Source organism: Pseudorhodoplanes sp. (assembly GCA_032027085.1).
Classification (GTDB): Bacteria; Pseudomonadota; Alphaproteobacteria; order Rhizobiales; family Xanthobacteraceae; genus Pseudorhodoplanes.
Genome location: JAVSMS010000001.1, coordinates 1 through 461373 on the forward strand (window position 1 = coordinate 1; position 461373 = coordinate 461373).

Consider the following 461373-nt stretch of genomic DNA (forward strand, 5'->3'; position numbering starts at 1 on the left):
ATCCGTTCTTATGTGGCGGATGAGATTATGTGGCGGAGGCGACCAAAGGCCACGCGTGGACGGTCACGCCCGGTTTTCCCCGCCACATAATGTTCCATACCTCTGGCGCGGACGCGGGATCCCCCTGCGTCGCAACGCAAGAGGGGCACAATGCTCGAGTTCTATTTTTCGTATCGTGGAGTGCTCAGGCGCCTCCGTAGTGGGGCGCTCGGTGCCAAGATGGATCGCATCGCAGGGGACCTGCACTCGCAAGGATACAAGCCTGCGTCCGCCAAGCTCTATCTGAGCCGGATTGCCCGGTTCAGCCATTTTGCTGCCGCTCGCTGCGGTTCGGAGCCGATCAGTGTAGCCGTCGTCGATCGGTACCTGCGCGCGCTCAGCACCGGCTCTCCGCGTATTGCGGCAGTGACAGCGATTCAACACACGCGGCGAGTGGCGCCCGACCGTTTCGTGACGGCGGTGACCAGTGTCGTCGACGATCCAGATGCTGCGCTTTTGAGTTCCTTCTCGGGCTATCTGAGCAAGGTGCGTGGGCTTGAGCCAAAGTCGCTTGACGGCGCTCTGCTGGGCGCGCGGCGCTTTCTGCTATGGTTCCGCATTCGACACCCCGGCCAAGACCTCGGAACGTTGACGGCGCAGCATGTCCTCGCTGCCGTAGAGCACCGGCTATCGCTCTCCGCGGCCTCCGGCACGCGCACTGCGGCGACGTCTCACATCCGAACGTTTCTCCGCTTTCTGCATTGGGCAGATCATCACCAACGGGATCTTTCGCCTGTAGTTCCAAGAACGCCCCACTGGCGGTTGGCCCATTTGCCGCCGCGGCTATCCTGGACAGAAGTTCGCCGCGCCGTTGATGCGATCGGCACGGCAACACCGATCGACGTTCGCGATCGGGCCATCCTTCTGTTGCTCGCAACGACAGGCATTCGCAACGGAGAGCTGCGCGCTCTTCAGCTCCAGGATATAGACTGGCGAGCCGACGAAGTTTTCATCCGGCGCACGAAGGGCAAGCGCGATCGGGTCGCTCCGCTCATCGAGGAGACCGGCGCTGCGCTTGCCGACTACATCCTGCAGGCGAGACCGAAGGTCGATAGTGCTTATCTGTTCCTGACGTTCACCGCGCCCGTAAGGCCGCTCAAGTACGCGGCGCCAGTGTCGCGGATCGTGCGGAAGCGTTTGCGGTGCAGCGGGATCGATCTCGGTCACGCCGGTGGTGCCCATCTCCTGCGCCACAGTCTGGCAACTGAGCTTGTCGAGCAGCGAAGGCCGATCAACGAGATCGCCGATCTTCTTGGGCACCGAAGTATCAATACGACGGCGCTGTACGTAAAGGTTGCGACTTCACAGCTCGCTGACGTCGCGCTCCCTTTCCCGGAAGGTGCCGCATGACCGCCTTCGCCACATTTCTCAGCGAGAAGATCGACCGCTACATCGAGCTGCGCCGCTCCCTCGGCTACGCCTTCGACAAGCAAGCGGGGACGTTGTGGGCTTTCATTTGTCACGTCGAGCAATCTTGTCTCGATGGACCCGCCACCCGGAAGATGGCGCTGGATTTCGTCCTGTCGTTCCGCGGCGCCGCCAACAGTCGCGCCGTTCGTCACGGTGTGCTCCGCAGATTCTATGAGTACCTCGCCGTCTACGACGCACGAACCGAGGCCTTGGAGCGCAGAGCTTTCCATAGATCGAGGGCGATTCCGCCGCCGCGTATCGTGAACGAAGCCGAGCTCGCGTCACTCATCGAAGCGTGCAGGCTCCTTTCGCCAGGGCTGCCTCTCATTGGCCGTACGATGGCGACGTTGATCGGGCTACTTGCGAGTACCGGGCTGCGCTCGGGCGAAGCGGTCAGGTTGGATCGCGGCGATGTCGATCTGACTCGTGGGATCATTCTCATCCGCAAGACCAAGTTTCGTAAGGATCGGCTGGTTCCTGTTCACCCAACGACGCTGGCGGCTCTGCGCCGATACGACCGTGAGCGCGACGCCGCGTTCCCCCGGTCCGTGGACGCGGCCTTCTTTCTCAGCTCCCGAGGCTGTCGTCTCTCGGCGGCAGGCCTGCAATGCAATTTCGCAAAAGCCCGCATGGTCGCTGGTCTCGACGACGGTAAGCCGCTGCGACCGCACGATCTCCGGCATCGGTTCGCGGTGACTAGGCTCAGGCTCTGGCACCAGCAGCGTGCGGACGTCCAAGCGCTGTTGCCGCTGCTCGCCACATATCTCGGCCACGCCAGCTACAGCGACACGGCCTACTACCTGACCGGTTCATCAGATCTCCTCGCCGTCGCGGCCGAACGCGCCTTCGCCGACGGAGGCGAAGCATGAGCGAGCATCTCTGTCTGGCGCCACTTCTCGAGTCGTACTTCCGTCGACGGCTGGCCAAGCAGCGTAACGCCACGCCAGCAACCCTGGCCAGCTATCGCGACTCCTTGCGCATGCTGATCCTCTTTGCCGCCGCCCGCTTGCGCAAAGAGCCGGCGGCGCTGGCGCTCGAGGAGCTTGATCGGGACCTCGTTCTCGCCTTTCTCGACGATCTCGAGGAGAAGCGGAACAACTCCGTCGCAACGCGCAATACCCGACTTGCGGCTATTCGGTCCTTCTTCCATCACGTCGCTTCCGACGATCCCGCCGCCTTCGGCATCGCACAACGGGTCTTGGCAATCCCCGCCAAGAGCGCCCACATCGAGCTGACACACCACCTCACCAGCTCCGAGGTCGAGGCCATCGTCGCGGCCCCCAATCAGGCAACACACCGCGGTCGGCGCGATCGGATATTTCTGCTCTTCCTGGCGAGAACCGGCGCCCGCGTATCCGAAGCGATCGGCGTCAACGCGAGCGATCTTCACTTGCAGCGAGGGTGCCCGCAGGTGTTGCTCCATGGCAAGGGGCGCCGAGATCGTGTCGTTCCCATTCCTCGCGATCTGGTGCGATCACTAACGGAACTGTTGAAGGAACGCGGGCTCGCCCATCACGAACCGCAGCCGATCTTCGTCGGTGCCCATGACGAGCGCCTGACGCGTTTCGGAGCGACGCACATCGTGCGACGAGCAGCCGCCCGAGCCAAGTCAAGAGCGCCAAGTCTGGAGGGCAAGCCGATATCACCGCACATCTTCCGGCATTCTCTCGCCATGAAGCTCCTACGGTCGGGCGTCGATCTCCTGACAATCCAAGCCTGGCTCGGCCACGCCCAAGTCGCCACAACCCACCGATACGCCGCCGCCGACGTCGAGATGATGCGGCGCGGCCTCACGAAGGCGGGCGTCTCGAGCAACCACAACGCCCGCTTCCAGCCGAAAGACGTCGTCCTGAAGCTGCTGGAGAGCATCTGAACATTATGTGGCGGGGAAAACCGGGCGTGACCGTCCACGCGTGGCCTTTGGTCGCCTCCGCCACATAATCTCATCCGCCACATAAGAACGGATCGGCCTGCATCGTCTCGCGCACCAACGCTGCCAGGCCCTCGGCTCCTTTGCGGAAGTCGACTGGCTTCGTCGCCACCAGCACCCGGACTGCGCCGGTCGGCCCGATCATGCGCCGCTCTTCAAGGCGCGAAGCACTGCCGCGACCGTCTTCGCCTCGGCGCCACGGCCGACCCGAACCGTCACCCCGTCGATCTGCACTTCAATGACGCTGGCCGCATTACCGCCGTCTCGGCGACCGCGCGACTTCGTGCGCTTACGTGGACGCTCAGGTGCTTCAATCACCGCCGGCACAAACTGCGGCGCCTGTGGCTCGGCACCTTCGGCCATCTGCCGCAATTGACGGCGCCACCCGAACAGCTGCTGCGGAGATAGGCCATGGCGGCGCGCTACAGCGCACACCGATTCTTCGCCCGTCAAACTCTCCGTGACAATCCTCGCCTTGTCCTCGTCGCTCCAGGTCCGCCGGCGACCGGCTCCCGTGAATACCTCAAATCGCCGAACCGGCTCCGTGATAGCACTATGCTCAGTGTTCATTCTAAACCTAACGGTCCAAATCCAAATCAGACCGCAGACTCACAGAACCGCCATCAACGCGAAAGGTGTAAGCGAGAAGCCGAGGCCGTTCAGCGTGGATAATTCCACGGCATGATTTTATCGATACGGCTATTGGGCCATCCGTTGGCGATGCGTTCAAGAGTGCGGGTGAGCCAGGCCAGTGGATCGACCTGGTTCATTCTGGCTGTCGCCAACAGGGTCGCGATGGTCGCCCATGTTTGACCGCCGCCATCGCTGCCGGCGAACAGGCTGTTCTTGCGCGTAATCGTTTGCGGTCGGATCGCACGCTCGACGGTGTTGGAATCGATTTCGATCCGGCCGTCGGTGAGGAAGCGTTCGAGTGCGCCGCGCCGGGAGACGGCGTAGCGGATCGCTTCAGCGAGCTTCGACTTGCCCGACAGTTTCGGCAATTCCTTTTCCCACAGCGCGAAGAGAGCGGCGACGGTGGGAGCGGACTTATCCTGGCGCGTTTTCATCCGTATTTCGGGATCGTGGCCGCGGACCTCCGCCTCGATGGTCCACAGCGGTGCCATCAGCGCGATCGTGTGCGAAGCGATCGCTGACTGGTCCGCGACGTGCAGTTCATAGAACTTGCGCCGCACGTGCGACCAGCACGCGGCCAGCGTCACGCCGTCGTTGCCCTGATCGGTGCGGGCCAGTCGCCGATATCCGGCATATCCATCGACTTGCAGGATGCCGCTATAGCCATCCAGATGACGGGCAACGCATGCACCGGCGCGACTGTCCTCGAAGCGATACGCCACCATCGGCGGGTCGCTGCCGCCGAAGGGGCGATCGTCCCGGACATACGCCCAAAGATACGCTGTCCTGGTCTTTCCCGATCCCGGCGCCAGCGTCGGCAAGGTCGTCTCATCGGCAAAAATCCGCTCGCCTTGCTTGATCCGCAGCAGCAGATGTTCGGCCAGCGGCTCAAGTTCGAAGCCGATCCGACCCATCCACTGCGCCATCAACGCCCGGTCGATCTCGACCTTGTCGCGCGCGTAGATCGCTTCCTGGCGGTAAAGCGGCAGGCCATCGGCATACTTCGCCACCGCGATCTGCGCCAGCAGCGCCTCCGTCGGAATGCCGCTCTCGATGATGCGGGCGGGCGCAGCCGCCTGCGCAACCCCATCCCAGCCCTTGTAGACGTATCTGGGACGGCGCGTGACGATCACCCGGAACTTCGCCGGCGTCACGTCGAGCCGTTCGGAGACGTCCTCGCCGATCAGAATACGCTCCAGCCCCTCGCAACCGACCGGGACCTCGGGCTCGATCACGATCTCGACTCGCTCGAGATGATCGGAAAAGTTCTTGCGTGGACGCGGTGCACGCGGGTTCTTCGACGGTCCCGCCGCCTTGGCGAGTTGCGCCCTGATCGCCGCCACGCCGGTTGCGATCTCATCGAACACCAACGCGTACTGCTCTTCGCTCAGCGCATCGGCGCCCAGCCGTTCGGAGCGGCGACCGAAGCGGCCCCGTTCCAGGACCTTGATCGTCGCCGTCAGCCGCGCAATGCGCTCGTCGGCGGCTTTGGTCATCGCCTCAAGATGGGTGTTGCGCTGTTCGAGTTCGACATTCCGCGCCTCGACCTGCGCCCGCTGCGCATCCATGGCGAGGATCATCGCCTTCAGCGCATCGACGTCATCCGGAAGCTCAGGTTCAGGGGACCCCATGTCCAATCAGAGCACACCCGGCGATGGTTTGCCCGCTGCTTTCGCGGCCTGATTCACTGTGCCGCAGCGATATCTAGCCGACTGATTCCGGACGCACCATCGGTGTCGCCTGGACCCGCTTCCAATCCATCCCGTCGACCAAAGCCATCAATTGGGCATGATGCAGCTGGACCCGATGATGGCCGATCGGCGGCCAGACAAATCGTGCCTTCTCCAGCCGCTTCAAATACAAACACGCGCCACTGCCGTCCCACCACACGATCTTGATCCGGTCCGCCCGTTTCGCCCGGAACACATACAGTGCGCCATCGAACGGATCCGAGCCAGCATCCCGCACCAGCGCCAGCAAACCATCGATTCCTTTGCGGAAGTCGACCGGGTGGCTCGCCAGATAAACCTTTACGCCTGCCGGGATCATGCCGAACGCACCGTGCGCAGAAAACGCCGCAAATGTGCTTCGTCAACATCCGCGTCAGCGCGAACCGTCATGCCGTTGACGTCGATCTCAATGACCCGCGACGGCGCCCTTTGCGGCTCACAGCTGACCCCGCAACCCGCCGCGTCACGGCGCTCAATTGCGCCTTTCCGGACCAAAACCGAACGCCATCCAAACAACTGCGACGGGCTGATTCCGATCTCCCGGGCCAGCGCCGAAACGTTCGCGCCCGGTTCACAACTCCGCGCCGCCATCTCCGCCTTGAAGGCATCCGACCAGCGCCGGCGCCCCGCCACTGGCGCACCCTCGATGCGATCCGCAACCGCCTCGATCAACTGAAAGCTTCTATCTCCAGGCATAGGCGTAGACATGAAAATTGACACCCCGCTCGCAATAGCAGGGCCACCATCGCTCCTTTGCCACCCGCTACGCTAGATGGGATGTCCTTGTCGCTTACCGAAAGGTGGGATCAGAACGCCGCTTACCTTACAGCGACTGGTTCTGGTCGAGTTGGTCGAGACCGAAGGGTGGCGCAGCCCAGCCGACATCGATCTGGCCCGACATGACCTGGGTCAGCGTGCCGGGAGGACCGCCGGTGGCGGTCGGCTTCGCAGTCAGGTCGAATTGCTTCATGAAGGCGGTGACGATGCCGTGCGTGGACGACCCGTTGGTCGAATAGGCGAGCGTCTTGCCGGCTGTATCTTTCAGACTTTTGACTGGCGAATCTGACTTCACGTACCAGTAGAGATCGGCGGCACCAGTTGTTTCAGCGCCGATCACGCGCACCGGAGCGCCCTTCGAATAGGCCCCGAGCACGCCCATGATGCCGGCAGCGACTCCGATATCGACGCCGCCGGAGATCGCGGCTGCTGCGTCTCCCCTGCCCCCTGAGTGTACACAATCTCAAGTTCAAGGCCGTGGCACGACTATTTTTATGAACTTCCCCATCTGTTTGATGTCGGGGCGCTGCCGTACCGCTACGGCGTAACATCCACAATGTATTCGCGTCGATTCTGGTATCAACAAACCATAGCGGCGCGGCGCTTACCGAAATAGAGGTGTTTGACGAGTTCGTTGTTTCGTAGTTCCTGTGTCGTTTTTCCTTCGAACGCAATCTCGCCATGCACGATGACATACCCGCGATCAGCTATTTTGATAGCTTGGTTGAGGTTTTGCTCCGCCATTAGCACGGTAAGCCCCAGACGCTTTTTAAGCTCGCGGATTGCCTCGATCACCCTACTCACCATGATAGGCGCAAGACCAACCGATGGCTCGTCGACCAGCAAAATACGCGGCGACGACATCAATGCACGGCCGATCGCCAACATCTGCTGCTCGCCTCCGCTCATCGAGCTCGCACGCTGAGCGGAACGCTCGCGTAAGACCGGAAACAAGTCAAAGCATAGGTCTAAATTGCGCCCAATTTCACCTCGAGCGAATTTCCTGTAAGCGCCCAGCAAGAGGTTTTCTTCGACTGTGAGCGTTGGAAACAACCGTCGTCCTTCAGGAACAAACGCTACCCCAAGATCAACAATTTCCTCAGGCGGGCGCCCGACGAGCTCAATTTTATCACCGTCACGCTCAAGTACGATCGACCCACCGCTCGGTTCCACAAATCCCATAAGGCAATTCATCAGCGTGGACTTGCCGTTGCCGTTCGTGCCTAAAAGCGCAACTGTCTCGCCACTGTTCACGACAACCGATACGTTCTGCAGAACTCGCACCTGGCCGTATCCAGCGCTTAATCCATCAACAATAATTCTACTCGCCAAGATACACCTGCTCTACGATAGCATCGTTGATGACATCATCCGGAGCGCCGTCGGCGATAACCTTTCCCGTATTTAGAACGATCATGCGTTCGGAAAACTCCATTACGGCGTGCATAATATGCTCAATCATGATGATGGCGATGCCGGACTTACCAAGCCGCTGTAACAACCCCAGAACCTCATCAATTTCCGCGCCAGCAAGGCCGGCCATTACCTCATCGGCGATCAGCAATTTCGGCCTTATTGCAATCGCGCGGGCCAGTTCAAGCTTGCGCAAGTCAATTTGAGTTAGGCCTTCCGGAAGCAGGTCCGCCTTTGACCTTAGATCGAGATCAGCCAAAATCTGCTGTGCGCGATCTGGTAAGGCCTCGCCGTGATTGCCATACCGAGCAGCATACTCCAGCGGAATACACACGTTCTGTAACGTACTCATGCTCTCAAATGGCTTTGGAATCTGGAACGTCCGCCCAATTCCTAACTGGGTGCGCCGGTGCGGGGGAAGATGAGTGATGTTATCGCCGTCGAAGTGAACGCTTCCATCCGATACCGGAAGCACTCCAGAGATGCAGTTTACGAGCGTGCTCTTGCCCGAGCCATTCGGACCAATCAATCCAATTCGCTCGCCTGCACCAATCGAAATGTTGATGCTTTCAAGCGCAGTGAATCCCCCAAATCGCTTAGTCAGATTTTTGACGACGAGCATACTCATCTCAGTTTCGCAAGTGTACGAATGAGCGTAGAAAGCCGACAATGCCCTTAGGCGCCAGAATAACAAAGGCAATAAGCAGAGCTCCGACTATCATGAGATTCAGCTCGGACGAAACCGTTACAGTTGTAATTTGTTGAGCGACGCCAAGAATGACAGCTCCGATCACCGGACCAATCCAAGTTGTCGTCCCGCCGATAAGAGGCATGGCGATACTATTGACCGTGTACTCTAGACTGAAGACGGAGGCGGGTTGAATATAGGTGAGGTAGTAGGGAAACGGCGCACCCGCTGCGCCCATCAACATGCCGCTAGTTATCGTGGCGATAACCTTTAGACGAAGGGTCGGAACGCCCATTGCCTCGGCTGCCAATTCGTTATCGCGAATGGCAGCGAGCCCTCGACCAAGCCGCGAGCGCTCGATACTGCGCGCAATCGCCGCTGCAGCAATAGCAAGCAGCAACATGGTCACGAAGAGAAGTTTGATGTAATCGTCGAAAAACAGCGCCTTTTGAGGTCTAGTGATGTAAATGCCACTCGCCCCTCCGACAAAATTCCAGTTTACAATAAACGTTTCCAGCACCACCGATAGTGCTAGAGTCGCGATCGCGAAAAATATGCCACGCAAACGCAACGTTAGATATGCTGTGCCAAGTCCTACTACACCGGAAATGATAGCACCGCCGAGAATAAGTAGCGGCAGCGGCAATTCGAATATTTTCAGTAGAACGATAGATGTATAGGCACCAAGCGCAAAAAATGCACTCGTTCCAAAATTAACATAGCCGGCGTAACCGCCGAGAATATTCCACGCACTAGCAAGCACTACGTATTGCAGGACGATATAGCCAGCGAAATAATAGTATTGATTGGCAACAAGGCGTGTCATTATTAACGTGGCGAGGATTAAGACAATGGCGCCGCACCAGAACCGCATGTCTCAGTGCCCCATCAAGCCTGCGGGCCGCCACGCCAGCACTAGCAGTAGAAATCCGAATGCCACTGCTGGCGACCATGACGGTCCGTAGAACGTCGCCGTAAGACTTTCGGCAACGCCCAATATGATACTAGCGACGATTGTACCTGGAAGGCTGCTCATTCCTCCGAGAACGCAAATCGCAAAGACTCTGCCAATGAAATCACGTGCCGAAGCTGGCTGCACTGGCGCAACAAGGATGAGGAGCGCCCCAGCTATGCTTGTCGTCGCAACAGCTATTGCAAAGCCCAGCTCCTTGATTTTGACAGGATTAGCACCGACCATACGTAAGGCGCTCGCATCTTGCGACACTGCCTTGATTGCGCGGCCGAAGAACGTACCATTTAGGAGTATTTGAAGCACCGCGATCATAATGAGTGATACCACGAATGGCACTACGAGCCGCAGCGGGAAGCCGATACCCGCGACTGAATAGGTTTTCTGAAGGTAACCGCTGCGAACCACACGGTAGTCCACGCCGAACGCCATGATCAGCCCTACTTCGGTAACAAAAAGCAAACCGAAGAAGAAGGCGAGACCACGCAAAGTTTCCTTCGAGCGCTTCTCGAAGCTTGTGTAGTAAATTCGATGTATGAAAATACCGAGTCCAAAAAAGACCGGCGAGAGCATAAGACCGGTAACGATGGGATCGAGTCCGAACTCGTTATTAAACCAAAAAGCAAGGAACGATCCGAGCAGAACGAAGGCGGGATGCGCAATGTTCACCACATCGAGCATGCCAAACGCGATCGATAAGCCGACCGTGATGGCGGCATAAAGTCCGCCGATCAGCAACCCCGCTATGACCGCGTTGATAAACAGATCTACGTGCGCGTGCCAATTCCCGCGCGCACTTATGACAGTCTTGAGCACTTCCTGTCCGAGTACTGTACTCAGAAAAACAAGCACCCCAATCGCCAAAACGGCGGTTAATATGATTGGGTGTCTTGCATCCACTTTGCTTCCCCCAATTCGCCGCACGTTAACCTACGGTTCTAAGAAGAAATTACCATATGAGCAGTAAGATGAAAAGACCCTTCGATTGCTAAGTATTACGAAACTTACCGAACAATCGTGATAACACCTGTTCCGCAACTGCTTTCCAGCACATAGTCAATGCGCCCGATCATCAACGACCAGTTTGGTGGTTGCTAAGGTCCATTGATCCGCCAAAGCCCGCCGATCGAGTTTACCCCGCGCAGTCTTAGGCAAATGATGACTGAGAATTATCTGCTTCGGTGCCTTTGACATCGACAACGCCGCGCCGCAATAACGCAACAGATCATCAACATCTATATTAGCTCCCGGGCGCGCCACGACAAAACTAACTACCTCCTCGCCGTAAGTTTGGTCAGGAACACCAACGGTAGCGACCTCGACTATTTCAGGTCGCTGAAGCAAGAGGCTGTCGATCTCAAGTGGCGAGATGTTTACGCCGCCACGAATAATCAAATCCTTCTCCCGGCCGGTTATGTGTAAATACCCATCTGAATCGAGAAATCCGATATCGCCCGTTTGTAAACGCCCGCGGCTATGAACCTTGATAAACCCGTCATCTTCAATGTATCGAAACTCATTATCGGGAACTCCACCGACTTCAATGTGACCGACGTCTTCCGCCGGTAGCGGTTCGCCATGATCGTTAACTATTGCGAGCTTATGGTAAGGTGCGGGCTTACCAACAGTTCCCACATGTCGATTGATACCGGGATTCATTGCAATCCAGCCGATCTCGCTACAGCCATAGCCTTGTGCAACGGCAATTCCAAAACGTTGCTCGAAGCGTCGGCAATCTTCGTCTAAGAGCGGCGCGGAGCTGGAAATTACAAAGCGTAGACTCGCCAGCGCTTTAGGGCTCGGTTTGTCGTCGCCATTAAGCAACATATTTATTGTTGTTGGGTTTCCAGCAGCAATCGTAACATCGTGCTCGGCGATATTTTGAAAAAATCGGCTTCGAGTGAATTTGCGTCCTAAAATCAATGTAGCCCCTTGACTAAGCGGCGCCAGCGCACTTAGGACTTGAGCAGAACACCAATTGAAGGACCGAAAGTCGTAAATGCGATCATTAGCGGTTAGACCGAATCCTTCGGCGGTAGGCTCTACGTTGGCCAGAAGTTCTCGAAACGTTAGCACAACGCCCTTCGGTTTGGCGCTAGTCCCTGACGTGAACAGAATGCAAGCATCGTCTTGTTGTTGAGTGGTCAGGAGATCTCTTTTTGTCGGTACACAATTACTAATCGTTCCAAAAAAATCGGAGAATGTTTCGTCAAAGCGACCCATAGAGCGGCATTGCTCCGATCGGTCGCTTAAAACGTCGTCAAGCTGCAGGCTAGCATCGAATATTGTAAGTCGTGGATTGAGTTTCGGTAATATTCTGGCGAGATGACGTCGGTTCATCTCTACATGAATTGTACAAACAGTTGCACCATACGCCATTACGCCGAGATAGCATATCAGATGCTCGATTGAATTTTCGGCAAGGAGCGCAATTCGATCGTTGGTGCGAATATCGCTGTCAGCAAGAAATGACGCAATCTTTTGAGTAAGTACACTCAGCTGTCCGTAACTGAGGGTCCGCCGATCATCAGTTGAAATAATATATGACTTATCTGGCGTACAATTAGCAGCGCTGTCGATCCATTGTCGAAGCAGGCGCGGCCCAAACTCAACGTTCTTCCGCATGGGAATTACCCGAATCCGAACAGCGAAGATACCCGCCAGACCCCGGAAAGGGATCTGACGGGCGGTCTGCTAGCGGCCCGTCCGAGCCAAAGAATGCACCCAGCCGAGCATTCGCGATTTCGCGTTCTCGATATCATTCTTGGTAAAAAAGTCCTCCGGCTTAACCCGATCAACCGGATAGACGGGTCGCAGGAAGTCGCTCTCATATCCGAACGGCACAGTAGCATCGATCCCCATTCCACCCTCAAACTGGGTATTCGATGCAGTCCACTGTTTGTCGCCGGCCGTCATTCGTTCCGCTGGCATGAACGTCTGTCCACGTCCACCAGGAATTGGGTTAAGGATATCAGTACGCGGATTCACCCGTGTCGTCAGACACCACATTACGTCATCCATTGAGTACGGGTCAGTATCCTCGCTCACCGCAATTGCGAAGCGCATACCTTGAGAACATGACAGCGCGGCACCAAGAAAGTTTCTCTGCCATCCCTCGTCTACCTGATGGCGCTTTTTAACCTGAATGATGCAGCCACCCCAATCCGTCATGCAGTATGGAATGACCACATCCTGGATGATGCCCGGTTGCATGCGCTCAAATAGCTCAAATAACGCCGCCTCGCGAACGGTCGTGTCGATATTGTGGTCATCGAGAGTATGTACGCCGAGCGCAAAGATGATTGGCTTTGTTTCCGGCTTGCGCATCGTGACGGCAGTGACATGAAAGGTCGGCGCCTTGTATGCCTTCCCCATGTAACCAGCCCATTCAGGGTGAAAATGAAACCGGCCCTGAACATCTGCGTCCTCGGATTCTCTGGTTTCGTAACGGCGGTCACGCGGATGAATATAGCCCTCAAGAACCACCTCAGCGTCGGCAAGCGTATAGGCGTCGATCGAACGACACTTCACCATTCGGATGGGGCTGCCTTGCACCGCACCAGCTATCCCAATCTCATCGCAACCCATGGGAAGGATCACATAATCAAAACCCGCACCCGCCAGCAGCGTACATGCCGGCGGAACACCAAAGCACACAGTCATCGGAATGGGTTTGTCGTCGCTATAGTACTTGTTTGCAACCTGCCACATGTGGGAGCCAGGCGATATTTGAAACGTGCCTACATTCCCCCAACGGAAGTTCATACGATTGTAACCTAGATCAGTACCGCCGTCGAATTGGTCAAAGCTGACGCAGCGGATGCCGGAGCCGACGGTAAGTTCCTTCTCGTACGTAGTGTGCCGAATAGGGACCATATACTTATTAACTTCATCAGGATTGACGACGACATGTTCCTGTACTGGCGCCTGATCCTGGGGAATAATTACCGGCTTCAATGGGTTGCGAATTGCCTCAGCGAGCTTTCGTGTCCGTTCAACATCACTCTTCCAGCCGAACATCTTGTTGATGACGTTCATGTCGCCAAATAGATTTGTTATAACCCTGTGATTGGGCTTGCCTTTGACGTTGTTAAAGAGGACCGGACAACCGCCGTCCATGTGCTTTTGCAACCCCGTAACTTCGAGATCCGGATCGACCGGCTTATCGGTCTCGATCAGATCGCCTTGCGATTTTAACCATTCCAACGTCTTTCGAAGATCCATAACTTCGGTAGTCGTGGGTCGAGCTTTGACGTTTTCTTTCTGCATGACTTTGAACTCCAATGTTTCTCAGCGGTAGTTTGCTTACCCGTTAACTTTCGTGCCTGTCTGAGGATCAGAACTTTCCCGCCGCCTAGCGCGCCACTTCAAGCGTAGCATTGCCCAGCACACTAAGGGCCTCCACTAAAATCAAACCAACCGTCGTTGCACAAACCCCTCGCCCGTGCGCGTTACTGCGCACCAGCGTCATGTTGCGTTTTGTTTTAATGCTTGGCGTCTATTTCAAAAGTTTAAAAGCCGCATCAGGCTCATAGCACAAGTCATACTGATAGTCTCCTAAAATTACTTATGCTTCTAAGTATTTTCATATTGCATAACGTGCAAAAATTGTCAAAGAAGAAAAGAACCAGATAGTTGAAAAAACGAGGAGGGGATCATGCGGGTCTCGTTGAACGGGTACTTGATCCTACTTGTTGCGTGCGCCAGGGTTGGCTAGCAGAGAAAGGATTGCAGATGCGACGCGTAATCGTTGGCATGACCGGTGCGACCGGCGCCATTTTCGGGATAAGATTGCTGGAAGCCCTGAAGGGCAGCGACGTGGAATCTCACCTTGTACTGAGCAAGTGGGCCCAACGCACGATCGAGCACGAAACGCCGTTCACGGCGAAACAAGTATGCGCGCTAGCGAGCGTTTACCACAACGCCTCGAACATGGCGGCGACGATTTCATCGGGATCGTTCATCACCGAGGGCATGATTATCATTCCGTGCTCGATGCGCACACTCGGCAACGTCGCACACGGAACCGGCGACAACTTGGTGCAACGCGCTGCAGACGTGGTTCTCAAAGAACGCCGGCGCCTTGTTCTCGTAACGCGTGAGTCGCCACTGTCCGAGCTGCACCTGGAAAACATGATGAAACTGGCGCGCATCGGGGCGACGATTGTTCCGCCGATGCCGGCCTTTTACAACCATCCGCAATCGATCGACGACATCGTCAATCATATTGTGGCGCGCGTACTTGACCAGTTCGGCATCCCTGCGCCGTTTGCCAAGCGATGGGACGGTCACATGGAAAATCGCCACAAAGGCGAGAGCGGGCGACGGGTCGGTGCCCGGCGCGTTGCGTACGACAATCTAACCGATGCTTTCCTAGACTAGGTGTTCAGTCCCGAAGTTAGATGGGTCGGATATCATGACAATCGGGTGGGACTTTGACCTGACGGATATTTTGGACCAAGCGGATAGAGATTATTGCATGGCCTGGTCCGCTTTGGGGATTTGGACCGATTTAACTGAGAGCCTCCGGTCCTGTTGAGCCCACAAGATTATTCCTATGGGCTGTGAACATTGTCATCGGCGTCCTCTCGCCGATCGCGCTATGTGGTCTCACATCGTTGTAATCCCAGCGCCAAGATTTGACCTTCGTTCGGGCATCGTCAAGATCCAGGAACCAGTGCTGGTTGAGACATTCGAGACGAACACGAGCATTGAAGCTTTCGATGAAGGCGTTATCGGTGGGTTTGCCCGGACGACTGAAGTCCAGAATGACCTCATTTGCGTAGGCCCATAGATCGAACTCCCTTGATGTAAATTGGCTGCCATTGTCGACCCGGATGCTGCGCGGCTTGCCAAACATGGTTATCGCGCGATTGAGCGTTGATACGACATCGGACGTCCTGGCTTGATGCCCCACCCAGAGCGCGGGCGAGAGCCTGGAGAAGTTGTCCACAATGGTTAGAACCCACAGCCGGCGACCGTCGTAAAGCTGATCGCACATCCAGTCCATCGACCAGCAGTCATTTGGCATAACAGCGGTTGTTCGATCCTCCCGCAGTTTGGCCATGACCCGCCGTCGCGGCGATTATGCCGCATTTGCAGCCCCTCCAGACGATAAAGCCGATAGACGCGGGTCCGGCCGACAGGCCAGCCCTCACGTTGCAGCAGGATATGAATCCGTCGATAGCCATAGCGCACCCGTATTGCGGCGATCTCTCGGATGCGTTTGCGAAGCACGGCCTGCTCAGGGCGCCTCGACCGATACAGATACATTGATCGATGCAGCGCAAGGACACGACAGGCTCGTCGCGTCCCAACCCGGAAGCAGGTGCGAACATGATCCACCAGCTCCCGCTCCTGGGCAGGCCTTAGACTTTTTTTTCGGAGAACCTCTTGCAGCATTTCCTTGTCGAGGCTCAGATCCGACACCAGCCGCCGCAACCGCGCATTCTCTTCTTCGAGATGCTTCAGCTTGCGCACCTCCGATGGCATCAGCCCGCCATAGCGATCCTTCCAGCGGTAGAATGCCGCCTCTGAGATCCCGAGCTTGCGGCACACATCGGCAATCGACGTCCCTGTCTCCGTCTGTTGCAAGGCAAAGGCGATCTGCTGATCACTGAACTTCGACTTTTTCATCGGCAGGCTCCTTTTAACGTCAGCCTAACCGGAAAACTCTCATTCAGTTTGGTCCAAATGCCTCAATGCAGACCACGGGATAGTAGCAGATGTTCGTGGTCCAACGCAAAGCGTTCCGCTCGCAATACCTAGACTAGCTCACTCCGAGCTGACTTTGAGCGTGCGGCGCTGGAGCATGGCTGGCCCGAGACCGACGGCCGCAAGGACGCCCCCGGCAACGGCCAGCCAGAGCGACGGCGCAATAAAACACACCCCCGCCGCGCCCACAGCCAGGCGCGACGCCGCGCTCATCGGTGCGGCCAAATATCCTTCGGTGGCAATTCCGACGAGATAGACGCCGACGACCGCCGTCAGCACGACAAATGCAATCCCGCCCGGCGAGCCGACCAGGAGAAGCTCCGGACTGTAGGCGAACGAGAACGGCACGATCATGGCCGCCACCGACAACCGGGTCGCGATCAAGGCAATACTGATCGGATTGGCACGGGCGATGGCCGCAGCCGCATAGGCGGCGACCGCGACCGGCGGCGTGCTGGCCGACAGGACGGAAAAATACAACAGGAACATATTGGCGGAAAGCACCGACAGGCCGAGGTTGAGCAGAACCGGGCCCACCAGAATGGTCGCAAGGATATAGACGCTCGGCGTCGGCATGCCCATTCCGAGCAGGATGGTCACGATCGCCGCCACGATGAGGGAAGTGAGCAGCGCACCGCCGCTGACGAGGAGGATCAGCGAGGAGAATTTCGCCGCCAGACCCGTCATCGCCAGACCGCCGATGACCAAACCGGCCGCGGCGCAGGCTGCCGTCACACCGATAACCCTCAGCGTAGTGTCCGCGAGAATGTTGTAAAGTTTCACCGCATCAATGCGGGTTTCTTTGCGGAACAGTGCAACGACAAAGACGGTGACAGCGGCGAATACGGCAACATAGGTCGCCGCGTATCCCAACATGAGACCGATGAGAATTGCCAGCAGCGGGACGAAGAACAATTCTCCGTGCCGGAAGGCTTCGCGAATGCTTGGAATTTCGGAACTCAAAAGCCCGTGCATCCCAAGTCGCTTGGACATGTAATGCACCTGCACAAAGACCCCGAGATAATAGAGGAATGCAGGAATCAACGCAGAAAGCGCAATCTCGCGATACGGAATGCCGGTATACTCCGCCATAATGAATGCGACAGAACCCATAACCGGCGGCATGATCGAGCCGCCGGTCGATGCCGCCACCTCGATTCCGCCAGCCGCCGCGGAGCGGTAGCCAGCACGCTCCATGGTTGGAATCGTTACGGATCCTGTCGTCACAACATCGGAAACAGGACTGCCTGAAATCATTCCAAAGGCACCCGATGAAATGACTGCGATCTTCGCGGTTCCGCCGGTTGTCCGCCCCGTCAGCAATGCACCGACGCGATAGAAGAAATCAGCGCCACCGGCTCGTTCCAGAATGGTGCCGAACAACACAAACAGGAAAGCATACGTTGCCGCAACCCGGACAGGAATCCCGTAGATTGAATCTGTCGTATAGACCGTCGTATCAATGAAATGCTCGAGCGAGATATAGCCGTGCGCCAATTCACCCGAAAGGAGATGCCCATAGAGATTGTAGGCCATGAACACCAGCACGATGAGTGTCAGGCCGAGTCCGACCGCCCTGCGAGTGGCCTCCAGCACCAGAATGACGATCGCAATTCCGAAGACATATTCCCAGGTCGATAACGGATCAAACAACGTGATGCGGTTGACGATGGCGTCGAGGTTCCACCAGAAAAACACGCCCGTAGCGGCCGAGATCGCCGCCAGCATCCAATCAAGCAAGCCCGGATATTTACCGTCCGATCGCGTCGTCGGTGCCAGTGTCAGAAAGACAAGCACCAGCATCGCCGACAGGAACACCATCATCATCCCGAAAATATCGGTAACGATGATCACCACATTGTAGATCACCCAGAGCGCGATAAGGGCGGCATAGGCCTTCAGCACCACGCCTAGCAAGCCTGCAGGATTCCGACTTTTGCCCGTGCCGAACAGGATGTTGACCATCATAGATGCATGCTTTGCTGACGGAGCGATGAACAGTTTCGCAATCGACGATCACCGCCCACATACATGAAGCATGCGAGCGGTCCAATCGGCAGACTTGCAGCTAACTACAGCAGGCCCTTTTCCTTGAAGAGCTTGATGGCGCCGGGGTGATACTGGCCCGCCTTCTGTTCCGTCATGAATTTCGGCGTCAGAGCTTTCATGGCTGGATGCACGCCCTGCATGTCTTTCACGTTCTCAACCAGCGCCTTCGCGATATTGTAAGCGTCCTGGTCGCTCATGGATTTGTTCGCAACAAGCATGGCGCCGAGCGACACGGCCGGCACGGCATTGGGCTGGAACGCATAAGATTTGGCCGGAATCACATAGCCGTCCACGCCGGACTGATCGGCGACCTTCTTGATCGTCGCCTCACTCACCGGCAGCATGACGACATCGATCGCGTCCGCGACTTCCAGAATCGAGCGTTGCCCCACAAACAACGAGTTGAAGATCGCATCGATCCGGCGATTGCGGATCAACTCGCCTTGCTCCTGCGAGGCGGCAGGGATGACGCGGCCACCCCAGCTTTCGATATCCTCTGCCGTGACGCCGATCGCCTTTAACATGCGGTTCACCACCTCGTTCACGACGTTGCCGCGCCGGTTGGTTGCGACCCTCAGCGGCGGCTTCCTGGTGGCGATATCCTCAAATGTTTTGAGGTTATGCTTTTCCGCAAAATCCTTCGCGACGATAAGCTGTACCGGCGCCCAGTTATAGAGATAGGCGATCACCCGAAGGTCCTCGACCTTGGATTTGAAGGGCGCCTCGCCATTTTGCGCCATGCGCAGTTCCATATTGTGCACGATGCCAAGCGGCACTTTCTTCTGGTCCAGAAGCTGCACATTCGCGATGCCCCCGCCTGATGTTTGGTAGGTCACCGTCGATCCCGGAAATCCCACCTTCATGACCTTGTCCATCCCGATACCGATCGATGACCACAAGCCACCTGGGCTCGCACCGGCAAGAGTGAGTTGATATGTTTGCGTTTGTGCTTGCGCAGCCCCCGCGATTGAGATCGTGAAGACTGCGGCCGTAGCCAATGCCTTTAGTAAGGTCATATGCGTTCCTCCCTGTCCGTATACCGCCATTTGATTGCGGCCGTTTCTTAGTTCTGATTCAGATCGGCCCGAATCGCCTTGCGCGTTCGAACAAAAACCCTTGCACGCCTTGTCCGGGATGCATGTCTGCCTTCCCGGGAAACGTAGCGCATCTACGCGACGCGTTCGCGCCCCGCCACCGCCTCGGTGTCGAGAGTCTGCCAACTCGCAGACTTTGGAACCACCCCCTCAAAAGATCTGATTTTCGCATGCGGAATGCGCGGCTCGACGGTGCCGATGGCCGAGCCGCTATCACGCATCTGGCGCGCGGCATCGACCATCAGACGCCGGAATTCGACAACGGCGAGATCGCTGGCGCCGAGCTTTTCCTTCGTGCGGTCGGCAATCGGCCCCATCGTTTCCCACATCGCGATGTCCTGATTGGGAATGCCGCGGATGCCGGTGAAATCACCGAGCTTCATCGCATTGCGATCCTGATCCTCGCCAAGCAACCGGATTTTCACCGGCTTGCCGTCGGGCTCGGCCACCTCTTCCGAAAGGCAGGCGGGGATCCAGTGCCTGGGCAAGATCTGACCCATCGGCGCATCGCCTTCGACACGACACAACAGATCGTTTTCTTCCGCAGTCATCATGGTGCGTCCTCCCGGACCGGACTTGCTTTTTGTATTTTTTTTATCTTAGTTTTCTAAGTTTATCTTCTTATAGAACATCTAAATTGAGCTGTCGAGTCGACAAGACGCCTCGTTGTTGTGCAACGCAAAGGCTCGTGAGTTGATCGCTTCTGTCCAGCCCTTTAACTGAGCCACATGAACGCTGTTTCCCTCACTCCTGACATGCCGTTGCGTTTCACCCGCAGGACACAAATTGCGGACGGCATCCATGAATTTGATTTCCGCCATCCCGACGGGGAAGATCTGCCACCCTTCACGGCCGGCGCGCATATACAGATGCGCGTTCCGAATGGGCTGATCCGCAAATATTCACTGTGCAACGATCCCGCCGAACACAGCCGTTATGTGATCGCCGCCAAACGCGAACTTGAGGGTCGTGGCGGCTCAATCAGCCTCATCGACGAGGCGCGCGAGGGTCAAACCTGCCTGAGCTCAACGCCTGCAAATGATTTCGTTTTGGCGCCGAATGCGCAGCATTTCGTGTTTATTGCCGGCGGCATCGGAATCACACCAATTCTATCGATGATCCGCCACGTCCGGACAATCGGCGGCAAGCAGTTCAAGCTCTACTATTGCACACGTTCTCCCGAGGCGACAGCTTATCTCGAAGAGCTGCGGTCGCCCGACTTAAAAGGCAGCGTAAGCATCCATCATGACGGCGGCGATTCAGCCCGGGCATTCGATCTCTGGCCTGTGGTTGAAGAGCGGAAGAATCGCGCACATCTGTATTGCTGCGGCCCGTCTGCGCTCATGTATGCGGTCCGCGACATGACCGGCCACTGGTCCTCGACCGCCGTGCATTTTGAAGCCTTCAGCGAGCCGGAGCGCACCAAGCCCGACGACAAGCCTTTCACGGTGACGCTGGCAAAGTCCGGCGAGGTCATCGAGGTGCCCGTCGGAGTCACCATTCTCGAGGCGCTGCGCGCGAGGGGGCATGAGGTGCCGAGCTCCTGCGAGAGCGGCACCTGTGGCACCTGCCGGACGAAATTGCTGGAAGGTCAAGCGGATCATCGTGATCTTGTCCTGACCGAACAGGAGCGATCCAGCCAGATCATGATCTGCGTCTCGCGTGCGCGCACACCCAACATCACCATCGACCGTTGAGAGCGCGCTGTGTCCGAGCGGAAAATCCGGCTGGGCATTGCAGGGCTGGGACGGGCCTTCACGCTCATGCTTCCCACGCTGAGCGCCGACCCGCGACTTCAGCTTGTGGCCGCCGCCGACCCGCGCGTAGAGGCTCGCCTCCGGTTTGAAACGGACTTTTCCGCAACGACTTACGAAACTGTCGAAGACCTCTGCCTCGATCCGGAAATCGAGACGATCTACGTTGCCACGCCGCATCAGCTTCATGCGCGGCATGTCGAGTTGGCCACTGCACAAGGCAAGCATATTCTTGTCGAGAAGCCGATGGCAATCTCCATCGCTGAATGCGCGGCCATGATCAAGACCGCACGGCGTTCGGGTGTGCACCTGATTGTCGGACACAGCCACAGTTTCAACGGGCCGGTACTTCACGCTCGCGACATCATCGCCGGTGGCGATTTTGGCGCCGTCCGCATGATCCACGCATTGAATTACACCGACTACATGTATCGTCCGCGACGACCCGAGGAACTCGACACGGCGCAGGGTGGTGGCGTAGTGTTCAGCCAGGGCGCGCATCAGATCGACATCGTTCGCCTTCTGGGCGGCGGCAAGGTGCGCAGCGTTCGTGCGGGGACAGGCTCCTGGGATCCGTCACGCCCGACGGAAGGCGCGTATGCCGCCTTCCTCACCTTCGAGAACGGCGCTTTTGCAACCGCAACCTATAGCGGCTTCGCCCATTTCGATTCCGACGAGTTCTCCGGCTGGATTGGCGAAATGGGACTGCCGAAGGACCGCAGCCGTTACGGCGCAACACGCAGGGCGCTGCAATCGGCAAGAAATAATGCGGTCGAGGAAGCCATCCTTAAGAGTGCAAGAAATTATGGCGGGAGCAGTGCTGCGATCTCAGGCGCCGTGTCGCGACCGGTCGCACATCAGTATTTCGGAACGGTAATCGTATCTTGCGAGCGCGCGGACCTGCGTCCGATGCCAGAGGGCGTGATGATATACGAGGACGACGAAGCGCGGCTGCATCCGACGACCGTGCCAGATTCATCGCGGCCTCGATCTTGCCGTTCCTGACGATCGCCCGCTCCTCGCCGGTGCTGACCGCAAGGATAGTGGCCTGCGGCGGATTGATCACCGCGGTGAAATCTTTAATCCCGTACATGCCGAGATTAGACACCGACGACGTGCCGCCTTGATATTCCTCGGGTTTCAGCTTGTGCGAGCGAGCGCGGGCGGCCAAATCCTTCATCTGATTTGAGATTGCGGACAAAGATTTCGTCTCGGCACTACGGATAATTGGCGTGATCAGGCCGCCCGACATCGTCACCGCGACGCTGATATCGGAATGCTTGTGCTTGAGCATGCCGGTTTCAGTCCAGCTCACATTGGCGTCCGGAATACGCAGCAACGCCAGCGCCAGCGCCTTGATGACGAAATCGTTGACCGAGAGCTTGTAGACGGGTTTGCTGTCCTGGCCCTCGGGTGCGGCGGCATTGATCTCCTCGCGCACGGCCAGCAGCTTGCCGATGTTGCAATCCATCGTGAGGTAGAAATGCGGGATAGTCTGGGTCGAGACCGTGAATCGCTGCGCAATGGTCTTGCGAATGTTGTTGTGCGGCACGACCTCGTAGGAACCGTCAGCATAGAGGGCGCGGATTTTCTCTTCCCCGAGCACGGGTACGACCACGTGGGCTGGTGCGGCCACCACGGCGGCAGGCGTCGAAGGCTTCGGACCCGTGCCGTCCCTCGCTGCATCGATGTCGCGCGCAATCACCCGGCCATGCGGTCCGCTGCCCTGGATGCTCGCGATGTCGACACTAGCTTCCTTGGCGAGCCTTCGCGCCAACGGCGAGGAAAAGATGCGGGTGCCTTTTCCATTGGCTTTTGCAGACTGGGCCGTAGGAGCCGCAAGTTCCGCCGCAGCCATGGGAGCGGATACAGGTTTGGATGTGGTAGTCGCCGAAGCGGATTTCGCTCCGAGCATGGCTGCCGCGGACGCTGGCGCAGCCTCCGCGCCCGATGCTGCCGCCTTCACATCGTTGCCGCCTGTCGCGAGCACGGCAATCACCTGATTGACCGGCACGTCCAACGTGCCTTCGGGCACGATGATCTTGGCGAGCGTGCCCTCGTCGACAGCCTCCATTTCCATAGTCGCCTTGTCGGTCTCAATCTCAGCGATGACGTCGCCGGATTTGACGGCATCGCCTTCCTTTTTGAGCCGTTTAGCGAGGTTGCCCTTTTCCATTGTAGGCGACAGCGCGGGCATCGGTATGCTGATTTGCATCCGAGACTTCTTACCAATCTTAAAATGAATTTTCCTGGGACAGCGATGACCCGTTCTCTAAGACCCTCGGTTAAATGCAATCCCGACTTCATCAATTCCAGACCAGCACTTCGCGAACTGCAGCACATATCTTTTCCGCAGTTGGCGTAATGGCCTCCTCCAGTGGTCTACTGAATGGCGTCGGGATATCTGGACGCGCAACCCGTATGATCGGCGCACGCAGCGATTTGAATCCATGTTCGACGACAATTGCGGCCAATTCGGAAGCCACACCGCAGCTAAGGTAAGTCTCGTCAGCCACAACTAAACGCCCGGTCCGGCCGACAGAATCGAGAATCAGATCACGGTCGAGCGGAACCAAAGTCCGAGGATCAACCACTTCGACATCGATTCCTTCATTGGCTAACTGAGCTGCTGCCGTCAGCGCGGTTTGCACGATATAGGACGTTGCAATTACCGTTACGTCGCGACCGGGCCGTTTGATGTCGCCACGGCCGAATGGAATTTCGTAGTCGTGCTCGGGAACCTCACCTTCAATATCCATCAGGCGCGCGTGATCGACCAATATTGTCGGATTATTGCTTTTGATCGCGCTGCGGATAAGACCTTTGACATCATAGGGACTTGACGGCAGCACGATCTCCAGACCCGGTGCGTTCCACAACATGGCCTGAGGGCTGTGACTATGTTGCGCGGCACCGCCGATGCGCAGCCCATGCAGCATATGGTAGACGACCGGAACCCGCTGATTTCCTCCAGACATGTAGCATGCAACCGCCGCTTCGTTAACTAGCGGCGACCAGCCCACGTAGGTGAAACTCGCTGTTCCAATATCAACGAACGGACGGGCACCCGCCATGGCAGCTCCGGCACCGAGACTGATGATTGCAGCTTCCGACGTCGGAGGATCAAATATTCGGTCGGAAAACTCGTCGCGAATTTGGTCCATCAGAACGCGCTTGGGTCCAAGGCCGAGCACATAGCTTCCGACCAAACTCACATTCGAGTCTTCGATCAGGCTTTGTCGCAAAGCCTCGACGATGGCTGCGGCATAACTGATCTTTCTCATTTTGCGCTCCCTGCCATAATATGGTCAGCGACGGTGCTCGTCAGAGGCAACGGACTCTCCAGTGCAAAGGACACCGCACTTGCGATGCGGGCGCGCGCTTGTTCATCATACTTCATGATTTCATCCTGTGATGCATGGCCGGCCTTCAGCAGCTCATGAGCAGCGCGAAGCAGCGGATCGTGGTTGCGCAACCAGTCAGCGTGCGGCCCTTGAATCCTCGAGGGTTCCCATACCGCCGTGAGATCGGTTGTTGTCGCAAGCTCAGGCCACAGCGGGCTGCTCCCCGGCCAGCGCACCGTAATTGCCTCGATAAAGACCGGACCGTTGCCGCTGCGGCACTGCTCGATTCCGCTTCTGGCCGCAGCATGAACCGCGCTCATGTCGGCGCCATCGACCTTAATGCATTTGATTCCGTATGCGGCCGGTAGATTGATAAAACTGCTGGTTGCGGTAATGGCGGTCGGATAGCCGCCCTGCTGCGGGCCCATCGCGCCAGCAGAATTATTCTCACATACGTAAACGACCGGCAGCTTCCAGAGTGCGGCCATGTTGAACGATTCAATGACAAGGCCTTCTTCCAACGACCCATCGCCAAAGAATCCCACAGCCACATTGCTTTCGCGCTTCGTCTTGATGCCGAATGCTGCTCCAGTTGCGAGCCCCGCACAGCCGCCGACGATCGCCGATGTCGAAAGAAATCCCTTGGAGGCGTCGGAAATGTGCAGCGTGCCGGCGCGACCTCCGTTAAAGCCGGTGGCGCGACCGAAAATTTCGGCCATCGTCCGACCGGGATCGCAGCCTCGTCCGACAAGATGGCCATGATTGCGATGGGTAGTGCAGATCAGGTCGGATTTGCTCAACTGCTCCAGAACTGCTGCGCCTGTGGCCTCCTGACCAATATAGATATGATAATGACCGGCGAATGCTTTCTGTTCGTGCATATGAATGACCGCCTCTTCGAAATGGCGCATCACAAGCATACGATCAAAGATTGACAGGCTGGTCTTACGATCGAGGGGCATTTATTCCTCCAAGCTTTATCGTTGGCCGCGCACCAGCGCGGCGGCGACCTGCGCCAATTTCTCGGCGTCGGGCAACATCAGCGGCTCAAGCGTCTTGCTGAACGGGATGGGTACGTCGGCGCTACCGGCGCGCAGCACCGGCGCGTCGAGATAATCGAAGGCGTGTTCCGAGATGGTGGCGGCAAGCTCGCCAGTGACGCCGTATTGCAGATGACCGCCGTCGACAACGATGGCGCGCGAGGTCTTTTTCACGGACGCCACCAGTGCATCGATGTCAAGCGGCACCAAGCTGCGTGGGTCGAGCACTTCGGCGGAAATATCGTCCTTTGCCAGTAGATCGGCGGCAGCCAAGGCTGTATGCACCATGCGGCTGACTGCGATGATACTGACATCGCGGCCTTCGCGTTTCACGTCGGCGCGACCAATCGGTACGATGTGTTCCAGATCTGGAACATCGCCGCGCATGTTGTAGAGCATGCGATCCTCGAAGAAGACTACTGGGTTGTCGTCGCGGATGGCGGCGGCCATTAGGCCCTTCGCGTCGGCTGGGGTCGACGGCATCACCACTTTCAGCCCAGGGATATGCGCCAACCATGCGTGCAGGCTCTGCGAGTGCTGTGGTCCTAGGTTGCCACCGATGCCAACAGCGGTGCGCACCACGATTGGCACGTTGAATTGCCCGGCCGACATGTAGTGCAACTTGGCTGCCTGATTGACCAGTTGATCCATGATCAAGGTGATGAAATCGCCGAACATCACTTCAAACACCGGGCGCTGGCCGGCCATGGCGGCACCGACCGCCATGCCGAAGGCGCCGGATTCCGATATCGGCGTGTCGATAATGCGTGCGGCGCCGAACTCGGCGAATAGGCCGTCGGTCTGCTTGAAGACGCCGCCAGCGGTGCCGATATCCTCGCCCAGCATGATCACCGCGTCATCGCGGCGCATTTCGACAAACAGTGCTTCCAGCACCGCGGCACGATAGCTAAGGGGACGCGCGTTAGGCATAAAGATACGCTCTCAGATCTTCCCCGGCGGGGAATGGTGCCGCTTTTGCAGCATCGATCGCGGTGTGCACCTCAGCATCGACCTCGGCTTGCTGAGCGGAAATCTTTTCCTCAGTGGCCAAATTGAATTCAATCAATCGGCGTCCGAGGCGCTCGATCGGATCTTTCAGTCGCCAGGCCTTCGCCTCATCGTCGTCTTTGTAGTCCTGCTTGTCGCCGACGTGATGGCCGCCATAACGGTACGTGTTGCAAATGAGAAAGCTCGGACCGCCGCCGGTACGGGCACGTGTGATCGCTTCTTCGGCTGCCGCGCGCACCGCTATTACATCCATACCATCCACGGTTTCCGATGGGATATCGAAGGCCTGACCGCGGACGACCGGATTAACTCCGGCCGTCACGTCCTCAATCGCGGTGAATTCGCCGAAACCGTTATTCTCGCAAACAAACAGCACTGGTAGCTTCCAAATCGCCGCCATGTTCATCACTTCGAACATCAGTCCCTGATTAAGCGCGCCGTCCCCGAAGAAGGCGGCCGCCACCTGACTACGGCCGTTGCGCTTTGCAGCAAGTGCGGCACCGGCAGCAAGCGGAATACCACCACCAACGATGCCGGTGGTGCCCAGGTTGCCATGAGTAGCGTCGAAAATATGCAGTGTACCGCCACGGCCCAAGCCATAACCGGTGCGACGTCCCATCACCTCGGCCATCATGCGGCCAACGTCGGTGCCCTTGGCCAGGCAGTGGCCATGGCCACGGTGATTGCTGGCGATCATGTCGTCGCTGTTGAGCAGCGAGCAGACACCCACTGCGACCGCTTCCTGCCCTGCGCATAGGTGCACCAGCCCGGGGATCATGCCGCCGGAATAGAGATTGCGGACCGCCTCCTCAAAGGAGCGGATTAGCTGCATCTGACGCAGCATGCGTAAGCCTTCCGCGGCGGAAGGTAGCGCTGAGGCCGAAACTGCGATTGCAGGGCGTTTCAAGATTTCCGTCCTTACATAGTGTCGAGTAGATCGCGCTTCAAATTAACGCTCTTGACTAGGCCGGCACGGCCCATCGAATTGAGCCCAGTCACTGTAGTCGGTCTTTTGATTCTCACTCGCTCTATGACGAGGTGTCTTTTTCTCATAACATGTGCGACACGAACCATAGCCAATGGTGATTCCTTCGCGCGCGAGACGCACTTGCAGATAGCGCGCCGTTGCGAATATCAGACGGTTGATGAAAGTCCTGGTGACATCAATGTACTGTTGTCTTCCATCTCCTCATTCTTTCCTTGAACCGCGGCGTTTCTTGTCGAGTATGCGCAGTCGGAGCGGCGCGGCCTTATCGGCAGTTTTCTGCTGCTTGTCGAAACAAGCGGCGCCTTGAAGCATGAATCCGGCAGCAGTACGCAAGGTTATCGGCTGCCAGTGCGGTGCAATGGCGTTCAAAATATCAATGCAGGCGCTGGCCAGATGCTGGGTTAGCAAGGATGCAACCACATCTGGCTCACGCTTTTTACACGCGCGCAGGAGTTCTTCGTGTTCCCTTGCCGCGCGGCTGAAAATGTCTGTAAGGCCGGATTGCCTCGCATTATACACATAGCGTTCGCTACGATGACAATCTATGTACATCCGCCGCTGGAGCTTTAGATTAGCCCCGGCGAGAAGCATCTGATGAAACGCGCGATGATAGGTGATCCATTCGCCGAATTTATGTTCTTCCTTCGACTTACCCATACCTAGAAAGCTTGACTCTAGTTTGTGGATGTCGTCGTCATTCAAGCTCTGGACTGTAATAGCCGCCGAAACACTCTCGTTCATAATGCGCGACACATACAAGAGTTCAAGCTCTTCGGGATCGAAGCCAATAACCTTGCAGCGATAATTCGGCGCGGCGCTGATTAATCCTTCTTCTTGCAGCATCCGAAAAGCTTCTCGCACCGGCGTCCGGCTCACCTTGAGACACTCCGCCACCTCGACCTGAGAAAGGATCGTCTCCGGCGGAAGCACGTTCGCTAATATGCAACTGCGCAAGTATTGGTGGATATTGACGGACGCTCGACGATGGCTGTCGCCAGCCATCGGTCGCAAGATTTTATTTAATACGAGAGGCGCACCCTCGCTTCCCCCTTGTCGGAAAGCCAGTTCGGTTACACGCTGTCGCCGCGCCGACGTGCGCAACGACAACTGTTTGTTTTTGTGCATACCTATACTTATGCCAAAATTCGACGAGTGACTGCGGCATGTCGGGAAAGCAATCCGTTCGAACAGACCCCGATCACTCGCGACGAGCGTACACATTTGCGAGACATCGCGCGTTTACGATTGCGCGCGCAGCATCTTGGTTGCCTCGTGATCGACATCAAGGCTGCTCTGGTTCAGCACGACCTTATAGGTTGCTTTTGCGGCTTCCGGCGACACGAATCCTTTCTTCACATCGAGTCGGACCATTTCCGGATCGCGCTCGGCCGGGTTGCCAACGCCGCCGCCGCCCGACGAATGCTTTACCAGGATATCGCCCGTTTTGACCTGCACGAGTCGATGCGGCTTGACCCGAATGTCCTCACCGTTCCGACGCAGATAAGTACGACAGAGCGGAGACACCTCCCCGCCAAGCGCGCCAAATCCTTGAACGACGTCACCGTCTGAGCTTCCAGTGGCCATCTGTCCATCGGAGCCTTCATTTACGGCTTCCCAATGCACGCCGGGCCCGCCACGCCATTTTCCGGCTCCAGTAAAGTCGGCGACCATTTCCCATTGGAGGGCGCGCCAAGGCACCCTCACTTCCATTTCCTCAACATTATCCCGATGCGCGGCGCCAAGAGCGGTCAATGTGCTCACGGCTTGATAGCCATCGTAACCCCAGACTGCGCCAGCGCTACCATCATAGTCAAAACTTGTCCGCACGTAACGTTCGGTCGTCCGTGGATCAACGGCAAAGACATAGTCGCCACGGTGTTTGCCCCAAGCTGCCACTGCGCGTTGCGGCAGCGCCGCGGCCAGCGCCTCAAGAACAGCTTCCATTACCTGAATTCCCACGTTCACGGGTGAGGCACCGACCGTGGCCGGATACTGGCAGTTGACCACCAAACCGGGCGGCGCAATCACCTTAATCGGCTCCATCGTTCCCTGGTTGTGATAGTCGGCGAGCGCCGGATCGAAATACAGGATCGCCGCAGCGATCGCATTTCCATATGTCGCCGCGTATACGCTGTTGATAAATCCCTTACGTTGGCCATCGCTATCTGACAAATCGATTGTCATTTCGTCGTCTTTGACCGTGATGCTGGCACGGACCCAGACCGGCTCATCAAGCGACGTACCGTCATCGTCGGTTGCCGCCGCTCCGGTATAAACACCATCGGGAATTTTACGAATTTCCTCGCGTACTGCTATTTCCGTACGCTTAACCATTTCGTCAACAGAGGCAAGGACTGTGTCCTTACCATAGGTTTCAAGTAGCGCCAGAATTCGACGCTCACACATTGTGGTTGCGCCAATCATGGCATGCAGATCGACGCGCACTCCTTCTGCAAAGCGCACGTTGCTAAGAATCAGGTTGACCAGATCTTTCCTTTCTTTGCCGCGTTCTATGACTTTGATCGGCGGAATAATCAGACCTTCTGCATGGATGTCATAGCCGTTGGGAAAATATCCGCCCGGAAACGAGCCGCCAGTATCCATTTGATGGCCGCGGCAGAGTGTGAAAAACAGCAACTCGTTTTTGTAAAAGATTGGTCGAATATAGCCCCAGTCGGGCAAATGACAATTATGGCCGCCGTGGTAGGGATCATTGGTCAAGAATACATCCCCGGGGTTGATATCGTCGCCGAAGATTTTTACCAAGTCTTTCACCGCGAAGGTCGTGCCAAGAAACTGCACGGGCAATCCTACCGGAACCGCGATGGTTGTCCCGTCTACACCCCAGATTCCAACAGACATGTCCTGAAGCTGACCGATCAGATAGTTTTGCGCCGTACGCTTGACCATATGCCGCATCTCCTTGCAGATCGTCTGCATGGAGTGCCAGATAGTGGCGACCGTGGTCGCATCTATATTAGGTTTATTCGTCATATCGCGTTCCTCAACGGCGGGTAAGAATGTAATTCTTGTGTTTGTCCACCGAGCACACGTAGGCCTCAGGGACAACCACGGTTGTGGTGGTTTCCTCGATGATCGCCGGCCCAGAAATAAAATTGCCCGCCGTTACTTTCTCTCCATCGTATACCGGTGTATCAATATCACGACCATTAAAGCGGCACATTCGCCGGCGCTTCAGCGCACCGGCAGGATCAGCATCGCCCTGCTCTACTTGCGGAAGAGAAAACGCGGCATTCGGGGTCGTCGCCTTTAGACGCAAAGTGAGAATTTCGACTGCCTTCCACGGCATGGAGAAGGTATACAATTCTTCGTGTTTGCAGGCGAACGAGTTCGCTGCAGCATCCAATGTCTCGCGGTCGAGCCTGCCGTTAGGTATATCCGTCTCGACCTCGTGAAACTGCCCTACGTATCGAACGTCAGCAGTGCGCTTGAACACGATGGCTTTCGGATCGATCCCATGCGTACGGAATGAAGTCGTCGCCTCCGCTTCCATCTCCTCGTAGATATTGTTTAATGCATCGACGTCAGCGCCTACAACGCGGCTGACGAAGGATCGGGCGTAATCTTGGCCGATATCCATGGCAAACATGCCGAAGGCGCTGTAGAGCGCCGCAACCGCCGGCACGACGACTTTGTTGATCCCAAGCGCGTCGGCAATAAACCCGCCATGAATAGGGCCGCCGCCACCGCCTGCAATCATCACCGTATTTCGGACGTCGTAGCCGCACTTAGTCGAGACTTCCGTGATCTTGTTCGCCATATTGGCGTTTACAGTTCGGAAGATCGACTCCGCAACCCCAACCTCGTCGGTATTAAATCGCTTGGCCAATGGCTTCATTGTTTCGCGAGCGGCCTTGACATCGAGCGTCATTTCCCCGCCGAGGAAATAATCGGCAGGGACATAGCCGAGGATCAGATTAGCATCGGTCACCGTCGCTTCACTGCCGCGGCCGTAACAAGCAGGCCCCGGATCCGCCCCGGCGCTCGCCGGACCAACTCGTAAAAGATCGAGCGCATCGACGTTTGCGATCGATCCGCCGCCCGCTCCGATACTGGCGATATCGACCATCTTGATAGCGACGCGCTGATCATTCTCCCAATGCTCGGTTGTGGTCGGGATTTCACCCTTGTTCACGAGGCATATGTCAAAGCTCGTGCCCCCCATGTCGACCGAAAGTAGGTTTTCTTCACCAAGGTATCGACCGAGATGAACCGCGCCGGACGGGGCCGCCGCTGGCCCCGAATGCAATAGGTACACGGGACGCCGGACGCATTCGGCGACGTTTTGCACCAGCCCATTAGCGAGCATCATGAGAAAAGTGCCACTGAAACCAGACTTCTTCAGCACTTGCTCGAGCTTTGTTAGATAGCGAGCAACGGCCGGTCCGACGTAAGCGCCGACCGCCGTCGTATTAAAGCGCTCGAATTCGCGCCATACTGGCAATGTTTCATGCGACGTGCTGACGAAAACGTCCGGCGCCACCTCCCGACAAATCTCTGCGGCTCGCTGTTCATTTGCCGGGTTTGCATAGGAATGCAGGAAGCAAATGGCGATCGACTCTACGTCCTCAGCCTTGAGAACTCTAACCGCTTCTCTTACTTCTTGCTCGTTGAGCTGAGTGAATATCTTTCCGTCAGCGAGTGTGCGTTCTTCGACTCCAATTCGTCGCCACCGTGGGATTAGCGGCTCATTCGGCGGAATGAATAAATTGTAGAGGGATACGTCGATCGGCTTAATTCCACGGCGTATTTCAATGCTATCCCGGAATCCCTTGGTCGTAATCATCCCCGCTTTTGCGCCGCGACCCGTAAGGACAATGTTCGTGGCAAGGGTCGTACCATGAACCAACATCTCAATTTGGCCCAAAAAGTCTTTGACGCCTATTTGGTAATAACGTGCGGCCTTTTTTATTGCATCCATCAGGCCAACTGACGGGTCGTGGGGGGTAGTTGATGCCTTAAATTTTTGCAGCATCCCCAACTCGTCCATCACAAGGCAATCCGTGAACGTGCCTCCGACGTCAATACAAACGCGCTTCTTTTTCACTTATCCCCCCTTTGTCCTCATTGTATGCGACAATAAATACAAACCACGCCTTGTTTGATAGTGTCGGCTTCGCCCGTCACATCGACGCAGCGCGATTGCGTCGCCGATGGTACAACGCAAGATTTGTGTCATAGCGCGAGCTAAGCGCCGGCCGTTACGCTCGCCAGATCGGGATCTTCAAGCGAGGTCCAACCGGCGCTCACCCAATATCTTCCCCTTCAGCAGTTCCAAAATTAGAATGTTTGCTTTATTGGTTAGGAACCTTAGTAAAGTGGATACACTTGTCAAGCGATTTGGCTGACTGCCCGCCGCCTTTAGTCACGTGAATGTAAAGGTCGGCGCATAAGTTCTTCTGTGTTTTCTGACAGGAGCCCTTGACCGAGGTCAGTATCTGGTCGGCGGATGTGGCGCACTTGAAAGGCTTGAAGTTTTGGTTGTGGCGGTCGACAAAGACGCGGATCTCGGCCCGGGTGCGCAACGTCTGCTAGATGTGAAACTTCGGAACCGGGTGCGAGCCAAATAGCCGCCACCTGGTCGTCGTCAATTGCGACCGGCCAAGGCGGATCTCGTCGAGCGGACCATCACAGATTCCTCAAGAAACGGTGCCGCCATTTGCCAACTGGATGTTCGTGCACACCGATCTCTACCGCGACCGACTTGCTGGGGCATCCATCCGCACGCCGCAGAATCATGCGGCATCGCTCCGACCACGATCGGGCAACGCGACGTCGACGTACCTGCCGCTCCAGATAGCTCCGCTTCTCGGCACTCAGCGCCAACCGCGCGATCGGTCGGCGCTTTGCGCGTGCGTTCGCTATTAGCGCTCTCCTCCAAGAGCCGGAGCGCTCTTCTATAATATAATTCGCTTCAATTTCAGATGACTGTGAAGAAAGCCAGCTATCTCGCGGCGCCCGGGATTGCAAGTGGTCGGCGTTTGCGCCACGGCATCGTCCTGCCACTTGGGCCTGGCACACGCTTCGAAGGATTTGGTTTATCGCTGCCTCTGTGTGAGCCGGAGCGCCCATTTCAGATTTTGGCAAACGACATCACAAGATGATTCTATGTCAAGCCTCCCCAAAATATGCCGCCTCAATTGAGCTGCGTCAAACAGCCGGGTTCCCGCATTGCAGCAAAGCCACCTCACATCTCACGAAGCATGCTTACTCTCTCAAGCCGTTAGCTAGTGCCAAGCGCCATTATGCTTAGTATACTAAGCGATATGCTTTTGAGTCATGATCTGTCATACTTACCTTATTTGATCAGCAAAGGAACAAATTCTCTTTCGAATTGATGGATGGGGAAATTGGAGGCGCCTGGGTTTGCTAATAAGACAGCCACTACTTCAGGATCGACAACATCACTCCAATCGTGTTGTCTATGTCGGATGCGCACGACCGAACGACGGTCGGAAACTTCCGGCCTTTCTGAAGCGCATGCCGAGCCCGCCAACAGGCGCGCTGGGTCATATTGCAGCGCGCGCCAAATATTTGATGGCAACCGCACGCAAGAGTGCGCCCAAATGCATCCCGGCAACATTCAGATTTCAGGGATTTGCTCATGCGGCCACACGCAACAGCACGAGAGAAAACCCCTCGATAGGTCCACCTACTATCCACATTGTACTCTAAGTATTTTACTATGGTTTTTTGATCAGCCTTGAAACTCGAATAGGAGGGAACGTCGGATGCTTTCAATCATACGACTGCCAGGATCTCGAATAGCTGGGTTTATGGCGCTGGGAATAGGATTAATCTTTTCCCAACTTTATTTGTTGCCAGTACGTGCCGCAGATCCAATCAAAGTTGGTTTCAGCATGAGCCTGACCGGAGCTGGAGGAGGAGCAGGCAAGCAACTGCTAGTCGGTCTCGAAATCTGGCGCGATGATGTTAATGCTAAGGGCGGCTTAATGGGGAGGCCAGTGCAGCTTGTATATTATGATGACAGGACTGCGCCGGCCAATGTTCCACCGATCTACTCCAAGCTGATTGATATCGATAAAGTCGATCTCTTGCTTGGACCATACGCAACAAATCAAGTTGCGGCCGCCATCCCTGGGTTGATGTCCCGTGGCCACATGACGATCAGCATGATGGGTTTGGCCGCGAATAGTCAATTCAAGTACAAGAACTATTTTTCGATGCTGCCTTACGGCGCGAGTCCAGCGCGCGAATTCTCGCGCGGATTCTTTGAATTGGCAAAAGCGCAGAGCCCGGCACCGAAGACAATCGCAATCGTCGGGGCTGATGCGGAGTTCGGAAAGACCGCGACCGATGGCGCCCGTGAAAATGCTAAGGCGGCGGGCCTAACTATTGTTTACGACGAGCGGTACCCACCAGGAATGACCGATCTGTCACCGGTCGTCCGTGCAATCAAGGCAACCGATCCAGATATAGTGTTCGTTGCTGCGTACCCGCCAGATACAGTTGCCTTCGTGCGTGCAGCTGATGAGGTTAAGCTCGCACCCAAAATGATAGGGGGAACGTTGGTCGGGATGCTCATCACTCCTCTGAAGATACAGTTAGGCCCGTTGATGAACGGCTATGTGAATAACGCCGAAACCTATATGCCCGTCCCAACACTAAATTTTGCCGGCGTCCAAGAGGTACTGGCAAAATATCGGGAACGGGCGAAAGGGCAAGGAATTGACCCATTCGGATATAACTTTGTGCCATACGCTTATGCTGCGGGACAGGTGCTGGCAACCGCTGTCGAGAGAACTAAAAGTCTAGATCACACCAAGCTCGCGGACGAGATCCACCGTCACACTTTTTCTACAGTGGTCGGTGAGATTTCGTTTGGACCGGATGGCGAATGGATCAAGCCAATGTCCTTGGCAAGCCAGTTTCGCAACGTAACTGGAAATGAAGTAAGTCAGGTGATTGATCCTAAAAATTGGGTTCTCGTCTGGCCACCCAAAGATAAGACCGGAGATTTCATCTATCCCTACAGCGCCGCAAAGCAATAGTACCTAGCGAAGAGCGCCGGCAATCAGCCGGCGCTCCCCAGTTTGACTGTCGTATCAGGCACTGTTGTTAGCTGAGCCGTCCGTGAAGAACTCGATTTTTAGCTGGGGATCTGCGGCCAAATGCGGCAGCTCGCTCGATCGGTGTTGGCATGTCAATCGACCAGCAGAACACGCCACGCCGAGTTCGGCTTCAAGGTTATTGATCTGGAGGCTGGGCTGGCTGCGAGGCACGCATTATCTTGGTGGCACGGCCACAGGCGTCATCGTTTATAAAGTCCCATAATTGCCACCTTGCTCAGCGTATTTAGATTGAGTTGGAAGCCTACGATCGCTGCCGATGTGTCAGGCGTCACCTGCAATTGATCCAGACCAACCGCGAAAACTGTAAAAAGGTACCGGTGCGGGTGGTCCCCAGGGGGTGGACATGGACCGCCATATTGAGGCGTTCCATAGTCCGTGCGTGTCTGCAACGCGCCTCGTGGCAACAGAGACAGTTTAGGATTCCCGGCATCAAGCACAAGTTCGGTCGCATTCATTGGAATGTTGACTACGACCCAATGCCAAAACCCGCTGCCTGTCGGTGCATCTGGATCATAGCACGTTACAGCGAAACTCTTGGTTCCGGCTGGCGCCCCAGCCCAAGCGAGGTGGGGCGACTTATTGCCGCCCGCGCATCCAAACCCAACCTCTGAAGATAGAATGTGGTCAAGGCTAAGGTAGTCGCCATCGTTAAAGCTATTGCTCTTTACCGAAAACACCATTCCGCTCCTCCTTCAATGCCTGTGAGCACATGATGGCCACCGTGGAAACATGTTCGCAAAATCAAAAATTAACTTAGCCTCCTAATCATCATTTCACAAGCCCCTCCTCCGCCTATCGTCATCCAACCGCTGTCAAAAGATAGGCAAATTGCTATACGCTTACTCAATAATCTTCAATTTGATTTCGTCGAGTTGTGAAATGGTGGCATGAAGATTTTTCTGAATTTCAGACAACGCTCCAAGCAATTGTCTCACCTCGCCATTTGACAAATTTTGAACGGCCGTTGCCACCACATCTTTTGCTAACGGCATCAGATATTTTCCCATTTTTTGTGCTTTCGGCGTGAGATGAACATGCAATATGCGGCGATCCTTTTTATTTCGCACGCGGCGGACGAGCCCCCGCTTTTCCATGCTCAGAATTGCACTGAGAGTGGTCGGCTCCATTGTGCCGACTCGGCGAGATAGCTCGCGTTGGTTAAGCCCATCTTCGTGCCAGAGCGCACGCAAGAAGTACCACATACCTAAAGTAACACCATAAGGTTCAATCCTTAGCTGCAAGTAGCGTTGCAATGCGCGGTGTGTTGTACGGATTTGAAAACCAACACTCTCCGAAATAGGAAAATCCAAATCAGGTCCCCTGGATTTAGTAACCGCTTTAGCGCCACCAAGTTTGGAAGGCTTCTTGCTTTTCATCGTCGTTTCTTTCGATTCGCTGTTTGATCCACAGTTCGACTAGAACGATTCAATGCCTCTTCAGATTATCGGTTCATTGCATATCCATAGTCGTCGAGCAATAAGGTGGTGAACTCTACTCAAAAATCAGTGCACGGGATGTCTATCCGCGCTCCGGCACGAGGAGCGACCCGCGGCCTGATCGGAGGATAACGGCATGGATTGGTTTCTATCCGCTGTCCATGTCGTAAATCAAATCCGCGCGTATTAATGGTGCAGACCGCCAAGAACAGGGTGCGCTTTGATGCGTCCTACTGATTGAACGGAGCGTTGGATTGGCGCGTCCTTGAACAGAGATAGATGTGTGCGGGCCACATTATAGTAATCGAGGTAGCACGACAGCACATGACGTAGGTGCTGCTCTCCGAACACGACGACGTGGTCAAGGCATTCACGGCGGATCGATCCAATCAGACGCTCCGCGTATCCGTTCTGCCAGGGTGAGTGCGGAGATGTCGGACGGTCGCGAATGCCAAGAGATCGAAGGCGCCGGGTAAACACCTCGCTATAGCAGGTATCGAGATCACGGATCAGATAGCTCGGTGTCCGCTCCCAGCCACATGCTTCAGTGAGTTGATTGGCGATCCACTCGGCAGTCGGATGCGCCATCACACCAAGCCAAAGGATTTGGCGCCGGCCATGGTCCATGATCAACAGTCCATACAACAGCCGGAACCAGACGGACGGCACCACGAACAGGCCTATCGCGACGATGCCATCCGCATGATTCCGCGGACAGGTTCTCGATTCGTCGTCACAGCGCGATCGGCAACAAGCCACCGATATCGCTGATGAACCGCTCTGCGGCGCCCCCGCCGGAATGAGCGTTAACCCAGGAAAATTCCCGCACCGGCTGGCCTAAAAACCGGGGGCGCTTCATCATCGTGTCGTGCGCGGCCCGGCTCACGTTGGCGTATGAGACTGATTTGTCCATAGCGCAGCTTGAAGCTTCTGCGACAGTCAGCTATCCGGAGCAGGACCTTGGTGCTGCCTGGTCGAGCGGATCGTTTAGGCCGCTTGGGATGATCATTGTGCCATGCTCTATCAAGACCGTGTCTAAAATTTCGAGTGGCGTGACCAGCAATCTCGTGTCGCGCTCCGCGTATGTGTGCCTCAAGGAACTGCGGCGCGTGGTGTTGATGCTGCGGGAAACGCCGCTGCATCTGGGGCACATCCGAAGCATGACCGCGATGACCGAAGCCGGCGCAATCATCTTTCCGTGGGTGCCGGCCTTCTATACGCGCCCGGAATCGATCAAAGACATGATCGATCACACGCTCGGTCGGGTGCTCGACCTTTTCGACATCGATCTCGGAACCGTGCGGCGCTGGAGCGGTAAAACCCGCAGGACCGACAATGCCTGACGCAACGATGGGCGCGCTCGAACTTGACAACCCGTTCTGGCAGTTTTCGCTGGAGGTCTATAGGGTGCCAGGCGTCCAGCAGGAATGTCTTGAGGGACAGGACAAACTGGGCCTCGACGTCAACGTGCTGCTTCTCGCCGCCTGGCTGGGTGCCAAGCGCGGCGTTGTACTTCCAGCTGCCGACTTTCTGCGGATCCGTGTCGCCGCCGTCGGATGGTCGGAGGAGGTCGTGCAACCGCTGCGCTCCGTGCGACGTACGCTGAAGGAGTGGCCCGAGTTCGCCGATGGCGACGTGCAGAAACTGCGCAAGCGAGTTGCGGAGGCGGAGCTGTTCGCCGAGCAGATTGAGCAAGCGCTGCTATACGGATTGAGCGCTGAGTTTGCGCAGTCAGCCGAAGGCTCGGAGGCGGCGGCCCGGTCGAACATCACTGCTCTACTGGTGGCCATGGGAGCGGCAACGTCCGCTCATCATCTCTTGTTCGCGCGGCTGCTTGCGGCATCGACCACATAATCGTGAATCCTTAACACGAAGCCGCGCCGCAACCAATCGGGACCTGCCGCAAAGTAGCAGTCAGTCGCGGCGAGGGGCTGGGGCTGATGCCGACCGCGAAGCCGCCACGCGCGCCGACCGACGTCTGAGCAATCGCTTAGCGAGAACGATACGGTCATGATCGGGCGGTAGTGCTGGGGCTCTTCGTTCATCGAGCGCATGATGCTCACGATAAGTACTCGTGCCCAAAGCGTAGGGTCGCGAGCAGGAGTGGGCATCATCAGTAAGCCCCGTCCGCAACCATACCCGGTTTCTCCGTCGGACGACCTGCAAACTGAGCAATATCATTATCCAGAAAGGACTGGCGTTCGGTCCCGTTTGGAGCGGTAGTGGGACCGTTCCGGGCGCCGAATGCGCCTCGTCAATCCGGGCGTTAACCGCGCTCTCGGATCCTGCCCCGCCGGCCTGGTGGCCGAAGCGGGGCTTCGGTGGTGCGGCGAAAGTCGTCGTAACCGAACGGAGGATCCCAATGTCGAAGTCAGTCAGGCGCCCGGCGGCATCATCAACAACGGCTAAAGCTGCGACAACGCCGCTGCGGCCGGTGAAGATGAGTTGGAAGAGTGAAGACGCCCACGCAGGCTCAAAGCAGTCCCGCGTCATCGCCATGCTGCAATCGCCCACGGGGGCCACGATTGCCGCCATGATGCAGGCGACGGACTGGCAGCAACACTCGGTGCGTGGCTTTCTGGCCGGTGTGGTGCGCAACCGCCTCAAGCTCAAGCTCGATTCGCGGAAAGTTGATGGCGTCCGGGTCTACCAGATTGCCGGGCGTTCCGTCCGCCGGTCCAAGGCCCGGCAATCGCAGCGCCAGTCCTCCTGAATACTCATGCCGCGCGTCAGGATCGGTCCGGCGATGCCGGACCGCGAGACACTCAATGCCGAGATTGCGCGGTTGCGCGATCTCGGCATCACCGGGCTTCGTGGGCGATGGCAAACAGTTTTCAGAAGGCAGGCGCCCCCTCACCTGCCCAAGCACTTGCTCTTCCGCGTTCTGGCCTACCGGCTCCAGGCCGAGCAATTGGGCGATCTCGATACCGACACTGTGCGTCTGCTCGATCGTGCGCGTTCACCAGAACAGGCAGGCCAGCGAGCGGTGGCGGAGCGCGCCGGACAAGGAGTCAGACCCGGCACCGTGCTGGGTCGCGAGTGGAGCGGGCAGATGCACCGGGTCACGGTCCTGGCCGACGGGTTTGCCTGGAACGGCAAAATCTATTCCAGCTTGTCAAAAGTCGCCTTCGCGATCACCGGCACCCGCTGGAACGGGCCCAAATTCTTCGGCATGCGTGACACGCGACGAAAGGGGTCTGCGCCGTGAAGGCCAGACTCACAAAGCTGGTGCGCTGCGCAATCTATACGCGGGTGTCGACCGACCATGGTCTTGAGCAGGATTTCAACTCGCTTGATGCCCAGTACGAAGCGGCCCAGGCTTATATCAAGAGTCAGGCCCATGCCGGCTGGTCCCTGATACGAGCCAAGTATGATGACGGCGGCTTCTCGGGTGGCAACACCGAGCGGCCTGCCCTGCAGCACCTCTTGCAGGATGTGCGGGCCGGGAAGATCGATGTCATCGTCGTCTACAAGGTCGATCGCCTGACCCGCTCGCTGGCGGATTTTGTCAAGCTGGTCGAACTGTTCGACCAGCACCAGGTGTCGTTCGTCTCGGTCACTCAGCAGTTCAATACCACCACCTCGATGGGCAGATTGACGTTGAACGTACTGCTGTCCTTCGCTCAATTCGAGCGCGAGGTGACCTCCGAGCGCATCCGGGACAAGATCGCGGCTTCCAAGCGCAAGGGGCTGTGGGTCGGCGGCATGGCGCCGCTCGGCTACGACACCCGTGATCGCAAGATCACCGTCAACAAGGCCGAGGCGCAGGTCGTCCAAACCATCTTCAAGACCTATTTACAGCTGGGTAATCTCACGCTGCTGCTGGCCGATCTGCGCAAGCGGAGCATCGTCACCAAGGTGCGAACACTCAAGACCGGCAAGACGGTTGGCGGCATCCCCTTCACCCGCGGACCGCTCGCCCATCTGCTTCGCAACCGCTTTTATGTAGGAGAAGTGCTCTTCAAGGGCGAAATTCTGACGGGCGAGCAAGTCGCCATCATTGATCGGGCCCTGTTCGATGCGGTGCAGGCCAGGCTGACCGAACAGCTGAACTGCCACAATACCGAGCGAATGAATTCCGACGCGCTGCTGATGGGCCGCATCTTCAATGACCGTGGCAACCGCATGAGCCCAAGCCATGCCCGCAAGCACGGTGTGAGGTATCGGTACTATCTGTCATCGGCCCTGCTACAGGGCCAAGCCGAGAAGGCCGGATCAATCCGCCGGGTCACGGCACCAGAGATCGAAGCTGTCATCCTGAAGTCCGTTCGGCAGCACGTGAAGCCGGCCTCGTCGATGGATGATCGAGGGCTCATTGAGACCCATGTCGCGCGGGTCGAGGTCCACCCGGATCGGCTGATCATCCATCTTGCGCAGGTCTCCAAACCCGGTCGTCAGAAATCGACGGGCAAGACCCCCTTGAATGTCCCGTGGCACAAGGCGCCCATGACGAGGCGTCGGGAAATTCTGCTGCCCGCCGGGATTGCGCGGCAGCACGCTCGTCCAATCCGTTCGGAGTCACGGGCACTGCTGGTTGCATCCATCGCGCGGGGCCGCCGCTGGCTGGCTGAACTCCTGGCCGACGCCAATGCCAGTACCGAGAGCATTGCCAGGCGTGAGCGGTGCAGCGTCCGCAAGATCAATATGACGATATCGCTTGCCTTTATCGCGCCTGATCTGGTGCAGGCGGCGGTCACCGGACGTCTCCCTCGTGGTATTGGCTTGGCCCGGCTTATCGACATGCCAGCCGAATGGTCCAGACAGCATCAGATGCTGGGACTTCCCGAAAACAGCGCGTAGTCGAACCGGTCTCTGCCCCGCGCGGTCTCTGTTTCCGGGAAACGGGAATTTGAGGCCAGAGAACACGGCCCTAAAACAGCCCGCCCTCCGTTGCGAAACCGTCTCCGAAAAAAGACGGCGTACAGATCCCCGCCAACGCGAGGCCTTTTGCGCGTTTCCAGGAAATCTCTTGGTTCGAAAGAGTGCGTGGTGGGCCCGGCAGGACTCGAACCTGCAACCAGACCGTTATGAGCGGTCGGCTCTAACCATTGAGCTACAGGCCCCCTCGCCATGGGCGGGCGGCGCGGTCTGTTTAGCAACGCTCGTGGCTTTGCGCCAAGCGCGAAAGCGTTTGCCCCAGGGCTACGGCGCCGTCGTCCGCACACGGTGTTCACCCGAAAAAGCCGGCCCTGCCGCACCGCAGCACAAGCGGGGGCAGAGCCGGCTCGAAAGAGCGCCTGGGAGGTGCGCTCATAGACAGCGACAGCGCGCGAGCGGCGGGCCGCCCGTGCGGGGCATTGGGGAACAGAGCAGTTACTGGATCGCATCCTCGCGGGCGGTGGTGACACGAGCGGCCGCGGACATTTCTGTGCGGCGGCTGCCCCGGGCAGACCTTGCTGCGGAGGCCGGCGCGCCAGCCAGCGCATAGGAGGCGCGTGCGGTCGGCGTCACACTGCCCGGCGCTTCATAAGGCGAGAAGCCCTGCGCCTTGGCCGTGTAGTAATAGCCGCGCGCATAATTCGCGACCGAGCGGTCGTGATTGCCGCCGGCCGCGCGATAGGCGCCGGCAAGATATTTCACCGCATAGGTCATGTTGGTGTTGGGGTCGAGCAGACCCGCGGCATCGCCGCGATAGCCCATCGCGCGCGCGGTGCCGAGGCGGATCTGCATCATGCCGTAGTTGCCCTTCGACACGGCGCGCGGATTGTAGCGGCTCTCGCGCATAATCACGCGATGCACGAGTTCCACCGGCAGTCCGTTTGCGGCAGCGTGCTGCGCGACCAGCGACTGATAGGCTGCGCCTTCCTGCGCGCGTGCGGCGCGGCGCGCCGCCCTGCCGGCGACGCCAACAGTGCCGGCATCAGGTGTCGCAAAAATCGGAACACCGAAACTCGGCGTGCCGTCATTAAGCCGTTGCGCCTTCACGTCGGTGTTTTGCGGCGCAAGAAAGATGGTCGAGAGCGCGAGCGCGCAAACAGCAAGCCCGGACGACGCGAAGAATGATGCGGTGATGCGAATTGCGGTGCCACGAATCATGACCGGCCCCTTCCATTTTTTTCAGAATGAGCGGCTTGTCGTGGCGGAATGGGGCGATGATGCGACGAGAATGTGGACGATCATCACGCTTTGTTTCGCGATATATCTCAAAAGTTCCAAGTGGTGTCTTTGTATTCGCTGACCGCATGGAGAGCGATGGATTTACCGTTAATCGCGCATGGCAATACATTCATAAGTGTGAATACGTCTTGCCAAGCAGAACCTGCGTCGCACGTCATCGTCTCGGTGCGATGTTCCCACCGCCGGACTGTCCATAGGCGCGCGCATCCCGGCCAAGCCGACATGCGCGTGAGGGGACGGCGTGCCGAAAGACGCAGGCCAGTCCTGGATACGCTGCGTTTCTTTGCGAAACGCAGCCGCCTCTCGGCGCACCGGCGCAGACAAGTTTACGCAATCTGCGCAAGCTTGATTGCGATGGCGTTCTGAAGGCAGGCGCTGGGTCTTGATCCCTCCAACCGCGGGCCGCGCGTATGTGCGCAAGGCATTTGCGCCTGGCGTCGCTACAGCGAGCTCCTCGCACACCGGTCGTGGTGCCGGCAGGGCGAGGCCCCGGAGCCACCCGGGGGAGTCCGGCTGACGGGCCGGACTCCCGGGCGCCGCACCCTGCCACCAACAAGCGTCGCCGGTTGACACCCTCGTCGAGCAGGACCGGAATAGGTATATTATCTTTTAGGAATTAAGTCAACAGGCCCGCGATTTTTTTGCGACCCAGGCAGACCACCCCTGTCCAACCCACCACTCTGGATAGGTCGCGCAGTCGCGGACTAGGGGTCTGTCTCCTTTCGCTCCGGCGCCCGAGTCGGAGTAAGCTGCCATGCCGGTCCGACCTGCCCTGGAGTACCCGCCCATGTCCGACGAGAAGACAGTCCGCCGCATCCTGCACTTCAAGTTCACCCTGCCCTCGGCCGACACCGCACAGCTTTTTTCGCTGATGAAGAACGCCGCGCCCTACAACACCATCTTCGGCGAGATGCGCGTACGCTTCCTGCAGAATGCGGACGACCCGGCGAAGATCATCCAGATCGTGGAATACGAGGCGCCGGAATCGATCGAGGCGAACCGGCAATCGATGGCCTCCGACCCGCGTGTGCAGGCTTACTTGCAAGTCTGGCGCGCCATGGTGCCGAACGTGGAAGTGGACGTGTACCGGGAGATCGAGGGATGAGGAGCTGAAAGAGATAGCGCTGTCTGAAAAAATTGGAAAAGCGATCAAGGTCGGCGAGCGCGTCCGCCGACCATTCGACTCTCTTTGATCACGCCACGGCCTGAACTCGGGCGTTCCCAGGCCTGAAGCCAACGCTGCACGTCTTGCTACCATACGATTGGACCCCAACTTTGACTTGGCCCAGTGTCGATTAGTTCAGCAATGTCGCCGTTGTCGACGGCCAAGATGCGAGTCCGACCCAATCTGCGACAAGCTAACGCCGCGTTGGGTGAAGGATTGAAGATGAACCTCCCCGCCCCCTGCCGCGACCAATCCTCGAGACCCGCCGTCTTTTGCGTTCGAGGATCGTGCCGTGATGCCGCTCAAGGGTTATTTTATCTGGATGGGGCTTGTCCTCTGTGCCGTTCTGTATGGTGCGTCGTTCGCGCTCGGTACCCATGAGGTGAGGCCGAACGGCGTGCAGGACCTGCCGCTGGAGATCCAGAAAATCCGCGCCCAGCAGGCGAAGGCGAAGCTGTTGCCGGCAAAGATTGGTGGGGCGAGCTAGAACTCGTCATTGTCATCGCCCGCTTCATTCGTTCAGCGGACGACCCTCCCCACAAGGGCGAGGGCAAAAGGCGACACACGCGCACTACACCAGATTCACCTGCGTCACTTCCGGCAATTCGCCGGCGCCGGGCTGTTCCTTCCAGTGCAGGTGATTGAGCACCTGGCCGTCGCGGCGGACGTCCTTCACACGCCACAGATCGATATCGGCAAAGACAAAGCCCGGCTGGTTGAGAGCACCGGTCGCGATCACGCCGTCGTCGGGAAAGGAGCGGTCGGGCGGGCCGAAGACATTCGCCGCGCCGGCATTGGCATCTACCGCGGGCGACCAGTCCGCCGCACCCACCGTCGGCGACTGCACGACGAAGCACTGGTTCTCGAGCGCGCGCGCGGCGCAGGCGATGCGCACCCGATGATAGCCCGGCATGTCGTCAGTGCAGGACGGCACGAGGATCATTTCGGCGCCGGCTTCAACAAGCGCGCGCACCAGCAGCGGAAATTCCGCGTCGTAGCAGATGGCGATGCCGATCTTGCCGAGTGAGGTGTCGAACACGTTCAGCCCTTCGCCCGACGAGATGGCCCATTCCTCCCGCTCAAAGCGGGTCATCACCCTTTTCTCCTGCGCGCCGACCTTTCCCGACGGCGCGAACAGGCGTGCGGTGTTGCGGAAGGTGCCGTCAGTCTGGCGCAAAGGCGCGCTGGCGGCGCAGATATAGACCTGGTGCTGGGTCGCGAGATTCTTGTGCAGATCGTGCACTGCGGGGAGAAAATCCTGCATCGCCTCGATCGAGCGTTTCAGATCGCTGGCGATGTCTGGACCCGCGACGCTTGCCAGCTCCATCGCACCATATTCGGGAAACACGATCAGCCGCGCGCCCTTGCTCGCGGCGTCGGTCACCCAATGGGTGATCTTGATTTCGTAGTCGGCAAAGGCACGGAAGCGATCGATGGGATATTGCGCGGCGGCAACCCTGAACGGCATTACAGTGCCTTCAGCCAGAACTGCATCGGCTTCTCGGTTTCGGCCGTGTCGCCGATATCCTTCCAGGACAACCGCGCCATCAATCCGGGCACCTTGCTGTAGCCGCGCTTCTGCCAGAAGGAATCGAGCGGCTGATAATCCTTCGGCCGCGCCGGATGATCGGGCGGGCGAACCACCGCGCAGAAGACGGAGAATTTGTAACCCTTCGCGCGCGCATGTTTCTCGCGTTCTCCGAAGAAGATATTGCCGATGCCCTGTCCGCGATAGCGCGGCAGCAGCACCGACTCGCCGCAATAGAAAATCTCGTCGATATTATAGTTGGCTTTTGCGAAAGGCTCCTGCAGCGGTCCGTGATGCGCGGACAAAGCCGAGCCGGTTGCGCAGCCGACCATCTCGCCATTGTCTTTCGCCGCGATAATGATGCCGTCCTTGCTGCGGGCGAACAGGCGCAGATAACCCTGCTCGTAATCGGCGGTGCCCTCATAAAGATAGGGATAATCACGGAACACCGTGGTGCGTAACCGCGCGAGATCGTCGAGCACGGCATGCAGGGCGGAGCCAGTGAGCGAAACAACACAAAGAGCCATGCCAAAATATGACCGCCGGCCCGGACGCGGACAACCCGCCGTCCTGCATGCCAATGCTGCAGAAAACGCCGCGTCCGGTGCGCCGCGTCAAGCCCGGATCAGCGCCACGCCCGGCGTTTCCACCACCATCACCCGCATCTGGATGTCAGGGAAATTGCGGCGCTTGTTCTCGCCGCTGCGATAGGCGTGCTCCCGCACCAGGGCGGCGGCGCGGGTCGATTGCCTTGCCACGATGGCCTTCAGAATCCGGGCATGGTCCTCATGCGTCGCGTCAAGCTGGCGGCGGCTCAATTCCGGCCGCGCCACGTTGAACATAATGTCGCGCGGCGAGGCCAGCGGCACGAGGTTCACCTTGGCATAGGCCGACCAGAGCGGCCGCATGCCACAGGCGTTCACCAGCGCATCATGGAAGTCGACGTTCATCTGGCACCAGTCACGCCGCTGCGGCGCCTCGAACGGCGCGTTCTTGAGCAGAATTTCGGCGCGGCCGATGCAGGCTTCCATGCGGGCGCGGTGATCGGGAGCAAGTCCGCGCTCGGCGACGAGGCGGGCGGCGATCGCCTCCACCTCGCCGCGCACCTCAATCGCTTCCACAACTTCGTCAAGCGAGAAGCTTTTGACGCGAAAGCCGCGGCGCGGCAGCCGCACAAGAAGCCCGTCCTGTTCCAGCACCGCCATGGCAAGGCGCGCCGGGGTGCGGGAGACGCCCAGCAATTCGGCGACGCGGGTTTCCGGCAGCTTCTCGTCGAGCGGAAAGGTGCCGGCCAGCACCAAGCCGCGCAACGCCTCGGTCGCGCGTTCGAGCTGGGTGTCGGTCGCGCTATCTGCATCTATCAATTGCATGCTGTTTGCGGAAATTTCTGCGTTGGAGCTCGACATAGATTTGACTTTTGTCATTTTTTGCATGCAAATTCTTGTCTGGGCAAAAACTGCATGCAGGGACCATAAACATGCTTGAGGCGCCGCGCCACCCGGCCTTGCCAACCTCGTTTCCATGCCACGCAACGCCGCCGCTGATCGGTCACCGCAAGCCGCGCTGTCCGCCATACATCGAGGTGTCGAGCGTCGACCAGCTCATGCCTTATCTCGATGTGGTCGCGCGCCGTCCCTATAACCAAGGGCTGCACGCCTGCTGGAATCTCAGGCACGGTGAACGCATCCAGCTGCGCGTCGACAATTGGCACGATCCGCTAGTGATCGAGGCTTGCAAGCGCATCCTCGAGAAGTACGGCTGCAAATACGAAATCCTCCACATCGAAAAAGGCCCGGTGCCGCAATGGAAGGGCGCCGACGAGGTCGACTACTATCTGTACCGCACCAAGGAACTGGCGGAGTGGATGGACACCTGGGACGTGATGTCCAAGGAAGGCAAATTCGACAAGCTGTTGTGGGGATACGGCGGGCCGGTGCTGGTCGACACCCACATGAAGATCCAGCGCATGCCGTTCATCACGCCGGAGATTCTGGCCTCGCCCGCCTTCCTGATGCCCTACGAACTCCTGGAGGCCATCGACAAGTGGACCTGGAACCGTGTGCGGACCGCCAACCGCGTGCGCATCGTCGATCCGGAAGGCACCGACATCGAATACACCAATCACGACGGCTATTACGACCGAAACCGCGAGTTCTATAACGCAGACCTCGTGCACGACACCTGGACCGGGAATGAAGGTTTCGGCCGCACCTATCTGCCGGGCCACGTAATGGGCAGGCCCTGGATCTTTCTGCCGGGCAAGGAAGACGGCAACGGCGTCATCGCCGGCACCACCAATCACATCGCACCGGTCGATTGGACGCAGCTCGTTGTGGAGAACAGCAAGATCGTCGAGATCAATGCCGGCGGTGAATTCGGCGACCGCCTGCGCAAGTTGAAGGCGGACACCGACCATCTCTCCTATCCGGGCTTCCCCGGCAAGGGTCTGTTCTACTGGTGGGAAGCCTCTATCGGCACCAATCCGCACATCCACCGCCCGCGCAAAGGCTTCCCCTCCGGCTGGATCAACTGCCTCTACGAGCGTGTGCGGTCCGGTGTGATCCACATCGGCTTCGGCACTATCATCTCCAGCATGAATGAGCGGCGTGCGGCGAAAGCCGGCCTGCCGGTCGGTCATTGGCATCTGCATCTGTACTTCCCAACCGTGACGCTCCAGCGCGGCGGCGACAACGAGACACTGATCGAGGATGGGCGTTTGCTCGCGCTTGACGATCCGGAAATCCGCAGAATGGCGGAGAAACACGGCGGCGCCGATCTGTGGCTGAAGGAGAGCTGGATCCCGGCAGTGCCAGGCCTCAACGTGAAGGGCGATTACTGGGATCATTATGCCAAAGACCCTTTGAAATGGGTCCGCTCCGAACTCGACATCTGCCAGAACTGGCACCACCTGTTCATGCCCATGGTCGGCGGGGATCCGACCGCGTGCCACGACAAATACGGTGTATGGGGCGGCGGTGCGGGCGCGCACGCCGTGGCGGCCGGCAAAAATCCCGTGGCCGATGCGTCTGGTCATGTTCACAGCGCCGATGGAAGCTGTTGTCACGGCCATTGACTTTTTTCAGCCGCTCAGGCGCCCGCCAGAAGGCGCCAGTCAAAAAAAATAACACACTGAGGAAACGCTAGAGGGACCACACATGTCATGGGCACATCTGCGCGTGATCGCGCGCGCTTCGCTATTCGCGCTATTCGCAATCCTTGCCGGATCAAACCCGGCCGCCGCCTATCCCGACCGTCCGATCAAGGTGGTGGTGCCCTTCCCGGCGGGCGGCGGCGGCGACATTCTCGCCCGCACCGTGCTTAACAAGATCGCCGAACAGCAGGGTTGGACGATCGTGATCGAAAACCGCCCCGGTGCCGGCGGCAATATCGGCGTTGAATCGGTCGCGCGCGCAGAGCCCGACGGCTACACTCTCTCCTACGGCACCAACGGCACGCATGCGATCAATCAGACGCTCTATGCGAAGCCGGGCTTCAACGCGGTGAAGGATTTCGCGCCGGTCGGCCGCTTCACCCAGATCGGGCTGGTGCTGGCCGTGCATCCCTCACTGCCGGCCAAATCCCTCAGCGAGCTGACCGCCTATCTCAAGGCCAATCCCGGCAAGGTGAATTACGCAACCGCGGGCAACGGCACGACCTCGCATCTCGCGGGCGCCCTGTTCAAGAACACGACTGGCGCCGATTTCGTCATCGTGCCCTATCGCGGCGGCGGCCCGGCGATGACCGATTTCATCGCCGGCACGGTGCAGATGATGATCGAGGTGATGCCGAGTGCGTTGCCGCAGGTGCAAGGCGGCAAGCTGCGCGGACTTGGCGTCACCACCGAGAAGCGCTGGCCGCTGGCGAAGGACATTCCGACCATGGGCGAAGCCGGCCTGAAGGATTTTGTCATCACCGCCTGGGACGGCATGTTCGCACCGGCCGGCACGCCGAAGCCGGTCATCGACACGCTCAACGCCGCCGTGCGCAAGGCCTTGTCCGATCCGGCAACGCAGGAGGCTCTGCTGAAACGCGGCGCGGAAGTGGTGCCGGGATCGCCGGAAGAGTTCGGCAAGTTTGTCAGCGCCGAGGTCGCGCGCTGGGGCAAGCTGGTGAAAGAATCCGGCGCGAAGGTGGATTGAGGCCGGCATTGTCATCGCCCGCGACCCGCCTTCGCCAAGGCTTTGACGGGTCGCGGTGCATGACAGTTGAGTGTAGTCACGACGCCTGCCTGTTCCGATCCCCTAGATTGCAATAGCTAGTGACGGCGATCGCCGTCGCGCATGTCAGGAAAGCCCAGCTGACAGCCTTGCCGTTTGAACATTCCGCGGCGCCGCGCGACAATGGTCGCATGATCACTGACATTACGGGCGCAACGGCCTCGCGGCCGGTCTGCGCCTTTCCGGACCGGCATTACGCACTGGTCCTGCGCGAAGGCGCGAGCCGCTTCTACTGGAAGCTCGACAATGAAGGCGTCACGATTTCCGGCGACCTGCTGCGCTGGGAGCATGACGGTGCAACGCGCGAGCGACACTTCCGCGAAATCGCGTCCGTACATCTGCAATTGGGCCATGCACAAGAGCGGCGACATCGGCACGTGCCAGATCATGTTCCGCGACCGTCGGCGCTCGGCCACAATGACATCCGCTAGAAGGCAGGCAATTCAGAGAACCGCCATCTTATTGGCATGGCCGTTCTGGCGATCGCCGCGCTGTTCTTTGTCGGCGTTCCGCTGGCGCTCTTTATCTATGTGCGCTCATGGGAAGTGTTCGGCGTTCTTGGCGCGGGCGTGGCGCTCGTCTGGCCGGTTGCACGCGTGCTGCAGCGCAATTCGCCGCGCGACTATTCACCGTCGCACGTGCCGGACGATCTGTTGCCGTGAGCGCCAGCCCGGCTCTCCCTCAGACGGTTGAGCAAACCAAATTTTCATTTAGATATCAGCAGCTTAACGCCCCTATGCAACGGCTGGCGCCCTCCCCATATATTTGTGCATGAGCCGTGCCTTCGTCAAAGAAGCGGAAGATGGCGACACCTTCGATGATCTCGGGGATCGCCCCATTTCGCCTTACCCCAACGACGTCACGCCCGAGGGGCTTGTCCTGATCGAGGAAGCGCTGGAACGCGCGCGCCGTGAGCACGCCGAAGCGCAAGCCAAGAACGACCGCCGGGCTCTCGCCGAGACGGCGCGCGACCTGCGCTACTGGAATGCGCGGCGCGCCAGCGCCCAGGTGATCCCGCCGCCGGTCGACAGGACGCATGTGCATTTCGGCTCGACCGTGACGCTCATGCGCGAGGATGGCCGCAAGGAAACCTACCGGATCGTGGGAGAAGACGAAGCCGACATCGCCAAGGGCAAGCTCTCGCACGCCGCTCCCCTCGCCCGCGCGCTGTTCGGCAAGAAGGTCGCCGAAACGGCGACCTACGGCAACAATGAAGTCGAGATTCTTGAAATCTCCTGACCTGACGTCGAGACAAACTCGCAGTGACGAATTATTTGGGGCGCGGATCTTTCAGCGCAGAGCCGGGTACCGGAAACCGTCCGGCGCGCTGCAGCGTCACGGCTTCGACGAGTGTGCGCGCGGCGTTGCGGACTTCGTCCTGAAGATGGCGATCATCGTCTAGCGCCTGATGCGACGTGGCATAAGGCTCGAAATAACCGACATAGCGCGCCAACCCCGCTTTCGGACCAGCGGCAATCAATCCCATATCCGTCATCCAGTCCGCGAGCATGTGCTGCAGGTTCTCAACGCCTGCCGCGTCGCCATGCACCACCACCGAAAACAGACGGCCGGCGAGATGACGCGGATAGGGCCAGCCAGCGAGTTCGAGGGCCTTCGCCTCCTCCGGCGTCTTGCCGTGTGTCGATGACGGATCAGGATTGCCGCCATCGGCGCAGACCAGGCGATCCATCATCGCCTTCAATCCTGTCGGCGCCTGATACCAGTTGACCGGCGCGACGATCATCACGCCATGCGCGCCGACCCAGAGCGGATAAATCTCGTTCATCCAGTCATCGACCTGACCGAGCGCATAATTGGGATAGCAGCTGCACGGCCAATGACAGAGCGCCATGGAGGTGGCGACGCAGGATTTGCAGGGATGAATCTGCCGGCCGAATTCCGACGCCAGCCGGCTGAGATCGAGCAGTTCAACGTCGAGCGATGCCGCGGCAAAAATCTCCTGCGCCATTTTCACCAAGCGCCAGGACTTGGACATTTCACCCGGACAGGTCTGGTCGCTGCGCGATGAGCCGTTGATCAGCAGGATACGCGGCACCCGCGCTGCATCCTCGTGACGCGATTGCGCCGCGAGGATGGCCTCGCGTGCCGACAGCCAGTCGTGCGAGAGGTCATAATCGGGATCGGCAAAGCCGGCGCCGGCTCTGCGTGTGCGCGGTGACTTGCGATAGTTGATATAGCCGTCCCATGCAGCCGCGGCGATCGCGTTCAGCTCGGCCTGCACATTGTCGAAAGCCGGATCGGCGTAGCGCGACAAGAACCGCCGCTCGAATTCCTCGCGCGACAATTCAACGCTCGGCATGCCTTTGCGGACATCTACGGGCGGCACGGACGTTCAGCCTTTGCCGGCAGAAAATGAAAACGGCACGCGAGACAACGCGCCGCGCCCCAGCCGGTTCCCGCTCCGATGAGCGAGCCTAGCGATCCGTAAAAGCCAGCCGCGCGCCGAGCGCGGCGAAGGCGGCCGCGAATGTCCGGCGCAGCCATGTCATCACCCGCGGGCGGGTGATGACATGCTCGCGTACCGACGCCGCGAGCAGACCGTATACGGCAAAAACCGCGAATGTCATCAGCATGAAGACCGCGCTGAGCAGCAGCATGCTCCGGACCGGCGCCGGATCGCCCGCCAAAATGAATTGCGGCAGGAAGGCGAGGAAGAAAATGGACAGCTTGGGATTGAGGATGTTGATCAGAATGCCGGTGACGATGACGTCCCGAGCCGAACGCGCATCGACATGGCTCTCGACCTTCAGCGCGCCATGCTGACGGAGGGTCTGCCAGGCCATGTAAAGCAGATAAGCGACGCCGAGATATTTGACGGTCTGGAAGAGGAGCGCGCTGGTGTGCAGGATCGCCGCGAGCCCGAGCAACGCCGCCGCGATATGCGGAACGATACCGAGCGTCGAGGCGAAGGCCGCGAGAACGCCGGCGCGTCCGCCGCGCGAGAGCGCCGCCGCCAGTGTGTAGAGCACGCCGGTTCCGGGCGACGCCACGACGATCAGCGACGTCAGCAAGAATTCGGGACTCATCCTCTGTGCTCCTGAATGCAAATTGCGGCGATCCGGAAATGCCGACGATATCGGACGAGACCCACCCGATCTAGGATGACTGATCGAAGATCCGCTCGCCAACCTGATCGACGATCTGGCGCGCTTTCCGCAGCGTGAACTCGACCGCGTCATCAAAGGAAGCGTGCCGGTCGGCACGGATGAAGCGATGTTCCTTGCGCTGGCCATCGATCTCTTTCTCGATCAGGCCCGCGGTCTGATATTGCCCCTCGCTCTGGAACGGCGCAGCCCGAATGACGAAGCCCTTATACGCGACCGGCTCACCCAGCTTTTCCGCCGGAGAAGAGGTCGCGCCGAGACCGAACAGGGATTTGAGAAACGACATGGCACCTGCCTCACGCGATCGGACTATATCATGACGGCGGAGCGTGCGCGATTGCTCCGGCGATCAGTCATATTCCGGCGGAATCGGCCGCGGCTTTCCGTCCTTGTCAATGGCGACGAAGGTGAAGGTGGCGTCGGTGACCTTCTCCTCATGATGGGTCTCGAAACGGCGCGCCCAGGCCTCGACATGGATCTTCATCGAGGTGCGGCCGACGCTTTCAATCTCGGTATAGACTTCCAGCACGTCGCCGACCCGCACCGGGCGGATGAAGGTCATGGCGTCGAGCGCGATGGTGACCACGCGTCCGCGCGCCCGCTCCACCCCGGCGATGCCGCCGGCCTGGTCCATGCGCGAGAGCACCCAGCCGCCGAAAATATCGCCATTGGCATTGGTGTCCGCCGGCATGGCGCTGATGCGCACCGTGAGATTGCCGCGTGGTGAGCCATCGGTGGTTGTCGTCTGCTGCGCCATTCCCGTCCCCGAAGAATCCCGGAACCCTTCATGGCGGCTCGCCGGATTTCCCGCAAGATGCAGCGCAGCGGAGCCAAAACAGCGGGATATGACAGCGGGATATGACAGCGGGCGGATGTGACATGGCTCACAGTCAACACGTCGCAGGAGGGGCAGCATCGACATTGCGGGGAACCGGGCAAGACGAAACCTACTGAAGGAGTGCCCGCCATGACCGCGTTGCTCGCAGCTATCGTAATGTGGCTCTCGGCGAATTTCGATCTCCCGGCGACGCAGGACTATCCGAGGATCGAGCTCATCGCCGCATCGGAAATCACGTTCCTGCGCTACCAGGCCTTCACGCCGGAACGGCGACGCGAGGTTGCGGCAGCGCTGGGCAATGCAGCCGAGGACAGCAAGCGCCGCGCCGTTGTCTCCGTCTACGACGACAGGGCGAGAACCATCTATCTTCCCGCCGGCTGGACCGGCGACACGCCGGCCGATCTGTCGGTGCTGGTGCATGAGATGGTGCATCACATGCAGAATGTCGGCGATCTCCGCTACGAATGCGCCGGAGCCCGCGAGAAAATGGCGTATGAGGCGCAGGAGAAATGGCTCGGCCTGTCCGGACGCGATCTCGCCGGCGAATTCGACCTCGATCCGTTGACGCTGAAACTCTCGACCTCCTGCGGCTTCTAGACGTACGGGCGAGAGACCGGCACCTTTCCATGTCATCGCCCGTCCCCGTTCTCGTCGCCGCCCGCGCCTGATCCCGGTTGACCCGAGACCGGATCGTAAACTGCACAAGCCGGTCACAGCCGACATGTGACGGGCGATCGCATCAAACATAACTCACGCAGTCATTCACAAGTCGCGCGGTCATTGCCGATGCCCCGCTTTCGCGGGGCATGACATTGACAGGATCACCGCAATTGCCCGGCAATATATTGATGGTCATCACCTCGACCGCCCGGCGAAATATTGACAGGATCATCACCGCAACTGCTCGATCATCACCGCAACTGCTCGGAGAAATAATGCAGCGTGCGGCGATAGACTTCCGAGCGATTCCACTCGCGCATCACCTCAAAATTCTGCGTGCCCATGTTGAAGGGCTGGCCGGGCTGCCAGCCATTGGTCTTGAGGAGGTTCGCGGTCGAGGCCAGCACGTCCGGCACCGAGTGGCGCAGATCGACATGGCCGTTGCCGTCAAAATCGACCCCGTACTTGATGTAGGAGGACGGCAGGAATTGCGTCTGCCCGATCTCGCCGGCATAGGCGCCTTTCAGATCCGACAGCGGCAGGTCGCCGCGCTGCACGATCTGCAGCGCCGCAAGCAATTCGCGCTGGAACAGATCGGTGCGGCGGCAATCATGCGCCAGCGTCGCCAGCGTGCGCACCACCGGCAGCTTGCCCTGGTCGGCGCCGTTGTCGGTCTCCATGGTCCAGATCGCGACGATGAGTTCGCGCGGCACGCCGAAGCGCTGCTCGACGCGCGACAGCACCGCCGCGTGGCGCTGCATCATCGCGCGGGCGCGCTTGACGCGGGCGGCGCCGACGCGGGTCGCGGCATATTCCTCGAAGGTCTTGCGGAAGGTGCCGCGCTGGCGGCGGTCGAAGGCCATCACCGCGGGATCATGCGTGACCCCGCCGAGCGCCGACTGGATCACCTGGCCGGAAATGCCGGCGCTTTGCGCCTCGCGCGAGAACTCGGCGATGAAGGCGTTGAAATCGCCGCCGCATTTGGCGGCCTGCGCGGGCGCAACGACAACGAGCGTGGCGACCGCCGCCGCGAAAAATCTGAAAAGCATGAGAATCCTCGACTGGTCCCTGAGCCCGTTATCGCATGAGGATTGTGGCGGAAGAAGTGGCGGACTTTTCCCTCCCCCCTTGTGGGGAGGGTGGCGAGCGAAGCGAGCCGGGTGGGGGTCATGCGGTGAATCCCGGAAGAACCCCCACCCCGCTCGCCTTCGCTGACGCTCGGCGAGCGACCCTCCCCACAAGGGGGAGGGTAAAGACGCGCGGCAGCGCCCGGATTGTGCGAGGCGCCGGGTTCGCCTTCCGTCCAAAGTCCGTTGCCCCTGTCGTTCGTGTCGCATATCGGGCAGGCCCGATATGCGAGGGCGCGCGGAACGCCGGGCTCTCAGCCTGCCCGCGGCCTCGTGCAGCAAGCCGTTGTTGGCCACACGAGATTTTTTAGTCACCACGGAAAGCCGTGAACGTCGGCGTTCCGCGCGCGGTGTGTGAGGCTTGCTCCGCGACAACCCCGGAGGACAGACACCGTGGACCGGCATGGCCGGGCGGCTGGTCTTGGTATCCTCCGCTGGTGACCCACGGCCGGTGGGCCGGATCATCGCGGCTTGGGCCTCCGCGACGGTCGTGCGTCTCACGCCCTTTCGCGGCCACCGCACCCTGCCCCGCATCTCATGACGCTGATCAGACGCCCCTTGCGTGGGGCAGGATGGCAGGAGGATAGTCCTAGCTAGGAATAGAGTCAACCCCCCTTTCCGCGTCATCGCCGGGCTTGGCCCGACGATCCCCGCAAGACCGGCATTGCGTCCCCAAGCGGGATGCGCGGGTCAAGCCCGCGCATGACGATCACCGGCTTTGCTGCGGCCGTAATTGCGCCCTCCCCGCGCCCGCCCCACATATCGCCGATGTGCGGACGCATCACCCAGAAGCGAGGCGAATTGCCCGGCTTTGTCACCGTGCTCGGCGACGACCGCGACAACCGCATCAAGAACGCGGAGGCGCCGCCGCGCTATAACGGCGCGCCCAGCCAGGATTTCTGGATTCTCCGCCGCCATCCGAAGACGGGCGCGCACCAGCGCGACCGCATGGTCTGGGGCTTTCGCGAGCCCTGGATGGCGGAGCGCAACATGAAGCCGCAGATCAATGCGCGCGGCGAGGACATTGCCGGCAAGCGCATGTTCGCCAATGCCTATGCCAGGCGGCGCTGCCTCGTGCCGGTGGACAATTTCTTCGAATGGCGCTCGTCAGGCCCGCCGCCGAAAGTGCCCTATGCCGTCGCGATGGCGGACGGACAGCCCTTCGCGCTCGCCGGCATCTGGACCGCGCATCAGGACGCGGCCAGCGGCCTCTGGACGCGCAGCTTCGCCGTCGTCACCACGGCGGCGAACGAGATGATCGCGGACATCCACGACCGCATGCCGGTGATCATTGCGCGCAGCGACTATGACCGCTGGCTCGGCCCCGAGCCCGACCCGCACGACCTCATCCGGCCCTACCCGTGCGAGCTGATGGCGATGTGGCGCATCTCGCCGCGCGTGAATTCGCCGAAGAATGACGATGCGGGGATTTTGCAGGGGGTGTGATCCCTTAAGTCCTGTTGAAGAGCCCGGTTTGCGCGCGATGCGCATGTGCATCGCTATCCAGCCAAAAGCGGACTTGTTATGCTTGATCGGCCCCAAGGCGGATGGGAACACGCAAGCGACCGACGGGGCACGGGGGGACACTCATGATCTACATCGCGGTGGTGACCGTAATCGGCATGCTGCTTCTTCTCGCAAGCGGCGCCATTTCGCAGGGAAGCGTCGGCGGGTCGCTGACGATCGGGTTTGCCCTGATCCTCGCCGCGCTGGCTGTCGGCATCCACGAAGCCTGGACGATGAAGCGCGGCGCGCTCGGCTGGATCGTGAACATCGTTGTCACGTTCCTCAGTGTCCTGCTGGTCGCTCCCACCGGCGGCGGGGTTCTGGCCCTGCTCCTCAGCCCCTTTGCGTCGGGGACGTCGCTGGCGGCTTCGGGCGGCGGCGTGATGTCGCTCGCGCTCATCGGCATGACGGGCATCGTGCTGGCGAGCGCATGGGGCGCGCTGTGGGTCGTGAACCGGTGGCGGGACCAGCCGGCAGCAGGCGCTGGTTAGCGCCGTAGCCCGGATGAAGTAGTAGCCCGGATGGAGCGACGCGAATCCGGGGCTGATATCGCGTATTGAACGTGGACCGGGCTACGCTTGCGTGGCTTTCGCATTGTCATGGCCGGGCTTGTCCCGGCGCCATCCACATCCTTCAAGCGCTAATCGCAAAGCAAAAAACAAGCGGAAGTTGAAGATGCATCCGTTGTGAATGCGGGGTTGTCCGCGCGCCCTCAATGTGGAAGCATATGCTACCATTTGGTGCTGGGGGTTGTCATGCGTACTAAACTGGTTTCGATCGCTGCGATAGCAGCGATCGCAGGGGGCTGTGCAAAGAGCGCTGACCAAGTCGGGGCCACCTACGTTTCTCCAATTCTTTATGAGAACTACACCTGTCCGCAACTCGCCGAGGAAGCTCAGCGCGTGAGTGTGCGGGTGTCGGAGATGACGGGCGTCCAAAATCAGAAGGCGACAAACGATGCCGTCGCAATGACCGTGGGACTTGTCATTGTCTGGCCCGCGCTCTTCTTACTGAAGGGTAACGATGAGACTACAGCAGAGCTGGCCCGCCTGAAGGGGCAGATGGATGCGATCGAACAGGCTTCGATCAAGAAGCGGTGCGGCATCCAGTTCCACCGCGCACCGCCGCCGCAAGCGCCCGCACCAGCGCCAACGACTACGTAGTTCACTCCGGTAAAACTGCCAGAAGGCGGAGCGCCCTCACCGCGGATTTATCCAGGAGACTTGGCTAGCTAAATTCAGCGCATGGGGTACGGGGTTTTCATTCACCGTTCGGATTCGATCTACGACGACAGTCCTGCCGAACGCTATCAGTTTCCCGGTCAATATCTCGGCCGCGTACAATCCTGCGTGGGCGATTGGATCATTTATTATGAGCCTCGCAAGGTCGCAGAGACCCGAGGCTATTTTGCCATCGCAAAAGTGGAGCGGATTGTTTCCGATCCAACGACGCCCGGCATGTACCTCGCCCTGATCGAGCCGGGGAGCTATCTCGATTTCGTCAACCCCGTTCCATTCAGCGACGCCTCTGGCGTGATCGAAAAGGGCGTGCTGAACGAGCAGGGCAAAATATCCGGACGTGCACAATCGGCCGTCAGACCGCTCTCGGCGGCAGATTTCCAGCGTATTGTCACGCTGGGCCTGAACGAAAGCGAACCGCTACTCCCGCGCACCGGCGAAGAAATGGCAACATCAGGATTTCACGACGAGCAAGCCCCGTTCGAGTTCGAGCAGAGTCGTGAGCGAGCGAGTTTTTCTGTATCAAGAATCGTGCGCGACCGCGTTTTTCGCCGCAACGTGTTGCGCGCCTATTCGGAGCGCTGCGCCATCAGCGGCCTCCGGCTGATCAACGGCAGAGGTCGCGCCGAAGTGGCCGCGGCCCACATCCGGCCGGTCGAAGCGAACGGGCCGGACATTGTAAATAACGGCATCGCACTTTCGGGCACGGTGCATTGGATGTTCGACCGGGGACTGCTCAGCCTGGCCGACGACCTGCGGATTCTGGTCTCACGGCAGGCCAACGATCCCGAGGGCATTCGCGCCCTGATCAACAACACCGGCTACGCGCTTCCCACGCGGCATCCCATCGAACGTCCGCATCCGCGTTTCCTGCAATGGCATCGCGAGAATTGCTTTAAACAATAGATACTACCTAGCCCGGTGGGGGTTACAGCGCTACGCACCTAAAGCGCGGCCGGGTTATCGGGATAATCGTCCCACGTGCGGCCACCCAATTGGCGGCCGGTCTTTTTCTTCCGCTTGCCGCCCCACTGCTTGAAAAAGAACTTCACATTCTGCCTTTGACAGTCATCCCGCAGTTGCTCCGCCCACCATTGTTCCATTGGCCGCGCCCGAGGGCCGCTCTCGCCGCCTACAATTACCCAATGAATGCCTGAGAGATCGGGCGCAACGATCGGTCCGAGCAAGGGCTCGAACGATATGAAGCGGATTGCCGCCCGCACATGCCGCAACATATCGATGCGATGAAGATAGTCGCGGTTCTCAACTGAGGTGCCGAGCCAGACATTCGGCAAAACTGAAAATGCCGAGTTCGACAGCACCTCCAGCATCCGCTCTGGCCGCTTGGTCAAGATCTGGAAAGTGTGTTGCCGTGCCTCCGCCATCACGTTCCAAATTCGGCGGATCATTTCCTCATCGACACCATCCTGGAACAAATCGGACATCGAGTTGACGAAAATGCGCTGCGGCTTTTTCCATCTGAGCGGCGCGTCGATTGCGCTATCGTCAACATTGATCCGCCCAGTCCAGACATGGCGCTTGCCCGACTTGCGCGTCGTGCCAACATATTTCGCCATGCCCATTGCTTGCAAGCGCGCTGCCATCCGCATCGCGTAGCAGTTGGTGCATCCGGGCGAGAGCACCTTGCATCCGCCAATCGGATTCCAGGTCGCCTCGGTCCATTCGATGTCGGATGCAGCCATACTGGTTCTCCTTGCCTATTTGTTACAAAAGCTGACCTTGGCCCGATACGTTCCGTATCTTGTCCCAAAGACTCTTTGCAAAATCGCTGCGGCTCACAAATACAAGCCAATAGAGACGTTGATTTTTCGTTGTGCCGGAAACTAGTTCGGCGTGCCGCGCCGGTGGCAAACCGAGCGCGGTCATTTTTGAAATCCAGTATTCAATGTAAGCAGCACGTATTGCCCTTTGTGACTGCTTGAGGTCCACGGCAGTCCGCCAGCCCGGCGCAAAGCGATCCAACGGACCGTTCATAGACATTGAATAGGCATCAAGATTGCGCTGCAAGTCCTGAGCACTAAGGTGGATTAGCAGGTCGATGCGCTTCAGGCCGCTGAACGCTTCAATGACGGAAAACGGCAAGTCGTCCAGATTGTATGGATCGAGAAAAACAAAGTGCAGCCCGTACCTGTTGAGCTGCGAGACGATCCGCGTGGCGGTAACCTCCGCAGGACCGGTTGCCGCGAGGGCATGGCCTCCTGCATGTGCAATACGTCTCACGCAGGCATCGCATTTTTCCTGATCAGCATCAGCAATATAGAATTGTGAGAATGGTACGCCGCCTTCGCGCCCACATTTGAACGCAACGAGTGGGCTGCCGTCGATGATTTCACCGCTTTCGCGCACGACGGCACGGCCCGTGCCACAGTAAAGGTCGATATAAGTCGCGCCCCCACTGCCCTGAACAAACTTCCGGCGTGCGGCGCGTGAGATGTCGATGTACTTGCGAAGTCGATCATGCTTGTCCTTCGCCCAAGCCCCGACCTCATCAATTGGCAAACCATCGTCCTTCAACATCACACGCCTCGGCTGAAGAAGTGTTCTTGTTTTGTTCTACCACACGATAAAGTTGAAGGCCACCATAATACAAGAGGCCGCGCCTCCAAGGACGAGTGCGGCCTCCTTGATTCGCGATGGCGCGTTCCGCGCCTCCCAATCATGAGGCTCCCTCACTCCTCCTTGTACCCATACGCCTGCGCATTGCCGGTCGCGCCGTAATACTTGAACGGCAGGAACTTGCCGGCATGCCGAGCCTGACGAGGTCGCCCTTGGGGTCCGCCTGGCGGTCGATGGTCATGTCGAAGTCGCTTCGCCGACATGATGCCGTCGCCGACTTCCTCCTCGATCAGGAGCTTCATCGCCAGGCCGTTCACCAGCACCAGCTCGTAAAAGCGGTAGATGAGCGGGTCGGTACCGGCACCGCGCCGGGGTGAGGTCTCTCCGCCTCATGGTGAGGAGCGCCGCGCGTTATCGCAAGCAGTCGTCCCCGCGAACGCGGGGACCCATAGCCACATTGCTGGCGAGGTGTTTATGGGTTCCCGCCTTCGCGGGAACGACTCGGAGATAGGTTCGCACGGACGATATTGCCCCGCTTCGTCAAGCCGCGCGTCAATGACTGACGGCGGGATCGACCTTGCCCTCGAAGATTTCGGGATTTTGCGGCCCCTCGACCTGCAGCATGCCGATGAGGCCGCGCTCGGCGCGCGACAGCGCATGGTCGACGAGGATGTAGTTGCCGGGCACGTCGAGCTTGAACTCGACGATGGCGGCGCCGCCGGCGGGCACGGTGATGGTCTGCACGCCCTGCAGCGGCGGCGAGAGCAGATCGGCGAAGCTGTAGACGCGGTCGAAGATCTCGCCGATCACATGGAAGGACGAGGTGTGGTTGGGCCCGCCGACGCCGAAGAAGATGCGCACGGTCTCGCCCACCTTCGCCTTCAGCGGATGCAGCTTGGAGATGGCGCCGACCGCGCCGTTGAAGACGAAATATTCCGGCCGCTCGTTCAGCAGCTTCTCGACGCTGAATTCCTGGCGGCCGTGCTGGCCGAAGGCGGCGTCGGTGTAGACCTCGCCCTGCATCACATAGAATTCCTTGTCCACCGGCGGCAGCCCGCCTTCCGGCTCGATCAGGATGAGGCCGTACATGCCGTTGGCGATGTGGTGGGCGACCATCGGCGTCGCGCAGTGATAGACATAAAGCCCCGGCACCAGCGCCTTGAACTTGAACGACTTGGTGTGTCCGGGATCGACCTGCGTCGCGGCGGCGCCGCCGCCCGGCCCGGTCGCGGAATGGAAATCCACCGAATGGATGAAGGCGCTGTTCTCCGCATTGGAGACGTGCACGTCGATGGTGTCGCCGACGCGGGCGCGCAGCATCGGCCCCGGCACGCGGCCGTTGAAGGTCCAGAAGCCATAGGTGGTGCCTTCGGCCAGCCGCGCCTCGGTCTCGACCGCGACGAGGTCGACGCGCACGGTCTGCGGCTCGCGCTGGCCGATCGGCGGCGGCACTTCGGTCGGCTGCTGCGAGATGTCGGCTTCCGCCATGGTCGCTTCCGCCGGACGCGGCGTGACCAGGAATTGTCCCTCCATGCCGGCCTGGCGATGACCGGCGACGCTGCAATAATAGACGAAGTCGCCGGCCTTCGCCGCGCGGAAGACCATGACGGTGCTGGTGCCGCGGCCGGCGATGCGCGGCGAGGCGGCGTTCTGCTCGGGAAACACGATGTCGTGCTCGGCGCCCTCGCCGTTGAGCAGCGTGACCTGCACGATCTGCCCCTCGGCCGCCGACAGCACCGGATTGACGACGCCGTCGATGGTGCCGCCGACGCCGATATAGACCATGCGGCCCTCGGCGATGCCCGAGCGCAGCGTCAGCCGCACATCCGGGATATAGCCGACGGAATCGAAACGCCCGGTGTCCGGCGTCTGCGCGTCGGCCGGCGGCGGAGTCGGACGCGCAGCTTCCGCCGCAGCGCGCGGCGGCTGTTGCTGTTGCGCCTGTTGTTGCTGCTGCGGCTGTTGCGCCTGCTCTGCTTGCGGCGCCGCAGGCGCTACCGCCTTGGCCGGCGCGCCGCCGCGCAATGAGGCGAGATAGGCGATGACGTTGCTGCGCTCGCTTTCCAGACGCAGACCGGGGAACGCCATCTTGTTCTTCGGAATGAATTTCTGCGGCGCCTCAAGATATTGATGCAGCGCCTGCGCATTCCAGACGACGCCGGACTCCTTCATGGCCGGCGAATAGGCAAAACCCTGCACCTGCCCGGCCGGCCGCCCGACCACGCCGGCGAGACTCGGACCGATGAGATTCTTGCCGGCTTCCACCGCGTGGCAGGCCTGGCATTTGCGAAAGGCCTGTTTGCCGGCGTCGACATCGCCCGCGACCGCGGTCGCAGCCTGCGCCTGACCGGCGGGCCTTGCCGGTGCTGCGGGCTGCGCCTGCGGCTGCGGTGACGGCCTGACGGGAGACGCGGGCGGTTGCTGCTGCTGCGTCTGCGCCTGCTGTTGCTGTTGCTGTTGCTGTTGCGACTGCGCTTGCTGCGACGGCGCTTGCGGCGCCGGCTGATGCTGCGCATGCGCGGACGGTGCGGATTTTGTCTGCGATTGAGACGCCTGCGGTTGCGGCGTCTGCTTGTCCGGAGCGGCCTGTTGTTGCTGCGGCGGCTGTTGCTGCGGCGTGGCCGGTTGCTGCTGTTGCTGCTGCGGGGCCTGTTGCTGCTGTGGTGCCTGCGCGTTTTTCTGATTGGGACCGCCGGTGGTGGCGGATGGCGGCTGTTGCTGTGCCGACTCGGCGGGCGCCTGTTGCGGATGCTGCGCGTCGGCCGCGGGCGGCGATTCCTGCCCGGCGGTCTGCTGCGGCAGATGCGCGCGATCACCGGAAAAATCGATGGAGGAAACAACAAGAAGCCCGATGACCAGCACCAGCCCGGCCAGCAGGATGAACCAGGCGCGCAATTGCTCCAGCAGTCGGGGAATCATCAAGTCTCCTCCTCGCAACACAACAGCAAGCCAGCGGCATGGTTCCCGGCAAGGCGGGCGCCGTTACGCCTTCCGATTCATCCGGGAATTCGCTCGGGCCAAATGCGGTAACGACGAAGAAAGAGGACCGCGCCGCTCCGTTCAACCGCGCAAAACGCCGCGCCCCAAGACGACCGCATTCGTCCGCGCAAGGCGAATGCCGTCAGATGCAAAGGCGGGCGGCGTCGGCGCTTGCCGACGCTAATCCAGAATCACCAGCGCATCGACCTCGAACAGCATGCCGTCCAGCGCGAGGCGCGGCACCGGCACCAGCGTCTGCGCCGGCAGCGATGCGCCGAACATCTCTTTCACCTGCGCCGTCATCACCGGCAGCATCGCCTGTTCGTAGCCGGCCACATAGGTGGTGAGCTTCGCCACCTGGCCGGGCCGGGCGCCGACCGCATCGAGCACCCGGCGCAGATTGGCATAGGCCTGCTGCACCTGATCGGCAAAGCGCGGCGACAGCCTGCCGCTCGCATCCTCGCCGCCCTGACCGGCGATCATGACAATGCGCCGGCCGCCCGACGCGACGACGGCATGGCTGTAGCCGTTCGGCGCCGGATCGTAGAGTCCTTCCGGATTGACGACGGTGAGCCTGACATTCGTCTCCTGCGCTGCAGGCGAGAGGGTGTTCATGATGAAGACTGCTCCTGCTGACATTGCCGTCCGGATCGGGACCATCGCAAACCTCTTCGTCACATCGCGTCATGCGCATGACGCTTGCAAAGCTATGACGAAGGACGCCGGCGGTTTGTGACGCGGCGGGCAAAAAAGCGCGTGTCTTGCGCGCGGCATTCAGCGCGCCGGAGCGCAGGCGCAATGTTTCGGATTGGCTGTCCTGAACGAGGGCCGCCGCCGCGGCCGGCGCCCTACTTTGCCGGCGCGAGCACCGGAGCCGGCAGGACGCGATTGTTCTCGTCGACCAGCACCACGCGCGGGGTGAAGGTCCGCGCGTCGGCCTCGCTCATCTGCGCATAGGCGACGATGATCACGAGGTCGCCGGGCATGACGAGGCGGGCCGCCGCGCCGTTGAGCCCGATCTCGCCGGAGCCTTCCGGCGCCGGGATCACATAGGTCGAGAAGCGCGCACCGTTGTTGATGTTGTAGATGTCGACGCGCTCATTGAGAAAGAAGCCGGCGGCCGCGATCAGCTCCCGGTCGATCGAGATCGAGCCTTCGTAGTGCAGGTCCGCCCCGGTGACGCGGGCGCGGTGGATCTTGCCTTTCATCAGCGTCACGAGCATGCGCCGCCACTCCGTCCTGTCGTCCCTGCGCCCGGGGCAGGGTTTAGCCGAGATTGGATTTTCCGCACAAGCCGGGCTTTCGCCCCTGTGTGACCTGGAGCAATGAGCCTTCATCGCCCTGCGGCGTGGCCCTCAGCTGCGCGGCTGTCACAGGCCCGCGCCGGTGGGGTCCGCGTTTGCGACGCGTTTGCGCACGCAACGGTGCTTTCCGTTCGCGCGCCTTGCCGCCGCAGCGGGCGCTTGCCATAAGCCCAGCATGATCACGTCCGCCGCTTTGTTCCGCGAGATCGGCGCGCCGCTGTCGGTCGAGCCGATCACGCTCGATCCGCCGCGCGCCGGCGAAGTGCTGGTGAAGGTGAAGGCGGTCGGCCTCTGCCGCACCGACCTGCATGTCATGCGCGGGGAGCGGCGCGTCGGCATGACGCCGATGGTGCTCGGGCACGAGGCGGCCGGCATTGTCGAGGCCGTGGGCGCGGCCGTGACCGGCATCGCGCCCGGCGATCACGTCGTGCTCACCTTCATCCCCGGCTGCGGGCGCTGCCGCTGGTGCGCGCAGGGCCTGCACCATCTGTGCGCGGAGGGGCCGCGCATCACGCAGGGCCCGCAGCTCGACGGCAGCTATCGCCGGCGCGACGGCGAGGGGCGCGAGACCGGCGCCTTCTGCATGATCGGCGGCTTCGCCGAGCGCACGGTGGTCGACGCCGCCTCGGTGCTGGTGATCGAGAAGGACGTGCCGCTCGATCTCGCCGCGCTGGTCGCCTGCGGCGTGCCGGCCGGGGTGGGCGCCGCGCGCCACCGCGCCAGGGTGAAAGAAGGCGACAGCGTGCTGGTGGTCGGCTGCGGCGGCGACGGCATGAATGTGGTGCAGGGCGCGCGCCTGTGCGGGGCCGCGACCATCATCGCCGCCGATCTCGTGCCCGCGAAACTCGACTGGGCGCGCGGCTTCGGCGCCACCCACACGCTCAACGCGCAGGGCGAGGCGCTGACCCGCGCGGTGCTGGAGCTGACCGGCGGCATCGGCGTCAATCACGCCTTCGTCTGCATCGATCCGCCGGCGACGCTCCTGCCCGCCTTCCGCGCCACGCAGAAGGCCGGCAATGTGGTGGTCACCGCGATCACGCCCGACACGGTGACCCATATCGACATTCCGCCGCTGGAATTGTTCGCGACGCAGAAGGCGGTGATGGGCGCGGTCTATGGCTTCCAGAGCCCGCGGCTGCAGGTGCCCGAATTGCTGCGGCTCTACCGCACCGGGGCGCTGAAGCTGCGTGAATTGATCACCCGCACCTATGCGCTCGACGACATCAACCGCGGCTATGCCGATCTCGACGCCGGGAGGAATTTGCGCGGCGTGGTGGTGTTCGACTAAGAAACACAAACGCCGCGCTCATGTCTGAGCGCGGCGCGTATGGTCCCCGCTTGCGCGGGGACGACCGATGGATAGAGGTCAGTTGTCGAGGAACGAGCGCAGCTTGCGCGACCTTGACGGATGCTTCAGTTTCCGCAGCGCCTTCGCCTCGATCTGGCGGATGCGTTCGCGCGTCACCGAGAATTGCTGGCCGACTTCCTCGAGCGTATGGTCGGTGTTCATGCCGATGCCGAAGCGCATGCGCAAGACGCGCTCCTCGCGCGGGGTGAGCGAAGCGAGGACGCGGGTCGTGGTCTCGCGCAGGTTCGACTGGATCGCGGCGTCGATCGGCAGCACCGCGTTCTTGTCCTCGATGAAATCGCCGAGGTGCGAATCTTCCTCATCGCCGATCGGCGTCTCGAGCGAGAGCGGCTCCTTGGCGATTTTCAGAACCTTGCGCACCTTCTCCAGCGGCATGCCGAGCTTTTCGGCAAGCTCTTCCGGCGTCGGCTCGCGGCCGATCTCGTTCAGCATCTGGCGGCTGGTGCGCACGATCTTGTTGATCGTCTCGATCATGTGCACCGGAATGCGGATGGTGCGCGCCTGGTCGGCGATCGAACGGGTGATCGCCTGGCGGATCCACCACGTGGCGTAGGTCGAGAACTTGTAGCCGCGGCGATATTCGAATTTGTCGACCGCCTTCATCAGGCCGATATTGCCTTCCTGGATCAGGTCGAGGAATTGCAGGCCGCGATTGGTGTATTTCTTGGCGATGGAGATGACGAGGCGCAGGTTCGCCTCCACCATTTCCTTCTTCGCCTGGCGCGCCTCGCGCTCGCCCTTCTGCACCGAATGCACGATCTTGCGGAATTCGCCGATCTCGAGCCCGGTCTCGGCGGCGAGCGTGTGGATCTCGCCGCGGATTGCCTTCACCTTCTCCTTGTCCTTGGCGATGAGATTTTTCCATCCCTTCGCCGAGAGCTTGGAGACGCGGTTGAGCCAGCGCGGATCGAGCTCGGAGCCGAAATAATTCTTCAGAAATTCGTCGCGCGCGACGCCGTGGCTTTCCGACAGGCGCAGCAGGCGGCCTTCATAGCCGACCAGACGCTTGTTGATGTCGTAGAGCTGCTCGACAAGCGCATCGATGCGCTGCTGGTTCAGCCGCAGCGACTTCACCGCGACGATGATCTCTTCCTTGATCTTCTTGTATTTGCGCTCCTGCGCCGGCGAGAGCGACTCGTTCTTCAGACGGAACTCGATGTCCTGGTCCTGCAGACGGCGCAGCCGCTTGTATTCGTTGGCGATGGTGTCGAAGGTCTCGAGCACTTTCGGCTTCAGCTCGGCCTCGATCGCGGCGAGTGAGAGCGAATTCTCGAACTCGTCGTCTTCCATGTCGGCTTCTGCCGCGGCCTCGGCCGGATCCTTCTCCTCGGCATCGTCGGCGGCAGGTCCCGGCTTGAAAGCCTGCGGCTGCGCCGGCGCAGTCGGCGGCGAGGCAACCGCACCGTCGCCGCCATTGGGCTGCGGCAGCGGCTGCCCGTCGGGACCAACGGGCGCCGGGAGCTTGGCGTCGGGGCCGGCATAGGTCGCTTCCAGATCGATGATGTCGCGCAGGAAGACTTTTCCTTCGTTCAGCTCGTCGCGCCAGATGATGATGGCCTGGAAGGTGAGCGGGCTTTCGCAGAGACCGGCGATCATCGCCTCGCGGCCGGCCTCGATGCGCTTGGCAATGGCGATCTCGCCTTCGCGCGACAAGAGCTCGACCGAACCCATTTCGCGCAGATACATGCGAACGGGATCGTCGGTGCGCTCGGACGGCTCTTTCTTCTCGGTGGTCGCCAGCGGCTTGGCGGTGACTTCCACCAGCTCGCCGCCCTCGTCGTCGTCGTCCTCTTCCTTCTCGCCATCCTCGTCGTTGGCGTCGTCCTGCTCGACGACGTTGATGCCCATTTCCGAGAGCATCGAGAGCGTGTCTTCAATCTGCTCGGAGGTGACTTCCTCCGAAGGCATGACCTGGTTGAGCTGTTCGTAGGTGATGTAGCCGCGCTTCTTCGCCTGCTTGATCATCTTTTTGACGGCGGCATCGGAAAGATCGAGCAGCGGCAATGGCGTATCGGGGGTCGCCTCGGCGTCCTTCTCCGTTCCCTCCTCCTTGCCCTGACCGGCCTTGGCCTTGAGCGGAATGGCGGCGCGTTCGGCGTCTGCTTTGGCGGCGTTTTTCACGGTGCTCTTCATGTCCTTCTGGGCGTTTTTGACAGTGTTCTTGGCCGGAGCTTTGGCAGCAGGCTTGGCGGCAAAAGGCTTGGCAGCGGACGACTTGGCAGTGGAAGACTTGGATGGAGCGGACCGCGGCAAGGTCTTGGACCGCGCCTTGTCCTTGGCCGATGCCTTGGCCGGGCTCTTGCTCTGTAGCTTGGCAGCACTTTTGGCCGCCGGTTTGGCGGACTTGCCGCTTGTGCCCGACGTTGCGCCTTTGGCCTTCAGCTTGGCTGCGCTCTTGCTTGGCATAGAAGTCTCTCTCCCGCGACGGGACCCCCGCCGCAACAACCATCCCCTACCCTATGCAGAGGGAAGATGGCCCGAGGCTGAACCGCAGCCAGATTGGCGGTGGCCCGCCGACTCAAGATACCCGTTGTGACCGGAGCCTATTAAGCCCCGATTAACCCTGTCCTGTCCGGAAAAAGGGCCGAAATTCCCGAAAAAACGCATCAAACGCCCCGAAATGACAATCGCCCGGAGGAGGCGCCAAAGCCCTCGATCAGCGCCTCGGTTCCCTCGAGGGCTGCGAGTCTGCTCTGTACGTCCCGGAGCCACGCCAAATTCGCCTCGCTGGGTTCCTCCCCCAGCGCGCGTTCCGCGTCTTTGAGCTCCCTATTTAGCGTGCGCTTCTTGCGATGCAAGGTAACAACGTGGTCCCACCATTGGGCGACGTCGACCTCGGCGGCGCCCTCCTGGGCCGGCCAGTCCGAGGCATGGGTGATGGCGGCCTGGACCCGCACCAACAGGGGCTGAAGGCCACGCCGCCTCAGCGCTTCCTGCAACTGCTCCGCATCCGGATGCGTCTCGTGCGATCCGGCCTCCAAGACAGCCTTCCGGAGCTGATCGGCGTCCGGATGCAGGAATTCGAGTTCGGCAAATTCCTCGGCATGGGTTTCCAGGAGCCAGGGATGGCGGATCACCGCCAGCAAGATCAGCGCCTCGCGTGGCGGGATGGCGCTCTTGAAGCCTCGCACCATCGGGCTCTGGCCCAGCCGCGGCGACGGCGTCGCGAGCGGGTCGCGATGGCGCATGCCGCGCTTCCAGTCCCCGACCGGACCGCGCCGCGCCGGGCCGCCAAAGCCGCCTGCATTACGGTCGCGCGAGAACGGCCTCACCGGCGAAAACAGGGAGCGGACCCGCTGGTCCATGTCCTGCTTGTAGTAGCGCCGCACGGTTTCATTGCCAACCGCCGCGACCACATCGTTCATGCGCGCTTCCAAAGCGGCACGGCGCTCCGGCGTGTCGAAACTCGCGCTCTCTGTCTCGCGCATCCACAGCATGTCGGCGAGCGGACGCGCACTCGCCAACACTTCCGCAATCGCATCGCGCCCGCCCGAACGTGCGAGATCGTCGGGGTCCTGCCCTTCCGGCAGCAGGGCGAATTTCAGGCTCTTGCCGGGAAGAAGTTTCGGCAAAGCAAGATCGAGCGCGCGATAGGCTGCTCTACGTCCGGCCTTGTCGCCGTCGAAGCAGAGGGTCGGCTCGTCCGCCATCTTCCAGAGAAAGCCGAGTTGCTCCTCGGTGAGCGCGGTGCCGAGCGGCGCGACCGTCGCCGGAAAGCCCGCCGTCACCATCGCGATCACGTCGATATAGCCTTCGACCGCGATGATCTGCGCGTCTGCATGCGATGCCTGCCGCGCGGCAGCGCCGTTATAAAGGATCGCCCCCTTGTGAAAGAGCGGGGTCTCCGGCGAGTTCAGATATTTTGCCGGCACATCTTTCTCGAGCGCGCGTCCGCCGAAGGCGATGACGCGGCCGCGCCAGTCGGTGATCGGGAACATCACGCGGTCGCGGAAGCGATCATACGGCACCGGAATGTCATCGCCCGCGATCAGGAGGCCTGTCTCGATCATGTCCTCGACAGGTACGCCCTGCGCGCCGAGATGTTCCTTCAGCGCGAAGCGTTCGTTCGGCGCATAGCCGATGCGGAATTTCACTTGCGTCGCCGGCGCGATGCCGCGATCGGCGAGATAGCCGCGCGCCTTCGCGCCCGCGCGGGACTGCAGCGTGCTCTCGAAAAACTTCGCCGCGAGTTCGACCACGTCATGCAGGGTCTTGCGGCGTTCGTCGCGCTGCACCTCCTCGCGCGAGACTTTTGGCAATGGCAGGCCGGCAAGGCCGGCAAGGCGCTCCACCGCCTCCGGAAAAGTGACGCCTTCGGTGAGCATCACAAAATCGAAAATGCTGCCATTCTTGCCGGAAGAGAAATCAAACCACGCCTGTTTCTGGTCATTGACGAAGAACGAGGGCGTCTTCTCCTTGTTGAAGGGCGAAAGGCCGGAAAATTCGCGGCCGCTTTTCTTCAGCTTCACACGCCGCCCCACCACCTCCGAGACCGGGAGGCGGGAACGCAGTTCGTCAAGAAACTGGGGCGGAAAGCGCATGTTTGGGTTTTCGGCCGGGTGCGAATCGGGGCCATAGCACAATCATAGCCGCCGATGATGGCGGGTTGCGCGGGCGGCAAAAAAAGGCTTGCGAGACAAGGGTTTTGCCCGGTTTCCCGGTTTTCCACAGGGTGCAACGGCTGCGGCTTTACCTCCCGGAAGGCAACGAACGACCGCTCACGTCAAGGCGGACACTGGACGCCTCACCCCATCGACGCCGCGACCTGCTGATCCTGCACGATCCCGCCATCCACCAGATTTACACGGCGGTCCATGCGCGCGGCCAGTTCGAGATCATGCGTCACCGCGACCACGGTCTTGCCGCGCTGGTCGACGAGGTCGCGCAAAATCTGGAAGACCTGTTCGCTGGAGACGGAATCAAGCGAACCGGTCGGCTCGTCCGCCAGCACCACCGGCGGATCGTTGGCGAGCGCGCGCGCCACCGCCACGCGCTGGCGCTGGCCGCCCGACATCTGGTCGGGCCGCTTGTGCATGTGATCGGCCAGCCCGAACGAGGCGAGCAGATCGGCCGCGCGATCTTCCATCTGTCTGGGCGTGAGGCTGCGCAGCGCGCGCATCGGCAGCATGACGTTTCCGAGCGCGGAGAATTCCGGCAGCAAAAAGTGAAACTGGAACACGAAGCCAAGCTCGGCGAGTCGTGTGCGGGCGCGCTCGCTTTCCGCCATGCTGACCGTGGCCTGTCCGCGGATCAGCACTTCGCCGGATGTCGGCATGTCGAGCAAGCCGAGCAGATAGAGAAGCGACGACTTGCCGGAGCCCGACGGACCGGTGATGGCGACGAATTCCTTCTCCCGCACCACGAGGTCGATGTCATGCACCAGGGTCACCGGCACGATGCCCGGCAGGATGCGGGTGACGTCGCGCGCCTCGATCAGGACGTCGCTACTCATGTCGCTCCCCGGATGATGTCGACGGGGTGAACGCGCGCCGCCTTGCGTGCCGGCGAATAGCCGGCGGCGAAGGAGGACACCAATGCCACGCCGCCCGCGATCAGATAATGCAGCGGTTCATAGACCAGCGGCAGGCGGTTGGCGTCCATGAACGGGCTCCTGATCTCGATCGACCCGAGCGCCTGGCAGAGCAGAAAGCCAAGCACGAATCCGGCCAGCGCGCCGGCCAGCCCGATGATCAGCGCCTCGATCACGAAGATCGTGCGCACGGTACGCTCGCTCAGGCCGAGCGATTTCATGATGGCGATGTCGCGCGCCTTCTCGTGAGTGATGGTGGAAATGATGTTGTAGGTGCCGAAACTCGCCACCAGGAGAATGGCGCCGACCACCGTGTACATGATGATGTTGCGGATCACGAAGCCGGACAGCAGATCCTCGTGCGCCTCCTGCCAGGACACCGATTTGTAGCCGCTCTGCCGCTCGATGCGTTGCGCCACCTCGCCCGCCGCCATCGGATCGGTCACTCGGATGCGCAATTCGTTGATCAGCCCGGTCTGATTGGACAGAATTTGCGCGGTTTTCAGCAACACATAGGCGTTCGACTCGTCGACCTGACGGACGCCGGAATGGAAGAGGCCCACCACATGCGCGCCGAGATTGACGCCCTCACTGGTCTGAATGGTGATGTTGGCGCCGATCCGCGCGCCAAGCTTCTCAGCCAGACGGTCGCCGAGAATGATTGCGTTGTTCGCGGTGTAGAGCGAGGCAATGGTGGCATTGCGCATATGCTTCGGGAGAGCGGAGACGCGCGGCTCGCGCTGCGGGTCAATGCCGGTGATGCTCACCGCGACATCGCGGTTGGCATAGCGCACGATCCCTTGCGTCCTGACCGAGGGTGCTACCGCGCCCGGCATCCAGCCTTCCAGATTGGCCATGATGGCCAGCGGATTCTTGATGCCCTTGCGGCGCTCCTCCGGCCGCAATCCGTGAAACTCGGCCGCTTCAAACAAGGCGCCCGCCGGCTGCGGCGGCGGGTTACGCCGCTCGTCCGAGACTGCGATATGCGGAAGCGCGTCGATGAGCTGGCGCATGAAGTCGTTCTGCGAACCGACCATCAGCGAGGCCATCATGATCGAGAAGCCGACGCCTGTCGCGACGCCGGCCACCGCCACAAGCGTCTGCCGCGCCCGCGAGCGCACATGCGTGAAGGCGATGTCGAGGATCAGGTTCATTGCGACACCGGACGCACGCGTCCGCCGTCGGTCACCGCGGCGCTGACCGGAGAGATCACGCGATCCTTTTCGGTGAGGCCGTCGAGAATTTCCACAGCGCGCGTGCCGCGAATTCCGATCTTCACCTCGCGCCGGCGCGCGACATGGCCGTTCACGACGAAAACATGCGAGCCCTGCAGCGCATCGGCGGGAATCAGCAGCGCGTTCTCTTTCTCGCGGGTGATAACGTTGGCTTCCACGCTCATGCCGATGCGCAATGGCGTGTCATCGGGCAGGTTAATCTTGATGCGATAGGTCTTGGCAACCGGATCGCCCATCGGCGTGATCTCGCGCACCTTGCCTTCGATGCGCCGGCCGGGAAAAGCGTCAGTGCGGAACAGCACGAGCTGACCGACCGCGACGCGCGGAATATCCTCTTCGTTCACCTCGGCTTCCACCTCGAGCGGCTTGGGCACGCCGACGCGAAACAGGATTGTGCCCGCTTCGACGATCTCGCCCACGCGGCCGTCCTTGCGCAGTACTTCGCCATCGATCGGCGAGACGATGGTGTATTGATCGACACGTTCGCGCAGGACGGTGAGCAAGCCCTGCACCTGGCGCAGTTCCGTCAGCACCTTTTCGTGCGCCTGCGTCGTGGTGGCGCCGCGTGCGATCAGTTCGGTGGTGCGCGAAACCTCGGCTTTGGCAAATTCCTCGCGCGCTTTCAACTCATGCAATTGCGCGCGAATCTCCTTGTCGTCGAGGCGCGCGAGCACCTCGCCACGCTTCACGTGGCGCCCCTCGCAATCGCAAATCTCGATGATGCGCTGACGGATCAGGCTTGTGACCTTGGCCCAGCGAACCGGCTGCACCGCGCCGGTGGCATAGACGATCTCGGCCGCGGTGCCGCGTGCCGGCGCAATCGCGGAAACCTCAGGGCCACGCTTCAGCCACCACCACGACCCTGCCACGATCGCCAGAGCGATGAGGGCGGTGAGAATATGACTCGCGCGCACGTTTCAGCTCCGTAACAATCCAGAACGAGGCGGCTTCCCGCCACAAGAATGCATCAGGAGGCCCCCGGTACCTGCTCGCATGCGTTCTTATCGTCCTTTTGCGGCGTGCGGTATTGATCTTGCGCAAGCGGCGAATTTGCGGCGAATTTACAAGTCACGATCGGCGATACCGGGAGCTTTGCCGCAGGCACATATTAAAGACGGCATAAAGGGCAGCGAGTCATCATCGAGAGGTCATCATGGATATTCGCCAGATTCCGGTCGGGAAAAACCCGCCGAAAGACGTCAACGCGGTGATCGAGATTCCGCTCGGCGGCGTGCCGGTGAAATACGAGATCGACAAGGATTCAGGCGCGCTGTTCGTCGACCGCTTCCTGCACACCGCGATGTTCTATCCCGGCAATTACGGTTTCATCCCGCACACGCTCTCCGCCGACGGCGATCCCTGCGACATCCTGGTGGTGAGCCAGGTGCCGGTGGTGCCGGGCGCGGTGATCCGCTGCCGGCCGGTCGGCGCGCTGGTGATGGAAGACGAAGCGGGGGGCGACGAGAAAATCCTCGCCGTGCCGGTCGACGACCTGCACCCCTTCTACAAAGGGGTGCAGAGCTATCGTGATTTGCCGCCGATCATGTGCGAGCAGATGGCGCACTTTTTCCAGCACTACAAGGACCTGGAAAAAGGCAAGTGGGTGACCATCGTGCGCTGGCTCGACGCCGAGGGCGCCGAGAAGCTGATCATGGACGCGATCGCGCGGGCCGGTCGCGCGTAAGCGGGTCGTGCCCCGGCGCCTTGCGCCAGAGCGGCACCAGCATCCATACGCGGTCCCGATAGCGGCGGTAGTCATCGCCGAACGTTGCCGTCAGGTCGCGTTCCTCGAGCATGATGCCGATAAGGATGTAGGCCGTCGTGACCGTGGCGAACAGCAGATGCCCCTGCGTCATCACCGGTGTCGCCCAGAAGGCGATGATGAATCCGAGGTAGATCGGGTGCCGCACCAGCTTGTAGAAGCCGGGCGTCTTGAACTGCGCCGCCGGCATGCGCTTGCCGGCAAGATGCGTCATCACCTGATGCAGCCCGAACAGTTCGAAATGGTTGATCATGAAGGTCGAGAGCAGCACGATCATCCAGCCGAGCAACGACAGGCCGACAAGCGCCGTCGCAACGGCCGGGTTATTTGCCTGCCAGACGACGTCAGGCATCGACCGCCATTGCCAGAACAGCAATGCCAGTGCGAGGCTTGCCAGCAGCACATAGGTCGGCCGCTCGATCGGCTTCGGCACGAATCGGGTCCACCAACGCTTGAACGGCTTGCGCGCCATCACGCTGTGCTGGAGCGCGAAGATCGACAGCAGCACCAGATTGACGACGAGCGCTTCCAGGAGAGGCACGACCGGCCCATCATCGATCGCCTTTGGCACCGCAATGCCGGTCACAAAGCCGATGGCATAGACGAAGCTGGCGAGAAAGATCGTGTAGGCGACGACACCGTAGAGAAAGGCTGCAACTTTTCCCATCGTCCTCTCCTGTTCTTATGCGCGCGGACGCCAGCGAATGCTGGCCGCACGTTTTAGAAGATTGCGATGTCCGTCCAATCCGGTCTGTGAGGCCGGTCACAGTTGGCGATCACCTATAGGTGATTGTTCGGCCTGCGCGAAATTCGGGTTGCCGGTCTGACGCGAGGTCACCCGCCGAGTTTGCCTTTCACGATCCCGCTCGCCTTGCCGAAATCCATCTGGCCGGCATATTTGCCGCGCAGGGCGCCGATCACCTTGCCCATATCCTTCATGCCGGCGGCGCCGGTTTCCTTGATCGCGTCGTCGATGGCCTTGGCCATTTCGGCGTCGGACATCTGCTTAGGCAGATAGGACTGGATGATCGCGATCTCCTCGGCCTCCTGCTGCGCGAGCTCGGGACGGCCGCCCTTCTCATAAAGCTCCTTCGATTCCTGGCGCTGCTTGATCATCTTCTGCAGCACTGAAAGAAGGTCGGCGTCGGACAAGGTCTTGCCGGAACCGCGCGCTTCGATATCGGCATTCTTGAAGGTGGAGTTGACGAGGCGGAGCGTTGAAATCTTGCGCTCCTCCTTCGCCTTCATCGCCTCTTTCAGGGCGTTGTTGATGTCGTCGCGCAGCACGGTGACCTCATAATGTTTGTGTGCGAGGGCCGAACAGAATGACCGCGGCCCCGATCAAGCAAATGGCAGCGCCGATGGCGTCCCAGCGGTCGGGCCGCGTGCCCTCCACCGCCCAGAGCCAGCCGAGCGAAGCGGCGATATAGACGCCGCCATAGGCCGCATAGGCGCGGCCGGCGACGTCTGTTTCCACCAATGTCAGTAAATAGGCGAATAACGCCAGAAATCCGAGCCCTGGAATGAGCCACCATGCCGGCTTGTCCAGCCGCAGCCAGGCCCAGAACGCGAAACAGCCGGCAATTTCCGCCAAAGCGGCCGCAATATATGCCGCGATCGACTGCAAATCCGGCCTCCGCCGCGCTCCAAGAAAAATCCGGCAAAGCACTTTGACGCTCGCCGGACTCGACGTTATCTAGGCCCCTTATGAGCCCCAAACAAGACGATTCAGCCTGGTCCGAGCCCAAGGCCACGGCGCTGCTCGTGCTGGCCGACGGCACCATCCTGGAAGGCTTCGGCTTCGGTGCCACCGGCTCCGCGGTGGGCGAAGTCTGCTTCAACACGGCGATGACGGGTTATGAGGAAATCCTCACCGACCCCTCCTATGCCGGTCAGATCATCACCTTCACCTTCCCGCATATCGGCAATGTCGGCACGAATGAAGACGATATCGAGACGGTGAACATGGCGGCGACGCCGGGCGCGCGCGGCGTCATCCTCAACGCGCAGATCACCGACCCGTCGAACTACCGCGCCACGCGCCATCTCGACCAATGGCTGAAGGCGCGCGGCATTGTCGGGCTGTGCGGCCTCGATACCCGCGCGCTGACCGCGCTCATTCGCGAAAAGGGCATGCCCAACGCGGTGATCGCGCATGAGCCGTCCGGCAAGTTCGACATCGAAACGCTCAAGACAGAAGCGCGCGAATGGCCGGGCCTTGTCGGCATGGACCTCGTGCCGATGGTGACGACCGGCCAGCGCTTCACCTGGGACGAAAAGCCCTGGGACATGACCAATGGCTACACGCGGCAGGACAAGACCGAATTCCACGTGGTCGCGGTCGATTACGGCGTGAAACGCAACATCCTGCGCCTGCTTGCCGATGTCGGCTGCAAAGTCACCGTCGTGCCGGCGCAGACCTCCGCCGAAGACATCATGGCGCTGAAGCCGGACGGCGTCTTCCTCTCCAACGGTCCCGGCGATCCGGCGGAGACGGGAAAATACGCGGTGCCCGTCATCCGCGACGTCATCGACAGGAATGTGCCGACCTTCGGCATCTGTCTCGGCCACCAGATGCTCGGCATCGCGCTCGGTGGCACGACGATGAAGATGCATCAGGGCCATCACGGCGCCAACCACCCGGTGAAGGATCTCACCACCGGCAAGGTGGAGATCACCTCGATGAATCACGGCTTCGCGGTGGATAAGGATTCACTGCCGAAGAATGTCGAGCAGACGCATGTGTCGCTGTTCGACGGCTCCAATGCCGGCATCGCGCTCAAGGACAAGCCGGTCTTCTCCGTGCAATATCACCCGGAAGCCTCGCCCGGCCCGCGCGATTCACATTATCTCTTCCGCCGCTTCGCCGATTTGATGCGCGAGCACAAGCGGGCATGATGCGTCACCTCCCCTGGGGAGAGGTGACGGCCGAAGCCACGGTCATTCCGCGCGGAACCTGTGCAATCGACGGCATTTGATAAAGATGATGTTAAATGCCTTCGGGTAATGCCGGTGCTGAGTGAGGCCTGTTTGCGAATGTCTGCCCGTCAATCCAAGCCGCTGACCTTCCTGTTTCAGGACGACGGCGTGATCCCCAACAACCCGACGCTTCCGCTCGTGGTATTTCCGGCGGCGATCAACCTCTCCGGCACCGCCTATCCGGAAGAGACGGTCGAGCAGATGTTCACAGGCAACGCCTGGGGCGATAGCTGGCGCAACGGCATTTATCCCTACGTCCACTATCATTCGCAGATCCATGAAGGGCTCGCCATCGCGCGCGGGCGCGCCAAGGTGCGCTTCGGCGGCGACAATGGCGAGGAGCTTGATCTCGGGCCGGGCGATGTCGCGATCCTGCCCGCCGGCACCGGGCACCAATGCTTGTGGAATTCGCCCGACCTCGTCGTAATTGGCGCCTATCCAAAAGGTGGCAGGTTCGATCTCTGCCGCGGCAGCAAGGCCGAACGCGAAAAGGCGCTGGGCGTCATACCGACGGTTCCGCTGCCGGAAACCGATCCCGTCTACGGCAAGGACGGGCCGCTGTTGAGATTGTGGCGCGATTGACCCGTGAAGGCACCGGACACGGAGGCCTGCGATGGACGACGACCTGCACGGCATGAGCCGGGACCAGCTCATTGCCGAGGTGAAACGTCTGCGCGCCGGCATCCGCGCGCATCGCGACTCGAGCGGACACGATCTGTGCTGGCATCATCCGCAGCTCTGGGGATTGCTGCCGGAGCGTATCGACCCGGACGTCGCCGTGCCGCCCTGGCCGAAATTCCTGCGCGGCTGCCTCAAATACCGCGAGGCGCTGGAGCGGGAATTGCCACAGGCGCGCATTATGGACGAAGAATACAAGGATTAGGCGTTGGCTGCCGCTCAACAAACAAGTCGTCAAGCCCCGCGCCCGATCTCGGGTTACCGGAGATCGGATTTACAGTTACACACGTCGGCTCGAGCCAACTTGTGATGGGGCATCCAGCAAACGCTGAGCAGAGTGTGCTTGCTGGGTCGCCCGGGCGATGACAACGGAAGGGCCGTGGCTATGGCCGACTGGATTTCCTTCTTCGATTCCGAGCATTCCATCTACGTGAATGCGCGGCACAAGCAGGTGCATGCGCGCATCACCGGCGACGGCATGCTTGCCTATATCAGCAAAGGCGACGCCGTGCTCGACTATGGCTGCGGCGAAGCTGCCTATGCCGAACGCCTCGGCGGCAGCGCCGGTGCGCTGATGCTGTGCGAAGCGGCGCCGAACTTGCGCGAACGCCTTGGCCTGCGCGTTGCGCACAACAAGAAGATTTCCGTGCTGACACCCGAACAGGCCGCGGCTCTGCCGGATTTGTCGCTCGACGTCGTGATCCTGCATTCGGTGTCACAATATCTCTCGCCCTCCCTGGCCGACGAGCTATTCCTGCTGTTTCGCCGCCTGCTGCGTCCGGGCGGGCGGTTGATCGTCGGCGATGTCGTGCAGCCCGATACGCCGGCCTGGAAGGATGCGCTGGCGTTGCTGCGCTTTGGCGCGCGCGAGGGCTTCTTCACCGCGGCGGTGATCGGCTTGTTCAAGACCGCGCTCTCCGACTATTCGAAGCTGCGCAAGGATGCCGGCCTTACCCGCTATGCGGAAGCGGACATGCTGGCCAAGCTGAAAGCCGCCGGATTTTCCGCGACCCGCGCCAAGGTGAATATCGGGCACCTGCAAACCCGCATGACCTTTGTGGCCCAATGAACCCCGTGCGCGCCGGGCGCCCGCCGCGTGCAGGATCTGCTCGACCCGGGATTCGAAATCGTCGCGATCGATGTCAGCACCCGCACCGCGGCCGTATTCCGCCTGAGCGCCGACGATGACCTGGCGCGGCTGACCGGTCGCCGCTTTGGTGATCTCGCCAAGCGATAACTATCGCTGCGCCTTCCCGACCGTGTCCGCCATCGCAGCGCCGCGCCGGCCGAGCGGCTTGTCGCCGCCGACGGTCGAGTCCCGCGCCGTCTGGTGTTCGATCTCCGAATTCAACTCGGCGCCAAGCAGGATCGAAATCGTCGACAGCCACAGCCACATCATCAAGCCAATGCCGGCGCCGAGCGAGCCATAGGTCGCGTTGTAGTCGGCGAAGTTCGACAAATACCATGAGAACAGCAGCGAGCCGGTGAGCCACAACAGCGTCGCGAGTACGGCACCGATGCTGAGCCATTGCCAGCGCGCTTCACGGCGGCTTGGTCCGAAGCGATAGAGAATTGCGAGACCGAACATCACCACAAACAGCAGGGCCGGCCACCGCAGCACCGCGATGGTCCATTCCACCGCGCCGCCCAGCCCCAACCAGTTGAGCATCAGCGGGAAAACAATGACCGAGCCGATCGCGATCAGCAGAGACGCAAGCGCGCCGAGCGTGAGCGCCAGCGACATCAGGTTGAGCTTGATGAAGCTGCGCTTCTCCTCTTCGTCGTAGATGACGTTGAGCGCGTCCATGATCGCCTTCATGCCGGCATTGGCGCTCCAGATCGCCAGCCCCAGTCCGAAGATGAATCCGAGGCTCAAACCGCCCCCGCCTTGCGCGGCGATGCGATTGATCTGTTCCTCCACGATCCCGAACGCGCCTTCCGGCATCAGCGCCGCCGCGAATGTCAGATGACGGCCGACGGTTGCAGCATCGGCGAACAGACCATAAGACGACACCAGAGCGGTCACCGCCGGAAAGATCGCGAGCAGGCCGTAGAAGACGACGCCCGCTGCAACTGCAAGCAGCCGGTCATTGCCGAACTCCTCATAGGTGCGCCAGAAGATGTCCTTCCAGCCGCGCCAGGGAATGGCCCAGGGCGAGCGGGCGAAGCGACCACGTCCCGGCTGGCGCGCCCGCCTTGCCTGCACATGCCGCGGCGCGTCGCGGGACGAAGCCCCTCCAAACGGGCCTGCGTCGCGCGCCTCCCCCGGACTTCGTCGCGGCTGACGTTCCAGCAAGAGGGCGAGGCCGGTCACGCCGGCCAGCGCCGCGGCCGACAGCCAGAGTGGTATTTTTGAGGGCTTCTTTCGGGGCATGGAGCGGGTTCGGTCCCGCAACCAACGCATATTCCACGCGAAAGTTGCGAATACCACGGCCGCTCACCCTTCCCACCCCTCCGATTCTGGTCTAAAGACGCCCCGCGCGGGGAAAACCCGCCGCCGGGGTCCAAGGACGCGCGCAACGCGCGCCCTTTTTTTATGCGCGGTGGTGCTCTGTCCCGTCATTCCGGGACGCGAGCGCAGCGCGAACCTGGAATCCAGACGCCAAGTGCGTGCTTGCATCTGGGTTCCGGGGTCCGGTCCACTCAATTCGGCCGCCGCCGACTTGAGCAGTGCGGATTGCCTGATCTCGGGTAAACCGAGCTCGGGTGGACCGTCCCGGAATGATGATCGAGTGGCAAGCGGAGCCGATGCCTAAACGAACAGACATCAAATCCATCCTGATCATCGGCGCCGGCCCGATTGTCATCGGGCAGGCCTGCGAGTTCGACTATTCCGGCACCCAGGCCTGCAAGGCGCTGAAGGAAGAAGGCTACCGGATCGTGCTGGTGAATTCGAACCCGGCGACGATCATGACCGACCCCGATCTCGCCGACGCCACCTATATCGAGCCGATCACGCCGGAGATCGTCGCCAAGATCATCGAAAAGGAACGCCCGGACGCCCTGTTGCCGACCATGGGCGGACAGACCGCGCTCAACTGCGCGCTGTCGCTCAAGAAGATGGGCGTGCTCGACAAGTTCAACGTGCAGATGATCGGCGCCACCGCGGAAGCCATCGACAAGGCGGAAGACCGCGAACTGTTCCGCGAGGCAATGGAGAAGATTGGCCTCAACACGCCGCGCTCGCATCATGTGAAGACGCTCGCCGACGCGCTGAAGGCGCTGGAAGACATCGGTCTGCCGGCGATCATCCGCCCGAGCTTCACGCTCGGCGGCACCGGCGGCGGCATCGCCTATAATCGGCAGGAATTCATCGACATCGTCGAAGGCGGAATCGACGCCTCGCCGACCAACGAGGTGCTGATCGAGGAATCGGTGCTCGGTTGGAAGGAATTCGAGATGGAGGTTGTTCGCGACAAGAACGACAACTGCATCATCATCTGCTCGATCGAGAATCTCGATCCGATGGGCGTGCATACCGGCGACTCGATCACCATCGCACCGGCCCTGACGCTGACCGACAAGGAATACCAGATCATGCGCGACGCCTCGATCGCGGTTTTGCGCGAGATCGGGGTGGAGACCGGCGGCTCGAACGTGCAGTTCGCGGTCAATCCGGAAAACGGTCGGCTGATCGTCATCGAGATGAATCCGCGCGTCTCGCGCTCGTCGGCACTGGCCTCGAAAGCGACCGGTTTCCCGATCGCGAAAGTCGCGGCCAAGCTCGCCGTCGGTTACACGCTGGACGAGATCGCCAACGACATCACCGGCGGCGCGACACCAGCCTCGTTCGAACCAACCATCGATTACATCGTCACCAAGATTCCGCGCTTCGCCTTCGAGAAATTCCCCGGCGCCGAGCCGCTCTTGACCACCTCAATGAAGTCGGTCGGTGAAGCGATGGCGATCGGCCGCACCTTCCAGGAATCCTTGCAGAAGGCCTTGCGCTCGATGGAGACCGGCCTCAACGGGCTCGACGAGATCGCCATTGAAGGCCTCGGCCAGGGCGACGACAAGAATGCGATCCGTGCCGCGCTCGGCACGCCGATGCCTGACCGCCTGCTGAAGGTCGCGCAGGCGATGCGGCTGGGGATTGATGATGAGCAGATCCATGCGAGCTGCAAGATCGATCCCTGGTTCCTGGCGCAGATCCGCGGCATCGTGGAGATGGAAGCGCAGATCAAGGCGAAAGGCCTGCCGGCGACGCCCGGCGCGCTGCGGCGCCTGAAGGCCATGGGGTTTTCGGATGCGCGGCTCGGCAAGCTCACCGGCCTTTCCGCCGACGATGTCAGCAAGAAGCGCCGCGCGCTCGATGTGCGGCCGGTCTACAAGCGCATCGACACCTGCGCGGCCGAGTTCGCTTCGCCCACCGCCTATATGTATTCGACCTATGAAGCGCCCTTTGCCGGCAAGCCGGTGAGCGAAGCCGCGCCCTCCGATCGCAAGAAAGTTGTCATCCTCGGCGGCGGCCCGAACCGCATCGGACAGGGCATCGAATTCGACTATTGCTGCTGTCACGCCTGCTTCGCACTCGACGAAGCCGGCTATGAGACCATCATGATCAACTGCAATCCGGAAACGGTGTCGACCGACTACGACACCTCGGATCGCCTGTATTTCGAACCGCTGACCGCGGAAGACGTGATCGAGATTATCGATGTCGAGCGCTCAAAAGGCACGCTTCACGGCGTGATCGTGCAGTTCGGCGGGCAGACGCCATTGAAACTCGCCGAAGCGCTTGAGAAGGCGCATGTGCCCATCCTCGGCACCTCGCCCGACGCCATCGATCTGGCGGAAGACCGCGACCGCTTCAAGACCCTGCTCGACAAGCTCGGGCTGAAGCAGCCGCAGAACGCCATCGCAACCTCGCCGAAGGAAGCGCGCACCATCGCCGAGCAGATGGGCTTTCCGATCGTGATCCGTCCGTCTTACGTGCTGGGCGGACGCGCGATGGAGATCGTGCACGACACCCATCAGCTCGACCGCTATCTGGCGCGGCTGGCGGGCGATCTCGACCGGCCCTCCGAACTCGTGGTGTCGAAGAAGCGCCCGCTCCTGCTCGACCGCTATCTCTCGGATGCGATCGAAGTCGACGTCGATTGTCTCGCCGATGGCAAGGACGCCTTCATCGCCGGCATCATGGAGCATATCGAGGAGGCCGGCATCCATTCCGGCGACTCCGCCTGCGCACTGCCGCCGCATTCACTCGATCAGAAGACGATCGCCGAACTGGAGCGCCAGACCAGGGCGCTGGCGCTGGCGCTGAATGTCGGCGGGCTGATGAACGTGCAATACGCGATCAAGAATTCCGACGTGTACGTGCTGGAGGTCAATCCGCGCGCCTCGCGCACCGTGCCCTTTGTCGCCAAGGTCGTGGGCTGGCCAGTCGCCAAGGTCGCGTCCCGTATCATGGCGGGTGAGACGCTGAAGGATTTCAACCTTAAGCCGGCAAAAATTGACCATGTCGGGGTGAAAGAAGCCGTTTTTCCCTTCGCCCGCTTCCCCGGCGTCGACACCGTGCTGGGGCCGGAAATGAAATCGACCGGTGAAGTGATGGGATTGGACAGGTCTTTTGCCATCGCCTTCGCCAAGAGCCAGCTCGGCGCCGGTTCCCGGGTCCCGCGATCCGGGACGGTTTTCGTGTCGGTGCGGGATGCCGACAAGCCTCGGATCCTTGATTCGCTGCGGCTTCTGATCGATTTGGGCTTCAAGGTGATCGCAACGTCCGGCACCCTGCGCTACCTGACCGAAAAGGGGCTTCCGGCCACCAAGATCAATAAAGTGCTGGAAGGACGCCCACATATCGTGGACGCCATCAAAAACGGCGAGGTTCAGCTCGTTTTCAACACCACCGAGGGGGCGGAGGCCTTGAAGGATTCCAAGTCCCTCCGAGCCGCTGCCCTCTTGCATAAAGTGCCTTACTACACCACTCTTTCCGGAGCCGTCGCCGCGGCGCAAGGAATTAAAGCCTTCCTCGGGGGCGACCTCGAGGTGAGAGCGCTGCAGAGCTATTTCGGCGGCCGGAACTGAAACTTCACGACGTTCCGGCAGTTGGTGACGGTTGTTTTTGGACAAGGGTTTTGGTCGCGTGCCGTCGTAATCCGCCGGCCTGCGATCAGACCCTTTGTCTCTTTCTCCCGGCGTCACTGTTCCGGCGCGCCGGGCTGGAGGTTGAAAGACGATGGAAAAGATTCCGATGACCGCGGCGGGTTATACCGCGCTCGAAAAAGAATTGAAGCACTGCCAGCAGGTGGAGCGTCCTCGCATCATCCAGCAGATCACCGAGGCGCGCACGCACGGGGATCTCTCGGAGAATGCCGAGTATCACGCCGCCAAGGAGCAGCAATCGCTGAATGAAGGCCGCATCGCCGAACTTGAGGACAAGCTCGCGCGCGCCGAAGTGATCGACGTCTCCAAGCTGTCGGGCGACACCGTCAAGTTCGGCGCCACCGTGACGCTGATCGACGAAGACACCGAGGAGAAAAGGGTGTGGCAGATCGTCGGCGAACCGGAAGCAGACGCCAAGTCGGGCCGCATCTCCATCGCCTCGCCACTGGCGCGCGCCCTGATCGGCAAGGCCAAAGGCGCGAGCGTGGAAGTGGTCACGCCCGGCGGAGCCAAGGCCTATGAAGTAAAGAAGGTAGAGTGGCGCTGACAACTACTCTCTTGGTTGAAGAAAAATCGCCGGGCCTTCGCCCGGCGATTTTTTTGTGCATTGGCTTTCACCACACGCAGTTGTGATCCGAGAGCGTTGTCACATAGGTGACCGAACTGCCGTTGCATGAAATGCGTGCCGGTCAACAATCAGGGACTCAAAGAGCGATGATTTCACGGGATGGCAATAAACGACATTTGCGCGGTATGGGTACCGCGCCTGTTGAGCGTTCTTCGGATCATGTCCGGGCTGCTGTTCCTGCAGCACGGGACGGCAAAGTTCCTTGGCATTCCGTACATCCAGCAGATGGCGAACTTCCGGCCTTCAGTCTGAGCTGGATTGCAGGGATTATCGAACTTATCGGCGGGGTGCTGCTGGTCATCGGCCTGTTCACCCGGCCGGTTGCGTTCCTCGCATCCGGCATGACGGCCTTTGCCTATTTCATCGCGCATGCGCCGCGCGGATTTTACCCGATCGCCAATGCCGGCGAACTCGCGGTCCTCTACTGCTTCGTGTTCCTTTACATCGCCGCCGCAGGCGCCGGACCCTGGAGTTTCGACGCCATCTTGAAACGGAAGTAAGGGCAACAGACATCGCACGCTGATCGCCGGGCCAACGCCCGGCGATTTTCGCTCGGGCGCTCAGTGCGCATTTTGGTAATCCACGGAAAATGGTAACTCGCTGAACTTCAATTGATTGTGTTCGAATCGCTAAACCAAAGGCATCGTCCAAACTCTTGATCGCGTCATAACGCGCCCACACATGGCTAGCCTGTGAGCGCCGCATCTCGATCGATCAGGAGCGTAAAAAATGACAGGAAGATTGACTCTCGCTTCCGCTTTTGTCGTTTTGATCCTTGCTGGCACGTCGGGCGCGCAAACACGAACCGTTGGCGACTACAGTGCGCAAGCATACACGGCACGCGCACAGGCAGTTATTATACGAAGCCCGCAAACGTCGCGTCCGAGTATGAAAACGCGCAGCTCGACGCGGCCCGTCTACATCCCGCGTCAGGCGGATATTTATCAGGGCTATCCCCAAGTCAACATTCAGTGACAGACTTTCGGGGTCGAAAGCAGCGCCAAAGATCGGCTGTTATCGTCAACCGCGCAAAAAGAAGATAACCGACAGGGCGACACCGACCAGCACCACCACGATGCGCACCCAGATGTCCGGCACCTTGCGCGCCACCACGATTCCAAAATAACCGCCGAAAATCGCGCCGGCGATGGTCACCAGCGCCTGCGGCCAATGCACCAGGCCGCCCCAGACGAACAGGATCACCGCCACCGCCTGCGCCAGCATGCAGATGATGTTCTTGGTGGCATTGGCGCGATGGAAATCGCCGTCCTGGATCACGGCGAGCGTGGCCAGGACCATGATCCCCTGACCGGCGCCAAAGAAGCCGCCATAGATCGCGACAAGTCCCATCAACAAATAGGCGATTGCGCGGGCGTAACGCGCACCCGTCTGCGTGAAGCGCGCGGTGAATGTCTTGATCCTGCCGCTGAATGCGAAGGTCAGGGTGGCAAAGGCAAGCAGCCACGGCACCGTCGGACGAAAGCCCTCGTCGCCAATTCCGATCAGCAGCAACGCGCCGGCCACCCCGCCGGCAATGCCGATCAGCGCGAAGGGAATGACTTCGCGGAGCCGCTCACGTGTCTCTTTCCAGTAGGCCGCCGCGGTCGCAAAGCTTCCCGGAACAAAGCCCACCGCCGTGGTCGCATTGGCGTCCAGTGTCGACATGCCGAAAGCGACCATCAGTGGAAATGAAAAGAACGTGCCGCCACCGGCCACTGCGTTCGCCACGCCGCCGGCAAAACCCGCCAAGGCGAGCAGAACGATTTCCAGAATTGTCATGAGTCCCCGCCTCAACGGCGTCATAGGCACGATCGGCAGGGCCAGCGCAAGCCGGCGCACCACATTGCCGACATGCATCCGAGGCGGGAGCGGTGAAGGGGCTTATGGAATCAGGATGCGCTGCGTCCGGCCTGCGCCTGCATCGGCACCATTGCCTCGTCCTTCGCGTTACGCAACGTCAGCGACGTCTTCACATTGCGAACATGTGGCGCAGCGGTCAGGTCATTCACCAGCGCCTGAAACGTTTTCAGATCGGGCGCCACGCATTTCAGAATGAAGTCGATTTCACCCGACAGCATCCAGCATTCACGCACCAGCGGCTGTTCGCGCACAAAGGCTTCGAAGGCATTGAGATCCGCATCAGCTTGGCTCGACAGATGCACCATGGCGAAGGCGACGACTTCGTAGCCGAGGCGCTTCTCGTCCAGCAGGGCTCGGTAGCCGCGGATATAGCCTGCCTCCTCCAAGGCGCGCACCCGCCGCAGGCATGGCGGCGCGGAAATGCCGACCCGGCGGGATAGTTCCACATTGGTCATGCGGCCGTCCGCCTGCAGTTCCGTGAGAATTTTCAGGTCAATAGCATCCAGGCGGGCCAGCATGCGGCCACCTCGCGTGTCGTTGGAAAGGCTCGACCATACCCTGAAAGGGTGGCCGCACGAAAGATTATTGCGCGCCTCCCCGGAGTCCGGCGGAATTATGGAGTGAACAGCGCCGGACGGAGGGGTTGCATTACTTGCATAGCTCCGGCAGATGCCTAAATTCAAAGCCGCACGACGTCCCCCAAGGCCATAAGACCGCTTCGGCTGCGTGCCGGCCTTCAGCGGCACGGAAATCCACATGAGCAAGCCTGCCCACGCGAAAGTCGTCATCATTGGCTCAGGTCCCGCCGGCTATACGGCAGCGATCTATGCCGCACGGGCGATGCTGGAGCCGGTATTGATCCAAGGCATCCAGCCCGGGGGCCAGCTCACCATCACGACCGACGTGGAAAATTACCCGGGCTTCGCCGATGTCATCCAGGGTCCCTGGTTGATGGAGCAGATGCAGAAGCAGGCCGAACATGTCGGCACCAAGATCGTAACCGACCATGTCAACGATCTCGATGTCTCGAGCCGGCCCTTCCGCCTGACGCTGGATTCCGGCGAGGTCTATCTCGCCGATACGGTGGTCCTCGCGACTGGCGCGCAGGCGCGCTGGCTCGGTCTGCCCTCGGAGGAGAAGTTCAAGGGCTACGGCGTCTCGGCCTGCGCCACCTGCGACGGTTTTTTCTATCGCAACAAGGAAGTCATTGTGGTCGGTGGCGGCAACACCGCGGTCGAGGAAGCTCTGTTCCTGACCAACTTCGCCTCCAAGGTGATCGTGGTCCATCGCCGCGACCATTTCCGCGCCGAGAAAATCCTGCAGGACCGCCTGTTCAAGAATTCGAAAATCGAAGTGATCTGGGACACGGTGCTGGATGACATCACCGGCACCCAGGATCCGATGAAGGTCACGACGGTCAGGTTGAAAAACATCAAAACCAATGCCGTGACCGAGCGGGCGATCGACGGGGTCTTCATCGCCATCGGCCATTCGCCGTCGACAGAACTGGTCCAGGGCAAGGTCGAGATGAAACCGTCCGGCTACGTCGCGACCAAGCCCTTCTCGACAGCGACCTCAGTGCCCGGCCTCTTCGCCGCGGGCGACGTCACCGACGACGTCTACCGGCAGGCCGTCACCGCTGCGGGCATGGGCTGCATGGCGGCGCTCGAAGCCGAGCGCTTCATTGCCGCGCATGCCGAACAGCGCGCGGCTGCAGAATAGGCGACGCTGCGATGCAGATGCACCGGATCGGGTCCACAATGGACTGGGACAAGCTGAAGGTCTTCCACGCAGCCGCGGAAGCCGGCAGCTTCACGCATGCCGGCGAACAGCTGGGGCTGTCACAATCGGCGGTGTCCCGGCAAGTCAGCGCACTTGAACAGGCGCTGTCAGTGTCGCTCTTTCATCGCCATGCGCGCGGGTTGATCCTGACCGAACAGGGGGAACTACTCTACCGCACCGCGCATGATGTGTTCATGAAGCTGGAAGCCGCACGCGCGAAGCTGACCGACAGCCGTGAACGCCCGAACGGCGACCTGAAAGTGACGACCACGATCGGCCTGGGCACGCATTGGCTGACGCCAAAACTCGGCGAGTTCATCGACCTCTATCCGGATATCCGGATCTCGCTGATCACCACCGATGAAGAACTCGACCTCGCCATGCGCGAGGCCGATGTGGCAATCCGGCTGCGCCAGCCGACGCAGCCGGACCTGATCCAGCGCAAATTGTTTTCCGTGCATTTCCATGCCTATGCATCGCCGGAATATCTCAAGCGCTTCGGCACGCCGCGCGAAGTCGCCGATCTCGATCACCACCGCATCCTTCAACTCGGCGGCAGCAACATTCCCACCTTCCTACAGAATCGGAACTGGCTGCTGGAAGTGGGCCGCAATGGCAAAGGCGCGCGCGCGCCGTTGCTGGTCCTCAACAATATTCTCGGCCTCCTGCGCGCATGTCAGCGCGGACTCGGCGTTGCGCTGCTACCGGACTACCTTGTTGAAGAAGAACAGGGCCTCGTGCAATTGCTCGCGCAAAACGATCCGATCGCGCTGGATGCCTATTTCGTGTATCCGGAAGAGTTGAAATCTGTCGCGCGCGTGCAGGTTTTCAGAGATTTTCTTGTCTCGAAAGCGCAACGCTGGAATTTCTAATTCGTTTCATTGTGCATCGATGGCGATGCGCAAGACTTGCGACGGCCGCATGGCTGACATTCATCTACCCGCGTTGCGTGTGACGGTTGAACACCGCATAGTTTGTGACGGCACTGGTTGTGAGCGGTCTTCGAATCCTCCCAGATCGCGGTCTTCTCGCAGTCAGTGGTTCCCCTCTGGAAGGTGACAGCCGGCCTCCCGCGCCGGCGAATACTGCAACGCCGGGCCGCCCCCACGGCCCGGCATTTTCTTGCCTGCATTCACGGTTTCTTGCTGCATTCACGTTGCGTGTGAATTGCTCAGACATGTTGTGTGAATTGCCAAGACGACCATAGCCATCGGCAATGATCGGTATCGTGGAACCGCGCCGCGTAACCGCACATTTCCACATGTTAGCCGTGTTTTTCCGGCACGCTGCAAAAATGCCGGGGCAGCTTCCAATCCAGGAAGATACGCGTTTTCAAACGCGATCATGGATGGCTGAACGAATCGGCTGGGGCATCCTCACTCTTTTCGTGGTCCTGGCGCTGCTTGGCGCTTTTTCCAACGGCGTTCTGAGTTCAGCGCGCGCCGAGCGCGAGGGCGTGCCGCTGACGATCGACTATGAGCGGTTCCAGCGGAAAACCGCTCTGACCCGCTTCGCAATCCATCTGCCGCGGCAGGGGCAGGAGGAAATCTGGCTACAATTCAATCGCGCGCTGCTAGCGACCTATGAAGTCGAATCCATCCAGCCGCAGCCGGCCCGCGCCACCACCAACGCCAGCGGGATCGGCCTGTTCTTCGACACCTATGACGGCGAAGATCTCCTGGTGGTGATCTGGGCGCGTCCACGCCGTTTCGGCGCGGTCACGCTTGAGGTAACGCGCGTACCGCAAACCCTGCCGATCTCGATCCTCATCTATCCATGAGTGGCCTCCGCCATGGACAGCGTCATCAATGCCGCCATCATCTATGTCTTTCTCTGGATCATTATCCGCATTACCGGCCGGCGCACGATGGGGCAGTTGACGGCCTTCGAGCTGGTGCTGTTTCTCATCATCGGCGGCGCGACCCAGCGCGCGCTCGTGGGCCAGGATTACTCGCTGACGAATGCGATCATCGTTGTGACGACGCTGGTCACGCTGGAGATCGCCGTCTCACTGATTGAACGGCGCTCGAAAGTCTTCAGCCGCATCGTCCGCGGCGTTCCGCTGATTGTGGTGGAGAATGGACGCCCGCTGGCGCGGCGGCTTTATCGCGCACGCATCAGCGAGGAGGACGTTCTGGAAGCGGCCAGACGACACCATGGGCTGACCAGGATGGATGAGGTGAAGTTTGCAATCCTCGAGGCCAGCGGAGAGATTTCCATCGTCCCCGAACGCAAGAGCAAGCGCGCAAGCGTGAGCGCAAAGGCCAACTAGGCGGGGCGCCCCTATTTCGAATGCGCGTCGATCAGGGCCTGGCCGGCACGCACGAATTGATCGGCGGGACCGTTGCGGCCGGTGGCCTGCGTGCAGACGAGCGCGCCTTCCAGCAGCATGAAAAGCTGATCCGCCAAGAGCTCCGGCTGCTCGATCTTGGCGGCGCGGCATAGTTCTACAAGTCGATCTCGCGACTTCTGCTTGCACTGCTCGATCACGCAGCGCGCCGGATGGTCTTTTTCCGGCAATTCCACCGCTGCATTGGCGATGGCGCAGCCGCGCGATTTCGGGTCGGCGACTTGCTGGGCGACCTCGTGGAGCCAGGCCTGAAGCTGACCCTTTGGATCGGCCGCGTGCTCCCTGCACAGCTTCTGCCAAACGGCGTCCTTTTCGCCCCAGAGCCGGCGCAGGTATTCCGCCACCAACTCATCCTTGGAGGCGAAATGCCGGTACAAGGTCATCTTGTTGGTGCCGGCCGCTTCCGCGATGGCATCGACCCCCACAGCGCGGATGCCATGCCGGTAAAACAGATCGCAGGCAGCCGCCAGGATGCGCTCGCGCGGCGGGATGCGCTGTGCGCCTTCCATTTCTGAAGATTTTTCAGCGGTTGGGTTCATCGCAGCCATCAAAGTCGAATTAGCACTTGACAGGGGTGTTACCGGTCAGTACCTATCTAACCATGTTACTGACCGGTAACACCCCTCCTCCGGGATGTCACGCACAAAATTACCGGCCGACCTGCTGGAGATTAACATGATCAAGATTCCCCCGATGACAAGCGACGACTGCCGGGAGAGCACCGCCTCGTTTGACCACGGCACAGATCGCCTGGAACCGACCCGGCCGCTCAACGCACGCGACCGCTGCCCCAACCCCATCCTGCAACTGCCGATCCTGAGCCCAGGGTTTTGAGCCGCGGCTGGTGCCGGATGCTTCGTGCATGACCTGAGGAAGCGGCGCGAAGACGAAAACGGGTCTGGGACCGACTGAATGGAATGAAAAGGAATTGAACGATGAATGTCTGCCGAAGCGATTTGACCCTGACCGAAGCCCTGTCCGACCCGATCATTGGTGCGGTCATGGACGCCGATGGCGTCGACCGCGACGAACTCAAGCAATCGCTCATCTCGCTCGCGCAGACGATCGGCCTTAAGCGCAAAGGGTCGCGCACCAGTCTTTGCTGCGAGTGAGCCGGAACTGAATTCGGAATGACGTGGCAAATGCTGCGCCACGTTGGCGCCGGACGGTCTCCCCTTTCCTGCCCCCTTAGCGGGGAGCTGTCCGGCGCAACACTTTCGATAGCGACGCAAAGTTTGCGCGCTTCTTCTTCCACCAGGCTGCCCTAACAGCCTGTCTCGCGCCGGGCGGCATTCCGTCGTCGTCCCATAACGCGGAAAGCCGCCCGGTGCTTCATCATCAATACGCCAGGAGCGTCGTCATGAACGTTCAGACTGCAAATCTGCAAGGAACCAAGACTGAAGGGCCACTTTTGTCTCCCTACAAACTCGGCGATCTCGATCTGAAGAACCGCATGGTGATGGCGCCGATGACGCGCAGCCGCGCGCTGGATGGCAATATCCCCAATCCGCTCGCGACGGAATATTATGTTCAGCGAGCAGGCGCCGGCCTCATCGTCACAGAAGCGACGCAGGTCAGCCCGCAGGGCGTCGGCTATATCCGCACGCCAGGGATTCATTCCGCCGAACAAATCGCCGGCTGGAGGAAAATCACCGACGCGGTGCATCAGGCGGGCGGAAAGATTTTCCTGCAGCTCTGGCATGTCGGCCGCATCTCGCATCCGGATTTCCATGGCGGCGCGCTGCCCGTGGCGCCGTCCGCCATTGCAGCCAAGGGCACGGTCTTCACGGCGCAGGGACCAAAGGACATGGTGACTCCGCGCGCGCTGGAATTGAGCGAAATCCCCGGCATTGTTGAACAGTTTCGCCAGGGTGCGGAAAACGCCAAGGCGGCGGGCTTTGACGGCGTCGAAATGCATGGCGCGAACGGCTATCTGCTTGACCAATTCACTCGCGACGGCAGCAACAAGCGCACGGATGCTTATGGCGGCGTGATCGAAAATCGGGCGCGTTTGCCGCTCGAAATCACCGATGCCGCGGTTAGCGTCTGGGGTAAGGACCGTGTCGGTTATCGCATCTCGCCGACGGGCGCCTACAACGACATGGCCGATTCCGGCCCGGCTGCTACCTTCTCCTATCTGAGCGAACAGCTCAGCAGGCGGGGGATCGGCTATCTGCACGTGACCGAACCGGCCGACACGCCGAACCGGGTCTCGCCTTTGCTGCGGAAGGTCTTCAAAGGCACCTATATCGTGAATGGCGGCTACAATGCCGAAACCGGAAATGCCGCAATCATGAGCGGCGAAGCCGATCTTGTCGCCTTCGGCGTGGCGTTCCTCGCCAACCCCGATCTGCCGATTCGTTTCGCACGGAATGCACCGCTGAACGCGCCGGACCCGGCGACGTTCTATGCCGGCGAAGAGAAGGGATTTACCGACTATCCCTCGTTGTGAGTGGCGTCGGCGTAAAAAAAGCAGGCGGAGCCAAAAGGATCCGCCTGCTTTGCTTTCGCGATCGCTATTCCGCCGCCCGCCGTGCCGCGACGATCTGGTCGGCGGTGCGGCCGGTCAATTCGGCCATGTGGTCGAACTTGAAGCTAAAAGTGCCAACGCCCGCGGTGCCCGATCTGATCTCGACGATGAGATCGCCGATTTCCGATTCCGGCATCAAGGCGCGTACGCAGTCCCAGCCCGGCCAGCCATCGCGGGTGTCGAAGCCCAGGATCTGCCCGCGCCGCGACGACAGAATTGCATTCATGCGCGCGGTGGCGTCGGTCGGACAGACGATCTCAACCATGTGGATCGGCTCAAGCAGCACCGGCTGACAATGCGGCAAGGCCTCCACCACGCCGATGCGGCCGGCGGTGCGGAAGGCCTGATCCGATGAATCCACCGTGTGATAACTGCCGTCGACCAGCGTGACGGAAATGTCGACCACCGGGAAGCCAAGCGGACCTTCCTTTAGGCCGTCGATGACGCCCTCCTCCACTGATGGAATGTAATTGCGCGGCACGACGCCGCCGGTGATCTTTTCGGCGAAGGAAAAGCCCTCGCCGCGCGGCAGTGGTTTGATGTCCAGCACCACATCGCCGAACTGTCCGTGCCCGCCGGACTGTTTCTTGTGCCGGCCACGTTGCTGGATCGGCTTGCGGATGGTCTCGCGATAGCCGACGCTGGGCCGTCGTTTTTCGATGGCGATGCCGAAGCGGTCGGCGAGGCGCTCGGCCGCCACGCGCAGGTGCATCTCGCCCTGCCCCCACAGCACGACCTCATGCGCATCAGGATTATGCACAATGGTGATGGAGGGGTCTTCCTCCTGCATCTTGTTGAGCGACTGGCCGAGCTTGACGTCGTCCTTGCGTTCGGCGGCGGAGACCGCGATCGCCAGCACCGGGGGATAAGGGCTCACATCGGCGATCGGCGCATGCGCTTCCTTGCCGGCGGTCAGAGTTTCTCCGGTCCGCGCGTAATCGAGCTTGCCGAGGCCGACAGTCTCGCCGGCCTTGGCTGGCCCGCGCTTGTCCATCTGCTGTCCCATCAACTTCAACACACCTGACACGCGGCCGACTTCGCGTTCCGGCGTGATGAATGTCGTGCCGTCTCCGGCCTGTCCCGCCAGGATACGGGCAACCGACAGTTTGCCGCCATGGGCGGTGTGCCAGGTCTTCAGCACATAGGCGATGGCATCTGCGTTTTTCGCCTTGATGCCAAGCCGTTTCACCGTTGCTTCGACATTGGGCGCCTCGTGGCGCAGCGCCTTCAGGAGCCGCAGCACGCCGTTGGTGCGGATGGCGGAGCCGATCAGCACCGGACAGACCTGGCCCTCGCGCAATTCCTTGGACAGGTCATCGAACACCTTGTCACGCGGCGGCGGAATGTCTTCCAGCAGCTGTTCCATCAGCTCGTCATCATGATCGGCGAGCGTCTCCAGCATGGTGAAGCGCGCAGTCTTCTCGCGCTCCAGATCCTCGCCGCTCAGCTCAATCACCTCGGAGGCAGTGTATTCCTTGTAGACATGCGCGCGTTCCAGCGCGAGATCGACGAAACCGGTGACGATGCCGTTCTTCCAGATTGGAATCTGCCGCAGCAATAACGGAACGCGCGACGCCGGCTGCAACAATTGCAGGGTTTCGCGCAGGCGCTTGTCGACCTTGTCGATCTTGTTGAGAAACAGGAAATGCGGGATTTTCAGTTCTTCGAGTTCGCGCAGCACCAGCTGCAATTGCGGGATTTTCTTTTCGTCCGCTTCGCAGACCACCACCGCGGCATCCACCGCCGGCAATGCCGCGCGCATGTCGTGAAGAAACTCGACTGATCCCGGACAATCAATTAAGGTATAGCTGTCGCCCATGAAGCTGGTTGTGGCGACTGACAGTTCCACTCCCATGCGGTGATCGCGTGCCTCTTTCGAGCCGTCGCCGACGGTCGAACCTGCGTCCACGCTGCCTTGCCGCTGGATCGCACCGGTTCGCGCGAGAATGGCCTCCAGCAGGGTCGTTTTGCCGCTCTGAAAGGGGCCCACCAGCGCAATACACCGGGGACCCGACGGTCTTGTGCCGTTGGAGTTTACGCCGTTCGCATTCCCTGCCGCCATGAACGCCTCCTTTTGGCAAGGCGCCTGACGCAAGAGCCGGATATCTCCGGCCACAAGTCAGACGCCGGAGACGCTATCGTCCTCCCGGATTATGGCCTTGGCAAGAGGAACCGGGCCGATAACCACTGCGGGGCCAAAAATCATGCCCGAGCAATCACCAATTGGTAGTCACGATGAATGATGCGGTATTGGCCCGCAATCGCTTTCAGGAAGGCATCAATGCCGGATTTCGGCCGCTCGCTGTCATCGTTCATGAGATCCCAGGCGTAGTCATCGAAGATCACTATTCCGCCGGGCGCCATCAGCGACCAAGTCAGCACCGCATCGCTATAGACATCGACGGCATAGTGACTTCCGTCGATATAGGCGATGTCGAACCGCCGCCCTGCAACGCCAAGTCGTGGTAAAACAGCGCCGGACGGGCCCTTCATTTTCTCCACGCGCCTGCCAAATGCCGCGACATTGCTGTCGAACCGCGCTTCGATGCCGGGAAGCAAGGCCGCGAAATAATCGTCCTGATGATGCTCGATATTCCCGCCGAATGTATCGACGCAGACGAGGTGACATTGCGGGAGGTAGTTCAGGAAGAACAGGGCCGAGCGGCCTTCCCAAGATCCAATTTCCAGCACTCGCGCGGGCCGGTCGCGATAGTCCTCAAGCACGTCGAGCCAGAGCGGAATCCGGTTGGTGGTCCAGTCGCAGGAAAAATCTTTTCCGTCGTACCATCCGGCGATATCGGTTTCGCTGGCAAGCGCGGCTGACTGATCCATTGTCGTTCCCCGTTCTGCAGCCGATGAAACAATAATAATTATGAATGAAAGTTCCCAAAAAAGGCGTCCTCAAGGCCTTTTGCGGGAACTTGTTTTCGGCCCACACGTTCGCGCACAACGGTGCCGGCTCCCCCGCCGGCGCAAAAGGCTTTGCGCCATGCCGCCCGCAACCACATCGCATCGCGACCTGCGACTGGACTTCTTCCGCGGGATCGCGCTGTGGCTGATCTTCGTCGATCACATTCCTCACAACGTCGTAAACTGGTTCACTGTCCGCAATTACGGGTTCAGCGACGCGGCGGAAATCTTCGTGTTCATCTCGGGCTATACCGCCGCCTATGTCTATGCGCGGGCAATGCGGGAGCGCGGCTTCGTCACCGCCGCCCTGCGCATTCTCAAGCGGGTATGGCAGCTCTATGTGGCGCAGATTTTTCTGCTCGTGATCTTCTTTGCCCAGATCAGCTACGTCGCCCGAACTTTTGAAAATCCGCTTTTTGCCGAGGAAATGAATGTGGTCGAGTTGCTGCAGCAGCCCGAGGCAACCCTGCCGCACGCTATGCTCCTGCAGTTCAACCCGGCCAACATGGACATTCTGCCGGTCTACATCGTGCTGCTGCTCGCATTTCCGCCGGTGCTGTGGTGCATGCTGCACGCGCCTTCGGTCACGCTCACGGCATCGCTTGCGCTGTATGTGGCCGCGTCGCAATTCGGATGGAATTTTCCGTCATTTCCCGCCGGCTACTGGGTGATCAACCCGTTGTGCTGGCAGCTCTTGTTTTTCTTCGGCGCCTGGTGCGCGGTGCAAGGCAGCGGACGACTGGCGCCGCTCGTGCACTCGCCCGTCATTCTCGTGGCGGCCGCCCTCTATCTGCTTTTTGCCTTCCTCGTAGTGCTGAGCTGGTATCGCCCCTGGCTTGCCGCCTACAAGCCGGACTGGTTGCATGCCTTCCTCTATCCGATCGACAAGACCAATCTCGATGTGCTGCGACTTGCGCATTTTCTGGCGCTCGCGGTCATCACCGTCCGGCTGATCCCCCGCGACTGGACCGCATTTCAGTCGCCCGTGCTGCTGCCAGCGATCGTGTGCGGGCAGCATTCGCTGGAAATTTTCTGCCTCGGCATATTTCTGTCATTTGCGGCACACTTTGTGCTCACGGAAATAGCCGGGCAAGTGCCCATGCAAATTCTGATGAGCGCCGCCGGAATCGCGATCATGTGCGGTGTGGCCGCACTCATCAGCTGGTACGAGATGATCGAGCGCCGCTACGGAGCGCAGGAACGGCCTCAGGATGCCGACATTGCCGGCGGCAGTGTGTAGCCGTGCGGCGCATGATCGGCGAAGTGGAGTTCACTCCGCCGAAGGTACGCCACGTTAATAAATTGGCGCGCGATTGGAGGCAAAACCGGCACCTACTTTTGCTGATCGCGCTAGAATCGCGGAATATCCGGAAACGCCACTTTCCCCGCGCGCACATGCATGCGGCCAAGCTCGGCGCAGCGGTTCAGTTGCGGGAAGACCTTGCCCGGATTGAGCAGACCTTCTGAATCGAAGGCGCACTTCAGTCGCTGCTGCTGGTTGAGATCGATTTCCGAGAACATCACCGGCATCAGATCACGCTTCTCCACGCCAACGCCGTGTTCTCCGGTCAGGACCCCGCCAACTTCCACACAAAGTCTGAGAATGTCGGAGCCGAAGGCTTCCGCGCGGTCGAGTTCGCCTTCCTTGTTGGCGTCGTACAGGATGAGCGGGTGCAGATTGCCGTCGCCGGCGTGGAACACATTGGCGACCTGCAGGCCATATTTCTCGCTCATCTCCCGCATGCGCGAGAGAACCAAGGGCAGCCGGGCGCGCGGGATGGTGCCGTCCATGCAATAGTAATCCGGCGAGATGCGCCCGGCGGCCGGAAACGCGGCCTTGCGTCCGGCCCAGAACAGCAGACGCTCATCCTCGTTCCGCGACGCGCGGCACGTCGTTGCCCGGCAGTCGTGGGCAATCTTCTCCACGCGCGCGATGAGATGATCGACTTCGGCCTGACCGCCGTCCAGTTCGACGATCAGCAGCGCCTCGACATCCAGCGGATAACCGGCATGCACGAATTCCTCGACCGCATGGATGGCCGGACGATCCATCATTTCCATCCCACCTGGAATGATGCCGGCGCCGATGATGCGCCCGACGCATTCGCCGGCATCTTCGGACGTGTTGAACCCGACCAGCAGCGCCCGCGCAGTTTCCGGCTTCTTCAGGATACGGACGGTGATTTCCGTCACCACCCCAAGCAGGCCTTCCGAGCCGGTGATGATGCCCAGGAGATCATAGCCCCCGGCATCGAGATGCCGCCCGCCGATGCGCAGAATTTCGCCCGTGATCAGGACGAGCTCGCAGCCGAGCACATTGTTGGTGGTCATGCCGTATTTCAGGCAATGCACGCCGCCGGAATTTTCAGCAATATTGCCGCCGATGGTGCAGGCGATCTGCGAGGACGGATCGGGCGCATAATAGAAGCCCCGCTCCTCCACCGCCTGGCTGACCCCGAGATTGGTGACACCGGGCTCCCCCACCACCACGCGGTTGTCGTAGTCGATCTCGCGGATGCGGCTGAACTTGGCCATGCCAAGCAGGACCCCGTCCGCCAGCGGCAAGGCGCCGCCGGACAGCGACGTCCCGGCGCCGCGGGGGACGACCTTGATCCTGTTTTCGTAACAATAGCGCAGCACGTCCGAGACCTGCTGCGTGGTCGAGGGCAGCACTACCACCATGGGCAATTGCCGATAGGCGGTCAGCCCATCCGACTCGTAGGGCCGCATCTCGTTTGCGGTTGCGATCACGCCCTCGCCCGGCACGATCGCCCGCAAGGCGCGTACGATCTCCTCGCGACGCGACAGCACGTTCTGATCTGCAGGCGGCATCTGAACGGACATCGGAGAACTCCTGCCGGCAGGATAGGCGATGCTGTGGGAAATTGAAAACCAACCCGGACAGCGCTGTTTGGCTAGGGCCGCAAAAACCAGTAGATTACCGGCCTGCCACACGGGGTCGCCTGCGGATAGGCGTTCAATTGACCCAAATCAATTGTTACCGACCCTATCGATCTAGAGTATCTGTTGGAAGCCGTGAGAACGGATGGGAGCATTGCGATGATCAAGGATATCGTTGTTAATTTGTCGCCGGGTGCCACGCGCGATGTCGCCGCACATTATGCGGTGTCGATCGCCGAGGCGTGCGGCGCGCATGTTGCCGGCATCGCCTTTGCCTATGATCCGGTTCTCCCGGCCAGCGTAATGGGCGGCATTTCGGCGGACGTTTTCGATGTCCAGCGGCGCGAAAATGAAAAAATGGCGCATGCCGTGATCGAGCAATTCGAATCGGCGGCCAAGCGTGCGGGGGTGTCCGCCGAATCGCAGATGCTCACTGCGACTATTGCCGGCGCCGCCGACATGTTCGCCGCTCTTGCCCGCCGCTTCGATATTGCCGTTGTGTCGCAGGTCACACCCGACACGATCGCGCCGGATGAGTTGCTGATGGAAGCCGCTCTGTTCGAAAGCGGGCGACCGCTGGTGATCGTGCCCTATATCCAGAAAGACCCGATCAAGCTCGACCGCGTCATCTGCTGCTGGGACGGCAGCCGCACCGCCGCACGCGCGATCGGCGATGCCATGCCGCTGCTGCGAAAGTCGAAGGCGATCGATCTCGTGATCGTCGGCAAGGGCAAGATGAATGAGAAAGAATTGACCGGCGCCGATATGGGCGCACATCTGGCCCGGCACGGATTGAAGGTCGACGTCAAGCGCATCCCCGCGGCCGATGTTGATGTCGCCAATGTGGTCCTGTCCTACGCCGCCGATTCCGGCGCGGAATTCATCGTCATGGGCGGCTACGGCCACTCGCGCCTTCGCGAATATATTCTCGGCGGGGCGACCCGCGGCATTCTCGGCTCCATGACGGTCCCGGTCTTGATGTCGCACTGATCATCCTGCCGTTATTCCGGCGTTTTCGAAAGGGAACCTTTTCGCGACGGACGGCGTTACCTAGCGCCGTCATTTCGGGGGAATCGTCCGCGTCCGCGGACGGACGACGCCAAGACTCGCGCGAAGAGGCAATCGGATGACCGCTCCCTACTCGTTCGGGATCGAGGAGGAATATTTCCTTGTCGACGCGGACACGAAATTCGTCACGCGCGCAATGCCGCAGGGTTTCCTGAAGGCCGCCAAGGCGGCGCTGGACGGCAAGGTCACCGGCGAATTCCTGCAATCCCAGATCGAGGTGGTCAGCGCCCCGCAAACCGATATGGGCGAGGCGCGCGCTGAACTGCGCGCCTTGCGCATGGCACTGGCGGCCATTGCCGCCGAGCACAAACTCGCAATCATGGCGTCGGGCACGCACCCTACGGCGGTTTGGGAGCGTTCGCAGCAGACGGAAGGGCGCCGCTACGACACGGTGATGGACGACCTGCAGATGATCGGCCGCCGCAACATGCTGTGCGGGCTGCATGTGCATGTGGAGTTGCCCGATCCCGCGCAGCGCATCGACGTGATGATGCGAATGCTGCCCTATCTGCCGCTGTTTATCGCGCTCTCCACCTCCTCCCCGTTCTGGCGATCGCAACCGACCGGCCTTAAGGGATATCGTCTCGCCGCCTATGACGAATTACCGCGCACCGGCATTCCCGAATTGTTTCGCACCCAGGCGGAATTCGATTCCTATATAGACGCGCTGGTGCGGGCGGGGGTTATGCCCGATTCAAGCTATATCTGGTGGGCCATCCGCCCGTCCCTCAAGCATCCGACGCTGGAATTGCGGGCACCGGATTGTTGCACCGATGTCGAACACAGCATCGCCATTGCCGCGCTTTATCGGACGCTCACACGATTCCTGGTGCGCCACGCGGAGCGCAACTGGTCCATGAACGCGGTGACCCGTGCGATCATTGTCGAGAACAAGTGGCGGGCGCAGCGTTACGGCGTGAACGGCACGTTCGTGAAGATCGAAGGCGACGGATCGATCACGGTCGCGCATATGCTCGACCGCGTTATTGCTGACATCACGCCGGATGCAAAGGATCTGGGCTGCCTCGACGAGGTACTGCGCTGCCTGACCATCGTATCGAACGGCACCTCGGCCGACCGCCAGCTTGCCATTTTCAGGCCGCACGAGGACAATCCGGTGCCTGGCCTGCGCGCCGCAATCGACTGGATCGCGAAAGCGACGCTGCAATAGCGCGCTTCAGCGATTGAAGGCATAGGTCAGACCGCCGCCCACGAAGTAGCTGGTTTGGCCTGAAAAGCCTATGGTCGCCGGTGAACCAGTGAATGTGAAGAACTGGTCGGGCGCAAAATGTGGACTGACAATGCCGGGCACCCGGCTATCCCATTCAACGCCGCCAAAAGCTCTGATCTGGACCTGCGATGCCGGAATGAAAATGAATTGAACCTGTGCCGCCGGCACAATGGCCCAAGTATGCTCGGATGTGTCGATGAAGGTTGCGAGCAAGGGTCCGCCCACAAGATCAGCAAGCATATCGTTACCGGCCAAACTCGCACGGCGATGTACAACTGCCACCGTTCCGCTCACGCCGAATTCAAACATCGTCGCGATCGGCATCGTAGCGCTCATGCCGAGTTTGATTCCGAGATCACTCCATTTCAATTTTGTATACGAATTATAAACCTCGAATGAATCGAGTTGCGTCAGCGTCTGACGTACGCGGACCGTGCCGGTGACAACCTCGATCGACGGCGTAAACGTCACACTGCCAATCTGCAAATCGCTTGCGGCATTGATACCGAAACGCCATCCGGAATAGTCGGTAGCCAGATTGGTCCAGTATTCACAGCCGCAGCCAAAGAATAGCGTGCCGTCCAGCCACATCTGTATGGGAGCAGAAGTGGTGGCATAGGCGGTTTGCGTTGCGTCGGCGCGAATGTACCCGCCGGTTAGCCCAATTCGGAGATTCGATCCAAGTATTGCGGGAAAATTACCCTCAGGGAGCACAAAACCAATACCGCCATTGATCGCCTGACCGGTCACGCGCGGCTTGAAGGCTTGTATAGGCCCAAGATCCGTAAATGTAACAGGGTCGGCCGTATGCACGCCGAGTGAGTAGGTCGGGAGATTAATACTGCGGTGGGAGCCATCGACCCAAAAAAAGACGCCGTTCGCACTCACAGACGCAGTGGGTGACAATCCCTGCGCCGCCGCAATGCCGGCTTGCATCGCCAAGGCCGCGACAGCCGCACGACAAAATATTCTGCCCATTATGCCCGGTCCCATCCCGCCATCAAAATATTGCGGAAACGCAGATGCGTGTCGAGCTTGGATCGAGCGGGACCAAAAAATTACACGTCACGCGCCTTCGCCGATCGCCGGCAGCGCGACCTGCACGACAAGGCCGCGGGCGCGCGCGTCGTTGACGCCGAGCGCACGCAACGACAGCAGCGTCAACGTCTGCACCGCTTCACGGGTCTGGGCGGGATTGCCGTCGGCATCAGGCGCCAGCGGCCCAAGCAATCCTTCCAGCAGTGCGCCGACCAGCGCGGAAGACGACAGCGTGACATCCTGTTGCGGAAGATGGCCGGCCTTCATCGCGGCGGCGATGCGCGATTGCAGCTCTTCCGCCAACGCGCTGCGGTAGGCGAGACGCACCCGCTCGATATCGGCGTCGACCGGTTCGGCGATCACGGCCCAGGCCAGGCGACGGTTGCGCAGCGCCCGGACAGCGAATGTCGCGATGGAGGCCGCCAGTGCCGATACCGGCCCGGGCGCGGCCCGGGCGGCGGTGCGGACGGCGGCGATCTCTTCTGCCGAAATGGCGCTGACGACCGCCGAGACCAGTGCGGTCTTGGAGGAGAAATACCGGTAGACCGTGCCGGTCGCGATACCGGCCCGTCTCGCCACGGGGACGATCTGAACCGCCACCATGCCGCCCTCGGCGGCGGCCAGCCGGGCGGCCTCAACAATCCTGGCCCGCCGGGCGGCTTGCCGACGGATCACGTTGTCAGTGCGGCGATAAGGCATGAAAAGAGTGAATCATGATTCACTCTTCAGTGGCAAGTTGCAGCCGCAGGTCAGGAGCGGCCCGACAGGGCCTTCTGGCGGATCGCCCCAAGCGTGGTGGAAGGTGAAATGGCCTCCCCGGCGACCTTCAGGTGGATGATGGCCGGCTGGCCGGAGGCTTTGGCGTCGGCAAACGCCCTGGCGAAGTCAGCAGTCTGCTCCACCGTGGCGCCGAAGCCGCCGAAGGCCCGGGCATAGGCGGCAAAGTCCGGATTCCTCAGCGCCGTGGCCACGACCCGGCCCGGATATTCCCGTTCCTGATGCATGCGGATGGTGCCGTACATGCCATTGTCCACGACCGCGATGATCACCGGCAATTCGTATTGCACGGCGGTCGCAAATTCCTGCCCGTGCATCAGGAAATCGCCGTCGCCGGCGAGGCAGAACACCGTCCGCTCGGGATAAAGCCGCTGGATGCCGATCGCAGCCGGCACGCCGTAGCCCATCGAGCCGGAAGTCGGAGCGATCTGTGTCGCGAACCTGCGGAAGCGATAGAAGCGGTGAATCCAGGCGGAGAAATTACCGGCGCCGTTGCAGACGAAATCCTCAGGCGCAAGTTGTGTGCGCAGCCAGGTCATGATCTCGCCGACATTCACGCCTCCCGGCACTTCGGTCGCCTTTTCGCTGAAGGCGAGATAATCCGCATGCGCCGCCGTCGTGTCGTCGCGCCAGACGATCTCGGTCGGCGCCTGCAAGCCTTCGAGCGCGGCCGCGAAAGCCGTCGGCGCCGCATGAATGGCAAGCGTGGGACGATAGACGCGGCCAAGCTCCTCGATCCCCGGATGCACGTGCACGAAGGTCTGCTTCGGCGTCGGGATTTCGAACAGCGAATAGCTCTGCGAGGGCATCTCGCCCATGCGCCCGCCGACCAGAATGACGAGATCGGCCGCCTTGATGCGCGCCAGCAATTTCGGATTGGGCCCGATGCCGAGATCGCCCGCGTAACAGGGATGCAGCGCATCGAAAAGATGCGCTCTCCGGAACGTCGTCGCCACCGGCATCGCGAAACGCTCGGCGAAACGCATGACCGAGGCGCAGGCTTTCTCCGACCAGCGGCTGCCGCCGAGCAGCATCACCGGCTTCTTCGCCGCCCAGATGATTTTCTGCAGCCGCGACATGTCGGTGAGACCGGGCCAGGTTTCGACCGGCTCAAAAGGCAGCGCATCCGCCACGACCGCACGATCGGTCAGCATGTCTTCCGGCAACGCGATCACCACCGGACCCGGCCGGCCATTCGTCGCTTCATGGAAGGCGCGCGAGACAAGCTCGGGGATGCGCGCGGCATCGTCGATCTCGGTTGCCCATTTCGTCATGGTGCCGAACACGGCACGGTAGTTCAGCTCCTGAAACGCCTCGCGTTCGCGCATGTCGCGCGCCACCTGCCCGACGAAGACGATCATCGGGGTGGAATCCTGCATCGCGATGTGGATGCCGGCCGACGCATTGGTGGCGCCGGGGCCGCGCGTGACAAAGCAGATGCCGGGGCGCCCGGTCGCCTTGCCATGCGCCTCCGCCATCATGGATGCGCCGCCTTCCTGGCGGCACACGGTTATCGCGACGGAGCGGTCGTGGAAGGCGTCGAGCGCGGCGAGATAGCTCTCTCCCGGCACGCAGAACGCATGCTGCACGCCATGCGCAACAAGCTGGTCGACCAGGATTTCACCGCCGGTGCGAGACCCGTCATTAGCGCGCATGGCATTTATCCTCGTTCAGGCGGGCTTCATGACCTGGTCGATATCGGCCGGGACCATCAGCGAGGTCTTCTGGCTAAGCAGATAGCCGGCCTCCGCATTCTTCTGCAGATAGACTTGCCAATCCGGATCCGCCTGCATGGCGGCGCGGCGCGTCGCGCGATCGGCGGCGTCCTTGTACATCCAGATATGCACGATGGTGTTGAGCTCGCCGCTCTCCGCATACATGTAGGCCAGCGGCTTGCCGAGATGCCGCACCTGCGCCTGATACCCATATTTCTGGTATATTTCGATATGGGCTTGCATCTTGCCGGGCTTGATAACGTAGGTGCGGTGGTCGATCAGCACGTTTCCCTCCACTGAAATCGGCCCGCCCAAGCGGGCGCGCCGCAATTCAGCGTCCCGGCGCGGCCGGGTCAAGCGCAATTGCGGAAGATCAGACGCGCTCGACGGTCGCCACCTGAAATGTGTGCATCTCGCCGTCTTCATCCCTGATCGAGACATATTCCCCCGGCTGGAAGGCATGTTCTCCGAAGCGGTAGCCGGCTTCGTCGTCGAACTCGGCGGTGTTGTCGTAATCGAAAATCCAGCGGCCGGTCTTGCCGCCCGGCTTGTGCACCAGCCGGCCCATCTCGTCCTCCTCGCCCTCCCAGAATCTGCGGACCCCGCAATGCTCGCGATGTTCCCGCCACAGGCCGGGGTCGATGTGGCCATTTGCATCCAGCGGCGCCACGAATTCGTATCCGTGCCGCTCGGAGCCGTTCGGAAATTCCTTGGAGCGTGCCAAATTGAGGCGGATGCGCTTGAATTGAGGGGGCAGTGCCGTCACGGCAATCTCCTTGCTGAATATCATATCAGTTTACATGAAACGGAAGCGTTGCAGCCGCGTTGATACGCCTCAACATTCTGGCGACCTTGTTCCGGCATTTTTCCACCATGGTCCAATCCACCGACGCCCAAGGGGACGTACTGGCTTTCCTCGCCGACCCGGCCAGCCATGGCGGGCATCCGGTCACGCGCATCGACACGCACGCGGCGGCGGTGTTTCTGGCCGGCGACCGCGCACTGAAAATCAAGCGCGCGGTACGGTTTCCGTTCCTCGACTATTCCACCCTGGAGAAGCGCAAGACGGCCTGCGAGGCGGAGCTTGCCATCAACCGGCGCACGGCCCCTGAAATCTACCGGCGTGTCGTCGCTATCACAAAAAGGGATGGCGGCGGATTCGAGATCGGCGGCGGTGGCGACGTGATGGAATGGGCGCTGGAGATGCGCCGCTTCGACGAGAGCGCAACGCTCGATCATCTGGCCGCCCGAGGCAGAATCGATCTGCCGCTGGCCGACACACTCGGCCGCGTGATCGCCGGCGCTCACCGGGATGCGCCCATCGCCGATGCCGGCGCCTGGATCGATGCGCTTGGTCAATATGTCGAGCAAAACGACGCGGCATTTTCTGAAATGCGCGATCTGTTTCCCGCCCGCGATGTCGCAATGCTGACCGACGCGAGCCGCGCGGCTCACGCGAAGCTGCAGTCGCTGTTGCGCCGGCGCGGCGAGGAAGGCTTGATCCGCCGGGTGCACGGGGACCTGCATCTCGGCAACATCGTGCTGATCGACGGCAAGCCGGTTCTGTTCGACGCGATCGAGTTCGACCCGGTAGTCGCCTCCGGCGACGTTCTCTACGACCTTGCCTTCGTGCTGATGGATCTCATCGCGCGCGATCTGCACCCTGCGGCCAATGTCTTATTCAACCGCTATCTCATTGAGGCTGCGCGCGATTCGGATTTCGATGCGCTGGCTGGGTTGCCGCTGTTCCTGTCGTTGCGGGCGGCGATCCGCGCCAAGGTGACGGCAGCACGTCTCAATACCGCGACTGCGGAGAAGGCGACGGCCATCCGCGAATCCGCAACGAGTTATTTTACGCTTGCGCGGCACCTGATGGCGCCGCCGTCTCCCCGGCTGATCGCCGTCGGCGGATTATCGGGCACAGGAAAGTCCGTGCTGGCGCGCGCATTGGCTCCCAGCATCGATCCGGCCCCAGGCGCGGTCCTTCTGCGCTCGGACGTCATGCGAAAGCGGATGTTCGGTGTGGCGGAAGCCAATCCGCTGCCGCAGCAGGCCTATGCAGCGGACGTGACGGCGAGGCTTTATGAGTTTCTGGCAGACAATGCTCGCAGGGTCATCGCGGCCGGCCACTCGGCCATTGTCGATGCAGTCTTTGCACGACAGGAAGAGCGCGGTCTGCTCACACATTTGACGCGAACGCACGGCGTTGCCTTCACCGGATTGTTCCTCACAGCCGATCTTGCAACCCGCATCAAGCGCGTGGGCGCCCGCGTCAATGATGCCTCCGATGCCGATGCAGCCGTGGCGCAACGTCAGGAGCAATATGATCTCGGCTTGCTCGACTGGATGCGCATCGATGCGTCCGGCACGCCCGAGCAGACCCTGGCACGGGCCAAAGATGCGCTCTCTCACAAACCGTAAGCACGGCAGGCGCTGGCCACGGCGACGCCGAGTGCGACGGCGATGAATTCGTTGCGCCGGAACAGCATGAATCCGATCACCGTTCCGATGGTCAGGTAACCGGTCAGGCCGCTCTTCACCACCACCGGCAACACCAATGCGATGATGACCGAGCCCGGCAAAGCCTCCAGCATCTTGCGCACGCGCGGCGTGATCGGAACATGACCCATCAGCCAGAAACCGCCAAGCCGCATCGCTTGTGTCGCTACCGACATGGCGCAGATCGCGATAATCGCCGCGTAAGGCAGAACATCATTTGCGGTCATCGATGAAGCCTCCGCTCACCGCGCCGGCCAGCGCGCCGCAGATGATGAACCACCAGCCGGGAACGAGCCGCTCGACAAGCAGCGCCACGGCGCCCGCCACAACCCAGGGAATGGCGCGGCGCGGGCCGGGCCAGATCGGCACCAGCATGGCGACAAAATAGATCGGGATGATGAGATCGAGTCCGAAGCGGCGCGGATCGGCAATCATCGCACCGGCGAGATAACCGAAGGCCGATACCGGCACCCAGACCAGCCAGACCGACAGACTGCTGCCAAGCAGCACGCTGGCATCCGCACCGCCCTGACGACGGTAGCGAATGGCGTTGATCCAGCTCATGTCCGTGGTGATGGTCAGCATCGGATAGACCTGCCAAGCCGGCAGCGGACCGAGCCACGGGCGCAGGGACGCGCTCATCAGCAGCATGCGCATGTTCACCACGGCGGTGACCAAAGCGAGCGTCGCGATGGTTCCCGGCGTGAACTGGCTCGACCAGATTTCCATCGCCACGAGCTGCGATGCGCCCGCAAATACGATGGCGCTCATCAGCACCGCCTCGGCAAAGGACAGGCCCTTTGCCGCCGCCACCGCGCCGAACGCCGCGCCGAATACGGCGGCTCCCGGTAACACCGGAAGGACGAAGCGAACGCCCTGCCACAGACCGGAAAGGCTCCAATACGGCTTGGGGCCGTGATCATCCGTTTCGGATTGCATGGTTGTCATGTCGGGATGAGGGTCGGCAGCCCTAGCAAAGCCATGTCGGGTGAGCAATGTTGTTTCAGCATTCGACCCATTCCCACCCGATTTGCGGCTCTGCATGACATTCGATACGCGGCGCCTCGCGGTCGCTCTGGCCGGCGGCGGTGCCTTCCTCAATCTCTATTCGCCGCAAGCGATCCTGCCGCTGCTGTCTGCCGAATTCGGCGCGAGCGCGGCCGACATCAGCACGATCATGACGGTATCTACGCTCGCCGTGGCGCTGACCGCGCCGTTTACCGGCGCCATCGCCGATGTGTTCGGGCGCAAGCGTCTGATCGGCGCAGCCATGCTCGCGCTTGTGGTTCCGACCGCAATGATCGCGTTCACGCCCAGCCTCGACATGATCATCTTCTGGCGCTTCCTGCAGGGCCTGCTGCTGCCGCCGATCTTCACCGTGATGGTCGCCTATATCGGCGGCGAATGGCCAGCCGACGAAGCGGTCGGCATCACGGGGCTTTATGTGTCGGGCTCGGCGCTTGGCGGCTTCCTCGGCCGTTTCCTCACCGGCGTGCTGGTCGAGCCGATCGGCTGGCGCGGCGCCTTCCTCGCCGATGCCGCGCTGACCGCAATCTGCGCGCTAGGCGTGATCCTGCTGCTACCGCGCGAGAAGAATTTCGTCGGCGCCGGAAATCTCGGCATCTCGCTGCGACAGATGATCGGACATCTCGTGAATCCGCGGCTGCTCGCCATCTTCGCTGTCGGTTTCGGCGTGCTGTTCAATTTCATGGCGGTCTTCACCTTCGTGAACTTTCTGCTTGCCGCGCCTCCGTTCAATCTCTCCCCCGCCGCTCTGGGGGCGATCTTCATCGTGTATCTTTTCGGAACGATTACGACACCGACCACCGGCCACTGGGTGGCCAAGTTCGGGCTGCGCTATTTTGTCATTGGCGTACTGATGGCGTGGATCGTGGGTGTTGCACTGACGCTCGTGCCTTCTCTCGCAGCCATTATTGCCGGACTGGCGGTCGCGGCCGTCTGCGGATTGTTTGTGCAGGCGTCGGCACAGAGTTTCGTCGCCACGTCGGCGAGAAACGGAACATCCTCAGCCATCGGCTTATATGTCACCGCATTCTATATCGGTGGCAGCGCCGGCGTGCTGCTGGCGGGACTGGCCTGGGAAAGAGGCGGCTGGATCGGGGTGGTTTCGCTGGTCGCTGTCATGCTGGCTTTCATGGCCGCGACTGTCGCCCTGGCCTGGCAGCGGGATCGCGCAAGGTCATAGAGCGGGCTCGTCTTCCATCCGCAATTATCACCCCAGCATTGATCAAGATGCATCCAGCGCTTGCTTGCGTCCAGCGCGCCCACCTCTGATAATCCAAACTGCAAACTAAGCGAACCGTGACGATCTCGCGGATCGCCAGATAAATCAGGGAGGTTCTCGTGCGTACTACGTCCTTCGCCGCTCTTCTGTGTGCGGCTTTCGTGCTGCAAATTCCTGCGACAGCACAGGCACAGGATGTCATCCGTATCGGTGTGCTCAATGACCAATCCGGCCCCTATGGCGATTTCGGCGGCAGGACATCGGTCATTGCCGCGCAAATGGCGGTTGAGGATTTCGGCGGCAAAGTGCTCGGCAAGCCCGTCGAAATTGTCGCCGGAGACCATCAGAACAAGCCCGACATTGCCTCCAGCATCGCGCGCCGCTGGTTTGACGTGGACAATGTCAGCGCGGTGACCGAACTCACCAATTCCGCGGTTGCGCTGGCGGTGCAGAAAATTGCCGCCGACAAAGGCAAGGTGACACTGGCCGTCGGTCCCGCCACCACCCGGCTCACCAACGAGGATTGCTCTCCGACCGGATTTCACTGGGCGTTCGACACCTACTCGCAGGCGATCGGCACCGCCCGCGCGGTGGTCGCACAGGGCGGAAAGAGCTGGTTCATTCTGGCCGCCGATTACGCCTTCGGCCATCAGATGGCGACGGATCTCGCCAATGTCGTGAAAGAGAGGGGCGGCACTGTGCTCGGGCAGGTGCGGCATCCCTTGAACACTTCCGATTTTTCTTCATTCCTGCTGCAAGCGACCGCATCCAAAGCGCAGATCGTCGGACTCGCCAATGCCGGCGCCGACACCATCAATTCAGTCAAACAGGCGGCTGAATTTCGTATCTCCGCCGGCGGCCAGAAACTCGCCGGGCTGGTTGTTGTCATCAGCGATGTCCATGCGCTTGGTCTTCCGGTGGCGAATGGGCTCGTTTTCACGACGGCCTTCTATTGGGACATGAATGACGCCACGCGCACCTGGTCGAAGCGGTTCTTCGAGCGCACCGGCCGCATGCCGGGCATGATCCAGGCCGGCACCTATTCCGCTGTCATGCACTATCTCAAGGCTGTCGCCGCCGCAGGCAGCGCCGAGGGTAAAGCCGTCGCGGCAAAGATGCGCGACATCAAGGTGGATGATTTCTTTGCCAAGGGCTTTGTCCGCGAGGACGGCCGCATGGTCCATGACATGTACCTGGTTGAAGTGAAGAAGCCGGAGGAATCCAAGGGTGCTTGGGACTACTACCGGGTTCTGGGAACGATCGCGGCAAATGACGCGGTCCAACCGCTCAGCCAAAGCAAGTGTCCTCTGATCAAGAAGTGAACGGCAGAGCAGTCACCGCCGCTCAACGATTTCTCGCTTCAAGAAGAATGCCCGCCGATCGGCGGGCATTCGCATTGACGGCGCGGCCGAGGCCGGCAGTTATTGCGGATCGAATTTCTTCAGGATCAGGATCGAAAGATTGCCCTCTGGCCGGTAGTCCTTCTTCACCAGCTCGAATTGCGTGGGCGCGATTTTCTTGACGCCTTGACCGCAAAAGCTGACGAGATTGTCCGGATGCCCCTTGTCCACGACCAGACGGAATTCGCCGATCGGGCCTGACCAATTGGCACCAGTCTTGAGGATGTAGTCGATCCGCTCTTCGGTGAACGGCGCGCTGAATTCGCTCTTCGCGGCCTGCCTGGCGCGGGTGACAGCGGTGAGGAATCCCTTGTCGATGCAATATTTGCGTGCGTATTCGGCGAACCAGCCTTCGCGCTCGGCCTCCTTACTGCCAAGGCCGGTTCCGGCGGTTCCCCCGACGCTCGGCTTGTAACGATGCTCAATCAGCGTTTCGGCACCGACCGGAAAGGTCTGCTCCCAATAGAATGTCGTCTGCAGCGCCCAGCGCGCGCTGAGATGCTGCTGCATGCCCTTGCCGATATCGTATTCCTCAATCTCTGCGAGACCGAGACGGATCAGTTCGTCCCATCTGTCACGTGGAAGGCGGTCAAGCGCGTCATTGGTGGTGCCGAGATGCGGCGCCAGCGGCAAGCCAAGGTCTTGTAGGTATTTTGTGCGGTCGATGCCGGCCGCCATCACGCGCTGTTCAACCTGAGTCTTGACCGGGACGCCGTTCACCAAGGTGGAGAAATCGAGTGCATTGATGGGATCTTCGCTTGGCAGCGCGATCACCACTTCCTGCTCGGCCTTGATCTCCGGCATCGGAAAGGCGACCAGCACCTTCACGTCGCGATCGGTCTTGTTGAAAAACCGATAGCTGACCTTCACTTCCCCCGCTGAAATGAAAAGATCCTCGCTGCGCAACTCGACGTGATCGTTGTGCACGAAGATGAGGCCGCTGGTGGCGAGTTGGGCGGTTGAGTCATTCGCGCCTGCCGGTTGGACCGCGACAAGCCACGCTGTTGCCAGCAACGCACACAATCGTCTCATGAGCGTCTTAACCACACAGGCGGACGTCCGATGAGTCGTGGACCGTAGACCGCCGCAAAGCCGCCGAACGCCAGGACCCATGCCGTTGCGGAAATATGCATGAAAACCATGTCGCCTGTGAAGGCCGCGGTGATCCGTGTCACCGCGGCGATGAACACCAGCGCATAGATGACCTGCGTTGCCGGCGAGGCGGCGAGCGCCTGGCCGGTATGGCCGAGGCTCGCCCGCGTCATGACCGCCATGGTCATCATGCCGATGGCGCCGGCCGTCCAGGCATGAATGCCCGCCGAAGCCGGGAGCACAGCCGGCCAGAGAATGGAAGCGCCGATGAGGATAAATCCTGTCGGCACGAAAGCATAAGCCACGTGCAGGACCAGGACCAGCCGGTCCGCCAGCGTCCGATCCCCCGCCCAGCGCACAAAGCGGACGATATGGAGCGCGCCAGCTATTAACAGCAGGCCACCAGCCACCGCGTGCTCGTGCATGATCACCCACGCCGCGAGGGCTACCGCAGAAAAGGCGATGGTGACCATGTCAAGGCGCCCGAAGGGTTGCGGCAGCCGCCCCGGATTTTCGCGCACCAGCCAGTTGCGCGTGAAGCTCGGAATGATGCGCCCGCCCACCAGGCTGATCAGCAGCATCACCGCCGCCAATCCAAGCCGGATGCCGTAATCGGCGGCGCCGTACCAGATCGTCTCAATATGAAAGACGACGTTGCCAAGGATCAGCAGCGCTACGATCGCCAGCACCCGGAGATTGCGCCAGTTCTTGCCGGCGATGATTTCCCGCATGGCAACTGTCGCCAGCGACGCCAGAAATGCCACATCGATCACAGCGGCCGGCACCAAGCCGATGGTCGCGGTCGACAGCATGGCGATCCGCCCGGCGAGCCACAGCGCCGCCAGCGCAGCAAGCGGAGCGCCGCAGACCGGCAAACGGCCGGTCCAATTCGGAATCGCCGTCAGGAGAAAACCGGCGATGACGGCAGCGACATAGCCATAGAGCATTTCGTGAACATGCCAGTGCAGCGGGCTTATGGCGGATGGCAAGGTCAGATCGCCGGTATAGAGCGGGATCCAGAGGATGATCGCCAGAGCCGCCCATACCGCCCCGCCCGTGAAGAACGGGCGGAACCCATAGGAGAATATGGCAGGACCGGCATAGTCACGCCGCCGCGCCAAAGCTGCTGGGATTGCCATCGCAGAACTCCGAATGCTGGAATATAACCATGACGCAACAAAACCAACCACGTATTTGACCTGGATCAGCTACCGTCCATTCGGGCAGTCACGTTTCCTTTCCGCGCGGCGATCTCAAAGTAAACGCCCGCCTTGCGGCGGGCGTTCGAACAATCCGGCGAATAACCGGTCAGGCCTGGGGCTGGGGTTCCATCCCGCCGGCATCCGGCCGCGGACGGGTCTTGCCCGCACTAGGAACCGCCGAGGCGCGCGGCGCGGTCGGCTCGCTGATGCCTTCGCGCACCGGCGCCTTGCCGTCGAGCAGATCTTTGATCTCGTCGCCAGACAGCGTCTCGTATTCCAGAAGTCCTTTTGCCAGCGCCTCCAGGTGTGCGCGCTTTTCGGTCAGGATGCGGCGCGCATCGGCGAGCCCGCCCTCCACCAGACGCTTGACCTCGCTGTCGATCTTCTGCGCCGTCGTCTCCGAGATATTCTGCTGCCGCGACACGGAATGTCCCAGGAACACCTCTTCCTGGTTCTCGCCATAGGCGACGGTGCCGAGCTCGGGTGAGAAGCCCCAACGCGTCACCATCATGCGGGCGAGCCGGGTGGCCTGCTCGATGTCCGATTGCGCGCCGGAGGTTACCTTGTCGTGGCCGAAGATCATTTCTTCGGCGACGCGGCCGCCCATCATAATGGCGAGCCGCGAGATCATCTGCTCATAGCTCATCGAGAGCTTGTCGCGTTCCGGCAATTGCATGACCATGCCCAACGCGCGGCCGCGCGGGATGATGGTCGCCTTGTGCACCGGATCGGTGGCCTTGACGTTGAGCGCGACGATGGCGTGGCCACCCTCGTGATAGGCGGTGAGAAGCTTCTCCTCCTCCGTCATCACCAGCGACTTGCGCTCGGCGCCCATCATCACCTTGTCCTTGGCGTCCTCGAACTCGTGTTGCGTCACCATGCGCTTGTTGCGCCGGGCCGCCATCAGCGCCGCCTCGTTGACGAGGTTCATCAGGTCCGCGCCGGAGAAACCGGGCGTGCCGCGCGCGATGGTTTTCAGATTCACGTCCGGCGCCAGAGGCACCTTCCGTACATGCACCTTCAAAATCTGCTCGCGGCCGACCACGTCCGGATTCGGCACGATGACCTGACGGTCGAAACGGCCGGGGCGCAGCAAAGCGGGATCGAGCACGTCAGGACGGTTGGTCGCAGCGATCAGGATGATGCCTTCATTGGCCTCGAAGCCGTCCATCTCGACCAGCAACTGGTTGAGGGTCTGCTCGCGCTCGTCATTGCCGCCGCCGAGACCGGCGCCGCGATGACGGCCGACCGCGTCGATTTCGTCGATGAAGATGATGCAGGGCGCGTTCTTTTTCGCCTGCTCGAACATGTCGCGCACACGCGACGCACCGACGCCAACGAACATTTCAACAAAATCGGAGCCCGAAATGGTGAAGAACGGCACGTTGGCTTCGCCCGCGACCGCGCGCGCGATCAGCGTCTTGCCGGTGCCGGGAGGGCCGACCAGCAGCACGCCGCGCGGAATACGTCCGCCGAGGCGCTGGAACTTGGAAGGATCGCGCAGGAATTCGACGATCTCCTGCAAATCCATTTTCGCTTCGTCGACGCCAGCGACATCTTCAAACGTCACGCGGCCATGCGCTTCGGTCAGCAGCTTGGCGCGTGACTTGCCGAAGCCCATCGCCTTGCCGGCACCGCCTTGCATCTGGCGCGAGAGGAAAATCCACACGCCGATCAGCGCGATGAAAGGCAGCCACGAGACAAGCAGCGATACGAACCACGGCACCTGCTCCTGCGGCGAGCGCGCGGTGATCTGCACGCCCTTGCCATACATGCGCTGGACCAGATTGGGATCGTTTGGCGCGTAGGTGTTGAAGGGGCGGCCGTCGGTGAAAGTGCCGTGAATCTCCTGCCCCTGGATCAGAACGTCGCGCACCCGCCCCTGATCGACCTCAGTGAGCAACTGCGAGAAAGAGATGTCCTGTGTCGACTGGCGCTGGCTGGGGCTCTGGAACAACGTGAAAAGGGCAAGCAGCAACAGAACAATGATCACCCAGAGGGCGAAGTTGCGGAGATTGGTGTTCATCCGAAGTCCTTATTCTGTCGCCGGATTCTGTCGCCGGAGCCGCGGCGGGCGTTAAAAGAAGCGGCACGTCGCTCAAGTCAATGCCCCGAAGGCATGAATGTAGGACCGGCCCTGCCCGATGCCAAGGGAAGCCCTGTAAACTCGGTGTTTTTCATTCTAACGGCGGGGATGCCCCCTCGTCTTTGGCACTTTTGCGCGTGGTTAAGGCCGAAATTCGGCGGCCGGCGCCGCCACGCCGGGGGGGTGCCCGCTCCACCGAGAGCCGGTTGCCCTTCAGGGTCACGACAGCGCCGGCCAGGGTGCGGCGAATCGTCGGCCTGGCTCCGCCATCTGGCTGCAGTTCGGCGAACAGCCGCTCCAGCTTTCCCAGTTCGACCGGCCCCTCGTCGCCGACCTGTGTGACGACGCGACCGAGGAGCCGCAGGGCAATTTCGTCGGGCAAATGGGAAAATTCCGCGGCACTGAACTCGATCTTCCGACCATCGGCGGAAGGGGACCAGGCGAGAGCGTCCGCCGCCTGCGAGACGGCCGCCTGCAGGGCCGCTTCCGATCGTCTGATCCGCCGCGCCAGCAGCACAAGCCGCTCCGGCGTCAGTCCCTCGGCCGCCAGATGCGGCATCAACGAGCGGACCCGGGCGCGCGTGAAACGCGGATCGCGATTGGAGGGATCGTCGGCATAGACGACGCCGAGCCTCCCAAGTGTCGCGATCAGCCGCGCCTTGGGTATGTCCAGCAGCGGCCGCAGGATGTGGACCCCAAACATCTCATTGTCGCGCGCCATTGCAGTAAGACCCGACAAACCGCTGCCCCGGGCGAGCCGGATCAGAACCGTCTCGGCCTGATCGTCGAACGTATGCGCGGTCAAAACGTATTTTGCGCCCGCCTTAGCGGCTTCGCCGGCAAGCAAACAGTAACGCGCGGTGCGCGCCGCCTCCTGCAATCCTGTTTTCGGTTTGGGTCCGGTCCAGCGCAAAGTCCTGTGGGTGACACCCAATTCACGGGCATGCCGTTTGACGGCATTCGCCTCTCTGGCCGATTCCGCACGCAGGCCATGATCGACCGTCACCGCGATCAGAACCGGCCCGCGCCTGAGAGATTTACGCCAGCGTGCCGCCAGTGCCAGCAGCGCCATGGAATCCGGGCCGCCTGAGACGGCCAGGACGAGGACAGGTTCGGACGACAGATCGGCGAACAGCGCCTTCGCTTCCCTTGCCGAAACTGGCAGAGGGATGTCAGCAGCCGACACGCTTCTGTTCCCGTTCCACGCCCTGCTTCACGCCGAGCGAGGCGCGCGGATATTTGCGGCCAATCTCACCGAAGGTGGCACAGGCGGCATCTTTCTCACGCAGGGCGGCGAGCGATTGTCCGAGCCGCAGCAGGGAGTCCGGCGCTTTCGCCGACGTCTCGTATTTGGTCGACACCTGCAAGAATGACTCGGCGGCGGCGCGATAGCGCTGGCGCTGGAACAGGCTCTCACCCAGCCAATATTGCACATCGGGCGTCAGCCGATCGCCGGGATAGCGCTTGAGGAAATCACGAAACGTGTCTTCGGCTGCCGCATAATCCTTGCGCTGGATATAGCCGTAGCCGAGATCGTAAAAATCTTTCGGGGTTTGCGCCGGCGGAGAGATCGAGGCCAGCGCGCCGGTGGCACTGGGATTGCGCGCGGGTGGCGGCGGCAAGCCCTGATCGCCGGCGGCATGACCTGACCCGGCGGCATGACCTGACAATGTCGAGATATCGAGCGGCGCCCCGGCCTCCCGCCCGCCGCGCGCACCGATCGGTTCGTCGGCGGCGATGTCTGGCACCAATGGCGCCGATGGCTGACCGGGCGGGAGTGATCCCAGCGCCCGCGGCGCTCCCGGCGCATTAGGATCCACGCGCGGATCGTAGACGTCGCCGCGCTGGTTCGCGGCGCCCTGGCGAGGCGACGGCGCAACATTCGGCTGGGCGTAAGTCGGATTGCTGCCCGGTTCGATATCGGAACGGCGGCCGGGCATCGTCTGCGGCTGTTGCTGAAATTGCGGTTGCGGCATGCTTGGCGGTTGCGCCTGCGGACGGGTCGGCTGCGGCACGCCACCACCCTGCATGGCGCGCAACTGCTGCTCCAGTTGCTGGTTGCGGTGCTGCAACTGCTCGACCTGACCGGTGAGCTGGCGCATCTGGTGTTCGATGGCTTCCAGCCGCATCGCGGCATCCGAAGCGGACATCTGGGCCTGCGCCGGAGCTGCGGCATGAGCGGCGAGCAGAAGCAGAATCAGGGCAGCAAAAGAGAGCGGATATCGCATGGCCTCGGCCGATGACATGATGCTGGTGAAGGGCCTCATATCATAGGCCGCGCTGCGACCAAATTGTGACTGTTTTCAAGGCTCTGAAGCGCCTATTCGGCGGGTTTGGCCGCCGCGGCCGACGCCTTTTTGCGGCTCGCCCGCCATTCCTCAAAGCGCTGGACCATAACGAACATCGAGGGAACAAACAGCACAGCCAGCAGCGTCGAGGCGAGCATGCCGCTAAACACGGTGAGGCCGATCGACTTGCGGGCGCTGGCCCCTGCCCCCGTCGCCAGCACCAGCGGGATCATGCTGATAATGAAGGCAAAGGAGGTCATCAGAATGGCACGGAAGCGCGCCTGCGCCGCACCGACCGCGGCTTCAGTCAAGTCATGTCCGTGGAAGCGACGCAACTCGCGCGCCACTTCAACGATCAGGATGGCGTTCTTGGCGGCGAGCGCGATCAGCAGCACCAGTCCGATCTGCACATAGAGATTGTTGTCGACGCCGAGACTCTTGAAGGCAATGACCGGACCGACCAGCGCAAGCGGGACGGAGAGAATGATGGAAACCGGCGCGTACCAGCTTTCATATTGCCCGGCCAGCACCAGATAGACCAGCAACATCGCGAGCGCGAAGACATAATAAAGCTGATTGCCGACCGCCTTCTCCTGATAGGACATGGCCGTCCATTCAAAGCCCGTGCCCGGCGGCAGCGTGCGATCCGCGACTTGCTCCATCAGTCGGATCGCCTCACCGGACGAGAAGCCCGCCGCCGGCAACCCGATCACCGTGGATGCCGGATAAAGATTGTAGAGCGTGATCAGCGACGGACCGACCACCGGCGTAATATTCACCAGCGTACCGAGCGGGATCATAGACCCCTGCTGATTGCGGACAGATAGTTGTCCGATGTCGGACGCGCGCACCCTGAATTGCGAATCCGCCTGGACATAAACCTGGAATGTTCGTCCGAACTTGTTGAACTGAGCGACATAACTCGAGCCGAGATAACTCGCGATCGTCTGGAAGACCTGGTCGACCGAGACCTGCAGCGATTGCGCCTTGGTGCGATCGACCTCGACCGCCAATTGCGGTACGTCGGAGCGGAACGATGTCGAAACCCGCTGCAGGCCGCTCTGGCTCTGCGCGTTGCTGACGATCATGTTGGTCACGGCCTGCAGCTTGGTGAAATCAAAGGAGCCGTCGCGCAACTGGACCATCATGGTGAAGCCGGCGGCATTGCCGATGCCTTGAATCGGCGGCGGCGGCAGCACATTGATCTTGGCGCCCATGATCTGGTCGAATTCGCGATTGAGGCGCGTGAACAATGGCAAAAGCTGCTCATCCGCGCCGCGCTCGCCCCAGTCCTTCAGCACTATATAGACGACACCCGCATTCGCCAGCGTTGCATTGTTATCGAGTGCGGAAATGCCGGCGATCGACAACACCTTGTCGACACCGGGCGTCTTGCGCGCGATCTCGGCGACCTGTTGCAAAGTCTTGTCCGTGCGTTCGAGCGACGCGCCGTCAGGCAATTGCACGGTGGCGAGCAAATAGCCCTGATCCTCGATCGGCAGGAAGCCGGTTGGAATGCGCGACAGGCCGTAAACCGCTCCGCCGATGATCGCGAGCGCAACCAGACACGCGATGCCGGCATGATGAGCCATACGGCGGACAAGGCCGGCATAAGCGCGCTCGCAGCGGTCATAGATCGCGTTGAATCCGCGATAGACCATATTGCGCTGCTCCGGCGGCACCGGCCGACGCAGCCAGAGCGCGCATTGCGTCGGCTTCAAGGTCGCCGCGTTGATCGCACTCAGAAGCGCGGTCGCCGCAATCACCAGCGCAAACTGGGCATACATCTGGCCGGTCAGACCAGGCAGAAAGGCCGCCGGGATAAAAACCGACATCAGGACGAGCGTGATGCCGATGATCGGGCCAAATAGCTGGTCCATCGCCTTGATCGCGGCATCATGACCGGACATACCCTGCTCGATGTTGTGAGCCGCTCCTTCCACCACCACAATTGCGTCGTCGACCACGATGCCGATAGCCAGTACGATCGCGAACAGCGTCGACAGATTGACGGTGAAACCGAGCGCGGCCATCGCCGCGAAAGCGCCGATGATGGTGACCGGCACCGTCGTTGCCGGGACCAGCGTCGCGCGCCAGTTTTGCAGGAAGAACAGGATCACCAGCAGCACTAGAATGGCCGCTTCGATCAGGGTTTTGTAGACTTCCTTGATCGATTCATTGACGAATTTTGTGGTATCGAAAGGAATGTCGTAGACGAGCCCCTCCGGGAACGCCTTGGCAAGTTGCGCCATCTTGGCGTCGACCGCCGTCTTCACATTCAGCGCGTTCGCGCCGGGCGACTGGAAGATGCCGAGCGCAGCGGCCGGCTGACCGTTCAGCGTGAAGGTCTGACCATAGGTCTGGGCGCCCAGTTCGACACGCCCGACATCTTTGACGCGCGTGATCTCACCGTTGCCGCCGGTCTTGACAATGACATCGGCGAATTCCCCCACCTCGCTGAGACGGCCGGCGATATCGATGGTGTACTGGAAATTCTGATCGCCTCGTGTGGGAGGCATACCGATCTGCCCCGCCGTGACCTGCTGGCTCTGCCCCTGCAGCGCCTGGATCACGTCCTGCGGCGTCAGTGATCGCGCCTGTAGCTTGTTCGGGTCGAGCCAGACCCGCATCGAATATTGCCCAGCGCCGAACACATTGACACTGCCGACGCCCGGCACGCGGGAGAGCTCATCGCGCAGGCTGATGGTCGCGTAATTGGCGAGATAGAGGCTGTCATATTCACCCTTCGGCGAACTGAGCGTCACGAACATCAGGATCGCGGTGGATTTCTTCTGCACCGTGACGCCTTGCGCCTGCACCGCCTGCGGCAGTGACGACAGCGCGCTCGACACCCGGTTCTGCACCAGCACCTGCGCGAAGTTCAGATCGACGCCGATTCTGAACGTCACCGTCAGCGTGTAGCTTCCGTCGGCGGCGCTGGTGGACTGCATGTAGAGCATGTCCTCGACGCCGTTGACCTGCTGCTCGATCGGCAGCGCGACGGTGTCGACCACGGTGCGTGCGCTTGCGCCCGGATAGCGGGTCGTGACCTGGACAGTCGGCGGCGTGACATTCGGATATTGGGCGACCGGCAGATTCAACAGCGACACCAGGCCGATCACGACCATCAGGATCGCCAGGACATTCGCAAGGACCGGCCGTTCGATGAAGAACTTCGAGATCATCGCTTGCCCAGATCAGTTTGACGGCTTGGCCTGAGCCGTCTGCATTTTCGGGTCCACCTTCTGGCCTGGGATGGCGCGCAGCACGCCGTCCACCACCACGCGATCGTCGGGCTTCAACCCCTTTTCGATCACCCGCATAGTATCGACCACAAATCCGGGCTCGACCTTGCGCTGCTCGACAATGTTGTCGGCGTTGACAACCAGCACATAGCGGCCGGCCTGATCGCTGCCGATCGCAACTTCTGGCACCAGCAAGGCTTCCTTCGATTCCAGCGGCACGCGCACGCGGACGAAATATCCGGGCAGCAATTCATGCTTGGGATTTTCGATAACGCCGCGCGCGGCCAGCGTTCCGGTCGACGGGTCAACCGTGGGTGCCGCGTAATCCAGCGTGCCCTTATGCGGATAACCGCTCTCCGTCTGCAGTCCGACCTCGACCGGCACCTGTTTGAGATCGGCCGCCGTCAGGCCGCGGCGAGCCAGGTTGGCGCGTACCCGCTGTACGTCCTGCTCTGACACATTGAAATTCACCCAGATTGGATCGAGCTGCACGATAGTCGCGAGCTTGGTCGGTGACCCGCTGGCTCCGACATATTCGCCGACCGACACCTGCCGCGCAGTCACCACGCCGTCGAACGGAGCCTCCACGAGGCTGTAACCGTAATTGATAGCGGCAGTCGCCGTGTTGACGTGCGCCTGATCGACATTCGACTTGTCGGTGTCGCGCTGCGCCAGCGCCTTGTCGTAATTTGCCTGCGTGGACACACCGCGTGTTTGCAGATCCTGCTGACGCTTGAATTCCGCTTCCGATTGAACGAGGGCGGCATTGGCGCCGGCCTCGGCCGCCTTCGCTTGCTCGAGCTTGAGCTTGTAAGGCTCACGCTCGATGGCAAATAGCGGCGCCCCTTTCTTCACAGTGGCGCCGTCCTTGTAATCAATCGCCTCGACAAAGCCGGCCACCCGCGCCACGAGGTCGACGGTGTTGACCGATGCAAGGCTGCCGGTCGCTTCGAGATAGCCGGTGACCTTTTGCTGAACCGGATTGGCGACCGCGACCTGGGGCGGTGGCGGGGCGACATATTGGTTGCTCTCTTCGCAGGCGGCGAGCAGCGCCAGAGCGGCGAAGGCCGGGAGGGTGGTGCGGAAAAGCGGTCTTGGGCGGTCTTTCATCCCGCAACGATTCACCGGCGATGGAACTTTGGCAAGCGGCCAGAGGGCGGCCGCCAAAAGTGTCACCACCCCTTTTAACATTGCGGGGGCCAGCAAACGACCTGCCGTCCGATACCCCCATTCGGGGTATCGAGCGGCAATCAGATGTCAGGTTGACGGCGCGTCAGGAACTGGCGTTGAGAACGGTGACCACGCGGCGGTTCTGCGACCAGCAAGAAATGTTGTCGCAAACCGCGACCGGGCGCTCCTTGCCATAGGAGATGGTGCGCATGCGCTGCGGGGAGACGCCGCGCGAGGCCATATATTCACGCACGGTCTGTGCGCGGCGGGCGCCGAGCGCGATGTTGTATTCACGCGTGCCGCGTTCGTCGGCATGCCCTTCCAGCGTGAACGTGTACTGGCTGTAGCGCTGCAGCCACTGCACCTGGGAATCGAGAGTTGCGCGCGCCTGCGGAGTCAATTCGGAAGAATCCGTCTCGAAGAAGACTCGATCGCCGACATTGACGACAAAGTCCTGCTGGCTGCCAGGCGTCGCCGCGCCGGCGGCCCCGACCTGGTCAGTCTTGTTCGCGCAGGCGGAGACGACGAGCGAAGCCGCCAACATTGTCACCAGGCCAAACGCGCGGAGCAATCGACTGGCACGAGTCATTCCGGTGCCTCCATTCTCGAAGTCTTACCGAACCCTTTCCTCCCGTCTAATCCTCGTTCGTTAAACGAACGTTCCATCAACCTTGACGAGGCCTTGAAACGCAGAGGAAAAACGCAGGAAACTTATAAAGCTTTTGGGATGGTTACCTATGCGTTAACGCCAAAATTGGGGCGAAGACGGAAGAAATCACGACAAAAGCGGCGACCAGGCCGGATCCGACGCGAATGAAGGCGTCGGAACCCGCTGTTCGTTGCGGCCGGTGATGTCGATTGTGTAGAGCGAGGGGCCAGAATTTCCGCCGGGATCGCGGAAGAACATGATTACGCGTCCGTTCGGCGCGAAGGTCGGGCCCTCGTTGTGGAAGCCATCGGTCAATAGACGTTCGCCGGAACCGTCGGTGCGCATGATGCCGATGCCGAACCGGCCGCCGCCCTGTTTGGTGAAGGCGATCGTGTCGCCGCGCGGAGACCAGACAGGGGTCGAATAGGTTCCTTCGCCGAAGCTGATGCGCTGCGCGTTGCCGCCGCCCGCGCTCATTACATAAATCTGCTGAGAGCCGCCGCGGTCGGATTCAAAGCAGATGCGCGTGCCGTCCGGCGAATAGGACGGCGCGGTGTCGATGGCAGGCGTCTGCGTCAGCCGCGACACCGCCTTCGAGCGCAAATCCATCACGAACAGATTGGCGTTCGAGCCCTGCTGCAGGCTCATAATCACGCGCTGTCCGTCCGGCGAGAAGCGCGGCGCGAAGGTCATGCCGGGGAAATTGCCGACGACCTCGCGCTGGCCGGTCTCGATGTTTAGCAAGAGCACCCGCGGATCGCCTTGGCCGAAAGCCATGTAGGTGATCTCCTGCGTCGACGGCGAAAAACGCGGCGTCAACACCAGTTCATCGCCGCGCGTGAGATAGCGCACATTGGCGCCGTCCTGATCCATGATGGTGAGCCGCTTGATGCGACGTTCCTTCGGACCGGATTCATCAATGAAGACCACGCGGGTGTCGAAATAACCCTTCTCGCCGGTGAGCCGTTCATAGATCGCGTCGGAAATGATGTGTCCGATGCGGCGCCAGTTGTCGGGCGACGTGAAATATTGCTGGCCGGCCTGCTGCTGGCCGGCAAACACGTCCCATAGACGGAATTCGGCTTTCAGCCGTCCATCGCCTTGCCGCGTGACGCGACCGGTGACCAAGGCCTGCGCGTTGATCGCGCGCCAGTCGGCGAAACGCGGAACGGCATCCGGGTTGGCGATCTTTTCAATATAGGCCTGCGGATCGATCGGCGCGAACAGACCGGAACGGCGTAGGTTGTTGGTGATGATGCCGGTGACATTGCGCGAGACTTCGCTGTCCGCCGGAGAACCGCCGACGAAATCCGGCAGCGCGATCGGCATCGGCTGCACATTGCCTTGCGTCACGTCCAGCTTGAGAGCGGCAAACGCACTGCCCGCATGCAATCCGGCGAAAGCGCCCGCAGTCATGCCGGCACCCATCGCCAGCATGCGCCGGCGCGTCAACTTCAAAGACATGTTCTTGGAATCCCAACCGCTCATCGGTTTCAATCTGTCACTTCATCCGCGGAACAGCATATCACGCGGATCGAACGTGACCTCGATATCCTTCCAGGTCTCGTAAGTTTGCGGCCTGAGCATGTCGAAGGGTTGGCCGCGGAAAATAGCACGGATCGCACTGTCGCGGGCAGATTCGAACATCGGACCGCGGCCGCTGGTCAAGACCGAAGGCGGTCCGGCGAGCGTGCCATCCGGCCGCAGCAATACGCGCACACGAATGACCATGTCGCCGGCATTGCGGATGCCGATCGGCGGGTTCCAGAGCTGGATCAGGCGGGCGCGCAATGCATCAAGCTCGCTCTGCGAGAGTTCCGGCGCATTGGCGCCCGGCGCACCGAGCGAGGCGGTGCGGTTGATGGTGTCGCCGGTCGCAGCATGACGCTGCGGATCGCGCTTATCAAGCAGAGCTGCAACCTGTGCGGGATCGAATTTCGGCGGTTGCGGCTTTGGCGGCTTCTTTTGCGGCAACGGAACATTCTTCGCCTCGGCCTTGGCCTCAGTCGGCTTCTCTTCCGGCTTCTTTTTTTCTTCTTTCTTCAGCGCCTCGGCGATCGGATCGGCCTTGGGCTCCGGATTTTTTTGCTCGGCCTTTTCCGGCTTCGGCGCCGGCTCAGGCTTGGGCTCGGCCTTTTTCGGCTCAGGCGTCGGAGGCGGCGGGGTCGCCTCCTTCGGCGTTACGATTTCCTGTTTCTCGGTCAGCTTCTCCGCCTGTTCGAGGACAGGCTTTTTCTCGCCCTGTTTCTCGACCAGCGGCTTCGGCATTTCCTGCTTCTGGGCGTTGCGCACGCCCTCGGTCATTTTCGAGAATTCGGTGGCGGAGACGAAATCGACCGGGATCGATTCGGCGCCCGCATTTTCCAGCGGTTTCACGTCGAATACGAGCACGGCCCACAGCAAGACGCCGACATGGGCTGCCGCGGATATAGTGGTCCCCGTCTTCATCCCCCGATCAGGATCCTTGCTCCACCTCGGTGACCAGCGCGACGCGCCGGAATCCGGCCGCCGACAGGCGTCCCATCACACGCATTACCGTCCCATAGTCAACCTTGCGATCCCCGCGGACGTAAATCCGCTCGTCCATGCCGCCGCGCGCCTCGGTCACCGCCTTGAGCTTGGGAATAAGCTCCTCAACCGAAATCTCGCTGTCCTGCAGGAAAACCTTGCCCTTCTCGTCGACCGAAACCGCGAGCGGCTCCTTGTCCTGATCCATGCTCTTGGCTTGGGTCTGCGGCAGGTCGATCGGCACCCCGACAGTCAGGAGCGGCGCCGAGACCATGAAGATGATCAGCAGCACCAGCATGACGTCGACCATCGGGGTGACGTTGATCTCCGCCATGACCGGCTTGCGGCTGTGCCTGCGACGGCCACCCACCCCCGCGCTGCCATTGTTCATGCCCATGGCTGACCCTTATCCCCGCTCATCGATCTGGCGCGACAGAATAGCCGAGAACTCGTCCGCGAAACCCTCCAGCCGCTGCGACTGCTTGTTCACCTCGGCCACGAACTTGTTATAGAAAATCGTCGCCGGAATGGCGGCAACAAGGCCGATTGCAGTCGCAAACAGCGCCTCCGCGATGCCCGGCGCCACAACAGCTAACGACGTGTTTTTTGACGCGGCAATCGACTGGAAGCTGTTCATGATGCCCCAGACGGTGCCGAACAGGCCGATGAAGGGACCGGCCGATCCCACCGTTGCCAGCACCAGCAGACGGCGTTCCAGACGTTCGATCTCGCGCGCGATGGTGACGTCCATCACCTTGTCGATGCGCATCTGCAGGCCGGCGAAAGATCGCGCCTGACCCTCGAAGCTGCGCTTCCATTCGCGCATCGCCGCCACAAACAAAGCAGCCATGGAATGCGTGGGCCGCGAGGATAGTGAACGATAAAGCTCCTCCAGCGACTGGCCCGACCAGAAGGCTTGCTCGAAACGATCCATCGCACGGCGTGTGCGATTGAATAGCAGCGTCTTGTCGATGGCGATCGCCCAGACCCAGACCGAACAGACGAGCAGTCCGAGCATCACCAGCTTGACGACCCAGTGCGCCTGCAGGAACAGGCCGAAAATGGAAAGGTCTGCGGAGACCGGCAAAGCCGACTGCGCAACGTCGGCAGGATTCATGGAATTATCCTCATCGGAAGCATCTCAATTGGCACATCATTGCGGATCGGCTCGCCCGATTCCGTGCGCCGCACCCTGCCGGACCATTGGGATCGCCGATGGCGCTCGCTGGAGCGCGCTCCGACCCGGAATTCACGATGACTTCGCCGTCCACTACAGGCGACCCACGAAATCCCCATGAAACTTGGCCAAACTAGGGCGCGTACCGGCCTTTTCAGACCGTAACCAGCGCCGATTGTGGTTAAGGAAGGGTTACAATCGTGAGACGGGAAGGGAAAGCACGATTGAACGTTTTCGGCAGTCGCGACACAAAAAAATACAATAAAAACGGGGGCTTCTTTGAATCTTTATACTCTGATCGCGCTCGCGGGCAATCTGTTCCCTCTGGCGGGCGTCCTTTACTGGAACTGGGACCCGTTCCAGATGCTGATGCTGTATTGGGTGGAGACGGTGATCGCCGCCGCTTTCGCGATTGCTCGCATCGGGACCATCCCGAAGAAATTGCTCGGCAGGATCAAGATCAACGGCGTCGAGCGCCCGGCCACGCACCGCGACCTGATCGAATTGTTCGGCTTGATGGCCGCCACGTTCATCTGCGTGCACATCCTGTTCCTGTGGCTGCTATTGTCCGGCGACTGGACCAAGACTGTGCGCGGGCCGATCAGTTTCGTGCGGGTCTTTGTTATGGAATCCGGCGCATGGATTCCGCTGCTGTTCGCATTTGTCGCGGGAGCGATCGCCTTTCTCGCTCTCCACCGAGCAAGGAACAGATCGGCGATGACAATCCCTTTTCGGAAAAGAGGCTGCTCGGCGGATTCTATTCGCGCATCATCATGATGCATCTGACGATCCTGATCGGCGGCTTCTTCGCTGTTGCGCTCGGCACGACGGGCGCGCTGATGTTCATGGTCGCGCTCAAGATTGCGATCGATTTGAGATTGCATCTGAAGAACGACTCCCGAAAATCCAAAGCCGCAAATGGCGTGACGACAGCCGCTCTCGTTCCCGCGGGGACGACGAAAGGACAAGGCATTGCCAAGCGCGACCCGGAATGACGGTTGTGGTGCCAGTTCGTAACGCTTTCGCCACAAGCTGCGCACAAAGAAAAACCGCCCGCAGCTTGCGCCGCAGACGGTTTCAGAACGCTGAAACCCGGATCACGATTGGGGGGCAGGTGGTGAATTATCCGAGGCTCGGCGGCGTTCGGCCATGAACTGGTCGAATTCGGATTTGTCTTTCGCGAAACGCAGGCGCTCCAGGAATTCCTGGAATTCGCGCTGCTCGTCTTCGAGGCGGCGCAGCGTTTCCGCGCGATAATCATCGAACGCCTTGTTGCCGGACGACGGCGGCTGCCAGAAACCGCCGCTGCGCATGCGGTCCATCTTTGCCTGCATGCGATCCACCTTGTGCTGCCAGCGCTCCATCCCGCGATATCCGCATCCCATTGATCTGCTCCAAATCATGAAGGCCAATGCCGCGAGGCCGATCGGCCACCACAGCAGAAAGCCGATAAAGACGAGGGCGATGACCGCCGGCTTCGGCAATCCCGCGGCACGTCTTTCCCATTCACTGAACTGGGCGGCCCAGCCTGTATCGGCGGTGCCGGCTGTGGTGCCTGTTGCCATCCTGGTCTCCCTGTGAGGCATGTGAATGTTAATAACATTAACATAGAGCAGAGAGGCTGCTCGGTCAAGGACGGGCGGGCGATTTTTTTGAGACCGCGGGGCGGGATCAGGCCTGGCCGCCGAGACCGAGACCCTTGAGATAGATAAGCGCCTCGGCTTCCAACAGGTCCTCGGCCGACATTGGCAGCTTGCGCTGCGACCCCTCGCCGCGCGCGAAAAGGGACGCGATACCGTGCGACATCGACCAGATATGCAGCGCCATCATCAGCGCAGGCGGGCGCTCCTTGCTCGGCAAGGCGCCAGCCAGGACCTCGCAGGCATTGCGGACGATCGCGAAGGCGCGATCGCCTGCCGCGCGCAGCTCGGGGGTCGCGTCCATCGGAATGCCGGCCTCGAACATCGCCGAATAGAAGGCCGGTTCCTCGCGTGCGAAGGCGAGATAGGCCTTGCCGACGCGCTGGAATGCAGTAGGTGGATTCGGCTTCCCCTCGTCCCAGGCGCGCGAGAGACGCTCCTCGAAGGCCACGAATCCTCGCAGCGCGACATCCGACAACAAGTCTTCCCGGTCGCGATAATGGCGATACGGCGCCGCCGCGCTTACGCCCGCCCAACGCGCAGCATCCGCGAAGGTGAAGCCGGCAGGCCCCTTCTCCGCGATCAGTTCGAGCGCGGCGCGCACCAAGGCTTCCTTCAGGTTGCCGTGATGATAGCCGCGCGGGCCGCGTCCGCCATGTTTTGACCAGACCATGTAAAGGGCATTTACATCAGTCGGCCGGCTGCGTCGATGGCATGGCCATCAGCCGCGCGCATTATCGCTGCGGCGGCCCTTGCAGCGGCAAGCGATCGAAGAGTGTCGGGCCGCCGGGCTGCGCACCTTCGATCGTGAGCAGGCGCAACTTGGTGACGGTTCCGCCAGGCGCAGAAAAGCCGCCGGTTCTGCCGCCGGCGGCCAGCACGCGATGACAGGGAATGATCAGCGGGATTGGATTTTCGCCGAGCGCCTGTCCGACCGCGCGCGCCAGCGATTTGTCGCCAAGACGCTCGGCAACTTCGCCATAGGTCAGCGTCGAGCCGGGCGGGATTGAACGCGCGACCGCATAGACCTTACGATTGAACGCCGACAGACCTTCAAGATCGAGCGCAACAGCGGCGAGATCGCTCGCTTTGCCTTCGAGCAGCGCCGTCATTCCGGCGATGGCCTGCGTCACGCTGTGCGGCGGGTCTGTTTCCAGGGCGCCCGGGAAACGCTTGCGCACACACTCGTGGGTTGCGTGCCCGTCCCGTTCCAGAAGCTGCACGCCAACGATGCCGCGCCCGCTCCAGATCACGGCGCAAGCGCCGACGGCGGTGTCGAACAGCGCAAAGGCAAGACTAGCTGTCATGCCTTCAAGTTAAGGCGCGTGACCGATTTTTCCACCCGCTTCCTGATCCGCCTTCATCGCAATGCGCAGCGGCTTCGGGATCGGCTTGGCGCGACCGTTGGAGACGAAGGCAACGCGCACATGCGCCTCCACCAACAGCTCGTCGTCGCGCATCACGCGCTGGTGCAGAGTGACCGACGCGCCTTTCACCTCCGAGGGTTCGGTGACGACATGCAGGATATCGTCCATCACCGCCGGCTTGTAGAAATCGAGCGTCATCGAGCGCACGACAAAGGCAAATCCCGGCGCTTCCTTTTCCGTTTCCTCGAACAGCTTGCGATGATCGGCGCCGATCAGCCGCAGATAATTGGTGCGGCCGCGCTCCATGAAGCGCAGGTAATTGGCGTGATAGACGATGCCGGAGAAGTCGGTGTCTTCGTAATAGACCCGCACTGGCTGGATGTGCCGGCCGTCGCAGATTTCGCCGTCGAGATGTGTTGTCGTCACTGCTCCGGGCTCCGAGGCGGGCCCAGGCTCAGTTGTCCCAATGCCGCCCTTGAATGATCGCGTCGAGCCGCGCCTTGAGCGGCTCAGGCTCGCTCCAATACCACACTCCGCCGAGCAGCCAACGAACCTTGTCATCGGCATTGGCTTCCCGCTTGATCCGATCGATGGTGTCCATGCTGATGACGTCTTCCAGCAAGCCCGCGGCCAAGAGACCAAGCAGGCTTTGGTCCTGCTCAATCTTCAAAATTTCCAGAATCAGGTCGATCACCATGTCCGGATTGCATTTCAGCAGCCCGCTTTCATGGCCGCGGAGGGCGTGCCAATTGTCGTCGCGATCCTTGTTGGACTTGCTGTGCTGCTCAACCCATGCGCGCGCGAGTTCGGCAACGGACATGGACTCAAACGAAATCGGCGCTGTTCGCAGAGCATGGGCATCCTGAGCGGCCCGCCAGCCGTGCTCATCCGCCACTGCCGCCAAACGCGCCTTGATCGAGTCGTCCGTTGCCCACCAATACGCGCCGCCCAGGAGCCAGCGCAGCCTCTCATTCGTGCGCGCCTCCTGCTCGATGCGATCGACGAGCAGCGCGGAATGACGATTCACAAGAGGGGCGAACACGCGCCGACCCAGTTCGAGCAGCAACGCATCTTCTGCGCCAGATCTCAGGACTTCGAGCAGCATTTCGAAGCCACGCTCGGGCTGACGGTGCGGAAGATGATCAAAATAGACCAGTTCCTTCCAGTTTTCCCCTGTCCGATCCTTCACGCCGAAGCATTGCAATTCCTGCCAGCGCGCAGCGAGAGACTTGACTGGCATCTCATCGAGTTTCCGAGACACGTCGTCCGGCACAGTCGCGCCCGGGATCGGCTCAGTCGACCATTTCCCGGCGTCGTCGACGAAACTCATGGCAGCCTCTGCGGAACGTCCCGAAGTTAGTGTCGGGAGTCCGCAAAAGGTTCGATCTATGGCCAGCGGCAGAACGTGGTCGCGCGTCAGCGGGGCCAGCAGCTGCGCCCCCGGGTGCGCGGGATCAACCCAGATGATCTCGTCGATTTCCGCCGCGGGCTTGATGTCGCCGGCCACTTCAACCCGGTAGACAACTGCTTTGACCTCGCGGCCAGGCTCGTTCGCGGCGGCGCAGGTGAATTCACCCAGATGGCGAACGCTGTTGGGGACGACCTTGCAACCCAGTTCTTCGCCGATCTCGCGCGCCAGCGCCACCTCGTCGGTTTCTCCAGCATCGCGTTTGCCGCCCGGCTGCATGAAGGCCTGCGTGCCGCGCTTGCGCACCAGCAGCGCCTTTCCCTCGGAATTGCGGATCAATGCGGCGACGACTTCTATCGGCGGCATCAGTCGTCCTGATCGCCGGAGAACAGGCCGAATTGCGCAGGATCGCGCGCCGGCTCGGCGAGGCCGAGATGTCTGAAAGCATGGGACGTGAGCAAGCGACCACGCGGCGTACGCTGCACGAAGCCTTTCTGGATGAGGTAAGGCTCGATGATGTCCTCTATCGCGTCGCGCGGCTCCGACAGGGCCGCCGCAATCGTCTCGACGCCGACCGGTCCACCGCCGTAATTCATCGCGATGGTGGAGAGATAACGGCGGTCCATTGCATCAAGCCCGGCATTGTCGACTTCCAAAGCACCAAGCGCCTTGTCGGCGATGGCGCGATCGATCGGCTTGTTGCCTTCGACATGGGCGAAATCGCGCAGGCGACGGAGCAGACGCCCGGCGATGCGCGGGGTGCCGCGCGCGCGGCGCGCGATCTCATTGGCGCCGTCCGGGGTAATCGCCGTGCCGAGAACGCGCGCGCCGCGCGTGACGATGTGTTCGAGTTCCTTCTCGGTGTAGAAATTCAGCCGCACCGGAATGCCAAAACGATCGCGCAGCGGATTGGTGAGAAGCCCCGCGCGCGTCGTCGCCCCGATCAGGGTGAATTTTGACAACTCGATCTTCACCGAACGGGCCGCCGGACCCTCACCGATGATCAGGTCGAGTTGAAAATCCTCCATCGCCGGATAAAGGATTTCCTCGACCTGCGGATTGAGGCGATGGATCTCGTCAATGAAGAGCACGTCACGCTCTTCGAGATTGGTGAGCAAGGCCGCCAGATCCCCGGCTTTCGCAATCACGGGACCCGAGGTCGCCCGGAAATTCACGCCCATCTCGCGCGCCATGATCTGCGCCAGCGTGGTCTTGCCGAGGCCGGGGGGACCGACGAACAATACATGGTCGAGCGCTTCCTTGCGCTCGCGCGCGGCGCGGATGAAGACCTCGAGATTGGCGCGCGCCTGCTCCTGCCCGACAAATTCGGCGAGACGCTGCGGACGCAACGAGGCGTCGGCAGGATCGTCGTCCCGCTTCTCCGCCGACAGGAGCGCGCGTCCGGGAGCCGCCATGTCAGCCCGCCTGACCGCGCGTATATTTGTTCGGCAAGAGATCGGCGATCGACACAACCTCCTCGCTGTTGCCGTTCGGCACAATCACGCGCGCTTTCGCGTCATAGTCGTAGATCGTCTCCCGGCACATGCCGCACGGCGACACCACCTTGATGGTGCGGTCCGTGTCCTCCGGTTTCGGATGACGCACGGCCACAATAGTCTCAATGCCCTTGTCGCCCGCTTCGGTGATCGCGCGGCCGATGGCGATCGGCTCGGCGCAGACCGCCATGCGGCCAAGATAGGCGTCGATGTTGACGCCGGTCACGATGCGGCCCTCGCGCGTACGCAACGCCGCGCCGACCTCCTGCCAGTCGTTGCGGTAGCGCTGCCTGATTGCCTCGCGCGCGGCCTCGATCAATTCGTGGTCCTCTTTGGTCAGCATCGGTTACGCGTCTCTTCACTCTTACTTTTACTTCGCCAGTTCCTTCAGGCCGAAACGTATCAGCTTCGCGGTGTCGGCGCCCTCGCCGGCCTGCCGCGCCGCCGCCGCGATTGCGGCGGAGGCCTGCGGCTGAGCATAGCCGAGATTGATGAGAGCCGAGATAGCGTCCAGCACCGGACGCGGCGCCCGGCTCTCCTCGACGGCACCCGCCAAAGCCACCACCGCCGGATCGACATTGCTGAAGGCCGGAACCTTGTCCTTCAGCTCGGTGACAATGCGTTCGGCAACCTTGGCGCCGACGCCCGGCGCGCGCGACACCGCCGCCTTGTCGCGCAGGGCAATGGCATCTGCGAGATCGGAGGGTTTCAGCGTTCCAAGGAGCGCAAGCGCCACCTTCACGCCAACGCCTTGCACGGTCTGCAGCAGACGGAACCATTCGCGCTCATGATCGCTCGTGAAACCGAACAGCCTGATCTGGTCCTCGCGCACATGCGTCTCGATTGACAACGTCGCGGCTTCGCCCTGCGGCGGCAGCGCCTGCAGCGTGCGCGCGGAGCAATGCACCTGATAGCCGACGCCGTGCACGTCCAGGATGACGTAATCCTCGCCGTAGGAATCGATCGTGCCTTTGAGCTTGCCGATCATGTCGCCATCCGCCCGATGCCGCGCCTGACGCACCAAAGAACATAAAGGCCCGACAGGCCCATGATCAGGCCGATGCCGAGAAACATCATCGAGGTCGCGCTTGGCCGCGGTTCCAGATAGGCGATAGCGGGATTCTCCGGATCGTAGGCAGCGCTGACTACTGCATCTTTCGGGTAACGTTCCTTGTGCTTACGCGACAGCGCAGAGTTCTGCATGCCCCACGTATAGGGCTCGATCTCTCCGCTCGTATAATCGCGGCCATTCACGCTGTAGGCATAGGCGACGTCCACGGTCGCGCGTGTATCGGTCTGGCTCGTCCCGTCCGGGCCGCGCGTCTGCGTGAGATGGATGCGCAGGTCGGAGCCGAGGATCTTCGCCTGCGTTTGCGGCCATCGCAGCGTGAGCGCGCCCATCACGCAGCCGTAAAGCCCGAGCGCAAAGGGCGTCGCCGCGATGAACAGCAGGAGCCGTCCGAAATTGCGCACGCCGCGCTGATCGCGCTTGCTGGCGCGGCGGGTCCCGTGTTCATCGACCAACGGCACGCTCATTGTGCGACAGCTCTTAACAGCGGGCTTGCGCGATGATGCGCATGACAGATGGCAATTGCGAGCGCGTCGGCCGCGTCTTCCGATTGCGGGTCGGCTTTCGGCAGCAACACGCCGATCATCACGCGGATTTGCTTCTTTTCGGCATGCCCCGCCCCAACGACGGTTTTCTTCACGAGGTTCGGCGCATATTCCGCCACTGCAAGGCCGGCGCGGGCGGGGATGAGCAGCGCAATGCCGCGCGCCTGACCGAGTTTCAGGGTGGCGCCTGCGTCCTTGTTGACGAAGGTGTTTTCCACAGCCGCCTCATCCGGCCGGAACTCTTCGATGACGCGTGCCAGCCCGTCGTGAATCGCGACCAGCCGCGTCGCCAGTTCGGCGCGTTCGCTGGTTTCCACCGAGCCGCAGGCAAGATACGAGAGGCGGTTCCCTTCGCAGGCAATGACGCCCCAACCGGTGCGGCGGAGGCCCGGGTCGATGCCGAGAATGCGAATCGATGCCTTGATCACCCCGCATTGATAACGGCCCGGTTTCGTCAGAGCTAGCCGGCTTTGTGATCGAAAGCCCCGCTCGCAAAGGCGACGCCAAAGGAAGCCGCGATAATACCAATCAGGGCCAGCGCATCCGGGACTTCGCCAAGGACCGGAACGGCCAGGATCGCAACCAAAGCCGGCAGCAGCGCTGCGAAGGCGGCCGCGCGCGAGGGCCCGAGCCGCAGGATTGCAATCGCAAACAGGATGGTCGCGACAATGCCGGAAAGGATGCCTTGCACCAGCGCCTGCAGGGTGATTTCTGCCACCCGCCCCTGCTGGATAGCGTCGATCAGCGGCATTGTTCCGAACGGCAGCATCGAAATCGCCGACCACACCGAAATCAGCGCCGTCGCTTCGAAGGCCGAGAGACCGGTCTGCCGCAGCGCGATGGTGTAGATCGCCCACAACAGGGCGCTGACCAGGATCAACACATGGCCTATCGCGTCGGTCGGCGCCGCCAGCATTTGCGGCGCGACGATCACGACAATGCCCGCAGCGATCAGAACAAATCCGGCCTTGCGCAGCGCACTCATGTGTTCGCGATAGAACAGGCCTGCAAGCAGCGCGACGAAAAGCGGCATGGTGCCTGGCAGCAACGGGCCTACCTCGGCCGCCGGCGCGAATCGCATGCCGAATGCCGCAGCCAGGAAGAATGGCGTGCCGGCACCGACAATCAGCGCGAGGAGCGCACGCGTTGAAACACCGCGCGGCATCAGTCCGGTGCGCAGCCATAGCGGCGTCAGCGCCAGAGCCGGAATGCCGTAACGCAGCAGCGCCACAATGGAAATGTCCAGGGTTTGCGCAGCGTAGCGGGTGGCGACGATCCAGCCGGCCCATATCAAGATCGCACCGAGCGCCGATGCAATGCCGATCAGCGACGGATGGTGAGATTGCCCCTTCGTGGAAGATGTCTTCGCGGCGTCCAACATCCGGCTGCAATCTCTCGCCACACCCGCATATTGCTTACGGACAGATGCGAGATGACGCAAACTGTTTCATTATCCGGAATGTCCCGCAATAAATCACACCAATAAATCTGTACAAAACTGTCCGCGCCTGCCCTGGCATAAGAAACGCTGGTAGAGAGGCGTTCCCGCTGGTCCGATCCGTGTCCCAATTCCCCATCGCTGAAACTTTTTTAACTGTGATTGCCGATCCGCGCTTTCCTGTCGCGGCGGCGATTTCGATTCTGGCCGGCGGCGTGCGTGGCTTTTCCGGTTTTGGATCGGCGCTCATCTTCATTCCGCTGATGAGCGCCGTGTATGGGCCGCAGATCGCGGCGGCGACCTTTGTCAGCATCGATCTTGCGGTCGGCGCGTTCTTCGTGCCGCAGGTCTGGCGCCATGCCGATTTCCGCCAAATCCTTCCGCTGGCCGTGACAGCGGTCCTCGCCGCGCAATTCGGCACGCTGATTCTGCTCTACACCGATCCGACAGCCTTGCGCTGGGCCATCTCCACGCTGGTCGGGATCGTTGTGTTCATCCTTGCATCAGGCTGGCGCTATCACGCCCGACCAATTCTGCCCGTGACCATCTGCGTCGGCCTGCTGGCAGGCCTCCTGGGCGGCGCGGTGCAGATGTCGGGACCGCCCATCATCATCTATTGGCTGGGAAGCGCCGCCGCCGCGGCGATCGTACGTGCGAACTTCATCGTCTATTTCACGATCTTTTCGGCAGCCTCAGTGCTGACCTATGCGCTGCGCGGCCTGTTGCCGCCCGAAATTCTGGCGCTTGCCTTGCTAATCGGGCCGCTGCAGATCTTCGCCATGGCAACGGGGTCACGGCTGTTCCATCTGGCATCGGAAAAGACCTATCGCCGCGTCGCCTATCTGATCGTGGCGCTGTCTGCCATCGTCAGCATGCCGTTGTGGGGCACGCTGCTGAAATAGCACCGGAACCGGCCGTCACACATGGACGGCCTGCAAAGGCGGAAGTCGCCTGCAGCAGGGCTGTCTGCTAACCACAGTGATCTTTGGTGGGACCTATCCAGATGCTTGCAGCGCCACTGGCCGAGACCGTCACGGCGGTCGTCGCCGATCCGCGATTTGCGCTCGCCGTCGGCGTGGCGGCGCTGTCGGGGCTCGTGCGCGGCTTTTCGGGTTTCGGCTCGGCGCTGATCTACATTCCCCTGGTCAGCGCCATCTACGAGCCACGTATCGGCGTCGTGACCTTGCTGCTGATCGACTTTGCCTGCGGCACACCCTTTGCCATCCGCGAGGCGCGGCGCTGCAACTGGGCTCAATTGCTGCCGGTCACGCTGGGCGCGGTAGCCTGCATCCCACTCGGAGCCCTCGCGTTGCAATATGCGGACCCGGTCTGGCTGCGCTGGGCGATGGCCGTGCTGGTGATGGCGCTGCTGTCGGTTCTGGCGAGTGGATGGCGTTACAGGGTAACGCCGCGGCTTCCCTACTCGCTCGCGGCTGGCGCCCTGTCCGGGCTGGGCGCAGGCGCGGTGCAAATCGCCGCGCCGCCGGTCCTGATTTACTGGCTTGGCGGATCAAGCAGCGCCATCGTGATCCGCGCCAATCTGATGGTTTATTTCATTCTGCTCGAAATCGTGTCGATCGGGACCTACTGGACCCGCGGATTGTTCACGACCGACACGATCGTGCTGGCGCTTCTGCTCGGCCCGACATTCATTCTCACGATGGCGGCCGGCGCCTGGATGTTCAAGGATTCGGCTGAGCAGACTTACCGTCGCGTCGCTTATCTAATCACCGCAATATCCGCACTATTGGCGCTGCCGATCTTTGACGGAGTGATCCGCTGACGATTCAGGCGCTCATCTTGGTCATGAGCGTGTCGGACACTTCGAAATTGGCATAGACGTTCTGCACGTCGTCATTCTCTTCGAGCGTCTCGATCAGCTTCAGCACTTTCTCGCCCTGCTCGTCATCCACCGCGAGCGTGTTCTGCGGCCTCCAGGTCAGCGCCGCCTTGCGCGGCTCGCCGAATTTCGCTTCCAGCGCCTTGGCCACTTCGGCGAGCGAATCCTGGGCGGTGTAAATGACATGGCCGTTCTCGTCGGACACGACGTCATCAGCGCCGGCGTCGATCGCGGCGTCCAATACTGCGTCGGCGCTCGCCTTGGCGGGATCGAATTCGACCACGCCCACATGATCGAACATGAAGGAAACCGCGCCGGTCTCCGCCATATTGCCGCCGCTCTTGGTGAAGGTTGCGCGCACCTCACCGGCGGTGCGGTTACGGTTGTCGGTCAGCGCCTCGACGATGATGGCGACGCCGCCGGGTCCGTAGCCCTCGTAGCGGACTTCGTCGTAGTTGTCGGTATCGGCACCCTGGCTCTTCTTGATCGCGCGCTCGATGTTGTCTTTCGGCATGTTCTCGGCGCGGGCGGCGATGATCGCGGCGCGCAGCCGCGGATTGAAATTGGGGTCGGGCAGGCCCAGTTTCGCGGCCACGGTGATTTCCCGGCCGAGTTTGGAGAACAGCTTGGCGCGCACTTTGTCCTGGCGCCCCTTGCGGTGCATGATGTTCTTGAATTGTGAATGGCCTGCCATGGACGGAACCGCTTTCTGGTGAATTCGGCGGCTTTATAAAATGATGCGACGGGAAAGGGCAATTCCCTATCCCGCCGCAGTTAACGGCTCATGCCAGCGCGGTCAGAGCGCCGTTTGCATCGGCGTCGGATAATAGCGATAGGCATCGCCTCGCTTGGCGAGATGTCCCAATCCTGGCCACGGGAAATGATAGGCAAGAAGCGGAATCCGCTGAGCCGCGAGCATATCGAACACCTTGAGCCGCGAGGCCACCGCCTGCCTGCCGTCGGTGTCGTAGGCGAATTCCAGCCGCGGTCGCTCCGGCGCCAGAATATGGTGATGGGCGATATCGCCTGCATTGCAAAGTGTCTTTCCCTGCGAGGTAATCATGAACACGGTGTGACCGACGGTATGGCCCGGTGCGGCCATCGCCTGAATGCCGGGCAGGAATTCCTGACCGTCCTTGAAGAAGACGATGCGCTCACGGTTCGGCAGCAATTGCTTACGGGTGCCGTCAACGAATGCCTTGATCGCATCAACCGACAGCTTCGCTTCGTCGGTCCAGAAATCGAAATCGGCCTGCGCCATGTAAATCTGCGCGTTGGGGAAATTGACCGCACCATTTTCGCCCAGCAGTCCCCAGCAATGATCGGGATGTGCATGCGTGACAGCGATCGCGTCGATGTCCTTTGGATCGATGCCGGCGGCCTTCAGGTTGGCGAGCAAGCGGCCGGTATCCGGGCCCATCAATTTCTGCCAGCCGGTGCCGGTGTCGAACATTACCAGCCGCTCGCCGGTATTCACCAGGAGCACATTCTGCTCGAGCTTCACATTGTCGGTCGGAAGGAAGTTATCCGCGAGCGCCTTCGTGAAATCTTCCTTGCCAACCCCGGCAAAGACATTCGATTGCGGCTCGCCAAGATGCAGCGGGCCGTCCGACAAAGCCGTCGCCTCGAAGCCGCCGATATTGAAACGATAGAAGGCCGGTGCCTGCGTGTGCAGCATCGGCGCCTTGGCGAAGGACGGCTTGGCGGCGAGCATTGCTGTTGCCGAAAGGCCGGCCAGCATGTGCCGGCGCGAAATATCGGGCCGATCAAATCGATGAGTATGTGTCATGTCGATTGTCTCTTTTGCTGAATGATTTGCGGAGCGTTACTGCTCGCGAAAAGGAATCCGAAGCCGCGACGAATTTGTGACCGCCGCATCACAACATTGCGACTGCAAAATTATTCCCAGAACACCGGCCACGCTTCTTCCAGCCGCTCGCCGAGCCGCACCGCCGCTACGCGCCGCGCGAGCCCGGTGGCATCGTCTGTTTCGACCGCGACGCCGGACAAGGTCGGCGCGCCGGTCGCGGCCTCGAATTTGGCGGACGCAATCTTGCGCAGAAAGCGGGATAGCGGCTCGTCCTTCACCATGCCAATGATGGAATCGTAGTCGCCGGTCATGCCGGCGTCGGTCATGAAGGCGGTGCCGCCCGGCAGGATCTGATGATCGGCGGTCGGTGCATGAGTGTGCGTGCCGACTACGAGCGAGACGCGGCCGTCTGCGAAATGTCCCATGGCCTGCTTTTCGCTGGTCGCCTCGGCGTGAATGTCGATCACGATCGCATCGGCTTCGCGCTTGAGCGCACAGACTTTCAACTCGTGCTCCACCGACGCGAAAGGATCGTCGAGCGGATCCATGAAGATCCGGCCCATCGCGTTGACCACAAGAACCCGCGCGCCGTTCTTGGCGTCGATCATCGCAGCGCCGCGGCCCGGCGTGCCTCTGGGAAAATTGATCGGCCGGATCAACCGCGGCGCGCGCTCAATGAAGACCAGCGCTTCGCGCTGGTCCCAGGCGTGATTGCCGAGCGTGACCGCGTCGACGCCGGCATCAACAAATTCGTTGAAGATCGTCTCGGTGATGCCGAAGCCGCCGGCGGCATTCTCGCCATTCAGCACAACAAAATCGAGCTTCCAGTCGCGGACCAGGCCGGGCAGCCGCTCATTCACAATGGCGCGGCCGGAGCGGCCGACAACATCGCCGATGAAAAGAATGCGCACTTAGCCGACACTCCGAAAATCGATCACCTCGCGCTCCGTTAGCACGAGGTCGAGCCGGGCGTCGAATGGGGTCGCGGGCACCCTGTCAATTTCCTGCGCGGCAAAGGCCACACCGATGGCAATCGTCGGCTTCATCGCGCGGATGCGGGTGATTGTCTTGTCGTAATAACCGGCACCATAGCCGATGCGATGACCGTTGCGGTCGAACGCCGCGAGCGGCACAAGCAGGATGTCAGGGAAAACTTCCGGTGCGTCGGCCTTTGGCTCACGGATGCCCCAGACGCCGGAACCAAGCTCTTCGCCGAAGGACCATGCGCGCATGGTGAGCGGCTTGCCACGGCCGGCGACCACCGGCAGCGCGAGTTGTGCGCCGGCATCTGCCAGCTTGCGCATCAGCGGGACCGGGTTGAATTCGCTCTTCATCGGCGAATAGCCGGACACGATCGCGCCTTGCGGCACGGCCATGGGAAAAGGCCGCGTGGCGATTGTTTGTGCGGCGGCTGTGCGATCGGCCGCCGGCAACGCATCGCGGCGGGTGAAAGCTTCGCGGCGAAGAGCGGCCTTGAGATCAATGGCCTCGGCAATTTCAGTCATTAGCTTAAACCGTCATCCGGGATGCAGTGAGCGAAGCGAACGAGCCTCGAAGGATGACGGCCGCAACGCGATGAGAAAAGAACGGGTGCGGGCCGCGTGAGCCGTCGGATTTGCGACCCCGGGAACCTACAGAAGTAGGTGGGCGCCATATGTCCGAGCCCACGGGCCCGGTCAGGGACAGCTCCCTTCAGGATCGTAAGGCCCCGGGAGTATGAATATCCGTCGCACTCCGCAGCACCGCGCGACCAATGTAGTACCGAACCGCGTGCCCCGCCACTACCCGCCGAGCGCTGTCCCGTTGCCGTTACTGACAGTCTGGTTGAGCGTCCTGGTGATGCCCTCAATGCGCTCGGACGCCGCGTTCAGGGCGGCGATGATGGCCGCCTGGGTCTGCTGCGCCCGCTCGGCGGCGAGCACGCGCCCATCCTGCATGCCGGCAAGTTCTTCCTCAAGCCGGCGGATCTTCTTTCCGGCCTCGACCAGTTCATCGGCGACCGTCAGCGCCGCCATGACCGTAAGCCGTGAATCGCCGACTTCACCAAAGTTGCCGCGCAAATCCTCGATGCGCGCATCGATGTCGCCGGCGAGGCGCATCAGGTGGTCTTCCTGTCCGTCCTCGCAGGCCATCCGGTAGTTGCGGCCGTTGATCGTGACATTCACCTGCGCCACGGCTCTACCTCACTAACGGTCGTTGGCTTCGATTACAGTGCGCACGTTGTCGATGGCGATATCGAGTCGCCGCGCGATTTCGCGGTTGGTCGTCTCCAGTTGCTTGGCATGGGCGGCCGCGGCGTCGAGTTCGGTGGCCAGACGCGAGCGGTCGTTCCCCAAGGCATGCAATTGGGCGACAAGCCGCTCCTCGCCGTGGTCTGCCTCACGGCGCCGCTCGACAGCAGCTTCCAGTGCATCCAGTGCCAAGGCCAGGCGCCGCGTCGCAGTCTCGATCGCGCTTGGATCGGTCATGTCCCTTTACTCGCGGGATGGAACCTTGCCTCAAACGAAAACTCTTTTCCGGCAAGGTCTTAACTCGAAAAGCCTAATTTGCTGGTTCAACGCCGTCAACGCTCCCAACGGGCTCGTCCCCATTTTCCCATCCGGGCTGTGCAAATTGCTTCCGCAGTGGGCCGCGGCGCGTTGGACTCGTGCGCCTCGCGTGTTATGTCCCGCCCGTCAACGGCCCTTAATCACAATGAACGCAAGACCTTCGACGGCAGCCGCCGTCGCACAACCGGACATTTCCGCCATGTCACGCGCTGACCATGACCGCATGGCGAATGCCATCCGCGCGCTCTCGATGGATGCCGTTGAGCAGGCCAAGTCGGGCCATCCCGGCCTGCCTATGGGCGCCGCCGATATCGCAACCGTGCTGTTCTCGCGTTTTCTGAAGTTTGATCCGACCGACCCGAAATGGCCGGACCGAGACAGATTCGTGCTGTCGGCCGGACACGGCTCGATGCTGATCTATTCGCTGCTGCATCTTACGGGCTACGCATCTGTCACGCTCGAAGAAATCAAGAACTTCCGCAAGCTCGGCTCGAAAACGCCCGGTCATCCGGAGAATTTCGTCACCGAGGGCGTGGAAACGACAACCGGTCCGCTCGGCCAGGGCATTGCCAATGCGGTGGGCATGGCGATTGCCGAACGGCATCTCGCGGCGGTGTTCGGCGAGATCGTCGACCATAAGACCTATGTGCTTGCCTCCGACGGCGACCTGATGGAGGGCGTCAGCCAGGAAGCCATCGCGTTTGCCGGCCATCTCAAGCTCAACAAGCTGATCGTGCTGTTCGACGACAACGGCATCACCATCGACGGCAAGCTGTCGCTGTCCGACTCCGTCGATCAGGTGAAGCGCTTCGAAGCCGCCGGGTGGCGCGCGGAGCGCATCGACGGTCATGATCCGCAAGCGATTGGCGCCGCGCTCGAGCGTGCGCAAGTCTCGGATCGTCCGTCGCTCATCGCCTGCAAGACGATGATCGCCTTCGGCGCGCCGAACAAGGCCGGCAGCGAGAAGGCGCATGGTTCGCCGCTCGGCGCGGATGAAATCGCGGCCGCGCGCAAGAAGCTCAGCTGGGAACATCCAGCCTTCGAAGTGCCCGCGGACGTTCGCGCCCTTTGGGCCAAGGCCGGCGAGCGCTCGCAGGACATGCACAAGGCGTGGCAGAAGAAGCTTGCCTCCCTGCCCGCGGACGCGCGCAGCGAGTTCGAGCGCCGCATCAAGGGCGAGCTGCCGGCCGAAAAACTGGCTGCCGCGGTGCGCTCGGTGAAGGAAACGCTGGCAAAAACACCGAAAGAGATTGCCACGCGCTCGGCGTCGGAATTCGCGTTGGAAAGCCTCGTCGTTGCGGTGCCCGAAATGGTTGGCGGCTCAGCCGACCTCACCGGCTCCAACAATACTCGCGCGAAGTCGATGAAAACGCTGTCGGCCGCTGACTATGCCGGCCGCTTTATCCATTATGGCATCCGCGAGCACGGCATGGCCGCCGCCATGAACGGCATGGCGCTGCATGGCGGCATCATTCCCTATTCCGGCACGTTCCTCGTGTTCTCGGATTATTGCCGCCCGGCGATCCGTCTTGCGGCGCTGATGGGCGAGCGCGTCATTCACGTGATGACGCATGACTCCATCGGCCTCGGCGAAGACGGGCCGACGCACCAGCCGGTCGAACACATGGCGGCTTTGCGGGCGATTCCGAATCTCCTTGTCTTCCGACCCTGCGACGTTGTCGAGACATTGGAATGCTGGCAACTGGCGCTGCAGGCGAAGGATCGCCCGAGCATTCTGGCGCTGACGCGCCAGAATCTGCCGCAGCTGCGCACCGGCGTCGATGCCGACAACATCTGCGCGGCAGGCGCCTACGAAATTGCCGGTCCGGATGGCCCCTCCGACATTTCAATCTTCGCGTCGGGGTCCGAAGTCGCCATCGCCATCGAGGCCGCCAAGCTGATCGCCCAGAAAGGCGTCGCCGCGCGTGTCGTCTCCGTACCCTGTTTCGAATTGCTGCGGGAGGCGCCCTCTGAACACCGCCGCGCCATCATCGGCAACGCCAAGGTGAAGGTCGGCGTGGAAGCGGGCGTTCGGCAGGGCTGGGACGAGATCATCGGCTCTGACGGCGTCTTCATCGGCATGACCGGCTTCGGCGCCAGCGCGCCCTACAAGGACCTGTACAAGGCTTTCGGCATCACGCCGGACGCCGTGGCGTCGGCGGCCCTGGCGAAACTCGGAGGCTCCTGAACGCCTGCGGCGCTCCGGCGGCCGCCTCCCGGTTTTCCCTGGCTGCATCAGGCTGGCCGCTCACACGAGCGTGCATGCCAGCCATTTACCGCCTGTCGCGCAAATTGCTCGATAGCAATTGAGTTGGGGGCGAAAAAGGCTATATCGAAGCCACATTTCGTCATTCAAGCCACGCCAGCCGGGAGTTTTAGAGATGACAGTCCGCGTCGCCATCAATGGATTCGGCCGCATCGGCCGCAATGTCCTGCGCGCCATTGCCGAGACCGGCCGCAAGGACATCGAAGTCGTGGCGATCAACGATCTCGGCCCGGTCGAAACCAACGCGCATCTGCTGCGCTTCGATTCGGTGCATGGCCGTTTTCCCGGCGAGGTCACTGTCGAGGGTGACTCGATCTCGGTTGGCAACGGCAAGATCAGGGTCACTGCGATCAAGGATCCAACGACACTGCCCTGGAAGGACCTCGGCGTCGATATCGCAATGGAATGCACCGGCATCTTCACCTCCAAGGAGAAGGCCTCGGCACATCTCACCGCTGGCGCCAAGCGGGTGCTGATTTCCGCGCCGGGGGAAAACTCCGATCTCACCGTCGTCTACGGCGTGAACCACGACAAGCTGACCAAGGAACACAAGATCGTTTCCAACGCGTCCTGCACCACCAACTGTCTCGCGCCGGTGGCGAAGGTGCTGAATGACGCGGTCGGCATCGACAAGGGCTTCATGACCACCATCCACGCCTATACCGGCGACCAGCCCACGCTCGACACCCTTCACAAGGATCTCTATCGCGCGCGCGCTGCGGCTTTGTCGATGATCCCGACCTCGACGGGTGCCGCGAAGGCCGTCGGTCTTGTGCTGCCGGAACTGAACGGCCGGCTTGACGGCGTCGCCATCCGCGTGCCGACGCCGAATGTATCGGTTGTCGATTTCAAGTTCGTGGCGAAGAAGGCGACGACGAAGGACGAGATCAACGGCGCCATCAAGCGCGCCGCCGAGCAGCAGCTCAAGGGCATCCTTGGCTATACCAATTCGCCGAATGTGTCGATCGACTTCAACCACGACCCGCATTCGTCGGTCTTCCACATGGACCAGACCAAGGTGATGGACGGCACGCTGGTGCGCGTCCTGACTTGGTATGATAACGAATGGGGCTTCTCCAACCGCATGTCCGACACGGCGGTAGCAATGGGCAAGCTGATCTGATCGCTCACCTGAGACGGGAGATCCGCGAAATGTCGGCGGTATTTTGGACAGGCGTTGCGCTTTCCATTGCGACCGGGTGCGGCGTCGCATTTGTGGTCTGGCAAAGCCTCAAAGGCCGTGACCGCCCCGGAAAAACCAGAAACGGACAACGATGAGAGCGCGCGGACCCCGATGAACCCGCTTGTTGCCTTTCGGACCCTCGATCAGGCCGACGTCAAAAATAAGCGCGTTCTTGTGCGCGTCGATCTCAACGTGCCGATGGATAACGGCAAAGTCACCGATACGACGCGCATCGAGCGCATCGTGCCGACCATCACCGAAATCGCCGACAAGGGCGGCAAAGTGATCCTGCTTGCGCATTTCGGCCGGCCGAAGGGGCGCGATCTGAAAGAGTCGCTGAAACCTGTTGCTGCTGCCGTTACCGACGTCATCAAGCGACCGGTTGCTTTCGCCGAAGACTGCATCGGCGATGTCGCAAAGGCCGCGATCGACAAGATGCAGCCGGGCGACATTGTCTGCCTGGAGAATACGCGCTTCTACAAGGAAGAAGAGAAGAACGACCCCGCCTTTGTCGACCAGCTCGCCGCGCTCGGCGACATCTATGTCAATGACGCCTTCTCCGCCGCACATCGCGCGCATGCTTCGACCGAAGGTCTCGGCCACAAGCTGCCGACCTATGCCGGCCGGACCATGCAGGCCGAAGTCGAGGCACTGTCGAAAGCGCTCGAAGCTCCCACACGTCCTGTTGCAGCAATCGCCGGCGGCGCCAAAGTGTCGACCAAGCTCGATCTCCTCGGCAACCTGCTCGACAAGGTCGATGTGCTGATCATCGGCGGCGCGATGGCCAACACTTTCCTGCTCGCGCAGGGCAAGAGCGTCGGCAAATCGCTGGTCGAGCCCGATCTGTTGAATACCGCCCGCGAGATCATGGAAAAGGCGAAGGTCAGGAACCGTGAGATCGTGCTGCCTGTCGATGTCGTGGTGGCGAAGGAATTCAAGGCGCTGGCACCCTCGCGTGTTGTCGATGCCAACCATGTCGGCGATGACGAGATGATCCTGGATATCGGTCCGCGCAGCATCGAGCACGTGGTCTCGGTGCTGGCGCGCTGCAAGACCTTGGTCTGGAATGGCCCCTTCGGCGCCTTCGAGATGGAGCCCTTCGATACCGGCACCATCGAGGTGGCGGAGGCCGCCGCGGAACTGACACAAGCCGGAAAGATTATTTCCGTCGCTGGCGGCGGCGACACCGTTGCCGCCCTCAATGCCGCCGGCGCCGCCGACCGGTTTTCCTATGTATCCACAGCCGGCGGAGCCTTCCTGGAATGGCTGGAGGGCAAGAGCCTGCCGGGTGTCGAGATATTGAGGGCAAAATAGCACCGCCCCTTCCCGCCCGGCGCGGGAAGGATGTAAAGAAAGCCGCAAATAGCCGGCCCGCCCGGCGCGTGGCTTGAGGGAGATACCGATGAATCTTGCAGAACTGAACAAGGTCGCGGTCGCCATGGTGGCGCCCGGCAAGGGCATTCTGGCAGCCGACGAATCCTCCGGCACGATCAAGAAACGCTTCGACGCGATCGGCGTGGAATCGACCGAAGACAACCGGCGCGACTATCGCGAACTGATGTTCCGCACCACCGAAGCGATGTCGAAATACATTTCCGGCGTCATTCTCTATGACGAGACCATCTGGCAGAAGGCGAAGGACGGCACGCCGCTGGTCGAGATCATCAAGAAGTCCGGCGCGATCCCCGGCATCAAGGTCGACGAAGGCACCAAGCCTCTCCCGAATTGCCCCGATGAATTGATCACCATCGGTCTCGACAAACTCACCGACCGGCTGCCCAAATACTACGAACAGGGGGCGCGTTTCGCGAAATGGCGCGCGGTGATTGATATCGGCCAAGGTATCCCGAGCTACACCGCAATTCGCACCAACGCACACGCATTGGCGCGCTACGCCGCGCTCTGCCAAGCCGCGCAGATCGTCCCGATCGTCGAACCTGAAGTGCTGATGGACGGCGACCATGACATTGATCGTTGCGTCGAAGTCACCGAATTCGTGCTGAAGGAGACCTTCCAGGAGCTCTATTATCAGCGCGTGGCGCTGGAAGGCATCGTGCTGAAACCGAACATGGCGGTGCCGGGCAAGAAGAGCGCGAAGAAAGCCTCGGTGCAGGAAGTCGCCGAGAAGTCTGTGCGCATGCTGAAGAACTGCGTGCCGGCTTCGGTACCTGGCATCGCCTTCCTGTCGGGGGGGCAGTCCGACGAGGAGGCGACCGCGCATCTCGATGCGATGAACAAGCTCGGCAACCTGCCCTGGCATCTCACCTTCTCGTACGGCCGCGCGCTGCAAGCCGCGCCGCAGAAGACGTGGTCGGGCAAGTCCGAGAATGTCGCCGCCGCGCAGCGCGCCTTCCTGCATCGCGCGCAGATGAACGGTCTCGCCGCGCGCGGCGAGTGGAAGTCGGATTTGGAAAAGAAGGCGGCGTAAACCAGTTGCGTGTCCGACCAAACGCCGCCACAGCGGCGCGAGTCGGGGCCCGAAACTATAGAAGATCAGAGTGAGTCTCTGTGGTTATGGGTTCCGGCTCTCCGGCGCCATCTTCGGCCGGAATGACGTCGCCTCTTGCCCCCATTCCGCCCGATTGGAACAGCATCGACACCAGATGATTTCCCGTCGGCAGCAAGACCCCGAACTTCCCGCACCGCGGCTTTATCTCGTAACCCCGGTGATCGGGGAGGCTGGCGTATTTGCCGACCAGCTTCGCGATGTTCTCGCCGCTGCCGACATCGCCGCCATCTTGCTGCGGCTTGCGCCGACCGACGAACGCACGCTGATCAACCGCGTCAAATCGCTGGGGAAGATCGTGCAGGAGAAGGATGTCGCGCTGCTCGTCGACGGTCATCCTGAAATTGTCGCGCGTGCGGCGGCCGATGGGGCGCATCTGACCGGCATCGCGGATTTCGAAGACGCGGTTGGTAGCCTGAAGCCCGATCGCATCGCCGGCATCGGCGGATTGGAAACGCGCCACGACGCCATGCTCGCGGCCGAGCGCGGCGCCGATTATGTGATGTTCGGCGAGCCGGACGAAACTGGCGACCGGCCCTCAATCGATGCTGTGCGCGAGCGCGTCGGCTGGTGGGCGGAAGTTTTCCAGACGCCCTGCGTCGGCTATGCCGGCGATCTCGACGAAGTGACGGCGCTGGTGCATGCCGGCGCCGATTTCGTCGCAATCGGCGATTTCATTTTCAGCGATCCGCGCGGACCGCGCGCCATGGCGATGGCGGCGCAGCGCGCCTTGCTGGCGGAGCCGGTGTCGTGATCGCGCTTCGCCTTGCATTGGCTGCTGCCGTTACCTTTGCATTCGTTGGCACGGCCGTCGCCCAGGGCGCCAAACCCGCGCCGAAGGGCAAACCCGATCCCGCGCCAAGCGCTGCGCCGGCACCGACGCCCGATGCCGATCATGCCTACGGCGCCTATCAGCGCGGCTATTACATGACGGCATTCGCCATCGCGACGAAGCGCGTCGAAGAAAAAGGCGACCCGGCCGCCATGACCCTGCTCGGCCTGCTCTATGCCGACGGCCTCGGCATCCCCCAGGACGACCTGAAGGCGGCAGAATGGTACAAGCTCGCTGCCGACCGCGGCGACCGCGAAGCGATGTTTGCGCTTGCCATGTTCAGGATTGTCGGCCGCGGCGGGCCGAAGAGCCGCGACGAGGCCGCCAAGCTCTTTGCTGCCGCCGCCAAGCTCGGCCATGCAGCCTCGGCCTATAATCTCGCGCTCCTCTATATGGAGGGGCAGCAATTCCCGCAGGATTTCGGGCGCGCCGCTGAATTGCTGCGCCAGGCCGCCAATGCCGGCAACCCGGAAGCGCAATACGCGCTTGCCACGCTCTACAAGGAGGGCCGCGGCGTCAAAAAGGACGATCGCGAAGCCACCCGCCTGCTCGGAGCGGCGGCGCTGGCCAATAACCTCGACGCTCAGGTGGAATACGCCATTGCGCTCTATAACGGCACCGGGATCGCAAAGGACGAAAAGGCGGCTGGCGAATTGCTGTGGAAGGCGGCGCGGCGCGGCTCACCGATCGCGCAGAACCGGCTGGCGCGAATCCTTGCCACCGGCCGCGGCCTGCCTGCGGACCCGGTCGAGGCGGTCAAATGGCACATCGTGTCCAAGGCGGCCGGCGCCAGCGACCCTTGGCTCGACCAGTTCACGCAAAAGCAGTCGCCGGAAACCCGTAGCGCCGCCGAAAAGGGCGCCAAGCCATGGCTGGCGCTGATCGCGGCCTCGCGGAATTGAGCGCCTCCGGGGCGCGGAAACGCAGACTTGACGGCGGTCGCAAAGCCGGGGCACACAACCGCCCGAAACGATTTCTCCCCGAAAGCATCAACGGAACGCCTTATGGCCAAGATAAATGGCAATGAAATTCGTCCTGGCATGGTCATCGAATACCAGGACTCGCTCTGGGTCGCAGTGAAGACCATGGCGGTGAAGCCCGGCAAGGGCCCGGCCTATAACCAGGTGGAACTCAAGAACCTGATCGACGGACGCAAGCTCAACAACCGCTTCGGCTCCGACGAACGCGTCGAGCGTGCTCGCCTTGAGCAGAAGGACTTCCAGTATCTTTACAAGCAGGGCGACGCGCTGGTGTTCATGAATAACGACACCTACGAGCAGCTCGAGTTGCAGGAGGATTTCGTCGGCGAGCGCGCGGCTTTCCTGCAGGACGGCATGACTGTCACCCTGGAAATGCACGAAGAGCGCCCGATCGGCATCAAGCTGCCCGACCAGGTGACGCTGCAGATCGTCGAGGCCGATCCGGTCGTGAAAGGGCAGACCGCGGCGTCGTCCTACAAGCCGGCGCGTCTGGAGAATGGCCTGCGCGTCATGGTGCCGCCCTTCATCACCACCGGCGAGAAGATCGTCGTCGACACCAACGAAGTCACCTATATCCGCCGCGCGGACTAACTCTCATTGAGGAGTGTCGCCTCGCCTTTGGTTGTCATCGCCCACGCCCGATCTCGGGTTTACCCGAGATCGGTTCTTGAAGTGCGCAAGCCGGCTTGTGATCGGGCGATCCAGTAAAGGCATAATCTCCGTGATTACTGGAGCCCCCGCTTTTGCGGGGGCATGACGACAATGGAGAGGGATAAGAAAGAGAATGCTCCACTCCGCCCTCATGAATGTGATGATCAAGGCCGCGCGCAAGGCCGCGCGCGGCCTCGCGCGCGACTTCGGCGAAGTGGAGAAGCTGCAGGTCTCGATGAAGGGCCCGGCGAATTTCGTCTCCGCGGCCGACCGCAAAGCCGAACAGATCCTGCGTGAGGAATTGCTGACCGCCCGCCCCGGATATTCGTTTCTGGGTGAAGAAGGCGGCAAGACTGAAGGCAGTGACAAGACGCATACATGGATCGTCGATCCGCTCGACGGCACCACCAATTTCCTGCACGGCATTCCGCAATTTGCGATCGCCATCGCGCTCGAGCGCGATGGCGTCATCGTCGCCGGCCTCGTCTACAATCCGATCAGCGACGAGATGTTCACCGCGGAACGCGGCAAGGGCGCTTTCCTGAACGAAAGCCGGCTGCGCGTCGCCAACCGCCAGCGCATGGCGGATGCCGTGGTCGCCTGCGGCCTGCCGCATCATGGACGCGGCGGTCTCGCGGAATTCCGCCAGGAATTCGGACTGGTGCAGGAGAAAGTCGCGGGGCTGCGCCGCTTCGGATCGGCGGCGCTCGATCTCGCCTTCGTCGCGGCGGGACGCTTCGACATATACTGGGAGCGCAATCTGTCGCCGTGGGACATGGCAGCCGGCATTCTGCTGGTGCGTGAGGCCGGCGGCTATGTCACCGATTGCGACGGCCAGGATGCCATGCTGGTCAAGGGCCACATCCTCGCCGGCAACGACACCATGCACCGTGAATTGCTGAAGACTCTGAAAGAGACCGGTAAATCCTGACGGCCGTCTTCGCCATCAGCCTGCCATCATTACCTTTTTGCCGAGGATTGCCGCGCCGCGCTACGTTTGAAAATCCGGCGCGGTCGCCGGCGGCAACCGGGTAAAATGACCGGGATATTTTCTTTCGCCCCGTCTGTGCCATAGTCTTGGCCTGCTTTGGCGACGACCACGGGCCAAAGGCGGGATAGCCAAGGACGCGCAATGGCACGCGATAGCGACCCTTTCAAGCTTTCTTCTCCGCGGATCTTCCTGGTTCGGATGCTGGTATTCCTCATCCTCTGCGGATTGATTGCCGTCGTTCTCTACAAGCAGATTCTCGATGCCTTTCTGGCCAATCCCGGGCTGAACGGACTGATCATCGGCGTGCTGGTCATCGGCATCCTTTTGTCCTTCCGTCAGGTGATCCGGCTGTTCCCGGAAGTCCGCTGGGTCAACAGCTTCCGTCTTGCCGATCCCGGAATTGCAGTCGAGCGTCCGCCATCCCTGCTCGCGCCGATGGCGACCATCCTCGGGGACCGGCTCGGCCGCATGGCGATCTCCTCGCAGATGATGCGCGGCATTCTCGATTCCATCGCCACACGCCTCGACGAAGCGCGGGATCTGTCGCGCTACATGACCGGCCTGCTGATCTTTCTCGGTCTGCTTGGCACTTTCTGGGGGCTAATCGAAACCGTGTCGTCGGTCGGCAAGGTGGTTGAAAGTCTGAAACCGGGCGGCGATGCCGGCACGGTATTCGAATCCCTTCGCGAGGGTCTCGGCGCGCCGCTCGGTGGCATGGGCATCGCGTTCTCGTCCTCGCTGTTCGGCCTTGCCGGCTCGCTGGTGCTCGGCTTCCTCGATCTGCAGACCAGCCAGGCACAGAACCGCTTTTACACGGACCTGGAGGACTGGCTCTCCACGACCGTGCGCGACATCGGGGCGGAAGGTGCCGTCTCCGGCAGTCCCGCCATGTCCAGCGACCTGCGCGTCGCGATCGAGCGCCTGCGCGAGGCGGTCGCCGATTCAGGCTCGAGCCGCGCCGCCACCAGCGCCATGGCCAATCTCGCCGAGGCGATCCAGGGTCTCGTGCACCACATGCGCACCGAGCAGCAGATGATCCGCGACTGGGCGGATTCGCAGGCCGAACAGCAGGCGGAAATCCGCCGCGTGCTGGAAACGCTGGCGCGGGAGCGGACCTAAATGGCGTTGGCGCGGGCTCGCCGCGACCGCGGCGTCGATTACTGGCCGGGTTTCGTGGACGCCTTGTCCACGCTGGTGCTGGCGGTCATCTTCATGATTTCGATCTTTTCGGTGGTGCAGTTCTATCTGGCGCAGGAAGTCACCGGCAAGGACACCGCCCTCTCCCGCCTGAACGCGCAGATCGCGCAGCTTACCGAATTGCTGTCGCTCGAAAAAACCAGCCGCGCCAATCTCGAAGAACTGATGGCGACGTTCCGCTCCAATCTCGCCACCGCCGAAGCCGAGCGCGACCGCTATCGCGGTATCGCCGAAGGCGCCGGAAAGGCAGCTTCGGAACAAGGGCGTGCGCAAGAACTGGCGACGCAGCTCGATAATGAGAAGCAATTGACGGCACGCGCCCTCTCACAGGTGGAATTGCTCAATCAACAAATTCACGCGTTGCGGCGCCAGCTCGCCGCGCTGGAATCCGCGCTGGAAGCTTCCGAGCAGCGCGACCGCGAGTCGCAAACCCGCATCGCCGATCTCGGCCAGCGCCTCAACGTCGCGCTGGCGCAGCGCGTGCAGGAATTGTCGCGCTACCGCTCCGACTTTTTCGGACGGCTGCGAGCCATTCTCGGCAACCGGCCGGATGTGCGCATCGTCGGTGATCGTTTCGTTTTCCAGTCCGAAGTGTTCTTCGATGCCGGACAGGCCTTGCTGAAGCCGGAAGGCCGCGCCGAGATCGACAAGATTGCGTCAGCCTTGCTGGAACTCGAGAAGCAGATTCCCCCCGATATCGCCTGGGTGATGCAGGTGGACGGGCATACCGACATCCGGCCCATCGCCAACCCGCAATTTCCCTCGAACTGGGAATTGTCGTCCGCGCGCGCCATCGCCGTCGTCCAATACCTGATCAGCCGCGGCGTTTCTCCGCAACGGCTGGTCGCCGCCGGTTTCGGTGAATTCCAGCCAATCGATCCGGAAAAAACCGAAGAAGCGTTTCGCCGCAACCGCCGCATCGAGCTGAAGCTGACGGAACGGTGACCCACCAGCTTCGTCCCTATGAAACCGCTGACGCGGACGCCGCCATCGCGTTGTGGCAGCGGGCCTGGCAGGTTGCCTATCCGCAGATTGCTTTCGCCAAACGCCTGGACTGGTGGCGCACACGCTGGCTCAACGACCTTGTGCCGGTGGCGACCATCGTGGTGATGGAACATGCCGGCGCCATGATCGGCTTCGTCACCATCGATCCAAAAGCCGGCTATCTCGACCAGATCGTCATCGCGCCGGAGCAATGGGGCCACGGCCTAGCGCATGCACTGATCAACGAGGCCAAGCGCCTGTCGCCGAAAGGTATCGACTTGCAGGTCAACAAGGACAATGCGCGGGCGCTGCGGCTCTATGACAGATGCGGCTTCAGGATTGCCGGTGAGGACGTCAACGCATATTCCGGCGCGCCAGTTTATCTGATGCGATGGCGGCCCTGACCTTCCTGCTTCATTCCGGGGCGCGCCAAGAGCGCGGACCCGCAATCCGGATGCATGCTTGGAGCGTGTTTCCGAATTCCGGATTCACGTGCTTCGCATCTGCCGGGAATGACTATGAGTTGAACTGCAGCTTCGCCAGCCGCGCATAGAGCCCATCGGAAGCAGCGAGTTGCTCGTGTGTGCCGTGCTCGACGATGCGGCCGTGATCCAGCACCAGAATGCGGTCGCAGGTCAGCACGGTCGCCAGGCGATGCGCGATCACCAGCGTGGTGCGATCCTTCATCAGGCGCTCCAGCGCGCTCTGCACCAGGGTTTCGCTTTCCGCGTCGAGCGAAGAGGTCGCCTCGTCCAGCAGAAGAAGCGGCGCATTGCGCAGGATGGCTCGCGCGATGGCGATGCGCTGACGCTGGCCGCCCGAGAGTGTGACGCCGCGTTCGCCAACCATGGTGTCGTAGCCTTCCGGCAGACGGCGGATGAATTCGGCGGCGGCAGCCATTTCGGCCGCGCGCTCGATCTCGGCATCGGTCGCGTCCGGCTCGCCGAAACGGATATTCTCACGCACCGTCGCCGCGAAGATCGCGGTCTCCTGTGGCACCAGCGCGATATGCCGCCGCAAATCCGCGGGATCGGCGTCCGCAAGTTTCACACCGTCGAAGGTCACCTCGCCGGAACCCGGATCGTAGAACCGCAGCAGCAGATGAAAGATCGTGCTCTTGCCCGCGCCGGACGGCCCGACAATCGCCACCTTTTCTCCCGGCCGCACATGGAAGGAGACGCCTTGCAAGGCCGAGACATCCGCCCGCGTCGGGAATGAGAAATGCACGTCGCGGAAAGCCACTTCCCCCCGTGCCGGTTCGGGCAGACGCACCGGGTTTGCCGGCGCCGTCACGTCGGATTTGATGTGCAGAATTTCGAACAGCCGCTCCGCCGCGCCGGAGGCCTGCGAGACCTCGCCCCACACTTGCGACAATTCTCCAAGCCCGCCCGCCGCAAAGACCGCATACAGCACGAACTGGCTGAGCCGCCCCGGCGTCATTTCGGCCGACAGCACGTCCTGCGCGCCGACCCAGAGCACCAGCACCACGCTGGCAAAGACAAGGAAGATCGCGACCGCCGTCAGAACGGCGCGCGACAGCGTCGATTGCCGTGCGTCTTCGAACGCTTGCTCCACAGCCGCACGAAAGCGCGATGTCGCAGGTGCCTCGTTGGTGAAGGCCTGGAGCGTTCTGACTGCGCCGATGGTTTCCGACGCATAGGCAGAGGCGTCCGCAAGCGAATCCTGCGCCGCGCGCGAGCGCCTGCGCACCGCGCGCCCGAAAGCGACCAGCGGCAGCACGATGATCGGGATCACCGCCAGTACGTAAAACGAGAGTTTCGGCGAGGTCACCACCATCATGGCGGCGGCGCCGAGAAACAGGAACAGATTACGCAGCACGATGGAGATCGAGGCGCCGACCGCGGCCTTGATCTGTGTGGTGTCGGCGGTGAGGCGCGACATCATCTCGCCGGTCTGCGCGCGATCGAAAAAGGAGGGCGACAGGGTAGTCAGATGCGCAAATACTTCCGAGCGCAGGTCGGACACCACGCGCTCGCCCAACGTCGTCACGAGATAGAAGCGGAGGGCGCTCGCCATCGCCAAGACGAAGACAACGCCGATCATCACGGCGAAATAGCTGTCGATCAGCGCCTGGTCGCCGGAGAATCCGAAGTCGATCATGCGCCGCACGGCGAGCGGCACGGCCAGTGTCGCCAATGCCGCCGCGGTCAGCGCCGCCAGGGCGGCCAGCGCGCGAAGCTTGTAGCGCGTGACATAGGGCACGAGCAGCAGCAGCGGCTTCAGGTTCCGCCGGCCGCCGGACGGGGCGGCGGCCTGCGCCGGGGCCTGCCTGGCGGCAGCGTCCCAGTCCGACTTTCCGCGCTCGCCCATCAACGACATATCCCGGCTCTCCGCCCTCGATTAAGGGCTTGAATGCCGTGTGGAATTGCCGGGCGCAAGGGCGATATGCCGGGAAGCTTGTCTCCTCGGGCGGTGTCGGCTATAGACCCCGCCAAATCCCCATTATCCGCACCCTTGAGCGCGGCCGTCCGCGCGGAGAACAGGCCATGAAGTCCGAGATCCATCCGAATTACCACACCATCACGGTCAAGATGACCGATGGCAGTGAATTCACAACCCGCTCCACCTGGGGCAAGGCCGGGGACACGATGCATCTGGATATCGACCCGAAGTCGCATCCGGCCTGGACCGGCGGCTCGCAGCACCTCGTCGACCGCGGCGGACGTCTGTCGCGCTTCCAGAAGAAGTTTTCGGGCTTCATCAAGGACGTGAAGTAATCGCGCCCTCCATCGTCTTTACGAAAAACCCCGCGCAGCGCGGGGTTTTTTGTTGTCAGCGGCCGCTTTCGAAAGCCGCTTTCAGAAGGCCGAGCTGACTTTCGACCGGATTGTTCCTGGGCGGCGCCGGCTGATCCGGGCCATGCATGGTGGCATCCAGACGCCGCACCTGCTCGGTGAGATGATGCGAGCGTGCGATCAATTCGTTCAGCGTGTCCGGCAGCAGCTTCATGGAATCCGGATCAGTCGGATGACCGGCGGACAGCTTGACCTTGGTTTTCTCCTGATTGACCTGGGCGAGCGACATTTCGCCTTCGCGGACCGCGCGATGCAGCAGCAGCCATGACGCGAGTTGCATCAGGCGCGTGGTCAGACGCATGCTTTCGGTCGCATAGACCAGCGCCGCCGCGCGGCTCAGTTGCTTGGATTCCTTGCGCCCCGGACCGTCGAGATAGGCTGCAGTCTCCTCGACCAGCGTCATGCCGTCCTTGAACAAATTCGAAAATGCCTGCGAATTCGCGAGCTTTTCCTTGAACAGGACCGGCCCGGAATCCTGAACGGATTTTTCCGACATTTTTTACGCCTCACCCAACTGCGCATGACAATACGCGCGCGGGGGCAGCCGGGTAAAGCGAATGCACGGCTAATTTAATTTCATAGTTGCCGATCAGGGTGAACGGGTTGCCCCGAAATGGGACAAAAAAAAGAGCCGCCGAAAGCGGCGGCTCAGTTAATAACAGGGAGGCGTCAAACAGAGTGGACAGGAGCCACTCATCGCCCAGAAGATGGACGAGCCCTAGTAATGACTTAGAAAGTTTAAGTTTGAGTTAAATGAGAAATATTTTGTAAAACCAATCTGTTGAATCCGATCGTTCATTTGTTTCGTTTGCTACTTCTTGAAGAACTGATCGGCGGTATTGCGCGACGCCTGTTTTGAATTCATCGCGCTTTCGAGCCGTTCGATTTCGGATTTCAACAACGCGATGCGCTCGCGCAATTCCTCAAGCGACAAGAGCGAGAGATCCTGTCCGATGTCATGCCGCGTTTTTTTCTTCGGACGGTCGTCGTCATCGAACGCTGCCATGGCGCACCTCGTTCCGCGCAAAAATAACGCGGCACTTTTAGCCCTGCGCGGCCGGGTTGTCACATGCGGCCCTGGCGACTAAACACACCGCATCTGCAGCGATTTTCCACGTTTATCAGGACAGACTCATGGGTTCCGTTCCGTCACGCATGACTGTAATCGGCATCGCTTCGCCCGGCGGACCCGAGGCACTGGTTCCTGAAGAGCGGCCCGTTCCGATGCCGGGCACCGGCGACATTCTCGTCAAGGTAATCGCCGCCGGCGTCAATCGCCCCGACGTCGTGCAGCGCAAGGGTCTCTACCCGCCGCCTCCCGGCGCGAGCGATATTCCGGGTCTGGAGATTGCTGGCGAAGTTGTCGCGCTCGGCAGCGGCGTGACGCGCTGGAAGATCGGCGACAAAATCTGCGCGTTGGTGATCGGCGGCGGTTACGCCGAATATTGTCTCGCGCATGAGAGTCACGCGCTGCTGGTGCCGGCCGGTTATTCCATGACGGAAGCGGCCGCGATTCCGGAAACCTTCTTCACCGTCTGGCACAATGTGTTTGAGCGCGGCGCGCTGAAGAGCGGCGAGACTCTTCTTGTGCATGGCGGCTCGTCCGGCATCGGCACCACGGCGATCCAGCTCGCCAAGCAATTCGGCGCGCGCGTCATCGTCACCGCCGGCTCCGACGACAAATGCGAGGCCTGCCGGAAGCTCGGCGCCGATGTCGCCATTAACTATAAGACGCAAGACTTTGTCGCGGAGACCAAGAGTGCGACGGGCGGCAAGGGCGCCGACGTCATCCTCGACATGGTCGGCGGCGACTACATCGAGCGCAACTACGAGGCCGCTGCGGTCGAGGGACACATCGTGCAGATCGCCTTCCAGGGCTCGACGAAGGCGACGGTCGATTTCCGCCGCATCATGCTCAAGCGCCTGCACCATACGGGCTCAACGCTGCGCTCGCGCTCGGTCGCGGACAAGGGCGTGATCGCGCAGGCCATTATGGAGAAGGTCGTCCCCCTGCTCGCCGCCGGGACGGTCCGGCCGGTCATGGATTCCACCTTTCCGCTGGCCGAGGCCTCGAAAGCCCATGCCCGCATGGAATCCAGCGCCCATATCGGCAAAATCGTGCTGACGGTCTAAAGTCTGATTTCGGCCCTTCACCAACACGAGCGCCGATTCTGGCCCATGTGTCCGTCTCCAAGCCATAATGCCGAGAAACCAGCCCCAGCGCCCCGAAAAGGGCGTAAAGGTGGTCCGTTGGTATGGGTATGGGGTGGGGGAGCACGGGCCCGTGCGGGAACACCGCAAAATCCATCCGAGACAACCTGAGACGGCCGGAGGGCGTCGTTTGCGTAATTTGCGCCTTTCGGCATTTCTCGTTGCGGTTGCGGCAACGCTGCTCCTCGCTGGCACGCCCGCGCGCGCGGTCGATGCCGTCAATGTGCGCATCGACGCGCCCGCCATCGACCTGACCGGGGCGACCGAGCGCCCCCGCACCGAAGGCGACCGCGTGCAGGTCTCCACCGCGCCGGGGCCGGACGGCATCATCCGCCGCATCGAGGTGCGCGGCCGCGAGGCCGGTAATTACTGGGCCGTGTTCGCGCTCACCAACAACAGCGACGAGCAGATCGACCGCCTGATCGTCATTCCGCATTACCGCATGGTCGGGTCCGGCATGTTCTGGCCGGATCTCGGATTGTCGCGCGTGGTCGCCATTACGCCGAGCTCCGGCGAGCGGCCGGACCGGCAGGACAGTTCGACCGCCGACATTTTCCGCATCACGCTCGATCCCGGCTCGGTCGTCACCTATGTGATGGAATTGCGCACCGACTACCTGCCGCAGCTCTATCTGTGGGAGCCGGACGCCTACAAGGACAAGATCAATTCCTTCACGCTCTACTACGGCATCGTCATCGGAATTGCCGGCCTGCTCGCCTTGTTCCTCACCATCCTGTTCGTGGTGAAAGGCAGCGTGATGTTCCCCGCCGCCGCCGCACTCGGCTGGGCGGTGCTGGTCTACATCGGCATCGATTTCGGATTCTGGGCGAAGGTCTTCGACATGTCGGCCGGCGCCGAGCGCGTTTGGCGCGCCATTGGCGAAGCGATCCTCGCTGCGACCCTGCTTGTCTTCCTGTTCGCCTATCTCAACCTGAACCGCTGGCATGTGCGCTACGCGCATATCACGCTGGCCTGGCTGGGCGGCCTCGCCGCGCTGGTCATGCTCGCGGTGTTCGATCCGCCGATCGCGGCGGGCATCGCGCGTTTCTCGCTCGGCGCTGTCGCCATTCTCGGCTTTGGTCTGGTCATCTATCTCTCCACGCACGGTTACGACCGCGCGGTGCTGCTGATCCCGACCTGGTTCCTGCTGGTGATCTGGGCGATCGCGGCAGGTCTCACCATCAGCGGTTTCGTCACCAACGATATCGTTGGCCCGGCTTTGCTCGGCGGTCTTGTGCTGATCGTGATGCTGATCGGCTTCACCGTCATGCAGCACGCTTTTGCCGGCTCGATCACGCACGGCATCGTCTCGGATGTCGAGCGCCGCGCGCTGGCGCTGACCGGCGCCGGCGACATGATCTGGGACTGGGACGTGTCATCCGACAAGGTGTTCACCTCGCCGGAAACCGAACATATGCTCGGACTAAAGCGCGGTTCGCTGGAAGGTTCGGCCGCCGGCTGGCTGGATTATCTGCATCCGCTCGATCGCGACCGCTTTCGCGCTTCGCTCGATGGGGTGATCGAGCAGCGGCGCGGCCGTCTCCTGCAGGATTTCCGCCTGCGCACCAACGACGGGCATTATCTGTGGTTCGCGCTGAAGGCCCGGCCTGTGGTCGGCTCCGATGGCGAAGTGGTGCGTCTCGTCGGCACACTTACCGACGTCACCGAGTTCAAGACCGCGGAAGAGCGCCTGCTGCACGACGCCGTGCACGACAACCTCACCGGTCTGCCCAACCGCCAGCTTTTTCTCGACCGTTTCGAAGGCGTGTTGAGCTTTGCGCGCGCCGACAACACCATCCGTCCGACCGTGATGGTGATCGATCTCGACCGCTTCAAGCAGGTCAATGATTCCGTCGGCATAGCCGTCGGCGATTCCATCCTGCTGACGCTGGCGCGCCGACTCGGCCGCCTGCTCAAGCCGCAGGACACGCTGGCGCGGCTCTCGGGCGACCAGTTCGCGCTGATCCTCCTGTCCGAGCGCGATCCCGGCAAGATCATCGCCTTCGCCGAAACCATCCGCCGAACCCTGCGCGCGCCGATCACCTTCAACGACCGCGAAATCTTCCTCACCGCGTCGATCGGGCTCGCGCTCGCCGACGGCCAGACCGCGCGCACCGAGGAAATCCTGAAGGACGCCGAGCTTGCGATGTATCACGCCAAGCGCATCGGCGGCGACCGCATCGAGGTGTTCAAGCAGGCGATGCGCGCCCGCAAGACCGATCGCCTGACGCTGGAATCCGAACTACGGCGCGCGCTGGAGCGTGAGGAAATCACGTTGCACTATCAGCCTATCATCCGGCTGGAAGACCGCACTGTTGCCGGCTTCGAGGCGCTGGCGCGTTGGGACCATCCTAAGATGGGTCGCATGTCGCCGGCCGAATTCATCTCGGTCGCGGAAGAGATCGGCCTGATCGTCGATCTCGGCATGTTCGCGCTCGAGCGTACCGCCAAGCAGCTCAGCCTGTGGCAGCGGAACATGCGCCCGCACGAGGCGATCTTCGCCAGCGTCAATGTCTCCTCGCGGCAATTACTGCGGCAGGATCTGATCCACGACCTGCGCACCGTCCTGTCGCGCTCCTCGGTGATGCGCGGCACGCTCAAGCTGGAGCTCACTGAATCGCTGATCATGGAAAATCCGGAGCACGCGGCGCAGATGTTGTTGCGCATTCGTGAGCTCGGCGCCGGGCTTGCGCTCGACGATTTCGGCACCGGCCATTCCTCGCTCGCCTATCTGCAGCGCTTCCCGTTCGACACCATCAAGATCGATCAATCCTTCGTACGCACGACCGCGAAAGGCCGACGTCCGGTGATTCTGCGCTCGATCATCGCGCTTGCGCACGACCTCGGCATGGAAGTCGTGGCGGAAGGTGCGGAGACGGATTCGGATGCGGTCGAGCTCTATCAGCTCGGTTGCGAATATGCGCAAGGCTTTGCCTTCGGCGAGCCGATGACCGCCGAACAGGCCGGCAAATTGCTGAACCAGGAGCGTCAGGAACTGGTGCGCAATACGGCCTGATCGAATTGGCCACTAACAGCAAGGTGAATTCTGACGTTCGCTCTCCTGTTGGGAGAGGGTGAGGGGGCCAGAAGTAGTTGCTTTAAAGATTTAACCCCTTACCCGCGCGCTTCGCGCGCGACCTCTCCCAAAGGGAGAGGTGAAGAGTTGTCTATGCGTGCCCGACGTCGTTCGACAGCATGCCCGGCCCGATGCCGATCTTGCGCAGCGCCTTGGCATATTTCTGATCGTTGTCGGCGCCGAAAATCAGATCGGGATCGGCGGGACAATGCAGCCAGCCATTCTTCTGGATTTCCGACTCCAGTTGCCCCGGCGCCCAGCCGGCATAGCCGAGCGCGAGAATGGCGTTCGCCGGTCCGTCGCCCTTGGCGATGGCCTTGAGAATGTCGAGCGTCGCCGTCAGGCAAATGCCTTCGTCGATCGGCAGAGTGGAATTCTCGATGAAGAAGTCCGCCGAATGCAGCACAAAGCCCCTGCCGGTTTCCACCGGTCCGCCCTTGAGGATCTTGATCTCATCAGACGGCGAAATCTCGATCGCCTCGCCTTCCTTGATGACCTCGAGCTGCACCAGGAGATCGGGAAAGTTGATGTTGGAGGCCGGCTGATTGACCACGATCCCCATGGCGCCTTCCGGCGAATGCGCACAGACGTAAATGACGCTGCGCGAAAAGCGGTCGTCTGCCATGGCCGGCGTCGCGATCAACATCTGGCCATCGAGATAGCCTCGGCCGGGTTTGTCCTGCAGCGCTTTGCGAGCCATTTTCATACGAAAAGGTTACCCCCTTCGGCGCGGCTTGGGAAATGGAACTTCGCCTAAATATTCACGAGCATGTCAGTGGCGGCGCGCACCATTCCTGATAAACGGAAACCATGTTTACGGCTGTATTGCGATCAAATCCGAGCCAAGTTGTCACACGGTCCTGCGCCAGCATAGCGGCCGCCATCTGTCTGGCGTTCTTCGCCGCGGGGGTGTCGCGCGCAAGCGGCGCAACCGGCGCGTCTGAATGGGCCGGGGATGCAAGGTCTGCCGCGCGTCTGATCGCCGGCGCGGTACAAACCGATCAGGGTGCAAAAATTCACCGCGCCGGCGTGGAAATCCGCATGGCTCCGGGGTGGAAAACTTATTGGCGATATCCCGGCGATTCCGGTGTGCCGCCGCATTTCGATTTCGCCGGCTCCGACAATGTCAAAAACGTGACCGTGCTGTGGCCCGCTCCGCAACGCCTCGTCGACAGCGAAGGGGTGACCATCGGTTACAAGAGCAACGTCATCTTTCCGGTGCGCATTGAAGCGCAGGACCCGGCAAAACCGGTCACATTGCGGCTCAAGCTCGATTACGCGATCTGTGAAAAATTATGCATCCCGGTAGACGCCAGGTCGGAGCTCAGCCTGACCGGGGCTGCCAGCGCAACCGACGCATTGTTGTCGGCGGCGGAGAAACGCGTCCCGCAGCCAGCCGAGGTGGGCAAGGGAAAGGACATTTCGATTGTCAGCGTCCGGCGCGAGGCTGCAGCTTCACCTGCCCGCATTCTAGTCGATGTGAAGGCGCCGGCCGGAACTACGGCTGAACTGTTTGCCGAAGGCCCCACGCCGAACTGGGCCCTGCCGGTGCCGGAGCCGGTGGCCGGCGCAGACGCAGGATCGCAGCGCTTCGCCTTCGTGCTGGACGGGCTGCCGCCGGGCGCCAGCGCCAAAGGTGCCGTTCTCACATTGACGGCATCGGCGGGCGAGCGCGCCATTGAGACCCGTTTCCGCCTCGACTAACAGCTGCGCGGCGCCTAACTTGCCGCCCCATTCAATGATGACAAAACTCGAAACCGCGGAAAGGAAGAATCATGTCGATCAAGGTCGGTGACCGCCTGCCCAACGCCACATTCCGAGTCATGACCGCCGAAGGCCCCAAGCCGAAAACCACCGATGAGGTTTTCAAGGGCAAGAAGGTCGTGCTCTTTGCCGTGCCGGGCGCCTTCACCCCGACCTGCCACAAGAACCACCTGCCCGGCTTCGTGCAGAGCGCCGACGCCATCAAGGCCAAGGGAGTCGACACCATCGCGGTCACCAGCGTGAATGACGTGTTCGTGCAGGACGCCTGGAAGAAAGCCTCGAATGCCGACGCCATCGAATTTCTCTCGGACGGCAGCGCGGAATTCGCCAAAGCAATTGGACTTGAGCTCGACGCTTCGGGACTGGGCCTCGGCATCCGCTCGAAACGCTATTGCATGGTCGTCGAAGATGGCGTGGTGAAGACGCTGAATATCGAAGACGTGCCGAGCAAGGCAGACATTTCCAACGCCGAGAATATCCTGAAGGCGTTGTGAGCCATTCTACCATCACAATCGTGATGGCCGGGCTTTGTCCCGGCCATCTACGTCTTTGGCCATGAAACGCCATCAAGACGTGGATGCCCGCGACAAGCGCGGGCATGACGGCAGCTAATTTTTTCCCGCCCGCATTTCCGCAATCGCCGAGCGCGCCAGCGCGTCCGCGCGCTCATTCAGCTCATGCCCGACATGGCCCCTCACCCAGTGCCATTTCACGTCATGGCGCGCCATCGCCTCGTCGAGCCGCCTCCACAGATCGGCGTTCTTCACCGGCTTCCTGTCGGCGGTCTTCCAGCCGTTGCGCTTCCAGCCGTGAATCCAGCTTGAAATGCCGTTCTGCACATACTGGCTGTCGGTGTGCAGATCGACGCGGCAAGGCTTCTTCAGCGCCTCAAGCGCGGAGATCGCCGCCATCAGCTCCATGCGGTTATTGGTGGTGTGCGCTTCCGAGCCTTTCAGCTCTTTCTCATGGTCGCCGAAGGTGAGGATCGCACCCCAGCCGCCGGGGCCGGGATTGCCCGAACACGCGCCATCGGTATGGATGATGACGTGAGGATCGCTCACGCAGTCACGTCCTTCGCTTCCACGCCATAATCGCCGATGCTTTTCGCATGCTGATGAAAACGCAGCTTGCGGAAATATTCCTGCGGGCTTTTCGGCTTCACCAGCGCACCTGGCGGCACGTTGAGCCAGTCGACGAGGCGCGTCAGCAGGAAGCGCATCGCCGCGCCGCGCGCCAGGACAGGCATCGCGTTCAACTCGCCCTCAGACAGCGCGCGCACCCTGCGGTAGGACTGCAGCAGCGCACGACCCTTGGTGATGTTGTAGGAAAAATCCTGCTCGAAGCACCAGGCGTTCAGGCAGATCGCGACGTCATAGGCGAGCGTATCGGTGCAGGCGAAATAGAAATCGATCAGCCCCGACAATTTGTCGCCGAGAAAGAACACATTGTCGGGAAACAGGTCGGCATGGATCACCCCCTGCGGCAGGTTGCGCGGCCAGTGCGCCTCCAGGAAATCCAGCTCCTGTTCAATGGTTGCCTTCAGGCCGTGCTGCACGCCGTCGGCGCGTTCGGCGCAGGCCTCAAAGATCGGCCGCCAGCCCTCAACCGACAAAGCGTTGGCGCGCGTCATCGGGAAATCGGCGCCCGCAAGGTGCAGTTGCGCCAGCGCCTCGCCCACGGCCCCGCAATGCTTGGCATCGGTGCGGCGCATCCACATGCCTTCGAGGAAAGTGACGATCGCGGCGGGACGGCCCGCGACCTTGCCGAGGGCTTCTCCCATCTTGTTCTTCACCGGCTGCGGACAATTCAGCCCGCGCGCGGCGAGGTGCTCCATCAACCCGAGGAAGAACGGCAGATCGCCGACGGCGACGCGCTTCTCGTAGAGCGTCAGAATGAAATGTCCGGCTTCGGTGTGGAGCAGAAAGTTGGAATTCTCCACTCCCTCGGCGATGCCTTTGTAGGACAGCAATTTGCCGATGTCGTAGCCGGCGATGAAGCTTTCCAGGTCTTCGACGGAGACATCGGTGTAAACGGCCACGGGCTACTCCGCGGCTTCGGGATGGCGCAGCGCACGCGGCAGCGGGAAGAACACGTCCTCTTCCGTCGCCGTCACCGTCTCGACACGGAGCTGATAGCGGCTTTCGAAAGCGCCGAGGATTTCCTCGACCAGCACCTCGGGCGCGGAGGCGCCGGCGGTGACGCCCAGCGAGGTGATGGCGCCGAAACGGCTCCAGTCGATATCGGCGGCGCGTTGCACCAGCGCTGCAAACGGGCAGCCGGAACGCTCGGCGACTTCCTTCAGCCGCTGCGAATTTGACGAGTTCGGCGCGCCGACCACGATCATCGCGTCCACCTTCGGCGCGACGCGCTTCACCGCATCCTGCCGGTTGGTGGTGGCGTAGCAGATGTCTTCCTTGTGCGGGCCGGCGATGTCAGGGAACCGCCGTTTGAGCGCGGCGACAATCCCGGCGGTGTCGTCGAGCGACAGCGTCGTCTGTGTCACATAGGCGAGATTGCTCGCATCCTTCGGTACAAAGGCATCCACGTCGGCAACCGACTCGACCAGTTTCACCGCGCCGTCCGGCAATTGGCCGATGGTGCCGACCACCTCCGGATGCCCGGCATGGCCGATCAGCACGATCTCGCGCCCGCGCCGAAAATGGATCTCCGCCTCGCGGTGCACCTTGGTGACCAGCGGACAGGTGGCGTCGAGCGCGAAGAAGTTTCGCCGTTCTGCCTCCGCCGGCACCGTCTTGGCGACGCCATGCGCGGAGAAGATCACCGGCGCGCTGGTGTCGGGAATCTCGTCCAGTTCCTCGACAAAGACCGCGCCCTTGGCTTTCAGGCCCTCCACCACGTAGCGGTTGTGGACGATCTCGTGCCGCACATAGACCGGCGGGCCGTAGAGCGCGAGCGCCCGCTCGACCGAATCGATGGCACGGACCACGCCGGCGCAGAAGCCGCGCGGGGAGCACAGCACCACATTCAGCAACGGCTTGTCGGCGGGCACGGCGACTCCTGTCGGCGGGAGCGTCTGAGAAATCACCCGCGAATTGGGGCGCGTCCCCCTGCACTGTCAAGTAAGGCGAACCGATTTGGCGACAGGTTCGACTTAAGAGAAAGAGAAGGGTAATATGCTGCAATTGCCGGGAATTGGGCATTCGGAGCGGGGCCGGCAGATGATGTCGCACAGGATTTTACTCACTCTCACGCTGGCGGCCGCGCTCGGCGGCTGTTCCTCGTCGTCCACGCTCTCCCGCTACACCCATGACAGCCCGGAAGCGGCCCAGGAGGCCGCCGGCATCTACCTCGACGGCACCGGCCCGACGGCGGAGGCCGCCGAGCAGGCGGAAACCCGGCGTCAGACCGCCCGGACGCCTCGCCCGGCCGCGCCGCGGACTGCCCGTGCCGAGGACCTCTCCGCCCGCACCACCGGCACCCGCAGCCAGGCCAAGAGGCAGCCGCTGAAGCCCTATTCCGAGGAATGGTGGGAGAAGGAGAACCGCGAGGACGCCCGCCTGAAGCAGAAAATGAATATCTGCAGAGGGTGTTAGGCTTGAACTGCTGACATCCGCTTTTCAGCATCACCGGCGAAATCTCTCCAATCCCGTTATTGCCCCGAAAGGCGGCTGCGCCTATATTCCGCGCAATTCCCGTCATCCCCGATGACCACCGGCTTCGCCCCGAACGGGCGGGCGAAGCCCAGAGGAGATTTTGCCATGCAGGAAGCGCCGCTGATGCCGAAGGCCACGGCCGTCTGGCTGGTCGAGAACACGGCCCTGTCGTTCGACCAGATCGCCGAATTCTGCAAGCTGCACCCGCTGGAAGTGAAGGCGATCGCCGACGGCGACGCCGCGCAGGGCATCAAGGGCCTTGACCCGATCCAGACCGGGCAGTTGACCCGCGACGAGATCGAAGCCGGCGAAAAGAACAGCGAGCACAAGCTCAAGCTGGCCGACCGCAAGGTGCGCGTGCCGGAACCGCAGAAAAGCAAGCGCGGGCCGCGCTATACCCCGGTGTCGCGCCGCCAGGACCGCCCCAACGCGATCCTCTGGCTAATCCGCAATCATCCGGAACTCAAGGACGCGCAGATCATGCGGCTGGTCGGCACCACCAAGTCGACCATCCAGGGCATCCGCGAACGCACCCACTGGAACGCGGCCAATCTATCACCGCTCGATCCGGTGACGCTCGGGCTGTGCTCGCAGATCGATCTCGACATGGAAGTGCGCAAGGCCGCGAAGGAGAAGCCGGCGCCGAGCGAGGCCGAGCGCATCACGCTGCTGCCCGCTTCCGTCACTACTGCGCCCGCTCAGGAAGAAGAGCACGAACTCACGCCCGCCGAATCCAAGAGCAAGGACGACGCGAATGTCAGCGCGGTCTTCGCCAAGCTGAAACAGCTCGGCGGCGGCAAGCGCGAGGACGAAGAATAATTTGGACCGCAATCATGCCCTGCCGCTGATCGCTCTGCGCAGATGATGAATCATAATGCCGGCCCGGTGGCGGGCATTATTTTGCGCGGCGCCACGCCGCAAACACAAGTCTGACCGCGGATTCAGTTCCATGAATACCGCTTCATCGGCCGGCGCCTTTGGTGCGCTGTTGGAACGCTCTCCCTCGCGCCGCGTTCACTCCGCGGCACGAACAACCAGAGGAGAACGTCCATGTTGCGCAAATCTTTGATCGCTGCCGGCGTTACGCTTGGCCTCGCCTTCCCCGCCTTCGCGCAGACGACCGAATATTATGTCGTGCAGGACACGGCGACCAAGAAATGCACCATCGTCGACAAGCGGCCGACGACGCAGACCACGGTTGTGGTGGGCGACGGCGTGTTCAAGACACGCACCGAGGCCGAAGCGGGTCTGAAAAAGATCAAGGTCTGCACAACGAACTGACCTGATGAAGAGACGGGGCCGGTTTTGCGCTCCGTCTCTTTCTCGCGCGCAGATGCGGCAATCGGCGGGAGGAACATGCGATGAACGACGCCTCGACTGATCTGCAGATGGACAAACCGTTCTGCCCGAAATGCGGTCTGCCGATGCAGCTCTCGCACCTCGAGCCGACGATGCAGCCGGAGGATCACGTCGTCTGGCGCTGCTGCTCCTGCGGCGAGACGCTGGAGAAGGTGTCACTGGGCGAAAGCGGTCAAATGAAATAAGAGGTGGACGCCCGGCCGGAAACATCGCTGCCTCGGCCGGGCGTCATCACGTGACCGGGACATTAACTTTCTTGCCCCGCTTCGGGCTTTCTTATATGCCCGGCACCCGCCCGCCTTGAGATAGCGCAAACGTCTTCTCATCATTGCCTGGCTTGACGGAAAGCCGGATTTATTGGACTTGCCCTGCAACAGGCTCGCGCATGAATTCATCTCTGTGGCGCCCCTTGGCGAGTGCCGACATCGCGGCGGCGCACGCGCTGTCGAAAATGGTGCATCCGGGTTACCCGGAGGACCGCGCGATATTTGAGGAGCGCTTGCGGCTCTTTCCGGACGGCTGCTTCGCGCTGCCGTCAGAGGAAGGTCTTGCCGGCTACGCGCTCTCGCATCCTTACGTAAAAGACTCCGCGCCGGCGCTCAACAGATTGCTCGGCGCGCTGCCCGAACATTGCGACACCTATTACGTTCACGACGTGGCGCTGCTGCCTGACGCGCGCCGCACCGGCGCTGCGTCCGCCATCGTTGCGTTGCTCAAGGCGCAGGCGCGGGCGGCGGGTTTCGACACGATGTGCCTGATTGCGGTGAATGACTCCGCGCCGTTCTGGGAGAAGTATGGATTTACGGTGCGCGATGTCGGGGGGATGCGGGAGAAGCTCGCGAGTTACGGAGATGGGGTGGTGTATATGCGCTGCGGTGAGCGATAAGCACGCGCGGAACACAAGGCCGGGCATGAGGGGCCGAAATTTCCTCATTTCCGGCCACCTGTCTTTCCTCCCTCCACTGTGTCCTTCCTGCACTAGCCTCCCCATACCGCCGCCCCTAATTTGCAGTCCTTCACCGGCGGGGGCCCGTGGAGGGAAGTGTCTGAAATGCATGGAATTTCGACGTTCTTCATTGCCGCTTTGGCCCTGATCGGCCTGTCCATTTCTCCTCTTTCTGCGCAGACCCTGGCGGCGGCGACGGCTTCGGGGGAAGCCGACGCCGCGGCCGGGGTCACCTCCAGCGAGACAACGCCCGGCGCCGTCGAAGTCGCGCAGAAGCCGAAAGCGCGCAGCAGGCGCCAGACCGCGCAGCCTGCGCCGCAGCCGACCCCGGCTAAGCGTTTCACCAATTTCTTCCTCGGCAACAACGCCTCGACCTCCGCGCGCGGCGTGTCCGCTTCGGCGCGGCCCGGCGCCCAAGGCGGCTCCACCGCCGAGATCATGATGCAGCGCGCGGTCGCGTCCTATTCGACATCGTCGAATGCGCTCGGCTTCGGGCTCTATCGCATCGTGCCGAAGGAGACGGTGGACTTCCGCGAGAAGCACGCACCCGGCACCATCATCGTGCGGCAGCGCGAGAAGCGGCTCTATTACGTGCTCGGTGACGGCAAGGCGATCAAATACGCCATCGCGGTCGGACGCGAGGGCGCGGCCTGGTCCGGCGTCTCCACCGTATCCGACAAGCGCGAATGGCCGGACTGGACGCCGACGCCGGACATCCTCAAGCGCCAGCCCGATCTGCCGCGGCATGTCGAAGGCGGCCCGCACAATCCGCTCGGCGCGCGCGCGCTTTATCTCGGCCAGACGCTGTACCGCATCCACGGCACCAATGAGCCCTGGCGCATCGGCGAAGAGGCATCGTCCGGCTGCATCCGCATGACCAACAACGACATCATCGATCTGTACAACCGTACCAAGATTGGCGCGACGGTGATCGTGCAACGGTGAAGTAGAATTACGGGGGGTGGAAAACGGCCGGGCGCATGCCCGGCCGTTTTGCTTTCTTCTCTCTGCTGAAAGGGAGGAATTAACCTCCAACCCCCTTCCCCTTCAGCGCGCTGCCGATCTCGTCGAGGATCGCCGGATCGTCGATCGTGGCCGGCATGGTCCATGGCTCCTGATCCGCAATCTTCTTCATCGTGCCGCGCAAGATCTTGCCGGAGCGCGTCTTCGGCAGACGCGGCACGGTAATCGCAAGCTTGAACGCGGCGACGGGTCCGATCTTCTCGCGCACCAGCGCCACGATTTCCTGCTCGATCGCCGCGTGATCGCGCGTGACTCCGGCCTTGAGCACGACGAAGCCGCAGGGCACCTCGCCCTTCAGCGTATCATTCACGCCGATCACCGCACATTCGGCGACATCGGGATGCGCGGCCAGAACCTCCTCCATGCCGCCGGTCGAGAGACGATGGCCGGCGACATTGATGATGTCGTCAGTGCGGCCCATCACGAAGACATAGCCGTCCTCGTCGCAATAGCCAGCATCGGCGGTTTTATAGTAACCGGGAAATTCGGCGAGATAGCTTTCGACGAAGCGATCGTCCTGCTGCCACAAAGTCGGGAAACAGCCGGGCGGCATCGGCAATTTCACCACCAGCGCGCCGATCTTGCCGGCTGGCAGTTTCTTGTTCGATTCATCGACCACGTCGACCTCGTAGCCGGGCATCGGCGCCGTCGCCGAGCCATGCTTCACCGGCAACGTGCCGAGGCCGACCGGATTGCCGGCAATGCACCAGCCGGTCTCGGTCTGCCACCAGTGATCGATCACCGGCACTTTGATCTTCTCTTCAGCCCATTGCACCGTTGGCGGATCGGCGCGCTCGCCGGCGAGGAACAGCGTGCGGAAACTCGACAGGTCGTAGTTCGCAAGCAATTTCGCGTCCGGGTCTTCCTTCTTGATCGCTCGGAACGCGGTCGGCGCAGTGAACAAAGCGACAGCCTTGTGCTGCGAGATCACGCGCCAGAAAGCGCCGGCATCCGGGGTGCCGACCGGCTTGCCTTCATACATCACCGAGGTCGCTCCGTGCAGCAGCGGGCCATAGACGATATAGGAATGTCCGACCACCCAGCCGATGTCGGAAGCGCACCACCAGATCTCGCCGGGATTGATGCCGTAAAGATATTGCATCGACCATTTCAGGGCGACCATGTGGCCGCCGTTGTCGCGCACCACGCCCTTCGGCAATCCGGTGGTTCCTGAGGTGTAGAGAATGTAAAGCGGATCGGTGGCGGCGACCGGAACGCAATCGGCGAACTTGCCGTCGCGTTGCGCCTGTGTGCGCAGCGTCGCCCAGTCGTGATCGCGGCCTTCGATCATAGGCGCTTCTTCCTGCGGGCGCTGCAGGACCACGCAAGCGTCGGGCTTGGAAGCCGCGAGGCTGATCGCCTCGTCGAGCAGCGGCTTGTATTTGACAATGCGACCCGGCTCGATGCCGCAGCTCGCCGACAGAATGAGTTTCGGCTTGGCGTCGTCGATGCGCTTGGCGAGTTCCTTCGCTGCGAAGCCGCCGAACACCACCGAATGCACCGCGCCGATGCGCGCGCAGGCCAGCATCGCGAACACCGCTTCTGGCACCATCGGCATGTAGAGAATGACGCGGTCGCCTTTCTTGACCCCGAAATCCTGAAGCACCGCCGCGAGAGTCGACACCTCGAACAGCATATCCTTGTAGGAATAGGAAGCGACAATGTCGGTAACCGGCGAATCGTAGATCAGCGCCGGCTGGTCGCCGCGGCCATTGGCGACATGGCGGTCGAGTGCGTTCCAGCAGGTGTTGCAGACCGCGCCGGCGAACCAACGACCGTAAATGCCTTGCGCTGGATCAAAGACCTTCTGGGCCGGTTCGAACCAGTCAATTTCCTTTGCCGCGTCTGCCCAGAATCCCTCCGGATCCCGCTGCCACCGCGCATAGACGTCCGGATAGCTGCTCTTGGTCTTGGCATCCATCGACGCCTCCCTGATTACGTTGTTTCGCGCATTGTGGGGGGGCCCGGACGGGCATTGCAAGCGCGGCACGCAGCCACCCCATACGCAAAAAGCACTAGTGGTCAAATGCCTGCTGGGCTTTGATCCGGCGCAATCCTCAAGCCCGCCACCGAATGGCTCTCCCCACCGCTCCGACCTTCTGGCTCGTCGCCTGTTTCTGCGTTCTGCTGCTCGGGCTCGCCAAGGGCGGTTTCGCCGGCGTCGGAGCGGTGGCGACACCTATCCTGGCGCTTCTGCTGCCGCCGTTACAGGCCGCGGTAATCCTCCTGCCGATCATCATGCTGCAGGACCTGATCACCATGATCGCCTATCGCCATCATCTGAACCGCTGGAACCTAATGGTGGGGATTCCCGGCGGCGTGATCGGCGTCGGCCTCGCCGGCCTGCTCGCCGCTTACGTGACCGACGCGCATATCCGGCTTCTGATCGGGCTGATCGGCGCGTCCTTCGTGATATGGCGCTGGTTCGGGCCGAAAGGCGGCGATATCGGCCTCAAGCCGTCTGCCGCGAGCGGCGCGTTCTGGGCGACCATCAGCGGCTTCACATCGACGCTGTCGCATGCCGGCGGCCCGCCGTGGCAGGTTCACATCCTGCCGCAAAACCTGCCCAAACTCGTTCTGGTCGGCACCACCGCCTGCTTCTTCGGCGCGATCAACTACGTGAAGCTCATCCCGTTCTTTGCCCTCGGACAATTCACGTTCGACAATCTCGCGGTATCGGCTCTGCTTATACCGGTGGCGATCGTCACGAATTTTCTCGGCATCTGGCTGGTCCGGGTCACGCCGCAAGAGACCTTTTACAAGATCGTATATGTGTTCACTTTCCTCGTGTCGCTGGAGCTGATCCGCAACGGCGCCGCGACGCTATGGAACGGCTAGGCCTGCAATGTCCGTGATCACCGAACCTCTTTTTTATCTGATTGCCCTGCCCGCCGTTCTCGCGCTCGGCCTGTCGAAGGGCGGCTTTGCCGGCATCAGCCTTCTTGCGACGCCGCTGCTCGCGCTCTATCTGCCGCCGCTGGAGGCGGCAGCGCTGCTTCTGCCGATCCTGATCGTGCAGGACGTGATCTCGGTCTGGGTCTATCGGCGCGACTGGAGCGCCTGGAACTTGAAAGTGCTGACGCCCGGAGCACTGATCGGACTCGGCGTCGGCTGGCTGTTCGCCGCGCAGGTGTCAGATACGGTGATACGTCTTGCCGTCGGCCTGATCGGCACCGTCTTCGTGCTACACAAGTTTCTGCAGCGCGGACCGGTGCAGCCACAAAAGAAGACCGCCGTCAGCGGCGTCTTCTGGGGCTGCGTGTCCGGCTTTACATCCTTTTTGGTGCAAGGCGGCGCTCCGCCTTTCCAGGTGCACATACTGCCGCAGATGCTTCCCAAGATGACGCTTGTCGGCACCACCACCATCTTTTTCGCATTGGTCAACTTCCTGAAGATCGGCCCCTATTTCGCGCTCGGCCAATTCTCGCCGACCAATCTCGCGACCTCGCTCGTCCTGTTGCCCTTTGCCATCGGCGCCAATTTCCTCGGCATCTGGCTGGTCCGGATCACGCCGCAGGATGTGTTTTACCGCATCGCCTATATTCTGGTGCTGTGTGTATCGATGCTATTGCTGTGGCAGGGATTTTCCGACCTGCGCAATAACTAGCAACGAAACATCGTCATTCGACAAACTGAACCTTGGCCGGGATCGGCGCCAAAGCTTCCGCGCCGTTTTCCGTGATGAGGACCGGATATTCGAGTCGCATGCCACCAACATTTGGTTGATAAAAATGCGTGCCCAACGCGATGACCATGCCCGTTTGCAGGACATCGTCGCTTGAAGCGTTCATGAAAGGGCGCGTACGCGCGCATGTGCCGAGCCCATGGCCGAAGAGCGGTAGGCCGAATTGTCCAACATCGCTGCGCCCGAAAGCTGCAATGCCTTCCCGCACACAATCGCGGACAGCGCGCCCGGGCCGCAGCGAAGCCAACAAGGCGGCCGCCGTCTGTTCCCAGCAATCGATAGCATGCCGCTGCGCAGCGTTGGGTTTTCCATAGAAGATCGGCACCGAAAGATCCGACAGATAGAGATCAATCATCGAGTGCAGATCAACGATTGCGAATTCGTTCTTTCGTATGACGCGATCGGTGCTTTGCTGCGTCACGCCGCGCAAGAACGCGGTGCGTTCCCCGCCGCCAACCTCGGTACCGCCAGTGACCGCCCACGCCCACGTGCTTCCATGATCACGGATCGCGGCCTCGACAAGACCCGCGAGGTGATTTTCCGTGATGCCTTCACGCACTGCCTTGAGCGCCGCCTGAAAGCCGATATGTCCGACTTCCGCTGCCCGCCGCAAACGTTCGATCTCTGGCGCCGATTTGATCAGCATGAGATCGTCAATGAATCTCACCCCATTGACTAGATCAGCGGCCGGTAGAGCTGACTTCAGATCAAGGTACTCGCCTGCAGTGAGCATTCCAGGGGCGACCTGCGCCGCGCCCGGATGTGAAAGGTCGACACCAATTGAGCCGCGATCGCTTTTGTGTGCAGCCAGTCTCTTGGCGATCAGTTCGGTCATGCCGGACCCGAAGAACTCGAAGACGGCATGCGGGCAACCTTCTGCCTTCACCCGTTCCGAATCCATCGACCAGTAGACCACCTCGCAGTCGCCTGCCGCAGTGACGATGACGGCGCCGCGCCAAGGCATGAACGCCCCGCACAGATAATGCAGTGATGCCTGGCGCGTGCCGACATAGGCCGCAACGTTTTCCTGCGCGAGGCGGGATGCAAGCGCGGCCACGCGGGCGTTGAAGTCGATAGGCTGCATGGGCGGTACACTCAGTCGATCGAAAGATTGGCGCCGCGCACAGCCTGCGCCCACTTTGCAGTTTCGCTCTTGATGAAATTCGCAAATTCCTCAGGCGTCGAGGCGATAATTTCCGCAGCTTGCGCCGTCAGCTTACTTTTCACTTCTGGGTCATTCAGCGCTGCGGCAACTGCCTTATGCAGCTTTTCGACTATCGGAGCCGGCGTGTTCGCGGGCGCGACGACACCGATCCAGCCTTGTGCGCTGTAGCCCTTGAGTCCCGCTTCGCGGATTGTCGGAAGATCGGGAGTAACCGGCGACCGCTTCTCACCCGTCACGGCGAGTGCCCGCAACTTACCGGCCTGCACCAGCGGCAAGGCCGTGATCAACGAGTCGAACATCACCTGCACATGATTGCCGACCAGGTCATTCAGCGCCGGCGCGCTTCCCTTGTAGGGGACGTGCGGCATATTCACGCCGGCCTGATGGACGAACAATTCGCCGGAGAGATGCATGGAGGTGCCGTTGCCGCCGGAAGCGCGATTGAGCTTACCCGGATTCGCCTTTGCAAAGTCGATCAGTTCCTTGACTGATCTCGCCTGCACTTCCGGATTGACGACTAGAACCAGAGGATATTGCACGACCTGGGAAACTGGCGTGAAATCCTTCAGCGGGTCATAGGTCAGCTTCTTATAGAGCGTCTGATTGATGGCGTGCGTCCCGATGGTCGCCATGAGAATGGTGTAGCCGTCGGGAGCCGCCTTCGCGACAACATCGGCGCCGATATTGCCACCACCGCCGGGACGCGCCTCCACGACGACCGGCTGCCCGAGCGTAGCCGACATCTTGTCGGCGATGAGGCGCGCGGTGATTTCGGTCGGCCCGCCTGCTGCCGCGGGCACCACAAAGCGGATCGGCCGTGTCGGAAAATCCTGCGCGAGAACGGGCTGGCTGACCAGCGCTGCAGCAACCAGCGCCGCAAGTCGATGCGCGAACTTCATGCTGAAACTCCATAACTCTATTGTAGTCGTTCGACTGTCGAACATATAATCGACTGTCGAACGACCCATAACACCCGCCAGGGCCGCCTGTAAATGCTGGTCACCACCCGCGAGATTGAGAGTTGGCCATCCGGAAGCGACGAATTCGTCGAGGCCTTCGCCAAAGGACTCGCCGTCATCGGCGCATTCGGCGAAACCGGCGGCACGGTTTCAATTTCCGATCTGGCCAAACGAACCGGGCTGCCCCGTGCCGGGGTGCGGCGTTTGGTGCTGACACTCGTCACACTTGGGCTCGCAGAAGAGCGCGATGGACGCTTTGCGCTCACCCAGCGGGTCATGCGGCTGGGCTACGCCTACCTCTCGTCCCTTGACCTGCGGCAGGTTGCGCAGCCGCTGATTGAGAGCCTGGCGCGGGAATGTGGTGAAGTGGTCGCGGTATCGGTGCTCGATGGTGACGAAATTGTCTACGTCGCCCGTGCCGAACCGCAGAGCGTGCTGCGCCGCAGCCTTACGATCGGCAGCCGGCTCCCCGCCTTTTGCACGTCGATGGGGCGGGTGTTGCTCTCAGGGCTGTCGGAGCAGAGCCTCGCCACCTACTTCACACGCGCCACGCTTCCCGCCTATACGCGGCACACGATGACCGACAGGTCTGCCCTTGAACGGGAAATCCTCTCGATCAAGCAACAGGGCTGGACATTCGTAAGTGAAGAACTTGAGCTGGGCACTTGCGGATTGGCCGCACCCATCAAGGATCATTGCGGACATGTTATCGCCGCACTGAACATCAGCACCAATCTTGGTCGGTACTCGGGACGGGCTTTCGTCAAGCAGTTCAGGGGACAATTGCTGGACATTGCCGGCGAAATCTCCGCCCGCCTGCCGATATCGTAAGGTCGCGCTCATGCTGCCTCCGAGGCTTACAAAGCGCCGGATTGATTGCGACCCCTCTCCTCAGTAGTTTGCCCGCATTGAGGGGAACAGGACTATGGCGAAATCGCCCTACGACACAGATCTCGACCGCGCGCCCGCAAATTTTCAGCCGCTGACGCCGCTGCAGTTTCTTGAACGCTCGGCCGCGGTCTATCCCGATCACACCGCCATCATCCACGGCGCGTTGCGCCGCAATTACCGCGATTTCTATGCCCGTGCCCGTCGTCTGGCCTCCGCGCTCACCAAACGCGGCATCGGCAAGAACGACACGGTCTCGGTCGTGCTCGCCAACACGCCGGCCATGCTGGAAGCGCATTACGGGGTGCCAATGGCCGGCGCCGTGCTCAACTCCATCAATACGCGGCTTGATGCCGCCATCATCGCCTTCACCCTGGATCACGCCGACGCCAAAGTGCTGATCACCGACCGGGAATTTTCCAGGGTGGTGAAGGAGGCACTGAAGCTCGCCAAGGCGAAGCCGCTGGTGATCGACTATGAGGATCCGGAATTTTCCGGGGATGGCGAGCGGCTGGGCGCGATCGAATACGAAGAGTTCCTGAAAGAAGGCGATCCCGAATTCGCCTGGCAGATGCCAAGCGACGAGTGGGATGCAATCTCGCTCAATTACACCTCAGGCACGACCGGCGATCCGAAAGGTGTCGTTTATCACCACCGCGGCGCGTACCTGCTGGCCATGGGCAATGTCATCACAACCGCCATGCCGGCGCATCCGGTCTATCTGTGGACGCTGCCGATGTTCCATTGCAACGGCTGGTGCTTTCCCTGGACGGTATCGATCGTCGCCGGCACGCATGTCTGCCTGCGTGCCGTGCGCGCGCCGGCGATGTACGATGCCATCGCGACACACGGGGTGACGCATCTGTGCGGCGCCCCTATTGTCATGTCGACATTGCTGAACGCGAAGCCGGAAGAGAAAAAGCCGATCGCGCATCAGGTGAATTTCGCGACCGCCGCCGCCCCGCCGCCTGAAGCGGTTCTCGCCGGCATGAAAGCCGCCGGATTCAACGTTACGCATGTTTACGGGCTCACCGAAGTCTATGGCCCGGCGACGGTGAACGACTGGCACGCGGAATGGGACGAGCTGTCGTCTGCCGAACAGGCGGCAAAGAAAGCGCGTCAGGGCGTGCGCTACCCGGTGCTGGAAGCGCTCGACGTGATCGATCCCGAGACCATGAAGCCGGTGCCGCGCGACGGGCAAACGCTCGGCGAAGTGATGTTCCGCGGCAACGTGGTGATGAAAGGATATCTGAAGAACAAGAGTGCGACGGGAAAGGCGCTGGCCGGGGGCTGGTTCCATTCCGGCGATCTCGGTGTGATCCATCCGGACGGCTATATCCAGCTCAAGGACCGCTCCAAGGACATCATCATTTCCGGCGGCGAGAATATTTCATCGATCGAAGTGGAGGATGCGCTCTACAAGCATCCCGCCGTGCAGGCGGCGGCCGTCGTCGCCAAGGCCGACGAGAAATGGGGCGAAACGCCCTGCGCTTTCATCGAGCTGAAGCCCGGCCAGAGCGCGACCTCAGAAGAGCTCGTTGCCTGGTGCAGGCAGAATCTCGCCAGCTACAAGGTGCCGAAATACGTCGTGTTCACCGAATTGCCGAAGACCTCGACCGGCAAGGTGCAGAAATTCAAGCTGCGGGACATGGCGAAAGAGGTGTAGCGGCTACGCCGCCTCCGCTTCGACCACACCAACCACCAGCCCCTTGCCGAGAGCGCGTAGCGCCGCCGTCAGGGCCGCCAGCTTGGTCGGTCCGATCGAGGATGCGACGCAATTCTTTCTCGTCTTTGCCGATGCCGCGCGCCAACTCGCTTTTTCTCTGATGTCGGCGGCCGCGAATGCTTCCAAAACCGCAAGCTTTGCCGCTGCATCCGGCGCGACGACGATCTCGACAAGGCTGCGGCTCTTGGCGCCTGGCCGGGGCAGTGGCATTCCGTATTCCAAATAGGTCAGGCTCTCCAAAGCTTTAACGCAGGGGAAGCGGGCGATCCAGTAAACGCAATCCATACAGTGATTGCTGGATGCCCCGCTTTCGCGGGCATGACGAGGGGAAAGAAGTGAGCCAAATTAATTCACTTCTTCCCGTTCTTCCCCTTCTCCAGTTCTTCCACCTGCCCGCGCAGCTTCGCCAGCGCGTCCTTCAGTGCCACAATTTCGCTCTGCGCCGCGGCAAGCTGCGCCTTTGCCGCTGCCATCTCCCGGTCCGCCGCTGCCTGTTTCTGTTGCGCCTCCAGCGTCGTCTTGTTCAGCCGCTGCTGCAGGAATTCGATGTTGGCCTGCAGGCAGCCGGTGCGGCGCTCCATGTTCTTTTCGGCGGTGCAGATTTCCAGGCCGCGCACGTCCTGCGCCGCGGCCGGGGGAAGAGCGAAAGTCAGCGCGACAGCGGCCATTGTTCCGGCCGCGTGGAACCACACCCGTATAGCAGGCATCCTCAATTGACCTTCAGGCCGAGCTTCTTGATGAGCGCCGCCCACTTGCTCTCGTCTCGGTCGAGCAAGGCAGCGTGTTCCTCCGGCGTCGACGATATCGGCACCGCGGCGTCATGCGCGATCCGCTGTTTCACGTCGTCGGACGCCAGGGCCTTGCGCAATTCGGCATTGAGCTTCTGGACGATCTCGCGTGGGGTGCCAGCCGGGGCCAAGAGACCGTAATAGAGCTCGGCTTCAAAGCCCGGCAGCCCGGATTCGGAGACTGTCGGCACGTCCGGCAAAAGCGGTGACCGCTTTGCGGAGGTTACCGCCAAAGGCCGCAGCGCGCCGCCCTTGATGTTGCCAAAGGCCGGCGGAATGATGTTGCAGGCGACCGAAACATGGCCGCCAACCAGATCGTTGATGCTCTGCGCCGTGCCCTTGTAGGGGATGAGATTCATCTGCGCGCCAGACAGCGACATGAACAATTCGGCGCAGAGATGAGAGCCTGTGCCTTTCGGCGACGAGCCGATATTGATCTTGCCCGGTTCTTTCTTCGCCGCGCTGATCAGATCGGCCACAGTCTTGTAGGGCGTCGGCGGATAGGCCATGAACGCCATCGGCATCACTGCGATCAGTCCGATCGGCGCAAAGTCCTTGCGTATGTCGTAGCCGGTATTCGGAGCGTAAAGCGACGGGTTGATTCCGAGCGTACCGGTATGACCGAGCAGCAGCGTGTAGCCATCCGGCGCCGCTTTCGCCACCGCGCGCGTGCCGATTAGTCCGCCGGCGCCGCCGCGATTGTCGACGACCACCTGCTGGCCGAGCGTCGTCGACAATTTATCGGCGATGATACGCGCCATCGCGTCGTTGCCGCCGCCGGGCGGAAACGGAACCACGAGCATGATCGGACGGGCAGGATAAGTCTGCGACTGCGCCGGCCAAGCGACCAAGACCGCAAGTAACATTACCGAACAACGAACCAGTCCCAACATGACGCCCGCTCCCAAATTTCTTTTTCCGAAATAAAAGCCGCCAGCCTCCTTTCGGAGAGCCGGCGGCTCAGCCGTTTCAAATACCCCCGGTGCTAAATCCAGCGTCAGTGAATACTGGCGCTGACCCGATGCTGAAGACGAACGATTTCGTCCTTCACCTGCAACTTGCGACGTTTCAGTTCGGCAATCTTGGTGTCATCCGTGGATGGATGCGCGAGCGCGTCCAATATTTCATCCTCAAGCGCCTGATGCCGGGCCTTGAGTTCCGCAAGATGAACATCTGGGGACATACAGGTCTCCTGTGAGAGGTGGAGCCTAGGGCACCAAATGTGACATGGTGATTGTGGCAAGTCGATTGCCCGCAAGGCTCCAAACAGAAAAAATCCCCGCTAAATCGATAGTGGAACCTTGCGAGGGGGGCCGCCGAAATGGAATGATAGTATTCTTCAGGGCTCGATGGTTGATTTGCAAACCCCTGAAAAAGATGAATTTTCGTCAAACCATACCGGTTCCGGCGGCGGGCGACCGGTATGGGGCATCGTACCGTCCTTACTGATTTGCGGTCTAACTGGCGGCGATGACAAAAGAGGAAGAAAGCGAGCTTCGGACACAACTGGCCCGCCTGCAGCAGGAGCATCGCGACCTGGATGTGGCGATCGAAGCGCTGATCGAATCCCCGGGGTCGGATCTGTTACAGGTGCAGCGGCTGAAGAAACGCAAGCTTGTCTTGCGCGACCGCATCGCGTTCATCGAAGACCAGCTGACCCCCGACATCATTGCGTAGCGTGGCAGGCAGCGGTCGCGCGTCATCTGGATTTGGCAGCCCGCTGCCGCCATACTTGCGGGTGGAAAAACTCAACCGAACGGAAGTGTTGCGTGCGTCTTGTCGCGAAATGGCTAGCTATTGTTATCGCGGCGACGACTGCCGCCGCGCTATCGCTTCCATCATGTCGGGCCCAGCCGATATCGCTGGACGGCAGAGAATTGGTTGTCGGAACCAAAGACGCGCCGCCTTTCGCGATGAAGACGGAAGACGGCACTTGGACGGGAATCAGCATCGATCTGTGGCGGCGCATCGCCGACGAGAAAAAGTGGCGCTATCGCCTCGCCGAAGCGCAGACGGTGCAGGAGCTGGTCGATGGTGTCACCGCCGGTAAATTCGACGTGGCGGTCGCCGCTTTGACGGTCACTGCGGCGCGTGAAAACGTTCTCGATTTCACCTCCGCCTTCTATTCGACCGGTCTTGGAATCGCCGTTATGGCCGGCGGGCCGCCGAGCTGGATGCCAGTCGTCGACGCCTTGACATCGTTCGGTTTCGCCCAGGCGGTTCTCGCCTTGATCGCACTGGCATTGCTGGTCGGGCTGATCGTGTGGTTTTTCGAGCGCCGTCACAACGAGGAATTTGGCGGCGGGCTCGCGCGCGGACTGAGTTCGAGCGTTTGGTGGACGACCGTGGCGATGACCCAGCGCGGGATTGGCAATTTCGGCCCGCGAACGTTACCCGGCCGCGCCATTGCGATGCTGTGGATGGTCGGTTCGATCATCGCCATTGCGGTATTCACGGCCGGCATTACCTCGGCGCTCACTGTGAAAAAGTTGCAGGGCGCAGTGCACAGTGTCGCCGACCTGTCGACTGTCCGAGTGGGCACGGTGTCGGCTACCAGCGGCGAAGCATCGCTGGCGCTGCTGCGCGTCAAGGCGCAAGGCTTTCCGACGGCGAAGGACGGACTGATTGCCCTGCGTAGCGGCGAGATTGACGCCTTTGTCTACGACAAGCCGCTTCTGGCCTGGACGGTAAATCATGAATTCCGCGGCACGATCCAGCTTCTGGATTCAATCTTCGACCCGCAGAATTATGCCTTTGCGGTCGTCGCCAATTCGCCGCTGCGAAAGCCGCTCAGCGTCGCCATGCTGGAAAAACTGCAGACCCGCTGGTGGGAGGAAACCCTGTTCCGCTTTCTCGGTTACCGGTGACGGTTATGGGCTGAGCGCCGCGCAAAGCGTTCAGGCTTTGTGTGCCTCAGCCAGGCGCTGCTCCAGCCATTTGTTATTGGCGAAAAGGCGCTGTGTCATCAGCTTCAAGAAAAAGAAGCCAAAACGCGGATTCTGGAAATAGAGTTGCTTGACCTGACCGTAAGTGATCTCCAGCAGTTCGCCCTCCTCAAGACAGCGAAATGTCTGCGTCCGCTGATGCTGCGGGGCGACCAGCCCCATCTCGCCAACCACCTGCCCAGACGTAATCTCGATACCGATTTCGACAAGCAGATAGCGGCCGCTGACGACATAGAACATCTTGTCGGCGTTATCTCCCTTGTGGAACACCGTTTCGCCTGCACGACAGAGGCGCGTGTTGGTGAAGGACTTGATCCATTCCATCGACAGATCGCTATTTGAAGCCTGATTCACCAGCGCCACAAGACGCATCATCTGATAGAGACGCACGGAATTCAGCGGCAACAAGATCGCGTGCAGCACGAGCTGCGGGTAGACGGCAGCGAAATAGCCATAGAGGATGAACAGGAAATTGGCACAAATGCCGATGACACGCAGCGGAATCATCGTCTTCATTGAATAGGTGGCGACCGTCAGAACGGCCGCGACATAACCGATGAGTTCACTTTTGTGGTTCCAGTTGTTCCAGAGCTCAAGCAGCGCCGCATATTCAGGAAATCTGCATCCACTCATCAGTCCGTATCCCTGCCGATCTTTTCCGGCACTATAACGGACGCGCAGTGCCATGCCATCGAAGCGTCGCACGCGCCGCGCATTTTGCCGCTTGCTCACCCCTCTCTCGTCCCTATAATCCGCCGCTTCTTTTCGGGGGGATCAGGTCCGATGGCGGGAAAATCCGCAAAGAAGCCGGTGGCCATCATCATGGGCAGCCAGTCTGACTGGCAAACCATGCGGCACGCGGCCGAGACGCTGGAAATCCTGAAGGTCGGCTACGAGGCGCTGATCGTGTCGGCCCACCGGACGCCCGACCGTCTCTATGCCTTCGCAAAATCGGCCCGCAAGAAAGGCTTCAAGGCGATCATCGCCGGCGCCGGTGGCGCCGCGCATCTGCCAGGCATGGCCGCATCCATGACCTCGCTGCCGGTTTTCGGCGTGCCGATGAATGTCACCGCCCTTGAAGGCAAGGATTCGCTGTTGTCGATTGTGCAGATGCCCGCCGGCATTCCGGTCGGCACGCTGGCGATCGGCAAACCGGGCGCTGTCAATGCAGGGCTGCTCGCCGCCCAGGTGCTCGCATTGTCCGACGCCGCGCTTGCCAAGCGCATCGATGCCTGGCGCGCCAAGCAGACCAAAGCCGTCGCCAAGAAGCCGAAAGACTGATTGCGCAAGACCTGCATGACCAAGCCCGCCTTTCATGCGCTGAAGCCCGGCGCCACCATCGGCATTCTCGGTGGCGGCCAGCTCGGCCGCATGCTGGCGCAGGCAGCCGCACAGCTCGGTCTGCATTGCCACATTTATGCGGCGGAAACCGATTCCTGCGCCTTCGAAGTCGTGCGCCATGCTACGATTGCAGACTATGCCGACCGCACCGCGCTGGACACTTTCGCGCAGGATTGCGACGTCATCACCTATGAATTCGAAAATGTGCCGGCAGAAACCGCAGCCTTTCTCGCCGCGCGCAAGCCCGTGCTGCCCGATCCGCAGGTGCTGGCGCTGACGCAAGATCGCCTCGTTGAGAAGGATTTCATCGCGAAGCTGAAAATCCCGACCGCGCCTTATGCCGCCGTCGGCAGCGCAGAGGAACTCGCAGCAGCCGTGAAAAAGATCGGCCTGCCCGCCGTGCTGAAGACGCGCCGGCTTGGCTATGACGGCAAGGGCCAGGCCATGATCCGGAAGGCCGGAGACGCCGCCGCCGCCTGGCATTCGCTCGGGGAAGCGCCCTGTATTCTCGAAGGCTTCGTGCGGTTCGAGCGGGAGATTTCCGTCGTCGTGGCCCGCGCGCGTGACGGCAAGGTGGCCGCCTTCGACGTCGCGGAGAACGAGCATCGCGAGCACATCCTGAAGACAACCAGAATACCGGCCAGAATTTCGGCGAAGGAAGCACAGAAGGCGCGGAAGATTGCGGAGAAGATCGCAAAAGCGTTCAATTACGTCGGAGTTCTGGCGGTCGAGATGTTCGTGGTGAAGAACGGCCGCGAGCGCGAGGTGCTGGTCAACGAGATCGCGCCGCGCGTCCATAACTCCGGGCACTGGACGCTGGACGGTTGTTCGGTTTCGCAATTCGAGCAGCATATCCGGGCAGTCGCCGGCTGGACCCTGGCTCGGCCGGTGCGCCTCGGGCGGGTGGAGTTGACCAACCTGATCGGCCGGGAGGTGAACGATTACGCCAAGTGGCTGTCGGTCCCCGGCGCCTCGGTGCACCTCTACGGCAAGGGGGACCCCCGGCCCGGCCGGAAAATGGGGCATGTGACCCGGCTTATCCGCTGAACCCGGCATGCAGCCCCGGAGTTACTTGGCCCGCCGTTCCACGACCGGTCATTTTTCCAAGCCTCTGTGCCGGACCCGCCCCGGAGAAGGCGCTGGCATTGCGGGTCCAAAGGCAGAAATAGTCCGCGGAGGCAGAAAGCAGCGTTTGACCGGCCGGTGGGGCCAAAACCGGACCGGGTCGACGCTTATGGACTCTTGATCCTGATTCTGGTACATGCGCGCGACTCGAAAGGCCTGTAACAGGCCCTTCCGGCCCCCTATAATTCCATCCGGCTTCTGAAGAAGGAACACCCGTGCAGGTTCTTGTCCGCGACAACAATGTTGATCAGGCCCTCAAGGCGCTCAAAAAGAAGATGCAGCGCGAGGGCATTTTCCGCGAAATGAAGCTTCGCGGCCATTACGAAAAGCCCTCCGAGAAGAAAGCCCGGCAGAAGGCGGAAGCGGTGCGCCGCGCCCGCAAGCTCGCGCGCAAGAAACTGCAGCGCGAAGGCCTGCTGCCGATGAAGCCGAAAGTTGATACACGTGGCCCCGGCGCGGCTCGCGGCCGCGGCTGATTCGATTTCCGATCGTGAGTGTCCGGCGCGGGGCACGGCAAAGCCGGCTCCGCGTTGTTATTTTGCGGGGTCTGACACCGGCGCCTTACGCATCGTGGGACCCAACATCGTCTCGAACAAGCCACATCGAGAGCGCGCATGACAATCGGGCTGTTTCAATCGCGCGCCGCCGTCTGCTTGTCTCTGCTCATTGCAGCCCTTGCCGCCGGCTGTTCGAGCAGCGCCATCCACGGCAACGCGGTCCCGCTGACCGAGGAAGCCGCTTACGCCTCTTCGCCGGTCAATATCGTCTCGCTCACCGAGGTGATTCAGCGCAATCCCAAGGATCCGCAAGCCTACAATATGCGCGGCACCGTGTTCGGCCAGGCTGGCCGCCGCCGGGAAGCGCTTGAAGATTTCAACAAGGCGATCAGCCTCGATCCCAATTATGCGCAGGCCTATGCCAATCGCGGCCTGCTTTATCGCCAGAACAATCAGCTCGATCTTGCGCTGGCCGATTATAACAAGTCGATTTCGATCGATGCCAATTATGCGGCGGCCTATCTTGGACGCGGCATGGTCAATCGGCTGAAAGGCCAGCTCATTCCCGCGCTGAACGATTTCAACAAGGCGATCGCAATCCGCCCCGACAATACGCAGGCCTATTACAATCGTGGCCTGCTTTATCAGAGCCAGAAGCAGCACCAGTTTGCGATCGACGATCTGTCGACCGCGATCACGCTCTCGCAACGCGACGCCGAGCCTTTTGTTGCCCGCGCGCTGAGCTACCTGGCAGTAGGCGACGCAAAATCGGCCGCCGACGATCTCGACAACGCCGTCGCGCTCGACCCGCAAAACATCACCGCCTGGACCAGCCGCGGCCTTGCCTATGAACGGCTGGGCGATCGGGAAAAATCGGCGGGCTCTTACGCGAAGGCGCTCAACATCAGCCAGAATTACGAACCGGCCAATGCCGGCTTCAAACGGGTCGGCGGACAATTCGGAAAAACATATCAGGCATTTTGATTTTCCCTCTCCCCACTTGCCGGGAGAATGAAGTGGCTCAATTGACCGTTTTCTCCAAAAACTCCCTCACGGCCACCTGAGCGCCGTGCTGATCGAGATTCTCATGCTCGCCCAGCGGAAACGGCACAAACCGCTTTGGCTCGGGCGCGAGTTCGAAAAGCCGCTGGCCGTAAGCGAAGGGAATGACGTTGTCGCGCATGCCGTGGAAAATCAGGATCGGCGCTTTGACCTGGCCGATACGCGTATCAGAGCGGAATTGGTCCTTCATCAGCAGGCTGACTGGAATGAAAGGATAAGCCGCGAAGGCAATGTCGGCGGTGGAGGTGTAAGGCGCTTCCAGAATCAGCGCATCGGCCTTGCGCTCAGCCGCCACCGCCACAGCAACCCCGGTGCCGAGCGACTCGCCCCAGATCACGAGCTTTGCTTTCGGATATTGCGCACGGGCGAACGCGTAGGCCGCATCTCCATCGGCCAGCAGCCCCTCCTCGCTTGGCGAGCCGCCCGATCCGCCATACCCGCGATAGGACAAGGCGACGAGCCCGCTGCCATCCGCGGTCAGATTTTTGAAGCGCGCCACGCGATGGCGCAACGCGCCGCCATTGCCGTGAAAATAAAGGAAGACGGGCTTCTCCTCGCGCGGCGCCACGTGCCAGACGATAACGTCCGTGCCGTCGGAGGATTTCAGCACGTTCTCCCGAGCTTGCGAAAACCCCGTCATGGCAGGCGCGGTGCGCACGACCTCCGGGAAATACATCAGCGAGCGCTGGGCCAGATACATCAGGCCCACAATACCCCCATAGCAAACCAGCACGGTCAGCAGAATCGGTTTCAAGATCGCCATGCCCTGATATACAAAGGCCGTTGTGCAGTCTTTGCGGCAGTCGTGTCGCAATCAAGAAAAACATGACCTGGAGGACAGCACAATGAGCCTTGGTCAGGAAGAACTGGTGATCGCCATCCGCATTCTGGCGGCACTGTTCACCGGTGCGGTCATTGGCCTGGAACGGAGCTTCCACGGGCGTCCGGCCGGCTTTCGCACCCATGCATTGGTTTGCGTCGCCTCGGCGCTGTTGATGCTGGTGACGGTCTATCAGGATACCTGGATGACACATGTTTCGCCCGACGCCATCCGCACCGACCCCACGCGTATGGCGCAGGGCATCATGACCGGAATTGGCTTCCTGGGCGCCGGCGTGATCTTCAAGGAAGGTCTCACCGTCCGTGGCCTGACCACCGCCGCCTCGATCTGGATCACGTCAGCCATCGGCATTCTGATCGGCATCGGCTTCTATTTCGCCGCCATTCTTGGCGCGGCCTGCACGCTCGCCGTGCTCGGCATTTTCCGGGTCATCGAAAACAGACTGCCATCGGAATATTACGCGTACCATATCGTCGGCTTCAAACGCGACAAGGCAATGAGCGAGGACATGTTGCGGAAAGCGATCCGGGACTTTGGCTTCGACGTTTCCAATGTATCGTCGCGTCTGACCGATGGCGGCGAGATTTTCGAGTATCGCATGATGATCAAGAGCCGCGACCGGTCAGCGACCGACAAGCTCTCGCAATTTCTGCGCGGCCTGCCGGAGGTCGCGGAATTTCGAATTTCGCCGACCGGCGATTAACCAACGACAATAGAGAATCAAGAAATATGCCTGACAAAACCCGCTGGGGCGCCGTACTGGCCCTGGTTCTGGCCGGCGCGGTTGCTGCGCTACAGATCGGCAAGGCCGCGATTGCGCTGCCCGCGCTGCAGACCGAATTGTCGTTGTCGCTGTTCGCGGCGGCCTGGATCGTCGGCGCCTACAGCACCCTCGGAGCGCTTGCCGGCCTGCCGGGCGGCATCCTGGTGTCGATGCTTGATGCTCGCCGCACCTTGCTGGCCGGGCTTGTCCTGGCCGGCGCGGCAAGCCTTGCCGGCGCCGCGGTATCCTCCGGCCCGCTGCTGATCGCGACGCGCATGCTGGAAGGATGCGGCTTTCTGGCCATCGCCATCGCGACGCCGCGCCTCATGCGCGCGGTTGTGGCGCCGCGCGACACCGAAATGGTTTTTGCGCTGTGGGGCGTCTATCTCCCGGCCGGTGCGGCCGCGATGATGCTCGCGGGCCCCTATCTCCTGGGCTTCGGATGGCAGGCTCTGTGGGTCGTCAATGGCGTGCTGGCGCTTCTGTACGCGGCCTTTCTCAGCCGTCTCGACATCCACGACTCTGCGGCGTCTGCGGGATCCATGAAGGATGTCCTGCCCAACATCCGGACCGTGCTGCACGCGCCTGGACCGCTCCTGCTCGCCATCATCTTCGGCATCTACACGTTTCAGTATTCCGCGCTCACGGGTTTGATGCCCACGTTGTTGGTGCAGCAACTCGGTCTGTCCATCCCTGCGGCCGGGTTCGTCAGCGCCCTGACGGTCCTCGCCAATGCCGTCGGCAATTTGTCGGCAAGCGCCATGATGCGACTCGGCGCGCCGATCTGGGCGGTGATCGCGGCCGCCTTCACGTTTCTGGGTTGCGCCAGCTTCGGCATTTTCTCGCAGGCCGTGCCCGTTGCCATCGTTGCTGGGCTGGCCTGTGCGAATCTAGTCTTCACCGGCCTGATTCCTGCTTCGATTTTTGCCGCAGCGCCGCGCCTTGCGCCGGGATCGGCCCTGCTTGCGATCGCAGTCGGGCTGGTCAACCAGACCAGTAATCTTGGCAATCTGATGGGGCCGGCGGCGCTCGGCGCTTTCGTGCAGGCCTTTGGCTGGGCGCGTGCCCCCTTCGTGTTTATCGGTGTCATGATCGCAGGCGTGACCGTGGCGCTTCTCCTGCGCCGCGAGCTGCGGCAAAAGGAGCGGCATGGCTGAGGAGAGCGCGCCATACCTCAAGATCAGACCGGCATCAGACAGCAACCGCAAGGCCATCTGGCGCGTTCTTGAACCGACCTTCCGTGCCGGCGAAACCTATCCGATCCCGCGCGACATCAGCGAAGCCGACGCACTCGCCTACTGGTTTGCACCGGGCCATGAGGTCTTTGTGGCCGAAAGCGGCGGCGCGCTTGTCGGCACCTATTATCTGCGCGCCAACAACCGCGGCGGCGGCGCACACGTGGCGAATTGCGGCTACGTCGTTGCGCCCGACGCGATGCAGAAGGGCGTGGCGCGCGCGATGTGTGCGCATTCGCTCGATCGCGCGCGCGAGCGCGGCTTTCGCGCCATGCAGTTCAATTTTGTGATCAGTACCAACACCCGCGCCGTGAAGCTGTGGCAGAGCTGCGGCTTCGAGATTTGCGGGGTGCTGCCAAATGCATTCGACCATCCCACGCGCGGGATGGTCGATGCCTTGGTCCTCTATCAGAAACTGTAGGGCTTATTTGCGCCTTGCAACTTTTCTCTTCTTGCCCTTCTTTTTGCGGGCAGCCTTTAGAAAAGTCGCAACCCTGGTCGATGAGCGACCGGCCTCGCTGACTGCGGATTTCAGCCGGGCCGGCGTGACCTTGAACTTCTTCGACCAGTAGCGGACCTCGTAGTCCTCTTTCAAGGAAATCATCGTACGGTCGCGCGCCTTGCGCTTGTGCAGCTTGATATAGGCTTCGACTTTCTTTGACGAACGGCCGACGACCTTCACCGCCGCCTTCAGCTTGGCCGGCGTCACCTTGAATTTCTTGCACCAGTAGCGGACCTCATAGGGCTCGCTCACCGCAATCAGCGCACGATCGGAACCGCCGCGCATTCGCTTGTTGTCCACCATGGCAATCTCCTGCTGCTGAAAATGATTCGGCAGCGGCGATTTTACATGCCTTTGACGATGCTCTCGGTCATTTTCTTGGCGTCGCCGAGAAGCATCATGGTGTTGTCGCGGTAGAACAGCGGGTTGTCGATGCCGGCATAGCCTGACGCCAGCGAGCGCTTGATGAACATCACAGTGCCCGCCTTCCAGACCTGCAGCACCGGCATCCCGTAGATCGGCGAGGACTTGTCCTCTTCCGCCGCCGGATTGGTCACGTCGTTGGCACCGATGACAAAGGCGATGTCCGCCTGCGCGAATTCGGAATTGATGTCCTCGAGCTCGAATACCTCGTCATAGGGAACATTCGCTTCAGCCAGCAGCACGTTCATGTGCCCCGGCATGCGGCCGGCGACCGGATGGATGGCGTATTTGACCTCGACGCCTTCCTTCTTCAGATGATCGGCCATCTCGCGCAGCGCATGCTGCGCCTGCGCCACCGCCATGCCGTAACCCGGCACGATGATCACCTTGGAGGCGTTCTTCATGATATAGGCGGCGTCTTCCGCCGATCCCAGTTTCACCGGCCGCTGCTCCGCGGCGCCCGCAGCCGCGGCGGTTTCGCCGCCGAACCCGCCGAGGATGACGGAGATGAAGGAGCGGTTCATGCCCTTGCACATGATGTAGGACAGGATCGCACCGGACGAGCCGACCAAGGCGCCGGTGATGATCAGCGCCGAATTGCCGAGGGTGAAGCCGATGCCGGCCGCCGCCCAGCCGGAATAGGAATTCAGCATCGAGATCACGACCGGCATGTCGGCGCCGCCGATCGGGATGATGATGAGGACACCGAGGACCAAAGCGATGATCGTGACCAGCCAGAAATCGATCTGGCTCTGCGACACGACCAGGCCATAGATAAAGAAGATCATTGCGGCGGCGAGCGCGACATTGATGATGTGCCGTGCCGGCAGCAGGATCGGGGCGCCGCTCATGCGGCCGGAGAGTTTCAGGAAGGCGATGACCGACCCGGTAAAGGTCAGCGCACCGATGGCGACGCCAAGCGCCATCTCGACCAGGCTCGACTTGTGGATATTGCCGACCGTGCCGATGTCAAAAGCCCCCGGCGCGTAATAGGCGCCGGCCGCCACCAGCACCGCCGCCATGCCGACCAGCGAGTGAAAGGCGGCGACCAGTTCCGGCATCGAGGTCATCGGCACCTTGCGCGCAATCACTGCGCCGACGCTGCCGCCGATCGCGAGGCCGCCGACCACCAGCACCCAGCCGATCGCATCCGCAGGCGGATGTGATCCAAGCGTCGTCAGGATGGCGATGGTCATGCCGATCATGCCGAACAGGTTGCCCTGGCGGCTGGTTTCCGGGCTCGACAAACCGCGCAGCGCCAGGATGAAGAGGACGCCGGCGACGAGATAAAGAAGAGCGACGATATTGGGGCTCATTGCTGCGCTCCGTCATGCGCCGGCCCGACCCGCGCATCCATCCGAAAAAAAAGAATCTTGCGAAGCGCGATGGATTGCCGGATCAGGCCCGGCAATGGCGACGGCATCTTTCGAACAAATTTAGCCATGGTCGTCGTCACTTCTTTTTCTTCTGGTACATCGCCAGCATGCGCTGTGTGACGAGGAAGCCACCGAAGATATTGACGGAGGCGAAGACCAGCGCGATGAAACCAAGCGCGCGCGCGATGAAGGGTCCCTGGCTGTCGGTCGCCAGCGGGACACCGACCGCGAGCAGCGCGCCAACCACGATCACCGACGAGATCGCATTGGTCACCGACATCAGCGGCGTGTGCAGGGCCGGGGTCACCGACCAGACAACGTAATAGCCGACAAAGACGGCAAGCACGAAAATGGACAGACGGAAGACAAAAGGATCGACGGCTTCCATACAGGCGGTCTCCTTTACTTTCCGGTCATTCCGGGACGCTCCGAAGGCGCGGACCCGAAATCCAGAGGCGGATGCTGAACGTGTTGCTGAATTGCGGCTTCGCGCGCTGCGCGCGTGCCCCGGAATGATGAATCGCTAAGCGGGACCATTTGTTCAAGCAGCGGTCTTCGGCTGGAAATTCGGATGCACGACGGCGCCGTCGCGCGTCAGCGTAACCGCCTTCAGGATCTCGTCGTCCCAGTTTATCGCGAGCTTCTTCTCCTTCTTGTCGATCAGGATGTCGAGGAAGGTGAGCAGATTTTTCGCGTAGAGCGCCGACGATGACGCGGCGAGCCGTCCCGGCACATTGGCATAGCCCACGATCTTGACGGCGTTCACGTCAACGACCTCGTTGGCCTTGACCCCTTCGACATTGCCGCCGCGCTCGACTGCGAGATCGACGATCACCGAACCGGGCTTCATCGACGCCACCATTTCCCTGGAGACAAGGCGCGGCGCAGGGCGGCCGGGGATCAACGCCGTAGTGATAACGATGTCCTGCTTCTGGATATGTTCAGCAATGAGCGCCGCCTGCTTGGCCTGGTACTCCTTCGACATCTCCTTGGCGTAACCGCCGGCGGTCTCGGCCTGTTTGAATTCCTCGTCCTCGACTGCGATGAATTTGGCGCCGAGTGACTGAACCTGTTCCTTCACCGCCGGCCGCACGTCGGTTGCGGTGACGATTCCGCCGAGACGGCGCGCGGTGGCAATAGCCTGCAGCCCGGCAACGCCGACCCCCATGACGAAGACTTTCGCGGCGGGCACGGTGCCGGCCGCCGTCATCATCATCGGCAGCGCGCGGCCATACTCGGCGGCGGCATCGATCACCGCGCGATAACCGGCAAGGTTGGCCTGCGAAGAGAGGACGTCCATCGACTGCGCACGCGTGATGCGCGGCATCAATTCCATCGCAAACGTGGTCAGACCAGCATCGGCCATCGCCTTCAGCGCCGCCTCGTTGCCATAAGGGTCCATGATGGCGACGACCAGCGCGCCTTTCTTGTAGGACTTGATCTCATCGGCCGTCGGACGACGCACCTTGAGGACAATGTCCGCGTCCCTCACCACGCCGGTGCCGACCGTCGCGCCGGCCGCCTTGTAATCGGCATCGAGAACGCCGGACCTTACGCCCGCGCCCGCCTCCACCGCGACCTCGGCGCCAAGGCTGATGAACTTCTTGACGGTTTCCGGCGTGCCGGCCACGCGCGGCTCGGCGGTGTCGGTTTCTGCCGCCATTGCGATTTTCATGAACGCCCCCCGACGCCACAGCCTGGCGGGTTAGACGAGGAAATAGGCCATCAGGATGAGCAGGACGACAAGGAAGCCAACCGCCCATTTCGTGAGCGTCAGGAACATCGCATAAGTGGCCTCATGTGCCGGCAAGTCGTTGCCTTCAGCGGTGGAATACTGAATTTCGCCATGGTCCGCCATGTCAAAGCCCCTTGCAGTCTCGGGTTTTGTTTCAAAGCAGGGGTATCGCAACAGCGCCGACCTTGCAATGCCGGCCGTGGCCGAAATGGGGATTCCGCCCTTATCGTTTGATCGTATGTCTCGATGGAATCCGCATTTTCTAGGCTCGGTCAGGCGCGGCTCAGCAACCCGAAGCCATCCGCGCCGGATCAATTTTCGCCGGACAAAATCCGCAGGCTGAATTGGACAGGCGAAAAAAGTCAGCTCCGCTTTCAGGGAGAGAACAATGCGCAGAATTGCCATGTGGATCAGCATGCGGATCGGTGCAGCCTCCCGCCGGCTGCCGCGGCTGCAAACCCTCAGGACAGACCGGCCGCCACAAGCACGCGGCGCTGCTCGGCCTCCACCCTGGCGCTGGAGAAATCCCCGAGCATGTCCTGAAACAGGCGGCACCAGTTGAGCTCCGCCTTCAGATGAAGAAAGACGCCGCCAAGACCAATCGCCGCGCGATCCATGAAGACGAATTCACGCGGCACCGTCACCGGTCCCTTCTGCTTCAGCGCCTGGTGCACGCGGAAGGCTTCGCGGCGCCCATATTCGGATGGCTTCACGCCGTCGGCAATGGACCGCACGCGGTCATCCAGCAGCGGGCCATAGATAAAGCGCGCCCAGATGTTGAGCACCTCGATCAGAGCGCGTGACAGATTCTTGAATCCCCAGGTCTCGTAGGCATTCACAATCAGCGCGTCGTCGCCGCGCTGCAGCCCGCGATACAGGTCGACCACTCCGCCGACAAAACGCGGCGGGAAAATCCGAATGCAGCCGTAATCGAGCAGGTTGATTCCCTGCGGCCCATCTTGCCCCTCGAACACCGAATAATTTCCGAGATGCGGGTCACCGTGAATGACACCGAAGCGGCTGAACGGAAGCCACCACGCGGTGAACATGGCCTGAGCAAGACGATTGCGTGCCTCAAGCGGCGCATCCTTGTACAAGAGAATGCGTTTGCCCTCCAGCCAGTCCAGCGTAAGCAGACGTCGCGTCGACAATTCCGGCCAGACGCGCGGGACGCGGATGCTGTCGATGCCGGAGAGCATGTCGCGATAGAGTGTGACATGCTTCGCCTCGCGCTCATAATCGAGCTCCTCGCGAATGCGGTCGGAAATCTCGCGGCCGATCTCGCTCGGATCGATAACAGGCTCCAGCCGGCGATAGAGCGCGAACAGCATCTGCAATTGCGTGAGATCGGCTTCGACCGCCGACTGCATGTCGGGATATTGCAGCTTGCACGCCAGTTCGCTGCCGTCATGCGCACGCGCTTTATGCACCTGGCCAAGCGAGGCCGCGGCGGCCGAATGATGTTCGAAGGACGCGAATTTCTTTTGCCAGTCGGCACCCAACTCCGCGCTCATGCGCCGTTTTACAAAAGCCCAGCCCATGGGCGGCGCCTCGCTCTGCAGCTTGGCGAGTTCGATTGTGTATTCGGGCGGGATCGCTTCCGGAATGGTAGCGAGCAGTTGCGCCACCTTCATGATCGGGCCTTTCAGCCCGCCAAGCGCGGCACTCAGCGCCGCCGCGTTCTCCGCGCGGTCGAGCCCCATGCCGAGAAAACGCGCCGCCGCGAGCCGCGCGGCAATGCCGCCGACATTGGTGCCGACGCGGGCATAGCGGGCGGCGCGCGCGGTGAAACGGTTGGCTTCGGGGTCTTCGGTCATGCTCACTCGTCGATAGCACTAAGATAGTGCCGTGCGGCAAAAAGGCGAGTCGCGAGGAAGCGGCCACAGATTCGCCGCCGCCAGCCGTTAACCGGCATCATCGCTTGACGGAGACATTTTCATGAAGACCACGATTGCGGCAATGCTGGCGACTTTTCTCCTTTTCCAGGCAGCCCCCTCCCCGGCACAACCGGCCAGTGATCGCGGTCCATCCATCACCGTTCGCGGTGACGGCCGCGCCGAGGTGCAGCCGGACATCGCCCGCATCTCGGTGGAAGTCGTGACGCGTGGAAAAACGCTGGAGACCGCCGGCAGCAGCCACAAGGAACGCGCGGCGAAAGCGACCGCTGCCTTGCGCGCGCTGGCCAAGGATGGCCTCACCATCGAGCAATCGAATTTCCGTCTCGATCAGGTGCGCCAGCCGGCCCCGCAGCAGGGACCTCGGCAGGAGACAGAGTATCAGGCGGTCACCTCCTATGAGCTCAAGACCAAGAAACTCGATACCATCGACGCGGTGATCACCGCGATTGCCGACACCGGCCTGTTCGAGATGCGCAATGTCCGCTTCGGCCTCGACGAGAAGAGCAACGCCCTCGACATGGCGCGACGCGACGCGGTCGCCGATGCCCGTCAGCGCGCCAAGATCTATGCGGAGGCGGCCGGCGTGCAGCTCGGCGACGTCATCGAGATCACCGATTCGGAGCCGCGCATGCTGCGCGAATTCGCAGCGCCGATGGCCGCGCGCGGCATGCAGGTTGCCCCGCCGGAGACGATCGCGGCGACGGCGCATGTCACGATGACATGGCGGCTGAAGCAGCCGTGACAGTTAGCTCTTCGGCAGGTTGTCGCCGATTCAGCGGGCGAGACTTTGCTCGCTCAATTCGCCTGCGGCCAGTGCGAGCATGATCGTTGTCGCCTGCGCGGGATCGGGCGCGAAATCGACGCCGTTCTTGCGCAAGAAGACCATTATTGCCATGAACGCGATGCGTTTGTTGCCGTCGACGAACGCGTGATTCTTGGCTAGGCCGAACGCGTCAGCTGCGGCCAGGTCAGGTAGCGCCGCATTCTCGTATTGCCATTTGTTGAGCGGACGCTCGGTTGTGGGGCGCAACATGCCCTCGTCGCGCAAGCCGACCGCTCCGCCGAAGCGGCGCAGTTGCCGGCTATGCATGGCAACGATCTGCTCGTAAGTCAGCCAGGCCGGCTCTTTCGCCGCGTTTATTTGGCGAGCGTCGCGAGTGTGTCGCGATACTCGTCCATGATGTCGTCGGCAATATCCATCGTCTTTTCGAAATCAGGATCGTAGGGCAGCACCTGAAAGCCGCCGCCTGCCAGTTCCACGACATGCCATGTCTGACCGCGCTTGAGGTCGAGCCGCTGCATCAAGCGGCAGAATCAGGCCGTCGGAATTGCCGATTTTCTTGATTTCCAGCTTCATGACGGGCCTCCGCATCCGCATTATACAATCCGTATAACGCTATTTTACGTTCCGTACACGTCAGCTTTTGGCCCGCCTCTGCCACCACAGCAGCCCAAAAATTGCGAGCGGCGTCAGGAAATCCGTAAACAGGATCGGCCCGGCATTGCCCGGCGCCAGATTGCCAGCCTGCAGGATGTCGCGGATATGGCCGACTCCGGCGCCGCCGAGGAAACCGGCGACCACGAGATTGGTCGCCAGCCGCGCCTCGAATCCGCGAAAGGCGGCGTAGAGCCCGGCGAGCCCAATGCCGAGATTGGCGACGCCGACCTCGAACTGGAACGGTGACGTCTGCCAGCCGATCGCCGCCGCCGCGCGTTCGGCGAAAAAGATATGACCGGTCGCGGCCCAGAGACTCATCAGCCCGACCGGGAATAAGAAGATGTAGCGCAGCAGCGTGTCAGCGATTGTTCCGCGCGTCAGCGGGCGCGGCGCCCGCGACAATGAAAGGCCCGCGAACACAAGCGCGCAGATCCAGGCGAGAATCGGAATCAGCGTCACCATGACGATCTTCTGTCTGCGTCAGACAGACTTGTCCAGCGACTCTAGCTCGCCGATCATGCGGTCGATCACGCCAAGCCCGCTTTGCCAGAAATTCGGATCGCGCGCGTCAAGGCCGAAGGGCTTCAGCAATTCCGAATAATGCTTGGTGCCGCCGGCGGCGAGCATGTCGAGATAGCGCTCGGCAAAACCGGCTTCCGCCTTCTCGTAGACCGCATAGAGCGAATTCACCAGGCAGTCGCCGAAGGCATAGGCGTAGACATAGAACGGCGAATGGATGAAGTGCGGGATATAGGTCCAGAACACCTCATAACCCGGCTTGAGCTCAATCGTCGGCCCCAGGCTCTCGGTCTGCACTTCCATCCAGAGCTCATTGATACGTTCGGCAGTGAGTTCGCCGTCCTTGCGCTCGAGATGCACCTTGCGCTCGAAGGAATAGAACGCGATCTGCCGCACCACCGTATTGATCATGTCCTCGACCTTGGCGGCAAGCATCGCCTTGCGCTCGGCCGGATTGGCCGTTGACCCGAGCAGCTTCTTGAAGGTCAGCATTTCGCCGAACACGCTCGCCGTCTCCGCCAGCGTCAGCGGCGTCGGCGCCATCAGGGGCCCGTTCGGCGCCGCCAGCACCTGATGCACGCCATGGCCGAGTTCATGCGCAAGCGTCATCACATCGCGCGGCTTGCCCTGATAATTGAGCAGCACGTAAGGGTGCGCCGATGGCACGGTCGGGTGCGCGAAGGCGCCCGGCGCCTTGCCCGGCCGCACCGGCGCATCGATCCAGCGATCGTCGAAGAAGCGCTTGGCGATCTCCTTCATCTTCGGCGAGAACGCGCCGTAGGCGGAGAGCACGGTGTCGCGCGCCTCATCCCATTTGAACGAGCGCATCGGAACCTGCGGCAGCGGCGCATTGCGATCCCAGTGCGGCAGCTTGTCCTTGCCGAACCAGTGCGCCTTCAGCTTGTAATAGCGGTGCGACAGCCGTGGATAGGCGGAGCGCACCGCGCTCACCAATGCATCCACCACTTCGCGTTCGACGCGGTTGGACAGATGGCGCGCATCGGCCACGTCCTGGAAGCCGCGCCAACGATCGGAGATGTCCTTGTCCTTGGCGAGCGTGTTGGTGATCAGCGTGAATAGCCGCACATTGTCCTGGAACGTCGCCGCCAGCGCCTCCGCGGCGGCGCGACGCTTGTTCTCGTTTTGGTCCTGCAGAAAGTTCAGCGTCGGCTCGATCGCGAGCTCCTGCCCGTCGACCTTGAAGCGCAGGGCCGCCATGGTCTCGTCGAACAGGCGGTTCCAGGCGGAATAGCCGCTCACCGATTTCTCGTGGAACAACTGCTCGATGCGGTCTTCGAGCTGATACGGCTTCTCCTTGCGGATGTCTTCAAGCCACGGCCGGTAATGACCAAGCGCGGGATCGGCCATCGCCGCTTCCAGCGCGGCATCGTCGATGCGGTTCAGCTCCAGCGTAAAGAACAGAAGGTGTAGCGAGATCGAGGTGATGCGTTCCTGCACGTCGCCATAGAATTTCGCGCGCACCGGATCGGTCGTGTTGCCGGAATAGACGAGGCCCGCATACGAGATCAGTCGCCCGAGCAGATCCTCGATCTTCTCATAACGGCGTACCGGCTCGGCCAAAGCCGCGCCCGCATCCGCACCCGCCGCCAGCTCGTTCAGCTTGCCCTTATAGTCCTTTTCGAAGGCGATGCATTCGGCTTCGGCCTTTTCCAGATCGCTCTTGATTCGCGGGTCATCGATGGAGGCGTAAAGGTCCGTCAGGTTCCATTCCGGCAGACTGCCGAGACCGAACGCGTCGGCGGGCTTCGATGCGGCTTTGGCGGGGGCAGTGCTGGTTGGGCTGGCCATTCGAGATCGCTGTCCAAATCGGTCAGGTGAAACAATGCGAATACGATGTGGCGATGCGATGACGGCACGGTCAAGGGGGCTGATGCCCCGCGCATCCGTTCTCACCCAGAAACTGCCGGTCCTGCCAAGGGTGCCGCCGGTGCCGCGCCGGCATTGCGGCGCCTTGGCGCACTTAACGCCCCATTAAGTGAAAGCGACCAGAGTGCCCCGAAACGGCACACCCCTGCCGCCGCATATTGGCGCCCGGTCGCTTGCAAGGCATCCACCATGGCTGAATGCGTTCTCATCGTTGATGACGATCCGGTCCAGCGCCGGCTCCTGGAAAACATGGCGCGCAAGGCCGGCTACGATGTGCTGCTCGCCACGGGCGGCGACGATGCGCTGAGTATGCTCGCCGCCGACAGCCCGCCTGTCGATTGCGTGGTGCTCGATCTTGTCATGCCGGGACTCGACGGCCTCGGTTTCCTCGCCCGCATGCGCGAGGACGGCCGCAAGATTCCGGTGATCGTGCAGACCGCGCATGGTGGGATCGACAACGTGGTCTCGGCGATGCGCGCCGGCGCCGTTGATTTCGTGGTGAAGCCGGTCGGCTTCGAGCGCCTGCAGGTCTCGATCCGGAACGCGCTCAACAACAGTGCGCTGACGAACGAGCTGGCGCGCGCCAAGCGCAGCCGCGACGGCACCCTCACCTTCAAGGATATCGTGACACGCTCAGCCCCGATGCGGACGGTGCTGCGCAATGCCGAAAAAACCATCGCCTCGCACATTCCGGTGCTGATTGAGGGCGAATCCGGCGTCGGCAAGGAATTGATCGCGCGCGCCATCCACGGGTCCGGCGAGCGCAGGAGCAAGCCTTTCGTCGCGGTGAATTGCGGCGCCATTCCCGACAATCTTGTCGAATCGATTCTCTTCGGTCACGAGAAGGGCGCATTCACCGGCGCCACCGAGCGCCACACCGGCAAGTTCGTCGAAGCGGACGGCGGCACGCTCTTCCTCGACGAAGTCGGCGAATTGCCGCTGGCCGCCCAAGTGAAATTGCTGCGCGCGGTACAGGAAAGCGAAGTCGAGCCGGTCGGCGCCCGCAAGCCGGTCAAGATCAATGTGCGGCTGATCTCGGCGACCAATCGCAATCTCACAGAGGATGTGAAAGCCGGCCGCTTCCGCGAGGATTTGTTTTATCGCCTGCACGTTTTCCCGATCGCGGTGCCGCCGCTGCGCGAGCGGCCCGAGGACATTCCCGAACTGATGCGGCATTTCCTGGCGCGGTTCTCCGCCGAAGAAGGCAAAACCGTCCGCACGGTGTCCGGCGAGGCCGTGGCCTTGCTGTCGCGGCACCGCTGGCCCGGCAATGTTCGTCAGCTCGAAAACGCGATGTTCCGTGCCGTGGTGCTGGCCGAGAATGACACCATCGGTGTCGATGAGTTTCCGCAGATTGCGGCGCAAATGTCGGACAGACCGGCTGCGGCCGATACCGACTCGTCTGAGCTCACCCTGCTGGCAGATGCGCCGGCCATGGTCGTGGAGCCGGACCACCCGGCCGGCCCCTCCTGGCATCAGGGCGGATTGCCGCTGCTCGACTCGGCGGGCCATGTGCGCCCGCTGGAGGAGATTGAAGCCGAACTGATTCGGTTCGCCATCACCCATTACCGCGGACAGATGTCGGAAGTAGCGCGCCGTCTCAGGATTGGGCGGTCAACTCTCTATCGCAAGCTTGAAAGTCTCGGCTATGCCGAATCTGACGGTAAAAAGGATGCCGAATCCGTGGCCTTCGAGTAACGGCGAGCGACGAATCGGCTCGGAACTACCGGCAAATAACGGAAATTTGGCCTGACTACGCTGGGCCCGTCGCTTTTTTGAAGTGTTTTCCAGTCATCGAACGCTATAACGCAGCATGCGTTGTCTCGGCAGACCGGCACTTAAGTCCGGGCAATCAGGAGAGAATTCGATGCGCGGCCTGAAATTCGACCGCCTTATTACGACGACCGCACTGGTATTGGCCCTGAGCGTTTCGGCTCAGGCGCAAGTCTTCACCGAAACCCCTTCGTCCGCTGCCGTCGAATCCAAAATCCCGATGCCGGAGCCGGCCAATGTACCACCGCCGTCCGCCGCCGACGTAGCCCAGCCCGCAACCGGAAGCACGCCGCCTCCGCAGAACAAGCCGGACAAGCCGGCCCCTGCCGCATCGGTGCCGGCGGCAGCGCCTGTGGATACCGCTGCGCCGGCCGCAAGTCCGGCCCCTGCTCCCGCGACCGCCCCGGCGCCTGCAACCTCACCGGCCGTCGCCGCCACGCTCGATCCGGTCGGGGAAAAGCTGCGTGACCTGCTGCCGAAGGCGGATCGCTATTTCAGCCGCCGCAACGAACGCGCCGCCGCCGAAGACTTTTACAAGGCTCGCAATTACCAGCCGCTCTGGATCGAGAACGGTGCGCTCTCCGCACGGGCAAAATCGGCTGTTGCCTATCTGAAGGGCGTCGATGCCGACGGGCTTGAACCCGAGGATTATCCCGCGCCCGACCTGAGGGCGGCGACGCCGGACGATCTGGCGCAGGCCGAACTCCGCTATACCGGCGAGATCCTGGATTTCGCCCGCCACGCCCAGAGCGGCCGCGTGCATTTCTCGCGCATCAGCGGCGATATCGGTTTCGATCTGCAGATGCTGGAGCCGTCCGAAATTCTTGCCAAGGTCGCGAATGCCACCGACGTCGCGTCGGTGCTCGCCTCCTACCAGCCGCAGCATCCGCAATACAAGGCACTGAAAAAAGCGCTCGCCGAAGCGCGCGGCATCAAGACCGAAGAGCCGGAGATCGTGCGTGTGCCGGAGGGGCCGTCGCTGAAGCCCGGCATGAATGATCCGCGCGTTACGGTTCTGCGCAAGCGGCTAAAGATCGCAGGCGACCAGAACGACACTGCCTATGACGCGAGCGTCGTCGAAGCGGTGAAAGCCTTTCAAAAAGGCGCCGGGCTGAACGCCGACGGCCTGGTCGGACCCGCCACCTTGCGTGCACTGAACGGCGCGCCTAAGCGCGAACGCACGGCCGACATCATTATCGCCAATATGGAGCGCTGGCGCTGGTTGCCCCACGATCTCGGCACCCGTTACGTGATGGTCAACATTCCCGACTTCACGCTGAAGATCGTGAGCAACAATGCGACCTACTGGAAGACCAAGATCGTTGTCGGCAAACCATCGCAGCCGACGCCGATCACCGCCGCGGCGATGAAGTTCATCACCGTCAATCCAACCTGGAACGTTCCGCCGTCGATCATCGCCAACGAATATCTGCCTGCGGTCCGGCAGGATCCCGGCGTGCTCGAGCGCATGGGCCTTCGCATGGAGCAGAACCGCGACGGCACGGTGCGCATCTATCAGCCGCCGGGCGACCGCAATGCGCTCGGCCGCATCCGCTTCAATTTCCCCAACAAGTTCCTCGTCTATCAGCACGACACGCCGGACAAGCATCTGTTCGCGCATGACCGGCGCGCTTACAGCCATGGGTGCATGCGCGTTGAAAATCCGCTGATGTATGGTGAGAAGCTGCTGTCGCTGGTGCGGCCAAGTGAAGGCTACACGCAGGAGAAGCTGCGCAGCATGTACGGCAGTTCGGAAATCAATATTGATTTTCCAAAGACCTTGCCGGTCTACCTCACCTATCAAACCGCCTTTGTCGACGACAGCGGGAAGCTGGTGATCCGCGATGACATCTATGGGCGTGACGCTGCCGTCATTGCCCAGTTCAAGGATGAGAACCGCAAGGTCGCGGACCTCGCCATCCAGCGATCACACACCGGTAGCGGAGTAAGCCGGGATTCGCTGCAATATCAGGTCCGCGAGGACACGGCCTTTGCCGACTGGTTCTCCTCCTCCCGCGGAGGGGTGCGCGGCGGTCCCCGCTATTCCGGCCGCGACCCGATCGGCGACTTTTTCGGCAGACTTTTCCGCTAGTTCTCGCGGGTTGTGGAAAGAGGCCGTTCGTTAACCACAGGGTTGACGAGCGGCCTTTTTGCATCAGGCAAGGCCATTTTTCGCCATCATCCGCGGTTACGCACGTCTCCAGGGACAGGGACGGGGTGATAATCTGCCATTAACTCATCACGATAACACTGCGTTCACTATGACCCGCAGCTGCGGACGGGCTGCGGATCCCTGCCTGAGTGGACCCGTAAACGGACTTCGACGTGCCAGCTGGTAAAGCGCGCAGAGCTGGATTCACGCGCGCGCTGCGTATGACGCGGCGCGTCGGCCTGTCGGCGGTCATCATCCTGGCCGGAAGCAAGGGCCTGCAGACCGCGGTCGCCAATGGCGACACCCGCACCGTCTCGATGCATCACACGCATCGCGGCGACGACATCACTGTCACCTTCAAGCGCAACGGCCGTTACGACTCGGACGGCCTGAAGAAGCTCAATCACTTCCTGCGCGACTGGCGGACCGACGACGAAACCCAGATGGACCCGCAATTGTTCGATGCGGTCTGGGAGGTTTCGCGCGAATTCGGCCCCGACAAGACCATCCACATTATCTCATCCTATCGTTCGCCCAACACCAACGCCATGTTGCGCCGCCGCTCCAGCGGAGTCGCGCGCAACTCACTGCACGTGCAGGGCAAGGCGATGGACTTCTTCATTCCCGGCGTGCCGCTCGACCAGATCCGCACCGCCGGTCTCAGGCTGCAGCGCGGCGGCGTCGGCTTCTATCCGACCTCGGGCTCGCCCTTTGTGCACATGGATGTCGGCAACGTCCGCCACTGGCCGCGCATGACGCGCGAGCAACTGGTGAAGGTTTTCCCGGACCAGCGCACCGTGCATATCCCGACCGATGGTCGGCCGCTCGCCGGCTATGACCTCGCGCTGGCCGATATCAGCAAGCACGGCGGCTCGCCGTCTTCGATGTCGCTTGCTGCGCGTGGAAGCGGCAGCAACACGAATATCTTCGCCAAGCTGTTCGGCTTCGGCAAGAAGCAGGAGGCCGAAGAAGACGAGGCTGACAAGACGCCTCGCGCCCGGTCGCAAGTCGCCGCGCGCACGCCGAGCGTGCGCACGAACAGCTACACCCAGACCACCACGCCGAAACCGGACACCGACGCGCCGGCGCAGGTCGCGGCCAATATCCCGCTGCCGAAGGGGCGGCCTGCGAATATCCAGGTTGCGTCAGTGCAGTCCGTCTCGGCGGAGCACCCCGTCGCTCCGATCAAGCCGTCCGCTTTCCGTGCGCTGGTCGCGATCACGCCCAACGACATCATCCGTTCGCGCGGCTATTGGCGGGGTTTGCCGGACATTCCCGCTGAGACCTCCGCCGCCCGCCGCCGCCCCGCCGATATCGCCTCGTCCGATCCGGCGTCGGTCACCACGGCCAGCATCGGCCCCTTCGCCCTGCCGGAAGGCTACAAACCGAAATCCAACGAATACACCTTGGCCTACGCCTCGGCGCAGCCCGACTTGTCGCCGGAGCGAGCGAAGCCTGTGCCGTCGGTTCCGCGCCACGCGGCGATCAGCGCCAACACCACCGTCGCGACCAAGGCGACGGCAGCCGAACCGTCCCGGGTGCGGTCGCTGGTCGATTCGGCGACGATGCAGGCCTCCCTTCCGGCTGATCGCCTCGACACGCCGTGGCTGCGCGCCACGATGGTCACGCCGAGCGTCGAAAGCTTCATGAACACGACGCTTCTTGGCGCGCCCGATTTCATCGGCCTGCGCACCTTCATGGTGAAGCCGTCGACGGCGGTGCTGATGACCTTCTCCGCCGATCCCTATCGCGGCATGACGCACAATGCCTTCAGCGGCAGTGCGGTGAATTTCCTGGCGACCGTGAGCGTCGGCCAGCGCACTGCGGCGTTGCGGTAGCCACTCATCACTTTCGTCTGCGTATTTCTGTGACTGATGTTCAGGTCAGTAGCCAGCCGTTGTCGATGTTCAGATTGACACCGTTCACCGACTGATTTTCGAGCAGGAACAAGGTCGCACCCGCAACATCCTTCATCGTCGCCAGCCGTTTCGTTGGAGTGCGAGCGATGACGCGGTCGAGGGTTTCTTGCTTCTCGGACCAGGCCGGGCTGTCGCCGATGATGCCTGGGTGGATGGCATTGACGCGAATCGGGGCAAGCTCGAGGGCCAGGGTATGCACCATCGTCGAGACCGCTCCATTGATCGCGCTCACGGTCGTCGATCCCGGATACGGACGCTCCTTGGCCAGCCCCCCGAAGAGAACGATCGACGAGTCGTCCGCCAGCTTCGGCAGCAGGGAATGGATCACCTCCGTGTAGCCAACCAGCTTGAGCGTCACCAGATTGATTGCGCGATCAATGTCGTAATCGCGCGCGGTGTTCATGTCGCGCTGGATGGCGGAGAGCACGACATGGCGCAGAGGCCCAACATCGGCCAGCGATTTCGCGATGGAATGCGGTTTCGTGAGGTCGACCGAGATTCCCCTCACATTGGATCCCAATTTCTTCGCGACAGTCTCTGCGCGCTGCTGATCACGCCCGGCAATGACCACGCGGTCACCGCGCGCAGCCATGATTTCGGCAAGCATCAAACCGAGACCTTGCGTTCCTCCAACGATAATCGCACCGTTTGCCATTGTTCTTAGCTCTCCTCACATTCCTGATGTCACGCCTGCACGAGACGTCATCTGCCTGAAAGCTTCTGCTTCAGGTACTCCCAATCCCGATTGAACCGATACGAATGTCGTGCAGGCGGCTGCGGAGATTGCGTTTCGAGCCAGCGAACGGTCGTGTTCGTTCTATTGAAAAAGGCGTGGATCGAGCCGACGGCGGTCCACAGAACGTCGCCTTCCTTCAGAACGTAGATCTCGCCGTCGGCATGGGCTTCGACCTCGCCCTGCAAAATGCAATAGGCTTCTTCGAGAGGATGATCGTGAAAATGCGCGGCGCCACCGGGCTGATACTCCACCATAAACATGGTTCCGAGAGCGGCGGACAGCCGCTGATCCACCAGCATCTTCACGGCGATTCCGCTGTAAGCGAGCAGCGCCGTGGCCATGCTTGCGGACACGGTGGGCGCATCGATCCGCGCGCCGACCTTCAGCTTGTCCAGGGTGATGTCGTCATCCGTCATGCGGAAAAGATGTCGCGAGCGCGGATCGCGGATATCCAGCGGCCCGGTCTCGTAAGTCTTCGGCGCCCCGAGAAAGAAGATGTCCTCCGGTTCTCCAGGGCCGCGCGGGATCGGAGTCACCATGTCGATCCATTTCGCCGGAGCGTTCGGCGAGCCAAGCCAGGCATGGGGCGTTCCGACCGGAATGACGCCGCAGGCGCCGGCAATAAGCGGATAGCCGCGTCCTTCGAGGATCAGCGTCGGCTCTCCTTCGGTGATGTAGAAATATTCCTCAAAGGACTGAACATGCGTGTCGATGCGGCCACCGGCTTCCAGCAAACAAAGGCCGAGACCCGTATGCGTTGATCCGACCGAACGGTCGATGACGGAGTGGCGCTTAAAGCCGACGCTATACTCGGGATAAGCGGGCACGTAACTGATGGCGGCAGCGCGGACAACGTGATGCACGCTTGTAATCTCCTCGGTCGGTCCTTACAGATGTTGTTTATCTTTAATGAACTGTTTAGTTCTAATAAACACGATGAGTCAATCGCCCCGTCAACGTCGGACGACAAAGACTGACATGGCATCGGCGCCGGGACCTGCGTCGCGAAAGCCCGCTGGCGCCGTGAACTTGCCGCCGAACGGCGCGATGCTCGGCGAAAAACTGCGTGCTGAACGCGAAAAACAGGGGATCACTGTCCGCGAGATGGCGCGCCGGGTCGGAGTGTCCCCGAGCCTGGTCTCACAGATCGAGCGCGGTCTTGTCATGCCCTCGGTCGGGACCTTGTGGTCCATGGCGACCGGACTCGGGTTGATCATCGATGAATTGTTTAGAACGACTGAACAGTCTCGTCCTGCATCCGGCCCGATAACGCACAGCTCGCCCGAGCGTGCCAACTGTCCGATCCAGCGGGCCCATAATCGTCAGCGCATTCGCCTGGCCGGTGGCGTCGAATGGGAGCGCCTCACTCCGCAGGCCGACGACGATATCGAGTTCCTCTATGTGAAATACGACGCGAAGGCCGAATCCTGCCCGAAGGATTCGCTGTTCCGGCATGGCGGCAAGGAATACGCCTATATCCTCTCTGGACGACTCGGCGTGCAGATCGGCTTTGAGCGCTACGAGCTCGGCCCCGGCGATTCGCTCTCGTTCAATTCTCAGATTCCACATCGGTTGTGGGCGATCGGCGACGAGCCGGCCATCGCGATCTGGGCTGTGGTCCACCGCACCAACGACGATCGCAATGGAAACTGACACCACTCCGTTCACCAAGGAGATCCGCGTGAAGACTGGCTTCATTGGGCTGGGTCGCATGGGTCGCGCCATCGCGACGCGCTTTGTCAACGCGGGCCACGACCTCTCTGTCTATAATCGCACGCCCGGAAAGACCGGCGAGCTTGCCGCTGCCGGTGCAGCGGTCGCCGCCAGCATCGCGGACGCCTGCCGGGGACGCGAGGTTGTGGTCAGCATGCTGTCCGACGACGCCGCGCTCGAACAGGTCGCCTTCGCCGCCGGCGGCGTGTGCGAGTCGCTCGGCGCCGGCGGCATTCACATGGTGATGGGCACCCACGGCACCGCCGCGATCCGCTGCGCGCAGGAGCGCCATGCGCGGGCCGGCCAGCACCTCGTCAGCGCGCCCGTGCTCGGCAGACCGGACGTGGCGGCGGCGGGACAATTGGGTGTCGTGCTGGCCGGACCGCCGGATGCCACCGAGAGATGCCGGCCGCTGATCGCCGCGATTGCGCGCCGCGTGTTCGAGGCCGGCAACAAGCCCGAGCATGCCGCAGCTGTGAAGCTCGCCAACAGCCTGGTGCTCGGCTGCGCGATCGAGGCCATGGCCGAGGGATTTTCCCTGATCCGGAAATACGGTGTGAAAGCCGATGTTCTCTACGATGTCTTGACAGAAGGGCTGTTCTCGGCGCCGGCTTACAAGGGATACGGAAAGCTGATCGCGGATCGCGATTATCTGAATGTGGGATTCACGGTTCAGCTGGGACTCAAGGACGTCAAGCTGGTCCTTGGAGCGGCGGGCGCCGAGAACGTGCCGCTTCCGGCGGTCAATGTGCTGCATGACCATCTGCTCAGCGCCATCGCGCACGGCAGCGCGCACAAGGACTGGGCTGCCGTAGCCGAAGAGCAGGCGCAGTCGGCCGGTCTCGACTAGCCGTCAGATCATCCCCAAGGCCTGCTTGTACAGGTCAAGAATGGCTTCTTCTTCCTGCAGCTCCGCCTTGTCGCGCTTGCGCAGCCGAAGAAGCTGCCGCACCACTTTGACGTCAAATCCGCGCCCCTTCATCTCCGCGAAGACTTCCTTGATATCGTCGGAGATCGTCTTCTTCTCTTCTTCCAGGCGCTCGATCCGTTCAACGAATTGCCGCAACTCATTGGCGGCCACAGTGGGAGCGTTGGCGGTATCCGGCTTTTCGGCGACGGCTGTTGCGGGCATTGTGCTCACTTTCAGTTCGTTGGGTGCTTGTTCTTGTTAGGCTGCCGGCAATCCGGCCAAGCGGTTGATGTTAGTGCCACGCTGATGACGAGGGCCAATTTTGAAACCGTTTGCCTTCGACTCGGCATAGACGCCGCAAATGCCGCTGAAGATCGCCTTCTTTTCCCCTTCCAGCTTTTCCGCGCGCTCGACGAACGCCTTTACTGGTCCGGCCGTTCCTTCTTGGGCGGCAGCACCGGCGGTGGCTGGCATTGCAAGCTTCTCCTCATGACGCGCACGTGCGTAAGCGACGTTTTCCGGAAGCGCGCCGCAAGGGTCAAGGCAAGTGCCCGGGAACACCCGTCATCCACAGGCTGCCGTAAAAAGCGGAGAAAAATCCGGTTTGTTCTTGTCTGCGGCCTTTTATTGCACGCCGTCGAGCCGCGCCGCGAAGACCGCGATGGTCTTCTGATAGACCGGCGACTTGTTCCACTCTTTCAGAACCTGGAAATTGCGCGAGCCCTCGGTATAGGCCGCGCCGCGCTGCCAGCCATAACCGCGCAGGTAATTGGCGGTGGAGCCGAGCACGTCCGGCACCGAGCGGATTAGATCGCGCTTGCCGTTGCCGTCGAAATCGACGGCGAATTTGTAATAGGACGACGCCAGGAACTGCGTCTGGCCGAGTTCGCCCGCCCAGGCGCCGCGCATTTCCTGCGGCGAGAGATCGCCGCGATCGAGAATGCGCAGGGCGTCCATTAATTCATTCTGAAAGCGCTCGGTACGCCGGCAATCATGCGCAAGCGTCGCCAGCGACCGCAGCACCGGCTGCCGCCCTTGCACCGCGCCGAAATCGGTTTCCAATCCCCAGATCGCGATCACCACCGATCCCGGCACGCCGTATTGCTGCTCGATGTGTTTCAGCAACGCGCCGTGCCGCTGCATCATGCTTCTGGCCTTGCCGATACGCTGTGCGATGCGCGGTAGGCCAAATGCCTCAAAGCTGCGCTTGAAATGCCCCTGCCGTCGGTCGAGGGAGATCACCTGCGGATCCGGTGCCAGCCCGGACAGCGCCGAAATAGACCGTTGCGAAATTCCCTTGCCTGCCGCTTCCCGCTGGAAACTTGCGAGCCAGGCGTTGAAATCACCGCCGCATTGTGCGGCCAAGGCCGGCGTCGCTTGCAAAACACCTAGGCAGAACGCCAATGCCGTTATCCGAGAAGCGGTGAAGTCCACGTCACCCTCCTGAAATGAATAGCGAGCACAACCCCTGAAAAACTGTCCAAAGCGACGGTCGAAATCAGTCTGTTTCCACACATACTCTTTATGGCCAAATCAGACGAAAAGCCGGCAAAACGTCTTCACGAAGCCGTTAAATCCGCCGCTGGCTCGGCTAGACTGGCATAGCTCGGCACAAGCCGGGCCGCGCGGCGGCGTCATGTCCGGCGCGCATAAACATGACCGGAGGAAATCCCATGCGGACTTTTGCGGTCGTTTTCACCGTGCTGGCCTCTCTTGCAGCCTTCATCTCGCCATCGGCCGCGCAGACCTATCCGGATCGCGCGATCACAGTGATCGTGCCCTATCCGCCCGGCGGCAATACCGACGTGATTGCCCGCATCGTGCTGGAAGGCATGGGCCAGAATCTTGGCCAACGTTTTGTGATAGAGAATGTCGGAGGCGCCGGCGGCACGACAGGCTCGGCGCGTGCAGCTCGCGCTGCGCCCGACGGTTACACCCTGCTGGTTGGCCAGATGGGAACGCACGCCGCAAGCGTTGGCCTCTATGGCAGCAAGCTGCCTTATCATCCGCTGAACGACTTCGAGCATGTGACACAATTCACCGACACCCCGATCGGCGTGTTCGTGAAGAAGGATTTCCCCGCGCGCACGTTGCAGGAGCTGGCGGACATTCTGAAGAAGGATGCGTCGAGGCTCAGCAACGGCCACGGCGGCGTCGGCGCGACATCGCATGTGAGCTGCCTGCTGTTCACGTCGCTGGTCGGCGCGCGCTCGCCGATGGTCGCCTATCGCGGCTCGGGGCCGGCGCTGAACGATCTCATCACCGGCCAATACGATTTCCTGTGCGACCAGATCCCGCACACCATCGGCCATGTCGAAGCGGGCTCGATCCGCATTCTGGCGGTAGCGCAAACCGAGCGCGCAACTGTTCTGCCGAATGTCCCGACCACCACCGAAGCCGGTCTGCCGCAATTCCAGGCGTCGGGCTGGAACGCCATGTTCGCGCCCAAGGGCACGCCGCAGCACGTGATCGACAAGCTTGCCGCCGCCGCCAGCAAGGCGCTCGACGATCCGGCTGTGCGCAAGCGGCTGCAGGATATCGGCGCCATCGTGCCGCCGCCGGAGCGCCGCGGCCCGCAAGCCTTGCGCGATTTCGTAGCGGCGGAGATCGACAAATGGACGCCGGTGATCAAGGCGGCGGGTGTGGGGCTTAACTGAAACGGGAATTTTGCCATGGATGCGCAAGCTGCAAGCAACCGCGATGCCGCAGGAATTGCCGGCGAAGTCATTGCGGCCATCGATTCGACCAGCCAGATTCCGCCATTCACCACGCGCGATCCCGACTTCGATGTCGTGCAGGCTTATGCAGTCACCGCTGAGTTGCGGAAGCGAAGAATACAGCGCGGCGAGAGACAGGCCGGACGCAAGATCGGCTTCACCAATCGCAACATTTGGGAGGAATACAACGTTCGCGCTCCGATCTGGGGCGACATGTACGACACCACGGTTCACGACCTGGCCGCGTCCGGACATATATCAGTGGCGCAATTCGCCGAGCCGCGTATCGAGCCCGAAATCGCGTTCAAGCTGTCTGCTGATGTCGGCCCCGGCATCGACGAGCAGGGACTATGCGACGCCATCGACTGGGTCGCATGGCTTTGAAATTGTGCAATCGATCTTTCCGGGCTGGCGCTTTCAGGGACCCGACACGATTGCAGCGAACGGCTTTCATGCCGCGCTGCTGCTCGGCCCGCACCAGCCGATTGCCGGTCTGCACGCGACGAATCTGCTCGACACCTTTGCGAATTTCGACGTCACGCTATTTTGCGACGGAAAGGTCGTGGATCGCGGGAAAGGCTCGAACGTGCTCGGGAGCCCGCTCTCGGCCCTGCGTCATCTTGTCGACGTGCTGGCGGGCGATGCAGTCAACCCGCCGCTGCGCGCCGGCGAAATCATTACCACCGGCACCCTGACGCGGGCATTTCCTGTTGCCGCCGGCCAGGTATGGACGACCCGTATCGACCGCCTTGCGCTCGAGGGCCTCAAGCTCGCGATCGTCTGACATGCAAAGAAGAAGGGCCGCCCTTGCGGACGGCCCTTCCATTGTCAGGCCGCAGTCCACGCATGGACTGGCGGAGCCACGTCGGCGTTACGCGCTCAGGACCTCGATCGAGGGGGTCCAGCTCACGAAAGCCACCGCTCTGGTCCGCACTTGCGGCGATAGACAATGAGACACTGGATCACCTCCTTTCGGTTGTTGACGACGCCCCGAGCCTAAATCGGATGTCATTGATTCGGAAAGACAAAAGCCCGATCAGCCATGCCCGTATTGGCGGCAGCCGAAAGCCTGACGAAAATCAGCACCTTAATGCTGCCGGCCCTTCTCGAAAGCGGCCTTCTGTTCCGGACGTGCCTCTTTCTGGTGCTTCGCCCGCCACTCATCATAAGGCATGCCGTAGACCATCTCCCGGCTCTCATCCTTGCTCATGGGGAGCCCCCTGGCGTCGGCGGCCTCCTTCATCCAGTTGGAGAGGCAGTTGCGGCAGAAGCCGGCGAGATTCATCAGCTCGATATTCTGCACATCGGTGCGCTCGCGCAGATGCTCAATCAGGCGGCGATAGACGGCGGCTTCCAGTTCCGTGCGAGTCTTGTCGTCCATGCGAAGTCCTTCCGGCGATATTCGTCGTTTAACATAAGCATGGCCTTGGCCCGACGCCACTCGCTTGCCCGAGCGCCCGCGCGGCCTCTGCCTGCAGGAACACAAAAAAGATAAAGCCCCGCCGCATCACCGCGGCGGGACTTTGAGCAGATCAGGAGCGCGCGAGCGCCACCCGGACGCGGTCCGGTGTGAACGGCATCGCACGGAGCGTCTGTCCAGTCATTGCCATGAAGGCGTTGGCCACAGCCGGCACAGTGCCGCCAATGCCGAGTTCGCCGACGGGAAGCGGGATGTCGCCGCTGCGGATCACTTCCACATGGATCTGTGGAATCTCCGACATCCGCATGATCTGATAGTCATGCAGATTGGTCTGCTCGACCTGTCCATCCTTGATCGTGATCCGCTCCTTGAGTGCGCTTCCCAAGGCGTAGATGATCGACCCTTCGACCTGCGCGACGATATTCACCGGCTGGACCGGCAGGCCGACATCCACAGCGCACCAGATGTTATGGACGCGAATTGATGCATTGCGGCGATCAATCGAGATCTCCGCTACCGTGCCAGACATGGAGAAGCCGATCGGCGGCAATCCCAGCTTGTTGAAGGCGATGCCGAGCGCTCGGCCATCGCGCTTGCGGCTCCATTCCGCCATCCGCGCGGCCGTCTCGACCACTTTCTTCGCGCGCGGATCCTTGAGCAGGGCCAGACGATAGGCGAACGGATCCTGCTTGGATTGCCGTGCCAGTTCGTCAAGCACAACCTCGATGGCGTAGTTGGTGTAACCCGCCCCGATGCCGCGCCAGGCTGCCGTGCGCACGCCGCGCTCTTCGTAGATGTGGTCAGTTGTATGCGCGGGGATGTCGTAGAATGGAACATCGGCTCCGGCGACGACAATGTGATCGACGCCCTTCTGCGCATCCATGCGTGCCTGGCCGTAGACATACGGCACGACGGTTTCCGCCGCGATGCGGTGCCGCCAGCCGGTCACTTTGTTGTTGGCATCGAGAGCCACGTCGATACGCTGAGCCGTCATGGGCCGGAAGCGCCCCGCCACAACGTCGTCCTCGCGGCTCTGGATCATCTTGAGCGGCTTCTGCACTACTTTCGAAAGCAGCACAGCATCCGTGACGTACTCGACGAAGGCATTGCGTCCATAGGCGCCGCCCATCTGCAGCGGATTTATCTTTACCTTGTCAGGCGACACGCCAGCTGCCGTCGCGGCGAGCGTCACCGCCTTGGTCGGCCATTGCGTGCCTGTCCACACTTCGACGCCGTCCGGCGTCACCGACGCAGTGCAGGAGTGCGGCTCCATTTGCGCGTGATAGACATGGTCGTTGGTGAATTCGCTGGTATGTCTGCGCGCAGCCGATTTGAAAGCCGCGTTCGCATCGCCGGTCTTTCGGGCAGTCACTCCCTTCTTTTCCGGATCACGAACATCGGCAAGATATTCGCGCAGATCTGCCTCGGAATTGACCTTCGCGCCCGGCGCATCGCGCCACTCCACTTTCACCTTCTGACGCGCATTGAACACCGCGGGAACGCTTTCACCGATGATGCCGATGGCATGGTCGAAGGCCACCGCATCGACAATTCCCGGCTGCTTCTTGATCTCGTCCCGATTGAAGGATTTCGGGCCCGAGCCTTTGAATGGCGGGCGCACGATCGTCCCGTACAACATTCTGGGCAGCTGAACATCGATTGCGTAAAGGGGCTTGCCCGAGACCTTGTCCGGAACGTCGACACGCGGAACATCGGTGCCAATCAGCCGGAACTTGCTTGGCGGCTTGAGCTCTTCCGGCTTCACCGCCGGCAGTGTCTCCGGAACCTTGGCGAAACTTGCAATCTCGCCGTAACTCATCTTCCGGTCCGACGCGGCATGAACGACCATGCTCGGCTCGGTCGTCAATTCGCTCGCAGGCACGTCCCATTTTTCCGCTGCCGCGTCGATGAGGACGCGCCGAGCCTGAGCTCCGGCGGTCCGGATGACCGGCCAATAACCGCGCAACGTGACACTGCCGACGACGAACTGTGACTTGAAGATGGGATGGGCATATTCCGGCGCAATCGGCGATTGCTGGATCCTGACCATGGACCAGTCCGCATCCAGCTCCTCGGCGATAATCAACGGAATGGATGTGATCACTGCCTGCCCCATCTCGGGTGCTGGCGCCATAATGGTGATCGTGCCGTCGGTCGCGATATTCACGTACGCATTCAGTTTGCCGGGGGTCGACGCATACGCCTGTGCACCTTCGAGCAGAGGTGCGCTCAGGACGAACGCGAATGACAATCCGGCACCACCTCTCAGAACATCGCGGCGGCTGGGTCCCTGCATATCGACGCGCTTTTCTGCAGCTGTCATGATCAGGCCTCCTTTGCTGCGCGTTCGATGGCGCGCACAATGCGCGAATAGGTACCGCAGCGGCAGAGATTGCCGTCCATATGCTCGATGATCTGCTCGCGCGTCGGCGTCTTGGTTTTCGCCAGCAGCTCTGCCGCCTGCATGATTTGGCCGGACTGGCAATAGCCGCATTGCGGCACCTGTTCGGCGATCCAGGCCTTCTGCAAAGGATGATCGCCCTTCTCCGACAGGCCCTCGATTGTCGTCACCTTGCGGCCGGCGACCTGCGACAGCTTGATCTGACAAGAGCGGACCGCCTTGCCGTCGACATGCACGGTGCAGGCGCCGCAGGCGGCGACTCCGCATCCGTATTTTGATCCTGTGAGCTTGAGATGCTCTCGCACCACCCAAAGCAATGGCGTGTCCGGCTCGGCTGTCACGCGCACCGCCTTGCCATTGACCGTTAACATGACCTCCGTCATGTGCGTCTCCCTGACAATCGGTTGATTTATTTTGTCTATTGGCGGGCCCCACCCGCATCTGGAATTATAGCTAATAAGAAAGTTCCCGCATCACCGTAGCGTCCAGCCCACTCACAAAGGTATGACTTGCGATGGGCTTGCCGCTCAGGACAGACGACGTGACACATCCCTCTTCGCGTGAATTTTTGGACGGTCTTTTCCGCACAGCGATTGCTGCGGCGCACCCCAAGCAGTGTCTCACGTCGCATTTGCCGAAGCCGCCGGGTGGCCGCTTGATCATTTTGGCGGCGGGGAAGGCCGCCGGCTCCATGGCTGAGGTGGCCGAGCAATTTTATCTGCAGACATGCATGCTGCCGTCAGAAAGGATTTGCGGCATTGCAGTCGCGCGTCACGGCTACGGCCGGCCAACCAAAGTGGTCCGCCTCGTCGAAGCCGGACACCCGGTGCCGGACCAGGCCGGCATTGCCGCGACTACCGACACGCTCGCGCTGGCAAAGACTGCGACGGCCGACGATATTGTCCTGGTGCTGATCTCCGGCGGCGCGTCGGCAAACTGGATCGCGCCCATCCCGCCGCTCTCGCTGAACGAAAAACAGGCGGTAACGCGCGCCTTGCTCCGCTCCGGTGCGGCAATCGGCGAGATCAATACCGTGCGAAAGCATCTCTCGCAGATCAAGGGCGGACGGCTGGCGCGCCTCGCGCATCCGGCGCGCGTTGTCACGCTCGGCATTTCCGACGTGCCGGGCGATGATCCGGCGGTGATCGGTTCAGGCCCGACGGTTCCCGATCCGTCGACGCTCGCCGACGCGCGCGCCATCATCGAGCGCTATCGTCTCGATATTCCAGAGAGCGTGCATCGCATACTGGCCGACCCGGCGAGCGAATCTCCAAAGCCCGGCGACGATGTTTTCAGGAACACGGAATTCCATCTGGTCGCGCGGCCGGCAGATTCCTTTCACGCAGCCGAGAAGGCGATCAAGGCGGCCGGATATGAGTACATCTTTCTTGGAGATCAGGTCGAAGGCGAGGCGCGCGAGGTCGCGGCTGCGCAGGCAATGCTGGCACGCGAGATCGCGGCACAGAAGCGCCGCGCCGTCATCGTGTCGGGCGGCGAATTGACCGTCACGATAAAAGGTCAAGGGCGCGGCGGCCCTAATCAGGAATATGCGCTGGCACTGGCCATTGCTATCGATGGCATGCCCGACATCGCGGCGCTGGCCGGCGACACCGACGGCACCGATGGCGGCGGCGGTTCGGCCAGCGATCCGGCCGGCGCCTTTGTCACTGGCGGCACTGTCACCCGCGCCCGGGCCCTCGGCCTCGATCCCGCCGCCTTTGTCGCCGACAACAATTCCACGGCGTTTTTCACCGCCTTGGGCGACCTCGTGGCGCCCGGCCCAACTTTCACGAACGTCAATGATTTCCGCGCCATTGTCGTTGACACTCCATAAAAAATCACGGCAGAACAGCGACTTAGTCGGGCCGCGCGTGACGGAACAGGATCCCTGACGATCGTGAACTGGCTTCACTCTCTCTTCGCTGGCCGTTTTTTTAAGGCCCGGACCGCGCTCGCTGGCGCCGGTTTGGCCGTGCTGTGTATCGCCTGGGCCGAGCCCGCAGCGGCAGATTTCCGGCTCTGCAACAACACCTCCGGCCGGGTCGGCGTAGCCATCGGCTACAAGGACAACGAGGGTTGGGTCACCGAAGGCTGGTGGAATCTGCCGTCGCGGTCCTGCGAGACGCTGATGCGCGGCAATCTCGTCGCACGATATTATTATATCTATGCCATCGACTATGACCGCGGCGGGGAATGGTCGGGGCAGGCCTACATGTGCACGCGCGACAAGGAATTCACCATCCGCGGCACGGAAGATTGCCTGGCGCGCGGCTTCGACCGCACCGGCTTCTTTGAAGTCGACACGCTGGAGCAGAAGGCCTGGACCGTTCAACTCACCGAAACGAGCGAACAGACGCCCGCCTCGCCGCTGCAGCCGAATTCGCCGATGGTGACCATGCCGCCATCCGGCACCCGCACGCCGCCACCTTCCAATCCCTCGACAGGAAATTCTCGCCGATGAGGCGCCTCCGCCGCACCAAGATCGTCGCGACTCTCGGTCCCTCCTCGTCAGACCGCGCGATGATTGAGCGGCTGTTCGAAGCCGGTGCCGATGTGTTCCGCATCAATATGAGTCACACGCCGCATGACCGCATGCGCGACCTTGTCGGCATGATCCGCGACATCGAAAAGCAGTATGAGCGGCCGATCGGCATTCTGGTCGATCTACAGGGACCGAAATTGCGGCTCGGCACTTTTGCCGGCGGCTCGGCGATGCTGAAGAAGGGCGACAGCTTCATTCTCGATTCCAATCCGGCCGAAGGCGATGCCGGTCGCGTCTATCTTCCGCACCCGGAAATTCTGCAGGCCGCGGGCCCGAAACAGACCTTGCTGCTCGACGACGGCAAGGTGCGCCTCACGACGCTCGAAACCAGTCCGCAAAAGCTCGTCACCCGCGTCGAAGTCGGGGGCAAATTGTCCGACCGCAAGGGCGTCAGCCTGCCCGAAACCATTTTGCCGTTGACGGCGCTGGTCGAGAAAGATCGCTCCGATCTCGAAGCCGCGCTCAATGCCGGCATCGACTGGCTGGCCTTGTCGTTCATTCAGCGCCCGGAGGACATCGCCGAGGCGAAAAAGATCACGCGCGGCCGCGCCGCCATCATGGCCAAGATCGAGAAGCCGCAAGCGGTGACCCGTCTTGATGACATCATGGATGCGACCGACGCATTGATGGTGGCGCGCGGCGACCTCGGCGTGGAATTGCCGCTCGAGAAAGTCCCCGGCATCCAGAAGCAGATCACCCGCGCCGCCCGCCGCGCCGGCAAGCCCGTCGTCGTCGCGACGCAGATGCTGGAATCGATGATCGCGAGCCCGGTGCCGACGCGCGCGGAAGTTTCCGACGTGGCCACCGCGATTTTCGAAGGCGCCGACGCGGTCATGCTGTCGGCGGAATCTGCGGCCGGGCAATATCCGGCGGAAGCCGTCGCCACCATGGACCGCATCGCGCAGGAAGTGGAACGCGACCCGATCTATCGCACCATCATCAGCGGCCAGCGCGCCGAGCCCGAACCGACCGGCTCCGACGCCATTGCCGCAGCGGCGCGCGAGATCGCCGAGACGCTCGATCTGTCGGCGGTGATCTGCTGGACGAGCTCCGGCTCGACGGCGTTGCGCATGGCGCGCGAGCGGCCGGAGCCGCCTATCGTCGCGATCTCGCCCAACCTCTCAACCGGACGCAAATTGTCGCTGGCCTGGGGCGTGCATTGCGTCGTCGCCGAGGACGCGCACGATCTCGACGACATGGTCGAGCGCGCCTGCCGCATCGCCTTCAAGGACGGCTTCGCCAAGGCCGGCCGCCGCGTCATCATCGTCGCCGGCGTTCCGCTCGGCACGCCGGGCGCGACCAACATGCTGCGCATCGCCTTTGTGGGTGGCGATCAGGACGCGAGCGGCGATTGATGATCAGATATCCCGGCCCTCGACCTTTTCGGTCAGCGACTTGATCAGGTCGGGAATTTTCGGCAGGTGCGGATGCACCTGCAGCGCGCGGCGATAGATTTCCAGTGCACGCCTGTCGTCGCCGAGATCCTGCATGATCAGCCCCAGCCCCGCGAGCGCGCCGAAATGGCGCGGTTCGCGCGCCAGAATCTGGCGGATGTCCGCCAGCGAATGGTTGTAGTCCTTGCGCATGTAATGGATCGTGGCGCGCCGGTTCCAGGCTTCCACGTAATCCGGTTTGATGGCGATGATCGCGTCCAGCAGCTTGAGCGCGAGATCGAGATCGTGTGCCTCGATCGCCGTCTTCACGCGCGTCATCAGCAGATTGGCGGTGTCGCTCGGCGAGATGATCCACACCGCCCAAATGCGGTCCTCGATCGCCTTGGCGGCTGTCGCATCAGGCGCGGCTTTCAGCGCGCCGAACAGGAAATCAAGATCGTTCAGGCGGTCGGCGCGCGAGACGCGTGGCAGCTTGTCCGGCGCTTCGACAAAGCCGCCCTTCTGGGCGGAGGCCGGCGCGGACACGCCCAAACAGGCGGCGCAAACCGCCGCCGCAGCCATGATGCGGAATCGTTGCGACATGCCGGTCAGTGTAGACTTCGGCACCACAGCCGCAAGACAGGGACAGGTAAAAGGCTCGCGAGAGCCAGGGCTCAGCCCTGGCGCGCCTTGAAGCGCTTCTGGGTCTTGTTGATCACATAGACCCGGCCCTTCCGCCGCACGAGACGGTTGTCACGGTGGCGACCACGCAGCGATTTCAATGAGTTACGGACCTTCATGGCTGACCTCTGAGGCCGCCCTGCGGCCGTCTTCCAAAATTTGCGCGGAAACTAGGGGCCACGGCGCCCGAAGTCAACGCACACGGCCCATTCCGGCCGTCATTGGTGACAATGGCCTCCATCCCGCTCGGGCACGGGAGTGGAGGCCCTGTTCAGAACGCTGTCCGGTCCGGATCAGCCCAAAATCAACCCTTGATCAGCCTTTGGGGCAGAACGGCTCGGCGCAGACCAGGAGCGAGGGATACCATTTGCCGTCCAGTCCGCACCATTGCATACGGCAGACGCCTCCGGCGCAGGCGGCGGTGGTGTATTTCGGCGCGACGCAGGTGGCGGCGGCAACCGGCGCAGCCTTGGCCTTCTTCTTGGCGGCGTGTGACAAGGTCGTGGTTCCGGCCAGCGCGAAAGATGCAACGGCGGCGACCAGCACGCATTTCGACAGCAGCTTGATCATTGTGTAGCTCCCCCATTCGTAGAAAACCCCGGTGAATAAAGGATTGCACAAAGAAAATTCCCCCACAAGCAGCCCTGTGCCATGTGAATTGGGCGGCAGATGCCGGGCGCGCGGGTCCGAATTCCGTGACCTCGCCCTGTCGGCGCGTGGCGGAGCGTTATTTCAGGAACGTCCTGAAGTGACGCAATGCGAAGAAGAAAAGAACCGATCCGATGCCCGCCAGCGCCAGGAGCTGCGGCCAGACCACGGACAGCCCGGCCCCGCGGAACAGGACCGACTGTGCCAGGATGATGAAATGCGTGTTGGGCGCGGCGAGCATGAGGGTCTGGATGACCTCCGGCATGCTTTCACGCGGCGTCATCGCGCCTGAAAGCACCTGGAGCGGAACGAGAACCAATATGATGAGCATGCCGAACTGCGGCATGGAACCGGCCATCGTCGCGAGGAAGATGCCCATCGAGGTGGTGGCGAAAAGATGCAGCACCGTCCCGACCATGAAGAGCAGTAGCGAACCCTGAAGGGGCACTGCCAGCAGCCCCTGCACCACGCCAATGAGGGCGACGGCGGACGCCAGCAGAACGACGAGCCCCATCGACCACACCTTGCTGACCATGATTTCAAACGGCGTTACCGGCATGACGAGCAGGTGCTCGACGGTGCCGTGCTCCCGCTCGCGGATGAGAGCCGCGCCGGTCAGAACGATGGACAGCATCGTGATCTGATCGATAACCTCCATGATCGCGCCGAACCAGCTCTTGTTCAGTTCCGGATTGAAACGGGAGCGCAGGACGAGTTCGATGGGCGTTTCGCTCACGCCGCGCTGGCGTTTTAGAAACTCGCTGATCTCGCTCGACACGATGGATTGTATGTGACCGCCGCCGATGAAAGCCTGCGACATGCGGGTCGCATCGATGTTGAGCTGGATCGTCGGCGACCGGCCCGCCAGCAGATCGCGCTGGAAATTCGGCGGAATATCGATGGCAAAGGTGTCGAGGCCGGAATCCATGCGGCTGTCCATTTCCACCGGCGCGATCAATTGAGGCACCAGGAAATACGGCGGATAGAAGGCCGTGACGATGCGGGAGGAAACCGGCGAACCGTCCTCGTCGACGATCGCGATCACGGCGCGATTGAGCGTCTCCGGCATTGCCGTGGCCGCCGTGTAGATCGCCAGCGTGAAGGCGTAGACGATCAGCGCGAGCAGCACCGGATCGCGCCGAAGCCCGCGCAGTTCCTTGATCCCGAGATGACCGATATTGGCGATGCGCATGCTCAACGTGCCTGCTTTCGAAGGAGGGCCACGCCGAGGCCAAGGAGCACTGGAAAAGCGATGAAAAGCGGCAGGAACGAACCCGCAAGATCGCCGAAATCAAGTCCCTTGGAGAAAGTGCCGCGGGAAATCGTCATGAAATAGGTGGTCGGATAGATTCGCCCTATCAGGGCGCCCATCCCCTCCAGCGAGGACACCGGCTCCATCATTCCGGAATATTGCACGGCGGGAATGAGGGTGATCAGCGTCGTTCCGAATATCGCGGCGATTTGGCTTTTTATGAACGTCGATATCACCAGCCCCATGCCGGTTGCGAAAATGACGTAGAGCAGTGCCGCTGCGGCAAAGGCTGGAAAGCTGCCGGTAAAGGGCACACGGAAGACGAAGATGGCAAAAGCCGACAGCAGCAGGAAATTCAGCATGCCCAGCACGACATAGGGAATTTGCTTGCCGACAAGGAATTCCAGGCGGGTGACGGGCGTCACATAGAAGTTGATGATCGAGCCGAGCTCCTTCTCGCGCACGACGCTGAGAACAGCGAGCATCGCCGGAATCATGAGTAGCAGCAGCGGGATGACTGCCGGCACCATCGCCACGAGGCTCTCGATGCCGGGATTGTACCGATAGCGGATCTCGATCCGGAAATCGCCGATTGTCGCCGCCTTGCCGTAAAGCTCGCGTGCCTTCTGGGTCAGCCAGTTCGCGTGCATTCCCTGCACGTAGCCGCGCGCGGTCTCAGCGCGCATCGGCATCGCGCCGTCGATCCAGGCGCCAATCTCGACATTGTGGCCGCGCGCCACATCGCGCCCGAAACCGGGCGGAATCTCGATGGCGAGGCTCAGTTCGCCGTTTCGCATGCGGCGGTCGAGTTCGGCATAGTCGAGAATGGGCGCCTTCTCGGTGAAATAGCGCGACCCGGAGAGTTGCAGCGCATAGTCGCGGCTGACCGTCGTATCGTCGCGGTCGAGCACCGCGAAGGAGAGGTTCTCGACATCCATATTGATACCGTAGCCCAGGACGAGCATCAGGATGAGGCTGCCGATGGTGGCGAGCGTGCCGCGGATCGGATCGCGGTAAAGTTCGAGCGCCTCGCGCCGCGTATAGGCCAGCATCCGGCGCGGATCGAAGCGACGGGGTGAAAAATGCGTCGGGCCAACGTTCCGCTCATCGTCAACAACAGCCGGAACGGCCGGCTCGGTGACCGGAGCGGCCGGTTTCTCGCCGACAATTGCGTCTTCCAGATAGGCCACGAACGAGTCATCAAGCGTTGCGGCGGAGCGCCTTTCAATGATTGCGGCCGGCGTGTCGCTGACCAGCACCTTGCCGGCATGCATGAGCGAGATGCGGTCGCAGAGCTCAGCCTCATTCATGAAGTGCGTCGAGACGAAGATCGTCACATTGTCCCTGCGGGACAGATCGGACAGGATCTGCCAGAAGCCGTCGCGCGCGACCGGATCAACGCCCGAAGTCGGCTCGTCAAGGATCAGGATGTCCGGCCCGTGGATCATCGCGACCGCAAGTGACAGCCGCTGGCGAATGCCGAGCGGAAGCGCGTCCGGCAGTACGTCCAGGACTGCGGTTAGCTCGAAACGCTGCGCCATTTCGGCCACCCGAGCGGGGATGGCGGCTTTCGGCATGCCGAACAGACGCGCATGCAGATCGAGATTCTGTCGCACCGTCAGCTCGGAATAGAGCGAAAAGGCCTGCGACATGTAACCGACGCGTCGGCGGACTTCGATGTCGTTGGGATCGACCTCGCGCCCGAACAGCCGTGCCCTGCCTTCGCTCGCCGCCAGAAGGCCGGTCAGCATCTTCATCGTCGTGGTCTTGCCGCAGCCATTCGAGCCGAGGAATCCGAAAATCTCGCCGCGGCCGATGCGGAAACTGACATCATCAACCGCGATGAAATCACCGAACTGCATGGTCAGGTGCTCGGCCTCGATGGCGATTTCCTCGTTCGGCCCGTCGGGTCGCGGCGGAATGACAACCGCGCGATGTCCGCGGCGTTTCTCCTCCGGCAGCAACGCGATGAAGGCGGCGTCGAGCGTCGCCGCACTGGTTCGCGCCAGCAGGTCTTCCGGTGTGCCGGTGGCCAGCACATGCCCGGCATCCATTGCCACCAGCCAGTCAAAGCGCGCCGCCTCCTCCATATAGGCGGTTGCGACAATGACGCTCATGCCGGGATGATCGGCCCGGATATCCTCGATCAGTTCCCAGAATTGCCGGCGCGACAGCGGATCGACGCCGGTCGTCGGCTCATCAAGGATCAGGAGGTCGGGATCGTGGATCAGCGCGCAGCACAGGCCGAGCTTCTGCTTCATGCCGCCCGAAAGCTTGCCCGCTGGCCGCTGCGCGAACGGCGCGAGGGCCGTGCGTTGCAGGAGTGCGCGGATGCGGCGTTCGCGCTCCCGCCTGTCGTGACCGAACAGGCGGCCGAAGAAATCGACATTCTCGAACACCGACAACGTCGGATAGAGATTCTTGCCTAGGCCCTGAGGCATGTAGGCGATGCGCGGGCAGGTCTGCTGCCGGTGCGCTGCATTGGCCATGTCGCCGCCGAGCACCTCGACCCGCCCGTCCTGGACGGCGCGGGCGCCGGCGATCAGCGACAGCAGCGTCGACTTGCCGACGCCATCGGGCCCGATAAGCCCGACAATGCAGCCAGCCGGCAAATCCAGCGTGACATCCTCGAGCGCACGCGTTTTCCCGTATGACAATCCCGTTGCCTGCAAGCGCGCGACAGGGCGGTCAAACGGCGGAGACAAGACCCCGGCACTGCGCCACTTGCTCATTGCACCAGTGTTCCGCTCAGATTGGCCGGCCAATCTGCTTTCGGATCAAGCCGGACATAGGCACGGCCGGGAAGGCCCGTTTTGACGTGCTGGATGTATTTGCGCAGCAATTCCGGTGGAATCTGAGCCTTGATCCGGAACATGAGTTTTTGTCGCTCGTCTTCGGTCTCGACCGTCTTGGGCGTGAACTGGGCGACGTCGGCGACAAAGCTTACTCGGGCGGGAATGACATATTGCGGCACCGCATCGAGGACAATGCGCGCCTCACTGCCGATCGCGACGCGGCCAGCCTGCGCGGTCGGAAGAAAAAACGTCATATAGACGTCTCCGAGATCCACGAGATTGAGCACGCGCCCGCCGGCCGACAGAACCTCTCCCGGCTGTGCGACGCGATACTGCACGCGCCCATCGCGGGGTGACTTCAGCGCCGAGTCGTTGATGTCGGCGGTGACGCTCTCGATCGCCGCGCGCGCCGCCTCAACGGCTGCCTCGGCATCGACCACTAGCGCCTTGGCTGCGTTGATCGCGGCTTCCGTAGCCGCACGCTGAGCCTTCGCCGCGCCGACCGCCGCTCTCGCGCCTTCGGCTGACGCACGGTCGTCATCGAGAATCTGCTGGGATATGGCCGCGGTCTTTATCAGTTGCTCCGAGCGCTCCAGCTTTCTCTGCGCCGAATCAAGCTGCGCCTCGCGCTGCGCCACCACTGCGACGGACGCCGACTGTTCCGCCTCCCTTTGCACCACAAGACTTTTCGCGGTGTCGACGTTGATGATTGCCCGCCGCAATTGAGCTTCCGCCTGTCGGCGTTGCGCTTCCAGTTGCTCGGTATCCATGCGCCCCAGCAGCTGTCCTGCGCGGACGAAGTCGCCTTCATTGACAAGAATGTCCTTGATCCGTCCCGGAATCCTGGTCGAAACGTCGATCTCGACGGCTTCGATCCGGCCGTTGCCGCTGGCGATCCCCTCCGGCAGACCGCTATCTGCGGACCTCTCCCAGGCGTAATAGCCGCCGCCGGCCAGTATGAGAGCAAGCACAATCCAAAGCCATGGTTTGCCGGATATGACCATGAATGAAAACCTCTGCGCGGTCCCTGGGTGAAAGTTACGGCCGTGATCTCACTAGCAACAGCGCATTTCTCTGGCCATGAATCTTCGCAAAGATTTGATGACGCAATCTGTCGGGCGTCCTTGCAAACAAATTGACGCGATTTCGTTTCGAGAAGGCACGATGTCTGCCACCAACGATCGAAATTTGATCTAATCAAAATTCGATCCAAGCATGCCGCATGTCTTCCATGTTGCACTTTGCAGCCTCGATGACATGCAGGCCTTGAGGCAAGTCAACCGCCCGTTGACGCTTGCCGCGCCAGAGGCTTTCACGAGTAAAGGAACGACGCAACAGCCCGGAACTACGCCGCTCCGCAGCGATTGACACAATCCAGCATCCCGGGAGATAGCAATGCGGAAAATGAAGGCTGCTATTCTTGCCGAGAAGGGACGCATCGTCCTCGACGAGAAGCCCGTTCCGGATGTCGGCCCGCTCGATGCGCTCATCCGCGTGACCACGACGACGATCTGCGGCACCGACATCCATATCCTCAAGGGCGAATACCCTGTGGCCCGCGGGCTCACCATCGGCCATGAGCCGGTCGGCGTGATCGAGAAACTGGGCTCGGCTGTCACCGGCTATACAGAGGGCCAACGCGTCATTGCCGGCGCGATCACGCCCAGCGGGCACAGTTATGCCTCTCAGTGCGGCTGCGGCTCGCAGGATGGACCGGGCAAGCGCCACGGCTTCAAGCTCATGGGCGGCTGGAAATTTGGCAACACTGTCGATGGCTGCCAAGCCGAATATGTCCTCGTCAACGACACCATGGCGAATCTCGGCCCGGTGCCGGATCACCTCACCGACGAGGAAGTCCTGATGTGCCCCGACATCATGTCGACCGGCTTTTCCGGGGCGGAAAGCGGCAACGTCAAGATCGGCGATCTGGTCGCGGTCTTTGCGCTCGGCCCCATCGGACTTTGCGCGGTCGCCGGTGCAAAGCTGATGGGAGCGGCAACAATCATCGGCGTGGACACGGTGCCCGAACGCATCGCGGCGGCCCGCGCGCTCGGGGCCGATCATGTTGTCGACTTCAAGGCCGATAATCCGGTCGAGCAGATCATGGCGTCGACAGAGGGTCGCGGCGTCGATGTCGCCATCGAGGCTCTTGGAACACAGGGCACCTTCGAATCGGCGCTGCGCGTCTTGCGGCCGGGCGGAACGCTTTCAAGTCTTGGAGTCTATTCCTCGGATTTGCGTATTCCGAACGATGCGTTTGCCGGGCTCGGCGACTTCAAGATCGCGACCACGCTCTGTCCCGGCGGCAAGGAACGCATGCGGCGCCTGATGGGCGTGATCGGCTCCGGCCGCGTCGACCTCAAGCCGCTGGTCACGCACCGCTTCCGCCTCGACCAGATCGAGGAGGCCTATGAGCTGTTCGCCAACCAGCGCGATGGCGTGCTCAAGGTCGCCATCACGCCCTGAGCTGGGCACTGGGTTTCGTCGCGAAGATGACGCTCGGAATATCTTGCGGCGGGCGCGAAACCCGCTGACGCTCCTGTTCCCGGAACGTTCGGACAACGTTGGCGTCTGCAACGTTGGCATCATCGCGACTACGTGTCAGGAACTCTGGGGGCCGCCTCTCCCGGCGGTTCGTAATTCGCTCAAAACCCGGTCGAAGATGGTGGGCGCGACAGGGATCGAACCTGTGACCCCTACCATGTCAAGGACGGGCCGCGAGGCTCATCTTGGCTATTTTCAAAGACTTACCGCAACTGCGAACGACCGCTGACAAGCGGGATTCTTCAGCAAATTCAACACCGCTTGGGATTTGCGTGGGATGCGGCTTGCTGCCCGCGGATGCACCTCCCGCACACAAGAAGGGCGAGCCGGGCGGCACATTGCTCGCAAGTCTTAACCACGAAACGCAGGCGCGGCTGCGCGAAATGGGCGCCGGCCATCGCACCGAGTTCGGCACCAGCCGGCGCATCCAGGCGACCTTCGATCAGTATATCGGCTTAATCGACGAACTGATCAGTCGCGGCGCCGACCACAACACCATCGGAGAATTGTTGGCCGCGGTCGGCATCGATCGCGGCAACGGCTCACCCCTGCCGCTCGGCACCATCTCCGGGGCGCTGAGCCGCGCGCGGGAACGCGCCCGCGCGAGCACCAACCAGCCGGCCTCCACGCTGCAGCCTCCTGCCGCGCAATGCATGCCACTGCAGGACACTGCAGGATCGCGCACGACAGCGCCGGTCCGGGACGCACAGTCAAGCACACCGCCGGACCCGCGGGGCCGTGGCCTGTCGAGGCCGCTCCCCCGTCGCCGCAAACCAGCGATCCCTGCCGCACGCGATGCGGCCGACCTCCTCAATCGTCTCAGATCCACATCGCAGGAGAAGATCAATGAGTGATGCAAACAAGCTCACACTGACCGGCACTGGGATGCCGCAGGTCATCGAGTTTTCCGCCGATGCTACCGGCGTCGGAAAAACCACGGCAGCATGGCGCTTCCGCCACCACTGCGATCAGCATGGCGTCAAGACCGCAATGGTGACGATCGAGTCGCGAGGCGTCACCCGCTCGCAGGCACAGCGTCAGCGCCAGCAGGACGTCATCATCGAAACCGAGGATTTCAAGCGCGCACGCGAGTTGCCGGGCGGCCTCGTCGGTGTGCTTCAGCCGCTTTACCTAAAGATCGAAAAGGCCGCCGAGACCCACAGCATCGTGATTGTCGATTGGGCCGGTGGACAGGCGCAGGCGCGCCTCGAGGCATTGGCTGCGACGCAATTCGACGAGCGTCTCGCCGAACTGGACCTCGTCGGCCTCGCAGTGATTGTCAGCACCTGCGCGATTGAGAAGATGGACCAGGCATCCAATAACCTCCTCCGCACGCGGGAAGTGGCGCCAGGCCTGCAGCGCGCGTTGCTGCTCAACGCACGCGGCGGCGCTTTCGAGTTCATCCCAGGCTCCGCTGCGGCCATTGCTTACAAGTCGCTGCTGAAATCGGCGCAGGGAGCCAGCATCATCCGCTTCCCCCCGATAGAGGGCGAGAGCTGGCAGGAATGCCAGCAGGCGGGCCTGTCGATGCCGCAGGTGATCAAATCAAAGCCGGCCGAGGTTGCGGCAAAAACCGGAATGAACCGCTTTACGGCAGCCGCCTGCCGTAACGAGATCGCGGCCTGGTACCTGCGGACGAAGGCTTCGATCAATCAGGTGCTGCCCTTTCGCGCTGCGGACGCGGTCTGATGCGCAGCTGGTGTGGCTCCTCGTGCAGCGCCGTCGGATTCAGCGCATCGCCGCGCGGCACTTGCTCACGCATTATCGTGTCCATCGCGCGCTCAACCGGCGCTGGTTCTGGCTGCTGGATGACCGCACCCTCGCGCGCATCGTCGTCCGGGGCGAGATCGAATGGCTGTTGCGAGAGTGCCTCTATCGCCTGCGTCGCCTGGCTGGCTTGGGTTGATAAGCAATGGTTAACCTAGCTCCAAATTGCATGCGCCACTTATTTGACTCGCTCAACGCTGATCAGATATGGTGCGCCATATATTTGGTTCAGAGAGAGGACATCATGACATGCAAAGACATCTCACCAGAGCACCCGGACAGCGAATGCCGTCTGCTGAGCTGCGCGGAGACAGCCGCTTATCTGCACGTGTGCCAGGAGACAGTGCGCCGTCTCAAACGCGCCAACAAGCTGCGCGCGGTGCCGGGCTTGCGAAAACTTCTGTTCACGAGCGAGGCCATCAACGACTTCCTGCGGGGCGAGCCGTGAGTGAAAACACACACAACGTCCCGCGCCCGCGCCGACGCAACCACCACTGGATCGAATGGAACTTGAAGCGTGGGACAGAGCACGTTTGCTGGCTCGACGAAGACACGGGGCAGGTCGTTCGCCATATCGTCCAGAATGTTTGTGTCGAGACGGTTCTCAAGAGGGCCAAAAAGCTGCGCGCCATGCGGAGGAAGCCGTGAGCCGTTACGAGCGTGTCGACCCGCCGCATGTGCAGCGATTCAAGCACCACTGGGTCGTTCGAGACGTGAAGCGCGGAACACTGCACGTGTGCTGGTACGATGCAGCTACTCGTCAGGTTGGCAGGCGCAGCCTGGGCACTGTGGATATTGAAGTCGCGTTCACGAAAGTGCGCAGCTACGAGGACAGAGGAATAATAGGCGATCCGGGCGAACTCCTTGATCAAGCACTTATTGAAACAGTCGAGCAGTTGCTCGACTGGCACTTGCCGTACACGTTGAAACTGGCATCGGCGGAGGCTGAAGGAATTCATATACGTCGTCTGAAACAACATATTGGCCAGCGCCGCATCGCCTCGCTCGTACAAAGCGACTTCGAAAAATTCCGTGATGATCTTACTGGTGAAGGCCTCAGCATCGGTACGGTGTCGCGTACACTCACAACTTTGCGCTCGGCGTTGAAACGAGCGGCGAAAGATCGCCTGATCAAGCCAGACAAGGTCCTCTTCGTACCTGAATTCGCCAAGAAGAATTACTGGCGCAGCGTGCAGCCAAAAGGCCGCATCATGAAGCTCGCAGAGCTTGCAAGGTTGATTGACCAGATCGCCGATCTGCATCTGCTCATCTTCGTCATCTTCATGCTTAACACCGCCGCGCGGCCGGGTGCGATCCTGGATATGACTGGCGCGCAAATCGATCTGTCGCGCGGCGTGCTTATGCTTAATCCGGTGGGTCGAATTCAGACGAGCAAATTCCGACCCGCCCTGCCGATCACCGACACCTTGTTGCCATGGTGCGAGAACGTTCCGCCCGGACATCTGATTACGTGGCGCGGCAAGCCGGTCACAAAGATCAAGAGCGGCTTTGCGAACGCGGCCAAGCGCGCCGGTCTTCCTGGGCATGAGGCCGCCTACAGCATCCGGCACATGCTCGGTCGCCATATGCGTGCGAGCGGAGTCTCAATCGAGGAAATCGGTGTCTGGCTTGGTCATATACAGCCGCCAACATCGCCGGAAACGACGCTGATCTATTCGCCTGACTCGCCGGACTACTTGGGCGAGGCCAAGGCCGCCGTCGAAGACTTCGTGGGTGAGATCAATGCTCTCACCAAACACGATCTCCTATTGCCGCCGGGGCGCTGGTCATGACCAAGCCAACCCGCACAAAGGAGACGGAAGCCGCGTACCTTCGGCGATTCGCGCAGCTCAAGAGCAGAGTTGAAAAATCGCTCAGCCGAAAATGCACGGTCATGGAATTCGCGACCGCGCTGGTCGAAAGGATACGCCCGCAATTGTCGCCCCAATCGTGGCGCCAGTATCGCGCTGCAGCTTGTTATGGGCTTGAATTAAAGCGCGTCGCCTTCCCTGATAGCAAAGACCCCGTTGATACAGCCGTGTTGCTGCTGAGGAACACACCGCCTGCTGGTCGCCCGCCCGACCGCACACTGCGTACGTCGCAGAAGAAGGCCAAAAAGGTGCCCATTGACGACCTCACTGCCATTCAACGCCACGTCCTGGCTGGCCAGTCTCCCAGACGCCAGAATTTGGCAGATTACTTGGCTGCCGCTGATCTGACCGGCTTGCGACCGTGTGAATGGCGACGGTCGCAGTTGCGGCCAAGCACGACGCCTGGCCTTCAGTGGGAGCTGATTGTAGCCTGTGCGAAGCGAACGAACGGACGCGCACATGGCAACGAGCGCACGCTGCGCTATCAGAAACTCGAAGCAGAGCTCGTTGTTACCCTCATGCGCTGGATCGCCGTCGCCCGCGAAGCTGAATTGAACGGTCGATATGGCAAGTTGATGAAGGCGCTCGGCTCGCTCATGCGCAATTGCTGCGCGGAAGTGTTCAGGCGACGCAAGCAACGGCCGACACTTTACACACCGCGCCACCAGGCCGCCGCCCGCTGGAAAGCGTTCTTCGTCAGAACCGACGACACCCCTGAAAAGCAGGAACACGGCCGTGCCATCGTCGCCACTTTGCTTGGACACGCCACCGACGTGACCGCGACACACCACTATGCCCGACCCGATTCCGACGAGCGCGGGTCAAGGGGCCTAGCGATTCCGGTAGCCGATCCCAGCGAGGTCGCGCGGATTCGCCGGAAATATGCAGTCAAGCTGGAAATGAAAGCGGCACGTGAATTGCTGCCGGCGTCCGGCCGACGGACCTGACTGCGATGCACGTGATGCGTCAATTGCCAACCCTAGCTTCTAACGCAAGGTTGGCGACCTGAATTGTTGACCTCACCAACCGACAGACCTGGATTGAGCACGCGGAGTTTCGAGCTGTCATCGGCATCGGACTTTAACCCTCATCGGCGTCCAATATTGACCCCTTCGAGCGACGGGTTTTGGCGCTAGCGCTCGCGCCGTCGGAGTTGGTCGGGGTTGCGCAGCCGATCGTCCGTTGCGGTGAGATGGGCGTAGGCCGCGGCGTGAGGTAGGCCAACGCCGAATGCGGGCGGCGCAAGTTGTAGTTGCCGATCCATCTGGCGATCACGGATCGCGCATAGTCGAGGTCGGAGAAGATCGTCTCGTTCAAGAGCTCATCTCGCGGGTACGCCCGTCGAAGGCTTCGCAGATGCATTCTGCATAATCTTGCCGGGCGCGATGAAGTGCCATGCGACCTTGGAGGCCTGCGTCCAGGCGACCAGGGCGCTGGAGGTGAACTCCGTCCCTGATCGGGGACGATCAGGTCCGGCTTCCCGCGTCGAGCGATGATGGCGTCGAGTTCGCGCGCCACCCGCCGCCCGGAGATCGATGTGTTCGCGATCGCAGCCAGGCATTCTTCGGTCACATCATCGACGACGTTCACGGGCCTCCTGAAGCTTGTTTTCCCCGAAGTCGGAGATTCCTGCAGCGTATGCCAGCCGCAGAACATGGGCCGGCACCGTCTTGGTGACGGACAGCAACCGCACATCGGCAGGATGCGGTCCGCAGCGATGGCAGGCAGCGGCGATACGCTCATGAACAGCTTTCAGGTTCACTGCGAAAGCCGACGCAGGATTATCACCAAAGCGAGCAATCTCTTCGGGTGAAAGCTCGATCGTCATCTCGGACCCACCTCCCGCCTTCAATCAATAGGGCAGCGGAAAACGCGCCACGAGCTGGCGTACGCGAGCGTTGATCGATTGCCGTTCTGCATCGAGCGTTCCGTCACAGACAGCATGGAGGGTTGCGAGAATGAGGGCAGCGACCTCGCGATACTCGTCCATTCCGAAGCCGCGCGACGTTCCGGCCGCAGAGCCGACACGGATGCCCGACGTCACCATAGGTTTCTCCGGGTCGTTCGGGATCGCGTTCTTATTGACAGTGATGCCAACCGATTCAAGTGCCTTTTCGGCGATATTGCCGGTCACGCCGAAGGGGCGCAGATCGATGACGGCCAGATGGCAATCCGTGCCGCCAGACGTTATTTTTAGTCCGCCGTCGGAAAGAGCCTGCGCGAGCACCCGACAATTCTCGACGACTGCGCGCGTGTAGGTTTTGAAGGACGGTTGCAGCGCCTCACCGAACGCGACGGCCTTCGCGGCGATGACGTGCATGAGCGGGCCGCCCTGAAGGCCGGGGAATGTCGCGGAATTAATCTTCTTCGCGATCCCGGCGTCATTGGTCAGGACAAACCCGCCGCGCGGTCCGCGCAAGGTCTTGTGCGTGGTCGATGTAACGACATCGGCGAAGGGCACGGGCGACGGATAGACGCCGCCGGCGACGAGCCCCGCGAAATGCGCCATGTCGACGAGCAGGATTGCGCCCACCTCGTCGGCAACCCCGCGGAAGCGCGCAAAGTCTATGATGCGCGGATAGGCCGAGCCGCCGGCGATTAGGAGTTTGGGCCGATGCTGGCGCGCGAGTTGCGCCACCTGATCCATGTCGATGAGATGTGTCTCCGCGTCGACACCGTAGCTCACGGCGTTGAACCAGCGGCCGGACATATTGACCGGCGCGCCGTGCGTGAGGTGCCCCCCAGCCTTCAGGTCTAGACCGAGGATTGTGTCGCCGGGAGTGAGCAACGCGAGGAAGACTGCCTGATTGGCCTGACTGCCTGAATGGGGCTGGACATTGGCATGAGTGCTGCCAAAGAGTTGGTTCACGCGCGCGAGCGCCAAATCCTCAACGACATCCACATTCGTGCAGCCGCCATAGTAGCGGCGATTCGGATAACCTTCGGCATATTTGTTGGTGAGCACAGAACCCTGCACGTCGAGTACCGCCTGGCTCACGAAATTCTCCGATGCGATCAATTCGATGGACTCGCGCTGCCTGACTTTCTCGTTTGCGATCGCGAGGGCAACCGCAGCATCGGCGGAGGTTAGGCCGACAGCGCTCACGCCTGCGCTCGCTATTGTCTGAATTGCGCGCGGCGCGACCGATGTTTCCATCGTTGATCTCCTTCAAAGTGCTGGCAACTAACCGACAGCTACGCCCTGGGCTGGGTGTTAGTCAGCGCCTACCATAAATTTGGTCTGATGAACCCTGCCATTTTACGAAGTATGGCCAGACCAAATGCCGGTGCTATGACTGCATCGCGTCCCGAAATGCATTCGCCAGTTTCCTGACCGCGATTTGGATTTCGGCCGGCGTGTAGGCGGCAAAACCCATCAGAAATCCCGCCTTGCCGTCACCGGTCACATGGAGCGCCGATAGCCCCAGAAGCTCGATCCCGGCACGCCGCGCGGCATCGATGGCGGCCCGTTCGGGTAAGTCGCAGGTCAGCACGCACGGCATTTGCAGGCCGCCAATCGGAACGCGTGGCTCAACAAAATCCGCAAGATGCTTGCCAACGAGGCTCACCAGCAGGTCGAGCCGTCCGGCATAAACGCCGCGCATGGTGCGTACATGTGCCCCGAAATGTCCGCCTTCCATGAACCGCGCCAGCGTCAGTTGAGCTATTGACGCCGTGTGCCCGTCCAGCAGCGTGCGCGCCACGGTCATCGGCTTGACGAGCTGGGACGGCAGAACGACGTAGCCAATCCGCAAGCCTGGAAAGAGCGATTTGGTGAAGGTGCCGATGTAGATCGTCCGCTCATGCGGATCGAGCCCTTGCACGCAGGCAGTCGGCTTTCCAGCGTAGTGGAACTCACTGTCGTAATCGTCTTCGATGATCCACGCCTGATGCCGGACCGCCCATTCGATCAGGGCGAGGCGGCGATCGAGCGCCAACGTTGCACCGGTCGGGAACTGGTGGGAGGGCGTCAGGAAAATGGCCCTGGCCTTGCGTGGTTCGGCCATGATCTGCTCAACCATGATACCCTGGCGGTCGACACGGATCGGAACGCATTCGAGCCCCGCCGCGTCGAACGCCTTGCGCGCGCCGTAATAGGCCGGGTCTTCGATGAAGATGCGATCGCCAGGATCGAGTAGCATGTTTGCGCACAAGATCATCGCCTGCTGCGAGCTTGTGAGGATCAGTACACGATCGGCGGTGGCGCGCGCGCCGCGCTCAAGATTCACATAGTCGGCGATCGCTCGCCTTAGCGGCACGGTGCCTTGCGGATCACCGTGAAGCAGGGCCTGCGTTCCGGTTTCCTTCAGCACCTGCCGTCCCAGACGTTCCCAGAGCTGAAGTGGGAAGCTGCGCGTGTCCGGCACGCCATGCGCGAACGGCCGGGGCGACAACATCTCGCGTACGCCGCCGCCGCGGAACATGGCGTTCCCGCGCTTGCTGAGGTTGGGGGCCTGCTTGCGCAAAAGCGTATCGCGCTGTGAGAGCCGGCGACCGGGCGTGAACTCCGTCATCTCCGCAACGAAACTGCCGCTCCCAATGCGCCGATCAATGAAGCCTTCGGCATGGAGCTGTGCATAGGCTGCCTCGATCGTGTCGCGGGAGACGCTGAGCGATTTGGCGAGCATGCGCGAGGCCGGCAGCGGCTTTCCTGGGCCAAGCGCACCGTCGAGGATCAGTTGCCGGATGGCCCGCTGTATCCGCGCATGAAGCGGCATTGCCGCATGTGCGGGGTGAGCAAGCCATGCCTTTACGGACTCCAGTTGAGAATGCTTGAACAAATGGTCTGAACCTCTCGAATAAAGTGGATGGAAACACCGGACCATTCATCCGCTAAATGTCAAGGCATGTCCATTGGGCCTTGGCCCCGATTCAGGAGCCCTTTCAAGGTTATGTCGTCCAGATCCTCACCAGCGTCCATTCGCCTGATTGATCTCACCCACCCCACTGTCGCGGGGTTGATTTCCGTCATCGTCAACTATGGCGGAACCTTCATCCTGGTCTTTCAGGCGGCGAAGGTTGCGGGTCTGAGCCCGGAACTGACGGCATCGTGGGTCTGGTCCGTATCCATCGGCGTGGGACTGACGGGACTGTTCCTGAGCTTGCGCTACCGCGAGCCGATCATCACCGCCTGGTCGACGCCGGCAGCGGCTTTTCTCGTCACCGCCCTGGCAACGACACCCTATGCAGAAACTGTCGGCGCCTACATGATTTCGGCATTGGCTTTCGTTCTGCTCGGTCTCTCGGGCTATTTCGAGAAAGTGATCCAACTGATCCCGCCGGGCATCGCGTCTGGCCTGCTTGCGGGCATTCTGCTCCAATTCGGCATCGGGGCATTCGACGGCGCAAGCATCGAGCCTCTCCTGGTCGGGCTGCTGATCGTCGCCTATGTTCTGCTGAAACGCTTTTCTGCTCGTTACGCCGTGGTCGGCATCCTCGTTCTCGGACTGGCCTTCCTTCTCGTACAGGGTCGCGTTGACCTGTCGGGGCTCCAACTGCAGTTTGCCGCTCCGGTCTTCACCATGCCCGAATTATCGCTCAATATGCTGCTGAGCGTCGCACTGCCCTTGTTCCTCATCACGCTGACCGGGCAATACATGCCAGGAATGCTCGTTCTGCGAAACGACGGCTTCAAGACCAGTGCCAATCCCATCGTCACCGTGACCGGCCTTGGTTCGCTGCTCATGGCTCCGTTCGGCTCCCACGCGTTCAACATCGCGGCCATTACGGCGGCGATCGCCACTGGCAAGGAAGCGCACCAAGACCCGACGAAGCAGTGGATCGCGGGTATTGCGGCGGGCTGCTTCTATATCCTCGTCGGCGCATTCGGCGTGACCCTCGCCGCCGTGTTCATGGCGTTTCCCGCAACCTTTATCACAACCCTCGCCGGTCTGGCACTGCTCGGCACGATTGGCGGCAGCCTCGCAGGGGCGATGGCCGACCCAATCTCACGCGAAGCGGCGCTGATTACGTTTCTGGCTTCGGCCGCAAATATCAACCTGCTCGGCATCGGCGGCGCATTTTGGGGACTGGTGATTGGCCTTATCGCCCACATTATGCTGAACGGCCGCTTGCCGCGCCGTGAACGCGCCGATCTGGCCGTGCGCGAAAGCGCCGCGAAGTGATGGCCCAGGGGATACCCATGTCCATCATTTCAATTCAGGGCCAGGTCCTGCATGGGCGCGTCGGCAATAGTGCCGCCGTCCTGCCCATGGAGGTTCACGGCCTGAATGTCGCGGTAATCAGCTTTGACGTTGCAGGAACGGCGGCATTCTTTGGAATGAAGGCGGAGTTGCAGAACGTCTATCAGCGCGTTGCCAAGATCGAACGCACTCCAGCAACTTGCGAGTGTCGTGGTACAATCCGCGCGCCAGGATGAACTGCTCAATGCAATAGAGCGGCGTGTCGATCGCCTTGAGCAAATCCAAGCCCTAAGACCCCCTGAAACCGATCGGCGATTCCAACGCGTACCCTCTCGGCCGAGCAAGTAGCTACCTGCGCGTTTTGCCGTTTTGCAAGCATGAGCGACGCAGGCAGCTACGGACACACCAGCAAAGTAGTTTCCTGTCAGAAATAGTCCTGGCTGACGTTCGAAACCGTCATTCAAGGCCGCGACGAGGGCATGATGCCCGATTCGGTATTGCGGCAGTCCGCGTGACCAATGTCGCACGCGAGCGTGCACCTGTCCTTTCCGAAAATCATATCCGGACGTATTGGTGATGCAGGCCGGCCAAGATCGGGGCGGCGACAATGGCGCCGGAGCGCTGGACAGCTCGGTGCCAAGGCGCATCTTTCTGTAACGCCAGGACGCGCCGCAGGTGCACCTCTCCGACAATCAACAGGTAATCCAGACACTCGCGACGCAAGGTGCCGATCAGTCGTTCCGCAATCCCGTTCTGCCAGGGTGATTGAGGTGAGATCGGACGGTCCCGTATCCCTATGGTCCTGACTCGCGACACAAAGACGTGCCCGTAACAGCCATCATTGTCGCGCACCAGATAGGTCGGCGCCGATGTCCAAGGGAAGGCTTCCGTGATCTGTTGGGCCAGCCAAGCCGCCGTCGGATGTCGGGTCACCTCGACCCAGATCAACTGCCGACGGCCGTGGCCGAGGACCAGAAAGGCAAACAGGCGGTCAAAGCTCACGGTCGGGACGACCACCATATCGATAGCCGCTATCGTATCGGCGTGATTGCGAAGAAATGTTCGCCAACTTTGTGACGGCGGCCTGCTGCCTCGCACGAGGTATTTTGAGACCGTGGATTGGGCGACTTCGAACCCGAGCATCAACAACTCGCCATGGATACGCGGAGCGCCCCACAGCGGATTTTCCCGGCTGATCCACCGGATCAGCTCCCGCAGCCGGCGATCAATCCGTGGCCGCCCTGCCCTCCAGCGCGACTTCCAGCGCCAGAACATACGAAATCCAACACGATGCCAGCGCAGGACCGTCTCCGGCTGCACGACCCTGACAACTCCAAGCAGGCGCGGCCACAGCCTGGTCATCAACATGAGAAGAAAGCGGTCACCGTTACAAAGCCGAGGTTGTGCCCGACGCAGAGCGATATTGAGCTGATGCCGAAGCATCAGATTCTCGGCTTCGAGCCGGCGCCGCGACTTGAACAGGTCGCGAACGAACAATGCGAGCGAATGGAGGACAGCAATCATCGCCTGACAAAGATGCGACGATTCTGGCTCACAAGGCTAATTCCGTGCCGGATAGAATTTTCCGAAAGGACAACGTGTTTCGGCAATTTCCGGAGAGCGGTTTCGATAATTCGCGGACAGCGATTTCAATAATTCCGGAACGGGATTCCGAAGTGAGGAAATCCGCCGAAAAACCGATTTCAAATCTAGACCACACCCCCAAGGACGCCTCAAGATAAGTGAGTTATTGCAAGCTGATATGAATGTTCTTCTCCTGGGTGAAGCTGATCAGCTCCTCAAAACACTCTTCACGGCCGATTCCCGACTGTTTGTACCCGCCAAACGGGTGTCTGTACCGAAAACCTAACTCCGACCATATTGGTGATGAAGGCCACCGAGGATCGCACGTGAGGTGATACGCCCTATTCGCTGGATCGGACGAGACAACGGCGCGTCTTTACCCAATGACCAGTGCGTGCGGATTTCATTGTAATAAGCCGCATAGGCGCGCAACACGCGGCGCAAGTGCGATTCTCCAAGCACGATCACGTGGTCGAGACACTCGCGCCGGACAGACCCGATCAACCGTTCCGCATAGCCATTCTGCCAAGGTGACGATGCGGCAATGGGCCTGTCCCGAATGCCCATCGCCTGCAAACGACGTGTTACGATGGCGCCATAGATCTGGTCGCGGTCACGAACCATGTACCTTGGGGCTTCGTCCCAGGGGAATGCCTCCGTGATCTGTCGGGCAACCCACTCCGCCGTAGGGTTCGTGGTCACAGCGATCCAGACAAGGTGTCTGCGATCCAGACGGACAATAATAAACGCATATAGCAATTCAAAGCCGATGGTGGGAACGACGAACAGATCCATTACCGCAATCTCAGGCGTGTGATTGCGCAGGAACGTCCGCCAGCCCTGATCTCCTGGCCCACGCCGCTTGATCATGTATTTGGCGACGCTCGATTGGGCGACGTCGAAGCCGAGCTTGAGCAGTTCGCCATGGATCCTTGGCGCGCCCCAGATCGGGTTCGCGATGCTCATCTGCCGGATCAGCGCCCGAAGGTCCGCGTCGATCCGAGGCCGCCCTCCTTGCGAACGCGACTTCCAGCGCCAATAGAGACGGAAGCCGGTCCGATGCCATCGGATCAGCGTTTCCGGCCTGATCACGACAAGGGAGCCAAGGATCGACGGAAACCAACGATTGAGCTGCACAAAGAACCAGCGATCGCCGTTGGTCAGCGGGACACGGCCTTTGACCTTGCGCCGCAGCACAACAACCTGATGACGCAACAACGCATTTTCGGCGAGCAGGCTGCTATTCGACCTGAAAGGCGAGACCAGAACGGCCAGCAAGAACGAGAGCAGCCGATCATCGCCTGTTTATAGGCGATTCCATCAGCTCAGAGGGCTGAATCGAGTTTTCGGTATAGATAGGGTTTCGCCCGCATCCGTATCGATGGGAGAGCCTGCCAGAACAAGCGTACGTACTCTTGCTGGGAAACGTGCCGTATACATTGCCGCGAGCCATCCCCCCTGGCACAATTCCACGAGGTTGACTCGATCGCCAAGGTCGTCGATGCACACATTGAGTTCGGCGAGATAATTTGTCGATGTCATAGGATTTCGTCACCCTGTTGGCGGACTTCCAGTCAATTGCGCAGAGCCGCCCAATTCCATGGGCGAGCACCGTCTCAATGAGGCTTTGCCCCGTTCGGAAATCAGCGATCGTAGAAGAATGTCCGGCATAGGGCGGAACCACCAGTGTGAACGGTCCATCTGCCATCCGCGAGTACTCTCGCAGCTTGCTTGTTGACCAGGTCGGCGCTGGCCGTTGCACTTGGGTTCGTTGCACAACCTCTGCAAATGTCAGGTTTCTCCTCAATGCATCTATCCGCGCCGATGTGAGCGTTTTGGACAATGACAGCGGCCAAAACCAGGGAACGAACCCACTGGCATGCGCCCCGCTACCTACCAGGTTTCGAGCCCCCTGCTTTGTTGGAACCCGAGCGCTTTGGGGGAGAGTCTCCGCTGGTTCTTCATTCTGAGCGCCTTCTGTTTTTTGGCAAAGATAGTGACTAATTACTAATACTGCCTTGGATTCCACGCAAGCTTGTTAAATTTAGGCAGATCCTTCCCCTTGATTTCTTAGATAAATGCTCATTCAGCTTGCATACTATCCACTTTAACACCGTATCGTCCTATCCGGTCCGCCTCGCGCAAAGTCGGTATCTTGACAGCCCATTTCATTCATAATAAGTGATTACTAACTATCTAATAAGTGAGGCTTTGCCGATGCCTATAGAGCCGATCGACGCTGATGACGCGGACATTGCCGTGGCGACTATTCAGTTGGTCGGCGAGCTCGGGGCCGACAAGGTCACCGTCACAGACGTGAGGAAACATCTTGGGATCGGCGAAGGCGCAATGGAGCGCCTTTGTTCGAGCGAGGAAGATTTGTGGCACACCACGATCCGCTTCATCACCCAGGGCATGTATCAATCTTGGGATAATTGTATCGCAAGCGCCCTTCCGCCTAGGCAGCGCCTGCGAGCCCTGTTGACGAATCAAATTGAGCTGGTCACGGGAACGCCCGCGCTCCGCGACATCTTATTTTCTCGCCGCCTTAATCAAAATCATACAGCGATCGCGCGTGAGCTTCGGAACGCAAGAGACAAATTTGAACAGTTGATCGCTGATATCGTTGCGGAGGGAAAAGCGTCAGGCGATTTCCCCGATGTTCCGGACCCCGACATCATCGTTCGCGGCATTACGGAGTTGCTCCAAGGATTCATTCTAAATTGGTCACTTGCACTTCAGCCCGACATCTCTCTCGATGAAATCTGGTCTCGACTAGATGGCCTCTTGGAAGGAACAACCACAATCCAGAATGTCGCGCTAATTTTTGATGAAATTACGGCCCGAGATGACATCAAGATTCATCTTGAGAGGAGCTAAGAGCGCATGCGAATCCGCAGAACGGCAGAGGAACGCAAATCCGAGATCGTCGAGACGACCCTGCGGCTTGCGGACAAGGTCGGGCCTGATCGACTCACGACCGATGAAATCGCACGAGGCGTGGGCGTAACGCAGGCTGCGATCTTCCGTCACTTCCCCAGTAAGAAAGATTTATGGACTGCGGTCGCGACCAGAATTGGTGAAAAATTCCAGCAGCGTTGGTTTGCAATCGAACAGGCGGGGGCCGAACCGACCGTACAACTACGCGAGCTTTTGCTCGGTCAATTAAAGCTGATCCAATTGACGCCGGCTATTCCCGCCATTTTGCTTTCGCGCGAATTGCACGTGGAGAACAAGATCCTGCGCACGATCTTCTGGCAGTTCATGCAGCAATTGCTCGGCCGCGTCGAACGCCTGATCGCCGCTGGTCAACGCGAGGGTGTTTACCGAAACGATGTCGAAGCAAAGGACGCGGCATTTCTTATGATTGGGCTTATCCAGGGTCTTGTTCTTCGTTGGTCCTTGAGTGGTCGAGCGTTCAATCTGCCGGCAGAAGGTAATCGTTTACTCGATATCCAGCTTGAACTTTTTGCCGGACAGTCTCAGCAACATCGCGCAGAGAAGTCTCCTCAATCCGAGAGGGATTCATGAACAAGCGGTTGCTGTTCATTCCGGTCATTATCGTTGCTGCTGCTACCGCACTTTATGCCTATTTCCAGCTTCGGCCGCAGCCCGATCCCAACCTCATCCGTGTGTCGGGCAACATTGAGTTGAATGACGTCGAAGTTAGTTTCAGAATTCCTGGCTGGGTCGAGGCACGTCCGGCCTCCGAGGGCAAAACGATAAAGGCTGGCGAGATCGTTGCTCGCCTGGAAACGACAGAACTTGCCCAGGAAGTGGCGCTGCGCGAGGCCGAGGTTCGCGCCTATACCGCCGAACTCGCCGCACTACATGCAGGATCGCGCCCCCAGGAAATTTCTGTCGCGCAAGCAGCCGTCCGCCTTGCCCAAGCTGAAGTGGAGCGTCTTGCCGCTGAATTCGAACGGCAGAAAGATCTGTTTGAGCGCAAGACTGCGTCTCAAGCTGTCTATGAGCGTGCCAAGGCCGAGCACGAAGTGGCGCGAAGCCGACTGCAAGAAGCCAAGGAGCGATTGAAGCTTGCCGAGGAAGGACCGCGTCAGGAAGACATTGCCCGCGCCCAGGCGCGTCTCGACCAAGTGAAACAAAGCCTCGCTATCGCAAAAACGCGATTGGGCTACGCAACGTTACGCTCGCCGATCCCGGGTATCGTTCTGTCGGAAAATATCCAGGCCGGCGAATATGTCGTTCCCGGCGTTCCCGTGGTGACAATTGGCAATCTCGCCGAGGTTTGGCTGCGCGCCTACGTAAACGAGACCAACCTCGGTCGTGTCAAGCTTGGTCAACGGGTCTGCGTACGTACGGATACCTATCCGGACAAAACCTATGCGGGGGAGCTGTCGTTTATTGCGTCTGCGGCGGAATTCACGCCGAAGAACGTCCAAACGACCGAGGAACGCGTCAAGCTCGTCTACCGGATCAAGATCGATATCGCCAATCGGGAGTTTGAGCTCAAGCCGGGCATGCCCGCCGACGCCGAGATCTGGCTCGGCGAAGGAGAGCCGCCATGCCTGCGATAAGGGCCGAGAACCTGTCCAAATCCTTTGGCAACCTGAAAGCGGTCGATGACCTCACGCTCTCCGTCGAAGAGGGCGAGATATTTGGCCTAGTGGGTCCGGACGGTGCCGGCAAAACAACCACCATGCGGCTGCTGACCGGGATCATGGACCCGACCGCGGGCGACGCCTGGGTCGCGGGTCGACACGTTGTCGAGGAAGCTGAGGCCGTCAAGGACGACATCGCCTATATGAGCCAGCGCTTCGGCCTCTATCCCGACCTTACGGTCATGGAGAACATCGATTTTTACGCCGACCTTTACGGTATGCCGCGCCGCGGGCGGGCGACACACATCGAGGAACTCCTCGCCTTCAGCAATCTCACACCCTTTAAGAAGCGTCAGGCCGGCAAGCTCTCCGGTGGCATGAAGCAAAAGCTCGGCCTCGCCTGCGCACTTATTCATACGCCGAAGGTGCTGTTCCTGGACGAACCGACCAATGGCGTCGATCCGGTCTCGCGCCGGGACTTTTGGCGCATCCTTTACCAACTCCTGCGTGAGAACGTGACCATCTTCGTCTCGACCGCCTATCTCGACGAAGCCGAGCGCTGTGCGCGTGTCGCGCTCATGCACAAGGGGCGGCTCATTGCCGTTGGGACGCCGGACGAGGCAAAGCAGCTGATGCAGGGCACACTGATCGAGGTTCGGGCAGCCGAGCCGCGTCAATCCGCGGCACTGTTGCGCGCGCGTCTGGAGTCCGCAAGCGTCGGTCTGTTCGGTGATCGTGTCCACATCGTCGCGCAAGACCCCGACACGGCAATGACGAAAGCCGCCGAGATCCTCAGGCACGCGGGGCTCGCAGTTGCGAGCATCCGCGTCGTCGAGCCGTCGCTTGAAGATGTGTTTGTGTCGGTGTTGTCGCAGGAGGCGGAGGGTGGAAACGCCTGAGCGAAGCATCGCCGTGTCCGTCAGGAATTTGGAGCGCCGGTTTGGCAGCTTCGTCGCCGTCAACCGTGTGTCGTTTGACGTGGCGAGAGGCGAGATTTTCGGCTTCCTCGGCCCGAACGGATCCGGCAAGTCGACGACCATCCGGATGCTGACCGGCATTCTTGCGCCGAGCGCTGGTACCGGAACCGTTGCCGGCTTTGACGTTAACACCGAGGCCGAAAAGATCAAATCCCATATCGGCTATATGAGCCAGCGCTTCTCTCTCTACGAGGATCTGACGGTCGAGGAGAATATCGACTTCTATAGCGGCATCTACCGCATCGCGAAGGAGAGACGGCAAGAACGCAAGGAGTGGGTCATTGAAATGGCGGGTCTCGCGGAGCATCGGGCCTCGCGCACAGCGATCCTTTCGGGCGGCTGGAAACAGCGCCTCGCCCTTGGCTGCGCGGTCCTGCACGAGCCGCCCGTAATCTTCCTCGACGAGCCGACCTCAGGTGTGGACCCGCTGAGTCGCCGGCGCTTCTGGGACCTGATTTACGACCTGTCGGCCAAAGGTGTCACGGTGTTCGTGACCACCCATTACATGGAAGAGGCCGAATATTGCGACCGGATCGGCCTCATTCACCGCGGCGACCTCATCGCTGTCGGTACGCCACATGAGCTCAAGACGACGCTGATGCAGGAAGATGTCCTCGAGGTCGTCTGTGAGCGTCCCCAGGAGGCCATGAACGAGATCGAGGGAATCGACGTCGTAAAGGAGGTGGCGCTGTTCGGCAAAGACCTCCATGCTGTGGCTGCAGACGGCGAGGCTGCTGCGGCCGCGATCCGCCAGCAGCTCGAGACGCGCGGCTATCGTATCAACAGGGTCGAAAAGATCACCCCATCACTTGAGGACGTCTTTGTCTCCCTTGTCGAGGCGCGCGATCGGGCGCACCAGTCCGAAGAGGTCGCGGCATGAGCAAGCGATTGCAAATGTCGACGGCCTGGCCGCCTCAATCGAACACGGCCCCGACTGCAAGTCCTTCTTATCGACTCGCCTTTGAGGATGTCGACTTCCTTGGCAAGCAGGATCTTCGCCCACTCCGGCTTCAGTTAGAACTGCTCAAGCCTGAATGGTATCTGCGACAGGAAGCAATCACCTCGACCATCGTCGTGTTCGGCAGCGCACGTCTCTTATCACCGGAGATTGCCAGCAAGCAGCTTACGGAACTCAAAACCGCCCTGCGCAAGAAGCCGCAGAATAAAGCACTGCAGTCGGCATTAAGGCGGGCCGAAAAGCAGTTGGACTATTCTCGCTACTATGCCGAAGCACGTCGGTTTTCCGCGCTCGTGTCGCGGCGTTTCCAGCAAGAAGGTCGGTGCGACTTCATGATCGTAACCGGTGGTGGCCCCGGCATCATGGAAGCCGCCAATAGAGGCGCTCACGATGTCAATGGGCGAAGCATCGGGTTCAATATCACCTTGCCTCGCGAGCAAGTCCCCAATCCATTTGTCACTCCAGATCTCTGCTTTCGATTTCGATATTTTGCAATCCGCAAGATGCACTTCCTGCTCCGCGCAAAGGCTCTGGTGGTCTTCCCCGGCGGATTGGGAACGATGGATGAGCTCTTTGAGGTCTTGACCCTGATCCAGACCGGGAAGATTGCACGAATGCCCGTCGTTCTCATCGGTCGCGATTTCTGGACCAGCGCCATCGATTTCAATTTCCTCGTCGAGGAAGGTGTCATCGACCCTGATGACATTGCTTTGTTTCAGATCGCGGATTGTTCCGAGCAGGCAATCCAGATTGTCCAAAAATTCTATGGCGGGAGGCCGCCTGAATGAAATGGCTCCGTGCTAATCCAGCGAACAATTACTCAGAAGAGGTGCGATAATGAAGGCGCGTGGGGAAGGCACGCTCTGGCTACGGTCGGCGAGCATCATCGCCGTCCTGTTCGGACTTCTGACAATCCAAGAAGGTGGCGCGGTCATATTTTGGAGCGAGACGGCGCGCCGTGCGGCCGGTCAGTACGTTCCCTTCGTCGTCTGGTTCAACTTCCTGGCAGGATTCGCCTACGTTATCGCTGGCATCGGCCTTTGGCTTCGACAGCGTTGGACGACGGCAGTTGCGGCCGCGATCGCGGCGTCAACACTAGTTGTCTTCGTTGCTTTCGGCCTGCACGTTGCAGGCGGTGGCGCCTATGAGCTGCGCACCGTCGTCGCGATGAGCCTGCGTAGTGCTGTGTGGATTGCCATTGCGTTTGTCGCGTACCGCTTCATCCGGCAGACACGCAGGAGGGCAGGCCTGTGAAGATCGCGTTTCACGGCGCAGCGCAGGAGGTCACCGGTTCCTGCACCATGATCGAGACCAAAGAGGTTCGCTTTCTGGTCGATTGTGGGATGTTCCAGGGTGGGCGCGAAGCCGACGGTCGAAATCGCGCACCCTTTGCGTTCGATCCTCGCACCATCAATTTTGTGCTCCTGACCCATGCCCATATCGACCATAGCGGGCTTCTCCCGAAACTTTGGCGAGACGGCTTCCGCGGTCCGATCTACACGACCCCGGCAACCGCCGAACTCCTCGCAATCATGCTCCGCGACAGTGCGAGCATTCAAGGCTCCGAGGCCGAGCGGGCAAAACGCAAAAGTCGCACCCGCGGGGCGGCAGAGCCCATCTACAGCATGGCCGACGCTGAAGCCGTGCTGGGCCTGCTCAGTGTCGTGCATTATGACACCCTTCACAATCCGCACGACTCCATCCGTATTCGCCTGCGCGACGCGGGCCACATTCTCGGCTCGGCGATCCTGGAGATATGGGTCAAAGAGAGCCCTCGCGAACGGAAACTGGTGTTCTCAGGCGATCTTGGTCAACCGGGACGTCCCATCCTCCGCGATCCGTCGCCGATTGAGGACGCCGATATCTTGTTTGTTGAATCGACCTATGGCGACCGGCGTCACAAGAGCCTCGCAGAAACCCTCGATGAATTCGTCGCGGTGGTGAATGAGACACTGGAGGTTAAAAAAGGAAATGTCATCGTTCCGGCTTTTGCCATCGGCCGAACGCAGGAGCTGATCTACTATTTCCATCATTTGACCTGCCGGGGCCGGTTCCGCCACCTCAGCATTTTCATCGACTCGCCGATGGCCACCGCCGTCACCCGGGTTACTCGGAGCAACCTTGCGCTGTTCGACGAAGAGGCCAAAAAGCTTGTCGCATGGCATGCGGCTGGAAAAGGACTCCCCAACCTTACATTCGTTGGCTCGGTCGATGAGTCGCGCGCCCTCAACACCATTCGATCCGGCGCCGTCATTATTGCCGGAAGCGGCATGTGCACGGCGGGCCGCATCAAGCACCATTTGCTGCACAACCTGGGGCGCCGCGAGAACGCGGTCCTGATCACGGGGCTCCAGGCCCAGGGGACGCTTGGCCGCCGGCTTGTGGATGGCGCCGAGCGCGTGCGCATCTTCGATCAGGATGTGGCAGTGCGGGCCAGCATTCATACGCTCGGCGGATTTTCTGCGCATGCGGATCAATCTGCACTTCTGCACTGGCTTGGCGCCTTCCGGCGTGCACCCACGCGCACCTTCGTGATGCACGGCGAGCCCCGCTCCTCCACCGCCCTTGCCGGCGAAATTTCTCGTCGGCCGGGTTGGAATATGCAAACGCCCAAGACCGGACAAATGGTCGAGGTTGCGGCGGGCGACGCCGGAAAGCGGCTGCCATGACAAGAATGAAACCCTTCCGGGTCTGGGCGATCGCCCGCAAGGAGACCATCCATATCCTTCGCGACCCGCGCAGCCTCGGCATGGCAATCGCCATCCCAATGCTGCTCTTGCTGTTGTTCGGCTACGCGCTGTCGCTCGACGTGGACAACGTACCGACTGTCGTCTGGGATCAGAGCGCCTCGCACGAGAGTCGCGAGTTCGTAAGTCATTTCGACGGCTCGCGGTATTTTTCAGTCACCGGCCACGTCCATAGCTACCGGGAGGTCGAGCGGGAGATCGATTCCGGCCGGGCGCTGGTCGCGCTCGTCATTCCGACCGACTTCGCCGGCCGCATCGAGGCCGGGAGACCGGCACCCGTCCAGGCCATCGTCGATGGCAGCGATCCCAACACCGCAACAATTGCCATGGGCTATCTCGATGTGGTCGCCTTCAGCTATTCCCAGGACGTGGCGCTGCGCGCAATCCGTCGTACCACCGGTCAGACTGTTCACCCGCCCGTCGATCTGCGCGCCCGGGCCTGGTTCAATGCCGACCTCGAATCGAAGAACTACATAATTCCCGGCCTCATCGCCGTGATCATGATGGTGATCGCAGCCCTCCTCACCTCGCTCACGATAGCTCGCGAATGGGAGCAGGGCACGATGGAGCAGCTCATCGCAACGCCGGTGAGAGGCAACGAGCTGATCCTTGGCAAGCTGCTGCCCTACTTCACCATCGGCATGCTCGACGTCGCACTCGCCGTCCTGATGGGCGAGTTCCTGTTCAATGTGCCGTTACGTGGAAGCGTCGCGCTTCTCTTCGCCATGGCGGCGGTTTTCCTTGCCGGCGCCCTCTCGCTCGGCATGGTAATCAGCATCCTTACCCGCGGCCAGCTCCTCGCCAGCCAACTCGCGATGGTACTGACCTTCCTGCCCTCGTTCCTGCTCTCCGGTTTCATGTACGCGATCGCCAACATGCCGGTGCCGATTCAGGTGATCACTCATCTGGTCCCAGCCTCGTATTTCGTCACCATGCTCAAGGGCATCTACCTCAAGGGTGTCGGCCTCCAGATCCTTGCGACAGAAGCAGGCCTCCTCACCCTCTTCGGAGTGGCCCTCGTGGTGCTCGCCAACCGCAAGTTCCGAAAAAAGCTGGTGTAGCGATGTTCGAGCGCATCAAACACATGCTGATCAAGGAGTTCATTCAGGTCTTTCGCGACCCGAAGATGCGCGGAATCATCTTCGTGATGCCGGTCTTGCAGGTTCTCATCTTTGGCTACGCCGTGACATTGGACGTCAATAACATCGCCACAGCCGTCTACGACCTCGACAACAGCGTGGCGAGCCGCGAGCTAGTCGCGCGATTCGAAAAATCGGGTTATTTCGACATCGTCGAGCATGTCGACAATATTGAGCGTGTTCGCGGCTTGCTTGACCGTGGCCAAGCGAGCGCCGTGCTCCAGATTAACCGGGGTTTCGCCGATGCGCTCCGCGCCGGGCGTACGGCCGAGTTGCAGCTGATTGTGGACGGTACCGACTCAAATACCGCCGGCGTTGTCCTCGACTACAGCGCCAAGATCACAAAGGCCCTGTCCGAGAAGGTGCTGATCACCCGATTCACGCGCGTGAAGGGCTCGTTCGAAAAGCCGGGTCGCGTGGAGCTAGAGACGCGCGCCTGGTTCAATGACAATCTGGAGAGTCGCAATTTCTATGTTCCGGGCGTCATCGCAATCGTCGTCATGCTGATCACCCTCATGCTGACCAGCATGGCAGTCGTACGTGAGAAGGAGATCGGCACCATCGAGCAGATGATGGTGACGCCGATCACCCCCGCGGAGTTTATCCTGGGTAAGACCCTGCCCTTCGCGCTTATCGGTTTCGTCGACGTTGTCCTGGTAACCGTGGTTGGCGTGTTCTGGTTCGGGGTGCCGATCTACGGAAGCCTGCTGCTGCTGTTTTTCGCCACGGCACTTTATCTGATGACCACTCTCGGCATCGGGCTCCTCATTTCGACGGTGAGTCAAACGCAACAACAAGCGATGATGAGCGCGTTCTTCTTCTACTTTCCGGCCGTCCTTCTCTCCGGCTTCATGTTTCCGATCGCCAATATGCCCACCGTGATCCAGTGGCTCACCTATCTCAACCCCTTGCGATATTTCCTCGTGGTCGTCCGCGGCATCTTTCTGAAGGGCGTTGGTCTGGAGATATTGTGGCCCCAGATGTTCGCTCTTGCCGTTGTAGGTGTCGTTCTTCTGTGGTTCGCCGCAAGTCGTTTCAAGAAAACATCGGGCTGACCATGTCCTGCCTTCGAGCAAAAAATCATCGTCACATGATCGCGCTTCCATGGATACGAGGGAAATGTCTCGCAAGGGCGCCAGAACGAAGGCTTACAGAATCCACTGTAATCTGAAGGGAGTCATATAATGAATAACTTCTCTGGTTTTCTACCATCTGTCGCTCTTGCATTTTTGATTGCGGCAACGGGCTCTGCTCACGCTCTTGATGTTTCGGTCTCAGGCCTCCGAAACCGAGACGGCAATGTCGTAATCTGCGTATGGCGCAGACAGGATAGGGGGTTTCCGAATTGCGGAACAGGACAACCATTCAAAAGGCTCACGATCCCTGCCACAGCACCAGGTTTGGCTTTGAATGATCTTCCTTCTGGCGAATACGCAATTTCAGTTTTCCACGACGAAAAGAGGCGCGGCAAGTTGGAGACAAATCTTTTGGGCATTCCGTTGTCGGGCGTTGGCCTCGCCAACAATCCGCAGTTTGGACCGATTAACCCGCCAACCTTTGCTAAGGCCAGAGTTTTCGTGCCCAACACTCAGGCACTCGATATTGCCGTCAAATACCTTTTTTAGTGAAAACTGGTGGGCGATAGTGAGGCATCGAAAAATACAAGAATTGCGTCGTACGAGTTTGCCCGGCCCAGACAAAGTTGGAATTCAGCAATTTGTCATTCGTCATTTTACAGAACCAGAGCGCAGAGCATCTTGATGTTGACACTGCTGAGGTGACCTGCCGGCAACGTTTTTCGACAAAACTTCGCTCATCGCAGCCTGAAGGAAGCGATCTATATTTCGGCATCGGCTCGCGGCTGAGCTCGCAGATCGGTCAGACCACACCGTTTCTGCCCAGAGGATCAGGCCCATCCAGCCGGCCATCGCGCAACTGGAAGATATGATCGAAGCGGTCGAAGATTTTCTCGTCGTGTGTGACGGCGATGATGGCAGCGTCATGCTCAACGGCAAGCCTGCGCAACAGGTCCATGACGATACCGGCGCGCTTGGAGTCGAGCGCAGCGGTCGGCTCATCGGCCAATATGATCCGCGGACTATTGGCCAGCGCACGGGCGATGGCCACGCGTTGCGCCTCCCCGCCCGAGAGCTTGGCCGGCATGGAGCTGCTGCGATGACCAACCTCCAGATAGTCGAGAAGCTCGCCAGCCCGCTCGCGTGCGGCGGCGATGTCGGCGCCCGCCAACTGGCGGACAATCGCCACGTTATCTGTCGCATCGAGGAACGGCAGTAGATTATGGAACTGGAAGATGAAACCAATCTTGTCGAGCCGCAGTCGTCTCAAGTCGCTGCGCTCCCATTGGCTATCTTTCAGGACGAGTTCACCATCGAGCTCCATGGAGCCCGCTGAGGGATCGAGGATGCAGCCGATGATGTTGAGGAGCGTGGTCTTGCCGGACCCGGAAGGTCCGAGCAGCGCCACCACCTGGCGCGGATACACCTCGAGCGAAACGTCCCGTAATGCGTCTACGCGAGTCTCGCCCTCGCCGAAATGCTTGGAGATGCCATCCAGACGCACGAGCGGGACACTTGAGCTTTCGCCTGCCCCTGTCATGTCAGCCTCCGAGCGCCGTTGCCGGGTCGACCCTTAGCGCTGCGCGCACGCCGAGCCCGCTCGACAAAAGGCACACTACGAACACGATCAGGCCGAGGATCACGACATTGTCCGGTTCCAGGATCACGCGGCGCGGGAAGTAGTCCTTGATGCTGAGGATCAGCGTGGCTCCGATGGCAAAGCCGATAAAACCGAGGGCCAGAGCCTGCTGCACGATCATGCCGATGATGGTGCGGTCTGGGGCCCCGATCAACTTAAGAGTCGCGATCTGTTTCAGCTTCTCCATGGTCATCGTGTAAATAATGAGCGCAATGATAACGGCAGAGACCGCCAGCAAGAGAGACGTGAAAAGTCCGATCTGACGTCGGGCCCGATCAACCAGCGAGCTTGTCAGGATGTTTTCCTGCGCCTCCTGCGTGATGGCGGCGAGATGCTTCCAGCGCCGTATCGCGGCAGCAGTGGCATCGGGGGAGGCATTCGGATGCAGCCGGGCAACAACGGCGTTGACGGTATCGCGGCTGGCACCGCCAGTGCCGCGAGCGAGTTGCACGCGCGCGGCGGACGGCGCGAGGTCGAATTGCAGTCTTTGCGCATCGGCTAGCATGATGTAGACGGCAGGATCACCACCGGAGTTGACCTGGTGCCGGGTCAATCCCACGACCGTGAAGGTGTTACGACCGAGTTGGATCCGTTCGCCTAAAGTCAATCCGGTTGAACGATCGGCGACCATTTCGTAGTGCCTGCGTCCAATCTCGCGCCCCTCGGAAATTTCCGGTGGACCTCCGGGCCGCGTCAATTCGTAGCCGATGACATAGAACCGCAGTTTGCCATCTCGGTGCTCGGCCTCGACGGTCTGATAGGTGAYGCTRCCGGCGGCRGTCACGTCGGCRATSCGTGCMACCGCYTCRCGGATGTCTCCGGGRATCCGGGACGCCTCGGCGAAGGGACCGCGTGTATTGGCCTCCACCACCCACAGGTCAACAGCCGGCGCCCGGGCAATCGTCAGGGCGTCGACGATCAGACCGCGATAAATGCCGATCATGGCCAGCACGACGCCGAGCAGCAGCCCGAGCCCCACACATGTCAGCAGGAAGCGACCGAGCGCGTGCCGGATGTCACGATASGCRAGGTTCATTTGGACCCCACCTCGGTCACGCGCGCTGCTCGGCCTTCACGCAACCCACTCTCCAGCCGGCTCACAACACGAGCGTTTGCCGGAAGGCCGCCGATGATCTCCAGGCGCGAATCCTCGGTGCGATGCCGGAACTGRACCAGACGGCGATGCAAACGACCGTCCTCGACCGTCCACACCGTACCCTGTCGCCCGTCATAGCCATGCACCGCGGCTGATGGCACAAGCAGGGCGTTGTCGAGGCTGGCCACGGTGATCCAGAACTCCACCTGCTCTCCGAGGTAGACGCGAGCTGGCGGATTATCGCCCCTGAGATAGACGCGTCGCTCCTCGGTGACCCGGTCGCTTTCAAGCCCGATGCGAACCACGCGGCCCGTGAAGGATTCGAGGGGACGGGAGCGCAAGCGCGCCTCGACGGGCTGGCCCTCCTCGATAAAGCCCGCGCGGGCCTCATCGACATAAGCGAGGCCCCAATAACTTCCAACGGCAATCAGAGTAAAGATCGGGTCGCCGGCCTTTATTACCGAGCCTARCTCCTTGTGGCGCTCAATGACCACGGCATCGAAGGGAGCAACAAGCGTGCGATGCCGCAGCATGGTCTCCTCGTATTGAAGCTGGGCGCGGGCGTCTGTCAGTTGCGCCTTGGCGCTTTCCACCTCGCTTTCCGCCACCGCTACATCCGCCTTGGCCACGGCCTCGTCGCGAACGGCCTCTTCCGCCGCCTGCTGGGAGACCACATCGCGACCAGCCAAGGCCTGTTTGCGCCGATTTGTCTCCTGCTTCTGCGTGAATGTGGCACGCGCCTTCTCCAAATTGGCGGCGCTCTTGGCGATATTGACCTCGGCGATCAGCAGCGAGGCGCGTGCTTTAGCAACCTTGGCATCCTGCTCGCCGGTAGCGAGCCGGGCCAGCACTTGCCCTCTGCTGACGTGATCACCATGGTCGGCGTGCAGTTCGGCAAGCGTGGCGCCGACTTCGAACCCGATCTTTGAGAGGACGCGTGCCTCGGTGGTTCCGAGGCCAAATACCCGGACCGGAACATTCTGCTCAGGCGCCGCAACCTGAACATCGATCGGTCGATTGGAGTAGACAAGGGCGGCAACGGCAATGACAGCAATGAGGCCCGCCACCGCCAGCGTATAAGTCACCGCCGGTTTGCGCAGCAAGGCGGACGAGCCGGCCTTTTTTTTCGTCAGTCCGGATGACTTTCCGGCCTTGACGGCGGCTAAACGCACAGAATCATCCATATCGAGCTCTGCTTCTCGTGGGCTGGATCGCGCATGTCCAGCGCTAGAACGCTGCTGCGTTTCCGCTCGCACAGCGGCGTGCAGCCACCATAAACAGCAGTGCAGCCACAATCACGCCCGGCACCAGCCCGAACAGGAACGCGAAGGCATAATCGACTACCGCGCTGAGCGCGCCGACATCGGCAAGCGTCCAGCTAGGCGCCGCGAAGGTCGCCGCGACGGCTACGATCAATCCGGCTATCAGCGCGGCGAGAATCGGGCGCTTCATTGGTCTATCGGCGCGATAGAGCTTCAGCGCACTCATAACGATGCCGATAAAGAGCACGAGGGAGAGACCAAGCAGCAGCCACAGCCATAGACCCACGCTTTCGTACAGGATGAAGAACAGAGTTATCGGATTGAAGTCACTCATGATTATCTCCCTGTTATGCGCGGCCACGCAGCATGGCGCGATAGGCGCCCTTGAGGCCCTTTTCCTCGATCAGCCAGGACACCCACAGTTCTTCGAGCGGCGGAATGAAGGGAAAGGACGGGATGAGCTTTCCGTCGTAATCGAACTCGATCAGCATTGCCTTCCCGAGGGCTGTCACCATCGGACAGGAGGTGTAGCCGTTGTAGGTCTTCTGCGGCGTGCGCCCAGCCGTCTCGGCGACGAGATTGTCGACGACCACTGGTACTTGCCATTTGACGCTGGCCGCCGTCTTGCCGCGCGGCACGCCCGCAATGTCGCCGACGGCAAAGACTTCGGGATAGCGTGGATGACGCAGCGTGGCCTTGTCCGCTTCCATCCAGCCGTCGGCCGCGAACGGACCGTCGCGCCACGGCAGCGGGCTGTTACGTAGCGCGTCGGGCGCGCGCATCGGTGGCACGACATGGATGAAATCATAATCGAGCGTTACGTCTCCTGAAGGCGTTACGTAGGTTGCGCGTCTGGCGCTGGGATCGATCGCTTTGAGCACATGGCTGTAATTGACGGCAATGTCGCGCTCGGCGAACAACGTCTTGACCTTCTCGTGGACAAGTGGGACGGTAAACACCGTCGGATTATGCGCGTTGTAGATCAGCTTGGTAGCGCTACGGCGACCCCTGCGGCGCGCTTTGTCATCGGTAACAAACGTGACCTTGAGCGGCGCGCCGGCGCACTTCATCTCACTCGCGGGGCGTCCGAACAGACCGACGCCGCCGATCTCGATGAAGCGGTCGATGGCCGCCGCCGATGCGGCAGCCTGCGCGGGGCCGGCATAGACCGATGCAATTCCCTCCTTGCCGATGAGAGACGGATCCATGCCGGCGATCGCGCGATAGTCGAGCATCAATCCGGTGGCAACAAACAGAAAATCATAGGCAATTCGTTGTCCGTCAGCCGTAACGACCGCTTTGGCGTCCGGATCGAATTCGGCCACTGCCTGTTCAATCCATTCCACGCCCCGTGGCATGTAATCCGCATTGCGCCCTGTGACGTCCGCCGGGCTCCACAGGCCCATCGCAACCAACGTGAAGCCGGGCTGGAAATGGTGCTCCTTCTTGGCGTCAATTAGGGTGATACTGGCATTCGGCATTTGTCGGCGCAGCCGCGCAGCGAGCGAAAGTCCGGCCGCCCCTGCCCCTGCAATAACGATGCGGGCGCGCGACGCCGATTCTTGCGCTGATGTTTCTGCCGCTATTACGGCGCCCGCTGCAAATGCGGCGGCTCCAGCTAGAAATTCGCGTCGTCGCATTGGCTTCTCTCCCCTCGCCTTTCGATCATTGGGATTGTCATCCGCGTGCCGCCTGCGTGCCCGGCATGTTTTTGCGCCCAGAAAACAATGGCGGCCGCATTCATCGCGCCGGAGATGCGAGCGACCTTGCGGCCGTTCGCAAACAGCAGCATGGTCGGAATGCCCTGAATTCCGAGCCGGCCGGCAACGTCCGGTTCCTCCTGCGAATTCAGCTTGATGAGGCGCATGCTTGGTTCGAGCACATGGGCGGCCTGCGCAAAGGCTGGCGCCATCGTCCGGCATGGCCCGCACCATGGCGCCCAGACATCAACCAGAATCGGGATTGAGCTGCGCTCAATCTGGCGCTCAAACGTAGCCCGATCGGCATCAAGGGGTGCTGCGACGAACAGCGGCTGCTTGCAGGCCCCGCATTGTGCTGCAGTTGCGGCACGGCGCGCCGGCACCCGATTGACGGCTGCACAATGCGGGCAAACAACATGGTGGCTATCGGACACGTCCGGGCCCTCTCTTTGACGGGCAAATGATCTTCCCGCTCGCTTGACATATATTCAATAACTCGTATATTCGCAATTATGAATATTTCGGCGAAGATCGACCCAAAAGTCATGCGCGTCGCCGCAGATGAGGCCGGAGCACTCTTGAAAGCGCTGTCCAATCGGCACCGCCTTCTGATCCTTTGCCAGCTCATCGACGGTGAGAAATCGGTCGGCCAGCTGGCCGACTTTCTGGGAATTCGCGACTCCACCGCCTCTCAGCATCTGGCGCTGCTCCGACGAGACCGCATTATTTCCGGCCACCGAGATGGCCAGACCATCCGGTATCGCATCGCTAGCAAACCAGCGCTTGATGTTATGCAGGTTCTCTACGCGGCCTATTGCGCTGGATCAAAGTCGCGGCAACCCGCACCGCATTTCACGACGCCCCGCCGATCACGTTCAAAGGAGTAGGACAATGACTCTCGATCACGCCGTTATGATGTTCGCCGGCTTCATCATTCTTCTGTCTTTGGTGCTCGGCTTCTATGGGTCGCCCTATTGGTACCTGTTGACGGCCTTCGTCGGACTGAACCTCATACAAGCTTCGGTGACGGGTTTTTGTCCCGCGGCCATGGTGTTCAAGAAACTCGGCGTCAAGGCCGGAAAAGTCTTCAACTAGCTACGAAGATCAGAGAGGAGCGCGTCCGTCGTCGCAAGTACATCTCTCTCCTGATAATATTATCATGCCGCCGCGTACCAATTTTATCTTTCCTGTCCTCGTATCCATCTTCGTCGGCAGCATGCCGGCGGAGGCAAACGATTTCGTTGTCAAAAGCATTATGGTGCCGGACATGAAGGCCGTGTTCGGTCGGGTCGAAAGTACAAGGATCGTTCCTGCGCGGGCGCGGATCGGCGGGTCGATCCGAGCCATCGGGGTCGGTGAAGGCGATCAGGTTAAGGAAGGCCAGGTCGTTGCGGTGGTCGTCGATGACAAGCTCGCGCTGGAGCTTAACGCCGCCGACGCCAAGATCGAGGCGCTCAATTCACAACTTGAGAACGCTCGTACTGAACTTGACCGGGCGCAACAGCTCCTCGCCCGCGGCGCCGCGACTCAGGCGCGCGTCGATCAGGCGAGGACGCAGTTCGACGTCATCGTCAGCCAGGTCGCCGCCGCCCAGGCCGAGAAAGCTGTGATCGGCCAGCGGGCGCGCGAGGGCGACGTGCTCGCTCCCGCGGACGGCCGAATTCTCACAGTCCCGGTGACACTCGGTTCCGTTGTCCTCGCCGGCGAAGAAATCGCGCGCATCGCAAGCGGCCGCTATTATCTGCGCCTTTCGCTGCCCGAGCGGCACGCCGCAGAGATCAGGCCGGATGCCATCGTTCGGATCGGACAGCGCGGTCTTTCGCCAGCGACGAGCGGCCGCATCGCGGAGGCACGGCCCGGCCGTGTCGCCAAGGTCTATCCGGAGATCGCGGGCGGCCGCGTGATTGCCGACGTCGAGGTAGAGGGCCTTGGAGGCTATTTCGTCAATGAGCGAACGCTGGTTTGGATTCGGGTTGCCGAGCGTCCGGCGATCGTCGTCCCGCCAGAGGCCGTGACCACGCGTCACGGCGTCGATTACATCCGGGTCGCTGCCGAAACCGGTCCTCTCGAAGTCGCCGTGATCCTTGGCGAGGCAATCCAGACCGCGGATGGTCCACGTATCGAGGTGCTGACCGGACTGCGCGAGGGCGACCGCGTGGTCATGCCGGATCGCAAGTCATGAAATTTGGGATTGCCGGCGGCCTCACCCGCGCCTTCATCGCCTCACCGCTGACACCTCTGTTCCTGCTCGCCGCCTTCGCGCTCGGACTTGTCGCTCTCGTCATGCTGCCGCGCGAGGAAGAGCCGCAGATCTCAGTGCCCATGGTTGACATCCATGTCGAGGCCAACGGGCTCAAGGCCGAGGATGCGGTCAAGCTCATCACTGAGCCGCTGGAGACGATCATCAAGAGCATCGACGGCGTCGAGCACGTCTATTCGCAGACCGAGGACGACGGAACCGTTGTCACTGCCCGCTTTCTTGTCGGCACCAATGCCGATGCTGCCATTTTGCGCGTGCACGAGAAGATCCGCGCCAACATGAACCGCATTCCGGTCGGCATCCCCGAGCCGCTGATCGTAGGCCGCGGGATCGACGACGTCGCCATTGTCGTCATCACACTGACCCCGACCCCGGATGCGGCTGACCGCTGGAGCACGAACGGCCTGACCCGCCTCGCCCGCGAACTGCAAGTCGAGGTGCTCAAGCTGCCCGACATCGGGCTCACCTATATTGTCGGCGAGCAACCCGAGGAAATGCGCATCGAGCCCTACCCGGAACGGCTGTCGCTCTACGGCATCACCCTGCAGCAGCTCGCCGCGAAGGTCGCGGGTGCTAACCGCTCATTCCAGGCCGGTCGGGTGCGGGAAGTCGGTGAGCAGCGCACTCTCGTCGCCGGCCAAACCCTGCAATCGCTCTCCGAGATCGGCAACCTGCTTCTCACGGCCCGCGACGGCCGTCCTGTCTATGTGCGCGACGTGGCTTCAATCGTGCTGGCGACCGAGCCCAACGAGGCGCGCGTCACGAATGTGCGCAAGACCGCAGCCGGTCTCGAGAGGACGCCTGCTGTATCGCTCGCCATTGCCAAGCGGCCGGGAACCAACGCCGTCGTCATCGCTCACAATATTGTCGAACGCCTCGAACAGGCGCGCGGTCAGATATTTCCGGCCGACGTCGAGATGACAGTCACTCGCAACTATGGCGAGACGGCAAACGAGAAGGCGAATGAACTCCTCTTCCATCTCGGCTTGGCGACAATCTCGATCGTGATCCTGGTCGGGTTTGCCATTGGCTGGCGCGAGGCGCTGGTGGTGGCGGTGGTCATCCCGACCACCATCCTGCTGACCCTCTTCGCCGCCCACATCATGGGTTATACGCTCAATCGCGTCAGCCTGTTTGCGCTGATCTTCTCGATCGGCATCCTGGTCGACGATGCTATCGTCGTCATCGAGAATATCGCCCGCCACTGGGCGATGAAAGACGGTCGGCCACGCGTGCAGGCCGCAATCGAGGCGGTGGCGGAAGTGGGCAATCCGACCATTGTCGCGACCCTCACGGTGGTCGCCGCATTGCTGCCGATGCTGTTCGTCTCCGGCATGATGGGCCCCTATATGAGCCCGATTCCCGCCAATGCCTCGGCGGCGATGCTGTTCTCCTTCTTCGTTGCCGTGATGCTGACCCCCTGGCTGATGATGAAGCTCGGGGGTAAGGCGCATACAGAAGCGTCCGCTCACGGCGCCGCACAGGGGAGCGGCTGGCTCGGCCGCGCCTATATCGCCGTAGCTCAACCGATCTTGCGGACAAGAATACGCTCGTGGATTTTCCTCGGCGCGGTCGGCCTCGTCACACTTGCCTCACTCGGGCTGCTCTATACGCAGCACGTTACCGTCAAGTTGCTGCCGTTCGACAACAAGACCGACCTGCAGGTGATGGTTGATCTGCCGACGGGATCGTCGGTCGAGGATACCGAACGGTTGCTGCAGGCGATGGTCGAACGGCTCGCACCGGTCAAGGAGACTGTTTCCTTCCAGACCTATGCCGGCACCGCGGCACCGTTCAACTTCAACGGTCTGGTGCGCCATTATTATCTACGTGCGCAGCCGCATCAGGGCGACATCGCCGTGACTCTTTCCCCCAAGGACGAACGCGCGCGTGCAAGCCATGAGATCGCCCTTGAGCTTCGCACGCGCCTCAAGGACCTGACCCTTCCCAACCGCACCATTGTGAAAGTTGTAGAGCCGCCGCCCGGCCCACCGGTGCTTGGCACGCTGCTCGCCGAAATTTACGGACCCGATCCGGAGACGCGGCGAGCCGTTGCGACAAAGGTGCGCGAAGCCTTCGAAAGCGTGCCCTTCATCGTCGATACGAACGACAGCTTCCACAATCGGCCGGACCGCGTGCGCCTCGCCATCGATCAGGACAACCTTGAATATTATCGGGTCGAACAGGGTGATGTGTACGACACGGTTCGTACCTTCGGCAGCGGCACCACCGTCGGCTATTCACATCGGGGTGGCGGCCGCCAGCCGATTCCGATCCGCATCGCTTTGTCCAAGAGCGAGCGAGTCGTCAATGAGCGCACGCTGGCGACACCAGTGCCAGCCAATGCGCTGCCCGGCGATCGCTCCATCGTCGAGCTTGGCGATGTCGTCTCCGTGACGCGGGAGCGCGCTTCCTATCCGATCTTCCGGCATAATGGCCGCGCTGCCGAGATGGTCATGGCCGAGCTTGCCGGCACGTTCGAAGCGCCCGTGTATGGCATGATCGCAGTCGCCGACGCCATCGCAAAGGCGGACTGGGGCGAACTGCCGAAGCCCGCGCTCACACTCCATGGCCAGCCCAGCGACGAGTCCCGCCCGATCCTCCTCTGGGATGGCGAATGGGAAGTGACCTGGGTCACCTTCCGCGATATGGGCGCCGCCTTCGCGGTCGCGATCCTCGGGATCTACATTCTCGTCGTCGCGCAGTTCGGCTCATTCAAGCTGCCGCTCGTAATCCTCACGCCGATTCCGCTCACGTTCATCGGCATCATGCTTGGCCACTGGCTATTCCGCGCGCCGTTCACGGCAACCTCCATGATCGGGTTCATCGCGCTCGCCGGCATTATCGTGCGAAACTCGATCCTTCTTGTGGACTTCATCCGCCACGCGCGTACGGCCGAGCGCCCACTGATCGAGGTGCTGCTGGAGGCCGGCGCCATCCGCTTCAAGCCGATCCTGCTCACCGCACTCGCCGCTATGATCGGAGCGGCGGTCATCCTCACAGATCCCATTTTCCAAGGGCTTGCAATTTCGCTGCTGTTCGGGCTCGCCTCCTCGACGGCGCTGACCGTCCTCGTTATTCCGGGGATCTATGTCGTGCTGAGAGGAAATACGGAGCTGAACTGACGCATCCGAACGCGCAAGAAGGCCATGACCAGACCCCGGGCAATGTGACATCAGGAAGCAATGCAGATCCACACGGTCCAGACGATCCGCAAGGCGATCCTTTTTGTCGGGGTCGCCGTCGGCGTCGTCCTCTTCTCCGTAACCAAATCCATTTATCCGAGCGGCGAGACGGTCCACGAGCTAATCGAATGGCTGGGGATTGTGCTGATCGTCACATGCATACTGGGACGCACATGGGCGTCCCTTTACATCGGCGGTCGCAAGATCGAAGAGCTTGTGCAGGTGGGACCCTACTCGGTCAGCCGCAACCCGCTTTACTTCTTTTCATTTCTTGGCGCAGCCGGAGTTGGCGCGCAACTTGGCAGCATCATTTTAGCCGCCCTGACCGGTGGCATTGCGGTCGTCGTCTTTTACATTGTCGTCAAGCAGGAAGAACAGGTTCTGCTGAGTCGTTATGGCGCGGACTATCGCGTCTACCTAACGCGGGTCCCGCGCTTCGTGCCGAATCCCCGCTTGTGGCACGATGAAGCGACGCTCGTTATCTATCCGTCTCGTGTCTTGATGACGTTCGCCGACGCGCTGGTATTTCTCATCGCAGTTCCGTTGGCGGAATTTTTTGAATACTTGCAGGAGGTCGGGGTGCTCCCTACCCTTCTCCATCTTCCATGAACCGCTCATGTCAGCGTTTTTCCATGCAAGCCCGGATCATCTTCTCGCGGTCCGTTCTTGCCGATTCCAGGATCAACTCGCAGAATGCCGACCGCAATGTCGCTGCTGACCCGGCTTGAGATTCATAGCATTATTGAGCCGAAGCAGCCGAGACTTTTTATGAAACACATCAAGATTGCATTCTGGAGCGCGCTGGCTCTTCTTATCGCGCTCTGGCTTACGGCTGAGCCGCTCGCCCTCCGATCTTCAGGGTTCTTTGCGCTGCGCGGGTCGATGGTCCAGCTCAGCGGTATCCTGGCCATGACCTGCATGAGCCTTGCGATGGTCCTCGCGCTCCGGCCGCAGTGGCCGGAGCGGTGGCTTGGGGGGCTCGACAGGATGTACCGCCTGCACAAATGGTTGGGCATCGGCGGGCTCGTGCTTGCGATCGCGCATTGGCTCTGGTCGGAGGCGCCGAAATGGGCCGTGGGCTTCGGCTGGCTCGCTCGCCCCGAGCGGGGCGCGCGGCCGGCTGCCGCCGGCGCAATCGAGCAGGCTTTCCGATCATGGCGTGGCACCGCCGAGGGCGTCGGCGAATGGGCCTTCTACGCCGCAGTGCTGCTGATCGCCGCGGCGCTCATCCATCGCATTCCCTATCGCCTCTTCTACAAGACCCACCGACTACTCGCGGTCGTCTATCTGGTGCTGGTCTTCCACACTGTGGTGCTYRTGAATTACCCCTACTGGGCTTCGCCGCTCGGCTTGGTCATGGTGGCCCTCCTCGCTTACGGAACATGGGCCGCGATCGTGGTGCTTGCGCGCCGTGTCGGGGCGGGCCGAAAGGTGGAAGGTTCAATCACGCGACTCCATTACTTTCCAAGCCTTCACGTTATCGAAGGCGAGATCGACACCCCGCATGGCTGGCCCGGGCACAAGCCCGGACAATTCGCCTTCGTCAATTGGGACGAAGACGAGGGCGCGCACCCCTGTACGATCGCCTCAGCCTGGAATCCTTCCGAGCATCGGCTGACCTTCATYACCAAGGAGCTTGGTGACTTTACRCGGCGCATGCCCACGRCGCTGCGTGTCGGGCAACCGGTGAAGGTCGAGGGTCCTTATGGCTGCTTCACCTTCGACGACGACCGCCCTCGACAGATCTGGATCGGCGGCGGCATCGGCGTCACACCCTTCATCGCACGCATGAAGCAACTTGCGATGGATAGAAAAGGTTATGTGGGCCGGCCGAATTTGCAGAGCATCGATTTATTTCACACCACCGCCGACTGGAGCGAGGAGGCCATCGCCAAGCTCACGACCGATGCGCAGGCCGCCGGCGTGCACCTGCACCTCCTCCACGATGCCCGCGACGGTCTGCTGACTGGCGAGCGAATCCGCACCGCCGTGCCGGACTGGCGGGAGGCAAGCGTCTGGTTCTGCGGTCCGGCCGGATTCGGCGCGGCGCTGCGGGCCGATCTCGCCCGTCACGGCCTGCCTGTGGACGAGCGCTTCCACCAAGAACTGTTCTCGATGCGGTGAGCAAAACGATTGATCGGAATTTGACGAGGCGCGCCTATGTTTGGTGGCGCGGCCGCGGAACGCCAAGCCGATGTCGAGTGACCAGCGCTCGCAGAAGCTGCGGCGGGGCGCGAAATGAGCATGTTTGCGTACCCTTCTTCCTCGCCCATCCAGTTCAAGGACGGTATTGACCTGACGGATATTTTGGACCAGGCGGATAGAGATTATTGCATGGGCGCTTGGTGATCCAGCATTGGCCTGGCGCCTGTGGATGTTTGCGGAGCTGGGGGTCGATATCCGAGCGATGAGTGCGGGCGCACGGTATTGTATTGATTGCGCCATTGCTCGATGACGATCCGGGCTTCCTTGAGGCTGTAGAAGATCTCCTGATTGAGGCATTCGTCGCGCAGCTTGCCGTTGAATGACTCGCAATATCCGTTTTCCCATGGACTGCCGGGCTCGATGTACAGGGTCTTTGATCCCAGCCCGGCTAGCCATTGACGTACGATCCTGGACGTCATCTCTGCTCCATTGTCAGAACGGATGTGTACGGGGATGCCCTTGGTGAGCATCACATCGGCCAGCGCCTCGATGACGCCAAGACTATTGATGCGGCGAGCGACCCGGATGGCCAGGCACTCGCGAGTGAACTCGTCGATCAAGGTCAGCAGCCTGATACGACGACCATCATGGGTCTGCGCCTCGACAAAATCATAGCTCCAGACATGATTGCGATGAGTCGGTCTGAGCCGGATGCAAGACCCATCGTTGAGCCATAGCCGGCTTCGCGGCTTCTGTTTCTTCGGCACTTTGAGCCCCTCACGGCGCCAGATCCGCTGCACGCGGTCGCAACCAACCTGCCAGCCGGAAGTCCTCAGCAGCGAGTGATACGTCGATAGCCGTAGCGGCCGTACTTCGAGGCGAGAGCGATGATTGCGCCAGTCAGCGCATCCTCGTCAGCTCGGGCAATGGCCGTGTAGCGTTGCGTGCCGCGGGGCTGATCGACGATCCGGCAGGCGTGGCGCTCGGAGAGCCCGTACTTCGTCCGGATTCCCTCGACAGCCTGCCGGCGCCGTTCGGGGCTTACAAGTTTCCCGAGGCAACATCCTTCAGGATCTGCTTCTCGAGAGAAAGATCGGCAACCAGACGCTTCAGCCGGACATTCTCGCGCTCAAGGTCCTTCATCCGTCGGGCCTGATTGACTTCGAGCCCGCCGTATTCCTTCCGCCAACGATAATAACTCTGCTGCGATATCCCAGCCTCCCGGCACGCAACCGCGGGCGTTTTACCCTGCGACGTCAGCACCTCAATCTGGCGCAGTAAAATACAATCTGTTCCACATCGCCTGGTTCAAAAAAGCCCCGTCAGGTCAGTATCAGGTTTGTAGCGCACCTCGCGCTGATCAGGCCCGCTCCGTCCCCTTTCTATGAGTGATCTTCGGTGGCAGTCACCGCATCCGCAAATGTTCCTTGGCGAAGCAGCAAGTCATCCGATTAGACACCAGGCCGAATATCACGTCCTTCCCAATCGCAATCGCTTCATCCTCGTCCTCAAACGGAATGATCGAGAGGACAGGGCCTAACACGCCTCCTGGGCGATGCGCATACGGTTATTCACCTCGCCGAAAATGGCTGGCTGAACAAGCGAGCCATCTCTCAATGCCGGATCGGCCGCAACGGACCTGCCGAGCAAGACATTGGCACCTTCGTCGCGCGCGATATCGATATAATTGAGCATGCGCTGACGCTGCTGTTGCGTGGTGACAGGGCGCCTGCACGAGCGGCAGTTTCTATGGCGGGCTGGGTTACGACCAGAAGGTGATTTCCATTTTACGTGAGCAATGTGACGTGCCTTGCTCGACAACGGCAACTGCCGCTGTGAATGCGTTCCGGGCCGTCGGCGCAAAGAAGATCGCGATGGCGACGCCCTATCAGGACTGGGTGAACCAGAAGGAGAAGGACTTCTTCGAAGGAAGCGGCTTTCAGATCGTCAATGTCGCCGGTCTTGGACTCACCGGGTTTGACGTATGCGAACTGCATCCGGAAGCATTTTACTCGTTTGCCAAGAGTCAGGACCGACCGAATGCCGATATCCTGTTCCTGAGCTGCATGGGATTGCGATCGCTCGAAATATTGCCTCGGCTCGAACAGGATCTCGGGAAGCCGGTGCTGTCGAGCAATCAGGTTACGCTCTGGGAACTGATGAATCTCGCGGGGCTGCCAACGGATGTCATCACGCGCGACTTCGGCTCGCTTTTCAGGCTTGGAAATCGCCGCGTCGAAATAGATCGGGCCCCGAACAATCGGGTCGAGCGGCCCGCAGCTTAGACTACAGGCTGATTGGTGAGGCGTTTATCGGGCGGGCCGGTCTGTGACCGTCCGTTCTGCAGTCCTTCGCAATCTGGCTGGCGCTTCAGAGCGGCGGTCCGCAGCGCCGGCCGGCTGACCTTAGATTCGAGTCACGCAAGTAGTGGACAAGGCCTTAGAATCTAATATTGACGGCGCTCGGCTCGAAGCGCTGATTTTTCTGGCGCGCAAAGTCCGTCGGTGCCGGCGAGGGTCAACCTGGAGCGTGGAGGAGATCGAAAATCTTCGAGTTACGGACCTGCTTGACCATTACAAGAGAGAATATTTGGCCGAGCCGACCAATGAGACGCCGAAGCAGCGTCACGCGCGGAAAGCAGATATTGCGTATCTCAGCACCGTTCAACGCGCTTTTCCCGAACTCTGCGTCGGCGATATCGGTGAGCTCGATTGCGCGGCACTACGCCAAACGCGCATCAAATCGCGCGGAGACAACGCGGGATACGGCCGGATTAGCTTAGGTGCGTGTCAACGGAACCGGGGTACAGGCCAACAGGTCGCCTGACGCCGCCCGCTCATCGCGACACCGTCAGCCGATTACCTTTCTCTGTACATGTATACGCCTGATAAAGACGTCACGCTCGCCCAACTGGAAATCTCCATTTCTTGGTATTTCGCGAAACAGATCGCTATCTAATTAACAATCGCAAACGTTCCAATTCCATAAGTCCAGCATTTTCAGCATCAGCACTCAGCTCACGTGCTGCAATTCTTGAATTAATGTTTTCGCGAAGCTGACCGTCTCGAAGATAAGGCACAGAGCGATACCAACGATATTGAAACATGTGCCCACTTGTCTTGTGAATCACCGCCATCCGAGAGCCGCTGATCGCGACATCGAAATCGGCCATGGCCTCAGCGCCAATTGTAAGCACCTTCGGCCCTCGCAATTCAAAGATATCATCAAGAGCGGCATCGACGTCACGCGGATAAAACGGCTTGTGCAGAACTCCCACAGCTCCTAACTTTAATGCTTCGCTTTCCCGATCGGGATAGGCATTGCCCGTCACCATGACAACTTTCAACATCGGACGATGCTCCAGAAGCTCACGAAGCGTTTCAATTCCATTCAGGCCAGGCATGCGGTAATCTAGAAAAACGAGATCGAACGGCTTGAAGAGACAACGATCAATAGCCGCCCGCCCGTCGGACGCCTCTTCCACCTCAATATTGAAATGTGCACGTTTCAGCACGTTATGAATGGTTCGCCGAATGGCTTGCGAATCATCTACTACGAGCACTCGCGTTAATTGCGTTCTTCGAATGTAAGTATAAATAATAGCTTCAATCTCAGCGACATCGAATGGCTTGAACAGAAAATCGTAAGCTCTCAATTCTCGCGCCACCTCTATAAAGCGCGTATTGTCAGATCCCGACATCAACGTCACAAAAGCATCTACTCCTTGGCTTCGTGCATCCCATAATGCCTCCAGGCCCGACATCTCAGGCATATGAACATCAATAAATGCGAGTTGAACATCACCTTTGCTGAGAAGGTGAAGACATTCCTTTCCATTAGACGCCTCCACAATTTCCATCGGCCATTCTGCGCGCCGAGCGGCGTCGTAGAAAATGCGCCGAACTGCGCTGGCGTCATCAGCTACAAGAATTTTTAGCTTTGACTCCATAACTCAAACGCTCACGTTAAACGATGCAAACGAGGGTCAACAACTCATCGCCCGGTCGACCAATCCGCAGCTCATCTTAGGTCCAGATCGTCCCAGCCACCTATTCGGCACGGTTCAACTTCATTGATTGTTACCACGACTGGCCCAAAATGTTACCCACAGCCTTTGCCAAATCATGCTTGCGATACGGCTTACTGAGGAATGGAGCGTCAACATCGAGCGCTGCGCCGTTAGTCAACGCTGCGCCGGGAAATCCCGACGTAAATAATACTTTGAGGTTTGGACGTTCACTCTGAGCCTGGTTAGCGAGTTCTTTGCCATCCATTCCCCCCGGCATTATCAGGTCAGTAAACAACAAATCCACTCTCGGAGCCGCATCCAGCATTTCTAGAGCTATCCGTCCATTACTGGCTTCAAGCACTTGGTATCCGAACTCTTTCAATAGCTTCACGGCCGTGGAGCGAACCTCGGAATTATCGTCAACAACCAGGACTACTTCACTGCTCGCGACCTTCGACAACTCCTCAGATGCACTCGTAACCGGTAAGTCTGCCTCTGAATTTCCAGCGCTCGGCAAATACAGTTTGAACGTCGTACCTTTTCCAAGCTCGCTATACACACTGATGTGACCGCGCGACTGCTTTATGAAACCGTAGGCCATGCTCAGGCCAAGACCGCTACCCTTGTCTGGACCCTTAGTCGTGAAGAAGGGGTCGAACACGCGAGAAAGAACCTCGGATGACATTCCTGTCCCGGTGTCAGTGATTTCAATGACTATATAATCGCCGGATATCACCTCCAAGTGATCCGCCGCACAATCGTCATCGAGATGCGCTTTGTGCGTTTCGATAACTAGCGACCCCCCTTCGGGCATTGCGTCGCGAGCATTGATTGCGATGTTCAGCAGCACCGCCTCAAGTTGGGCTGCGTCAGCATGGACCGGCCATAGATTATCTTCCAATCGAAGATTAATTGCGATGCTCTCGCCCAGTGTACGCCTCAGTAGTCGGGTCGTTTTGCGGACAAGCTCGTTCAAGTTAATGCGACACGGGTGGAGCGATTGGCGACGCGAAAACGCCAGCATCTGCCGAGTAAGCTCAGCGCCATGAGTGCTCGCCTGCAAGATAAGCTCTATTTTCTGCTGAACGGAGACGTTGTCGATGATTTCCTCCTGCAGCAAATCAAGATTACCGATAATGACTGTTAGAAGATTATTGAAGTCGTGCGCTAATCCGCCGGTTAAGTTGCCAATTGCCTCCATCTTTTGCGCCTGCAGCAACTGGCGCTCAACGGTCCTTTGCTCGGTAATATCCTCAATAACACTGAGCAAATATTCCGGTTTTTCTCGGCCGTCGAATACCAGAAGCTTTGTCGATTTCGCAACGCGCGTTCCGTTCCCAGGAGTCTCAAGCGTGTGCTCATTAACGGAGATCCTTCGATCGCCTCGCAGCAATTCTCTTTCCAGTTTGGTGATGTAATCAGCAGTTTCTTTTGGAAGCACTTCGTGCACGGTCTTTCCAATCATCTTGTCCCGCGCAATGCCGTAGTACTCTTCGCCAGCTTGATTGATCAGCACATAACGAAGGTCGCGAGGATCCTTGACAACAATGATCGTCGGCACATTCTCGATGACTAAATCTAAGAAGGCTTGATTGCGATCTCGCTCCCGCTCTGCGCGACGCTGCTCGGTGACATCCTCGTGTGTGGATACCCAGCCTACGCCCGGAACTGTCCGATTGATAATCGAAATAGTTCGTCCGTCAGAGAGTTCTCTTTCCTGGACATAAAAGCTGTCTTCGTCAACGACAGAAATTGAATTTGGAGATTTCGCTAATTTTCCGATTTCATTGAGCACCCGGTCAGCATACTGTTCCGGATCGCCATCGAAGTTTCCTGCCTTCTTACGCAATCGCAGGATATCGCTCAATGTGTAACCCGCCTCCAAAGAGATGAGATCATACATTTGTAAAAAACGCTTATTATGCAGAATTAGGCGACCTTCCAAATCAAACATCAAAAGACCCTGGTGCATATTGTTGAGAGCCGTATCCAGCTGTACTTTCTGCCGGCGGAGAGCCTGTTGCGACCGTTCCTGCCCGCGCAGTAGAGGGCGCGCAATGAGGACGATCACCACCCCAATCAATAGCGCGATAAGCGCGCCAGATCCGGCCAATATCTTCACCTCTCTTTGCCAATCAGCAAGGGCGGCGTCGATGGTTGTCGTTGCGGAAATGACAATCGGAAAATGGGGAACCGCATGAGAAGCGATTAATCGAGCTTTGCCGTCAATCACACCTGCTTGCCGACCCACACCTCGATCAGCGTGAACTAACGATGTTCTAAACATCGCGTTAGATCCGTACTGCCGCCCAACGACACCATCAACATGTGGATAGCGAGCGAGCAGCATTCCGTCTCGACGAAAGAGCGAGATCGAACTCTGGGGATTAATTACAATAGCTCCAAATAATTTCTCGAAGTACTCCAGCTCAATGGCTCCCAGAACCAGTCCGATGAAATTGCCTTGATGATCAACAACTTTACGCGCCAAATATATTGTCCATGTTCCAGATCCCCGATTGCGAACAGGCTCGCTCACGAAGGAGCTGAGGCTCCGATCGGATTGAAGTGCTCTGAAATAGTCACGATCTGCAACATTAACTGACGGTATAGGCCAATAGCGCGAGAAGTTTATTAACTTGCCATTTGCATTGATCATAGTGACGGCGTCGACATGCACCAGTCCACTGATCTTGTTTTTGAGTATTATATGTATGTCGTGTCCTGACATTTTTTGTTCGTAATCTTCGCTAGAATTTATATCCCGCGCTTTGATGTTTTCGATCACGCTTGTTTGAACAAGCTCAAGGGCCTGGAAGGCTCGATCAGTTTGCTCAGCAAGAATGAGAGCAATATTTTTCAGCTCGCGCTCATTATCGACTAATGCACGGTTGCGAACATTAAAAATCAGTATGACAGCGCTTGAAATAGTTATGCCTATCAGCAGAGTTCCAAAGAAAATGAGCAGCCTTATTGGCCAAGCGATCACACCATTTGGTTGGAACAAGCTGTTCCTTGTCGATGTCAGTTCGACTTTCTTCTCGTCGGAGAACTCTCTTCGTTTATCTGCCGATACGATATCCATGGGTAAGTCTACTATTCAGCCCATTATCAACATCTTCGACCCAGTGATCGCGCTCATGGCTTCACGGCATTGGCTTTCTGCGATGCGCCTTTTCCGTCATGACGAAATGCGGCGCTTTGCTCGAATGGTGCCCACCCGAACCAGATCCATTTTTAGGTCGGTCAGGCCAACCGAGAACCGCTTGTACAAATGTTTCTCGATCTATCGGTTTTGAGAAAAAATATCCCTGCGCCGTATCACATCCCATATCGATTAGCGCTCGAAGATCCTCATCATTTTCAACCCCCTCAGCACAGACCAGCGCCCCAACACGATGTGCGAGATCGACTATCGTTTGACACAGAGCGCGCTTGAGTCGATCAGAAGAGCAATTCGAGACCATCCCGCGATCCAACTTTAGCTCCACGCAGGGGAAGTCAAGTAGCCGCGACAGAGAGGAATAGGCCGATCCGAAGTCGTCAATTGAAATTGCAACATTGTATAGCTTCAGTTGAGCGGCGACCTCCTGGATCAACTCGGGGTCGCGAATGACCTCATCTTCAGTGATCTCAACAATGAGGCCTGGAAAACACGGGTCTTTCGGTAGCGATTCGCGCACGGTTTCAACAAAATCCAACGTCTGAACAATCGATACCGGCATGTTTACCGCCAGTCGAAGCGGGACCGCTCTTTGCGCAAAGTAGTCCCAATCCGCCATCGCTCGCTCAAGAACAAATTTGGATAACGGTCGATACAGCGGGTCACCGGCGGGCGGAAGGAAGCGTGCCGGAAGGACGATTCCGTACCTTGGGTGCCTTGCGCGTAGTAATGCCTCTGCACCGCATATTGTCGATTTATTAAGATCAATCTTTGGTTGGTACCAAAGCTCCAGCCAGTGGTTGGAAAGCGCTTCACTAAGACTGATTGCAACATCCGCCACGCTTTGATCCTCTCGTGGCACGTCATTGAGTTCGACTTTGGCGGTCAATCGGCCTTTAAGATCATTTGCCCGAAAGGGTTTGGGAAGTGGGGGCAGCATTGCCAGTCCGCGCAGTCTACCGATCTGCTGGATCTCACCTAGTGTAACCTCGTCGCGACCACTGATAAGCAGCACCTTGCCACGGTAGCGCAGCCTTTCGAGATGCCGGATAACTTCGACAGCATCAGACTGACCGAGCGCAAGATCCAGAATGAGTATCTCAGGAATATCGAGCTTGAGCTGTGCCAACAGCGAGGCGGCGCTGGCAAATTGATGCGGATCGATCCCACATTGTCTAAGCACTTGAGCTACGAACGCCCGAACATCGCTCTCGTCATCCAAGATGTATGCACGAGTTGATGTTTGTTCAGTCCGTGAAACTGCATCCAGGTTGGCCATCACTGATCAGCTCGATATTGCTTAGTTCAAGATAGCACCTCTAAGTTGCATAACCCCAAGAGGGACAATGAATTTTCGTTCGCGTATTTAACAAAGTCCGACTCTTTTTCGCCTCTCACAAATATTAAATTATGGTGAAATGGCCTGCACCCGGTTTCGTTGACACGCCTTAACCAGACCTTCCGCTCGAACTCAAAGCGTCCGGTGGCCGGTGCGCGACCGCATGTGCTCATCATTAACGAGATTAGCGCAATCTGGCTTAGTGGCACAGGGCGGGCGAGGCGCTTTTCGAACGCCCCGCCACTTCTACCTTACTGGTTGATGTCGTTCTGTCGCGTATCGCGAATGAACAGCGATCCAATGACGAACGTGATGGCCGCAACGATCACCGTATACATCAAAACCGGCAGAAATGTTGCCGTTAACGTCTTGCAGCTTAATTCCCTGCAAGACCAAATAGGGATTTTTCTTTGGAATGCAGGGGAGGCCATGACCTGTATCAGGCGCCTTGCGGGTGAAAGTCACCCATCATCAAGGGCGCACGATATGCTTAAACAATATCAGGAATATCTGCGCCCTTTCTTCACTCGGCAGCTCCGCTGCATATATGGCACGCCTTCTGGCTGGAGAGAAACTTTGTGGATAGCGCAAAGTGTTCTAGTTGCTCAGCCTTGTACGGTCGTCGCAGAGCTCTCAAAGAACTGGCCGCTATCTTCTCAGCCCCCCGGTGATAAGGGGATAGCCCAGGTGCTTGAGCTTGTCGCATCCACGCATCAACGTTGTCCCACGTCCTTTTCGGTAAGCGTGACGACCGCCCCGCCCTTGGCAAATCCAATCACGCCACGGTAGCCCTACTCGAGATCTGTAGTCGTTCGAGGGATCGAGATCGAATAGAACCATACATCCTTTGAACTTGCCCTTTATCGGACCGATCTTATTGACCGCAACCGCTTCGAACTCGTGGGCCGACAGCATGTTTAATTTCTCGCAACCAGGAATGCAGGCCTTGGGATGGCAACCGGGCGGTCGCAAGAATATCGCGGCCTGTGCCAAACGCTGGATCGGAAGCAAGGCGGGCCACAAGCCAACGCGGTTTATGTGATGTGGGTTTCAAGTCTTTTCGCGATTGAAACGGCATAAACCGTCGCTGGCGGATTAACAATCAGATCCCTCAACATGACATCGCTCCGTTCATGAGCCCTTTTCTTCGGCGTGAACGCGATCGCATCGATCTTGATCGCGCACAATCCAAGGGACTCCGCCGAGCGCTAGAATAACGGTAGCTGATGCAAAGATCTGTTGCGCGTTGTTATTGTTACTCGAGCGCTATGATGACCGTGAAAATCGCCCGAAGATCGCTTGAAACACCGGATAATCGGTGGGGTCGAAGTCGCTCGACGCAATTACGCCGGTGCTTCATTTAGTGCGCGTAGCTCTGACTTCCTGTCGAAGGGGCATGAACCGGCTTCTCGTTTGCTTAAGCGGCACGGTCTATTTTTTGATCCGTTGATTTCTTCTCTCGGGGAACTGGTAGATCCTCTACGCCGCCGCTGCCCTACATACGGACGGGCTGTGGGTAAAGCGTCATCAACCGCGCCCCAGTCAACAGTGCTTATGGGGCAGATAATGGGATAAGTCTGGTCGTGGAGCGGAACGTGGCCGTCTTCGAGGTTAGATCAAACGATTCCCACGGCATTCGTTAAGTTGCAGACGGGCCGGGTCCCTTGAACAGCTGAGAATCTGATGTTAGGCGACGATGGAGGGGTTTCTGTTGGAGAATTCTGACATGTCATATGTTTTGGACCCCCATGTAGACTTCGTTCGCATCGATCAAGGTGTCGATCTGCTCTTTGAAAAGATGCCCGATTTCGAAGTCCGCGGCGGACCGGCCACGATTGAAATCGGCCAACTCCCCTTGCCGCATTTCGAAACGGTGACTTTAGTCTTGCTCGTCAGCCCACACGATGTGCACGGAAATGGTCATGTTATCGGTCTTGCGTCAGCAAAACGCTTTCTTGCACGATCCAGCTTTGAACAAGAGTCTAGGAGCTATCCCATCGCGCAATTGGGTGGCGCGAAAGTCAGCGAGTATTCTACTGTGACGTTATCGAACGGCACTGTGATGTACGACGTCCGGCTCGATAAATATGAAATGCCTTTAGATCTCACCGACGGAGAAAGATTGGCATTGGCGTATGGATTGAGTTGGCACGAGCAAAAAGAAACTGTTGATCTCGACCTCCCGTACATGGAGATGATGACGCGCTTAGAGGGCTTTTGCGCTCCTGCTCTGAGAAAGCTCGCGGCGTATGTCGAAAACATAAGAACACAACAGCCAGAGCTACCGTCTGTCAGCACTGAAGTGTTTCGGACAGCATTTTGGAAGACCGGGTTAAGGCGTCCCTTAAACCGCCGGTAGGCTCGTAAACATAGTTTCGCCCCAATTCAGCTTGTGACTGTGTCCTACAGCTGAAGCCTTTGCCAGCATGGGCTCCTGACAAGGAGTGAGTCCATGGCTGAGAGAAGGCACCGACGTGCTGTGACAGCGCAGTCGTTGAAGGATCTAGATCGACGCGCCGGGCGGAGAACGTGCGCTGATTCAGCAAGCGAGCGCAAGATTGAGCAAATCGCGCTTCGATTACTGCGGCCCTCGGGCCGCAATGCCCGCACGCATAGCAAGAAACAGATCCGGCAGATCGCCAACAGCATTGCCAGATTCGGCTGGACCTTCCCAATTCTGATCGACGAGGACGGCAGCATTCTCGCGGGTCATGCACGTTACGAGGCTGCGATTCTGCTCGGGTTTTCCCACGCGCCGGTAATTGTCGTTTCCGACCTTAGCGGGCCGGAGAAGCGCGCCCTTATGCTGGCGGACAATCGGCTGTCTGAGAGCTCCTCCTGGGATCGCAAGCTTTTAGCTACCGAACTTACGGAACTTGCCGAGCTCCTGCCGGAAGTGGCTCTTGATCTGGACATCACCGGATTTGAGAGCGCGGAAATCGACAGCCTCCTTGCCGACTTTGCAAATCCGGATCGCGACCCGGCGGACAATTCACCGCCTCCTGAGACGAATCCGATCAGTCGGACAGGTGACGTATGGCTCCTTGGCGAACATCGACTGCTGTGCGGCAGCGCACTGGTGACTGCGGACTACAAAGCGCTCATGAAAAGGCAGCGCGCGGTGATGATGATCACCGATCCACCCTACAATGTGCGCATCAAGGACATTCAGGGCCGGGGCAAAACCAAACACCGTGAGTTCCTGCAGGCGTCCGGTGAGATGTCTTCGGTCGAGTTTCAAGAGTTCCTCCAGACCGCCCTCACCCATGCAGCCGCCTGCTCGCTAGATGGGTCGTTGCATCTCATCTTTATGGATTGGCGGCATGCCGACGCGGTTCTCGCCGTCGGCGCAAAAGCCTTTTCCGAACTCAAGAACATCATCGTCTGGGTCAAATCGAATGGCGGACAAGGCTCGTTGTACCGTTCCCAGCATGAGTTCGTCTTCTTGTACAAGAATGGGGACGCTCCGCACGTCAACAACGTCGAGCTGGGCAAGCATGGGCGCAACCGCACCAATGTCTGGCATTACGCCGGCGTGAACACGTTTCGGGCTGGCCGAATGGATGATCTCTCAGCGCATCCGACGGTCAAGCCAGTGGCCATGATTGCCGACGCCCTCCTCGATTGCTCGAAACGCGGCGACATTGTCCTCGATCCCTTCATGGGCTCTGGGACAACCATTATCGCGGCGGAGCGTGTCGGCCGCCGCGCCTACGGACTGGAGCTTGATCCGGCTTACGTCGACGTTGCCGTACGCCGCTGGCAAACCTTTACGCGGCGAGACGCAACACTCGAAAGCACCGGACAGACCTTCGATGAGGTGGAAGAGAGCCGCTCCTCAGATCAGCGGACGCGCAAATGAGCCGGTGCAAAGGAAAATCTTCAGTTCCGGGAAAGCGCAACAAAAGCCCACGTGCCGGCCGCCGCGACTGTGACGTGGGCTATTGCCGCCCGCCCCGGAAGCACCAGTTTCAGCCGGGGCAGAGCGGCAATCCGAAAGGCCGCCCCAGAGGATCCAAGAACGAGTCGACGATCCTACGCGAAATACTGAACCGCAAGCTACAAACGACCAACGGCGGTCGGTCTCGAAAAATCACGTTACTTGAAGGTGTGCTTCTGCGCGTCGCCGAAGATGCCCTCAAAGGCAACGTCAAGAGTGCGGCTTTCCTGCTCAATCGTTACGGGACGATGGTCTCAGGCGACATTAGGCCCGGCGAGCTAGGCGAGGACGACCAAGAGGTCCTGGACGCCTTCCTCCACCGTGCAATGTCAATGCCATCCAAGAGTAAACCATGAACGAGCTTGACCAGTCGGTATTCGATGCAGCACTTCGCACTGATTTTACCGCATTTCTGCATCGGTGTTTCCTCGCGCTCAATCCAGGCACCGAGTTCAAGAGCAACTGGCACATTGAGGCAATCGCATACAAGCTGGAGCGCGCCCGGCGGGGCGAGATCCCTCGCCTCATCATCAACCTGCCGCCGCGCCACCTGAAATCGATCATGGTATCGGTTGCCTTGCCGGCCTTTTTGCTTGGCCACGATCCGCGCCGCAAAATCATGTGCCTGAGCTACAGCGCAGATCTGTCGACCAAACATGCAGCAGACTTTCGCGCCATCGTCACCTCGGAGTGGTACCGCCGAGCTTTTCCCAAGATGCAGATCAGGCGGGAGACCGATACCGAAATCCACACATCAGAGCGCGGATATCGGAGGGCAACGTCTGTCTACGCATCCCTCACCGGATTCGGCGGCGATTTCTTTATTATCGACGACCCTCAAAAGCCGGTCGATGCGCAGTCCGAGGCCCATCGAAATTCACTGAATCAATGGTTCGACAATACGCTCATTTCTCGGCTCGATAACAAGGAAACCGGCGTCATCATCGTTGTCATGCAGCGCGTTCACTTGAACGACCTGACAGGATACCTGACCGAAACGTCACAGGACTGGATCGTTCTGAACCTGGCGGCCATTGCGGAAGCCGATGAGCACGTCCCGATCGGCGACGGCAGCTATCCATTTTCGGCGCGCCGGCGAAGCCCTGCATCCCGAACATGAATCCCTCGAGACCCTCCAGAAACTCCGTCAGCAAGTCGGTTCTGATATATTTTCGGCACAGTACCAGCAGGCGCCTGTTCCGCTCGGCGGCGGAATGATCAAGCGAGAGTGGCTGCGCTTTTATAAAGAAGCGCCCGAGCGCATTTCCCGCGCGAAAATCATCCAGAGCTGGGACACCGCGTCAAAGAGCGGGGCTCAGAACGACTGGTCGGTGTGCACCACCTGGCTGGTCCTGGACAAGCATTACTATCTGCTGGATCTAAGGCGCGGCCGTTTCGAGTATCCGCAGTTGCGCGACGCTGCCATTCAGCTGGCCGCAGAATTTAGACCGAATGCAGTGCTGATCGAGGACGCCTCGGCCGGGACCGCCTTGGCCCAAGACATCAAGCGACTCGTTCACGTCCCTGTCAAACTTATCCGGCCGGAGCACGACAAGATTGGACGCGTCTACGTTCAGCAGGCAAAGTTCGAGCAGGGCCTTGTGCTCTTTCCCGAGGGGGCGCCGTTTCTGCCGGAGCTTCTTTCTGAACTGCTTACTTTTCCCCAAGGCAAACACGACGATCAGCTTGACAGCGTCAGCCAGGCTCTGGCCTTCAAGAGCTTCGGCTACGACCCGACCTTCAGTTGGCTGTGATGGAGACCATACGCAGCAAATTCGACCACCGCTGCCACCCCGGTCACGTAGTGATTTCATTCTTCGGTCTTCGGGCCGAACCTCAAGCAAACGTACCGAAGTTAAAAAGTGGTGGCGTTTCTCGTTATAGCTGAGCGCCTGATCGCAACGATTGCAAAGGCCCCACCCTATATTGCTATTATGATGTACTCGTCCAAGACTCTCAATGTAACAGCGCTTGTGATTGCGACAGCGCTAGCTGCCATAATTGGCTCTTGGCTGTTTCGCCAGGGAAAACCGCAGGAGTTACACGAGCGGCCTGCAATGTGCCACGAACTGGATCTTTCTCTCGACCTGCGGAACGATGGACGCCTTTCTATGCAGTCGCAGGAAGATCGCGACCAACGATGCAATCGAGTAATGCGGGGTATTCCGCGCTGAGCTCCCTCGTGGCTCAGCAATCGTTGGACGGATGGCGCGCGAACGCTCAATCATCGTCTCTTGAAGTACGACGCCCGCCAGTACAATTACCGCCGCGGCTAACTCGCCAATGCAGTCGGAGTGTCCTTCGTACGCAGAGAATAGGAAATGTCGCGGCGACCGGAAAAAGGCACGAAGGCCCGCCAAAGCCGGAAGATGTCGCCGGGTCCTCCTCTAACGACGGCGATTCTTGGTATCCGCAGCTACACGACGCTGCCATTCAGCTGGCCGCAGAATTCAAGCCGAATGCTGTGCTGATTGAAGATGCTTCGGCCGGAACTGCCTTGGCGCAAGATATCAAGCGAATCGTCCACGTCCCGGTCAAGCTGATCCGGCCGGACCATGACAAGATTGGGCGCGTCTATGTCCAACAGGCGAAGTTCGAGCAGGGCCTTGTGCTCTTTCCGGAAGGGGCGCCGTTTCTGCCGGAGCTTCTTTCTGAACTGCTCACGTTCCCCCAAGGCAGACACGACGACCAGGTCGACAGCATCTGTCAGGCTCTGGCCTTCAAGAACTTTGGCTACGACACGACCTTCAGTTGGCTGTGATGGCCATCATACGCACCCCTGCCCTCAACCGGCCGGATCTGGGCTTAGGCCGACCACGCCAAGCGCTCTGATCCTGGCAGCAAAAACCCGGTGCAAATCGTTCAATCGATCGGCCAGCCAGCGGTGCTGGCGCGGCCAGTCATCGGTGTCTTCTGGATCAGCGACGTCGAGTTGTATGAAGACACGGCTGCTATTCTGGTCATCGGCCACCTCATCCCAGATGAGCGGGTAACTCAGCTCGCGCTCGATCTGATCGCGGTGCTTGAGCAGGAGGTCGAAATAACTTTTCGCATTCCGCGCGGCGACGTAGAGTTCGGCACGCACCTGATCCTTGGTCCGGAGCATAACCGCGCGAAGATAAAAGCCACTACGCCCGGTTGGATAGCTCATCAAGCGCCGTGGCTGAGGCCGCTTGTTTCCGGCGACGGGACCACCTGTTGCGTCAAGGACCTCATTCAGAGCCATCCAGTAATCGCGCTGCATAAGCCGGATGTTTGTGAGCTCCGCGTCATCGATCGTCCGCGCAGCATGCGCCATCGACCGCGACCAGCCATTTGGCTGTGAAACGACATTGAATTTTGGGGCACGCAGCGAATTTTCGATACGCCACAATTCAACTTCAAGACCAAAGAAACGGAATCCGTCGTTTGTGATTCTGTTGAGCCAATCGAGGGTAGCTCGATGTTCGTCGGTAAAGCGCGCTGCAATCCAGATGATAGTGAGCGCGTCAAGTCCGGAGGCATATGTCAGAGCCTGGCCGAGATGACCATGATCGGTTCTCTCCAGCTGATTCTCGATCAGCACCCAATTCTCATCTTCATCCCGGCACAGGAGGTCTGCCTGGAATAAACCCACCGATCGTTCTCTTGCGACTGGTTCTAGCTGAAGACCCAATGCATCACCGAGAATTGCAAGGTTTTCAAGCCGCGCGAGCCACGGCGTGAATTCTGTCGCCTCATGCGCCCAGGCCTCGCGCAGATCGCACTGTTCGAGCCGCCCAAGACCGCTCCCCGGTTTACCCCGCGCAGAATCGGTCAGATCGGCCGTCGTGACTAAGGTCATGATCTGCCTCCTTCCAGCCGACACATCGCTCGAACGGCCGGTGCCTTCCAGCCCAACCTGACATCAGCGCTGATAATCAGCAGATAATGGTGAATAGACATCCCAAAATGTGATGGCTCGCCAGTCAATGGATGCGACAGAAAGAATTCAAGGTTAATCCTTTTATGGGATAATCCGAATCCGGGATCAGATTGCCGCGCGTCATGGCTCCCCGGGCGCGCGGTCTCGTCAAAACCCTTCATCAGCCTGAATACCAGGCGCTTTGTGCCATGCTGGCCGACGCCCGGCGCAAGGCCGGTCTCAGCCAGCAGATCGTGGCCAAGCGCCTCAAGCGTCCGCAATCCTTTGTCGCCAAATACGAGGGCGGCGAGCGGCGTTTGGATGTCATTGAGTTCTTAGGCGTTTCGGAGGCGATCGGGGCTGATCCGGTCAAACTCTTGCGCGGCCTCATGCGCCAGATCGGCTGATAAGTCTTTTCCGATCACAAGATGCTCGCACTGGCCGTCAATGAGCCAGAAGATTGCTCATTTCGGCCTCGACTTCTTCGCGCGGCAGAGCGTGTGTGGTTCCAACAAGGGACCGAGACCGCCATGGACCGCAGCGCGACAGACATCGCCATTCACAGTTTCCTCGTCGAAATGCGGAGCCGGCTGTCAGAGGCCGGCAGCATCGCCACAGCGGCAGAGGCCTGTGCAGCGGCCGGCAATCTGGAAAAGGCGGTCGAAGTCGCACTGGACATCGAGCAGCTCACCTATGAGGCGAGCCGGCTGCTCGATGCAGCAAGCCTTCTGCAACGGATCAAGCAGCAGGAATAACAAGCACCAAGGGTGGACTTGGGCGCCGCGCGTGCTTGGCATGGCGCGGCCGTGGTGGTGACGGCGCATGCCGTCGCAGCCATGGAGCATGCAATGATCGCAAAGCGTCTCAAAGACACGCAGCAAAACGGCACTTCGGGCGCGCCCGCAAGAGCCGATCAACACAAGCAAAACAAGAACACAGGACGCGCTCGCGGGCCCGGCCGGCCGGCTAAACGCAAACGGCCGCCGATGTCGGCTCAGACCCGCGCCGGATCCAAGCAGGAAAAGGTGGTCGCCCTGCTCTCGCGCCCGGAAGGCGCCAGTGTCAGCGTCATCATGAAGATGACAGGCTGGCAAAGACATTCGGTACATGGATTCTTTTCCGGAGTCCTGCGCAAGCGACTGAAATTCAAGGTCGAGCACACCGGCGAAGGCGATAAGACCATCTACCGCATCGCGAGCGGTTCGGGCAGCACAAAGATACGACACCCCGAAAGGTCTGATCGTCCGCGTCAGGGCAAGCGCTGATGCCGGCGGATGTTGACGAAGCTATCGAAGCCGAGCTCGCTCGGCTTCGATCCATGCCGAAGGTCGAACTTCGTCAGCGCTACCGGGCGACGTTCAAGGTCGATCCGCCAAAAGCTTTCGGGCCGGACCTGCTGCGGCGGAGCCTCGCCTATCGCATCCAGGAACAAGCCTTTGGCGGGCTCGATGCCGCGACGAGGCGCATGCTGAATAACCTGATCTCCCAGCACAGCAAGGGCAAGGACGGCCGCATCGTCATGCCCCGTCGCATTAAGCCTGGCGCCGTCCTGGTGCGGGAATGGAAAGGCCAGAGCCATCGGGTCATGGTTCTCCAGGACGGCTTTGCCTACGAGGGAAAACCCTTCGCAAGCCTCTCGGAGATCGCCCGCCTGATCACAGGCGCACGCTGGAACGGACCTCGCTTCTTCGGGCTGCGGGACAATGGCGGGGAGGCGAAACCGTGACGCGCAAGCCAGTCAGGAGCGCATCCATCAAGACGCTGCGATGTGCCGTTTATACCCGTAAATCCACAGAGCACGGACTGGAATTGGAGTTCAATTCGCTGGATGCCCAGCGCGAGGCCTGCGAGGCCTATATCAAGTCGCAAGCCTCGGAAGGCTGGACCTGCCTGTCCAAGCGCTATGACGACGCGGCCTTCTCCGGCGGCACGCTGGAGCGTCCCGCCCTGCGGCGGCTCCTGAAGGACATCGAGGCAGGACTCGTCGATGTTGTCGTCGTCTACAAAATCGACCGCCTGACCCGCTCGCTCTCAGATTTTGCGAAACTCGTGGAGATCTTCGACGCGCAATCGATTTCCTTCGTCGCTGTGACCCAACAGTTCAACACCACGACCTCGATGGGGCGCCTGACGCTCAACATTCTCCTCTCCTTTGCCCAGTTCGAGCGTGAGCTTTCCTCCGAACGGGTACGCGACAAGGTGGCAGCCTCCCGCAAGAAGGGCAAATGGACCGGCGGGACAGTGCCGCTCGGCTATGACAGCCGCGACAAGAAACTTGCCGTGAACCCGGCCGAGGCCAAGACCGTGCGCATGATTTTTGAGCGCTATCTTGCCTTGAAGTCGGCTCCAAAGCTTATCGAAGAGCTCGACCGCAAAGGCGTCGTCACCAAGAAACGTGCGCTCCAGGGCAAGACGGCAGGCAATGTGCCTTTCACTTATGGGTCGCTCGTGTATCTGCTCAAGAACCGCACCTATGTCGGCGAGGTTGGCCATGACGGCAAATGGTTTGAAGGCGAGCACGAGCCGATTCTGGACCGTGAGCTATTCGCGCGCGCGCAGGAGGTCCTGAAATCCAACGCTGTCCGGCGCCGAAAACAGCGTGCAGAGACCGGCGCCCTGCTCTCTGGCCTGCTCTACGATGACCGCGGCCATCGCATGAGCCCGAGCTACTCGGTCAAAAACGGCGTACGCTATCCCTTCTACGTCAGCGCCGCCATCCTAAAGGGACGCAAACGAGAAGCCGGTTCGATCGCCCGCGTCGGCGCACCTCAGATTGAGACCCTCGTCATTGCAAGCTTGCGCAAACACCTGCAGCAGCAGGATGATGCAGTCACGTCCCGCACTCTTCTCGAACAATGCGTCGACAGGATCACGATCTTTCCGGCCAAGATCACAATCAACCTCAAAGCCGACAGCTCGTCTGCAGAGCGAGCAGCCGGCTCCTTTGACATGCCCTGGTCACCCGCCAAGAAGACTGGTCTTGTCGAGATCAGCGAGCCGAATGATTCATCGCCGCCCTCCCCAAAATCCGAACTTGTTCAAGCCTTGGTGCGCGCCCATGTGTGGCTCGCCCAACTGAAGAGCGGCACATTCAAATCGATCGAAGACCTCGCCCAGGCGGTGAAAATTCACCCCAAGAACATACGTTTGGGCCTGAAGTTGGCATTCCTTTCGCCGCAACTGGTCCGTGAAATCCTGCGCGGCGAGCAAGCTCCCGCGATAACCGTAACAAGCCTAGGCAACATTTCTGAGCTTTCCTGGATGGGCCAGGAAGCCGCATTGAAATCGCGCAATTCGCACCGCATCATGCGACCCGGGGCGGCTGGGGACCAAGGCCATGTTACTTAGCAGCGGCGACATTTATCGCGCCTATCGTCCGAGCGCATGCGACCTTCGCCACTATCTACATTACAAGAAGACGCCAGCAGCCGAACCAGGCGCGTTCGAAGAGGTTATTCGCCGCCTCGGTGACCGACACGAGAAGGCGCATCTCGCCACCCTGGAGGATGTCACCGACCTCAGCGAAGGTTCCTTCGAGGAGCGGCGACGTCAGACGCTCGAAGCCATAAGCAACAAGGCTTCAGTTATCTACCAACCAGTGTTTGCCGCAACAGTCAGACTGGCAGGTCGGGATTGCCAGGTGACTGGCATTCCAGACTTCCTCATCCGGGAAGGCGACGGCTATGCCATCCGCGATGTGAAGATGGCGAGGCGCCTGACCGAAGGTGAACATGCAGAAATCTTCTGGCAGCTGCGGCTCTATGGCTTGCTGTTCACCTTGACGACCGGACAGGCACCGGTGCGGCTCGAAGTATATGGTGGCGCGAGTGAGATCGTCACAATTGATGCCGCTGCTAATGGCACCGTAGAGACAATGCTGGCTCGGTATGTGGAGGTGATGCTGGGCGAGCGGCCACCCTTCGAGCCGGTGGGATGGACCAAATGCGGCGACTGCGGATACCACGCCACGTGCTGGAACGACGCATTAGAGCGTAAGGACGTCGCGCTCGTCCCGAAAATTGACCAGGGTCTCGCCCGCGCTCTGCACGAAGTTGGCGTCAGTACCTATGGCGATTTGCTGGTCCAATTCGATGAGGCGCGTCTCACGCAATTCCAAAGACCCTGGGGGGCGCGGCAGCAGAAGGTTGGCAAGACGGCGGTCGATATTTTGCGATCCGCCCGGGCCCTCCAGTCAAATCAATGCATCGCCATCGCTGCGCCGGACATTCCAGCGAGCACAAACTACGTAATGTTTGACCTTGAAGGGCTGCCGCCCCACCTGGATGAACTCGAACAGATCTACCTGTGGGGCCTGCAAGTGTTCGGAGACAAACCAGGCACCTTCATGGCGGCGACGGCAGGATTTGGTGCCGAAGGCGACCGCGAAGGCTGGGAGCAGTTTCTGAGGTGCGCTGCCGCGATCATCGCCGAGCACGGCAATATTCCATTCGTGCACTGGCACCACTACGAGAAAACGAAGCTGAAATTGTACATCGAACGCTACGGAGACCCTGACGGGATCGCAGCCGCCGTGCTCGCCAACCTGTTTGATCTCTTGCCGGCAACACAGAAGGCTGTTGCCCTTCCCCTGCCAAGCTACAGCCTGAAAGTGGTTGAGAAATACGTCGGCTTCAAACGCTCGCAGTCTGAATACGGCGGCGACTGGGCAATGGCGAAATACATTGAAGCCACTGAGACCGAGGATGAAGCTCTCCGTACAGCAGTGATGGATCAGGTCCTCAAATATAATGAGGAGGATCTGGCCGCCACGTGGGCCGTGCTATCTTGGCTTCAAGAATTTGGACGCAAGGCCAACTGAGCGCGATCGCCCTTTATTGATTCAGGTAACGTCCATTATGGAACATTTTCTCACTCAGTATGATTGAGACGAAAGAGATCGAGAATGCTCGGTCTGAGGTGACGCTCAAACTGACACGGCGCGCTCGGGAGGGAGGCGAAGGCCCGGACGGTAGGTACCGTCTTTGCTCCCCTCAAAGTCCCATTCGTAGACGGTCACCGGTCCGATGGCCGGCTGGTTCTGACCGAGAAAGAAGGCGAACGCATTGGGGCCGGCGATGAACAGGTGGGTCGAAGGGCGCGGCGTGCCCGACCGGGTAATCGTTCGAAGGCGGGTAAGCAACGCTTCGGCCAGCAACACGGCATGATGCCCGCTGTAAACGCTGCGGCGCGACGCCGGCATGCGGGCATGCAGGATGCGACCGATTCCAGGAAAGGCTTTCACAAACGTGCGCACGGCCGGGCTCACATCGTGTGCGAGACTCACGGCAACCGCAGTGTCGGCTCCCTCCCCGGTCTCCTCGACTTCAAACTCAAAAGCAGGCCAAGCCGGATCAAACGGCAGGTCGTCCGCCGCCCACCAGCGCCGCCCGTCGGTGCGCTGTTCAATCTCAACCGTCTTGCCGGACTTCACGTTGAGGATCGCGCCAACGCCAAAAGCGAGAGAAACATGCGCATCTAGAATTACGCGAAGATGATCGTTCTCGCGAGCGGCCTTAAGCACAAAGGCCTGCAACTCGGGGAAGACGGTAGCATCCCACGCCGCCGCGTCGCGAATGAAGCGCCCCGCGAAATGCGGCACGAGACTGAGCAGCGTGCCGCAGCGCGCTTCCAGATTGTCGATCGCATGCATGAAGGAACGCACGCCGATGGAGACGGGCTCACGCTCGTGGTCTTTGTCAAAGAGCCGCTCGGACGCGCACAGGTCGCGGAAAGCTTGGCGGTCGAAGTCATTACGGCCTTGCGCGTGCAGCTTGGTGATGAGGTCATCGTAAAAGAAGCCAGCTTCCGACGGAGAAACACGCACCATCCCGACCGCACGCAGCCGATCATTGAGGCGGTCCCGCAGCTCGTGTGCGGACTCAACGCGTTGCGTGATGCCAAGCGTTCGCGCAACGCGGCGGAGTTCATCCTCGTCAAGGCCGAGATGCTCGCGCCACGTCTTGCGCAACTGCCCCATCGCGCTTGCATCCGTCGTGCCGTCAAACAGTCGCTCTAGGTCGAGCGCGTAGGTCTGGGTTAGCAGCGCCCGCATCAAGGGATCGGCGCGGCGCAAACTCCAGTTGGTGACAAGCTTGAATCTCGCCCCGGTTCCATCGGGCGCGTGCATCACCTGCGCTTCGTGGGCGCGCTGCAGGAACGAATTCGTCTGCGCGTTCGAAAACGCGGGGTCAATCAAATCGGTGTAGCCGAACTCGCCGGGGCGGACATGCCACTTGCACTGCAGGTGGTCGCGGAGCAGCCGTGCGCCAGTATGATCCTGCGGCGCACGCGCAGGATCGTACTCGATGAGCACGTCGTCGAACGCCTTTGGGCCGATTTCGTAGGCCACGCGCACCACGCCGCTCGCGGAGTCCAGCAGCGAGGCAGCGTGCAGCCAGAAAAGGCGGGCTTGGAAATTGTCCCCTTGCTGGCGGGCAATGACGGCCTGGCTCATGCTGTCCCTCTCACCGCGTCGGGAAGTACCGGCCCATAATCTCGCCCCAAAGGGCAAGCGCTTCGCCGGTCTTGCCCTGGGTCTCAAGGCGCATGGCAAGCGATGCGTTTTTCTCCGCCGTGCGCATCACGGCGATGGCCTTCTGCACGAGATCCGGCGTCATCTGGTCGGAAACGTGCGGCCCGAGCCCGGCGGGGTCCGGCCATGGGCCTGACAGCACCGCCGGAGCGGCGGCGAAGAAACGCTGCACCTCGCGCGCGTAGGTGGTGAAAGGCGCATCGACAAGGTCGAGGGCCATGACTTCGATCAAGAACGACGGTTTGATCGGTTTGTCGGCGGAACGGTTCCAACGCTTCAACATCTTCACGAGCGGGACCCACTTTCCGCCAAGCGCCCTGTTCTTGGCGGTGGACTTCTCCGCGTGGACCTCGGGATCTGTCTTGATCCACTTTCCGAGGTCGCGGTCCGGGATTTCGTAGCAGTCGCTGAGCTCGAACGCGGGCACCGCGTCGATCGACAGCACCTTACCCTCCTCGTCCTTGGTGTTCTTCTCGAATTCGACGGTGACCGAGCGCCGGCCGCGGTCGACCGCATCGGCGCCGTACTTGTCCTTCAAGCAATCATAGAAGGCGTCGATTATCTCGGCGGGTGGCTTGTCGCGCCACTTCTTCTCGGCGCTGCCGAGCGCAAAGAAGACGTCGACGTCCTTCAGCGGCTTCGTCTTGGTGTGCCGGTCATAGGATCCGGTGAGGAAATCGCGGTCGACCGCGAACGTGGCGCGGATGCAGTCGCGGACCTCGTTGTGTCGCTTGCTCGCGTTCTTCGCCTCAGTGTCGCTGAGTTCGAGGCGCTGGCGGAACGTTTCAAAGGCTTCGTTGACGCTGGTCATTTGTAATAGGTCATCGAAGCCATGATGTCGGGGGTGGCGATCACGGTGCCGGCTTCGCGGGCAGTGAGGCCATTGAGCGAATGGAACGACGTGGTGGTGACGCCCGGAACGTCCTCGCCGCCCGGCGCGAGCAGCAGAATCCGGTAGACGCATCCGGCCGGCGGCCGCGGCGGCTTGTCGAAGGTCTGCTGGAGAAACTGCTTGTCGACCCACATCTCGTCGACACCGTTGCCGTCGTAACGGATCGGGAAGTCCCACCGCCCAAGCGCGATCGTGGTGCCAGGCTTGTAGAATTCGATGATGATCTTCTCGAGGTGGCCGGATTGCAGCCACGTGCGCGCTGCGCGGTCGACCCAATCCGACCACGCGTCAACAAGCTTGGTCGGATCAAGCCCGTAGTGCAGGACAAGAAGCTTGATGAGATTCCGCATCTTGTCGGAAACGTACGCGGCGGTGTGGGCCCGCGTGTAGGAGGTGACGTAAGTTGAGCTCATGGCTGGTCCAGGACTCCCCAGTTGATCGCAAGCGGCTGGGCCTGCGCCGCGCTTTCGGCCCGCTCGTCCTCGTCGTGGGGCGGCGACGCGACATCGTGCACCGAGATCCGCGGGGCGCGGGTCGTCAGCGTGTTGTTCATCCACGTCACGTCGTCAGTGTCCGACGGCGCGGTCACGCTCCAGCCGTTGCCGCCGGTCGGATTCCAGGTGAGCGCGGCAACGTCCTTGCCCGCTTCCATCGCGGCTTCGTTGTAGAGGCAGTAGACAACGAGGCGCGGCCCGCTCCCCTTCACCACGATCGGGCATGTGGCCGGATGTTCGTCGGCGATCAACGACTGCATGACGCTGGCCGCCGCCGCCAGCGTGGCGGCGTCGACCGAGCCCGTGCCGGTGATGAGGTCGATGATGGCCTGCCACGTCTCGGCCGCCGTGCGCACCGGGATCGAAGCGATATCGCGCCGAACCTTCATGCCGCTTTCTCCTCGATACGGCTGTTCTCGGCCGCAAGCTTGAGCGTCGCGAGAACGTGCTCGGCCTTCAGCTTGTTGAGGTCCTTCGCCGTCTCGATGGTAGATGCGGCGGCGGAGATGATCGCCTTGCGCAACCGGCGGCCGTCCATGCCGTCTGAGGCGCGCACGAACGCCGCCATCTGCGCCTTGAGGTCAGAGACGCGTGGCCACTCCTTGGCGAGCTGCTGCAGCGCGTCAGCGATGATCGCCTGGCGTGCGGCGCCGTCCGGCAAGCCCACATCCTCGATCCAATCCGCACGCGACAGCAACGCCCGGTCGACCGCTTTCGGGAAATTGGTGGTCGCGATCAACAGCGTGTTGCGATGCGTGCGGGAGAGAAGATCGATGCCGGACAAAGCCGCATCGGTTGCGCGGTGGGCGTCAATCGGGTTCGCCTCAAGGCTCATGCGCTGCCGGTCGGCCGCCAGCGCCTCGACCTCGTCGAAGAGGATGATCGCCGGGTGCGCCATCGCGTGCTCCGGGATCGTCTGCTGGAACAGCTTCGTCACCTCCTTCTGGCTCTTGCCGTGCGAGGAGCTGCCGAGGGCGTGCGGGTCGATCTGGAGGAACTTCACCTTCTTCGGCGCAAGCGCCTTGGCGACTTCGTTCGCAAGACCACGGGCGAGCGTTGTCTTGCCGGTGCCGGGAGGGCCCGACAACACGATGAGGCCGTGCACGGGCATAACCTCGAACGGAAAGCGCTGCCTGAGCTGGAGCGAGAGCAGCGCCTGCGCCACGAGGCGGGTCCGCACTTGCGGGTCGATTTTGATGGCGTCCCAGGCCGCGGCGAAGTCGTCCCGCGGCAGGAACTGTTGATCGCTGATAGCCTCCACTGCCGGTCTCCTCTCATACGGGAGCCGGCGCGATGCCTTTTCCCCCAGTTGTGCCCTTTAGAGCTGGGGCGCTCCTTGCGAAGTACAAGAAGCAGTGGCTAGTGGCCCCCACTTGCTACATCTCGTCGCCCGGCCCAAATATAGGGCGAAAAAGTATCTCTACTCCGAACTTGAACCTAAGAATGCTGTTTCGCGTTGTCAAGTACAGGCTGTATAGCTACTCTGAACTTTGTGATTTGCGAGGAGAATGGCGTGACCGTCCTAGGGGACCGAATACGAGAACTCAGAAAGAAGAAGGGCTATACCCTTGAAAAACTTGCTGAATTGACGGATTCCAGCAAGAGCTACATCTGGGAACTGGAAAACAAGCAGCCCGCCCGCCCCTCCGCCGACAAGATCGCGAAAATTGCGCGGGTGTTGGGTGTCACGCCGGAATACCTCGTTGATCCCGAGGAAACGAACGTCGCCGAAGCGACCGACGAGGCCTTCTATCGCAAGTATCGCCGGCTCGATCCCACGACAAAAGAGAAGTTCCGCCGGATGATCGATGTGTGGGACGACGACGATAAATGACCGAGCCGGTCTACCCCATGCGGTGGGCAAACGATCTCACCCTCCTCTTGAACGCCGTGCTGGGGGCGGACCGGTTTCCCGTGAAGGTGCCGGACATCGCTGCCGAGTTTTCGCGGCAGCGCTTTCCAGATGACCCGATCACGCTGATTAAGGGCGACGTCCTTCCTAACTTCGATGGCGCTCTCGTGCGGGCGCCTGCGGGGAAGAAAGGCTGGGGCATTCTCTACAATTCGGCGATCGGCTCGCCGGGACGTGTCAACTTCACGCTTGGCCATGAATTCGGCCACTACTTGATGCACCGCCAAGCGTATCCGAACGGCATTCGATGTGGCGATCAGGATGTCGTCCGGTGGGATTCAGAATACGGCCAGCTCGAACACCAAGCAAATGTGTTCTCAGCGACGTTGCTGATGCCGTTGGACGATTTCCGCCGTCAAGTGCCCGAGCGGCATAAAGCCAATCTCGGCGAGTTGTCCGCGTGCGCCGAGCGCTACCGCGTGTCGTTGATAGCGGCTATCCTTCGGTGGCTGGAATACACTGAGTGCCGCGCGGTGCTTGTCGTCTCCCGCGAGGGTTACATTCTCTGGTCAAAACCCAGCAAGTCCGCACTACGCACCGGCGCGTTTTTCCGCACCTCCGCAAGCCCGGTTCAAATCCCCTCACGATCACTGGCGGCACGGCAAGACCGACTGGTCGACGGTCGCCGCGGCGTTGACATGCCTGCCGGCATTTGGTTCAGCGAAGAAGTACGGGAAATGACCGTGTTCGCAGATCAATACGACTTCGCGGTCACTCTGCTTATGCTGCCCAGCGATTACCTCCCGCGATTGCAGGATGAGCAGAACATCGAAGACACTTACGATCGCTTCGTGAAGAGCGGGAAATTGCCGGTCAGGTAGCCTCTGCATTGCTAATCGGCGACAAGGTTATGATTCCTCAGCCGACCACACCTCGGCACTCTGGTGCAAGCTAATCGCTTACGGCAAAAGAAAATCGCCTTTCGGGCAGCCCACTCGATGCCGCTGCGCATAATTACAAGTTCATAACTGAGTATCAACAACTACACCGGACGGACAATGAAAAACCTCGTCGTCTGCTGCGATGGAACGGGCAATGAAGTCAGCGAAAACATCTCGAATGTCCTGAAGCTCTACCGGGTGCTGCGGAAAACCGGCAAAACGAATCCCAAGCAAATTGTCTTCTACGACCCAGGCGTCGGCACCCTTGCGCGTCCTGATCCTTGGATAAAATTCCGCCAGGATGCGGTCATGGTGCTCGGATTGATGACCGGTTACGGTCTCGATGAGCGTGTCCTCGCGGCATACACGTTCTTGATAGACAACTACGACGAAGGTGACGACATCTACTTGTTTGGCTTCAGCCGCGGCGCCTACACCGTCCGCATGCTGGCCGGTCTGATTCACAAAGTCGGACTGCTCTCTCCGCCGCAGAAGAATTTGGCGGAGGCGGCCCTTGGCTCTTACAAACAGTCGATCGAATTTGATCAATCCGGCGTCGCGGACACCGAAGCATCCGAAGTCGGCCCCATGTCCCGGGACGATCGCGCGGCCCAATTTGCACGCATAGTTTCGGTACGGTGGCCAACAATAAAATTCCTAGGCGTTTGGGATACCGTAGCGAGCGTCATCGTTCCCCGACCTGACCGGTTCTACACTTTCAGCCTACAAGAGCTGCCGCATACTCGGCGCAATCCAAGTGTGCGCATATTTCGCCAGGCGATCGCGCTGGATGAACGCCGGCGTATGTTTCGACTGCACGGTTGGGATGAGAAGCAGACCTTTATGCCCAACCGGTTCAGCAAGACCAACAATAGCGAGCCGCAGGACATAAAACAGGTGTGGTTCGCGGGCGTTCACGCGGACATAGGCGGCGGATATCTAGAGGCAGAAAGCGGTCTATCAAAATTCCCATTACTATGGATGATCGGCGAAGCCGTAGCCCAGGGCCTCGCAGTCAACCCGCAGACGGTCAATCAGCTCGCTTGGGGCGTTCAGAGGCGCGGCAGCCCCTTCTCGTACGTGGCACCGGATAGCGGGCGCGATCCGCATCAATCTCTGACCTCCGCCTGGCGGCCGCTGGAATGGCTTCCGAAATCGGACAAGTACAAAGAATGGAAGCGTCTGACATCGTGGTTTGGCCATTACATCCCGAGCGGCGAACCCCGGCCGGTTGAAGACGACGCCTGGATCCATGAATCCGTGTTCAGGCGCATCGAAGCCGTACCCCATTATCGCCCCGTCAACATGCCGTCGACGCACCGCATCGTACCCATGCTAACCAAGACCTGAGCGCCGACTACGAGACTACGGTCAGGTTCTTGAACGGGCTATTCCGTTTCGGCATGCTCGACCAGCATAGGGTGGGGCAAATGGGGCTCAAGGATCTTGAACGCGACGAACGGACGTCGATCGACGCCAACGTCGTAAAGCTGGTCAATATACGCAGGTTCACGGCGATCCTGCACCATCTCGAAGCTTTCAAATTCTGGAATCCGCCCGACAGGCGGAAACCGCTCTGGGAGCACCAGCGCGCGGCGGTCGAGACCGTCACCGCCTATCTGGCCGCCGATCCGCATCTACCGCACCGCCTGACATTGAGGGAGGCAGCACTGCTGAAGCTGCCGACCGGTACGGGCAAGTCCGGCGTTGTCGCTGTCCTGGCCAGATGCTTGCCCGACGTCAAGCGGACGCTCGTGCTCACGCCGCGGAAGTCGCTCGTCGCGCAGATGAAAGACGACGTACGCTTCCGCTTCTGGAAGCACCTTCAATATCCGGTCAAGGACGGCGAGACGTTCGTGGCAGACGCAGCGATGTTCGGCAACGCGATGGACACAGCGTACGTCGAGACGCTGTTGCCGAGCAAGGTCGGTCAGATACTCCAGCACGTGCCCGCGGCCGACAAGGCGGTATTAGTCGGCACCTACCAGGCTCTCGATGCCATCCGTCGAAGGACGAAGGATCCGCGGCCCAACAGGGCCGCCGCGCGCAAGGCCGCCGAAGAACTTCTCGATCTGCTACGGCAGTTCGATCTCATCCTCGTCGACGAGGGTCACTACGAACCCGCAATCTCCTGGTCGAAGGGCGTTCGCGAGTTGAACCGGCCCACCGTTCTGCTGAGCGCGACGCCCTACCGGAACGACTTCAAGTCGTTCCGGGTCAGCGGCCGCTTCGTGTTCAACTATCCGCATCACGATGCAGTACGCGCGCACGTTATACGGGACGTCGAAGTGGTAGCTGCGAAAGCGCCGCAGGGGGGATCGGCGACAGAACGATTCGTTTCGGCGCTCGCCGGCACCCTGCCCACCCTAAAAAAGAAGGCATCAGCGTGGACGGCCACGCCGAAGATCATGGTGCGCGCCGACGACCTCGAAACGTTGTATGATCTACAGAAGCTCATCGACGAGGAATTTGGCACGCAGTCAGTGGTTGTTCACGATCGCGCCACTGGTTCGAAGCGCTTTCCTCGCCGGTTCAACGACGTACGCCGCGCGTTTCGCGACGCGCCGGATGCCGAGTTCTGGCTCCATCAATTCAAGCTGATGGAGGGCGTGGACGATCCGGACTTCATCGTGGCGGCCATCTTCGATCCGCCCAGCAACGGACGTCAGTTGGTGCAGCAGATTGGGCGAATCGTACGCAATAGTCCGGGACGCCATCGGGTGCAGACCGCCTGGGTCGTCGCCACCGATAAGAACGCCGCCAAGATCGAGGGGACGTGGGAGCGCTACAAGGAATACGAGAAGTATTGCGCGAAGGAGACCGACCACATCGTGGCGAACGAAATTGCGCTACCTGATCGCGTTCTCGAACTCATGCCTCAAAATCAATACATCGGCGGCGAATTCAGAAAGCGGTTCGACAGCAGCGGTGCGCTGTCCGCCGACGATCTGCAACTCCTCACGAGTGCCGCGGTCTTCGAATGGGAGAGGTCTCAACGCGCCATCGAGGAATTGAAGGAGGCCTTCGAGGACGCGATCATGGAAGAGGACCGCTTTCGCGTCGTTCCGATCGAGGGACTGCCGCCGGGCTGCGTCGGATACAGCTACTACGCGTGGCGGAATTCGCCGCTGCTGATCGACAAGTTCTTCTCCGAATGGAAACTGGGCGTGTTCATCGCCGTCCAAGAGGGCGATCTCATGCTGGTCCAGGACACGGAAGGTGTGGTGCTCGACCCGAGCGCCTTGGGATTGAAACCCGCATCGCGGAATCTGATGCAGCGCGCCTTCCCCGAAGACTCCCGACGGCAGCCGTCGAAGTTGACCAGGATGGCGTTTGCCTCTCTGGACATGTCCGACAAGGCTATCCGCACGATGTCGATGCGAACACGCTCGTTCGAGACAACATTCACGGATCTTCTCGACCCGCACCTCGTCCCCACCGCCGCGGCGGGCTTCGTGGCTGGCAGGGGCCGATACGTGGGATTCGCCACCGCGCGCTTCCGCGACTCAAACGACCGGTTGCCGCTGTACGAATACATCGACTGGACACGGGCGGTCGCGCGCAAGCTGAGGACGACTGCCGACGGCAGTCCCGTCTTCGGCCGTTACGCGCTGATACGCGATAACATCACAGAGCATGAGGCCCAGCCGGTGACAATCCTCCTGAACCTTTCGCGCGACGACCTGCTCGAAGATACGCCGACCGGATCCGAGGCCCGCCGGCTGGCGGACGACCCGGACATCGATCACGACGACCTTTGCGCCGACGTCGATGCGGACGGAAACTTCTCGATCAAGGTGCTCGGTAAGCGGATGGACTGCACAGTGTCCTACAATCCCAACTCCGAGCTCTACCGTTTCCTCAGCGACGACTTAAACGAGCTGTTCCGCGCAAGGCAGCGGAAAGACCGCGCCCAGGCGCCGACCGCGAGCCAGCGCATCGCCACGCAGCAAAGCTTTCGGATCATGGTGACCGCGCCGGGCGTCGTCTACGCCGAGAAGAAATTCTTCGAACCGCGGATAACGCTACGTCAGCCAGATGGCAGCATTCCGATCCTGGACGACGTGCACACCGTGCCGATCCTCGGCAACGTAAAGAGCGAAAAGGGCGAAGCTTTCTTCGCTAACCGGGCGCGATGGCGAAGGGAATCGGTATTTGGCGTCGTCGAAGCGATCTGCCGCGAAAGGAACGCCAAGCACAGGCGCAGCAATTGGAAGGCGCTCGGCGAAGCGCTGGGCCGCTATCCGCTCGTAATCTGTGACGACGATAGCAAGGAGATCGCGGATTTTATCGCGGTCGACCCCGCGAACAGGCGAGTCGCATTTCTACACGGCAAGGCGCTCAAGGACGGCGTCGGCCAATATCACGTCGACACACTCCAGGAAGTCGGGCGTCAGGCAGCGGCTTCTCTGGCGTTCCTCACGCGGACGCCGCCGCCCCAAGGCTGGGAGCCGCGGCGCTGGGGACAGAACGTCCAAGCCAACCGGAGGACGCTAAACGGACGCAGCCGTACATTCAAGAACGCAAACGGACTGACGCCGCAGCAGATCACCGATACGCTCCGGACCGCGTGCGGTAATGCCAGTTACACACGCGAAGTCTGGATCGTCGCCGGGAACATGCTCGACCGCGAAATCGTCCGCAACGCCATCGCGCGGAACAATCTGAACAACCGCTTGTGGCAGTTCCTAATCCATTGGGAAGGGCTTCGTACGGCTTGCGGCAGAGCCGGCGCGCATCTCTCGCTTTTTTGCCATTGATCGCAAGGCGTGAAACCATCATTAAGTTGCGCACCATGAGTATTCGGTCATTCACTCGATGCAAAATTTTGTACTGAGTGTAGTTCTGCTTGAACGAGGTCCCAGGCACACAGATACGCGCCAGTCTCCGGCCCAATTCTCTCGAAAACGGGAGTGTGCGCCGTGTTGTGCGGAGACGGCGGCGCAATATCGGGCAAGATTCGCCGTCTCTCGTAACGCAGAGACGAATATGGCGGTGATGATCCGCCGAATTCGCCGCAGAAACCGTCATTATTCAGGAGAGACACTGAACGCGACAAAATCGATGGACTGGCTGGCTGGCACCACAGTCCGATACGCACCCTGCTCCGCAGAATTCCCTGCAAACAGGGAATTCTGCAGGGAATTTCCGCAAATTCGGGCCATCTCAGAGATTTCTGCGCACAAATCGCTCCGAAATTCAATGCGTTAGCAGCCATTTCCCTAAACTCAATAGCAGGGAATTTCAAAACAAGAGCAGGGAATCTTAAATCGCTATGTAAGCGTCCATCCCTCGCACACTTGTCCCAAGTCTCATGAACACGATCTGTTCTCGCTCTCGATTTCTAAATGAGGAGAGGACAGATGGCGAGCGAACAACGACCGTGGAAGCGTCAGCGCGAGGCCTTCTGGCGAGCGCATCATGAGGCGTGGAAGTGTAGCGACTTGAATCAGCGGCAATATTGCGAGTTTCACGGCTTGCCGCAGAAGGCATTCGAGAACTGGCGCCAGATGTTCAGGCTCGAACCGGAGCCCCCACAGCGCAAGTTGCTCTATCGGTGCCGGCCAATAAGACCTCCCCTAAGTCCGCCCGTTAGTCCTCCCCTAATTCCGGGGGCTTATCCCTCCTCGCAGCTGGCGGCTCCCATTGTTCAGCGGCCGCGCGAGGGGCACCGGCGCCGGTTCAGCGACGCAGATAAGCGATGGATTCTCCAAGAGGCAGCCCGACCTGCGGCGAGTGCCGCGGAGGTGGCGCGCCGGTATGGCATCGATCAGCGTCTTCTACGTCGATGGAAAAATGAACTGACGGAGGCAACACCGACCTTCGCCACGGTACAGATCACCGATGCGGCTGCGCCGACTGCTCCGACTGCTCCGACCACTGACGAGGAGGCCCTGTCATGACGTTGCTTCCTCCGAACGTGAAGGTGCACCTGGCGTTGAGCTACATAGACATGCGCAAGGGCATCGACGGACTCGCCATGTTGGTGCAAGGCGTCCTGCGCCAGGATCCGTTCACCGGCCACCTGTTCGCCTTCCGGGGCCGCAGCCGCGCCAACCTCATCAAGATTGTGTACTGGGACGGGACCGGCTTTTGTCTGTTCACCAAACGGCTCGAGCACGGCGTCTTCCTGTGGCCTCCGAGCATCGAGCCCGGCAAGACGCTGTCGCTGACCTCGGCGCAGTTATCGCTACTGATCGATGGTGTCGATTGGCGGGCGCCGGAACAGCGATGGCGGCCGGCGGTGGCGGGATGATCGCTGCGGCGGATTGACTCAACGGCACGTCGCTTGGTGTGGCGGTCTGCGAGTCAGGATATATTCCGCTCATGGACATCGATCTTGCCGCTCTGCCGGACGATGTGGAGACGCTGCAGAATCTGGTGCGCTCGCTCGCGGCCGAGCGCGCCAGCCTCAGCGAAGCAAAGGCCGAGATCGAACGGCTCAACCTCATCATCAAGAAGCTGCAGCGTAGTCAATTCGGCCGGCGCGCCGAGCGGCTCGATGACGATCAACTGCAGCTCGGCCTCGAAGACATCAACACCGACGTTGCGCGCGTCGAAGCCAGCCTTCCGCTTCCAACAGCCGAGACCGAGACGCCGAAGGCACAGTGCGAGCGGCCGAGCCTTCCGGCGCATCTCGCCCGCGAGCACGTTCATCTCGATATCGAACATGAGGCCTGTCCCTGCTGTGGCGGCCCGCTTCATCTGATCGGCGAGACTGTCAGCGAGATGCTCGATCATGTGCCGGCGCGGCTGCGGGTGATCCGCATCCGTCGGCCGCGCTATGGCTGCCGGGCCTGCGGGACTATCCACCAGGCACCGGCTCCGGAGCGGCCCATCGCCAAGGGTCTGGCCACGCCTGGCCTCCTGGCTCACGTGCTGGTCTCCAAGTATTGCGACCACCTCCCTCTGTATCGGCAGAGCCAGATCTTCGCCCGGCAGGGTGTCGAGCTCGACCGCTCGACGCTGGCCAATTGGGTCGGTGGCGCCGTCTGGTGGCTGGAGCCGCTGCAGGCGCGGCTCGCCGAGCATGTGTTCGCCTCGCAGACGCTGTTCGCCGACGACACGCCGATCCCGGTGCTCGATCCTGGCCGAGGTCGCACCAAGACCGGACGGCTCTGGGTCTATGCCCGTGATGATCGGCCCTGGAACGGACCTGAGCCACCGGCGGCGGTTTACTTCTACAGTCCGGATCGGAGGGCCGAACGTCCCGCGTCCCATCTCAAAGGATTCCGCGGCACTCTGCAGGTCGACGGCTATGCCGGCTTTGAGCGGCTGACCGACCGCGGTGACATCGTGCTGGCGGCTTGCTGGGCCCATGCCCGGCGCAAGTTCTACGAGGTGCACGAGGCGACCGGCTCACCGATCGCGGCCGAAGCGCTCAGCCGTATCGCCGAACTCTACGCGATCGAAGCAAGCATCCGGGGCCAAGCGGCCCAGGCAAGACAAACCAAACGCCAGGTCAAGTCGTCGCCGCTGGTCCGAGCCATGAAGATCTGGTTCGAGGCCCAACTCAGTCGGATCCCGCCGAAAGGCGCTCTGGCCGATGCGATCCGTTATGCGCTGGCCCGATGGGAAGCTCTCTGCCGATTCCTCGGTGACGGCCGCATCGAGCTCGACAACAACACGGTCGAACGCGCCATCCGCCCCATCGCGCTCGGCCGCAAGAACCATCTGTTCGCCGGCTCCGATGGCGGGGCAGTCCGCTGGGCGGTCATCGCCTCCCTCCTGGCAACCGCGAAGCTCAACGATGTCGAGCCATTCGCCTACCTCAAGGACGTGCTGGAACGCATGTCCAACGGCCATCCCATGAGCCGGCTCGATGACCTGCTGCCGTGGAACTGGGGCCCTCTAGCCACCGCAGCCTGAGCGACGTGCTAGAAATGGACGGTTACACAAGAACAGGGAATTTGAAATCGCTATGAGGGATTCGAGGTGCACGCTTGTTTGGTCTCTCGCGAACACGATCTGTTCTCGGCTCTCGATTTACAGATTGAGGAGAGCGAGATGGCGAGAACGGAGCGTGGACGCGTCAAGGTGAGGCTTTCTGGCGGCCGGCCCCTCCCCCCGGCCAAAGCCAGCGAATAGCAATACCGCAACCGTCCAGACCGCCGACAGAAACTCGGCCTTGTGTTGCACCTGCAAACCGGCCCCCGCACATTCTTCGTCAGCTTCCGGCTGCGACCACCGGCACGAGCAAGTGCGAGTCGCAGCGGCCGCCAGTATGGATCACATGGCGGCCAGCATTGATAGTCTTTGGATGGCGCGCCAGCACCATCCAGCGCGCATATTTATAGATGTCGCTGCCCTGCACAACCACGCGCAGTCTCTCGCCGGCCTTGAAACGGGTTCCGGACGGCCAGATCTCGATCTCGACCGGCGTCGGAACACCACTCTTCAGTTTCATCTGTCGCCGGTGCAGCAGCCACGGCTGATGCGGGGTCGAGCGCTCCTCATCAAGCTCCCGGTGCGACGCGCGCAGCCAGCCGAGCGCTACGGGCCCGTCCTCCAGCGCGCTGAAGGCGGCAAAGGGCACGTATTTGCCATGACGATCGAACTTCTGGACAGCAATGAAGATATCCATGTCGTCGGCGCCGACCGCCTCGACCCAGAGCTTGAGTTTCATGTGCCCAGTCAGCTCGGTCGTCTTCCGGAAGACATAATCGAACTGGGCCCGTTCGTCGCGGTACGCCGCAGGGCAGCGCGACTCGTCTCCCGGTGCGTCATACGAGACCGAGGACCTGGCCTTTAGCGGGGACGCGCGAAGCGCGCCGCTGCGTGCGTCAAGAAAGAGCTTTCTGTATTCGGTGCGAGCGAGCGGCCATTCATTCTCGTTCCTGACCTTCCCGACGTAGTAGCGATCGCGCACTTCGAGCCGCACCTTAGGCCAGCGCGGCACCTCGTTGCCGATTCCCTTCAGGAAGTGGTCAAAGAATATCCTTTGCTTCTCCACATTGTCCGGCTGGTGATAATTCTCCCATTTCTTGCGGCCGTGGATGACGAGCCACTTGTCCCTGGATGCGACTCTCTTATAGGCCTCCAGTGTGCCGCGCAGATGCAGGCCCTGATCGGCCCAGCTCGCTACCACGAAAGCCGGCACCTCGATTTTGGAAAAGTCGGCCACCTTGCTCGCCCAATAGTCGTCGAACTGCGGATGCGCCTTCATCATCTCCGGCACGTCCTCAACGCAGCCGATCGAATAGGAGATGGACTTCTGCCATACGGGAGAGAAGAAGGTCTCGGGGATGCCGCCATGGAAGGCGAATTCGCGATACATATCGCTCAAGCCTTCCCAGGGGTTGATGGCGGCGAGATGTGGCGGCCGCGTTGCCGCCACCAGCCATTGGATGATGGCGAGATAGGACACGCCGGACAGGCCCACCTTGCCGTTGCACCAGTCCTGCACACCGGCCCATTCCACGAGATCGTGGCCGTCCTGCGCCTCCTCATGGCCCCAATAGGTTGCTTCCCCTTCCGAATGCCATGTACCACGTGGGTCCACGTTGATGATGGCGTAGCCGCGCGGCACCCAGTAGAGCGGATCGGGCGCTTCGAAATTCGTGTAGGGCGAATACCATTCACGCTTGACGCCGCCTTCCTTGTAAAAGTAACCGTACTGGAAGGGCCGGTGTTTGCCGTAGGCGCTCCAGGCGATTAGCGCCGGCACCTTCTCCTTCGACTCAGGGCGCGTGACATCGACATAAATTTTCACCCCGTCACGCATCTGTACGGCGACATCACGCTCGAAGATCATGCCGTGCTCGCGGACCACGCGATAGCCAAGTCCGGGATATTGATGGCTCTCGGGCGGCGCACCCTTCTTGAAGATTCTCTCGTAGGACATTGGCTTGACTTCTCACGTGGCTGGTTGATTAACGCAGGGCTGTGCGGTCGATCTTGCCGAGCACGTTGCGCGGCAGTTCGTTGACGAATTCGATGATCTTGGGCCGCCGGCTGCGCGGCAGTTCGTCGCTGTCGAGGCAGAAGCGGTCGATCTCTTCGGGGGTGAGATCGGGGCTGCGCCGCACGACCAGCGCCTTGACCAGTTGTCCCCATTTCAGGTCGGCGACGCCGCAAACAGCGACATCAGCGATGCCGGGATGCTTGGACAGGAAGAACTCCACCTCCTGCGGATAGATATTCTCGCCGCCGCTGATGATCACGTTATCGACGCGGTCGACAGGATAAAGATAGCCATCACGGTCGAGGCGCACGATGTCGCGCGCATATTGCCATCCCTCACGCGCGCGTAGCGTCTCACCGGGCGAGCAGAAATAGTCACTGATGCATTGCGGCCCGCGGTTGATGAGCTGACCTTCGCCCGGCATGGCGATCACCTCATCCGGCGCTGCCTCGATGCCGTCGGCTGCGCGGATCACGCGCACCTCCTGGAAATAGCTCGGTTTGCCGATGCTCTCCCACTTGTCTTCCGGCTCAAGGCCGGTATGGCAGGTGGTGATGGCGGTGCAGCTCTCGGTCGTACCGTAGGTGTTGAGCACCTCGCAGCCGAGCACACAGCGAACTTGATGCAACAGGGTCTTGGGCAAAGGCGAGCCGCCGCTGCGCAACAGCCGCAGCGAGCCAATATCGAGCGCGGCGAGTTCGGCCCGCGCTTCAAGGAGCTGATGCATCTGCGTCGGCACGGCAAAAAGCTCAGTGACCTTGTGCCGCTCGATCAGGCGCAGCGCCTTCTTCGCCTCGTAGTCGCTGATCATTACCTGGCTCGCGCCGACGAAGAGATAGGCGACGAAAAAATTGGTGGCTGCCCCGATGACCACCGGCGCGAGGCTCATGCCCACATGCCCGCGGTCGAGCCCCATTTCCAGACAGTACTGGATGGCGGTGAGGATCTGGGTCGCATGAGTAAAGGCCGCACCTTTCGGGACTCCGGTGGTGCCGGAGGTGTGGATCACGTTGCACAGATCGCCGCTTGCGATCGCCGCCGGCGGCGGCGGCGTTGCCGGCTCGCCAGCGCAATCGGCAAAGTCCAGCACGCCCCGCGGTAGCGGCTGCCCAACGCCGATATATCGGCAGTTCCCCCGCCCGATCAGCCCCTCCACCGTCCTGGAGAAGCCGGCGTTGAAGATGATCGCAGCCAGCGCTTCCTGCTCCACCACATTGCCGATGGCAGCGGGCGAAAGGCGGTAGTTCAGCGCCGACGACAACACGCCGAGCTTCTGGCATGCGACGAAGCCGATAGCGAATTCGGGACAGTTGTTTAGCAATAGGCCGACCGCGTCGCCCTTACGCAGGCCGAGCGAATGCAGCAGATGCGCCAACCGATTAGCGTGCGCGTCGAGCTCGGCATAAGTATAGACGCGCTCCTCGCCGATGATTGCCGGCCGATCGGGCCAGCGGCGCGCATTCGCCTCCAAACAGTCGCGCAGCGTTCCCAGCATTTTGTCCTCCTTGCGCGCCGCAGGCGGCGAGCTTGCCGCCTGCGGCCTCGTGCCGGCGCCGCTATTGCGGCAGGCTATAGCGCCAAGCCTTGTTGGCAGGATCGATCTCAAGCAGGCGCGAGCGAATGTAGCCGTCGCCGGAATCGCGCATCTCAATCCGATTCAGCCCCTGCCACGACTTGACTGCGGCGAGCCCCTCCATGATCGCGGTGCGCGCCTGGCCCACGTCGGTCGAGCCGTCGATCTTCTTCTCCTTCATGATGCCGGCGAGCAGCATCATGGCGTCATAGGCGAGCGTCGCATTAGCAACATTGGCGGGCTTGGCGAGGCTCGTGGTTTCGCCCGAGAGCTTGGCGTAGCGGGCGCCGAAGTCGTCGTGCCCCTTAATACCCGGCGCAGATTCGTTGGTGTTGAAACCGATGGTGTAGACATTCTTCGCGCCGGCACTCACCACCTGCGGAAAATTACCGGGCCAGATCAACGCATTCACCAGAACCGGCGGGCTCGCCCCTTGCGTGTCCAGCTCCTTCAGGATGGCAAGGACGTTGGGCGGAAAGGCCGAAAGGAAGATCGCGTCGGGCGCAAGCCCGCGGATCTTGATTGCGATCGGTGAGAAATCCGTAGTGCGGGTGTCGAAGCCCACGGTGTCGATGATCTCCAGGCTGTTGGCTTTCGCCGCTTTCTGGAATTCATGCACGCCAGAGGCGCCCGAGGCCTCCTTCAAGTCGCCGGCCACGATCACCTTCTTGACCTTGGGATACTTTTTGAGGAATTCGGCGACCCCTTCCGGCACCATCATCTCGTCAGTCGGATGCACCCGCAACGCATAGGGCTTTTTGGAGATGCCCGGCTTTAGCGCGGTGAAGTTCAGTACTGGCGCCTTCATCGAGTTGGCGAGCGGCGCCACGCTCTCCCAGGTGGTGCCGGAGATCGGTCCGAGCGAGGCAACCACACCGTCCGCCACATGTCGGCGGAACAAGAGCACCGCCTGGTCGGCGCGCCCCTGGTCGTCGTCAAGCAGGAAGTCGATCTTGCTGCCGTTGATGCCACCCGCAACATTCAGGTCCTCGATCGCCATAGTGATACCGATCCGATACATGGTGCCATTCGGGGCCTGGAAGCCGGACAGCGGCAGACTGCCGCCGATCTTGATCGGCGGCTTATCGGCCGCGAGAAGCGCGGTGCCCGCGAACATACTCACCAGGATCAGGCATCCGGAAATCAGTTTGCGCCGGTGCAACATAGTTCAGTCCTCCCTCGTTATGTGGATCCGAGATATTTGTTGAACAGTTCGGTATCGCGATCGAGCGCGCCGGCATCGACCTGCTGCACGATCGTCCCCTGCCGCAGGACGTAGCCGCGATGCGCAAAGCGCAAGGCGGCATGTACGTTCTGCTCGACAAGAAGTATGGCCATTCCGCGCTCCTTGAAGCCGCGCAGGATGCGGTAGGCCTCGCGCACCATCCGCGGTGACAGGCCGAGCGACGGCTCGTCGAGCAGCAGGATTTTCGGCGCGCTGATGATGGCGCGGGCGAGCGCCAGCATCTGCTGCTCGCCGCCCGACATGTTACCGGCAGGCTGCGCCTGCCGCTCCCTCAGACGCGGGAAATGCGCGAAGGCCTCGTCCGCGGCCTCCGCGAAAGATCGCTCCGACGGATGGGCGTCGAAGGCAAGCCGCATATTTTCCAACACCGTCTGAGTGATAAGGATACCGCGGTTCTCCGGCAGGTGAAGAATGCCGCGGCGCGCCAGCCGATGAGTCGGAATAGTGTCGGTCGCGGCGCCTTCGAAGCGAATGGCACCGCTCCAGGGCAGCATATTGCAGATAGCGCGTAGGAGCGTGGTCTTGCCGGCGCCGTTGGCGCCAACCACGGCCACCGCCTCGCCCGCGCGGACCTCCAACGTGCAGCCGCGCAACGCCTTGATCGGCCCGTAGGAGGCGTGCAGGTTGGCGACGGAGAGAATGCTCGTCATTGCGCCTCGTCCGTTCCGAGGTAGGCCTCGATCACGTGCGGCTGCGCCAGGACTTCGGCCGGGCTGCCTTCGGCAATCTTGCGGCCGGAATCGATTACCACAAGTCGATCGGCGAGCTTCTGCATCAGTGCGACGTCGTGCTCGATGATGACGAGAGCTTCCAGCATCTCGCGCAAGGACTGGATGGTGCGGTTGAGCTCCCAAGTCTCCTGCTCGTTCATTCCCGCGGCCGGCTCGTCGAGGAACAGGAGCGAGGGCCCGCCGGCCAGTGCCCGGGCGATCTCCAGCCGCCGCGCTTCGCCATAAGCGAGCGAGCCCGCGCCGCGATCGGCCTTGTCGATGAGATGCACGCGCTCCAGCAGCGCCATCGCCGCCGATCTGTCACCGTGCTTATGCCAGGACAATCCTGCGCGCAGTGGGCGCGCGACATGCGCTTTGTCGGCGACCAGCACATTCTCCAGCACCGTCATCCGGCGCAGGAGCCGGATATTCTGATAGGTGCGTGCCATGCCAAGCCGCGCAAGCTTGTGGCTCGGCAGCTGCGTCACGTCGCGCCCGCGATAGCGCACGGCGCCACCACTCGCCGAATAGATGCCAGTGACCACATTGACCAGGACCGATTTGCCGGCACCGTTCGGTCCCATCAGACCGAGGATTTCGCCGCGCCGGACCTCAAGTGACACCGCATTGAGCGCGATCAGCCCGTGGAAGGACTTGCTAAGGCTCTCAATCGCAAGAATGGGTTCGGAGGTCATGCGGCGTCCGATCGATCCGCTCGGGCGGTGCTTTTGGCACGCGTGCTTGGCACGCGGAAGGAGAGAAGCCCGTCTGGCCGCACGAGCAGCAGAACCAGGATGACGACGCCGAAGATCGTCGGCCGCCAGCTCTCAAAACCGCGCACGAATTCCGGCAGCAGGGTCATGATCGTCGCGCCGAGCGCGGGACCCCACATATTGTTGGTACCGCCGAGCACAGCATAGAGCACGATGAAAACAGAGAGCGTTATGCTGAACTGATCGGGCGTCACATGGATGAGGTGATGTGCATAGAAGCTGCCGGCAACGGCGGCGAGGAAGGCGCCGATGCCGATGCAGGCGAGCTTGACATAGAGCACGTTGATGCCGAGCGAGCCGGCGACCAGTTCGTCCTCGCGCACCGCGTCGAGGATGCGCTGCAGCGGCGACTTCGTCAGAAGCCACAGCCCGCAGCCGACCAATAGCGTCAGCGCGACGACATGCCAAGGCGTGGTCCCGACCATACCGCCAAAGCCCTGTACGCCGCCAACATAATCGATGGATTCGATCACCGCCTTTACCGAGACAGCGATGCCGACCGTCACCAGCATCAGATAGATGCCGCGGGTGCGCAGCGCGGGAAAGCCGACCAGCACGCCGACCGCGCCGGCGGCGACGCCGGCAAGCGCTGCGGCGGCGACCAGTGGCAGGCCGAATTTCACTGTTAGCACGCCGGACACATAAGCGCCGATCGCCATGAAGCCGCCATTGGCGAAGGACAGGCTGCCGGCCAGCAGAATGACGTAGACGCTCCAGGCGAGCACGATGTTGACGCCGGTGAAGATGATATAATCCTGGATCATGCGCGGATGTCTCGTGGCAGCAGGCTGCCGAACAGCCCGGAGGGACGCACCAGCAGCACCACGATCATGAAGACCCAGACGAAGACATCGGCGAGCTGGCCAGCACCGAAATGAAAGGCGAGGGATTCGAGGACGCCGACCAGGAGCCCGCCAATCAGCGCGCCGCGCAGATCGCCCATGCCGCCGATCGCCATGATCGCCAGCGCTTTGAGACCGAAGGTGAAACCGACATCGGTCGAGGCATAGCCAGTGCGCACTGCGAGCGCGAGCCCGGCAAGCCCCGCCATCACCGAAGCGATAACGAAGACCTGCTGGTTTACCCGGGTCACGTCGATGCCAAACAGCCGCGCCTTCATCGGCGATTCGGCAACCGCGCGAATTTTGCGGCCGAGCCCGGTCTTTGCCACCACGAGATAAAGAACGAGCATCAGTAGGAGCGATATGGCGAGGATCGCAAGCCGTAGCGCGACTAGCCGAATGCCGAAGATTTCGACCGTCGCCGATTGCAGGCTGCCCGGCAGGGTCAGCGCCACGGGCTCAGCGCCCCAGATCTTCTGCGACACGTCGATAATCACAAGACCGATGGCGAAGGAACTCAGCGCGGCGGTGATATGCGCGTCCGGCGACTGGAACTTGCGAAAGCCGACCAGCTCGACCGCAAGCCCGAGCAGCGCAGAGATAATCGCCGTTACCAGGAGCGCGATCGACAGCGGCGCACCGAGCGCGACGCTTGCCAGGCAAAGGAAGCCGCCCAGCATGAAAACCTCACCATGCGCGAAGTTCAGCTTGTCCAGAACCCCGAAGACGAGCGTGTAGCCTTGCGCAATCAGCGCATACATGCTGCCAAGCACGATGCCATTGATGATCTGCTCAATCAGCATCGGCTTTCCCAGTGAGCAGCGGCGCAAGTCCGCAGGCGGACGCGGTGGGCGGAGGGGCTCATTGCGGATAAAGGCCGCCGGAGAGAAAAGTATTCAGCAGATTGCCGCGGGTGATCGGCAGCAGCAAATAGGACGGGTGATCCTCGTTATGGAAAACCGTGACACGGCTGACCGCTGTGCGCGGCAAGCTGCCTGAGCCCGCAAGCTCGAACGGGTTCTTCGGCTCGTCGTCAACGCAGCGGATTCGCAGCGCCAGGCGCGAGCCTGCCTTGAACAGCCGGCCGGCTGGAATCAGCTTGATGTCGAACTCGTAGATCTCTCCGGGTGACAGCGCCTGCGGATTGGCATGCTTATGGATCGGCTCCCACGGCTTTGACTTTTCCAGGTCGAGCTCGCGGTGCGAGCCTTTCAGCCAGCCCTTGGTTACGAAATGCTCCTTGTCGTCAGCGTCAATCTCCAGGAGCGAGACGATCCAGTTGACGTCGGTGTCGGTCGTCGAGGCAAAGAGCTTCAGGGCGATCGGACCGCAGATTTCGGTATTCTCCACGAGCGGCGGCGTCACATACTGCAGCTTCCCGCGCATCCAGGGCGAATCCTCAAAGGAATCGCTTCCCTCATAGCTCCAATGCTCGTGCTCGTTCAGCAGCCCCGCTTCGTGCAGGTAGAAGGGCACCCATTTGGTTTCCGGCAGCGGCCAGTCGGTCGCCTGCTTCCATTCGCCGGTGCCTGAAATGAAGATCTGAATCGACGGCTCGCGCATGATGCCGTTGTTGATGCCCTTAACCCAGTGGTCGAACCAACGCACCGCCTCATGCTGAAGCTGGTAGACTGGCCGGTCGAGATAGACCGGCGGGCCTATAATCATCTTCTTGGGAACCTGGAGATGCTCCCAGCTGCGAAACGCAGCAGGCGTATGGATGCCGAACATGCCCCAGCAACCGCCGATAAAAGCGGGAATCCGGATATTGGCATAATCGGCAGTGCGCTCCTTCCAGAAGTCGTCGTAAAGCGGATGCAAGGCGAGATCGACGACGAATGGATTGACGCCGCTTTCCGGATCCTTCAGTGCCGCGACAAGCTCGGGAACAGCGTTGACGTCGTCGTCCTCTAGCAGCCGTGCGATCGCTTCGCGATAAGCCTTTTCCCCCATGCGCTGTTTGGAGAGATTGGCAGGCCGGCACTTACCGTAGATCAGCGATGTCGCGCTCCAACCGATCGGCCATTTGTATGAGAACATCCCCCCGCGGTAGGTGAAATCCCTGTAGAAATCGGTCGACCCCCATGGACAGAAAATTGTCCTCAGGTGCGGCGGGTTGAGGGAAGCCGCGAGCAGCTGGATCCACGCAAAATAAGACACGCCGAACATGACGACATTGCCGTCGCACCAAGGCTGCGCCGCCAGCCACTCGATGGTCTCGTAGACGTCCTTCGTTTCCTGCGGACCGGAAAAGTCCCATAGCCCTTCCGATTTTCCCGTACCGCGCGCGTTGCAAACCGCATGCGCATAGCCGCGTCGCGCAAAAAAGATTGGATCCCCGGATTCGAGCGAGGCATTGGTCCGTTCCTGGCCTGCATTACGCCATTGCGCCGTGGACAGCGCCGCAGGCTTGATCGGGCCAGTCTGCCCATCGGCATGATAGCAATGGAAGCTGAGGATAACGGGAAATCGTTCCGTCGGGTCTTCGGATTTCGGTTTCCAGACATTGGCGCTGAGCCTGGTGCTGTCGCTCATAGGGATTTTGACGTCCTGCTCGGCAACCACTCCAAATTTCCGCGAGGAGGTTTTCCACCTTGTGCCGAACATCGCGCCTTTGTATTCATCGAACGCCATGAAACATCGTTCCCCCTCTCAAAGACGCAGCAGCATGGGTTCCCGACTGATCGTTGTCAAGACAACGTTGTCACAACACCGGCCTAAAATGCCTTCTCTGCTGCAAAGCACAACGCCACACTTGACCTTTGTCAAAACCAGATGACCGAAATCCATAGCGACGACCCAGAACTTCATATCCTCGAGAGTCTGATCACCTACAAGCTGACGAGGATTGTCGACACGATCGTACGCGCCGCTAGCCAAGTCTATCGCTCGCGCTACAACATCTCGATAACTGATCTGAGAATCCTGGCGACCATCGGCGCTCATTCTCCCTTGAGTGCCAACGGTGTCAGCCGCCTGACCCGTATCGACAAGGCTTGGGTCAGCCGATCGCTTGCCTCACTGGCGGAGCGAGGTCTGGTCGTGCGGAAAGTGCACGAGGAAGACAGCAGGATCATTCTGCTGGCACTGACGCCCAAGGGCCGCGCCCTGGTGCGTAGGATGGTTCCTTTCGCGGTCGCTCGCCACGAGCAGTTGCTTGCCAAGATCAACCGACCCAACCGGGTCCTGCTCAACGAACTGCTGGATATCCTGCAAAATCAGGCCGACAGCCTGCTGTCCGAACCTGATCACACCTCTAAGAGCATTTTCAAAGGTCGCGCTAAAAGAGGGGTATCAAAGCGCTCAAAGCGCTCAAAGCGCTATATCGACAGCTTCTAAGACTCGAGGGCAAGTGGCGAAGATTTAGGTAACCGCTATCGCATCAGCGTGATCGCGCAGAAATTGGTCTGTACCCCGTTAGTCTATCGGCAAGCGTCGGTCTACTTCCTACTTCTGCGATCCGCAAAGAGCCTGGCAGTGTGGCACCAACGAGAACACTATCGGGCTGCTCCGTCAGTGCTTCCCGAAAGACATCGACCTGAGCATCATAGCGCCGACAGCATCATAGCGCCGACGAAACCGTGGCCGACCCCAAGCATCTCGGCGCTCAACTCGGCGTGACTGCCGTCCTCCACAACAACATCCGCATAGTCGAGCAGTTGCGCGTTACCGACGCGATCTGCTGCTAGCTCAATGTCGACGTTCTCATCTTTCGACTACTTCACTGTGGCCTTCACAGGATCTTTGACGGCCTCGTATGTAGCAAACTCCACGTTTTGTAATTCCCCGCCAACCTTCTCGACCTTGCGAATGTAGATATTCTGGATAATGTCGCGCGTCTGAGGATCGATCGAGATCGGCCCGCGCGGGCTTTCCCACTTCAGCCCCCTCATCGCTTCGACGAGCGCGGCGCCGTCGGTGTTGCCATTAGTCTTCTTCAATGCCTCGTAAATGACGTGCATGCCATCGTAGCCGCCAACCGAAATGAAGTTGGGTCGCAGGCCTGGATTAGCTTTCTTGAATCCCTCGACATAGGATTTGTTCTTAGCTGAGGAATGTGCGGTCGCGTAGAGATGGGCCGTGATAACGCCGATCGCAGCGTCTCCATAGTTGGGGAGAATGTCGTCGTCTGTTAGCGCGCCATCGCCAATCATCTTCATGCCCGCCTTATCCAAGCCGCGCTCAATAAATTGTTTCATCAATACAGCACCCGGACCGGAAGGAACAAACACGTAGATCGCATCCGGCCTGGCATCCGCTGCGCGCTGGAGGAACGGCGCGAAATCGGGATTCTGCAGCGGCACACGCAAGCTTGTGATGATTTGGCCGCCAGCCTTCTTGTAATACTCGATGAACGACTTCTCTGAATCGTGCCCAGGCGAATAGTCGCTAACGAGCGTAACCACCTTTTTGATGCCGTTCTTGGCCGACCAATCGGCGATGGTCGCCGCGCTTTGCGCGACGGTGAAGCTGGTCCGAACGATGAACGGAGAGCGCTCGGTAACGACTGAAGCGCCCGCCACCATGACGATCTGCGGCACCTTGGCTTCGGTGGCGATTGGCGCGGTCGCCAGCGCGAGCGGCGTCAGACCGAAGCCGGCCAAGAAACTCACCTTGTCCTTGACCACGAGCTCCTGCGCCAAGCGCTTGGTAATTTCTGCGTTGCCGGTGTCGTCGCGGAGAATGAGCTCGATCTTCTTGCCGGCAACTGTTGTGCCGTGCTCGGCCATGTAAAGGCGGACCGCCGCCTCGATCTGCTTTCCGGTCGAAGTAAATGGACCGGTCATCGGCACAATGAGTCCAACCTTCACTGCGTCCTCGGCGTAAGCGCTACCGACCGCGGCGGGTAGTAGGCTGAGCGCGACTGCGAGTGTGGCTCCTGCTGCTCTCCAATGCATCTGGTTGCCTTCCTTTTAGACGCAAACGTGAACAAAGCATAGAAATACTCTCAGTATACTGTCAACCTTAGTTGGTCGGAAAATATAAGGAAAATCCACCTTGATGAGAGATTATTACCACACTATCGTATACCAAAGGTACTTTATAAGCTAAGAATGGGTGCGATGCCGACAAAGGTTGCCGCCAATAACAGACCAACTGATGAGGCCCCGCGTTCGCAAACTCTGAAGGCGGTACTCGCCTTGCGCGGGCTGATAATCGACGGGGAATTGGCGCCCGGGGGGCGGGTTGCGGAGCCTCTACTGGTCGAACGGTTTGGGGTGTCGAGGACACCGGCACGCGCCGCATTAGCCCAACTCCGTGACGAGGGCCTGCTCGAAGCCTTGCCGTCTGGCGGCTATGCGGTCAGCTCGTTCACCGAGCGGGACGTGTTCGATGCGATCGAGATTCGCGGCACTCTCGAAGGCATGGCAGCACGCTTTGCAGCGGAGCGAGGAGCGTCGCCGTTCGTTCTCGAGCAGTTGCAGAACGTGACGAACGAGCTTGAGGCGACCGTTGCGGAGTTTACCGCAACGTCAAATCCCAGCAATTATGTCCGGCTGAACGATCAGTTTCACGCACTGCTGGTGGAAGCAAGTCAGAGCGCTATGGTGAAACGTTCGCTTGAGCGCGTGTTGAGCCTGCCGTTCGCCGCTCCGAACGCTTTCGTGAAATCCTCTCGCTCGGGATTACCAGGCGCAGCCACGATCATGGCGGTGGCGCAGGAACAACACCGAAGCATTGTTGAGGCCATCCGCAATCGTGAGGGCAAGCGTGCCGAAGGCCTTGCCATCGAGCATTCGCGATGCGCTTGGAAATACCTTCGGCTCGCCTTAGATGGCCGCGAGCCGCTCGACCAGTTTCCAGGGTTAAGCCTGATCCGCAAACATCATCTCTGATCAGATGACACCACGATTGACCGATTCGCTATCCGCCGAACGATTGGTGCAAGGACCACAGTGATGAACGTAACGCCTGCAAGTCTCAGAACTACCCCAGAAGGCTATTTCAATGTTCGGTTCGGTAAGCCGGAATACACCGATTGGCTTGACGAGAGCATGTCGTGGAAGGAGACGTGCTATATCGGAGACTGGTCGTTTCTGTGGGAACGTCGCTTCCGCGGTCCTGATGCCCTGAAACTATTTTCGGATATTTCGGTCAACAGCTTCGCTAAGTTCGATATCGGCCAGGCCAAGCATGTCATCCACTGCAACGAAGCTGGAAAGGTAATCCACGAAGGCATCCTCAGTCGGCTTGGAGAGGACGAATTTATGTTGTTCGGTCGCGGCGGGTTTTGGGCCGATTACAAAATGCGTCACGGCCGTTATAATGCGAGTTCCGAACAGGACGATTGGTTCAATTTTCAGGTTTCTGGGCCGAACTCGCCGCAGGTTCTAGAGCGGGCAGCCGGCATGAGCGTGCGCGGCATTCCTTTTATGCATTTCGGTAGGATTCGGATAGGCGATTGCGAGATGCTCGCGCTACGCCAAGGCATGGCGGGCGAAATCGGCTTTGAATTGCAGGGACCCAGCAAATTCAGCCAACAGGTTTATGGCGCGATCCTGGAGGCAGGAAGCGACTTCGGGATTCGTCGCATGGGAGCTCGTGTATCCTCAATCAACCACCTTGAGGCGTGCTTCCCGACAATCGTGAGCGACTACCTTCCGGCTATGTTTGGCGAGGACATGAAAGAGTATCTGGAGGAATTCAAGACGGTAATGCCGGCCTATGCGATCACGTTCAACATCGCCGGCAGCTTCGAAGCCGACGACGTGAGTGCCTGGTATCGCAGTCCAGTCGAACTCGGTTGGGCAAGGAACATCAAATTCGACCACGATTTCATCGGCCGAAAGGCATTGGAAACCGAGGTTGCAAATCCGAAGCGCACGATGCGCACGCTTGTTTGGAACAGCGATGATGTTCTCGATGTGCACGCTTCGCTGTTCCGCAAAGGCAAGCCTTACGCCTTCATGGATATGCCGCGCGACCAGCGTGGGTTCATGTACGCCGACAAGGTGCTGCACAACGGTAGACTAGTTGGCGTCGCTACTTCGCGTGGATACAGCTATTATTTCCGGCAGATGCTTTCGCTGTGCACGATAGACGTGGAGCATAGTGATATCGGTACCGAGGTAATCGTCATCTGGGGCGAGCCGGGCAATCCGCAGAAAGAGATCCGGGCGACGGTTGCGCCGGCACCCTATAAGACGGACAACCGACGTGCCGACCTTGCTGCCTTTGCACATGATTACCATGACATTCGATCCCGGCCTCGATAACTGAGTCGTCGTCGCGCTTGTCAAATGCTTGATCTCGTGATGATAGACCGGTATCAGACCTATTCACTGTTAAGTGTATCCGTTTTGCCATGGAGAGCGCGGCGATGACCGCCAAGAGGTCGCGACTTTCAACGCCAGTACGATTTGAGCCCGGCGCGTGCCAGCAACAATGATGTCCAGCTCCACGTTCATCAACGCATCGCATCGATCGATGGCGCTGAAGATGAATTTGTCAGGAGCAGTTCGCCGGAGACACTATTTGCTACCGCATCGTCTAGATCTCTACCTCAATCGCTGATCGCGATCGGACCAGAACGACCACCATCCGACCATAAGCCTGCAAAGCCCCCTCATCCCGCAATAGCGTCACTGATTCGCCGCTATCCCGCCGGCCGGATAGACTTGCGACACGGACAGCTCTTTAGGCGCCGCTACTACAAATCGACGCGAGAATCACATATCTTCGAAGAACGCTTTTCGTATCTCCTCAAAAGCCTTATATTCGGGCCCTTTGTACGGCACATCGACGGTCATCGTTTCGTACGCCTTTACGAACATGTTGCCATACGGTGCGCCGCAATAATGCGCGGGCCGCACTCTCTCCCAGTCGATGTAACCTTTCGCATTAAGGCAGCCTGCGTCGGCTGATGCCGCAACCAATCTACCACAAACCATCAATCGGCCGCCGGCCCATTCTTTTGTCCATTCGACTTTGCATTCGAAATGCCGGGGGCATTCAACAATCCGTGGGGCGCGCATCACCTCGGCTGGGGTGGCAGTCAGGCCGGCCTTTTCGATCTCGCTCGTTCCAGCAGCAAACGGCAAGCCGACAACCATAACCTGCTCCAGTATCGCGCGGTCAAATGTTGGTAAATTGACAGTGAATTCGCCTGTCTCCAATACGTTGTCGCAAGTATTATTCCCGATCGTAGTCGTAAAGGCGATATAGACTGGGTTGTGGTTGACCCGCGTACAAGTTCCGAACGCCGCCGCATTGACGCGACCTTGCCCGTCAACCGTCGTAATGATCGCAAGACACGATGATGGGGCAAATGCGCGATCCCAATATTTCTCCGGCAAGCTAACTTTATCTTGTACTACCGCACTTTCGTTCCGTGTACTCATTTCCTCACTCTTCTGCAATCATATGATTGACAAGTGCGCCGCAACCGCCGACCTCGATTTTAACTTCATCGCCTACTTTCAAGAACTCGCCGCGTGGCAGCCCGACGCCAGCCGGCGTGCCGGTTGCGATTACGTCACCTGGCTGCAACGTGATATGGCGACTGAGATAGGCAATCTGCTCACGCATGCTGTGAACAAGCTTAGAGGTACTAGAATTTTGCTTGAGAACACCATTCACCCAAAGCTTGATCGACATATCTTCCGGGTTGTCGACATAAGCTTTCGGTGTGAGCCAAGGCCCCATCGGCGCCCCATCATCGAAGCATTTCTGACCGATCCAGTCATAGACAAACACTGATCCATCGCGCTTCATCAGATCACGCGCTGACAAATCGTTCACAATAACGAAACCGGCGACCGCGTCCATCGCTTTGGTCTCGGTGATATTTCGTGTTTTCCGGCCGATTACAACACCGACCTCCGCTTCCCAATCAAGCTGTTTGGTGAAATTTGGGATGCGCGCGGGTTCTCCGCTACCGATAATCGAGCCGGCGCAGGTTTTCAGGAAGAACCACGGTTCGGCAGCCTTCGTCATATCCGGCTTTTTGCCAGTGGTCTTCATCGCGATTTCCGACATTTCCTCAAGATGGTCCCAGTAATTCGCGCCGGCGCAGAACAGCGCGCCTGGATAGAGAATTGGTGCCATCAGCTTCACGTCGGACAGCTTTATGCCCTGTTCCGCATTTATGGCCTTCGCCGCGCGATCAAGCGCCGCGTGTATTTCATCCCACTGCTGCAACATGCCCAACACGGACATATCATACAGCGTCACGCCCTCTAACAAGGCTGAAGGAGCATGGATTCGATCGTTAATGAGAACGCCGGACGTTGTCTGTCCGTTCTCCTCGAGATAACTGATGAGTCGATAACCACGTTCGAGCACGAGCGATCTCCGGTTGCAGTATTCTGTTGGGAGAAGCAGTCGCGAAACCGCGACTGCCGTTTTTCTGGTCCTCGTTAAAACGAGGCGACAACACCTATGCCGCTTGCAATCATCGCCATGAATCTCCTGCGTCCAGGATCACGGCGCGAGTTGTTCCAGTGGCCGACCCCGTGTTTCGATGGTGGCGAAAAGGATCACAAGTCCTCCCACCACGCCTACCAAAGCAAACATCAAAAAAACAGAATTCAGATCACTGACACCAAGGATCCAGCCAACCATCGACGGTCCGACGATTGCACCGATTCGGAGCCAAGCGCTCGCAACGCCAGCACCTAGCGCACGCATCCGGGTCGGATACAATTCCGGAACATAGAGGTAGAGCCCGCTCAGTAGCATCGAGATAAAATACAGCCCAATGCCAGCCAGCGTGACGACGTAGAGGGTGGCGATAGGCAACGGCGTCCACCAGAGAACTGCCAGAGGAATTGCGCTTCCGAAGAAACCCAACATGAATGTCGGCCTTCGGCCAATCAGATCGACCAGGAAAGCTCCACTCAGAACACCCAGCAAGCTCGCCACGCTACCGACAAGTCCATATTGGAGAGCTTCGCTAACTGGCAGTTTCAACACTGTCCGATAGATAGTTGGCATCCACGTCAACAGTCCATATCCTACGATCGAGGTGCAGAACATCAGAATCCAGAGCGCAATCGTACGTCCTAAATACTGACCCTGGAAAAGGCTGGCCATGTTGGCCTCGCCAGCGACGATCGGTGGAATTTTCTCCGGTATGGCCGGCAGTAACGTCTTTCCGTTGCTGGTTACTTCCGCTTCGACCTTATCCAGAACCTGGTCAGCCTCTTGCAATCGCCCCTTGCTGGCAAGCCAGCGCGGCGATTCCGGCATCAACCGTCGTAGGAAGATAGCTAGCAAAGCTGGTACGGCCCCAATATAAAACATCCATTGCCAGCCAAGGTTAGGGACTATCCAGATGCTAATAAGAGACGTGACCACGATGCCGATCGCAAATGCCGACTGCAGCAACAGGACAATTCGTCCACGAAAACGGGCGGCCGAAACTTCATTCATGTAAGTTGCAGCAACCGGTACTTCGCCACCGAGGCCAAGGCCTTGGATCGTTCGGAAAATGAAAAATGACAGGTAGTTCCAGGAAAAGGCACAGGCCAAGCTGAATGCTGAGATAACCACCACAGTCCAGCGCAAGGCAGTTCGGCGGCCGTATTTCTCAGCCATCCAGCCAAACCCCACGGCCCCTAGCATTTGCCCGACGTACCCAGCGGAGATCAAAAATCCGATTTCAGCAGGAGCAATCTGCCATAGACCAACGAGTACCGGGAGAACAAAGGCAATCGCAAGCGAGTCAAAAGCATCCGAAAAGTGGGCGACGCCAGCAATAGACATCATCCGCACGTGCCATTTCGAAAGCGGTAGACGCTCGACGCGAGCTGATATCAGCTCTTGAGAATTCTGTTGTGTCATACTCAACTTTTCCTCCCCTTTTTGCGCAAAAGCGCTCCTCACATTCTAGTCTCTAATTTAATTTTCGATTGTTAGGTGCGTGATGTTTCGCGATAGCATGAGCAGCACACCACCCAAATGTCAGCGCCTTGCTCAATCCACCCGTATAGCCCACGGATGGACCACCCTCGTGGCCGCCAGTAGTAGAGCCAGCCGCAAATAGATTCCTTATCACACCACCTGCCTGATGCTTAACGCGCGCCTTACCGTCGATCGCAATTCCTCCCATTGTATAGGTGACACCAGCAACCGCTTGGGTTGCAAAGAAAGGAGAATTTACGATTTGTATGGGCTTGTGCAGGTGAGATGAACGTTCTGGACTCAAAAGTTGCGTCCTCTCTGCTAAGACAGATGCATTGTATTCAGCAATGGTATCTGACAGCGAATTGATTGGAAGGTTTGCAGCTAACGCCAAGTCATGAAGCGTTTCACCGCGATAAACCTTGGCACCGCACATGGCCAACAACGGGTTTGCCGGCAAAGGGAAATCTCGAGCGCGGCCATTCCAAATATACCGATCAAAGATGACGACGGCCCCAAGGGGGTCTGTTTGACGCGCCATTACATTAGCAACGTACACCCCGCCTAAACCTTCGTCGACGAAGCGCTTGCCTTCAGCGTTAACGAGAATGCCAGCGCTAATGAGATGATCGAGCGTTGGATAAGGCCACAGGCGCGGATTGTGTAGAGCGTCAGCAGACTGTACGTGACCATAGAAATTGTTTGTTTCAATCGTCGCCGCCCCGACCTCGAGGGCCATCCTCATGCCATCACCGACCGCGGTCCCCGCGCTTCGCATAAGCACACGGTCCGAGCGTTCTGTGATGAACTCACGAATAAGCTCAGCAGAGTTTTGAAACCCTCCATCTGCGATCAAAACGGCTTCGGCCAAGAATTCGACGCGGCCCTTCGCGGTATCCGCGATGACTCCACAGCACTGATCAGCACACATAATAAGTCGTCTTGCTCTGGCTGCTCGGATTAACCTTCCACCGTTCGCTATCAGGAGAGCTTCGAGCCGTCGCAACATCTGGTCTGGGCCGCGCCCGGGCCAGCGCAGCCCCGCTCCGATAGCAGCCGGCGGAGTGAGCATCGCAGCCATACCTGGTCGCCAATTGCCGGGGATAACCCGTATACCCAGACTACGGAGCCAGTTGAGTGCGCGTCCCACATTCTGAACGAAAGTCTCGACGAGTTCAGGATCGGCTGTATTCAACGTTACGGCATTAATTCCCCGACGAAGTTCCTCCTCGCTTTGCCCAATATCGCGAAACGCTACATTGAAGAAACCCATCGCGATCCTGCTGTTGCAGAGATATCGATCCTCAGCGCCGGCCTCGAGCACGATTACGTTCAAGCCAAGTTCAGATGACCTTACTGCTGCTGCAAGGCCTGCCAGACCGCCACCGACCACAACAAGATCAACAGGCGCCGTGCTCATTTTGGAATCATGGTGTCGACGATGAGATGAACGAGTTCGGCGACGCAGTTCATCATCAAATAGGTGAACCCCGCCAATACGAAGCTTATAGGGATCCAAGCTGCTCCATATCCAAAGCCCCAAAGCAGAAATCCCGCAACTAGAACAACGCCGGTGAGCAAAATAGCGACTGATGCTCCGTAGCGCGCAATGAATTGCAACGTCCTGTAGGGTGGGACGGCTACAGGTAGTGCAAGCGGGTACCTTTCACTATCATCCAACATTGCGAACTCCAATGCATCAGCGCCTCATGAGAAATCGCTATCCAACTTCAACTGCTTCAAATCCGCGCGGCATGTGCCACCGGCCGCAGCAAGACGGTAGCAGACAACGGACAGCCAAATGACCGGGCGGCATGGTCTCCAGCTGCTTGCGCTCAATGCGGCGTGGAGCTTCGCTTTGTTGACTAACGCGCCTTCGATGCACCTCGACCAATTGCGCACGCTGTCGCTGCGTAGCTACCGCGTCGATCGAAAGCGTTTCGGGATCAAGAACGACGCCGTAATAATCACGCGCTGCAGCCACTGAAACATAGCCTTGGCGGACGTCGTCCTGCACCCGCTCCGCGGGCCGCTCCAGCGGTGATCCAAACCCGCCACCGCCGCCAGAGCGAAGAATATAGGCATCGCCTGTTTTGACCTTGGCCCGGAACACCTTGGCATTAGGCACGTCGTCGTGAACGACGCCGTCCCGCCGCAGCAGCATCTCATTTCCGGTACCTTCAAGGCCACCCTCGAGACCCCAAGGCAGACAAACCGCGCGCTCGATGCTGGTGTTCACATTGAAGTCCGAAAGTGCCTCGACGACGGTTTCGACGCCAAGGCCGCCCCTATACCGTCCCGGCCCCCCTGAATCGGTGATCAGCGAAAGGCTTTCCACCATGACCGGATATTTTGCCTCGAACTGCTCATTTGGGCTGTTATGCGTATCGCCATCATTGATGCAGACGGTTGCTGAAACACCATCCTCGCCACGTTTTGCACCCCAGCCGCCGCCAAGTGGTCCAAAGGCGGTGATGAACAGCTTGCCACTGTCGGAATAAAAACCGTCAAGCAACGCAACGCAAAGATCAGCATGATGACCGGCAATGACCTGGTCGGGGATCGCGTTGGACAAAGCCTTGAAGATCGTGTCGACAACGGTCATCGGGAACGTCATCCACCATCGCATCGGTGCCGGCCGCACGGCACTGACAATACTGCCTGGCGGCAACACCACTTTCAAATTACGAAACGAACCATCGTTGACCGGGTAATCTGTCGGGGATGTAACACATTTGAACGCAACCTGCGCGCAAGCAATGCCCGTAGTCGGGCCAGAATTATAGAACCCGCGTACTTGCTTAGCGACATCAGTCAGGTCCACCGTCATCTCGTCGCCGGAAACGATCACCTTCACACGGATGGGAATGCGTTTGGTAACATCCACCGCGTCATCATCCATAAAGCTTTCCGCTTCGTACACGCCATCGGGAATGGCGAGAGTACGCTCGCGCGCGGCCACCTCAGCGTGATCCATGAGCACCTGAATGCAGTCAAGCACAGGTTGCTGACCATAGCGATCTATCAACTCAAGGAAACGCCGCTCTCCGGTCTTGATCGCCGTGACCTGCGCGCGCAGATCGCCCATCGCACGTTCGGACAACCGCACATTCATCTTGATAATGTCATGTACATCCTGGTTGAGCACGCCGGCGCGCATATATTTTACGATCGGAATCTGTAGTCCCTCAGAGTAAATGTCCGTCGTCACCCCACCCAGTGTTCCACCCACGTCTGGCCAATGCGCCATACAGCATGAAAAGCCAACTAGCTGACCTTCATGAAAAATCGGTACCGTGAACGTAAGATGGTTCAGGTGGCTGCCGGTAATATAGGCATCATTGGTCAACAGAATGTCGCCTGGCTCAAAGCCGTCGGCGCCGAAATGCCGGATCTTGGCCTTCACGGTTTCCGACATGCCACGAATGAACATCGGAAGCCCAAGGCCGATCGAAACAGTGTCGCCGTCCTTGGTGAATAGTCCAACTGTAAAGTCCAGCGCCTCGTAAATGATCATGTTATAGGCGGTACGCATGAGGTTGACCTTCATCTCTTCGGTCACCGCCATCACGCCGTTACGCACGATCTCCACGAGAACAGGATCGGTAGCGAGCTTACGGTCATTCATGCGCGCGCTCCCAAAATGGTAATGATCAGATTGCCGAGCGCATCCACTTCGACACTGTCTCCAGGCAACGCCACGGTGGTCGAAGCATGCTCCTCGATCAGGGCGGGGCCTTCAATGCGATTCCCGGCGAGTAGCACCGGGCGCGTAAATGTCGGCGTGTCGACAAAGCCAATATCCTGAAAGAATGCCTTGCGGCTTCCGGTCTGAGCCTCTCTTGATGGTGTCGCTTTGCCTGTCTTGATGCGCTCAAGGCCCGGTTTTTCGACGATACCGGTCACCGTAGTACGCAGGTTCGCAATTTCGGCCGGCTCGTGCGGGGCCGACGTGCCATAGCGCTGTAAGTGCACCGCATCAAATAGTTCTTTGATCCCTTTCCGGTCCTTGTTGTCGAAATATCTGTGTGGGATGTCCACCGTCACTGAATGTTCCTGCCCGACGTAGCGCATGTCGAGAGCACGCTGCACGATTATCTCCCGCGGAGAAATGGCTGAAGCGGCAATGGCGGCGCGACCCTCCTGTTCCAGCTCTCCGAAAACAGCCTCGAACGTCCCAAAGTCCATGCTCTCAAGCGCAATGAACCAAGTACGCACGAAATCGTAGCGCAAATCCGAGAACAGCATGCCAAAGGCGGAAAAATGGCCGGGCGCACGTGGAATAATGACTTTGCGAATTCCAATTTCGCGGGCGACGGCAGTTGCATGCAGCGGCCCAGCTCCACCATAGGCGACGAGCGCAAAACTGCCGGCGTCCAAACCTCGCTCGGTGGTAACCCCTTTCACAGCATACGACATCTTTGTCGCAGCGATGCGGAGGATGCCACTGGCAGCGTCCGTCGTACTGAGCCCGAGCGGCTGCGCTACGCGGCTAGTGATCGCGCGTTCAGCCGCCGCAACATCCAGCTTCATTTCACCGCCGAGAAAACGGTCAGCTCCAAGGCGACCGAGCAAGAGATTGGCATCAGTGATCGTCGGCTCTGCACCGCCACGACCGTAGCAAGCAGGACCTGGTTCCGCCCCGGCGCTTCTCGGTCCAACATGCAACGCACCGCCATGCTCGACGCGCGCGATAGAGCCGCCGCCTGTACCCACCTCAAAAATATCAATGGTCGAAACCTGGATCGGCAAAGCGCGATCGTAACTTCCGATTAGCGCATGACCTGTCGTCAGCGCGCGGCCATCGAGAATGACGCCTGCCTTAGCGGTCGTGCCGCCCATATCAAAGGCGATGGCATTGTCCATCTCCAACGCATGGCACAGCGCCTGGGTGCCGATCACGCCGGATGCCGGGCCAGATTCCAGAATACGAATACATTCGCTGCGCGCCTTGTCGAGTTCGAACAATCCACCAGTCGACTGGACAACAAGGAATGTGCCCTTGAATCCCTCACCGGTGATACATTCGCCAATTTCATCGAGATAGCGCTGCACACGTGGCCCAATGAATGCATTGGCGACCACAGTCGAGCAACGCTCGAACTCGCGGTATTCCTGCGACAGCTCATGGGAGGCCGAGACAAAAACGTTGGGAAGATGTTGCTGAAGGATTTCCTTCGCGCGCAGTTCATGCGCCGGGTTGCGGTAACAATGCAGAAACAGAATGGCGATCGCTTCGATCTTCTCGCGCTTGAAGACCTCCGCAAGCGCTATCACCTCTGCCTCATCCAGTGGCTTGCAGACGCGCCCGTCAGCATAGAGGCGCTCTGCGACCTCATAGCACTGCGCCCGCGGTACCAGTGGCAGATGCTTCTGAAAAAATAGATTGTAGGCGTCTGGACGGTTGATCCGACCGATTTCGTAAACATCGCGGAATCCGCGCGTAGTCACGAGCGCCGTCTTGGCACCTGTACGCTCCAGCATCGTATTAATTGCGACGGTCGAGCCGTGAAGAAACAGACCCGCTTCGGAAAATTTAGTGCCAGCCTTGGTGACCCCAGCTTCAATGCCTTCCACCATCGCTCGCGGAGTGGAAAGGCTTTTTCCGAGCAGAAGCCGCTTGTTGGTCTGGTCAAACGCCGCAACGTCCGTAAATGTCCCGCCGATATCAGCGGCAAGGCGAAGCGCTGCGGAAGTTGGCTGTGACATAGATTTCGGCATCCGGCGGCAGCACTCCCCCTGGTTTTTTTCGCCAGATTTTCTGGCGCGTTTTTTGATGATACGCGCAGGTGGCGTACCATCCGCATGCGTTTCTCAATGGCAAATTATTTGTCCATTAGCAAATGGAGTTTTTATGCGCGACCAGCGTAAGGGGATCCAGTCAGTCGAGCAGGGGGCTAAGCTATTGGAAGCTTTAATAAAGTCTCGAAAACCGCTGCCCTTGAAGACACTCGCGAGCTTGGCGGAAATGTCTGCAAGCATGGCGCACCGGTACCTCACTAGCTTCATTCGGACCGAACTTGTGCAGCAGGATCCCGTAAGTGGCCATTATGATTTGGGTACGCTGGCGTTACGGCTAGGGCTCGCCGCCCTCAATCGCTCCGATTACATGCAGGTTGCCGAGTACGAGTTCAGGCAATTGGTCGAACGGGTTGATATTGACGGCCATATCTCGGTCTGGGGCACGTATGGAGTCACCATGGTGCGCTACCACAATCGGCACGCACCAATTCTATCCAACTTCCGACTGGGAGATGTCTTATCGCTGCTGGATTCCGCTGCTGGTCGGATTTTCCTAACCTATCTCAGCGATCCCACAACGCGGCCTATCCTGAATGCCGAAATATCCAAGTCCGAGGACAACAAGCCCTCTGCCGAGGACATAAAGAACATCACACAATTCGTTCGCAAGGAAGGATATGCTTGGATTGATGGTCAGGTTTTTCACAGCATACGCGCAATTGCAGCGCCGATCTTCGATTCGCAGGGGGATCTGCAGGCAACGATTTCCCTCGTGAGCAATCAGGCGTCGCTGGTCCAATTTCCAAATCCGGTCCTGGATGACCTGAAGAAGACTGCAGAGCGAATTTCGTACCGGCTTGGGTGGTCCGCTACTCCTGCACCGTAATGACGTCGCGCTGTAGTTTCTGGGCACCAGCGGACGCGCTCCATAATCTGTCATTATCGGAATCGGCGTCCCGTCTTGCTAATGAAACCATATTCATTATTTCATTGAAACCTCTCTTGACGCCTTTCTTTTGTCTAACTAAAACCTAGGTCCATGAGAATCGCTCAAGGCGCAAGATACCAGCGCAACCAAATCGAAGAGGCTTTGGCCTACGCTGTGCACTTCAGGCCGCCGGTCCAGCCAGAGTTGCGTTTGGAAATCAAGCGCTTGCTTGATACCGACCGGAAGATTGGCATCAGTCCCCGGGCCAAATCCGCCGAATCCCGCCACTTGGCTTTTGTCAGCCACCGGCCGGAAGGCACAGGCTTCAATATCGAGTACGCAGACTACGACGTCTTCGCCCTCTACGTCGGCATTAAGCTGCTGCGAGCAGGCTTCACCCAGCTCGGAATTGCAACGCTCATGCGCCGGTTGCGACCTGCGCTCATCGAGAAGCACCAGGAAATTCTTTCCTGGCAACCGGCCTCATTGCTCGACAACAAACCCGAGGTTGATCTGGAGACTAGTGTAAGCGAGGGCCAGTTGGTCAAGACGCTTGAGAATATGGTCTGTCTCATCTTGCCGACCGGCAAATACTCCGGCCTGGCGTTCAAGACCCAAGCTGATCAGGACCAAGGCCGGCCCGCCAATATCGCGCATGGCAAGGACGCCATCGAGGATCGACTACAAATCGAGCTGGCGTTCGGCGCAACCCCTGTCACCATTGAACTCGTCAATCCCACGCACCGCCTGGCCTATTGGCTCAGGCGAACCGAGCGCCTGGAACGAGGCCGGAAATAACGGAGGCATCGATGTGAAAGACGTTTAAACACTCTATTGCAACTATTTGAAACCACATTCGCAGCTTTAATGGAGAAACCATGAATCCCAGTCATTTTTATCCACTGAACGTCGAATATCGGCGAATAGAGGAACTGAAGCCCTCCCCTCACAACGCGCGCACCCATTCGCGCAAGCAAATCAAACAGGTTGCTCGCTCAATCAAGCAGTTTGGCTTCACTAATCCTGTTCTGATCGACGATACGGGCCGGATCATTTCCGGCCATTGTCGTGTGGAGGCGGCCAAGCTGCTTGGGCTTCAGGAAGTGCCGACTGTAAAACTATCATATCTAAGCAAGGCCCAGGTCCGCGCCTATATGATTGCCGACAACAAGCTCGCCGAGAATGCGGGCTGGGATAAAAGTATTCTAGTTCTAGAATTCCAGGAATTGATCGAGCTCGGTTTCGACGTTGAGTTCACCGGCTTCTCGATGGCCGAGATTGATCTAACCCTGGGCGAGATCGGCGAAAGCGCGTTATCGGCGGAGAATACAGTTGTAGAGCAGGAAGTGGGCGCCCTTCCGATCATCAACCCAGGCGATTTGTGGCAGCTCGGGGTGCATCGCCTCCTGCATGGGGACGCGCTTGATCCAAGGAGCTATGAGCAGTTGCTACGAGGCGAGAAAGCCTCCGCGGTCTTTGCGGACCCGCCCTACAACGTGAAGATCGATGGGCATGTCAGCGGTCTTGGCAAAACTCGGCATCGGGAGTTTGCCATGGCCTCGGGCGAGATGTCGGAGGCGGAATTCACCGGCTTTCTGACGAGCCTGTTCAAAAATCTCGTCCAGAACAGCAAAGACGGATCAATTCACTTCATCTGCATGGACTGGCGGCATCTGCAAGAGGCGCTCGCAGCCGGAAATGCCACCTATGATGAGCTGAAGAACCTGTGCGTCTGGAACAAGAACAACGGCGGGATGGGATCGCTTTATCGTTCCAAGCATGAGCTCGTCTTTGTGTACAAGCATGGCCAGGCTCCGCACCTCAATAATGTGGAGCTCGGCAAGCATGGTCGATCCCGCTTCAATGTCTGGGACTATCCGGGGGTGAATACGTTTCGGCCCGGCCGCGATGAGGCGGTCAGTGCACACCCTACCGTGAAGCCGGTGGCGCTGGTTGCCGATGCCATTCTGGACGTCACCCGCCGCAAGGACATCGTTCTGGACCCGTGCGGGGGATCAGGAACGACGCTCATTGCGGCGGATCGCACAGGTCGTCATGCGCGACTCATCGAAATCGACCCACTCTACTGTGACGCAATCGTCCGCCGTTGGCAAAAGGCCACCGGCAAGCAGGCCATTCATGCTGAGACTGGCCGAACCTTTGACGATATTGCCGCCACCAAGCTTGCCATTGTGCAAGCGGCGCGTCAGCACGCGCTTCCCGAACTCTCGCAGGTAGGTGATGCATAATTCAGATGATGATGGCGCCAACAGCGCCGGGAAACGGAACTACACAGTCGGTTACAAAAAGCCACCCAGTCATTCGCGTTTCAAGCCCGGACAGAGCGGCAATCCGAGCGGACGGCCCAAAAAGGCCCCGAGTCTGAGTACTCACGCAAAGAACATTCTATCTGAGAAGATAGCAATGCGAGAGGGCGATCAAGTCAAACACATCACCATGCGCGAGGCTCTCCTACGGACAACTCTAAAAGCAGCGTTAAGCGGCGACCATCGCGCGAGGCAGTTCTACCTTCTGCTGATTCAACAATCAGAGCACGAAGAACGGGTCACGACCGGCAATGAAGACCAGTTTGCCGAGTTACAGGAAGTGGACCAGATCATTCTGGATGAATTCCAAGCCCACTTTAGCACAAAGGAAGCGGAAGATGGCAGCTGAGGCTGTCAAAAGATCTCCCGTCACTCACGATGTCATCTCGCAGCAGCGCCTCTTGCAGGCGCTGCTGCGGACAGACCTTGCCTCCTTTATCGGTAAGACCTTCGGGCAGATCGCGCCGGGCGCCACGTATCTGCCCAACTGGCACATCCGCGCCATTGCCTGGCATCTGCAGCAGGTCGAGGCCGGCCAGATCAAGCGCCTCCTGATCACCATGCCGCCGCGCTCGCTCAAGTCGATCGCGGCCTCGGTTGCATTCCCGGCCTGGCTTTTAGGCCGCGATCCGACACGCCGCATCATTTGCGTGAGCTATGCGAATGAACTCGCCGTCAAGCATGCAAATGACTGTCGCGCAGTCATGCAGTCGGATTGGTATCAGGGGCTGTTTCCGCAAAACCGCATTCGCCGCCTGAAGAATACCGAACACGAGGTGCACACTGTCAATAACGGCTACCGATTTGCAACCACAACCGGCGGCACTCTGACAGGTCGTGGCGGCAACCTCATTATTATCGACGATCCGATCAAGGCAAGCGAGGCAGCGTCGGAGGCAGCCCGCGTCAAGGTCAAATCCTGGTTCGACGAGACCCTCCTGTCGCGTCTGGACAACAAGACCGAGGATGCGATCGTCCTCGTCATGCAGCGGCTGCACGTCGATGATCTTGCCGGCCATGTGCTGGAGAAAGGCGGCTGGGTGCATCTCAATCTGCCGGCCATTGCGGAAAGCGAGACCAGGACCGTCACCGGGCCCAACCGACATTATGTGCGTAAAGTCGGTGAGGTGCTCCACCCGGCCCGCGAGCCGAGATTCGTTCTCGATGAATTAAAGGTGGCCATGGGCTCAAGCGCCTTCTCAGCGCAGTACCAGCAGGCTCCGGTCCCACCCGGCGGCAACATGATCCGCTGGGAATGGTTTGAAATCTATGACGAGCTCCCTCCCCTCGGCCCCAACGACAAGATCGTCACCAGCTGGGATACGGCCTCGAAGGCGACCGAGCTTGCCGATTACACCGTTGGCATCACTTTCCAGACCGCTGGCGAGCGCATTTTCATTCGCGATGTTGTACGGGAGCGGCTGGACTACCCTAGCCTCATCCGCCGTGTTCTGGTCGAGCGCGAGCGCTGGAAGCCCACTGCTCTGCTCATTGAAGACAAGGGGTCAGGCACGAGCCTCATTCAGGACCTGCGATCGAAATTCGTGCCGGTCATTCCCATTTTACCCGAAGGCGACAAGATTGTGCGCATGAGCGCGCAATCGGCCAAGATCGAGGGCGGGGCTGTTTATCTTCCCAAGCGCGCTGATTGGCTCGGCGACTTCCGTTCCGAGATTCTCGCCTTTCCACATGGGCAGTTTGATGACCAGGTAGACGCGCTGTCGCAAGGACTGCGCTGGATCACCGGCCGGCAGCGCTCGTTGCTCGACGTTCTCTAGCGCGCAGGCGGCACGGCAGAAAGCGTTCGCTTTTCGAAGACTCCGCTTGCCCTCACGAATTTTAATGCGTCGATGGTCAGGCGGGTTGGATCCCGCTTTCCCTCCTGGCTGAGTTCGATGATTTTCTTTGCCAGCAGTTCCGAGACGGCGGGCGACCGATCCCGAAGTTCTCCGGTATGGGTCAGGATTTCAATGGCACGGTCATAAGAGGCTGCGAGCACGGCCAAAGTCTCGGGCTCCAGCGCCTCCTGACGCGACGACACGCCTTGTTCCATGACGCCTTGTTCCATGACGCCTTACACCGCCAATGCCGCAGAGGTTCATTCGCCTGGCTGTCGGCTTGACACATTATTCTATGAACAGCGTAACCCCGCGCTCAAGGGTACCGCCGGTTGAAAACATGGCGGGCCATTGCGGGACTAGGTTGCTTACCAAAGATGCTCGATCTGCCGCCCAATGAGCCAGAAAATTGCTCTCATTGCGCTCGACTTCGGCGGCAAAGCACGCATGTCTGTGGGCATGACAAAGCCACCAGACCGCAGTGCAACAAAGGCCCTGCTCAAGCAGGAGCTGAAGGACATCCACCGGCGATTGCGCAAGGCCCAAAACCTGGTCGAGGCCAACGAACTCGAACAGGCCGTCGCTGCTGCAGGCGAAATCGCTGAGCTCGCCTGGCAAGTCGCTCATATTCTTGTCGCCGAGGAACTCCTGCACCGTTTTACAAAGACATAAAGCCGCTCGCCTCTCCAAAAACCACGGCTGCCGCGCCTGCACTCGCATGGCGCGGCCGGGGTGGTGACAGCGCCCGCTGTCGCAACCACGGAGACAAAAATGCAGGACAATTTGAAGAGCGGTCCGAACGCCGAGAGGCATGAGGGGATTGCTGCCGATTCCTCTCCTTCCAGGGAAGGTCGCGAGGGATCACGCCGACCGACGGCGAGCCGCCGATTGACTGGAGCCGCTAAAGGCAAAACGAAGGCCGGCACCGCGCGCCCTGCGTCAAAGCAGGCAAGAGTGATCGACCTTCTGCATCGCAAGGAAGGCACGAGTATCGCAGCGATCATGAAGACGACCGGCTGGCAGCGACATTCCGTGCACGGGTTTCTTGCGGGTGTGGTGCGCAGAAAGCTGAAACTCAACCTCGTCCGCTCTGGCGATGCTGAAAAAGCGATCTACCGCGTCATGCCAGGCAAGTTACAAAGGTCGCATACGAAATCTGGCCAGCCCGCCCGCAAACCGGCCAAGCGCGCGATCAGCAAGCGGGCGCGCTGATGCAGGAAAATGTGGATCAAGAAATCGAAGCCGAGGTCAATCGGCTTCGGTCCATGCCCAAGGCCGAGCTGCGCGTGCGCTACCGCACGCTGTTCAAGGCCGAGCCGCCCAAGGCCTTTGGTCCGGACCTCTTGCGGCGAAGCATCGCCTACAAGATCCAGGAACAGGCCTATGGCGGATTGGATGCTGACACACGACGCCTCTTGAACAACCTCATGGCCCAGCAGGCCAGGAGCAAGGACGGCCGCATCGTCATCCCGCGCCGGATCAAGCCGGGCGCTGTTCTGGTGCGCGACTGGAAGGGCAAGAGCCACCGCGTCATGGTTCTGGAGGATGGCTTTGCCTATGAGGGCAAACCCTATGCCAGCCTCTCCGAAATCGCCCGGGCGATCACCGGCGCTCGCTGGAACGGGCCGCGCTTCTTCGGCCTGCGCGCCAACAGCCGGGAGGTGTCGGCATGAGGCGGAGGGCGTCTTCAGTCACCGCGGCGCAGGAGAGAATCCTGCGCTGCGCCATCTACACCCGCAAATCCACAGAACACGGACTGGAACTGGAATTCAACTCGCTGGATGCCCAGCGCGAGGCCTGTGAGGCCTATATCAAGTCGCAGGCCTCCGAAGGCTGGACCTGCCTGCCCAAACGCTATGACGACCCGGCCTTCTCAGGCGGCAATCTCGAGCGCCCTGCCCTGCAGCGACTGCTGAAAGATATCGAGGCCGGTCTCGTCGATGTAATCGTCGTCTACAAGATCGACCGCCTCACCCGCTCCCTTGCCGATTTTGCCAAGCTGGTTGAGGTTTTCGACGCAAGGTCGATCTCGTTTGTGGCGATCACCCAGCAGTTCAACACCACAACCTCGATGGGCCGCCTGACGCTCAACATTCTGCTCTCCTTTGCCCAGTTCGAGCGCGAACTCTCCTCCGAACGGGTGCGGGACAAGGTCGCGGCCTCGCGCAGGAAAGGCAAATGGACCGGCGGCAGCGTGCCGCTCGGTTATGACAGCCGCGACAAGAAGCTCGTCGTGAACCAGACCGAGGCGAGAACCATTCGGATGATCTTCGAGCGCTACCTCGCCCTGAAATCCGTCCCGAAACTGATCGAGGAGCTCGACCGCAAAGGCGTCGTCACCAAGAAGCGTCCGCTGAAGGGCAAAACCGCTGGGGGCGTGCCCTTTAACTACGGCTCGCTCATCTATCTGCTCAAGAACCGCACGTATCTCGACGAGGTCGGCCACGGCGGCAAATGGTTCGAGGGAGAACATGAGTCGATCCTGGATCGCGGCGCGTTTGAGCGGGTTCAGGAAACACTAAAGACCAATGCCGTCCAGCGCCGCAAGCAGCGTGCCGAGACCGGCGCCCTGCTCGCCAGGCTCCTGTACGACGACCGCGGCAATCGAATGAGCCCAAGCTATTCGATCAAGAACGGCGTGCGTTATCCATTTTATGTGAGCGCTGCCATCCTCAAAGGCCGAAAGAAAGATGCCGGCTCGGTTGCGCGCGTCCCGGCGACAGAAATCGAAAAGGCAGTAGTCACCGCGCTCCGCAAGTATTCCGACGAAGCAGGGGCTGACATCGACCTCACCCCGCAGGACTTTTTCGAACGCCTGGTGCAACGAATTGTCGTCCGACACACCAAAATCGTCATCGATTTCAAAGACGCAGCATCAGTCCAAGGCGCGACCAAATCCCTCTCACCGCTCGAAATACCTTGGTCTCGACCCAGGAAAAATGGCTTTGCGGAGGTCAGCGAACCCGAGGATGCGCACGACAGCGGGACCGTTCACGATCAACCTAAGCCAGAGTTCGTGCAGGCGGTGGCACGGGCCCATCTGTGGCTCAAGCGGTTACAAGATGGCACCTATCACTCGATAGAGGATCTCGGCCGCGCCGCGAATATTCATCCGAAGAACGTGCGAATTGGATTGCGGCTGGCGTTCCTTGCTCCGAAGATCACAAAAGCTATCCTCACAGGAAGCTCGCTCAGTGGAAAGATGTCTTCGGGCTTAGTCCAAACAGCCGACGCGCTATCGTGGCGCGACCATGCGAGCGCCTAACATCCTATGGAACATCTTTGATCGGCGCAGTTATCGGGCGCGGGCTGTGGCCGCAAAGAGCAATTTGTCATGCTTAAGCGACACTTCAAAATGACACCTTACAAGGCGAAGCGATTGGCGAGTACCTTTCCTAGGAGCGACGACGCGAGTTGGTCATCGTCGGCAACACCGCTTTCCATGTCACTTGGTGTTGGCACGCTGCTGTGTTGATCGCCTTGCCCGGACCTTTTCAAGTCTGGCTTTCAGAATCGCGGGTTTCGATCCAGGCGCTTTGATCTGCCGGTCGTATCTCTCCAGTACCGCCAATTCGTCCTCCTGCCTGTCGAGCTTCCGGTAAACTATGGCAAGCTGCTCATAGTACCAAGGGGCGACGCCGAAGCCGCTGCTTCGAGATTCGGTTTCTTGGCTTTCGATCTCCTCAAGAAGGAGACGAACGGCATCATCCAGCCTGCGCTCGCGTTTTGCGGCATTCACCTGGTCGACCAGCAGCGAAATTCTGGAAGCCTCGGGTGTAAGACCGTTCAACGAGATGTTGCGTGTGTCGTCGTCCACCTCGTCCTCATCGGCGTCGGCCGTGGCACCGTCGGTCCCAAGCATCAGCTTGAAGTCGGTTTCTCCGATGATCCGTAAAGCGGCTCCTTCGCGGATGAGCTGCTCGGCACGGCGATGCTTGGCGCTCTGTTCCTCGCCAGCCAAGCGGCGCAGATCTTGATCGCCAACGACCAGGATGGAAGTTTCCTCCGTCACGCTGCCGGCAACCTCCATGCCGGCGGCAGCCGCCATATCCGCGGCCTCCGCACGCGTGATGGACAACTTACCGGTAAACACGACAACTTCACCCGAGAGCGGTCCATCAGGCCTGCCACTTCGGATCTGCCGGCCTCCGATTCCGGAGATCGGCGCCGTGACACGGTCGAGCCATTCGTCCAGCGGACAGCCCGTATCGGTTATAGCTCTCAGCACGATCATTCCAGCGGCTCGTGCATCCTCGCAGGCATCGTGATGCTCGAAATCAATTCCAAACGTGTCCGCCAGATTCTTGAGGCCATACCCACGTTTCGCAAAGCGTTCCCACGCCCGCCGCGCAACGCGCGCGCTGTCGAGCCACCGGCATGATGGATCGGGAAGGCCGTATTTCTGTGCCGCGCGGCAGAGCGCCACGCGGTCAAAATGTGTGTGGTGAACGACCACGGCAGTCTGCAGTGCCGCGGCTACAACAGGCAGCGCCTCGCGCATCGTCGGCTTACCCGCAACGTCCTCTGGACGAATACCATGGATGGAGATGTTGACCGGATCGAAATGATCCTCCGGGTCGATCAGGATCGTAAGCTTCCGGCTAATCTCGCCGCTCTTGAAGTGAACAAGGCCGATCGCACAAATGCTTGCCATATCGGCATTCGCCGTCTCGACATCAACTGCAAGAAAATCGGCAGAGGCCAACTGCTGGGCTGCGAGGGCCTGACTGCTTGCGGCTTTCGCCCTCGCCTCCTCTATCGCCCGCACAAGTGCCGCGACAGCGAGCTGCTCCTGCTCTGAGTAGGTGCCGTCGGCTTTCACAAGAGCGGTGAGATGCGGCACGAGAAGATCGAGCGCTCCAGGATCGCGCTCAAGCCGGGAGAGGCAAGACTCCATCGATTGCTCCGATGGATAGAGCGTATCGGCGTAGGCGGCGACGTCAGCACTCACCTCGTCGCTCGGAGTTAGCCCGGCGCGCTGAAATACTGCCCCGATGTATTTCGTAACGACGTCCCGCTCCGCGGCAGGCAAGACATCGCCGTCGGATCGGGCCAGATAGAGAAGGACCGCCAGACCGTCACGGCAAAGAAGTTTGGGATTTACCTTTGCTGCGGCACGCGCCTCGGTAGGAAGCTTCGGCAGATAGGTGCGCAAGAAGGTGGTTGGATCAGCGACACTCGTCCACGCTGGAGGAAGCATCAGCTTCAGCATGCGATCACTGCGGAATGTTCGCCAGTCTTTGCGGAGAAGGCACCAACCTTCCAGATAAAAAAACTCTCCGCCGCCCGGACTTACGCGTCCGGCAATGACACGCCGCGCCGATACCTCGCCAGAGGCGTTGGCATATTCCAATCCCAAGGCCACGCCTTCGATTTCATCTGGCAGACCATCGCTGTTGTCGTCACGAAAGATGCACTGCTGCTCCTCGACAGCATCCTCTGCTGGCCCACCCTCGACAATGTTGAGGCGCGGAGGCGTTCGTGCCTCGCGGCCCCGGAACCAGCTGAGCAGTGACACCGCTCCCCCTCTCCAACGAAGCATCCGCCCCCTGGCGGCTCTCGCAGGCGCCGCCAGAACTTGCGGGATCGTGATGGAGTTGCATGATGCCCCTGCGACAACCCACACGCAAGCAGTCGCTTCGCTGGCTGCTATTTCAAGCAGCCGGCCGCTTGCTCTTTCGCGCCGAACGGGACCGGAGAGGCGTCCGAGGGGGCGTCACGGCCACGACACCGAACTTCGATCTTCTCCCCGGCTGCTCTGATCGACGGCGACAACATCCACGCCGGATTATGGGGTGGCCCGTACGCCGACCAGGTCAGCATGCATACCCGCTCCTCCCAATGTGCCAGAGTTGATGGAGGCGCTTCGTTTATATCCGGGAAGTAGCGGACGGTGCCGTCCTCGTATGTTTCAGAACCCAATGGATTGAAATAGGTGCCCCAAGGGCTCGGGCCATTTCTACCGGGGCTGAGGCCAAACGACATGATCTCGATCCCAGCCCCCAGGTTTGCTTCGCCTACAGGCTCTTGCAGAGCTGCTCTCGCGTTGGCGAGCGCAGAATGAACCTCCACCTCTGCAAAAGGGGTGGAGCGGCCTTCAAAATCCTGGACAACCGCCTCAATGGTGGCGGGAATATCAAATTCTTCGGTCATGGATCACGGCCCATCTTTCGACGTCAGGATGTCCGCACGAATTGATCCCATGACCTCAACCAATAACCCACTTTTCCGCGCGAATCATCTGCAAGAGGCTCATATAGGTGACGCCAAAATCCCCACAAACATCAGGGATGTTCGGCCGATTGAGATTCCCTGTTGGTCTTTCTTCGGTGACTATCATCAACCTACGCACGGTCGCAGTCGCGATTACAAACGGGTCAGCCGAAGTTCGTTGCTTCTTGGCAGCAACAAGCCGGGGATGCTTGGCTAGAACGGCTTTGGCTTGGAGCTGGATGGCATCCTCCAGCGGGAGGAACATCCCATCATGTTCCTTGAGCCAGCTATATAGTTCCGCAGACTTTGGCTCGGTTTCATCGAGTACAGGTTCAGGCGCAAGGATTTTGCCATCAGCGATGGCCTGCTCAAATAACAGCCAAAATTTGGGGAAATTCTCCAACGGGTAACGCTCCTCCCATGCGGCGATGATGCAACTGGTGTCGATGCAATATGCCAAGAGCGTCTACCTCACGCCGGCACGCCAAAGGCGAGGCGTTCAATGGGAGGAACGTACTTGGCCTGGACGCCCAAATAGCCAGACACCGCACTAAGGGTAAGCTGATTGTTATGGTAGCCCTGCAAGACCAGCCGCGCGAACCCGCGACCGATATAGCCGAGGACCTGCTGCCGATACGGTGCAAAGCCGCTCGGCGCTTCCTCTATCTCTTCCTCTCGCTGCCGCGCATATTCGGCACGCTTGCCCTGGTAGAACGCATTGGTCACTTGGCGAAGTTCGACCAACCGCACGAGCAAGGCTTCCCGGCTAACGCCATATCGACGCGCAAGGGATTCAATTTCCTCGTCGCTCCATAGGGAGCGAAGCGGCGTCTTCGCGCGGACAACGGCTTCGGCCAGCAAATCGTCTCTGGGCATCAAGGATGCCGCAGCAACCTGGTTGCAAAACCGTTCCATCGCCCGAACCGGCGCCGGCAGCGTGTCGCCCGGCTCAACGGTGTTTTCAATCACGCTCTGGCCGAGAATGATGTGCCCGAGTTCATGCAGGAGCGTGAAGATACGCCCGCCGCTGCGATCCTTGCCGTTGACCACAATCATCGGCAGCGGCTGGTCGGCAATGGCGAAGCCACGCATCTCCTCGATATCAATCTGATGGTGCGCGCCGCCAATCACCGACACCAAGACGCCGGCGCCCTCGATCGCATCGCGCCAAGCTCTAAAAGCCTTACTGGTATCGCCCCATCGGCTCTGCCGTGCCAACGTAATACCCAACCGCTCGCGAATACGCATGCCAATGACTTCGGCGTTGTCGTTCACGCCCGCGGTTAGTCCTAAAGCATCGGGCTGCTCACCGAGGGTTTCCAACACTTCGAGCGCCACCAAGCGCCGCTCGTGAGCTGCGCGGACTTCATAAGCAAGCTCGCTGCTGAACCTGCCCGCACGCGCAGCCGCAAGCCGGCGGAAATCCCGCAACGCTTGGAAGCCCTGCGGCGGCTCCGGCAAATAGAATACGCTCAACGGACGCTTACATTTCTTGGCAATCTTGCGAAGTTGCGCGATGGACGGCTTGTCTTCGTCAGATTCCCACGCCTGTACACGCTCAACTGCCACGCCGATGCCCTCCGCCAGCTCCTCTTGGCTCAAGGAGGCGGTCTCTCGGGCCCAAACCAGCATCGCCGGTTCGACTAGGGCTTTAATGCGTCCAGACATGCTTCATCCCAATTGCCGAAGAATCGTACCATCAACTTCAAGGGCTGGGAGGGAATTAGACACGCGGCGGCCTAACAAAGCGTCAGCCCTGTGGCGCGTCAGACCCACATATGTCAGACCCACATATAGTGAGAAACTCTTGGTTGCGGGGGAGGATTTGAACCTCCGACCTCAAGGTTATGAGCCCGACGCGCTACTGGCAAGAAACCGCTTTTTGCTATTGTGACTGCCGCCCCTAGCACTCAGTGAGATACGCGCCAGTCTCCGCCGCGATTCTCCCGAAAACGGGAATCTGCGCGGCGTTGTGTGGAGACGGCGGGGTAATTTCGGGTCTCATTCGCCGTCTCTCGTGACGCAGAGACAGAAGTAGTGGCGAAGATCCGCCGAATTCCCCGCAGAAATCGCCACTATTCTGGAGAGACGCCCGCCGCGCGAAAACCGGCACAGTGGCTGGCTGGGTTAGCTTGATTCGAACTCTCGCATTCCACATGCGATTTCGCGGCTTTGTATGCCGAAGATTTCGTCAGCTGCTTGCTAACCATAGGACTGATTTCAGCTGGCGTTTGCGGCGGATATTCCTATTCTTAGTCCTGCCGGCGCAGCTCTGTGTTCGGCGGCCACCGCCAGGTGCTTGCAACACCCGACGGCGGCCTAACCACACCCGACTGTTGAGGAGTCAGATATGGCTAAGGCCGCTTTTAGCGCCGATTCGGCGCATTTTCCCGCTCTCATTTTGCCCGCACTTGCGGGCCTTCAGCCGCCGCCCGACGGCGCGCGCCCGCCCCTGGCCGCGCACGGCGCCCCGCTCACCACCTCCAAACGCAACTAGGCATCGATCGGCGATCGGGTCCGGTCTGACGGCGCCTCGCGCCGGCAGAGGGCCTCTTCCGATTGCGCATCGTCCCTCGGCATGTCCGCACCTTTGCGGGCGTGAACGATGATGTGCGGCCAGTTGGAGGACGTCTCACGGCCCGATCGCCGATCCCGGCACATGGGATCGAACCAATGAGCATCATCATTCCTGGCGGAGCGGAGGCCTCAGGCTTTGCGTCCACAGTCCTGCGGCATTTTCCCGACGGTACGGCGCCGCGCGAGGTCATCGACCGCGGCCAGACTCTGCGGGTACTGGCCTTCCCGTTCAGCTGGGCCGCAGAGATTTGCGCGGCGCACGATCTGCGCAGTGCGGGCAGCTACATTCTCGCCGGCGACGGTGAGGCCTATATCGGCGAGACCGGGGATCTCGCCAGCCGTCTCCTCACCCATGCGCAGGATCTCGACAAGGCGTTCGCAACCGAGGTCTTCGCCGTCTCCGCCTTTAACAACAAGCTGTTCGACAAGGATACCGCCCAACACTTCGAGCTGCGCTTTCTGCAGGATGCGAAGGCCGCCGGCCTCGTTCGGCTGCGCAACCAGAACACGCCGCCGCAGCCGCGCCGAACGGCCGAGCGTCTCGTGACGCTGAACCGCATGGTGAATGATGCGCAGCGCCTCTTGTTCGATGCCGGCTGCCGTATCTTCCACTCGGCCAATGGCAGCGCCATCCGTGCCAGACGCAAGGTCGAGCTTCCGCTCGGCGACTTCGACGATCTGGAGATGACGCGGGTGGAGCTCGCCCGCATCCCGGCGGGCGCCCAAGAGTTCGAGCTTCATTACACCAATGTCTGGGCGCGCGGCTACCAGCACCAGGGCGCCTTTGTCGTGCTGGCGGGCTCGGAGATGCGGGCCGAGCTCAATGCATCCACCAACAAGATCTGTGTTCCGCGCCGCGAGAAGCTGATCGCGAGCGGGGCTGTAGTCAAGGTGGAGACACAGGACGACCTCTACCGCTTCACGGTCTCGGTCGGCTTCCGCTCGGCGGCGGTCGCGGCCAAGATCGTGTGCGGCGCGCATGTCGGGAGCGAGCACTGGAAGCCGCTCGCCCGTCCGGTGAGCCCGCCCCCGGAAAGTGCCGAGATCACGGCCTCCTCCAGCCCGGAGGCGCTGTCATGACACAACTTCCGGTCTACGACACCTCACCCCTCGCACAGCCCTGGATCTCCTGGCGCAGCTTGCCGGCAGACGCGTTCGGTCCTGCAGAGATCACGGCAATGACCGCGGCGCTCGATGGCATGTGCTTCGCGCCTGATGGCGGCTGGCGGCGGGCGGCCGATGGCGACGCGGCTGTCGCCATCCGGCTTGCGCTCAAACTCCTGCCGATCAGCGCGATCACGCAGCAAGTCGACATCGTGATGACGGCGCTCGCTCGCTGCGCGGCGACGGGCAATCCGGCAGCTTGCCTCGTGCTGGCAAAGATCCTGCGCCAGGCGCCGATCGACAAGGCTCTGGCCAGCCGCCTGTCAGTGTCCTGGCTCACCCGCAATCTCGTGCAGGCACCCTTAGCGAACTTGCGGATCTGCAACGTTCAGATCGCCGAGCCGCCGGTCGCGCCAACGCGAACGCTGCTTCTCGTGCCGACCCGCAACGACGGGAGGCGGGCATGAGGATCCAGTACATGTCCGATCTGCACCTTGAGCACAGCAAGGGCCGCGTCCCCGCGGTTGCCGACGGCGTGGATTGTGTGGTGATCGCCGGCGACACGTCGGTGCCGCTGCAGTCCTCGCTGATCGAGATCCGGCGCGCGATCGACAAGTCATTGCCGGTCGTCACCGTCGCCGGTAACCACGAGTTTTACCGGACCGAGATGCCGGCCGAGCTCGAACAGGCTCGCCTGCTCGCGAAGCAGCTTGGCATCCATCTGCTCGAGAATGACTCAGTCGTGATCGGAGGTGTCAGGTTCGTCGGCGCAAGCTTGTGGACCGACTACGCGCTGTTTGGCGAAGCCGTTCGTCCACTTGCGATGCGCGAGGCGCGCGATCGCATGAACGACCACAAGCTCATCAAGTGGCAGAAGCAGCCCTGGCTGCGGTTCCGGCCGGACGAGGCGCTGCATCTGCACCGGCTGTCATGCGCGTTTGTCGAGCGCACGCTGGCTGACGGCTTCGATGGTCCAAGCGTCGTGGTCACTCACCACGCGCCGCATCCGGACTCGCTTTACGACAACTGGCGCAGCAGCTACCTCAGCGCGGCTTACGCCAGCGATCTGACCGACCTGATCGCGCGCCTGCAGCCAGATGTCTGGATCCATGGCCATATCCACCGGCGGCTCGACTACCCGATCGGGCGCACTCGGGTCCTGAGCAACCCCTGCGGCTATCCGGGCGAGGCGACGGGCTTTGATCCCGCGCTCAGCGTGGAGGTCGGGTCATGAGCCGCAAGACCACATCCGGCAAGACCGAGGCTGGCAAGGCTGGTGGCAACGCCGATGACACGCTCATCCTGCCCGATTCCACCGAGGATCTCGCCGATCAGGGCGCCGCGCGCGACGCCGTCGAGATCGACGAACTGGCGCAGCTGCCGCGCATCCTGCGCTATGCCGTGCGCGGAACGCGCTCGATGACCGACGCGCGGCTGCGGCTCTTCGCCGAGATCATGACCGCGGCCCCCGACCTGCCGGGAGCTGCGACCTGGATGGATGATGCGGACTTAACGAGCGCAATCGGCCTCGCCGAGGCGCTCGACCGTCTGGCGGTCCGCAAAGACACGCCGGATTTCAGGAGCCTTGCCGACAGCCTGCGCCTCCTCACCCTGCCGATGCCAGCGGCCGGGCGGTTGCCGCCCGGCTATGTGCGCACGGCAAAGAGCCTGCTGCGCGCTGCGAAGGAGAATGACGACAGGCATGTGCGGACCGAACCCCTCGAGGTCGCGGTCATCATCGAGCAGGTCACCCATGGCTGGGCGGCCTTGCCGCTTTTGAAGGACAAGGTCCCTGATCACTACTCGCACCTCGCCCTTCATGGCGCGGATTTTATCGGCAGCCACATGGCCGACCGGCGCGCCGCCAAGGTCAGGCGGGACGTGGAGCGCAAATACGAGGACGAACGTAACGAGAAGAAGAACGACGACAACAAGGCGAATAGTGGGGCGGACGCGCCGGAGCCCGAAATCCCGCCCGGTCACGTGATGGTCTGCCGGATCGAGGAGGCGGCGCTCAACAACCCAAAACTGAAGGAGATCGTCCGCCCGCTCAAGCATGCGCTCGACGAACCGCTGCCGCTCGTGCCGGTGCCGCCGTTGCATGAAGTGCGCGGCAGGCTGCTGTTCGAATTCCCCTACGCAGAGAAGGTGATCGACTTTGTGCTCGGCGATCTCGTCGGCCGGCAGACGATCAGGCTGCGGCCGCTGATCCTTGTCGGAGAGCCGGGCGGCGGCAAATCGCGATTCGTCCGCCGGCTCGGCGACATCCTCGGGCTTGGCACCTGGCGCACCGACGCCTCCCGCAGTGACGGCAACGCCTTCGCCGGGACCGACAAGCGCTGGTACACCGCCGAGCCCTGCCATCCCTTCCTTGCCATCGCGAAGGCAAGGCACGCCAATCCGCTGGTGCTGATCGACGAGATCGAGAAGGCCGGCACCCGCAGCGACTACGGCCGCTTCTGGGATTGCCTCCTCGGCTTCCTCGAGCCGGAAACCGCGAGCCGCTATCCGGACCCTGCGCTGCAGGCCAATCTCGACCTCACTCACGTCAGCTATGTCGCGACCGCAAACTCCCTCGATCCCATTCCCTCGCCTCTGCGCGACAGATTCAGGATCGTGGAATTCCCCAAACCGCGACCACAGGACATGGACGCGCTGCTGCCGGCCATTCTCGCCGACATCGCGGCCGAGCGCGGGCTCGACGTCCGATGGATCACCCCGCTCGCCGGATGGGAGCGGGACCTTATCACGGAACGGTGGAACGGCGGCTCAGTGCGCAGATTGCGCCGACTCATCGAGGTACTTCTGCGCGCCCGGGAGCGGGATGACCTGAAGCACTGAACGGTGCGACGGCCGGCGCGCAACGAACGCGACACCCGGCCGGGCACCAATCCAAATTGAATCCAGGAGCAACCGTAATGGCCCAGGGTCCCCCCCTTCAATCATCGACGAGGTCTCGCAATCGGCTGGGCGTGCACCACGCCGGGTGTTTCCACCGGTCCGGCGAACGGGCGCCGTTTCGGCGTGCGGATGAAAACGATCAGGTAATCAAGATAACGAATGAGGCTAATGATGCTGCGAATCAAGATTGAGCTCGTGCCTGGTGGCTTCGAGGAGTTCGCGCGCGAGATCGCACGCGCAGAGGTTGGCAATGTGTCAAACCTTGCCGACCTGTCAGACTATTCCGTGCGTGTCCGTGAGGGCGATAACAAGCTTGCGGGCACGCGGGCGTGGGAGCGAACCGGAAAGATCTTCAACCACGACCGGAGGGCGAGCGTATGGCACCTGGTCGAGAAGATTGCAAAGTGGGCGACGGTAGAAGCGGAACGATCGTGATTGCACCCATCCAGATTCTCTTCGATTGCCTTTCACTTACTGCGCGCCATTGGGCCGGGCGGCGCCGACCGCAAGTGCTGGAGGAGGCTCTTGTCCGCGCTGCCGAAAACCTCGCCGATAGCAACGACCGAATTCGTGAGATACCGAATGGTGCAACCGTTTCATCCCATTATTGATGAGGTCTTGCAGCCCGCTGACCTGTCCGATGCGAGCGTGCGCGAACGGCTGAGCCCGGTTGCGATTCATGCATTTTTCGCAGTCATGCAAAGATGGAAGATCGGCGACGATGATGCTCGGGCGCTGTTGGGCAACATCGCCAGAGAGGACTACGACGGGCTCAGGAATCAGCCACAGCCGATACTGGATGCCGACACCCTGACCCGCATCTCGTACCTCGTCGGCATCTACAAGGCGCTGAACATTCTCTACTCGGATAACCTCGCCGATGAATGGATCCGATTTCCAAACCAAAATCCAATCTTTAATGGCCAAAGCCCCCTCGCTTACATGATCAAAGGTGAATTGCCGGCGATGCAGACGGTCCGGCGACTGCTCGATGCGGTTAGAGAAGGTGCTTAAGCCCGGATCGGACAATTCACTAATGCTCTGCCTTGGCGCGGCTCCAGCAAACGGTGCGCACGTTATGCTACCATCCGAGTTTGGCTAACATCGGGATGAGACAAAGTGGCCGACTTTTCTTGCTTAACTATCTTCGCGAAAGCTGACGACGGGATATTGCCGTGTCCGGTGATGAACCAACGCACACGCGGCGTTCGGGCCGCCGCAAATAGAAGATTAGATTGCAGTCCCTCTCGGATCGCCACGACCGGCGTGAGGAAAGCCACCAGGCTCACCATCTTCCCCCATCGCGTATTCCCAAATGCGCTTTGGCTTCCGAGCTCATGATCCCCGGCGTCCAGCGGGGCTCGTAGGTGAGGTTATGTGGACGAACTCGACCCCCGGCACCTCGCCGGCCGTATCGCCTACACCCTGTTCAGATAGTTCGTCGCCGGGCATCCCTGCGTCGTGGTGGTCATGGTGATACGGACAGTGCCGTACTCTTCCATGACCACACATCATAGACGAGGCCAAGATCGACGATGTTGCAGCCAAGTTCCGGATCGATCACCCGGCGCAGCGCATCTCTGATGCGTTCGACCCGTTGAATGGATGCGCCGCTCGTTGAGTGCGACGCCGAAGCCGCCGCCTCCGATACGCGTAGCGACTTCAAAGCCACCGACGAAGGCACGGAAGATAGCCGCTGGGCTAGCACCGGCCTCGGCTCCGACTGCATAGCTTACGGCGAAGATAGGTCCGCTCAGATGCGCAATCGAACGCACATGCGTATCGAAGTCTAGGCAATGGGCCATCAAACCATTGACTAACGCCGCCGGCGCGGCGCCGGCGTAGCCGTTGAGAAGAATGTGGCCTAACCGGCGCTCTGCCATTTGTCGACGACTCGCTTGAGCGCCTTAACCGGCTCCTGATCACCAGCGCCAATGGCAACGCCAAACCAGTCTACAATTGCGAACCGCGCGGCATTCACCACATCGTTTGGCAGCTCGCGCTGCATCAACGACTGAGAGAACTTTGTGACCGCATCGGCGTTCCTGAGCATGAGCTTCTCCGAAATAACCGTCCTAGCCTTGCTCGGAGCGGAGGCGGGGCTACTTGACCCGCTCCAGAACGCTGACGTAATTCGCGACCGCGGCACCGCCCATATTGAAGATGCCGCCCAGCTTCGCGTTCTTGACCTGGATGTCGCCGGCCTTGCCCAGAAGTTGCGCCGCCGTCAGCGCGTGCATGGACACGCCGGTCGCGCCGATTGGGTGGCCTTTGGCTTTCAGGCCGCCGGAGGGATTGACCGGCAGCTTGCCATCTTTCTGGGTCCAGCCTTCGGCGATCGCACGCGCACCCTGACCTTCCGGCGTCAGGCCCATCGCTTCGTATTCGATCAGTTCAGCGATGGTGAAACAGTCGTGTGTCTCGACAAATGAGAGGTCGGTCAGCGCGATGCCGGCCTGAGCCAGCGCCTGCTGCCAGGCGAGCGTACAGCCTTCGAATTTGAGGATGTCGCGCTTGGCCATCGGCAGGAAATCCTGCACATGTGCGGCGGCACGGAATACCACCGCCTTGTTGAGCTGCAGGGCGGTCTCGACATCAGCGAGCACAACAGCCGCGGCGCCATCCGAGACCAGCGAACAATCGGTGCGCTTCAATGGCCCGGCGACGAAAGGATTCTTTTCGCTCTCGGTACGGCAGAAATCGAAGCCGAAATCCTTGCGCATCTGCGCATAAGGGTTGCCGACGCCGTTCTTGTGATTCTTGGCCGCGATCATTGCCAATGCATCCGACTGATCGCCATATTTCTGAAAATAGAGCCCGGCGATCTTGCCGAAGATGCCGGCAAAGCCGCCCTCGATATTGGCCTCGTCCTTCACATACGACGCCTTGAGGAGATTCCTGCCGACCTCCGCCGACGGCGTGCGCGTCATCTGCTCGACACCGACCACGAGCACAATGCGCGCGCTCTTCGCGGCGATCGTCTTCAGCCCCTGATGCACCGCTGCGGAACCGGTGGCGCAGGCATTCTCTACCCGGGTTGCCCGCTTGAATCGCAGATCGGGCGAGGCCTGCAGCACCAGCGAGGCGGTGAAATCCTGCGGCGAGAAGCCTGCGTTGAAATGCCCCAGCACGATCTCGTCCACGTCGCACGGCGCGATGCCGGCATCGGCCAGCGCATCGGTGGCGACCCGAACGATCAGGCTTTCGACGCTCTCAGCGTCCAGATTGCCGAACGGGCTATGCGCATAGCCCACAATGCAGGCGGTCAAATCGATATCCCCGCTTGAAAAAGGCGTCTGAAGATCGGGCTAATTCAGCTTCAGGACCTTCCTGGCGTTATCGCGCAGGAGCTTGCGCTTGATCTGCGGTTTTAGATTCAGCTCGTCGATCTGGGAAAGGATGTGGCTGTGAGTGAAGGCAGTCGGGCCGTTGGTGCCCCAGATCGCCTTATCTTGGCCGCGAGTCTTGATGAACTGCAGCAGGTTCTCACTCCAGAACCGCGGCATGTGAGCGTCCATGCCGATGTAGACATTGTCGTGTTTCCAAGCCATGGCAATCATCTCCTCGGTCCATGGCCAACCCGTGTGCGTGCCGACAATGACGAGGCCGGGAAAATCGAGGGCGATGTCGTCAAGGAAGATGGGACGGGCATGCTCGCTGGGCATGGACTCTGCCGAATGCCCGACCTGCATCGAGACCGGAACTCCCAGCTCCTCGCACTTGGCATAGAAGGGGTAGAGCCTGCGATGATTTATGGGGATATTGAAACCGTATACGTGCAGATACGCGGCTCTGAAGCCAAAATCTTTGATCGCCCGCTCCATTTCGCGCACCCCATCCATTCCTCGGAGAGGATTGATACCTGCGAAACCGACAAAGCGATCCGGATGGGCTTTGATCACCTCCGCGACCTCTTCGGTCTTGACGTCGACGATCATCCGGTCCTCGCGGTACGACTTCATAATGAACTGCACGATGCAGTGCTTCTCGACGCCTGCCTGATCCATCAATGCCACCATCTCGTCCGGCGTCCATCCCTTGCGGATGATATCTTCGAACTTCCACCACCTGGCGAGCTTGGTGAGCTCGTTGCTGCTCAGCCAATATTTCTCGAAATAGCCTTTGGTGAACATATATCCCATAAAGTCGATGGCGGTTATTTTTTCATTCTGATCACTCATGAAGGCCCCTTTTAAGATTTGTTTCGATTATATCGTAGATATATGGCGCATAAGTGCTCTCAGGCGATGCGACACGCGTCCTTAGAGCCCATACATGCCTCCATCGATGTAGTGGACCTGACCGTGGACGTAGTGGCCTTCCTCGGAGGCAAGATAGACGAAGAGGGGCGCGACGGTTTCAGGTCTGGCGAAGCGGCGCATTAGGATGCGATTCAATGAAGCTTCGCGAAACTTCTCGTTCGTTCGGATGGTCTCGGTCATTGCCGTCTCGACAATGCCTGGGCAGATGGCGTTGACATTGATGTCGTAGCGGGCCAGCTCTTTGGCGCAGCTTTTCATCAATCCCAAGAGCCCGCCCTTCGCGGCTCCGTAGTTGCACTGTCCCAGTGTGCCTTCGGAACCGGCGACGGACGAAACAAACAGGATCGAGCCGCCACCCTTTTCCTTCATGTACCGGCGCACAGCCTCGCGCGTACAGAGAAAGGCGCCGGTTAGGTGGGAATTGAGCACCAGAGACCATTTCTCCAGCGTCATCTCGGTGAGCATAGCCGGCGCCGAGGCTCCAGCTCCGTTGACCAAGATGTCGATCCCGCCGAAGGTCTCCAGGGTTTTCTCCATCAGGGCGACCACTTGCTCTTCGTCCGCCACGTCGCATTGGACGAAGAGAGCGTCGCGCCTCATGGCCTTAATGCTGATGAGGGTGTCGGCAACTTCCGGGTGCTCGGCAATGTCGGAGATAACGATGGATGCGCCCTCGCGGGCATAGGCCAGGGCGACAGCGCGGCCGATCCCGCGGCCGGAACCCGAGATCACCGCAGTCTTATCCTTCAGGCGCATGCCGCGAACCTCCAGTTACCGCTTCTCGGCATAGGTGTAGAAGCCCTTGCCAACCTTTTGCCCCAGGCGGCCGGCGGCGACCATTTGGCGAAGCAGCGGCGAGGGCATGAACCGCGACCCCATCTTCGCGGTCATGTCCTCGAGGATCATCAGGATGGTTTCTAGGCCGATCAGATCCGCAAGCCGCAACGGCCCCATTGGCCAGTTGAAGCCGTGCTCGCAGGCCGCGTCGATGTCCTCTGGTTTGCTCACGCCCTCATAAAGCGCGTGAATGCCTTCGTTGATCATCTGAATACCGACCCGGCTGGAGACGAAGCCGGGGTAGTCTTTGCACGGCACCGGCACCTTGCCGGCCTTGGCCAGGAACTTAATCACCGTCTCGGTCACCTCGGGACTGGTGTAATAGCCATTGACGATCTCAACCAGGCGCATGACGACCGGCGGGTGATGGAAATGGGTGCCGATGGTGCGCTCGGGATGCTTAGTCTTGTTGGTCACCTCGGTGATTGGCAGCGCCGATGTCGTGGTGGCGAGAATGACATTCTCGCCCATGATCGCATCCAGCTCGGTGGCAATCTTGCGCTTGACGTCGATGTTCTCAATGGCGGCCTCGACGCACATATCCACACCGGCGGCTGCGTCATAGCTGTCGACCAGGGCAAGCCGTGCTTCGATGTCTGCCGCCTTCGCCGCCTCGAGCTTGCCTTTCTGGACCGATCGGGCGAGCGACTCCTTGATCTTGGCAAGCCCCCGCTCGGCCGCCGGCCGCGACACGTCATACATGTAAACTTGGGCTCCGCCGGTCGCGCAAACCTGGGCAATTCCATGCCCCATCTGCCCGCAGCCGACGACCAGAACCTTGTTGATCTCCACCGTGCAACTCCGTCTTTCTAGAGTGGGATGAAATACGAGCGATCGTTTTTATTATAGCGAGACCACCACCCAGGTCAATAGCAACAACGGCTGCATGAGCGTGATCTGCCGCGTGCATGTGACCTTGGTGGTGGTCGGCCGGCGCCGGCCATGTGGGGCTGCGAGAGAGACAAGAAGTCATCGCGCTCTAACGCGAGGAACGTCTCCGCCGCGCGGACTACGGCATCGCCGCCCATCCGGGCAAAGCCGCCCGCCAGGCTCCCATCGCCGCCGGATGAATTTGCGGGCAACTTCTGGCGATGCCGTGATCAATCGCCTGGCTCAATCGACGCGGCGCCGAAGTCTCCCGTCGAAATCTTTTGAGCTCTCCGCGACAACAAAGATATCCGGATGCGCAACCTAAATGTTCAATGCCTTGGGGGTCTCTTCAGCTCCAACGCCATCAGAACCCGGTCCGGCGAAAATGGCGTCTCATGCAGCCGGATTCCGACGGCGTCATAGATGGCGTTGCCCACCGCTGCAATGGCGCTGGCCAGAGCGCCCTCGCTCGCCTCTTTCGCACCGAAGGGGCCGTTGGGGTCGATGCTCTCGATAATCTTGAGGCTGATGGGGGGGGATTCGACGATCGTGGGAACTCGGTAATCGAGCACGTTGGCATGCAACGGTAGGCCATTATGGTAGCGGGCCTCCTCGCTCAGCGCCTGGCCCAAGCCCATCCAGACCTGACCCTCGATTTGTCCCTCTACCGCAAGCGGATTGATGGCAAAGCCGCAATCCAGCGCAGTCCATAGCTGTTCAACGGTTACGATGCCCGTGTCGCGGTCTACATGAACCTGCGCGACGGTCGCACCGAAGGAATAAGCCATGGAGGGGCCGACCGCCGAGCCACGGAATTTGACCGTGCCCTGGTATTTGTCCGGTACCGTGAAAGTGCCCTTGACGGTGATGGTCCCGCGGTTGACGAGCGCTTTGGCAACCACGTCCTTAAACGGAATGCCGGGATCCTGGCTGCCAGCAGTCCGATATACATCGCCCAGGCAGACGATGTCGTCCGGCGGACAACATAGCCCGTCGGCGGCCGCCTGGACCAGGATCTCCTTTAGCTTTTTGGCAGCATCGATGGCGGCATTGCCGCACATGAACGAGATCCGCGATGAAAACGCGCCGGTGTCCTTGGGCGCGATGGTACTGTCCGTCTCGCAGACCCTGATGCGATTGCACTCTATACCAAGCACGTGGGCGACGGTCTGGACGATCAACGTGCTTGAGCCTTGGCCGATATCGGGAGCGCCGGTCAGGATTGTGATCCCGCCGTCAAAGTCGAGTCTGAGTTCAACAACGGCATGCGGCTCCCCCGTACGATGAATGGGCGAGGCCGCGCCGCTGAGCATATGCGAGCAGGCCATTCCCAGGCCGCGACCGCTGGGCAGCTTACCCCGGCGCTCCGACCAGCCCGACGTCTTCTCAACCCAGTCCAGGCATTTGCCGAGGCCACAAGAATTGATTTTGACACCAGTGATCGTCTCGCAGGGGACGTCGAGCAAATTCCGCCGCCGCACCTGGAACGGGTCCAATTTCAGCTTCTCAGCCATCTCGTCAAACAGCGTCTCGAATCCGAACCGACTGGTAACGGTGCCGTGGCCGCGCATGGGGCCGCATGCGGGCGTGTTGGTGAAATAGCGACGCCCATTGAAACGCAAAGTCGGCAATTGATAGAGGTTGCTCAGGCCGGCACCGGCATAGAGAATGGTGATAATGCCGTAACTAGGATAGGCTCCGCCCGCCTGCACGGCATTGGCCTCGCAGGCCTGTATGGCACCGTCCTTGGCCAATCCCAGCTTGAGATGGATCTGCGATCGGGGGCGGCCGCGGTGGCTGAGGAAACATTCCTCGCGGGTCTGCGTGATGCGAACCCTGCCTCCCGCCGCCCGTGCTAGAAGTGCCGCGATAATCTCAAAATTGAGAGCCTCGGCTCTGGCACCGAAACCGCCGCCAACAAAAGGCTTGATCACGCGAACCTGTGAGGAATCTAGCTTCAGACACTGGGCCAGCATTCGGTGGAGATAATAGGGGACTTGCGTCGGCGACCAGATGGTCAGTTGCCCGCGGTCGTGATCGAAGTCAGCCAGAGCTGCATTGAGTTCAATCTGCATATGATTGACTTCGGCGCTATTGAACGTGCCCTCCATGACAAGGTGGGAGCGGGCGAATCCTTCCTTGACATCGCCCAGTTCGTAACTCTGCTCCCGTAGCACATTGCCTGGATATCTATCATGGATGGCGATCGCGCCCGACGCTCCGGCCTCTTCAAAGGTAAAGTAGGCAGGCAGTTCCTCCGCTTGCACCTCGATCAAATGCAGCGCGCGTTCCGCAATTTCAGCGTCTGTCGCCGCCACGGCGGCGATGGGGTCGCCCCGGTAACGCACTCGCCCACGGGCGAGTGGATATTCATCTTCCGCGATGGGCAGGACCCCGAACGGCCGGTCGCAGTCGTCACCCGTGATGACGGCGGCCACGCCGGGCAGGGCGCGCGCCTTGCTGGTATCGACAGATAGGATGTTGGCGTGCGACCAAGGGCTTCTCAAGATGCGTCCGATAAGAGTGTCACCGGCTTCTAAATCGGCCGTGTATTTGGCGCGACCGGTCACTTTCTCGATGCCGTCGATCAAGGGAGTACGCTTGCCTACGGCCTCATTTGGGCGGGTGAATGAGGAAATCATGCTGGTGCACCTCCCACGGGACGAAGTTGAAGCATTTTCTGCCGCACTACCTAACCTCTCGGATTGCCCATGAGCCGATCGACCATCGCTGCGGATTATGATGCCTTTCCGGCCCGCTTGAAGGATTTGGGTCCGGCTAACGCGCTGCCTTCCTCGTAGCAGGCCTTGGAGGCTTCATACTCCGCCTCGAAAGCAGCATCGTCATAGGCCCAGTCGTCGAGCACCCGCTTCGACTGGCGAACCGCCAGCGGTTGATGAGCGGCAATGACATGGGCCACGGCAAGAGCCTCGGGCATGAGCTGCTTCGGCTCGTAAACGTGATTGTAGATGCCTAGCCGGTGCACCTCGTCGGCCTCAAGGGTTCGGCCGGTCAACATGATCTCCTTGGCGACGCCCAAGCCGACAAGATTGCGAATTCGCTGGTGGGCGCCGGCGGCAGGGATCATGCCCCAGCGAATCTCGGGATGCCCAAAGCGGGCGTTATGAGAAGCCAATCGGATGTCGCAGGCCAAGGCCAACTCGGCCCCCCCGCCCAGTGCAATGCCGTTTACGGCCGCAATGACAGGCGTCGAGATGGCGCGGAAAACATCATAGCAGGGCTTCACAGCGGCGCGCCGGCTCTCCATCACCTCTTCCTCGGTCATGGCGGCGCGCTCCTTCAGGTCCACTCCGGCGCAAAAAGCCCGATCGCCCGCACCGGTCAGCACAACTACCCGCACCTCACCGTCCTGGTCGCACGCCTCGATCTCGCGCTTTATTGCAAGCATCAATTCGCAATTCAGCGCATTCATCTCATTCGGCCTGTTCAAGGTCAGCAAGGCGACATGGCCGTTCAATTCTTTTAGGATGATGTTTTCCGTCACGTCAGTCGCTGCCTTCCGTTGCTCGATTCCGGGAAAAGAACTCTCTTATTCAATCCAAGCCGTGAAAAACGAATTGAAGGATCTGATCGCAAATCTCATCGCATGACATCTTCCCATCCCGGCGATACCAGACATAGAACCCGTTTATCATCGCTAGGATACTGAACGCCGCGACCTTATCGTTTATATTTCTCCGCCCCCTTTTCTTGGCAATTTGTGCCAGTACATCCTCGAATTCGTGCACGATATCCAAGTGCTGTCGATTGATGATGTTGCGCTTTTTGGTGGGAAGGTAATGCGACTCATTGCGGAAGATTGCGATCTCCTTCACCATACTTGGATGTGATACCAAGCGAACCATCGCGGTAATCATCGCTTTTAGGCAGGCTTCCGGATCACCGTTATGCTGTCTTATCTCGGCCAGCAGGCGCAGGGTTTTCTCGCCGGTCCGGCGGGTGACCGTGAACAGAACATCTTCTTTGTCGGCAAAGTGATTGTAGATAACGGAGCTGCTCTTACCTACCTTACTGATAAGATGTCTTATCGAGGTATCCGCAAAACCTTTCTCGTGAAACAAGTCTATCGCCTTTGAGAGAATATGGTCTCTTGTCTCGATACCCTTCTTATATTTATTGTCATTATTGATACCGCCGTCATATTCGTCCAAATTCAACGTCGGCATGTGGGCTGACGGGCTGCGTTTCGTAGCAGAAGTAGTTCTCGCGTTTTTCATCGGGGCCGTTGCGCCTTTTTTCGGATTTGCATTTCAAAATTGCTCCAACAATATTTTGAGACTCTGTCAATCACGGAATTTGCCATTGGAAGCCTAATTCGGTCGGCATGGAAGGCAAATGGGTTCGTTCAGCAACCAAGATGCGCCCTCCGCAATGGCCTCCAGGCCTGTTTGAGCATCTCGCGAAACCGCGGCGCGGCGACAGCGATCAGGGCTTCGGCTCGTTCGTCGACGGACTTGTATCTTAGGTCTGCGGTCCCGTACTCCGTGACCACGAAGTCCACATCGACACGAAGCGTGGTCGCTGTTTGACCCGGCTGAAGCGCTGGAACGATGCGTGAGGTCGTGCCTCCTTTTCCTTTGGCGCTCAGGGCAACGATGGAGCGCCCGCCGGGAGACTCGCGCGCGCCGCGCATGAAATCAACGAGACCGCCAACACCGCTGACCTGGCGACCATTCAGGTTCTCGCCGTTGACTTGGCCAAACAGATCTACTTCGATTGCCGAGTTGACGGCAACGAAGTTCTCAATTTGAGCGAGCACGTTAATATTATGGGTGTAGTCGACTGGCCGGAACAGAATGTGGGGAGTGCGGCCCACGAAATCGTACAGGCGATTGGTTCCCAAAGCGACGCCCGTGACCACCTTGCCGTGGTCGATAGACTTGCGCGCGCCGGTGACTACGCCGGATTCCATGAGCTCGATAATGGGGTCGGAAATCATCCCCGAATGGATACCGAGGTCTCGTTTGCCGCCAAGTGCGCGCAATACCGCGGTCGGAACTTTGCCGATTCCGGTTTCGATGACATCCCCGTCGTTTATCAAGGCGGCGACGGCTGCGCCGATCACGGCAAGCTCCTCGGACGCCGCTGACTGATCGAATGCGATCAGGGGGTGATCGGTGCGCACGGCGATGTCGATGCGATCAAAAGGAATCGTTGGGCTGCCTGGCGGCGGCGGCATCGATTGATTGACTTCAGCCACCACCACCGATCCGGTCTTTTCCAAGATGCCAGGGACGAAGTCTACCGAAACACCAAGGCTGCATCGCCCCCGTTCGTCTGGCGGCGCCACCTGGATCAGCGCCATGTCTATGCCCGCGACGTCGCGAAAGTAAAACGGAATCCGCGAGTAATGTAGCGGCACGAAACGCGCCTTTCCGCTCGCCACGGAACCGCTGTTTTCCGGAGTGATGAAAAAATATGTCGCTGACGCGCGAGCGCTTAGCGTGGTGGGATCGCTTCGATTAACGCCGGGCAAGAACATGCCGGTGAAGTGAACGCCGTCACAGGCATTGCTTGCACCGGCAAGTGTGGACAACAGATCAGTCGGTTCTGATGCGCCGCCTTGGACAAAAACCGTCATTCCTGGTTTCAGGAAGCTGGGAAAATCCTGGAGCTCTATGGTCGCGGGCATCGCAGAAGCGCCCATTGTCCGAGGTGGGTCGCTGGCGGGATTGCGCGTTGCCGATGCAGCAACGTATCAATCCCGCCGACGAATCATTTCTTTTTATTCAATACTTTCCACGGGTCCTTGATCGCCTCGTACGTACGGTACTCGACATTGACCAGCTTACCGTCGATTTTTTTGGTTTCGCGAAGGTACATGTTCTGTACAATATCCCTGGTTTGCGGATCGATGTAGACCGGACCGCGGGGACTATTGGACTTCCAGGTTTTCCAAGCGGCGATGGTGGCGTCTGCCCCCATGGCTCCACTGGTCTTGTCGATCGCATAGTAAATGGCATCCATGCCGTCCCATGCACCCAGGGCCAGAAAGCCAGGCAGGGCGTCGGCGCCATACGCCTTCTTCCATTCCTTGACGAAGGCCTGGTTGGCGGCGCGGTCGGAGCCCGCCGAATAGTGCCACATCGTGATCAGACCGAGCACGGAATCGCCCAAGTTGGGCAACTCGTTTTCGTCGGTGATGTCGCCATCGGCCAGAAGCTTGATCCCCGCTTCACGAAGACCGAGCGTATGCAGGGTCGTGAAGAAAGCGCTCGAATACTTCCCTGTCGGCACAAATACGTAGAGACCGTCAGGTCTCGTGTCCTTGATGCGTTGCAGGAAAGGAGTGAAGTCGGGGATATTTGGAAATGTCAAAGGAACGTCGAGGACGACTTTGCCGCCGGCCGCGGTGAAGCTGGCTTTGAATGCTTCCACTGCGTCTATGCCCGAAGCGTAGTTGGCATAGGCGACGGCGGCGTTCTTGATCCCAAATTCCTTGAACGCCAACTCGCCCAAGGGATAGCCAACCTGCCACAAGGTAAGGGATGTGCGCGCCACATATGGCGACTTCGTCGTGAGCATGCTCGATGCCGCGTTCATGATCATCAGCGGCACTTTGGCCTCGTTGACAACGTCCATTATGGCAAGCGCGTTGTTCGAGTAGACCACGCCGGCCAGAATATCCACCTTGTCCCGAATGACCAATTCCTGCGCCAATCGCTTCGCAATGTCCGGCTTGGGGCCGGTGGCATCGCGTCTGATGATTTCAATCGTGTGCCCTCCTGGAACCTTGGGGTGGGTTTTCAGGTAAAGCCGGACGGCGCGGTCCATCTGTTCACCGAGGTCCGCGTTGGGACCGGAGAATGGCAGGATTAGGCCGACCTTGATGGTCCTTGCCTGAACCGGAGCGGCTACAAAAATGATGGCTAGAAAGATACCAATTATCGAATAACGCATTCGCATGTCTTCCTCCCTCCTTGTCGGTTGATTCCGGGCACGGACTTCAATTTATGTTGTCTGGTACCTCGACGTGCGTTCAGCTCCCGCGCCCAGGGAGGTCGTTCGCAAAACTGACGAAGCTCAAAACAGTTCGTTTTTGGTCACTCTGCAAAAACGAGCGACCGTTTTTAGAATATCGAGCGCGTCGCCACTCGTCAAGGACGGGGTATTCGGCATGCTTTGGAAGGCGAAAGCGGAATGACTTTTGATCGAGTCGATATACACGGCTTCGTGCCTGGCATCCCGATCGTGGACGCGCTGCGCTCGCCTATGCCCGCAGTTCGGCGCGACCGTTGTTGATCGCGATCACGCCACGCTCCGCCGCCCGCGCGCGGAAACTTATCACGCTGCCGTCGCGCCAGATTTCGGTGTGGATGGTGTCGCCGGGAAAGACCGGCGCTGAATAGCGGCCGGCGATGGCGGCCAGCAGCGTCGGGTCATAGCCGCAGACCGATTTGAGCAGGGCATGACCGGCGACGCCGAACGTGGCCAGGCCGTGCAGAATCGGGCGCGGGAAACCTGCCGTATGGGCCACCGCCGGATCGGCGTGGAGAGGGTTCCGGTCGCCGCTCAGGCGATAGATCAAGGCTGCTTCCGGCCGCGTCGGCAATTCGCAGACCAGGTCGGGCAATCGCGCCGGGATCATGTGCGGCGGCGGGCTCTCGCGCGGCGGCCCGCCGAAGCCGCCGTCGCCGCGGCAGAAGGTCGTCTGCGTGACGGTGGCGATGAGCGCGCCGCTCGCCTTGTCGCTGATCTTGCGCTCGGTATAGACCAGCGCTCCCTTTCCTGCGCCCTTGTCTACAACTTCAACAACGCGGGTGCGGCCGATCACAGTCCCGTGCGAGCCGGGCAGCTGATGCAGCGTGATGCCCTGCTCGCCGTTGACGAGCCTAACCCAGTCGATTCCGGTGTCGAGATCGCGGATCCAGAAGCCCGGAAAAGCGAGCGTTGTGACGAAGGTCGGCAGCGGCTTGAGGCTCTTCTCGTAAACGAAAGCGAGCTCATCGGGATTGAGCGGATCATGCCCGAGTCCGACGCCGAGCGCGTAGAGGATCATATCCTTGTCGGTATAGCTGTGCTCAACGTCTGGAATCTTCAGTGCCAGAAGTCTATCGTAATTTATTGGCACGTTCCGCTCACCCTCCATATCTTCCGATGATGCTCACGCTTGAAATGTTCTGATGTGGAAAGCCCCCAAGATTGTGCGTCAATCCGATCCGTGGCTCTTGCAGCTGCCGCTCACCGCAGCGGCCCAGGAGTTGGGAATACATTTCATACAGCATCCGAAGTCCCGAAGCCCCTATCGGATGCCCGAAGCACTTCAGCCCTCCGTCAATTTGGCAGGGAATTTGTCCATCCGCATCGAAGGCACCGTCGAGCATGCGGCGCCAAGCGGTCCCCGGCTCGGCCAGCTGCAAATCCTCAAGCGTGACGATCTCCGTGATCGAAAAGCAGTCGTGGACTTCCAGCATGGATATCTCTTGGGTAGGATTCTTGATGTTCGCCTCTTCGTATGCCCGTCGGGCCGCCACTCGGGTGGTGGCCACATAGCTCCCGTCCCAATTACTATAAGACGCCTCTTCCCCGTTGGAGACCGCCAGCTGTAGCGCCTTCACGGAAATGAGATTGGTCTTGCCCAGCTCCCGCGCGATGTTTGGCGTCGTCACGATCGCGCAGGCGGCGCCGTCCGAAACGCCGCAGCAGTCGTAGAGCCCGATTGGTTCCGCGACCATGGGCGCCTCAACTGCCGTTTTCATGTCGATCCGCCGCCTGAGATGGGCGCGCGGATTCTTCAGTCCGTTGTCATGGCTTTTTACCGAAGTCTTGGCCATGGCCTGCTTGAGATCATGCCGCGCGATGCGATATCGCGCTTCATAGGCCGAAGCCAGTTGGGCAAAGCTTCCGGGCGCAGACGAGTTCGCAAAATATAGAGCGTTGGTCACCCCGCGAGCCCGCTGGGGTAGCCCGCCAAAGCCGATGTCCTTGAGCTTTTCCACGCCGATTGCAAGCGCAATCTCGACCGCGCCCGAGGCCACGGCATAAACGGCGCCACGGAATGCTTCCGTACCGCTCGCACAAAGGTTCTCGACTCGCGTTACCGGAATAAAAGGAAGACGAAGCGCGGTGGCTAACGGGATGCTGGATTTCCCGGCGTGGTACTCCTCAAGCGCCGTGGAATACCACGCAGCATCGATATTCGAGGTTTCGATGCCGGCATCCGCGAGGCACTCCCGATAAGCCTCCAAAGCTAGCCCCGCAGGCTCCATATCCCAGCGTTCGCCGAAACGAGAGCAACCCATTCCGAGAATAACGACTTTATCCTTGATGCTACCGGCCATGACTGGGAATTCCTCGAGCGCCTATGCGTCAGGTACTGCTTTCCAAAAATATTTTGCGAAGCTACGAACCTTGTCGTATTCTTTGATGCGGAATACCATGCGAACGGGTGCGCCGACCTCTAGCTCACCGTCCTCTGTATCGGTAAAGTCCACCATCAGTCGTCCGCCGCCCTCGAACGCCACCATACCGAAACGCTGAGGCGGATCAGGGCAGTAGATGAGATTGTCCGAAGTCCAGCTCTGTACGCGGGCGCGGATGTCGCGGAAGCTATAAGGTTCCTGCGTTCCATCGGCCCGGCAGTTCGGATTGACGCATATTTCGCTTCTTGGATATTGCGCTGTTCCACATCGGCTACAGCGTCCCCCGACGAGCGCCGTTATCATCTGCCTGTTGCGGTACAAGGCGCTCAAGGACGTAGACCGATCGGTCTCGGCCCTCAGACCATGATCCAGAACCATCAACTGATTGAAAGCCAGGTGCCGGGTGTAGTTGGTGTCCTGCGTCCGGCGCGCAAGGCAGCCCTTGACGCCGAGGTGCGGAAGCGCGCGCTTTATAGCGTCCGTCGTGCGAAAGGCCAATGCGTCGCAGCCCTGCCCCCAGCCCAAGAGAACAATGGTGCGATCCGGCTCGGCCTGCTGCAGCAAGTCCGCCAGCATCAGAAGTGAATGCGCTGTCCCACAGTCTCCCACCTGGGTGTCGAGGCAATCGTGCAGCGCCTCCTCGCCCACCCCAATGGCCCGGGTCAATTGCGTTGCCACGCTGCGGGCGGCCGGGACGATCAGGTGATGCACGTCGCCGGGCTTCAGACCGGTCGACGCAAACAATGCCTTAACCGCACGCGGCATAATCTCGCGGTAGCCCTCGTCTCTGATCCAGCGCTCCTCCCAGCCATAATCGAAAACCATTTCGTTGGTGCGGTAGTGATCCACGAAATCCTCGGCCACCTGCCCGCAGCCGATATATTCGGCGACCACGCCTTCGCTGCCCAAGACGATAGCCGCGGCGCCATCGCCATACTGCAGTTCCTGGACCGAGCCACCTTTGGTACGGCGCTTGTCCGACGCGACACATAGGATCCGTTGCGGGGCACCCTTTAACATCTTGAGAGCCCCGACCAGCCCGGATGTTCCCGAACGCAGGCAGGATGCGACGTCCAGGGCGAGCGCATCTTCTGGCAGCATCAAGGCCGCGCGGAGAATTCCAACATTTAGGCGGTCCTGAAATGGCAGCGAAGTCGAGCATAGAAAGATCGCACCGAGATCATCCACCGCGCCGCCGTTCAGGCCGTCGCGGGTTGCCTCGACGGCCATGGTGAGCGCGTCCTCGTCCCAATTGCAAACGGCGCGTTCCCCCTTCGCCATGGAAGCAAACGCAGGATTGAACCACTTGTTCGCTTCAACGATGCTGCGGCGGCTCAGCCTTCTCCTCGGGATATAAGCGCCAAATCCAGTGATTCCGATCATGGTCTTGCCTCTCCCCCGACGGTTGGGATCCAAGGTTTCGCCGCAACGGCTTTCTCATGCGCTTCGCTGTGATGCGCCAGCGCTTGAAACGCGGCCGACACGTCCAGGGCCGTTTGCAATGAAGTCTGTTGAGCTTGGCGGATGAGCTTTTTTGCCATGCGCAGTGCTGAGGGAGGGTTGGCCGCGATACGGCCGGCCAGGTCGAGAGCAGCCGCCATCAATTCGGCCGGTGGAACGACCTTCTGCACCAAGCCGCAAGCCAGGGCATCCCTCGCCGATACTGCCTCGCCGGTGAAGGTCATCTCGCAGGCCTTCGGCAGTCCGACAATACGTTGCAACAGCCACGCTCCGCCGTCGCCCGGAATGAGGCCCAGCCTTACGAAGCTCTCGGCGAAGGTGGCCGCCTCGGAGCCGATACGCAGATCGCACATGCAGGCCAGGTCGCAGCCCGCGCCGACCGCGGGCCCATTGACCGCGGCAATGGTCGGCACCTCGAGATAATAGAGCGCGAGAGGAACCCGCTGGACGTTCTGACGATAATTATCGCGCACCTGCATCGGCGAGCCCGCGAACAGGCCCTGCCGCGCCCTCATGTCCTTGACATTCCCACCGGCACAAAAAGCCGAGCCCGCCCCCGTCAAAACGACAGCGGCACAGTCCGAGTCAGCATCGATGCTCGCACAGACGTCGACGAACTCGTGGAAATGCGCCGCTTCGGTTAGCGCGTTTCGCTGTTCCGGCCGCATCATGGTCAAGATCGTGATCCGGTCGCGTTTTTCCACCTTAAGAAAAGACATCCGGAAATCTCCTAGTGCTCCGTTAGGAGTGGCCAAGCGCCGTTGGCCGCCTCCAACACTTGCCGCCCAAGCAAGGACGCCCATTCCCGTTCGCCACCGAACTCGCCGCGCCAGGCCCAGGCGCGCCGGGTCAGGTGCTGCAAATGATGTTCGCGGGTAAAGCCGAGCGCGCCCAGCAGCTGGTGCGCGATGGACGTAACCGCGCCGACAGCGGCATAGGCGCGCACCTTTGCGACCGCGACTTCAAACGTGCTGTCGCCTCGATCTGTCGCGATGAAGGCCGCCTCGGCGGCAACCCGGGTGGCAGCCACTTCCTCAGCCATCACCGCCAAGCTGTGCTGTACCACCTGGAATCGCGCCAGCGGCCTGCCAAATTGCTTCCGCTCGTTCACGTGCCGAACGGTATCTTGAAGGATCGCTTCAAAGGCGCCGGACAATTGCCCCGTCCGCGCCAGAGCTCCCAGCGTCCTTGCGCAGTCGCTGCCCGATTTTCCACCGATGGGCGCCGCATCAACTTGAATGCCGTCAAACATCAACCGATCGCGCGGCTCACCGGCGAGATTGTGGCCGGCAATCACCTTAATGCCGGCCGTCGGAGCCACGATTCGGTAGGGCTTCTCATCGTGGATTGCGTTCAAGACGACGTAGTCGGCCAAGCTGCCCCAAGGGATCCCCCACACGATGCCGCTCAAGCGCCAGCTGCCGCCGTCACGAAATAACTTGAGCCGGTCCGCCGGATTTCCCGGTTGAAGACTCAGCACTCCATCCGGAACCGGGATTTTCGCACGCGCAAGCAGGGTCGACGCGACAATGGTCTCCGCCAATGGAATGGGCGCGCAATTCCTGCCGGCGGCCCGGATGACCGGATACGTCTCCCGCCAACCAAGACCGATACCGCCTTTGTTCTCGGGCACCACCGATGCTGTGAGGCCAGCATCAACCGCGGCATCCCATAATTCCTTGGGCCATCGACCGTCAGCGGCGGCGTTCAGGACAGTGCGATCCACCTTCTCCCCGAACAGGCGTTGAGCCATTGCGTCGATCTGAGAGCGCATGTCGCTCATCGCACCTCGAGTCTCTGCGCCACGATCCCGCGCAGAATTTCGCGGGCGCCGCCACGCAGGGAATAAGCCGGCGCCATCGCGATGATGTAAGCTAGAACCTTTTGCAGGTCGTTCTGCGCATCAACGCTGGGGACGATTTCCAGGAGACGCTGCGCGACCTCGGGCAAAAGCTGCTCAAAGCGAGCCCCCAAGTCCTTCACGATCGCAGCCTCGATGGACGGGTTCCTGCCTAAATCGAGCATGCCGGCGACGGAAATGGACATGCGCCGCAGGGTGCTCAACTCGCTCACCAGCCGGCCGATCTCTATTGTCTCTTCTTCAGTCGCTTTGCCGGACAATTCGCGGATCATCAGGAACAGTACCTGAATGCTGCTCATGAACCGTTCCGGCCCGCTGCGTTCGTAGGCCAGTTCGGCCATGGCCTGCTGCCAGCCCTCTCCCAACTGCCCAACGAGGCTCTCCTGGGGCAAAAAGAGATTGTCAAAGAAAACTTCGTTGAAGTGGACCTCCCCCGTCAGGTCTTCGATGGGGCGGACGTTGATGCCCGGCCAGGTCATATCAATGAGGAATTGGGACAACCCAGAATGGCGGTTCTCCGTGGGCAATTCAGTCCGCAACAAAGCGATCATGTAGTCTGCGCGGTGGGCATTCGTGGTCCACAGCTTGCTTCCATTGACGGACCAGCCACCCCTGACCGGGAGCGCCCGCGTCCGAATGGCTGCGAGGTCGGACCCTGCGTCAGGCTCGCTCAAGCCTACCGCGAACACTAGTTCGCCGCGGGCAATTCTGGGCAAGATTTCCTGGCACTGCCGTTCGGTTCCGAATCTCAGGAGCTGCGGACCACTCTGCCGGTCGCCAAACCAATGGGCAGCGACCGGCGCGCCGGCCGCCAGCATTTCTTCCAGCACGACATAACGCTCAAGCCCGCTGCGTCCAGCACCTCCATACTTGTTTGGCCAGGTCATCCCAATCCATCCCCGGGCACCGACGAGGCGGCTAAACTCCCGGTCAAAGCCGACCCACGATTGCGCCCGCTGAATTGGCGTGGCATTCCGCAGCCAATCATCAAGAAATGCCCGAACCTCTCGTCGTAACGAAATGACTGCGGCTGGAAACTCACATGGATCAAAAAAAAATTCCTGCATATATCCGTCACTTCCTCGGACGGACAAAAACTGCTTTGGATTCCATCAACCCCTTCTTGCAACCGTTGCACTCGGCACTGAGGCAATCGAGCTTGAGAGGCGCCAGACAAACTTCAAATCCGAGCTCTGCATAGAAGTAGATCAATTGGGGGAGCTTGGACTGATCGGCGTTGCAGCGCCACTCCCAGCCCTGCTTCACCAACTCCGATTCGACGGGTATGCGGCAACCCAAAAACGTGCCGCCGAGCTCTCGTCCATCCCCCGTCACCGGACCCTCCCGCGATATCAAATCGACTATCCTTGAAATTACATTTCCAGTCGCCACCGACGGAAAACCGCGGTGATTTCATCCCTTCCTTCGAATCCGCTGCCGGATACCCCGCTTAGGCCGCCCTCCTACTCTTTCCGCTTCTCTCTCTCTGCTTACCGAGTGAGATGTGGCCGAGGATCGCGCAACCCAGCGCCGCAGCATATTGGGGCATGTCGTCGGCTGGCACGTTTACCGGACGGCCCAGTTCCTTCTTTATGGCCTCCGCCATGACGTTCCAGCGCAGAATGCCGCCCACAAGCGTCACCTCATCCTCCACCTGAATCCGCTTCAGGAGTTGAACAGATCGCTTGGTTAGCGACAGGCCGGCGCCGTACATGATGTTTTCTGCCGGCACGCTATTGGAGAGGTGATTGATCACCTCAGATTCAGCAAACACGGTGCAGACACCAGAAATCGGCACTGATCCGCTGGCATTGCGAAGCAGCGCATCGATATCTTCGGTATCGTAGCCCATGTAGCGCACCGTCTTTTCCAGGAACATTCCGGTTCCGGATGCGCACTTGTCGTTCAGGCGGAAGGTTTGAACCTTGCACTTGTCATCCACGCGGCTCGCTTTCATGGTCTGCCCGCCAATGTCGAGAACCGTACGGGTGCCTGGAAAAAGAAAACTGGCGCCGCGCGCGGTGGCTGTAAGGTCCGTAACCTGAAGATCGCGGTCGTCGTATTGATGCCGCCCGTAGCCGGTCGTGATGCAATAAGCGATGTCGCTTGGCTTTAGTCCCGCCCTTTCCGCCGTTTCTGCCACAACCGCGGCCGCCGCCTGCTGGAGCTGTGAACCGGTCGCCTTCATATGGCGCGCCAGGAGAACGTGGTTTTGGTTCAGGATCACACCCTTAGTATAAGTCGTTCCGATATCCAATCCGATCACCGCCGACATCACGCAACCTCCCTTTCCTTGCTCGTCACGCGGCCGCTGGCCTCTCCGCTCAGCATGCTATCGAGCGCGAACAGAGCCGCGCCCAGCGCGCCCATAAAATGACTGTCATCGGAAACGTTCAGCTTGCGGTTGAGCTTGTCTTCCACAGCCTTGATCATGCCGACGTTCTTGGCCACGCCGCCGGTGAAGGTGATCTCGTCCTTGATGCCGACGCGAACCAGCAGTCCGAATGAGCGGGCCGCAATCGACTGATGCACACCCCAGAGAATGTCCTCCACTTTCTTGCCCTTTCCGAGCCAGCTCAACACCTCCGCCTCGGCGAACACCGTGCACGTCGTGGAGATACGCACCGGCTTGCTGGACTTGAGCGCGATCGTCCCGAGCTCACCGAGCGGGATGTTAAGCGCCTTCGCAGCAGCGCCGAGGAATCGGCCCGTGCCGGCGGCACACTTGTCATTCATGCAAAAGTCTTCGATCTCACCGTTGGGCAGAACTTTGATGGCCTTTGTATCCTGGCCGCCCATGTCCAAAACGGTCCGGGTACCCGGGAACATATGCGCCGCTCCCCGGCCGTGACAGGAAATCTCCGTCACCTGCTGGTCACCGAAGTTCACCTTGTAACGCCCGTAACCTGTACCAACCACATAGCCGACGTCAGAACGATCGATCCCTTCGTCCCGCAGCGCCTGGGAGAAGGCTTTCTCGGCGGCGAGCGTGACATCGCCGCCGGTGTCAATCAGACAGCGTCCAACGATCTTCTTTTTCTGGTCGATGATTACTGCCTTGGTTTGAGTCGAACCCACATCGACCCCGCCCGCGTATTTCATAGCTGCTCCTCCGAACCTGTCAGTCGAACATGATGTTCTCGACGAAGGTCTCCAACTGAATGGCCAAATGATCGAATGTGCTTTGGTTCTCCTCAAACTCCGAGATGAAGTAAGGGATTCTCTCTTCGTCGAGGGCTTTCGAGTAGGCGACCTGCTCGTCCAGACCGGGCTCGCACATCTTTGCTGCGGCGAGGATGACGGCCTCCGCATTGGCCATCTTTACGCGCTTCAACAGCATCTTCTCTTTCGGCTTGCGCAGATCGTGCTGGACCGGCGAATAGGACGACTTTTGCAAATACGCCTCGGCCAAGTCCGTCACCGGATCCACTTTTGCCGTTACGTCCTCCACGAGGAAGCGCAGGCCTATGAACAGGTCGTCATCCACCACGTAGCAGGATCGAGAAATCGTCTGCAGCAGATCGATCGGAGGCGTCTCGCAGAAGCCGCCCTCAAACACCACTCGCATCTTGTCCTGCGCCCGCCTAGACCGCGCCTTGATCATGGGCAGCAAGGTTTCGACCAAGCCGTTGAACTCCTCACGCGGCAAGAAACCAGCCAACGAGACGAGGATCAGACATTCGTCGCCGCTCAACAGCCAGGGCTGCTCGCGTCGGATCGTATAGAGCTCGCGCATCAGAGCGCGCGATCTGTTGTAGAGCCCGATTGAGATGCGAATAGCCTCATCCGTCACTTTGACTTTCGTCTCCGCCTCGATGTCACGCAGCAGGCGGCGATATTCGTTCGCAAGATATTCCGTCGCATGCTTCGAGTTGGCGTTCTGGGGCAGGTAGAGGATCTGGCTCTTGTAGCCGAAGTTGCGGCCCCAGATTGCCGCCAGGTTGCGCGCCGCGTCGCAGATGGGATGGGAGACGAAGAGATCGAGCTCGATGTTCTTGGTCAACGCAATATCGAGCGAGGTCTTTATAATTGAACAAAGATAGGAGCCGAAGTGGGACTCCGATTCGGTGCCGTCGGTCTGCGCACCGCGCATCCTGACCGGAAGCATGCCCGCCGCATGGGCCAGCTCCTCGGGGAAATAGACCTGAAAATGACCCAAGACCTTGCCGCCGTCAGCCCGCCAGGCGGCCACTGTCGGGTAGCTCGGGTCCTCCACGAGCTCGCGCGCGATGGAAAATATCTGGTCGAGCTCCTTGCCCTCCCATTCGGTGAAGTAATGCTTGCTCATGGTCGCCATTCCCTTCAAGCCGCCGACTGATGCCGCCTAGAAATTAGGCCTTCGAAGTAGGCATCGACCCGGTTTTTCATCTGTGCTTCCGAGATCACCTGTGGATCCATGAAATCCGATTCCAGGATCAAGGTGGGCAGGCCCAACCGCTCGGTGACGAACCGGCGCTGATCGGCCATGCCGGTGGAGACAGTGCGGCAGCTCTTGATGGGATGAAATATCACGCCATCGATACCGTACTTGCCGGCCGTATTTTCCAGCACCAGGGCCTGGTGGAACATGCTGTCCATGGCGTCGCGCGACATCAGTAGCTGGGTCGCGGCAAAGCTCTCCAGCGGACGCTCCAGATCGTAGGTATAGCCGGCGCATGTCCCTCCGGAGCCGAAAGACATGTACGAAGAAGTGACGAAGACGCCACCGAACTTTGCGAACAGATCGTCGAAACGACGGAATATCGGATAACAAGGCGTGCCGACGAGAGCGAGCCGGAACTGCTGCTCCACGGGCTCCATGCCGTTCTCGGTCTTTCGAAGAATCCCGATACCGTGCTTGACTCGGTATTCCATCTCTTCCACCAGCTCGGTGAAATAGGTGGCCCCCTCCTTCGTCCCACGGAAGGCGTTGGCGACGCCGAGAAAAACCGTGCCGTCAGTCATCGCATTATAGACAGCCGGCCGGTTCTTGTTCAGCTCGACCACCCGTTGCCAGGCAAGGGACATGTCGTTCGCGTGACGCAGAACCTCGCGGAACTTGTCGATGTCGAACTTCTTCTTGGTCACGCGCTCGCACACCGCGATCAATTCCTTGATTTGACCCAGGACGTAGCGCTGCTCGAAGGCAAACTCCTCGCTGCCCGGCTGGCTCTTGCTCTCAGGTGAGCGGGTTCCCGGAATGTCAATAGTGACCACGGGAATCCCATAGAGCCGCTCCCAGATCTCGGCCCACTTGATGTAGGTGTTGCAGCCGTTGGTCAGCACCGCCATGCTGGGTTTAGGAACTCGTCCCATGGGGTGCTCGCCGCCCTTCAATTGAAGGGCGAGGTCGGCTTTCACATAGCCGCAGACGTCGGACGAATAGCCATAGTCCTCGGCCACAGCCAGATATTCGCTTGAAACCCGTCGAATGGCCGTCTGCAGAGAATTCATCTCGGGAAAGGTTACGGGCATGCCGAAGGTTTGCAGGATCTCGTTGAAGCTACCGACAACGAACACGTAGGCCGCCCCTTCCCCGGCGTTCGCGGCCCGTGTCAGGTCGGCGAACCATTCGCGAAACATGCGCGCGCCGCTCTCGATGCCCCGGCCAATAACTTCTGGACCCGCCGCAGAGCTTTCTCGGCCTTCCGTTGCCATTGTTTCCTCTCCCTTGGTCCTGAGAGCCCGGCCTGCATAGTCCGGCCCCTGGTTTTCCTGGAATCGCTGCCCCGAGGAAAAAAACTTGAAACTGGAAGTATATGTTCACCCAAATCCGCCACTGTCAAGAAATTTCCAATTTCATATTTTTTCCGCTTATATCGGCAACCGCGCGGGCTGATGCGGCGCGTCAAACTGGAGCTCAAAATGAGGCCGAAATTCAGAGACCGGTTGCTATCTCACCTTTTGGCACGCGCCAGCCACGACCTCAGCCGGAAATACCTCCAGGCGGTCCGCGAGCGAGGCTACACGGCGCGCCAATGGCGCCTGCTCGGCTGTCTCTGGGACGAGAAGTGCCTGACCCTGACGGAATTATCGCAGCTGATCTTCTGCAGCCAGTCCACCACGACACGGCTGGTGGACAGGCTTCTTGAACTCGGGCTTCTGGAGAAACGGGTCGATGACGTCGACCGCCGCAAATTCTACGTCTCGCTGAGCGAAAAGGGCCGCCAAAGCATCGAGGATCTGGTGGATTTCGCCGAGACGACAGAGCGCGAAATCATCAAGATTCTAGGCGCCAACCGGGTGGCGCGGATCATGCGCGACCTGCTCGAGATCACCAGAATCTTTGGAAACGGCGTCGACCGGGACCATACGGCCTAAACGAACGCGAACGAGATTCCATTCCGATTCGTTTTGTTCAGCTCCGAACTCGGCTGTGTTCACACTGAATTCACCTCTGACTTCGGACGTATTCATGTGAATTCACCCCGGATGCAGAGGTGTTCATGCTGAGTCGACTTTTTCGACAGCTAGCTCAACCCGGCTTCCGCATGGCAGCCTATTCGGCAGCGTGATGTCCCTGCTCGCCTGCGCGGGCATCGGTTGACGGGTTTTGGCCATTCATCTATCTTAATTAACAATACGCTCGATCGTTTTGTACGGGCAGGGAGAGGGGGGCTTTCGATGACCGATATTAAGGCCGCACTCGATTATCCGGAGGACGACGTCCGCCGGTACAAAGAAGCCGGCTATTGGACCGACGCCATACCGCACAACGTGCTGGCCGAATGGGCGAAAAAGACGCCGGACGCGCCTGCCCTGATCGGTCCTAATACCAGCCTTTCCTATGCTGACTTAAATGAGAAATCGCGGCGCTTCGCGTCCGGGTTGCTTGGCGTGGGCATCCGACGCGGCGACGTGATCGGGTTGCAGCTGCCGAACATTCCGGAATTCCTGATTGCCTATCTTGGAGCCCAGATGATGGGGGCGGTGCCATGTATGTTCCACATGCCCTATCGAAGCGGCGAACTGGAAACGATGATCGCCCATGTCAGGCCACGGGCGATCGTCTGCGTGGGCGCTTCCGAGAAATACGACGCACCGGCCCTGATGCGGCAGTTGCGAGAGCGGTCGCCGACCCTGGAAGCAATCATCGTGGTGGGTGGACAGGCCCCAGCCGGCTGCCTGGCCTTCGACCACCTGTCTTCCACAGACATCGTCGAAATTTCAGACAAGCCGGAAGCCGATGACCCGGCGGTCATCCTGTTCACATCGGGCACCTCGGCGCAGCCGAAGGCTGTGGTCCACGGGCATCGGACCCTGACTGCAAGCTCCTTTCATACTGGAGCCCGCATGGGCATCACCGCGCGGGATGTCGTGCTGTGCGCGCCTGCTCATACGCATGCGTTTGGCCTCTGCATCGCCGTCACCATCCTGCTGAGCGGTGCGGCCAATGTGTTGCTGCCGGAATACTCGCCGCAGGCGCTTGCCAAGACGATTCAGAGAGCCAAGCCGACAGTCATATTATGTGGATTTGCCCATATCCAGGCCGGCCTAGGAGCGCGCCTCTGGGGGCCTGACGTCACCCGCAGCGTGGAGCGGGTCTTCACCGGCGGCGCATTCTGCCCGCCCGAGGTCCTACGGTCGCTCGAGGCCGCTTTGTCCGGCGGCAAGGTCTTTCAGGTCTGGGGCATGACCGAAGTTTGGATGCCGATCCTTCATGACTTGAGGGCTCCGATGGAATTGCGGGCTACCAGTCTCGGCTTGCCGCCGGTCGGCCATGAGGTGCGGGTAGCGGCAAGTGACGGCACGGTCCCTGCCCCGGGAGAAGAGGGCGAGCTTCAGATGCGTGGACCCTTCCTGATGGCCCGCTACTACGGAAACGACCCGGCGACCCGAGAGGCGTTCACGGACGACGGCTGGTTCCGCACCGGCGACATGGCCACCATCGACGAGAACGGTTTCATTGCGATAACCGGGCGGCTCAAGGACGTCATCAATCGCGGCGGGATCAAGATCAATCCGCTGGATATCGAAGCACTGATGGACGCACATCCGGCCGTGCAGATATCGGCGGTGGTGCCGATGCCTGACGAGATGCTGGGTGAGCGAGCCTGTCTCTTCGTGCAGCCGGTCCCCGGGCGGGTGCTGACCCTTGACAAGGTGTGCGAATATCTGGCGGCCAACAACGTGGCGAAACTGCGCTGGCCCGAGCGCCTAGAGTTCATCGAAGCCATGCCGATGACTGCAACGCGCAAGGTCACCAAACGAAAGCTGGTGGAAATTCTAAAGCAGCGGACCGCAATGCCAGAAGCACAAGTCTAGCAGACTGTTGAGCGTAATGATTTCAGGTTGTCGTCATGCCGCGTTCGCAGTCAAGCTTGCGAAGACTACGTAAACTTGTCTACGCGGACATCCACGTTCTTACGACAGATCAGCAAAGCAAGGCGTGGATGGCCGGGACAAGTTACACCGGGCCAGGCCCAGTTGCCCGGTCATGAGAGATTCATCAGGCTTCAGTGGATTGAGCGCCCCTCAGGCCGACCTTCCCGAAGTAATGATTTCAACACTGAGCGGACGATGACGTATTGAGGGAACTACTCTCCGACGCCAATAAGCCGATTCAGCCGTTCGCTGTCCTCCAACAGCGCCGTGCTCTCACCATCATAGATAACTCGACCGCGATCAAGAACGACGGCAACATCGGAGAAGCGAAGCGCGAGCCGGGAATTCTGCTCCACCAGGATAATGGCAAGGCCTTCTTCGTCGCGCAGACGGTAAAGAGCCTTGATCAACTGCTCGACGATGATCGGCGCCAAGCCTTCCGACGGCTCATCCATGAGCACCAGACTAGGATTGCCCATAAGGGCGCGGCCGATCGCCAGCATCTGCTGCTCACCGCCTGACAGATGGCAACCCATGTTGGAGCGGCGCTCGGCCAGGCAGGGAAACAAGTCGCACACGGCGTCCACTGTCCAGCGGCCGGGACGGGACGCTATTTTAAGGTTTTCCAGCACCGTCAGCGACGGAAAGATGTGACGTTCCTGAGGGACCAGCCCGATGCCATACCGAGACCTCATATGCACCGGCGCGTGAGTGATCTCGTTATTCTCAAAGTAGATTTGTCCGAAGCGCATGCGGGTATGACCCATCACCGTGGTCAGGAGGGTCGTCTTGCCCACGCCGTTACGTCCCAAGAGCGCCAGGATGCCCCCCGCCGGGACTGTAAAGCTGACCTTGTCCAGGACCATGGTTTCCCCATAACCGGCGGTCACCCGGTCCATGACCAAAACGGGGGGGATGTCACGCATGACCGCCTTCACCCAAATAGACGTCCTTCACCCGCTGATCGTTTCGTATCTCGCGCGGCGTACCCTGGACCAAGATGCCCCCCCGGACCAGCACAGTGATATGCTTAGCAAACCGGAACACCAGATCCATGTCGTGCTCGATGATCAACACCGCCATGTCCTCGCAAAGCTCGGTAATGATATCGAGCAGAAGATGGCTTTCCTCCTTCGGCACCCCTGCCGCGGGCTCGTCCAAGAGCAATACTTTCGGCTCCAGCCCGAGCGCGATGGCAATCTCAACCAGCCGCTGACGGCCGTATGGCAGCTCGCTGACGAGCATTGCGGCATGCTCCGCCATGCCCAAGCGCGCTAGCAGCGCCATGCCCTCATCGATCACGCTGCTGTTGCGGCCAAGCGGGCGAAAAAACGACATTGCCGAGCCCGTGCGTTCGGCAATGGACATGCAGACGTTCTCGAGCACCGAAAGGCCGGTGAATAGCGAGTTGATCTGGAAGGTGCGCGCCAACCCGAGCTTGACCCGCTCGGCCCGGCTGAGCTGTGTAATCTCCCTGCCCATCAGCATGACCTGGCCAGCGCTCGGCTCCAGAACGCCGGTCAATAGATTGATGAAGGTGGTCTTGCCTGCTCCGTTGGGACCGATAAGGGCGCTACGATCGCCCTTGGCGATCTTGAAGTTGATCGACCGAGCGACTACCAGAGAGCCGAAGGCCTTGCCCAAATTCCGAGTCTCCAAGGCCAACGCGCTCATGCAGGACGCCTCCGCCAATAGGCCGGACGCTCATCCCAAAGCCCGACAATTCCATTGCGCGCGAAAAACACCGCCGCCACGAGCATCAGACCGATGCCGAGTTGCCAGTATTCAGGATACTGTTTGGCCAGTTGGTCTTGGATCACCATGTAAACCGGAGCGCCGACGAGGGCGCCATAGAGCCGGCCGGTGCCCCCGAGAATTAGAATGATGAGCACGTCCGCCGAACGCCCGAAGCTCAGCACGTCGTCACCGACAAACTGCGTGGTCTGGGCCAGCAACCCGCCAGCGACACCTGCCATAGCGGAAGAGATGGTGTAGATGATCAGCTTGCGCCGATGCACAGGCGTGCCGATCGCATGCATGCGGGCCTCGTTCTCGCGGATGCCCTTGAGCGATTGGCCGAAAGGCGAAAAAACAACGATCCGCGCGATAAGGAAACTGACCAGCACGACCGCGAGCGCATAAAAGTATCCGGTACGCCCGTAGAAATCGAAACTGAAGATGCCCAACAGCGGGTCCATCATGATGCCTGACAGCCCGTTCGCGCCTCCGGTAATGTGGCCCTGCTCGTTGGTAAACTCATGCAGAAGGATGGCCGTTGCGATCGTCAGCATCAGTAACGTCAGGCCGTGCGTTCTAAGGATTACCCATCCCGAGATCAATCCGACCAATGCAGCCGAAGCACCGGCCGCCACGAGGCCGGTCAATGGCTCGTTCCAACCGGCATGGACGGAAAGGATGCCGGCCGCGTAGGCGCCAACGCCAAACAGAGCCGCGTGGCCTAGCGTCACAATGCCGGCGAAGCCGAGAATGAGATCGAGCGACAAGGCGAACATCGCCATGATCAGGATCTGCGATCCCAATTGCAGATAAGTGGGAAATGCGAAGAAGGCGGCAACGGCGAGCGCCCAAGGCAGAACCTCGATCAGATGGAAACGATGGCGCCTGGTGAGGAAGGCAACGGATTCTCCGTCGTGGATCACGGCCGTTATCTCCTTCCGAAGAGGCCGTTCGGCCATTTGAGAAGCACGATAAACGTGACCATGAAAAAGAAGAACGCCCCCAGCTTGGGGAAGAAGTACTTGCCCGCGTTGTCGACGATTCCCAACGTCAGGGCGGCAAAGAAAGCCCCGCGGATGCTGCCGAGCCCGCCGACGGCCACGACCACGAGAAAATAGACTAGATATTCGATCGCGAAGGTCGGCGTCAGGCCCAGGATCCTGATGCCAAGGGCGCCGCCCATCGCAGCGAGCGCGCTCCCAAGCGCAAAGGTCAGCGTGAAAAGGCGGTCCACATCGATGCCTACGGACTGCGCCATCACCCTGTTATCGACGGCCGCCCGGATCATGGCGCCAATCGTGGTGCGCTCGATGCCGTACCAGAGCCCGATGATAGCGGCGAGGCCCACGACGTTGAGAAAGGCGCGATAGGTGGGGAACTTACGGAAGCCCAAGTCGACCTGGCCCGACAGGTAATCCGGGATCTGCAGCTGGATGTTGAGCGGGCCCCAGATCATCGTGGCCATCGCCACGGATATGAACACCAAACCGATCGTCAGCTTCGCCTGATCGAGCAAGCTGGCCTGATAGAGCGGGCGATAAAGGAAACGCTCGAACGGGACGCTGACCAGGCCAGTAGCGACGGCGGCGAGCAACACAGCCAGCAGAAAGGGTATCCCGAGCTGGCTCATCGCCGACGCGGCGAAATAGCCGCCGATCATGGCGAAAGCCCCATGGGCCAAGTTGGCGAAGCCCATCAACCCCATGGTGACGCTGAGTCCCACCGAGACGATGAACAGGATGATGGCGAAGGACACGCCGTCGAACACAACGCTGACAATGATGTCGAAAATATTGGGCATGGTCCGCTCTAATCCCCCGTCCACAATCGGAGCGCCAGCGTCCGCGCAACGTTCGAGGCCACCTTCCGCCGATACAGGTAGGAGATGGAGGTCGAGCGCATGGGCTTTATCTGCCTGGCCACGAGTTTGCCCAACGCCACGGCGTCCAAGTGCGTGCCCGTCAGCGCGGCTGTCCCCTCAACCAGCAGCGGCCGGCTGTTGGTGCCGGTGAAGGCGATGGACAAGCCGCTCAGCTTGTCTGCATCACGGTGCAGCGCGACAGCCACGCCGGCCAGAGGGAAATCCACCGCTCCGCGCACGCGCACCTTCTCGTATCCGGTCCGCAGGCTCGGCGCGACGGGAACGAACACGTCCGTCACGATCTCGCCGCGACGGAGCGACAGGTGATCGGCGCCATCCTCCCGATACAGGTCCTGGAGCGGGATCGTCCGCGCGCCTTCGGGCCCGGCAAGCCCAACCTTTGCACCCAACACCAAGGCGGCGGGGGCAATGTCGCCGGAATAACAAGCGAAGCATTGTCTCGTGTTGGGTGCGACGTGGCAGACCTCGCCGCCGCTCTTCAGACAGTAGTCGTTGGCGGAGCGCCACCACTCGCTTTGATTGTAATAGACGCAACGGGTGTCCAAGGACAGGTTGCCCCCTAGCGTCGCCACCTCGCGATGGGTCGGACCGGCCACGAGGCTGGCCGCCCTGGCCAACACGGCATGCGCGCCGACGAGGTCAGAACTGGCGACGAGCTCTGCGAGCGTCGTGTTGGCGCCGATGCGCAGACCACCGTCGACCCGTTCGATCCCCCGCATCTCGCGGATGGTGTTGAGCTCGATGAGGGCCCGCGGCCGCTTGATGCCGCGACGTATATTGGCAATGAGGTCAGTTCCGCCGGCCAGATAGAGGGCATCGTCGTTTTGAATGAAGGCTTGGATGGCGTCGCCGATGGTTGCAGGCCGCATCAATCGAAATTCGGCTGGATTCTTCATTAGGTGGCCTTCTTGCCGCTGGTCCCGGCGGCGGCGCGCACTGCCTCGATGATCTTCACATATCCAGTGCAGCGGCAGATATTGCCTGCTAGGGCTTGGCGGATGCTGTCATCGTCCGCATGAGGATTGCGCCTGAGCAATCCCTCGGCGGCCATAATCATGCCCGGCGTGCAGTAGCCGCACTGGGTGCCCAGCTTCTCGTGAAACGCCCGCTGCAACGGCGACAGTTCGCCGCCGCGCCGGACCTGACCCTCGATGGTCTCAATGCTGAGCCCGGCAACGCTGTGGCTCAAGGTCAAACACGAGAGCCGCGGCCTTCCGTCCACTAGCACCGTGCATGCGCCGCACTCGCCGCCATCGCAGCCCTGCTTGGTGCCGGACAGTCCGACCTGTCCGCGAAGGTAATCCAGCAGAAGCTCAGTCTCGTCGACTGCATCCTCGCGCAGTTTACCGTTTACGGTCAAACGAAGGATGGATTTCATGAGTCGGTCAGCCCTACGCGCCCTGACTAGCGATGAACGAAATTCGGCCGCCGCTTCTCGGCAAAGGCATTCATGCCTTCCTTGATATCATCGGTTGCGAACATGGCGTGAAACATGCGGCGCTCGAACAAGATGCCCTCTCTCAGAGTCGTCTCAAACGCCCGGTTGACCGATTCCTTAATCATATAAAGAGCCGGCCGCGACAGCCTTGCCACGCCTTCCGCTGTCCTTACCGCCTCGTCCATCAGCTCAGCGACCGGAAGTACGCGACTGACGAGGCCGATCCGCTCCGCTTCATCGGCATTCATCATGCGACCGGTCAGGCACATCTCCATAGCCTTGGACTTGCCGACAGCGCGGGTGAGGCGCTGCGTGCCGCCCGCGCCCGGCAAGGCCCCAATGGCAGCTTCAGGCTGCCCGAACTTCGCATTGTCTGCAGCAAGAATGAAGTCGCACATCATCGCCAATTCGCAGCCGCCACCCAGAGCATAGCCCGCCACCGCTGCCAGGACCGGCTTGCGGCAACGAGTCACGCGCTCCCAGCCCTGGGTCACAAAATCGCTCATATAGGCCTGCATGAAGGACATGTCCTTCATGTCCTTGATGTCGGCTCCCGCTGCGAAGGCTTTCTCGTTGCCGGTGATGATCAGCGCGCCGACTTCGTCATCCGATTCGAGCCCGTCGATGGCTTCGGTGAGTTCTTCCATCAGCTGGTTGTTGAGAGCGTTGAGTGCCTCGGGGCGATTGAGCCTTATGATGCCGACCTGGCCCCGCTTCTCGACGATGATGTTCTGATAGGCCACGCGCTTGCTCCTCCCCGCCGGGACGAGGCAAATTCGTCTCGGCTGATCATCTTAAAAAACGATCGAACGTTTTTATTATACGAGATGGGCCATTACTGTCAACGTCGGTCCACAGTCGTGGTGCGCCGACCAAATTCACCCAGGATGTTTGGAGGCCTCAAGATCCAGACACGGAGCAATCAAGATCGGCGCAACGGCCTGCGCCGTTGCAAACCCCTTGGACAGTCCGATCAGTGCCGCGGCGCGCGCCTAAGAATGAGCAACGCGGCCGGGAGCGTTCAATGCTGGCTACAAATCTTCTCCGCGACATGGGGCAGCCCGGTTGCACCGGGAGGCGCGTGTCGGCCCCTACCGGTCTTCATTAAGAGACAGGCTAACATCGACAATCTCGTCATCTGATGCGTAGCGGATCGCAAAGGAAAGCTTCCTTGCCAAGCGTAGCATATCGGCATTTGCCATCAGAACCCGACCAACCATCTTCATGGTGCCGCGTTCACGACAATAGCGGATCATTTTTCGCATCAGAAGCGTGCCCAGGCCCTGGCCCTTGAGATCGGACCGTACCAGCACAGAAAATTCGGCCGAATCATTATCAGTGTCCGTGACAGTGCGGACAACACCCAAGCTTTCCGGATTTCCGTCGGGGCCTGCGGCGACCGCAATGAAGGCCATCTCACGATCATAGTCAATCTGCGTAAGGCGGGCCATTTCCAGGTGCCCAAATTTGCGCATGTGGCGAAAGAAGCGGAAATAGATATCCTCATGGCTCATGCGTGACATTAATGTCTGCTGCAGGGTTTCATCCTCCGGGCGAATGGGTCGGAGAAGAATAATCCGGCCATCGCGCATGTTGGCTCGCTCCTCCAACCACTTGGGATAGGGCTGGATGGAAAGTCGCTGGTGGCCGATGCCGGATGGCACATCCGCTCGAATATCGACATCGATGACCAGCACGCCCTCCTCATCGACAAAAATCGGGTTGATATCGATTGCCGTGATCTCGGGGATATCGACGACGAGCTGAGAGATTTTGACCAAGGTCAGATAGAGCGCGCTACGATCGGCCGCCGGACGCCCGTGGTGAGCGTCGAGCAGGCGCGCGACCCGCGTTCGCGACACAAGGTCGGCAGCAAGCGGCAGGTTAAGTGGCGGCAGCCCGATTGCATGGTCGCGAACAACGTCGGCAGAGCGCCCACCGTCGCCGAAGACGATGACCGGACCGAACAACGAGTCTGTCGACATACCGATCATCAGCTGGCGTGCGTGCGGACGAAAGGTCATGCGTTGTACCGCGAAGCCATCGATGCGGGCACCGGCGATCTCCTGACTAACCTGCCGGAGCATCAGACGCGCCGAGCTGATGACGGCGTCGGCGCTGCCAAGATGCAGTGCCACCCCGCCGACCTCCCATTTATGCGGTACATCAGGAGACATGATGCTGAGCGCGGCGGGAAAGCCGAACTCCGCCGCCAGAGTGCCCGCTTCTTCCGGGGTGCGAGCGAACCCGCTGTTTGCCACCGGCACATCATACGCAGCCAGAACCGCCTTGGCCGCCGGCCCGGACAGGACACCGTTGGTTTCGGCTAATGCGCGAGCAACCTTCGCCTGGGCCTCTTCGACTCGCGGCGCGAACTCGACCGGCGTCGAGGGCGGAGTCTGCAGCAGCATTTCCTGGTTGCGGTTATAATGGACCATATGCATGAAGGCACACACCGCCTGGCGCGGAGTGTCATAGGTGGGCAATCCGGCTTCGGCGAACATCCGCCGTGCCGGCGTCACGGTCTCTCCGCCCACCCAAGAGGTCAGCACCAGTCCACCATGGCGGCGGACCGTGTCGATTACCGCGCCTGCGGCGGCGTCTGAGGAAGCGATGGCGTTCGGTGCGTGCGCGACCAGCACGGTGTCGATGTTCTCGTCCTCGATCAGCACCTTGAGCGCTCCGGCGTAATGCTCGGGTTTGCTGCCCACGGCAATGTCGATGGGGTTCGTGCGCGACCAATTCTCCCCGACGACCGCATCGAGCCGCCGCTGCGTTTCCTCGGATAACAGACACGGCTGGCCATCGCTTTCGCGCAGCGCATTCGCTGCCATGGCACCCAATCCGCCACCATTGGCGACAATGGCAATGCGGTCGCCGTGTATCGGACGCACGCGCGCCAAAGTCTCCACTGCCGCGAACAACTCGTCGATATCGCCGACCCGCAGCATACCGGCACGACGGATAACGGCGTCATGGACTTCGTCGGGTTTGACCATTGCTTCCGTAAGACCCGCGCGTCGAATCGCCTCGATCTGACGCCCGCGCACCGCCATCTGTGCTGCCTTGATCACCAGCACCGGCTTGTCGCGAGCCGCGGCCCGGGCGGCAGCTACGAAATTGCGCCGCTCGCGGAAGGTTTCGATATAAAGCAAAATCGCCCTCACCTCCGGATCCGCGCCTAGGATGTCAAGCACATCGCCGAAATCAATGTCGGTGCAGTCGCCCAACGAAATAAAATGCGAAAAGCCGATACCCTTGGGCCGCGCCCAATCAAGGACGGCCGTGCACAGCGCTCCCGACTGAGAAACAAAAGCGATCTTCCCGGGAGTAGCTTGGATATGAGAAACGCTAGCATTGAGGCCGATGCGCGGCACCAGCATTCCTAGACTACCCGTTCCAAGGACACGCAGACCATATGGCGCCGCAGCTTTCAGGATTGCCTGGCCAAGGATCCGCTGGGTGGTGTCGGGATGTCCTTTCGGCTCACCGGTCATGACAATTGCGGCGCGCGCGCCACGGGCGCCCAGTTCGGCTATCAAACGCGGCACAGAATTTGGAGGTGTTGCCACGACCGCCAGATCTGGAGTTTCGGGTAGGCTGACAACATCGGGATAAGTGAGCACGCCGCCTACAGCTCGGTGTCTCGGGTTGACGGGCATGATCGGGCCGGAAAACCCTCCCCCCAAAAGATTACGCATGATCACCCTGCCGATCCGGTGCGGCGTATTCGAGGCACCGATGACAGCTATGGACCGGGGCTCAAAGAGGTATTCGAGCGCGCGGGCGCCCATGCAATCTCGCTTTCCCCAACACGGTGGCGATTTGTGTTAATGTTACTTTCTGGCTATTGGAGCGGGTTAGAGTCAAGTGCCTCCCGCTCCAGGCCGAGATGGTGTCTTCGAAGTCGTCTAGGCGCGTCTCGCTCCTGGGCAAGGCGGCTCAAACGTGATGTTGCGGTAAACCGGAAATCGAAATGGCATATAGGGCCACGCTCGACCTAGTGCGCGCCAGCAAGTGGCCACAATCCTCCCAGTGATTGCTGTAAAGCAGGCCGCTGTCAAAAATAGCTTCAGTCTTCAGCGCATCGCAAATCCTAATACCCCGAGAGGTTGTCGTCACATCGCGCAAGCAGGTCGAGTGCCGCCGCTGGCCTGGCAGCTTTTTACGAAGGCCTTGCAGGAGCAAATTGAGATTGACGTTGCCCCCAAATTTTATCCGGTAGCATCCAGAGTCTGGGCGGTTACTTGAAGCGCCCCCGGTTATTAGGCCAGCCGGTGCTGGAATTTTCCGGGGTTATGAGCTGCACCCCGTCTTTGGATCACGCGGCTGGGGAATTTCCAGCCTGTTCGACCAGTGGCGGGCCGTGCGCCGCTGATCGATTCAGCACGTCGATCGGCGGTCGGTTGCCGATCGCGCTGTGTGGTCGCTCCTCGTTGTAGTGTCTACGCCAAGCCTCGCATTTTCGCTGCGCATCGTCGAGGCTCATGAACCAGTGTGCGTTCAGACACTCGCTCCGGAACTTGCCGTTGAACGACTCGATGAATGCGTTGTCGGTGGGCTTGCCTGGCCGGGAGAAGTCGAGCGTGACGTCACGCTGGTAGGCCCAGAGATCGAGATCGCGCGAGACGAACTCGCTGCCCTGGTCGACCCGGATGGCCTTTGGATAGCCAAGCTGGCGGCCGACACGTTCAAGCACCTCGACAACATCGGCACCGCGRAAGTTGAAGCGCACTTCCGTCGCCGGCGAAAACCGGGAGAACGTGTCCACGATGGTGAGCACGCGCAACTTGCGGCCGGTGGCGAGTTGATCGTGCACGAAGTCCATCGCCCAGATCTCGTTCGAGCGGGTCGCTGGCTTACGGTCGTCTCGCAGCCTGGCCTTGACCCGGCGCCTGGGCGTTTTGTTGCGCAATTGCAGGCCCATCTCGCGATACAGCCGATAGACGCGCTTGGCGTTCACCGGCCAGCCCTCACGCCGCAGCAGCACATGAATCCGCCGGTAGCCGTAGCGCACCCGTGTTGCGGCGATCTCCTTCATCCGGTGGCAAAGGGGCGCCTGCCCAGCGCGGCGGCTCTTGTAGTGGTAGGTCGAGGGCTCCGTCACCAGGACTGAACAGGCGCGACGGATCGAGACCTTCCAGGTCGATCGCGCATGATCGACCAACTGCCGACGCCGGGCAGGCTTCATAGTTTGCGGCGAAGAACATCCTGCAGCATGGCGCGATCAAGCGACAGGTCGGCGACCAGCTTCTTGAGCTTGCCGTTCTCATCCTCGAGCTGACGCAGGCGCTTCATCTCCGAGGGCATCAGACCGGCATACTTCTTACGCCAGTTGTAGAACGTGGCTTCGGAGATCCCTGCCTTCCGGCAGACTTCGCCGATCGCGGTGCCGTCCTCCGCCTGCTTCAGCACGAAGGCAATCTGCGCCTCCGAAAACTTCGATCTCTTCATGGTTCGCTCCGTCCTCCGGCCGTTGCCGCAAAACTGGAATTTTCCAGCTTAGCGCAGTCCAGAAAACGGGAGGCAGGTCAGTTATCATTCCGACGGTGGCGTCGCAGGCGGTGGCTCGCATTTTCCGAACCGCCGCCTGCATTCATCAAAATTCAGACCTTAAAACTCTTCCCACTCGGTCTCCGCCTTGAGGGCGGTTGCGAGGTTGGATTGAATGCGCCCGACCGGGCCTCGACGAGCGGCATGAGCTGCTGCTGGCACCGGGCGTTGGGTCGCGGGGCCCTTGTTTGCAGTCGGATTCTTTATCGATCCGCCGTCCCTGTCGAAGCGGAAATAGCCGACCCGCTGGTTCATTGCTGTTTGCTGATCCTCCAAGGTTTTCGCCGTTGCCGCATTTTCCTCGACTAGCGCCGAGTTCTGCTGCGTTACCTCATCCATCTGGCTCAATGCCTTGTTGATCTGGTCAATGCCGGAGGCCTGCTCGGCGCTGGCATTTGCAATATCAGCGACTATCGCTGCTACGTCCTTGATCGAAGCCACAATCTCGGTCAGCGACTGGCCTGCCTTGTTCACCAGATCGACCCCTTCCCGGACCTGGCCCGACGAATCAGTGATCAGCTCGGTGATGTCTTTGGCCGCCTGCGAGGACCGCTGCGCCAGGGTGCGCACCTCAGAGGCAACGACCGCAAAGCCGCGGCCGGCTTCACCGGCACGGGCCGCCTCCACCGCCGCATTAAGCGCCAGTAGATTGGTTTGCCGTGCGATTTCATCAATCACTGAAATGATGTCCGATATTTTACGCGAGGATTGCTCGATTGCTGCCATCGCAGTTACCGCTTGGGCCACGACCGCACCGCCACGATTCGCGACCTCCTGCGTACCCTGTGTGAGCTGGTTAGCATGCTGGGCATTCTCGGCGTTCTTCTTCACCGTGGCCGCCATCTCCTCCATTGAGGCGGAGGTCTGCTCTAGGCTAGCAGCCTGCTCCTCGGTTCGCTGCGAAAGATCGGTCGTGCTCGTCGAAATTTCTGCCGCTGCACTCGATACTTCCGAGTTTGAAAATGCGATATCCTTGATGGTGTCTTGCAACTGGCCTATTGCGGCGTTGAAATCCTCCTGGATCTTCTTGTATTCGTCGGAGAATTCATCGGTGACGCGATAAGTCAGGTCGCCCTGCGCCAGTCGCTCAAGACCAGCCCCCAGGCCCACCACCACCTTCTGCACTTGACGCGCCGCTTCGGCCCGCGCGGCCTCGTTACGCGCACGCTCTTCCTCGGCAATACGACGCTGCTCCTGCGCCTCCACTTCCGCAGCCTTCAAAGCCAGGGCATTGTCTTTAAATACCTGCACGGCCTTGGCCATGACGCCAACTTCGTCGCGGCGCATCTGTCCCTCAATCTCGACATCGAGATTGCCGTTGGCCAAAGTGCCCATGCGTTCTGCCATTCGGCTGAGCGGCTTTGAAATCTTGAACATTGCGATCCAGAGGCCAAGCGCGAGACAGATCGCAAGCGCGGAGAATCCGATAATGTAATTCCACTTCACTGCGGCACTAGCTGACGCCGCCTGCACATTCATATTCGCGTCCATCTGGCCTCTCAGCGCATTGCTAAAGGCCATCATTTCGTCGGACAGTGCGTTGATGCGTTTATCCAGTGCAGCAACCGCTGCACGCGCAGCCTCGCTTTGATTCTTCAAGCTGAGTTCGGACGCATTTTTGGCCTGTTGGTGCAATTCCCCAAAAGCGCGCTTGAACTTCTCGTAATCCGCCTTGCTTTGCGGGTGAAATTTAATTGCAAGGTCGAGATTTGCAGTGCCCCGCTTGTAAGCGGTGTCAATCAACGCGATAGCGCCTTTCGCTTCAGAAGAGTTGGCATCATACGCCAGCGTCTGGTAGCTTGCGTGAGCCAGGTCAATAACGCGACGTAGGCCCCTAGCGAATTCAACCCGCGCGCGTGCAGGCCCATCGAGCATTCCATGATAGGCGTCATTGATCTGCACCATTTCCCGGCTGCTCTGAATCACAAGAAATGCTGTCACAATACCTAATAGCGCTATCAGGGTGAGAATTTTGACCGAGATTTTAAGATTATCCAGGAAACTCATTTCCATTCTCCGGAGGCTTGATGGATTTTGCCAGAAGCGCGTTTCACGCTTGCTATTCCCGTTTGCCGCACTGGGCCAAACGGAGCCCCTACAAATTTGCTGAGGGCTATGCCGCAACCGTCATTGCGTCATCGCATTGGTGCGAGAGCAGATGTGGCACATCGATCAGGGCGATCGTGCCGCTTTCAATGGTTACGAGGCCGGCCAGAGAGTCGATGCGTGGGGTCTGCGCCACCCGCGGCACGGGCTGAATTTGCGCCGGATCAATCGAAATAATGTCGAGTACCCGGTCGCCGAGAAGCCCGACTTGGCGCGCACCAATCTGCACAATAATGACGATGTGCACTTCTGTCGTTTCGGTCATGCCCTGACCGAAACGGCACCGCAGATCGATGATCGGCACCATTACCCCGCGCAAATTGAGCACGCCGCGCACATAATCCGGCTGTTTGGGCAGATGCGTGATTTCGGACCAGCCCTTGATTTCTCGCACAACCATGATGTCGACGCCATATTGGTCGGGCCCGATCGCAAAACTGATGAACTGCGTTCGGTCCAACAGCTGATCATCAACCTCGTCGCTGTCAGAATCAGCGGAATTCGCCCGCGCATGATCGGCCCTATTTGTGGTGTGCGGTGTCATGACTGCTCCCCGGTGGCGCTTCGCCTGACGGCAAAGACAATTTGTCGTCTCGGAGCCAGCCGAAAACAGGCAGGCTCATTTCCGTCGAGATTTGGGATGCTGCTCGTCACCCAACGCCGTCAGGAACGGTGACAAGTCAAATTCGATTTGCGTTTAGAGATGGTAAAATATGCATCCGCGAATGCATGCCTGCTATGACCTCGCGCAGGACGCAACTAACCTTTCTCGCGTGATCGGTACCTATCAAGATCTTTCAACTCACCGTCAGATTTCAATAATTGAGCGTCTGTCGCACCGCATGTGTGAACAACGATCGATAGCTAAGCGGTGCGTTCAGCATAAATGAGTTCATGTTTCTCGATAGACATCATGAAAGAAACAGATTTGAAGTGCTGTGCGGTACGACGGTTGGAAGCGCTGTCGATACGAGAATGGAGGAGCAGAGTGTCGCGATTGCGTTGAGAATCATGTTGGCGTCTGCATGCGCAGCCCATAAGTCCCCCGACCGTGACGGCATTGTCCCAGACACTGGGCCGAGCCCGCTCATTAAGGAAAGGATACCTTAGTCGCCATTAAAACGCTGGAACCCTTACTGACGTATTGGCTGCCCTGGTCAATGTCATACCGGGTAAAAAGCGCATTGGGGCAATCATCGCCGCAGCTTAGACGATTCCATTGCCTCAAATAGCCTGGTTAAGCTTGTGTCGGTACAGACAGTTGTCCAGTCGATTCCGGGCACATTAGACTAGGCGGCGATTTTTAAGCGAATTCCTGCATAAATGAGCCATACGTCGTTCAGAACTTTAAACATCCTGCATATCCGCACTTAGGCCAGTTTTTTTGCTGATCGTTCAAAGAACAAGTTGCTCGCGAATGATCTGAAATACTGAGAGAAGTCTGCTGCGGGAAGCGGTTTTGCAAAAAGATAACCCTGAGCATAATCGCATTCGTATTCAAGCAGCAAATCCAATTGATCTTTTGTTTCCACTCCTTCTGCAACAACACGCATTCCCACATCATGGGCAATGCCGATTACCGATCGCACCAGCTTCTGCTGGAGGGGCGATTCGAGATTTATAATGAACGATCTGTCGATCTTGAGATATTTCGCAGGAAGTCGCGTTAGATAGCTTAGTGAGGAATATCCCGTTCCGAAATCGTCGATCGCGATCTCCGCTCCAGCTTCTACGAGACGAGCGACACGAGCGAATTGGTCGCCTTCGTCGTGCATCAGATGCGATTCCGTAATTTCCAATGTAAATTTAGTGTCTATATTGTTTTGCAGGACAGCTATGAGGTCCTCGGTCTGCTGCTCGGATCTCAGGTACTCGGCTGAAATGTTGATGGAAATCTGCATCTGAATGCCATCGCTTTTCCACCGCTCCGACTGGAGAATAACATTCTCAATAACCAGCGCCTCGATTTCGGGCATGAGGCCGTAGGTTTCTGCGACTGGAATGAATTGTCCGGGATTGAGCACCCCTTTGCTGGGATGATGCCACCTTATGAGCGCCTCACATTTCCCAAGCACGTTCGATCTGAGATCGATGATCGGCTGAAACACTAGTCCGAGCTGGTTCTCAACCAGCGCGGTATGCAATTCCTCAACAAGAGAAACCTTTTCCTGCAGCTTCTCATTGATGGCGGACGAATAGAAGCATACCGCTTTCCGGCCCGCATGCTTGGCCGCATACATTGCCGCATCAGCAAATAGGAGAATTTCATCAACCGTTTTGCCGTCGCTCGGGAATATGCAAATTCCGATGCTGCTCCCAAGATGCAGCTCGCGCTGCTCCACCTCAAACGGCCGCACAAGCGCTTTCTGGATCTTTTCCGCTACGAGACTTGCGTGTTCAGGCCCAATATCGTCCAGCAGCACGAGAAACTCATCTCCGCCGAAACGTGCGACCGTATCCTCATGCCTAACGCACTCCTTGAGCCTTTGGGCGGCGGCAATGAGGATATCGTCGCCGGCCTTGTGACCCAGGCTATCGTTCACATTCTTGAAGTGATCGAGATCCACCATCAGGACTGCGCCGGTCCTGCCATCCCGCATTCTGCCATTCAGCGAGTGCTCAAGCCGGTCCTGGAACAATCTTCGGTTCGGCAGCTCGGTCAGCGTGTCATATTGGGCTTGCCAGAGCAGCCTGAGTTCGGCGGACTTTTGCTCTGTAATGTCGTGCACCGTTCCAACGGCGCGTAATGCTCGTCCATTCTGGTCAAATTCAATATCAGCCTTCTCGCGCACATACCGGAGCTCACCATCGACAGTGACCCGGTGCTCGACATTATAGTCCTTCCCCTTCAGCGCCTGTTGCCAGGCGTGGTCAACACGATCTCGATCGTCAGGATGCACTTGCGCCAGGAATAGGTCATAATTGAGCGGCGTACCCACTGGCAGACCGAATATCCGGTAGGTCTCATCCGACCAGCGCAGCCGGCTTGTGGTGAGGTCCAGGCTCCAACTCCCCACCTTCGCGACCGCCTGCGCCCGCTTCAAATGTATCTCGCTCTCTCTCAGCGCCTCCCGCTCATACCTGCGCGCTGTGATGTCGTAGCGGACGGACAGATACTGATTGATCCGGTCATGTCTATCCAATATCGGAACGATGGTCGTATCAACCCAATATAGCGTTCCGTCTTTGGCGCGGTTACATACATCACTAGTCCACAATTCTCCGCTTCTGATGGTGCGCCACATTTCTCGGAAGAACTCCGGCGGATGATGTCCTGAGTTTATGATACGATGGTTCTGGCCGATCAACTCGTCGCGGCTGTACCCACTGACCTCGCAAAACATGTCGTTGACCTTCAGAATCTTGCCGCGGAGGTCAGTTACGGAGATGATGGCTTTCTTTGACAGAGCAGCCTCATAGGCGAGAAGCTGGCTGAGCGTGCGTTGCGCTTCTTCACGCGTTGCGACCAGCGTCCGCGCGTGGGCGTCCAGGCGCCGATGCTGATGATACACGACCCAGGCGACTGGCAGCACAATATTCAGCGTCCCGATTACAAGCATGATGATGAGGAGAATGCCGAACCGTGTGACTTTCTGAGTCGTCTCCAGCATGTGCTTGTTGGCGCTCGCGCCCAAGATGGATACGACACGCTCCATGACATCCGTTAATTCGTCGGCGATCGACTGGACCCGGTGAGCGTCCGAACTCTGCAGCGCATCCCGGCCGGCGATCTGGGCCAGATATTGTTCCGACGCTCGCCAGAGAGCACGCCGCACATTGCTCATGGCACGCAGGGTCTGCGCCATGGGCTCCGAATCGACCTTTCCGACTGCGGGCAGCGAAGAAATCAGTGCGTCCAGCCGCGCGGCATCGAGTCTCATGTGAGACAGGACGCTTTCCATCCCCTCGATATAATCATGCGGCTGGCGTTCGATCAGCGCGGCGTAGCGCGCTATCTGCTGGCTGAGCATCCGTTGCCGACCTGACAGATTGATCAGGTCCGCGTTGCGCTCGATCTTTGATCGTTCCTGCGACCAGATCAGCGTTGCTGTCAGGCCGGCGACGGCAAAAAAGCCGAGCAATGCCGCCATTCCAGCCAGTACCAGCACATGCGGACGGAACTCTGATTCGACGGCGCCATGCGCCTGGTCAGGCATCGCCAGCTCTTGTTCTGCATTCAAGGCCAGCCACAGCATCCAGCCGACAGGCGGAATTGCGGCGCCACAGAGCGACAGGATCGAGAAGGCGAAGCTGCTCGTCGTGCCAAGCGTGACGTTTAGCGCATCGACCGATTGTTGCAGGATCAGTTCCCATGCGGCGACAACGCATCCTGCAATGAGGCCGGCAATGAATGCGTAGCGGCGCTTGACCAAGGTGTGGGATTCGAGACTGAGCCAGACCGTCAACGCAGATACTGCTGCAACGGCGATCGGCGTCAGGACGTTGTCGATAAGCGTTTCGGTCCCATAAAACGCTTCGGTGCCGGCCCAGTGCGTGAGTGGCGCTTGCAACAGTTTCACCGTCACAATGCCGGCGGCAAGCCAGGCCAACGCACGAATGAACACAAGCCGGGCGCTTGGCTTGGAATGGTGTGGCATTTTCGCTGCTATTTCAATCTGCATCAGCGCCGGAAACAATTGCCTGAGCAGGAAACGGCCCCTGTGGCCGAGTGAGGTGTTAGCGGTAATCTATGCAACAATGGAGGCGACAGCATCGGCGCCGTCGCCTCCGATATCATCAGTCGTACTGTCAGAATTCCTGGTCTGCCGCGAGTGCCAGGGCTCCGTGCACGAGACCGACCGGATTGCGTCCGCTCCCGACATCGCGACCAGGTATGTCGCCCGCTGCAGCGCTGGTTGAAAGCCTGTTGCGGACAGGCGAGTGAGCCTTCCGATGGCCGACGTCGTCAGCAAACTTGAAATAGCGCACTTGCTCGTTCATGGCCGATTGCTGGTTCTCGAGCGTTTTTGCGGTGGCGGCGTTCTCCTCGACCAGTGCCGAGTTCTGCTGGGTGACCTCGTCCATCTGGCCCAGCGCCTTGTTGATCTGTTCAATGCCTGAGGCCTGTTCCATGCTGGCATTGGCAATGTCGGCAACGATCGCGGCGACGTTCCTGATCGATTCCACGATTTCCTGCAGCGAAGCACCCGCCTTGTTAACGAGCTCGACACCCTCCTGCACTTGGCCCGAAGAATTGACGATTAGATCCTTGATATCCTTGGCCGCCTGCGAGGAGCGTTGCGCCAGTGTGCGCACTTCGGACGCGACGACGGCAAAACCGCGGCCCGCCTCGCCGGCGCGTGCAGCTTCCACCGCCGCGTTTAGCGCCAGCAGGTTGGTCTGGCGCGCGATCTCGTCGATGACAGAAATGATATCGGCAATCTGCCGCGAGGATTCCTCAATGCGCGCCATGGCCGTAACCGCCTGCGTCACCACTTCGCCGCCGCGATTGGCAATAGCCTGCGTGCCCTGCGTCAGCTGGTTCGCATGCTGCGCATTCTCGGCATTCTTTTTTACTGTGGCCGCGATTTCCTCCATTGAAGCTGAGGTCTGTTCCAGGCTCGCCGCCTGCTCCTCGGTGCGCTGGGAGAGGTCAGTGGTGCTGGTGGAGATTTCAGCGGCGGCGCTGGAGATTTCCGCCGAGGATGTGGCGATGCTGCGGACCGTCTCCTGCAACTGCCCGATCGCCGAGTTGAAGTCGTCCTGCACCTTCTTGTAGTCGGCTGCAAACTCCTCTGTGAGCCGGTAGGTCAGATTGCCGCGCGCCAGATTCTCCAGCCCGTCGCCGAGCGCGGACACGACCCTGGCGACCATGCGCGCCATCTCGGCGTCTTTGCGGGAGCGCTCGTCCCGCTCCGCCTGTTCGCGGCGGGCAATTTCCTGCTCCTTCTCCGCATCGAGACGCATCTTCTCTTCCAGCCTGATCTTGAACTCGTCGACCGCCCCAGCAATGTCGCCGATCTCGTCTTTGCGGCCGACGCCGGGCAACACCACGTCGAAATTGCCGCCGGCAAGCTCCCGCATGCCTGCGGTCAGCCGCTTGATCGGCGTCGCGATCGAGCGCGCGGTGAGCCAGGCGATCAGTGCCGCCGTCAGCAGGCCAAGCCCGAGCAGGACCCATTCTGTCTTCACCAGGCCGTCCATGCCGGAAAGCGCCGCACCGGATTCCTCAGCGAGCATTATCTTCTGGTTGCTCTTGATGCCGCCGGAGCGCGTCCCGTCGGCTCCCTTCGGGCCGTCGAGAAGATCAAGTATCCGCACAACGCGCGGAATCGCTTCCGTATTCAGAACCTGCACCGGCGCGTTCCATCCCGCCGATTCGCGGATGGCGACCATCCTGTCGGCAAGCGCGACAAACTCGCCATGCGCCTTCATGAAAGACTCGAACGACGTTTTTTGCGACCCGGTGAAAAAAGCCCTCTGAGCGTCAAGCGCGGCGAGATGCTTCTCGAAAGCCTGCCAGATCTGCGTGAACTGCTCCTTCACCGGCGCATCGCCGGTCACGATAAACATGCGCAACTGAGCGGTGGCGGCGGCAAAATTGCCGCGCACATCGGCCATCGTCTTGAGCAGCCGCTTGCGGGCCGGCGTCGCCTCCTGCCGGTCCTCTTCATCGATCATCTTGCTGATCTCGACGAACATGGTGGCGGCGCGCGGCGCCGCTTCCGTTACCAGAAGATTGGTCGCCGGGAACGCGTCGGCGGTGCCGGAAATCGCTTCGGCCTTCTCCTGTGCMGMGCGGAATTCTTCCAGCAGGKTCTTGGCCTCGGCCCATTTGCGCTTGTTCTCSGGATTCGTGAACTGTTCCACTTTCTGSCCRAATGCATGGGCYGAGGAATCCAGYTCCTTCCACATCGCAGCRCGRTCGGCCTTGCCCTGTTGATTGCCGGTCAGSAGATAGCCGCGCAGCGTRGCRAGGGTGGAATAGAGATTGCCGACCATCTCGCTGCTTTCCAKCGCGACKGGCGCCCGTAGGTTGRCCATGCGGTCCACYGTCTGCGACACGCCGCCCACCACGTAGATCGTGTATCCGACGGCCAGCGCCAGAATGAGACAGAGAGCGGCGAAGCCCGATATCAGCTTGGTGCTGATCTTGCGGTCAGTGATCAGACTCACTCCACGAAAACCCGTCGCAGCGCGCGCAATTGCCATGATGCTCAGTCCTCATTGCTGTCCCCCGCAGGTGCGGCGAACATTCCGATAAGCTCATATTCCTGCGCCGATCCGCGCCTGCATTTGGCAGGCAATTCGACGCCATCATGTACTCACGAGACGCAACCAAAGGAGCCGGCACCCATCATGAAAGCAGCGTGTCCCCTCTTTCAGAACTCCTCCCATTCCTGGTTCACCGCGAGTGCGGTCGCGCCATGGGTGCGGAGCACGGAGCCGGTGCGGGCGACAGGACGGACTACGGCCCCCGATGCAACAGGCGCTTTGCTTGCGGCCGCCGCAGTATCGCCGACGCGGAAAAATCCGACCTGCTCATTCATGGCGCTCTGCTGGTCTTCTAGGGTCTTGGCGGTCGCCGCGTTCTCCTCGACCAGCGCCGAGTTCTGCTGCGTTACCTCGTCCATCTGGCTCAGCGCCTTGTTGATCTGGTCGATGCCAGAAGCCTGCTCGGTGCTGGCATGTGCGATGTCGGCGACGATTGCTGCCACGTCCCGGACCGAGCCCACGATCTCCTGCAGCGACTGGCCGGCCTTATTGACCAGATCGACGCCGTTCCGCACCTGGCCAGACGAACTGGTGATCAGGTCGGTGATGTCCTTGGCCGCCTGCGAAGAGCGTTGCGCCAGGCTGCGCACTTCCGAGGCGACGACCGCGAAGCCGCGGCCGGCTTCACCCGCACGCGCGGCCTCAACCGCGGCGTTCAGCGCCAGCAGGTTGGTCTGACGCGCGATCTCGTCAATGACGCTGATGATGTCGGAGATCTGCCGCGACGACTCTTCGATCGCAGCCATGGCGGTGATCGCCTGCGCCACCACTTCGCCGCCGCGAGCGGCGACCGTCTGCGTGCCCTGCGTCAACTGATTCGCATGTTGCGCATTCTCGGCGTTTTTCTTCACCGTCGCCGCAATCTCCTCCATCGACGCCGACGTCTGCTCCAGACTCGCCGCCTGTTCTTCCGTGCGCTGCGACAGATCGGTCGTGCTGGTGGAGATTTCCGCCGCGGCATTGGAGATTTCCGCCGACGACAGTGAGATATTCCTGACCGTCTCCTGCAGCTGCGCGATGGCGGAGTTGAAATCGTTGCGCACTTTCTCGTATTCGGCAGCGAACTCGTCTGTGACGCGGTAAGTCAGATCGCCGCGGGCGAGCTTCTCCAGACCGTGCCCCAGCGAGGCAACGACCTTCGCCACCATTTGCGCCGCCTCGGCCTCCTGCCGGGCCCGCTCTTCACGCGCGGCCTGTTCGCGGCGGGCAATTTCCTGCTCGCGTTCGGCGTCAAGCCGCATTTTCTCTTCCAGCTTGAGCTTGAAATCGCCCACCGCGCCCGCGATGTCACCGATCTCGTCCTTGCGGCCGAGGCCGGGCAGCACGACGTCGAAATTGCCGCTTGCGAGCTCGCGCATGGCGGCCGTCAGACGCCTGATTGGCGTACCAATCGCTCTGGCGGTCAGCCAGGCGATCAGCGCGGCGATCAGGAGGCCGGCGACCAGCAGCGTCCATTCCGCCAGACGCAGGAACGCCATGCCGGAAATCACGGCTTCAGACTCTGCGCTCAGCATCAGCTGCTGGTTAGACTTGATTCCGCCGGAGCGGGTGCCGTCGGCCCCCTTCGGACCGTCCAGCAGGTCTAGAATCTTGAGTGCGCGCGGCGCCGCTTCCGTCGTCAAAAGATGCACGGGCACGTTCCATTGCGCCGAGTCACGGATGGCAAACATCTTTTGTGGCAGTGGGGCGAATTCCTTATAGGCGTGCGAGAATGCGCTGAATGCCGCCATTTGCCCGGGCGACAGCAGAGCTGTCTGCCCTCCGAGCGTGTCGCGCGCCGCCTCGAAATGTCCCCACAACCGCGCGAATTCGTCCTTGTTGCTCTTCTCTCCGGACAGCAGATACATGCGCAGCTGGGCGGTGGCGGCGGCAAGATTTCCCCGCACATCTGCCATTGTCTTCAGCAGGCGTTTGCGGTCGGCGGTCGCCGGCAGGCTTTCCTCGTCGTCGATCATCTTGCTGATCTGTACGAACATCGCCGTGTTGCGCGGCGCCGCCTCGGTGACCAGAATCTTGGTGGCCGGGAAAGCATCGGGCGTAAAAGCAATGGCCTCGGCCCGGGCCTGCGCGGCGCGAAACTCCTCAATCAGCGCCTTTGCTTCCGCCCATTTGCGCTTGTTTTCGGGATTGGTGAACTGTTCGACTTTCTTGTCGAAAGCCGCGATCGTCGCTTCGAGCTCCTTCCACATGGCAGCGCGATCGTTCTTGATCTGCGGATTGCCGGTCAGCAGATAGCCGCGCAAGGTGGCAAGCGTCGAATAAATATTGCCGACCATCTCGGTGCTCTCAAGCGCCACCGGCACCCGCAACGTCACCATGCGATCGACAATCTGCGATACCCCGCTGATCACATAGAGGGTATAACCGACGGCGATACCGAGAACGACGCATACGGCAGCAAATCCCGCAACCAGCTTTGTGCCGATCTTTCGGTCTGCAACAAAGCTTCCGCCACTCGCAGATAGTGCTCCATGAAAAATCGACATCGGCTTCGATCCCCTTTCGCAGTTTAGAAGGCGCAACCCAGCTGATCTTGACTGGGTTGACCGCTCGAAAACCCGCAACGCTTCCGTGTGCATGAAACCGGCTCACGCCGGTTCCCCGTGCAAACGGCATGACGATGATGCTTTCTCCCAGCGCGCGGCGAATGCGCGCCTGAACCGACCCCCGCACCCGTCCATCCGACATTCAAAATGTCGGATGCGCAGAGGCTACGGAGAGCAAGGTAAAATGATAATTAATTACAAACTTAACTTGGGTTATGTTTTAAGCAAATGCTGAGCGCGCAGCTGCAAGCGTTTTGAATTGCAAAACACGAATGGAGGCAGCGCGCGCTTTCACCGGAACGTTGTCATCGCAAGGAGCCGATGCGCTTGAGCTCATCGGGGTCGAGCACCGTCAGGACGCCTCCCGACAGATCGATCAATTTACGCTCGCGAAAGGTGCTCATCACCCGGCTCACATGTACCGGGGTGAGCCCGATCATCTCCGCTATATGCTGCTGCCGCAGCGGAAAGGGAAATTGCTCGAGCGTCGGAACGCGGGCCAGCAGTCGCTTGATGAAATGCAGGAATACATAGGCAAGCCGCTGTTCCGCGCTGCGCTGTCCAAGCACCGTGACCAATTCGTCCACATCGCTACCCTGTTCGATGCAGCTTCTGGTCAATGCGGCCGAAAGCTGCGAATCCGCCGCGAGCCTGGTTTTCACCACCGCTCGCTGAAACCGGCTGATGCGCACCTCGGTCAGTGCCTGCACCGAGAAACGCAGCTTCTCTTCGAAGGCGGTCACGGCAGAAAAGATATCGCCCGCGAGCAATACCTGCAGGATCTGCCGGCGTCCGTCGGGCAATCTGTAATATCGAAATGCCCAGCCGTCACACAGAACATAGACATAGTCGGAGACGGTGCCGCGGCTGACGATGTTTTCTCCGCCGCGCAGCGCGCGGAAATCCTGCCAGGCAGGCTGTTCCTTCAAACATTGTTCGGATGGATGCTGCCCCAGCAAGGCGCAGCAAAAACCGAGATTGCGCACAGGGCACGCGGGACACGGCCAGTTTCTCTTCATTCCAGAATTGCTCGACATCCATGCGTTTCCTTAAAAGCATCCAAGAAACGGAAATACTTTCTCAAGTCAATTTTGCGGGATGGGATTTGCGGTGGATCAAAACCAGCGCGCGTCGAGCGAGAAAATTGATCCCTGTTATTGATCAGGGTTAGTGAACAGCCGTTTCGTTTATCAAAATTTCTTGGCTGCATGCTCGTTGGGGTGCAACCTTGCGTTAGCATGCTTGTCCTCGCTTAAGGCATGGGCACGATGCTTTCAGCGTGATGCAGATCCACGCGACAAAAGACGGAAGCACTGATCACAAGATGTGCAGCGTGGGCTGCCCAGCCAGGATCACGTAAAGTTTGGTCGACGACAATCTCGAAATGCCTGCAATCCCTCCACCGAATCGTTGCTCTCCAAATGACGCACAACGGCGTCCCGTTCGAGCCTCATGGATTGAGCCAACGGCAATTCAATTCCTTGGCGTGCAAGCCGCTTCATCTCAGCAAGCCCAGAACGAGATCGAGTAGCCAACGTTCGACAATACTCGGCCGCCTGTTCGTGAAGCATTTCATCCGGCGTAATATAATTGACCAACCCCATGGCGTGAGCTTCTGTTGCGTCGAGCCAGCGTGCTGAGAACATGAGATCCAGCGCGCGGCGCATGCCCAGAAGACGCGTCAATCTCTGACTGCCGCCCCAACCCGGGATCAATCCGAACTGTGCGTGCTGATCTCCGACGCGGGCACTTTGACCAGCAAAACACACATCAGCGGCGAGCATCAATTCCATCCCGCCCGCAAGACACAAACCCTGGACCGCAGCGACAACTGGCAGAGGACTTGTCTCCAACCTTTGCAGAACGATCATTCCAAAAGCGATGAAATGATCCAAGGCGGCATGATCTTTGATAACTTCGGTGACTTCATCAAGATCCGCACCAGTACAGAAATGCTTGCCTCTCGCTCGAATCAAGATGGAGCGGACATTTTGATCAGCTTCGAATTTCTCGCGGGCCTTATCAATTTCCTGATGAGCCTTGACAGAAAGACAATTGAACTTTTCTGGACGGTTGAGTTCAATCACGCCGGTATGATCTTCGATAGCGAAGGCAACTACAGCACTCATCTGGCATCAGCCTTTGTCTAATTCAAAATGCCTATCTCGAATTCCGACTTGATCTCCAATACACGCCACTGAAAATCAGGGCATGCGGACGAGCACGCGGCTCACAGCCAGCGCTTGCGGCGCTTATAAGTCTTCAGGTTCTTGAACGAGCGGCGCTGCTCATTGTCGCCGACGCCGAGATAGAATTCACGCACATCCTGGTTGTCGCGCAATTCCCCGCTTGTGCCTTCCAGCACGATCTTGCCCACTTCCATGATGTAGCCGTAGTCGGCGTACCGAAGCGCCAGCTTGGAGTTCTGCTCAACCAGCAGAATGGGGATTTTCTGCTCACGGCTGATCTTCGCGATGATGGCAAAGACTTCCTGCACGACCTTTGGGGCGAGGCCCATAGACGGCTCGTCCAACAGAATGAGTTTCGGCTTGGCCATCAATGCGCGGCCAATCGCCAACATCTGCTGCTCGCCGCCGGAGAGATAACCGGCGAGCGCATTACGCTCCTTCAGACGCGGGAAATAGTCGAACACCATCTCGATGTCTTCGCGCGGAGCCCGGCCAGGGCGGCTGTAGGCGCCCATGCGCAGGTTCTCGACCACCGTCATATCCTCGATGATGCGGCGACCTTCCATCACCTGGAAGATGCCACGCTTGACGATGCGGTCAGGCTCCATGCCGCGAATGGATTCTCCGGCGAACACGATATCGCCGCGCGTGACCTCGCCGTCCTCACCCTTCAAGAGTCCGGAGATCGCTTTCAGGGTAGTTGACTTACCGGCGCCGTTGGCCCCCAACATGGCTACGATTCCCTGGGCCGGCACGTCGAAGCTTACGCCGTGCAGCACCAGCACGACGTCGTTGTAGACGACCTCGATGTTGCGGACCGAGAGGATGGACTCAGAAACCGACATTATACATGCGTCCGTTCGGGGAAACGGCTGGGCGGCCATGCGCCGCCCAGCCGTCGCTTGGTATCAGGCGCTTACTTGCCCCACCACTTGGCGTCGCGGCCGACGTCGATGGTGGCGAGCGAGTTCCAGCCGGGCTTGCCGTCCTTGATGCGGCCCTCGACCACCTCGACGTTGACCACGCTGCGGTGGTCATCGGCGGTCCAGGTCGCGGGTGCGCACATGCCCGCAAGCGCGGCCGGCACCCAGTCCTTCTTCTGGGTCATGCCTTTGCGGATATTCTCGGACGTGATGCCGCCGTTCTTGTCGGCCCACTCCATCGCCTCCTTCGCGTAGAACACGGTACACACCGCCGCGATGTAGTAGGTGCTGCGCGGCTTGCCCTTGGCGATGTCGTTGATGATCTTCATGCCCGGCGCGTTGGTGCCCCAAGGTTTGACGTGCAGCGGCATCACCACGCCGTTGGCCGCCTCGCCAACCGCGTTCATCACGATCTCAGAGAAGCCCCAGATGTTGGTCAGGAAGCGGGTCTTCACATCCACTGTCGAGCAGGATTTCAGCAGCGCGACGTTGCCGTCGCCGGTGTTCGCAAGGAAGGCGTAGTGCGCGCCCGATTCGCGCAAGGTCAGGCACTGCGCCTTGAAGTCGCCGGGCCGCAGGCTGTACTGGATAGCCGGCAGCACCTCAAAACCGAGTTCACCCGCCGCCTGCAAACAGGCTTCCTTCGGCGAGTTCGGGAACGGGTGATTGTCGCCCATGAACACGAACTTGGGCTTGCCGGCTCCGCCCTTCTTTTTCCAGTCGTCGCGCGCCCAGGTGACCACCGCGCGGCAGCCATCCGAGTAGCTCGGACCGTGGAAGAAGTTGTACGGTGTCGCCTTCGGGACGTTGCCGCTTTTGCCGGTCGGATCGGTGATCTTGGCAGAGAACGAGTGCGACAGGAACGGGATCTTGTCTTCGTTGACGAAGCCGCTTAGCGCCTCAGTGTCGGCCGTGCCGTACCCGTAGATGATGACCGGCTTGGTTGCACCGGACATCCAGCGCTTGTAGGTCGTGATCGCTTGCGGGGCCTTGTAGCTATAGTCGACTGCGTCCCGCCTGATCTTCTTGCCGTTAATGCCACCGTTCGCGTTGATCCAATCGATCGCGTCGCCCTTGGCCGCCGCGAACTCGACGCCGAGCTGCGCGGTAGGACCGGTCGTGTCGTCGAGGATGCCCATGAATATTTCCTGGGCCCCGCTCGGTCCGCTTGCGAGCACCAAGCTCGCGACGGCACTCAACAGCGCGTATTTCGCCTTCATTGTTACTCCTCCCTCGATCGGCATCATCCGAACCCTCGTGCACCCAGCCGACCTAGTGCGCGAAGGGGTAAAGCTTCCAGTAGCTCTTGATCAGCCGCCAGCGATGCACGAGCCCTTCCGGCTCGAAGATCAGAAACAGCACGATCATTAGGCCGACCGCGGCCTCCTTGGCGAAAGCGACGCCGTTCATGATCTGCGGAATGTTGCCCCAGCTCGTGGTCTTGAGCATGAGCACCAGCGTCTCGAGTCCTTCCGGCATCAGCACCATGAAGGCGGCGCCCATTAGCGAGCCCATCACGGAGCCCATCCCACCGATGATGATCATGGCGAAGAACTGTACCGACAACAGAATGTTGATCGACTCTGAGGAAACGAAGCTCACATAGTGCGCGAGCAGCGCGCCGGCGAGCCCGGCATAGAAAGTCGACACTGCGAAAGCGAGAATGCGGTAGCGCGTGAGGTTGATCCCCATCACTTCGGCGCTGAGATAGTGATCGCGAATGGCGATGAAGGCGCGGCCGTCGCGCGTGCGCAGCAGATTGGCCGCGAAGATATAGACGGCGATCAGGCACACAAGCACGAGATAGAAGTAGGCGCGCTCGCCGGAGATGGTCAGCCCGAACAGCACCGGCGGCTTGGCGAAGGCACCGGCCGCTCCGCCTGTGAACCATTCGGCGCGTGCGAAGAAGTCCTCGAGGATGTACTGCGAGGCAAGCGTTGCGATCGCGAGATAAAGCCCGCGGATGCGCGCGGCCGGAATGCCAACAATCAGGCCGACCACCGTCGACAGCAACGCGGCGAGCGGCATCGCCAACAGCACCGGCACGCCGAGGTTGTTGTTGAGATAAGCGGAGGCGAAGGCGCCGAGCCCGAAGAAGGCGGCGTGGCCGAGCGAAATCTGCCCGGTACAGCCGGTCAGCAGATTCAGACCGAGTGCGGCGATGCCGTAAATACCGATATAGATGAGCAGCGAGAGAATGTAGTTGTTCAGCACCAGCGGCGCGCAGGCCAGCACGAGGAGGCCGGCGGCACAGGCGTAGGCCGAAGCGCGCGTCGGAAAGATGGTGGTGTCGGCCGCATAGCTGACGCGGAAGTCGCCGCAGGGGCGTTGCGAGAAGCTTGCCATTTCACAGCCTCTCGATGTCGCGCGTGCCGAACAAGCCGTAGGGCTTGATCATCAGGATGATGACGAGCACGTAGAAGGGAACAATGGTGTAAAGATTGCCCCAGTGCAGCACCTGGCCGTCGAGGAATTCCGCGACGTTCTCCAGGAGCCCGATGATGATGCCGCCGACTACGGCGCCGAGAATCGAGTCGAGACCGCCGAGGATGACGGCCGGAAACACCTTGATGCCGAAGGCGGCAAGGCCCGCGCTCACGCCGTTGACCAGGCCGATGACGATACCGGCCATGGCCGACACGATCGCGGAGATGGCCCAAGACACCGCGAACACCTGACGCACCGAGACGCCCAGCGAACTCGCCACCTGCTGATTGAAAGCGGTGGCGCGCATGCCGAGGCCGAGCTTGGAATACTTAAAGAAGAAGGCGAAGCCGGCGAGCAGCAGAAGCGCAAAGCCGGCGCTGCCGAGATAGGCGAGCTCGACCTCAAGCCCGAGGAAATTGATGCGCTTGCCGGTCAGCACCTGCGGGAACGACTGCGGCGCCACGCCAAAGATCCACTTCAGGATCGCCTGAAAGAACACTGACAAGCCGACGGTGACCATGATCATCGAGATCAGCGGTTCGCCGATGAGCGGGCGAAGCGTCACGAGTTGGATGAGTACGCCGAGCACGCCGGTGAAGACGAGGGTGACCAGAAACGCGAAGGGAAATGGCAAGCCGAGCTGAGTGACGCTCGCCCAGCACACCCAGGCACCGACCAGCAAAAGTTCGCCTTGCGCGAAATTGACGACGCGCGAGGCCTTGTAAATGAGCACGAAGGACATTGCGACGAGACCGTAGAGGATGCCGACAATGAGGCCGTTGACCAGGAACAGCGCCAAAAGATCGAGACGGATGCTCATGCTACGGCCTCCGTGCGCTCCCGCCCGGTGGCCGCCGCGGAAGGCTCGATCAACGTCTCGATCGCGATATTGGTGCGGATGCGCTGGCGGCGGCCGTCCTGCAAGGTGATGGTGGTGTCGACGTCGACTTCGCACTTGTCGCTGTAGAGCGCCTCGATCAGGTCGGCGTAGCGCTCGTTGATCGTGCCGCGCCTGAGCTTGCGGGTACGGGTGAGTTCGCCGTCGTCGGCGTCGAGTTCCTTGTAGAGCAGCAGGAACCTGCCGATACGCTGGCTTTCCGGCAAGACGTCGTTGATGGCGGCGACCTCCTTGCGGATCAGTTCGCGCACTTCCGGCCGCGCGCTCAAGTCGGAATAGGTGGTGAAGGAGATGCGGCGCCCCTCTGCCCACTTCGACACGATACTGTAGCGGATGCAGATCATGGCGGTGACCTGATCGCGGTCCTGGCCGAGCACCACGCATTCGCCGACGTAGGGCGAGAACTTGAGCCGGTTCTCCAGGTATTGTGGGGCGAAGCGGTTGCCGTTGGAAAGCTTGGCGAGGTCGCGCATGCGGTCGAGCACGATCAGGTGGCCGCGCGTGTTGAGGTAGCCCGCGTCGCCAGTATGCATCCAGCCGTCGCGCACGTCGGCTTTGGTAGCTTCTTCGTTGCGGTAGTAGCCGGCGAACATGCCGGGATGGCGCACCACCACCTCGCCGAGACCGTTGCGGTCCGGTTGGTCGATTCTGATCTCGACGTCGCGGAACGGCATGCCCACGGTGTCGAAATCAACGTCGTCGAAGCGGTGCGCACAATAGACGCCCACCATCTCGGTCTGCCCATAGACCTGGCGCAGCGGCACACCGATGGCGCGGAAGAATCGGAACACGTCGGGCCCGAGCGGCGCGCCGCCGGTCGCGGCCGAGCGCATGTAGGAGAGACCGAGCCGGTCGCGCAGCGCGCGCCCGAGCAGGAAGTCGCCGATCAGCGAGCGCCGTCCGCGATCGAGCGCGCGCTCGGACAGCCGGAACGCCTGGGCGTAGAGGAAACGCTTGAGCGGCGTGGATTCGATCATTCGCGCCTTGATGTCGGCGGCCATCGCCTCCCAGACACGCGGCGCAAACAACAGGCAGTTCGGCCCGATCTCGCGCATGTCATTGGAGGTAGTGTCCTCGTCCTCCACGAAGTTCAGACGGATGCGCGACAGAAGAAAATGCGCCACCGCGTTGACCTGCTCGCCGATCCACGGCAGCGGCAGTACCGACACGTAATCGTCGTTTGGGCCTTTCGGATCAACCTCGAGATAGCTCATGCCATGACGCAGGAAAGGCCCGCTCTTGAGCACCGCGATCTTGGGGTGCGAAGTCGTGCCCGACGTCGTGCACAGGATGGCGGGCGCGTCCGGGCGAGTCGCGTCGACCAGCCGGTCGAACAAACCTGGTTCCCGGTCATGAATGGTGCCGCCCTGCGCGACCAAGTCCGACATCGGCATCAGGCGCGGATCGTCGTGCTTGAGCATGCCGCGCGGATCACAATAGACGATATGTTTTAGCGTGGGGATGGCGTCACCGAGATCCAGGAGCTTGTCGACCTGCTCCTCGTCCTCGACGACGATGACACGCACGCCGGCGTGGCCCACCAGATAGCCGATCTCGTCGCGCAGTGAATCCTTGTAGATGCCGAGGCTGAGCGCGCTGACTGCGTGGCTGGCGATCTCGGTGAACAAGAGGTCGGGCCGATTCTGGCCGACGAAAGCGACCACGTCGCCCTCGCCGATGCCGAGCCCGCGCAGTCCTAGCGCGATTGCGCGTGTGCGCTCGAACGCCTGGCCCCAGGTCGTTTCCTGCCAAATGCCAAACGCTTTCTCGCGCAGCGCCGGCTCATCGGCGTGCTTGCGCTCATGGTGGCGCATCAGGCGCGGACAGGTCGCCAGTTCGTCCGGCAATTGTCCCCCGAAGGGAACAGGTGGGAGGTCATGCCGCGGCATCGTCCTCGCCCAGGTAAGCGGCGCGCACCTGCGGATCGGCCGAGACCCGCTCGGGGATGTCGTCGGCGATCTTTTCCCCGTAATTGAGCACGGCGACGCGATCGGACAAATCCATGACCACGCCCATATCGTGCTCAATCATAATGACGGTCACACCCCACTCGCGGTTGATTTCGATGATGTAGCGGGCCATGTCGTCTTTTTCTTCGAGGTTCATGCCCGCCATCGGCTCATCGAGCAGCAAGAGCTTGGGCTCGACCGCAAGCGCGCGCGCCAATTCGACGCGTTTGCGCATGCCGTAGGATAAGGTACCGGCGGTTGCGTGGCGGATCTGCTCGATCTCCAGAAGTTCGATGATCTCCTCGACACGCCTGCGATGTGTCAGCTCTTCGCGTTGCGCGCCCCCCAGCCAGTAGAGGCCGCCGCGCAGGAAGCCGCACTTCAAGAGGTGGTGGCGGCCGACCATGATGTTGTCGAGCACGCTCATGTGCGCGAACAGCGCAAGGTTCTGGAAGGTGCGGGCGATCCCGAGCCCGGCGCGCGCTGCCGTCGAACGGCGGTCGATTGGTTGGCCTTCGAACGCGATCGTGCCGGCGGTCGGCCGGTAGCGACCGGAGATGCAGTTGAGGAACGATGTCTTGCCGGCGCCGTTCGGTCCGATGATAGACAAGAGGTCACCGCGCCGGACAATCAGATCGACGCCGCGCAATGCGTTCACGCCGCCGAAGGACAGCGTGATGCCGTTTGCTTCCAGCATCGTATCCTTCGTCTTCTGCCCGGCAGGGACGGTCACGGCGTGGCCTCCGGCGTTCGTCCCGCCGACCGTGCGAATTGCTTTGTGCGTTCGCGCGCAATGATCAGTTTCATGATCTGCGCCGTGCCGTCACCGATCTCCAGGCCCATGACGTCGCGCAGGCGCTGCTGATGCGGCAGGTCGAGCGACCAGCCATAGTGGCCGTGCGTGAGCAGGCATTGGTGGATAATATCGACCGCCGTTTTCGGCCCCAGCCACTTGCACATCGCGGCTTCCGTCGTATGCGGCAGACCGGCGTCACGCAGTCGCAGCGTGTGGTAGCAGAGCTGGCGCACGGCGGCGGCCATGGTCTCGAATTCCGCGAGCGGGAATGTGACGCCCTGATGCTGCGATAGCGGCACGCCGAAGCTTTTGCGCTCACAGGCATAGGCCCAGGATTCGTCGAGCGAGGCCTGCGCCGCGGCGATGCATTGCAGGCCGATCAGCGCGCGACTGAAATCGAATCCCTGCATGACCTGGACGAAGCCGGCGCCCTCACCGGCCAACCGGTGGCTCTGCGGCACCTCGACATCATCGAAAAAGATCGAGCCACGACCGACCACCTTGCTGCCCAGATCGTCAAAGCGGCTCGTGCGCACACCTGAGGCATTCATCGGCACCAGGAAGGCGCTAACTCCGTGTGGCCCGTCTTCGACCCGACCGGTGCGAGCGAAGACCAGCGTGGCATCGGCCTGATCGGCGACGCTTATCGAACTCTTCTCGCCGTTTAGCACATATCCCTTATCGGTACGGCGTGCGGACAGCGCAAGATTGCCGGCGTCCGAGCCGCCGCGCGGTTCGGTCAAGGCAATGGCCAGCAGGCTTTCGCCGGCAATAATGCGCGGCAGCCATTCAGCCGCCACCTCGGGCGAAGCGTGACGGTTGATGATCTGGCCAATCAACGATCCGAGCAATTGCACATATGCAATGTTGAAATCGCCATACGCCAGCGCTTCGATGATGATGCCGGTCGTTTCGCTCGGGGCGCCAAGCCCGCCATATGCCTCGGGGAGATCCGGCGCGATGAGGCCAAGTTCGCCCATTTCGCGCATGAGCGAACGGTTGATCACACTCTCGCGTTCACGAACCTGATAGTACGGCTTAAGTTTTTCGCGCGCAAAGCGTTGCGCGACTTCCTGGAACGCACGTTGCTCGTCAGTGAGAATCAGAGACACGAACCGCCACTCCGAACAGAAGACCCGAAACCAAAAAAACTATTTCGCGTAGCGGCGGAAGTCCGGCTTACGCTTTTCAGTGAAGGCGCGCACGCCCTCCTTGGATTCCTCGCTCTGGTAGTAGAGGCTGAGCGCCTGCATCCCCATGGCGCTGATGCCGCGGATGTTCTCGGTGTCGGCATTGAACGAGCGCTTGGCGATGGCGATCGCGGTCGGACTGCGCTCCATGATGTCGGCGCACCAGCGGCTGATCTCCGCATCGAGCTCCTCGTGCGGAACGACCTTGTTGACCAACCCCATCGCGAGCGCTTCCTGCGCAGTGTAACGGCGGCACAGATACCAGATCTCGCGCGCCTTCTTCTCGCCCACCACGCGGGCGAGATATGCGGTGCCGAAACCCGGATCGACTGAGCCGACTTTGGGACCGACCTGACCGAATACCGCTTTCTCCGAGGCGATGGTGAAGTCGCACACCGTGCATAGTACGTTGCCGCCGCCAATGGCGTAGCCCTGCACGCGGGCGATCACGGGCTTTGGAACGTCCCGGATGATAGTCTGCAGATCTTCGACCGGCAGGCCGATCATGCCGCGTCCGTCATATTGCCCTTCGTGCGCTGACTGGTCGCCGCCGGTGCAGAAGGCCTTGTCGCCGGCGCCCCCGAGCACGATGACACCGACCGACTTGTCCCAACCGGCTTGGTTGAAGGCGTGGATCAGCTCTTCGCATGTACGCCCGCGGAAGGCGTTCATCACCTGGGGTCGGTTGATCGTGATATGTGCGACGCTGTCGCGATTTTCGAACAGAATGTCTTCGTAGGTCATGGATTTTGTTCTTCGTTAGCCGGCCATGGTCAGGCCGCCGGAGACGCTGATCACCTGACCGGTGATGAAGGCGGCGTCATCACTGGCGAGGAAGCAGATGGCGCCGGGCAGATCGGACGGCTCACCAAGACGGCCGAGCGGGATAGCGCGGCGGAAGGCCTCGTCGAGCTTCTCCGGATTGCGCGCACCCTTTTTGTAGTCGGCGTAGAGCTGCGTCTGCACGATGCCCGGGCAGACTACGTTGACGTTGATGTTGTGACGGGCATGCTCGCGGGCGATCGTCTTGGAGAAGCCGATCATGCCAGCCTTGCAGGCGGCGTAGACCGCTTCGCCCGAAGAGCCGACGCGCGCAGCATCCGACGAAACATTGACGATGCGGCCGCGCTTGCGCTCGGCCATACCCGGCAGCACAGCCTGGTGCATGTTGAGCATGCCGGTCAGATTGATCGCGATGATCTTTTGCCAATCCGCCGGCGTGGTCTCGGCGAAGGGCCGGAACACGTCCCAGCCGGCATTATTCACCAGCACATCGACTGGGCCGAGCGCGGCTTCAGCGGCGCGGATTGCACTCTGGCAACCGGCGTAGTCGGTGATGTCGCAGGGAAATGCCTGTGCCTTACCCCCGCCGGAAGAGATTTGCTCTGCCGTCCGTCCGGCCGTAGCACCGTCGATATCGAAGACCGCGACCTTGGCGCCCTCCTCCGCGAACCGCTGCGAGGCGGCTGTGCCGATTCCCCCGCCACCACCCGTCACCACGACAACTTTCCCGCCCAAACCCCGCACGAAACGTCCTTTCTGCACTGGTAGATATGTCAACGCTATGATACATTTTTAGATAAGGCAATACATTGATATATCGATATGGCCCTTCCGACCCAAGCACAGGCGACATCCGCGAAAGACGACCAAACGGTCCGCTTCGAGATCGCTAACCGCTTGTTTTTCCGGCTATATCAGGCGTCCAACCTGATGCATAAGACCGGCTCTCGGTCAGTGGCCGAGTTTGAGACCACCACCCAGCAATGGGCGGTGCTGGGCGCTCTTTCGCGCCCCTCCGTGCGCGACCGGGGGATGACGGTGAAGGAACTGATCGAGTTCCTGCTATTGAGCCGGCAGAACCTGACCGCCGTGCTCAACCGGCTGCAGGGCCAAGGGCTCATCGAGCGTACCCGCATTGCCGAGGACGGCCGCGTCCGCCGCATTTGCCTGACCCCCAGCGGTACCGACATCTGGGCGCACATGCTGATGAACATCAGCGGCTATTACGAAAGAGCTCTCGTCGACTTCACGACCGAAGAAACACTGCTGCTGTACCGGCTGCTCGATCGGCTGAAGTCGCGCCTGCAAACCCTCTCATCCGAGCCGACTGCCCCATGATCCGTGATGCCGCCACCCTTCAGGCCCTCGTCGACCAGATTTCACGCTTCGTGCGCGAGCGCCTGGTGCCATGCGAAGCGGATGTCGCCGAGAATGATCGCGTGCCGCCGGAGATTGTCGTGGAGATGCGGGAACTCGGCCTGTTCGGGCTTTCCATTCCTGAGGAGTTCGGCGGTCTCGGCCTCACCATGGAGGAGGAAGTCGAGATCGCGCTGGTTCTCGGCCGCACATCACCCGCCTTCCGCTCCGTCATTGGCAGCAACAACGGCATCGGCAGCCAGGGCCTGATCATAAGCGGCACGCCCGAGCAAAAGCAGAAATATCTGCCGCGCATGGCTACAGGCGAGATCGTCGGCTCGTTCGCGCTCACCGAGCCGGACGCAGGCTCGGACGCCGCCAGCCTGCGCACCACAGCACGGCGCAGCGCCGATGGCGGCTGGATCCTAAACGGCACCAAGCGTTTCATCACCAATGCGCCGCACGCCGGCCTCCTCACAGTGTTCGCGCGCAGCAATCCTGACATCAAAGGAGCCGGCGGCGTCTCAGCGTTTCTGGTCGAGCGCGGCGCACCGGGACTGCGTTTCGGCAAGCCCGACCGCAAGATGGGTCAGAAGGGCGCAATGACTTGCGACGTAATCATGGAAGACTGCCGCGTGGCGGCCGACGCGCTGCTCGGAGGTCGCGAGGGCGAAGGCTTCAAGACCGCCATGAAGGTGCTCGACCGCGGGCGCCTGCACATCTCGGCCGTTTGCGTCGGCGCCGCCGAACGGCTGATTGAGGACGCGCTACGCTACGCGATGGAGCGAAAGCAGTTTGGCCAACCAATCGCGGAGTTTCAGCTTGTGCAGGCGATGCTTGCAGACAGTAAGACGGAAGCTCTCGCCGGACGATCGATGGTGCTGGAGACGGCCCGCAAGAAGGACGACGGCCTCAACGTTGCCACCGATGCGGCCTGCTGCAAATTGTTTTGTTCGGAGATGGTCGGGCGAGTCGCCGACCGCGCCGTTCAGATTCACGGCGGCGCCGGTTATATGGCAGATTATGCGGTCGAGCGCTTCTATCGCGACGTACGCCTGTTCCGCATCTACGAGGGAACCTCACAAATCCAGCAGCTTGTTATCGCACGCAATATGATCCGAGACGCACAGTCCCAATTGCAATAACTCCAACTGTTCTTCCAAGGGACAAGGCGACCAGAAAGCCGGTTTCCAGACCGCAGTGAGCAGAGAGCGGTCGTTGCCATTCTCGCGTCACAAACTCCAACGGCGAATGCGAGCGTCGCAGGGCGCCGACCGAAATGACGGTCATGATCCGCCGAATTCCTCTAGTGAGACGCTGACCGCAGGGGAAGCGCCGCACTGACGGTTGGGTAGCGTATACGGACTGCTGTATTCCGTTTTCGAATTCGCGAATTCGACGATTTCAGAGAGCAGAGCCGGACCGTTTCAAAGCGCGATATCGCCACAAACAATTTCAGTTGGGAGGACGATGGCTCCGCGGCTCAATGCCCGTTATCGGCGCCACTTTGCGATCCGAAGCAAGGTTGCTGATGCTGCAGTGCCGCATGGATAGCAGCCATATATTCCGTGTCCGCTTGCCTTGCCCGCCCGATCTTTGCATTCTTGACACCAAGCAAAAACGGGCCGTCGCGTCCCGCCGGGATATCGCGCAGGCCTCGTCGGGAGGACAAACATGTCGCTATCCAAATTTTTGCTGACCATCACTGCGGCTCTGTTGTTTTCAGCCGGTTCCGCATTGGCCCAGACCGAGATCAAGTTCGGCCATGTCGGCGCGCCCGGCTCGCTGTTCGCTCAATCGGCAGAGCTGTTCGCCCAGCATGCCAATGCCAAACTGGGTAACAAGGCCAAGGTCGTGGTCTACGGCTCGAGCCAACTCGGCAGCGATGGCGAGTTGCTGAAGAAGCTGAAACTCGGCACCGCCGATCTCGCGCTGCCATCCACGGTGATGACATCGGTCGCACCGGAATTCGGCGTGTTTGAGATGCCCTATCTGGTGCAGAATCGCGGCCATGCCGCCCGCATCGCGGAGGGTGTGATTCGTCCGACACTCGCCCCGATCGCCGAAAAGCAGGGCTACAGGATTATCGGCGTGTGGGAGAACGGCTATAGGCACATCACCAATAACAAGAAACCGATCGTGAAGCCGGAAGACCTGCAGGGCATCAAGCTGCGCGTACCGGGCGGCGTCTGGCGCGTGAAGATGTTCCAGGCTTACGGCGCACAGCCGAGCCCAATGGAGCTTAAGGAAGTGTTTGTGGCGCTGCAGACCGGCGTGATGGACGGGCAGGAGAATCCGCTGACCCAAATCTACTCGCAGAAGTTTCAGGAAGTGCAGAAGTATTTGTCGATGACCGGCCACGTCTACACGCCTGCATACGTCACCGCCGGCGCGAGCTGGTCGCGGCTGCCGGCGGATGTGCAGAAGATCCTCGCCGACACCGCCAAGGAGGTCGAGGCTGATGTTCTGAAACTCGCCGAAAAACTCGATAATGATCTCGTCGCAAAAATGAAGACGTCCGGTATCGGCGTCAACGAAGCCGACAAGACGGCATTCATAAACGCCAGCAAGGCGATCTATGAGGAGTTCTCCAAGCAAGTAGCCGGCGGACAGGCTCTGATCGACAAGTCGCTCAGCCTGGCCAAAGGCGGGTCCTGAGCCGAGCATTTCCGCACCGGGCTCGCAAGAGCCCGGTGCGCGCTCATCATTTCGCCCCCACCCGCTTCGCACCGGGCACCCGCAATGCAATCCTTCCGCCGCTACTACGATCGCCTGCTTGAGGTGATCGCCTTCGTCCTCATGGTGCTGGTCACGCTGATCGTCGTGGCGGGCGTTATCTTCCGCTGGATGGGGCACGCTCTCGTCTGGTACGATGAGGTTGCCGCCATTTCGCTCGCCTGGCTCACCTATTACGTTGCGGCGCTCGCGGCGTTGCGCGGTGCCCATCTCGGCTTTGCCGGCTTCGTGAACTCACTATCCGCGCGATGGCGAGTGATTGCGACGTTCGCCTCATCGTTCATCTCCATCGGGTTCTTCGTGGTGCTGGGTATTGCCGGCTATCACGTAATGCAAGTGATCTCCGGCCTCACTTTGGTTTCCTTGCCCGATGTGCAGCAAAGCTGGGCGTCCTCCGCCATTCCGATTGGTTCGGCTCTCTTCGTCATCGCCGAACTCCTTCGCCTGCCCGACGCGATTGCGGAAGCGCGGCGCGGACCGCTGATGGATGTGGAGGTCAAGGAAGCGCTTGAGGAAGCTGGTGCGCTCCCCGCGGCCAACGGGGAGACGACGCGATGACTGCCACACTCCTCGGCATGGTCGTCGTACTGGTCATGCTCGTCATGATCAACGTGCCTATTGCGATCGCGCTCGGCGTGATGGCCATCGGCGCGATCGTGATCACGCAAGGCGCCCACATGCTGCCGAACCTCGCGCTCGTCATGTTCGAAGGCGCGACGAGCTTCTCGCTGCTCGCCATCCCGATGTTCATTCTGGCCGGCGCGATCATGAATTCGTCTTCGATCACACGGCGGCTTATGGATTTCTGCATGGCCCTCGTCGGTTTCATCCGCGGCGGGCTGGCGCACGTGAATATCGTGCAGTCGATGTTCTTCGCGGAAATTTCCGGCTCGGCAGTAGCCGACATCGCCGCAACCGGCCCGATCATCATGCCGGCCATGATGAAGCGCGGTTATTCGCGCGAATTCACCGCTGCCGTCACCTCCTCGTCGGCGAGCCTCGCCATCATCATCCCGCCGTCGATCCCGATGATCCTCTATGCGGTGATGGGAAACGTCTCGGTCGTGCAGCTATTCGTGGCCGGCATCATTCCGGGCTTTCTCGGCGGATTCGCGATGATGGGGATTTCCTATTATCTCGCGCGCAAGCTGGGCTGGCCTGTCGAGGATAAGTTCAATCTCTGCCGTGTGTGGGAGACCTTCAAGGATTCGGCATGGGCGCTGCTGCTGCCGATCATCATCCTCGGCGGCATCTTCGGCGGCTTCGTCACGGCGACGGAAGGCGCAGGGCTCGCCGTGGTGGCGGCACTGTTTGTCGCGGGAGTGATCCACCGCGACCTCGATTTCGCGCATCTCTACCGCGCAGCCATCGACGGGGCTGTCCAGACCGCCGTGGTAATGGTGCTGATCGCGACCTCAGCCTTGCTCGGCGTTTACTTGACCGAGCAGCACGTGCCGCAGACGCTCGCGGAGGCAATGCTCTCCTTCACGCAGAACAAATACGCCGTACTTGCAATCCTCAATGTCTTCTTCCTGGCGATCGGCCTGTTTCTGCATTCGGCCGCGGCGATCATTTTGGTCGTACCGATCGTGCTGCCGTTGGTGACCGCGATCGGCATCGATCCGGTTCACTTCGGCATCATCGTGACGCTGAATCTTGCCATCGGCCAGCAGACGCCGCCGGTGGCGAGCGTGCTGATCGCGACCTGCGCGATTGCAAAAGCAGACATCTGGGAAGTCACGAAGGTGAATGTGTGGTTCATCGCGACACTGCTTGCGGTCCTCCTGCTCGTCACCTACGTACCGTTCACTGCGATGGGACTGGTCGACTTCTTCTACCGCTAGGCCGCGGCGCGCGCTGCTTCTGCACTGACCGCCTACACGTTGACAACGTGCAGCGGATCACGCTCAGCGCGATCATCGATCTGGTGTGGTGGCACGCTCCATCGCGGCCTACATTGTGAAGCCCTGCCGTCAGGCAGTGCATTGTTCGTCAGTCTCCGGGCCAGCCTCGAAAAAGACGGGAATTACCTCGTAGTGATGAAAGACTGTCGGGTATTTTGAACGCCGAAGCGCGCATTCTCGGATTTTAGGAGTGGGAGCAAACATGCCCATGCTCTCCGCAATCCTCACGGCTGCGCTTCTGATCGGCGGCGCCGCAATCATACTCATTAGTTCCCTGGGATTGCTTCGGCTCCGAAACTTCTATCAGCGGGCTCATGCGCCCACGCTGGGGACCACGCTTGGCACGACCTGCATCGCGGCCGCATCGAGCGTCTACTTCTCGACGCTAGGCAGCCGACCTGTCCTGCATGAATTGCTGCTCGTCACATTTGTAACGGTAACCCCCCCATCACATTGATGGTCCTCATCCGCGCCGCCGCCTTTCGCGACAAGACAGAAGCTGACCAAACCTTGCAGCGCTGAGCGGAGAGAACGTCTTCCTGATCATCGCGCTGGCGGTACCGCAAGGATATCCACATTCAGCGAGCGCAGAGCGCGCTCTGTGACGCTCCCTATCAAGGCCTTGAGCAATCCAGACCGCCCATGCGTGCCCATTACCAGTAGATCGGGCCGCAAATCTGAAACGGCCCGGGAAATAACCTCCATGGCGTCTCCCTCCTCCACGTGGTGAAGCCAGCTTCTACGCTTGAGATCGTTTTCCACCAGGAACGTCGTCAATTGATTCATAGCCACTTGGCGCTCGCTCCCAATGTAGCTGTCGATGCTATCTTGGTCCGCGCCGGCGACGAACATCTTCCCCTTTGCCAGCGCCAGGAATGCATGAAGGAGCGTGGTGGGGTTGTCTCCAATCAATCCAATCGACAGCCCGACCCGGATCGCATGGGCCGACGATTCCGACATGTCGGTCGGAACCAGGACATTCTGATATTTCCGCTGTGCCTCGTGATTGACCATGAGCACTGGGAAGGAACCATTGCGGACCACACGCTCGATCGTTGTACCAACAAAAATGTCGAGCAGCAGCTGCTTGCGATGGGCCCCCATGACAATGAGATCAGCCTGAGTCTCCGCTGCTGCCCGCAATATCCCGTCGAAAGGATCGCCCGTGGTGACCATGGGGCGAGCGTCGACGCCATGCAGTTCCGTCATTGAGGCCACCTGCTCACGGAGCACTCGTTCGGCCTCCCTCGTCTCCACGCGGATCAACTCTTCTGGTTGGTCGTCGTCCACCACATGGACGACATGCAATTGGGCATCGCCGGACTGCGCCAACAAGCCGGCCTGGCGCAAGGCGCGGTTCGAGCGAGTGGAAAAGTCAGTCGCAGCGAGAAACTGCATGGGCGTCCTACTCCCCGCTATCTGGAATTGGCATTATAGGAACACCGCGACTGCTCGCGCGAGAGCAAAACGTCCTGCTTCAAGCGTGTTTCGACGTGAGCGGGCTGAAATCGATCGCATGAGTAGTGCCGCATGGCCACTTGAACCGTCCCACATCTTCAACAAAATCAACCTCGCTGTCGCGATCGATTTACCTCTGCCGATTGATCGATTGTGTCGGCCCATTTCTGAACGGAAGATTGAGCAGGCTCAGGACTTTCTAAAGTCCAATACTGTCCAGGCACCGAAATCCTAAAATCGATTTATGCGAACGACGTTAACAGCGTCAATTTAGAGTTTATGATAGGACAGCATCCTCAATCGGTGTGCGCAAATCCTGCAAACACATCATATTCCGAAATGGGATTGCAGACATAGTGGATCGCCTCAAGATCGGGCGCCAGATAAAGCCGGGCCGCCCTTGTCCTATCGAGCGACACGAAGTCTCCGATAATGCGAACATTGTGCGTTACCATGCAAAAGCCGTCCTCGCGGCCCAGCGTCTGGAATCGGTCATATTCTGCCTTCGCCGCGATGTCATGCCGTGAGAAGGCGAAAGGGCCGCCCGACCACGGCCATCCCGCGCGCGTGAAGTCTTTCCGATAGGCCGAAGCCGCAGTCCAGGCGCTCATCGCTGCCGGCGCACCGAGTTGACGCAGGGTATCCCGCAGCGCCTCGGCGTCCGGAGCCTCGAACAGACAAAGGGAGCACATGCCGTTGGCGGCAATTCCGTGGATGAGAGGGCGGCAGCCGTGCAGGTCAAGACACCAGCGGCTGCCCTTCTCCTGTGCGAGAACATCCGAGATCCTCTTGGGGCTGTCATATTCTGTTTCAAAGAGGACGGGGACCATCAGACCTTTCCTCGGCGATCTGTGAAGCAAGGACGCCTCGTGCCCTCGCCAGCGCCCATTTTCCAAGGCCGCCAGCGGCGAGTGCGTTCAACTGGTCAATCCAGCACTGCCTGTCCTGATCGTTACCGTCGGCGGTCTCAATCAGAATTGAGAGTGCACGCGCCTGACTACTCGGCCGATTGAGCGCGCTCGACGCTTCCAGCGCCTCCTGCGCAAGTCGGCGCGCCTGTTCGACATCGCCCTGCTTGAGCAAAAGATGTGCGGCCGTCGCCGCGGTAAAGCTCAATCGGTGCTTGGAATCGGCGACCCGCAATGCCTGCAAGACCCGCTCGAAAGCATCGAGCCCAACCGCCGGCGAGCGCGCATAACGACACAATTCGTGCAGCGCGGCAGCAAAAGGCTGCTCGCTACCTGGCCGGATGCGTCCAGCCAGGTCAGAGACCTCGTCGCATAGCTCGAAAGCGCTGTCGAAACTCTCGTTTTCAATTTCCATCATTGCCAGATGCTCGAGCGCAAGAAATTCGCTCAGACGATCTCCCTGCTGCCGGGCCAGCAGGCGCGCATGCCGAAACTGCTGCCGCGCTTCATCGAACTGTCCCTTGTAGAAGGCGAGAAGCCCGTTCGCGTCAGCGATGGCGTTCGAATTCGTCTGCGCTCGCCGCCCGAGGTCGTGCGCCTCAAGCACAAGTGCTTCCGCCATATCGAGGTCACGCTCCAGCATTGCCAGGCATCGCGCGGCTTCGGCGAGCGCGGTGACTCGCTCGGCATCGTTCGCCGTGCGGCTCAGCAATTCGGCATGCAGCGTGTCGTGCCGCGCGTCCGACCAGGCACCCTTTTCCCAGCGGATGTCCGCCAGCATCTTGTAACAACGCCAAGCATAATCGGGGCGGCCAAAATCAAGCGCGGTGCCCGCAAGCTGCTCAAGTCGCGCGGAAAAGGTTTCGATATCGTGGAGCGGCCGAGCACGCAATTCGATCTCGGCAATCTCGATCAGGCGCTCGCTGCGTACAGGGTCCGCAAGCGTCTCAAGGTAATGCTGGCCGCGCCGGGCAAGCTGCAACGCATCGGCATGAGCAAAAAACCGAAGGGCGTTCCGGGCCGCCTCGATGCAGGCCTTGGCCGCCATTCCGGCGTCGCCGCCGGCGGAGGCATGATAGGCAATATCGAACGGCCCGAACGACGCCTCTTGCATCAGCTTCGCGATCTTCAGATGCATCAGGCGACGCCGCGGCTCCGACAGGCCGGTATAAATCGCCTGGCGAACCAATTCATGGCTAAAGGAATAGTTTCTGCTCCCGCCGGGTGCGAGCATTTCCCGGCGCTCCAGAATTTCCAGTGCGCTCACGAAATCTTCCGGCTCGAATCCGACAAGTTTCTGAAGCAATGCGGCATCAGGCTCAGGTCCGAGCACGCTCGCCCAACGAAGAACATCCGCCGCCGCCGCAGGCAAACGCTCTTGCCGCTCGCGCACCAGTTCTTTCAGGGAGTGAGGCAGAAGCTCGGGCCGCTCTGTTAGACTGCGGGCAAGCTCCAGCGCATAGAGCGGATTTCCGCCGCTCATTGAGACGATGTGGCTCACGTCGTTCTCGCGGCCCGTGGTGCGTACAAGCAGCTCGATGTCTTCTGCACTGAGTGGAGCAAGACGCACATGCTCGACAGCATGCTCCCGATAAAGATTTCGAAGCAAGGATTCGACGGCCGGGTTGTCCGGCAATTCGCCTTCGCGCGCGGCCAGGACGACTATCAGTGGCGCGTCCTGGCATGCGCGCATGACGTAACGAAGCAGCTCGGCCGAGGTCTCATCCATCCATTGAATGTCTTCGAAGATCAGGAGCGCGGGGCTGCGCTCTTCACCGGACACTTTGGCGGCCATCGCAGCGAACAGCCGCTGACGCCCGAGAGCTGCATCACGTTCCGTGTCCGTCGCCGGTAATTCTCCGAGCGCCTCGACCCACGGCGCATAAGCAGCGCCCAGACGGGAATCGTAGCAGCGGCCCGCTAGCACGCGGATGGCGCGGCTACGGCCATAGTTGGCCAGTTCGACGATCAGACGGCTTTTGCCGATGCCCGGCTCTCCAAACAATGTAACAACTTTCGCGCCGCCCGTGTTGGCCGCCTGATTGAGCGTATCGATCATTTGCCGCAGCGACGCATTGCGGCCGACGAACGGCAAGACGCCGGGCTTTCTCGGCTGTGCCGGCGCGGCCCACTCGATCGCCGAAGCAGTGGTCGCAGCGGCTTGCTTTTCGCAATCCTTGAGAATCGTTCGCCAATTTCGTCGCAAGCGATCTGCGCTGACATCGCTCAGCTCGCGAAACAGCCTCTCCGCGGCCTCGAACTGGCTTTCGGCTTCCTGCCGCCGGCCCGTGACCGCGAGCAGGCGCAGAAAATCCATCCTCGCTTCTTCATTGAACGGATCGGCATGAACCAATCGCCGCACATAGGATAACGCTGCCTCAGCATCGGATTCATGCCGGAGGCGCAGTTCCGTCAGGATCCGTGCGTGCAAACGATGCAGTTCCTCCCGCTCCGCCACACACCATGACTGGAAATCGTGGCTGTTGGGAAGATCGAGACCTTCCAGAAATTCGCCGCGGAAACTGTCCGCCGCCTCAACTAGGCGGGCAGTTTCAATTTCGCCCAATTGTCCGAAATCGAGCGCGCGCAAGTTCAGCAAATCGACGTCGCAACGGGCCGCATCGAAAGCAACCGTGTCGCGGTCCGCGATAATCCGTATCGCTGCCTTGTCGTCGACAATCGCGCGCAGGCGGCTCAGACTCCACCGTAACGATCCGCGCGGATCGTCGGGCACTTCCCAGAAAATTGAACACAATCGGTCGCGCCGCTGAGGCCGCGCCGTTACGACGAGATAGGCAAGAAGCGCCCGCGATTTCCTCGATGGCGGAAGCTCGATACGCGCGTCTCCGCGCAGGACTTCGAGTTCTCCCAGAAGGCACAATGTGAGCTTGCCTGCCTTCGCCTGCATGCGTGCATCCCTTCGGATTTCGGCTTCACTTTTAGGAGGCGCGCGGCTCGCGGGCAAGAATTCGGATGCCGCCATTACCCTTTCCACGCGCTTTCCCACCACCGTTCACACGGTTGGACGACGGCGTCACGGACCCTCGACGCCCCTCCCTTGAACCTTCTTACGAGCATAAATCGATGAATCTGACCACGAAGATTGCGCTTGCCGCGGGCATGCTGATGCTCGGCGGCGCGGCGCTTTCGCAACTGGCCTCCGCTGCGCCCGCTGCGCTTGCGCGCGGATGCTTTGAACTCGTCGAACAAATGACGAACGAATGCCGGCCTGCGAAGGGATTGCGGCCAGCGCTTCCTTTCCACGGGCGCTCTCATGCCCATTCACACGCTTCCCCCGCACAAGGCCGAGCGGCTCATGAGAGTCGAACCAGCCCATTAAACGCACAAGGAGCATGAATCATGAATGCACACGCGAAGGTGCCCCGCCCGCCGCTCAATGGCGTGGATACGCCCGCGCTTCTGAACACTATCGGCGTTGTTGCCGGACAGCCCGACCTGGCGAAATTCCGTTTCAAGGCGGAGAATGAATGGATCGCCGGCACCCACAGCCGCAGCGCCCTGTACTCCTTCTACGGCGCCGGCGGCGATCAGGCGCACAAGGCGACCTTCACCGCCGAAGGCGATCATCCGGCCGTTCTGTGCGGCGCGGACAATGCACCGACCCCGGTCGAGTGGCTCCTGCACGCGCTCGCCACCTGCATCACGGCCGGTATCGGCAATATCGCTGCGGCCCGCGGCGTGAAGCTGACGAAAGTCCGCTCCAAGATCGAAGGCAACATCGATCTTCGGGGAATCCTTGGCATCTCAGACGAGGTGCGCAACGGGTTCCAGAACATCCGGGCGGATTTTGAAATCGAAGGCGATGCACCGCCGGAGACGCTCCGGAAGATCGTGGAACAGTCCCGCTCCCGCTCGGCCGTGTTCGACGTGCTGACCAACGGCGTTCCCGTCACCGTCAGCGTGAAGGCGGCCTAGATCGTTTCGGAAAGAAGGAAGTCATGCGGCTCATCGACGTCGCCATTATCGGCGCTGGACAGGCTGGATTAGCCATGTCCCGATGCCTCGCGGTTCTTGGCATCGGCCACGCGATCTTCGATCGCGGCCGGGTCGCGGAACGCTGGCGGACCACGGCGTGGGATTCCTTGCGGATGCTGACGCCGAACTGGATCAACGGTCTGCCCTGGCAGCCTTATGACGGCGCCGATCCGCATGGCTTCATGACGCGCAACGAAACCATCGCATTCCTGGAGCGCTACGCAGCCAGTTTCGGCGCGCCCGTATTCGAGCGGACTCCGGTTATGTCGCTGGCGGCGGACGGCTCCGCATTCCGCCTGCAAACGCCGGATGGCGCATGGCGAGCACGCGCGGTCGTGGTCGCCACCGGTCACTGCGACCGCGCTTTCATACCCTCGATCGCCGGTCGGCTGTCCGTCGACATCGCCAGTCTCCATTCGTCCCAGTACCGCTCGCCGGGCGTGATCCCGGACGGCGGCGTGCTAGTCGTGGGTTCATCTCCGTCCGGCTTGCAGATCGCCGAGGAGCTGCGCCGGGCAGGACGCAAAGTGATACTCTCATCGGGCGCGCATACCCGCGTGCCGCGCCGCTGGCGCGGGCACGACATTTTCTGGTGGCTCTCGCGGCTCGGCAAGTTCAGCCAACGCGCAAGCGAAGTGGCCGATCTCGATGCCGAAATCCGCCAACCGAACGTACAGCTCGCCGGCCGGCCGGACCATTCCGATTGCGACCTGCCGCTCATGCAGGCGCTGGGCATTCGGCTTGCCGGGCGGGTCGACGGCGTCGAAGGCGGGCACGTCTTCTTCCGCGACGATCTCGCGGAATCGGTAACCTCCGCCGATCAGCGGATGGCTCACATCCTTGCCGCCATCGACCGTTTTGATGGTCGGCCGACGAATATCGGCAACATCGATTTTCGGCGCGTCGATCTCGCAGCCAACGACGCACCGCACATGCTTTCACTCAGAAACGAGAATATTCGCACCGTGATCTGGGCGACGGGCTTCCGCCGGGCTTTTCCCTGGATTGACCTGCCGGTCCTGCGGCAGGATGGCGAAATCCGTCAGACCGGCGGCGTCACGGCCGTGCCCGGCCTTTACACGCTTGGCTTCCGCTTCCAGTGCAAGCGCGATTCCCATTTCTTCGGCGGCGTCGGCACGGATGCGCTGGAGATCGCAGGCCACGTGGCGCGCTTCCTCGGCGCCTCCCTGCGGCAAGCCGCCTGAGCGGCCTCAATTCACACGGCCGATAACACGCTCGTTTCCATGTCTTGCGGCCAGAAGCAGCGGCCAATGGCGCGCTTTGCGCCGGCAGCATCATGGAGACATCAATGAACAAAGCAATCGCCACATGGCCGGCATCGGCTCTGCCTCGTGCCGCGGACGCGATTATCCGCAGCATCGACTTCATCCGCCGCGAGTGGCGCGTCTATCACACCGTCCGCCAGCTGGACGAGATGCCTGACTATTTCTTCCGCGATGTCGGCATGTCGCGCTCCGAAATCACGTCGATGATCCGTCACGGCGATCTCGACAAGACCCGCCATCGCCGCCGAAGCCAAGGAAAGAAACGATGACCATTCATCATTTCCCGCACAATCTTCAGTCCACGGGGACAACGGGTTCGCTGGTCCTGGCCCTGCATTGCTCCGGCAGCGTCGGCGCGCAATGGAAGCCGTTGCGTGAGCGCCTGGGTGCACACCATGCTGTCGTAGCACCCGATCTGATCGGCACACGCCGGACCGGCCACTGGGATGGCGGCGAGCCTTTTGCGCTAGCAGACGAGGCTGCTCCGCTCATCAAAACGATCGACCGTCACGACGGCTCAGTTCATCTGGTCGGACACTCCTATGGCGGCGGCTTGGCACTTCATATCGCGGCCATCCGCCCGGAGCGGATCGCAAGCCTCACGCTCTATGAGCCAACGGCCTTTCATGTCCTCAAGGAGATGGGAAACGCCGGCAGTGCCGCCTTTGCCGAGATCGTCCAACTCGCTAGCGCGATTCGCGCGGCGGCTGCGCGCGGTGAATTCGACGGCGCGTCGGAGCGCTTCATCGACTACTGGAACGGCGAAGGTGCCTGGCGCGGCATGAAGCCTGCGCTCCGCGCGCAGATCGCAGATTACATCCCCAAGGCTGGCCTCGATTTCGCAGCACTGTGCGAGGAAGACACCCCAAGTTCGGCTTATGCACGTTTCCGCTTCCCCGTCATGATCATGCGCGGAAGCGCATCACCTCGCCCCGCGCTGCGCGTCGCGGACTATCTCGTACACCGCATCGCGGCCGCCATCCGTGCCGACTTGCCGGGCGCCGGTCACATGGGACCGGTCACGCACCCCGACCGGGTCGCTGATTGTTTCGCTCGTCATATCGAGAGCGCACCGGAGGCGGCTTTCCACGGCGGCTCTCACGCGCTCGCACACGTCGGTCTGCGATAGCGCACATGGCCGCACCATCGCGGTCAAATTTCAGGAGAATGTCATGGACCTCTACGTCATTCGCCGCCGCACCGCGTGGGGCAGCGCATCCGAGTTGCAGGCAGCCGCTGAACGATCCGGCCGCATCGGCAACGAACAGATGGCCGACCGTGTCCGTTGGATTCGCAGCTACGTTGTCAGCGAACCGGACGGCCGGCTCGGCACCATCTGCATCTATGAAGCACGAGACGCGGATTCAATCCGCGAACATGCGCGCCGTGTCGGGATGCCCGCCGACGAGATCCTTCCGGTCAGGGACACCGTGGTGGTACGCGCCGACCCGCTGGCAAAAAATGCAGCCTGATAGCGCACAGGGAGAGCCGCCGTTTCGGCTCTCCCTCAAATTCAGGCGCAATCCGAAGGAACGGTCCTGACAACAAGAAAGGCGGGGCTGCCGGAATAGCCACCATATTCTACTGCTTTGAGAGCAGGCTTATCCGCCCAATGCGGCGGACCGCCATACGGATCAGCAAATGCTTTGCAATAATCTCTTCTCGCCCCTGGCGCAAAAAAATCCGGCAGGTGGATTCAAGCGGACTAACGATGCGTTGTCGTGGCGCGAACAGCGCGCGGGTAAGGTCCATTATGGAATATTCTCGCCACCAGGCCGTGCACCAAGCCCCCAAAGAATATCATTCAAACATCAAGGACGAATAAATTCAGGGCAACCGTGTTCCTGAATTCATCGATTCTGATTTTCCGCCGTAACGCCGCTATGGCATTGAGCGTAGCGCGGTCAGCAGTCGTCTCATCACCAGTCAGGGAGCTCCGAGCTCCATGGTCAGAATCTTGCGGCAGAACTTCGCAGCGGGAGACTTCGCTCTCCCTGGCTTCCCATCAAGTCAAGGACTCTTGCCGCTTGCCGCTCCCCCACGCGCCGGCTTGGTAAATTGCCACTCCACCGGCACCGAACCATGGACTACGCGGCGGACTTGATCGGCACTGACTGGCTGGCACCGCAGTGCAGATCGCGCCCTGCTCCGCCCAAATTCCCTTCAAACAGGGACTTTTGCAGGGAAATTCTGCAAAATGCTGCCCTCCTAGAGACTCCCGGGGGCAAATAGCTCCTAGATCAGTAGGTTATTAGATTTTCCCTACGCGCAAGAACAGGGAATTCTCAGAACAGGAATAGGGAATGAAAGCAAAGGATCAGGCAATTTTGGTAAGCGTGGTTATTGCCGACCCGAAACGTTGCGCTCGACACTCATTTCTTGATTTCGAGCCCGCCGGCAGCCGATGATTCAAACTGGAACCATTGCTTCGATCTCACTTTCTGCATGAGCTCCTGGTCGATATAGGGCGCAACAAGCGACTTGAACGCATATTCGTTCGTCTTGTATTCGTAGCGGCAGTTTTTTGCTCGGCTTTGCGGCAGGTATCCCAGCGTAACAACGTCTCCAAACAGCTCCTGGTCAAAGCCATAAGCCATGCAGAGCCGGCTGAAGAAGCGCTGCGCCGGCAATCCGTGTGTATCGGCCATCAGGCGCATTTCCGGCGCTTTTTCCTGCTCCTCAAGCGCCTCCTTGCCACTCAGGAACGAGGCGCCGAGGATCAGCCGCCGCGCATCGTCCTTTGCAAACTGCAGGAGGGCATAGCTCGCGAAATAGTCCGCGGAATCTTCCTCGCGGCCGAAGAATGGAATTTCCAGCACTTCGAGAACCGCATGACCGGCTTCGTGCAGGAAGACATCGACAGCCGGCCCAATGAGCGCGTCACGCGGCGTCAAGCCCATCTTCTCCGCCTTCGGCGCCTGCTGCATCACCCATTCAAGATATTCGTAACAAATCTGAATCGCGTCATCCCAGAAGGTGGCGTTTATGACGCCGTCGCACCCCCTCAGCTTGAGCGTAACCTTGATGGGAAATCGCAATGGCGACAGAAACTCCTGAAATTTCTCCAGGATCTGAATCATTCTCAGGGCGTCATAGAGCGGCCGATGCGCCGGGTTCTTCGGCTCGACATATTCATAGTCGAATTGGTTGGTCTTCAGTGAAGAAGCCGGGAGAAGCTCGTGCGCGTGTACGGGCACAGTGGGAAAGCTCAAAATGAGCAACATCAGTAGGCCGATATGGACCCATCTAACGCCCTGGTCCCTGCCAATCATCGGCGCCCCACTGCCAGCTATTTGCATCCTAGTCGCGCCGCGGCCACCTGACCGCGGCGCAATCGATTTGCCGAGTCTCAGCCGGAGCCGGCCGCCGCCCTCACTTCTTTCCAGGCGGGTTTTCCGGACGTGCGCCGGGCGGATTTTCCGGACGTGCGCCAGGCGGATTTTCCGGGCGTGCTCCGGGCGGATTTTCCGGGCGTGCGCCGGGCGGATTTTCGGGACGAGCTCCGGGCGGGTTTTCCGGACGAGCTCCGGGCGGATTTTCCGGTCGCGCTCCCGGCGGATTTTCGGGACGTGTCTGAGCAGCAACCGGAGCAATGCTCACCACCGCGAGCAACCCCAGGATTGCCGATAGACCCAAGATTTTCTTCATCAGCGTTTCTCCTCACACTCCCTGCAACGGAGCGGTCTCATTCCGTATGAAGAAGGGGCCAGCTCATCAATAAACATCTGGTATCGGGCATTAACACCTAGGTCTATGGAGACGGCCTCCGCTTCAGCTCGTCGTCATTGACCGCATTCAATGACCCTCCATGTAGATGTAGTTTTGCCAGCTTCGCATCCGCAAAAGGATTTTGCGCAGCAGGGAGACATGATGGAAGTAATGCGTGTATATCGCTGCCTCGCCTGAGGAGCCGAGCGGTATCTGATAAGGCGCGACGTCCTCCACCAGATCAAGCACAGCGACCGCACGGCCGCCGGGCAAGCGTGCGCCGAAATCCTGAAGCGTGCCAGTCGCCTGCATCTGGCCAGCTGCGATCGCATCAACCACGCCGCTCACTCTGGCCTTGAAGACCCGGCCAGGCACCGCCTCGAACAGCATTTCAGCCTCATCACCTGTTTTCACGCGTTGCAACGTGTTCTGCTGGAAGGCTGCGAGAATGCGCCGGTCCTGAGGCGTATCGTGCACAAAAACCATGACCGGACGAAGCGGCATGGCCACGGTGTACATGCCAGGTCGCAAGGCAAGTTGCGTGACAAATCCCCCCGTCGGGGCGCGCACGGTCGCCTGTTCGAGATCGTATTCGGCGTCCGCCAGTTCCGCTTGCAGGCGCGCAACGTTGGTGTTTACACCGCCAATCTCGGACGTATATGCGAGGCGTGTGCGCTCCTCCCCCGCGCGCGCCGCACTTAGCGTCTGCCGCGCTGTTTCCAGATTGCGCGAAGCGGTATCGAGCGCGGCCTGCGCAACAACCTTTTTCTCAAACAGGTCTGCCTGTCGATCATATGTTTGCTGCGCCAGCTCGAACTGCGCTTTGGCCCGCTCCGAATCCGCGGCTGCCTGATCAACCTGCGCCTTGAGCTGCTTCACGTTCTGCTCGGCTTCGGCCAGAACTGCTTTTTTCTGATCGACTGCAAACTGATAGGGTTTCGGGTCGATGCGGAAAAGTAAATCTCCCTGTTTGAGCGGCTTGTTCGCTTCGACAGGAACCTCAATCACCCTGCCCTTTACAGCCGGTATGATCGGTGTGACAGCAAAATGAATGCGAGCATTCGACGAAAACGGATGGTTATAATTCATTACCAGAAGAAGCAGCGCAATGCCGACTATACCGCCCAGCGTTGCAGTCGCCAGCGTCCACTGATTCACGGGAATGCGGAAAATCTTGAATGTTGCGTAGCAAAACGCGACATAAATTAGGATGAGTAGCAGATCCATTACCGACCCTCCAGCTTGCGCTCAAGGACCGCGACACGATCTTTCAACTCTGCGATTAGAGATTCCGAAGCGTCTGCGGCTCCCCCTGATCCGAAGCCCCAGCCTCGCTCCGGGCGATAAGCCATCGCCCAGATCCAGAGAAATGGCCAAAGTGCGTGCAAGGTGAACAGGCTCACCCAACCGGCGGCGTGGATCGCATCCTGATGCGGATGATTGCGGGATTTCGCGATAATGTGAGGGATGTCGTGGATGGCAATGATGCCGTAAAAGATCACAATGACCACAAAAAAGAGAATACCCAGCGCAAAATAATTGAGAAACGGGTCGCCGATCATGTGCTTGTCTCCGGCACCCCGGCCGCGCACAATTTGCGCCGACTCCGTCCTTGGGCCTCAACAGATGCATCTTAGACGGAATATGGAAGACTGAGAGCAGCTATCCAAGTATATTCAGTTTATATGAAGGTTTGTCCGATCAGGAAAACTGGGCCGACCAGCGGTTCTGTAACGACAATCCCGCGCATTTGGCGAAAGTGTCATGGATGCCTCGCGCTGCGGAATTTTTGCAAAAACGTCAATTTTGAAAGATTATCATATTTTAGTGCTGCCGGCCAGTTTTCTCGGGATCCATGTGCTGCGTTTCGGAGTGTAATCCTATGAACAAGCAGAAGCCGAACAATGCCGGCGAACAGCAAGAGATTCCGCCAACCATCTACATTGTTGACGACGATGACGCCTTCCGAGACTCATTGGTCGGCCTGTTCAGATCGGTCGGGTTGCAGGCTCGTTCCTTCAGATCAGCAAAGGATTTTCTGGAAGACAAGCAGGCTGACTGCTCTGGTTGCCTTGTGCTTGACGTAAGACTTCCCGGCGTGAGCGGTCTTGATTTTCAAGCGGAATTGGAGAAGACGGGTATCCATCTCCCGATCGTATTCATCACCGGCCATGGTGATATCCCGATGTCAGTGAAGGCCATGAAAGCTGGCGCAATCGAATTTCTGACAAAACCCGTTCGCGAACAGGATCTGCTAGATGCTGTACAGACTGCAGTCGAGCGCAGCAGAATACAGCGGCAGCATCAGAAACATCTTGAGGACCTAAAGAAGAAGTTCTCAGAGCTTACAATTCGAGAACAGGAGGTCTTCAGGCTCGTCGCGGCTGGCCTCATGAACAAGCAGATTGCCGCGGAGCTTGGGGTCAGCGAAATCACGGTGAAAATCCATCGCGGCAACATGATCCGCAAAATGGGCGCCAAATCTCTGGCGGACCTGGTACGAAAAGCGGATCTGCTGAATCTCGGTGGAAGCTATCCTTTAACAGCCAAAACGACACTGTGATTTGACGCATACCATTGTTTATTTCCTGCCGTATAATGCATAGTTGAAACGCCCCTGAAGGAGGCCTAGGAGCTAGCCGGTGAACCGGTCGCAGGATTTTTGACGTGGGCCAATCGAAGCATATCTCGATTATTGACGATGACTATGCAGTCCGCGAAGCGACGAAGGGCCTGCTACGGTCGCTGGGATATACGGCAGTGACCTTTGACTCAGCCGAGTCCTTCTTGAGTTCAAATGAGCTATTGGAAACCTCATGTATCATCACCGATGTCCGGATGCCCGGCATGGGCGGACTCGGGCTGCAGAATTTTTTGATCGAAAACGGCTACACACTACCGATTTTATTCATCACAGCCTTTCCCGACGATCAGACAAGAAAACTGGTCCTCGACGCCGGCGCGAGCGGCTATCTGGTCAAGCCATGCGACCAGAATCGCCTCATCACTTTTATCGAACAGTCATCGCAGCGCTAGCGTGCGAGCGGTGTGTCGGCCCGTTCGATAAACCGGCTATAGTTGCCCGCCGCCCGGCACCAGTTCGCATTGCTGCAACTGCAACGTCCATCAAACCAAAGCGCGACTTTGTCGCCACACGACTTTTTTGCATACGCCTGAAAACCGGAGATGACTTGCAGCAACGTCGCCGCAACATCCTGCCGTGCACCAGCACTGGACATTACGTAACGCGCAACCTGGCGCGCTTTCTCCTGCATGGCGGCCGCATTTGACGCCACATCCAGCGTGTCGCCAATGATCAATTCGACGTTGTCGAAGATTGTCGCACCGATCAATGTCTGATTGTCGAGTATTGGAGCTTTGGTCGGCCTCTGGGCGCGCTTTTGAGCCAATGCCGGCTTGAACAGTGTCTTGATGGTCATGAGACGCCGGATTGCCTCCGCTTGCGCTGGGTCGCCAGACACCTTAATTGCGCCCAGCAATCTCGCTTTATCTGAATGCAGCATGATGCGCGTGGCATCATTAGGCACCTTCACATTCGAACCCGCCTTGACCAACGCAAAGGTACCGGACGGTTTCAAGGGGAAGGTCTGCGGGTTGATATTGGCGATCTCGCTTCCCCATTCATCCATAATCAAAACGGAGAAGCGCCGGCCATCGATTTTCGGAATTTCGATGATGACGGGAATATGATCGTCAACTGCGATCCAGGCCGTGTGAAGCGCAATCTCGCCGGCTGCTTCGCTTCCGGCTTTAAGGGGCTCAAAGATGAACCTGTTATAGGAACGGTCCCCTCTCTCAATATCTGCACGTTCCTGATTAAGCATCAGCAAACGGCCGAGAAGGTAGACATAGGCTTCAGAAACCGTCTCTTCGTCCGGTCTGACAATTGCGGCGTCCACCTGACGATCGCGTATTGACGATGCGCCGCTGGCGAATGCCACCGGAGCGAGGATCAGCAGGCAGGTTGCAGCCAACAGCATAAGGAATTGATGTTTCATGACTTCCGCCCAGCCTAGATCGGCGCATATTAATCTTCGTTCGCGCACGGAGCCGAATGCCTGAGTATAGCTGCTTCAAATCAAAGTATGCTGTTCTCGCACGGCAACCGCTCTTCCTGCCGCTTCACGGTCATTCGCCTGACGCCGGCAGCGTTTCCATTTGTGTCAGCGTCCGCAGCAGAACTTCGAAGATAATCGCGGTGGACCACCCGAAAAGAAGGATACCGTTCATTGCGGTCATGGGACCGAGCAGCCGCCACCGCTCGACCGGGATCACGTCGCCATATCCGAGGGTCGTGTAGTTGACGAATGCAAAATAGACGATTTGCACATCAGGAGGCACGGCATCGATCATCTTGTAGACGACGGACCAGAGAAGTATTTCGCACGTGTGAGCCATCATGAGACTGACAATGACGGCGACCATGATGCCGCTCAGGCTGACGGACGAATCGGCTCGAATACAGGCCGATGCTCTGCGACCGACCCGAACGACAGCGGTCATGAAGATGGAGTGAACCGCAATATTGCAGATGCTTGCGACCGCTCCGAGAAGAAATTGGCTTAGCATGTTGTGCTCCCTTCTGAGAATTGTTGTCCAAGGATGACAATCTCAGACCTCTTTGGTATCGTTGCGCGCTCGTGATGCATATTTGACGAGACCCGACATGCTGCGAATCACTGTTCTGAGTTGGCTTGTCGCCATGCTCGGCATGCCTGCCGATCCCATGAGAGTCGCTGCACAACAGCCCTGTAATCCTGTCATCGACGGCACATATTGCGCAACGCAAATAGGGAAGCCCGCTCAGCCAGGAACGGCGGCGCGCAGCCTCCCGGCGATTGAAGGCATCGCCGGCGACCTCTTCATTGAGCAAAACGATTCCGTGACCCTTGGGGCAATCACCTTCCAGGGCGACCGGTCTCGCTGTATCGGCCTCCTTCGAAGAAGCAATTGCAGCTAGGAAACGTACGAACATGCCACGTCTGCTATACGTGCTAAGTCTACTCCTGGCCGCCGAGACAGCTCTGGCTCAGGCCGACCAAAATCGCACCATCCAGCAATATGAATGCAAGGACGTGATCAGGGACAGCGGCGCCAATCGGGATGTAGCGATCGCATTCCTGCACGGTTTTCTCCTTGGGACGTCGGGCGGATCCTCGTTCAATCTTGCGACTCTCCATAAACAGAGCGACGCGTTCATCGAACGGTGTCTGGACAATCCCAAGGAGAAGGCCGTCGACGCCATGTCCGCCGTGAAGCAATAGCGGCAGTTGGGGCGCTTAATAACCGTTTCAGGCCCGTGTTTCGACCGACTGCGCTAGCGCATCGTGACGGTCATGCCGCTAAGGTCGAGATTGGCCATGAGTCCCACCTGCTTGCCCCGCAGGGTCAACACGACGCCATTGGCATTTCGCATCTGAATGGCGCGCGCTCCGCCGGCAATCGCTGCGCCGGCGCCGATGGCCGAATAGACGCCCTGGATATCCGAAGCACGTCGTAAATTGGAAGCCGTTCCCACAAAATCAGTTGCCGAGCCGCCAAAGACGAGACCGGCGCTCAGGCCGCCGACAGCAAGCGGATAGGTCTTGCCAGCAAAGGTCAGCGTACCGTTGCCTGCCTGCGCGCCAATGAACCAACCACCTTTCACGATGCTAATTCGTACTTGCCCGGTCTGGGCCAAAGCCGGCGCCGACACTACGGCCAGCCCAAACACACAGAGAGCGACGGAAATCCATCGGCGAATTGATGCAGGCATCGTTGCATTCCTCCCCTGAGTCATTCGTTGCAGAACCACGATAGTGATCGGCTCGACGCAAGCGAACTAAACCTTCGTTTAGATTTGGCAATACAATGCATAGTTCAGTGCCGTTTGGCCGGCTCCTAAGATTTGTCGGCTTGATCGAGGCCGGCTCCAAACAATGGACCAGCTCGTCTGTGCCCGACGCGAATGAACATCCGCCGTCCATTCTTTACAGGTAGAGCACCATGCCAAACGCCGCCGATATCCTCCCGACCGCGAAAGACTTCATGAAGAAGCTGGCACTCGCGGAAGCCGAAGAGGCCTCCAAGGAGGCTAAGAAGCTCGCCAAGATCGAAGCGGAGAAGAAGGCCTTAATCGACAAACTGTCCGCGCCGTCGGGTCTTTCCGACGAGGAAGCTATCCGCCGCGCCGTAAGGATCATCGAAGGCGCGGTGAAAAACGGTCTTTCCGAGGTGCGCGTCTATCGCTTTCCAAACACGATGTGCACCGACAAAGGGCGCGCCATAAATCAACAGGAAAAGGGCTGGGAGCAAACGCTGACCGGTGTTCCTAAAGAAATCTACGAATTATGGGACCGCCACTTCCGCTCGAAGGGATACAAGCTGCGCGCGGAGATTATCGACTTTCCGGGTGGCGTTCCAGGAGATTGCGCCCTGACATTGTCGTGGAGCTAGACGTATCCGCGCGCGCCTGCTTCGGCGCATCACACGCATCTCAATGCTGTAGCGCGAGAGTATCGCCCGACTAAACCAGTGTTCAATTCAAGGCGGGACGTCCGTCCCGCAGATTGCACACGTCTCGATGGCTTTATCCCAAGAAACAGTTCAGGGAGTCACACATGTCCAAACGCCAATTCGCCGTAATGACCATCGCGCTGACGTCCTGTGCGTTCATCGCGATGCATGGTGTCGCATCGGCGCAAAGCACCAAGGCGCAGAACACCAAGCCCAAGAAGGTTACCTATGAGCAGGCCTGGAAGCTCTGCAAGCAGGCGCTCAGTAAGGAAAGCCATTCCATTCTCGACACTAACACGCGCTATCTCCGCGGCGGGGCTTGCATGGCGAAGTATGGATACAGCTTCTAGCGCCCATGTTTCCCACGCGTCTTGAGAGCGCCTGAGACCGGCCGGTTGGCCGTAAAGGCACTTCATTTGGGACGCTGCCGGCCAATTCCTGAGTCGTGCCGTCCCTGTGAGAAGGAAATGCAAGATGTCCATGACAGCAGTGAAGCTCCCGGAGAAGGACTCCGACGCGTGGCGAAACTTCAAAGTCGGCGACTGGTGCAGAAAAATCGATGTTCGAGACTTCATTGTCCGCAACGCAGCCCAGTATCTCGGGGATGAGACGTTTCTTGCGCCAGCCTCCGAGCGCACGCAGGTGGTCTGGGCCAGGCTCCAGTCCCATTTCCAGCAGGAACGCAAGAAGGGCGTTCTTGCTGCGGACGGCAAAACGCCGTCGACCATGACCGCTCACAAGGCCGGCTATATCGACAGGAACAACGAAGTAATTGTCGGGCTTCAGACCGACGAGCCGTTCAAGCGCGCCATATTTCCGTGGGGCGGCCTAAAGATGGTCGAGGCCGGTCTCAAGGCCGCGGGCTTCGATCCCGATCCTGGCGTCGGCGAGACGTTCACAAAGTACCGCAAGACGCACAATGACGGTGTCTTCGATGTCTATACGCCGGAAATCCTGCGATGCCGGAAGTCCGGCATCATCACGGGCCTGCCGGACGCCTATGGCCGCGGTCGCATCATCGGCGACTATCGCCGCGTCGCGCTGTACGGCGTCGACCGGCTGATCGAAGCCAAGCGCGTCGAGCGCGAGCAAGTCAACGACATGTGGCCTTCGGACGAGATCATCCGCGTGCGCGAGGAACTGGCCGAGCAGACCCGCGCCCTCGAAGACCTCAAGAAAATGGGAGAGATATACGGCTCTGACCTCTCCCATCCCGCGACGGACGCACAGGAAGCGTTTCAGTGGACCTATTTCGCCTATCTTGGCGCCATCAAGGAAGCGAACGGCGCAGCGATGTCGCTGGGACGCGTGTCGACCTTCCTTGACATCTACATCGAGCGCGACATGCGCGAGGGCACCCTCGACGAAGCCGGCGCGCAGGAATTGTGGGATCAGCTTGTGCAGAAGCTCCGGATTGTCCGCTTCCTGCGCACGCCCGAATACGACGCGCTGTTCAGCGGAGACCCTTATTGGGCAACCGAATGCGTCGGCGGCATGGATCTTAACGGCAAGGCGCTGGTGACAAAGAGCAGCTACCGCATGCTGCACACCCTGACCAATCTGGGACCGGCGCCGGAACCAAATATTACGGTCCTGTGGTCAAAACACCTGCCGGAGAATTTCAAGCGCTATTGCGTCAAGGTCAGCAAAGAGACCTCCTCGCTCCAGTACGAAAATGACGACTTGATGCGCCCTTACTGGGGTGACGACTACGCGATTGCGTGCTGCGTGTCAGCCATGCGCCTCGGCAAGCAGATGCAGTTTTTCGGGGCGCGCGTGAATCTCGCCAAGGCACTGCTTTACGCGATCAATGGCGGGCGCGACGAGATTTCCGGTGTGCAGGTTGCACCACCCACTCCGCCCATCACAAGCGACATCCTCGACTTCGACGAAGTCTGGGCGAAACTCGATACAACGATGGAGTGGCTCGCCAGGACCTACGTGCATGCGATGAACTGTATCCACTACATGCATGACAAGTATTTCTACGAGCGACTTGAGATGGCGCTGCACGACCGTGACATCCTGCGCACCATGGCTTTTGGCATCGCGGGCCTGTCTGTCGTTACAGACAGCCTCTCCGCGATCAAGTACGGCAAGGTGCATGTCATCCGTGACGATACCGGTCTCGCCGTCGACTACAAGACGGAAGGAAAGAACCTTCCGCAATATGGTAACAACGACGACCGGGTGGACTCGATCGCCGCCGATCTCGTGTCTCGGTTCATGCAGAAGGTCAGGAAACACCCGACGTACCGCAATGCCACACACACACAAAGCGTTCTGACGATCACTTCGAACGTCGTCTACGGCAAGGCAACAGGTAACACGCCGGATGGGCGGCGCAAGGGCGAGCCATTCGCGCCGGGCGCAAACCCGATGCATGGTCGCGACAGCCATGGCTGGCTCGCTTCATGCCTGTCGGTCGCCAAACTTCCTTACGGGGATTCGCTCGACGGCATCAGCTACACGGTGTCGGTCGCCCCGCAAAAGGCCCACCTTTCGGAACAGGAGCTCATCGACGCGGCCGTCAAAGCGTTCGACGTGTATTTCGCAAGTGGAGGTTTCCACATGAACCTCAACGTGATCGACAAGGAAGTGCTCGAGGACGCAATGAAGAATCCGGACAAATATCCGCAGCTGACAATCCGCGTGTCCGGATATGCCGTGAACTTCGTCCGTCTGACACCTGAGCAACAGAAGGATGTGATCAGCCGGACCTTCCACGGGCAGGTCTGAGAGGAGGCTGGTCATGTCGCATCTGGGTTATATCGAGCCTGGCAGCCGGCACGATCTGCGCGTCGGGCAATCCCCCGACGCGCCGGACGAAAGCGCAATCAGGGGTGATGAGGAAGGCGGTGCATACGGCTACGTGCACTCCTATGAAACTTCGTCGCGCTATGACGGTCCTGGTCTGCGAGTCGTCCTGTTTGTATCCGGCTGTCTTTTGCGCTGCACCTATTGCCACAACCCCGATACCTGGCATCTGAAGGACGGGACTTACGTCGCGTCAAAGGACATCCTTGGTCGGCTAAAGACTTTCGCGCCTGCATTGCAGGCGCTTGGCGGAGGGATCACGATCTCGGGTGGAGAGCCGATGGTTCAGATGGCCTTCACCAAGGGCATCCTCGCCGGCGCCAAGGAGATGGGTCTGCACACAGCCATCGAGACATCCGGCTTTCTTGGCGATCGCATCGATGACTCATTCCTGTCGGCGCTCGATCTTGCCTTGCTCGACATCAAGAGTTCGAACCCGGATATCTATCGCAAGGTCACCGGACGCGACCTCGCGCCGACGCTGCGGTTTGCCGAACGTCTGGCACGGATCGGCAAACCAACCTGGGTGAGATTCACGCTGGTCCCAGGCCATACCGACGATCCCGAAAATGTCGACGGGATCGCCCGGTTCGTTGCGCCCATGAGGAATGTCGAATGGGTGGAGGTGCAGCCGTTCCACCAGATGGGCGCCTTCAAGTGGAAAGCGATGCATCTCGACTACGCACATTCCGACACGCCGACTCCGACACCCGACCTGATCAATCGCGTGATTGGGCAATTCAGGGCTGCAGGCTGCAATGTTCGATGAGACCTTTGTGCTTTCGATAAAGCGATTTTGCCGGGAGGGGATTCATGCTGCAAATGGCGAGTGAGATCATAGGAACCCAGCCGATCCTGGCTCTGTTTCTCGCCATCGGCGTCGGTTATCTGGTTGGCCAGGTCAGCATTGGCGGTTTTTCGCTCGGGGTCGGAGCCGTCTTGTTTGTAGGACTTGCTATTGGTGCATTTGCGCCGAAATCGCAAATCACCGGTCCAATCAGCCTGACCGGCCTCATCATGTTCCTTTATGGAATTGGCATTCTTTACGGCCGACAGTTCTTCGAAGGCATGGCTGGCGCGGAGGGCCGAAGATACAATTTGCTGGCGCTTGTCGCCGTCGTCGCGAGTCTTCTGGTTGCGCTCGGGCTGGGTCATGCTTTCGGAATTAAAATCGGCCACACCCTTGGCATCTTTGCCGGCTCGATGACCAGCACTGCCACGCTACAGGCGGCTCTTGAGGTGATGCACAACAGCGAACCATCGATCGGATATTCGATCGCCTATCCGTTTGGCGTCATCGGTCCGATCCTGTGCATTTACTTCATGACACGGAAGGTCCAGCCAAAGTTTCCGCTCAAGGCGCAGAAATTCCACATGGCGGAAATTACCCTTGGTGCCACGCAAGCCAGTCGAACGCTGAGTGAGCTCGGCAATGAGCTTCCAGATGGCGTCCAGGTCACAATGATCCGCAAGGGTCAGGAAAGCTTCGTTCCCAAGCCGGACACCATGCTAAATGCGGGCGACGCGGTTCTTGTGATCGCGGATCAGCAACGGGCAATCGAAAATGCGGCGGCCAAAATCGGCCATCTGGATCCGGGCCGCGTTGTGTCGGACCGTTCATCACTTGATTACATCCGCGTGTTTGTCGGGAAAGCAGGAGTGGTCGGAATTCCGCTCTCCAAACTGCCTATGCCGACCGGATTTCCGATGCATATCCTTCATGTGCGCCGCTATGACGCCGACATCGTACCGACCCCCGATCTGATGCTTGAATTCGGGGATCGCATCGGTGTGCTGATGCCACCGGAGCGGAAACAGGAGGTGCGGCACCACTTCGGAGATACCGTCAAGGCAGCAGCCGAATTCAGCTATGTGTCGCTTGGTGTCGGCATGGTGCTCGGCGTGTTGCTTGGACTGATCCCGATTCCTATACCCGGCCTGGGCACTGTCAACCTCGGCATTGGTGGCGGACCGCTCATTGTCGCACTCATCCTGGGCAGGTTGCGCCGCACCGGCCCGATATTGTGGACCATGCCCCTACCCGCGAACATTGTCCTTCGTAATTTCGGCCTTTCGATCTTCCTTGCGGCCGTTGGCATCAATGCGGGCCAGCCATTTGTGCGCACGGTCACCGATGCGGGCCTCACCATGCTCTTTATTGGCATGGCCGTGCTGCTCACGACGATGATCATCGTTCTTTTTGTCGGCCACTACCTCATGAAGATCCCCTACGACGACCTCGTCGGCGTCGCATCCGGCGCGACCGGCAATCCGGCTATTCTCGTGTATTCCACCCGCATGGCTCCGACCGAACGGCCGGACGTCGCCTACGCAATGATCTTTCCGTCGATGACCATTGTGAAAGTCATCGCGGTTCAGATCATCGGGCTTTTGTTCATTGCCGCCCCCGGCTGACAAGGCGGATTGATAGTACACAGCCGCGAACCGGAAGATCGCAGGTTCCGGCGCGCTTACGGCAATGGCGGAACGACACATGCCCGGCCCGACCAAAGCAAACGACGAAACGCTGCCGCAGACCATAACCTTCGAAACCATCCTGCCGGCCACCATGGCTGCCCGCGCAGAAGAAGGCGGCATCAAGCGGGCCTCAATGGATTCCCTGACGGTCTTCGTGCTCAGCGTCATGGCCGGCGCCTTCATCGCGTTTGGGGCTGTTCTTGCCACAACAGTCGGCGCGGGAGGCCTCCTGATCGCGCCCGATTCCGGCGGACCAATTTCGGCATCGTTGCCTTATGGCCTCATGCGTCTTTTGACGGGTCTGGCCTTTTCCCTGGGTCTGATCATGGTTGTGGTCGGAGGAGCCGAACTCTTTACCGGCAACAACATGATTGTCATGGCCTGGGCGAATCGCAAGGTGACGACCGGGGCGCTTCTGAACAACTGGCTCGTAGCCTTCGCAGGAAATGCGATCGGCACGCTCGCCATGGCCGTTATGGTATTTCTGAGCACACAGTATACGTTCGGAAACGGAACCGTTGGCCTTGCGGCTCTCGCGACCGCTAACGGCAAGGCTGCGCTCGCGTTCTTTCCCGCACTCATTCTCGGCCTTCTGTGCAATGCCTTGGTCTGCCTGGCGGTCTGGATGTGCTACTGCGCCAGAACCACAATAGACCGCGTCGTCACCGTCGTCCCACCCATCACGGCATTTGTTGCATCCGGTTTCGAACACAGCATCGCGAATATCTATTTCATTCCGGTCGGCCTTCTGATCAAGTCCGGCGCGCCTGAGTCATTCTGGACATCAATCGGGAAGACGCCAGCCGATTTCCCAGCCCTGACCTGGGACGGTTTTTTCAGCAATCTCATCCCAGTGACTATTGGTAACATCATTGGTGGATCTGTATTTGTCGCCGCCGTCTACTGGTTCGTTTATCTGCGAAAAAAAGCGACATGATGAGCACTGCGGCCCTGCGGAAGACCCTGGGATCCCTCTCGGTTCTGTCGTGGCTGCGTGACTACAAGGCGGCGTGGATCGGTCGCGATGCGATTGCGGGCTTGACGCTGGCCGCCTATGCCATCCCGGTGTCATTGGCCTATGCCAACCTCGCCGGCCTGCCGCCGCAGGTCGGCATCTATGGCTATCTGCTCGGCGGGCTGGGCTATGCCCTGCTCGGCTCGTCGCGGCACCTTGCTGTCGGCCCGACATCGGCAATCTCTCTCATGATCGCGGCCAGTGTCGGGATGATGGCCGCAGGCGACGCTCAGCGCTATGCCGAAATTGCTGCCCTCACCGCTTTCGTCGTTGCAGGCCTGTCTCTGCTCGCCTGGAGCTTGCGTCTCAGCATGCTTGTGCTGCTGATCAGCGACAGCGTGCTGGTTGGCTTCAAGATCGGCGCTGGCTTGACCATCGCCATGACGCAGCTGCCCAGCCTGATGGGCGTGGCGGGCGGCGGGCATAACTTTGTCGAACGCTTGGTGGCGCTCGCCGGGCAACTGGACGACATCAGGATTGCGGTCCTGGCCATTGGCCTCATGGCGTTGATGTTGCTCATGTTGGGCGAACGCATCCTGCCTGGTCGGCCGATCGCGCTCGGAATTGTCGCTTTGGCTATTCTCACGGCGACCCAGCTCGATCTGGCCGCCTCTGGTGTTCCCGTGACCGGCCTCATTCCCTCCGGACTGCCCGCGCTGTCAGGCCCGGCGCTGCGACCATCCGACATCGAGGGCATTGTCCCGCTCGCCGCCGGCTGCCTGCTGCTCGCCTATGTCGAGGGAATATCGGCCGCGCGAACCTTCGCTGCGAAGCATGGCTATGAAATTGATCCGCGCCAGGAATTCCTTGGCCTCGGCGCGGCGAATCTCGCCGCTGCCCTCGGGCAGGGTTATCCCGTGGCCGGGGGCCTGTCGCAATCCGCCGTCAACGACAAAGCCGGCGCGCGCAGCCAGGCCGCGCTGTTATTCGCCTCGGTCGCGCTTGGAATATGTCTTTTTTTTCTCACTGGCCTTCTGGAGAACCTGCCCAAGACCGTACTCGCGGCCATCGTGCTGACGGCCATCTTGGGCCTGTTCGATTTCGGCAAGCTGGCGCATATGTGGCGCGTCAGCAGTCTGGACTTTTATGCTGCACTTATCGCGCTCGTTGCGGTGCTTTTGTTTGGAATCCTGCAGGGAATCATGCTGGCCGCCTTCTGCAGCATTCTGCTGCTGCTCTTTCGCGTATCGCGTCCACATGTTGCATTCCTTGGAAGAATTCCCGGAACGAGAAGCTATTCCGACATGGCCCGCCATCCGGAAAACGAGGAACTGGCCGGTGTAATCGCCTTCCGTCCGGAAGCATCGCTGATCTACGTCAATGCAGACGCGGTGTACACTGCCGTGTGCGAGCGATTGAAAGCTCTCGATCCGTCAAATATCCGTCTCGTTATCTGCGACTTGTCTGCTTCCCCCTTCATCGATCTGGCCGGATCGCAAATGCTGCACAGGCTTGAGGCCTGTCTCCGTCCAAATGACGTCCCGCTGCGCATCGTCGGCGCGCACGGATATGTGCGGGACTTTCTCAGATCCGACGGGTTGAGCGGAAAGGTTGCCGGCATTGGGCGCCAACTGACCCTGGCCCGTCTGCTCGACGACTTCGAAAGCGAGCGCAGGTAGACGGCCTTGGCGAAACCGGAATGCGCTTAAACCTAAGTATAGTTTCTCCGATCCGCGCTCGTGTGGTCCGCTTTAGCTTGAGTTCCGGTCGCACCTTCGATGCAGGAAAATCATTGTAGCAATGACAACTGCTCCGACGGCGTGCAACTTCAGCCGAGTCGTTACGCGCAGGCGACCGCAATTCTTCGCAAGACTTGCCGCGCGAGGACAACCCAATGGCAGTCACTCCCATCGACCAGACCAGTCGCCCTCCACATGCAAAATATGAACGGTTGATATCAGCTGCGACCACCGTTCCCTCGGCCGCAACTGTTGTCGTTCACCCCTGCGATGAAACCTCGCTGCGCGGCGCGATTGAGGCGGCGGAAGCAAATCTCATCCGGCCAATTCTGGTCGGCCCGGTCGCGCGCATATCCAAGGTGGCGCGGGATTCTGGCATCGACATCGGACAATTTGAAATGATCGATTCGCCGTACAGCGAGGCGGCAGCCGCAGCCGCCGTCGAACTCGTTCGAGCAGGCAAGGCCGAGCTGATTATGAAGGGCAGCCTGCACACTGATGAATTGATGCGCGCAATCACGTCCTCCTCGCACGGCCTGCGGACGGCGCGGCGCATCAGCCATGTCTTCGTGATGGACGCCCCAACGCACAAGGACACATTGTTCGTCACCGACGCCGCGATCAACATCGCGCCGGACCTCGATGTCAAGCGCGACATCGTCCAGAATGCAATTGATCTCTTCACTCAGATTGGCCTGGGAACGCCAAGGGTTGCGATTTTGTCGGCAGTCGAAACCGTCACCTCGAAAATACCATCGACTATCGATGCCGCCGCGCTCTGCAAGATGGCCGACCGTGGGCAGATCACCGGCGGCATTCTGGACGGCCCCCTTGCATTCGACAACGCGATCGACGAGGAAGCAGCGAGGATAAAGGGCATCAAGTCCGAAGTCGCAGGCCGCGCCCAGATTCTCGTCGTTCCCAACCTTGAGGCTGGGAATATGCTGGCGAAGAACCTGATCTTCCTGTCGCAAGCGGACGCCGCGGGCATCGTGCTGGGCGCGCGCGTGCCAGTCATCCTGACATCCCGCGCCGACAATGTCCGCGCACGCATGGCGTCCTGTGCAATCGCGTCACTCTACGCGGATGCACGCCGGCGCAACACGGTATTGCCCGCGGCATGAGCGGGATCAGGACGATACTTGTGGTGAATTCTGGCTCGTCCAGCGTGAAGTTCCGCGTGTTCTCGGTCGACGGCGAGCAGTCACTTCGCCAGATCGTGAAGGGGGACGTTGACGGAATCGGCGTACGGCCCCGGCTGTGCGCCTCCGGCGCCGACGAGGAAATACTTGTCGACCAGTCCTATTCCGCAACCGACATCCCCGATGTCACCACCGCCATGCGCACCGCCGGCCAATGGCTGCGGGAAATACAGCGCGTGAGTTTCGATGCCATTGGACATCGGGTCGTCCACGGTGGACCGCGCTACGATCGCCCGACGCTGGTAACCACGACCGTACTCTCGGATCTGGAACGGTTTATCCCGCTGGCCCCATTGCATCAGCCGAACAATCTGGCGCCGATCCGAATCCTGATGGAGCGTTTCCCGGACATGCCGCAGGTCGCGTGCTTCGACACGGCGTTCCATCGCGGACATGACAAGGTGGCGGACTGCTACGCCATTCCCGGATCACTCTATGACGAGGGCGTGCGGCGCTACGGATTTCACGGACTCTCATACGAGTACGTTGTCAGCCGGCTGCGCGAAGTGATGCCCGAAGCAGCCGAGGGTCGCATCGTCATTGCGCATCTCGGTAGTGGCGCGTCAATGTGTGCGGTCTCGCAAGGCCGAAGCGTGGAAAGCACCATGGGATTCACCGCTCTCGACGGCCTGCCGATGGGCACCCGGCCCGGCCAGCTTGATCCGGGCGTTGTGCTTTATCTCCTTACCGAAAAGGGTATGGATGCTGCCACTGCTCAGGACTTCCTTTACAAAAATTGCGGTTTGAGGGGCCTGTCGGGCATCAGCAACGACGTTCGCACGCTTCTGGAAAGTTCGGAGCCTGGCGCATCGCTGGCACTCGAGCATTTTGTGTACAGGGTCGGCCTTTATGCCGGCATGCTCGCAGCGAGCCTTGGCGGACTCGACGCATTCGTTTTTACGGCCGGGATTGGCGAGCGATCCGCTGTCCTGCGGGAGCGTATCACGCAGCGGCTCGCATGGCTCGGTGCAAGGCTCGATGCCGCTTCGAACAGCGATGGCGCGCTGTCAATTTCCGCGCCGGGTAGTCGGGTGCATGTGCTTGTCATCCCCACCAACGAGGAACTGATGATCGCCCGGCACGTCCTTGCAGCAGTGTCAGCAGGCGCGACCCAGCCTCACAGCGCAGCAGCTGCGAGCTGATGGCTCTCTCCTTCGTACATATCATCTCATGCAAAGCGACACTAAAAAACAGACTCTGATCACCGATGAACAGCGCCAGTCCCATGAGTGGATAATACTGATCCGAAAACTGCGTTGCATCGGACTGCACGCATCAGCCGACCGGCTGAAGCAGATTCTGGATTTTGTCAAATTGCAGAACGGCCACGACACCGACATCTCTTGAGAACACAGGATTTCACAATGGCCAAAGGTGCCACTCCGAAGAACAACAAGATGAAACGCAAGGATTATGAAAAAGCGCTGCAGAAGCTCCAGGTCAAGCTTTGTCACTTGCAGGACTGGGTGAAGGAAAAAGGCGCCAGAATCATCATTGTTTTCGAAGGGCGAGACGCCGCCGGCAAAGGCGGAACGATCAAGGCCATCACCGAAAAGGTCAGTCCCCGCGTTTTCCGCGTCGAGGCCCTGCCCTCGCCGTCGGATCGACAGAAGACACAGATGTTCATTCAACGCTACATCGAGCGCTTCCCCGCAGCAGGCGAAATCGTCATATTCGATCGCAGCTGGTACAATCGCGCCGGCGTCGAATACGTGATGGGCTTTTGCGGCGACAAGGAGCATCACCGTTTTCTCCAGCTCTGCCCTGAGATTGAAAAGCACGTGGTCGATGCCGGCATCATCCTCATCAAGGTCTGGCTCGAGGTCGGCAAGGATGAACAGGAGCGGCGTTTTGCGGCGCGCATCAACGACCCTCTCCGCCAGTGGAAGCTCAGCCCCATGGATATTGAATCCTATCGCCGCTGGTACGACTATTCGCGCGCAAGAGACATGATGCTGAAGATGACCGACAGCAGACATGCTCCATGGTATATTGTTCACTCCGACGATAAACGCCGTGCGCGCCTCAACTGCATCGCGCATCTTCTCAGCATCATCCCTTACAAGAGGATACACAAGGACAAGGTCAGGCTTCCGCCCAGATCGAACAAGAACAAATACAATGATGCGCTGAAGGCGAGCGGCCGCAAGTTCGTCACGCAATTGTACTGAGACAAATTCGATGAGTAATCTTGCTGTCAGCACGACACGCGGATTGACCGCGCGCGACTAGGGCCGACTGCCGGCCTGTGCCGATACATCGCCGTCACGTTGCGGCAGCTCGAACTCAACGATCGCTCCCCCGCCGGGTCGCACAGATGCCCGAATGGCGCCTCCATGCGCCACGACAATTGAGTGGGAGATTACCAGCCCCATCCCTACGCCCCGGGGCTTGGTCGTGAACAAGGGCTTGAAGATGGATTTTAGATGCTCCGGATCGATGCCGATCCCAGTATCTTCAATTCTTATGCAGACCCTGTCTCCCGCGTGTTCCTCCGATCGCACGAGCAACTTCCGAACCGTCGTCGTCTCCATCGACTCAATCGCATTCATCAGGAGGTTGAGCACAACCTGCTTTAACTGGATCCTGTTCGCTTCGACCAATGGAAGCTGATCGTCAAGCTGGGTTTCGAGCGAAATGCCGTGGCGTCGCAGATTGACCTGAAGGGTAGTCAGCACGGACCGGACAAGTTCGTTAAGGTCGATCGACTCCTTGTGCCGTTCCCTGCCGCTGAACATCGCCAGCACACCTGCGATCACCTCGTTGGCGCGATGCACGGAGGTCACGATCTGGTTCAGGGAGCTGCGCGCCTCGTCGACGTTCACCCGCCCGGTCGTAAGCCAGTTGAGGGCCGCATAGGCGCTGGCGCCGGCCGCCGCCAGCGGCTGCCTCACCTCATGTGCGATCGATGCCGACAATTCTCCGGCCACGGCCAGGCGGTTCACGTTCTGCAATTCCGCCATGGTGTCTCGTGTCCGAAGCTCTGCCTGATGGCGGCGGCGATGCTCGTAAAGCAGCCACATGATCACGCAAGCCTGAATCAGCACGGCCGCGATCCCACCAGCTATCTGAAACGGGTATTGCTGCCAGGCGGTCAGGCTGCGGAAATGTACCTCGCTGCCTGGCGGCAGGCGGCTTTCCGCAATACCCCACCGCTGCATTTCCCGCCAATCGAACTTCGGCGTCCCCATGCCGACGGGTTGAACTTTTATAGTCTCGGGATCTTCGCCGCCGAGCACACGCACGGCGACCGCTCCGACCTGCCGTCCCGTCTCCAGCACCGGAACATGCGGTCCTCCGACGATCTCGCGTCCGAAAAACGCGTCCGAATAGCTGAAAATGGGCGCATTTGCGACGGCGTGCAGACGTCTCAACGCGCTGCTTTCTTCGTGAACAACCCCGTCCGCGTCGACAATCATCAGTTCCCAGAACAGCGCCGAATTCGGTGGAAGGTCTGCCGCATGCTTCAGGATGTCCTCGAAGGAAAATGAATCGTACCAGGTGAACTTGACCCGATCATTTAGGCTCCCGGCGCTTCGCGAAATTTCGTCTCGCCAGTACTTCTCGATCGGAGATGCTCCCACAACAACAGCAATGTGATTGGTGTCCGGGAGTACGCGGAGAATATTGTCCAGGGCCGCGCGATAATCGATTGCAACCGCGGCAACAATGTCCTTTGGACCAAGCGCCGCATATTGCACTCGCCGCTGGTCTACCACGGTCAGGATCATTGGCGCCGCAGGAAATAATCTGTGCCGGTGCTTCTGCACAAACCCTGCTGCGGGCGCACCAATACTGACAATCAGGTCCGGCGCCCTATGCTTGTACAAGGCATGAAGATACTCGACGAACGCGGCCTCCGGATTTTCGTCGCTTGAACGCGCCGAAATCAGGGCGTGTTCCTGAATATTGAGCGGCCACGGCGATTGCCGCTCAAGCTCCAGCCGGATCGCTCTGGCATATTCACTCCACGGCTTGAACTCGCGGCCGAAGGAATGCAGCACCAGAACATCTTTGAATTCGACCGCGTGACCGCACGGCGCTGAAATGCAAAAAAGAAAGAGAATCACAGCAACCGTGCCGGCACGATTGCAAAGCCTTGTCACCTGCATTGCTCCAGTCGCGTCAGTCATTTTCAGTAGATTGCATCACAGTGACATAAAAATAGGAAGCCAAATCCTGCCCAATTGGCCGCCAGTATCTATCGCCGCCGCTGGCAACCACAATCAGCTTCCCTGTCCAGCTCTTCGCCCCGGATCACCCTGTCCCTCACCCTGTTGCGTGTTTCACCGTCTGCATCAATGTGACCAAACCATCACACGCAGATCGCAGCCTGTTTTCACGACCAATTCGCCGCCGGGATGGGACCAATCATATTGAAGTATAGTGGATTCATTGCGGTGCAGCGTCGAGTATGAGCGGAGGTTTCGGCCACTGAGTTCCGCCTCCCGGGCTGGAGCAGACCAGAGGTTCCCGCAACTGGCAGCGCCGGAGACACGAATGACGTCGAACAGTTTCAGCTGGACGACCAACGAAGAGCTTTCAGCGGGCAAGGGCGCGACGCTGCAGGAATTCTCCACCAAAGTCGGCGCGCACAATCTTGAGATCAGCGTCGCGCCATGGGGCGAGGGCCGCCTCAGGGTCAACGGACGCGAAATCGTTCATATCAACGACGCGAAAGACAGACGGCAGGCCTTCCGGATCCTTGAAAACATCGCTGACATCTATCTGAAGGAGCAACCCGCCAGGGCCGATGGCAAGAAGCAGCTGTCGATGATCCCGCCCGTCAAGGCGAAACTTCTGGCTGGCAAGCGCGGCCTTGTGGTCGGCATCGCCAACGATCAGTCCATCGCGTGGGGCTGCGCCAAGGCTTTCCGGGCGTTTGGCGCGGAGGTCGCGGTCACCTATCTCAACGAAAAGGCTCTCAAATATGTGGAGCCGCTTGCTACCGCCCTTGAATCGCCGATCGTCATGCCGCTCGACGTCAACGTGCCGGGCGAGATGGAAGCGGTGTTCGAGCGGATCAAGAAAGAATGGGGCCAGCTCGATTTCGTCGTGCACTCCATTGCTTTTTCACCCAAGCCAACACTCCAGAGCCGGGTCGTGGACGCGCCGCGCGATGGATTTCTGACAACGATGGACGTGTCCTGTTGGACGTTCATCCGCATGGCGCATCTCGCCGAACCGCTGATGAAAAAAGGGGGCACCCTGTTCACCATGACCTACTACGGCAGCCAGATGGTCATCAAAAACTACAACATCATGGGTATTGCCAAGGCCGCGCTCGAATGCGCGGTGAAATATATCGCGGCGGAACTGGGCCCGAAGGGAATTCGCGTACACGCAATCTCCCCGGGCCCCCTTGCGACCCGAGCCGCATCCGGCATCGCCGAGTTTGATGCGCTGCTTGAAAAGGCAAAAGCAAAGGCCCCGGCCCGAAGCCTAGTCAGCATCGACGATGTCGGTGTTGCCACTGCATTCCTGGCGCACGATGCGGCACGGCTGATCACCGGTGAAACGCTTTACATCGATGGCGGCTACCATTTGATCGACTGACCATCGCCGCGGAGGCGCAAATGTCAACTCATCCGGCCGACAAGACGAAAACGCCCGTACAGCTCGCCATTCCGACTCTCGGCGCGATGACCGAGTACTGGATTGATGCCGCGCAGCGAAGCATTCTGTTCTGGGATGTGCTGCGCCGGCGCGGGAATGCATACAAGGAACATGCGACTGAAACCGTTCCGCACGTGCTCGATTATGATGTCGAGCTTGTTTCCGACGGCCGGACATTCGAACGGCCTGTCAATTACGGGCTGGTCAGGATTGTCCCTCCTAAGAACATTACCATTGATCTTGCCAAACGGCCGTTCGTGGTCATCGATCCGCGCGCGGGACATGGCCCCGGTATCGGCGGATTCAAGGCCGACAGCGAAATCGGCGTGGCTCTCAAGGCCGGGCACCCCTGCTACTTCATCGGCTTCACGCCGGAGCCGATGGCCGGCCAAACGATCGAAGACATCCTGCGCGCGGAGGCGACGTTCCTTGAGATCGTGATCGAACGGCATCCGCAGGCCGAGGGCAAGCCCTGCGTCATCGGCAATTGCCAAGCCGGGTGGGCGCTGATGATGCTGGCGGCGCTGCGCCCGGAATTGTTTGGACCGCTGATCGTTGCCGGATCGCCCCTGTCCTACTGGGCAGGCGTGCATGGAAAGAATCCAATGCGGTACACGGGCGGTCTCCTGGGCGGAAGCTGGCTGACGGCATTCGCCAGCGATCTCGGCGCCGGCAAGTTCGATGGTGCGGGGCTAGTGCAGAATTTCGAGAACCTCAACCCGTCCAACACCCTGTGGGCCAAGCAATATAATCTGTATTCGAAGGTCGACAGCGAAGCGGAGCGCTATCTCGATTTTGAACGCTGGTGGGGCGGACACGTCTATCTCAACGGTGAAGAGATCCAGTTCATCGTTGATCAGCTATTCGTTGGCAACAATCTGGCGGCCGGCCGCGTACAGACGTCCGATGGCACGTCAATTGACCTACGCAACATCCGCTCTCCGATCGTCATTTTCTGCTCGAAAGGCGACAACATCACGCCGCCGCAACAGGCGCTTGACTGGATTCTGGACCTCTACGACGATGCCGACCAGATTCGATCCTATGGCCAGACCATTGTCTATACTGTGCACGACACCGCCGGCCATCTCGGCATTTTCGTGTCGGGCTCGGTGGCAAAGAAAGAACACAGCGAGTTTTCCGGCAACATCGATCTGATCGACGTCCTGCCACCCGGCCTCTATGAGGCGGTTTTCACGCCGAACACCGGCGCGGACGCCTCCGACCTTGTCAGCGGCGACTGGATCATGCGTTGCGAGGCGAGAACGCTCGACGACATCAGGGCACTCGGTTGCAACGACGCCGCGGACGAACGGTGCTTTGAGACTGTCGCCCGCATCTCCGAGATCAATCGGTCACTGTACCGAAGCTTTATGCAACCGCTCGTTCGAACCTTCATGACGCCGCAGACGGCGGAGCTGACGCGCCGGATGCATCCCCTACGTCTGCAGTACGAGCTTTTCGCCAGCACCAATCCGGCGATGGCATGGATCGAAAAAGCCGCCCAACAGGCGCGCGAGGCGCGCAAGCCCGTGGCAGCGAACAATTCGCTTCTGGCGATACAGGAGACCACATCCCGGCTGATCGTGGACACGCTCGATCTCTGGCGGGATGTGGGTGAAAAGATGTCTGAGTCGGTATTTCTCTCCGTCTATGGCTCACCTCTCCTGCAGGCAGCGGTTGGCGTCGATCCGGCGTCGGCTGGATCCTGGCGCAAGGCAGGCCGCAATCCGCTGCACGCGCAACTGATCGAGAAACGCATTGCCGAACTGAGATCTCGCATGCATGAAGGCGGCTTGCCGGAAGCGACGGCGCGAGCGTTTCTTTACGTCGGAATGTCGCGCAGCTCGGTCGATGAGAGAGGCTTTGAATCAATCCGCCGCTTCCGCCGCAGCCAGACCGACCGCAACCGCCGGTCCCTCGCCGCATTCAAGGCCATGCTCCGCGACCAGTTCTTCATGCTGCTGATCGATCGGGAGGCCGCCATCCAGGCAATCCCCGAATTGTTGCCCGAGGATTCGAAAGCGCGCCATCAGGCCATCGAACTCATCAAGCAAGTAATCACGTCGAGCGCAGCCCTTCCGCCGGAGGGGGAAATCCGCCTTCGCGAAATCGCCGCTCTATTCGAAGTTGAGGATGCCTCGTCGCCGAAGCGGTCGCCTCGCACGGCGGAACGGCCGCTCCATTCATAGCAGCACGGGGCCCTGCCTGGTACTTTCCATGCCAACATGCCCTCTCACCTCTCAGCGCGCTGTTTCCGAGGCGTGTTTAATGTGAATGGCTTGAGAAAAACTGGCTGGGGCGCCTGGATTCGAACCAGGGAATGGCGGAATCAAAATCCGCTGCCTTACCACTTGGCTACGCCCCAACGCTGTCAGGAGGGCTTCGGCCGGCACCGGCCGCATGTCGCGCCCGGGCCGCTTCGGCGGGCGGACCCTAGCCATGTCCGTGGCGGCAATCAACTTTTCCGCGATGTCGCCGATGTCATTGACGCTGCGAATGGGCTGGACTAGCCCTGAACGGACAAAAAAAGCGGCGGTTCCGGGAGAAAACGCATGGCCTTTCGCGCGCCGGTGGATGACATCGCCTTCGCCCTCACCCACTCCGCCGGCATGGGCCGGGCGCTCGCCGACGGCCTTTATGGCGATCTCGGCGCCGACGATGTGCGGGCGGTGCTGGATGAAGCCGGCCGTTTCGCGACCGATATCCTCGCCCCCCTCAACCGGCTGGGCGACCAGCACGGCGCCGTCCTCAAGGATGGCCGGGTGATCCTGCCGCCCGGCTGGAAGGAAGCCTACACCTCCTGGGCTGCCGCCGGCTGGAATGGGGTCGCCGCGCCCGAGCAATGGGGCGGTCAGGGCCTGCCGCGCGCGCTCAACGCGGCCTGCCTCGAGATGTGGAATTCGGCGGCGATGGCGTTCGGCCTGGGGCCGCTCCTCACCATGGCCGGCATCGACGCGCTGGCGGCGCATGGCTCGCAGGAGCTGAAGGAAAAATATCTGGCCAAGCTGATCAGCGGCGAATGGATGGGCACGATGCAGCTCACCGAGCCGCAGGCGGGCTCCGATGTCGGCGCGCTGCGCACCAAAGCCGAGCGCGCGGGCGACGGCACCTACAGGATCACCGGCCAGAAAATCTTCATCACTTACGGCGAGCACGATCTCACCGACAACATCATCCATTTCGTGCTCGCGCGGCTGCCCGATGCGCCGCCCGGCACCAAAGGCATCTCGCTGTTCCTCATTCCGAAATTCCTGCTCAACAAGGACGGCTCGCTCGGGGCGCGCAACGACGTGCGCGTGCATTCGCTCGAGCACAAGCTCGGCATTCATGCCTCGCCCACCTGCACCATGGTCTATGGCGACAAGGGCGGCGCCACCGCCTTTCTGATCGGCGAAGAGAATGCCGGCATGGCCTGCATGTTCACCATGATGAACGATGCGCGGCTCGCCGTCGGCCTGCAGGGCGTCGCCATCGGCGAGCGCGCCTTGCAGCAGGCGGTGCACTATGCGCATGAGCGCAAGCAGGGCCGCGCGACGGGGATGAAGGCCGACCAGTCGGTCCTCATCATCGACCATATCGATGTGCGCCGCATGCTGCTCACCATGCAGGCGATGACGAGCGCCTCGCGCGCCATCTGCTATGCGACCGCGGTTGCGCTCGACATCGCCGAGCGCGGCAAGGATGACGCCGCGCGCAAGGCGGGGGCCGACCGCGCCGCCCTGCTCACGCCGGTTGCAAAGGCCTTCTCCAGCGACATGGGCATCGAGGTCGCCTCGCTCGGCATTCAGGTGCATGGCGGCATGGGCTTCATCGAGGAGACCGGCGCGGCACAATGTCTGCGCGATGCCCGCATCACCGCGATATATGAAGGCACCAACGGCATCCAGGCGATCGACCTTGTGACGCGCAAATTGCCGCTGAACGGCGGCGCGACCGTGAAGGCGTATATGAAAGAGCTGCGCGACATCGCGGAGCGCGTGCAGGCGACCAACGATCCGGCTTTCGGCGCGACGGCGGCGAGGCTCGGCGCCGCGCTCGACGATCTCGAGCGGGCGACCGACTGGCTGCTGGCGCAACTGAAAGCCGCACCGAACAACGCGCTCGCCGGCGCCACGCCATATCTTCGCCTGTTCGGCAACACCGCCGGCGGCTGCATGCTGGCCGAAGAAGCCGTCGCGGCTTTGCGTGTCGGCAATGGCGCCGCGCGCAGCGCGGAGCGCATCGCCCTCGCCCGCTTCTGCGCCGAGAACATTGTGGTGCAGTCGGGCGGCCTCGCTTCGGCCGTCACGGACGCAGCGGACAGCATCATCACGGCGCCGGTGCCGGAGGCCGCGGCGTGAGCAGTTCGACACCGCTCGTTCCGGTTCATGACGAGAACGCCGTTCGGCTCATCCGGATGAACCGCGCGGACAAGAAGAACGCGCTGACTGGCGAGATGTATGCGGCGATGGCCGACGCGCTCGCCGGCGCCAACAAGCGGAGCGACATCCGCTGCGTGGTGATCGCGGGCGCGCCCGGCGTGTTCTGCGCCGGCAACGACCTGCAGGATTTCCTGCGCGCCGCCGAGGACGATGAGGGTCTGAGCGAGCCCATCATGCGCTTCCTCTATGCGCTGGCCGGCTCGCGCAAGCCGCTGGTCGCCGCCGTGCAGGGCGCCGCGATCGGCATCGGCACCACCATGCTTCTGCATTGCGATTATGTCGTCGCGGCGAACGACGCGCGGTTTGCCACACCCTTTGTCAGCCTCGGTCTTGTGCCGGAAGCCGGATCGAGCCTGCTGGCGCCGCGTCTTATGGGGCAGCGGCATGCTTTTGCACTGCTGGCGATGGGAGAGCCGCTGGACAGCGAGAGCGCGAAAACCTGCGGTCTCGTCAATCGCATCGTGCCTGCCGCTGACGTCGACGCCGAAGCGATGAAGGCGGCGCAGAAGATCGCAAGCCTTCCGCCGGAAGCCGTTCTCGCCACGCGCCAGCTCATGCGCGGCGCGCCGGAGGACATTCTCGCGCGCATCGACGAGGAGGCGGATTTCTTCAAGGTGCGGCTGCAGTCGGATGAAGCGAAAGCGGCGTTCGAAGCGTTTTTTGCGCGGAAGAAGTGACTCTGCATCGTCATGGTCCGGCTTGACCCGGCCACCCCGTTCAGGAAGGCACTGCATCCCTAAGCGGGATGCCCGCGACAAGCGCGGGCATGACGATCGAAGGGTCATGTGGACGCTACACCGGCTTCAGCCCCGCCTCGATCTCCGCCCGCCGCGGTTCGAGGAACGGCGGCAGCGCCAGTTTCTCGCCCAGGCTTTCCATCGGCTCGTCGGTCGCAAAACCCGGACCGTCGGTTGCGATCTCGAACAGGATGCCGTTCGGCTCGCGGAAATACAGCGACTGGAAATAGAAGCGGTCGACCTTGCCGCTGTTCGGAATGCGCAGGACACGCAGCCGCTCCGCCCAGGCGTCGTATTCATCGGCGTTCGGCGTGCGGAAGGCGACGTGATGCACGCCGCCCGCGCCCGGCAATGCCGGCGCCAGACCCGGCCGCACCGCGACGTGCAATTCCGCCGCCGGGCCGCCCGCGCCCATCGCATAGACATGCACGACGTCGGTCCCGGATTCGGGATGGATGTAGTCGCGCACATGCCGCATGAGCATCAGCTCGCGCAGCACGACATCGGTATTGGTCAGATCGGGAATGGTCATGGTGATCGGACCGAGGCCGCGGATCTGGTGCTCGGCCGGCACCGGGCTTTTCGCCCAGGGATGCGCTGCGCCATGCCCGCCGTCATCGACAAGGCTCAGACGCTGCCCCTCGGGGTCTTCGAAATCGAGAGTCTTGCGCCCGTCGCGCTCGACAATCTCGCCCGCCCTCACCTTCTGCTCGGTGAAGCGCTGCTTCCACCACGAGAGACTCGTCTCGCCGTTCACGCGCAGGGCGGTATTGGAAATCGTGTGGTTGCCGCGCCGCTCCGGCCGCGTCTTGAAATCGAAGAAGGTCAGATCGCTGCCCGGCGAAGCGAGGCCGTCGCCATAAAAGAAGTGATAGGCCGATACGTCGTCCTGATTCACCGTCTTCTTGATCAGCCGCATGCCCATGACCTGCGTGTAGAAACGCAGATTGCCCGGCGCGTCGGCGGAGACGGCGGTAAGATGATGGATGCCGGTGAGTTGCATGTCGATGTCCGGGTGGGCCTTTGCGCCATGTGGGCATGGAACCGCGCGAATGCGAGCAGACGCGCGGCATCGCCCGGATTGTGCGAGGCGCCGGGTCCGCCTTCATTCCATCGTCCGTTCCCTTTTCCCTTGCCCGATGCAAGGGCGCGCGGAACGCCGGGCTCTCAGCCTGCCCGCGGCCTCGTGCAGCAAGCCGTTGTTGGCCACACGAGATTTTTAGTCACCACGGAAAGCCGGAAACGACGGCGTTCCGCGCGCGGTGTGTGAGGCTTGCTCCGCGACAACCCCGGAGGACAGACACCGTGGACCGGCATGGCCGGGCGGCTGGTCTTGGTATCCTCCGCTGGTGACCCACGGCCGGTGGGCCGGATCATCGCGGCTTGGGCCTCCGCGACGGGGCGTGCGTCTCACGCCCTTTCGCGGCCACCGCACCCTGCCCCGCATCTCATGACGCTGATCAGACGCCCCTTGCGTGGAGCAGGATGGCAGGAGAATAGTCGCAGTTATCACCTTAAAAAATGTGACCGCGTTCCTATTTCCTTCGCCAAAAAGTGGAGTCGGATCAATATGTTGCTGGCAAGGGAACTAGTTGGAAAACACCCCGAGTATCCGCTCGACCTCGACGGCCATCTCCCGGAGGACGGTCGGGACGAAGCGCCCGCCGAAGGGCTGATCCTTCCGAAACAGTATATGGATGGCGACATCAATTTGCTTGGGATTTACGGGGTCTCGCCACGGAACGGCGGGGTCGTAGCGCCATATTGCTATGCGGTTGTCTTTGAGAAGGTCGAAGGCGGTGTTCTCGATAATGAAGTTGGTCACCGACGGGTCCACATCGCTGATGTCAAGACGGTCGATAGCGAGTCTGGACCAGACGGGTACGATGAGTTCGTGCTTGTCGGTAACATCAAGAACATGCAGGCCATAAAGAATGTCGTTCCCTCCCGGGTAAGGCTTCAGGTCGCGGAATTTTTGGGCGATTTCTTCGCCGGCAACCTTTATCTGTCTGTTTGTGAGAACCGATTCAAAACCCTCCGCTCTTTTGCAAAAGGGAAACTGGACCTTGTCAGGGACCGGGCCATGGGGACGCAGGATATCCCAAGTCATGTGATCGAGGGCGGATCGGAGATTGTGAACGGCATCGCCGATGATGAGAGGGAAATGATCGGGAACGGCCGTGTTTATTTTAGCGATCAAGGTGCGTTGGCGGGTATGAGCATCGTCGTGGGTCGAGAGCCGGCGTCCCTCGCGATTGTACAAAGCCTCGGCTTGGGTAACAAAATCCTCGATGTGATGCTTGGCCCGCTGTAGTTTGAGTTCTGCCCCTTTGAACTTGCTAACAGGTCCGGTCATGCCTGCCCCCAAGAAGAAAGCCCCCGCGCTTCACAAGCGCAAACGCGAAAAGCTGGAGACCGAACTGGAATCCGGCCCTCAGGTAGATCAGCGGCGCGATGATATCATGCGGAAGATGCTGGCAAGCCCGCCGAAGCCGCATAGCGAGATGAAGCTTGGGAAGACTAAGCGGTCGCGCTAGATGCCAGTTGGCATCGGGCCGGAAACCACGAAGCCAGCCTTTGTCTCCATTGGCTCGTAATTGCTGATCATGATTTTTATTGTTTCGCCTGTCTGCAATTGAAGATCAGCCTGATCATTATCAAAAATTTGGAGAAGAATTCTCGGGTCGCCAGACATCGTGCCCTGAGCGCTCTTCATCCCTCCTAATCCCGCTAAAACGACTATCTCGTAGTCGACCGTGGCATTCAACTCACCAACGGTGACGGTGCCGGTACCGGAAAATGAACCAAGGTGTTTCATCATGCCCCCCTCGGACGCCTATGATGGCTGCTGCCCTAATTGTGGTAAAGTTTATACGCTGGCGGAATTGAAGAAAATGGCCGTTGGTGACGGTTGGCAGCGATACCTGCGTGTCATCGACCGCGAAGGAGTCGTTCGCGTTGTTTCATTTGATGAATTTGTGCCGACTACGATGACGCCCTTTTACGGGCGCGCCAGCGCAAAAAACGCTTTGCGTTGTGTTTCAACGAGCGAATCTTAATGAGGCCGTCGATAGGTGAGGCGCTTGCCTTCCGCGCCTTTGGCAATCAACTGAGCGCGGGCAACGTCATCAACGCCAACGCCTGAGCGGTGAGTGTAGCGGAAGGAAAATTCGTCAAGATAACGCTGCAAGTGTTGCTCACCGCAGAAATGATACGTGCCGACCATGCCCTTCTTGAAGATGCCGAAGAAATTCTCGACGTTGTTGGTCGAATAGCCGCGCTTGTTGACGTATTCGCGTCCGGTGTGGATCACGGTTTCATGCGCGCCGAACTCTGAGCCAACCTCGGTGTAGAGGCGGCTTTCATCGGTGACCAGAACGGACTTGCGATCAACGTTGCGGACCAGAATGTCGCGGACAGTGTCAGCCGTCGCACTCTGCACCACAAACGCGCGGCAATTGCCTTCCGGCTCGACAAGAGCCACAACGCTGGACTTATTCTTGAGGCCCTTCTTGTACCCCTTGGCGCGCTTTGACGTGTTGCCGTAGTAGGTTTCATCGGCTTGGACTTCCGAGCCTTTGCCGCCCATCGGGCCGGGTTGGCCGTCACGCATCGCTTCACGAATGCGGTGCATCATGAACCATGTGGACTTGTAGCTGATGCCGAGCATGCGGCTCATTTGGTGAGCGGACATGCCCTTCTTGCTGGCAGCCATCAGGTGCATCGCCAGCCACCACTTTGACAGTGGAATCTTGGAGCGTTCAAACACGGTGCCGACCGTCACGGTGAACTGGCCCTTGCAATCGTTGCAATAGATCAGGCCAGCGCGGTGTGACTGCTTCTCACCCTCGACCCGTGCAATGCGTTCCTGATGGGAATTGCCGCAGTGCGGGCAGATCGGGCCATCCGGCCAGCGCACGGCCTCCAGATGGGCACGGGCGGCGGCTTCATCGGTGAAGATCGGGTTTGTGAGGTTGGCAGCCATGGCTATCTCCTTGACTCCTTTATCCCAATTCCCGCCACTTTTGTCAAGGTGATAAATGCGAGAATAGTCCTAGTTAGGAATAGAGTCAAGCCCGTGAAGTGGCAGAACTGTGCGATCTGACTTGCCAATTTGCTTGGTTTCGCCCATGAATGCTCAACTAGAGGTAGTATGTTCATGGCCTACCAATATCTTCTTCGGCGGGACTTTCTGGACATCGAGCCCTTTCTTCCCGCAATTAGAATGCACGCTGACAATGAGCGTAATGCATTGGGTTTCCTTCCAGAACCAGCCTATGCGGAGGCCGCCCGACAACGAAAGCTAATACTTCTCGTTGTTACCGACAGCCAAACAGGAACCGCCGAGTATGCAGGTCATCTCCTTTTCGGTGGAATTTTTCCTACGCTGAAAGTGCGACAGATTTGCATTTCACCTAAGTATCGAAGAACCGGTCAGGCCACTACTCTGCTGCGCGCGCTGAAAGCGCAAGGAGAGGCAGAAGGATATTTCAGCATCGTCGCCAACGTGGCTTCAGATTTGCAAGCAGCAAATCAATTCTATGAAAAGAACGGCTTTTCTACATTGCGCTTGAAAGCCGGCGGCGCCACCAGAAACCGTACGATTAACGTAAGGACGTTGCAGTTGGAGACCGCCAGTTTGCTCTCCTTAATGGCTGCAACTCCGCAACCCAAGCTCGTAACTTTACATTCGGTAAACAAGCGATCGCAGGATGCATCCCTGTACGCAATCGACCTCAATGTATTTTTCGACGTGATAAGAGATCGCCCTCGCTCGCATGATGCTGGAGTCTTATTTGGCGCCGCCCTACGGCAACATATCAGAATCGCGGCAAGTGACGAGTTCATTCGAGAACTCGAAAGAAAATCGTACGATAGGACCAACGATCCTACCTTATCGCTCGCGAAGCAGATTCCAAACCTGCCACCTCAAGACAAAACGATTATCGAAAGTCTTATTCCCGACGTTTCCGCTGCGGTATTTCCTGAACGAACCCGACAACGTACATTAGGCCCAAACGACAAATCCGATGTACTGCATCTGTGTCATGCGATAGCAGCGGGAGCGGCCGGTTACATCACGAGCGATTCGAGAGTGCTTTCCGCTCGCGACGCCTTGATGTCAGCGTTTGGAATGGACATCATCGGACTGTCCGAGTTCGCAGAACTGCTGGATCTTCCAACTAGTTCGCCCTCTGACGTAAAAATCGCCACAAGACATTTTCGGGTAGATAACCCGGCCGTTGAGAAAATTGAGGCCTTTTTGGAGGAAGAAAGCGAAAATCTGAAATCATACCTTCAAGGCTCGACAGTTTCGGCTTGCGAGCGCATTTGCCTTAGCGATGAAGACGGAATAATTGGCGTTGGTCTACTGCTTACGGCGCGCGCGATCGAATCGGCATCCCGATCTTTCGTCTGTGTACGCCAAGAACATGCTTTCTCTTCGACGGCAGTCGACTTCTTGATCTCAGAACAAATTCGAAGTTGCTCAAAAGCAAGCGTGTTCAGAGTTGATTTTTACGACATCCCCCACCACCCTATTACTCGGCGAATTGCGCTCAGCCACGGCTTTCAACAGCGGAAAGGGACTCCGTCGCTACTCACCAAAATTGCAATTGGCAGGCCAGCCACCAAAAAATCCTGGACCCAAACGCGATTGGCAGTTGAACGCCTAACGGGCCTCAAATTGCAGGAAAAGTGCCCCACATACGATACGGCGACCGCAGAAATAACCTCCGATGGAGGAACTAGGTCCTTACTTCCAATATTCGAGCTTGAGACATTGCTTTCGCCGACAGTTCTAGCCCTGCCTAAGCGTGCTGCTGTAATTGTGCCCATTGCTGCTAGCTATGCCAGCTTACTGTTAGGCACCGACACGCAGTACACATTTCTTGATGTACCCGAGGCGCAGTTCTTAAGCAGACGCACTTACTTCAATACTGTAAGAGCCGCTCATGCTATGATTCGCGGTGGTGTGATTTGCTTTTACGAGTCCATGAAAGGTAAAGGTCGTGGCGCCATCGTTGCAATAGGTCGAATTGTCGACGTAACTAGTGTCCCAGCGGAAAGTGTCCCTGAAATTATGCAAAGAGCGGCAGTGGTTGATGACCCGAGCACACTGACAAAGTCGGACCGGGTACTGGCGACCAGCTTTGACAATCTTATGGCGCTCCGTAATCCAGTGCCGTTGCGAAGACTCCGCGAGATCGGTTGCGCCGATGGGTCCAATTTCGTTTCCGCGACCCCGATATCGGCAGAACAGCTAGAAGAAATTGTAAGCTCAGGATTTCCTGATGACTGACAGCGCGGACATACTGATTTCCTTAAAGCCTAGGCACGCAGAGCAAGTGCTCCAAGGCAACAAGACGATTGAACTCAGGAGACGTCGGCCACACGTTGAACCAGGCACAAAGGCTTGGATCTATGCGACCGCACCTGTTGCAGAGATAAAGGGTTCCGCATGCATAGAACGAATTGTAACCGGCCCAACGAATGAAGTCTGGCGAAATTTTGGAAAGCGGACAGGAATCTCAAGAACTGAATTCGACAACTACTTTGATGGTTGTCACACCGCACACGCACTAGTGCTGACAGATATTAGGGTTCTCAATCGCCCACTTTCACTAGAAAGAATGCGCAAACTGGTAACAGGCTTTCAACCGCCACAATTTTTTTGCCGCCTTAACGGCGCCGCAGCGCAAATGCGCCTTTATTCCCGTAAATCCACAAGCGTAGCGAGCTAGAACACGAAACCGCCGGAAGTATAGGATTGCGGGCGCGCGGGCGTCGCCCGGCCCCCGGAATGGCGCTAAGGTGGGACAGGTAACAACGAGGCCCCCATGTCCCTCAAGAACAAGACCCTCTTCATCACCGGCGCCTCGCGCGGCATCGGGCTCGCCATTGCGCTGCGCGCCGCGCGCGACGGCGCCAATATCGCCATCGCGGCGAAGACCGACACCCCGCATCCGAAACTGCCGGGCACGATCCACACCGCCGCGCAGGAGATCGAACAGGCCGGCGGCCGCGCGCTGCCGCTCGTCGTCGACGTGCGCGAGGAAGAGGACGTGAAAAGCGCCATCGCGAAAGCCGCCGAAACCTTCGGCGGCATTGACATCGTGGTGAACAATGCCAGCGCCATCCAGCTCACGCCGGTCGAACAGACGGAGATGCGCCGCTACGACCGCATGCAGCAGGTGAATGCGCGCGGCACCTTCATGGTGTCGAAATACGCCATCCCGCACCTCGCGAAAGCGTCGAACCCGCACATCCTGATGCTCTCGCCGCCGCTCGACATGCAGGAAAAGTGGTTCGCGCCGCACACCGCCTATTCGATCGCCAAATTCGGGATGAGCCTTGTCGTGCTCGGCCTTGCCGGCGAGTTGCGGCCCAAAGGCATCGCCGTGAACGCGCTGTGGCCGCGCACCACCATCGCCACCAGCGCGATCAAGAACCTGCTCGGCGGCGACGCGGTGATGCGCATGTCGCGCAAGCCGGAGATCCTGGCCGACGCCGCCTATGCCGTCTTCAACAAGCCGGCGAACAGCTTCACCGGGCAGTTCCTGATCGACGATTCGTTTCTTGCCTCCGAAGGCGTCACCGATTTCGAAAAATACCGTGTCGATGCGGGGCAGCCGCTGGCGCCGGATTTCTTTGTTCCCGATTCGCCGCCGCCCCCGCCCGGCGTCGCGGTCGAAACAAAAAGCGACCGCTGGGAGCTTCCGGCACCGCGACTGAAGGGGTAAAGGAGGACAACGCGCAGCTTCCATCCATCCTGCGCCTGAACTGGCGGTTTCATGTCGACTCTCCTGATTACCCACCCGTCCAGCCTCAATCACGCCACCCCGCCCGGACACCCGGAGCGGCCGGATCGGCTGCGCGCGATCGACCGTGCGCTGGAAGAGGAGAAATTCTCCGCGCTCATGCGCGAACAGGCGCCGCTCGCCTCGCTTGATCTCGTCGCGCTCTGTCACCCGATGGCCTATGTCGAGCAGATCCGCGATGTCGCGCCGCGCGAAGGCATGATCGCGCTCGACGGCGACACGACAATGTCGCCCGGCAGTTTCGAGGCCGCCTTGCGCGCCGTCGGCGGCGCGGCCATGGCGGTCGATGAAGTGATCGAGAAAAAGGCCAGCAACGCGTTTGTCGCCATGCGCCCGCCCGGCCATCACGCCGAGACGGTCCGTCCCATGGGCTTCTGCATTTTCAATCAGGCCGCCATCGCCGTCCGCCATGCCCAGCGCAAGCACGGCGCCGGCCGCGCCGCGATCGTGGATTTCGACGTGCATCACGGCAACGGCTCGCAGGAGATCTTCTGGGGCGACGACAGCGTGATGTATTGCTCCACCCACCAGATGCCGCTTTACCCCGGCACCGGCGCAAAATCGGAGCGCGGCGAATACGACAACATCGTCAATGCGCCGCTCAGCGCCGGGGACGGAGGTTCGCAGTTCCGCGAAGCGATGGAGACCGTCATCCTGCCGAGATTGCAGAATTTCGGGCCGGACATCGTGATCATTTCCGCCGGCTTCGACGCGCATGCACGCGACCCTCTGGCCAGCCTGAACTTCCTGGAAGAGGATTTCGGCTGGGCGACACGCAGGATCATGGAGGTCGCCGACAGGACCGCCGGGGGGCGCGTGGTCTCGGTGCTGGAGGGCGGCTATGATCTGGAAGGCCTCGCCCGCTCCGCCGCCGCCCATGTGATGGCACTGATGCGCGGCTGATCCTTGCGCGCTACACTCCCCGACCGGGAATCACACGAGAACGAAATGGCCGAGAACAATACCGACATCCAGAAAATGCCCTTCGAGCGCGCGATCGAGGAACTGGAGACGATCATCAAGCGGCTCGAGGAAGGCAAGGTCCCGCTGGAGGAATCGGTCGCGATCTATGAGCGCGGCGAGGCGCTGAAGCAGCGCTGCGAGGACTTGCTGAAAGCCGCCGAGGCGCGGGTCGAGAAAATCACGGTCGACGCCTCCGGCAAGCCGAAAGGCACCGCGCCGCTGGATGTGAAGTGACGCGCGCTCGCGCGTCATGGCCGCGCATGTTGCGTTACCCGATTTGCGGCAGCAAGCGAGCCACTTGGATGAATGCGAGTTGCGCTGGCATCCACGTCCTGCGGCATTGCCGCATATCAAGGCGTGGATGGCCGGCACATAGGCGTCAACGACGCCGTCTTCGACGGCCATGCCCGGCCATGATGACGCACAGAGAGATGTCTACTTCTTCCTGTAGATGATCAGCGTCTTGAACTCGCCGGCTTTCTCCACCGGCTTCTCCTTCTCCCAGACCGGCAGGATTTTCTGCGTCTCGTCGGCGCCCATCGAATTCTTGTAGAAGACGAGATAGCCGCCGGACCTGGTCTTGTCGGTGAACAGGTCGAGCACCTGCCGGTCGGTCATGCCGCCATATTCAGGCGAAGCGGTGTTCGGGAAGAAAAATTCGCACAAGTGGACCATGGTCACGATGTCGAAATCCGGCAGCAGCCTCGGATTGGTCAGATAGATGTCGCCGAAATAGGCGATGTATTTCTTGGCGACGCCGGAATTCTCGGTCACCAGCTTGATATAGGCCTGATATTCCTCAATCGAGGCGGTGATCGAGATCACCGCATTGCCGGAGCCGTTGCGCGCCTGCTCGATGCCGACGACGTGATGCGTGCCGGTGCCGAAATGGTAGATGACCTTGTTCCTGTGGCCCTCGCTTTTAACCCATTCGTTGAAATGCACGTCGCAGGGACAGACATCCTCGTGCAGATCCCACTTGTCGGTCCAGTAGTTCATCTTCAGCATGGCGTTCCTCTCAGTTGATCCGTTTCGTAACCTATGCCGGCACCGCCGACAAATGCCGCGCAACAGGTGCGTCCGCACACTTCATCTCGATCACCCGGCCGTGCAGATCGCGCAGGACCTCGCGCCGGTCAATGGTGATGATGATGGTGTCCGGCAACCGCGAAATCAGCATCCGGTAAAGATCATGGCCTGATGCGTCGGAGAGTGTCGAGACCGGCTCATCGAACATCAGCACCGCCGGCTTGCGCAGCAGCGCGCGCGCAAAGGCGACCCTCTGCTGCTCGCCGCCGGACAGCAAGACGCTCCAGTCAGCCTCCTCGTTGAGCCGCTGAAGGAGATGCTCGAGCCCCACCGCGTTCAAGACATCACGCAGCGCTGCATCGGCCACCTCCTCGGCGGGCAGCGGATAGGCGATCGCCTGCCGCAGCGTCCCGAGCGGAAAATAAGGCCGCTGCGGCATGACCAGCACATTGCCGTTATCCGGCAGATCGACGCATCCGCTGCCGGTTGGCCACAATCCGCTGAGCGCGCGGAACAGGCTCGATTTTCCGGAGCCGGACGCGCCGGAAATCATCACGCGCTCGCCGGGACCTATTTTCAAGGCCGGCAGATCCGCAATCGACGGACCATCCGGCAGCCTTGCCTCCAGATCCTTCACCTCGAGATCGCGCTGCCTGCACGGCGTCACCGTGATCGTGCCCACGCCATGCGCGCGATGCGCATCGACCGCCACCATCGCATCCTCGAACTGCGACAGGCGATCCATGATCGCCTTCCATTCCGCGAGCTTGCTGTAGGCGCTGATGCAGAAGGCGAAGGCGCCCTCGACCCGCTGAAAGGCGAAGGCCGCCTGCACCATGGTGCCGAGCGGGATGGCCGCGGTCAGATAGGCCGGGCTCACGATCAGGATCGGCACGACATTCGATGCCTGCGCGTAGCCGCCGATAAATCCGACCAGGCGCGTCTGCCGTGCGACCAGCGCGGTCCAGTTGCGCACCAGATTGCCGAAGCGGTTCTGCAATTCCTCGCGCTCGACCGGCTCGCCCTTCATCAGCGCGACCTGTTCGGAATGATCGGCGGCGCGGACAATGGCGAAGCGGAAGTCGGATTCGTAGCGCTGCTGGTTGAAATTGAGCGGAATGAGCCGCCAGCCGATCCAATGCGCGATCAGCGTTCCGATCGCGGCGTAGACCAGGGCCGCCACGATCAGATAGCCGGGAAACGCCAGATTGGTGCCGAACAGCGGCAACGGCGTTGTCAGCGACAGATGCCACAAGATGTAGGCGAAGGAGGCGAGCGCCACCACGCTGCCGAGCAGGCCGGTGCCGAGTTCATGCGTGCGCTGGATGAACAGATAGACGTCATTGGCGATGCGCAGATGGATGTTGTCGACATTGGGCGCCACGAAACGCACGCGGTAATGCCGCCCGTCGGCCATCCAGGACGAGACATAATTCGCCGTCAGCCAGCGCCGCCAGCGGATCTGCAGGGTCTGGCCGAAATAATACTGGCTGGCGCCGGCGACCACCGCGCCCAGCACAATGAGGCAGAACACCAGCAATTCGCTGGTGAAGGCGTCCCAGTTGCGGGCCTCGAGCGCATTGAAAAAGCGCGCATTCCAGTTGGCGAAGGAGACCGCGACATAGACGAGGCCGAGCTCGGCGGCGACCACCGCGGCGAGCAGGAGGCTGGCGCGCCAGCGGTCTTCGGAGCGGAAATAGGGCAATGACAGGGCCAGAAAGGTACGGAGAGCCAGAACAACGCGCGTCATGATCCTTTGTCCCGCCAGAAAGGCCGTGGTGGGTGGGCGGCCGGTCATGCCGCGCGCTGGATAATCCGCGCTCATGCGACCAATCGCCCGGTCACCCTAGCATGCAGGCCGCCATTCGCCTGCCTGGCCGGGCGATTTTGGACGGGGCCGGAGGCTGGCCGCCCGACCATGCAAATTGCACTTTATAATATGTCTGGTGTAAGGCTCGGTCTGGGGCCCGTGATTTGGGTTCCTTCCCCGCCAAGCCTAGCGGAGACGTGAGTGACCAAGCCGGTGACCCAGACCCCACTGCTCGACCAGATTCGCGTGCCGGACGACCTTCGGCGCCTGCCCGAAAGCGACCTGCCGCAGGTCGCGGCCGAATTGCGCCGGGAAACCATCGATGCCGTGGCCGTCACCGGCGGACATCTGGGGGCGGGCCTCGGCGTCGTGGAACTGACGACGGCGCTTCATTATGTCTTCGATACCCCCCGCGACCGCCTGATCTGGGATGTGGGACACCAGGCCTATCCGCACAAAATCCTGACCGGACGGCGCGATCGCATCCGCACCCTGCGCCAGGGCGGCGGCCTGTCGGGCTTCACCAAGCGCAGCGAGAGCGACTACGACCCTTTTGGTGCAGCGCACTCCTCGACCTCGATCTCGGCCGGTCTCGGCATGGCGGTAGCGCGCGATCTCGCCGGCAAGACCAACAACGTCATCGCCGTCATCGGCGACGGCGCGATGTCGGCCGGCATGGCCTATGAGGCCATGAACAATGCCGGCGCGATGAATTCGCGGCTGATCGTGATCCTGAACGACAACGACATGTCGATCGCTCCGCCGGTCGGCGCGATGTCGGCCTATCTCGCGCGGCTCCTTTCCGGCCGCACCTATCGCAGCCTCCGCGAAATCGGAAAACAGCTCGCGCACCGCCTGCCGAAATTCTTCGAGGAGCGCGCCATGCGCGCGGAGGAATATGCGCGCGGCATGATGACCGGCGGCACGCTGTTCGAAGAGCTCGGCTTTTATTATGTCGGGCCGATCGACGGACACAATTTCGATCACCTGTTGCCGGTGCTGAAGAATGTCCGCGACGCCGAAAGCGGGCCGATCCTGCTCCACGTCGTCACCCAGAAAGGCAAGGGTTACGGGCCGGCGGAAATCTCCGCTGACAAGTATCACGGCGTCGTCAAGTTCGACGTCGCGACCGGCGCGCAGGCCAAGTCGAAATCGAATGCGCCGGTCTATACCAAGGTGTTCGCCGACGCGCTGATCAAGCAAGCCCGCAAGGACAACAAGATCGTCGCCGTCACCGCCGCGATGCCGTCGGGCACCGGCCTCGACCTGTTCGAAAAGGAATTCCCCAAACGCTGCTTCGACGTCGGCATTGCCGAGCAGCATGCGGTGACCTTCGCCGCCGGTCTCGCCGCCGAAGGCTTCAAGCCGTTCGCCGCGATCTATTCGACCTTCCTGCAGCGAGGTTATGACCAGGTGGTGCATGACGTCGCCATCCAATCCTTGCCGGTGCGTTTTGCCATTGATCGCGCCGGTCTCGTCGGCGCCGACGGGCCGACGCATGCGGGCTCCTTTGACGTCGCCTATCTCGGCTGTCTGCCGGGTTTTGTCGTCATGGCAGCGGGGGATGAATCCGAATTGGTGCACATGGTCGCGACCGCGGCGGCCATCGACGACCGACCTTCCGCCGTCCGCTTTCCGCGCGGCGAAGGCCTCGGCGTCGAGATGCCCGACGAAGGCCGGCCGCTCGAGATCGGCAAGGGCCGCATCCTGCGCGAAGGCACGAAGGTGGCGCTGTTGAATTTCGGCGCCCGGCTGGGCGAATGCCTGAAGGCGGCGGATGCGCTCGCCGGATTCGGACTTTCAACGACGCTCGCCGATGCGCGTTTCGCCAAGCCCCTGGATACCGACCTGGTCCTGCGGCTGGCGCGCGAACACGAAGTGCTGGTCACCATCGAGGAAGGCTCGATCGGCGGCTTCGGCTCCCATGTGATGCAAACGCTGGCGGAGAACGGTGCGCTCGATACCGGGCTCAAGTTCCGCGCGATGGTCCTGCCGGACATCTTCATCGATCAGGATTCGCCGGCGGCGATGTATGCCAAGGCCGGCCTCGACGCCAAGGGCATCACCGCCAAGGTGTTCGAGGCCCTCGGCAAGGACATGGCCGAGGAAACCGTCAAGCTCGCGTGAGCTATTTCAGCTTGCAGACGCCGATCAACGCGCCGACCGCCTTGGCGCGGCCCTTGTCGTGCAGCATGTAACGGTTGTCGCCCATCGTCAGGGTCACGGTCCCGGGCGCGCGAAACATTGCGGCCACGGTCTGAAAATCGATCTTGCGCGCATAGCCATAGATGCCGGCCGAACGCACGGTCTTGCCGGTGAATGAGGCCTTGTTCGCGCCGGCGACCAATTCGATCGTGACCGGTTGCCCCGCCTTCGCACCCTTGCTGGCGTCGTTGACGCTGAGTTCCGCAGTTTTCTTGCGGTTGTTGCAGATCAGGATGACGGTTGTTTCGCCCATCTCCTGATTTCCGAAAGCGAGATAGGGATCGCGCTCGTCGCCGCCGAGCGACCATGTCCTTTCGTCCGCGCTCGGCGACGCCAGCGCCGGCGCGAGGCTGAACAGCATCATAGCCGCAATCGTTCCGACAACTTTGTGCACGATGCCGCTCCCCCGTTTCCGTTGATTCGCCCCTTTCCGAATACTCAGAACGAACACGGCGATCAATGCGCGCTGCCGTCACACTTTGGTCATTCTTCGGCGGGGTCCATCGATTCCGGTGATCCAGCCATCTCAAATGTGCGCTTTCCTTCGGCGCATTCCAGACTATGTTGCGCACCTCATGACCGTACAGGAGACATGCATATCCGCCGGACGCGGCGCGCCGGCGCAAGGCATTTCGTGGCGCGAGGAGACCGCCGAAACGGTCAGACTCGCGGCGCCGATTGCGCTGACGCAGCTTGGCCAGATCGCGATGATGACGACGGATCTCGCCTTGCTCGGGCGCCTGGGCGAGCGCGTGGTCGCCGCTTCGGCGCTGGCGCACACCGTCTTGTTTGCAGCCTTCGTGCTCGGGATGGGCGTGGTCTCGGCGGTGGCGCCGCTCGCGGCGCAGGCCTTCGGCAGCCGCAATCCGCGCCTGGTGCGCCGTTCGCTGCGGGTCGGATTGTGGGCGGCGGTGATGCTCGGCGTCCCGCTCAGCGTCATGCAGCTCTATGGCAGGGAGATACTGATCGCACTCGGACAGGCCGAGGACGCTGCCACCCTCGCCGAACGCTACCTGCAAGGCCTGGCCTGGAGCCTCGTGCCGGGCTGGTGGTTCATCGCCCTGCGCAGCTTCATGGGTGCCGTCAACCGGCCGCAGCCGGCATTGTGGATCATGCTCGCCGCCATTCCGGTCAACGCATTCCTGGCTTACGCCCTGATCTACGGCGCCCTCGGATTCCCGAAACTCGATTTGCTGGGCGCGGGGCTCGCGACCACGATCGTGAATGTCGGCATGTGCGCGGCCTGCATCTGGGTCGCCTATGCCTGCCATCCGTTCAGGAAATATCGCGTGCTCGGCAATTTCTGGCGCTCCGATTGGCCGCTTTTCGGCAAGCTCTTTGCCATCGGCACGCCGATCTCCGGCACTTTCATGCTCGAATACGGGTTGTTCGCAACCGCCGCCTTGATGATGGGCTGGATCAGCACCACCGCGCTTGCCGCGCATCAGATCGCGCTCACCGTCGCCTCAATCCTGTTCATGGTGCCGTTCGGGATTTCAATGGCCGCAACCGTGCGCGTCGGACACGCAGTCGGCCGCCGCGATGCCAGAGCGACCCGTCGCTCCGGTTTCACCGCCATTGCGCTCGGCGCGATCTTCATGGCGGCGATGACGATCGTCATCATCATCGCGCGCGACTACATCCCGCTCGCCTTCCTCGGCAGCAGCACGGCCAATGCGCGCGCAACGCTTGAGCTCGCGGCGGTGCTTCTGGTCGTCGGCGCGACCTTCTTTATCGCCGATGGTGTGCAATCCATCGGGGCCGGCGCCCTGCGCGGCCTCAATGACACCCGCGTTCCGTTGGTCTTCTCGGCCATCTGCTTCTGGGCGATCGGCTTTTCCGCCTCCTATCGCCTGGGCTTTCCGATGGGGCTCGGCGCGGTCGGAATCTGGATCGGGCTGTCGATCGGCATCGCGGTTTACGCGCTGCTGCTGGTCTGGCGGTTTCACGTCTTGACCAAGCGCGGTTATCTTCCCGCCTTGTCGTCCACGGAATGACGGAACAATGGTGGAAAGGCTGGCGATCGAGCGGGTCGGCCATCGCGGCGACGGCGTCGCGGATACGGCGTCAGGCCCGGTCTTTGTCCCCTACACGCTGCCGGGTGACATCGTTGACGCCGAAGCCGTGCCCGGTCATCCGGACCGCCGGCATCTGCTGCGCATTGAAACGCCCTCCCCGGAACGCATCGCGCCTTTCTGCCCTCACTTTGCAATCTGCGGCGGTTGCGCAACCCAGCATTGGCGCGAAGAGCCCTATCGGACCTGGAAGCACGATCTTGTGGCCACGGCGCTCCATCACGCGGGACTCAATGCCAAGGTTGACGATCTGATCGATGCGCATGGCGCCGGCCGCCGGCGCGCCGTCTTTCATGCGCGCCGCGGAACGAAGGACATCATCGAGGTCGGCTTCGCCACGCTGAGGGCGCATACCATCGTCGCGATCGACCGCTGTCCGGTGTTGTCGCCCGAGATGGAAGGCGCGATAGAGGCCGCCTGGAAAATCGCCGACGTACTCAAGCCGCACGGCAAGCCGCTCGACATTCAGATCACGGGAACGCAGAACGGCCTCGACATCGACGTCCGCGGATCCGGGCCGCTTGATACGCAACACACGGCGGCGCTCGCGCGCGTCGCCGCAACCGGCCGGATCGCCCGCATCACCCGCCACGGCGAACTGGTGACGCAGATCGCGCCGCCCGTCATCACGATGGGGCGCGCGCAGCTTGTTCTTCCGGCCGGTGCATTTCTGCAGGCGACGGCGAAGGGCGAAGAGACGCTTGCCGGGTTGGCTCTGGAGCATGCCGGGAAAGCGAGGACCATCGCCGATCTGTTCTGCGGCGTCGGCCCGTTTGCCTTGCGGCTGGCGGAGCGCGCGCGTGTGACCGCCTGCGACACCGATGCGAACGCGGTGGATGCCTTGAAGCGTGCGGCCTCGGCAACGCCCGGGCTGAAGCCGGTCGACA

General features: G+C 60.4%; 434 protein-coding genes, 2 tRNA genes, 1 other RNA gene and 11 pseudogenes (1 of these 448 only partly in view). 202 read left to right on the forward strand and 246 right to left on the reverse strand.

The window, feature by feature from the left end; translation table 11 throughout:
* Window positions 1-150: 150 nt before the first annotated feature.
* Genes RO009_00005 through RO009_00015 form a run of 3 tightly spaced genes read left to right on the forward strand, consistent with a single transcriptional unit; the run spans window position 151 to window position 3322 of the window.
* Window positions 151-1389, forward strand: coding sequence for a site-specific integrase (locus RO009_00005; GenBank protein ID MDT3683414.1), 1239 nt, complete (start codon window positions 151-153; stop codon window positions 1387-1389).
* The gene (locus RO009_00010; protein ID MDT3683415.1) at window positions 1386-2318 is read left to right on the forward strand and encodes a tyrosine-type recombinase/integrase; all 933 of its coding nucleotides are present in this window, start codon (window positions 1386-1388) and stop codon (window positions 2316-2318) included. Before RO009_00005 ends, RO009_00010 begins: the two co-directional genes overlap by 4 nt.
* On the forward strand, window positions 2315-3322 hold the full coding sequence (locus RO009_00015; protein MDT3683416.1) for a tyrosine-type recombinase/integrase: 1008 nt from the start codon (window positions 2315-2317) through the stop codon (window positions 3320-3322). Before RO009_00010 ends, RO009_00015 begins: the two co-directional genes overlap by 4 nt.
* Window positions 3323-3392: 70 nt before the next feature.
* Here the strand turns inward: RO009_00015 and tnpB (RO009_00020) are convergent, their stop codons facing one another.
* The 12 genes from tnpB (RO009_00020) to RO009_00075 form a co-directional block, all read right to left on the reverse strand.
* On the reverse strand, window positions 3393-3524 hold the full coding sequence (gene tnpB, locus RO009_00020; protein ID MDT3683417.1) for an IS66 family insertion sequence element accessory protein TnpB: 132 nt from the start codon (window positions 3522-3524) through the stop codon (window positions 3393-3395).
* Entirely contained in the window at window positions 3521-3949 is a 429-nt protein-coding gene (locus tag RO009_00025) for a transposase (GenBank protein ID MDT3683418.1), read from the reverse strand. The genes tnpB (RO009_00020) and RO009_00025 overlap by 4 nt, the downstream gene beginning before the upstream one ends.
* Before the next feature lie 89 nt (window positions 3950-4038).
* Window positions 4039-5643, reverse strand: a complete 1605-nt coding sequence (locus RO009_00030) for an IS66 family transposase (protein MDT3683419.1) — start codon at window positions 5641-5643, stop codon at window positions 4039-4041.
* Window positions 5644-5716: 73 nt separating this feature from the next.
* The gene (gene tnpB, locus RO009_00035; protein MDT3683420.1) at window positions 5717-6061 is read right to left on the reverse strand and encodes an IS66 family insertion sequence element accessory protein TnpB; all 345 of its coding nucleotides are present in this window, start codon (window positions 6059-6061) and stop codon (window positions 5717-5719) included.
* Window positions 6058-6414, reverse strand: a complete 357-nt coding sequence (locus RO009_00040; protein MDT3683421.1) for a transposase — start codon at window positions 6412-6414, stop codon at window positions 6058-6060. The genes tnpB (RO009_00035) and RO009_00040 overlap by 4 nt, the downstream gene beginning before the upstream one ends.
* Window positions 6415-6565: 151 nt before the next feature.
* Entirely contained in the window at window positions 6566-6901 is a 336-nt protein-coding gene (locus RO009_00045) for an ABC transporter substrate-binding protein (protein ID MDT3683422.1), read from the reverse strand.
* Between the two features lie 197 nt (window positions 6902-7098).
* A complete protein-coding gene (locus RO009_00050; protein ID MDT3683423.1) occupies window positions 7099-7803 on the reverse strand; it encodes an ABC transporter ATP-binding protein in 705 nt (234 codons plus the stop codon).
* A gap of 37 nt (window positions 7804-7840) precedes the next feature.
* Entirely contained in the window at window positions 7841-8560 is a 720-nt protein-coding gene (locus tag RO009_00055) for an ABC transporter ATP-binding protein (GenBank protein MDT3683424.1), read from the reverse strand.
* Between the two features lies 1 nt (window position 8561).
* Complete coding sequence (locus RO009_00060; GenBank protein MDT3683425.1) at window positions 8562-9446, reverse strand: branched-chain amino acid ABC transporter permease; 885 nt, start codon at window positions 9444-9446, stop codon at window positions 8562-8564.
* Between the two features lie 51 nt (window positions 9447-9497).
* Complete coding sequence (locus RO009_00065) at window positions 9498-10406, reverse strand: branched-chain amino acid ABC transporter permease (protein ID MDT3683426.1); 909 nt, start codon at window positions 10404-10406, stop codon at window positions 9498-9500.
* 240 nt (window positions 10407-10646) lie between these two features.
* Window positions 10647-12215 (reverse strand): class I adenylate-forming enzyme family protein, encoded by a 1569-nt coding sequence (locus RO009_00070; protein MDT3683427.1) that lies wholly within the window; start codon window positions 12213-12215, stop codon window positions 10647-10649.
* A 69-nt stretch (window positions 12216-12284) separates the two neighbouring features.
* Entirely contained in the window at window positions 12285-13859 is a 1575-nt protein-coding gene (locus tag RO009_00075) for a UbiD family decarboxylase (protein ID MDT3683428.1), read from the reverse strand.
* A 465-nt stretch (window positions 13860-14324) separates the two neighbouring features.
* On the opposite strand from RO009_00075, the gene RO009_00080 reads away from it, so the two are divergent.
* Complete coding sequence (locus RO009_00080) at window positions 14325-14972, forward strand: UbiX family flavin prenyltransferase (protein ID MDT3683429.1); 648 nt, start codon at window positions 14325-14327, stop codon at window positions 14970-14972.
* A gap of 130 nt (window positions 14973-15102) precedes the next feature.
* Here the strand turns inward: RO009_00080 and RO009_00085 are convergent.
* From RO009_00085 to RO009_00100, 4 genes are all read right to left on the reverse strand, one after another.
* Window positions 15103-16226 (reverse strand): IS3 family transposase gene (locus tag RO009_00085; GenBank protein ID MDT3683430.1). Its coding sequence is split into 2 segments (ribosomal slippage): window positions 15103-15677 and window positions 15677-16226, totalling 1125 coding nucleotides; the frame shifts between segments, so codons are not numbered across the junction.
* A 138-nt stretch (window positions 16227-16364) separates the two neighbouring features.
* Window positions 16365-18272 carry a TRAP transporter fused permease subunit gene (locus RO009_00090; protein MDT3683431.1) on the reverse strand — a complete coding sequence of 636 codons (1908 nt, stop codon included), beginning with the start codon at window positions 18270-18272 and terminating at the stop codon, window positions 16365-16367.
* A gap of 104 nt (window positions 18273-18376) precedes the next feature.
* Window positions 18377-19399, reverse strand: coding sequence for a TAXI family TRAP transporter solute-binding subunit (locus tag RO009_00095; protein ID MDT3683432.1), 1023 nt, complete (start codon window positions 19397-19399; stop codon window positions 18377-18379).
* A 122-nt stretch (window positions 19400-19521) separates the two neighbouring features.
* Complete coding sequence (locus tag RO009_00100) at window positions 19522-20001, reverse strand: hypothetical protein (protein ID MDT3683433.1); 480 nt, start codon at window positions 19999-20001, stop codon at window positions 19522-19524.
* Window positions 20002-20175: 174 nt separating this feature from the next.
* On the opposite strand from RO009_00100, the gene RO009_00105 reads away from it, so the two are divergent.
* Entirely contained in the window at window positions 20176-21144 is a 969-nt protein-coding gene (locus RO009_00105) for a PDR/VanB family oxidoreductase (protein ID MDT3683434.1), read from the forward strand.
* Between the two features lie 9 nt (window positions 21145-21153).
* Window positions 21154-21840 (forward strand): annotated as a pseudogene (locus RO009_00110) (Gfo/Idh/MocA family oxidoreductase).
* Between the two features lie 148 nt (window positions 21841-21988).
* Here RO009_00110 and RO009_00115 read toward each other — a convergent pair.
* The 9 genes and pseudogenes from RO009_00115 to RO009_00155 form a co-directional block, all read right to left on the reverse strand.
* Window positions 21989-23416 (reverse strand): pyruvate dehydrogenase complex dihydrolipoamide acetyltransferase, encoded by a 1428-nt coding sequence (locus RO009_00115; protein MDT3683435.1) that lies wholly within the window; start codon window positions 23414-23416, stop codon window positions 21989-21991.
* A gap of 91 nt (window positions 23417-23507) precedes the next feature.
* The gene (locus RO009_00120; protein MDT3683436.1) at window positions 23508-24485 is read right to left on the reverse strand and encodes a transketolase C-terminal domain-containing protein; all 978 of its coding nucleotides are present in this window, start codon (window positions 24483-24485) and stop codon (window positions 23508-23510) included.
* Window positions 24482-25507 (reverse strand): thiamine pyrophosphate-dependent dehydrogenase E1 component subunit alpha, encoded by a 1026-nt coding sequence (locus tag RO009_00125; GenBank protein MDT3683437.1) that lies wholly within the window; start codon window positions 25505-25507, stop codon window positions 24482-24484. The genes RO009_00120 and RO009_00125 overlap by 4 nt, the downstream gene beginning before the upstream one ends.
* 15 nt (window positions 25508-25522) lie before the next feature.
* Window positions 25523-26515, reverse strand: a complete 993-nt coding sequence (locus tag RO009_00130) for an alpha-ketoacid dehydrogenase subunit beta (protein ID MDT3683438.1) — start codon at window positions 26513-26515, stop codon at window positions 25523-25525.
* Complete coding sequence (locus tag RO009_00135; GenBank protein MDT3683439.1) at window positions 26508-27437, reverse strand: thiamine pyrophosphate-dependent dehydrogenase E1 component subunit alpha; 930 nt, start codon at window positions 27435-27437, stop codon at window positions 26508-26510. Before RO009_00135 ends, RO009_00130 begins: the two co-directional genes overlap by 8 nt.
* A 345-nt stretch (window positions 27438-27782) precedes the next feature.
* Complete coding sequence (locus tag RO009_00140) at window positions 27783-28706, reverse strand: GntR family transcriptional regulator (GenBank protein ID MDT3683440.1); 924 nt, start codon at window positions 28704-28706, stop codon at window positions 27783-27785.
* A gap of 114 nt (window positions 28707-28820) precedes the next feature.
* Window positions 28821-30575: a hydantoinase B/oxoprolinase family protein gene (locus RO009_00145; protein ID MDT3683441.1), complete on the reverse strand. Its 1755-nt coding sequence runs from the start codon at window positions 30573-30575 to the stop codon at window positions 28821-28823.
* A gap of 10 nt (window positions 30576-30585) precedes the next feature.
* Window positions 30586-32649 (reverse strand): hydantoinase/oxoprolinase family protein, encoded by a 2064-nt coding sequence (locus RO009_00150; GenBank protein ID MDT3683442.1) that lies wholly within the window; start codon window positions 32647-32649, stop codon window positions 30586-30588.
* 587 nt (window positions 32650-33236) lie between these two features.
* Window positions 33237-33467: pseudogene (locus tag RO009_00155) on the reverse strand (IS630 family transposase).
* Window positions 33468-34333: 866 nt separating this feature from the next.
* Here RO009_00155 and RO009_00160 point away from each other — a divergent pair.
* On the forward strand, window positions 34334-35614 hold the full coding sequence (locus RO009_00160) for an amino acid ABC transporter substrate-binding protein (GenBank protein ID MDT3683443.1): 1281 nt from the start codon (window positions 34334-34336) through the stop codon (window positions 35612-35614).
* Between the two features lie 260 nt (window positions 35615-35874).
* Here RO009_00160 and RO009_00165 read toward each other — a convergent pair whose 3' ends face one another.
* From RO009_00165 to RO009_00180, 4 genes are all read right to left on the reverse strand, one after another.
* Window positions 35875-36375, reverse strand: a complete 501-nt coding sequence (locus RO009_00165) for a YbhB/YbcL family Raf kinase inhibitor-like protein (protein MDT3683444.1) — start codon at window positions 36373-36375, stop codon at window positions 35875-35877.
* Between the two features lie 159 nt (window positions 36376-36534).
* Window positions 36535-37071 (reverse strand): MarR family winged helix-turn-helix transcriptional regulator, encoded by a 537-nt coding sequence (locus RO009_00170; protein ID MDT3683445.1) that lies wholly within the window; start codon window positions 37069-37071, stop codon window positions 36535-36537.
* A gap of 246 nt (window positions 37072-37317) precedes the next feature.
* On the reverse strand, window positions 37318-37758 hold the full coding sequence (locus RO009_00175) for an integrase core domain-containing protein (protein ID MDT3683446.1): 441 nt from the start codon (window positions 37756-37758) through the stop codon (window positions 37318-37320).
* A 106-nt stretch (window positions 37759-37864) separates the two neighbouring features.
* Entirely contained in the window at window positions 37865-38044 is a 180-nt protein-coding gene (locus RO009_00180; GenBank protein ID MDT3683447.1) for a hypothetical protein, read from the reverse strand.
* Here RO009_00180 and RO009_00185 point away from each other — a divergent pair.
* The 5 genes and pseudogenes from RO009_00185 to RO009_00205 all read left to right on the forward strand — a co-directional run bounded on the left by RO009_00185 (window position 37989) and on the right by RO009_00205 (window position 41931).
* Window positions 37989-38474, forward strand: a pseudogene (locus RO009_00185) (UbiX family flavin prenyltransferase). The gene RO009_00180 and the pseudogene RO009_00185 overlap by 56 nt on opposite strands.
* Window positions 38467-38985 carry a TIGR02444 family protein gene (locus tag RO009_00190; protein ID MDT3683448.1) on the forward strand — a complete coding sequence of 173 codons (519 nt, stop codon included), beginning with the start codon at window positions 38467-38469 and terminating at the stop codon, window positions 38983-38985. Before RO009_00185 ends, RO009_00190 begins: the two are co-directional and overlap by 8 nt.
* A gap of 508 nt (window positions 38986-39493) precedes the next feature.
* Window positions 39494-39844 (forward strand): DUF3489 domain-containing protein, encoded by a 351-nt coding sequence (locus tag RO009_00195; GenBank protein MDT3683449.1) that lies wholly within the window; start codon window positions 39494-39496, stop codon window positions 39842-39844.
* Window positions 39845-39877: 33 nt separating this feature from the next.
* Entirely contained in the window at window positions 39878-40339 is a 462-nt protein-coding gene (locus RO009_00200) for a DUF2924 domain-containing protein (GenBank protein MDT3683450.1), read from the forward strand.
* Window positions 40336-41931 (forward strand): recombinase family protein, encoded by a 1596-nt coding sequence (locus RO009_00205; protein ID MDT3683451.1) that lies wholly within the window; start codon window positions 40336-40338, stop codon window positions 41929-41931. Before RO009_00200 ends, RO009_00205 begins: the two co-directional genes overlap by 4 nt.
* A 187-nt stretch (window positions 41932-42118) precedes the next feature.
* Here RO009_00205 and RO009_00210 read toward each other — a convergent pair.
* Together RO009_00210 and RO009_00215 are read right to left on the reverse strand one after the other, a co-directional pair.
* Window positions 42119-42194, reverse strand: a tRNA-Ile gene (locus RO009_00210).
* 250 nt (window positions 42195-42444) lie between these two features.
* Window positions 42445-42915, reverse strand: a complete 471-nt coding sequence (locus RO009_00215) for a lytic transglycosylase domain-containing protein (GenBank protein MDT3683452.1) — start codon at window positions 42913-42915, stop codon at window positions 42445-42447.
* 1120 nt (window positions 42916-44035) lie between these two features.
* Between RO009_00215 and RO009_00220 the strand changes: the two genes are divergently transcribed.
* Window positions 44036-44353, forward strand: coding sequence for a hypothetical protein (locus RO009_00220; GenBank protein ID MDT3683453.1), 318 nt, complete (start codon window positions 44036-44038; stop codon window positions 44351-44353).
* 352 nt (window positions 44354-44705) lie between these two features.
* Window positions 44706-44900, forward strand: coding sequence for a hypothetical protein (locus RO009_00225; GenBank protein ID MDT3683454.1), 195 nt, complete (start codon window positions 44706-44708; stop codon window positions 44898-44900).
* Between the two features lie 84 nt (window positions 44901-44984).
* On the opposite strand, the gene RO009_00230 is transcribed toward RO009_00225, so the two are convergent.
* From RO009_00230 to RO009_00240, 3 genes are all read right to left on the reverse strand, one after another.
* Window positions 44985-45881, reverse strand: coding sequence for a carbon-nitrogen hydrolase family protein (locus RO009_00230; protein ID MDT3683455.1), 897 nt, complete (start codon window positions 45879-45881; stop codon window positions 44985-44987).
* Window positions 45881-46468, reverse strand: coding sequence for a GNAT family N-acetyltransferase (locus RO009_00235; protein ID MDT3683456.1), 588 nt, complete (start codon window positions 46466-46468; stop codon window positions 45881-45883). The genes RO009_00230 and RO009_00235 overlap by 1 nt, the downstream gene beginning before the upstream one ends.
* A gap of 87 nt (window positions 46469-46555) precedes the next feature.
* Window positions 46556-47311 carry a GntR family transcriptional regulator gene (locus RO009_00240; protein ID MDT3683457.1) on the reverse strand — a complete coding sequence of 252 codons (756 nt, stop codon included), beginning with the start codon at window positions 47309-47311 and terminating at the stop codon, window positions 46556-46558.
* A 107-nt stretch (window positions 47312-47418) separates the two neighbouring features.
* Here RO009_00240 and RO009_00245 point away from each other — a divergent pair, with 107 nt between their 5' ends.
* The 5 genes from RO009_00245 to greA (RO009_00265) all read left to right on the forward strand — a co-directional run bounded on the left by RO009_00245 (window position 47419) and on the right by greA (RO009_00265) (window position 51397).
* Entirely contained in the window at window positions 47419-49014 is a 1596-nt protein-coding gene (locus tag RO009_00245) for a hypothetical protein (GenBank protein MDT3683458.1), read from the forward strand.
* An 82-nt stretch (window positions 49015-49096) separates the two neighbouring features.
* Window positions 49097-50080 carry a tripartite tricarboxylate transporter substrate binding protein gene (locus RO009_00250; protein ID MDT3683459.1) on the forward strand — a complete coding sequence of 328 codons (984 nt, stop codon included), beginning with the start codon at window positions 49097-49099 and terminating at the stop codon, window positions 50078-50080.
* A 119-nt stretch (window positions 50081-50199) separates the two neighbouring features.
* Entirely contained in the window at window positions 50200-50589 is a 390-nt protein-coding gene (locus tag RO009_00255; protein MDT3683460.1) for a hypothetical protein, read from the forward strand.
* Window positions 50590-50625: 36 nt separating this feature from the next.
* Complete coding sequence (locus RO009_00260; protein ID MDT3683461.1) at window positions 50626-50820, forward strand: hypothetical protein; 195 nt, start codon at window positions 50626-50628, stop codon at window positions 50818-50820.
* A 109-nt stretch (window positions 50821-50929) separates the two neighbouring features.
* Window positions 50930-51397 carry a transcription elongation factor GreA gene (greA, locus tag RO009_00265; GenBank protein ID MDT3683462.1) on the forward strand — a complete coding sequence of 156 codons (468 nt, stop codon included), beginning with the start codon at window positions 50930-50932 and terminating at the stop codon, window positions 51395-51397.
* Between the two features lie 31 nt (window positions 51398-51428).
* On the opposite strand, the gene RO009_00270 is transcribed toward greA (RO009_00265), so the two are convergent.
* The 4 genes from RO009_00270 to RO009_00285 form a co-directional block, all read right to left on the reverse strand.
* On the reverse strand, window positions 51429-52505 hold the full coding sequence (locus tag RO009_00270) for a flavodoxin family protein (GenBank protein MDT3683463.1): 1077 nt from the start codon (window positions 52503-52505) through the stop codon (window positions 51429-51431).
* Window positions 52506-52593: 88 nt separating this feature from the next.
* Complete coding sequence (locus tag RO009_00275) at window positions 52594-53205, reverse strand: LysE family translocator (GenBank protein ID MDT3683464.1); 612 nt, start codon at window positions 53203-53205, stop codon at window positions 52594-52596.
* A gap of 70 nt (window positions 53206-53275) precedes the next feature.
* Window positions 53276-53569 carry an HlyU family transcriptional regulator gene (locus RO009_00280; GenBank protein ID MDT3683465.1) on the reverse strand — a complete coding sequence of 98 codons (294 nt, stop codon included), beginning with the start codon at window positions 53567-53569 and terminating at the stop codon, window positions 53276-53278.
* A 63-nt stretch (window positions 53570-53632) separates the two neighbouring features.
* Window positions 53633-54040, reverse strand: coding sequence for an acyl-CoA thioesterase (locus RO009_00285; protein ID MDT3683466.1), 408 nt, complete (start codon window positions 54038-54040; stop codon window positions 53633-53635).
* Window positions 54041-54250: 210 nt separating this feature from the next.
* Here RO009_00285 and RO009_00290 point away from each other — a divergent pair, with 210 nt between their 5' ends.
* Window positions 54251-54718 (forward strand): DUF6647 family protein, encoded by a 468-nt coding sequence (locus RO009_00290; GenBank protein ID MDT3683467.1) that lies wholly within the window; start codon window positions 54251-54253, stop codon window positions 54716-54718.
* A 314-nt stretch (window positions 54719-55032) separates the two neighbouring features.
* On the opposite strand, the gene RO009_00295 is transcribed toward RO009_00290, so the two are convergent.
* Complete coding sequence (locus tag RO009_00295; protein ID MDT3683468.1) at window positions 55033-55830, reverse strand: lytic murein transglycosylase; 798 nt, start codon at window positions 55828-55830, stop codon at window positions 55033-55035.
* A gap of 780 nt (window positions 55831-56610) precedes the next feature.
* Here RO009_00295 and RO009_00300 point away from each other — a divergent pair.
* The 4 genes from RO009_00300 to RO009_00315 all read left to right on the forward strand — a co-directional run bounded on the left by RO009_00300 (window position 56611) and on the right by RO009_00315 (window position 59558).
* Window positions 56611-57354, forward strand: coding sequence for an SOS response-associated peptidase (locus tag RO009_00300; GenBank protein ID MDT3683469.1), 744 nt, complete (start codon window positions 56611-56613; stop codon window positions 57352-57354).
* 143 nt (window positions 57355-57497) lie between these two features.
* Window positions 57498-57905 (forward strand): hypothetical protein, encoded by a 408-nt coding sequence (locus RO009_00305; GenBank protein MDT3683470.1) that lies wholly within the window; start codon window positions 57498-57500, stop codon window positions 57903-57905.
* A 264-nt stretch (window positions 57906-58169) separates the two neighbouring features.
* Window positions 58170-58577 carry a hypothetical protein gene (locus tag RO009_00310; GenBank protein MDT3683471.1) on the forward strand — a complete coding sequence of 136 codons (408 nt, stop codon included), beginning with the start codon at window positions 58170-58172 and terminating at the stop codon, window positions 58575-58577.
* Window positions 58578-58658: 81 nt separating this feature from the next.
* On the forward strand, window positions 58659-59558 hold the full coding sequence (locus tag RO009_00315; GenBank protein MDT3683472.1) for an HNH endonuclease: 900 nt from the start codon (window positions 58659-58661) through the stop codon (window positions 59556-59558).
* 38 nt (window positions 59559-59596) lie between these two features.
* Here RO009_00315 and RO009_00320 read toward each other — a convergent pair whose 3' ends face one another.
* From RO009_00320 to RO009_00345, 6 genes are all read right to left on the reverse strand, one after another.
* Window positions 59597-60355, reverse strand: coding sequence for a phage Gp37/Gp68 family protein (locus tag RO009_00320; GenBank protein MDT3683473.1), 759 nt, complete (start codon window positions 60353-60355; stop codon window positions 59597-59599).
* Between the two features lie 22 nt (window positions 60356-60377).
* Window positions 60378-61190 (reverse strand): three-Cys-motif partner protein TcmP, encoded by an 813-nt coding sequence (tcmP, locus tag RO009_00325; protein ID MDT3683474.1) that lies wholly within the window; start codon window positions 61188-61190, stop codon window positions 60378-60380.
* A 152-nt stretch (window positions 61191-61342) separates the two neighbouring features.
* Window positions 61343-61573, reverse strand: coding sequence for a hypothetical protein (locus tag RO009_00330; GenBank protein MDT3683475.1), 231 nt, complete (start codon window positions 61571-61573; stop codon window positions 61343-61345).
* Between the two features lie 208 nt (window positions 61574-61781).
* Window positions 61782-64148, reverse strand: coding sequence for a copper-containing nitrite reductase (gene nirK / locus RO009_00335; GenBank protein MDT3683476.1), 2367 nt, complete (start codon window positions 64146-64148; stop codon window positions 61782-61784).
* Window positions 64149-64388: 240 nt separating this feature from the next.
* Complete coding sequence (locus RO009_00340) at window positions 64389-64823, reverse strand: Rid family hydrolase (protein MDT3683477.1); 435 nt, start codon at window positions 64821-64823, stop codon at window positions 64389-64391.
* A gap of 233 nt (window positions 64824-65056) precedes the next feature.
* On the reverse strand, window positions 65057-65431 hold the full coding sequence (locus tag RO009_00345; GenBank protein MDT3683478.1) for an aspartate 1-decarboxylase: 375 nt from the start codon (window positions 65429-65431) through the stop codon (window positions 65057-65059).
* Window positions 65432-65687: 256 nt separating this feature from the next.
* Between RO009_00345 and RO009_00350 the strand changes: the two genes are divergently transcribed.
* The gene (locus tag RO009_00350; protein MDT3683479.1) at window positions 65688-66800 is read left to right on the forward strand and encodes a Zn-dependent alcohol dehydrogenase; all 1113 of its coding nucleotides are present in this window, start codon (window positions 65688-65690) and stop codon (window positions 66798-66800) included.
* Between the two features lie 78 nt (window positions 66801-66878).
* On the opposite strand, the gene rpoD is transcribed toward RO009_00350, so the two are convergent.
* From rpoD to RO009_00375, 5 genes are all read right to left on the reverse strand, one after another.
* Window positions 66879-68963 (reverse strand): RNA polymerase sigma factor RpoD, encoded by a 2085-nt coding sequence (gene rpoD, locus RO009_00355; GenBank protein MDT3683480.1) that lies wholly within the window; start codon window positions 68961-68963, stop codon window positions 66879-66881.
* Window positions 68964-69487: 524 nt separating this feature from the next.
* Window positions 69488-71422, reverse strand: coding sequence for a DNA primase (dnaG, locus tag RO009_00360; protein ID MDT3683481.1), 1935 nt, complete (start codon window positions 71420-71422; stop codon window positions 69488-69490).
* Between the two features lie 203 nt (window positions 71423-71625).
* Window positions 71626-72333 carry an ABC transporter ATP-binding protein gene (locus tag RO009_00365; protein MDT3683482.1) on the reverse strand — a complete coding sequence of 236 codons (708 nt, stop codon included), beginning with the start codon at window positions 72331-72333 and terminating at the stop codon, window positions 71626-71628.
* On the reverse strand, window positions 72330-73565 hold the full coding sequence (locus RO009_00370; GenBank protein ID MDT3683483.1) for an ABC transporter permease: 1236 nt from the start codon (window positions 73563-73565) through the stop codon (window positions 72330-72332). The genes RO009_00365 and RO009_00370 overlap by 4 nt, the downstream gene beginning before the upstream one ends.
* Window positions 73562-74560 (reverse strand): efflux RND transporter periplasmic adaptor subunit, encoded by a 999-nt coding sequence (locus RO009_00375; protein MDT3683484.1) that lies wholly within the window; start codon window positions 74558-74560, stop codon window positions 73562-73564. The genes RO009_00370 and RO009_00375 overlap by 4 nt, the downstream gene beginning before the upstream one ends.
* Window positions 74561-74799: 239 nt before the next feature.
* Here RO009_00375 and ppa point away from each other — a divergent pair, with 239 nt between their 5' ends.
* Window positions 74800-75330, forward strand: a complete 531-nt coding sequence (gene ppa / locus RO009_00380) for an inorganic diphosphatase (GenBank protein ID MDT3683485.1) — start codon at window positions 74800-74802, stop codon at window positions 75328-75330.
* Here ppa and RO009_00385 read toward each other — a convergent pair.
* From RO009_00385 to RO009_00395, 3 genes are all read right to left on the reverse strand, one after another.
* The gene (locus RO009_00385) at window positions 75296-76075 is read right to left on the reverse strand and encodes an isoprenylcysteine carboxylmethyltransferase family protein (protein ID MDT3683486.1); all 780 of its coding nucleotides are present in this window, start codon (window positions 76073-76075) and stop codon (window positions 75296-75298) included. The two genes, ppa and RO009_00385, sit on opposite strands and share 35 nt — an antisense overlap.
* 167 nt (window positions 76076-76242) lie before the next feature.
* Window positions 76243-76695 (reverse strand): GatB/YqeY domain-containing protein, encoded by a 453-nt coding sequence (locus RO009_00390; protein ID MDT3683487.1) that lies wholly within the window; start codon window positions 76693-76695, stop codon window positions 76243-76245.
* A gap of 7 nt (window positions 76696-76702) precedes the next feature.
* Window positions 76703-77035 carry a YnfA family protein gene (locus RO009_00395; protein ID MDT3683488.1) on the reverse strand — a complete coding sequence of 111 codons (333 nt, stop codon included), beginning with the start codon at window positions 77033-77035 and terminating at the stop codon, window positions 76703-76705.
* An 80-nt stretch (window positions 77036-77115) separates the two neighbouring features.
* Between RO009_00395 and carA the strand changes: the two genes are divergently transcribed.
* The 5 genes from carA (at window position 77116) to RO009_00420 (ending at window position 80302) form a co-directional block, all read left to right on the forward strand.
* Window positions 77116-78306, forward strand: a complete 1191-nt coding sequence (gene carA, locus RO009_00400; GenBank protein ID MDT3683489.1) for a glutamine-hydrolyzing carbamoyl-phosphate synthase small subunit — start codon at window positions 77116-77118, stop codon at window positions 78304-78306.
* Window positions 78307-78444: 138 nt separating this feature from the next.
* The gene (locus tag RO009_00405) at window positions 78445-78969 is read left to right on the forward strand and encodes a cupin domain-containing protein (protein ID MDT3683490.1); all 525 of its coding nucleotides are present in this window, start codon (window positions 78445-78447) and stop codon (window positions 78967-78969) included.
* Window positions 78970-79000: 31 nt separating this feature from the next.
* Entirely contained in the window at window positions 79001-79270 is a 270-nt protein-coding gene (locus tag RO009_00410) for a hypothetical protein (GenBank protein ID MDT3683491.1), read from the forward strand.
* Window positions 79271-79450: 180 nt separating this feature from the next.
* Window positions 79451-80134 carry a methyltransferase domain-containing protein gene (locus RO009_00415; GenBank protein MDT3683492.1) on the forward strand — a complete coding sequence of 228 codons (684 nt, stop codon included), beginning with the start codon at window positions 79451-79453 and terminating at the stop codon, window positions 80132-80134.
* A 27-nt stretch (window positions 80135-80161) separates the two neighbouring features.
* Window positions 80162-80302, forward strand: coding sequence for a hypothetical protein (locus RO009_00420; protein ID MDT3683493.1), 141 nt, complete (start codon window positions 80162-80164; stop codon window positions 80300-80302).
* Here the strand turns inward: RO009_00420 and RO009_00425 are convergent, their stop codons facing one another.
* Entirely contained in the window at window positions 80303-81439 is a 1137-nt protein-coding gene (locus tag RO009_00425) for a YihY/virulence factor BrkB family protein (protein ID MDT3683494.1), read from the reverse strand.
* 374 nt (window positions 81440-81813) lie between these two features.
* Here RO009_00425 and carB point away from each other — a divergent pair, with 374 nt between their 5' ends.
* The 3 genes and pseudogenes from carB (at window position 81814) to RO009_00440 (ending at window position 86301) form a co-directional block, all read left to right on the forward strand.
* Window positions 81814-85095, forward strand: a complete 3282-nt coding sequence (gene carB, locus RO009_00430; GenBank protein MDT3683495.1) for a carbamoyl-phosphate synthase large subunit — start codon at window positions 81814-81816, stop codon at window positions 85093-85095.
* A gap of 151 nt (window positions 85096-85246) precedes the next feature.
* Entirely contained in the window at window positions 85247-85720 is a 474-nt protein-coding gene (gene greA, locus RO009_00435) for a transcription elongation factor GreA (GenBank protein MDT3683496.1), read from the forward strand.
* Between the two features lie 180 nt (window positions 85721-85900).
* A pseudogene (locus RO009_00440) lies at window positions 85901-86301 on the forward strand (DoxX family protein).
* A gap of 520 nt (window positions 86302-86821) precedes the next feature.
* On the opposite strand, the gene RO009_00445 reads toward RO009_00440, so the two are convergent.
* The gene (locus RO009_00445; GenBank protein ID MDT3683497.1) at window positions 86822-87580 is read right to left on the reverse strand and encodes a sulfite exporter TauE/SafE family protein; all 759 of its coding nucleotides are present in this window, start codon (window positions 87578-87580) and stop codon (window positions 86822-86824) included.
* A gap of 110 nt (window positions 87581-87690) precedes the next feature.
* Window positions 87691-88179, reverse strand: a complete 489-nt coding sequence (locus RO009_00450) for an Lrp/AsnC family transcriptional regulator (protein ID MDT3683498.1) — start codon at window positions 88177-88179, stop codon at window positions 87691-87693.
* A gap of 238 nt (window positions 88180-88417) precedes the next feature.
* Between RO009_00450 and trxB the strand changes: the two genes are divergently transcribed.
* The 4 genes from trxB to RO009_00470 all read left to right on the forward strand — a co-directional run bounded on the left by trxB (window position 88418) and on the right by RO009_00470 (window position 91715).
* On the forward strand, window positions 88418-89383 hold the full coding sequence (trxB, locus tag RO009_00455; protein MDT3683499.1) for a thioredoxin-disulfide reductase: 966 nt from the start codon (window positions 88418-88420) through the stop codon (window positions 89381-89383).
* Between the two features lie 38 nt (window positions 89384-89421).
* Window positions 89422-90315 (forward strand): LysR family transcriptional regulator, encoded by an 894-nt coding sequence (locus RO009_00460; GenBank protein MDT3683500.1) that lies wholly within the window; start codon window positions 89422-89424, stop codon window positions 90313-90315.
* A gap of 476 nt (window positions 90316-90791) precedes the next feature.
* Window positions 90792-91223, forward strand: coding sequence for a hypothetical protein (locus tag RO009_00465; GenBank protein MDT3683501.1), 432 nt, complete (start codon window positions 90792-90794; stop codon window positions 91221-91223).
* Between the two features lie 12 nt (window positions 91224-91235).
* Window positions 91236-91715 carry a DUF421 domain-containing protein gene (locus RO009_00470; protein MDT3683502.1) on the forward strand — a complete coding sequence of 160 codons (480 nt, stop codon included), beginning with the start codon at window positions 91236-91238 and terminating at the stop codon, window positions 91713-91715.
* 11 nt (window positions 91716-91726) lie between these two features.
* Here the strand turns inward: RO009_00470 and RO009_00475 are convergent, their stop codons facing one another.
* Window positions 91727-92332 (reverse strand): TetR/AcrR family transcriptional regulator, encoded by a 606-nt coding sequence (locus RO009_00475; GenBank protein MDT3683503.1) that lies wholly within the window; start codon window positions 92330-92332, stop codon window positions 91727-91729.
* Window positions 92333-92468: 136 nt separating this feature from the next.
* On the opposite strand from RO009_00475, the gene RO009_00480 reads away from it, so the two are divergent.
* From RO009_00480 to RO009_00490, 3 genes are all read left to right on the forward strand, one after another.
* Window positions 92469-92627: a hypothetical protein gene (locus tag RO009_00480; GenBank protein MDT3683504.1), complete on the forward strand. Its 159-nt coding sequence runs from the start codon at window positions 92469-92471 to the stop codon at window positions 92625-92627.
* Window positions 92628-92728: 101 nt separating this feature from the next.
* Complete coding sequence (locus RO009_00485; GenBank protein ID MDT3683505.1) at window positions 92729-92905, forward strand: hypothetical protein; 177 nt, start codon at window positions 92729-92731, stop codon at window positions 92903-92905.
* A 248-nt stretch (window positions 92906-93153) separates the two neighbouring features.
* On the forward strand, window positions 93154-94245 hold the full coding sequence (locus RO009_00490; protein MDT3683506.1) for an alkene reductase: 1092 nt from the start codon (window positions 93154-93156) through the stop codon (window positions 94243-94245).
* Between the two features lie 64 nt (window positions 94246-94309).
* Here the strand turns inward: RO009_00490 and RO009_00495 are convergent, their stop codons facing one another.
* Both RO009_00495 and RO009_00500 read right to left on the reverse strand, forming a co-directional pair.
* The gene (locus RO009_00495; protein MDT3683507.1) at window positions 94310-96385 is read right to left on the reverse strand and encodes an elongation factor G; all 2076 of its coding nucleotides are present in this window, start codon (window positions 96383-96385) and stop codon (window positions 94310-94312) included.
* Window positions 96386-96525: 140 nt separating this feature from the next.
* Window positions 96526-97155, reverse strand: a complete 630-nt coding sequence (locus RO009_00500; protein ID MDT3683508.1) for a class I SAM-dependent methyltransferase — start codon at window positions 97153-97155, stop codon at window positions 96526-96528.
* A gap of 157 nt (window positions 97156-97312) precedes the next feature.
* Between RO009_00500 and RO009_00505 the strand changes: the two genes are divergently transcribed.
* Window positions 97313-98473 carry an OpgC domain-containing protein gene (locus RO009_00505; protein ID MDT3683509.1) on the forward strand — a complete coding sequence of 387 codons (1161 nt, stop codon included), beginning with the start codon at window positions 97313-97315 and terminating at the stop codon, window positions 98471-98473.
* 110 nt (window positions 98474-98583) lie between these two features.
* Here RO009_00505 and RO009_00510 read toward each other — a convergent pair whose 3' ends face one another.
* The gene (locus RO009_00510; protein MDT3683510.1) at window positions 98584-100077 is read right to left on the reverse strand and encodes an FAD-linked oxidase C-terminal domain-containing protein; all 1494 of its coding nucleotides are present in this window, start codon (window positions 100075-100077) and stop codon (window positions 98584-98586) included.
* 216 nt (window positions 100078-100293) lie between these two features.
* On the opposite strand from RO009_00510, the gene RO009_00515 reads away from it, so the two are divergent.
* Both RO009_00515 and RO009_00520 read left to right on the forward strand, forming a co-directional pair.
* Window positions 100294-101124 (forward strand): universal stress protein, encoded by an 831-nt coding sequence (locus RO009_00515; protein ID MDT3683511.1) that lies wholly within the window; start codon window positions 100294-100296, stop codon window positions 101122-101124.
* A gap of 136 nt (window positions 101125-101260) precedes the next feature.
* Entirely contained in the window at window positions 101261-102373 is a 1113-nt protein-coding gene (locus RO009_00520) for a carboxylate-amine ligase (protein MDT3683512.1), read from the forward strand.
* Between the two features lie 6 nt (window positions 102374-102379).
* On the opposite strand, the gene RO009_00525 is transcribed toward RO009_00520, so the two are convergent.
* The 5 genes from RO009_00525 to RO009_00545 form a co-directional block, all read right to left on the reverse strand.
* Window positions 102380-103411: a hypothetical protein gene (locus RO009_00525; protein ID MDT3683513.1), complete on the reverse strand. Its 1032-nt coding sequence runs from the start codon at window positions 103409-103411 to the stop codon at window positions 102380-102382.
* Between the two features lie 87 nt (window positions 103412-103498).
* Window positions 103499-104170 (reverse strand): TetR/AcrR family transcriptional regulator, encoded by a 672-nt coding sequence (locus RO009_00530; protein MDT3683514.1) that lies wholly within the window; start codon window positions 104168-104170, stop codon window positions 103499-103501.
* Between the two features lie 50 nt (window positions 104171-104220).
* Window positions 104221-105903 (reverse strand): thiamine pyrophosphate-binding protein, encoded by a 1683-nt coding sequence (locus RO009_00535; GenBank protein ID MDT3683515.1) that lies wholly within the window; start codon window positions 105901-105903, stop codon window positions 104221-104223.
* A gap of 15 nt (window positions 105904-105918) precedes the next feature.
* Window positions 105919-106248, reverse strand: coding sequence for an NIPSNAP family protein (locus tag RO009_00540; protein MDT3683516.1), 330 nt, complete (start codon window positions 106246-106248; stop codon window positions 105919-105921).
* A gap of 88 nt (window positions 106249-106336) precedes the next feature.
* Entirely contained in the window at window positions 106337-106720 is a 384-nt protein-coding gene (locus RO009_00545; protein MDT3683517.1) for a hypothetical protein, read from the reverse strand.
* A 68-nt stretch (window positions 106721-106788) separates the two neighbouring features.
* Here RO009_00545 and RO009_00550 point away from each other — a divergent pair, with 68 nt between their 5' ends.
* A complete protein-coding gene (locus tag RO009_00550) occupies window positions 106789-108384 on the forward strand; it encodes an AAA family ATPase (GenBank protein ID MDT3683518.1) in 1596 nt (531 codons plus the stop codon).
* On the opposite strand, the gene RO009_00555 is transcribed toward RO009_00550, so the two are convergent.
* Window positions 108372-108689: an AzlD domain-containing protein gene (locus tag RO009_00555; GenBank protein ID MDT3683519.1), complete on the reverse strand. Its 318-nt coding sequence runs from the start codon at window positions 108687-108689 to the stop codon at window positions 108372-108374. The two genes, RO009_00550 and RO009_00555, sit on opposite strands and share 13 nt — an antisense overlap.
* On the reverse strand, window positions 108676-109401 hold the full coding sequence (locus tag RO009_00560) for an AzlC family ABC transporter permease (protein MDT3683520.1): 726 nt from the start codon (window positions 109399-109401) through the stop codon (window positions 108676-108678). The genes RO009_00555 and RO009_00560 overlap by 14 nt, the downstream gene beginning before the upstream one ends.
* Before the next feature lie 103 nt (window positions 109402-109504).
* On the opposite strand from RO009_00560, the gene RO009_00565 reads away from it, so the two are divergent.
* Both RO009_00565 and RO009_00570 read left to right on the forward strand, forming a co-directional pair.
* Complete coding sequence (locus RO009_00565) at window positions 109505-110668, forward strand: MFS transporter (GenBank protein ID MDT3683521.1); 1164 nt, start codon at window positions 109505-109507, stop codon at window positions 110666-110668.
* Window positions 110669-110826: 158 nt separating this feature from the next.
* A complete protein-coding gene (locus tag RO009_00570) occupies window positions 110827-112029 on the forward strand; it encodes an ABC transporter substrate-binding protein (protein MDT3683522.1) in 1203 nt (400 codons plus the stop codon).
* A gap of 99 nt (window positions 112030-112128) precedes the next feature.
* Here the strand turns inward: RO009_00570 and RO009_00575 are convergent, their stop codons facing one another.
* The 12 genes from RO009_00575 to tolQ all read right to left on the reverse strand — a co-directional run bounded on the left by RO009_00575 (window position 112129) and on the right by tolQ (window position 127464).
* Window positions 112129-113139 carry a DUF4424 domain-containing protein gene (locus RO009_00575; GenBank protein MDT3683523.1) on the reverse strand — a complete coding sequence of 337 codons (1011 nt, stop codon included), beginning with the start codon at window positions 113137-113139 and terminating at the stop codon, window positions 112129-112131.
* The gene (locus tag RO009_00580) at window positions 113136-114338 is read right to left on the reverse strand and encodes an NnrS family protein (protein MDT3683524.1); all 1203 of its coding nucleotides are present in this window, start codon (window positions 114336-114338) and stop codon (window positions 113136-113138) included. The genes RO009_00575 and RO009_00580 overlap by 4 nt, the downstream gene beginning before the upstream one ends.
* A 169-nt stretch (window positions 114339-114507) precedes the next feature.
* Complete coding sequence (gene ftsH, locus RO009_00585) at window positions 114508-116427, reverse strand: ATP-dependent zinc metalloprotease FtsH (protein MDT3683525.1); 1920 nt, start codon at window positions 116425-116427, stop codon at window positions 114508-114510.
* A gap of 151 nt (window positions 116428-116578) precedes the next feature.
* Complete coding sequence (gene tilS, locus RO009_00590; GenBank protein ID MDT3683526.1) at window positions 116579-117673, reverse strand: tRNA lysidine(34) synthetase TilS; 1095 nt, start codon at window positions 117671-117673, stop codon at window positions 116579-116581.
* Complete coding sequence (gene ybgF, locus RO009_00595; protein ID MDT3683527.1) at window positions 117660-118754, reverse strand: tol-pal system protein YbgF; 1095 nt, start codon at window positions 118752-118754, stop codon at window positions 117660-117662. The genes tilS and ybgF overlap by 14 nt, the downstream gene beginning before the upstream one ends.
* Window positions 118755-118807: 53 nt before the next feature.
* Window positions 118808-121960, reverse strand: coding sequence for a multidrug efflux RND transporter permease subunit (locus RO009_00600; GenBank protein ID MDT3683528.1), 3153 nt, complete (start codon window positions 121958-121960; stop codon window positions 118808-118810).
* A 12-nt stretch (window positions 121961-121972) separates the two neighbouring features.
* Window positions 121973-123130, reverse strand: a complete 1158-nt coding sequence (locus RO009_00605) for an efflux RND transporter periplasmic adaptor subunit (GenBank protein MDT3683529.1) — start codon at window positions 123128-123130, stop codon at window positions 121973-121975.
* A 163-nt stretch (window positions 123131-123293) separates the two neighbouring features.
* The gene (gene pal, locus RO009_00610; protein ID MDT3683530.1) at window positions 123294-123779 is read right to left on the reverse strand and encodes a peptidoglycan-associated lipoprotein Pal; all 486 of its coding nucleotides are present in this window, start codon (window positions 123777-123779) and stop codon (window positions 123294-123296) included.
* 186 nt (window positions 123780-123965) lie between these two features.
* On the reverse strand, window positions 123966-125303 hold the full coding sequence (gene tolB / locus RO009_00615) for a Tol-Pal system beta propeller repeat protein TolB (GenBank protein MDT3683531.1): 1338 nt from the start codon (window positions 125301-125303) through the stop codon (window positions 123966-123968).
* 42 nt (window positions 125304-125345) lie between these two features.
* Window positions 125346-126287 carry a cell envelope biogenesis protein TolA gene (locus tag RO009_00620; GenBank protein MDT3683532.1) on the reverse strand — a complete coding sequence of 314 codons (942 nt, stop codon included), beginning with the start codon at window positions 126285-126287 and terminating at the stop codon, window positions 125346-125348.
* A gap of 7 nt (window positions 126288-126294) precedes the next feature.
* Complete coding sequence (gene tolR / locus RO009_00625; protein MDT3683533.1) at window positions 126295-126744, reverse strand: protein TolR; 450 nt, start codon at window positions 126742-126744, stop codon at window positions 126295-126297.
* A gap of 9 nt (window positions 126745-126753) precedes the next feature.
* Window positions 126754-127464: a protein TolQ gene (tolQ, locus tag RO009_00630; GenBank protein MDT3683534.1), complete on the reverse strand. Its 711-nt coding sequence runs from the start codon at window positions 127462-127464 to the stop codon at window positions 126754-126756.
* A 339-nt stretch (window positions 127465-127803) separates the two neighbouring features.
* Between tolQ and RO009_00635 the strand changes: the two genes are divergently transcribed.
* Both RO009_00635 and RO009_00640 read left to right on the forward strand, forming a co-directional pair.
* Complete coding sequence (locus RO009_00635) at window positions 127804-128301, forward strand: DUF6498-containing protein (protein ID MDT3683535.1); 498 nt, start codon at window positions 127804-127806, stop codon at window positions 128299-128301.
* Window positions 128298-128519 carry a DUF6498-containing protein gene (locus RO009_00640; GenBank protein ID MDT3683536.1) on the forward strand — a complete coding sequence of 74 codons (222 nt, stop codon included), beginning with the start codon at window positions 128298-128300 and terminating at the stop codon, window positions 128517-128519. The genes RO009_00635 and RO009_00640 overlap by 4 nt, the downstream gene beginning before the upstream one ends.
* A 102-nt stretch (window positions 128520-128621) precedes the next feature.
* On the opposite strand, the gene RO009_00645 is transcribed toward RO009_00640, so the two are convergent.
* The 11 genes from RO009_00645 to RO009_00695 all read right to left on the reverse strand — a co-directional run bounded on the left by RO009_00645 (window position 128622) and on the right by RO009_00695 (window position 136430).
* The gene (locus tag RO009_00645) at window positions 128622-129089 is read right to left on the reverse strand and encodes a DUF2852 domain-containing protein (GenBank protein MDT3683537.1); all 468 of its coding nucleotides are present in this window, start codon (window positions 129087-129089) and stop codon (window positions 128622-128624) included.
* 106 nt (window positions 129090-129195) lie between these two features.
* Window positions 129196-129837, reverse strand: coding sequence for a TetR/AcrR family transcriptional regulator (locus tag RO009_00650; protein ID MDT3683538.1), 642 nt, complete (start codon window positions 129835-129837; stop codon window positions 129196-129198).
* Window positions 129838-129898: 61 nt separating this feature from the next.
* Window positions 129899-130471: a methylated-DNA--[protein]-cysteine S-methyltransferase gene (locus RO009_00655; GenBank protein MDT3683539.1), complete on the reverse strand. Its 573-nt coding sequence runs from the start codon at window positions 130469-130471 to the stop codon at window positions 129899-129901.
* A 9-nt stretch (window positions 130472-130480) separates the two neighbouring features.
* Window positions 130481-130957: a tol-pal system-associated acyl-CoA thioesterase gene (gene ybgC / locus RO009_00660; GenBank protein ID MDT3683540.1), complete on the reverse strand. Its 477-nt coding sequence runs from the start codon at window positions 130955-130957 to the stop codon at window positions 130481-130483.
* Between the two features lie 28 nt (window positions 130958-130985).
* Window positions 130986-132278, reverse strand: a complete 1293-nt coding sequence (locus RO009_00665) for an NUDIX domain-containing protein (protein MDT3683541.1) — start codon at window positions 132276-132278, stop codon at window positions 130986-130988.
* Window positions 132279-132304: 26 nt separating this feature from the next.
* Window positions 132305-133354, reverse strand: coding sequence for a Holliday junction branch migration DNA helicase RuvB (ruvB, locus tag RO009_00670; protein MDT3683542.1), 1050 nt, complete (start codon window positions 133352-133354; stop codon window positions 132305-132307).
* Between the two features lies 1 nt (window position 133355).
* The gene (locus RO009_00675) at window positions 133356-133778 is read right to left on the reverse strand and encodes a cytidine deaminase (protein MDT3683543.1); all 423 of its coding nucleotides are present in this window, start codon (window positions 133776-133778) and stop codon (window positions 133356-133358) included.
* A gap of 27 nt (window positions 133779-133805) precedes the next feature.
* Entirely contained in the window at window positions 133806-134423 is a 618-nt protein-coding gene (ruvA, locus tag RO009_00680) for a Holliday junction branch migration protein RuvA (GenBank protein ID MDT3683544.1), read from the reverse strand.
* Entirely contained in the window at window positions 134420-134971 is a 552-nt protein-coding gene (locus RO009_00685) for a DUF3592 domain-containing protein (protein MDT3683545.1), read from the reverse strand. Before RO009_00685 ends, ruvA begins: the two co-directional genes overlap by 4 nt.
* The gene (gene ruvC / locus RO009_00690; protein MDT3683546.1) at window positions 134968-135477 is read right to left on the reverse strand and encodes a crossover junction endodeoxyribonuclease RuvC; all 510 of its coding nucleotides are present in this window, start codon (window positions 135475-135477) and stop codon (window positions 134968-134970) included. Before ruvC ends, RO009_00685 begins: the two co-directional genes overlap by 4 nt.
* Before the next feature lie 32 nt (window positions 135478-135509).
* The gene (locus RO009_00695) at window positions 135510-136430 is read right to left on the reverse strand and encodes a DMT family transporter (protein MDT3683547.1); all 921 of its coding nucleotides are present in this window, start codon (window positions 136428-136430) and stop codon (window positions 135510-135512) included.
* A gap of 215 nt (window positions 136431-136645) precedes the next feature.
* Here RO009_00695 and RO009_00700 point away from each other — a divergent pair, with 215 nt between their 5' ends.
* Entirely contained in the window at window positions 136646-137389 is a 744-nt protein-coding gene (locus RO009_00700) for a sulfite exporter TauE/SafE family protein (GenBank protein ID MDT3683548.1), read from the forward strand.
* A 101-nt stretch (window positions 137390-137490) separates the two neighbouring features.
* Entirely contained in the window at window positions 137491-138270 is a 780-nt protein-coding gene (locus RO009_00705) for a sulfite exporter TauE/SafE family protein (protein MDT3683549.1), read from the forward strand.
* Window positions 138271-138274: 4 nt separating this feature from the next.
* Here RO009_00705 and RO009_00710 read toward each other — a convergent pair whose 3' ends face one another.
* From RO009_00710 to RO009_00740, 7 genes are all read right to left on the reverse strand, one after another.
* Window positions 138275-139021, reverse strand: coding sequence for a YebC/PmpR family DNA-binding transcriptional regulator (locus RO009_00710; GenBank protein ID MDT3683550.1), 747 nt, complete (start codon window positions 139019-139021; stop codon window positions 138275-138277).
* A 102-nt stretch (window positions 139022-139123) separates the two neighbouring features.
* A complete protein-coding gene (locus RO009_00715) occupies window positions 139124-140116 on the reverse strand; it encodes an MBL fold metallo-hydrolase (protein ID MDT3683551.1) in 993 nt (330 codons plus the stop codon).
* Between the two features lie 110 nt (window positions 140117-140226).
* On the reverse strand, window positions 140227-141048 hold the full coding sequence (locus tag RO009_00720; protein MDT3683552.1) for a TIGR00282 family metallophosphoesterase: 822 nt from the start codon (window positions 141046-141048) through the stop codon (window positions 140227-140229).
* The gene (locus RO009_00725) at window positions 141049-141642 is read right to left on the reverse strand and encodes a 5-formyltetrahydrofolate cyclo-ligase (protein MDT3683553.1); all 594 of its coding nucleotides are present in this window, start codon (window positions 141640-141642) and stop codon (window positions 141049-141051) included.
* 86 nt (window positions 141643-141728) lie between these two features.
* Window positions 141729-141883, reverse strand: a non-coding RNA gene (gene ssrS / locus RO009_00730) — 6S RNA.
* A 35-nt stretch (window positions 141884-141918) separates the two neighbouring features.
* Window positions 141919-142311, reverse strand: a complete 393-nt coding sequence (locus RO009_00735; protein MDT3683554.1) for a cell division protein ZapA — start codon at window positions 142309-142311, stop codon at window positions 141919-141921.
* A 12-nt stretch (window positions 142312-142323) separates the two neighbouring features.
* Complete coding sequence (locus RO009_00740; protein MDT3683555.1) at window positions 142324-142605, reverse strand: DUF4164 family protein; 282 nt, start codon at window positions 142603-142605, stop codon at window positions 142324-142326.
* Window positions 142606-142831: 226 nt separating this feature from the next.
* Here RO009_00740 and tkt point away from each other — a divergent pair, with 226 nt between their 5' ends.
* The 11 genes from tkt (at window position 142832) to RO009_00795 (ending at window position 154680) form a co-directional block, all read left to right on the forward strand.
* Entirely contained in the window at window positions 142832-144874 is a 2043-nt protein-coding gene (tkt, locus tag RO009_00745; GenBank protein MDT3683556.1) for a transketolase, read from the forward strand.
* 193 nt (window positions 144875-145067) lie between these two features.
* Entirely contained in the window at window positions 145068-146075 is a 1008-nt protein-coding gene (gene gap, locus RO009_00750) for a type I glyceraldehyde-3-phosphate dehydrogenase (protein ID MDT3683557.1), read from the forward strand.
* Between the two features lie 171 nt (window positions 146076-146246).
* Complete coding sequence (locus tag RO009_00755) at window positions 146247-147449, forward strand: phosphoglycerate kinase (protein ID MDT3683558.1); 1203 nt, start codon at window positions 146247-146249, stop codon at window positions 147447-147449.
* Between the two features lie 88 nt (window positions 147450-147537).
* On the forward strand, window positions 147538-148563 hold the full coding sequence (locus tag RO009_00760) for a class I fructose-bisphosphate aldolase (protein MDT3683559.1): 1026 nt from the start codon (window positions 147538-147540) through the stop codon (window positions 148561-148563).
* Between the two features lie 175 nt (window positions 148564-148738).
* On the forward strand, window positions 148739-149395 hold the full coding sequence (locus tag RO009_00765) for a thiamine phosphate synthase (GenBank protein ID MDT3683560.1): 657 nt from the start codon (window positions 148739-148741) through the stop codon (window positions 149393-149395).
* Window positions 149395-150375: a tetratricopeptide repeat protein gene (locus tag RO009_00770; GenBank protein ID MDT3683561.1), complete on the forward strand. Its 981-nt coding sequence runs from the start codon at window positions 149395-149397 to the stop codon at window positions 150373-150375. The genes RO009_00765 and RO009_00770 overlap by 1 nt, the downstream gene beginning before the upstream one ends.
* Before the next feature lie 102 nt (window positions 150376-150477).
* On the forward strand, window positions 150478-151044 hold the full coding sequence (gene efp / locus RO009_00775; protein MDT3683562.1) for an elongation factor P: 567 nt from the start codon (window positions 150478-150480) through the stop codon (window positions 151042-151044).
* A gap of 193 nt (window positions 151045-151237) precedes the next feature.
* A complete protein-coding gene (locus tag RO009_00780; GenBank protein MDT3683563.1) occupies window positions 151238-152035 on the forward strand; it encodes an inositol monophosphatase family protein in 798 nt (265 codons plus the stop codon).
* A 201-nt stretch (window positions 152036-152236) separates the two neighbouring features.
* Window positions 152237-153214 (forward strand): flagellar motor protein MotA, encoded by a 978-nt coding sequence (locus RO009_00785; protein MDT3683564.1) that lies wholly within the window; start codon window positions 152237-152239, stop codon window positions 153212-153214.
* Complete coding sequence (locus tag RO009_00790) at window positions 153215-154237, forward strand: peptidoglycan -binding protein (protein MDT3683565.1); 1023 nt, start codon at window positions 153215-153217, stop codon at window positions 154235-154237.
* Window positions 154234-154680, forward strand: a complete 447-nt coding sequence (locus RO009_00795) for a GNAT family N-acetyltransferase (GenBank protein MDT3683566.1) — start codon at window positions 154234-154236, stop codon at window positions 154678-154680. Before RO009_00790 ends, RO009_00795 begins: the two co-directional genes overlap by 4 nt.
* A 112-nt stretch (window positions 154681-154792) precedes the next feature.
* Here the strand turns inward: RO009_00795 and RO009_00800 are convergent, their stop codons facing one another.
* The gene (locus tag RO009_00800) at window positions 154793-156616 is read right to left on the reverse strand and encodes an ABC transporter transmembrane domain-containing protein (GenBank protein ID MDT3683567.1); all 1824 of its coding nucleotides are present in this window, start codon (window positions 156614-156616) and stop codon (window positions 154793-154795) included.
* A 167-nt stretch (window positions 156617-156783) separates the two neighbouring features.
* Between RO009_00800 and rpmE the strand changes: the two genes are divergently transcribed.
* Complete coding sequence (gene rpmE, locus RO009_00805; protein MDT3683568.1) at window positions 156784-157014, forward strand: 50S ribosomal protein L31; 231 nt, start codon at window positions 156784-156786, stop codon at window positions 157012-157014.
* Window positions 157015-157069: 55 nt separating this feature from the next.
* Here the strand turns inward: rpmE and RO009_00810 are convergent, their stop codons facing one another.
* A complete protein-coding gene (locus tag RO009_00810; protein ID MDT3683569.1) occupies window positions 157070-157588 on the reverse strand; it encodes a DUF1465 family protein in 519 nt (172 codons plus the stop codon).
* A 315-nt stretch (window positions 157589-157903) separates the two neighbouring features.
* Complete coding sequence (locus tag RO009_00815) at window positions 157904-158098, reverse strand: DUF1192 domain-containing protein (protein ID MDT3683570.1); 195 nt, start codon at window positions 158096-158098, stop codon at window positions 157904-157906.
* A 128-nt stretch (window positions 158099-158226) separates the two neighbouring features.
* Between RO009_00815 and RO009_00820 the strand changes: the two genes are divergently transcribed.
* Window positions 158227-159225, forward strand: a complete 999-nt coding sequence (locus RO009_00820) for an NAD(P)H-quinone oxidoreductase (protein MDT3683571.1) — start codon at window positions 158227-158229, stop codon at window positions 159223-159225.
* A 217-nt stretch (window positions 159226-159442) separates the two neighbouring features.
* Complete coding sequence (locus RO009_00825) at window positions 159443-162319, forward strand: EAL domain-containing protein (protein ID MDT3683572.1); 2877 nt, start codon at window positions 159443-159445, stop codon at window positions 162317-162319.
* A gap of 151 nt (window positions 162320-162470) precedes the next feature.
* Here RO009_00825 and RO009_00830 read toward each other — a convergent pair whose 3' ends face one another.
* A complete protein-coding gene (locus RO009_00830; GenBank protein ID MDT3683573.1) occupies window positions 162471-163079 on the reverse strand; it encodes a YqgE/AlgH family protein in 609 nt (202 codons plus the stop codon).
* Window positions 163080-163189: 110 nt separating this feature from the next.
* On the opposite strand from RO009_00830, the gene RO009_00835 reads away from it, so the two are divergent.
* A complete protein-coding gene (locus RO009_00835) occupies window positions 163190-164083 on the forward strand; it encodes a protein-disulfide reductase DsbD family protein (GenBank protein MDT3683574.1) in 894 nt (297 codons plus the stop codon).
* 71 nt (window positions 164084-164154) lie between these two features.
* Complete coding sequence (locus tag RO009_00840; protein ID MDT3683575.1) at window positions 164155-164637, forward strand: peroxiredoxin; 483 nt, start codon at window positions 164155-164157, stop codon at window positions 164635-164637.
* A 114-nt stretch (window positions 164638-164751) separates the two neighbouring features.
* Here RO009_00840 and rnhA read toward each other — a convergent pair whose 3' ends face one another.
* The 3 genes from rnhA to ispH are packed head-to-tail and all read right to left on the reverse strand — an operon-like array spanning window position 164752 to window position 167153.
* Window positions 164752-165204 carry a ribonuclease HI gene (gene rnhA, locus RO009_00845; protein MDT3683576.1) on the reverse strand — a complete coding sequence of 151 codons (453 nt, stop codon included), beginning with the start codon at window positions 165202-165204 and terminating at the stop codon, window positions 164752-164754.
* The gene (locus RO009_00850) at window positions 165201-166181 is read right to left on the reverse strand and encodes a homoserine kinase (GenBank protein MDT3683577.1); all 981 of its coding nucleotides are present in this window, start codon (window positions 166179-166181) and stop codon (window positions 165201-165203) included. The genes rnhA and RO009_00850 overlap by 4 nt, the downstream gene beginning before the upstream one ends.
* A gap of 3 nt (window positions 166182-166184) precedes the next feature.
* Entirely contained in the window at window positions 166185-167153 is a 969-nt protein-coding gene (gene ispH, locus RO009_00855; GenBank protein MDT3683578.1) for a 4-hydroxy-3-methylbut-2-enyl diphosphate reductase, read from the reverse strand.
* Window positions 167154-167277: 124 nt separating this feature from the next.
* On the opposite strand from ispH, the gene RO009_00860 reads away from it, so the two are divergent.
* From RO009_00860 to RO009_00885, 6 genes are all read left to right on the forward strand, one after another.
* Complete coding sequence (locus RO009_00860; protein ID MDT3683579.1) at window positions 167278-167697, forward strand: hypothetical protein; 420 nt, start codon at window positions 167278-167280, stop codon at window positions 167695-167697.
* 165 nt (window positions 167698-167862) lie between these two features.
* Entirely contained in the window at window positions 167863-168576 is a 714-nt protein-coding gene (locus RO009_00865; protein MDT3683580.1) for a DUF1013 domain-containing protein, read from the forward strand.
* A gap of 231 nt (window positions 168577-168807) precedes the next feature.
* Window positions 168808-169038, forward strand: a complete 231-nt coding sequence (locus tag RO009_00870; GenBank protein MDT3683581.1) for a hypothetical protein — start codon at window positions 168808-168810, stop codon at window positions 169036-169038.
* Window positions 169039-169118: 80 nt separating this feature from the next.
* Window positions 169119-169301, forward strand: a complete 183-nt coding sequence (locus RO009_00875) for a hypothetical protein (GenBank protein MDT3683582.1) — start codon at window positions 169119-169121, stop codon at window positions 169299-169301.
* Between the two features lie 200 nt (window positions 169302-169501).
* On the forward strand, window positions 169502-170002 hold the full coding sequence (locus tag RO009_00880) for a GNAT family N-acetyltransferase (GenBank protein ID MDT3683583.1): 501 nt from the start codon (window positions 169502-169504) through the stop codon (window positions 170000-170002).
* A 165-nt stretch (window positions 170003-170167) separates the two neighbouring features.
* Window positions 170168-171007, forward strand: coding sequence for a L,D-transpeptidase (locus RO009_00885; GenBank protein MDT3683584.1), 840 nt, complete (start codon window positions 170168-170170; stop codon window positions 171005-171007).
* Between the two features lie 79 nt (window positions 171008-171086).
* Here the strand turns inward: RO009_00885 and RO009_00890 are convergent, their stop codons facing one another.
* Complete coding sequence (locus RO009_00890; GenBank protein MDT3683585.1) at window positions 171087-173006, reverse strand: propionyl-CoA synthetase; 1920 nt, start codon at window positions 173004-173006, stop codon at window positions 171087-171089.
* Between the two features lie 152 nt (window positions 173007-173158).
* On the opposite strand from RO009_00890, the gene RO009_00895 reads away from it, so the two are divergent.
* Entirely contained in the window at window positions 173159-173923 is a 765-nt protein-coding gene (locus RO009_00895) for a sulfite exporter TauE/SafE family protein (GenBank protein MDT3683586.1), read from the forward strand.
* A gap of 7 nt (window positions 173924-173930) precedes the next feature.
* Window positions 173931-174692, forward strand: a complete 762-nt coding sequence (locus RO009_00900) for a sulfite exporter TauE/SafE family protein (protein MDT3683587.1) — start codon at window positions 173931-173933, stop codon at window positions 174690-174692.
* A gap of 13 nt (window positions 174693-174705) precedes the next feature.
* On the opposite strand, the gene RO009_00905 is transcribed toward RO009_00900, so the two are convergent.
* A complete protein-coding gene (locus tag RO009_00905; GenBank protein MDT3683588.1) occupies window positions 174706-175854 on the reverse strand; it encodes a M24 family metallopeptidase in 1149 nt (382 codons plus the stop codon).
* An 11-nt stretch (window positions 175855-175865) separates the two neighbouring features.
* Window positions 175866-176834, reverse strand: coding sequence for a tripartite tricarboxylate transporter substrate binding protein (locus RO009_00910; GenBank protein MDT3683589.1), 969 nt, complete (start codon window positions 176832-176834; stop codon window positions 175866-175868).
* 93 nt (window positions 176835-176927) lie between these two features.
* Between RO009_00910 and RO009_00915 the strand changes: the two genes are divergently transcribed.
* Both RO009_00915 and RO009_00920 read left to right on the forward strand, forming a co-directional pair.
* A complete protein-coding gene (locus RO009_00915) occupies window positions 176928-177725 on the forward strand; it encodes an IclR family transcriptional regulator C-terminal domain-containing protein (protein MDT3683590.1) in 798 nt (265 codons plus the stop codon).
* 94 nt (window positions 177726-177819) lie between these two features.
* Window positions 177820-179448, forward strand: coding sequence for an acyl-CoA synthetase (locus RO009_00920; protein ID MDT3683591.1), 1629 nt, complete (start codon window positions 177820-177822; stop codon window positions 179446-179448).
* A 3-nt stretch (window positions 179449-179451) separates the two neighbouring features.
* Here RO009_00920 and RO009_00925 read toward each other — a convergent pair whose 3' ends face one another.
* The 4 genes from RO009_00925 to RO009_00940 all read right to left on the reverse strand — a co-directional run bounded on the left by RO009_00925 (window position 179452) and on the right by RO009_00940 (window position 181479).
* Window positions 179452-179718, reverse strand: coding sequence for a hypothetical protein (locus RO009_00925; protein MDT3683592.1), 267 nt, complete (start codon window positions 179716-179718; stop codon window positions 179452-179454).
* Between the two features lie 140 nt (window positions 179719-179858).
* Window positions 179859-180176, reverse strand: a complete 318-nt coding sequence (locus tag RO009_00930; GenBank protein MDT3683593.1) for a hypothetical protein — start codon at window positions 180174-180176, stop codon at window positions 179859-179861.
* A gap of 41 nt (window positions 180177-180217) precedes the next feature.
* Entirely contained in the window at window positions 180218-181189 is a 972-nt protein-coding gene (locus RO009_00935) for a tripartite tricarboxylate transporter substrate binding protein (protein ID MDT3683594.1), read from the reverse strand.
* A gap of 104 nt (window positions 181190-181293) precedes the next feature.
* Complete coding sequence (locus tag RO009_00940; protein MDT3683595.1) at window positions 181294-181479, reverse strand: DUF465 domain-containing protein; 186 nt, start codon at window positions 181477-181479, stop codon at window positions 181294-181296.
* Window positions 181480-181766: 287 nt separating this feature from the next.
* Here RO009_00940 and RO009_00945 point away from each other — a divergent pair, with 287 nt between their 5' ends.
* Window positions 181767-181973, forward strand: coding sequence for a DUF465 domain-containing protein (locus tag RO009_00945; protein ID MDT3683596.1), 207 nt, complete (start codon window positions 181767-181769; stop codon window positions 181971-181973).
* Between the two features lie 200 nt (window positions 181974-182173).
* Window positions 182174-183163 carry a transporter substrate-binding domain-containing protein gene (locus RO009_00950; GenBank protein ID MDT3683597.1) on the forward strand — a complete coding sequence of 330 codons (990 nt, stop codon included), beginning with the start codon at window positions 182174-182176 and terminating at the stop codon, window positions 183161-183163.
* 30 nt (window positions 183164-183193) lie between these two features.
* Here the strand turns inward: RO009_00950 and RO009_00955 are convergent, their stop codons facing one another.
* The gene (locus RO009_00955; protein ID MDT3683598.1) at window positions 183194-183757 is read right to left on the reverse strand and encodes a cyclic nucleotide-binding domain-containing protein; all 564 of its coding nucleotides are present in this window, start codon (window positions 183755-183757) and stop codon (window positions 183194-183196) included.
* A gap of 267 nt (window positions 183758-184024) precedes the next feature.
* Here RO009_00955 and purE point away from each other — a divergent pair, with 267 nt between their 5' ends.
* The 4 genes from purE (at window position 184025) to RO009_00975 (ending at window position 187188) form a co-directional block, all read left to right on the forward strand.
* Window positions 184025-184522 (forward strand): 5-(carboxyamino)imidazole ribonucleotide mutase, encoded by a 498-nt coding sequence (gene purE / locus RO009_00960; protein MDT3683599.1) that lies wholly within the window; start codon window positions 184025-184027, stop codon window positions 184520-184522.
* Between the two features lie 15 nt (window positions 184523-184537).
* Entirely contained in the window at window positions 184538-185629 is a 1092-nt protein-coding gene (locus RO009_00965) for a 5-(carboxyamino)imidazole ribonucleotide synthase (protein MDT3683600.1), read from the forward strand.
* Between the two features lie 293 nt (window positions 185630-185922).
* A complete protein-coding gene (gene rpsU / locus RO009_00970) occupies window positions 185923-186183 on the forward strand; it encodes a 30S ribosomal protein S21 (protein MDT3683601.1) in 261 nt (86 codons plus the stop codon).
* Between the two features lie 138 nt (window positions 186184-186321).
* Window positions 186322-187188: a tetratricopeptide repeat protein gene (locus RO009_00975; GenBank protein ID MDT3683602.1), complete on the forward strand. Its 867-nt coding sequence runs from the start codon at window positions 186322-186324 to the stop codon at window positions 187186-187188.
* Between the two features lie 37 nt (window positions 187189-187225).
* Here RO009_00975 and RO009_00980 read toward each other — a convergent pair whose 3' ends face one another.
* Window positions 187226-188029 (reverse strand): alpha/beta hydrolase, encoded by an 804-nt coding sequence (locus RO009_00980; GenBank protein ID MDT3683603.1) that lies wholly within the window; start codon window positions 188027-188029, stop codon window positions 187226-187228.
* A gap of 82 nt (window positions 188030-188111) precedes the next feature.
* Between RO009_00980 and RO009_00985 the strand changes: the two genes are divergently transcribed.
* From RO009_00985 to RO009_00995, 3 genes are read left to right on the forward strand one after another with little or no spacing between them, the layout of a single operon-like run.
* Window positions 188112-188810: an MgtC/SapB family protein gene (locus RO009_00985; protein ID MDT3683604.1), complete on the forward strand. Its 699-nt coding sequence runs from the start codon at window positions 188112-188114 to the stop codon at window positions 188808-188810.
* 26 nt (window positions 188811-188836) lie between these two features.
* The gene (locus tag RO009_00990; GenBank protein ID MDT3683605.1) at window positions 188837-190027 is read left to right on the forward strand and encodes an MFS transporter; all 1191 of its coding nucleotides are present in this window, start codon (window positions 188837-188839) and stop codon (window positions 190025-190027) included.
* Complete coding sequence (locus RO009_00995) at window positions 190020-190526, forward strand: GNAT family N-acetyltransferase (protein MDT3683606.1); 507 nt, start codon at window positions 190020-190022, stop codon at window positions 190524-190526. The genes RO009_00990 and RO009_00995 overlap by 8 nt, the downstream gene beginning before the upstream one ends.
* 3 nt (window positions 190527-190529) lie before the next feature.
* On the opposite strand, the gene RO009_01000 is transcribed toward RO009_00995, so the two are convergent.
* The 6 genes from RO009_01000 to RO009_01025 form a co-directional block, all read right to left on the reverse strand.
* Window positions 190530-190910 carry a DUF3606 domain-containing protein gene (locus RO009_01000; protein ID MDT3683607.1) on the reverse strand — a complete coding sequence of 127 codons (381 nt, stop codon included), beginning with the start codon at window positions 190908-190910 and terminating at the stop codon, window positions 190530-190532.
* Window positions 190911-190951: 41 nt separating this feature from the next.
* Window positions 190952-192346, reverse strand: a complete 1395-nt coding sequence (locus tag RO009_01005) for an NAD(P)(+) transhydrogenase (Re/Si-specific) subunit beta (protein MDT3683608.1) — start codon at window positions 192344-192346, stop codon at window positions 190952-190954.
* Between the two features lie 136 nt (window positions 192347-192482).
* A complete protein-coding gene (locus RO009_01010; protein ID MDT3683609.1) occupies window positions 192483-192794 on the reverse strand; it encodes a proton-translocating transhydrogenase family protein in 312 nt (103 codons plus the stop codon).
* A 153-nt stretch (window positions 192795-192947) separates the two neighbouring features.
* Window positions 192948-194081, reverse strand: coding sequence for a Re/Si-specific NAD(P)(+) transhydrogenase subunit alpha (locus tag RO009_01015; GenBank protein MDT3683610.1), 1134 nt, complete (start codon window positions 194079-194081; stop codon window positions 192948-192950).
* A 30-nt stretch (window positions 194082-194111) separates the two neighbouring features.
* Window positions 194112-194264 (reverse strand): aa3-type cytochrome c oxidase subunit IV, encoded by a 153-nt coding sequence (locus RO009_01020; GenBank protein ID MDT3683611.1) that lies wholly within the window; start codon window positions 194262-194264, stop codon window positions 194112-194114.
* Window positions 194265-194602: 338 nt separating this feature from the next.
* A complete protein-coding gene (locus tag RO009_01025) occupies window positions 194603-195958 on the reverse strand; it encodes an AarF/ABC1/UbiB kinase family protein (protein MDT3683612.1) in 1356 nt (451 codons plus the stop codon).
* 121 nt (window positions 195959-196079) lie between these two features.
* Between RO009_01025 and RO009_01030 the strand changes: the two genes are divergently transcribed.
* Window positions 196080-196781: an SIMPL domain-containing protein gene (locus RO009_01030; protein MDT3683613.1), complete on the forward strand. Its 702-nt coding sequence runs from the start codon at window positions 196080-196082 to the stop codon at window positions 196779-196781.
* Window positions 196782-196811: 30 nt separating this feature from the next.
* Here RO009_01030 and RO009_01035 read toward each other — a convergent pair whose 3' ends face one another.
* From RO009_01035 to RO009_01050, 4 genes and pseudogenes are all read right to left on the reverse strand, one after another.
* Window positions 196812-197180, reverse strand: coding sequence for a type II toxin-antitoxin system death-on-curing family toxin (locus RO009_01035; protein ID MDT3683614.1), 369 nt, complete (start codon window positions 197178-197180; stop codon window positions 196812-196814).
* Window positions 197177-197396, reverse strand: a pseudogene (locus tag RO009_01040) (AbrB family transcriptional regulator). Before RO009_01040 ends, RO009_01035 begins: the two are co-directional and overlap by 4 nt.
* Before the next feature lie 60 nt (window positions 197397-197456).
* Complete coding sequence (locus tag RO009_01045) at window positions 197457-197939, reverse strand: DUF6790 family protein (GenBank protein MDT3683615.1); 483 nt, start codon at window positions 197937-197939, stop codon at window positions 197457-197459.
* An 18-nt stretch (window positions 197940-197957) separates the two neighbouring features.
* Entirely contained in the window at window positions 197958-199805 is a 1848-nt protein-coding gene (locus RO009_01050) for a M3 family oligoendopeptidase (protein ID MDT3683616.1), read from the reverse strand.
* 267 nt (window positions 199806-200072) lie between these two features.
* Here RO009_01050 and RO009_01055 point away from each other — a divergent pair, with 267 nt between their 5' ends.
* From RO009_01055 to RO009_01065, 3 genes are all read left to right on the forward strand, one after another.
* Window positions 200073-201581 carry a sigma-54 dependent transcriptional regulator gene (locus RO009_01055; GenBank protein MDT3683617.1) on the forward strand — a complete coding sequence of 503 codons (1509 nt, stop codon included), beginning with the start codon at window positions 200073-200075 and terminating at the stop codon, window positions 201579-201581.
* Window positions 201582-201750: 169 nt separating this feature from the next.
* The gene (locus RO009_01060) at window positions 201751-203748 is read left to right on the forward strand and encodes a L,D-transpeptidase family protein (GenBank protein MDT3683618.1); all 1998 of its coding nucleotides are present in this window, start codon (window positions 201751-201753) and stop codon (window positions 203746-203748) included.
* 233 nt (window positions 203749-203981) lie between these two features.
* Window positions 203982-205646 (forward strand): DUF882 domain-containing protein, encoded by a 1665-nt coding sequence (locus RO009_01065; GenBank protein MDT3683619.1) that lies wholly within the window; start codon window positions 203982-203984, stop codon window positions 205644-205646.
* A 40-nt stretch (window positions 205647-205686) separates the two neighbouring features.
* Here RO009_01065 and RO009_01070 read toward each other — a convergent pair whose 3' ends face one another.
* Both RO009_01070 and RO009_01075 read right to left on the reverse strand, forming a co-directional pair.
* Window positions 205687-206382, reverse strand: a complete 696-nt coding sequence (locus RO009_01070; protein MDT3683620.1) for an SDR family oxidoreductase — start codon at window positions 206380-206382, stop codon at window positions 205687-205689.
* A 47-nt stretch (window positions 206383-206429) separates the two neighbouring features.
* Window positions 206430-207326 carry a cupin domain-containing protein gene (locus tag RO009_01075; GenBank protein MDT3683621.1) on the reverse strand — a complete coding sequence of 299 codons (897 nt, stop codon included), beginning with the start codon at window positions 207324-207326 and terminating at the stop codon, window positions 206430-206432.
* Window positions 207327-207441: 115 nt separating this feature from the next.
* Between RO009_01075 and RO009_01080 the strand changes: the two genes are divergently transcribed.
* On the forward strand, window positions 207442-208116 hold the full coding sequence (locus RO009_01080) for an XRE family transcriptional regulator (protein MDT3683622.1): 675 nt from the start codon (window positions 207442-207444) through the stop codon (window positions 208114-208116).
* Complete coding sequence (locus RO009_01085; protein ID MDT3683623.1) at window positions 208106-209026, forward strand: NAD(P)-dependent oxidoreductase; 921 nt, start codon at window positions 208106-208108, stop codon at window positions 209024-209026. Before RO009_01080 ends, RO009_01085 begins: the two co-directional genes overlap by 11 nt.
* A 3-nt stretch (window positions 209027-209029) precedes the next feature.
* Here RO009_01085 and RO009_01090 read toward each other — a convergent pair whose 3' ends face one another.
* The 3 genes from RO009_01090 to RO009_01100 form a co-directional block, all read right to left on the reverse strand.
* Window positions 209030-209308: a DUF2312 domain-containing protein gene (locus tag RO009_01090; protein MDT3683624.1), complete on the reverse strand. Its 279-nt coding sequence runs from the start codon at window positions 209306-209308 to the stop codon at window positions 209030-209032.
* Between the two features lie 36 nt (window positions 209309-209344).
* The gene (locus tag RO009_01095; GenBank protein MDT3683625.1) at window positions 209345-209560 is read right to left on the reverse strand and encodes a DUF2312 domain-containing protein; all 216 of its coding nucleotides are present in this window, start codon (window positions 209558-209560) and stop codon (window positions 209345-209347) included.
* Window positions 209561-209710: 150 nt separating this feature from the next.
* Complete coding sequence (locus RO009_01100) at window positions 209711-210451, reverse strand: lytic murein transglycosylase (protein ID MDT3683626.1); 741 nt, start codon at window positions 210449-210451, stop codon at window positions 209711-209713.
* 308 nt (window positions 210452-210759) lie between these two features.
* Between RO009_01100 and RO009_01105 the strand changes: the two genes are divergently transcribed.
* The 3 genes from RO009_01105 to RO009_01115 are packed head-to-tail and all read left to right on the forward strand — an operon-like array spanning window position 210760 to window position 212587.
* A complete protein-coding gene (locus RO009_01105; protein MDT3683627.1) occupies window positions 210760-211743 on the forward strand; it encodes a tripartite tricarboxylate transporter substrate-binding protein in 984 nt (327 codons plus the stop codon).
* Window positions 211744-211758: 15 nt separating this feature from the next.
* Window positions 211759-212187, forward strand: a complete 429-nt coding sequence (locus RO009_01110) for a hypothetical protein (protein ID MDT3683628.1) — start codon at window positions 211759-211761, stop codon at window positions 212185-212187.
* Window positions 212188-212191: 4 nt separating this feature from the next.
* The gene (locus RO009_01115) at window positions 212192-212587 is read left to right on the forward strand and encodes a fumarylacetoacetate hydrolase family protein (protein ID MDT3683629.1); all 396 of its coding nucleotides are present in this window, start codon (window positions 212192-212194) and stop codon (window positions 212585-212587) included.
* Between the two features lie 303 nt (window positions 212588-212890).
* Here RO009_01115 and RO009_01120 read toward each other — a convergent pair whose 3' ends face one another.
* The 3 genes from RO009_01120 to RO009_01130 all read right to left on the reverse strand — a co-directional run bounded on the left by RO009_01120 (window position 212891) and on the right by RO009_01130 (window position 216007).
* Window positions 212891-213184, reverse strand: coding sequence for a DUF1244 domain-containing protein (locus RO009_01120; GenBank protein ID MDT3683630.1), 294 nt, complete (start codon window positions 213182-213184; stop codon window positions 212891-212893).
* Window positions 213185-213335: 151 nt separating this feature from the next.
* Entirely contained in the window at window positions 213336-215546 is a 2211-nt protein-coding gene (locus tag RO009_01125) for a molybdopterin cofactor-binding domain-containing protein (GenBank protein ID MDT3683631.1), read from the reverse strand.
* A 2-nt stretch (window positions 215547-215548) separates the two neighbouring features.
* Window positions 215549-216007: a (2Fe-2S)-binding protein gene (locus RO009_01130; GenBank protein MDT3683632.1), complete on the reverse strand. Its 459-nt coding sequence runs from the start codon at window positions 216005-216007 to the stop codon at window positions 215549-215551.
* Window positions 216008-216165: 158 nt separating this feature from the next.
* On the opposite strand from RO009_01130, the gene RO009_01135 reads away from it, so the two are divergent.
* The 3 genes from RO009_01135 (at window position 216166) to pyk (ending at window position 219521) form a co-directional block, all read left to right on the forward strand.
* Window positions 216166-217458, forward strand: coding sequence for a glycerate kinase (locus tag RO009_01135; GenBank protein ID MDT3683633.1), 1293 nt, complete (start codon window positions 216166-216168; stop codon window positions 217456-217458).
* 132 nt (window positions 217459-217590) lie between these two features.
* Complete coding sequence (locus RO009_01140; GenBank protein ID MDT3683634.1) at window positions 217591-218085, forward strand: DUF1036 domain-containing protein; 495 nt, start codon at window positions 217591-217593, stop codon at window positions 218083-218085.
* The gene (gene pyk, locus RO009_01145; GenBank protein MDT3683635.1) at window positions 218082-219521 is read left to right on the forward strand and encodes a pyruvate kinase; all 1440 of its coding nucleotides are present in this window, start codon (window positions 218082-218084) and stop codon (window positions 219519-219521) included. The genes RO009_01140 and pyk overlap by 4 nt, the downstream gene beginning before the upstream one ends.
* A 3-nt stretch (window positions 219522-219524) precedes the next feature.
* Here pyk and RO009_01150 read toward each other — a convergent pair whose 3' ends face one another.
* From RO009_01150 to RO009_01175, 6 genes are all read right to left on the reverse strand, one after another.
* The gene (locus RO009_01150; GenBank protein MDT3683636.1) at window positions 219525-220166 is read right to left on the reverse strand and encodes a hypothetical protein; all 642 of its coding nucleotides are present in this window, start codon (window positions 220164-220166) and stop codon (window positions 219525-219527) included.
* Between the two features lie 47 nt (window positions 220167-220213).
* A complete protein-coding gene (gene ykgO, locus RO009_01155) occupies window positions 220214-220339 on the reverse strand; it encodes a type B 50S ribosomal protein L36 (GenBank protein ID MDT3683637.1) in 126 nt (41 codons plus the stop codon).
* A gap of 196 nt (window positions 220340-220535) precedes the next feature.
* A complete protein-coding gene (locus RO009_01160) occupies window positions 220536-220790 on the reverse strand; it encodes a hypothetical protein (GenBank protein MDT3683638.1) in 255 nt (84 codons plus the stop codon).
* 157 nt (window positions 220791-220947) lie between these two features.
* On the reverse strand, window positions 220948-222060 hold the full coding sequence (locus RO009_01165; protein MDT3683639.1) for an ABC transporter permease: 1113 nt from the start codon (window positions 222058-222060) through the stop codon (window positions 220948-220950).
* Between the two features lie 2 nt (window positions 222061-222062).
* Window positions 222063-224852, reverse strand: coding sequence for a ribosome-associated ATPase/putative transporter RbbA (gene rbbA / locus RO009_01170; GenBank protein ID MDT3683640.1), 2790 nt, complete (start codon window positions 224850-224852; stop codon window positions 222063-222065).
* Window positions 224849-225919 (reverse strand): HlyD family efflux transporter periplasmic adaptor subunit, encoded by a 1071-nt coding sequence (locus RO009_01175; protein ID MDT3683641.1) that lies wholly within the window; start codon window positions 225917-225919, stop codon window positions 224849-224851. Before RO009_01175 ends, rbbA begins: the two co-directional genes overlap by 4 nt.
* Window positions 225920-226310: 391 nt before the next feature.
* On the opposite strand from RO009_01175, the gene RO009_01180 reads away from it, so the two are divergent.
* The 7 genes from RO009_01180 to RO009_01210 all read left to right on the forward strand — a co-directional run bounded on the left by RO009_01180 (window position 226311) and on the right by RO009_01210 (window position 232044).
* Complete coding sequence (locus RO009_01180; protein MDT3683642.1) at window positions 226311-227381, forward strand: NAD(P)-dependent alcohol dehydrogenase; 1071 nt, start codon at window positions 226311-226313, stop codon at window positions 227379-227381.
* 362 nt (window positions 227382-227743) lie between these two features.
* Complete coding sequence (locus RO009_01185; GenBank protein ID MDT3683643.1) at window positions 227744-228313, forward strand: hypothetical protein; 570 nt, start codon at window positions 227744-227746, stop codon at window positions 228311-228313.
* Entirely contained in the window at window positions 228306-229148 is an 843-nt protein-coding gene (locus RO009_01190; protein MDT3683644.1) for a hypothetical protein, read from the forward strand. Before RO009_01185 ends, RO009_01190 begins: the two co-directional genes overlap by 8 nt.
* Before the next feature lie 10 nt (window positions 229149-229158).
* Window positions 229159-229365, forward strand: a complete 207-nt coding sequence (locus tag RO009_01195; protein MDT3683645.1) for a hypothetical protein — start codon at window positions 229159-229161, stop codon at window positions 229363-229365.
* A gap of 105 nt (window positions 229366-229470) precedes the next feature.
* A complete protein-coding gene (locus RO009_01200; protein ID MDT3683646.1) occupies window positions 229471-229674 on the forward strand; it encodes a helix-turn-helix domain-containing protein in 204 nt (67 codons plus the stop codon).
* Window positions 229675-229870: 196 nt separating this feature from the next.
* A complete protein-coding gene (locus RO009_01205) occupies window positions 229871-231019 on the forward strand; it encodes a tyrosine-type recombinase/integrase (GenBank protein ID MDT3683647.1) in 1149 nt (382 codons plus the stop codon).
* Entirely contained in the window at window positions 231016-232044 is a 1029-nt protein-coding gene (locus tag RO009_01210) for a hypothetical protein (protein MDT3683648.1), read from the forward strand. The genes RO009_01205 and RO009_01210 overlap by 4 nt, the downstream gene beginning before the upstream one ends.
* 259 nt (window positions 232045-232303) lie before the next feature.
* On the opposite strand, the pseudogene RO009_01215 reads toward RO009_01210, so the two are convergent.
* From RO009_01215 to RO009_01230, 4 genes and pseudogenes are all read right to left on the reverse strand, one after another.
* A pseudogene (locus tag RO009_01215) lies at window positions 232304-232693 on the reverse strand (integrase core domain-containing protein).
* Window positions 232671-232925, reverse strand: a complete 255-nt coding sequence (locus tag RO009_01220) for a hypothetical protein (GenBank protein ID MDT3683649.1) — start codon at window positions 232923-232925, stop codon at window positions 232671-232673. The pseudogene RO009_01215 and the gene RO009_01220 overlap by 23 nt, the downstream one beginning before the upstream one ends.
* 24 nt (window positions 232926-232949) lie before the next feature.
* Window positions 232950-234254, reverse strand: a complete 1305-nt coding sequence (gene glyA, locus RO009_01225; protein MDT3683650.1) for a serine hydroxymethyltransferase — start codon at window positions 234252-234254, stop codon at window positions 232950-232952.
* Between the two features lie 133 nt (window positions 234255-234387).
* Window positions 234388-235878: a PLP-dependent aminotransferase family protein gene (locus tag RO009_01230; GenBank protein ID MDT3683651.1), complete on the reverse strand. Its 1491-nt coding sequence runs from the start codon at window positions 235876-235878 to the stop codon at window positions 234388-234390.
* Between the two features lie 111 nt (window positions 235879-235989).
* Here RO009_01230 and RO009_01235 point away from each other — a divergent pair, with 111 nt between their 5' ends.
* Window positions 235990-237222 (forward strand): benzoate/H(+) symporter BenE family transporter, encoded by a 1233-nt coding sequence (locus RO009_01235; GenBank protein ID MDT3683652.1) that lies wholly within the window; start codon window positions 235990-235992, stop codon window positions 237220-237222.
* A gap of 17 nt (window positions 237223-237239) precedes the next feature.
* Window positions 237240-237476: a hypothetical protein gene (locus RO009_01240; GenBank protein ID MDT3683653.1), complete on the forward strand. Its 237-nt coding sequence runs from the start codon at window positions 237240-237242 to the stop codon at window positions 237474-237476.
* Between the two features lie 319 nt (window positions 237477-237795).
* On the opposite strand, the gene RO009_01245 is transcribed toward RO009_01240, so the two are convergent.
* The gene (locus tag RO009_01245) at window positions 237796-238764 is read right to left on the reverse strand and encodes an integrase core domain-containing protein (GenBank protein ID MDT3683654.1); all 969 of its coding nucleotides are present in this window, start codon (window positions 238762-238764) and stop codon (window positions 237796-237798) included.
* Window positions 238765-239106: 342 nt separating this feature from the next.
* A complete protein-coding gene (locus RO009_01250) occupies window positions 239107-240102 on the reverse strand; it encodes an integrase core domain-containing protein (GenBank protein ID MDT3683655.1) in 996 nt (331 codons plus the stop codon).
* Between the two features lie 939 nt (window positions 240103-241041).
* Between RO009_01250 and RO009_01255 the strand changes: the two genes are divergently transcribed.
* The 11 genes from RO009_01255 to RO009_01305 all read left to right on the forward strand — a co-directional run bounded on the left by RO009_01255 (window position 241042) and on the right by RO009_01305 (window position 250832).
* Window positions 241042-241704, forward strand: coding sequence for a hypothetical protein (locus RO009_01255; GenBank protein MDT3683656.1), 663 nt, complete (start codon window positions 241042-241044; stop codon window positions 241702-241704).
* Between the two features lie 6 nt (window positions 241705-241710).
* Window positions 241711-242355: a TetR/AcrR family transcriptional regulator gene (locus RO009_01260; GenBank protein MDT3683657.1), complete on the forward strand. Its 645-nt coding sequence runs from the start codon at window positions 241711-241713 to the stop codon at window positions 242353-242355.
* Window positions 242352-243362, forward strand: a complete 1011-nt coding sequence (locus RO009_01265) for an efflux RND transporter periplasmic adaptor subunit (protein MDT3683658.1) — start codon at window positions 242352-242354, stop codon at window positions 243360-243362. The genes RO009_01260 and RO009_01265 overlap by 4 nt, the downstream gene beginning before the upstream one ends.
* Window positions 243350-244285: an ABC transporter ATP-binding protein gene (locus RO009_01270; GenBank protein ID MDT3683659.1), complete on the forward strand. Its 936-nt coding sequence runs from the start codon at window positions 243350-243352 to the stop codon at window positions 244283-244285. The genes RO009_01265 and RO009_01270 overlap by 13 nt, the downstream gene beginning before the upstream one ends.
* Window positions 244236-245243, forward strand: a complete 1008-nt coding sequence (locus tag RO009_01275; protein ID MDT3683660.1) for an ABC transporter ATP-binding protein — start codon at window positions 244236-244238, stop codon at window positions 245241-245243. The genes RO009_01270 and RO009_01275 overlap by 50 nt, the downstream gene beginning before the upstream one ends.
* Window positions 245240-246109, forward strand: a complete 870-nt coding sequence (locus RO009_01280; protein ID MDT3683661.1) for an LOG family protein — start codon at window positions 245240-245242, stop codon at window positions 246107-246109. The genes RO009_01275 and RO009_01280 overlap by 4 nt, the downstream gene beginning before the upstream one ends.
* A 49-nt stretch (window positions 246110-246158) precedes the next feature.
* The gene (locus RO009_01285; protein ID MDT3683662.1) at window positions 246159-246575 is read left to right on the forward strand and encodes a hypothetical protein; all 417 of its coding nucleotides are present in this window, start codon (window positions 246159-246161) and stop codon (window positions 246573-246575) included.
* Window positions 246572-247990 (forward strand): MBL fold metallo-hydrolase, encoded by a 1419-nt coding sequence (locus RO009_01290; protein ID MDT3683663.1) that lies wholly within the window; start codon window positions 246572-246574, stop codon window positions 247988-247990. The genes RO009_01285 and RO009_01290 overlap by 4 nt, the downstream gene beginning before the upstream one ends.
* Window positions 247987-249129: an ABC transporter permease gene (locus RO009_01295; protein MDT3683664.1), complete on the forward strand. Its 1143-nt coding sequence runs from the start codon at window positions 247987-247989 to the stop codon at window positions 249127-249129. The genes RO009_01290 and RO009_01295 overlap by 4 nt, the downstream gene beginning before the upstream one ends.
* Before the next feature lie 2 nt (window positions 249130-249131).
* A complete protein-coding gene (locus RO009_01300; protein MDT3683665.1) occupies window positions 249132-250262 on the forward strand; it encodes an ABC transporter permease in 1131 nt (376 codons plus the stop codon).
* Window positions 250263-250391: 129 nt separating this feature from the next.
* Window positions 250392-250832 carry a DUF2141 domain-containing protein gene (locus tag RO009_01305; GenBank protein ID MDT3683666.1) on the forward strand — a complete coding sequence of 147 codons (441 nt, stop codon included), beginning with the start codon at window positions 250392-250394 and terminating at the stop codon, window positions 250830-250832.
* A gap of 253 nt (window positions 250833-251085) precedes the next feature.
* Here RO009_01305 and RO009_01310 read toward each other — a convergent pair whose 3' ends face one another.
* From RO009_01310 to trxC, 6 genes and pseudogenes are all read right to left on the reverse strand, one after another.
* Entirely contained in the window at window positions 251086-251787 is a 702-nt protein-coding gene (locus RO009_01310) for an ABC transporter ATP-binding protein (protein MDT3683667.1), read from the reverse strand.
* A 37-nt stretch (window positions 251788-251824) separates the two neighbouring features.
* Window positions 251825-252958 carry an ABC transporter permease gene (locus RO009_01315; protein MDT3683668.1) on the reverse strand — a complete coding sequence of 378 codons (1134 nt, stop codon included), beginning with the start codon at window positions 252956-252958 and terminating at the stop codon, window positions 251825-251827.
* Entirely contained in the window at window positions 252955-254190 is a 1236-nt protein-coding gene (locus RO009_01320; GenBank protein MDT3683669.1) for an efflux RND transporter periplasmic adaptor subunit, read from the reverse strand. Before RO009_01320 ends, RO009_01315 begins: the two co-directional genes overlap by 4 nt.
* Window positions 254191-254245: 55 nt before the next feature.
* Window positions 254246-254614, reverse strand: a complete 369-nt coding sequence (locus tag RO009_01325; protein MDT3683670.1) for a hypothetical protein — start codon at window positions 254612-254614, stop codon at window positions 254246-254248.
* A 13-nt stretch (window positions 254615-254627) separates the two neighbouring features.
* Window positions 254628-255920 (reverse strand): FAD/NAD(P)-binding oxidoreductase, encoded by a 1293-nt coding sequence (locus RO009_01330; GenBank protein MDT3683671.1) that lies wholly within the window; start codon window positions 255918-255920, stop codon window positions 254628-254630.
* Window positions 255921-255997: 77 nt separating this feature from the next.
* Window positions 255998-256414, reverse strand: a pseudogene (gene trxC, locus RO009_01335) (thioredoxin TrxC).
* Window positions 256415-256492: 78 nt separating this feature from the next.
* On the opposite strand from trxC, the gene RO009_01340 reads away from it, so the two are divergent.
* The 6 genes from RO009_01340 to RO009_01365 all read left to right on the forward strand — a co-directional run bounded on the left by RO009_01340 (window position 256493) and on the right by RO009_01365 (window position 263549).
* On the forward strand, window positions 256493-256867 hold the full coding sequence (locus tag RO009_01340) for a metalloregulator ArsR/SmtB family transcription factor (GenBank protein ID MDT3683672.1): 375 nt from the start codon (window positions 256493-256495) through the stop codon (window positions 256865-256867).
* Between the two features lie 4 nt (window positions 256868-256871).
* Entirely contained in the window at window positions 256872-257075 is a 204-nt protein-coding gene (locus tag RO009_01345) for a DUF2892 domain-containing protein (protein ID MDT3683673.1), read from the forward strand.
* A gap of 64 nt (window positions 257076-257139) precedes the next feature.
* Window positions 257140-258162, forward strand: coding sequence for an efflux RND transporter periplasmic adaptor subunit (locus RO009_01350; protein MDT3683674.1), 1023 nt, complete (start codon window positions 257140-257142; stop codon window positions 258160-258162).
* A complete protein-coding gene (locus RO009_01355) occupies window positions 258159-261365 on the forward strand; it encodes an efflux RND transporter permease subunit (protein MDT3683675.1) in 3207 nt (1068 codons plus the stop codon). Before RO009_01350 ends, RO009_01355 begins: the two co-directional genes overlap by 4 nt.
* Window positions 261366-261425: 60 nt before the next feature.
* Window positions 261426-262034: an isoprenylcysteine carboxylmethyltransferase family protein gene (locus RO009_01360; GenBank protein ID MDT3683676.1), complete on the forward strand. Its 609-nt coding sequence runs from the start codon at window positions 261426-261428 to the stop codon at window positions 262032-262034.
* Window positions 262035-262193: 159 nt separating this feature from the next.
* Window positions 262194-263549 carry a ferric reductase-like transmembrane domain-containing protein gene (locus RO009_01365; protein MDT3683677.1) on the forward strand — a complete coding sequence of 452 codons (1356 nt, stop codon included), beginning with the start codon at window positions 262194-262196 and terminating at the stop codon, window positions 263547-263549.
* Between the two features lie 203 nt (window positions 263550-263752).
* On the opposite strand, the pseudogene RO009_01370 reads toward RO009_01365, so the two are convergent.
* Both RO009_01370 and RO009_01375 read right to left on the reverse strand, forming a co-directional pair.
* Window positions 263753-264854, reverse strand: a pseudogene (locus tag RO009_01370) (IS3 family transposase).
* Window positions 264855-265106: 252 nt separating this feature from the next.
* Complete coding sequence (locus tag RO009_01375; protein MDT3683678.1) at window positions 265107-265433, reverse strand: aldehyde dehydrogenase family protein; 327 nt, start codon at window positions 265431-265433, stop codon at window positions 265107-265109.
* On the opposite strand from RO009_01375, the pseudogene RO009_01380 reads away from it, so the two are divergent.
* A pseudogene (locus RO009_01380) lies at window positions 265316-265855 on the forward strand (hypothetical protein). The gene RO009_01375 and the pseudogene RO009_01380 sit on opposite strands and share 118 nt — an antisense overlap.
* Window positions 265856-266520: 665 nt before the next feature.
* Here RO009_01380 and RO009_01385 read toward each other — a convergent pair.
* The 3 genes from RO009_01385 to RO009_01395 form a co-directional block, all read right to left on the reverse strand.
* A complete protein-coding gene (locus RO009_01385) occupies window positions 266521-267519 on the reverse strand; it encodes a response regulator (protein ID MDT3683679.1) in 999 nt (332 codons plus the stop codon).
* A 130-nt stretch (window positions 267520-267649) separates the two neighbouring features.
* Entirely contained in the window at window positions 267650-270664 is a 3015-nt protein-coding gene (locus RO009_01390) for a PAS-domain containing protein (GenBank protein MDT3683680.1), read from the reverse strand.
* A 61-nt stretch (window positions 270665-270725) separates the two neighbouring features.
* On the reverse strand, window positions 270726-272021 hold the full coding sequence (locus RO009_01395; GenBank protein ID MDT3683681.1) for an EAL domain-containing response regulator: 1296 nt from the start codon (window positions 272019-272021) through the stop codon (window positions 270726-270728).
* Window positions 272022-273807: 1786 nt separating this feature from the next.
* On the opposite strand from RO009_01395, the gene RO009_01400 reads away from it, so the two are divergent.
* The 6 genes from RO009_01400 (at window position 273808) to terL (RO009_01425) (ending at window position 278782) form a co-directional block, all read left to right on the forward strand.
* The gene (locus tag RO009_01400; protein MDT3683682.1) at window positions 273808-274440 is read left to right on the forward strand and encodes a hypothetical protein; all 633 of its coding nucleotides are present in this window, start codon (window positions 273808-273810) and stop codon (window positions 274438-274440) included.
* A gap of 93 nt (window positions 274441-274533) precedes the next feature.
* Window positions 274534-275943, forward strand: coding sequence for a DNA methyltransferase (locus tag RO009_01405; GenBank protein ID MDT3683683.1), 1410 nt, complete (start codon window positions 274534-274536; stop codon window positions 275941-275943).
* Window positions 275940-276377, forward strand: coding sequence for a DUF5681 domain-containing protein (locus tag RO009_01410; protein MDT3683684.1), 438 nt, complete (start codon window positions 275940-275942; stop codon window positions 276375-276377). Before RO009_01405 ends, RO009_01410 begins: the two co-directional genes overlap by 4 nt.
* A complete protein-coding gene (locus RO009_01415) occupies window positions 276374-277141 on the forward strand; it encodes a hypothetical protein (protein ID MDT3683685.1) in 768 nt (255 codons plus the stop codon). Before RO009_01410 ends, RO009_01415 begins: the two co-directional genes overlap by 4 nt.
* Window positions 277142-277235: 94 nt before the next feature.
* Window positions 277236-277775 (forward strand): phage terminase large subunit, encoded by a 540-nt coding sequence (gene terL / locus RO009_01420; protein ID MDT3683686.1) that lies wholly within the window; start codon window positions 277236-277238, stop codon window positions 277773-277775.
* A gap of 386 nt (window positions 277776-278161) precedes the next feature.
* Entirely contained in the window at window positions 278162-278782 is a 621-nt protein-coding gene (gene terL, locus RO009_01425; GenBank protein MDT3683687.1) for a phage terminase large subunit, read from the forward strand.
* Window positions 278783-278806: 24 nt separating this feature from the next.
* Here terL (RO009_01425) and RO009_01430 read toward each other — a convergent pair whose 3' ends face one another.
* Complete coding sequence (locus RO009_01430; GenBank protein MDT3683688.1) at window positions 278807-279844, reverse strand: DUF4268 domain-containing protein; 1038 nt, start codon at window positions 279842-279844, stop codon at window positions 278807-278809.
* 269 nt (window positions 279845-280113) lie between these two features.
* Between RO009_01430 and RO009_01435 the strand changes: the two genes are divergently transcribed.
* The 6 genes from RO009_01435 (at window position 280114) to RO009_01460 (ending at window position 284723) form a co-directional block, all read left to right on the forward strand.
* On the forward strand, window positions 280114-280311 hold the full coding sequence (locus tag RO009_01435; protein ID MDT3683689.1) for a helix-turn-helix transcriptional regulator: 198 nt from the start codon (window positions 280114-280116) through the stop codon (window positions 280309-280311).
* A 21-nt stretch (window positions 280312-280332) separates the two neighbouring features.
* Window positions 280333-280659 (forward strand): hypothetical protein, encoded by a 327-nt coding sequence (locus tag RO009_01440; protein ID MDT3683690.1) that lies wholly within the window; start codon window positions 280333-280335, stop codon window positions 280657-280659.
* Between the two features lie 93 nt (window positions 280660-280752).
* Window positions 280753-281169, forward strand: coding sequence for a DUF3489 domain-containing protein (locus tag RO009_01445; GenBank protein ID MDT3683691.1), 417 nt, complete (start codon window positions 280753-280755; stop codon window positions 281167-281169).
* On the forward strand, window positions 281169-281630 hold the full coding sequence (locus tag RO009_01450; protein ID MDT3683692.1) for a DUF2924 domain-containing protein: 462 nt from the start codon (window positions 281169-281171) through the stop codon (window positions 281628-281630). The genes RO009_01445 and RO009_01450 overlap by 1 nt, the downstream gene beginning before the upstream one ends.
* A complete protein-coding gene (locus RO009_01455; GenBank protein MDT3683693.1) occupies window positions 281627-283252 on the forward strand; it encodes a recombinase family protein in 1626 nt (541 codons plus the stop codon). The genes RO009_01450 and RO009_01455 overlap by 4 nt, the downstream gene beginning before the upstream one ends.
* Window positions 283242-284723 (forward strand): TM0106 family RecB-like putative nuclease, encoded by a 1482-nt coding sequence (locus RO009_01460; GenBank protein ID MDT3683694.1) that lies wholly within the window; start codon window positions 283242-283244, stop codon window positions 284721-284723. The genes RO009_01455 and RO009_01460 overlap by 11 nt, the downstream gene beginning before the upstream one ends.
* A 105-nt stretch (window positions 284724-284828) precedes the next feature.
* Here the strand turns inward: RO009_01460 and RO009_01465 are convergent, their stop codons facing one another.
* From RO009_01465 to RO009_01485, 5 genes are read right to left on the reverse strand one after another with little or no spacing between them, the layout of a single operon-like run.
* Window positions 284829-286358 (reverse strand): SAVED domain-containing protein, encoded by a 1530-nt coding sequence (locus RO009_01465; GenBank protein ID MDT3683695.1) that lies wholly within the window; start codon window positions 286356-286358, stop codon window positions 284829-284831.
* A 10-nt stretch (window positions 286359-286368) separates the two neighbouring features.
* Window positions 286369-287247, reverse strand: coding sequence for a CBASS oligonucleotide cyclase (locus RO009_01470; protein ID MDT3683696.1), 879 nt, complete (start codon window positions 287245-287247; stop codon window positions 286369-286371).
* The gene (locus RO009_01475; protein ID MDT3683697.1) at window positions 287244-287741 is read right to left on the reverse strand and encodes a hypothetical protein; all 498 of its coding nucleotides are present in this window, start codon (window positions 287739-287741) and stop codon (window positions 287244-287246) included. Before RO009_01475 ends, RO009_01470 begins: the two co-directional genes overlap by 4 nt.
* Window positions 287738-288211, reverse strand: a complete 474-nt coding sequence (locus RO009_01480) for a hypothetical protein (GenBank protein ID MDT3683698.1) — start codon at window positions 288209-288211, stop codon at window positions 287738-287740. The genes RO009_01475 and RO009_01480 overlap by 4 nt, the downstream gene beginning before the upstream one ends.
* Window positions 288208-289083, reverse strand: a complete 876-nt coding sequence (locus RO009_01485; protein MDT3683699.1) for an AAA family ATPase — start codon at window positions 289081-289083, stop codon at window positions 288208-288210. Before RO009_01485 ends, RO009_01480 begins: the two co-directional genes overlap by 4 nt.
* 252 nt (window positions 289084-289335) lie before the next feature.
* Between RO009_01485 and RO009_01490 the strand changes: the two genes are divergently transcribed.
* The 7 genes from RO009_01490 (at window position 289336) to RO009_01520 (ending at window position 298484) form a co-directional block, all read left to right on the forward strand.
* Window positions 289336-289656, forward strand: coding sequence for a helix-turn-helix transcriptional regulator (locus RO009_01490; GenBank protein ID MDT3683700.1), 321 nt, complete (start codon window positions 289336-289338; stop codon window positions 289654-289656).
* Complete coding sequence (locus RO009_01495; GenBank protein ID MDT3683701.1) at window positions 289653-290555, forward strand: ImmA/IrrE family metallo-endopeptidase; 903 nt, start codon at window positions 289653-289655, stop codon at window positions 290553-290555. The genes RO009_01490 and RO009_01495 overlap by 4 nt, the downstream gene beginning before the upstream one ends.
* 177 nt (window positions 290556-290732) lie before the next feature.
* Window positions 290733-291965, forward strand: coding sequence for a DUF2235 domain-containing protein (locus tag RO009_01500; GenBank protein MDT3683702.1), 1233 nt, complete (start codon window positions 290733-290735; stop codon window positions 291963-291965).
* An 80-nt stretch (window positions 291966-292045) separates the two neighbouring features.
* Window positions 292046-295375, forward strand: coding sequence for a DEAD/DEAH box helicase family protein (locus RO009_01505; GenBank protein ID MDT3683703.1), 3330 nt, complete (start codon window positions 292046-292048; stop codon window positions 295373-295375).
* Between the two features lie 750 nt (window positions 295376-296125).
* Window positions 296126-296518, forward strand: coding sequence for a transposase (locus RO009_01510; protein ID MDT3683704.1), 393 nt, complete (start codon window positions 296126-296128; stop codon window positions 296516-296518).
* A complete protein-coding gene (tnpB, locus tag RO009_01515; protein MDT3683705.1) occupies window positions 296515-296871 on the forward strand; it encodes an IS66 family insertion sequence element accessory protein TnpB in 357 nt (118 codons plus the stop codon). Before RO009_01510 ends, tnpB (RO009_01515) begins: the two co-directional genes overlap by 4 nt.
* A 71-nt stretch (window positions 296872-296942) precedes the next feature.
* A complete protein-coding gene (locus RO009_01520) occupies window positions 296943-298484 on the forward strand; it encodes an IS66 family transposase (GenBank protein ID MDT3683706.1) in 1542 nt (513 codons plus the stop codon).
* Between the two features lie 298 nt (window positions 298485-298782).
* Here the strand turns inward: RO009_01520 and RO009_01525 are convergent, their stop codons facing one another.
* The 8 genes from RO009_01525 to RO009_01560 all read right to left on the reverse strand — a co-directional run bounded on the left by RO009_01525 (window position 298783) and on the right by RO009_01560 (window position 308297).
* Entirely contained in the window at window positions 298783-300459 is a 1677-nt protein-coding gene (locus tag RO009_01525; GenBank protein ID MDT3683707.1) for a CocE/NonD family hydrolase, read from the reverse strand.
* A 28-nt stretch (window positions 300460-300487) separates the two neighbouring features.
* Complete coding sequence (locus RO009_01530; protein ID MDT3683708.1) at window positions 300488-302014, reverse strand: AMP-binding protein; 1527 nt, start codon at window positions 302012-302014, stop codon at window positions 300488-300490.
* 61 nt (window positions 302015-302075) lie between these two features.
* On the reverse strand, window positions 302076-303257 hold the full coding sequence (locus tag RO009_01535) for an ABC transporter substrate-binding protein (GenBank protein MDT3683709.1): 1182 nt from the start codon (window positions 303255-303257) through the stop codon (window positions 302076-302078).
* Between the two features lie 17 nt (window positions 303258-303274).
* Window positions 303275-303988 carry an ABC transporter ATP-binding protein gene (locus RO009_01540; protein ID MDT3683710.1) on the reverse strand — a complete coding sequence of 238 codons (714 nt, stop codon included), beginning with the start codon at window positions 303986-303988 and terminating at the stop codon, window positions 303275-303277.
* Window positions 303985-304743 (reverse strand): ABC transporter ATP-binding protein, encoded by a 759-nt coding sequence (locus RO009_01545; GenBank protein MDT3683711.1) that lies wholly within the window; start codon window positions 304741-304743, stop codon window positions 303985-303987. The genes RO009_01540 and RO009_01545 overlap by 4 nt, the downstream gene beginning before the upstream one ends.
* The gene (locus tag RO009_01550) at window positions 304740-305585 is read right to left on the reverse strand and encodes a branched-chain amino acid ABC transporter permease (protein ID MDT3683712.1); all 846 of its coding nucleotides are present in this window, start codon (window positions 305583-305585) and stop codon (window positions 304740-304742) included. The genes RO009_01545 and RO009_01550 overlap by 4 nt, the downstream gene beginning before the upstream one ends.
* A complete protein-coding gene (locus tag RO009_01555) occupies window positions 305582-306466 on the reverse strand; it encodes a branched-chain amino acid ABC transporter permease (GenBank protein ID MDT3683713.1) in 885 nt (294 codons plus the stop codon). The genes RO009_01550 and RO009_01555 overlap by 4 nt, the downstream gene beginning before the upstream one ends.
* Before the next feature lie 58 nt (window positions 306467-306524).
* Window positions 306525-308297, reverse strand: a complete 1773-nt coding sequence (locus tag RO009_01560) for a CocE/NonD family hydrolase (protein MDT3683714.1) — start codon at window positions 308295-308297, stop codon at window positions 306525-306527.
* Between the two features lie 141 nt (window positions 308298-308438).
* On the opposite strand from RO009_01560, the gene RO009_01565 reads away from it, so the two are divergent.
* Both RO009_01565 and RO009_01570 read left to right on the forward strand, forming a co-directional pair.
* Window positions 308439-309002, forward strand: a complete 564-nt coding sequence (locus RO009_01565) for a MarR family winged helix-turn-helix transcriptional regulator (protein MDT3683715.1) — start codon at window positions 308439-308441, stop codon at window positions 309000-309002.
* A gap of 109 nt (window positions 309003-309111) precedes the next feature.
* Window positions 309112-309207, forward strand: a pseudogene (locus RO009_01570) (IS30 family transposase).
* Window positions 309208-309379: 172 nt separating this feature from the next.
* Here RO009_01570 and RO009_01575 read toward each other — a convergent pair.
* The gene (locus RO009_01575; protein MDT3683716.1) at window positions 309380-310561 is read right to left on the reverse strand and encodes an ABC transporter substrate-binding protein; all 1182 of its coding nucleotides are present in this window, start codon (window positions 310559-310561) and stop codon (window positions 309380-309382) included.
* 156 nt (window positions 310562-310717) lie between these two features.
* Here RO009_01575 and RO009_01580 point away from each other — a divergent pair, with 156 nt between their 5' ends.
* Complete coding sequence (locus RO009_01580; GenBank protein ID MDT3683717.1) at window positions 310718-311500, forward strand: GntR family transcriptional regulator; 783 nt, start codon at window positions 310718-310720, stop codon at window positions 311498-311500.
* Between the two features lie 63 nt (window positions 311501-311563).
* The gene (locus RO009_01585; GenBank protein ID MDT3683718.1) at window positions 311564-312880 is read left to right on the forward strand and encodes an aminomethyl transferase family protein; all 1317 of its coding nucleotides are present in this window, start codon (window positions 311564-311566) and stop codon (window positions 312878-312880) included.
* Between the two features lie 453 nt (window positions 312881-313333).
* On the opposite strand, the gene RO009_01590 is transcribed toward RO009_01585, so the two are convergent.
* The 7 genes from RO009_01590 to RO009_01620 all read right to left on the reverse strand — a co-directional run bounded on the left by RO009_01590 (window position 313334) and on the right by RO009_01620 (window position 322229).
* A complete protein-coding gene (locus RO009_01590; GenBank protein MDT3683719.1) occupies window positions 313334-314005 on the reverse strand; it encodes a flavin reductase family protein in 672 nt (223 codons plus the stop codon).
* A 4-nt stretch (window positions 314006-314009) separates the two neighbouring features.
* Complete coding sequence (locus RO009_01595) at window positions 314010-314948, reverse strand: fumarylacetoacetate hydrolase family protein (GenBank protein MDT3683720.1); 939 nt, start codon at window positions 314946-314948, stop codon at window positions 314010-314012.
* A 138-nt stretch (window positions 314949-315086) separates the two neighbouring features.
* Window positions 315087-316448 carry an MFS transporter gene (locus RO009_01600; GenBank protein ID MDT3683721.1) on the reverse strand — a complete coding sequence of 454 codons (1362 nt, stop codon included), beginning with the start codon at window positions 316446-316448 and terminating at the stop codon, window positions 315087-315089.
* A 52-nt stretch (window positions 316449-316500) separates the two neighbouring features.
* Window positions 316501-317928 (reverse strand): FAD-binding protein, encoded by a 1428-nt coding sequence (locus tag RO009_01605; GenBank protein MDT3683722.1) that lies wholly within the window; start codon window positions 317926-317928, stop codon window positions 316501-316503.
* A complete protein-coding gene (locus RO009_01610) occupies window positions 317925-318191 on the reverse strand; it encodes a hypothetical protein (GenBank protein MDT3683723.1) in 267 nt (88 codons plus the stop codon). The genes RO009_01605 and RO009_01610 overlap by 4 nt, the downstream gene beginning before the upstream one ends.
* Window positions 318192-318228: 37 nt before the next feature.
* Complete coding sequence (locus tag RO009_01615; GenBank protein MDT3683724.1) at window positions 318229-320136, reverse strand: hydantoinase B/oxoprolinase family protein; 1908 nt, start codon at window positions 320134-320136, stop codon at window positions 318229-318231.
* The gene (locus RO009_01620; protein ID MDT3683725.1) at window positions 320133-322229 is read right to left on the reverse strand and encodes a hydantoinase/oxoprolinase family protein; all 2097 of its coding nucleotides are present in this window, start codon (window positions 322227-322229) and stop codon (window positions 320133-320135) included. The genes RO009_01615 and RO009_01620 overlap by 4 nt, the downstream gene beginning before the upstream one ends.
* 133 nt (window positions 322230-322362) lie before the next feature.
* On the opposite strand from RO009_01620, the gene RO009_01625 reads away from it, so the two are divergent.
* The 5 genes from RO009_01625 (at window position 322363) to terL (RO009_01645) (ending at window position 327283) form a co-directional block, all read left to right on the forward strand.
* Window positions 322363-323136 carry an IclR family transcriptional regulator gene (locus RO009_01625; GenBank protein ID MDT3683726.1) on the forward strand — a complete coding sequence of 258 codons (774 nt, stop codon included), beginning with the start codon at window positions 322363-322365 and terminating at the stop codon, window positions 323134-323136.
* 153 nt (window positions 323137-323289) lie between these two features.
* The gene (locus RO009_01630) at window positions 323290-323976 is read left to right on the forward strand and encodes a hypothetical protein (GenBank protein ID MDT3683727.1); all 687 of its coding nucleotides are present in this window, start codon (window positions 323290-323292) and stop codon (window positions 323974-323976) included.
* An 80-nt stretch (window positions 323977-324056) separates the two neighbouring features.
* Entirely contained in the window at window positions 324057-325427 is a 1371-nt protein-coding gene (locus RO009_01635) for a site-specific DNA-methyltransferase (GenBank protein ID MDT3683728.1), read from the forward strand.
* Window positions 325420-325854, forward strand: coding sequence for a DUF5681 domain-containing protein (locus RO009_01640; protein ID MDT3683729.1), 435 nt, complete (start codon window positions 325420-325422; stop codon window positions 325852-325854). The genes RO009_01635 and RO009_01640 overlap by 8 nt, the downstream gene beginning before the upstream one ends.
* Window positions 325844-327283: a phage terminase large subunit gene (terL, locus tag RO009_01645; protein ID MDT3683730.1), complete on the forward strand. Its 1440-nt coding sequence runs from the start codon at window positions 325844-325846 to the stop codon at window positions 327281-327283. The genes RO009_01640 and terL (RO009_01645) overlap by 11 nt, the downstream gene beginning before the upstream one ends.
* On the opposite strand, the gene RO009_01650 is transcribed toward terL (RO009_01645), so the two are convergent.
* On the reverse strand, window positions 327280-327573 hold the full coding sequence (locus RO009_01650; protein ID MDT3683731.1) for a hypothetical protein: 294 nt from the start codon (window positions 327571-327573) through the stop codon (window positions 327280-327282). The genes terL (RO009_01645) and RO009_01650 overlap by 4 nt on opposite strands.
* 166 nt (window positions 327574-327739) lie before the next feature.
* Between RO009_01650 and RO009_01655 the strand changes: the two genes are divergently transcribed.
* The 4 genes from RO009_01655 to RO009_01670 all read left to right on the forward strand — a co-directional run bounded on the left by RO009_01655 (window position 327740) and on the right by RO009_01670 (window position 330608).
* Window positions 327740-328015 carry a hypothetical protein gene (locus RO009_01655; protein ID MDT3683732.1) on the forward strand — a complete coding sequence of 92 codons (276 nt, stop codon included), beginning with the start codon at window positions 327740-327742 and terminating at the stop codon, window positions 328013-328015.
* A 216-nt stretch (window positions 328016-328231) separates the two neighbouring features.
* Entirely contained in the window at window positions 328232-328555 is a 324-nt protein-coding gene (locus RO009_01660; protein ID MDT3683733.1) for a DUF3489 domain-containing protein, read from the forward strand.
* Window positions 328555-329016 carry a DUF2924 domain-containing protein gene (locus tag RO009_01665; GenBank protein MDT3683734.1) on the forward strand — a complete coding sequence of 154 codons (462 nt, stop codon included), beginning with the start codon at window positions 328555-328557 and terminating at the stop codon, window positions 329014-329016. The genes RO009_01660 and RO009_01665 overlap by 1 nt, the downstream gene beginning before the upstream one ends.
* Complete coding sequence (locus RO009_01670; GenBank protein ID MDT3683735.1) at window positions 329013-330608, forward strand: recombinase family protein; 1596 nt, start codon at window positions 329013-329015, stop codon at window positions 330606-330608. Before RO009_01665 ends, RO009_01670 begins: the two co-directional genes overlap by 4 nt.
* Window positions 330609-330788: 180 nt before the next feature.
* Here RO009_01670 and RO009_01675 read toward each other — a convergent pair whose 3' ends face one another.
* The 4 genes from RO009_01675 to RO009_01690 form a co-directional block, all read right to left on the reverse strand.
* On the reverse strand, window positions 330789-332861 hold the full coding sequence (locus RO009_01675; GenBank protein ID MDT3683736.1) for an exonuclease domain-containing protein: 2073 nt from the start codon (window positions 332859-332861) through the stop codon (window positions 330789-330791).
* A gap of 131 nt (window positions 332862-332992) precedes the next feature.
* Window positions 332993-333496: a hypothetical protein gene (locus tag RO009_01680; GenBank protein ID MDT3683737.1), complete on the reverse strand. Its 504-nt coding sequence runs from the start codon at window positions 333494-333496 to the stop codon at window positions 332993-332995.
* Window positions 333497-333551: 55 nt separating this feature from the next.
* A complete protein-coding gene (locus tag RO009_01685) occupies window positions 333552-334016 on the reverse strand; it encodes a DUF4411 family protein (GenBank protein ID MDT3683738.1) in 465 nt (154 codons plus the stop codon).
* 11 nt (window positions 334017-334027) lie between these two features.
* Window positions 334028-335224 carry an XRE family transcriptional regulator gene (locus tag RO009_01690; GenBank protein ID MDT3683739.1) on the reverse strand — a complete coding sequence of 399 codons (1197 nt, stop codon included), beginning with the start codon at window positions 335222-335224 and terminating at the stop codon, window positions 334028-334030.
* Between the two features lie 1005 nt (window positions 335225-336229).
* Here RO009_01690 and RO009_01695 point away from each other — a divergent pair.
* The 6 genes from RO009_01695 (at window position 336230) to RO009_01720 (ending at window position 341152) form a co-directional block, all read left to right on the forward strand.
* The gene (locus tag RO009_01695) at window positions 336230-337213 is read left to right on the forward strand and encodes a hypothetical protein (protein ID MDT3683740.1); all 984 of its coding nucleotides are present in this window, start codon (window positions 336230-336232) and stop codon (window positions 337211-337213) included.
* On the forward strand, window positions 337210-337704 hold the full coding sequence (locus RO009_01700; GenBank protein MDT3683741.1) for a hypothetical protein: 495 nt from the start codon (window positions 337210-337212) through the stop codon (window positions 337702-337704). Before RO009_01695 ends, RO009_01700 begins: the two co-directional genes overlap by 4 nt.
* Window positions 337705-337715: 11 nt before the next feature.
* Window positions 337716-338471, forward strand: coding sequence for a metallophosphoesterase (locus tag RO009_01705; GenBank protein MDT3683742.1), 756 nt, complete (start codon window positions 337716-337718; stop codon window positions 338469-338471).
* Window positions 338468-340078, forward strand: a complete 1611-nt coding sequence (locus tag RO009_01710) for an AAA family ATPase (protein ID MDT3683743.1) — start codon at window positions 338468-338470, stop codon at window positions 340076-340078. The genes RO009_01705 and RO009_01710 overlap by 4 nt, the downstream gene beginning before the upstream one ends.
* Before the next feature lie 231 nt (window positions 340079-340309).
* A complete protein-coding gene (locus RO009_01715) occupies window positions 340310-340573 on the forward strand; it encodes a hypothetical protein (GenBank protein ID MDT3683744.1) in 264 nt (87 codons plus the stop codon).
* A 90-nt stretch (window positions 340574-340663) separates the two neighbouring features.
* A complete protein-coding gene (locus RO009_01720; GenBank protein MDT3683745.1) occupies window positions 340664-341152 on the forward strand; it encodes an antitoxin Xre/MbcA/ParS toxin-binding domain-containing protein in 489 nt (162 codons plus the stop codon).
* A 271-nt stretch (window positions 341153-341423) separates the two neighbouring features.
* Here RO009_01720 and RO009_01725 read toward each other — a convergent pair.
* The 22 genes and pseudogenes from RO009_01725 to RO009_01830 all read right to left on the reverse strand — a co-directional run bounded on the left by RO009_01725 (window position 341424) and on the right by RO009_01830 (window position 364449).
* Window positions 341424-341741 (reverse strand): annotated as a pseudogene (locus RO009_01725) (metal-sulfur cluster assembly factor).
* 261 nt (window positions 341742-342002) lie between these two features.
* Entirely contained in the window at window positions 342003-342191 is a 189-nt protein-coding gene (locus tag RO009_01730; GenBank protein MDT3683746.1) for a hypothetical protein, read from the reverse strand.
* A 49-nt stretch (window positions 342192-342240) separates the two neighbouring features.
* Window positions 342241-343407 carry an acetyl-CoA acetyltransferase gene (locus RO009_01735; protein ID MDT3683747.1) on the reverse strand — a complete coding sequence of 389 codons (1167 nt, stop codon included), beginning with the start codon at window positions 343405-343407 and terminating at the stop codon, window positions 342241-342243.
* 39 nt (window positions 343408-343446) lie between these two features.
* Window positions 343447-344319, reverse strand: a complete 873-nt coding sequence (locus tag RO009_01740; protein ID MDT3683748.1) for an amidohydrolase family protein — start codon at window positions 344317-344319, stop codon at window positions 343447-343449.
* Window positions 344320-344400: 81 nt separating this feature from the next.
* The gene (locus RO009_01745) at window positions 344401-345156 is read right to left on the reverse strand and encodes a 3-oxoacyl-ACP reductase family protein (protein MDT3683749.1); all 756 of its coding nucleotides are present in this window, start codon (window positions 345154-345156) and stop codon (window positions 344401-344403) included.
* Between the two features lie 15 nt (window positions 345157-345171).
* On the reverse strand, window positions 345172-346029 hold the full coding sequence (locus RO009_01750) for a 3-hydroxyacyl-CoA dehydrogenase family protein (GenBank protein ID MDT3683750.1): 858 nt from the start codon (window positions 346027-346029) through the stop codon (window positions 345172-345174).
* Between the two features lie 407 nt (window positions 346030-346436).
* Window positions 346437-348749 carry a 4-hydroxybenzoyl-CoA reductase subunit alpha gene (hcrA, locus tag RO009_01755; GenBank protein ID MDT3683751.1) on the reverse strand — a complete coding sequence of 771 codons (2313 nt, stop codon included), beginning with the start codon at window positions 348747-348749 and terminating at the stop codon, window positions 346437-346439.
* Between the two features lie 95 nt (window positions 348750-348844).
* Window positions 348845-349612, reverse strand: coding sequence for an enoyl-CoA hydratase-related protein (locus tag RO009_01760; protein ID MDT3683752.1), 768 nt, complete (start codon window positions 349610-349612; stop codon window positions 348845-348847).
* Window positions 349613-349661: 49 nt separating this feature from the next.
* Window positions 349662-350294, reverse strand: a complete 633-nt coding sequence (locus RO009_01765) for a TetR family transcriptional regulator (protein ID MDT3683753.1) — start codon at window positions 350292-350294, stop codon at window positions 349662-349664.
* 179 nt (window positions 350295-350473) lie between these two features.
* Complete coding sequence (locus tag RO009_01770) at window positions 350474-351709, reverse strand: acetyl-CoA hydrolase/transferase C-terminal domain-containing protein (GenBank protein MDT3683754.1); 1236 nt, start codon at window positions 351707-351709, stop codon at window positions 350474-350476.
* 134 nt (window positions 351710-351843) lie between these two features.
* The gene (locus tag RO009_01775) at window positions 351844-353034 is read right to left on the reverse strand and encodes an ABC transporter substrate-binding protein (GenBank protein ID MDT3683755.1); all 1191 of its coding nucleotides are present in this window, start codon (window positions 353032-353034) and stop codon (window positions 351844-351846) included.
* 304 nt (window positions 353035-353338) lie between these two features.
* Window positions 353339-354199, reverse strand: a complete 861-nt coding sequence (locus RO009_01780) for a MaoC/PaaZ C-terminal domain-containing protein (GenBank protein MDT3683756.1) — start codon at window positions 354197-354199, stop codon at window positions 353339-353341.
* Between the two features lie 7 nt (window positions 354200-354206).
* The gene (locus tag RO009_01785) at window positions 354207-355409 is read right to left on the reverse strand and encodes an acetyl-CoA acetyltransferase (GenBank protein MDT3683757.1); all 1203 of its coding nucleotides are present in this window, start codon (window positions 355407-355409) and stop codon (window positions 354207-354209) included.
* A 21-nt stretch (window positions 355410-355430) separates the two neighbouring features.
* Window positions 355431-356873, reverse strand: coding sequence for an OB-fold domain-containing protein (locus RO009_01790; protein ID MDT3683758.1), 1443 nt, complete (start codon window positions 356871-356873; stop codon window positions 355431-355433).
* Window positions 356870-357754 (reverse strand): crotonase/enoyl-CoA hydratase family protein, encoded by an 885-nt coding sequence (locus RO009_01795; GenBank protein MDT3683759.1) that lies wholly within the window; start codon window positions 357752-357754, stop codon window positions 356870-356872. Before RO009_01795 ends, RO009_01790 begins: the two co-directional genes overlap by 4 nt.
* On the reverse strand, window positions 357682-358734 hold the full coding sequence (locus RO009_01800; protein MDT3683760.1) for an acyl-CoA dehydrogenase family protein: 1053 nt from the start codon (window positions 358732-358734) through the stop codon (window positions 357682-357684). Before RO009_01800 ends, RO009_01795 begins: the two co-directional genes overlap by 73 nt.
* Window positions 358731-359879 carry an acyl-CoA dehydrogenase family protein gene (locus RO009_01805; protein ID MDT3683761.1) on the reverse strand — a complete coding sequence of 383 codons (1149 nt, stop codon included), beginning with the start codon at window positions 359877-359879 and terminating at the stop codon, window positions 358731-358733. Before RO009_01805 ends, RO009_01800 begins: the two co-directional genes overlap by 4 nt.
* A gap of 7 nt (window positions 359880-359886) precedes the next feature.
* The gene (locus tag RO009_01810) at window positions 359887-360147 is read right to left on the reverse strand and encodes a hypothetical protein (GenBank protein ID MDT3683762.1); all 261 of its coding nucleotides are present in this window, start codon (window positions 360145-360147) and stop codon (window positions 359887-359889) included.
* 115 nt (window positions 360148-360262) lie between these two features.
* A complete protein-coding gene (locus RO009_01815) occupies window positions 360263-361087 on the reverse strand; it encodes an acyl-CoA dehydratase activase (protein ID MDT3683763.1) in 825 nt (274 codons plus the stop codon).
* Window positions 361087-361914, reverse strand: coding sequence for an acyl-CoA dehydratase activase (locus RO009_01820; protein ID MDT3683764.1), 828 nt, complete (start codon window positions 361912-361914; stop codon window positions 361087-361089). The genes RO009_01815 and RO009_01820 overlap by 1 nt, the downstream gene beginning before the upstream one ends.
* A gap of 19 nt (window positions 361915-361933) precedes the next feature.
* Window positions 361934-363109: a 2-hydroxyacyl-CoA dehydratase family protein gene (locus RO009_01825; protein MDT3683765.1), complete on the reverse strand. Its 1176-nt coding sequence runs from the start codon at window positions 363107-363109 to the stop codon at window positions 361934-361936.
* Between the two features lie 5 nt (window positions 363110-363114).
* Entirely contained in the window at window positions 363115-364449 is a 1335-nt protein-coding gene (locus tag RO009_01830) for a 2-hydroxyacyl-CoA dehydratase family protein (protein MDT3683766.1), read from the reverse strand.
* Window positions 364450-364656: 207 nt separating this feature from the next.
* Between RO009_01830 and RO009_01835 the strand changes: the two genes are divergently transcribed.
* Window positions 364657-365112 carry a MarR family transcriptional regulator gene (locus RO009_01835; GenBank protein ID MDT3683767.1) on the forward strand — a complete coding sequence of 152 codons (456 nt, stop codon included), beginning with the start codon at window positions 364657-364659 and terminating at the stop codon, window positions 365110-365112.
* Window positions 365113-365334: 222 nt separating this feature from the next.
* Window positions 365335-367056, forward strand: coding sequence for a class I adenylate-forming enzyme family protein (locus RO009_01840; protein MDT3683768.1), 1722 nt, complete (start codon window positions 365335-365337; stop codon window positions 367054-367056).
* 272 nt (window positions 367057-367328) lie between these two features.
* Here RO009_01840 and RO009_01845 read toward each other — a convergent pair whose 3' ends face one another.
* The 25 genes from RO009_01845 to RO009_01965 all read right to left on the reverse strand — a co-directional run bounded on the left by RO009_01845 (window position 367329) and on the right by RO009_01965 (window position 401492).
* Window positions 367329-368042 carry an ABC transporter ATP-binding protein gene (locus RO009_01845; GenBank protein ID MDT3683769.1) on the reverse strand — a complete coding sequence of 238 codons (714 nt, stop codon included), beginning with the start codon at window positions 368040-368042 and terminating at the stop codon, window positions 367329-367331.
* Window positions 368035-368790, reverse strand: a complete 756-nt coding sequence (locus tag RO009_01850; protein MDT3683770.1) for an ABC transporter ATP-binding protein — start codon at window positions 368788-368790, stop codon at window positions 368035-368037. The genes RO009_01845 and RO009_01850 overlap by 8 nt, the downstream gene beginning before the upstream one ends.
* On the reverse strand, window positions 368787-369776 hold the full coding sequence (locus tag RO009_01855; protein MDT3683771.1) for a branched-chain amino acid ABC transporter permease: 990 nt from the start codon (window positions 369774-369776) through the stop codon (window positions 368787-368789). Before RO009_01855 ends, RO009_01850 begins: the two co-directional genes overlap by 4 nt.
* Before the next feature lie 5 nt (window positions 369777-369781).
* On the reverse strand, window positions 369782-370654 hold the full coding sequence (locus tag RO009_01860; GenBank protein MDT3683772.1) for a branched-chain amino acid ABC transporter permease: 873 nt from the start codon (window positions 370652-370654) through the stop codon (window positions 369782-369784).
* Between the two features lie 8 nt (window positions 370655-370662).
* Window positions 370663-371631: a 4-hydroxybenzoyl-CoA reductase subunit beta gene (hcrB, locus tag RO009_01865; protein ID MDT3683773.1), complete on the reverse strand. Its 969-nt coding sequence runs from the start codon at window positions 371629-371631 to the stop codon at window positions 370663-370665.
* A complete protein-coding gene (locus RO009_01870; GenBank protein ID MDT3683774.1) occupies window positions 371631-372113 on the reverse strand; it encodes a 2Fe-2S iron-sulfur cluster-binding protein in 483 nt (160 codons plus the stop codon). The genes hcrB and RO009_01870 overlap by 1 nt, the downstream gene beginning before the upstream one ends.
* Before the next feature lie 26 nt (window positions 372114-372139).
* Entirely contained in the window at window positions 372140-372916 is a 777-nt protein-coding gene (locus tag RO009_01875; GenBank protein MDT3683775.1) for an enoyl-CoA hydratase, read from the reverse strand.
* Between the two features lie 348 nt (window positions 372917-373264).
* The gene (locus RO009_01880; GenBank protein ID MDT3683776.1) at window positions 373265-375967 is read right to left on the reverse strand and encodes a bifunctional acetate--CoA ligase family protein/GNAT family N-acetyltransferase; all 2703 of its coding nucleotides are present in this window, start codon (window positions 375965-375967) and stop codon (window positions 373265-373267) included.
* Window positions 375968-376494: 527 nt separating this feature from the next.
* Window positions 376495-377627 (reverse strand): IS3 family transposase gene (locus RO009_01885; GenBank protein MDT3683777.1). Its coding sequence is split into 2 segments (ribosomal slippage): window positions 376495-377366 and window positions 377366-377627, totalling 1134 coding nucleotides; the frame shifts between segments, so codons are not numbered across the junction.
* 159 nt (window positions 377628-377786) lie between these two features.
* Window positions 377787-379733, reverse strand: coding sequence for a methyl-accepting chemotaxis protein (locus RO009_01890; GenBank protein MDT3683778.1), 1947 nt, complete (start codon window positions 379731-379733; stop codon window positions 377787-377789).
* A gap of 106 nt (window positions 379734-379839) precedes the next feature.
* Window positions 379840-380376, reverse strand: a complete 537-nt coding sequence (locus RO009_01895; GenBank protein MDT3683779.1) for a chemotaxis protein CheW — start codon at window positions 380374-380376, stop codon at window positions 379840-379842.
* Window positions 380377-381202: 826 nt separating this feature from the next.
* Window positions 381203-384469, reverse strand: a complete 3267-nt coding sequence (locus RO009_01900; protein MDT3683780.1) for an EAL domain-containing protein — start codon at window positions 384467-384469, stop codon at window positions 381203-381205.
* Window positions 384470-384581: 112 nt separating this feature from the next.
* Window positions 384582-386984 carry a methyl-accepting chemotaxis protein gene (locus RO009_01905; protein ID MDT3683781.1) on the reverse strand — a complete coding sequence of 801 codons (2403 nt, stop codon included), beginning with the start codon at window positions 386982-386984 and terminating at the stop codon, window positions 384582-384584.
* Window positions 386985-387154: 170 nt separating this feature from the next.
* The gene (locus RO009_01910) at window positions 387155-389533 is read right to left on the reverse strand and encodes a methyl-accepting chemotaxis protein (protein MDT3683782.1); all 2379 of its coding nucleotides are present in this window, start codon (window positions 389531-389533) and stop codon (window positions 387155-387157) included.
* 365 nt (window positions 389534-389898) lie between these two features.
* On the reverse strand, window positions 389899-390522 hold the full coding sequence (locus tag RO009_01915; GenBank protein MDT3683783.1) for a Crp/Fnr family transcriptional regulator: 624 nt from the start codon (window positions 390520-390522) through the stop codon (window positions 389899-389901).
* A 423-nt stretch (window positions 390523-390945) separates the two neighbouring features.
* Complete coding sequence (locus tag RO009_01920) at window positions 390946-391722, reverse strand: enoyl-CoA hydratase/isomerase family protein (protein MDT3683784.1); 777 nt, start codon at window positions 391720-391722, stop codon at window positions 390946-390948.
* A gap of 101 nt (window positions 391723-391823) precedes the next feature.
* On the reverse strand, window positions 391824-392627 hold the full coding sequence (locus RO009_01925) for an ABC transporter ATP-binding protein (protein ID MDT3683785.1): 804 nt from the start codon (window positions 392625-392627) through the stop codon (window positions 391824-391826).
* A gap of 71 nt (window positions 392628-392698) precedes the next feature.
* On the reverse strand, window positions 392699-393925 hold the full coding sequence (locus RO009_01930; GenBank protein MDT3683786.1) for an ABC transporter substrate-binding protein: 1227 nt from the start codon (window positions 393923-393925) through the stop codon (window positions 392699-392701).
* A gap of 52 nt (window positions 393926-393977) precedes the next feature.
* Window positions 393978-395051: a branched-chain amino acid ABC transporter permease gene (locus tag RO009_01935; protein MDT3683787.1), complete on the reverse strand. Its 1074-nt coding sequence runs from the start codon at window positions 395049-395051 to the stop codon at window positions 393978-393980.
* 1 nt (window position 395052) lies between these two features.
* A complete protein-coding gene (locus RO009_01940) occupies window positions 395053-395952 on the reverse strand; it encodes a branched-chain amino acid ABC transporter permease (protein ID MDT3683788.1) in 900 nt (299 codons plus the stop codon).
* On the reverse strand, window positions 395949-397919 hold the full coding sequence (locus RO009_01945) for an AMP-binding protein (protein ID MDT3683789.1): 1971 nt from the start codon (window positions 397917-397919) through the stop codon (window positions 395949-395951). The genes RO009_01940 and RO009_01945 overlap by 4 nt, the downstream gene beginning before the upstream one ends.
* On the reverse strand, window positions 397906-398676 hold the full coding sequence (locus RO009_01950; protein ID MDT3683790.1) for an ABC transporter ATP-binding protein: 771 nt from the start codon (window positions 398674-398676) through the stop codon (window positions 397906-397908). The genes RO009_01945 and RO009_01950 overlap by 14 nt, the downstream gene beginning before the upstream one ends.
* Window positions 398677-398708: 32 nt before the next feature.
* Window positions 398709-399887: an acyl-CoA dehydrogenase family protein gene (locus tag RO009_01955; GenBank protein MDT3683791.1), complete on the reverse strand. Its 1179-nt coding sequence runs from the start codon at window positions 399885-399887 to the stop codon at window positions 398709-398711.
* Window positions 399888-399926: 39 nt separating this feature from the next.
* Window positions 399927-400709, reverse strand: coding sequence for a 2-ketocyclohexanecarboxyl-CoA hydrolase (gene badI / locus RO009_01960; protein ID MDT3683792.1), 783 nt, complete (start codon window positions 400707-400709; stop codon window positions 399927-399929).
* Between the two features lie 15 nt (window positions 400710-400724).
* A complete protein-coding gene (locus tag RO009_01965; protein ID MDT3683793.1) occupies window positions 400725-401492 on the reverse strand; it encodes an SDR family NAD(P)-dependent oxidoreductase in 768 nt (255 codons plus the stop codon).
* 78 nt (window positions 401493-401570) lie between these two features.
* Here RO009_01965 and RO009_01970 point away from each other — a divergent pair, with 78 nt between their 5' ends.
* The 6 genes from RO009_01970 to RO009_01995 all read left to right on the forward strand — a co-directional run bounded on the left by RO009_01970 (window position 401571) and on the right by RO009_01995 (window position 407201).
* Window positions 401571-402086: a MarR family transcriptional regulator gene (locus RO009_01970; GenBank protein ID MDT3683794.1), complete on the forward strand. Its 516-nt coding sequence runs from the start codon at window positions 401571-401573 to the stop codon at window positions 402084-402086.
* Window positions 402083-403249, forward strand: a complete 1167-nt coding sequence (locus RO009_01975) for an acyl-CoA dehydrogenase family protein (protein ID MDT3683795.1) — start codon at window positions 402083-402085, stop codon at window positions 403247-403249. The genes RO009_01970 and RO009_01975 overlap by 4 nt, the downstream gene beginning before the upstream one ends.
* A gap of 529 nt (window positions 403250-403778) precedes the next feature.
* On the forward strand, window positions 403779-404762 hold the full coding sequence (locus tag RO009_01980) for a TRAP transporter substrate-binding protein (GenBank protein ID MDT3683796.1): 984 nt from the start codon (window positions 403779-403781) through the stop codon (window positions 404760-404762).
* Window positions 404763-404846: 84 nt separating this feature from the next.
* Complete coding sequence (locus tag RO009_01985; GenBank protein ID MDT3683797.1) at window positions 404847-405398, forward strand: TRAP transporter small permease; 552 nt, start codon at window positions 404847-404849, stop codon at window positions 405396-405398.
* Window positions 405395-406684: a TRAP transporter large permease gene (locus tag RO009_01990; protein MDT3683798.1), complete on the forward strand. Its 1290-nt coding sequence runs from the start codon at window positions 405395-405397 to the stop codon at window positions 406682-406684. The genes RO009_01985 and RO009_01990 overlap by 4 nt, the downstream gene beginning before the upstream one ends.
* A gap of 268 nt (window positions 406685-406952) precedes the next feature.
* The gene (locus RO009_01995; GenBank protein ID MDT3683799.1) at window positions 406953-407201 is read left to right on the forward strand and encodes a monovalent cation/H(+) antiporter subunit G; all 249 of its coding nucleotides are present in this window, start codon (window positions 406953-406955) and stop codon (window positions 407199-407201) included.
* Window positions 407202-407287: 86 nt separating this feature from the next.
* On the opposite strand, the gene RO009_02000 is transcribed toward RO009_01995, so the two are convergent.
* The 3 genes from RO009_02000 to RO009_02010 all read right to left on the reverse strand — a co-directional run bounded on the left by RO009_02000 (window position 407288) and on the right by RO009_02010 (window position 412018).
* Complete coding sequence (locus RO009_02000) at window positions 407288-408142, reverse strand: universal stress protein (GenBank protein ID MDT3683800.1); 855 nt, start codon at window positions 408140-408142, stop codon at window positions 407288-407290.
* A gap of 356 nt (window positions 408143-408498) precedes the next feature.
* Window positions 408499-409032: a hypothetical protein gene (locus RO009_02005; GenBank protein MDT3683801.1), complete on the reverse strand. Its 534-nt coding sequence runs from the start codon at window positions 409030-409032 to the stop codon at window positions 408499-408501.
* Complete coding sequence (locus RO009_02010; protein MDT3683802.1) at window positions 409013-412018, reverse strand: AAA family ATPase; 3006 nt, start codon at window positions 412016-412018, stop codon at window positions 409013-409015. Before RO009_02010 ends, RO009_02005 begins: the two co-directional genes overlap by 20 nt.
* Before the next feature lie 452 nt (window positions 412019-412470).
* On the opposite strand from RO009_02010, the gene RO009_02015 reads away from it, so the two are divergent.
* The 5 genes from RO009_02015 (at window position 412471) to RO009_02035 (ending at window position 415864) form a co-directional block, all read left to right on the forward strand.
* Window positions 412471-413046: an OsmC family protein gene (locus RO009_02015; GenBank protein ID MDT3683803.1), complete on the forward strand. Its 576-nt coding sequence runs from the start codon at window positions 412471-412473 to the stop codon at window positions 413044-413046.
* Between the two features lie 23 nt (window positions 413047-413069).
* Window positions 413070-414311: an NAD(P)/FAD-dependent oxidoreductase gene (locus RO009_02020; protein ID MDT3683804.1), complete on the forward strand. Its 1242-nt coding sequence runs from the start codon at window positions 413070-413072 to the stop codon at window positions 414309-414311.
* Window positions 414312-414415: 104 nt separating this feature from the next.
* The gene (locus RO009_02025; protein ID MDT3683805.1) at window positions 414416-414661 is read left to right on the forward strand and encodes a DUF1127 domain-containing protein; all 246 of its coding nucleotides are present in this window, start codon (window positions 414416-414418) and stop codon (window positions 414659-414661) included.
* Window positions 414658-415521: an alpha/beta hydrolase gene (locus RO009_02030; protein ID MDT3683806.1), complete on the forward strand. Its 864-nt coding sequence runs from the start codon at window positions 414658-414660 to the stop codon at window positions 415519-415521. Before RO009_02025 ends, RO009_02030 begins: the two co-directional genes overlap by 4 nt.
* Window positions 415522-415564: 43 nt before the next feature.
* Window positions 415565-415864, forward strand: a complete 300-nt coding sequence (locus tag RO009_02035; GenBank protein ID MDT3683807.1) for a DUF4242 domain-containing protein — start codon at window positions 415565-415567, stop codon at window positions 415862-415864.
* 900 nt (window positions 415865-416764) lie between these two features.
* Here RO009_02035 and RO009_02040 read toward each other — a convergent pair.
* The 3 genes from RO009_02040 to RO009_02050 all read right to left on the reverse strand — a co-directional run bounded on the left by RO009_02040 (window position 416765) and on the right by RO009_02050 (window position 419662).
* Complete coding sequence (locus RO009_02040; GenBank protein MDT3683808.1) at window positions 416765-417616, reverse strand: DUF4344 domain-containing metallopeptidase; 852 nt, start codon at window positions 417614-417616, stop codon at window positions 416765-416767.
* A gap of 571 nt (window positions 417617-418187) precedes the next feature.
* A complete protein-coding gene (locus RO009_02045) occupies window positions 418188-419327 on the reverse strand; it encodes an HlyD family secretion protein (GenBank protein ID MDT3683809.1) in 1140 nt (379 codons plus the stop codon).
* Complete coding sequence (locus tag RO009_02050; GenBank protein ID MDT3683810.1) at window positions 419327-419662, reverse strand: DUF3302 domain-containing protein; 336 nt, start codon at window positions 419660-419662, stop codon at window positions 419327-419329. Before RO009_02050 ends, RO009_02045 begins: the two co-directional genes overlap by 1 nt.
* A gap of 320 nt (window positions 419663-419982) precedes the next feature.
* Here RO009_02050 and RO009_02055 point away from each other — a divergent pair, with 320 nt between their 5' ends.
* Both RO009_02055 and RO009_02060 read left to right on the forward strand, forming a co-directional pair.
* Complete coding sequence (locus RO009_02055) at window positions 419983-420663, forward strand: response regulator transcription factor (GenBank protein ID MDT3683811.1); 681 nt, start codon at window positions 419983-419985, stop codon at window positions 420661-420663.
* Window positions 420664-420767: 104 nt separating this feature from the next.
* Window positions 420768-421136, forward strand: a complete 369-nt coding sequence (locus tag RO009_02060) for a response regulator (GenBank protein ID MDT3683812.1) — start codon at window positions 420768-420770, stop codon at window positions 421134-421136.
* Here RO009_02060 and RO009_02065 read toward each other — a convergent pair.
* Together RO009_02065 and RO009_02070 are read right to left on the reverse strand one after the other, a co-directional pair.
* The gene (locus tag RO009_02065) at window positions 421133-422119 is read right to left on the reverse strand and encodes a DUF1254 domain-containing protein (protein ID MDT3683813.1); all 987 of its coding nucleotides are present in this window, start codon (window positions 422117-422119) and stop codon (window positions 421133-421135) included. The genes RO009_02060 and RO009_02065 overlap by 4 nt on opposite strands.
* 130 nt (window positions 422120-422249) lie before the next feature.
* Complete coding sequence (locus RO009_02070) at window positions 422250-422690, reverse strand: potassium channel family protein (protein MDT3683814.1); 441 nt, start codon at window positions 422688-422690, stop codon at window positions 422250-422252.
* A gap of 97 nt (window positions 422691-422787) precedes the next feature.
* Between RO009_02070 and RO009_02075 the strand changes: the two genes are divergently transcribed.
* Complete coding sequence (locus tag RO009_02075) at window positions 422788-423081, forward strand: hypothetical protein (protein ID MDT3683815.1); 294 nt, start codon at window positions 422788-422790, stop codon at window positions 423079-423081.
* Window positions 423082-423094: 13 nt separating this feature from the next.
* Entirely contained in the window at window positions 423095-423385 is a 291-nt protein-coding gene (locus RO009_02080; protein ID MDT3683816.1) for an HdeA/HdeB family chaperone, read from the forward strand.
* A 53-nt stretch (window positions 423386-423438) separates the two neighbouring features.
* Here RO009_02080 and RO009_02085 read toward each other — a convergent pair whose 3' ends face one another.
* Window positions 423439-423801, reverse strand: a complete 363-nt coding sequence (locus tag RO009_02085) for a hypothetical protein (GenBank protein ID MDT3683817.1) — start codon at window positions 423799-423801, stop codon at window positions 423439-423441.
* Between the two features lie 305 nt (window positions 423802-424106).
* On the opposite strand from RO009_02085, the gene RO009_02090 reads away from it, so the two are divergent.
* The 10 genes from RO009_02090 (at window position 424107) to ppk2 (ending at window position 435978) form a co-directional block, all read left to right on the forward strand.
* On the forward strand, window positions 424107-424556 hold the full coding sequence (locus tag RO009_02090; GenBank protein MDT3683818.1) for a hypothetical protein: 450 nt from the start codon (window positions 424107-424109) through the stop codon (window positions 424554-424556).
* A gap of 164 nt (window positions 424557-424720) precedes the next feature.
* Window positions 424721-424966 carry a hypothetical protein gene (locus RO009_02095; protein ID MDT3683819.1) on the forward strand — a complete coding sequence of 82 codons (246 nt, stop codon included), beginning with the start codon at window positions 424721-424723 and terminating at the stop codon, window positions 424964-424966.
* Between the two features lie 124 nt (window positions 424967-425090).
* On the forward strand, window positions 425091-427355 hold the full coding sequence (gene pflB / locus RO009_02100; GenBank protein MDT3683820.1) for a formate C-acetyltransferase: 2265 nt from the start codon (window positions 425091-425093) through the stop codon (window positions 427353-427355).
* Window positions 427356-427368: 13 nt separating this feature from the next.
* Window positions 427369-428202 carry a pyruvate formate-lyase-activating protein gene (gene pflA, locus RO009_02105; protein ID MDT3683821.1) on the forward strand — a complete coding sequence of 278 codons (834 nt, stop codon included), beginning with the start codon at window positions 427369-427371 and terminating at the stop codon, window positions 428200-428202.
* Between the two features lie 44 nt (window positions 428203-428246).
* Entirely contained in the window at window positions 428247-429848 is a 1602-nt protein-coding gene (locus tag RO009_02110; GenBank protein MDT3683822.1) for a TrkA C-terminal domain-containing protein, read from the forward strand.
* A gap of 79 nt (window positions 429849-429927) precedes the next feature.
* On the forward strand, window positions 429928-430848 hold the full coding sequence (locus RO009_02115; GenBank protein MDT3683823.1) for a formate/nitrite transporter family protein: 921 nt from the start codon (window positions 429928-429930) through the stop codon (window positions 430846-430848).
* Window positions 430845-432545, forward strand: coding sequence for a SulP family inorganic anion transporter (locus tag RO009_02120; GenBank protein ID MDT3683824.1), 1701 nt, complete (start codon window positions 430845-430847; stop codon window positions 432543-432545). The genes RO009_02115 and RO009_02120 overlap by 4 nt, the downstream gene beginning before the upstream one ends.
* Window positions 432546-432760: 215 nt before the next feature.
* Window positions 432761-433729: a phosphate acetyltransferase gene (locus RO009_02125; GenBank protein ID MDT3683825.1), complete on the forward strand. Its 969-nt coding sequence runs from the start codon at window positions 432761-432763 to the stop codon at window positions 433727-433729.
* A 5-nt stretch (window positions 433730-433734) separates the two neighbouring features.
* On the forward strand, window positions 433735-434949 hold the full coding sequence (locus RO009_02130; protein ID MDT3683826.1) for an acetate/propionate family kinase: 1215 nt from the start codon (window positions 433735-433737) through the stop codon (window positions 434947-434949).
* 222 nt (window positions 434950-435171) lie between these two features.
* Window positions 435172-435978: a polyphosphate kinase 2 gene (gene ppk2, locus RO009_02135; GenBank protein ID MDT3683827.1), complete on the forward strand. Its 807-nt coding sequence runs from the start codon at window positions 435172-435174 to the stop codon at window positions 435976-435978.
* 57 nt (window positions 435979-436035) lie between these two features.
* Here ppk2 and RO009_02140 read toward each other — a convergent pair whose 3' ends face one another.
* Window positions 436036-437919, reverse strand: a complete 1884-nt coding sequence (locus RO009_02140; GenBank protein MDT3683828.1) for an ATP-binding protein — start codon at window positions 437917-437919, stop codon at window positions 436036-436038.
* 661 nt (window positions 437920-438580) lie between these two features.
* Between RO009_02140 and fabI the strand changes: the two genes are divergently transcribed.
* Together fabI and RO009_02150 are read left to right on the forward strand one after the other, a co-directional pair.
* Window positions 438581-439363, forward strand: coding sequence for an enoyl-ACP reductase FabI (gene fabI, locus RO009_02145; protein ID MDT3683829.1), 783 nt, complete (start codon window positions 438581-438583; stop codon window positions 439361-439363).
* 86 nt (window positions 439364-439449) lie between these two features.
* Window positions 439450-441615 carry a DUF3141 domain-containing protein gene (locus tag RO009_02150; protein ID MDT3683830.1) on the forward strand — a complete coding sequence of 722 codons (2166 nt, stop codon included), beginning with the start codon at window positions 439450-439452 and terminating at the stop codon, window positions 441613-441615.
* Window positions 441616-441716: 101 nt separating this feature from the next.
* Here RO009_02150 and RO009_02155 read toward each other — a convergent pair.
* A tRNA-Gln gene (locus tag RO009_02155) sits at window positions 441717-441791 on the reverse strand.
* A 187-nt stretch (window positions 441792-441978) separates the two neighbouring features.
* Between RO009_02155 and RO009_02160 the strand changes: the two genes are divergently transcribed.
* Together RO009_02160 and RO009_02165 are read left to right on the forward strand one after the other, a co-directional pair.
* A complete protein-coding gene (locus RO009_02160) occupies window positions 441979-443766 on the forward strand; it encodes an acyl-CoA dehydrogenase (protein MDT3683831.1) in 1788 nt (595 codons plus the stop codon).
* Complete coding sequence (locus tag RO009_02165) at window positions 443763-444524, forward strand: crotonase/enoyl-CoA hydratase family protein (GenBank protein MDT3683832.1); 762 nt, start codon at window positions 443763-443765, stop codon at window positions 444522-444524. The genes RO009_02160 and RO009_02165 overlap by 4 nt, the downstream gene beginning before the upstream one ends.
* 115 nt (window positions 444525-444639) lie before the next feature.
* On the opposite strand, the gene RO009_02170 is transcribed toward RO009_02165, so the two are convergent.
* The 3 genes from RO009_02170 to RO009_02180 all read right to left on the reverse strand — a co-directional run bounded on the left by RO009_02170 (window position 444640) and on the right by RO009_02180 (window position 447405).
* Window positions 444640-445593: a ring-cleaving dioxygenase gene (locus tag RO009_02170; protein MDT3683833.1), complete on the reverse strand. Its 954-nt coding sequence runs from the start codon at window positions 445591-445593 to the stop codon at window positions 444640-444642.
* Between the two features lie 579 nt (window positions 445594-446172).
* Window positions 446173-446940, reverse strand: coding sequence for a hypothetical protein (locus RO009_02175; protein MDT3683834.1), 768 nt, complete (start codon window positions 446938-446940; stop codon window positions 446173-446175).
* A gap of 177 nt (window positions 446941-447117) precedes the next feature.
* The gene (locus RO009_02180) at window positions 447118-447405 is read right to left on the reverse strand and encodes a hypothetical protein (GenBank protein ID MDT3683835.1); all 288 of its coding nucleotides are present in this window, start codon (window positions 447403-447405) and stop codon (window positions 447118-447120) included.
* Here RO009_02180 and RO009_02185 point away from each other — a divergent pair.
* Entirely contained in the window at window positions 447404-447643 is a 240-nt protein-coding gene (locus RO009_02185) for a hypothetical protein (protein ID MDT3683836.1), read from the forward strand. The genes RO009_02180 and RO009_02185 overlap by 2 nt on opposite strands.
* Here the strand turns inward: RO009_02185 and RO009_02190 are convergent.
* Entirely contained in the window at window positions 447640-448569 is a 930-nt protein-coding gene (locus tag RO009_02190) for an IS1595 family transposase (GenBank protein ID MDT3683837.1), read from the reverse strand. The two genes, RO009_02185 and RO009_02190, sit on opposite strands and share 4 nt — an antisense overlap.
* Before the next feature lie 174 nt (window positions 448570-448743).
* Between RO009_02190 and RO009_02195 the strand changes: the two genes are divergently transcribed.
* The 4 genes from RO009_02195 (at window position 448744) to RO009_02210 (ending at window position 453601) form a co-directional block, all read left to right on the forward strand.
* Window positions 448744-450885, forward strand: a complete 2142-nt coding sequence (locus RO009_02195; protein MDT3683838.1) for a GNAT family N-acetyltransferase — start codon at window positions 448744-448746, stop codon at window positions 450883-450885.
* Between the two features lie 538 nt (window positions 450886-451423).
* Window positions 451424-452326: an NAD(P)-dependent oxidoreductase gene (locus RO009_02200; GenBank protein ID MDT3683839.1), complete on the forward strand. Its 903-nt coding sequence runs from the start codon at window positions 451424-451426 to the stop codon at window positions 452324-452326.
* 51 nt (window positions 452327-452377) lie between these two features.
* Window positions 452378-453307, forward strand: coding sequence for a histone deacetylase family protein (locus RO009_02205; GenBank protein MDT3683840.1), 930 nt, complete (start codon window positions 452378-452380; stop codon window positions 453305-453307).
* Window positions 453308-453352: 45 nt separating this feature from the next.
* On the forward strand, window positions 453353-453601 hold the full coding sequence (locus RO009_02210) for an exodeoxyribonuclease VII small subunit (protein MDT3683841.1): 249 nt from the start codon (window positions 453353-453355) through the stop codon (window positions 453599-453601).
* A gap of 201 nt (window positions 453602-453802) precedes the next feature.
* On the opposite strand, the gene RO009_02215 is transcribed toward RO009_02210, so the two are convergent.
* Window positions 453803-454375: a hypothetical protein gene (locus RO009_02215; GenBank protein MDT3683842.1), complete on the reverse strand. Its 573-nt coding sequence runs from the start codon at window positions 454373-454375 to the stop codon at window positions 453803-453805.
* Window positions 454376-454406: 31 nt separating this feature from the next.
* On the reverse strand, window positions 454407-456221 hold the full coding sequence (locus RO009_02220) for an ABC transporter ATP-binding protein/permease (GenBank protein MDT3683843.1): 1815 nt from the start codon (window positions 456219-456221) through the stop codon (window positions 454407-454409).
* Between the two features lie 198 nt (window positions 456222-456419).
* On the opposite strand from RO009_02220, the gene dxs reads away from it, so the two are divergent.
* Window positions 456420-458333: a 1-deoxy-D-xylulose-5-phosphate synthase gene (gene dxs, locus RO009_02225; protein ID MDT3683844.1), complete on the forward strand. Its 1914-nt coding sequence runs from the start codon at window positions 456420-456422 to the stop codon at window positions 458331-458333.
* 1 nt (window position 458334) lies between these two features.
* Here the strand turns inward: dxs and RO009_02230 are convergent, their stop codons facing one another.
* On the reverse strand, window positions 458335-458805 hold the full coding sequence (locus tag RO009_02230; protein ID MDT3683845.1) for a hypothetical protein: 471 nt from the start codon (window positions 458803-458805) through the stop codon (window positions 458335-458337).
* A 181-nt stretch (window positions 458806-458986) separates the two neighbouring features.
* On the opposite strand from RO009_02230, the gene RO009_02235 reads away from it, so the two are divergent.
* The gene (locus tag RO009_02235) at window positions 458987-460408 is read left to right on the forward strand and encodes an MATE family efflux transporter (protein ID MDT3683846.1); all 1422 of its coding nucleotides are present in this window, start codon (window positions 458987-458989) and stop codon (window positions 460406-460408) included.
* A 7-nt stretch (window positions 460409-460415) separates the two neighbouring features.
* On the forward strand, window positions 460416-461373 hold the 5' portion of the coding sequence (locus tag RO009_02240) for a class I SAM-dependent RNA methyltransferase (protein MDT3683847.1). The gene runs 281 nt beyond the window's last position; only the first 958 of its 1239 coding nucleotides appear in the window; it begins with the start codon at window positions 460416-460418; its stop codon lies beyond the right edge, outside the window.

Bases quoted from the DNA above. Each gene is read 5' to 3' on its own strand.
- RO009_01165 (MDT3683639.1), bottom strand. From the start codon at position 222,060: ATGCGCATCGCCAATATCGGTCATCTCGGGATCAAGGAACTGCGCGGG.
- RO009_01175 (MDT3683641.1), bottom strand. From the start codon at position 225,919: ATGGTCATATCCGGCAAACCATGGCTTTGGATTGTGCTTGCTCTCATA.
- RO009_00365 (MDT3683482.1), bottom strand. From the start codon at position 72,333: ATGAGTAGCGACGTCCTGATCGAGGCGCGCGACGTCACCCGCATCCTG.
- RO009_02045 (MDT3683809.1), bottom strand. From the start codon at position 419,327: ATGGATCTGCTACTCATCCTAATTTATGTCGCGTTTTGCTACGCAACA.
- RO009_00415 (MDT3683492.1), top strand. From the start codon at position 79,451: ATGGCCGACTGGATTTCCTTCTTCGATTCCGAGCATTCCATCTACGTG.
- RO009_01745 (MDT3683749.1), bottom strand. From the start codon at position 345,156: ATGCGCCTGAAGGATAAGACTGCGGTGATCTCGGGTTCCGGCCGCGGG.
- RO009_01920 (MDT3683784.1), bottom strand. From the start codon at position 391,722: ATGAGTGCTGTAGTTGCCTTCGCTATCGAAGATCATACCGGCGTGATT.
- RO009_02040 (MDT3683808.1), bottom strand. From the start codon at position 417,616: ATGTTGCTCATTTTGAGCTTTCCCACTGTGCCCGTACACGCGCACGAG.
- RO009_02090 (MDT3683818.1), top strand. From the start codon at position 424,107: ATGCCAAACGCCGCCGATATCCTCCCGACCGCGAAAGACTTCATGAAG.
- RO009_00170 (MDT3683445.1), bottom strand. From the start codon at position 37,071: ATGAAAAGCAAGAAGCCTTCCAAACTTGGTGGCGCTAAAGCGGTTACT.
- RO009_01405 (MDT3683683.1), top strand. From the start codon at position 274,534: ATGGCTGAGAGAAGGCACCGACGTGCTGTGACAGCGCAGTCGTTGAAG.
- RO009_00945 (MDT3683596.1), top strand. From the start codon at position 181,767: ATGACAAAAGAGGAAGAAAGCGAGCTTCGGACACAACTGGCCCGCCTG.
- RO009_00865 (MDT3683580.1), top strand. From the start codon at position 167,863: ATGCAGGAAGCGCCGCTGATGCCGAAGGCCACGGCCGTCTGGCTGGTC.
- RO009_00640 (MDT3683536.1), top strand. From the start codon at position 128,298: ATGATGCATCTGACGATCCTGATCGGCGGCTTCTTCGCTGTTGCGCTC.
- RO009_00685 (MDT3683545.1), bottom strand. From the start codon at position 134,971: ATGAGCGTGCCGTTGGTCGATGAACACGGGACCCGCCGCGCCAGCAAG.
- RO009_01610 (MDT3683723.1), bottom strand. From the start codon at position 318,191: ATGTTGGATGATAGTGAAAGGTACCCGCTTGCACTACCTGTAGCCGTC.
- RO009_01615 (MDT3683724.1), bottom strand. From the start codon at position 320,136: ATGAATGACCGTAAGCTCGCTACCGATCCTGTTCTCGTGGAGATCGTG.
- RO009_01130 (MDT3683632.1), bottom strand. From the start codon at position 216,007: ATGACGGAGGTCATGTTAACGGTCAATGGCAAGGCGGTGCGCGTGACA.
- RO009_01880 (MDT3683776.1), bottom strand. From the start codon at position 375,967: ATGGGCGCCCGCGCGCTCGAATACCTCTTTGAGCCCCGGTCCATAGCT.
- RO009_01530 (MDT3683708.1), bottom strand. From the start codon at position 302,014: ATGCTGGGAACGCTGCGCGACTGTTTGGAGGCGAATGCGCGCCGCTGG.
- RO009_01340 (MDT3683672.1), top strand. From the start codon at position 256,493: ATGAATATTTCGGCGAAGATCGACCCAAAAGTCATGCGCGTCGCCGCA.
- RO009_01870 (MDT3683774.1), bottom strand. From the start codon at position 372,113: ATGAAATCCATCCTTCGTTTGACCGTAAACGGTAAACTGCGCGAGGAT.
- hcrB (MDT3683773.1), bottom strand. From the start codon at position 371,631: ATGAAGAATCCAGCCGAATTTCGATTGATGCGGCCTGCAACCATCGGC.
- RO009_02140 (MDT3683828.1), bottom strand. From the start codon at position 437,919: ATGCAGGTGACAAGGCTTTGCAATCGTGCCGGCACGGTTGCTGTGATT.
- RO009_01845 (MDT3683769.1), bottom strand. From the start codon at position 368,042: ATGCGTGACATCCCCCCCGTTTTGGTCATGGACCGGGTGACCGCCGGT.
- RO009_00885 (MDT3683584.1), top strand. From the start codon at position 170,168: ATGCATGGAATTTCGACGTTCTTCATTGCCGCTTTGGCCCTGATCGGC.
- RO009_01060 (MDT3683618.1), top strand. From the start codon at position 201,751: ATGCGCGGCCTGAAATTCGACCGCCTTATTACGACGACCGCACTGGTA.
- RO009_01470 (MDT3683696.1), bottom strand. From the start codon at position 287,247: ATGACCAGCGTCAACGAAGCCTTTGAAACGTTCCGCCAGCGCCTCGAA.
- RO009_00530 (MDT3683514.1), bottom strand. From the start codon at position 104,170: ATGCCTTATCGCCGCACTGACAACGTGATCCGTCGGCAAGCCGCCCGG.
- rpmE (MDT3683568.1), top strand. From the start codon at position 156,784: ATGAAGTCCGAGATCCATCCGAATTACCACACCATCACGGTCAAGATG.
- RO009_01000 (MDT3683607.1), bottom strand. From the start codon at position 190,910: ATGGTGGACAACAAGCGAATGCGCGGCGGTTCCGATCGTGCGCTGATT.
- ppa (MDT3683485.1), top strand. From the start codon at position 74,800: ATGGATATTCGCCAGATTCCGGTCGGGAAAAACCCGCCGAAAGACGTC.
- RO009_01285 (MDT3683662.1), top strand. From the start codon at position 246,159: ATGAAGGCGCGTGGGGAAGGCACGCTCTGGCTACGGTCGGCGAGCATC.
- RO009_00460 (MDT3683500.1), top strand. From the start codon at position 89,422: ATGGACTGGGACAAGCTGAAGGTCTTCCACGCAGCCGCGGAAGCCGGC.
- RO009_01550 (MDT3683712.1), bottom strand. From the start codon at position 305,585: ATGATCCAGGATTATATCATCTTCACCGGCGTCAACATCGTGCTCGCC.
- tnpB (MDT3683420.1), bottom strand. From the start codon at position 6,061: ATGATCCCGGCAGGCGTAAAGGTTTATCTGGCGAGCCACCCGGTCGAC.
- RO009_00370 (MDT3683483.1), bottom strand. From the start codon at position 73,565: ATGAACCTGATCCTCGACATCGCCTTCACGCATGTGCGCTCGCGGGCG.
- RO009_01830 (MDT3683766.1), bottom strand. From the start codon at position 364,449: ATGGCAACGGAAGGCCGAGAAAGCTCTGCGGCGGGTCCAGAAGTTATT.
- tolQ (MDT3683534.1), bottom strand. From the start codon at position 127,464: ATGAATCCTGCCGACGTTGCGCAGTCGGCTTTGCCGGTCTCCGCAGAC.
- RO009_01300 (MDT3683665.1), top strand. From the start codon at position 249,132: ATGTTCGAGCGCATCAAACACATGCTGATCAAGGAGTTCATTCAGGTC.
- RO009_00305 (MDT3683470.1), top strand. From the start codon at position 57,498: ATGATCTACATCGCGGTGGTGACCGTAATCGGCATGCTGCTTCTTCTC.
- pflB (MDT3683820.1), top strand. From the start codon at position 425,091: ATGTCCATGACAGCAGTGAAGCTCCCGGAGAAGGACTCCGACGCGTGG.
- RO009_00915 (MDT3683590.1), top strand. From the start codon at position 176,928: ATGCTGGTCACCACCCGCGAGATTGAGAGTTGGCCATCCGGAAGCGAC.
- RO009_02160 (MDT3683831.1), top strand. From the start codon at position 441,979: ATGGCCTTTCGCGCGCCGGTGGATGACATCGCCTTCGCCCTCACCCAC.
- RO009_00555 (MDT3683519.1), bottom strand. From the start codon at position 108,689: ATGACCGCAAATGATGTTCTGCCTTACGCGGCGATTATCGCGATCTGC.
- RO009_02050 (MDT3683810.1), bottom strand. From the start codon at position 419,662: ATGATCGGCGACCCGTTTCTCAATTATTTTGCGCTGGGTATTCTCTTT.
- RO009_01545 (MDT3683711.1), bottom strand. From the start codon at position 304,743: ATGACCTCCGAACCCATTCTTGCGATTGAGAGCCTTAGCAAGTCCTTC.
- RO009_00140 (MDT3683440.1), bottom strand. From the start codon at position 28,706: ATGCACAAAAACAAACAGTTGTCGTTGCGCACGTCGGCGCGGCGACAG.
- RO009_00580 (MDT3683524.1), bottom strand. From the start codon at position 114,338: ATGGCAATCCCAGCAGCTTTGGCGCGGCGGCGTGACTATGCCGGTCCT.
- RO009_00115 (MDT3683435.1), bottom strand. From the start codon at position 23,416: ATGCAAATCAGCATACCGATGCCCGCGCTGTCGCCTACAATGGAAAAG.
- RO009_00705 (MDT3683549.1), top strand. From the start codon at position 137,491: ATGCTTGCAGCGCCACTGGCCGAGACCGTCACGGCGGTCGTCGCCGAT.
- RO009_00910 (MDT3683589.1), bottom strand. From the start codon at position 176,834: ATGAAGTTCGCGCATCGACTTGCGGCGCTGGTTGCTGCAGCGCTGGTC.
- RO009_00575 (MDT3683523.1), bottom strand. From the start codon at position 113,139: ATGAGACGATTGTGTGCGTTGCTGGCAACAGCGTGGCTTGTCGCGGTC.
- RO009_00160 (MDT3683443.1), top strand. From the start codon at position 34,334: ATGCTTTCAATCATACGACTGCCAGGATCTCGAATAGCTGGGTTTATG.
- RO009_01385 (MDT3683679.1), bottom strand. From the start codon at position 267,519: ATGGAGTCAAAGCTAAAAATTCTTGTAGCTGATGACGCCAGCGCAGTT.
- RO009_01620 (MDT3683725.1), bottom strand. From the start codon at position 322,229: ATGCCGAAATCTATGTCACAGCCAACTTCCGCAGCGCTTCGCCTTGCC.
- RO009_00410 (MDT3683491.1), top strand. From the start codon at position 79,001: ATGGACGACGACCTGCACGGCATGAGCCGGGACCAGCTCATTGCCGAG.
- fabI (MDT3683829.1), top strand. From the start codon at position 438,581: ATGATCCCGCCCGTCAAGGCGAAACTTCTGGCTGGCAAGCGCGGCCTT.
- RO009_00870 (MDT3683581.1), top strand. From the start codon at position 168,808: ATGTTGCGCAAATCTTTGATCGCTGCCGGCGTTACGCTTGGCCTCGCC.
- RO009_01200 (MDT3683646.1), top strand. From the start codon at position 229,471: ATGACATGCAAAGACATCTCACCAGAGCACCCGGACAGCGAATGCCGT.
- RO009_00510 (MDT3683510.1), bottom strand. From the start codon at position 100,077: ATGTCCGTTCAGATGCCGCCTGCAGATCAGAACGTGCTGTCGCGTCGC.
- RO009_00010 (MDT3683415.1), top strand. From the start codon at position 1,386: ATGACCGCCTTCGCCACATTTCTCAGCGAGAAGATCGACCGCTACATC.
- RO009_01045 (MDT3683615.1), bottom strand. From the start codon at position 197,939: ATGGTGACGCTGATTCCGATTCTCGCCTGGATCTGCGCGCTTGTGTTC.
- RO009_00840 (MDT3683575.1), top strand. From the start codon at position 164,155: ATGTCGATCAAGGTCGGTGACCGCCTGCCCAACGCCACATTCCGAGTC.
- RO009_00345 (MDT3683478.1), bottom strand. From the start codon at position 65,431: ATGCTCGTGACGCTGATGAAAGGCAAGATCCACCGCGCCCGCGTCACC.
- RO009_00445 (MDT3683497.1), bottom strand. From the start codon at position 87,580: ATGACAATTCTGGAAATCGTTCTGCTCGCCTTGGCGGGTTTTGCCGGC.
- RO009_01090 (MDT3683624.1), bottom strand. From the start codon at position 209,308: ATGCCCGCAACAGCCGTCGCCGAAAAGCCGGATACCGCCAACGCTCCC.
- RO009_01050 (MDT3683616.1), bottom strand. From the start codon at position 199,805: ATGGCCAGCCCAACCAGCACTGCCCCCGCCAAAGCCGCATCGAAGCCC.
- RO009_00985 (MDT3683604.1), top strand. From the start codon at position 188,112: ATGAGCCTTGGTCAGGAAGAACTGGTGATCGCCATCCGCATTCTGGCG.
- RO009_00765 (MDT3683560.1), top strand. From the start codon at position 148,739: ATGATTTCCCGTCGGCAGCAAGACCCCGAACTTCCCGCACCGCGGCTT.
- RO009_01255 (MDT3683656.1), top strand. From the start codon at position 241,042: ATGCCTATAGAGCCGATCGACGCTGATGACGCGGACATTGCCGTGGCG.
- RO009_02205 (MDT3683840.1), top strand. From the start codon at position 452,378: ATGTCGACTCTCCTGATTACCCACCCGTCCAGCCTCAATCACGCCACC.
- RO009_00080 (MDT3683429.1), top strand. From the start codon at position 14,325: ATGCGACGCGTAATCGTTGGCATGACCGGTGCGACCGGCGCCATTTTC.
- ybgF (MDT3683527.1), bottom strand. From the start codon at position 118,754: ATGAGGCCCTTCACCAGCATCATGTCATCGGCCGAGGCCATGCGATAT.
- RO009_01975 (MDT3683795.1), top strand. From the start codon at position 402,083: ATGATCCGTGATGCCGCCACCCTTCAGGCCCTCGTCGACCAGATTTCA.
- RO009_01800 (MDT3683760.1), bottom strand. From the start codon at position 358,734: ATGAGCGACATGCGCTCTCAGATCGACGCAATGGCTCAACGCCTGTTC.
- RO009_00830 (MDT3683573.1), bottom strand. From the start codon at position 163,079: ATGGCTCGCAAAGCGCTGCAGGACAAACCCGGCCGAGGCTATCTCGAT.
- RO009_01580 (MDT3683717.1), top strand. From the start codon at position 310,718: ATGGGTGCGATGCCGACAAAGGTTGCCGCCAATAACAGACCAACTGAT.
- RO009_01160 (MDT3683638.1), bottom strand. From the start codon at position 220,790: ATGATCAAGCTGCTGTCGAAATGCGTGCTGGTCGCCGCCGTTGCATCT.
- RO009_01540 (MDT3683710.1), bottom strand. From the start codon at position 303,988: ATGACGAGCATTCTCTCCGTCGCCAACCTGCACGCCTCCTACGGGCCG.
- RO009_00475 (MDT3683503.1), bottom strand. From the start codon at position 92,332: ATGAACCCAACCGCTGAAAAATCTTCAGAAATGGAAGGCGCACAGCGC.
- hcrA (MDT3683751.1), bottom strand. From the start codon at position 348,749: ATGATTTCCTCATTCACCCGCCCAAATGAGGCCGTAGGCAAGCGTACT.
- RO009_01890 (MDT3683778.1), bottom strand. From the start codon at position 379,733: ATGAGTTTCCTGGATAATCTTAAAATCTCGGTCAAAATTCTCACCCTG.
- RO009_01445 (MDT3683691.1), top strand. From the start codon at position 280,753: ATGATCGCAAAGCGTCTCAAAGACACGCAGCAAAACGGCACTTCGGGC.
- RO009_00195 (MDT3683449.1), top strand. From the start codon at position 39,494: ATGTCGAAGTCAGTCAGGCGCCCGGCGGCATCATCAACAACGGCTAAA.
- ruvB (MDT3683542.1), bottom strand. From the start codon at position 133,354: ATGGCGGCTCCCGGACGCGCGCTCCTGTCGGCGGAGAAGCGGGACGAC.
- RO009_00880 (MDT3683583.1), top strand. From the start codon at position 169,502: ATGAATTCATCTCTGTGGCGCCCCTTGGCGAGTGCCGACATCGCGGCG.
- RO009_00940 (MDT3683595.1), bottom strand. From the start codon at position 181,479: ATGTCCCCAGATGTTCATCTTGCGGAACTCAAGGCCCGGCATCAGGCG.
- RO009_00490 (MDT3683506.1), top strand. From the start codon at position 93,154: ATGAACGTTCAGACTGCAAATCTGCAAGGAACCAAGACTGAAGGGCCA.
- RO009_00025 (MDT3683418.1), bottom strand. From the start codon at position 3,949: ATGAACACTGAGCATAGTGCTATCACGGAGCCGGTTCGGCGATTTGAG.
- RO009_00145 (MDT3683441.1), bottom strand. From the start codon at position 30,575: ATGACGAATAAACCTAATATAGATGCGACCACGGTCGCCACTATCTGG.
- RO009_00905 (MDT3683588.1), bottom strand. From the start codon at position 175,854: ATGCAGCCTATCGACTTCAACGCCCGCGTGGCCGCGCTTGCATCCCGC.
- RO009_01700 (MDT3683741.1), top strand. From the start codon at position 337,210: ATGACACAACTTCCGGTCTACGACACCTCACCCCTCGCACAGCCCTGG.
- RO009_00955 (MDT3683598.1), bottom strand. From the start codon at position 183,757: ATGAAGACGATGATTCCGCTGCGTGTCATCGGCATTTGTGCCAATTTC.
- RO009_01640 (MDT3683729.1), top strand. From the start codon at position 325,420: ATGCATAATTCAGATGATGATGGCGCCAACAGCGCCGGGAAACGGAAC.
- RO009_01775 (MDT3683755.1), bottom strand. From the start codon at position 353,034: ATGCGAATGCGTTATTCGATAATTGGTATCTTTCTAGCCATCATTTTT.
- RO009_02015 (MDT3683803.1), top strand. From the start codon at position 412,471: ATGAATGCACACGCGAAGGTGCCCCGCCCGCCGCTCAATGGCGTGGAT.
- RO009_00525 (MDT3683513.1), bottom strand. From the start codon at position 103,411: ATGGGCAGAATATTTTGTCGTGCGGCTGTCGCGGCCTTGGCGATGCAA.
- RO009_01435 (MDT3683689.1), top strand. From the start codon at position 280,114: ATGCTGGCCGACGCCCGGCGCAAGGCCGGTCTCAGCCAGCAGATCGTG.
- greA (MDT3683496.1), top strand. From the start codon at position 85,247: ATGGAAAAGATTCCGATGACCGCGGCGGGTTATACCGCGCTCGAAAAA.
- RO009_01565 (MDT3683715.1), top strand. From the start codon at position 308,439: ATGACCGAAATCCATAGCGACGACCCAGAACTTCATATCCTCGAGAGT.
- RO009_02120 (MDT3683824.1), top strand. From the start codon at position 430,845: ATGATGAGCACTGCGGCCCTGCGGAAGACCCTGGGATCCCTCTCGGTT.
- RO009_01440 (MDT3683690.1), top strand. From the start codon at position 280,333: ATGCTCGCACTGGCCGTCAATGAGCCAGAAGATTGCTCATTTCGGCCT.
- greA (MDT3683462.1), top strand. From the start codon at position 50,930: ATGAGCCGTGCCTTCGTCAAAGAAGCGGAAGATGGCGACACCTTCGAT.
- RO009_01825 (MDT3683765.1), bottom strand. From the start codon at position 363,109: ATGGCGACCATGAGCAAGCATTACTTCACCGAATGGGAGGGCAAGGAG.
- ppk2 (MDT3683827.1), top strand. From the start codon at position 435,172: ATGGCCAAAGGTGCCACTCCGAAGAACAACAAGATGAAACGCAAGGAT.
- RO009_01410 (MDT3683684.1), top strand. From the start codon at position 275,940: ATGAGCCGGTGCAAAGGAAAATCTTCAGTTCCGGGAAAGCGCAACAAA.
- RO009_01795 (MDT3683759.1), bottom strand. From the start codon at position 357,754: ATGGGCGTCCTTGCTTGGGCGGCAAGTGTTGGAGGCGGCCAACGGCGC.
- RO009_00755 (MDT3683558.1), top strand. From the start codon at position 146,247: ATGAACCCGCTTGTTGCCTTTCGGACCCTCGATCAGGCCGACGTCAAA.
- RO009_00875 (MDT3683582.1), top strand. From the start codon at position 169,119: ATGAACGACGCCTCGACTGATCTGCAGATGGACAAACCGTTCTGCCCG.
- RO009_00695 (MDT3683547.1), bottom strand. From the start codon at position 136,430: ATGTTGGACGCCGCGAAGACATCTTCCACGAAGGGGCAATCTCACCAT.
- RO009_01095 (MDT3683625.1), bottom strand. From the start codon at position 209,560: ATGCCAGCCACCGCCGGTGCTGCCGCCCAAGAAGGAACGGCCGGACCA.
- RO009_01350 (MDT3683674.1), top strand. From the start codon at position 257,140: ATGCCGCCGCGTACCAATTTTATCTTTCCTGTCCTCGTATCCATCTTC.
- RO009_00285 (MDT3683466.1), bottom strand. From the start codon at position 54,040: ATGGCGCAGCAGACGACAACCACCGATGGCTCACCACGCGGCAATCTC.
- tnpB (MDT3683705.1), top strand. From the start codon at position 296,515: ATGACGTTGCTTCCTCCGAACGTGAAGGTGCACCTGGCGTTGAGCTAC.
- RO009_02030 (MDT3683806.1), top strand. From the start codon at position 414,658: ATGACCATTCATCATTTCCCGCACAATCTTCAGTCCACGGGGACAACG.
- RO009_00495 (MDT3683507.1), bottom strand. From the start codon at position 96,385: ATGGCGGCAGGGAATGCGAACGGCGTAAACTCCAACGGCACAAGACCG.
- RO009_02185 (MDT3683836.1), top strand. From the start codon at position 447,404: ATGCCCCCCTCGGACGCCTATGATGGCTGCTGCCCTAATTGTGGTAAA.
- RO009_01995 (MDT3683799.1), top strand. From the start codon at position 406,953: ATGCTCTCCGCAATCCTCACGGCTGCGCTTCTGATCGGCGGCGCCGCA.
- RO009_01850 (MDT3683770.1), bottom strand. From the start codon at position 368,790: ATGAGCGCGTTGGCCTTGGAGACTCGGAATTTGGGCAAGGCCTTCGGC.
- RO009_00315 (MDT3683472.1), top strand. From the start codon at position 58,659: ATGGGGTACGGGGTTTTCATTCACCGTTCGGATTCGATCTACGACGAC.
- RO009_00465 (MDT3683501.1), top strand. From the start codon at position 90,792: ATGGCTGAACGAATCGGCTGGGGCATCCTCACTCTTTTCGTGGTCCTG.
- RO009_01730 (MDT3683746.1), bottom strand. From the start codon at position 342,191: ATGCTCAGGAACGCCGATGCGGTCACAAAGTTCTCTCAGTCGTTGATG.
- RO009_01665 (MDT3683734.1), top strand. From the start codon at position 328,555: ATGCAGGAAAATGTGGATCAAGAAATCGAAGCCGAGGTCAATCGGCTT.
- RO009_01785 (MDT3683757.1), bottom strand. From the start codon at position 355,409: ATGGCCGGTAGCATCAAGGATAAAGTCGTTATTCTCGGAATGGGTTGC.
- RO009_01280 (MDT3683661.1), top strand. From the start codon at position 245,240: ATGAGCAAGCGATTGCAAATGTCGACGGCCTGGCCGCCTCAATCGAAC.
- RO009_01950 (MDT3683790.1), bottom strand. From the start codon at position 398,676: ATGCTGGAAGCAAACGGCATCACGCTGTCCTTCGGCGGCGTGAACGCA.
- RO009_00605 (MDT3683529.1), bottom strand. From the start codon at position 123,130: ATGAAAGACCGCCCAAGACCGCTTTTCCGCACCACCCTCCCGGCCTTC.
- pflA (MDT3683821.1), top strand. From the start codon at position 427,369: ATGTCGCATCTGGGTTATATCGAGCCTGGCAGCCGGCACGATCTGCGC.
- RO009_02080 (MDT3683816.1), top strand. From the start codon at position 423,095: ATGCCACGTCTGCTATACGTGCTAAGTCTACTCCTGGCCGCCGAGACA.
- RO009_01355 (MDT3683675.1), top strand. From the start codon at position 258,159: ATGAAATTTGGGATTGCCGGCGGCCTCACCCGCGCCTTCATCGCCTCA.
- RO009_01970 (MDT3683794.1), top strand. From the start codon at position 401,571: ATGGCCCTTCCGACCCAAGCACAGGCGACATCCGCGAAAGACGACCAA.
- RO009_01460 (MDT3683694.1), top strand. From the start codon at position 283,242: ATGTTACTTAGCAGCGGCGACATTTATCGCGCCTATCGTCCGAGCGCA.
- RO009_00560 (MDT3683520.1), bottom strand. From the start codon at position 109,401: ATGCAATCCGAAACGGATGATCACGGCCCCAAGCCGTATTGGAGCCTT.
- RO009_01025 (MDT3683612.1), bottom strand. From the start codon at position 195,958: ATGACCGAAGACCCCGAAGCCAACCGTTTCACCGCGCGCGCCGCCCGC.
- RO009_00600 (MDT3683528.1), bottom strand. From the start codon at position 121,960: ATGATCTCGAAGTTCTTCATCGAACGGCCGGTCCTTGCGAATGTCCTG.
- RO009_01275 (MDT3683660.1), top strand. From the start codon at position 244,236: ATGTGTTTGTGTCGGTGTTGTCGCAGGAGGCGGAGGGTGGAAACGCCT.
- RO009_01715 (MDT3683744.1), top strand. From the start codon at position 340,310: ATGCTGCGAATCAAGATTGAGCTCGTGCCTGGTGGCTTCGAGGAGTTC.
- RO009_01070 (MDT3683620.1), bottom strand. From the start codon at position 206,382: ATGGCAAACGGTGCGATTATCGTTGGAGGAACGCAAGGTCTCGGTTTG.
- RO009_00240 (MDT3683457.1), bottom strand. From the start codon at position 47,311: ATGCAATTGATAGATGCAGATAGCGCGACCGACACCCAGCTCGAACGC.
- trxB (MDT3683499.1), top strand. From the start codon at position 88,418: ATGAGCAAGCCTGCCCACGCGAAAGTCGTCATCATTGGCTCAGGTCCC.
- ykgO (MDT3683637.1), bottom strand. From the start codon at position 220,339: ATGAAGGTCCGTAACTCATTGAAATCGCTGCGTGGTCGCCACCGTGAC.
- glyA (MDT3683650.1), bottom strand. From the start codon at position 234,254: ATGGAAACATCGGTCGCGCCGCGCGCAATTCAGACAATAGCGAGCGCA.
- RO009_01360 (MDT3683676.1), top strand. From the start codon at position 261,426: ATGCAGATCCACACGGTCCAGACGATCCGCAAGGCGATCCTTTTTGTC.
- RO009_00790 (MDT3683565.1), top strand. From the start codon at position 153,215: ATGGCGTTGGCGCGGGCTCGCCGCGACCGCGGCGTCGATTACTGGCCG.
- RO009_00810 (MDT3683569.1), bottom strand. From the start codon at position 157,588: ATGTCGGAAAAATCCGTTCAGGATTCCGGGCCGGTCCTGTTCAAGGAA.
- RO009_00130 (MDT3683438.1), bottom strand. From the start codon at position 26,515: ATGCCTAACGCGCGTCCCCTTAGCTATCGTGCCGCGGTGCTGGAAGCA.
- RO009_02110 (MDT3683822.1), top strand. From the start codon at position 428,247: ATGCTGCAAATGGCGAGTGAGATCATAGGAACCCAGCCGATCCTGGCT.
- RO009_01835 (MDT3683767.1), top strand. From the start codon at position 364,657: ATGAGGCCGAAATTCAGAGACCGGTTGCTATCTCACCTTTTGGCACGC.
- RO009_01450 (MDT3683692.1), top strand. From the start codon at position 281,169: ATGCCGGCGGATGTTGACGAAGCTATCGAAGCCGAGCTCGCTCGGCTT.
- RO009_01690 (MDT3683739.1), bottom strand. From the start codon at position 335,224: ATGTCTGGACGCATTAAAGCCCTAGTCGAACCGGCGATGCTGGTTTGG.
- RO009_02095 (MDT3683819.1), top strand. From the start codon at position 424,721: ATGTCCAAACGCCAATTCGCCGTAATGACCATCGCGCTGACGTCCTGT.
- RO009_00230 (MDT3683455.1), bottom strand. From the start codon at position 45,881: ATGCCGTTCAGGGTTGCCGCCGCGCAATATCCCATCGATCGCTTCCGT.
- RO009_00655 (MDT3683539.1), bottom strand. From the start codon at position 130,471: ATGACAGCTAGTCTTGCCTTTGCGCTGTTCGACACCGCCGTCGGCGCT.
- RO009_00565 (MDT3683521.1), top strand. From the start codon at position 109,505: ATGACATTCGATACGCGGCGCCTCGCGGTCGCTCTGGCCGGCGGCGGT.
- RO009_01265 (MDT3683658.1), top strand. From the start codon at position 242,352: ATGAACAAGCGGTTGCTGTTCATTCCGGTCATTATCGTTGCTGCTGCT.
- RO009_00135 (MDT3683439.1), bottom strand. From the start codon at position 27,437: ATGCTGCGTCAGATGCAGCTAATCCGCTCCTTTGAGGAGGCGGTCCGC.
- RO009_00925 (MDT3683592.1), bottom strand. From the start codon at position 179,718: ATGCCACTGCCCCGGCCAGGCGCCAAGAGCCGCAGCCTTGTCGAGATC.
- tolR (MDT3683533.1), bottom strand. From the start codon at position 126,744: ATGGGCATGAACAATGGCAGCGCGGGGGTGGGTGGCCGTCGCAGGCAC.
- RO009_01080 (MDT3683622.1), top strand. From the start codon at position 207,442: ATGGCATCGGCGCCGGGACCTGCGTCGCGAAAGCCCGCTGGCGCCGTG.
- RO009_00055 (MDT3683424.1), bottom strand. From the start codon at position 8,560: ATGAGTATGCTCGTCGTCAAAAATCTGACTAAGCGATTTGGGGGATTC.
- RO009_01650 (MDT3683731.1), bottom strand. From the start codon at position 327,573: ATGGAACAAGGCGTCATGGAACAAGGCGTGTCGTCGCGTCAGGAGGCG.
- RO009_01815 (MDT3683763.1), bottom strand. From the start codon at position 361,087: ATGTCGGCGGTGATCGGATTGGATATCGGAACGACTTATACTAAGGGT.
- RO009_00275 (MDT3683464.1), bottom strand. From the start codon at position 53,205: ATGAGTCCCGAATTCTTGCTGACGTCGCTGATCGTCGTGGCGTCGCCC.
- RO009_00245 (MDT3683458.1), top strand. From the start codon at position 47,419: ATGCTTGAGGCGCCGCGCCACCCGGCCTTGCCAACCTCGTTTCCATGC.
- RO009_00975 (MDT3683602.1), top strand. From the start codon at position 186,322: ATGACAATCGGGCTGTTTCAATCGCGCGCCGCCGTCTGCTTGTCTCTG.
- RO009_00980 (MDT3683603.1), bottom strand. From the start codon at position 188,029: ATGGCGATCTTGAAACCGATTCTGCTGACCGTGCTGGTTTGCTATGGG.
- RO009_01235 (MDT3683652.1), top strand. From the start codon at position 235,990: ATGTCGTCCAGATCCTCACCAGCGTCCATTCGCCTGATTGATCTCACC.
- RO009_00920 (MDT3683591.1), top strand. From the start codon at position 177,820: ATGGCGAAATCGCCCTACGACACAGATCTCGACCGCGCGCCCGCAAAT.
- RO009_01465 (MDT3683695.1), bottom strand. From the start codon at position 286,358: ATGAGCCAGGCCGTCATTGCCCGCCAGCAAGGGGACAATTTCCAAGCC.
- RO009_01295 (MDT3683664.1), top strand. From the start codon at position 247,987: ATGACAAGAATGAAACCCTTCCGGGTCTGGGCGATCGCCCGCAAGGAG.
- RO009_00650 (MDT3683538.1), bottom strand. From the start codon at position 129,837: ATGGTCTGGTCAAAACATGGCGGACGCGGCCCGCGCGGCTATCATCAC.
- RO009_00930 (MDT3683593.1), bottom strand. From the start codon at position 180,176: ATGGCCGCTGTCGCGCTGACTTTCGCTCTTCCCCCGGCCGCGGCGCAG.
- RO009_01585 (MDT3683718.1), top strand. From the start codon at position 311,564: ATGAACGTAACGCCTGCAAGTCTCAGAACTACCCCAGAAGGCTATTTC.
- RO009_01930 (MDT3683786.1), bottom strand. From the start codon at position 393,925: ATGAAGGCGAAATACGCGCTGTTGAGTGCCGTCGCGAGCTTGGTGCTC.
- tkt (MDT3683556.1), top strand. From the start codon at position 142,832: ATGAACGCAAGACCTTCGACGGCAGCCGCCGTCGCACAACCGGACATT.
- RO009_01635 (MDT3683728.1), top strand. From the start codon at position 324,057: ATGAATCCCAGTCATTTTTATCCACTGAACGTCGAATATCGGCGAATA.
- RO009_01480 (MDT3683698.1), bottom strand. From the start codon at position 288,211: ATGAAGGTTCGGCGCGATATCGCTTCGATCCCGGTGCGCACGGCGGCC.
- RO009_02200 (MDT3683839.1), top strand. From the start codon at position 451,424: ATGTCCCTCAAGAACAAGACCCTCTTCATCACCGGCGCCTCGCGCGGC.
- RO009_01925 (MDT3683785.1), bottom strand. From the start codon at position 392,627: ATGTCGGTTTCTGAGTCCATCCTCTCGGTCCGCAACATCGAGGTCGTC.
- RO009_00070 (MDT3683427.1), bottom strand. From the start codon at position 12,215: ATGCGGAAGAACGTTGAGTTTGGGCCGCGCCTGCTTCGACAATGGATC.
- RO009_01260 (MDT3683657.1), top strand. From the start codon at position 241,711: ATGCGAATCCGCAGAACGGCAGAGGAACGCAAATCCGAGATCGTCGAG.
- RO009_01500 (MDT3683702.1), top strand. From the start codon at position 290,733: ATGAAAAACCTCGTCGTCTGCTGCGATGGAACGGGCAATGAAGTCAGC.
- RO009_00320 (MDT3683473.1), bottom strand. From the start codon at position 60,355: ATGGCTGCATCCGACATCGAATGGACCGAGGCGACCTGGAATCCGATT.
- RO009_01680 (MDT3683737.1), bottom strand. From the start codon at position 333,496: ATGACCGAAGAATTTGATATTCCCGCCACCATTGAGGCGGTTGTCCAG.
- RO009_00740 (MDT3683555.1), bottom strand. From the start codon at position 142,605: ATGACCGATCCAAGCGCGATCGAGACTGCGACGCGGCGCCTGGCCTTG.
- RO009_00235 (MDT3683456.1), bottom strand. From the start codon at position 46,468: ATGGCTCTTTGTGTTGTTTCGCTCACTGGCTCCGCCCTGCATGCCGTG.
- RO009_01105 (MDT3683627.1), top strand. From the start codon at position 210,760: ATGCGGACTTTTGCGGTCGTTTTCACCGTGCTGGCCTCTCTTGCAGCC.
- RO009_01220 (MDT3683649.1), bottom strand. From the start codon at position 232,925: ATGACGATCGAGCTTTCACCCGAAGAGATTGCTCGCTTTGGTGATAAT.
- RO009_00015 (MDT3683416.1), top strand. From the start codon at position 2,315: ATGAGCGAGCATCTCTGTCTGGCGCCACTTCTCGAGTCGTACTTCCGT.
- RO009_00165 (MDT3683444.1), bottom strand. From the start codon at position 36,375: ATGGTGTTTTCGGTAAAGAGCAATAGCTTTAACGATGGCGACTACCTT.
- RO009_00280 (MDT3683465.1), bottom strand. From the start codon at position 53,569: ATGTCGTTTCTCAAATCCCTGTTCGGTCTCGGCGCGACCTCTTCTCCG.
- RO009_01495 (MDT3683701.1), top strand. From the start codon at position 289,653: ATGACCGAGCCGGTCTACCCCATGCGGTGGGCAAACGATCTCACCCTC.
- terL (MDT3683686.1), top strand. From the start codon at position 277,236: ATGATCAAGCGAGAGTGGCTGCGCTTTTATAAAGAAGCGCCCGAGCGC.
- RO009_01015 (MDT3683610.1), bottom strand. From the start codon at position 194,081: ATGAAAATCGCAATGGCGGCAGAAACCGACACCGCCGAGCCGCGCGTG.
- RO009_00800 (MDT3683567.1), bottom strand. From the start codon at position 156,616: ATGTCGTTGATGGGCGAGCGCGGAAAGTCGGACTGGGACGCTGCCGCC.
- RO009_01605 (MDT3683722.1), bottom strand. From the start codon at position 317,928: ATGAGCACGGCGCCTGTTGATCTTGTTGTGGTCGGTGGCGGTCTGGCA.
- RO009_01400 (MDT3683682.1), top strand. From the start codon at position 273,808: ATGTCATATGTTTTGGACCCCCATGTAGACTTCGTTCGCATCGATCAA.
- RO009_02215 (MDT3683842.1), bottom strand. From the start codon at position 454,375: ATGCTGAAGATGAACTACTGGACCGACAAGTGGGATCTGCACGAGGAT.
- RO009_01990 (MDT3683798.1), top strand. From the start codon at position 405,395: ATGACTGCCACACTCCTCGGCATGGTCGTCGTACTGGTCATGCTCGTC.
- RO009_00520 (MDT3683512.1), top strand. From the start codon at position 101,261: ATGACCGCTCCCTACTCGTTCGGGATCGAGGAGGAATATTTCCTTGTC.
- RO009_02150 (MDT3683830.1), top strand. From the start codon at position 439,450: ATGACCGAGTACTGGATTGATGCCGCGCAGCGAAGCATTCTGTTCTGG.
- RO009_02210 (MDT3683841.1), top strand. From the start codon at position 453,353: ATGGCCGAGAACAATACCGACATCCAGAAAATGCCCTTCGAGCGCGCG.
- RO009_01055 (MDT3683617.1), top strand. From the start codon at position 200,073: ATGGCTGAATGCGTTCTCATCGTTGATGACGATCCGGTCCAGCGCCGG.
- RO009_00030 (MDT3683419.1), bottom strand. From the start codon at position 5,643: ATGGGGTCCCCTGAACCTGAGCTTCCGGATGACGTCGATGCGCTGAAG.
- pal (MDT3683530.1), bottom strand. From the start codon at position 123,779: ATGACTCGTGCCAGTCGATTGCTCCGCGCGTTTGGCCTGGTGACAATG.
- RO009_02125 (MDT3683825.1), top strand. From the start codon at position 432,761: ATGGCAGTCACTCCCATCGACCAGACCAGTCGCCCTCCACATGCAAAA.
- RO009_02005 (MDT3683801.1), bottom strand. From the start codon at position 409,032: ATGGTCCCCGTCCTCTTTGAAACAGAATATGACAGCCCCAAGAGGATC.
- RO009_01325 (MDT3683670.1), bottom strand. From the start codon at position 254,614: ATGAGTGACTTCAATCCGATAACTCTGTTCTTCATCCTGTACGAAAGC.
- RO009_01590 (MDT3683719.1), bottom strand. From the start codon at position 314,005: ATGAGTACACGGAACGAAAGTGCGGTAGTACAAGATAAAGTTAGCTTG.
- RO009_01940 (MDT3683788.1), bottom strand. From the start codon at position 395,952: ATGAGCATCCGTCTCGATCTTTTGGCGCTGTTCCTGGTCAACGGCCTC.
- RO009_00965 (MDT3683600.1), top strand. From the start codon at position 184,538: ATGACCAAGCCCGCCTTTCATGCGCTGAAGCCCGGCGCCACCATCGGC.
- RO009_00535 (MDT3683515.1), bottom strand. From the start codon at position 105,903: ATGCGCGCTAATGACGGGTCTCGCACCGGCGGTGAAATCCTGGTCGAC.
- purE (MDT3683599.1), top strand. From the start codon at position 184,025: ATGGCGGGAAAATCCGCAAAGAAGCCGGTGGCCATCATCATGGGCAGC.
- RO009_00675 (MDT3683543.1), bottom strand. From the start codon at position 133,778: ATGCTGACCAAAGAGGACCACGAATTGATCGAGGCCGCGCGCGAGGCA.
- RO009_01630 (MDT3683727.1), top strand. From the start codon at position 323,290: ATGAGAATCGCTCAAGGCGCAAGATACCAGCGCAACCAAATCGAAGAG.
- RO009_01505 (MDT3683703.1), top strand. From the start codon at position 292,046: ATGGGGCTCAAGGATCTTGAACGCGACGAACGGACGTCGATCGACGCC.
- RO009_01895 (MDT3683779.1), bottom strand. From the start codon at position 380,376: ATGACACCGCACACCACAAATAGGGCCGATCATGCGCGGGCGAATTCC.
- RO009_00470 (MDT3683502.1), top strand. From the start codon at position 91,236: ATGGACAGCGTCATCAATGCCGCCATCATCTATGTCTTTCTCTGGATC.
- RO009_01245 (MDT3683654.1), bottom strand. From the start codon at position 238,764: ATGATTGCTGTCCTCCATTCGCTCGCATTGTTCGTTCGCGACCTGTTC.
- RO009_00075 (MDT3683428.1), bottom strand. From the start codon at position 13,859: ATGCAGAAAGAAAACGTCAAAGCTCGACCCACGACTACCGAAGTTATG.
- carB (MDT3683495.1), top strand. From the start codon at position 81,814: ATGCCTAAACGAACAGACATCAAATCCATCCTGATCATCGGCGCCGGC.
- RO009_01575 (MDT3683716.1), bottom strand. From the start codon at position 310,561: ATGCATTGGAGAGCAGCAGGAGCCACACTCGCAGTCGCGCTCAGCCTA.
- RO009_00725 (MDT3683553.1), bottom strand. From the start codon at position 141,642: ATGACTGAAATTGCCGAGGCCATTGATCTCAAGGCCGCTCTTCGCCGC.
- RO009_01390 (MDT3683680.1), bottom strand. From the start codon at position 270,664: ATGGATATCGTATCGGCAGATAAACGAAGAGAGTTCTCCGACGAGAAG.
- efp (MDT3683562.1), top strand. From the start codon at position 150,478: ATGGCCAAGATAAATGGCAATGAAATTCGTCCTGGCATGGTCATCGAA.
- terL (MDT3683687.1), top strand. From the start codon at position 278,162: ATGCAATCGAGTAATGCGGGGTATTCCGCGCTGAGCTCCCTCGTGGCT.
- RO009_01625 (MDT3683726.1), top strand. From the start codon at position 322,363: ATGCGCGACCAGCGTAAGGGGATCCAGTCAGTCGAGCAGGGGGCTAAG.
- RO009_00100 (MDT3683433.1), bottom strand. From the start codon at position 20,001: ATGATGACTGCGGAAGAAAACGATCTGTTGTGTCGTGTCGAAGGCGAT.
- RO009_01525 (MDT3683707.1), bottom strand. From the start codon at position 300,459: ATGTCCTACGAGAGAATCTTCAAGAAGGGTGCGCCGCCCGAGAGCCAT.
- RO009_02000 (MDT3683800.1), bottom strand. From the start codon at position 408,142: ATGCAGTTTCTCGCTGCGACTGACTTTTCCACTCGCTCGAACCGCGCC.
- RO009_01945 (MDT3683789.1), bottom strand. From the start codon at position 397,919: ATGCCGCGGCATGACCTCCCACCTGTTCCCTTCGGGGGACAATTGCCG.
- RO009_00310 (MDT3683471.1), top strand. From the start codon at position 58,170: ATGCGTACTAAACTGGTTTCGATCGCTGCGATAGCAGCGATCGCAGGG.
- RO009_01120 (MDT3683630.1), bottom strand. From the start codon at position 213,184: ATGGACGACAAGACTCGCACGGAACTGGAAGCCGCCGTCTATCGCCGC.
- RO009_01910 (MDT3683782.1), bottom strand. From the start codon at position 389,533: ATGTCGATTTTTCATGGAGCACTATCTGCGAGTGGCGGAAGCTTTGTT.
- ruvA (MDT3683544.1), bottom strand. From the start codon at position 134,423: ATGATCGGCAAGCTCAAAGGCACGATCGATTCCTACGGCGAGGATTAC.
- RO009_00515 (MDT3683511.1), top strand. From the start codon at position 100,294: ATGATCAAGGATATCGTTGTTAATTTGTCGCCGGGTGCCACGCGCGAT.
- RO009_02180 (MDT3683835.1), bottom strand. From the start codon at position 447,405: ATGATGAAACACCTTGGTTCATTTTCCGGTACCGGCACCGTCACCGTT.
- RO009_02035 (MDT3683807.1), top strand. From the start codon at position 415,565: ATGGACCTCTACGTCATTCGCCGCCGCACCGCGTGGGGCAGCGCATCC.
- tolB (MDT3683531.1), bottom strand. From the start codon at position 125,303: ATGTCTTTGAAGTTGACGCGCCGGCGCATGCTGGCGATGGGTGCCGGC.
- RO009_00815 (MDT3683570.1), bottom strand. From the start codon at position 158,098: ATGGCAGCGTTCGATGACGACGACCGTCCGAAGAAAAAAACGCGGCAT.
- RO009_01110 (MDT3683628.1), top strand. From the start codon at position 211,759: ATGGATGCGCAAGCTGCAAGCAACCGCGATGCCGCAGGAATTGCCGGC.
- RO009_02070 (MDT3683814.1), bottom strand. From the start codon at position 422,690: ATGCTAAGCCAATTTCTTCTCGGAGCGGTCGCAAGCATCTGCAATATT.
- RO009_01415 (MDT3683685.1), top strand. From the start codon at position 276,374: ATGAACGAGCTTGACCAGTCGGTATTCGATGCAGCACTTCGCACTGAT.
- RO009_02220 (MDT3683843.1), bottom strand. From the start codon at position 456,221: ATGAGCGCGGATTATCCAGCGCGCGGCATGACCGGCCGCCCACCCACC.
- RO009_02195 (MDT3683838.1), top strand. From the start codon at position 448,744: ATGGCCTACCAATATCTTCTTCGGCGGGACTTTCTGGACATCGAGCCC.
- RO009_00505 (MDT3683509.1), top strand. From the start codon at position 97,313: ATGCCGCCCGCAACCACATCGCATCGCGACCTGCGACTGGACTTCTTC.
- RO009_00060 (MDT3683425.1), bottom strand. From the start codon at position 9,446: ATGACACGCCTTGTTGCCAATCAATACTATTATTTCGCTGGCTATATC.
- RO009_01190 (MDT3683644.1), top strand. From the start codon at position 228,306: ATGAGTGATGCAAACAAGCTCACACTGACCGGCACTGGGATGCCGCAG.
- RO009_01520 (MDT3683706.1), top strand. From the start codon at position 296,943: ATGGACATCGATCTTGCCGCTCTGCCGGACGATGTGGAGACGCTGCAG.
- RO009_02075 (MDT3683815.1), top strand. From the start codon at position 422,788: ATGCTGCGAATCACTGTTCTGAGTTGGCTTGTCGCCATGCTCGGCATG.
- RO009_01395 (MDT3683681.1), bottom strand. From the start codon at position 272,021: ATGGCCAACCTGGATGCAGTTTCACGGACTGAACAAACATCAACTCGT.
- terL (MDT3683730.1), top strand. From the start codon at position 325,844: ATGGCAGCTGAGGCTGTCAAAAGATCTCCCGTCACTCACGATGTCATC.
- RO009_00250 (MDT3683459.1), top strand. From the start codon at position 49,097: ATGTCATGGGCACATCTGCGCGTGATCGCGCGCGCTTCGCTATTCGCG.
- RO009_00295 (MDT3683468.1), bottom strand. From the start codon at position 55,830: ATGCTTTTCAGATTTTTCGCGGCGGCGGTCGCCACGCTCGTTGTCGTT.
- RO009_02175 (MDT3683834.1), bottom strand. From the start codon at position 446,940: ATGACCGGACCTGTTAGCAAGTTCAAAGGGGCAGAACTCAAACTACAG.
- RO009_00780 (MDT3683563.1), top strand. From the start codon at position 151,238: ATGCTCCACTCCGCCCTCATGAATGTGATGATCAAGGCCGCGCGCAAG.
- pyk (MDT3683635.1), top strand. From the start codon at position 218,082: ATGAGGCGCCTCCGCCGCACCAAGATCGTCGCGACTCTCGGTCCCTCC.
- RO009_01305 (MDT3683666.1), top strand. From the start codon at position 250,392: ATGAATAACTTCTCTGGTTTTCTACCATCTGTCGCTCTTGCATTTTTG.
- RO009_01860 (MDT3683772.1), bottom strand. From the start codon at position 370,654: ATGCCCAATATTTTCGACATCATTGTCAGCGTTGTGTTCGACGGCGTG.
- RO009_02190 (MDT3683837.1), bottom strand. From the start codon at position 448,569: ATGGCTGCCAACCTCACAAACCCGATCTTCACCGATGAAGCCGCCGCC.
- RO009_01770 (MDT3683754.1), bottom strand. From the start codon at position 351,709: ATGACGGTTTTTGTCCAAGGCGGCGCATCAGAACCGACTGATCTGTTG.
- RO009_01765 (MDT3683753.1), bottom strand. From the start codon at position 350,294: ATGCCGACGTTGAATTTGGACGAATATGACGGCGGTATCAATAATGAC.
- RO009_01985 (MDT3683797.1), top strand. From the start codon at position 404,847: ATGCAATCCTTCCGCCGCTACTACGATCGCCTGCTTGAGGTGATCGCC.
- RO009_00175 (MDT3683446.1), bottom strand. From the start codon at position 37,758: ATGGACCATGGCCGGCGCCAAATCCTTTGGCTTGGTGTGATGGCGCAT.
- RO009_00935 (MDT3683594.1), bottom strand. From the start codon at position 181,189: ATGTTGGGACTGGTTCGTTGTTCGGTAATGTTACTTGCGGTCTTGGTC.
- RO009_02010 (MDT3683802.1), bottom strand. From the start codon at position 412,018: ATGCAGGCGAAGGCAGGCAAGCTCACATTGTGCCTTCTGGGAGAACTC.
- badI (MDT3683792.1), bottom strand. From the start codon at position 400,709: ATGACCTACGAAGACATTCTGTTCGAAAATCGCGACAGCGTCGCACAT.
- RO009_02235 (MDT3683846.1), top strand. From the start codon at position 458,987: ATGACCGTACAGGAGACATGCATATCCGCCGGACGCGGCGCGCCGGCG.
- RO009_00045 (MDT3683422.1), bottom strand. From the start codon at position 6,901: ATGGGCGTGCTCGGGGCCTATTCGAAGGGCGCTCCGGTGCGCGTGATC.
- RO009_01560 (MDT3683714.1), bottom strand. From the start codon at position 308,297: ATGGCGTTCGATGAATACAAAGGCGCGATGTTCGGCACAAGGTGGAAA.
- RO009_01430 (MDT3683688.1), bottom strand. From the start codon at position 279,844: ATGACCTTAGTCACGACGGCCGATCTGACCGATTCTGCGCGGGGTAAA.
- RO009_00860 (MDT3683579.1), top strand. From the start codon at position 167,278: ATGCTGCAATTGCCGGGAATTGGGCATTCGGAGCGGGGCCGGCAGATG.
- RO009_01790 (MDT3683758.1), bottom strand. From the start codon at position 356,873: ATGATCGGAATCACTGGATTTGGCGCTTATATCCCGAGGAGAAGGCTG.
- RO009_00200 (MDT3683450.1), top strand. From the start codon at position 39,878: ATGCCGGACCGCGAGACACTCAATGCCGAGATTGCGCGGTTGCGCGAT.
- carA (MDT3683489.1), top strand. From the start codon at position 77,116: ATGAGCCCCAAACAAGACGATTCAGCCTGGTCCGAGCCCAAGGCCACG.
- ftsH (MDT3683525.1), bottom strand. From the start codon at position 116,427: ATGAACACCAATCTCCGCAACTTCGCCCTCTGGGTGATCATTGTTCTG.
- RO009_00120 (MDT3683436.1), bottom strand. From the start codon at position 24,485: ATGAGAAAGATCAGTTATGCCGCAGCCATCGTCGAGGCTTTGCGACAA.
- RO009_00405 (MDT3683490.1), top strand. From the start codon at position 78,445: ATGTCTGCCCGTCAATCCAAGCCGCTGACCTTCCTGTTTCAGGACGAC.
- RO009_01555 (MDT3683713.1), bottom strand. From the start codon at position 306,466: ATGCTGATTGAGCAGATCATCAATGGCATCGTGCTTGGCAGCATGTAT.
- RO009_00425 (MDT3683494.1), bottom strand. From the start codon at position 81,439: ATGCCCCGAAAGAAGCCCTCAAAAATACCACTCTGGCTGTCGGCCGCG.
- RO009_01535 (MDT3683709.1), bottom strand. From the start codon at position 303,257: ATGTTGCACCGGCGCAAACTGATTTCCGGATGCCTGATCCTGGTGAGT.
- RO009_00220 (MDT3683453.1), top strand. From the start codon at position 44,036: ATGTCCGACGAGAAGACAGTCCGCCGCATCCTGCACTTCAAGTTCACC.
- RO009_01935 (MDT3683787.1), bottom strand. From the start codon at position 395,051: ATGGCAAGCTTCTCGCAACGCCCCTGCGGCGACTTCCGCGTCAGCTAT.
- RO009_01330 (MDT3683671.1), bottom strand. From the start codon at position 255,920: ATGCGACGACGCGAATTTCTAGCTGGAGCCGCCGCATTTGCAGCGGGC.
- RO009_00385 (MDT3683486.1), bottom strand. From the start codon at position 76,075: ATGGGAAAAGTTGCAGCCTTTCTCTACGGTGTCGTCGCCTACACGATC.
- RO009_01005 (MDT3683608.1), bottom strand. From the start codon at position 192,346: ATGAGCCCCAATATCGTCGCTCTTCTTTATCTCGTCGCCGGCGTCCTC.
- RO009_02055 (MDT3683811.1), top strand. From the start codon at position 419,983: ATGAACAAGCAGAAGCCGAACAATGCCGGCGAACAGCAAGAGATTCCG.
- RO009_01695 (MDT3683740.1), top strand. From the start codon at position 336,230: ATGAGCATCATCATTCCTGGCGGAGCGGAGGCCTCAGGCTTTGCGTCC.
- RO009_00480 (MDT3683504.1), top strand. From the start codon at position 92,469: ATGATCAAGATTCCCCCGATGACAAGCGACGACTGCCGGGAGAGCACC.
- RO009_00710 (MDT3683550.1), bottom strand. From the start codon at position 139,021: ATGGCAGGCCATTCACAATTCAAGAACATCATGCACCGCAAGGGGCGC.
- RO009_01820 (MDT3683764.1), bottom strand. From the start codon at position 361,914: ATGAAATACGCGGGCGGGGTCGATGTGGGTTCGACTCAAACCAAGGCA.
- RO009_01240 (MDT3683653.1), top strand. From the start codon at position 237,240: ATGTCCATCATTTCAATTCAGGGCCAGGTCCTGCATGGGCGCGTCGGC.
- RO009_00125 (MDT3683437.1), bottom strand. From the start codon at position 25,507: ATGCCCCTCGATCGTAAGACCAGCCTGTCAATCTTTGATCGTATGCTT.
- RO009_01085 (MDT3683623.1), top strand. From the start codon at position 208,106: ATGGAAACTGACACCACTCCGTTCACCAAGGAGATCCGCGTGAAGACT.
- RO009_00820 (MDT3683571.1), top strand. From the start codon at position 158,227: ATGGGTTCCGTTCCGTCACGCATGACTGTAATCGGCATCGCTTCGCCC.
- RO009_00450 (MDT3683498.1), bottom strand. From the start codon at position 88,179: ATGCTGGCCCGCCTGGATGCTATTGACCTGAAAATTCTCACGGAACTG.
- RO009_02025 (MDT3683805.1), top strand. From the start codon at position 414,416: ATGAACAAAGCAATCGCCACATGGCCGGCATCGGCTCTGCCTCGTGCC.
- nirK (MDT3683476.1), bottom strand. From the start codon at position 64,148: ATGATTCCCCGACTGCTGGAGCAATTGCGCGCCTGGTTCATCCTGCTG.
- RO009_00105 (MDT3683434.1), top strand. From the start codon at position 20,176: ATGAACGCTGTTTCCCTCACTCCTGACATGCCGTTGCGTTTCACCCGC.
- RO009_01670 (MDT3683735.1), top strand. From the start codon at position 329,013: ATGAGGCGGAGGGCGTCTTCAGTCACCGCGGCGCAGGAGAGAATCCTG.
- RO009_00715 (MDT3683551.1), bottom strand. From the start codon at position 140,116: ATGACACATACTCATCGATTTGATCGGCCCGATATTTCGCGCCGGCAC.
- RO009_01010 (MDT3683609.1), bottom strand. From the start codon at position 192,794: ATGGAAGCCGTCGATCCTTTTGTCTTCCGTCTGTCCATTTTCGTGCTT.
- RO009_01210 (MDT3683648.1), top strand. From the start codon at position 231,016: ATGACCAAGCCAACCCGCACAAAGGAGACGGAAGCCGCGTACCTTCGG.
- RO009_01345 (MDT3683673.1), top strand. From the start codon at position 256,872: ATGACTCTCGATCACGCCGTTATGATGTTCGCCGGCTTCATCATTCTT.
- RO009_00190 (MDT3683448.1), top strand. From the start codon at position 38,467: ATGCCTGACGCAACGATGGGCGCGCTCGAACTTGACAACCCGTTCTGG.
- RO009_00645 (MDT3683537.1), bottom strand. From the start codon at position 129,089: ATGGCAACAGGCACCACAGCCGGCACCGCCGATACAGGCTGGGCCGCC.
- RO009_00485 (MDT3683505.1), top strand. From the start codon at position 92,729: ATGAATGTCTGCCGAAGCGATTTGACCCTGACCGAAGCCCTGTCCGAC.
- RO009_00620 (MDT3683532.1), bottom strand. From the start codon at position 126,287: ATGAAGACGGGGACCACTATATCCGCGGCAGCCCATGTCGGCGTCTTG.
- RO009_02115 (MDT3683823.1), top strand. From the start codon at position 429,928: ATGCCCGGCCCGACCAAAGCAAACGACGAAACGCTGCCGCAGACCATA.
- RO009_00350 (MDT3683479.1), top strand. From the start codon at position 65,688: ATGATCACGTCCGCCGCTTTGTTCCGCGAGATCGGCGCGCCGCTGTCG.
- RO009_01600 (MDT3683721.1), bottom strand. From the start codon at position 316,448: ATGACACAACAGAATTCTCAAGAGCTGATATCAGCTCGCGTCGAGCGT.
- RO009_01020 (MDT3683611.1), bottom strand. From the start codon at position 194,264: ATGGCGGACCATGGCGAAATTCAGTATTCCACCGCTGAAGGCAACGAC.
- RO009_00835 (MDT3683574.1), top strand. From the start codon at position 163,190: ATGTTTACGGCTGTATTGCGATCAAATCCGAGCCAAGTTGTCACACGG.
- RO009_01270 (MDT3683659.1), top strand. From the start codon at position 243,350: ATGCCTGCGATAAGGGCCGAGAACCTGTCCAAATCCTTTGGCAACCTG.
- RO009_00260 (MDT3683461.1), top strand. From the start codon at position 50,626: ATGGCCGTTCTGGCGATCGCCGCGCTGTTCTTTGTCGGCGTTCCGCTG.
- RO009_00005 (MDT3683414.1), top strand. From the start codon at position 151: ATGCTCGAGTTCTATTTTTCGTATCGTGGAGTGCTCAGGCGCCTCCGT.
- RO009_01125 (MDT3683631.1), bottom strand. From the start codon at position 215,546: ATGACAGCTGCAGAAAAGCGCGTCGATATGCAGGGACCCAGCCGCCGC.
- RO009_00890 (MDT3683585.1), bottom strand. From the start codon at position 173,006: ATGGATGCCAAGACCAAGAGCAGCTATCCGGACGTCTATGCGCGGTGG.
- RO009_01030 (MDT3683613.1), top strand. From the start codon at position 196,080: ATGAAGACCACGATTGCGGCAATGCTGGCGACTTTTCTCCTTTTCCAG.
- RO009_01180 (MDT3683642.1), top strand. From the start codon at position 226,311: ATGCGGAAAATGAAGGCTGCTATTCTTGCCGAGAAGGGACGCATCGTC.
- RO009_01710 (MDT3683743.1), top strand. From the start codon at position 338,468: ATGAGCCGCAAGACCACATCCGGCAAGACCGAGGCTGGCAAGGCTGGT.
- tcmP (MDT3683474.1), bottom strand. From the start codon at position 61,190: ATGTTGAAGGACGATGGTTTGCCAATTGATGAGGTCGGGGCTTGGGCG.
- RO009_00095 (MDT3683432.1), bottom strand. From the start codon at position 19,399: ATGGCGGTATACGGACAGGGAGGAACGCATATGACCTTACTAAAGGCA.
- RO009_00340 (MDT3683477.1), bottom strand. From the start codon at position 64,823: ATGAACACCCTCTCGCCTGCAGCGCAGGAGACGAATGTCAGGCTCACC.
- RO009_00290 (MDT3683467.1), top strand. From the start codon at position 54,251: ATGACCGCGTTGCTCGCAGCTATCGTAATGTGGCTCTCGGCGAATTTC.
- gap (MDT3683557.1), top strand. From the start codon at position 145,068: ATGACAGTCCGCGTCGCCATCAATGGATTCGGCCGCATCGGCCGCAAT.
- RO009_02020 (MDT3683804.1), top strand. From the start codon at position 413,070: ATGCGGCTCATCGACGTCGCCATTATCGGCGCTGGACAGGCTGGATTA.
- RO009_01510 (MDT3683704.1), top strand. From the start codon at position 296,126: ATGTTCAGGCTCGAACCGGAGCCCCCACAGCGCAAGTTGCTCTATCGG.
- RO009_00990 (MDT3683605.1), top strand. From the start codon at position 188,837: ATGCCTGACAAAACCCGCTGGGGCGCCGTACTGGCCCTGGTTCTGGCC.
- RO009_00760 (MDT3683559.1), top strand. From the start codon at position 147,538: ATGAATCTTGCAGAACTGAACAAGGTCGCGGTCGCCATGGTGGCGCCC.
- RO009_00785 (MDT3683564.1), top strand. From the start codon at position 152,237: ATGGCACGCGATAGCGACCCTTTCAAGCTTTCTTCTCCGCGGATCTTC.
- RO009_00180 (MDT3683447.1), bottom strand. From the start codon at position 38,044: ATGGACAAATCAGTCTCATACGCCAACGTGAGCCGGGCCGCGCACGAC.
- RO009_01740 (MDT3683748.1), bottom strand. From the start codon at position 344,319: ATGAGTGATCAGAATGAAAAAATAACCGCCATCGACTTTATGGGATAT.
- rbbA (MDT3683640.1), bottom strand. From the start codon at position 224,852: ATGAGCAAGTGGCGCAGTGCCGGGGTCTTGTCTCCGCCGTTTGACCGC.
- RO009_01655 (MDT3683732.1), top strand. From the start codon at position 327,740: ATGAGCCAGAAAATTGCTCTCATTGCGCTCGACTTCGGCGGCAAAGCA.
- RO009_00895 (MDT3683586.1), top strand. From the start codon at position 173,159: ATGGCTCTCCCCACCGCTCCGACCTTCTGGCTCGTCGCCTGTTTCTGC.
- RO009_01705 (MDT3683742.1), top strand. From the start codon at position 337,716: ATGTCCGATCTGCACCTTGAGCACAGCAAGGGCCGCGTCCCCGCGGTT.
- RO009_01805 (MDT3683761.1), bottom strand. From the start codon at position 359,879: ATGCAGGAATTTTTTTTTGATCCATGTGAGTTTCCAGCCGCAGTCATT.
- RO009_01475 (MDT3683697.1), bottom strand. From the start codon at position 287,741: ATGAGCTCAACTTACGTCACCTCCTACACGCGGGCCCACACCGCCGCG.
- RO009_00090 (MDT3683431.1), bottom strand. From the start codon at position 18,272: ATGATGGTCAACATCCTGTTCGGCACGGGCAAAAGTCGGAATCCTGCA.
- RO009_00300 (MDT3683469.1), top strand. From the start codon at position 56,611: ATGACGATCACCGGCTTTGCTGCGGCCGTAATTGCGCCCTCCCCGCGC.
- RO009_00500 (MDT3683508.1), bottom strand. From the start codon at position 97,155: ATGGATCAGTCAGCCGCGCTTGCCAGCGAAACCGATATCGCCGGATGG.
- RO009_02065 (MDT3683813.1), bottom strand. From the start codon at position 422,119: ATGAAACATCAATTCCTTATGCTGTTGGCTGCAACCTGCCTGCTGATC.
- RO009_00995 (MDT3683606.1), top strand. From the start codon at position 190,020: ATGGCTGAGGAGAGCGCGCCATACCTCAAGATCAGACCGGCATCAGAC.
- RO009_00900 (MDT3683587.1), top strand. From the start codon at position 173,931: ATGTCCGTGATCACCGAACCTCTTTTTTATCTGATTGCCCTGCCCGCC.
- dnaG (MDT3683481.1), bottom strand. From the start codon at position 71,422: ATGCGCTTTCCGCCCCAGTTTCTTGACGAACTGCGTTCCCGCCTCCCG.
- RO009_01980 (MDT3683796.1), top strand. From the start codon at position 403,779: ATGTCGCTATCCAAATTTTTGCTGACCATCACTGCGGCTCTGTTGTTT.
- tnpB (MDT3683417.1), bottom strand. From the start codon at position 3,524: ATGATCGGGCCGACCGGCGCAGTCCGGGTGCTGGTGGCGACGAAGCCA.